Annotated in this window: 403 protein-coding genes, 8 tRNA genes, 3 rRNA genes, 22 pseudogenes and 2 riboswitches (2 of these 438 running past the window's edge); of the genes and pseudogenes, 269 read left to right on the top strand and 167 right to left on the bottom strand. The window is 69.6% G+C overall.

Annotated elements, in window-relative coordinates; all coding sequences use genetic code 11:
• From OG747_RS08215 to OG747_RS08205, 3 genes are all read left to right on the top strand, one after another.
• Positions 1–831, top strand: partial view of a PP2C family protein-serine/threonine phosphatase gene (locus OG747_RS08215; protein WP_405878615.1) — the 3' portion only. 126 nt of this gene lie to the left of the window's left edge; the window shows 831 of its 957 coding nt (coding positions 127–957); its start codon lies off the left edge, out of view; its stop codon occupies positions 829–831.
• 373 nt (positions 832–1,204) lie between these two features.
• Positions 1,205–2,545, top strand: coding sequence for a transcriptional regulator (locus tag OG747_RS08210; protein ID WP_405878614.1), 1,341 nt, complete (start codon positions 1,205–1,207; stop codon positions 2,543–2,545).
• A 107-nt stretch (positions 2,546–2,652) separates the two neighbouring features.
• Positions 2,653–3,198, top strand: a complete 546-nt coding sequence (locus OG747_RS08205; protein ID WP_405878613.1) for an NUDIX hydrolase — start codon at positions 2,653–2,655, stop codon at positions 3,196–3,198.
• 31 nt (positions 3,199–3,229) lie between these two features.
• Here the strand turns inward: OG747_RS08205 and OG747_RS08200 are convergent, their stop codons facing one another.
• The 4 genes and pseudogenes from OG747_RS08200 to OG747_RS08185 form a co-directional block, all read right to left on the bottom strand.
• A complete protein-coding gene (locus OG747_RS08200) occupies positions 3,230–3,487 on the bottom strand; it encodes a hypothetical protein (protein WP_405878612.1) in 258 nt (85 codons plus the stop codon).
• 225 nt (positions 3,488–3,712) lie between these two features.
• Positions 3,713–3,829: pseudogene (locus OG747_RS08195) on the bottom strand (3-hydroxyacyl-CoA dehydrogenase family protein); the annotation flags it as partial.
• Positions 3,830–3,864: 35 nt separating this feature from the next.
• Positions 3,865–5,199 carry a tyrosine-type recombinase/integrase gene (locus tag OG747_RS08190; protein ID WP_405878611.1) on the bottom strand — a complete coding sequence of 445 codons (1,335 nt, stop codon included), beginning with the start codon at positions 5,197–5,199 and terminating at the stop codon, positions 3,865–3,867.
• Positions 5,200–5,309: 110 nt separating this feature from the next.
• Complete coding sequence (locus tag OG747_RS08185; RefSeq protein ID WP_190169633.1) at positions 5,310–5,579, bottom strand: AlpA family transcriptional regulator; 270 nt, start codon at positions 5,577–5,579, stop codon at positions 5,310–5,312.
• A 1,208-nt stretch (positions 5,580–6,787) separates the two neighbouring features.
• On the opposite strand from OG747_RS08185, the gene cynS reads away from it, so the two are divergent.
• From cynS to OG747_RS08170, 3 genes are all read left to right on the top strand, one after another.
• Positions 6,788–7,231 carry a cyanase gene (cynS, locus tag OG747_RS08180; RefSeq protein ID WP_405878610.1) on the top strand — a complete coding sequence of 148 codons (444 nt, stop codon included), beginning with the start codon at positions 6,788–6,790 and terminating at the stop codon, positions 7,229–7,231.
• Between the two features lie 75 nt (positions 7,232–7,306).
• Entirely contained in the window at positions 7,307–7,780 is a 474-nt protein-coding gene (locus tag OG747_RS08175) for a DUF1348 family protein (protein WP_405878609.1), read from the top strand.
• A gap of 142 nt (positions 7,781–7,922) precedes the next feature.
• The gene (locus OG747_RS08170; RefSeq protein ID WP_405878608.1) at positions 7,923–8,135 is read left to right on the top strand and encodes a hypothetical protein; all 213 of its coding nucleotides are present in this window, start codon (positions 7,923–7,925) and stop codon (positions 8,133–8,135) included.
• Between the two features lie 56 nt (positions 8,136–8,191).
• Here the strand turns inward: OG747_RS08170 and OG747_RS08165 are convergent, their stop codons facing one another.
• The 5 genes and pseudogenes from OG747_RS08165 to OG747_RS08145 all read right to left on the bottom strand — a co-directional run bounded on the left by OG747_RS08165 (position 8,192) and on the right by OG747_RS08145 (position 13,866).
• On the bottom strand, positions 8,192–8,818 hold the full coding sequence (locus OG747_RS08165) for a transposase family protein (protein WP_405878607.1): 627 nt from the start codon (positions 8,816–8,818) through the stop codon (positions 8,192–8,194).
• A 275-nt stretch (positions 8,819–9,093) separates the two neighbouring features.
• Positions 9,094–9,887: pseudogene (locus tag OG747_RS08160) on the bottom strand (IS5 family transposase); the annotation flags it as partial.
• A gap of 163 nt (positions 9,888–10,050) precedes the next feature.
• A complete protein-coding gene (locus tag OG747_RS08155; protein WP_405878606.1) occupies positions 10,051–12,414 on the bottom strand; it encodes a glycoside hydrolase family 65 protein in 2,364 nt (787 codons plus the stop codon).
• The gene (locus OG747_RS08150; RefSeq protein ID WP_405878605.1) at positions 12,411–13,145 is read right to left on the bottom strand and encodes a beta-phosphoglucomutase family hydrolase; all 735 of its coding nucleotides are present in this window, start codon (positions 13,143–13,145) and stop codon (positions 12,411–12,413) included. The genes OG747_RS08155 and OG747_RS08150 overlap by 4 nt, the downstream gene beginning before the upstream one ends.
• Positions 13,146–13,656: 511 nt before the next feature.
• Positions 13,657–13,866 carry an FAD-dependent monooxygenase gene (locus tag OG747_RS08145; protein ID WP_405885477.1) on the bottom strand — a complete coding sequence of 70 codons (210 nt, stop codon included), beginning with the start codon at positions 13,864–13,866 and terminating at the stop codon, positions 13,657–13,659.
• A gap of 462 nt (positions 13,867–14,328) precedes the next feature.
• Here OG747_RS08145 and OG747_RS08140 point away from each other — a divergent pair, with 462 nt between their 5' ends.
• Complete coding sequence (locus OG747_RS08140) at positions 14,329–15,156, top strand: alpha/beta fold hydrolase (RefSeq protein WP_190172137.1); 828 nt, start codon at positions 14,329–14,331, stop codon at positions 15,154–15,156.
• Between the two features lie 170 nt (positions 15,157–15,326).
• On the opposite strand, the gene OG747_RS08135 is transcribed toward OG747_RS08140, so the two are convergent.
• The gene (locus tag OG747_RS08135) at positions 15,327–15,770 is read right to left on the bottom strand and encodes a VOC family protein (RefSeq protein WP_190172138.1); all 444 of its coding nucleotides are present in this window, start codon (positions 15,768–15,770) and stop codon (positions 15,327–15,329) included.
• 604 nt (positions 15,771–16,374) lie between these two features.
• Positions 16,375–16,959 (bottom strand): TetR/AcrR family transcriptional regulator, encoded by a 585-nt coding sequence (locus tag OG747_RS08130; RefSeq protein WP_405878604.1) that lies wholly within the window; start codon positions 16,957–16,959, stop codon positions 16,375–16,377.
• Between the two features lie 348 nt (positions 16,960–17,307).
• Between OG747_RS08130 and OG747_RS08125 the strand changes: the two genes are divergently transcribed.
• Positions 17,308–18,057 carry a glucose 1-dehydrogenase gene (locus tag OG747_RS08125; RefSeq protein ID WP_190172140.1) on the top strand — a complete coding sequence of 250 codons (750 nt, stop codon included), beginning with the start codon at positions 17,308–17,310 and terminating at the stop codon, positions 18,055–18,057.
• 687 nt (positions 18,058–18,744) lie between these two features.
• On the opposite strand, the gene OG747_RS08120 is transcribed toward OG747_RS08125, so the two are convergent.
• Together OG747_RS08120 and OG747_RS08115 are read right to left on the bottom strand one after the other, a co-directional pair.
• Complete coding sequence (locus tag OG747_RS08120; RefSeq protein WP_405885476.1) at positions 18,745–20,166, bottom strand: aldehyde dehydrogenase family protein; 1,422 nt, start codon at positions 20,164–20,166, stop codon at positions 18,745–18,747.
• Between the two features lie 476 nt (positions 20,167–20,642).
• Positions 20,643–20,798: pseudogene (locus OG747_RS08115) on the bottom strand (LexA family protein); the annotation flags it as partial.
• 178 nt (positions 20,799–20,976) lie between these two features.
• On the opposite strand from OG747_RS08115, the gene OG747_RS08110 reads away from it, so the two are divergent.
• Positions 20,977–21,156, top strand: coding sequence for a transposase (locus OG747_RS08110; RefSeq protein ID WP_405885475.1), 180 nt, complete (start codon positions 20,977–20,979; stop codon positions 21,154–21,156).
• Positions 21,157–21,832: 676 nt separating this feature from the next.
• Here the strand turns inward: OG747_RS08110 and OG747_RS08105 are convergent.
• The 4 genes from OG747_RS08105 to OG747_RS08090 all read right to left on the bottom strand — a co-directional run bounded on the left by OG747_RS08105 (position 21,833) and on the right by OG747_RS08090 (position 26,599).
• Positions 21,833–23,221: a dihydrolipoyl dehydrogenase family protein gene (locus OG747_RS08105; protein WP_405878603.1), complete on the bottom strand. Its 1,389-nt coding sequence runs from the start codon at positions 23,219–23,221 to the stop codon at positions 21,833–21,835.
• A gap of 216 nt (positions 23,222–23,437) precedes the next feature.
• The gene (locus OG747_RS08100; protein WP_405878602.1) at positions 23,438–25,219 is read right to left on the bottom strand and encodes an MOSC domain-containing protein; all 1,782 of its coding nucleotides are present in this window, start codon (positions 25,217–25,219) and stop codon (positions 23,438–23,440) included.
• Positions 25,220–25,250: 31 nt separating this feature from the next.
• A complete protein-coding gene (locus OG747_RS08095; RefSeq protein WP_405885474.1) occupies positions 25,251–25,619 on the bottom strand; it encodes a nuclear transport factor 2 family protein in 369 nt (122 codons plus the stop codon).
• 113 nt (positions 25,620–25,732) lie between these two features.
• Entirely contained in the window at positions 25,733–26,599 is an 867-nt protein-coding gene (locus tag OG747_RS08090) for an alpha/beta fold hydrolase (protein ID WP_329372038.1), read from the bottom strand.
• Positions 26,600–27,154: 555 nt separating this feature from the next.
• On the opposite strand from OG747_RS08090, the gene OG747_RS08085 reads away from it, so the two are divergent.
• Entirely contained in the window at positions 27,155–28,102 is a 948-nt protein-coding gene (locus OG747_RS08085) for a pyridoxamine 5'-phosphate oxidase family protein (protein ID WP_405878601.1), read from the top strand.
• Between the two features lie 22 nt (positions 28,103–28,124).
• Here OG747_RS08085 and OG747_RS08080 read toward each other — a convergent pair.
• Positions 28,125–28,298 (bottom strand): annotated as a pseudogene (locus OG747_RS08080) (IS5/IS1182 family transposase); the annotation flags it as partial.
• A 3-nt stretch (positions 28,299–28,301) separates the two neighbouring features.
• On the opposite strand from OG747_RS08080, the pseudogene OG747_RS08075 reads away from it, so the two are divergent.
• Positions 28,302–28,417 (top strand): annotated as a pseudogene (locus OG747_RS08075) (IS5/IS1182 family transposase); the annotation flags it as partial.
• A gap of 73 nt (positions 28,418–28,490) precedes the next feature.
• Here the strand turns inward: OG747_RS08075 and OG747_RS08070 are convergent.
• The 3 genes from OG747_RS08070 to OG747_RS08060 all read right to left on the bottom strand — a co-directional run bounded on the left by OG747_RS08070 (position 28,491) and on the right by OG747_RS08060 (position 31,942).
• Positions 28,491–28,892 (bottom strand): DUF1622 domain-containing protein, encoded by a 402-nt coding sequence (locus tag OG747_RS08070; protein ID WP_405878600.1) that lies wholly within the window; start codon positions 28,890–28,892, stop codon positions 28,491–28,493.
• A 152-nt stretch (positions 28,893–29,044) separates the two neighbouring features.
• Positions 29,045–29,692 carry a cysteine hydrolase gene (locus tag OG747_RS08065; RefSeq protein WP_405878599.1) on the bottom strand — a complete coding sequence of 216 codons (648 nt, stop codon included), beginning with the start codon at positions 29,690–29,692 and terminating at the stop codon, positions 29,045–29,047.
• 804 nt (positions 29,693–30,496) lie between these two features.
• Positions 30,497–31,942: an MFS transporter gene (locus OG747_RS08060; protein WP_405878598.1), complete on the bottom strand. Its 1,446-nt coding sequence runs from the start codon at positions 31,940–31,942 to the stop codon at positions 30,497–30,499.
• Positions 31,943–31,998: 56 nt separating this feature from the next.
• On the opposite strand from OG747_RS08060, the gene OG747_RS08055 reads away from it, so the two are divergent.
• The 4 genes from OG747_RS08055 (at position 31,999) to OG747_RS08040 (ending at position 36,806) form a co-directional block, all read left to right on the top strand.
• Positions 31,999–32,562 (top strand): winged helix-turn-helix transcriptional regulator, encoded by a 564-nt coding sequence (locus tag OG747_RS08055; RefSeq protein WP_405878597.1) that lies wholly within the window; start codon positions 31,999–32,001, stop codon positions 32,560–32,562.
• A 643-nt stretch (positions 32,563–33,205) separates the two neighbouring features.
• Positions 33,206–35,440: a SpoIIE family protein phosphatase gene (locus tag OG747_RS08050; protein WP_405878596.1), complete on the top strand. Its 2,235-nt coding sequence runs from the start codon at positions 33,206–33,208 to the stop codon at positions 35,438–35,440.
• A 907-nt stretch (positions 35,441–36,347) separates the two neighbouring features.
• Positions 36,348–36,554 (top strand): hypothetical protein, encoded by a 207-nt coding sequence (locus OG747_RS08045; protein WP_405878595.1) that lies wholly within the window; start codon positions 36,348–36,350, stop codon positions 36,552–36,554.
• A gap of 3 nt (positions 36,555–36,557) precedes the next feature.
• The gene (locus OG747_RS08040) at positions 36,558–36,806 is read left to right on the top strand and encodes a hypothetical protein (protein ID WP_405878594.1); all 249 of its coding nucleotides are present in this window, start codon (positions 36,558–36,560) and stop codon (positions 36,804–36,806) included.
• A gap of 359 nt (positions 36,807–37,165) precedes the next feature.
• Here OG747_RS08040 and OG747_RS08035 read toward each other — a convergent pair whose 3' ends face one another.
• The 6 genes and pseudogenes from OG747_RS08035 to OG747_RS08010 form a co-directional block, all read right to left on the bottom strand.
• Entirely contained in the window at positions 37,166–38,323 is a 1,158-nt protein-coding gene (locus OG747_RS08035) for an alpha/beta hydrolase (RefSeq protein WP_405878593.1), read from the bottom strand.
• 691 nt (positions 38,324–39,014) lie between these two features.
• Positions 39,015–39,230, bottom strand: a complete 216-nt coding sequence (locus OG747_RS08030; protein ID WP_405878592.1) for a hypothetical protein — start codon at positions 39,228–39,230, stop codon at positions 39,015–39,017.
• Entirely contained in the window at positions 39,230–39,553 is a 324-nt protein-coding gene (locus OG747_RS08025) for a hypothetical protein (protein WP_405878591.1), read from the bottom strand. The genes OG747_RS08030 and OG747_RS08025 overlap by 1 nt, the downstream gene beginning before the upstream one ends.
• 1 nt (position 39,554) lies before the next feature.
• Entirely contained in the window at positions 39,555–40,112 is a 558-nt protein-coding gene (locus OG747_RS08020; protein WP_405878590.1) for a hypothetical protein, read from the bottom strand.
• 82 nt (positions 40,113–40,194) lie between these two features.
• The gene (locus OG747_RS08015; RefSeq protein ID WP_405878589.1) at positions 40,195–40,782 is read right to left on the bottom strand and encodes a TetR/AcrR family transcriptional regulator; all 588 of its coding nucleotides are present in this window, start codon (positions 40,780–40,782) and stop codon (positions 40,195–40,197) included.
• Between the two features lie 284 nt (positions 40,783–41,066).
• Positions 41,067–42,070: pseudogene (locus OG747_RS08010) on the bottom strand (IS5 family transposase).
• A 149-nt stretch (positions 42,071–42,219) separates the two neighbouring features.
• Here OG747_RS08010 and OG747_RS08005 point away from each other — a divergent pair.
• Positions 42,220–43,392: an IS701 family transposase gene (locus OG747_RS08005; protein ID WP_405885473.1), complete on the top strand. Its 1,173-nt coding sequence runs from the start codon at positions 42,220–42,222 to the stop codon at positions 43,390–43,392.
• A gap of 165 nt (positions 43,393–43,557) precedes the next feature.
• On the opposite strand, the pseudogene OG747_RS08000 reads toward OG747_RS08005, so the two are convergent.
• The 6 genes and pseudogenes from OG747_RS08000 to OG747_RS07975 all read right to left on the bottom strand — a co-directional run bounded on the left by OG747_RS08000 (position 43,558) and on the right by OG747_RS07975 (position 48,106).
• Positions 43,558–44,561 (bottom strand): annotated as a pseudogene (locus OG747_RS08000) (IS5 family transposase).
• A gap of 73 nt (positions 44,562–44,634) precedes the next feature.
• Positions 44,635–45,102, bottom strand: coding sequence for a DUF1348 family protein (locus OG747_RS07995; RefSeq protein ID WP_405878588.1), 468 nt, complete (start codon positions 45,100–45,102; stop codon positions 44,635–44,637).
• Between the two features lie 183 nt (positions 45,103–45,285).
• Entirely contained in the window at positions 45,286–45,699 is a 414-nt protein-coding gene (locus OG747_RS07990; protein WP_405878587.1) for a nuclear transport factor 2 family protein, read from the bottom strand.
• Positions 45,700–45,817: 118 nt separating this feature from the next.
• Entirely contained in the window at positions 45,818–46,579 is a 762-nt protein-coding gene (locus OG747_RS07985) for a pirin family protein (protein WP_405878586.1), read from the bottom strand.
• Positions 46,580–46,708: 129 nt separating this feature from the next.
• Positions 46,709–47,107 carry a nuclear transport factor 2 family protein gene (locus OG747_RS07980; RefSeq protein ID WP_405878585.1) on the bottom strand — a complete coding sequence of 133 codons (399 nt, stop codon included), beginning with the start codon at positions 47,105–47,107 and terminating at the stop codon, positions 46,709–46,711.
• A 501-nt stretch (positions 47,108–47,608) separates the two neighbouring features.
• Entirely contained in the window at positions 47,609–48,106 is a 498-nt protein-coding gene (locus tag OG747_RS07975) for a cupin domain-containing protein (protein ID WP_121413285.1), read from the bottom strand.
• 148 nt (positions 48,107–48,254) lie between these two features.
• Between OG747_RS07975 and OG747_RS07970 the strand changes: the two genes are divergently transcribed.
• On the top strand, positions 48,255–48,896 hold the full coding sequence (locus OG747_RS07970) for a TetR/AcrR family transcriptional regulator (RefSeq protein ID WP_405878584.1): 642 nt from the start codon (positions 48,255–48,257) through the stop codon (positions 48,894–48,896).
• A gap of 1,096 nt (positions 48,897–49,992) precedes the next feature.
• On the opposite strand, the gene OG747_RS07965 is transcribed toward OG747_RS07970, so the two are convergent.
• A complete protein-coding gene (locus OG747_RS07965) occupies positions 49,993–50,742 on the bottom strand; it encodes an SDR family oxidoreductase (protein WP_405885472.1) in 750 nt (249 codons plus the stop codon).
• A 1,311-nt stretch (positions 50,743–52,053) separates the two neighbouring features.
• On the opposite strand from OG747_RS07965, the gene OG747_RS07960 reads away from it, so the two are divergent.
• The gene (locus tag OG747_RS07960; RefSeq protein WP_405878583.1) at positions 52,054–52,830 is read left to right on the top strand and encodes an MIP/aquaporin family protein; all 777 of its coding nucleotides are present in this window, start codon (positions 52,054–52,056) and stop codon (positions 52,828–52,830) included.
• A gap of 566 nt (positions 52,831–53,396) precedes the next feature.
• Here OG747_RS07960 and OG747_RS07955 read toward each other — a convergent pair.
• A pseudogene (locus OG747_RS07955) lies at positions 53,397–53,627 on the bottom strand (ABC transporter permease); the annotation flags it as partial.
• Between the two features lie 488 nt (positions 53,628–54,115).
• On the opposite strand from OG747_RS07955, the pseudogene OG747_RS07950 reads away from it, so the two are divergent.
• The 6 genes and pseudogenes from OG747_RS07950 to OG747_RS07925 all read left to right on the top strand — a co-directional run.
• A pseudogene (locus OG747_RS07950) lies at positions 54,116–54,241 on the top strand (transposase); the annotation flags it as partial.
• 305 nt (positions 54,242–54,546) lie between these two features.
• Positions 54,547–55,233 (top strand): RNA polymerase sigma factor, encoded by a 687-nt coding sequence (locus OG747_RS07945; protein ID WP_405878582.1) that lies wholly within the window; start codon positions 54,547–54,549, stop codon positions 55,231–55,233.
• On the top strand, positions 55,230–56,291 hold the full coding sequence (locus OG747_RS07940) for a CU044_5270 family protein (RefSeq protein WP_405878581.1): 1,062 nt from the start codon (positions 55,230–55,232) through the stop codon (positions 56,289–56,291). Before OG747_RS07945 ends, OG747_RS07940 begins: the two co-directional genes overlap by 4 nt.
• A gap of 342 nt (positions 56,292–56,633) precedes the next feature.
• Complete coding sequence (locus OG747_RS07935) at positions 56,634–58,124, top strand: dihydrolipoyl dehydrogenase family protein (RefSeq protein ID WP_405878580.1); 1,491 nt, start codon at positions 56,634–56,636, stop codon at positions 58,122–58,124.
• Between the two features lie 547 nt (positions 58,125–58,671).
• A complete protein-coding gene (locus OG747_RS07930; RefSeq protein ID WP_405878579.1) occupies positions 58,672–58,899 on the top strand; it encodes a hypothetical protein in 228 nt (75 codons plus the stop codon).
• Positions 58,869–59,011, top strand: a pseudogene (locus OG747_RS07925) (IS3 family transposase); the annotation flags it as partial. The gene OG747_RS07930 and the pseudogene OG747_RS07925, both read left to right, overlap by 31 nt.
• A gap of 379 nt (positions 59,012–59,390) precedes the next feature.
• On the opposite strand, the gene OG747_RS07920 reads toward OG747_RS07925, so the two are convergent.
• Together OG747_RS07920 and OG747_RS07915 are read right to left on the bottom strand one after the other, a co-directional pair.
• Positions 59,391–59,951 (bottom strand): GNAT family N-acetyltransferase, encoded by a 561-nt coding sequence (locus OG747_RS07920; protein WP_405878578.1) that lies wholly within the window; start codon positions 59,949–59,951, stop codon positions 59,391–59,393.
• A gap of 21 nt (positions 59,952–59,972) precedes the next feature.
• A complete protein-coding gene (locus tag OG747_RS07915; protein WP_405878577.1) occupies positions 59,973–61,301 on the bottom strand; it encodes a hypothetical protein in 1,329 nt (442 codons plus the stop codon).
• 487 nt (positions 61,302–61,788) lie between these two features.
• Here OG747_RS07915 and OG747_RS07910 point away from each other — a divergent pair, with 487 nt between their 5' ends.
• Positions 61,789–62,247: an ATP-binding protein gene (locus OG747_RS07910; RefSeq protein ID WP_405878576.1), complete on the top strand. Its 459-nt coding sequence runs from the start codon at positions 61,789–61,791 to the stop codon at positions 62,245–62,247.
• A 12-nt stretch (positions 62,248–62,259) separates the two neighbouring features.
• Positions 62,260–62,784: an ATP-binding protein gene (locus tag OG747_RS07905; RefSeq protein ID WP_405878575.1), complete on the top strand. Its 525-nt coding sequence runs from the start codon at positions 62,260–62,262 to the stop codon at positions 62,782–62,784.
• 75 nt (positions 62,785–62,859) lie between these two features.
• On the opposite strand, the gene OG747_RS07900 is transcribed toward OG747_RS07905, so the two are convergent.
• A complete protein-coding gene (locus tag OG747_RS07900; RefSeq protein WP_405878574.1) occupies positions 62,860–63,102 on the bottom strand; it encodes a hypothetical protein in 243 nt (80 codons plus the stop codon).
• A 219-nt stretch (positions 63,103–63,321) separates the two neighbouring features.
• Here OG747_RS07900 and OG747_RS07895 point away from each other — a divergent pair, with 219 nt between their 5' ends.
• The 12 genes from OG747_RS07895 to OG747_RS07840 all read left to right on the top strand — a co-directional run bounded on the left by OG747_RS07895 (position 63,322) and on the right by OG747_RS07840 (position 74,803).
• Positions 63,322–64,416, top strand: a complete 1,095-nt coding sequence (locus OG747_RS07895) for an ATP-binding protein (protein WP_405878573.1) — start codon at positions 63,322–63,324, stop codon at positions 64,414–64,416.
• Between the two features lie 79 nt (positions 64,417–64,495).
• On the top strand, positions 64,496–65,002 hold the full coding sequence (locus tag OG747_RS07890; protein WP_405878572.1) for a roadblock/LC7 domain-containing protein: 507 nt from the start codon (positions 64,496–64,498) through the stop codon (positions 65,000–65,002).
• Positions 65,002–65,433 carry a DUF742 domain-containing protein gene (locus tag OG747_RS07885; protein WP_405878571.1) on the top strand — a complete coding sequence of 144 codons (432 nt, stop codon included), beginning with the start codon at positions 65,002–65,004 and terminating at the stop codon, positions 65,431–65,433. Before OG747_RS07890 ends, OG747_RS07885 begins: the two co-directional genes overlap by 1 nt.
• Before the next feature lie 28 nt (positions 65,434–65,461).
• Positions 65,462–66,727, top strand: coding sequence for an ATP/GTP-binding protein (locus OG747_RS07880; protein WP_405878570.1), 1,266 nt, complete (start codon positions 65,462–65,464; stop codon positions 66,725–66,727).
• A gap of 86 nt (positions 66,728–66,813) precedes the next feature.
• A complete protein-coding gene (locus OG747_RS07875) occupies positions 66,814–68,064 on the top strand; it encodes an acyl-CoA dehydrogenase family protein (RefSeq protein WP_405878569.1) in 1,251 nt (416 codons plus the stop codon).
• A gap of 229 nt (positions 68,065–68,293) precedes the next feature.
• Positions 68,294–68,593, top strand: a complete 300-nt coding sequence (locus OG747_RS07870; protein WP_405878568.1) for a hypothetical protein — start codon at positions 68,294–68,296, stop codon at positions 68,591–68,593.
• Positions 68,594–68,777: 184 nt separating this feature from the next.
• A complete protein-coding gene (locus OG747_RS07865; protein ID WP_405878567.1) occupies positions 68,778–69,950 on the top strand; it encodes a radical SAM protein in 1,173 nt (390 codons plus the stop codon).
• Positions 69,951–69,978: 28 nt separating this feature from the next.
• Entirely contained in the window at positions 69,979–71,163 is a 1,185-nt protein-coding gene (locus tag OG747_RS07860; RefSeq protein ID WP_405878566.1) for an SPASM domain-containing protein, read from the top strand.
• Positions 71,160–72,299: a UDP-galactopyranose mutase gene (locus tag OG747_RS07855; protein WP_405878565.1), complete on the top strand. Its 1,140-nt coding sequence runs from the start codon at positions 71,160–71,162 to the stop codon at positions 72,297–72,299. Before OG747_RS07860 ends, OG747_RS07855 begins: the two co-directional genes overlap by 4 nt.
• 34 nt (positions 72,300–72,333) lie before the next feature.
• Positions 72,334–73,047, top strand: coding sequence for a WbqC family protein (locus OG747_RS07850; RefSeq protein ID WP_405878564.1), 714 nt, complete (start codon positions 72,334–72,336; stop codon positions 73,045–73,047).
• Positions 73,044–74,177, top strand: coding sequence for a DegT/DnrJ/EryC1/StrS family aminotransferase (locus tag OG747_RS07845; RefSeq protein ID WP_405878563.1), 1,134 nt, complete (start codon positions 73,044–73,046; stop codon positions 74,175–74,177). Before OG747_RS07850 ends, OG747_RS07845 begins: the two co-directional genes overlap by 4 nt.
• Positions 74,174–74,803, top strand: coding sequence for an NTP transferase domain-containing protein (locus tag OG747_RS07840; protein WP_405878562.1), 630 nt, complete (start codon positions 74,174–74,176; stop codon positions 74,801–74,803). Before OG747_RS07845 ends, OG747_RS07840 begins: the two co-directional genes overlap by 4 nt.
• Here OG747_RS07840 and OG747_RS07835 read toward each other — a convergent pair.
• Both OG747_RS07835 and OG747_RS07830 read right to left on the bottom strand, forming a co-directional pair.
• On the bottom strand, positions 74,718–75,137 hold the full coding sequence (locus OG747_RS07835) for a DUF6262 family protein (protein ID WP_405878561.1): 420 nt from the start codon (positions 75,135–75,137) through the stop codon (positions 74,718–74,720). The genes OG747_RS07840 and OG747_RS07835 overlap by 86 nt on opposite strands.
• The gene (locus OG747_RS07830; protein WP_405878560.1) at positions 75,134–76,243 is read right to left on the bottom strand and encodes a tyrosine-type recombinase/integrase; all 1,110 of its coding nucleotides are present in this window, start codon (positions 76,241–76,243) and stop codon (positions 75,134–75,136) included. Before OG747_RS07830 ends, OG747_RS07835 begins: the two co-directional genes overlap by 4 nt.
• Positions 76,244–76,391: 148 nt before the next feature.
• Here OG747_RS07830 and OG747_RS07825 point away from each other — a divergent pair, with 148 nt between their 5' ends.
• Together OG747_RS07825 and OG747_RS07820 are read left to right on the top strand one after the other, a co-directional pair.
• Complete coding sequence (locus OG747_RS07825; RefSeq protein ID WP_405878559.1) at positions 76,392–76,535, top strand: hypothetical protein; 144 nt, start codon at positions 76,392–76,394, stop codon at positions 76,533–76,535.
• Complete coding sequence (locus tag OG747_RS07820) at positions 76,507–76,956, top strand: hypothetical protein (protein WP_405878558.1); 450 nt, start codon at positions 76,507–76,509, stop codon at positions 76,954–76,956. Before OG747_RS07825 ends, OG747_RS07820 begins: the two co-directional genes overlap by 29 nt.
• A 133-nt stretch (positions 76,957–77,089) precedes the next feature.
• Here the strand turns inward: OG747_RS07820 and OG747_RS07815 are convergent, their stop codons facing one another.
• The 3 genes from OG747_RS07815 to OG747_RS07805 form a co-directional block, all read right to left on the bottom strand.
• A complete protein-coding gene (locus OG747_RS07815; RefSeq protein WP_405878557.1) occupies positions 77,090–78,823 on the bottom strand; it encodes a hypothetical protein in 1,734 nt (577 codons plus the stop codon).
• A 390-nt stretch (positions 78,824–79,213) separates the two neighbouring features.
• Positions 79,214–80,875: a hypothetical protein gene (locus OG747_RS07810; RefSeq protein WP_405878556.1), complete on the bottom strand. Its 1,662-nt coding sequence runs from the start codon at positions 80,873–80,875 to the stop codon at positions 79,214–79,216.
• Positions 80,876–81,834: 959 nt separating this feature from the next.
• On the bottom strand, positions 81,835–82,704 hold the full coding sequence (locus OG747_RS07805; RefSeq protein ID WP_405878555.1) for a 3-hydroxybutyryl-CoA dehydrogenase: 870 nt from the start codon (positions 82,702–82,704) through the stop codon (positions 81,835–81,837).
• Positions 82,705–82,884: 180 nt separating this feature from the next.
• Between OG747_RS07805 and OG747_RS07800 the strand changes: the two genes are divergently transcribed.
• Complete coding sequence (locus OG747_RS07800; protein ID WP_405878554.1) at positions 82,885–84,156, top strand: glycoside hydrolase family 10 protein; 1,272 nt, start codon at positions 82,885–82,887, stop codon at positions 84,154–84,156.
• A 60-nt stretch (positions 84,157–84,216) separates the two neighbouring features.
• Here the strand turns inward: OG747_RS07800 and OG747_RS07795 are convergent, their stop codons facing one another.
• Positions 84,217–84,420, bottom strand: a complete 204-nt coding sequence (locus tag OG747_RS07795; protein WP_405878553.1) for a DUF1918 domain-containing protein — start codon at positions 84,418–84,420, stop codon at positions 84,217–84,219.
• Positions 84,421–84,465: 45 nt separating this feature from the next.
• Positions 84,466–85,428, bottom strand: a complete 963-nt coding sequence (locus OG747_RS07790; protein WP_405878552.1) for a DMT family transporter — start codon at positions 85,426–85,428, stop codon at positions 84,466–84,468.
• Here OG747_RS07790 and OG747_RS07785 point away from each other — a divergent pair.
• The 3 genes from OG747_RS07785 to OG747_RS07775 all read left to right on the top strand — a co-directional run bounded on the left by OG747_RS07785 (position 85,427) and on the right by OG747_RS07775 (position 88,119).
• Positions 85,427–86,893, top strand: a complete 1,467-nt coding sequence (locus tag OG747_RS07785; RefSeq protein ID WP_405878551.1) for a PLP-dependent aminotransferase family protein — start codon at positions 85,427–85,429, stop codon at positions 86,891–86,893. The two genes, OG747_RS07790 and OG747_RS07785, sit on opposite strands and share 2 nt — an antisense overlap.
• A gap of 113 nt (positions 86,894–87,006) precedes the next feature.
• A complete protein-coding gene (locus OG747_RS07780; RefSeq protein ID WP_405878550.1) occupies positions 87,007–87,444 on the top strand; it encodes a GNAT family N-acetyltransferase in 438 nt (145 codons plus the stop codon).
• Positions 87,445–87,534: 90 nt separating this feature from the next.
• Entirely contained in the window at positions 87,535–88,119 is a 585-nt protein-coding gene (locus OG747_RS07775) for a histidine phosphatase family protein (RefSeq protein ID WP_405878549.1), read from the top strand.
• A gap of 12 nt (positions 88,120–88,131) precedes the next feature.
• Here the strand turns inward: OG747_RS07775 and OG747_RS07770 are convergent, their stop codons facing one another.
• Entirely contained in the window at positions 88,132–88,596 is a 465-nt protein-coding gene (locus OG747_RS07770) for a DUF6314 family protein (RefSeq protein ID WP_405878548.1), read from the bottom strand.
• Positions 88,597–88,918: 322 nt separating this feature from the next.
• Positions 88,919–89,716, bottom strand: coding sequence for a LysR family substrate-binding domain-containing protein (locus OG747_RS07765; RefSeq protein WP_405878547.1), 798 nt, complete (start codon positions 89,714–89,716; stop codon positions 88,919–88,921).
• Positions 89,717–89,773: 57 nt separating this feature from the next.
• Between OG747_RS07765 and OG747_RS07760 the strand changes: the two genes are divergently transcribed.
• The 7 genes from OG747_RS07760 (at position 89,774) to OG747_RS07730 (ending at position 95,494) form a co-directional block, all read left to right on the top strand.
• On the top strand, positions 89,774–90,178 hold the full coding sequence (locus tag OG747_RS07760; protein ID WP_405878546.1) for a DUF5997 family protein: 405 nt from the start codon (positions 89,774–89,776) through the stop codon (positions 90,176–90,178).
• A gap of 202 nt (positions 90,179–90,380) precedes the next feature.
• The gene (locus OG747_RS07755) at positions 90,381–90,542 is read left to right on the top strand and encodes a hypothetical protein (protein ID WP_405878545.1); all 162 of its coding nucleotides are present in this window, start codon (positions 90,381–90,383) and stop codon (positions 90,540–90,542) included.
• 112 nt (positions 90,543–90,654) lie between these two features.
• Positions 90,655–91,683, top strand: coding sequence for an N-acetyl-gamma-glutamyl-phosphate reductase (gene argC / locus OG747_RS07750; protein ID WP_405878544.1), 1,029 nt, complete (start codon positions 90,655–90,657; stop codon positions 91,681–91,683).
• Positions 91,680–92,831: a bifunctional glutamate N-acetyltransferase/amino-acid acetyltransferase ArgJ gene (argJ, locus tag OG747_RS07745; protein WP_405878543.1), complete on the top strand. Its 1,152-nt coding sequence runs from the start codon at positions 91,680–91,682 to the stop codon at positions 92,829–92,831. The genes argC and argJ overlap by 4 nt, the downstream gene beginning before the upstream one ends.
• A complete protein-coding gene (argB, locus tag OG747_RS07740) occupies positions 92,828–93,748 on the top strand; it encodes an acetylglutamate kinase (RefSeq protein WP_405878542.1) in 921 nt (306 codons plus the stop codon). Before argJ ends, argB begins: the two co-directional genes overlap by 4 nt.
• Complete coding sequence (locus OG747_RS07735) at positions 93,745–94,950, top strand: acetylornithine transaminase (RefSeq protein WP_405878541.1); 1,206 nt, start codon at positions 93,745–93,747, stop codon at positions 94,948–94,950. The genes argB and OG747_RS07735 overlap by 4 nt, the downstream gene beginning before the upstream one ends.
• Before the next feature lie 7 nt (positions 94,951–94,957).
• Positions 94,958–95,494 carry an arginine repressor gene (locus tag OG747_RS07730; protein ID WP_405878540.1) on the top strand — a complete coding sequence of 179 codons (537 nt, stop codon included), beginning with the start codon at positions 94,958–94,960 and terminating at the stop codon, positions 95,492–95,494.
• A 93-nt stretch (positions 95,495–95,587) separates the two neighbouring features.
• Here OG747_RS07730 and OG747_RS07725 read toward each other — a convergent pair whose 3' ends face one another.
• The 5 genes from OG747_RS07725 to OG747_RS07705 all read right to left on the bottom strand — a co-directional run bounded on the left by OG747_RS07725 (position 95,588) and on the right by OG747_RS07705 (position 100,606).
• A complete protein-coding gene (locus tag OG747_RS07725) occupies positions 95,588–96,325 on the bottom strand; it encodes an FAD:protein FMN transferase (protein WP_405885471.1) in 738 nt (245 codons plus the stop codon).
• A gap of 43 nt (positions 96,326–96,368) precedes the next feature.
• Positions 96,369–97,217 carry an FMN-binding protein gene (locus OG747_RS07720; protein ID WP_405878539.1) on the bottom strand — a complete coding sequence of 283 codons (849 nt, stop codon included), beginning with the start codon at positions 97,215–97,217 and terminating at the stop codon, positions 96,369–96,371.
• Between the two features lie 19 nt (positions 97,218–97,236).
• A complete protein-coding gene (locus OG747_RS07715) occupies positions 97,237–98,574 on the bottom strand; it encodes a ferric reductase-like transmembrane domain-containing protein (protein ID WP_405885470.1) in 1,338 nt (445 codons plus the stop codon).
• Positions 98,575–98,700: 126 nt separating this feature from the next.
• Positions 98,701–99,228: an FMN-binding protein gene (locus tag OG747_RS07710; RefSeq protein WP_405878538.1), complete on the bottom strand. Its 528-nt coding sequence runs from the start codon at positions 99,226–99,228 to the stop codon at positions 98,701–98,703.
• A gap of 7 nt (positions 99,229–99,235) precedes the next feature.
• The gene (locus tag OG747_RS07705) at positions 99,236–100,606 is read right to left on the bottom strand and encodes a ferric reductase-like transmembrane domain-containing protein (RefSeq protein WP_405878537.1); all 1,371 of its coding nucleotides are present in this window, start codon (positions 100,604–100,606) and stop codon (positions 99,236–99,238) included.
• A 184-nt stretch (positions 100,607–100,790) separates the two neighbouring features.
• Here OG747_RS07705 and OG747_RS07700 point away from each other — a divergent pair, with 184 nt between their 5' ends.
• Positions 100,791–101,543 carry a response regulator transcription factor gene (locus OG747_RS07700; RefSeq protein WP_405885469.1) on the top strand — a complete coding sequence of 251 codons (753 nt, stop codon included), beginning with the start codon at positions 100,791–100,793 and terminating at the stop codon, positions 101,541–101,543.
• Positions 101,540–103,060 (top strand): sensor histidine kinase, encoded by a 1,521-nt coding sequence (locus tag OG747_RS07695; RefSeq protein ID WP_405878536.1) that lies wholly within the window; start codon positions 101,540–101,542, stop codon positions 103,058–103,060. The genes OG747_RS07700 and OG747_RS07695 overlap by 4 nt, the downstream gene beginning before the upstream one ends.
• Here the strand turns inward: OG747_RS07695 and OG747_RS07690 are convergent.
• The 3 genes from OG747_RS07690 to OG747_RS07680 form a co-directional block, all read right to left on the bottom strand.
• The gene (locus tag OG747_RS07690) at positions 103,054–103,743 is read right to left on the bottom strand and encodes a L,D-transpeptidase (protein WP_405878535.1); all 690 of its coding nucleotides are present in this window, start codon (positions 103,741–103,743) and stop codon (positions 103,054–103,056) included. The two genes, OG747_RS07695 and OG747_RS07690, sit on opposite strands and share 7 nt — an antisense overlap.
• A gap of 3 nt (positions 103,744–103,746) precedes the next feature.
• On the bottom strand, positions 103,747–104,334 hold the full coding sequence (locus OG747_RS07685) for a pyridoxamine 5'-phosphate oxidase family protein (protein ID WP_405878534.1): 588 nt from the start codon (positions 104,332–104,334) through the stop codon (positions 103,747–103,749).
• A gap of 157 nt (positions 104,335–104,491) precedes the next feature.
• Positions 104,492–105,349 (bottom strand): hypothetical protein, encoded by an 858-nt coding sequence (locus OG747_RS07680; RefSeq protein ID WP_405878533.1) that lies wholly within the window; start codon positions 105,347–105,349, stop codon positions 104,492–104,494.
• A 262-nt stretch (positions 105,350–105,611) separates the two neighbouring features.
• Here OG747_RS07680 and OG747_RS07675 point away from each other — a divergent pair, with 262 nt between their 5' ends.
• The 5 genes from OG747_RS07675 to OG747_RS07655 all read left to right on the top strand — a co-directional run bounded on the left by OG747_RS07675 (position 105,612) and on the right by OG747_RS07655 (position 111,703).
• A complete protein-coding gene (locus OG747_RS07675) occupies positions 105,612–106,808 on the top strand; it encodes an argininosuccinate synthase (protein WP_405878532.1) in 1,197 nt (398 codons plus the stop codon).
• A gap of 114 nt (positions 106,809–106,922) precedes the next feature.
• Complete coding sequence (gene argH / locus OG747_RS07670; protein ID WP_405878531.1) at positions 106,923–108,356, top strand: argininosuccinate lyase; 1,434 nt, start codon at positions 106,923–106,925, stop codon at positions 108,354–108,356.
• 139 nt (positions 108,357–108,495) lie between these two features.
• On the top strand, positions 108,496–109,467 hold the full coding sequence (locus tag OG747_RS07665; protein WP_405878530.1) for an aldo/keto reductase: 972 nt from the start codon (positions 108,496–108,498) through the stop codon (positions 109,465–109,467).
• Positions 109,468–109,556: 89 nt separating this feature from the next.
• Positions 109,557–110,102 (top strand): TetR/AcrR family transcriptional regulator, encoded by a 546-nt coding sequence (locus tag OG747_RS07660; protein ID WP_405878529.1) that lies wholly within the window; start codon positions 109,557–109,559, stop codon positions 110,100–110,102.
• A gap of 2 nt (positions 110,103–110,104) precedes the next feature.
• Positions 110,105–111,703: an MFS transporter gene (locus OG747_RS07655; protein WP_405878528.1), complete on the top strand. Its 1,599-nt coding sequence runs from the start codon at positions 110,105–110,107 to the stop codon at positions 111,701–111,703.
• A 110-nt stretch (positions 111,704–111,813) separates the two neighbouring features.
• Here the strand turns inward: OG747_RS07655 and OG747_RS07650 are convergent, their stop codons facing one another.
• A complete protein-coding gene (locus OG747_RS07650) occupies positions 111,814–112,503 on the bottom strand; it encodes a lysophospholipid acyltransferase family protein (RefSeq protein ID WP_405878527.1) in 690 nt (229 codons plus the stop codon).
• Between the two features lie 379 nt (positions 112,504–112,882).
• Between OG747_RS07650 and OG747_RS07645 the strand changes: the two genes are divergently transcribed.
• The 3 genes from OG747_RS07645 (at position 112,883) to OG747_RS07635 (ending at position 115,224) form a co-directional block, all read left to right on the top strand.
• Positions 112,883–114,094: a glycerophosphodiester phosphodiesterase gene (locus OG747_RS07645; RefSeq protein ID WP_405878526.1), complete on the top strand. Its 1,212-nt coding sequence runs from the start codon at positions 112,883–112,885 to the stop codon at positions 114,092–114,094.
• Positions 114,095–114,167: 73 nt separating this feature from the next.
• Positions 114,168–114,674, top strand: a complete 507-nt coding sequence (locus tag OG747_RS07640; protein ID WP_405878525.1) for a sigma-70 family RNA polymerase sigma factor — start codon at positions 114,168–114,170, stop codon at positions 114,672–114,674.
• A 46-nt stretch (positions 114,675–114,720) separates the two neighbouring features.
• Positions 114,721–115,224, top strand: coding sequence for a GNAT family N-acetyltransferase (locus tag OG747_RS07635; protein ID WP_405878524.1), 504 nt, complete (start codon positions 114,721–114,723; stop codon positions 115,222–115,224).
• Positions 115,225–115,242: 18 nt separating this feature from the next.
• Here the strand turns inward: OG747_RS07635 and OG747_RS07630 are convergent, their stop codons facing one another.
• Positions 115,243–115,689 carry a hypothetical protein gene (locus OG747_RS07630; RefSeq protein ID WP_405878523.1) on the bottom strand — a complete coding sequence of 149 codons (447 nt, stop codon included), beginning with the start codon at positions 115,687–115,689 and terminating at the stop codon, positions 115,243–115,245.
• A gap of 1 nt (position 115,690) precedes the next feature.
• Complete coding sequence (locus OG747_RS07625; RefSeq protein WP_405878522.1) at positions 115,691–116,050, bottom strand: hypothetical protein; 360 nt, start codon at positions 116,048–116,050, stop codon at positions 115,691–115,693.
• Between the two features lie 576 nt (positions 116,051–116,626).
• Between OG747_RS07625 and OG747_RS07620 the strand changes: the two genes are divergently transcribed.
• From OG747_RS07620 to OG747_RS07585, 8 genes are all read left to right on the top strand, one after another.
• Positions 116,627–117,670 carry a methionine ABC transporter ATP-binding protein gene (locus OG747_RS07620; RefSeq protein ID WP_405878521.1) on the top strand — a complete coding sequence of 348 codons (1,044 nt, stop codon included), beginning with the start codon at positions 116,627–116,629 and terminating at the stop codon, positions 117,668–117,670.
• Positions 117,667–118,404 carry a methionine ABC transporter permease gene (locus OG747_RS07615; protein ID WP_405878520.1) on the top strand — a complete coding sequence of 246 codons (738 nt, stop codon included), beginning with the start codon at positions 117,667–117,669 and terminating at the stop codon, positions 118,402–118,404. The genes OG747_RS07620 and OG747_RS07615 overlap by 4 nt, the downstream gene beginning before the upstream one ends.
• Before the next feature lie 100 nt (positions 118,405–118,504).
• Positions 118,505–119,332: a MetQ/NlpA family ABC transporter substrate-binding protein gene (locus OG747_RS07610; RefSeq protein ID WP_405878519.1), complete on the top strand. Its 828-nt coding sequence runs from the start codon at positions 118,505–118,507 to the stop codon at positions 119,330–119,332.
• A 199-nt stretch (positions 119,333–119,531) separates the two neighbouring features.
• The gene (locus OG747_RS07605; RefSeq protein ID WP_405878518.1) at positions 119,532–120,170 is read left to right on the top strand and encodes a GNAT family N-acetyltransferase; all 639 of its coding nucleotides are present in this window, start codon (positions 119,532–119,534) and stop codon (positions 120,168–120,170) included.
• A gap of 184 nt (positions 120,171–120,354) precedes the next feature.
• Positions 120,355–121,572, top strand: a complete 1,218-nt coding sequence (cbiE, locus tag OG747_RS07600) for a precorrin-6y C5,15-methyltransferase (decarboxylating) subunit CbiE (RefSeq protein ID WP_405878517.1) — start codon at positions 120,355–120,357, stop codon at positions 121,570–121,572.
• A gap of 393 nt (positions 121,573–121,965) precedes the next feature.
• Positions 121,966–125,718 carry a nicotinate-nucleotide--dimethylbenzimidazole phosphoribosyltransferase gene (gene cobT, locus OG747_RS07595; protein WP_405878516.1) on the top strand — a complete coding sequence of 1,251 codons (3,753 nt, stop codon included), beginning with the start codon at positions 121,966–121,968 and terminating at the stop codon, positions 125,716–125,718.
• A 205-nt stretch (positions 125,719–125,923) separates the two neighbouring features.
• A complete protein-coding gene (gene cobA, locus OG747_RS07590) occupies positions 125,924–127,180 on the top strand; it encodes a uroporphyrinogen-III C-methyltransferase (protein WP_405878515.1) in 1,257 nt (418 codons plus the stop codon).
• 64 nt (positions 127,181–127,244) lie between these two features.
• Positions 127,245–128,063, top strand: a complete 819-nt coding sequence (locus OG747_RS07585) for a TrmH family RNA methyltransferase (RefSeq protein WP_405878514.1) — start codon at positions 127,245–127,247, stop codon at positions 128,061–128,063.
• A 45-nt stretch (positions 128,064–128,108) separates the two neighbouring features.
• On the opposite strand, the gene OG747_RS07580 is transcribed toward OG747_RS07585, so the two are convergent.
• A complete protein-coding gene (locus tag OG747_RS07580; RefSeq protein WP_405885468.1) occupies positions 128,109–129,425 on the bottom strand; it encodes a serine/threonine-protein kinase in 1,317 nt (438 codons plus the stop codon).
• 196 nt (positions 129,426–129,621) lie between these two features.
• Here OG747_RS07580 and OG747_RS07575 point away from each other — a divergent pair.
• The 4 genes and pseudogenes from OG747_RS07575 to OG747_RS07560 all read left to right on the top strand — a co-directional run bounded on the left by OG747_RS07575 (position 129,622) and on the right by OG747_RS07560 (position 131,956).
• Positions 129,622–129,929, top strand: a pseudogene (locus tag OG747_RS07575) (hypothetical protein).
• Positions 129,930–130,127: 198 nt separating this feature from the next.
• Positions 130,128–130,331 carry a hypothetical protein gene (locus OG747_RS07570; protein WP_405878513.1) on the top strand — a complete coding sequence of 68 codons (204 nt, stop codon included), beginning with the start codon at positions 130,128–130,130 and terminating at the stop codon, positions 130,329–130,331.
• 312 nt (positions 130,332–130,643) lie between these two features.
• Entirely contained in the window at positions 130,644–131,582 is a 939-nt protein-coding gene (locus tag OG747_RS07565) for a phosphotransferase family protein (RefSeq protein ID WP_405878512.1), read from the top strand.
• A 74-nt stretch (positions 131,583–131,656) separates the two neighbouring features.
• The gene (locus tag OG747_RS07560) at positions 131,657–131,956 is read left to right on the top strand and encodes a zf-TFIIB domain-containing protein (RefSeq protein ID WP_405878511.1); all 300 of its coding nucleotides are present in this window, start codon (positions 131,657–131,659) and stop codon (positions 131,954–131,956) included.
• 68 nt (positions 131,957–132,024) lie between these two features.
• Here the strand turns inward: OG747_RS07560 and OG747_RS07555 are convergent.
• The 6 genes from OG747_RS07555 to OG747_RS07530 form a co-directional block, all read right to left on the bottom strand.
• Positions 132,025–132,099: transfer RNA gene (locus tag OG747_RS07555), tRNA-Val, on the bottom strand.
• Between the two features lie 46 nt (positions 132,100–132,145).
• Positions 132,146–132,217 (bottom strand) — tRNA-Val (locus OG747_RS07550).
• 34 nt (positions 132,218–132,251) lie between these two features.
• A tRNA-Val gene (locus tag OG747_RS07545) sits at positions 132,252–132,320 on the bottom strand.
• Between the two features lie 37 nt (positions 132,321–132,357).
• Positions 132,358–132,429, bottom strand: a tRNA-Val gene (locus OG747_RS07540).
• A gap of 1 nt (position 132,430) precedes the next feature.
• Positions 132,431–132,504, bottom strand: a tRNA-Cys gene (locus OG747_RS07535).
• A 39-nt stretch (positions 132,505–132,543) separates the two neighbouring features.
• A tRNA-Gly gene (locus OG747_RS07530) sits at positions 132,544–132,616 on the bottom strand.
• Between the two features lie 156 nt (positions 132,617–132,772).
• Between OG747_RS07530 and OG747_RS07525 the strand changes: the two genes are divergently transcribed.
• From OG747_RS07525 to OG747_RS07515, 3 genes are all read left to right on the top strand, one after another.
• A complete protein-coding gene (locus tag OG747_RS07525; RefSeq protein ID WP_405878510.1) occupies positions 132,773–133,825 on the top strand; it encodes a chorismate-binding protein in 1,053 nt (350 codons plus the stop codon).
• A complete protein-coding gene (locus tag OG747_RS07520) occupies positions 133,822–134,643 on the top strand; it encodes an aminotransferase class IV (RefSeq protein ID WP_405878509.1) in 822 nt (273 codons plus the stop codon). The genes OG747_RS07525 and OG747_RS07520 overlap by 4 nt, the downstream gene beginning before the upstream one ends.
• An 89-nt stretch (positions 134,644–134,732) precedes the next feature.
• Positions 134,733–135,557: a GNAT family N-acetyltransferase gene (locus tag OG747_RS07515; protein ID WP_405878508.1), complete on the top strand. Its 825-nt coding sequence runs from the start codon at positions 134,733–134,735 to the stop codon at positions 135,555–135,557.
• Positions 135,558–135,634: 77 nt separating this feature from the next.
• Here OG747_RS07515 and OG747_RS07510 read toward each other — a convergent pair whose 3' ends face one another.
• Positions 135,635–136,153, bottom strand: a complete 519-nt coding sequence (locus tag OG747_RS07510) for a DsbA family protein (protein WP_405878507.1) — start codon at positions 136,151–136,153, stop codon at positions 135,635–135,637.
• A 172-nt stretch (positions 136,154–136,325) separates the two neighbouring features.
• On the opposite strand from OG747_RS07510, the gene OG747_RS07505 reads away from it, so the two are divergent.
• Together OG747_RS07505 and OG747_RS07500 are read left to right on the top strand one after the other, a co-directional pair.
• Positions 136,326–136,772: a hypothetical protein gene (locus OG747_RS07505; protein WP_405878506.1), complete on the top strand. Its 447-nt coding sequence runs from the start codon at positions 136,326–136,328 to the stop codon at positions 136,770–136,772.
• 177 nt (positions 136,773–136,949) lie between these two features.
• Positions 136,950–137,102, top strand: a complete 153-nt coding sequence (locus tag OG747_RS07500; protein ID WP_405878505.1) for a hypothetical protein — start codon at positions 136,950–136,952, stop codon at positions 137,100–137,102.
• A gap of 124 nt (positions 137,103–137,226) precedes the next feature.
• Here OG747_RS07500 and OG747_RS07495 read toward each other — a convergent pair whose 3' ends face one another.
• Both OG747_RS07495 and OG747_RS07490 read right to left on the bottom strand, forming a co-directional pair.
• A complete protein-coding gene (locus OG747_RS07495) occupies positions 137,227–137,784 on the bottom strand; it encodes a CGNR zinc finger domain-containing protein (RefSeq protein ID WP_405878504.1) in 558 nt (185 codons plus the stop codon).
• 487 nt (positions 137,785–138,271) lie between these two features.
• Positions 138,272–138,685 carry an SsgA family sporulation/cell division regulator gene (locus OG747_RS07490; RefSeq protein ID WP_003959770.1) on the bottom strand — a complete coding sequence of 138 codons (414 nt, stop codon included), beginning with the start codon at positions 138,683–138,685 and terminating at the stop codon, positions 138,272–138,274.
• Between the two features lie 227 nt (positions 138,686–138,912).
• On the opposite strand from OG747_RS07490, the gene OG747_RS07485 reads away from it, so the two are divergent.
• The 7 genes from OG747_RS07485 to OG747_RS07455 all read left to right on the top strand — a co-directional run bounded on the left by OG747_RS07485 (position 138,913) and on the right by OG747_RS07455 (position 146,989).
• Positions 138,913–139,311 (top strand): TIGR02611 family protein, encoded by a 399-nt coding sequence (locus OG747_RS07485; RefSeq protein ID WP_405878503.1) that lies wholly within the window; start codon positions 138,913–138,915, stop codon positions 139,309–139,311.
• 96 nt (positions 139,312–139,407) lie between these two features.
• Positions 139,408–139,482, top strand: a tRNA-Val gene (locus OG747_RS07480).
• A 947-nt stretch (positions 139,483–140,429) separates the two neighbouring features.
• Positions 140,430–141,719: an ABC transporter substrate-binding protein gene (locus tag OG747_RS07475; RefSeq protein WP_405878502.1), complete on the top strand. Its 1,290-nt coding sequence runs from the start codon at positions 140,430–140,432 to the stop codon at positions 141,717–141,719.
• An 11-nt stretch (positions 141,720–141,730) separates the two neighbouring features.
• Positions 141,731–142,687: a carbohydrate ABC transporter permease gene (locus tag OG747_RS07470; RefSeq protein ID WP_405878501.1), complete on the top strand. Its 957-nt coding sequence runs from the start codon at positions 141,731–141,733 to the stop codon at positions 142,685–142,687.
• A complete protein-coding gene (locus tag OG747_RS07465) occupies positions 142,684–143,556 on the top strand; it encodes a carbohydrate ABC transporter permease (RefSeq protein WP_405878500.1) in 873 nt (290 codons plus the stop codon). Before OG747_RS07470 ends, OG747_RS07465 begins: the two co-directional genes overlap by 4 nt.
• Before the next feature lie 13 nt (positions 143,557–143,569).
• Positions 143,570–144,178 carry a hypothetical protein gene (locus OG747_RS07460; RefSeq protein WP_405878499.1) on the top strand — a complete coding sequence of 203 codons (609 nt, stop codon included), beginning with the start codon at positions 143,570–143,572 and terminating at the stop codon, positions 144,176–144,178.
• A 78-nt stretch (positions 144,179–144,256) separates the two neighbouring features.
• Entirely contained in the window at positions 144,257–146,989 is a 2,733-nt protein-coding gene (locus OG747_RS07455; RefSeq protein WP_405878498.1) for a Tat pathway signal sequence domain protein, read from the top strand.
• A 23-nt stretch (positions 146,990–147,012) separates the two neighbouring features.
• Here the strand turns inward: OG747_RS07455 and OG747_RS07450 are convergent.
• A pseudogene (locus OG747_RS07450) lies at positions 147,013–147,458 on the bottom strand (SCO7613 C-terminal domain-containing membrane protein); the annotation flags it as partial.
• 134 nt (positions 147,459–147,592) lie between these two features.
• Here OG747_RS07450 and OG747_RS07445 point away from each other — a divergent pair.
• Together OG747_RS07445 and OG747_RS07440 are read left to right on the top strand one after the other, a co-directional pair.
• Complete coding sequence (locus OG747_RS07445) at positions 147,593–148,039, top strand: SRPBCC family protein (RefSeq protein WP_405878497.1); 447 nt, start codon at positions 147,593–147,595, stop codon at positions 148,037–148,039.
• 62 nt (positions 148,040–148,101) lie between these two features.
• A tRNA-Val gene (locus OG747_RS07440) sits at positions 148,102–148,173 on the top strand.
• Between the two features lie 56 nt (positions 148,174–148,229).
• On the opposite strand, the gene OG747_RS07435 is transcribed toward OG747_RS07440, so the two are convergent.
• Positions 148,230–148,955, bottom strand: coding sequence for a 3'-5' exonuclease (locus OG747_RS07435; RefSeq protein ID WP_405878496.1), 726 nt, complete (start codon positions 148,953–148,955; stop codon positions 148,230–148,232).
• Positions 148,956–149,125: 170 nt separating this feature from the next.
• On the opposite strand from OG747_RS07435, the gene OG747_RS07430 reads away from it, so the two are divergent.
• The 3 genes from OG747_RS07430 (at position 149,126) to thrS (ending at position 153,024) form a co-directional block, all read left to right on the top strand.
• A complete protein-coding gene (locus tag OG747_RS07430; RefSeq protein WP_405878495.1) occupies positions 149,126–149,692 on the top strand; it encodes a DUF4365 domain-containing protein in 567 nt (188 codons plus the stop codon).
• Entirely contained in the window at positions 149,689–150,915 is a 1,227-nt protein-coding gene (locus tag OG747_RS07425; RefSeq protein WP_405878494.1) for a hypothetical protein, read from the top strand. The genes OG747_RS07430 and OG747_RS07425 overlap by 4 nt, the downstream gene beginning before the upstream one ends.
• A gap of 132 nt (positions 150,916–151,047) precedes the next feature.
• Positions 151,048–153,024: a threonine--tRNA ligase gene (gene thrS / locus OG747_RS07420; protein ID WP_405878493.1), complete on the top strand. Its 1,977-nt coding sequence runs from the start codon at positions 151,048–151,050 to the stop codon at positions 153,022–153,024.
• A 23-nt stretch (positions 153,025–153,047) separates the two neighbouring features.
• Here the strand turns inward: thrS and OG747_RS07415 are convergent, their stop codons facing one another.
• Positions 153,048–153,731 carry a potassium channel family protein gene (locus OG747_RS07415; protein WP_405878492.1) on the bottom strand — a complete coding sequence of 228 codons (684 nt, stop codon included), beginning with the start codon at positions 153,729–153,731 and terminating at the stop codon, positions 153,048–153,050.
• A 67-nt stretch (positions 153,732–153,798) separates the two neighbouring features.
• Here OG747_RS07415 and OG747_RS07410 point away from each other — a divergent pair, with 67 nt between their 5' ends.
• Entirely contained in the window at positions 153,799–154,359 is a 561-nt protein-coding gene (locus OG747_RS07410; protein ID WP_405878491.1) for an HIT family protein, read from the top strand.
• Positions 154,360–154,495: 136 nt separating this feature from the next.
• On the opposite strand, the gene OG747_RS07405 is transcribed toward OG747_RS07410, so the two are convergent.
• Both OG747_RS07405 and OG747_RS07400 read right to left on the bottom strand, forming a co-directional pair.
• Positions 154,496–156,205 (bottom strand): hypothetical protein, encoded by a 1,710-nt coding sequence (locus OG747_RS07405; RefSeq protein ID WP_405878490.1) that lies wholly within the window; start codon positions 156,203–156,205, stop codon positions 154,496–154,498.
• 169 nt (positions 156,206–156,374) lie between these two features.
• Positions 156,375–158,570, bottom strand: a complete 2,196-nt coding sequence (locus OG747_RS07400) for an elongation factor G-like protein EF-G2 (RefSeq protein ID WP_405878489.1) — start codon at positions 158,568–158,570, stop codon at positions 156,375–156,377.
• 236 nt (positions 158,571–158,806) lie between these two features.
• Between OG747_RS07400 and pgsA the strand changes: the two genes are divergently transcribed.
• The 15 genes from pgsA (at position 158,807) to OG747_RS07325 (ending at position 174,786) form a co-directional block, all read left to right on the top strand.
• Entirely contained in the window at positions 158,807–159,532 is a 726-nt protein-coding gene (pgsA, locus tag OG747_RS07395) for a phosphatidylinositol phosphate synthase (RefSeq protein WP_405885467.1), read from the top strand.
• The gene (locus OG747_RS07390; RefSeq protein ID WP_405878488.1) at positions 159,529–160,473 is read left to right on the top strand and encodes a phosphatidylinositol mannoside acyltransferase; all 945 of its coding nucleotides are present in this window, start codon (positions 159,529–159,531) and stop codon (positions 160,471–160,473) included. The genes pgsA and OG747_RS07390 overlap by 4 nt, the downstream gene beginning before the upstream one ends.
• Positions 160,470–161,678, top strand: a complete 1,209-nt coding sequence (locus OG747_RS07385; RefSeq protein ID WP_405878487.1) for a glycosyltransferase family 4 protein — start codon at positions 160,470–160,472, stop codon at positions 161,676–161,678. The genes OG747_RS07390 and OG747_RS07385 overlap by 4 nt, the downstream gene beginning before the upstream one ends.
• Positions 161,679–161,968: 290 nt before the next feature.
• On the top strand, positions 161,969–162,514 hold the full coding sequence (locus tag OG747_RS07380) for a hypothetical protein (RefSeq protein WP_405878486.1): 546 nt from the start codon (positions 161,969–161,971) through the stop codon (positions 162,512–162,514).
• Positions 162,515–162,744: 230 nt separating this feature from the next.
• The gene (gene pdxS / locus OG747_RS07375) at positions 162,745–163,668 is read left to right on the top strand and encodes a pyridoxal 5'-phosphate synthase lyase subunit PdxS (protein ID WP_405878485.1); all 924 of its coding nucleotides are present in this window, start codon (positions 162,745–162,747) and stop codon (positions 163,666–163,668) included.
• Between the two features lie 12 nt (positions 163,669–163,680).
• Positions 163,681–164,286 (top strand): pyridoxal 5'-phosphate synthase glutaminase subunit PdxT, encoded by a 606-nt coding sequence (gene pdxT / locus OG747_RS07370; protein WP_405878484.1) that lies wholly within the window; start codon positions 163,681–163,683, stop codon positions 164,284–164,286.
• Positions 164,287–164,360: 74 nt separating this feature from the next.
• Positions 164,361–165,113 carry a YebC/PmpR family DNA-binding transcriptional regulator gene (locus tag OG747_RS07365; protein WP_405878483.1) on the top strand — a complete coding sequence of 251 codons (753 nt, stop codon included), beginning with the start codon at positions 164,361–164,363 and terminating at the stop codon, positions 165,111–165,113.
• A gap of 197 nt (positions 165,114–165,310) precedes the next feature.
• Entirely contained in the window at positions 165,311–165,892 is a 582-nt protein-coding gene (ruvC, locus tag OG747_RS07360) for a crossover junction endodeoxyribonuclease RuvC (RefSeq protein WP_405878482.1), read from the top strand.
• Positions 165,889–166,509 carry a Holliday junction branch migration protein RuvA gene (ruvA, locus tag OG747_RS07355; RefSeq protein ID WP_405878481.1) on the top strand — a complete coding sequence of 207 codons (621 nt, stop codon included), beginning with the start codon at positions 165,889–165,891 and terminating at the stop codon, positions 166,507–166,509. Before ruvC ends, ruvA begins: the two co-directional genes overlap by 4 nt.
• A 122-nt stretch (positions 166,510–166,631) precedes the next feature.
• Complete coding sequence (gene ruvB, locus OG747_RS07350; RefSeq protein WP_405878480.1) at positions 166,632–167,726, top strand: Holliday junction branch migration DNA helicase RuvB; 1,095 nt, start codon at positions 166,632–166,634, stop codon at positions 167,724–167,726.
• Between the two features lie 163 nt (positions 167,727–167,889).
• Positions 167,890–168,402 carry a preprotein translocase subunit YajC gene (yajC, locus tag OG747_RS07345; RefSeq protein WP_405878479.1) on the top strand — a complete coding sequence of 171 codons (513 nt, stop codon included), beginning with the start codon at positions 167,890–167,892 and terminating at the stop codon, positions 168,400–168,402.
• 139 nt (positions 168,403–168,541) lie between these two features.
• On the top strand, positions 168,542–170,353 hold the full coding sequence (gene secD / locus OG747_RS07340) for a protein translocase subunit SecD (protein WP_405878478.1): 1,812 nt from the start codon (positions 168,542–168,544) through the stop codon (positions 170,351–170,353).
• A 1-nt stretch (position 170,354) separates the two neighbouring features.
• Positions 170,355–171,470, top strand: coding sequence for a protein translocase subunit SecF (gene secF, locus OG747_RS07335; protein WP_405878477.1), 1,116 nt, complete (start codon positions 170,355–170,357; stop codon positions 171,468–171,470).
• On the top strand, positions 171,467–172,006 hold the full coding sequence (locus OG747_RS07330; RefSeq protein WP_405878476.1) for an adenine phosphoribosyltransferase: 540 nt from the start codon (positions 171,467–171,469) through the stop codon (positions 172,004–172,006). Before secF ends, OG747_RS07330 begins: the two co-directional genes overlap by 4 nt.
• Before the next feature lie 242 nt (positions 172,007–172,248).
• A complete protein-coding gene (locus OG747_RS07325; RefSeq protein WP_405878475.1) occupies positions 172,249–174,786 on the top strand; it encodes a RelA/SpoT family protein in 2,538 nt (845 codons plus the stop codon).
• A gap of 119 nt (positions 174,787–174,905) precedes the next feature.
• On the opposite strand, the gene OG747_RS07320 is transcribed toward OG747_RS07325, so the two are convergent.
• Both OG747_RS07320 and OG747_RS07315 read right to left on the bottom strand, forming a co-directional pair.
• Complete coding sequence (locus OG747_RS07320) at positions 174,906–176,135, bottom strand: DUF349 domain-containing protein (RefSeq protein ID WP_405878474.1); 1,230 nt, start codon at positions 176,133–176,135, stop codon at positions 174,906–174,908.
• Positions 176,136–176,270: 135 nt separating this feature from the next.
• Positions 176,271–177,092 (bottom strand): peptidylprolyl isomerase, encoded by an 822-nt coding sequence (locus OG747_RS07315; RefSeq protein WP_405878473.1) that lies wholly within the window; start codon positions 177,090–177,092, stop codon positions 176,271–176,273.
• Between the two features lie 180 nt (positions 177,093–177,272).
• Between OG747_RS07315 and OG747_RS07310 the strand changes: the two genes are divergently transcribed.
• Together OG747_RS07310 and hisS are read left to right on the top strand one after the other, a co-directional pair.
• The gene (locus OG747_RS07310) at positions 177,273–177,989 is read left to right on the top strand and encodes an MBL fold metallo-hydrolase (protein WP_405878472.1); all 717 of its coding nucleotides are present in this window, start codon (positions 177,273–177,275) and stop codon (positions 177,987–177,989) included.
• A gap of 12 nt (positions 177,990–178,001) precedes the next feature.
• On the top strand, positions 178,002–179,264 hold the full coding sequence (gene hisS / locus OG747_RS07305; RefSeq protein ID WP_405878471.1) for a histidine--tRNA ligase: 1,263 nt from the start codon (positions 178,002–178,004) through the stop codon (positions 179,262–179,264).
• Between the two features lie 101 nt (positions 179,265–179,365).
• Here the strand turns inward: hisS and OG747_RS07300 are convergent, their stop codons facing one another.
• From OG747_RS07300 to OG747_RS07285, 4 genes are read right to left on the bottom strand one after another with little or no spacing between them, the layout of a single operon-like run.
• Positions 179,366–179,989, bottom strand: coding sequence for a response regulator (locus OG747_RS07300; protein ID WP_405878470.1), 624 nt, complete (start codon positions 179,987–179,989; stop codon positions 179,366–179,368).
• A 3-nt stretch (positions 179,990–179,992) separates the two neighbouring features.
• The gene (locus tag OG747_RS07295; RefSeq protein WP_405878469.1) at positions 179,993–181,228 is read right to left on the bottom strand and encodes a sensor histidine kinase; all 1,236 of its coding nucleotides are present in this window, start codon (positions 181,226–181,228) and stop codon (positions 179,993–179,995) included.
• Positions 181,225–182,070 (bottom strand): ABC transporter permease, encoded by an 846-nt coding sequence (locus tag OG747_RS07290; protein ID WP_405878468.1) that lies wholly within the window; start codon positions 182,068–182,070, stop codon positions 181,225–181,227. Before OG747_RS07290 ends, OG747_RS07295 begins: the two co-directional genes overlap by 4 nt.
• Positions 182,067–182,933, bottom strand: coding sequence for an ABC transporter ATP-binding protein (locus OG747_RS07285; RefSeq protein ID WP_405878467.1), 867 nt, complete (start codon positions 182,931–182,933; stop codon positions 182,067–182,069). Before OG747_RS07285 ends, OG747_RS07290 begins: the two co-directional genes overlap by 4 nt.
• A gap of 137 nt (positions 182,934–183,070) precedes the next feature.
• On the opposite strand from OG747_RS07285, the gene OG747_RS07280 reads away from it, so the two are divergent.
• The 16 genes from OG747_RS07280 (at position 183,071) to nusB (ending at position 199,766) form a co-directional block, all read left to right on the top strand.
• Complete coding sequence (locus tag OG747_RS07280) at positions 183,071–183,706, top strand: vitamin K epoxide reductase family protein (RefSeq protein WP_405878466.1); 636 nt, start codon at positions 183,071–183,073, stop codon at positions 183,704–183,706.
• 44 nt (positions 183,707–183,750) lie between these two features.
• Complete coding sequence (locus OG747_RS07275) at positions 183,751–185,106, top strand: replication-associated recombination protein A (RefSeq protein WP_405878465.1); 1,356 nt, start codon at positions 183,751–183,753, stop codon at positions 185,104–185,106.
• A 331-nt stretch (positions 185,107–185,437) separates the two neighbouring features.
• A complete protein-coding gene (gene rpsD, locus OG747_RS07270) occupies positions 185,438–186,052 on the top strand; it encodes a 30S ribosomal protein S4 (protein ID WP_405878464.1) in 615 nt (204 codons plus the stop codon).
• Positions 186,053–186,326: 274 nt separating this feature from the next.
• Complete coding sequence (locus tag OG747_RS07265; protein ID WP_405878463.1) at positions 186,327–186,761, top strand: DUF948 domain-containing protein; 435 nt, start codon at positions 186,327–186,329, stop codon at positions 186,759–186,761.
• A 7-nt stretch (positions 186,762–186,768) separates the two neighbouring features.
• A complete protein-coding gene (locus OG747_RS07260; RefSeq protein ID WP_405878462.1) occupies positions 186,769–187,119 on the top strand; it encodes a DUF6167 family protein in 351 nt (116 codons plus the stop codon).
• On the top strand, positions 187,119–189,791 hold the full coding sequence (gene alaS, locus OG747_RS07255) for an alanine--tRNA ligase (RefSeq protein WP_405878461.1): 2,673 nt from the start codon (positions 187,119–187,121) through the stop codon (positions 189,789–189,791). The genes OG747_RS07260 and alaS overlap by 1 nt, the downstream gene beginning before the upstream one ends.
• A 38-nt stretch (positions 189,792–189,829) precedes the next feature.
• Positions 189,830–190,294: a Holliday junction resolvase RuvX gene (ruvX, locus tag OG747_RS07250; protein WP_405885466.1), complete on the top strand. Its 465-nt coding sequence runs from the start codon at positions 189,830–189,832 to the stop codon at positions 190,292–190,294.
• Between the two features lie 123 nt (positions 190,295–190,417).
• Positions 190,418–192,205, top strand: a complete 1,788-nt coding sequence (gene mltG, locus OG747_RS07245; protein WP_405878460.1) for an endolytic transglycosylase MltG — start codon at positions 190,418–190,420, stop codon at positions 192,203–192,205.
• Entirely contained in the window at positions 192,186–193,025 is an 840-nt protein-coding gene (locus tag OG747_RS07240; protein ID WP_405878459.1) for a shikimate dehydrogenase, read from the top strand. Before mltG ends, OG747_RS07240 begins: the two co-directional genes overlap by 20 nt.
• A gap of 177 nt (positions 193,026–193,202) precedes the next feature.
• Positions 193,203–194,387 (top strand): chorismate synthase, encoded by a 1,185-nt coding sequence (gene aroC, locus OG747_RS07235; protein WP_405878458.1) that lies wholly within the window; start codon positions 193,203–193,205, stop codon positions 194,385–194,387.
• A gap of 29 nt (positions 194,388–194,416) precedes the next feature.
• On the top strand, positions 194,417–194,899 hold the full coding sequence (locus OG747_RS07230; protein ID WP_405885465.1) for a shikimate kinase: 483 nt from the start codon (positions 194,417–194,419) through the stop codon (positions 194,897–194,899).
• Positions 194,896–195,987, top strand: coding sequence for a 3-dehydroquinate synthase (gene aroB / locus OG747_RS07225; protein WP_405878457.1), 1,092 nt, complete (start codon positions 194,896–194,898; stop codon positions 195,985–195,987). The genes OG747_RS07230 and aroB overlap by 4 nt, the downstream gene beginning before the upstream one ends.
• 341 nt (positions 195,988–196,328) lie before the next feature.
• Entirely contained in the window at positions 196,329–197,207 is an 879-nt protein-coding gene (locus OG747_RS07220; RefSeq protein WP_405878456.1) for a Pro-rich N-terminal domain-containing protein, read from the top strand.
• A gap of 390 nt (positions 197,208–197,597) precedes the next feature.
• Entirely contained in the window at positions 197,598–198,704 is a 1,107-nt protein-coding gene (locus OG747_RS07215; protein ID WP_405878455.1) for a M24 family metallopeptidase, read from the top strand.
• A gap of 58 nt (positions 198,705–198,762) precedes the next feature.
• On the top strand, positions 198,763–199,329 hold the full coding sequence (gene efp, locus OG747_RS07210) for an elongation factor P (protein ID WP_391353433.1): 567 nt from the start codon (positions 198,763–198,765) through the stop codon (positions 199,327–199,329).
• A 2-nt stretch (positions 199,330–199,331) separates the two neighbouring features.
• Positions 199,332–199,766, top strand: coding sequence for a transcription antitermination factor NusB (nusB, locus tag OG747_RS07205; RefSeq protein WP_405878454.1), 435 nt, complete (start codon positions 199,332–199,334; stop codon positions 199,764–199,766).
• Positions 199,767–199,950: 184 nt separating this feature from the next.
• Here nusB and bldD read toward each other — a convergent pair whose 3' ends face one another.
• The gene (gene bldD / locus OG747_RS07200; protein WP_037621142.1) at positions 199,951–200,451 is read right to left on the bottom strand and encodes a transcriptional regulator BldD; all 501 of its coding nucleotides are present in this window, start codon (positions 200,449–200,451) and stop codon (positions 199,951–199,953) included.
• A 253-nt stretch (positions 200,452–200,704) separates the two neighbouring features.
• Between bldD and pyrR the strand changes: the two genes are divergently transcribed.
• The 14 genes from pyrR (at position 200,705) to OG747_RS07130 (ending at position 218,426) form a co-directional block, all read left to right on the top strand.
• Positions 200,705–201,295, top strand: a complete 591-nt coding sequence (gene pyrR, locus OG747_RS07195; RefSeq protein ID WP_405878453.1) for a bifunctional pyr operon transcriptional regulator/uracil phosphoribosyltransferase PyrR — start codon at positions 200,705–200,707, stop codon at positions 201,293–201,295.
• A 133-nt stretch (positions 201,296–201,428) separates the two neighbouring features.
• On the top strand, positions 201,429–202,463 hold the full coding sequence (locus tag OG747_RS07190; RefSeq protein ID WP_405878452.1) for an aspartate carbamoyltransferase catalytic subunit: 1,035 nt from the start codon (positions 201,429–201,431) through the stop codon (positions 202,461–202,463).
• Positions 202,464–202,467: 4 nt separating this feature from the next.
• Positions 202,468–203,754 carry a dihydroorotase gene (locus tag OG747_RS07185; protein ID WP_405878451.1) on the top strand — a complete coding sequence of 429 codons (1,287 nt, stop codon included), beginning with the start codon at positions 202,468–202,470 and terminating at the stop codon, positions 203,752–203,754.
• A gap of 14 nt (positions 203,755–203,768) precedes the next feature.
• Positions 203,769–204,353, top strand: a complete 585-nt coding sequence (locus OG747_RS07180; protein ID WP_405885464.1) for a hypothetical protein — start codon at positions 203,769–203,771, stop codon at positions 204,351–204,353.
• Positions 204,350–205,507 (top strand): glutamine-hydrolyzing carbamoyl-phosphate synthase small subunit, encoded by a 1,158-nt coding sequence (gene carA / locus OG747_RS07175; RefSeq protein ID WP_405878450.1) that lies wholly within the window; start codon positions 204,350–204,352, stop codon positions 205,505–205,507. Before OG747_RS07180 ends, carA begins: the two co-directional genes overlap by 4 nt.
• Positions 205,500–208,808, top strand: coding sequence for a carbamoyl-phosphate synthase large subunit (gene carB / locus OG747_RS07170; protein ID WP_405878449.1), 3,309 nt, complete (start codon positions 205,500–205,502; stop codon positions 208,806–208,808). Before carA ends, carB begins: the two co-directional genes overlap by 8 nt.
• 75 nt (positions 208,809–208,883) lie before the next feature.
• Positions 208,884–209,990, top strand: coding sequence for a quinone-dependent dihydroorotate dehydrogenase (locus tag OG747_RS07165; RefSeq protein WP_405878448.1), 1,107 nt, complete (start codon positions 208,884–208,886; stop codon positions 209,988–209,990).
• A gap of 14 nt (positions 209,991–210,004) precedes the next feature.
• Complete coding sequence (pyrF, locus tag OG747_RS07160; RefSeq protein WP_405885463.1) at positions 210,005–210,847, top strand: orotidine-5'-phosphate decarboxylase; 843 nt, start codon at positions 210,005–210,007, stop codon at positions 210,845–210,847.
• A 310-nt stretch (positions 210,848–211,157) separates the two neighbouring features.
• Positions 211,158–211,481 (top strand): integration host factor, encoded by a 324-nt coding sequence (locus OG747_RS07155; RefSeq protein ID WP_016638838.1) that lies wholly within the window; start codon positions 211,158–211,160, stop codon positions 211,479–211,481.
• Between the two features lie 37 nt (positions 211,482–211,518).
• Entirely contained in the window at positions 211,519–212,076 is a 558-nt protein-coding gene (gene gmk, locus OG747_RS07150; RefSeq protein WP_405878447.1) for a guanylate kinase, read from the top strand.
• Between the two features lie 37 nt (positions 212,077–212,113).
• Positions 212,114–212,386: a DNA-directed RNA polymerase subunit omega gene (gene rpoZ, locus OG747_RS07145; RefSeq protein ID WP_003982715.1), complete on the top strand. Its 273-nt coding sequence runs from the start codon at positions 212,114–212,116 to the stop codon at positions 212,384–212,386.
• A gap of 91 nt (positions 212,387–212,477) precedes the next feature.
• On the top strand, positions 212,478–213,680 hold the full coding sequence (coaBC, locus tag OG747_RS07140) for a bifunctional phosphopantothenoylcysteine decarboxylase/phosphopantothenate--cysteine ligase CoaBC (RefSeq protein ID WP_405878446.1): 1,203 nt from the start codon (positions 212,478–212,480) through the stop codon (positions 213,678–213,680).
• A gap of 240 nt (positions 213,681–213,920) precedes the next feature.
• Positions 213,921–215,129 carry a methionine adenosyltransferase gene (gene metK, locus OG747_RS07135; RefSeq protein WP_405878445.1) on the top strand — a complete coding sequence of 403 codons (1,209 nt, stop codon included), beginning with the start codon at positions 213,921–213,923 and terminating at the stop codon, positions 215,127–215,129.
• Positions 215,130–216,278: 1,149 nt separating this feature from the next.
• A complete protein-coding gene (locus OG747_RS07130) occupies positions 216,279–218,426 on the top strand; it encodes a primosomal protein N' (protein ID WP_405878444.1) in 2,148 nt (715 codons plus the stop codon).
• Between the two features lie 150 nt (positions 218,427–218,576).
• Here the strand turns inward: OG747_RS07130 and OG747_RS07125 are convergent, their stop codons facing one another.
• Entirely contained in the window at positions 218,577–219,119 is a 543-nt protein-coding gene (locus OG747_RS07125; RefSeq protein ID WP_405878443.1) for a hypothetical protein, read from the bottom strand.
• Positions 219,120–219,491: 372 nt separating this feature from the next.
• On the opposite strand from OG747_RS07125, the gene fmt reads away from it, so the two are divergent.
• The 4 genes from fmt to OG747_RS07105 all read left to right on the top strand — a co-directional run bounded on the left by fmt (position 219,492) and on the right by OG747_RS07105 (position 224,014).
• The gene (gene fmt, locus OG747_RS07120; protein ID WP_405878442.1) at positions 219,492–220,424 is read left to right on the top strand and encodes a methionyl-tRNA formyltransferase; all 933 of its coding nucleotides are present in this window, start codon (positions 219,492–219,494) and stop codon (positions 220,422–220,424) included.
• A 126-nt stretch (positions 220,425–220,550) separates the two neighbouring features.
• Entirely contained in the window at positions 220,551–221,984 is a 1,434-nt protein-coding gene (locus tag OG747_RS07115) for an RsmB/NOP family class I SAM-dependent RNA methyltransferase (RefSeq protein WP_405878441.1), read from the top strand.
• A 221-nt stretch (positions 221,985–222,205) separates the two neighbouring features.
• Positions 222,206–222,892 carry a ribulose-phosphate 3-epimerase gene (gene rpe / locus OG747_RS07110; RefSeq protein ID WP_405878440.1) on the top strand — a complete coding sequence of 229 codons (687 nt, stop codon included), beginning with the start codon at positions 222,206–222,208 and terminating at the stop codon, positions 222,890–222,892.
• Positions 222,893–222,970: 78 nt separating this feature from the next.
• The gene (locus tag OG747_RS07105) at positions 222,971–224,014 is read left to right on the top strand and encodes a sugar-binding transcriptional regulator (RefSeq protein ID WP_405878439.1); all 1,044 of its coding nucleotides are present in this window, start codon (positions 222,971–222,973) and stop codon (positions 224,012–224,014) included.
• Positions 224,015–224,724: 710 nt separating this feature from the next.
• Here OG747_RS07105 and OG747_RS07100 read toward each other — a convergent pair.
• Together OG747_RS07100 and OG747_RS07095 are read right to left on the bottom strand one after the other, a co-directional pair.
• Entirely contained in the window at positions 224,725–225,375 is a 651-nt protein-coding gene (locus OG747_RS07100) for an HdeD family acid-resistance protein (RefSeq protein WP_405878438.1), read from the bottom strand.
• Positions 225,376–225,857: 482 nt separating this feature from the next.
• On the bottom strand, positions 225,858–226,262 hold the full coding sequence (locus tag OG747_RS07095) for an STAS domain-containing protein (RefSeq protein ID WP_405878437.1): 405 nt from the start codon (positions 226,260–226,262) through the stop codon (positions 225,858–225,860).
• 225 nt (positions 226,263–226,487) lie between these two features.
• Here OG747_RS07095 and OG747_RS07090 point away from each other — a divergent pair, with 225 nt between their 5' ends.
• The gene (locus OG747_RS07090) at positions 226,488–226,736 is read left to right on the top strand and encodes a hypothetical protein (RefSeq protein WP_405878436.1); all 249 of its coding nucleotides are present in this window, start codon (positions 226,488–226,490) and stop codon (positions 226,734–226,736) included.
• 400 nt (positions 226,737–227,136) lie between these two features.
• Here the strand turns inward: OG747_RS07090 and OG747_RS07085 are convergent, their stop codons facing one another.
• Both OG747_RS07085 and OG747_RS07080 read right to left on the bottom strand, forming a co-directional pair.
• Positions 227,137–228,114, bottom strand: coding sequence for a 3-hydroxyacyl-CoA dehydrogenase NAD-binding domain-containing protein (locus OG747_RS07085; protein ID WP_405878435.1), 978 nt, complete (start codon positions 228,112–228,114; stop codon positions 227,137–227,139).
• Positions 228,115–228,264: 150 nt separating this feature from the next.
• Positions 228,265–228,816, bottom strand: coding sequence for an HdeD family acid-resistance protein (locus OG747_RS07080; RefSeq protein WP_405878434.1), 552 nt, complete (start codon positions 228,814–228,816; stop codon positions 228,265–228,267).
• Positions 228,817–229,178: 362 nt separating this feature from the next.
• Here OG747_RS07080 and OG747_RS07075 point away from each other — a divergent pair, with 362 nt between their 5' ends.
• From OG747_RS07075 to OG747_RS07045, 7 genes are all read left to right on the top strand, one after another.
• Positions 229,179–231,701 (top strand): flippase-like domain-containing protein, encoded by a 2,523-nt coding sequence (locus OG747_RS07075; protein WP_405878433.1) that lies wholly within the window; start codon positions 229,179–229,181, stop codon positions 231,699–231,701.
• 173 nt (positions 231,702–231,874) lie between these two features.
• Complete coding sequence (locus OG747_RS07070) at positions 231,875–234,562, top strand: AAA family ATPase (RefSeq protein WP_405878432.1); 2,688 nt, start codon at positions 231,875–231,877, stop codon at positions 234,560–234,562.
• A gap of 111 nt (positions 234,563–234,673) precedes the next feature.
• On the top strand, positions 234,674–237,322 hold the full coding sequence (locus OG747_RS07065; RefSeq protein ID WP_405878431.1) for an AAA family ATPase: 2,649 nt from the start codon (positions 234,674–234,676) through the stop codon (positions 237,320–237,322).
• A gap of 124 nt (positions 237,323–237,446) precedes the next feature.
• Positions 237,447–238,412 carry a LysR family transcriptional regulator gene (locus tag OG747_RS07060; RefSeq protein ID WP_405878430.1) on the top strand — a complete coding sequence of 322 codons (966 nt, stop codon included), beginning with the start codon at positions 237,447–237,449 and terminating at the stop codon, positions 238,410–238,412.
• A gap of 146 nt (positions 238,413–238,558) precedes the next feature.
• On the top strand, positions 238,559–239,212 hold the full coding sequence (locus tag OG747_RS07055; protein ID WP_405878429.1) for a BON domain-containing protein: 654 nt from the start codon (positions 238,559–238,561) through the stop codon (positions 239,210–239,212).
• A gap of 112 nt (positions 239,213–239,324) precedes the next feature.
• A complete protein-coding gene (locus tag OG747_RS07050; protein ID WP_405878428.1) occupies positions 239,325–239,591 on the top strand; it encodes a hypothetical protein in 267 nt (88 codons plus the stop codon).
• A 106-nt stretch (positions 239,592–239,697) separates the two neighbouring features.
• Positions 239,698–240,165: an SsgA family sporulation/cell division regulator gene (locus OG747_RS07045; protein ID WP_405878427.1), complete on the top strand. Its 468-nt coding sequence runs from the start codon at positions 239,698–239,700 to the stop codon at positions 240,163–240,165.
• 4 nt (positions 240,166–240,169) lie between these two features.
• On the opposite strand, the gene OG747_RS07040 is transcribed toward OG747_RS07045, so the two are convergent.
• The gene (locus tag OG747_RS07040) at positions 240,170–240,589 is read right to left on the bottom strand and encodes a hypothetical protein (RefSeq protein ID WP_405878426.1); all 420 of its coding nucleotides are present in this window, start codon (positions 240,587–240,589) and stop codon (positions 240,170–240,172) included.
• A gap of 234 nt (positions 240,590–240,823) precedes the next feature.
• Between OG747_RS07040 and OG747_RS07035 the strand changes: the two genes are divergently transcribed.
• Entirely contained in the window at positions 240,824–242,215 is a 1,392-nt protein-coding gene (locus tag OG747_RS07035; protein WP_405878425.1) for an NAD(P)/FAD-dependent oxidoreductase, read from the top strand.
• Positions 242,216–242,270: 55 nt separating this feature from the next.
• On the opposite strand, the gene OG747_RS07030 is transcribed toward OG747_RS07035, so the two are convergent.
• The 4 genes from OG747_RS07030 to OG747_RS07015 all read right to left on the bottom strand — a co-directional run bounded on the left by OG747_RS07030 (position 242,271) and on the right by OG747_RS07015 (position 247,382).
• Entirely contained in the window at positions 242,271–243,722 is a 1,452-nt protein-coding gene (locus OG747_RS07030) for an alpha-amylase family glycosyl hydrolase (RefSeq protein WP_405878424.1), read from the bottom strand.
• The gene (locus tag OG747_RS07025; protein WP_405878423.1) at positions 243,719–246,406 is read right to left on the bottom strand and encodes an MGH1-like glycoside hydrolase domain-containing protein; all 2,688 of its coding nucleotides are present in this window, start codon (positions 246,404–246,406) and stop codon (positions 243,719–243,721) included. The genes OG747_RS07030 and OG747_RS07025 overlap by 4 nt, the downstream gene beginning before the upstream one ends.
• Before the next feature lie 29 nt (positions 246,407–246,435).
• Complete coding sequence (locus OG747_RS07020; protein ID WP_405878422.1) at positions 246,436–246,744, bottom strand: WhiB family transcriptional regulator; 309 nt, start codon at positions 246,742–246,744, stop codon at positions 246,436–246,438.
• A 167-nt stretch (positions 246,745–246,911) separates the two neighbouring features.
• The gene (locus OG747_RS07015; protein WP_405878421.1) at positions 246,912–247,382 is read right to left on the bottom strand and encodes a DUF1003 domain-containing protein; all 471 of its coding nucleotides are present in this window, start codon (positions 247,380–247,382) and stop codon (positions 246,912–246,914) included.
• Positions 247,383–247,606: 224 nt separating this feature from the next.
• Here OG747_RS07015 and OG747_RS07010 point away from each other — a divergent pair, with 224 nt between their 5' ends.
• From OG747_RS07010 to OG747_RS06990, 5 genes are all read left to right on the top strand, one after another.
• Entirely contained in the window at positions 247,607–248,164 is a 558-nt protein-coding gene (locus tag OG747_RS07010; RefSeq protein ID WP_405878420.1) for a DUF308 domain-containing protein, read from the top strand.
• A 70-nt stretch (positions 248,165–248,234) separates the two neighbouring features.
• Positions 248,235–248,711 (top strand): hypothetical protein, encoded by a 477-nt coding sequence (locus OG747_RS07005; protein ID WP_405878419.1) that lies wholly within the window; start codon positions 248,235–248,237, stop codon positions 248,709–248,711.
• Positions 248,712–249,760: 1,049 nt separating this feature from the next.
• Entirely contained in the window at positions 249,761–252,646 is a 2,886-nt protein-coding gene (locus tag OG747_RS07000) for an AAA family ATPase (protein WP_405878418.1), read from the top strand.
• Positions 252,647–253,069: 423 nt separating this feature from the next.
• Positions 253,070–254,299, top strand: a complete 1,230-nt coding sequence (locus tag OG747_RS06995) for a PucR family transcriptional regulator (RefSeq protein WP_405878417.1) — start codon at positions 253,070–253,072, stop codon at positions 254,297–254,299.
• A 627-nt stretch (positions 254,300–254,926) separates the two neighbouring features.
• Positions 254,927–256,441 carry an IS4 family transposase gene (locus OG747_RS06990; RefSeq protein ID WP_405878416.1) on the top strand — a complete coding sequence of 505 codons (1,515 nt, stop codon included), beginning with the start codon at positions 254,927–254,929 and terminating at the stop codon, positions 256,439–256,441.
• Positions 256,442–256,560: 119 nt separating this feature from the next.
• On the opposite strand, the gene OG747_RS06985 is transcribed toward OG747_RS06990, so the two are convergent.
• The 3 genes from OG747_RS06985 to OG747_RS06975 all read right to left on the bottom strand — a co-directional run bounded on the left by OG747_RS06985 (position 256,561) and on the right by OG747_RS06975 (position 258,252).
• Positions 256,561–256,977, bottom strand: a complete 417-nt coding sequence (locus OG747_RS06985) for a nuclear transport factor 2 family protein (RefSeq protein WP_405878415.1) — start codon at positions 256,975–256,977, stop codon at positions 256,561–256,563.
• Between the two features lie 714 nt (positions 256,978–257,691).
• Complete coding sequence (locus OG747_RS06980; RefSeq protein WP_405878414.1) at positions 257,692–257,871, bottom strand: hypothetical protein; 180 nt, start codon at positions 257,869–257,871, stop codon at positions 257,692–257,694.
• 231 nt (positions 257,872–258,102) lie between these two features.
• Entirely contained in the window at positions 258,103–258,252 is a 150-nt protein-coding gene (locus tag OG747_RS06975) for a hypothetical protein (protein WP_405878413.1), read from the bottom strand.
• Positions 258,253–258,524: 272 nt separating this feature from the next.
• On the opposite strand from OG747_RS06975, the gene OG747_RS06970 reads away from it, so the two are divergent.
• The gene (locus OG747_RS06970; protein ID WP_405878412.1) at positions 258,525–259,001 is read left to right on the top strand and encodes a MarR family winged helix-turn-helix transcriptional regulator; all 477 of its coding nucleotides are present in this window, start codon (positions 258,525–258,527) and stop codon (positions 258,999–259,001) included.
• Between the two features lie 351 nt (positions 259,002–259,352).
• Here the strand turns inward: OG747_RS06970 and OG747_RS06965 are convergent, their stop codons facing one another.
• The 4 genes from OG747_RS06965 to OG747_RS06950 form a co-directional block, all read right to left on the bottom strand.
• The gene (locus OG747_RS06965) at positions 259,353–260,600 is read right to left on the bottom strand and encodes a low temperature requirement protein A (RefSeq protein WP_405878411.1); all 1,248 of its coding nucleotides are present in this window, start codon (positions 260,598–260,600) and stop codon (positions 259,353–259,355) included.
• A 28-nt stretch (positions 260,601–260,628) separates the two neighbouring features.
• The gene (locus OG747_RS06960; RefSeq protein ID WP_405878410.1) at positions 260,629–261,585 is read right to left on the bottom strand and encodes an SDR family NAD(P)-dependent oxidoreductase; all 957 of its coding nucleotides are present in this window, start codon (positions 261,583–261,585) and stop codon (positions 260,629–260,631) included.
• Between the two features lie 551 nt (positions 261,586–262,136).
• Positions 262,137–263,024, bottom strand: coding sequence for an MBL fold metallo-hydrolase (locus tag OG747_RS06955; protein ID WP_405878409.1), 888 nt, complete (start codon positions 263,022–263,024; stop codon positions 262,137–262,139).
• A 108-nt stretch (positions 263,025–263,132) separates the two neighbouring features.
• Positions 263,133–264,116 (bottom strand): aldo/keto reductase, encoded by a 984-nt coding sequence (locus OG747_RS06950; protein WP_405878408.1) that lies wholly within the window; start codon positions 264,114–264,116, stop codon positions 263,133–263,135.
• Positions 264,117–264,217: 101 nt separating this feature from the next.
• Between OG747_RS06950 and OG747_RS06945 the strand changes: the two genes are divergently transcribed.
• The 4 genes and pseudogenes from OG747_RS06945 to OG747_RS06930 all read left to right on the top strand — a co-directional run bounded on the left by OG747_RS06945 (position 264,218) and on the right by OG747_RS06930 (position 267,003).
• Complete coding sequence (locus OG747_RS06945; protein WP_405878407.1) at positions 264,218–264,805, top strand: TetR family transcriptional regulator; 588 nt, start codon at positions 264,218–264,220, stop codon at positions 264,803–264,805.
• A gap of 265 nt (positions 264,806–265,070) precedes the next feature.
• A pseudogene (locus tag OG747_RS06940) lies at positions 265,071–265,172 on the top strand (ribonuclease domain-containing protein); the annotation flags it as partial.
• Complete coding sequence (locus OG747_RS06935; protein ID WP_405878406.1) at positions 265,169–265,531, top strand: barstar family protein; 363 nt, start codon at positions 265,169–265,171, stop codon at positions 265,529–265,531. The pseudogene OG747_RS06940 and the gene OG747_RS06935, both read left to right, overlap by 4 nt.
• A 554-nt stretch (positions 265,532–266,085) precedes the next feature.
• On the top strand, positions 266,086–267,003 hold the full coding sequence (locus OG747_RS06930; RefSeq protein ID WP_405878405.1) for a hypothetical protein: 918 nt from the start codon (positions 266,086–266,088) through the stop codon (positions 267,001–267,003).
• 51 nt (positions 267,004–267,054) lie between these two features.
• On the opposite strand, the gene OG747_RS06925 is transcribed toward OG747_RS06930, so the two are convergent.
• On the bottom strand, positions 267,055–267,618 hold the full coding sequence (locus OG747_RS06925) for a hypothetical protein (protein WP_405878404.1): 564 nt from the start codon (positions 267,616–267,618) through the stop codon (positions 267,055–267,057).
• 238 nt (positions 267,619–267,856) lie between these two features.
• Between OG747_RS06925 and OG747_RS06920 the strand changes: the two genes are divergently transcribed.
• From OG747_RS06920 to OG747_RS06890, 7 genes and pseudogenes are all read left to right on the top strand, one after another.
• Complete coding sequence (locus OG747_RS06920) at positions 267,857–270,202, top strand: ArnT family glycosyltransferase (protein ID WP_405878403.1); 2,346 nt, start codon at positions 267,857–267,859, stop codon at positions 270,200–270,202.
• Positions 270,203–270,460: 258 nt separating this feature from the next.
• Positions 270,461–270,580, top strand: a pseudogene (locus tag OG747_RS06915) (S1 family peptidase); the annotation flags it as partial.
• A 172-nt stretch (positions 270,581–270,752) separates the two neighbouring features.
• On the top strand, positions 270,753–271,814 hold the full coding sequence (locus OG747_RS06910; protein WP_405878402.1) for a hypothetical protein: 1,062 nt from the start codon (positions 270,753–270,755) through the stop codon (positions 271,812–271,814).
• Positions 271,807–274,476, top strand: coding sequence for a lectin (locus tag OG747_RS06905; protein ID WP_405878401.1), 2,670 nt, complete (start codon positions 271,807–271,809; stop codon positions 274,474–274,476). The genes OG747_RS06910 and OG747_RS06905 overlap by 8 nt, the downstream gene beginning before the upstream one ends.
• Before the next feature lie 428 nt (positions 274,477–274,904).
• Entirely contained in the window at positions 274,905–276,371 is a 1,467-nt protein-coding gene (locus OG747_RS06900; RefSeq protein WP_405878400.1) for a GuaB1 family IMP dehydrogenase-related protein, read from the top strand.
• A 175-nt stretch (positions 276,372–276,546) separates the two neighbouring features.
• Positions 276,547–276,747, top strand: a pseudogene (locus tag OG747_RS06895) (amino acid permease C-terminal domain-containing protein); the annotation flags it as partial.
• Positions 276,748–276,763: 16 nt separating this feature from the next.
• On the top strand, positions 276,764–277,216 hold the full coding sequence (locus tag OG747_RS06890; RefSeq protein WP_015661832.1) for an Lrp/AsnC family transcriptional regulator: 453 nt from the start codon (positions 276,764–276,766) through the stop codon (positions 277,214–277,216).
• A 111-nt stretch (positions 277,217–277,327) separates the two neighbouring features.
• On the opposite strand, the gene OG747_RS06885 is transcribed toward OG747_RS06890, so the two are convergent.
• Positions 277,328–278,068 carry a GntR family transcriptional regulator gene (locus OG747_RS06885; RefSeq protein WP_405878399.1) on the bottom strand — a complete coding sequence of 247 codons (741 nt, stop codon included), beginning with the start codon at positions 278,066–278,068 and terminating at the stop codon, positions 277,328–277,330.
• A gap of 212 nt (positions 278,069–278,280) precedes the next feature.
• Between OG747_RS06885 and OG747_RS06880 the strand changes: the two genes are divergently transcribed.
• From OG747_RS06880 to OG747_RS06835, 10 genes are all read left to right on the top strand, one after another.
• Positions 278,281–279,438 carry an ABC transporter substrate-binding protein gene (locus OG747_RS06880; RefSeq protein WP_405878398.1) on the top strand — a complete coding sequence of 386 codons (1,158 nt, stop codon included), beginning with the start codon at positions 278,281–278,283 and terminating at the stop codon, positions 279,436–279,438.
• The gene (locus OG747_RS06875) at positions 279,435–280,346 is read left to right on the top strand and encodes an ABC transporter permease (protein ID WP_405878397.1); all 912 of its coding nucleotides are present in this window, start codon (positions 279,435–279,437) and stop codon (positions 280,344–280,346) included. Before OG747_RS06880 ends, OG747_RS06875 begins: the two co-directional genes overlap by 4 nt.
• Entirely contained in the window at positions 280,331–281,176 is an 846-nt protein-coding gene (locus OG747_RS06870) for an ABC transporter permease (RefSeq protein WP_405878396.1), read from the top strand. The genes OG747_RS06875 and OG747_RS06870 overlap by 16 nt, the downstream gene beginning before the upstream one ends.
• Before the next feature lie 3 nt (positions 281,177–281,179).
• Positions 281,180–282,256, top strand: coding sequence for an ABC transporter ATP-binding protein (locus OG747_RS06865; RefSeq protein WP_405878395.1), 1,077 nt, complete (start codon positions 281,180–281,182; stop codon positions 282,254–282,256).
• A 45-nt stretch (positions 282,257–282,301) separates the two neighbouring features.
• Complete coding sequence (locus OG747_RS06860) at positions 282,302–283,798, top strand: HAD-IA family hydrolase (protein ID WP_405878394.1); 1,497 nt, start codon at positions 282,302–282,304, stop codon at positions 283,796–283,798.
• A 162-nt stretch (positions 283,799–283,960) separates the two neighbouring features.
• Positions 283,961–286,294, top strand: coding sequence for a nitrate- and nitrite sensing domain-containing protein (locus tag OG747_RS06855; RefSeq protein ID WP_405878393.1), 2,334 nt, complete (start codon positions 283,961–283,963; stop codon positions 286,292–286,294).
• Positions 286,284–286,760: a roadblock/LC7 domain-containing protein gene (locus OG747_RS06850; RefSeq protein WP_405878392.1), complete on the top strand. Its 477-nt coding sequence runs from the start codon at positions 286,284–286,286 to the stop codon at positions 286,758–286,760. Before OG747_RS06855 ends, OG747_RS06850 begins: the two co-directional genes overlap by 11 nt.
• Positions 286,761–286,767: 7 nt before the next feature.
• On the top strand, positions 286,768–287,148 hold the full coding sequence (locus OG747_RS06845) for a DUF742 domain-containing protein (RefSeq protein ID WP_405878391.1): 381 nt from the start codon (positions 286,768–286,770) through the stop codon (positions 287,146–287,148).
• Between the two features lie 294 nt (positions 287,149–287,442).
• Positions 287,443–288,270 carry a carbon-nitrogen hydrolase family protein gene (locus tag OG747_RS06840; protein WP_405878390.1) on the top strand — a complete coding sequence of 276 codons (828 nt, stop codon included), beginning with the start codon at positions 287,443–287,445 and terminating at the stop codon, positions 288,268–288,270.
• 57 nt (positions 288,271–288,327) lie between these two features.
• Positions 288,328–290,037 carry a flavin monoamine oxidase family protein gene (locus OG747_RS06835; protein ID WP_405878389.1) on the top strand — a complete coding sequence of 570 codons (1,710 nt, stop codon included), beginning with the start codon at positions 288,328–288,330 and terminating at the stop codon, positions 290,035–290,037.
• A gap of 29 nt (positions 290,038–290,066) precedes the next feature.
• Here the strand turns inward: OG747_RS06835 and OG747_RS06830 are convergent, their stop codons facing one another.
• Positions 290,067–290,999 carry an LLM class F420-dependent oxidoreductase gene (locus tag OG747_RS06830; RefSeq protein ID WP_405878388.1) on the bottom strand — a complete coding sequence of 311 codons (933 nt, stop codon included), beginning with the start codon at positions 290,997–290,999 and terminating at the stop codon, positions 290,067–290,069.
• 58 nt (positions 291,000–291,057) lie between these two features.
• The gene (locus OG747_RS06825; RefSeq protein ID WP_405878387.1) at positions 291,058–291,762 is read right to left on the bottom strand and encodes a DUF5995 family protein; all 705 of its coding nucleotides are present in this window, start codon (positions 291,760–291,762) and stop codon (positions 291,058–291,060) included.
• A gap of 237 nt (positions 291,763–291,999) precedes the next feature.
• Here OG747_RS06825 and OG747_RS06820 point away from each other — a divergent pair, with 237 nt between their 5' ends.
• Positions 292,000–293,124 (top strand): glycoside hydrolase family 6 protein, encoded by a 1,125-nt coding sequence (locus OG747_RS06820; protein WP_405885462.1) that lies wholly within the window; start codon positions 292,000–292,002, stop codon positions 293,122–293,124.
• On the opposite strand, the pseudogene OG747_RS06815 reads toward OG747_RS06820, so the two are convergent.
• Positions 293,106–293,376, bottom strand: a pseudogene (locus tag OG747_RS06815) (nitrate reductase); the annotation flags it as partial. The gene OG747_RS06820 and the pseudogene OG747_RS06815 sit on opposite strands and share 19 nt — an antisense overlap.
• Positions 293,377–293,404: 28 nt before the next feature.
• Between OG747_RS06815 and OG747_RS06810 the strand changes: the two are divergent.
• Positions 293,405–293,656: pseudogene (locus OG747_RS06810) on the top strand (solute carrier family 23 protein); the annotation flags it as partial.
• Between the two features lie 170 nt (positions 293,657–293,826).
• Here the strand turns inward: OG747_RS06810 and OG747_RS06805 are convergent.
• The 5 genes from OG747_RS06805 to OG747_RS06785 all read right to left on the bottom strand — a co-directional run bounded on the left by OG747_RS06805 (position 293,827) and on the right by OG747_RS06785 (position 297,383).
• On the bottom strand, positions 293,827–294,135 hold the full coding sequence (locus OG747_RS06805; protein ID WP_405878386.1) for a hypothetical protein: 309 nt from the start codon (positions 294,133–294,135) through the stop codon (positions 293,827–293,829).
• Positions 294,136–295,012: 877 nt separating this feature from the next.
• A complete protein-coding gene (locus OG747_RS06800; RefSeq protein ID WP_405878385.1) occupies positions 295,013–295,285 on the bottom strand; it encodes a glutaredoxin domain-containing protein in 273 nt (90 codons plus the stop codon).
• 49 nt (positions 295,286–295,334) lie between these two features.
• Complete coding sequence (locus OG747_RS06795) at positions 295,335–295,511, bottom strand: hypothetical protein (protein ID WP_405878384.1); 177 nt, start codon at positions 295,509–295,511, stop codon at positions 295,335–295,337.
• Between the two features lie 113 nt (positions 295,512–295,624).
• Positions 295,625–295,999 carry a hypothetical protein gene (locus tag OG747_RS06790; RefSeq protein WP_405878383.1) on the bottom strand — a complete coding sequence of 125 codons (375 nt, stop codon included), beginning with the start codon at positions 295,997–295,999 and terminating at the stop codon, positions 295,625–295,627.
• A gap of 73 nt (positions 296,000–296,072) precedes the next feature.
• Positions 296,073–297,383 carry a hypothetical protein gene (locus tag OG747_RS06785; RefSeq protein WP_405878382.1) on the bottom strand — a complete coding sequence of 437 codons (1,311 nt, stop codon included), beginning with the start codon at positions 297,381–297,383 and terminating at the stop codon, positions 296,073–296,075.
• A 58-nt stretch (positions 297,384–297,441) separates the two neighbouring features.
• Here OG747_RS06785 and OG747_RS06780 point away from each other — a divergent pair, with 58 nt between their 5' ends.
• The 4 genes from OG747_RS06780 to OG747_RS06765 all read left to right on the top strand — a co-directional run bounded on the left by OG747_RS06780 (position 297,442) and on the right by OG747_RS06765 (position 300,896).
• Positions 297,442–297,825 carry a hypothetical protein gene (locus OG747_RS06780; protein WP_405878381.1) on the top strand — a complete coding sequence of 128 codons (384 nt, stop codon included), beginning with the start codon at positions 297,442–297,444 and terminating at the stop codon, positions 297,823–297,825.
• Between the two features lie 421 nt (positions 297,826–298,246).
• A complete protein-coding gene (locus OG747_RS06775) occupies positions 298,247–299,470 on the top strand; it encodes an IS110 family transposase (RefSeq protein ID WP_331744925.1) in 1,224 nt (407 codons plus the stop codon).
• A gap of 271 nt (positions 299,471–299,741) precedes the next feature.
• Positions 299,742–300,092 carry a hypothetical protein gene (locus OG747_RS06770; RefSeq protein ID WP_405878380.1) on the top strand — a complete coding sequence of 117 codons (351 nt, stop codon included), beginning with the start codon at positions 299,742–299,744 and terminating at the stop codon, positions 300,090–300,092.
• Positions 300,093–300,218: 126 nt separating this feature from the next.
• Complete coding sequence (locus tag OG747_RS06765; protein WP_405886084.1) at positions 300,219–300,896, top strand: hypothetical protein; 678 nt, start codon at positions 300,219–300,221, stop codon at positions 300,894–300,896.
• 77 nt (positions 300,897–300,973) lie between these two features.
• Here OG747_RS06765 and OG747_RS06760 read toward each other — a convergent pair.
• Positions 300,974–301,540, bottom strand: a pseudogene (locus OG747_RS06760) (TetR/AcrR family transcriptional regulator); the annotation flags it as partial.
• 68 nt (positions 301,541–301,608) lie between these two features.
• Here OG747_RS06760 and OG747_RS06755 point away from each other — a divergent pair.
• From OG747_RS06755 to OG747_RS06725, 7 genes are all read left to right on the top strand, one after another.
• On the top strand, positions 301,609–302,421 hold the full coding sequence (locus OG747_RS06755; RefSeq protein WP_405878379.1) for an MBL fold metallo-hydrolase: 813 nt from the start codon (positions 301,609–301,611) through the stop codon (positions 302,419–302,421).
• Between the two features lie 73 nt (positions 302,422–302,494).
• Positions 302,495–302,707: a 4-oxalocrotonate tautomerase family protein gene (locus OG747_RS06750; RefSeq protein WP_405878378.1), complete on the top strand. Its 213-nt coding sequence runs from the start codon at positions 302,495–302,497 to the stop codon at positions 302,705–302,707.
• Between the two features lie 274 nt (positions 302,708–302,981).
• Positions 302,982–303,968, top strand: a complete 987-nt coding sequence (locus OG747_RS06745) for a helix-turn-helix domain-containing protein (RefSeq protein WP_405878377.1) — start codon at positions 302,982–302,984, stop codon at positions 303,966–303,968.
• Positions 303,969–304,361: 393 nt separating this feature from the next.
• Positions 304,362–304,949: a TIGR03086 family metal-binding protein gene (locus OG747_RS06740; protein WP_405878376.1), complete on the top strand. Its 588-nt coding sequence runs from the start codon at positions 304,362–304,364 to the stop codon at positions 304,947–304,949.
• A 237-nt stretch (positions 304,950–305,186) separates the two neighbouring features.
• The gene (locus tag OG747_RS06735) at positions 305,187–305,765 is read left to right on the top strand and encodes an RICIN domain-containing protein (RefSeq protein WP_405878375.1); all 579 of its coding nucleotides are present in this window, start codon (positions 305,187–305,189) and stop codon (positions 305,763–305,765) included.
• 121 nt (positions 305,766–305,886) lie between these two features.
• On the top strand, positions 305,887–306,099 hold the full coding sequence (locus tag OG747_RS06730; protein ID WP_405878374.1) for a helix-turn-helix domain-containing protein: 213 nt from the start codon (positions 305,887–305,889) through the stop codon (positions 306,097–306,099).
• 164 nt (positions 306,100–306,263) lie between these two features.
• Entirely contained in the window at positions 306,264–306,776 is a 513-nt protein-coding gene (locus tag OG747_RS06725; RefSeq protein WP_405878373.1) for an RICIN domain-containing protein, read from the top strand.
• A 598-nt stretch (positions 306,777–307,374) separates the two neighbouring features.
• Here the strand turns inward: OG747_RS06725 and OG747_RS06720 are convergent.
• Positions 307,375–307,545 (bottom strand): annotated as a pseudogene (locus tag OG747_RS06720) (nitrate reductase); the annotation flags it as partial.
• Positions 307,546–307,666: 121 nt separating this feature from the next.
• On the opposite strand from OG747_RS06720, the gene OG747_RS06715 reads away from it, so the two are divergent.
• Both OG747_RS06715 and OG747_RS06710 read left to right on the top strand, forming a co-directional pair.
• Entirely contained in the window at positions 307,667–308,932 is a 1,266-nt protein-coding gene (locus OG747_RS06715) for an alginate lyase family protein (protein ID WP_405878372.1), read from the top strand.
• Between the two features lie 99 nt (positions 308,933–309,031).
• Positions 309,032–309,493 (top strand): acyl-CoA thioesterase, encoded by a 462-nt coding sequence (locus tag OG747_RS06710; protein ID WP_405878371.1) that lies wholly within the window; start codon positions 309,032–309,034, stop codon positions 309,491–309,493.
• Here OG747_RS06710 and OG747_RS06705 read toward each other — a convergent pair.
• A complete protein-coding gene (locus tag OG747_RS06705; protein ID WP_405878370.1) occupies positions 309,453–310,664 on the bottom strand; it encodes an MFS transporter in 1,212 nt (403 codons plus the stop codon). The two genes, OG747_RS06710 and OG747_RS06705, sit on opposite strands and share 41 nt — an antisense overlap.
• A gap of 122 nt (positions 310,665–310,786) precedes the next feature.
• Between OG747_RS06705 and OG747_RS06700 the strand changes: the two genes are divergently transcribed.
• Positions 310,787–311,998 carry an ROK family transcriptional regulator gene (locus tag OG747_RS06700; protein WP_405878369.1) on the top strand — a complete coding sequence of 404 codons (1,212 nt, stop codon included), beginning with the start codon at positions 310,787–310,789 and terminating at the stop codon, positions 311,996–311,998.
• Between the two features lie 139 nt (positions 311,999–312,137).
• Here OG747_RS06700 and OG747_RS06695 read toward each other — a convergent pair whose 3' ends face one another.
• Both OG747_RS06695 and OG747_RS06690 read right to left on the bottom strand, forming a co-directional pair.
• On the bottom strand, positions 312,138–312,893 hold the full coding sequence (locus OG747_RS06695; RefSeq protein WP_405878368.1) for an SDR family oxidoreductase: 756 nt from the start codon (positions 312,891–312,893) through the stop codon (positions 312,138–312,140).
• 103 nt (positions 312,894–312,996) lie between these two features.
• Complete coding sequence (locus OG747_RS06690) at positions 312,997–313,902, bottom strand: RNA polymerase sigma-70 factor (protein ID WP_405878367.1); 906 nt, start codon at positions 313,900–313,902, stop codon at positions 312,997–312,999.
• Between the two features lie 582 nt (positions 313,903–314,484).
• Positions 314,485–314,615, top strand: a riboswitch (FMN riboswitch).
• A gap of 153 nt (positions 314,616–314,768) precedes the next feature.
• Here OG747_RS06690 and OG747_RS06685 point away from each other — a divergent pair.
• The 9 genes from OG747_RS06685 to OG747_RS06645 all read left to right on the top strand — a co-directional run bounded on the left by OG747_RS06685 (position 314,769) and on the right by OG747_RS06645 (position 322,225).
• Positions 314,769–315,404, top strand: coding sequence for a riboflavin synthase (locus OG747_RS06685; protein WP_405878366.1), 636 nt, complete (start codon positions 314,769–314,771; stop codon positions 315,402–315,404).
• Positions 315,401–316,045 (top strand): nicotinamide riboside transporter PnuC, encoded by a 645-nt coding sequence (gene pnuC, locus OG747_RS06680; protein ID WP_405878365.1) that lies wholly within the window; start codon positions 315,401–315,403, stop codon positions 316,043–316,045. Before OG747_RS06685 ends, pnuC begins: the two co-directional genes overlap by 4 nt.
• Positions 316,042–317,379, top strand: coding sequence for a bifunctional 3,4-dihydroxy-2-butanone-4-phosphate synthase/GTP cyclohydrolase II (locus tag OG747_RS06675; protein ID WP_405878364.1), 1,338 nt, complete (start codon positions 316,042–316,044; stop codon positions 317,377–317,379). Before pnuC ends, OG747_RS06675 begins: the two co-directional genes overlap by 4 nt.
• 22 nt (positions 317,380–317,401) lie before the next feature.
• On the top strand, positions 317,402–317,887 hold the full coding sequence (gene ribH, locus OG747_RS06670; protein WP_405878363.1) for a 6,7-dimethyl-8-ribityllumazine synthase: 486 nt from the start codon (positions 317,402–317,404) through the stop codon (positions 317,885–317,887).
• 34 nt (positions 317,888–317,921) lie between these two features.
• The gene (locus OG747_RS06665) at positions 317,922–318,194 is read left to right on the top strand and encodes a phosphoribosyl-ATP diphosphatase (protein ID WP_028803646.1); all 273 of its coding nucleotides are present in this window, start codon (positions 317,922–317,924) and stop codon (positions 318,192–318,194) included.
• A 65-nt stretch (positions 318,195–318,259) separates the two neighbouring features.
• The gene (gene hisG, locus OG747_RS06660) at positions 318,260–319,126 is read left to right on the top strand and encodes an ATP phosphoribosyltransferase (protein ID WP_405878362.1); all 867 of its coding nucleotides are present in this window, start codon (positions 318,260–318,262) and stop codon (positions 319,124–319,126) included.
• A gap of 17 nt (positions 319,127–319,143) precedes the next feature.
• Positions 319,144–319,599, top strand: coding sequence for a PH domain-containing protein (locus OG747_RS06655; RefSeq protein WP_405878361.1), 456 nt, complete (start codon positions 319,144–319,146; stop codon positions 319,597–319,599).
• 203 nt (positions 319,600–319,802) lie between these two features.
• Positions 319,803–321,137, top strand: coding sequence for a hemolysin family protein (locus OG747_RS06650; protein ID WP_405878360.1), 1,335 nt, complete (start codon positions 319,803–319,805; stop codon positions 321,135–321,137).
• Complete coding sequence (locus tag OG747_RS06645; protein ID WP_405878359.1) at positions 321,134–322,225, top strand: hemolysin family protein; 1,092 nt, start codon at positions 321,134–321,136, stop codon at positions 322,223–322,225. Before OG747_RS06650 ends, OG747_RS06645 begins: the two co-directional genes overlap by 4 nt.
• A 108-nt stretch (positions 322,226–322,333) precedes the next feature.
• On the opposite strand, the gene OG747_RS06640 is transcribed toward OG747_RS06645, so the two are convergent.
• Both OG747_RS06640 and OG747_RS06635 read right to left on the bottom strand, forming a co-directional pair.
• The gene (locus OG747_RS06640) at positions 322,334–324,199 is read right to left on the bottom strand and encodes an AAA family ATPase (RefSeq protein WP_405878358.1); all 1,866 of its coding nucleotides are present in this window, start codon (positions 324,197–324,199) and stop codon (positions 322,334–322,336) included.
• A 435-nt stretch (positions 324,200–324,634) separates the two neighbouring features.
• Positions 324,635–325,255: a uridine kinase gene (locus OG747_RS06635; RefSeq protein WP_405885461.1), complete on the bottom strand. Its 621-nt coding sequence runs from the start codon at positions 325,253–325,255 to the stop codon at positions 324,635–324,637.
• Between the two features lie 260 nt (positions 325,256–325,515).
• Between OG747_RS06635 and OG747_RS06630 the strand changes: the two genes are divergently transcribed.
• Positions 325,516–326,886, top strand: a complete 1,371-nt coding sequence (locus tag OG747_RS06630; RefSeq protein ID WP_405878357.1) for a peptidase C39 family protein — start codon at positions 325,516–325,518, stop codon at positions 326,884–326,886.
• A gap of 35 nt (positions 326,887–326,921) precedes the next feature.
• On the opposite strand, the gene OG747_RS06625 is transcribed toward OG747_RS06630, so the two are convergent.
• The gene (locus OG747_RS06625) at positions 326,922–327,077 is read right to left on the bottom strand and encodes a hypothetical protein (protein ID WP_405878356.1); all 156 of its coding nucleotides are present in this window, start codon (positions 327,075–327,077) and stop codon (positions 326,922–326,924) included.
• 338 nt (positions 327,078–327,415) lie between these two features.
• On the opposite strand from OG747_RS06625, the gene OG747_RS06620 reads away from it, so the two are divergent.
• Positions 327,416–327,562, top strand: coding sequence for an SCO1431 family membrane protein (locus OG747_RS06620; protein WP_405878355.1), 147 nt, complete (start codon positions 327,416–327,418; stop codon positions 327,560–327,562).
• 146 nt (positions 327,563–327,708) lie between these two features.
• Positions 327,709–328,368, top strand: coding sequence for a TetR/AcrR family transcriptional regulator (locus OG747_RS06615; RefSeq protein WP_405878354.1), 660 nt, complete (start codon positions 327,709–327,711; stop codon positions 328,366–328,368).
• A 66-nt stretch (positions 328,369–328,434) separates the two neighbouring features.
• On the opposite strand, the gene OG747_RS06610 is transcribed toward OG747_RS06615, so the two are convergent.
• Entirely contained in the window at positions 328,435–329,673 is a 1,239-nt protein-coding gene (locus OG747_RS06610; protein ID WP_405878353.1) for a glycoside hydrolase family 18 protein, read from the bottom strand.
• Between the two features lie 333 nt (positions 329,674–330,006).
• On the opposite strand from OG747_RS06610, the gene OG747_RS06605 reads away from it, so the two are divergent.
• The 3 genes from OG747_RS06605 to OG747_RS06595 all read left to right on the top strand — a co-directional run bounded on the left by OG747_RS06605 (position 330,007) and on the right by OG747_RS06595 (position 333,856).
• Positions 330,007–331,179, top strand: a complete 1,173-nt coding sequence (locus tag OG747_RS06605) for an acyl-CoA dehydrogenase family protein (protein ID WP_405878352.1) — start codon at positions 330,007–330,009, stop codon at positions 331,177–331,179.
• 421 nt (positions 331,180–331,600) lie between these two features.
• Positions 331,601–332,728 (top strand): hypothetical protein, encoded by a 1,128-nt coding sequence (locus OG747_RS06600; RefSeq protein ID WP_405878351.1) that lies wholly within the window; start codon positions 331,601–331,603, stop codon positions 332,726–332,728.
• A 12-nt stretch (positions 332,729–332,740) separates the two neighbouring features.
• Entirely contained in the window at positions 332,741–333,856 is a 1,116-nt protein-coding gene (locus tag OG747_RS06595) for a phosphotransferase family protein (protein ID WP_405878350.1), read from the top strand.
• A 16-nt stretch (positions 333,857–333,872) separates the two neighbouring features.
• Here OG747_RS06595 and OG747_RS06590 read toward each other — a convergent pair whose 3' ends face one another.
• Positions 333,873–334,310, bottom strand: a complete 438-nt coding sequence (locus tag OG747_RS06590; protein ID WP_405878349.1) for a hypothetical protein — start codon at positions 334,308–334,310, stop codon at positions 333,873–333,875.
• Positions 334,311–334,577: 267 nt separating this feature from the next.
• Between OG747_RS06590 and OG747_RS06585 the strand changes: the two genes are divergently transcribed.
• The 4 genes from OG747_RS06585 (at position 334,578) to fxsA (ending at position 338,722) form a co-directional block, all read left to right on the top strand.
• Positions 334,578–335,018: an Lrp/AsnC family transcriptional regulator gene (locus OG747_RS06585; protein WP_067366187.1), complete on the top strand. Its 441-nt coding sequence runs from the start codon at positions 334,578–334,580 to the stop codon at positions 335,016–335,018.
• 47 nt (positions 335,019–335,065) lie between these two features.
• Entirely contained in the window at positions 335,066–336,688 is a 1,623-nt protein-coding gene (locus OG747_RS06580; protein WP_405878348.1) for an amidohydrolase, read from the top strand.
• Positions 336,689–337,227: 539 nt separating this feature from the next.
• The gene (locus OG747_RS06575) at positions 337,228–338,022 is read left to right on the top strand and encodes a polyprenol monophosphomannose synthase (RefSeq protein ID WP_405878347.1); all 795 of its coding nucleotides are present in this window, start codon (positions 337,228–337,230) and stop codon (positions 338,020–338,022) included.
• A gap of 121 nt (positions 338,023–338,143) precedes the next feature.
• Positions 338,144–338,722 (top strand): FxsA family membrane protein, encoded by a 579-nt coding sequence (fxsA, locus tag OG747_RS06570; protein ID WP_405878346.1) that lies wholly within the window; start codon positions 338,144–338,146, stop codon positions 338,720–338,722.
• 256 nt (positions 338,723–338,978) lie between these two features.
• Here the strand turns inward: fxsA and OG747_RS06565 are convergent, their stop codons facing one another.
• The 4 genes from OG747_RS06565 to OG747_RS06550 form a co-directional block, all read right to left on the bottom strand.
• Positions 338,979–339,353 (bottom strand): RNA polymerase-binding protein RbpA, encoded by a 375-nt coding sequence (locus tag OG747_RS06565; RefSeq protein ID WP_003977404.1) that lies wholly within the window; start codon positions 339,351–339,353, stop codon positions 338,979–338,981.
• 255 nt (positions 339,354–339,608) lie between these two features.
• Positions 339,609–340,958 carry an MFS transporter gene (locus OG747_RS06560; RefSeq protein ID WP_405878345.1) on the bottom strand — a complete coding sequence of 450 codons (1,350 nt, stop codon included), beginning with the start codon at positions 340,956–340,958 and terminating at the stop codon, positions 339,609–339,611.
• A gap of 42 nt (positions 340,959–341,000) precedes the next feature.
• Positions 341,001–341,768, bottom strand: coding sequence for a glycerophosphodiester phosphodiesterase (locus tag OG747_RS06555; protein WP_405878344.1), 768 nt, complete (start codon positions 341,766–341,768; stop codon positions 341,001–341,003).
• Complete coding sequence (locus OG747_RS06550) at positions 341,765–342,553, bottom strand: YitT family protein (protein ID WP_405878343.1); 789 nt, start codon at positions 342,551–342,553, stop codon at positions 341,765–341,767. Before OG747_RS06550 ends, OG747_RS06555 begins: the two co-directional genes overlap by 4 nt.
• A gap of 59 nt (positions 342,554–342,612) precedes the next feature.
• Between OG747_RS06550 and OG747_RS06545 the strand changes: the two genes are divergently transcribed.
• Complete coding sequence (locus OG747_RS06545; RefSeq protein WP_405878342.1) at positions 342,613–344,112, top strand: PLP-dependent aminotransferase family protein; 1,500 nt, start codon at positions 342,613–342,615, stop codon at positions 344,110–344,112.
• A 109-nt stretch (positions 344,113–344,221) separates the two neighbouring features.
• Here OG747_RS06545 and OG747_RS06540 read toward each other — a convergent pair whose 3' ends face one another.
• Entirely contained in the window at positions 344,222–345,781 is a 1,560-nt protein-coding gene (locus OG747_RS06540) for a hypothetical protein (protein ID WP_405878341.1), read from the bottom strand.
• A 37-nt stretch (positions 345,782–345,818) separates the two neighbouring features.
• Positions 345,819–346,013, bottom strand: coding sequence for a hypothetical protein (locus OG747_RS06535; protein WP_405878340.1), 195 nt, complete (start codon positions 346,011–346,013; stop codon positions 345,819–345,821).
• Positions 346,014–346,318: 305 nt separating this feature from the next.
• On the opposite strand from OG747_RS06535, the gene OG747_RS06530 reads away from it, so the two are divergent.
• The 5 genes from OG747_RS06530 to OG747_RS06510 all read left to right on the top strand — a co-directional run bounded on the left by OG747_RS06530 (position 346,319) and on the right by OG747_RS06510 (position 351,723).
• On the top strand, positions 346,319–346,711 hold the full coding sequence (locus OG747_RS06530) for an ankyrin repeat domain-containing protein (protein ID WP_405878339.1): 393 nt from the start codon (positions 346,319–346,321) through the stop codon (positions 346,709–346,711).
• 300 nt (positions 346,712–347,011) lie between these two features.
• Positions 347,012–348,430 (top strand): HEAT repeat domain-containing protein, encoded by a 1,419-nt coding sequence (locus tag OG747_RS06525; RefSeq protein WP_405878338.1) that lies wholly within the window; start codon positions 347,012–347,014, stop codon positions 348,428–348,430.
• Positions 348,431–348,569: 139 nt separating this feature from the next.
• Positions 348,570–349,694, top strand: coding sequence for a glycosyltransferase family 4 protein (locus OG747_RS06520; protein WP_405878337.1), 1,125 nt, complete (start codon positions 348,570–348,572; stop codon positions 349,692–349,694).
• Positions 349,691–350,845: a glycosyltransferase gene (locus tag OG747_RS06515; protein ID WP_405878336.1), complete on the top strand. Its 1,155-nt coding sequence runs from the start codon at positions 349,691–349,693 to the stop codon at positions 350,843–350,845. Before OG747_RS06520 ends, OG747_RS06515 begins: the two co-directional genes overlap by 4 nt.
• On the top strand, positions 350,842–351,723 hold the full coding sequence (locus tag OG747_RS06510; RefSeq protein ID WP_405878335.1) for an SGNH/GDSL hydrolase family protein: 882 nt from the start codon (positions 350,842–350,844) through the stop codon (positions 351,721–351,723). The genes OG747_RS06515 and OG747_RS06510 overlap by 4 nt, the downstream gene beginning before the upstream one ends.
• A gap of 53 nt (positions 351,724–351,776) precedes the next feature.
• Here OG747_RS06510 and OG747_RS06505 read toward each other — a convergent pair whose 3' ends face one another.
• From OG747_RS06505 to OG747_RS06485, 5 genes are all read right to left on the bottom strand, one after another.
• Positions 351,777–352,646, bottom strand: coding sequence for a biotin-dependent carboxyltransferase family protein (locus tag OG747_RS06505; protein WP_405878334.1), 870 nt, complete (start codon positions 352,644–352,646; stop codon positions 351,777–351,779).
• The gene (gene pxpB, locus OG747_RS06500; protein ID WP_405885460.1) at positions 352,643–353,260 is read right to left on the bottom strand and encodes a 5-oxoprolinase subunit PxpB; all 618 of its coding nucleotides are present in this window, start codon (positions 353,258–353,260) and stop codon (positions 352,643–352,645) included. Before pxpB ends, OG747_RS06505 begins: the two co-directional genes overlap by 4 nt.
• Positions 353,261–353,283: 23 nt before the next feature.
• On the bottom strand, positions 353,284–354,042 hold the full coding sequence (locus OG747_RS06495; protein ID WP_405878333.1) for a LamB/YcsF family protein: 759 nt from the start codon (positions 354,040–354,042) through the stop codon (positions 353,284–353,286).
• Positions 354,043–354,111: 69 nt separating this feature from the next.
• Entirely contained in the window at positions 354,112–354,963 is an 852-nt protein-coding gene (locus OG747_RS06490; protein WP_405885459.1) for a putative hydro-lyase, read from the bottom strand.
• 23 nt (positions 354,964–354,986) lie between these two features.
• Positions 354,987–356,330 carry an MFS transporter gene (locus tag OG747_RS06485; RefSeq protein WP_405878332.1) on the bottom strand — a complete coding sequence of 448 codons (1,344 nt, stop codon included), beginning with the start codon at positions 356,328–356,330 and terminating at the stop codon, positions 354,987–354,989.
• A gap of 183 nt (positions 356,331–356,513) precedes the next feature.
• Here OG747_RS06485 and OG747_RS06480 point away from each other — a divergent pair, with 183 nt between their 5' ends.
• The 4 genes from OG747_RS06480 to OG747_RS06465 all read left to right on the top strand — a co-directional run bounded on the left by OG747_RS06480 (position 356,514) and on the right by OG747_RS06465 (position 364,653).
• Positions 356,514–357,218: a GntR family transcriptional regulator gene (locus tag OG747_RS06480; protein ID WP_405878331.1), complete on the top strand. Its 705-nt coding sequence runs from the start codon at positions 356,514–356,516 to the stop codon at positions 357,216–357,218.
• Between the two features lie 151 nt (positions 357,219–357,369).
• Positions 357,370–358,887: a hypothetical protein gene (locus OG747_RS06475; protein ID WP_405878330.1), complete on the top strand. Its 1,518-nt coding sequence runs from the start codon at positions 357,370–357,372 to the stop codon at positions 358,885–358,887.
• Between the two features lie 133 nt (positions 358,888–359,020).
• Complete coding sequence (locus tag OG747_RS06470; protein ID WP_405878329.1) at positions 359,021–359,902, top strand: hypothetical protein; 882 nt, start codon at positions 359,021–359,023, stop codon at positions 359,900–359,902.
• Positions 359,903–359,955: 53 nt separating this feature from the next.
• Positions 359,956–364,653, top strand: coding sequence for a hypothetical protein (locus tag OG747_RS06465; RefSeq protein WP_405878328.1), 4,698 nt, complete (start codon positions 359,956–359,958; stop codon positions 364,651–364,653).
• Between the two features lie 51 nt (positions 364,654–364,704).
• Here OG747_RS06465 and OG747_RS06460 read toward each other — a convergent pair whose 3' ends face one another.
• The 9 genes from OG747_RS06460 to OG747_RS06420 all read right to left on the bottom strand — a co-directional run bounded on the left by OG747_RS06460 (position 364,705) and on the right by OG747_RS06420 (position 377,254).
• Positions 364,705–366,255 (bottom strand): GMC family oxidoreductase, encoded by a 1,551-nt coding sequence (locus OG747_RS06460; protein WP_405878327.1) that lies wholly within the window; start codon positions 366,253–366,255, stop codon positions 364,705–364,707.
• Positions 366,256–366,326: 71 nt separating this feature from the next.
• Positions 366,327–367,883 carry an APC family permease gene (locus OG747_RS06455; protein ID WP_405878326.1) on the bottom strand — a complete coding sequence of 519 codons (1,557 nt, stop codon included), beginning with the start codon at positions 367,881–367,883 and terminating at the stop codon, positions 366,327–366,329.
• 104 nt (positions 367,884–367,987) lie between these two features.
• Positions 367,988–369,454: an aldehyde dehydrogenase family protein gene (locus tag OG747_RS06450; RefSeq protein ID WP_405878325.1), complete on the bottom strand. Its 1,467-nt coding sequence runs from the start codon at positions 369,452–369,454 to the stop codon at positions 367,988–367,990.
• Positions 369,455–369,480: 26 nt separating this feature from the next.
• Positions 369,481–370,626, bottom strand: a complete 1,146-nt coding sequence (locus tag OG747_RS06445; RefSeq protein ID WP_405878324.1) for an aromatic ring-hydroxylating dioxygenase subunit alpha — start codon at positions 370,624–370,626, stop codon at positions 369,481–369,483.
• 11 nt (positions 370,627–370,637) lie between these two features.
• Positions 370,638–371,792 carry an N-methyl-L-tryptophan oxidase gene (gene solA, locus OG747_RS06440; protein WP_405878323.1) on the bottom strand — a complete coding sequence of 385 codons (1,155 nt, stop codon included), beginning with the start codon at positions 371,790–371,792 and terminating at the stop codon, positions 370,638–370,640.
• A 48-nt stretch (positions 371,793–371,840) separates the two neighbouring features.
• Positions 371,841–374,333: an FAD-dependent oxidoreductase gene (locus OG747_RS06435; RefSeq protein WP_405878322.1), complete on the bottom strand. Its 2,493-nt coding sequence runs from the start codon at positions 374,331–374,333 to the stop codon at positions 371,841–371,843.
• Between the two features lie 73 nt (positions 374,334–374,406).
• Positions 374,407–375,033, bottom strand: coding sequence for an MBL fold metallo-hydrolase (locus OG747_RS06430; RefSeq protein WP_405878321.1), 627 nt, complete (start codon positions 375,031–375,033; stop codon positions 374,407–374,409).
• The gene (locus OG747_RS06425) at positions 375,030–376,115 is read right to left on the bottom strand and encodes an S-(hydroxymethyl)mycothiol dehydrogenase (protein WP_405878320.1); all 1,086 of its coding nucleotides are present in this window, start codon (positions 376,113–376,115) and stop codon (positions 375,030–375,032) included. Before OG747_RS06425 ends, OG747_RS06430 begins: the two co-directional genes overlap by 4 nt.
• 317 nt (positions 376,116–376,432) lie before the next feature.
• Positions 376,433–377,254: an IclR family transcriptional regulator gene (locus OG747_RS06420; RefSeq protein ID WP_405878319.1), complete on the bottom strand. Its 822-nt coding sequence runs from the start codon at positions 377,252–377,254 to the stop codon at positions 376,433–376,435.
• 215 nt (positions 377,255–377,469) lie between these two features.
• Here OG747_RS06420 and OG747_RS06415 point away from each other — a divergent pair, with 215 nt between their 5' ends.
• Positions 377,470–377,790: a bifunctional 3-phenylpropionate/cinnamic acid dioxygenase ferredoxin subunit gene (locus OG747_RS06415; RefSeq protein WP_405878318.1), complete on the top strand. Its 321-nt coding sequence runs from the start codon at positions 377,470–377,472 to the stop codon at positions 377,788–377,790.
• A gap of 34 nt (positions 377,791–377,824) precedes the next feature.
• Positions 377,825–379,087, top strand: coding sequence for an NAD(P)/FAD-dependent oxidoreductase (locus OG747_RS06410; RefSeq protein ID WP_405878317.1), 1,263 nt, complete (start codon positions 377,825–377,827; stop codon positions 379,085–379,087).
• 57 nt (positions 379,088–379,144) lie between these two features.
• Here the strand turns inward: OG747_RS06410 and OG747_RS06405 are convergent, their stop codons facing one another.
• Positions 379,145–379,750 carry a hypothetical protein gene (locus tag OG747_RS06405; RefSeq protein ID WP_405878316.1) on the bottom strand — a complete coding sequence of 202 codons (606 nt, stop codon included), beginning with the start codon at positions 379,748–379,750 and terminating at the stop codon, positions 379,145–379,147.
• Positions 379,751–380,444: 694 nt separating this feature from the next.
• Here OG747_RS06405 and OG747_RS06400 point away from each other — a divergent pair.
• Genes OG747_RS06400 through OG747_RS06380 form a run of 5 tightly spaced genes read left to right on the top strand, consistent with a single transcriptional unit; the run spans position 380,445 to position 388,424 of the window.
• Positions 380,445–383,342 carry a nitrate- and nitrite sensing domain-containing protein gene (locus tag OG747_RS06400; RefSeq protein WP_405878315.1) on the top strand — a complete coding sequence of 966 codons (2,898 nt, stop codon included), beginning with the start codon at positions 380,445–380,447 and terminating at the stop codon, positions 383,340–383,342.
• On the top strand, positions 383,339–383,779 hold the full coding sequence (locus tag OG747_RS06395; protein ID WP_405878314.1) for a roadblock/LC7 domain-containing protein: 441 nt from the start codon (positions 383,339–383,341) through the stop codon (positions 383,777–383,779). Before OG747_RS06400 ends, OG747_RS06395 begins: the two co-directional genes overlap by 4 nt.
• Positions 383,780–383,788: 9 nt before the next feature.
• The gene (locus tag OG747_RS06390; RefSeq protein ID WP_405878313.1) at positions 383,789–384,184 is read left to right on the top strand and encodes a DUF742 domain-containing protein; all 396 of its coding nucleotides are present in this window, start codon (positions 383,789–383,791) and stop codon (positions 384,182–384,184) included.
• Positions 384,185–384,208: 24 nt separating this feature from the next.
• Positions 384,209–387,838 (top strand): hydantoinase B/oxoprolinase family protein, encoded by a 3,630-nt coding sequence (locus tag OG747_RS06385; protein ID WP_405878312.1) that lies wholly within the window; start codon positions 384,209–384,211, stop codon positions 387,836–387,838.
• Positions 387,819–388,424 (top strand): GTP-binding protein, encoded by a 606-nt coding sequence (locus OG747_RS06380; RefSeq protein ID WP_405878311.1) that lies wholly within the window; start codon positions 387,819–387,821, stop codon positions 388,422–388,424. Before OG747_RS06385 ends, OG747_RS06380 begins: the two co-directional genes overlap by 20 nt.
• A 118-nt stretch (positions 388,425–388,542) precedes the next feature.
• Here the strand turns inward: OG747_RS06380 and glpK are convergent, their stop codons facing one another.
• The 5 genes from glpK to OG747_RS06355 form a co-directional block, all read right to left on the bottom strand.
• On the bottom strand, positions 388,543–390,063 hold the full coding sequence (glpK, locus tag OG747_RS06375; protein ID WP_405878310.1) for a glycerol kinase GlpK: 1,521 nt from the start codon (positions 390,061–390,063) through the stop codon (positions 388,543–388,545).
• A gap of 42 nt (positions 390,064–390,105) precedes the next feature.
• A complete protein-coding gene (locus OG747_RS06370; protein ID WP_405878309.1) occupies positions 390,106–390,846 on the bottom strand; it encodes an MIP/aquaporin family protein in 741 nt (246 codons plus the stop codon).
• A gap of 497 nt (positions 390,847–391,343) precedes the next feature.
• Positions 391,344–392,969, bottom strand: a complete 1,626-nt coding sequence (locus tag OG747_RS06365) for an EAL domain-containing protein (RefSeq protein WP_405878308.1) — start codon at positions 392,967–392,969, stop codon at positions 391,344–391,346.
• A gap of 172 nt (positions 392,970–393,141) precedes the next feature.
• Positions 393,142–394,332 (bottom strand): lipid-transfer protein, encoded by a 1,191-nt coding sequence (locus OG747_RS06360; RefSeq protein WP_405878307.1) that lies wholly within the window; start codon positions 394,330–394,332, stop codon positions 393,142–393,144.
• 28 nt (positions 394,333–394,360) lie between these two features.
• Positions 394,361–394,795, bottom strand: coding sequence for a Zn-ribbon domain-containing OB-fold protein (locus OG747_RS06355; protein WP_405885458.1), 435 nt, complete (start codon positions 394,793–394,795; stop codon positions 394,361–394,363).
• A gap of 293 nt (positions 394,796–395,088) precedes the next feature.
• On the opposite strand from OG747_RS06355, the gene OG747_RS06350 reads away from it, so the two are divergent.
• Positions 395,089–395,898 carry a M15 family metallopeptidase gene (locus tag OG747_RS06350; RefSeq protein ID WP_405878306.1) on the top strand — a complete coding sequence of 270 codons (810 nt, stop codon included), beginning with the start codon at positions 395,089–395,091 and terminating at the stop codon, positions 395,896–395,898.
• Positions 395,899–396,026: 128 nt separating this feature from the next.
• The gene (locus OG747_RS06345; protein ID WP_405878305.1) at positions 396,027–396,563 is read left to right on the top strand and encodes an NUDIX domain-containing protein; all 537 of its coding nucleotides are present in this window, start codon (positions 396,027–396,029) and stop codon (positions 396,561–396,563) included.
• Between the two features lie 28 nt (positions 396,564–396,591).
• Here OG747_RS06345 and OG747_RS06340 read toward each other — a convergent pair whose 3' ends face one another.
• Entirely contained in the window at positions 396,592–398,958 is a 2,367-nt protein-coding gene (locus tag OG747_RS06340) for a TIM-barrel domain-containing protein (protein ID WP_405878304.1), read from the bottom strand.
• Between the two features lie 204 nt (positions 398,959–399,162).
• Between OG747_RS06340 and OG747_RS06335 the strand changes: the two genes are divergently transcribed.
• Positions 399,163–401,130 (top strand): acetoacetate--CoA ligase, encoded by a 1,968-nt coding sequence (locus OG747_RS06335; protein WP_405878303.1) that lies wholly within the window; start codon positions 399,163–399,165, stop codon positions 401,128–401,130.
• Here the strand turns inward: OG747_RS06335 and OG747_RS06330 are convergent, their stop codons facing one another.
• Positions 401,131–402,450, bottom strand: coding sequence for an aminotransferase class I/II-fold pyridoxal phosphate-dependent enzyme (locus OG747_RS06330; RefSeq protein WP_405878302.1), 1,320 nt, complete (start codon positions 402,448–402,450; stop codon positions 401,131–401,133). It abuts the gene before it with no gap.
• 112 nt (positions 402,451–402,562) lie between these two features.
• On the opposite strand from OG747_RS06330, the gene OG747_RS06325 reads away from it, so the two are divergent.
• Both OG747_RS06325 and OG747_RS06320 read left to right on the top strand, forming a co-directional pair.
• Positions 402,563–403,771, top strand: a complete 1,209-nt coding sequence (locus OG747_RS06325) for an MFS transporter (RefSeq protein WP_405878301.1) — start codon at positions 402,563–402,565, stop codon at positions 403,769–403,771.
• Between the two features lie 22 nt (positions 403,772–403,793).
• Positions 403,794–404,687 (top strand): hypothetical protein, encoded by an 894-nt coding sequence (locus tag OG747_RS06320; RefSeq protein ID WP_405878300.1) that lies wholly within the window; start codon positions 403,794–403,796, stop codon positions 404,685–404,687.
• Positions 404,688–404,764: 77 nt separating this feature from the next.
• Here OG747_RS06320 and ptsP read toward each other — a convergent pair whose 3' ends face one another.
• Together ptsP and OG747_RS06310 are read right to left on the bottom strand one after the other, a co-directional pair.
• Complete coding sequence (gene ptsP / locus OG747_RS06315) at positions 404,765–406,435, bottom strand: phosphoenolpyruvate--protein phosphotransferase (protein WP_405878299.1); 1,671 nt, start codon at positions 406,433–406,435, stop codon at positions 404,765–404,767.
• Positions 406,436–406,518: 83 nt separating this feature from the next.
• A complete protein-coding gene (locus tag OG747_RS06310) occupies positions 406,519–406,968 on the bottom strand; it encodes a PTS glucose transporter subunit IIA (RefSeq protein ID WP_405878298.1) in 450 nt (149 codons plus the stop codon).
• A 686-nt stretch (positions 406,969–407,654) separates the two neighbouring features.
• Here OG747_RS06310 and OG747_RS06305 point away from each other — a divergent pair.
• From OG747_RS06305 to OG747_RS06245, 13 genes are all read left to right on the top strand, one after another.
• Positions 407,655–409,180: ribosomal RNA gene (locus OG747_RS06305) — 16S ribosomal RNA — on the top strand.
• Between the two features lie 317 nt (positions 409,181–409,497).
• Positions 409,498–412,620 (top strand): 23S ribosomal RNA (locus tag OG747_RS06300).
• Between the two features lie 94 nt (positions 412,621–412,714).
• A 5S ribosomal RNA gene (gene rrf / locus OG747_RS06295) occupies positions 412,715–412,831 on the top strand.
• Together the 16S, 23S and 5S rRNA genes form the textbook arrangement of a ribosomal RNA operon.
• Positions 412,832–413,010: 179 nt before the next feature.
• A complete protein-coding gene (locus OG747_RS06290) occupies positions 413,011–413,619 on the top strand; it encodes a CDP-alcohol phosphatidyltransferase family protein (RefSeq protein ID WP_405878297.1) in 609 nt (202 codons plus the stop codon).
• Between the two features lie 116 nt (positions 413,620–413,735).
• On the top strand, positions 413,736–416,231 hold the full coding sequence (locus OG747_RS06285; protein ID WP_405878296.1) for a sugar phosphate nucleotidyltransferase: 2,496 nt from the start codon (positions 413,736–413,738) through the stop codon (positions 416,229–416,231).
• Between the two features lie 99 nt (positions 416,232–416,330).
• Positions 416,331–417,227, top strand: coding sequence for a DUF881 domain-containing protein (locus OG747_RS06280; RefSeq protein ID WP_405878295.1), 897 nt, complete (start codon positions 416,331–416,333; stop codon positions 417,225–417,227).
• Positions 417,224–417,556, top strand: coding sequence for a small basic family protein (locus OG747_RS06275; protein ID WP_003988855.1), 333 nt, complete (start codon positions 417,224–417,226; stop codon positions 417,554–417,556). The genes OG747_RS06280 and OG747_RS06275 overlap by 4 nt, the downstream gene beginning before the upstream one ends.
• 5 nt (positions 417,557–417,561) lie before the next feature.
• The gene (locus OG747_RS06270) at positions 417,562–418,404 is read left to right on the top strand and encodes a DUF881 domain-containing protein (protein WP_405878294.1); all 843 of its coding nucleotides are present in this window, start codon (positions 417,562–417,564) and stop codon (positions 418,402–418,404) included.
• Positions 418,405–418,465: 61 nt separating this feature from the next.
• Positions 418,466–419,431, top strand: coding sequence for an FHA domain-containing protein (locus tag OG747_RS06265; protein WP_405878293.1), 966 nt, complete (start codon positions 418,466–418,468; stop codon positions 419,429–419,431).
• 42 nt (positions 419,432–419,473) lie between these two features.
• Positions 419,474–420,229, top strand: coding sequence for a MerR family transcriptional regulator (locus OG747_RS06260; protein WP_405878292.1), 756 nt, complete (start codon positions 419,474–419,476; stop codon positions 420,227–420,229).
• A gap of 87 nt (positions 420,230–420,316) precedes the next feature.
• Positions 420,317–420,790 carry a bifunctional nuclease family protein gene (locus tag OG747_RS06255; protein ID WP_006123076.1) on the top strand — a complete coding sequence of 158 codons (474 nt, stop codon included), beginning with the start codon at positions 420,317–420,319 and terminating at the stop codon, positions 420,788–420,790.
• 373 nt (positions 420,791–421,163) lie between these two features.
• Positions 421,164–421,808, top strand: a complete 645-nt coding sequence (locus OG747_RS06250; protein ID WP_405878291.1) for a MerR family transcriptional regulator — start codon at positions 421,164–421,166, stop codon at positions 421,806–421,808.
• Positions 421,809–421,949: 141 nt separating this feature from the next.
• Entirely contained in the window at positions 421,950–423,359 is a 1,410-nt protein-coding gene (locus OG747_RS06245; protein ID WP_405878290.1) for a DNA polymerase IV, read from the top strand.
• Positions 423,360–423,414: 55 nt separating this feature from the next.
• Here OG747_RS06245 and OG747_RS06240 read toward each other — a convergent pair whose 3' ends face one another.
• On the bottom strand, positions 423,415–423,786 hold the full coding sequence (locus OG747_RS06240) for a PRC-barrel domain-containing protein (protein WP_405878289.1): 372 nt from the start codon (positions 423,784–423,786) through the stop codon (positions 423,415–423,417).
• 114 nt (positions 423,787–423,900) lie between these two features.
• A riboswitch (glycine riboswitch) is annotated at positions 423,901–423,996 on the top strand.
• Positions 423,997–424,177: 181 nt separating this feature from the next.
• Here OG747_RS06240 and gcvP point away from each other — a divergent pair.
• Positions 424,178–427,063: an aminomethyl-transferring glycine dehydrogenase gene (gcvP, locus tag OG747_RS06235; protein WP_405878288.1), complete on the top strand. Its 2,886-nt coding sequence runs from the start codon at positions 424,178–424,180 to the stop codon at positions 427,061–427,063.
• Between the two features lie 94 nt (positions 427,064–427,157).
• Here the strand turns inward: gcvP and OG747_RS06230 are convergent, their stop codons facing one another.
• Together OG747_RS06230 and OG747_RS06225 are read right to left on the bottom strand one after the other, a co-directional pair.
• Complete coding sequence (locus OG747_RS06230) at positions 427,158–427,364, bottom strand: DUF5999 family protein (RefSeq protein ID WP_405878287.1); 207 nt, start codon at positions 427,362–427,364, stop codon at positions 427,158–427,160.
• 416 nt (positions 427,365–427,780) lie between these two features.
• Positions 427,781–428,377 (bottom strand): hypothetical protein, encoded by a 597-nt coding sequence (locus tag OG747_RS06225; RefSeq protein WP_405878286.1) that lies wholly within the window; start codon positions 428,375–428,377, stop codon positions 427,781–427,783.
• Between the two features lie 538 nt (positions 428,378–428,915).
• Here OG747_RS06225 and OG747_RS06220 point away from each other — a divergent pair.
• Positions 428,916–430,433: a glutamate--cysteine ligase gene (locus OG747_RS06220; RefSeq protein ID WP_405878285.1), complete on the top strand. Its 1,518-nt coding sequence runs from the start codon at positions 428,916–428,918 to the stop codon at positions 430,431–430,433.
• A gap of 425 nt (positions 430,434–430,858) precedes the next feature.
• Entirely contained in the window at positions 430,859–431,659 is an 801-nt protein-coding gene (locus OG747_RS06215) for a CPBP family intramembrane glutamic endopeptidase (protein ID WP_405878284.1), read from the top strand.
• Between the two features lie 107 nt (positions 431,660–431,766).
• Here the strand turns inward: OG747_RS06215 and OG747_RS06210 are convergent, their stop codons facing one another.
• Complete coding sequence (locus OG747_RS06210; RefSeq protein ID WP_405878283.1) at positions 431,767–432,582, bottom strand: PhzF family phenazine biosynthesis protein; 816 nt, start codon at positions 432,580–432,582, stop codon at positions 431,767–431,769.
• A 285-nt stretch (positions 432,583–432,867) separates the two neighbouring features.
• On the opposite strand from OG747_RS06210, the gene OG747_RS06205 reads away from it, so the two are divergent.
• Positions 432,868–433,521, top strand: coding sequence for a PadR family transcriptional regulator (locus tag OG747_RS06205; protein WP_405878282.1), 654 nt, complete (start codon positions 432,868–432,870; stop codon positions 433,519–433,521).
• Between the two features lie 101 nt (positions 433,522–433,622).
• Here OG747_RS06205 and OG747_RS06200 read toward each other — a convergent pair whose 3' ends face one another.
• Entirely contained in the window at positions 433,623–434,051 is a 429-nt protein-coding gene (locus tag OG747_RS06200; protein WP_405878281.1) for an SRPBCC family protein, read from the bottom strand.
• A gap of 316 nt (positions 434,052–434,367) precedes the next feature.
• Here OG747_RS06200 and OG747_RS06195 point away from each other — a divergent pair, with 316 nt between their 5' ends.
• From OG747_RS06195 to OG747_RS06185, 3 genes are all read left to right on the top strand, one after another.
• Positions 434,368–434,931 carry a Clp protease N-terminal domain-containing protein gene (locus OG747_RS06195; RefSeq protein ID WP_405878280.1) on the top strand — a complete coding sequence of 188 codons (564 nt, stop codon included), beginning with the start codon at positions 434,368–434,370 and terminating at the stop codon, positions 434,929–434,931.
• Positions 434,932–435,016: 85 nt separating this feature from the next.
• Positions 435,017–436,039, top strand: coding sequence for an EamA family transporter (locus OG747_RS06190; protein WP_405878279.1), 1,023 nt, complete (start codon positions 435,017–435,019; stop codon positions 436,037–436,039).
• A 230-nt stretch (positions 436,040–436,269) separates the two neighbouring features.
• A complete protein-coding gene (locus OG747_RS06185; protein WP_405878278.1) occupies positions 436,270–437,244 on the top strand; it encodes a DMT family transporter in 975 nt (324 codons plus the stop codon).
• A gap of 78 nt (positions 437,245–437,322) precedes the next feature.
• On the opposite strand, the gene OG747_RS06180 is transcribed toward OG747_RS06185, so the two are convergent.
• A complete protein-coding gene (locus tag OG747_RS06180) occupies positions 437,323–438,012 on the bottom strand; it encodes a pyridoxamine 5'-phosphate oxidase family protein (RefSeq protein ID WP_405878277.1) in 690 nt (229 codons plus the stop codon).
• Between the two features lie 35 nt (positions 438,013–438,047).
• On the opposite strand from OG747_RS06180, the gene OG747_RS06175 reads away from it, so the two are divergent.
• Positions 438,048–439,379: an aminotransferase class I/II-fold pyridoxal phosphate-dependent enzyme gene (locus OG747_RS06175; protein ID WP_405878276.1), complete on the top strand. Its 1,332-nt coding sequence runs from the start codon at positions 438,048–438,050 to the stop codon at positions 439,377–439,379.
• 104 nt (positions 439,380–439,483) lie between these two features.
• Here the strand turns inward: OG747_RS06175 and OG747_RS06170 are convergent, their stop codons facing one another.
• Positions 439,484–440,419 (bottom strand): DMT family transporter, encoded by a 936-nt coding sequence (locus tag OG747_RS06170; protein ID WP_405878275.1) that lies wholly within the window; start codon positions 440,417–440,419, stop codon positions 439,484–439,486.
• A gap of 75 nt (positions 440,420–440,494) precedes the next feature.
• On the opposite strand from OG747_RS06170, the gene OG747_RS06165 reads away from it, so the two are divergent.
• Positions 440,495–441,397: a LysR family transcriptional regulator gene (locus OG747_RS06165; protein WP_405878274.1), complete on the top strand. Its 903-nt coding sequence runs from the start codon at positions 440,495–440,497 to the stop codon at positions 441,395–441,397.
• A 166-nt stretch (positions 441,398–441,563) separates the two neighbouring features.
• On the opposite strand, the gene OG747_RS06160 is transcribed toward OG747_RS06165, so the two are convergent.
• Entirely contained in the window at positions 441,564–442,031 is a 468-nt protein-coding gene (locus OG747_RS06160; protein ID WP_405878273.1) for a pyridoxamine 5'-phosphate oxidase family protein, read from the bottom strand.
• Between the two features lie 181 nt (positions 442,032–442,212).
• On the opposite strand from OG747_RS06160, the gene OG747_RS06155 reads away from it, so the two are divergent.
• Positions 442,213–442,851, top strand: coding sequence for an isochorismatase family protein (locus OG747_RS06155; protein ID WP_405878272.1), 639 nt, complete (start codon positions 442,213–442,215; stop codon positions 442,849–442,851).
• An 18-nt stretch (positions 442,852–442,869) separates the two neighbouring features.
• Here OG747_RS06155 and OG747_RS06150 read toward each other — a convergent pair whose 3' ends face one another.
• Both OG747_RS06150 and OG747_RS06145 read right to left on the bottom strand, forming a co-directional pair.
• On the bottom strand, positions 442,870–443,364 hold the full coding sequence (locus OG747_RS06150; RefSeq protein WP_405878271.1) for a Rieske (2Fe-2S) protein: 495 nt from the start codon (positions 443,362–443,364) through the stop codon (positions 442,870–442,872).
• A 467-nt stretch (positions 443,365–443,831) separates the two neighbouring features.
• Positions 443,832–443,939 (bottom strand): annotated as a pseudogene (locus tag OG747_RS06145) (oxidoreductase); the annotation flags it as partial.
• Positions 443,940–444,481: 542 nt separating this feature from the next.
• Here OG747_RS06145 and OG747_RS06140 point away from each other — a divergent pair.
• Positions 444,482–444,880 (top strand): winged helix-turn-helix transcriptional regulator, encoded by a 399-nt coding sequence (locus OG747_RS06140; RefSeq protein ID WP_405878270.1) that lies wholly within the window; start codon positions 444,482–444,484, stop codon positions 444,878–444,880.
• A 240-nt stretch (positions 444,881–445,120) separates the two neighbouring features.
• On the opposite strand, the gene OG747_RS06135 is transcribed toward OG747_RS06140, so the two are convergent.
• From OG747_RS06135 to OG747_RS06125, 3 genes are all read right to left on the bottom strand, one after another.
• Positions 445,121–445,465 carry a hypothetical protein gene (locus OG747_RS06135; protein WP_405878269.1) on the bottom strand — a complete coding sequence of 115 codons (345 nt, stop codon included), beginning with the start codon at positions 445,463–445,465 and terminating at the stop codon, positions 445,121–445,123.
• Between the two features lie 15 nt (positions 445,466–445,480).
• Complete coding sequence (locus OG747_RS06130) at positions 445,481–445,927, bottom strand: nitroreductase family deazaflavin-dependent oxidoreductase (RefSeq protein WP_405878268.1); 447 nt, start codon at positions 445,925–445,927, stop codon at positions 445,481–445,483.
• A gap of 106 nt (positions 445,928–446,033) precedes the next feature.
• Positions 446,034–446,648: a flavodoxin family protein gene (locus tag OG747_RS06125; protein ID WP_405878267.1), complete on the bottom strand. Its 615-nt coding sequence runs from the start codon at positions 446,646–446,648 to the stop codon at positions 446,034–446,036.
• A 465-nt stretch (positions 446,649–447,113) separates the two neighbouring features.
• Between OG747_RS06125 and OG747_RS06120 the strand changes: the two genes are divergently transcribed.
• Positions 447,114–448,220, top strand: a complete 1,107-nt coding sequence (locus OG747_RS06120; RefSeq protein WP_405878266.1) for an alkene reductase — start codon at positions 447,114–447,116, stop codon at positions 448,218–448,220.
• A 113-nt stretch (positions 448,221–448,333) separates the two neighbouring features.
• Here OG747_RS06120 and OG747_RS06115 read toward each other — a convergent pair.
• Positions 448,334–448,634 (bottom strand): annotated as a pseudogene (locus tag OG747_RS06115) (IS481 family transposase); the annotation flags it as partial.
• Between the two features lie 54 nt (positions 448,635–448,688).
• Here OG747_RS06115 and OG747_RS06110 point away from each other — a divergent pair.
• Entirely contained in the window at positions 448,689–451,628 is a 2,940-nt protein-coding gene (locus OG747_RS06110; RefSeq protein ID WP_405878265.1) for a SpoIIE family protein phosphatase, read from the top strand.
• Between the two features lie 454 nt (positions 451,629–452,082).
• Here OG747_RS06110 and OG747_RS06105 read toward each other — a convergent pair whose 3' ends face one another.
• The gene (locus OG747_RS06105; RefSeq protein WP_405878264.1) at positions 452,083–453,288 is read right to left on the bottom strand and encodes an MFS transporter; all 1,206 of its coding nucleotides are present in this window, start codon (positions 453,286–453,288) and stop codon (positions 452,083–452,085) included.
• Positions 453,289–453,419: 131 nt separating this feature from the next.
• Between OG747_RS06105 and OG747_RS06100 the strand changes: the two genes are divergently transcribed.
• Positions 453,420–453,971, top strand: coding sequence for a TetR/AcrR family transcriptional regulator (locus tag OG747_RS06100; RefSeq protein WP_405878263.1), 552 nt, complete (start codon positions 453,420–453,422; stop codon positions 453,969–453,971).
• 362 nt (positions 453,972–454,333) lie between these two features.
• Here the strand turns inward: OG747_RS06100 and OG747_RS06095 are convergent, their stop codons facing one another.
• From OG747_RS06095 to OG747_RS06085, 3 genes are all read right to left on the bottom strand, one after another.
• Positions 454,334–454,693, bottom strand: a complete 360-nt coding sequence (locus tag OG747_RS06095) for a hypothetical protein (RefSeq protein WP_405885457.1) — start codon at positions 454,691–454,693, stop codon at positions 454,334–454,336.
• A gap of 512 nt (positions 454,694–455,205) precedes the next feature.
• Positions 455,206–455,619, bottom strand: coding sequence for an SRPBCC family protein (locus OG747_RS06090; protein WP_405878262.1), 414 nt, complete (start codon positions 455,617–455,619; stop codon positions 455,206–455,208).
• Positions 455,620–455,750: 131 nt separating this feature from the next.
• The gene (locus tag OG747_RS06085) at positions 455,751–456,356 is read right to left on the bottom strand and encodes a flavodoxin family protein (RefSeq protein ID WP_405878261.1); all 606 of its coding nucleotides are present in this window, start codon (positions 456,354–456,356) and stop codon (positions 455,751–455,753) included.
• Between the two features lie 93 nt (positions 456,357–456,449).
• Between OG747_RS06085 and OG747_RS06080 the strand changes: the two genes are divergently transcribed.
• Complete coding sequence (locus OG747_RS06080; protein WP_405878260.1) at positions 456,450–456,860, top strand: winged helix-turn-helix transcriptional regulator; 411 nt, start codon at positions 456,450–456,452, stop codon at positions 456,858–456,860.
• Between the two features lie 65 nt (positions 456,861–456,925).
• On the opposite strand, the gene OG747_RS06075 is transcribed toward OG747_RS06080, so the two are convergent.
• Both OG747_RS06075 and OG747_RS06070 read right to left on the bottom strand, forming a co-directional pair.
• Positions 456,926–457,213 (bottom strand): SGNH/GDSL hydrolase family protein, encoded by a 288-nt coding sequence (locus OG747_RS06075; protein WP_405878259.1) that lies wholly within the window; start codon positions 457,211–457,213, stop codon positions 456,926–456,928.
• A 15-nt stretch (positions 457,214–457,228) separates the two neighbouring features.
• Positions 457,229–457,411 carry a hypothetical protein gene (locus OG747_RS06070; protein ID WP_405878258.1) on the bottom strand — a complete coding sequence of 61 codons (183 nt, stop codon included), beginning with the start codon at positions 457,409–457,411 and terminating at the stop codon, positions 457,229–457,231.
• A gap of 78 nt (positions 457,412–457,489) precedes the next feature.
• Here OG747_RS06070 and OG747_RS06065 point away from each other — a divergent pair.
• The 6 genes and pseudogenes from OG747_RS06065 to OG747_RS06040 form a co-directional block, all read left to right on the top strand.
• Positions 457,490–457,802, top strand: a pseudogene (locus tag OG747_RS06065) (site-specific integrase); the annotation flags it as partial.
• 79 nt (positions 457,803–457,881) lie between these two features.
• Positions 457,882–458,646, top strand: a complete 765-nt coding sequence (locus tag OG747_RS06060) for a HipA family kinase (protein ID WP_405878257.1) — start codon at positions 457,882–457,884, stop codon at positions 458,644–458,646.
• On the top strand, positions 458,643–459,026 hold the full coding sequence (locus OG747_RS06055; protein ID WP_405878256.1) for a DUF3037 domain-containing protein: 384 nt from the start codon (positions 458,643–458,645) through the stop codon (positions 459,024–459,026). The genes OG747_RS06060 and OG747_RS06055 overlap by 4 nt, the downstream gene beginning before the upstream one ends.
• Positions 459,027–459,202: 176 nt before the next feature.
• The gene (gene fabG / locus OG747_RS06050) at positions 459,203–459,964 is read left to right on the top strand and encodes a 3-oxoacyl-ACP reductase FabG (protein ID WP_405878255.1); all 762 of its coding nucleotides are present in this window, start codon (positions 459,203–459,205) and stop codon (positions 459,962–459,964) included.
• A gap of 17 nt (positions 459,965–459,981) precedes the next feature.
• On the top strand, positions 459,982–460,743 hold the full coding sequence (locus tag OG747_RS06045) for an SDR family oxidoreductase (RefSeq protein WP_405878254.1): 762 nt from the start codon (positions 459,982–459,984) through the stop codon (positions 460,741–460,743).
• A 212-nt stretch (positions 460,744–460,955) separates the two neighbouring features.
• Positions 460,956–461,373, top strand: partial view of an ABC transporter substrate-binding protein gene (locus OG747_RS06040; RefSeq protein WP_405878253.1) — the start only. 1,163 nt of this gene lie beyond the right edge of the window; 418 of the gene's 1,581 nt are visible here — the first part of the coding sequence; the start codon lies at positions 460,956–460,958; its stop codon lies beyond the right edge, outside the window.

Here is a 461,373-nt window from a genome sequence, read left to right as displayed (position 1 = left end):
ATCCGCAAGGTCGCGGGCGCCGCCCAGAGCGTGCTGCTGCGCCCGCTGCCCCCGCGCATCGACGGGCTGAACGTCGCCGCGGCCCAGCTCTCCGCGGACCGCGACGCGAACATCGGCGGCGATCTGTACGAGGTGATCGCCACCGAGCACGGTGTACGGATCGTCATGGGGGACGTCCGCGGGCACGGCCTCGGCGCCATCGGAACCGTCGCCGCCGTCCTCGGCAGCTTCCGCGAGGCCGTCCACGACGAGCCCGAACTCGGCAGTGTGCTCCGGCGGCTGGAGCGCGCTCTGGCCCGGCACCTGCGCGAGCGGGCGCGCGCCGAGCATCCCTCGGCCGGCCTGGACCCGGACAGCCCGGTCGCCGAGGAGTTCGTCACCGTACTGCTCCTGGAGATCCGCCGCGACGGCGAGGTGTACGCCCTGAACTGCGGTCATCCGTGGCCGTATCTGCTCAAGCCCGGCCGCGTCGAACCCCTCGCCGACGCCGAACCGCTGCCTCCGCTCGGCCCGTTCCCGCTCCCGGCCGACCTGGCGGCCGCCCGTTGCGGTCAACTCCTCCCCGGCGAGGCGTTGTTCCTGCACACCGACGGAGTGGAGGACGCGCGCGACGGACAAGGCCGCTTCTTCCCGCTCCCGGCCACGCTCGGCAAAGCCGTCCGTTTCCCGTCGTTCTCACCCCAGTCCGTCCTGCGCACCGTCCTCACCGACCTCCTCAGCCACAGCGGCGGAAGACCGGCGGACGACGTGGCGGTACTGGTCCTCCGCAATGACCGCAGCCGAGTCCCGCTTCAGCAGAGTCACTCCGTAGCTCGTCACGTGCCCCGTTAGGGGCGCGGGGCTGTGGCATTATGCGGCTCCGCCGCGTGGGCGCGACCAGCCACAACGCATCCACAGTCGACGCGAAACCCGCGGTTGCCCCGCGCAACCCGCGGAGCGCGCCGTCCGCCCCGCCACGGAGTGTCGGGCAGGCAGCCGGGCGGACGGCGCGGAATCGGGCCGCCGCACTGTACGAGGGGGAGCCGGCGGCCCGGCCGGCCTCTTGCGAGGCATTTCAGTCAACCGGCCAGAAACGCTCCGCGACAGCGCGCACACAGTGCGGATATGGGCATTCCGTTCACACCCCGTGTGAAGGGGCACCCACAAGCAAGACGGGCGGATTACTCTGACCACACTGTCGCCACCGAGCCACCCGGGGGCCCGAATGCAGCCCAACACTCTGCTCGACGCGATACTCGACGAGGCCGGTGTCTCGCACGCCGGACTCGCCGCGCACGTCAACCAGGCGGGGAGGGCACGCGGCCTCGCGCTCAGATACGAACACACGGCCGTGGCACGGTGGTTGAAGGGCCAGCGCCCGCGCGGCCAGGTGCCCGACCTGATCTGCGAAGTGCTCGCGGGACGCCTGCACCGGCCGGTCACGCTCGACGACATCGGACTCGGCGTGCCCGGCGGGCCGGCCGCCCCGCACGGCACCACGCTCTCCGGCTTCGTGGAGCGCGCCACCGCCCTGTGGCGCTCCGACGAACAGCAGCGCCCGCACATCCTCGGCGCCCCGGCCGTCACCGGAACGCCCGCCGTGATGCCCGTGTGGGAGTGGGAGAACCCGCCCGAGGACGTGGATGTCTCGCGCGGCGGACGCCAGCACGTGAGCATGGCCGACATCGAGATGCTGCGTGCGGCCCGCGCCCACTACGAGCAGATGTACCGCAAGGCCGGCGGCGTCGCGACCCGCAGCAGGATCGTCGGCTTCCTCAACGCGGAGACCGCACCCCTGCTGCGCGGCAGCTACACCGATGCCACCGGCCGTCAACTCCACCGCGCGACCGGCGGGTTGGTCGCCATCGCGGGCATCTGCGCCTATGACTCCGACGCGCACGGACTCGCCCAGCGCTACTTCCACCAGGCGCTGCGGCTGGCGAAGGCCAGCGGGGACCGGGGACTTGGGGCATACGTCATCGCCCTGCTGGTCAACCAGTCGCTGTTCATGCGCGAGCACCGACAGGCCGTCGCCTTCGCGGAGGCCGCACTGCGCGCCGCCGGGCGGCACATCACCCCGGCGCTCGCCTCGGACCTCTACGCGATGCAGGCGAAGGCGTACGCGCACCTCGGCGACGGCAGCAGTGCGCTGTCCTGCATCCGGCGTGCCGAACAGGCCGCCGAGCGCATCCGGCGCGGTTACGAGCCCGACGAGACCGGCTATGTCCAGCCCGGCCTGGTCAACGTACAGGTGGCGGAGGCACTGCTCAGCCTCGGCGACCTGGTGGCCGCGGCGGCGCACGCCGCGGCGGCCGTGGACACGCCGGCGCACGACCGGGGGCGCGTGCACCGCCTTGCGATGCTGAGCCAGATCGAGCTGCGCCAGGGCAATGCCGACAAGGCGGTGGCCACCGCGGTCCAAATGGCCGAGCAGGCGCGGGGGATGGAGTCCCAGCGGCTGCGCGACAGACTGCGCGCGGTACGCGAACACCTGGTGCGCAGCGGCTGTGCGGGTACGGCCGAGGCCGCCGAACTGATCGACGGAGCACTGCGCGTACCGCTGTAGATCACCGAGCCCCACCGCCGCACCGTGCACTGTGCGCTGCTGTGCGCCTGCTGTCTGGACGCTCCGGCTGCGATATTGCCATCTACTCGGCGGAAGGTGGCAGAACCGTGCAGTGGACGAAACAGAACGAACAAATTGTGTACGCGAACCGCTGGTTCAGCGTCAATCTCGCAGATGTCGAGCTGCCGGACGGTCGGCACCTCGATCACTTTTTGATACGTCTGCGTCCCGTGGCCGTGGCCACGGTGGTGAACGAGGCCAATGAGGTGCTGCTCCTGTGGCGGCACCGTTTCATCACCGACAGTTGGGGGTGGGAGCTCGCGGCGGGCGTCGTCGAGGACGGCGAGGACATCGCCGTCGCGGCGGCCCGCGAACTGGAGGAGGAGACCGGCTGGCGACCGGGACCCCTGCGTCATCTGATGAGCGTCGAGCCCTCCAACGGGCTCACCGACGCCCGGCACCACATCTTCTGGGCCGACGAAGGCACGTACATCGGACACCCCGTGGACGACTTCGAGTCCGACCGTCGGGAATGGGTTCCCCTCAAGGTCGTCCCCGATCTGGTCGCCCGCGGCGAGGTCCCGGCCGCCAATATGGCTGCCGCACTACTCCTCCTGCATCACCTCAGGCTCGGGCAGGACGCGTTGCCCTGATCGATCCGATCCCCCCACGGCGTCCTGAACGCTAGTGTCCGAGAGCCTGCCAGACCGCCACGGCGAGTGCGCCCACGGCCGTGAGGGCCGCGATCGCGGGCAGTGGCCAGCGGGTGTGTTCCAGGGCGACGACCCGTGCGCTCAGGTCGTCGAGCTCCTTGGTGGTCTGTTCGGCGCGGTGACTGAGCAGGGCATGGCCTCCCTCGACGCGTGCGTATGCCACGTCGAGGCGACGGCGTAACTCTGCGAGTTCTCCTTGGACCACGGGATGCTCCGGGTCGGCGGTCACAGGTCCGCTCCTTTCCGTAGTCGTCGCATCCCTTGGATGCGCACGGAAAGTCAACCCGCCTGGTGGACGTGTGGGGAGCGTGTGCGAGGGGCATATGCGGGCCCGGCGCGCACACGGCGTGTGAATGCCGCGGGCCCGGCACCGAAAGGGGTGCCGGGCCCGCGTACGCCTGAGTTTCACCGTACGTGATCAGGCGACGGTACGAAAGGGGGCGACCGTGCGTAATCAGGCGTACGTGTAGAAGCCCGAGCCGGACTTCCGGCCGAGCCGGCCCGCGTCCACCATGCGCTGGAGCAGCGGGGGAGCGGCGTACAGCGGCTCCTTGTACTCCTCGTACACGTTGTCAGTGTGCGTGATTACCGCTCTCACCTGCGGTTTCATGGCCTGTTCTGGGCCTGTGGGGCGTCCAGGGACTTCTCAGGGACATTCGGTTGTGGATCTCGATCGAACCACTCGTCCATGGCGGCGAGGCCCCGCTTGCCCGCCCCGGGCATGAAGTGAGCGTAGTGCGTCAGCGTGGTCTGCGGCGAGGCATGCCCGAGCCACTGAGACACGCTCACGATCGACTCGCCGGCCTCAAGCTGGGTACTCGCGTACGTGTGCCGGAGGACGTGGAACATGTCCTCGCGGGAGAGTTCGTAGACGGAGTACCGACGGCTGCGACCTCCGTACGTCTCAGCCTTGTCGCCGACCTTCTTCACGACACCGGCCGCCGCGAGTGCGGGCCGCCAGCTCCGCTTGCTCCACATCGAGTAGTTGATTCGATTGGCCTGCGGGGAGCTCAGCACCAGCCGGACGCTGATCGGTTTACGTTGTCGCCCTTCCAGCTCGGTCGTCGGCGGCTCAGGGTTGCGCCACGGGAGCGTGCAGGAGATCGAAGGGAAGCGGCGCAGGTGGTCCTGGACACGCTTGGCGAGGTTGGGGGAGAGGGGAACGTCTCGCGTTTTGCCGCCCTTGGGCAGGCAGAAGTACGGCCTTCCTTTGACGTCCCACTGCAGCTGTCGGCGGACGCGTACGACACCGGCATCGAAGTCCAAGTCCTCCTCGCCGAGGCCGAACGCCTCGCCTTGGCGCAGGCCGAGGCCGACACCGAGGTCCACCGCAATGCGGTATCGATCCTGGAGGCCCGCCCGGACGGCATCCACGGTCAGCCTGGCCCATGCCTTGGCCTTCCTCTTCGCAGGTTTGGGCGCCTTGACAGTCCGGCTGGCCTTGCAGGGGTTCTTGACCAGGCGGCCGTCGTCTACGGCGGCTTCGAGGATCGTGGAAAGGTGGATCCAGATCACCTGGGCCGTGGACGCCTCGACCCGTGTCAGCAGCTGGGCCTTCCAGACGCGCAGCACGGCAGCGTCGATGTCCCGGAGCGCCGTTGCACCCAGGAACGGGATGATGTGGTTCCAGATCTTGCTGCGCATGGGGGCGGCGGTCGACGGTTCGTCCGATCGGCTCGGCCACCAGTGCTTCTCGATGTACTGGGCGAGGGGGATCGCCCCGTCTCGTGGGTCGACGAATTCGCCACGTGTGGTGTCGGTCTGCGCCTTGGCAAGCCACTGCTTCGCGTCCTCGCTCGTGTCGAACGAGCGGTCCCGGACGCCCGGGATGCCCTTCACCCGGTAGCGCTTGCCCTGGCCCCATAGGACAGTTCGCTCCCGCTTACCGGTGTCCTTGTTGGGCTTCTTCTTGAGCCAGCGGTCTTCTATGTACCCCGCCAAGGGAATGCTCTCCTATGAACTCAGTTGGGTATGGTCGTATGGCATGGTTGGAAGTTGCGCGCCGGGAATCCGAAAGATCGACGCACCGCCTTCCGGCTCGTGGGTAGCCTTCAAGGAGTGCGCACTGCGCGCTTCATCGGCTTCTGGGTGAGAGGATTGAGGGCGGCATTGGAGCGTGAATCCGCCCGCTCCTGCGCTATGACCCACTCATTGAGCGCCGAGATCCTGTACATGACGCGGCGGCCCATGCGGAAGCTCGGCGGACCTTGCCGTCGATGACGCCAGACATACAGGGTGTTCGGTGAAATGCCAAGATATTCCGCCGCCTTGTTCAGGTTCAAGAACGCGGCTTCATGCGTGGACGCGATCTGGTCGTGCATCTCCGGTCTCCAGGGTCAGAAACGTTGATGTCCTCACGATCCGGAGAAGTCTGGGCTTGGTGAAACCGGGAAATTCTGGTAGCGCGCGTATTGGCTGCCTCAGGGGGTGCTGAGGTGCGACTGTTGATCTCGGGCGTAGCAGTCCAAGGCGCTGGATCATCCTCCCGTTGAGCTGCGGTTTTGCCAGCACCCGTACGTTGGCATGGTGTCCGCGCAGGTCTCAAGTCATGGGCGTCTGCCGTAGGCGAACTGCCGTGAGCGTCAGCGACGGGTGAAGCCGCGGCGGACTGATAGCCGCGGCATTGCCGTGATGTGGCCGCCAATCGGTCCACGTGTTCTCCGCGCAGGCAGAGGTGACCCGGAGACGCGGGAGTTGGGGCTGCTGGCCCTACAGACGGAGATCGTTCGAAAATTCATCTGTGTGGCCAGTTCCTTGTGGGGGCCGAACTGTCCTCCCTCGGCCCTCCAAGTCCAGTGTTCGATGGTGGCGCCTACCATTGCTTCGGGCGGCGGCACGGGCGGCAGGGAAGCGGTCCGGGGGCCGGACGTCGAGCATGAGCTCGTTAGCGTCTCTGATATCCCGTTGGCGTGTAGAACAGAACCCGGCGTCGTGGCCGAGTTCTGTTCCCATTCGATATATTCCCAGGTCAGAGCGCATGTGGCGCGGTGGAAACAGTAGGCCGGGTCGAATCCGGGTGGAATTTCGCCGTACACGCGCCAAGGGGCGTTCGCTGCCTGAGGCGCTATCCGATGGAAACGCCGTGACCAGCGGCATTGTGGCCGACAGTCAGACACGTCGGACGATATAAAAATATCGTCCTTTAGTGCCCTGCACTAGAGCGAGTTTGTCGCTCGGTACAAGAGGGCGGTGAGCGCGAGGACCGTATCTCGTCTAGCGCGCCGGTCCCTGGCGCGTGCACTGTCACCTTCGGTTCGGCGACGGCCGCGCGGGGCGTCCTGAGTGCCTGACCCATAAAGGTGACAGTGCGCGGGACTGGTCTGCATTGGGGATCGTGGGACTGCGTGGGCAACGGGATCGCCGTACGGTTCAAGTGCAGGGGATGGTCCTGATGCCGCGGCAGGGGACTCGTCGGGCCAACGCCGCAGGCGAGGGCTCTGTGCTACCCGAACAGCCGCGTCGGCGCGGGGGCGGGCCCCGACCCGCCGAAACTCGTTCACCACAGCGGAGCGGTACTGGGAGGATCACGATGATGACGAAGCAGGAAGCGGCGGACGCGGTCCGCAGCGCCCTGATCGAGCGCGGTGTGACCTGGGCGCAGCTGGCAGAGGCGGTCGGCCGTCCGGTCGTCTGGTCCACGGCGGCCCTCCTGGGGCAGCACCCGATGGGGGCCGTGGAGGCCGAAGCCGCCGCGTCCGCCCTGGGCCTGGGCCAAGACGTCGTGAAGGCGCTCCAGTTGCAGCCCACTCGCGGGGCGCTGGGCGCCGCGGTCCCCACTGACCCGACGATGTACCGCCTGTATGAGGCGCTCCAGGTGTACGGGCCGACCCTCAAGGAACTCATCCACGAGGAGTTCGGCGACGGGATCATGAGTGCCATCAACTTCCGCATGGACATCAAGCGCGTGCCGGACCCTGAGGGCGACCGGGTGGAAATCGTGCTCAATGGTAAGTTTCTGCCCTATCGGTGGTGAACAGCGCGCCGGGGCTTTCCCCTTGCGGGTATCCGCGCCCCTCTGTAAGGCAACGACACGGAGTCAGGAGTCGACATGACTGACGAATCGCGCCCCCCGTTTCCTCCGTTCAGCCGGGAGACGGCCATCGAGAAGGTGCGTCTGGCCGAGGACGGCTGGAACTCCCGCGACCCGGAGAAGGTCGCTGGCGCCTACACCGTGGACTCGCGCTGGCGGAATCGCGCCGAGTTCGCCAACGGCCGCGAGGAGATCGTCGCCTTCCTCACGCGCAAGTGGAAGCGGGAGCTGGACTACCGGCTGATCAAGGAGCTGTGGGCCTTCGACGGCAACCGGATCGCGGTGCGCTTCGCCTACGAGTGCCACGACGACTCGGGCAACTGGTACCGCTCGTACGGCAACGAGAACTGGGAGTTCGACGACAACGGCCTGATGCGCCGGCGCTACGCCTGTATCAACGACCTTCCGATCAAGGAGTCGGAGCGCAAGTTCCACTGGCCGTTGGGCCGCCGCCCCGACGACCACCCGGGTTTGAGCGAACTCGACCTCTGACGTCCGTCGGGCACTTCGCCCTGGAGACGCACCTGGATGCCATCAGCGGCTACATCCACGGATTCCTCGGCCGCGTCCTCAGCTGAGGCGCGGACGGAATCCTGGGGTGCACCACCGGGGCGAAAAGGAGGAGTCATGACTCATGACTCATGAAACAGCCCAGGAGGCCAGCGCCCGCGAGACCGGGGGGAGGTTTTTCCGGCTGCTCGGTGAGGGCGACGCCGACCGGGTCGCCGACGTCTTCGCCGAGGAGATCGACTGGTTTGTGCCTGGAGACCAAAGCATGCTGCCGCGGGCCGGTCGGCGCACGCGACGCGACAGGTTCCCGACTACTTCAAGACTCTGTGGCCGGTGATCGTCCCGGAAAATTGCGAGAGCATCGACAAGATCCTCGTCCATGGCGCCTGGCCGTTACGGCAAGCGACAGAGAGGGCGGCCAAGAGGCCCGGAACCGATGCAAGTCGCTTCCCCGTCAAGGCTCACGACGACTCCGCGCAGGGCGATCCGGTTCAGTAATGGGGGGAAGGCGGGGATTTCGTTGCTCTTCGCGGCCACCTGGCGCTGGGCGATCACGGTCTGGCAGGCGTGCAGTGCAGCGGCGAGCAGGTGGACGGCGGTGCCGCCGGTGCGGGATCCGCGCACGGTCTCGCCGTCTGCGGCCGGGTAGGCCGCGTACCGGGCGAGCCACGCGCCCACGGTGTCGTTCAGGGCATCGCCGTCCAGGCGGGACAGGAGTCGCCCCAGGGTGGAGGCGTTCGGTGTGCTGGAGGCCGGTCCGAGTGGTTCGCGCAGGTCGGAGTCGGTATCGGCGGCGAAGCGGGCGTTGGCCGTCAGGGACGTTGCTCCGCCGAGGACGGCGATCAGACACAGCGCGAGCAGGCAGCCCAGGCGGTAGCGGCGGCCCCGGACCCGGCGTGGATCGGGTATCCGGCCCAAGGTCTCGGCCAGGGAGATGAGTTGCGGCGGTTCCGGATCGGGGCAGGCGGAGTCGATGTCCTCGCAGTGGCGCTGCAGGACACCGGTCAAGGAGGATGGCACGCGAACGCGACCCCTGTTCGTGATCAAAGGCTTCGACAACCTTGATCATCAGGGGTCGCGTCTCTCGTTGCCGAACCGGGCGGACCACCCACGGTGGCGCGTACGCAGGCGATCAGCCCATCTCGTCGGCTGAGAACGCATCAGCCCTGCGTCCATGCCATCCCCGAGGTGTGAACGGTCTGTGGGGATGGTGGGGAGGAGAAGTTGACTCCGTGCATTCGGGGAGGTCGGTGGTCTGCCGACATGACACCACTCTGGAAAGGTGCAGTGGCCCCGGTCAGCCGGCGCAGTATCACCGTGGTCATCGCCCAGTACACCCGCGACTCCGAACTGCGCGGCTGGTGCGCGTAGTCGCGCACCAGCCTGCGGTGCAGCATCAAGATCCCGTATGCGCGCTCCACGATCCACCGTTTGGGGATCGGCACGAACCCGGTCCGGGCCGGGTTGCGCTCGACGATCTCCACCTCGATGCCCACCGTCTGACCGTGCGCGACGACGGCGTTCTTGAAGCCCTGGTCGACCAGGGCCTTCTGAACGGTGTCGGTGTCGGCGACGACCCTGTCCAGCAGCGCGATGCCGACGGCGTTGTCGTGCACGGACGCGGCGAGCACCACCACCGCGATCACCAGGCCCAACACGTCAACGGCCAGGCCGCGCTTGCGGCCCGGTACTTTTCTGCCGCATTACGCCCCGTCGACTGAGCGGGCACCCCGGCCGCGGCGTCCACGCTCTGGGCCGAGCACCACCAGGCTCGGGTCCGCCTTCCGCCGCGCTTTCTCCCGCACCTGCCAGCGCAGCAGGTCGTGGATGGTCTGGTCGGTGCCGTCGTCGCGCCACTTGGTGAAGTAGTACATCACCGCGCCACGCGGCGGCAGGTCGTGCGGAAGCAGGTCCACTGGCAGCCGGTGCGGCCCTGGTAGAGGAGCGCGTTGACGATCTCCCGTATCTCGTACCGGCCCTGGTGGCCGCTGACCGATTGGTGTGCGGTCTTCCGCGCGGCGATGACCGGCTCGATCAGCGCCCACTGTGCGTCGGACAGGTCGGTGTTGTAGGGCTTGCGCTCGCTCACAGTGTTCAGCCCAGCACGCCCAAGCCCGCCGACCGGCAGGGATGCCGCAGTCCCACACATTCAGGTGACGGCAAATCACCTACCAACTCACATACCGCTTCTGAGATCGTGTCCTGCTCAGTGAGTGCGAGGAGTCGTTTGGCTGTGTGTCGGCGCCCGACTTTCACTGCCCTCCGCGTTGCTGCCGGGGGTGACCGGGGCGGCGGCCCTGCGGCTGTTCGGGGGTTGGGCGCACGGTTGAGTCGGGGACGGGGCGGGTCACAGGGGAGCCGACGGTGAGGGTGAGTGCTTCGCCGTGGTGCCGGACTGTCATCGTTGTGCCGGCCAGCAGGGTGTAGGTGACGTTCTCTGTCTTGATCTCCACGCGCAGGCGGCGGCCCCAGATCCCCATGTGGAAGGTGAGCCGGCTGAGATTCTCGGGTAGTCGGGGCATGAACGACAGCGTGTCGCCGTTGTGGCGCATGCCTCCGAAGCCGCAGACCAGGGCCATCCAGGTTCCGGCCAGTGAGGCGATGTGCAGCCCGTCCCGAGTGTTGTTCTCCAGGTCATTCAGGTCCATCAGTGCCGCTTCTACGACATAGTCGTAGGCAAGGTGTTCATGGCAGACCTCCGCTGCTATGACCGCTTGGCAGCATGCGGACAGTGACGAGTCGCGGACCGTCAGCGGTTCGTAGTAGGCGAAGTTGCGGGCCTTTTGCTCGGTGTCGAAAGACTGGTCGCACGTGTACATGGCCAGCACCAGATCCGCCTGCTTCACCACCTGCTTGCGGTAGATGTCAAAGTAGGGGAAGTGCATCAGCAAGGGGTACTGGTCGGGCCGGGTGGCGGCGAAATCCCACGGCTGGTGGCGGGTGAACCCGGCATGCTGCTCGTGCACCTGCAGTTCGTCGTTGTAGGGCAGGTGCATGGCTTCCGCGGCGTCGCGCCAGGCTGCTGTCTCCTCGTCGTCCACGCCAAGAGCCGCCGCCTGGTGGGGGCGGCGTTCGGCGCTGTCGGCCGCTCCGCGCAGGTTCTTGGCGGCCATGAGGTTGGTGTAGGCGTTGTCGTCGGTGACCGCGCTGTACTCGTCCGGACCGGTCACGCCGTCGATGTGGAAGGTGCCGCGGTGGTCGTGATGGCCCAGCGACATCCACAGCCGGGCCGTCTCCACGAGGAGCTCCACCCCACTGGTCTGCTCGAAGTCCTGGTCGCCGGTGGCGGAGACGTAGCGGATGACGGCGTCCGCGATATCGGCGTTGACATGGAACGCGGCAGTGCCGGCCGGCCAGTAGGCGGTGCACTCCGAACCGTCGATAGTCTGCCATGGGAATGCTGCTCCGCGCAGCCCGAGCTGCCGCGCCCGGTCCCGGGCCGCTGGCAGGGTGCTTTGCCGCCAGCGCAGCGCCTCGGCGACGGCTCCGGGCGAGGTGTAGGTGAGCAGCGGCAGGACGAAGGTCTCGGTGTCCCAGAATGAGTGGCCGTCGTAGCCGGTGCCGGTCAGCCCCTTGGCGGGGATGGCCCGCTGCTCGGCGCGGGCGCCGGCTTGCAGCACGTGGAACAGCGCGAACCGCACGGCTTGCTGGATTTCCTCGTCTCCGTCAACTTCGACATCGGAGCGTGCCCAGAACTCGTCCAGGTAGTGCCGCTGCTCGTCCACCAGTCCTTGCCAGCCGGTGCTGCCGGCTGCTGCGAGCGCGGCTTCCACCTGGTCCCGTACGGCGGGCAAGGAACGGATGCGTGACCAGCCGTAGGCGACCAGCTTGTTGATCCTCAGCTTCTGGCCGGGGGCCAGCAGCGATGTGACCGTCAGGCGCGCGACATCGTCGTTGCTCTCGACACTGGTCTGCGTCTGCGCGGGCCCCCGTACGGTGTGGTCGGCTGCGGCCGCGACCCGCAGCTTGCTGTTGCGCGTGCAGTGGATCAGACTCAGACGGCTTCCCAGCGCTTGGTTCTCTTCCGCATCGAGTGGTGACTCCAGGGCCGCAGCGGCGCGGGGATCGCCTGCGACTGCGGGAAGTTGTTCGTTGGCGACGAGTTCGGACTGCACCACGATGCGCACTGGGATGTCGACCGCTTCGACTTCGTAGGCGACGGCGGCGATGGAGCGCTGGGTGAAGGAGACCATCCGAGTGGAGCGCACCCGGACCGTGTGGCCCGCCGGCGAGGTCCACGTACAGCTGCGGTGGAGAAGACCGGCACGCAGGTCCAGCACACGCTCGTGAGCGCGGAGCCTGCCGTAGCGCAGGTCGAAGGGCTCGTCGTCGACCAGCAACCGCAGAATTTTGCCGTTGGTGACGTTGATCGCGGTCTGGCCGGACTCGGGGTAGCCGTATCCTCCTTCCGCGTAGGGCAACGGGTGCAACTCGTGAAGGCCGTTGAGGTAGGAGCCGGGCAGCCCGTGAGGCTCGCCCTCGTCCAGGTTTCCGCGCCAGCCGACATGACCGTTGGAGAGCGCGAAGACCGATTCGCTCTGTGGCAGCAGATCCAAGTTGAGAGGCGTTTCCTTCAGGGCCCAGGGGTCGACGGCGAAACAAGTGTCTGTGATCATCCCCGGCGCTCCAGCTCCGCGAGGTCCTGCACGACGATGTCAGCGCCGTGGGCGCGCAGGGCGTCCGCCTGGCCGACCCGGTCGACCCCTACGACATAGCCGAAGTGGCCCGACCGGCCGGCGTCCATCCCGGCGAGTGCGTCCTCGAAAACAGCCGACACCCGGGCTGTGACGCCCAGGTCATGGGCGGCGGCCAGGAACGTATCGGGATGCGGTTTGCCGGGAAGCCCGCGCTCCGCGGCAACCAGCCCGTCGATGCGAACGTCAAACAGCGCTTCGGCCCCCACCGACACCAGGATCTCCCGGCAATTCGCGCTGGAGGACACAACGCCTGTCTTCAGTCCGTGCTGCCGGACCGTCCGGATATAGCGCATGGTGCCCGGGTATGATTCGGCACCTTTCGTGCGGATCTTCTCCAGCAATAGATCGTTCTTGCGATTCCCTAGCCCCTGCACCGTATCCCCCTCGTCGTCCGGGGAGCCCTCGGGGAGCTTGATACCGCGCGAGGCGAGGAAGCTGCGCACCCCGTCGGTGCGCGGCCTTCCGTCCACGTACTCGTCATAGTCCTGGGTGGCGTCAAACGGCGTGAAGCCGGATCCGTCGTGCCGGAGGAGGAAGTCGTCGAACGTCTGCTTCCAGGCAGCCGCATGTATGACGGCCGTCTTCGTGATGACACCGTCCAGATCGAACAGGCACGCTTCAACCGATTCCGGCAGGCCGTACGGGGTCATTGAGTACACCCTCCCCGGAGAACGTGACCGGCTCGGCAGAGAGCATTGTGATGTTTTGCCGCTCTGCGCTGGGGGCCTTGTCCGGCGTGCGGCAACTTCCCGGCTCCGCCCGTGCCCATGAATTACGATCCTCCCGGTTCCGGCCGGGTGCAACAGACGAGTACCCCGGGACCGCCGGGGTGCATCAGTCCCTCCACATAGTGCACACGTAGCTCGCGGGCGATGGTGGCGTTGGCCGGGCCGTCGGTCGCGGCCGACGAGGTCCTCCTGCGCGGGGCGCAGGCTGCCCGCCGGGCATCGCTCGGAAGACCCGCGTCCCGGACTCCACTTCCACCGAGCCGTGAAGGACAACACGTCGACGACCGCCAGATACGCGACATCTGCCGGGAGCTGTTGCGCGCCGACGGGCCCTCAATCGAACCGCGCCCCCCACTGCCTGCCTGTCTGCCGAAACCAATCGTCCATGGCCGGCGGCCATGCCATCCCTGATCTTGTGTGGGTATCCCCGGCTTCAGCCGGGGAGGGAAACGCATTTCACGAGCACGTGGGGGTAACGGGTCGGCAGGTGCGACAGATCGATCCGCAGGAATTGCAGGATCGGGTTGCGGAGGCCGGTCATCAGCAGGTCGTCGGCAAGGCCGCGGGCGTCCAGTTGCTCCATCGTTCGGGCGTGAACGGCGAATGCGCGAGTCAGCTGGGATTCCCCTTCTCGCCGTTCCACGACGGTGCAGCGCACTCCGGCCTCGGCTAAGGTCACCTGCGAGCAGCAACCCCGCTGGACCAGCACCGACGACCAGCACGTCAACGTCGGATCCCATGTCCTGCCCTCCGCGTGTCACAGAACGAGTAGTAACGACCCGTGATCACCTGGCTGCCGCCCGCCACCGGTGGTGATGTTCAGGGCGGGTGGGTGACTGTGCCCGGGAGCTCACTCGAGTGGCGTAACCGGTGAATTCTCCTGACCGTGGATGTGCCCGCGGCATGTAAGGACCACCGTACGAGACAGACCACTTCCTCGCCTGTCAGGCAACGGCCGTCCCACTCGTACCGAAGCGGTGTTTCCAGACGCGCTGAATCGCTGCCCCGCAATTAATGTTGACCTCATGCGGCGCCGCTTTCCCGTCACATCCCCGGAGGGCATGACGTAAGGGGCCCGCGAGCGGACATCGAGAGGAGCGCAACCATGCCCTTCGCCACCGCCGAGGACGGCACGCAGATCTTCTACAAGGACTGGGGCTCGGGCCAACCCGTCGTCTTCTCCCACGGCTGGCCGCTCACCGCCGACGCCTGGGACCCCCAGATGAAGCTCATGGTGGACAACGGATTCCGCGCCATCGCTCACGACCGGCGCGGTGGCGGCCGCTCCGGTCAGCCCTGGGACGGCAACAACCTCGACACCTACGCCGACGACCTGGCCGCGGTCATCGAAACCGAAGACCTGCGGGACATCATCCTGGTCGGGCACTCCACCGGCGGCGGCGAAGTCACCCGCTACATCGGCCGGCACGGCACGGCACGGGTCGCCAAACTGGTCCTGCTCGGCGCCATCCCGCCGCTGATGCTGAAGACGGAAGCCAACCCCGAGGGCCTGCCGATCGAGGTATTCGACGAGATCCGCCAGGGTGTGCTCACGGACCGCTCGCAGTACTACAAGGACCTCAGTGCCCCGTTCTACGGTGCCAACCGTGAGGGCTCGACCGTCTCCCAGGGAACGCGTGACGAATTCTGGCTCTGGAGCATGACCGTCGGCATCAAGGGCGCCTACGACTGCATCAAGGCGTTCTCCGAGACGGACACGACCGAGGACCTGAAGAAGGTCGATGTGCCGACACTGATCGTGCACGGCGACGACGACCAGATCGTGCCCATCGTCTCCGCGGGCGCCAAATCATCCAAGATCGTCAAGGACGCGCAGTACAAGGTCTACGAGGGCGCACCTCATGGCCTTGCGATGGTGCCCAAGTACGCCGAGATCTTCAACAGAGACCTGCTTGAGTTCGCGCGTAGTTAGCGCCGTCCCCCGGTCCTGGGTCAACGGCGGCGCTGCCGTTAACCCAGGACGCTGCCGGCCAGTGGCGCTGTAAATTGGCCGCCCGGGAGGGACGGTTCAAAGATGTCCTGGGCAACCATGTCCGGAGCGCCTGAAACTGGCTCGGCAGCCTGGGCGATCGGTTCGCCGTGTCAGCCGATCGGGCTTGCGCCCTGCTGGAAGACGTTGATGAGGTTTCCGTCGTTGTCGCGGATCGCGGTCGAGATGCTGCCGTCGCCGAGGTCCATCTGCTCCCAGACGGTCGTCACGCCCAGGTCACGGAAGGTGCGGGTCACGCTGGCGAGGTCCTCGACGCGGAAGACCAGGGCCTTGTTGCCGATCGGGCGGATGTGGGCGGGGGGCTCTGCCGTCAGTTCGGGGATCCGCACACCGTCCGCGGGCTGGAGGAGCTCGAGCCGGAACCCGGGGCCCTCCAGGAAGGCGACGTCCGCTCCGATGGCGTCGAAGCGGGACTTCGCCAGCAGGGTGAGGCCGAACACCCGGTTCCACCACTGGATCGACGCGTCGAGGTCACTGACGGAGATCGTCACGTTGTGGAGGCTGTAGGGGAAGGGCGGCTGGGCAGCGGTGGTCATGGTGATCACTTTTCGTTGGGCGGGTGCAGGCGTTTGCGGTGGGGCACGCGAGACCCCTCGCGCATTCCGCCCGGCTTCTCTGTGCCGTGCAGCGGAACAGTCTGTGCCCGTCTGCCGCCGACCCGACGTCTACTTGCAATAGCGAATCCGCGGGTCGTCGGCCAAACGTAGACCTTATGGACCGTACAGTCAAGAAATTGTGTCCTCTTCAGGTGCATTGCGAAGTCAGTGGATCAATGCACCAGTTGGCGAATCGCCGTCGGTGTGCGGAAGTGAGGCGCGAGCGAGGTCCCGCGCGGACTTGGCTAGCCTGGAGAATTTGCCGTCAGGGCCCGTGCGCAATCGGCCGGCGCCGTCGGCTGCCGGAGCGTCGTCCGGCCCGCGTTGCGGCGCAGTCGATGGCGCAGCCGCCCGGCCGGAGTGCCTGCTCAAGGGCATGGTGAAAGGGGCAGGCCGTCAACCGCGCTGGGGCGGGCGCCCGGGCCACTCGTGGGGGTGCTTCGGAGGGCAGGTAATGCGCGTGCTCGCAGCCGACTCAAGCGGGCCCACCCGGGTCCCTGCCGGTCGGCACGTCACCTGTGAAGGGTGCTGGCCCGCAGGATGGTCAGTGTCGGGAGAGCTGCTTGAGGGCCTGGCTTATCTGCAGCAGAGCTGAGCCGTCCATGCCGGTCTTCGCGAGAAACTCGATGCCCTGCATGACGGCAAGGAGCAGCCGCCCGACCTCCTGGGCGTCCGCCCCCGGTTCGACCGTCCCCTCGTCCTGGGCTTCCTTCACGCAGGCGATCAGAAGATCTTCGACCGCTTGGTAGCTGCTCCGGGCCCGGGAGACGACGTCCAGATCATTGCTGTGCAGCTCGGACGTGCTGTTGACCAGAAGGCAGCCGCGCCGCTGCGGGTCCTCCGTGAATCCCTTGGCCACGCCCTCAACGAGCAGGGTCAGGCGTTCGAAGGCCGTACCGGGCCCGGTCAGGACCGCCCGGACGCCGTTGAGCTGTTCGTCGCGGTAGCCGTCCAGCACGTGCAGGAACAGCTGCCGCTTGTCGCCGAAGGCCCCGTACAGGCTCCCCTTGCCCAGTCCGGTGGCGTCCGTCAGGTCCTGCAGTGACGTAGCCGCGTACCCCTGATTCCAGAACTGGTCGCGCGCAGACTCCAGAACCTGGTTCTCGTCGAAATTCCGCGGTCGTCCCATGTTCAACAGCATACGCCCTTCTTGACCTATCGGTCCAGATCGTGGGCGCCCGGCTGCATGCGACACGCAGGGGGGCAGGCTGGGTGGTGGCGGGGTGTGTGGCGCACGGCTCCCCCCCGGCGCCCCGGCGCCCCGGCGTCCTAGCGTCCCGGCGGGCGGACCGGCGTCGGCCGGCTCGTCGCCGCTCGGCGGTGTGGATGCAGTCACGTTTTTGCCCGAGCGGTCCATAACGTGGTTTTTTACCGTACAGTCCATAAGTGGCCCGGGGCTGTCCGCTCCGGGCTGTAACACTGCAGCGACACATGGTGCACGATTTTTGGCGTCTGCACCGGACAGGGATAAGCGATCATGGGACAGCTTGACGGGAAGACGGCAGTCGTCACCGGAGGCAACAGCGGAATCGGACTGGCCACAGCCAAGCGATTCGCACGTGAGGGCGCGCACGTGTTCATCACCGGCCGCCGGCAGGAGGCTCTCGACGCCGCGCTGGCCGAGATCGGTGGGGAAGCCACCGCCGTCCAGGGCGACGTCGCGAACCTCGCGGACATCGACCGCCTCTACGCGGCTGTCGCCGAGCAAGGCCGGTCCATCGACGTACTGTTCGCCAACGCGGGCGGCGGTGAGTTCGCCGCGCTTGAGCAGGTCACCGAGGAGCACTTCGACGCCACCTTCAACATCAACGTGCGCGGCATGCTCTTCACCGTCCAGAAGGCAATTCCGCTGCTCAACGACGGCGCCTCGGTGATCCTGACCGGATCGACTGCCGCTACCTCGGGCGGCGCGTCCTTCGGCGTATACGCAGCCTCCAAGGCCGCGGTCCGCTCCTTCTCCCGCACCTGGGCCAACGAACTCAGCGGCCGCGCAATCCGAGTGAACACCCTGGTGCCCGGCCCGATCGTCACCCCGGGCATCACCGGCCTGGCCGCGGACGCCGACCAGGCCGCGAAGATGAGGGACGCCTTCGCCAGCCAGATACCGCTGGGCCGGATGGGGCACCCGGACGAGGCCGCAGCCGCCGCACTGTTCCTCGCCAGCAATGAGAGCAGCTTCGTGAGCGGATCCGAGCTGTTCGTCGATGGCGGACTCAACCAGATCTGAGCGCCGCAAGAGAATGCATTGTGCCCGCCCCGGCAAAGACAAGAGCGTGACCGCGTCGCGGTCACACCGGTAGTCACAGCGAACGTTCGGGCGGGTGCAGCCCCTCCGGTGTGCCCGCACACGGTGACACCCGCAATCGACCTCGAGTCCCTCCGCCGCTGCGGATGAGACCCGTCGCCGATGCTCACGCCCACGGTGACGGCCAGCACGTCCGCTGCTGCGCCCATAGGAAAGACGCCTGCTTCTGAGCGCCGGCACCAGCGTGAGCGGGGTGAGTGTGGCCCGGCCGTTAGCGGCCGGGCCACACTCCTGTGGTGCCGTGTGCGTCAGATCACCACCGCTACCCTGGTCCGCGGCCATCGCCCACGCTCGTGGCGTGCGTGACGAAGCCGAGCAGCCACAGCGCCAGGACGGCGGGCGTCGCCGGCCAAAGGGTCCTGACGGCGAATCCCGCACCGAACGGGACGCGTGCGAAGGCAGAACGAGCAACAGGGAAGCCATGGTTGCGTCGCTTGCCCCGATGCAGCTCTTTCAGTCCGTAGCCCGCTGAACCGCACCGCAGGATGTCGAAGTGCTCAGCCCGGCCTGCAGGTCGGCCGGCGACGGCGGGTTCGGGTCCGCCGCCGGCCTGCCCTCCGCGACCGGCGGCCAGCGCGCAGCACGACATCCGACGGGAGGGCCTTGCGACTACAGCGCAAGGTCAGTGAGGACCAGCACGCGCTCGTAGGTGTAATCCGCCATGGCGAACTTCACTCCTTCGCGACCGACACCAGACTGCTTGACCCCGCCGTAGGGCATCTGGTCGGCGCGATAGGAGGGCACGTCGCCGATCACGACTCCCCCGACCTCCAGAGCCCGATGTGCCCGGAAGGCAGCCTGCAGGTCGCGTGTAAACACGCCTGTCTGCAGCCCATACTTGGAGTCGTTCACGGCGGCGAAAGCCTCGGCCTCACTGGACACCTTGAGTACCGTCAGAACTGGCCCGAAGACCTCCTCGCAGGCCAAGGTCGTATCCGCCGGAACATCCGCGAGGACCGTAGGCGCGTACGAGGCGCCCTCCCGCTTGCCGCCCGTATACAGCGTGGCCCCGGAACCGACGGCTTCGTCGACCCATGACTCGACGCGGCACGCTGCGGCTTCACTGACAAGCGGACCCACATCAGTTCTGTCATTCGAAGGGTCCCCGGTGACCTGAGATTTGACGGCTGCGACGATACGCGGCAACAGCCGGTCGTACACCGCGGCGTCAGCTATCACACGCTGCACAGAGATACAGGACTGTCCGCCCTGGTAGTTGGAGAACGTAGCGATGCGCGCGGCGGCCCGGTCAAGATCCTCGTCGCTCGTAAAGTCGGCCAACACCACGGCAGCACCGTTCCCGCCGAGCTCCAACGTGCAGTGCTTTCTGGGAACGGAGTCCATGATGGCGTACCCGACCCTCTCGGAGCCGGTGAACGAGATAACGGGCAGGCGCTCGTCCTGCACCAGCCCCGGCATCCGGTCATTGGCGACCGGCAGGATGCTCCATGAACCGGCCGGCAGTTCGGTCTCGGCAAGGAGGTCACCGATGATCAGACCCGACAGCGGAGTATCGGGCGCCGGCTTCAGGATGATCGGGGCGCCGGCCGCGATAGCCGGGGCGACTTTGTGGGCACACTGGTTCAGCGGGAAGTTGAACGGCGTGATCCCCAGCACAACGCCCTTCGGGAAGCGGCGGGTGAGCGCCAGTCGGCCCTGGCCGCCGGCGTCAGTGTCGAGCCGCTGAGCCTCACCGCTATTGAAGCGGCGGGCTTCCTCCGCGGCGAACCGGAACACGGACACCGCACGGCCGACCTCTACGCGAGCCCACTTGATCGGCTTTCCGTTCTCCGCGGAGATGAGCTGCGCGATCTCCTCGCTGCGCTCCATAAGGCGCTTGCTCACGTGGTCGAGCGCGGCGGCACGAACATATGCGGGAGTAGCCGCGAACTCATCGCGAACGGCATACGCCGCCGCCACCGCCTCCTCCACCTGCTCATCGGTGGGCACACTGACCTCTCCGATGAGCTGACCGGTCCAGGGGGAGGTAACAGCCAAGGTCGTCTCACCGCTGGCCGGACGGCCGGCGATTCAGAAAGCGCGGGTGGAAATCATGTCCAGCATGGCCCTTTACGTCTGAAGGTGCGCTGACGTTCATCCGCCAACTGCTACACCGTAGGACCGCCGAGGTGACGGACGACTTGTACGTGGTGTAGCGATCGCATGCACGCGCATGCCCGAAGGTAGCGTTGAGTGCGATCGCCCCTCCCTCGACCGAAAACTCGGGCCTGCCGAACGATCGGGTGACAACCTGTCACCCGAACCTGCATCAGACCCCTGAACCACTGGGGGATCCAGCAGGCTCGGCCGTCGCGAGGTGAAACGAGTCGCCTCCTACCGAAACCGGTACTTTCCTTCGAACCCCGTACGCAAACTGCGTACAGGAGGGTCAGCGGGTCTACGCGCGGTTCGTCGGCCTGGAGCCCTCTGTGACGCCCACCGCGGCTGGCAGAGCGGGTGAGGACTCGCGCCGCTGCTATGTGTGTGGCCGCTGCTGAACCGCTCGGTCAGAGGTTACGCAGGACGGCGACCACCTTACCGAGGATGGTCGCGGTGTCCGCGGGGATCGGGTTGTAGGCCGGGTTGTGCGGCATCAGCCAGGCGTGGCCGTCGTCCGTGCGGCGCAGCCGTTTGACCGTGGCTTCGCCATCGATGAGCCCCGCGCCCTCCCGCGTTCTCACGGCGTGCCGACCTGCTGACGGATCGTAGCGCGGGTCGGTCGTGGGCGCAGCCGAACCCGGCATCCCGCCGGAGCTGGGACCTACCCGATGATCTGCACCATGGTTATCGGCCGCCGACCGGCACGAGCACCCAACTCGCCATTCACACCAGACCCGTGAACTGCGACTTCACGATGCACACCGCTCAGTGGTCGCCGACTGCGCCTACTCCGTCAGTGACGACTGGTATCGCGCGCTGCGCGAGGCCGGCCTGGCCTACGTGGTGGCCCTCAAGCCGCACCGCGGCACCTGGCTCCGGCAGACCAGCCACACACCCCCATCGAAGCTGCCCACGCCCTGACCTGGAAGGATGCCAAGCGTCCGGGCGACTGGACGCCCGTGGAGCGTCACTTCCGCGACGGGCACACCGAGACCTGGTGGGCCGCCGATGCCCGACTGGGCGGCTACGGACCCGCCTCACCCTGCCGCCTGATCGTGGCCACCACCGATCCAGCCAGCCTGCCGGAGAAGGCCACCTGGTACCTGGCCACCAACCTGCCCCACCCCGACGCCCCCCCACGCCGCCACCAGCCCGCACCCGCCGGCCGACCTGACCGAGATCGTCCGCCTCTACGGACTGCGGCCGTGGACCGAGCAGAGCTACAAACAGGTCAAAGACGAACTCGGCCGGGCCGACTTCCAAGTCCGCACCGACCGCGCCATCCGCCGCCACCAGACCCTGGTCAACTGCGCCTTCTCCTTCTGCTGGGACCAGTGGTTCGCCCCACCCGGACCCCTGGATGCCACCGCGCCGGACCCGTGCCCCGATGAGGCGCCAGAGGGGGGCCCAGCCATACCCCAACAGCTTTGCTGGCCCAGGGCCTTACCGGCCATCCGTTCCTGGCTCACCCCCGCCGTCACCCTCAACCGATGGTGGCGAGCCTGGACGGACGCGGACCCGCCCTCCGAGCTCCAGGCCCTGATCGACGGGGTCACCACCGGACACGGCATTGACCTCTATTGCCGAATTTGACGAACTACCGGTAGTCCTGGAGTACGGCGAAGAGAAGATTCAGCCCTTCGGTCATCGTGGGGTGCGTGATAATCATGTCGCGGAGGGCGGTGTAGGGGAGATCGGCGAGCATGGCGGTCTGCACTGTGGTGAGGGTCTCGCCACTCTCCGGGCCTAGGAGGGCCACGCCCAGGATGCGGTCGGTGCGGGCGTCGACCACGGCCTTCCAGAGGCCGTCCGTATCCCGCATCGTACGCGCCCGTGGGATGGCGGCCACCGGCAGTCGGGCGACGCGCACTTGGTGTCCGGCGGCACGGGCCTGGGACTCCGTGAGCCCGATGCGGGCTAGTTCCGGGGTGAGGAAAGTGGTGTGAGGAACAAGCCGGTCCTTTGTGGAGCGGGAACCGCCGGCAAGGTTGGCCTTAAGGATCCGGTAGTCGTCCAGGGAGATGTGTGTGTACTGCGGGCTGCCGGCGACGTCTCCAGCGGCCCACGTGTGCGGGGCCGTGGTGGCCAGGCGGTCGTCGACGGCGACGAAGCCGGCTGCTGTGGTCCGGACCCCGGCGGCCGGGAGGTCAAGTCCGGCAGTGACGGGTCGGCGGCCGACTGCGACAAGCACCTCGTCGCCGCTCAGCACCGTGCCGTCGGACAGTGCCACAATGATCCGTCCGTCCGCGCCCCGTTGGACGGAGGTTGTGGAACGGTGGGTGAGTACGTCAACGCCACCGGCGGCTAGCAGGCTGGTGACCGCCTGCGCAATGTCTTCGTCCTCCCTCGCCAACAGCCGCGTGCCCCGGGCCACAAGGGTCACCCGGCTGCCGAAGGCCGCGAACATGTCCGCGAACTCCAGACCGACCGTGCCGCCGCCGATCACGATCAGGTGCTCCGGCAGCCGCTCCAGGTGCAGCAGGGTCTCACTGGTGAGTACGCGCGCGTCCGCCAGGCCTGGGATGTCGGGCAGGAGTGGGGTCGTCCCGGTGTTGACGACCGCTTCGGCGCCGCGCAGCCTCCGGGTGCCGCCGCTGTTCAGGGTCACCTCTACCGTGCGTTCCGCGGTAAAGCGGGCCTCTCCGAGCATGAAGTCCATGCCGGAGTCGACGAACTGCTTGTGATTGATGGTGACCATGCCTTCCACCACGCCGGTCTTATGCGTGCGCAGCAGTTCGGCGCTGGCCTCGGGGGTTTCAGTCACAAACCCCAGCTGTCGCGCCCGGGCGAAGGTGCGCATGGCGCGGGCGCTGGCTACCAGAGCTTTGGTGGGGATGCAGGCGACGTTGATGCAGGTGCCGCCGATCATGCCCCGCTCTACCATGGCGACCCGTTTGCCGCTCCTGGCCCAATCCATGGCAAGCGTCTTGCCGGCCTTTCCGCCGCCTACGACGAGCAGGTCGAACTCCTCAACCGGGTCGACCATGTCGACCATCTCCGTCCTGTTGCATGCCCTCTGCCGCGGTTCGTCGAAGGAGGGGCACGTGTCGTCGTGGGTAGATCACTCCTGGCTCTTGGGGGGTCCTCGGTGGGGACTGACATGGCGGACGGCGGCCTACCTGCGCCCGCAGGTTTCGCCGAAGGGCCTGGAGGTGGGGGCTTCGCAGTGACGATGCAGTCTGTGCACCGGCATCCCGGCGACTTACAGATCCAAAACGACGCCTTCGGGTTCGGTGGGCTTGGAGCAGCAGATGAGGATGTTGCCTTGGGCTGGTGGTTCGACCGGATCAGGTGAGTAGTCGACGGTGCCGGACATCAGGGCGAGTTCGCAGGTGTGGCAGACGCCGGTGCGGCACGACCACTGGACGGGGACGTCGCACGCTTCGGCGAGTTCGAGCAGGGAGTCCTGACTGTTGTTCCAGGGGACAGTGAGGCCGCTACGGGCGAAGGAGACGGAAGGGCCGGTGCCGACGGGGCCTGCGGGCTGGTGGGGCGCGGGGGCGGTCGAGGAACCTTTCACTCCCGGGGTGAGGGAGGGCCCGGCGCCGAAGATCTCGGTGTGCACTCGCGACGTTTCCAGCCCGGCGTCGACGAGCGCGGTGGTGGCACTGTTCATGAAACCCACGGGCCCGCAAAGGTAGGCGTCGGCGTCGGTCGGCAGGCCTAGTCCGAGGATGCGGTTGGCCGAGAGCCGGCCAGCCTCTGTGTAGTCGACGCCCCTACGGTCGGCATCGCTAGGTTTGCTGTAGAAGATGCTCGACCGGGCGTTCGCAAGGCCTTCGATCAGGTCGTGGCTCTCCTGAGCAAAGGGATGCTCGGTGCTGTCATGGGCTGCGTGGAGCCACCACACCTGGCGCGGGGAGCGGTCACGCGCGAGCGCGTGGAGCATGGCCAGCACGGGAGTCACCCCCACTCCCGCGGACAGCAGCACCACCGGGTTGTCGCCTTTGGACAGGCAGAACGTTCCGCGGGGCGCGGCGGCCTCCAGAGTATCGCCGACGCGTATGTGGGCGCGTAGTTCGTGGCTGGCAGCGCCGTGCGGTTCGACTTTGATGCTGATGCGGTACGTGCCAGTGCCGGGCTCGCCGGACAGGGAGTAGCTGCGGATCAGAGGCGGCACGTCTGTCTCGAGCGGGACCTTCATGGTGAGGAACTGACCGGGCAGAGCAGTGGGCAGTGCTGAACCGTCGGATGCGGCCAGGGACAGTGAGAACACACTCCGGCTCTCGGGCTGGATGCGCGTGACGGTCAGCGGGCGGAAGCCGGGCCAGCTGGGCGGCGGGGCAGTGGCGGCCTTGTTCAGGCCGGCGCTGCCGGAGGAGCCGTCGGCCGCGTCGCTGTCGGCCTGGTCCAGGAGAGTCTGCATGGAGCCCTGCCAGCCGGGACTGAGGGCCGGGATCCGCAGGGCCCGTTCGACCTGCTCGCGTGTGTGTCCAGGCAGGTAGAGCACTCGGTCGATCTCCTCGACGGTCATCGCCTCGGGGCCGGTGGACACCTTGACGATCTCCTGCCCGGCCTCGACCTGGCCCTCCTCGATCACCCGCAGGTAGAAGCCGGGGCGGTGGTGGGCCACGAGCAGGGCCGCCATCTGCGGCTCTCCCATACGCAAGCCCACGCGGTAGCAGGTCACCCGCGGCTGGGTGACTTCGAAGAGGGCGCCGCCGATGCGGTAGCGGTCGCCGATGCAGACCTCGTCGTCCGGCAGACCGTCGACGGTGAAGTTCTCCCCGAAATGGCCGGGCGCCAGGTCGTCGCGGCCCAGCTCCTTCGCCCAGAACAGGTAGGAATCGGCCTGGTAGACCAGCACCGCCCGCTGCTCGCCGCCATGCCCGCCCAGATCACCCTGGCCGTCGCCATCGATGTTGAGGCGCCGTACCATCTGCGGCCCGGCGACGGTTTGCTTGTACACGCCGGTGTGCACCGTCCTGCCGTGCCAGGGCACGTCGTGGGGCATCCCGACGTTCACTGCCATCAATGTGGCCACCACGCCACCTTTCTTACCGCTACTTCCCATGTCAGGAACTGGTAGAGCCTTGACGAGGAAGCGACTTGCACCGGTTCCGGGCCTCTTGGCCGCCCTCTCTGTCGCTTGCGGTCACGGCCCTAGCGACCAGGTCGGTGTCCTCGCACAGGTGCAGCCGGACCAAGTACCCGAACCGGCCCAAGGCCACCGCGTCGGCGCCGTGGACGAGGATCTTGTCGATGCTCGTCTCGCCATTTTCCGGGACGATCACCGGCCACAGAGTCTTGAAGTAGTCGGGAACCTGTTCGCGTCGCGTGCGCCGACCGGCCCGCGGCAGCATGCTTTGGGCTCCAGGCACAAACCAGTCGATCTCCTCGGCGAAGACGTCGGCGACGCGGTCGGCGTCGCCCTCACCGAGCAGCCGGAAAAACCTCCCGCCGGTCTCGCGGACGCTGGCCTCGTGGGCTGTTTCATGAGTCAGGGGTCATGACTCCTCCTTTTCGCCCAGATGCAGCCCAGGATTCCGTCCGCGCCTCAGGTGAGGACGCGGCCGAGGAATCCGTGGATGTAGCCGCTGATGGCATCCAGGTGCGTCTCCAGGGCGAAATGCCCGGCCGGCAGCAGGTGGACTTCCGCGTCGGGCAGGTCACGGGAGAACACCCGCGCGCCGTCCGGCCCGAAGATCTCGTCCCTCTCGCCCCAGACCGCGAGCACTGGCACCTGGCTGGTGCGGAAGTACTCCTGCAGCTGCGGGTAGCCGTCGATGTTGGTCGGGTAGTCGCGGAACAGTGCCAGCTGCACCTCGTCGTTGCCTGGCCGGTCCAGCAGGGCCTGGTCGTGAAGCCAGTTGTCCGGGCTGACCAGGCTCTTGTCGGTGGCACCGTTCTCGTACTGCCAGCGGGTCGTCTCCAAGGCGAACTTGGCCCGCGCGCCCGGTTCGGTGTCGGGTCCGGGAGCAGTGGCGTAGGCGAACAGGTCGTCCCAGAAGGGCTTGGCGAAGCCCTCCATGTAGGCGTTGCCGCTCTGCGAGATAATAGTGGTGACTTCGTAGGAGGGACTGAGGGCCAGCCGCCACCCGATGGGTGCCCCATAGTCGTGCACATAGATGGAGAAGCGCTTGATTCCCAGCTGGTCGAGCAACCCCCCAGTAATATTGGCCAGGTTGTCGAAGGTGTAGTCGAATTCTCCGACCTTGGGCATGGAGGACTGGCCGTAGCCGATGTGATCGGTAGCGATCACGTGATACCGGTCGGCCAGTGCCGGGATGAGATGGCGGAACATGTGTGAGCTGCTGGGAAATCCATGCAGCAGCAGGACGACCGGTGCTTCAGTGGGACCAGCCTCGCGGTAGAAGACCTTTTGGCCGTTAACAGTCGCTGTTTTGTGGTGCGTGGGGAGCATGACGACCTCCTGGGATCTTCGAGCGCGGAATATGCGTCAATCCGCCCGCAGGCAACCCCTTTCGCTGCGATAGAGGGAGGGGTGGTCACTGCCTCAGGCTCGGAAGTGTTTTCCCCTCGGCGGCGTGGTGCGTCGAGACAGATGGCGTTGGGCGCAATGTGTTCACGCTAGACCCGCCCCCCGGGGACAGCAACACAGAGACGGATAAGTGCGACCTTTTAGATTTTCTTTACAGATGGCGAAACCAGAATCGCGGACACATTAAGGCACGAGGAGGTAGCGGAGGGTCACCGTCCCGCTCTGGGAGCGCAACTTGTCTGCACAACGCCACATCCTCGGGTAAGCCCGAATTTCAAATACGCGTCTTCACCTATCACTGCGCCGCCTCGCGATGGCTGCGGGTCTACGCTGGAATGAACCGTCCGCTCCCGGCCACCGCACCGTCGGCTTGGCGGGGTAGCCAGCTCTAGCGCGGTCATACGCGGCATGAAATTTCTTCTTCCGCCCGTATGACGCCGCTGCCTGAAGGCGCTGACAGCAGTTAGGAATACCACCATGCGCAATAGCAGCTCCCACCTGGCCTCCTACCATAAGGGTGAGTTGGCCGCTCAGGACCGCGCAGGATTCCGTGAGCACGCCGATCACCTGCGGCCGATCATCAGCGACAGACTTCCCCGTGGTGCCCGCGACTTCCTTGCCGATCTGCGGTTCCTGGTTGTCGGAGCAACTGCACCGGACGGTCAAGTGTGGGCGTCCATGGTGTACGGACAGCCGGGATTCCTGCAGGCGCTTGGCCCCCGCGAGGTACTCATCGGAGCGCGCCTTTTGGATGTCGACCCGCTGGCGGCGGTCTTGGCGGCACCTGCACTTGTGGGCACTCTTGCCATCGACTTGAAAAACCGTCGACGACTGAGGATCAACGGCCGGACCGTGCCCGCGACAGGGGGACTCAGGCTTTCAGTGGACCAGGCATACGGCAATTGCCCCAAATACATCCAGAGCCGCGAACCGCAGGAGGCAGCACCTGCGCCCGCGAAGCCCCAGGTATCGGAGGGCAGCGACCTGCTCCCGGAGCAGCGCCGCATGATTGACACCGCGGACACGTTCTTCATTGCCTCCGCTTCCACGGCGGGTGACGCCGATGCCTCCCATCGCGGCGGCAACCCCGGCTTCGTCACCAGCCTGTCCCCGCAACGGGTCCAATGGCCCGATTACGAAGGGAACACGATGCTGATGACTCTGGGGAATCTCACCGTCAACCCGGCCGCGGGCCTGTTGTTCATCGACTGGGAGATCGGCAGGACCTTGCACCTGACAGGTACGGCGGTGATCGACTGGAGTGCGGACACCGCCGCTGAATTCCCCGGCGCGGAGAGAACGGTGGAGTTCCAGTTGGCCAAGGTCGTCCAGATCGACCACCCGGACGGCGCCCTGGTCTCGTCCGCGCCGCAGTATTCACGGTTCAACCCGCCGGTGGCGCCGGCAGCGCCAGGGGCCCTTTAAGAGGTCGCTTTCTCCCGTTGTTTCATCCCGGGATGCGAATTTGATCCGGTGATATCGGGTCGCGCCAGGAGATGGTGTTCTCGCCGGTGAGGCGGCGGGCCATCAGGTCGGTCATGGCGAGATGGATCATGGCTTCGGAGCGGTGCGGGTGGGTTTCGTAGTCGCGCGCCAGGCGCCGGTGCAGCAAGAGCCAGCCGGTTGGGTCGCCGGCTGCCGCCGCCTCCACCGACGCTACGAGCGCAAAGCCGAGCACTTCCACCCCTTCACGAGCATCGCCTGCGCACCCTCGTCTGCTGCCGCAGACTCACCAATTGAGATCGATGAGACTGAGCTCCGGCCTAGGAATTCACGGCAGGGATGGCGCCGTGGCCGCCGGCGTCACGCGGGGTCAGTCTTCGGCTTCGGCCACTGGCTTCTGCCATGGCCACCGCCCGGTGATCTCGAGCTCGAGAGAAAAGCTGAGGAAGGTGCGGATGCCCACGATCACGGCCAGCACTCCGACGCTTGCGTACGTCGGTGCGACGGCGACTGTACGGATGATATCGCCGGCTACGAGGAACTCCAGCCCCAGCAGGATCGACCGCCCGACGCGACGGCGATAGCCGCGGTACACACCCGTCTGTCGGCGACTGAGCCGGATAGCCGCGAGAATGGTCGCCAAGAGCGTTCCCACGACTATGATGGCTACGCCGGCGGCGTCAACGGCTCGACCGACCAGCTCCACGATGTGTTGGAACTCCACAGTATGCCCTCTCGCGCCGACCCGAATCCGCTCGTTTGTGGTCCGCAACCTCTGTTGCTACCGACACGTCGTTCCGAGCACCGGCTATTGTCGGGCAGATATGTTTCCACGGCACTCCCGCGCAGTAGACAGGCGACCGACAGCGCTGTTGAAAGCGTAGCTATCGGACTATGCGGGCACCATTTCCGGCTGCGAGCTCCTCAGTGCATTCGATCGAGTACTTCGTCAGTCGACAGCAACGCATGGGCGAAGAAACGGTAGTTGATGATCGCCGCCTGATAGCCGTCGCCCCAGACCGGGTGTCGGGGTCCTGCTGTTGCATCCCTGACCATTGCGACCTCAAATCCCTCCTCGATGAGGTGACGCATATGGGACTCGACGCACATGTTCGCCAGCATCCCGCCGAGAATAATCCTTTGTATTCCCCGCTTGCGCAGTTGCAGTACCAAGTCGTTGGTTTCCGGACCGAATACCTTGTGCGGGCTGGCGACCACCGTTCTGCCGTCTTCGATATAGGGCTTGAAGCGGTCCAGCCAGTCTGCCCCGGAGTTTCGGAACCCGGTCAGATCAAGCTGTCCCGACCGTGCGAACGTGTGGGTCTCGAGCTCGTTTGCCTCGAGCGGCCCGTTCATTCGCCATCCGTTGTCCGTCGGGTAGAAGTAATGGGGCGAGATGAAGACCTCATATCCGCCTGCCTTCGCCGCCTGGAAGATTCTCTCCATATTCTCGACGGTCTTGTTCTCTGTGACGCTCGCTCCCACCGCGTCCCAGTTCGCTCCGCTCTCGCTCAGCACGTCGTTCTGTGGGTCAATGAACACAACCGCCGTGTCGGTCTTCGTGATTTCCACCTGGCGCTCCTCACGCAATAACAAACCACTGGTGTAGTAAGTATTCGGTACACCGGATGTCCTTCCGAAGCACATTCCGGTCCGGTGACGCGAGGCCTCTTCCCCGAGCCGGTGCGGATTGTTCCGACACCAAGCGACATCACTCGAGTGCCGTGCGCACCTTCGGGGTGTGCGCCCTGAGGGCGCGCTGTCCCGGTCATCCGGCCCTCCATTCCACTGTGCCCCATCGCGGGGTGTTCTGCATCGGTGAATTGCTGCACCTCGGTCGACGTCCATGCCATCCCCGAGGTGTGAACGGTCTGTGGGGATGGTGGGGAGGATAAGTTAGTAGCTCCGTGCATTCGGGGAGGTCGGTGGTCTGCATGGCATGACACCACTCTGGACAGGTGCGCGGAGTGTGGGCTCTGTCGGCCCAAGGGGGATGGCCCGTAACGAGCACATGAAAGGGCCGCGTGACCGCGGGCGCTCGCCGACTATTCGATGAACCGATCGGTGAGACCTTGTCCGGCACGTCTTCACCAGCGCCCCCGGCCAGCAGTGGACGCCCCTCCCCGCACCCCGTCGTTGGACGTGCCGGGTCCCAGCCCATGGAGAACGCGACGGCCTCGCCCTTTCCTTGCCCTGTGCGACCAGGGCCCGGATCCTGGAGCGGGTCGCAGGCGAGTACGTACATCTGCCTCGCGTACCAGATCCGCACCGGTGACGGACGGTGCCGATGAGCTGGTCTGCGGCAGCGGTTAGGGCGATGGCAAAAGAGCGGGCGTGTCGGCAACTGACGCCGGTGTCTGGTGCGATGAAGGGCCCTCAGTTCTGGCTGTGTGGTAGCTCAGCCAGGTCAGGGGTGTCCGAGGAGAGGGCGGCCGGAGGAGCGATGTTGGGTGAGTGAGGTGTCATTCCCAGGGCAGTGAGAGCGCCGACGAACGCAGTGATGACGATCGTCCACCAGCCCCAGACAAACGCGGCTTGGACGTCATGAGCGACGGAGGCGGAGGCAAGGATCGCCACCAGCAGGGAAACGCCGAGACTGGCGCCGATCTGTCGGCTCATGTTGACCACGGCGCTGCCTGTCGAGGCGCGAGTCGGAGGCAGGTCCGCCGTGGCTGCGGACAGGATCGTTGGGACCGCCAGTCCGACACCGGCGCCGATGACCAGCCAAGCGGGTAGGAGCCCGACGGCGTAGCCGCGTGCCGCACCGTTGGCGAGCACGAGAACGACGTTGCCTAGCGCGAGAAGGAGGCAGCCGGCGGCAGCGATCGCGCCGGATGGGACGCGGTGCGCGACGCGTTGGGCGAGTGCGGCAAAGAGCGGCACCATCAATGGCCCAGGCGCCACAGCCAATCCCGTTTGCAGGGCGCTGTAGTGCCATACCTCCTGCATCCAGAGAATGACGCTGAGCAGATCTGCGGCGAACGCGGCGTTGAAGGCCAGCGCGGTCGCGTTGGACCAGGCAAAGGTAGGTACCCGCAGCAGGTCTGGCTCGACGACCGGGGAGGGATGGTGCAGAGAGCGGCGCCAGAACACAGCGGCTCCCAGCGCTGCCGACCCGAAGCAGGTCATGACAGCCGGGCTGCCCCATCCCCAGGCTGGTGCTTTGACCAGCGCGAGGGACAAGGTCCCGATCGACATCAGGAGAACTCCCCCGCCCAGGAAGTCAGGCCACTCGGCGGTGGTGTTGTGCCGGGTGTCGGGGATTGACCAGTGGGCGCCGAGGAGTGCGACCAGGCCGATGGGAACGTTAACCAGGAAGATCCATCGCCAGGACGCCTCGACCAGTAGCCCACCGACGACAGGTCCGACAGCGGCGGCCAAGGCGCCTGTCGCCGCCCAGATGCGAACCGCGCGGTCTCGCCGGTCAGCAGGCGTTGTTGCGACCAGCAGTCCAAGGCTGGCGGGTGTGAGTGCGGCGGCTCCCATCGCCTGCATCCCGCGGAAGGCCACCAGTGCCCACAGGTTGTCACTCACCGCGCAGGCGGCGCTGCCGGCCGTGAACGAGGCAAGGCCGGCTAGAAACACGGTCCTCTGTCCCAAGCGGTCGGCCAAGCGGCCGAGCGGGACGAGAAGGGCCGCGTAGAGGATCGCATAGGCATTCAGGACCCAGCTCAGATTCACTACTGAGCTGCTTCGGAACTCGCGGCCGATGTCACCGAAGGCAACGTTGACGATGAACAGATCCAAGCTGGCCATGAAGGCGCCTACGCACAGAACTGGCAGAACCCAGCCCGCCCGCCCCCTCTGACTATCCTTTGCCATAGCCAGGAGGCTAGGACCTGGGTATGCAAAACACAAGCCAGCGGTAGCCTTGGGCCATGTCCATCAAGACCGCACACCTGGAAGGACCCGTAGCCGACAGGGACAGCTGGACCGCGGACCGCTGCTCCCTGGAGCGCGCTATGCGCACGGTGGGCAGCCGCTCCGCGATGCTGCTGATGCGCGAGGCGCTCTACGGCACCCGGCGCTTCGACGACTTCGCCCGACGGGTGGGCATTACGGAAGCCGTCACCGCCTCGCGCCTGCGCGAACTCGTCAAGGTCGGCGTTCTTGAACGCCACCCCTACCAGGAGCCGGGCAAGCGCACCCGACACGAGTACGTCCTGACCGCAATGGGCCGCGACCTGCTCCCCGTCGCCATGGCCCTCATCCAATGGGGCGACCGCTACCTGGCCGACCCGGCCGGGCCGCCCCTCCTTTTCACCCACCACGAATGCGGCGCGCCCCTGCGGGCGAGCGTCACCTGCGACATGGGGCACGAGGTGCCACTCGGCAAGGTCGGGATCGCCTTCCCGCCCGATGGACCGGGGCCCAGCCCCGTGGCTGCATCCTCGGAGCACGGTCGGGTCGCGATCGACCCCCCAGAAGACCGTGACAGGTGAGGTCAACTCCGCTCCAGACCATTCCTGGCACGCAGAAGTTCGGTGACGTCCGCTGGAGTGGTGTATCGACGGCCTGAAGCTTCCCCTTGATCGTGGACACCTGGAGACTGGGACGTGAGAGCCCAGAGGAAGCAGTGCCAGGTGGGATGCAAGTACACGAATCGGTACTCGGACGAGTACAAGCGGAAGAATTGTCGGGCGGCGTGATCCCGGGCGCATCGCGCCGCTTCGACGGCGTACAGAGTTCGCGATTGCAAGCATTGCGGCGAGCGCGGGTTGCTTCGTGACGGTTGCCGTAAGAGGCGGCCGAGCGCTCCGTTGCGGGAGCGCCGGGAGCTTCGTGACGGTTGTGCTCAGAGGCGGGCGAGCCGTTCATTCAGCGAAATGAGAACGCAGTCATCGTCCATGACGGCTGGGTCAGCGTGCGCTGTGTGCAGCGATGACGAACGGACCTGGTCGCACGGCGGCACCGGAGCGCCATGCCCACCGACCGGGATGAGCAGCGCAGGGGGGCGACGCGCTCAGCTCTCCGGGCCCTCCCACACATGGTCTTTCCCGGAACGTGGACCGTATCCTCGAAGGGAGCCCGGACTTAACCGCGGTCCCGTGTCCCACCCGAACACACCCCACGAGTGGGGGAAATGTGGCAGGCAAGCAGGAGGCTGGTTACAGCCACCAGGACATGATCCCCCCTGTGGTCCTGACTGGCAGGGGTCGAGTATTGACCGAAGTCTTCTACCAGCTGGTGCAGGAGCTAGGTGCATTCCACGGCATCGTTTACCTGGCATCACGCGAGCGGGACCAGCTTTTCTCGGTCGCCGTCGGGGGAGCACCGCCTGGTATCTTCGCCGTGCCCGAGTGCATTCTCTCCAATAGCCCCTATGCCTCGGCCGTCGCATACCGCACAGCTCGCACAGTGTCCCAAGCCGATCTCAAGGACGAATACTCGCTGAGGCTGATGCCTTACCCCCACTACGTCGTTGCTGTGCCGCTGACAGTCGGTGACGAGACATTCGGAGTGCTCACAGGTCAATGGGCACCAACGGATCCCCACGAGCAAAGACGTATCCTTTTGCGGATGGAGGAACTCGGACGCAATTTCGGACCCGAACTAGCCAAGCATTGTCTTCGGTACGCGGGCGTATGGCCGAGGGAATCCCCGCTGATCATCCCGATGTTTCCTCGCTCTTCGACGGCGGACGGCCCAGGCGTCAGCGGAGAGCATCGCTGGGGTCTTAGCGACGTACCAGGATCTCCAGCGCTCTCGAAGATGTATCAGGTCCATAAGCTGTCAGCGGCTCTTAACGAAGCATTCGAACTGGGCGCCGTGATGCGAGCGGCCCTTGAGTGCATGATGCTCCCGTTCGGCGCTCAGTCCTTCGTGGCAGTGATCGCTCAAGAAGGCAGACTGCGAGTCGTCGGACATGCCGGGGCCACGGACGTGGCCCGAGCTCTGCACGGGGCCAGCCTCGACCGGAGGCTTCCGGGCGCAGATGTGCTGCGTACGGGTGTGCCCCTGTTTCTGCCCGATCGTGAGGCGATGCTCGCGCTCTACTCCGACACTGAGATCGGAAACCTCCAAGCGGCAGCGATCATCCCCCTCGTCGCAAGTGGCGGCCTACAAGGAAGCTTCCTGCTCGGCTTCGAGACCCCACGACGGGTCTCGGCGGAGGAGCAAGCCGTCCTGCTGATGATGACGACGCAACTCGCCGTAGCCACGGAGCGTGCCCATCTCGGTGAGAGCAAGCGCGCTTTCACCGACGCACTTCAGCAGAAGCTCCTCCCGCGTATCCTCCCGGAATTCCCTGACGTGGCGGTTACGGCTCGTTATGTGCCGGCCGAGTCCGTCGCCTCTGGCATGGGCGGCGACTGGTACGACGCCATCCCTCTCCCGGGTGGCCAGATTGGCCTGATTGTGGGTGACGTTGAAGGTCACAATGCCGACAGCGCGGTGATCATGGGCCAGCTCCGGAGCGGGTGCCGCGCCTATGCGGCGGAAGGACATAAACCCGCCGACGTACTGTCCAGATCCAGTGATCTGCTCACTGAACTGGATACCGACCTCTACGCTACCTGCTGTTTTGTGCGCATCGACCCTGAAAGCGGCATCGCCGAAATAGCTCTGGCCGGCCATCCCGCTCCCCTGGTGCGCTGCCCGCTGTCCGGGATCCTTGTTCCGGATGTACCTGCAAACGTTCCGCTTGCCGTTGCGCCCGGCCACGTATATGTCAGCAAGAAGATCGACATCCGCCCGGGCACCCTTTTCTTTCTGTATACGGATGGCGTGGGTGGCGATCCCGTGTCCGATGCCCACGCCCTTCTCGCGTCCGCCGGTAACGCTGGTTGCCACTCCCTGCATGAACTTGCCGACGCCCTCGTCGCCAATGCCTCGAAGGGTGGCCGGAGATCGGACGATCTCGCACTCCTACTCGCCCTTTACGAGGGAAATCTCATCGGGTCAGCCGACCGGGTCGCCCGGATGGCCATCAAGAAGCGCGACATCCGAAGCGTGAGGTCCGCGCGGAAATTTGTAAGGAACTATCTGCTCAGTCGGGAGCTCGAGGCGCTGATCGACGATGCTGAGATCATGATTTCCGAAATCGTCACCAATGCGCTGATCCATGCTGACAGCGATGTCGAAGTGATGCTCCGAGAGTATCCTGACAGAATTTACTTCGAGGTCCGTGACACGGATGCCAGGCCCCCTGTGCCCACCGCCGTCATCCACTCAGATGAGGAGAACGCTGTGGCAGAGCATGGAAGAGGGCTCGACATCGTAGAAGACCTCTCTACAGCCTGGGGAACCTCCCCTCACGGTCGTGGAAAGTCAGTGTGGCTTGATCTCAGAAAGACGGGGGCGTTGCGAACTTCCGGCTGACCACGCGCGGCGTGCGTCGCCTTCAGAATCTGCATGCAGAGTCCTGGCCACTGGCCAGACGCCGAGCTGGAGCGGCTATTTCGCATTGCGGTATCTCTGACTGATGTCAGCACTTCAGACGGCGGCGCTGTGCAACCGGAACGACTTTCACACAACACAACATGATCGCACTCCACCAGGTGATGCCCTCGGCCGGAACCACACTGCGGTGACTCTGCGATGTCCGCTCGTTCCATTGTGCTGGCGTGCGCGATTCCTGCTTCGCAAGCGGCGAGGTGTCGACCCAAGCGTCATGCATGTGGCACCCGGGTTGCGTCCAGGGAAGTGGTGTACGGGTTCGACCTGATCCGGGGTTTGCTCCGGCATCGGGATGGTGCCCGCATAGATGAACGGCCACCGGCTGATCTTCGAAGTGTCGACCTCGGCGACGGGAAAGACGTCTACACACGCGGCCAATACGACAGCTGGGTCCGCTTCAACGCCGCGCTGTGCCGCCTCCACGGCTGGAGCGCGGGCAGCGTCGCCGGGCACCTGGAGACCTCTGTCGAGGGCAAGCCCGACCCGGCCGGTCCGGTTGCCGGGTACGGCCGCCGCGGCCCCTTCCGGTTCACCATGGCGCAGCTCCGTGCCGACGTCGCCGAGCGACTCGCGCACCCGGCGAGCTGGAGCCCCACCCCACAGGAGACCGACACCGTGAACCCCGACTACGTCCAACCTTGGCCTCGTCCACAGTTACCAGCTCGCGCCGGGCCTGTGGGACGACATCGAGTTCACCACCGAGTGGACCGACGAGCCCGACGGCCACGCCACGAACAGCCCGACCTTCGCCAAGGGCGCCGCGACGTTCACCGGCTCGCTCAGCATGCGGTTGGAGGGCCTGCCAGTCGGCGAAGTCGTCCAGGTCCGCATGAGCGAGTACGACGCAGTGGGTGCGCTCAAGCAGGACCACCCGATCCACGAGGTGACCGGCACGCCCGGCGGCACGTTCGCCGTGGTGCCGCTGACCAAGCGTCTGGCGGCTGGCCGGTCCATGCGGGTGCGGCTGCTGAACCAGTCGGACGAGCAGGTCGAAGTCGCGAGCGCTGTCCTGACCGCGCTCGCGTGGGAGGGCTAGCGCATGGAGGTGGCGACGGGAGTTTCTGCCGTTGACACGGCGCTGGTGTGGGGCGGGGCCATATCGATCCTCGGCGGCGGCGGCAGTGCTTTGTGGCGGTTGATCCGCGGGGCGTTGCACCTGTTCCGTCGTACCAGTCAGTTCCTCGGCGACTGGTACGGGGAAGAGGGACGCCCCGGGCTCCCGGCGCGCCCGGGCGTGATGGAGCGGGTATCGGGGATGGAGGAACGCCTCGGCCACGTCTGGCACTAGGTGTATCCCAACAACGGCAGCAGCCTTCGAGACGCCGTCGACCAGGCGAACGAGCGCCTGGCCCTGCTCTGTCCCGACGCCGAGCCGTGCCCCGCGCAGCCGACTGCCCCGCCCGCCCCGCCGGACGATCTGGCCAGCCCCTGACCGGACGCCCGCCCTGTGTGTCGGGGCGGGCCACGACGCTGCTGTCTCGCCGCCGGAAGCCAGCGCAAGCGCGATCAAGATCAGGCGGTGGACGCCCTGCTGGCTGGCCCTGTAGGCCTGTTGGGCCGGCACGGGACTTCGGAGGGCTCGGAACTCGGCGGCCTCGTGATCGCGCCCGCCGAGTTCCGCCGTCCGGATCCGGGACGGCTGCCGCCCTACTTGCCGGCGACGGGGGTCATTGACGCGTAGAGCGCCTCGCGCAGGGTCGCCGTCGTCTGGGCGACCGCCGCCTTGTTGGCCTGCGTGTCACGCAGCGCGTTCAGCATCATGAAGTCGTGGGTGACTTTGCTGTAGTGCGACGAGGTCACCTGCACCCCCGCCGACCTGAGCTTCGCGGCATAGGAGTTGGCGGCGTCCACCAGCGCGTCGGAGTCGGTGATGACCAAGGCCGGTGGCAGGCCGCGCAGTTGCCCGACGGTAGCCTTCAGCGGCGAGGCCAGCGGGTTGGCGCGGTCGGCGACCTTCGGAGCGTAGGCGTTCCAGAACCACTTCATGGCGGGCCGGGTGAGCCAGCAGTTCTCCGCGTAGCGGTCGTACGACGCCGTGTCGAAGTCGGCGTCGGTGACCGGGTAGAGCATGACCTGCTGGCGGAAGTGCGGGCCACCGCGCTGCTTGGCCATCAGCGTGACCGCGGCGGTCATGTCGCCACCGACGGAGTCACCGGCGACGGCCAGCCGGCTGGAGTCCAGGCTGATCTCGGCGCCGTGGGCGCCGACCCACTTGGCGACGGCGTACGCCTGCTCGATCGGGACCGGGAACTGGGCCTCGGGAGAGGCCGTGTAGTCGACGAAGACGACCTCGGCGCGGGCGCCGTTCGCGAGTTCGCGGACGAGGCGCTCGTGGGTCTTGAAGTTGCCGAGGACCCAGCCGCCGCCGTGGATGTAGACGATGCCGGGCAGCGTCCCCTTGACGCCCGCGGGGCGCACGATGTGCACGTTGACCGGGCCCGTCGGGCCGCCCGGCACGGTGCGCTGGGTGATCTGAGCGGGCAGCATCGGGACGGGGCCCGCCTGGAGCTTGTTCAGCACGTCCCGGGCGGCCGGGTACGACAGGTCGTACAGCGGCTTGCCGCCGGCGGCCGCGAGCTGGTCCAGGAAGTCCTGGTCGATCTTCTCCAGTTTCTCCGGCGGGTTGCCGCACGGCACGTACTTGGCGTCCGCGGCCACCGCCGCCATGCCCTGGGCGGTACCCGGGGCGGCACCGTCACGGACGGTGCCGCAGGCGCTCATCGTGGTCGCCGTCGCGGTCAGGAGTGCTGCCACGGCGAGGTGGCGCAGGCGGCGGGCCCTGGGCACGGCGTGTATTGCTCCCATGTCTGTTGCTCTCATGTCTGCGGATTCCCTACGTGAAGGAGTCGACCCCCTCCGTAATCGTGGCTGGTCCGTATGGCGTACACCATCAGGGTTAGGCCGGACGGGACACCTGGTGATGGCGCTATTTGAGATATCGCCATCAACGTTCGGATCGTCCACGAGCTGAGCGTGCTACTCGAACCCGGGACACGGGGCCCCGCCCGATCAGGCTCGGGCGGGGTCTCGTCATGCGGCCGGTTCGACGTCGTCTCGAGTTGCCTCCGCCCATAGGGCGAGGAGGCGTTCGTAGTCGGCGGTCCGCTTCCGTCCGGCGGGGCCAGCCATGAGCCGGCGGATTCCGTTGTTGATCTCATCAAGGGCAGGAGTCACCCGGCCGTCAGGCCCGGAGGAGTGGGACATACCCCCACCGTACGGGGAGGGTCTGACAATCGAGACGCGTGTTCTATTCTTTGTTCGAAGCGATGAGCGCTCGTCGCCCAGATGAGGACACAGACATGACGACCCCAGTGCCACCGATCACGGAGCCCGACCCCAGCACCATGATCTGCCCTGGCAGTCACGTCGGACTGTGCGCGGGATGCCAGCGGCAGACATGGCGATACGGTCCGGGCGGCCTCCCCCTGTGTAGCTGGTGCTTCGCCGACCAGAAGGCGAAGTGGGGGCCCGGGGTGCGGTTCACCAGCACCCGCGGCTAGCCCAGGGTGAGCATCATCGCGTCGTAGAGCGGCGCGTCCTCAAAGGGGAGAACCTCACCGAAGTGCGGGTACCCCCATGCCTCGTACAGGGCGTGTACGCGCGGATGGTCCCGCTCGACGAGGAGCGTGACCCGCTCCTCGGATCTGCCGCGCAGCAGCTCGTCGTGAATCTCGTGGGCGGCGCCGGTACCGCGGACCTTCTCGACGACCATCAGCTCCGACAGTGCGAACGTGGGGCCCCGGTCTCTACCGCCGCGCTGTCGGCGAGCGGTGTCCGCAGACCGCGCCACCAGCGGGTGCCCTCCTGCAGAGTGCAGCCGTACGCGTAGCCGACCGGGATCGTGTCCATGTAGGCGACGACGGCGGCGAAGCCGGGAACCTCCGTGTTCCAGCCCAGGCGCTCGTCGAACCGGGCGACGCTGTGGAACTCCTCGCCGAGCCGATCGGCGTACACCTCGGCGTACACGGCGAGGAGCTGGGGACGGATGTCCTCGAGTCCAGCCGCGTCACGTCGCTCCAGCCGTAGCCCGTCCACGTCATGCTCCCGTCTGTCGTGTCTGCTCCAGGAAGTCCGCTGCGTCCGGCACGCGCTTCGCATGCTGGCGCATCTGGCGTCGCAGGTCATCGAGCTTGTTTTGCACGCGGTCGCTCTGCACCCGCTTGGCGATCACGGCCGCCCGCGCCGCCTCGGCTACCGCGTGTTCGACCTCCCCGCCGTCGAGGAGGCCCTGCGCGTGCTGGGCCGTGTAGTAGACCCGGTTCCGCTCGAACCGCGGCTCCAGCAGGGCCAGCGCGGAGGAGGTGAGCTTCTGAGCGCGGGTGTGACGGCCGAGGGCCTGGTGTGCCGCACCGGCGAGACCGGTGATCTCGGCCGGGGTGAGGAAGGACAGCCATGCGGCGGGCTGCCCCTGGGCGCGGTCGTATGCGGTCTCGGCGCGTGCGAGGGAGCGTTCAGCTCGGGTCCGTTCGCCGGTCCTGGCGTGGCCGACGGCCTGACGGCAGTGCAGGAGCGCCATGAGCCACGGGTCGTTCTTCGCCTGCCGGGTCTCGACTGCGGCCCGGCCGATGCGGACAGCCTCCTGATTGCGGGCCACCGTATCCGTTTGCCCTCCGGTGCCTGCCGGATGTGCGGGGCATAGAGCAGCGGTGTGGCAGGGAGCGGGCCGAACCGCCGGGTCAGGGTCGAGGCAGCTGGGACAGCGCGGCGTGGCCGATCTGCAGGAGGGCCGAGCCGTCCATGTTGGTCTTGGCGAGGAACTCGATGCCCTGCAGGACCGCGAGGAGCAGGCGTCCGAGCTCTTGCGCGTCGGCACTGGGATCCAGGTCTCCTTCACGCTGCGCATCCTTGACGCAGGCGATCAGGAGGTCTTCGACACCCTGATAGGTCGTTCGGGCTCGGGAGACCACCTCGGGTTCCTGGCTGTGCAGCTCGGACGTGCTGTTGACCATGAAGCAGCCGCGTCGCTGCGTGTCTCCCGCGAAGCCGTTGGCCGTGCCTTCCAGGAGGTGGGTCAGGCGCTCCAGGGCCGGGCCTGGTCCGGTGAGGATTTGCCGGACGCTGGTGAGCTGCTCGTCGCGATAGCTGTCCAGTACGTGCAGGAAGAGCTGGCGCTTGTCACCGAACGCTCCGTACAGGCTTCCTTTGCCCAGACCTGTGGCGGCCATCAGGTCCTGCAGCGATGTGGCTGCATAGCCGCGGTTCCAGAACTGCTCGCGCACGGACTCCAGAACCTGGTTCTCATCGAAGTTTCGGGGACGCGCCATGGCATTCACACTACTGCTTTTTGACCTTTCGGTCCACATTGGCTTTGCGTGCAGCTGGCACCGGTGGGCCACCCGAGCGGGTCTGTCGTCTTGCTTCATGTCCACCCGTCCCGCACGTCTGGAAGGACCGCGCCAACCACTGAAGGGCTGTCGTGGGTGAGCGATGCTGAGACGGGATGGCCGTGTCGTTGAGGCGCGCGGGGCGCGAACAGGGTCTGGCCAGCACGAATGAAGAGACGCTGGCGGAGTACCAGAGGCGTACTAGGGCGCGTATCTGGTTTTGATCAAGGGGTGGCCCGCGCGAGCTCCTTGATCCAGATCATCGAGCCGCGCAGGTGGACTCCGGCGAGGTAGCTCTTGGGTGTCTTGTCGTAGCGGGTGGCGATGCCTCTCCACGCCTTGAGCTTGTTGATCAGACGCTCGACTGTGTTCCGCTCTTTGTAGAGCGCGGTGTCGTGGCTGACGGGCCGGCCGCCCCGGCTGCCCTTCTTCTTGCGGTTGGCGGCCTGGTCCTTCTTCTCCGGGATGACCGCCTTGATGCGTCGTTTGCGCAGGTAGGAGCGATTGCCGCGGGACGAGTAGGCCTTGTCGCCGGCAGCAGCGTCGGGCCGGGTCCGGGGGCGGCCGACCGGCCCGGGCACCCGGACTTTCTTGAGTACCGGGATGAACTGCGGGCTGTCCGCCGCCTGGCCGGCGGTCAGGACGAAGACCAGCGGGCGGCACTTGCGGTCGGCGGCGACGTGGATCTTGCTGGTCTGCCCGCCCCTCGAGCGTCCGAGCAGGGCTGCTTTCAGGCGGGCCTTGTGCCGGCGCCGGATACGTCGCCGTTCCTCCCGCTCGGGATCAGCTAAAGCACCCTGCCCGTCTTGTCCTTCCGGACTGCCCCCTTTTGGCGGGCATTCTCCTCCTCGGCGGCCGCCTTCTCCAAGGCGGCCATGACCTCTTGGCCGAGGTGCATCCCGGCAGCGTCGTGGTGAGCCCGGGCGGTGGTGGAATCCACACTGACCAGGGACAAGTCCACCTCACCCCGCTTCGCGGCCTCCGCGATCATCCCCTCCAGAAGCGCCTCGAAGACCCCGGCGTCCCGCCACTGCCGGAACCGGTTGGACACAGTCGTCCAGGCGCCGAACTCACTCGGCACCTCACGCCACTGCGCACCCGCCCTGAACCGCCAGATCACTCCCTCGAACTGCTGCCGCAGCCGCTCCGGGTACGGACCCCGCTCGCCGACCGGCAGGTACGGCTCGATCAACGCCCACTCGGCATCAGTCAGTTGCGCACGCGTCATACACGACGATCTACCGGATCCACCCCACCGCGCGGGCCAGATCCGGCAGATTGATCGAAACCAGATACGCGCCCTAGTACTGCAACCGCATCTGGGGTGACGATCAACGTTGCCTGTCGTTGATGTGACTGTGTGCTGATGCGCTGACGATCGAGCAGGTCGAGTCGTGGTCCGAGGGGATAGCCGGGCTGCATGCCCGGTTCGCCCACCGTTTCGGCAGGTCCGAGCCGCGTGAGCGAGCACTGGACTACCTTCAGGGACTGGTCGCGCCGCTGGAGAAGAAGAACGGCTGGACGCTGGCCGAGCAGGTCGGCCAGCTCCGCCCGGACGGTGTCCAGCGCCTGCTCAACCTCTCCGACTGGGACGAGAACGCGGTCCGTGACGACGTCCGTGACTTCGTCGTGGAGACCATCGGCGCCAAGGACGCGGTCCTGATCGGCGATGACACCGGCTTCCTGAAGAAGGGAACCAAATCCGCCGGTGTCCAGCGCCAATACTCGGGGACTGCGGGCCGCACGGAAAACTGCCAGATCGGAACCTTCCTGGCCTACGCCTCGGCACGAGGACGCGCCCTGATCGACCGCGAGCTCTACCTCCCGGCCTCCTGGGCCGATGACCGGGACCGCTGCCGGGCCGCCGGCATTGACGACGAGGTCTGTTTCGCGACCAAGAAAGAGCACTTCAGACGGATGCTGCAACGCGCCATCGACGCCGGTGTCCCGTTCGCATGGGTGACCGCGGACGAGGCATACGGGCAGGTCAAGCACACACGATTCTGGCTGGAGCAGCGCAAGATCGCACACGTGATGGCCACCAAGGTCAACGACACGGTGGTCACGACCGACTGGGCCGAGGTCCGGGTCGACGAGCTGATCGCCGCGCTGCCCCGGCAACGCTGGAAGCGACTGTCAGGCGGGCCGGGCGCGCACGGCGAACGCGTCTACGACTGGGCGCGCGTCGCGATCCGCCCCTGCTGGGAAGACGGCTTTGGGCACTGGGTGCTGGCCCGCCGCAGCGTCAGCGACCCCACCGAGATCGCCTACTACGTCTGCTACGGACCGGCCTCCTCTCGACTGAAAGACCTGGTCAAAGTCGCCGCAGCGAGGTGGGCGGTGGAGGAGTGCTTCCAGACCGCCAAGGGCGAGTGCGGCCTGGACCACTACCAGGTCCGGCTTTATCGGGCCTGGTACCGGCACATCACCCTGTCGATGGCCGCACTCGCCTACCTGACCGCAGTCCGAGCCCAAGAAGCCACAAAAGGGGCGGCGCAGACGACGAGCAAGACCTCATACCCCTCAGCGTCCCGGAGATCCGCCGGTTGATCGGGCACCTCGTCATCACGCCCCGCCACCACACCAACGAACACCATCTGAGCTGGTCACGCTTCCGTAGACGCAGCCAGGCCCGAGCCCGCCGCTCCCACTACAAACGTCGAGGCCACAACCCCCAGATGCGGTTGCAGTACTAGGGCGCGTATCTGGTTTTGATCAAGGGGTGGCCCGCGCGAGCTCCTTGATCCAGATCATCGAGCCGCGCAGGTGGACTCCGGCGAGGTAGCTCTTGGGTGTCTTGTCGTAGCGGGTGGCGATGCCTCTCCACGCCTTGAGCTTGTTGATCAGACGCTCGACTGTGTTCCGCTCTTTGTAGAGCGCGGTGTCGTGGCTGACGGGCCGGCCGCCCCGGCTGCCCTTCTTCTTGCGGTTGGCGGCCTGGTCCTTCTTCTCCGGGATGACCGCCTTGATGCGTCGTTTGCGCAGGTAGGAGCGATTGCCGCGGGACGAGTAGGCCTTGTCGCCGGCAGCAGCGTCGGGCCGGGTCCGGGGGCGGCCGACCGGCCCGGGCACCCGGACTTTCTTGAGTACCGGGATGAACTGCGGGCTGTCCGCCGCCTGGCCGGCGGTCAGGACGAAGACCAGCGGGCGGCACTTGCGGTCGGCGGCGACGTGGATCTTGCCGGTCTGCCCGCCCCTCGAGCGTCCGAGCAGGGCTGCTTTCAGGCGGGCCTTGTGCCGGCGCCGGATACGTCGCCGTTCCTCCCGCTCGGGATCAGCTAAAGCACCCTGCCCGTCTTGTCCTTCCGGACTGCCCCCTTTTGGCGGGCATTCTCCTCCTCGGCGGCCGCCTTCTCCAAGGCGGCCATGACCTCTTGGCCGAGGTGCATCCCGGCAGCGTCGTGGTGAGCCCGGGCGGTGGTGGAATCCACACTGACCAGGGACAAGTCCACCTCACCCCGCTTCGCGGCCTCCGCGATCATCCCCTCCAGAAGCGCCTCGAAGACCCCGGCGTCCCGCCACTGCCGGAACCGGTTGGACACAGTCGTCCAGGCGCCGAACTCACTCGGCACCTCACGCCACTGCGCACCCGCCCTGAACCGCCAGATCACTCCCTCGAACTGCTGCCGCAGCCGCTCCGGGTACGGACCCCGCTCGCCGACCGGCAGGTACGGCTCGATCAACGCCCACTCGGCATCAGTCAGTTGCGCACGCGTCATACACGACGATCTACCGGATCCACCCCACCGCGCGGGCCAGATCCGGCAGATTGATCGAAACCAGATACGCGCCCTAGAGGCCCAGATCGCTCAGCCCGGGATGATCGTCCGGGCGACGTCCCAACGTCCAGTGGTACTTGCGGTCCGACTCCTGGATGGGCAGGTCGTTGATGCATGCCAGCCGTACACGCATCAGCCCCTCGTCGTCGAACTCCCAGTTCTCGTTTCCATAGGAGCGGAACCAGTTCCCCGAGTCGTCGTGACACTCGTAGGCGAAGCGCACGGCGATGCGGCTGCCGTGGAATGCCCACAGCTCCTTGATGAGCCGGTAGTCCTGCTCTCTGGTCCACTTCCGGGTGAGGAAGTCGATGATCTCCTCGCGCCCGGTGATGAACTCGGCACGATTGCGCCACCGGCTGTCGGGGGTGTAGGCGACGGCCACCCTCCGGGGGTCGCGGGTGTTCCAGGCGTCCTCGGCGAGCCGCACCTTCTCGATGGCGGTCTGTTCGGTGAAGGGAGGTGCCGGAGTGTTCGAGGGCATGGTGCCTCCCGCCATTGAACGGTGCGGGCCCTCGGCCGCCGTTGCGGCTTGGCGTGGACGCCCTCACCCCACACCGGGCGGGTCATGATCGCAACGTTTCCGGGTCCATCCGGCGGGCGCCAGCGCCCAGCGCCATCGTGCTCCGCACCGCGGGCAAACTGAGGTGAGGAGCACGATGGAACGTCACGCAGGGATGTCCGCCACTCCGTTCGGCAGCATCGCGCGCGCGGCCCGGACCAGGTCCAAAGACTCGCGGAGGAGCTTGATCTTTCCGTTCTCGGCCACCAGGCGTCCGGCGTAGGTTTGGCTGAAGGGACGGCCAGTGGTCGTGGTCCTCTCCACCGACCACTCTCCGAAGACCTGATCTTCAGTTTCGATCAGGATGTCCACCGTGTCGAAACCGAAGCCCGGGACGACTTGAAACAGTCCGGTCATGAACTCGCGAATTGCTTCGGGACCGACCGTTCGGGTCGGGAGGCCGATGGATTCGAGGTACGGCAGTTCAAGGACGCCTTCCTCGGCGAAGAGGGACGAGGTGACCTCTGGGTCTGCGATGTTGGCCGTGTAGGCGAGCAGCAGCTCGCGGGCATTCATCATGTGTTGCTATTTCACTTTCCCTGGGCTTCCCAGTGGCGGCCGTTCGACTTGGGCGGCGCAGATATGTTTTTGGCGCCCGATGCGGGCGTGTGTGAGGTCCCAGGAGCGCCAGGAGGGCTCACCGGAGAATCACAGTGGCGTCCATCTCCCACATGAGCACCTCCGCGCCCCGGTCTGCTGCGGTGATCCGCTGGCCCTCGGCAGCCGTGATCCGCGCCGCGTCTCCTTGAGTGAGCGGACCGGAGCCTTCCAGGGAGAGCGCGCCCTTGGCGACGAAGACATGGACGAACGGCGCGGTCGCGATGTGCAGGGTCTCGGCGGGACGAAGCCGCGCGACGTGCAGTGCGGCATGCTTTTGACGGATGCTGATGGCCCGGGTGCCGGAGTGCTTGGGCATGCCCGAGGCCAGGGTGGCCCATCCGCCTTGTGCGAGCGGGGCGTTGATGTCCAATTGCTCATACCCGGGAGACACGTTGGCAGTGTCGGGCAGGACCCACATCTGGATGAAGTGCACGTCGTTGTTGTGTTCCGGATCGCCGGTCAGCGTCCACGAGTCGTTCTTCTCACTGTGAAGGATGCCCGAGCCGGCGGTCATGCGCTGGGCGAGGCCCGGATAGATGATTCCGTTGTGGCCGGTGGAGTCCTGGTGGACAAGCGCGCCCTCCAGCACCCAGGTGACGATCTCCATGTCCTGGTGGGGATGGGTGTCGAACCCCGTGCCAGGTTTGACGGTGTCCTCGTTGGACACGAGCAGCAGCCCGAAGTGAGTGTTGGCTGGTTCGGGTCGGGCTCCGAAGGAGAAGGAGTTCCAGGACCGCAGCCAGTCGGTGCGGGAGAGGCGGCGGGAGGAGGAACGGCGTATGTCGATCGCGGCGCGCACGACGGTTTCCTTGAAAGATGTGGAGGCCGGGGCTTCTGCGTGGGGGCGGCGCAGAGTCAGCCGCCGGCCACCGCGGCTGCGGCACGAGGGCCCTTGATCGGTGTCGTCGAAGGAACGGAGGTCAGGCCCTCACTGCGCGTATGCCTGCGCGACCTTGAAGGTGTCTTCGTAGAGGTAGAGCTTGACGATCTTGCCGTCGGCGACCTGGAGGTGCATGGCGATGGGCATCTGGTACGAGCGGCCCGTGCTTCGCGCCATCCGGGAGAACTCTCCGAGGAGGACGGCGTGGTCACCTTCCACGACGAGAGCTTCGACGGTGTCGACGTTTTCCTCCGGCACGATGTTCTCGCCCAGTGTGCGCAGGTAGTCGGCGACCTCGGCGCGCGTCGTGCGCCGGCCCGTCCAGGGCAGTCGGGGGGATCCGGGCACGTACCAGTCGATCTCCTTCGCGAACACTTCGGCAACGGCGTCAGGGTCTCCGGCGGCAAGCAGCCCGAGGAACTTCTCGACGACCTCGCGTGTAGTCATGATCAGGGAACCTTTCACGGAGAGGGGTGCGGGGGGAGCGCATCCGGCGCTTCACGCCACTCACGGCGCTGGTGGCCGCTGCACGTCAGAAATCGGAGGACCACAAGGGCGCGATGGCCCGGGGCTCCGCAACATCTCTGTCGAGTAGAACAGATTCGGACCGGCCGGTCAAGAATTGTCGGGCGGCGTGATCCCAGGCGCATCGCGCCGCTTCGACGGCGTACAGAGTTCGCGATTGCAAGCATTGCGGCGAGCGCGGGTTGTTTCGTGACGGTTGCCGTAAGAGGCGGCCGAGCGCTCCGTTGCGGAGATGAGACTGCGGTCATCGCCCATGACGTCTGGGTCAGCGTGCTCTCCGCGCGGCGATGGCGAAACGGCGCTGGAGGCCGATGATCCGCGTCCTTTGCCGACCCGGGAGCGGCCAGGCATCGATGCCCAGTTGCCGTGCCTGTGCCGAGGGGCAGTCTGATCCCGCCGCTCGCCGGGACCGCCTTTCGCGAGCTACTGGCCGGGGCGGTCCAGATCTGCGGGGATCATGCCGGGCGGGCCGAGGACGACATCGCCGAGTTCCTCGGTCACCGCCATGAACAATTCCGCGTCCAGCTCGGTCTCCGGCGTGGCCAGGTGAAGCGGTGTGGCGGCCCGAGCGATGAGCTCAGCGAATCCGGCCGGCGAGCTGATGTTGAGCGCCCGGGCCCCGTCGGGGCCGGACTTGATCGCGTGAGGCACGTCCCTGGGAATGGTGAAGAAGTCACCGGACCGCAGCGTCACGGTGTCGGGCCCGGCCCACACGGTCAGCGAACCGGACACCACCCACAGCCGCTCCTCGTACCGCGTGTGCAGGTGCAGCGGCGTCGCCGCGCCCGTCTCCATGACGGAGTCGGTGACGTCGTGGCGTCCCTCGGTCTCCGCTCCGGAGGTGAGGATGGTGACCCGCAGCTCCTGCCCCAGGACATACTGACGTGCCGCAGCGCCGGTGGCAGGCGTGAAGAGACTCATGATGGGTGACTCCAGACAGAGAAGACGGGGGCGCCCGGCACGATTGGTATGGGGTGGGCCGGGTGCAGACGATGGCAGGGGAAGGCGTCCAATATTCAATAGATGGTACCTATATCGAAAGTAGCATGCGTTGGTTGAAGATGGAACTATGAGTAGTCGGCCGGGCGGCCGGCGGCCCTACCGTGCCGGCAGGCGTGCCGAGGCGGCCGCGGAGACACGAGCGGCCATCCTCGCCGCCGCTCTGCGCCTCTTTATGGAACAAGGCTATGGAAAGGTCACCGTCAGCGACATCGCGCGGGAGTCCGGAACGGCCGTTCCCACGGTGTACGCGAGCACCGGAGGCAAGGCCGCGATCCTGGCCCACCTCATCGGCGAGGGCATGGCTGACCCGATCGTCGACGAGACCCTCGCAGCGGTGCGCGCCTCATCCGATCCCCGAGAGACGGTCGCCGCCGCTACGTATGGGGTCCGGATCGACAACGAGCGGTACTCCGCCCTCCTCCAGGTACTAGTCACGGCGGCCACACTGGACGAAACCGCCGCGGAAACCCTCACCGACGCCAATCGCGTCTACCGCGAGGCCCTCGCGGTCGTGGCCGGGCGGCTGGCGGATCTACATGCCCTGCGCGAGGGCCTGACGCAGGGCCGCGCCACCGACATCCTGTGGTTCTTCCTCGGCCACCAGTCCTGGCGCCTGTACGTGGCGGACTGCGGCTGGTCATGGAACGACACCGAACACTGGCTGGTGGAACAGGTCTCGGCCGCCTTGCTGGGTGACCGCATCGACTGATCGGCGGGCAAGCCGCTGACGCACGTCCACGTCTGTCGTCATGAGGGGGCACGGTGAGCTGGAGGACCAGGCGGGGTGGGGTCAGCCGGCTGCGGTGGCGGCACAGCAGCACCTGTCTGGTGGCTCGCACCGCATCAAGGGCCGGCTCACTCCCTACACGGCCTTCCTGACGCACGAGCTCGCGCGTACACCAGGCATGCCGATATCGGGAATTTGACGTATGGGAGCATATGGCGCGCTAGCGGGTACACCGGGCACGGAATCATTTGCGCGCATTCCGCGCGATGTGAACCGAGCTCGGGGAACGGGTGCGTCGCGCGCCCCGGGGTGTGACCGGCCGGCCGGGCGCGTGCGCATACTGCACCGGCGTCAAAGTCGAACCGTACGGTGCCGCCAGCAACGAGCTGCGGGGTCACATCCGCGTCGGGGACCGGTTGGAGGCCGTCGCGCCCCGCGGCACCTTCTGCATGGCCCAGGGCGACGATCCGGTGCTGCTGCTGTCGGCAGGGATCGGCGTGACACCCGTACTGGCCATGCTGCACGGCCTCGCTCACCACCACTCCGCCCGCCAGGTGTGCGGACCCGTGGACTTCATGGACAACGTCACCGCCGCGCTCATCGATTCCGGGCTGGAAGCCGGCCGGATCCACACAGAGCTCTTCGGCGCCGCGCCGTCCCTCACTCCCGGGATCAAGGGATCTGCAGTCGCCCCGCGCCCCACCAGCCCCCGGGCCCCGTCGGCAGCGGACCCGAGGTCTCCTTCGCCCGCAGCGGTCTTCACGTCCCCTGGAACGACGCCCAAGAGTCCCTGCTCGAACTTGCCGAAGCCTGCGATGTCCCGGTCCAGTGGTCGTGTGCCACACCTGCGAACTCGCCATGATGTCCGGCACCGTCGACTATTACCCCGACCCCCGTTGAGCCGCCGGCCGAGGGCAACACCCTGATCTGCTGCTCCAAGCCCACCGACGACGTTGTCCTGGACCTGTAGCGCAGCCGAATCGTGGTCTGCATGACTTTCATCGGCCTGACCAGTGCGTTCACCGGCCTGTGGCGCGGCTACGGATGCGCCGGTCACAGGGAATGGTCGAAGCGGCGGTCAGATCTGGTTGAGGCCACCGTCGACGAAGAGCTCGGCTGCGGTGATGAAGCTGCTCTGGTCGCCGGCGAGGAAGAGCGCGGCGGCAGCGGCCTCGTCAGGGCGGCCCATCCGGCCCAGAGGGATCTGACTCGCAAAGAATGCCTGCATCTTGGCGGCCTCCTCCGCATCGGCAGCCAGGCCGGAGTTGCCAGGGGTGTCGATGGGGCCGGGGACGAGGGTGTTCACACGGATCTTTCGGCCCTTGAGCTCATTGGCCCAGGAACGAGAGAAGGAGCGGATAGCCGCCTTGGACGCGGCGTAGACGCTAAAGGCTTCGGCACCTGAGGTGGCGGCGGTCGATCCGGTGAGAATCACCGACGCGCCATCGTTGAGCAGGGGAAGCGCCTTCTGGACGGTGAAGAGCATCCCCTTCACATTGATGCCGAAGGTCGAGTCGAAGTGCTCCTCGGTGACCTGCTCAAGAGTGGCGAACTCACCGCCGCCGGCGTTGGCGAACAGCACGTCGATCCGGCGACCCTGCTCGGCGACAGCCGCGTACAGACGGTCGATGTCGCCAAGGTCGGATACATCGCTCCGGACGGCGGTGGCGCCCTGGCCGATCTCGGCCAGCGCGGCGTCAAGAGCCTCCTGACGACGGCCGGTGATGAACACGTGTGCGCCCTCACGTGCGAATCGCTTGGCGGTTGCCAGCCCGATCCCGCTGTTACCGCCAGTGACGATGGCTGTCTTGCCCTCAAGCTGTCCCATGATCAAGGCTCCTACTCGGCGTGGATGGCCTTGCCATCCACGCGATGACTGTCGCTACAGGGATGAGTCCCGAACCGGGTGTCACGGGCTCAGTTTTGGACTATACGGTAAAGAACCTGGTTGCGGACCGTGCGGTCAAGAAATGTGACGCGAGCGACGTCGCCCGGGGCGGCTCCGAAGCCGCGATCGCACCCGCCCTGGCAAGGCCGTTTCGCAACCGCGCGCCAGTGATCCCGTACTGGGCCGGATCTCCTGCAGTGGACCGGGCGGCCGACCGGACCCCAGTGAGTGAGCCCTTGCGCTGAGCAGACCCTGCTGCAGCACTGTGCACCCCGACCGCCAGCGTGGCGCGGGCGGCGGCCCTGGCAGAGCGCCCATATCCTTACCACGATCAGCCATCTGTGTACGGGCCGGCGCTTACAGTGTTGGCGGCTCGACGGCTACTGTGCCGACTTGTCGAGAGGTGCCGTATGCGTGGCGGCCCTGTGCTCGCGGAGTCATCCGCGGCTTGACGAAGCCAGTATCTCGTCCCTTCAGCCTCGGGCGAAGGCCAACAAGTCGGCGTCGAGACGTCCTTGAACGAAGCAACCATGGACAGGCCGTGCGCCACCCCTGGGCACACCTTGAAGGTGTTGTCCTGAACGATCTTCGAGGATTCTCACCGGACGCGACGATGGTCTCCGAGAATGCCTCGATGCAGTCATAGGCGCCCTTGATCCCCGCCTGCAGTGGTGGCCGATGCTGGTGAACAGGTCGTCGAGGTGGCGCGGTCCCAGGTCGCTGCGAATGCACCCGTGATGCTCACCTAGTCTCGGCGCATGAATTTCACCCGATTGCTCCACTCGGCGCGCCTACGGCTTGCACGCACTCAGAGGATGTAAGCGATGCCCCCCTCGCAGAGGATACGGAACATGGACGCAGGCATATCGCCTATCACCGTTCGGGTGAGACGTAGGATAGCCATCGCCGCGACTCTCGTGGCCGCTACTTCCTCGCTTTCGGCGGCAGCTTCTGCGGACGATGGAAATTCTGGGAATTCAAAGAGGGGTCGTCGTCCAAGCCTGCGATGATTCTCATACATGGCACCAACGTCGGCATCGCTCCTCACATGTCGCCCCGGACCGTCGACAGCAGCTCTCGTGGCTACCGGTGCAAGCAAGCGAAGCTGATACGAACAGCGCTGAGAGCCGGACGTTTGAGCCTCGCGGCTCCGGCTGGAGCCAAGTCATAATGAGGCTCTTCGCTAAAAATTCTGCAAGCGGTGCGCCGAGTTTCCTGTAACTGTGCCTGGGGTGCACGAGGGGAGGTAGTGTGGTCGGATGGCGCGAGGTCGTCTCTGAGTTTGCCGGGACCGCGCTCCTGCTGCTCTTTGGCCTAAGTGCGATAGTTATGGATTTCTCGCAGGGTTCTCCCATGATGTCACTCATTCCGAGCGGAGATCTGCGGCGACTCCTGACAGCTGTAATCTTCTCTTTCTGCGGCACTCTCATCATCTACTCCCCGTTGGGTCGCATCAGCGGAGGGCATATCAACCCGGCTGTTACTGTGGCCTTCTTGCAACTAGGGAAAATAAGCGCAAAGAGCGCCTTTGCCTACATAGTTGCTCAGATTGCGGGAGCGGTGTCCGGAGCGGCGATTGTAGCGCTTATCTGGCGGCATCGAGTCACGAACTCGCGCCTGATAGTTACGGTTCCTGGACCTGAAGGAGTGTGGGTAGCCTTGATAGTCGAAGTGGCGGCGTCCTTCCTGCTCATTTCTCTAATATTGTCCCTTCTTGAGATACCTCGCTTGATGCCCTTTACCGCAGCGGCAGCGGGTGTCTTGGGGATCGTATTGGTTTTCCTGGCAGCGCCCATCTCGGGAGCTGGACTGAACCCTGCGCGGAGCCTCGCTCCCGCCGCCATCAGCAATACGTGGGATGATCTGTGGGTTTATCTGCTGGCCCCTGTGTGCGGTTCTCTCGGTGCGGCCATAATGCATCAAATGAGGCGGCGCACCATTCCATGTGCGAAACTAATTCATGACAGATCTTACGTATGTCACCTCAAAAACTGTCTCTACACGCAAACGCAGTCTCGTGGGACTTGATGAGATCTTTGAGTGTTGCCGCTCCAGGGTGAAGACGGTTGCGGCGATTGACGACATTCGATTCACGCTGCACCGGGCTCTGCGGAAAAGCCAGGGCTTCAGACGGGTCACACTCCGCTCCTGCGGTGACCGCGCCGCCGAGGGCACGCGGTCGACCGTTCGCCGGGGTGGCATGAGGTCGCGGCCAGGGCGGCGCCCAGGGGGGACGCACTCAGAGCAGTCCCGTTCACCGGGCTGAGCCCCCGCCTGTTCGGCAAGCTGGTGACCGTACTGCGCTGCGGCTGGTGACCGTACTGCGCTGCGAGGGTGCGGATGCGGTCCGCAAGGGACGGCCGTGGAGCCTCCCGCTGAAGAACCGGTCTCTTCTGGTCGCGGCGTAGTGACTGATTTCGAATACAGCTTCGACAATCTCGCTGTTCGGGCCCAAAGGGTGCCAGGGCCATGACGGACCTGGCTTCGCCGCGGTGGCTTCGATCGCGTATGTCAGGTAGTGGCGAGTGCTTCGGTGGGGTGAGCCGCGAGGCGCGGATGGACGGGTAGACCCCAGCGACGATGCCGACGAGGAATGCTCCGCCGATGCCCTCGGCTAGGGAGTTGAGGGGGATGACGGGCGGCCATGCCTGGTGGGTGGCGTAGCCGAGGGTGGCGAGGGTACCGAGGAGGGCTCCGGCGAGGCCGCCGAGGCTGGAGAGGATGACGGCTTCGACGAGGAACTGGCTGCGAATCTGGCCGCGGTTGGCACCGAGTGCTCGGCGCAGTCCGATCTCGCGGCGGCGTTCCAGTACCGAAATGATCACGGTGTTGGCGACTCCGATGCCGACAAGCAGGGCGACTCCTGCCAGGCCCAGGAACAGGTCGGAGAAGGTGTTCTCGGTGGCTCTTTTTGGCGGTGAGGGCGTCGCGGTCGATCAACGCCCCGTCCCATGGCCGAGGCGTACGCCCGCGGTCGTCACGGCCTTCGCCGGCCGCCGCTTTCGAAACGGCGGCAATCGTGCCGCTACGGCGTCAGACCGGAATTCCACGACCCGGACCACGGCCGCCGTCTGGCACACATGACACGGGCGGCGGCCCTGTGCTCACGGAGTCATCCGCGGCCTGGCGACGCCGATCTCTCGTGCCTTCAGCGTCGGGCGAAGGCCAACAAGTCTGCGTCGAAGGCGTCCTTGAACGGTGCAACCATTGAGAGGGCGGTATGAGAGTGCATAGGAGTTTTGTCATCACCTGAACGTGTGGCGGTGCGGCATCCCGGCCGGTCGGCGGCCGTGGGCATGTTGGGCTGGGCACCGTGAGCGAGCGCAAGCCCTACAAGACCGACGTGAGCGACGAGCAGTGGGCGTTGGTCGAGCCGGTGATCGCCGCGTGGAAGGCCGCGCATCCCTCGGTCAGCGGCCATCAGGGCCGGTACGCGATGTGACCGTGCCCGGTGACGGCTTTGCGCGGCCGGCACACACCGCTCGTGCAGGCCGCACGGGAGTGGACCCTCAAGCCCCGCTTCAAGTGGTCGGTGCTTCGTGGCGTGGAGCAGAGGCCACGGGCCGCGCCGGGGGTATGGACGGACAAGCTCGGCGAGGGTGCATAGGCGGACATCAAGGCGGCTAGTTTACACTTCAACGACATATCGTGGCGCTGCCACCGAGGTCGGTGGCAATGGGGCGCGTGAGGCCTCTGATCGAGAAGACACCGGGATGCCGAAATCCTGCTGCGCCTCATCTGACTGTGATCCACCTCACGGGAACTGGCCCCGTGTATCCGACAGGTACCTGCGTGAAGCAATCCTTGCGAGCTCGTCTGCGAGCCGGCGATCCAGAAGCCTTCCGCCAGCTGTACCAGGAACTGGGCCAGGCGATCTACGCGCACGCCTACCGCGCCACGGGCGACTGGTCGGCCGCCGAGGACGCGGTGTCACTGACGTTCCTGGAAGTGTGGCGTCTGCGGGAGCGGCTGGAGCAGGGCGACGAGAGCCTCCGCCCCTGGGTCTACGGCATCGCCACCAACGTCCTGCGCAACCGCGGACGCGCAGCGCGCAAACACCAGCAGACCCTGACCCGCTTCCCCACACCCGAAACCGTCCCGGATATTGCCGACGAAGTCGCCGCTCGCATCGACGACAGCGAAAGGCTCGCGGCCGCCAGAGCGGCGGTGGCCAGGCTGCGCCGCGGGGACCGCGATGTGTTCATGCTGTGCGTCTGGTCCGACCTCAGCTACGCCGCGGCGGCCCAGGCCCTGGGCATCCCGGTCGGCACCGTCCGCTCCCGCCTGTCACGCGCACGGGGGCGTCTGCTCAAACTGACCGAGCAGGAACTGAAGCGCGTGAAAAAAAAGGTGGAACCCCCTGCGCCCGTCCGACAGATACAGGGCGACCGCACACCCGCGGTCCGGTCGATACAGGAGAAAGCCCGATGAACGCTCCGAAGCATGGTGACGAGGCCGAGCGCCAGGAGCTGTCGCACCTGCTGCCGCGCCCCGGCACACCAGGTCTCTCTCCCGCCCGGTCTCAACGTCTTGAGGAATATCTGATGCAGGAAGTCACCCAGACCGGCGCGCAGGCGCAGCCGTCTCCCGCCGCGAAGCGCGGTATGCCGCGCTGGAGCCTGATAGCCGCGCCGGCCGCGGCCCTGGCTGTCGCCGCAGCCGTCGCCGTCAGCGTCGCCAGCTCCGGCGCGACCCCCGCCGACGACAGTGTGGCCATGGCCTCGGTCATCACCGTGCAGCCCGCCTCCGCCCACGGCGCCACCGCCTTCCTCAGCCAGGTCGCGGACGCGGCCAGCAAGCAGAAGACCCCGACCGTCGGCGCCCACCAGTTCATCTACGTCAAGAGCAAGGTCGGCTTCACCCACCAGGTCAAGCAGCGCACCATCGGCGGCGCGGCCAAGCTCGACGCCGTCCACCAGCGCGAAGTGTGGCTGGCCGCCGACCCCTCCAAGGACGGCCTGATCCACGAGGGCGGCCAGAACATCACCATCCACAACAGCGGCGCAGGTGTGGTCAACCCCGGCGAAGCGTCGCAGCCCGCCAGGCCGGGCACCGTCCCGCAGATCGCGTCGCTGTCGACGAACCCCGACGCGCTGCTGAAGCAGATCTACTCCGCCACCCGCGGCGAGGCCCCCGGCAAGGACGCCGCCGCGTTCAACTGGATCGGCGAGACCGTATCCGAGTCGATCGTGCCCGGTGACGTGGCTTCCTCCATCTGGCGGGCCGCCGCGAAGATCCCCGGCGTCGTCCTCGTCAAGGACGCCACCGACGCGGCCGGCCGCCATGGCGAAGCCATCGCCCACGTCTCCAACGGCGAACGCACCGAGTACATCTTCGACCGCAACACCCACCTGTTCCTCGGCGAGCGCAGCTACCTCATCAAGGACACCTCGATGGGCAAGGCAGGCATGCTCACCGGCACCAGCGCGGTCCTCTCCCGCACCGTCGTGAACAAGATGGGTGACCTGCCTGCAGGCGCCGGCGCCTGACCCGCACACCACCCAACCGCCCGGCTGCTGACCATCACTCAGCGGTCGGGCGAACCCGCTCCTGCCCGGCGTCCCCGCGCTGGGCGACGGCCCCGACGTACAGCTGTGGCCGCATCTGCACGGTACGGACGCCATGTATCTGGCGCTGATCCGCCGGACGGCGTGACCTCTCCCAGCGCCGAGAACAGCCCGAAGGCGTACCCTTTCTCGTATTCGGAGAATAGGCCGGAGCGGAGTAGGACGAGAGGTGGTAACCCCCGTCCGAGCGCAATATGAGAGCCATCGCCTGATCCTCCGAGTTCACCATTCTCGTATTTGAGGGCGTGAATGATGGCAGCGCGTGTGGATCCCGATCGTTCCGAGTGGGACGTCATCGTCCTGGGCGGCGCCGCGGCCGGGGAGAACGCGGCTCAGTACGCCACGCAGTTCTCCGGTCTGGACGCGGTGCTGGTCGAGGCGGAGTTGCTGGGCGGCGAGTGCTCGTACTGGGCCTGCATGCCCAGCAAGGCCCTGTTGCGCCCGGCCGAGGTGCTGGACGGCGGACGGCATGTGCCGGGTGTGTCCTCGCTGTTGAACGGGCGCGAGTTGGACGTGCGGGCGGTACTGGCCCGCCGGGACACCGTCGTGAACGGCCTCGACGACTCCTCGCAGATCGGCTGGGCGCTCGGCGTCGGCATCGATGTCGTGCGCGGGTACGGGCGGCTCGCCGGGGAGCGCGCGGTGGCGGTTCGGACGGCGGCCGGCGGCACCCGTGTGCTGACCGCACGGCACGCGGTGGTGATCGACACGGGCTCCTGCACCACCGTGCCGACGATCCCCGGCATGAGCGAGGCACGCCCCTGGACGTCCCGCGACGTCACCAATCTGCACGAGGTGCCACGCCGGGTCGTGGTGCTGGGCGGTGGGGTGGTCGCGTGCGAGGCGGCGACCTGGCTGAAGCCGCTGGGCGTCGAGGAGTTGAGCATCGTGTACCGGCGCGCCGGCCTGCTGGCCCGGGCGGAACCCTTCGCCGGGCGCATGGTGGGTGACCGGTTGACGGCCGCGGGGGTGCGGCTGCTTCCCGGCAGGTCGGTCACCGAGGTGCGGCGCGACGATCCCCGCGACACGGGAGTCGGGCTGCCGCACGGCGGCGAGGTCACCGTCCGGCTGGACGACGGGAGCACGCTCGTCGCCGACGAACTGGTGCTCGCCACCGGCCGGACGCCGAACACCCAGGACATCGGCCTGTCGTCGGTGGGATGCTCCGACGGCGGCTTTCTGGAGGTCGACGACGAGCAGGGCGTGCGGGCGGTGGACGGGCATTGGCTCTATGCCGTCGGTGATGTCTGCGGACGCGCGCTGTTGACCCACATGGGCAAGTACCAGGCGCGGGTGGCCGGTGAGGTGATCGCCGCCCGTGCCACGGGCGGTCCGGCGGTCGGCGCGTGGAGCGGCCCGCCGGGCTCCGCCGACGGGCACCGGGGCAACCCGCAGGTGACCTTCACCGACCCGGAGGTCGGATCGGCCGGCGTGACCGAGCGGGAGGCGCGCGCGGCGGGACTGGACGTGGCGACGGTCGAGTACGACATGGCCGCGCTGGCCGGCACGTATGTGCTGCGCGAGGACTACCTCGGGCGCGCCAAACTGGTCATCGATCGCGATACCGACACGGTGGTGGGTGCCACGTTCGTCGGCTCGGGCGTTGCCGAACTCGTCCACTCGGCCACGACGGCCATTGTCGCGAGAGTGCCGCTTCCCGTGCTGTGGCATGTCGTGCCCAGCTACCCCACCGCGAGTGAGGTGTGGCTCCGCCTGCTGGAGACGTACCGCGCGCAGAAGCAGCGTGTCGGGTAGCGTGAAAATACCCGTCATGCATAACCCGGCGGCACCCGGACCGTGCGAGGCGCGACACCCGCGCAACGGTCCCGGTGCCGCTTTGGTGCCGCCCCGGTGCGGCTAAGTGGTCGGCTCCAGAGGTCCTTCGGGGGTTGACTCCGGAGCCGGTCGTGGGTGCCGCCGTTCAGGTGTCGAGGTGATGACGATCGGTGATTTGGGTGTGGTTCGTTTCGAGTGAAGCTCGCGATCAAGTGGTGAGGGCGCAGTTCCGCTGGTCGGGGTGGTGTAGAGGCGGTCGTGCTCGCGGGCGGCGTGGAAGCACCAGGCCCTGCCGCTAACTTGCGGCTCCTGTTGTTCCCTCAGTTCCCGTGCGGAGCCAGTTCGATCATGGTTGAATGCTGCGCGCCGCGGCGCTCGGGGTGAGGTGCTGACACAGCGCGCGCCCGTTCTCTTTTCACGATGTGACACGGGCCACATCGGCCCCATGTCACGAACGGGGGGGCAGCTTGCGTCTGGTGGTCGTCCGCACGGCGGGAACGACCGACACGAAAGAGGCAGCAGAGCGATGACCGCGACAGCAGCGCAGCAGCACGAGGTCCTGGTCCTGGGCGCCGGTTACGCCGGGCTCTCGGCCGCGATCCAGCTCGCGGCCCGCACCAGGAAGCGTGGGAATCTGCGAGTGACGCTGGTCAACCCCTACGACACCTGCCGGGCCCAGGTGGAAGCAGATGCGGCAGGCTGTGGCCGTCGTGAGCGCGGGCCACCCGCGAGGAACTGCGGATCGCGATCGTGACCTGGATCGAGAGGACCTACCACCGGCGCCGCAGACAAGCCTCGCTCGGCCGGCTGACCCCCCCATCGAATTCGAGACCGTCATGACCACACCGGCCCTCCAGGTCGCGTGACCGAACCTGTCACCCAAACCTGCAGCAGACCCGGGGAGCGGATGTAGAACTTGGCTTGGAAGCGGGCAACTATCCCCTTGTCGGTCAGCTATGTCAGTCAGACGGCGGGCTGACGGGTAGCGGTCGTCATCTGCTGGCGACTCCGGGACCGGTCCCACAGAGAAATTCAGTACAGGAATCACTGCTCACGGAAACGTGGATCCCCTACACCAGCCGTAACCCCGAAAGCCCCACCAGTCCGTCGCGGAGCCTTTGGTGAGGCTGGCCCGGCGTCTCACGTCCCTTCCGTACGGCGGCCGCTGCTTGGCCGATCTCCCATCCACCCTGTCGGCGGGGATTCGGGCCGCGCCCGGATTGCGTGAGTGGAGGCTACGCAGTGTCAGTGGCCGTGTGCGGCATGGTCCCACTCGTGATCGAGTGTCGCGTGCACCACCGAGTCCCGCCACTTCCCGGCCTTGTAGATGTGCTCGCGGATGACACCTTCTTCAACCATGCCAGCCGCGGCCATCGTCTTCGCCGATGCTTCATTCGATGGTGAGCGCGCGCCCCAGATGCGGTGAAGCTCAAGGTCTTCGAATCCGAGGCCGAGTAGGAGGCGTACTGTCTCGACGCCGTAGCCGACGCCCCAGGCATCCGGACGCAGCGCGAAGCCCATGGTGGCCGCGCGCTGCTGGTGCGGATCTGTGGCCAAGCGGCCGAACCCGATCAGATGGCTGGCGTCTCGCTCGATGACCGCAAGTGCGTACTCGGTACGCGGTGACACGGTGGCTGAGGCGATGGACCGAGCCACGATGTGGCCAACCTCGTCGCGGGTCCGCGGCTCGAACGACAGATGCTCTGTTGCCTCCTGGTTGCCGTAGACGGCGAACACTGCGTCCACGTCTTCGATGACGAGTTCGCGCAGATCCAGACGCTGGCTGGAACGCTTGACCGGGTACATGCCAGGGACTCTACCCGCGGGCTAACGCGGAAGGGCAGGGCGAGTCGGCGGGTAGATCTCGATTTCGTCCCGCAGATCACGGGCGGCGATGGCAGTGCGTACCGGGTCAGTCATGAGTGCTCGGCGGACGCGCTGCGCTGACACGACGATGCCGTTGTTCCGGTGCGAGGACGGCAGGTCCAGGACCGGGCGAATGGCTGCGGCCGCGCCTTCTACGTCTCCGCCGTAGAGCCGGATGAGGGCGAGGTCGCATTGCGATCCGGCCAGGTCGCCGAACGCCCAGGACGGGGCGTCGGGATCGCTGAAGCCCTGCACTGCCAGTTCGGCCTGCGCGGCGAGTTGCGCGTCACCGTGGCCAAGGAGGGCTTCAGCCTCCACCCCGTAGTAGAGCTGCTTCTCCTGCGAGTAGGTGAACAGGCCCCCGAGCGCGTCGAGATCGTCCAGTACGACGTGGTCCCGTCGGTCGGTGGCCTGCTGGTTCGCCAAGCGTACGGTCTCCTCGTCGCCCAGGACGGCTGCGGCTCGCGCCTGAAGACCGAGCAGCCACAAGCCGACGGTGCCGTTGTGATCGGCGGCTGTTGTGGCGCCTTTCTGGGCGTAGTGGAGGGCATCCCCAGGCTTGTCAGCCCAATAAGAGATAAGGGACTTGAGCCCGTCGACGAGGGCAACGAGGGGCGGGTGCTCGGCATCCCTTGCGCAGGCCGCAGCGACCCGGGCCATCGTAAGCGCCTGGTCCCGGTCCTCCATGTCGTTGAACCCCTTGGCCACGAGGAAGGACAGTGCGCCGGCCATGAAGTTGAGTTCACGCAGCTGCGACGGCCGGACCCTGCCGCCCTCGAGGATCCGCAAGACCTCGCCATGCGAATCCAGCAGATCGGTCCAGATCGCCGAAAGCGGCTCACGTGGGTACGCGGCGACGAGCCGAGCAACGTCGTCCTTGAGTAGGTCGAGGGTGTCCTCGCCCACCCTGTCGCGGTCCGCTCCCAGAAGGAATTCCTTTGCGCGTCGAACAGCCATCGCGCCCGTCCTTTTCATGTCGTTCAGATCCGTGCCGAGATCGGCACGGGGTGCAGTGGATGACGTGCTGGACAAGGACCGGAAGTCCGGAACGGTGCCGTCTGGAACCTCGGTCCACAACTGATCGATGCTGTAGTTGGTCCACGCGACGAGCACCCGGCGAAAGTCGCCCTGCGGCTTTCGCGTCCCGTAGTACCAGGCCTGAAAGGTCGGCTTAGCGGGCTCCAGGCCTTTCAGCCCCAGCCGTGCGGCCGCCTCCTGGTACGGCGGCAGGAAGTCCTTGTGGTCGCGTAACTCCCGCTCGTCGAGCCAGTACCGGAAGAACGTACGCATGGTGCCTCCCATCCCGTCTGTCCCAGCACGTCACTGCCACGACGGTAAAACGCCTACCCCATCAACGTGCCCCATACAGACGGTACTTAGCGGGATCGAGGAAGTTCCGAGGATGAGCCGATAAAGAGCGTCAACTCTGTACCAAGAGCCGATGAAGGGACGGGGCTAGATCCGTACGGCCACGATTGAAACGCTCGTACCCAGCCCTTGCAGAGAGTGCTTGGGCGGGCACAGTCGTGGAACAGGGAGTCCCCGTGAAGTCGCAGATGCACCGCACCGCATTGCCCACCGTGGCCGCGACGTGTGAGGCGTCTTCAGGCCGCTACGCGCTGGCAGCGCCCCAGTGGCCCGACCTGGCCCCCGATCCCGCAGCACCTGGTTTGGCAGACGCCGCGACTGCGGGGCCTGGCCTCCCCGACTGCTGACTTTCGGAGGCTGATCGCCAAGTGAGGCTGATCGCCAAGTGAGGACGCATGGAGGATTCGGCATGACACAGACTGTGACCATCGCGCGGACGGACCCCAGAACCACCAATCGGCTCCGTGCGTGCACCGGCCTTGACGTGTCCTTCTCCCGCGCCAGCGGCTCCACGGCCGGCGCCAACGCGGCAGCAGACCAGGCATGGCCACATCGCATACGCCGCATCATCCGGGCCGGGCTGAGGCACTGGGGCCGACCAGACCTCGCCGCCGACGCCGAACTCCTCGCCACCGAGCTGGTAACGAACGCGCTCAAGCACGGCTGTGGCGACGTCGGGGTACGCCTGTGTCCCACCGCCGATCGCCTTTGGATCGAGGTGCGAGACGGCTCTCACGAACTTCCCGTGCCGCGCAACGCAACTCCTGATGACGAGGACGGCCGCGGTCTCTTCCTCGTCAGCTCCATCGCCGACGACTGGGGCGTCAGCCCCGACGGCACGACGACCTGGTGCTCCCTCCGCTTCTGAGAAGGAAGGACGATGGAACCCGCCGCGACGCCAGTCCCGCTCTTGGCCGAACGCTCCACCGGCTCGGCCGTCCGGCCCGAGCGTCCGCAGGAATTGCGACGCCGCTTCGCCATCGAGACGGACGCTGTACGGCTCGCTCGCATTCACGCCCGGACGAGAGGCTCCAACGAGCCGGACGCTGTACGGCTTGCTCGCATTCACGCCCGGACGAGATTCGCGCTGATGAGCTGGCCGGGAGAACAGGAGGACGCCACCAGCATCGTGGTGGAGCTGATGCGGAACGTCGTTGACCACGTCGGGACGCAGTACCCGGCAGGCGAAATCGTGCTGGACCTGGTCGTCACCGAAGGCGAGACCCTACTGATCTCCGTGACGGACCCGAGCCCGGAATTCCCTGACTTCCTGATGGCCATCACTGCGCAGAAGAGCACAGGCCTTGCACGAGTACGTGAGCTTGGCGGTGAGACCACCTGGAGCATCTCGGAAGACGGGGATAGGAAGACCGTCCGGGTGCGGATGCAGCCGACGTCCCCGTAACCCGCCAGGGCCGGCCGTTCGCTGCCGACTCTTCGTCTTGCCTTGCCCCTTGTCTGAACCTGACTGTTGAGGAACTCAATGTCTGACGGCGTGTCCCCCACTCGCCCGGTCACGCACCGCCGTGGCCGCCGACGTCGCTCCGAGGCGGACCGTTTCGTGCTCGAACAGATCCGAGCGGCGGTAGCCGTCCCCTTGGTGATCGTTGCGGTGCTCCTTGGCATGGCCGTCGTTGCCTGGCAGGTCGGGCAGATCCCCGCTGGGCAGCTGGTGGGCGCACTGGCGTGCGGTACGGCTGCGGCCGCGCTCGTCGGCGCGCATCGAGCAAAGGCTGCCGCAACGGTTGTGCAGGGGGCACAGGCGGCAGAGTTACAGAAGATCACGGGTGCGACGAATGCCGTCGAGAAATCTGTGCTGTGGACCGCTGACGAGCTGTGCCGGGGCGGAAGGCCATCTGTTCCCGACAGCCTTCCGCCAACGGGAGGCACAGGCCTGGCAGCAGAGATCGAAGTGCTGCTGGGAGAGCTGCAACTCCAGGCTGTGGCGTCTCTGATACGCGTACACGACGAGTCGCAGTCCGCGGTCCTGCTGGAGATGCTGCGCCAGCTGTCGCGGCGTGAACACGCCTTGGTTGGGCGGGGGTTGGAGGCGCTGACCGAGCTCCAGGCGCTGACTGACGACCCGGAGCTGCTGGACAAGATCTACAAGATCGATCACCTGGTGACGCGGATGCGCCGTCTGGTGGAGAGCAAGGCCGTGCTGGGGGGCGAGTCTCTGCGCAGCGTCCGCCGTCCCGTGAACGTGGTGACGGTCCTGCGCGGAGCGGTCTCCGAGGTGGTGCAGTTTCCGCGGGTCGCTGTGGCGGCGGGCACCGTGGGAGCCGAGCTCGCACTTCCCGGGCACGTGGGCCCCGACCTGACGCACCTGCTGGCCGAGCTGATCGAGAACGCGTGCGACTTCTCCGACCCGAATACGAAGGTGCAGGTGCGGGCGCAGAGAGTGGCGAAGGGGCTGGCGATTGAGGTCGAAGACCGCGCGCTGCCGATGAGTCCGCAGCTCCGGGCGAAGATGAACCGCGCCCTTGCCGAACCGGACCGGGTCGACGTCAGCGCCCAGGTACGCGACGGGCATATCGGCCTGCTCACGGCCGCGAAGATCGCCCAACGCCACGGCATGTCGGTCACCCTGTCGGAGAACTCCACGGGTGGCACCACAGCCCTCGTGGTCGTACCGACCAGGCAACTTGTAGCGATCCCGTCTGGCGCTGCCCGCACCACAGCGCCGCCCCCGGCTCCGGGCCAGCCGTCGCCCGCCGCCCCCGCGCAGCCGCAGTCAGCCCCGCCGGCTACGGCCATCTACGCGCAGTCAGCCCACGCCGAGCGGCGCGAGACGGCACCCACCCCCGACATACCGGGGCGGCCTGCCGGTGCGCCGCCGCTGCCGCAGCGTACGCGCGGACAGCTGCGCATCCCCGATGCCGCGCAGAAGCCCCAGGCTCCCGCGAAGGCGGCCAGACCGGGCTTGGCCGCAGCGTTCCGGGTAGGCATGCACTCCGCGCGAACACAGAAGACCACTGCCCCCGCCCCGTCCCCGCAGGCCGCCGGTCGCGGCGAACCACCGGCCGCACACCTGTAGCCCCCCCACCGTGTGGCGCGCCCCCGGCAGGGCGGCCACTCATTCCGTATGGAGCGAATCCACCATGACCCCCTATGACATGACAAGCGCAAATGGCGTCGACACTGCGACTGCGCCCCCGGAAGACACCGCTGGGCCGCAGCAGCGGATGGCGTGGCTGCTGAAGCAGTTCGCCTCCACGGTCCCGGGCGTCACTGACGCCCTGCTGCTCTCGCGCGACGGACTGAAGCTCTTGCACAGCGACATCCCGAAGGACTGGGCGGATCCGCTAGCCGCCACCTTCAGCGGCCTGGCCTCGCTGGCCCAGAACATCACCGGCCCAACCGAAAAGAAGATGGCGCCGCAGCAGATCATGATCGAGCGGGAGGACGCCCTCTTCTTCATTCAGAGCGCGGGCACCAGCGCCGCCTTCGAGGACCACCCCGGCAACACCAGGGGCATGGTCGACACCGTGCTGGGCGTGATCACCCGGGTCGACGCCGAGGTCGGCACCGTGGGATACGAGATGGGCCGCCTGGTGGACCAGTTCGCCCCGTACATGGTCACCCCGGTCCGCAACGACGCCATGCCGAGCGACGATGCCTGATGAGCACACAGAGTCGGCAACCGTTAGTGATCGAGGCCGCTGAGACATCCGCGTTCGTACGGACGTACACGCTGACCGGCGGGCGTACCCGTCCCCGCCACACATTGAGCCTGGAGACGGTACTTGAGCCCGGCCCCGGCAGACCAGGTCCGGGGCTGCCCGAGGAATGCGGGCAGATCCTGGGCCTGTGCCAGCAGCGGCGGCTCTCGGTCGCCGAGCTGGCCGGCACCATCGGCCGCCCCGTAACTCCCGTCAAGATTCTGATCTCGGATCTGCTGGACGTGCGCGCCCTGGTGGTGCCCGTCACCGATGCCTACGACTCGTCCGATTCTCCGACCGGGCAGCGCCCGACCCGACAGTTACTGGAGGCACTCAGTGCCGGTCTCAAGGCCCGGTGGCCCGATGCTGACGCGTACCCCAAGGCCGGATGAGGCGGCGTCCGCCAGCGCGGGTGCCGGGATGAAGGAGGTCGGCGGTCCGGCGGTCCTGAAGATCGTGGTCGCCGGCGGGTTTGGGGTCGGCAAGACCACCTGCGTGCGAGCCGTCAGCGAGATCGAGCCGTTGACCACCGAGGAGTACCTGACGCAGGCCAGCGCTCCCACCGACAGCCTGGAGGGCGTGGAGACCAAGGACACCACCACGGTGGCCTTCGACTTCGGCCGCCTCTCCCTCGACGTTCCGGTGCCGCTCGAACTGTTCTTGTTCGGCACGCCGGGCCAGGACCGGTTCGTGGACCTCTGGTTCGACCTGTCCAGCGGGGCGGTCGGCGCCGTCGTCCTGGCCGACACCCGCCGCCTGGCCAGCAGCTTCACCGCGGTCAGCTTCTTCGAGCAGATCGACTTGCCGTTCATCGTCGCCATCAACCAGTTTGATCGCGCCTACCGCTACCCCGAACACGAGATCCGTCAGGCCCTCAGCCTGGGCCGCCGCATCCCGGTGGTCGCCTGCGACGCCCGGGTGCCCTCCTCCGTCGCCGGGGTCCTGCTCACCCTGGTCGACCACGCCCTGTCCAGCAGCCCCGCCGACCCCGCCCGCCCGCCCGACCAACACCGCCCTCCTGGATGCCTGATGACACACCACACCCACACCCCCCTGCCGCCGACCTTCACCGGCCCGAACCCTCACTTACTGCCCGCGCGAGCGGACCGCGACGTGATCGTCCCACCGCCCGGCGCGGTCCGCCTGGGCAGTGGCACCGTCACCGGCGACCAGGCCCAGGAGTTTGCCGAGCAGACCGCCCGAGGCGACCTGATACAGCGTCTCCACGTCCCGACGGGCCCCCACACCTTCTTCGACGGCCTGGCTGCTGAGATGGCCACGGCCACCGGCTTCCTCTACGGGATGGTCAGCCTCTTTCTGGCGGAGCAGACCTTCGTCGGCCTGCACAACCCTCCGCCGGACAGCGGCCACCTCATTGTGGGCCGCACCATGAGCCGAGACCACGGTTGGTGTCCTGAGGTCGTCAAGCGGAAGAAAGCCCTGCCGCTGCCCAACGTCCACGCATCCCCCCGCTTCAGCGGCAACCACGTGGTCGACGCCGTCGGCATCCAGTCGTACTTCGGCGCGCCCCTGCTCCACGCCGAGACCGGCATCGTCCTGGGCACGGTGTGCGTCATCGACCCCGACACGCGCCCCCTCAGCGACGCCCGTCGCCTCAGAGACGTCGTCCTCGCCACCAGCGACACGGTCATGAAAGCCATCACCGCCGGCGCGTCCACGTACTGACTCCTGCGCCACCCCACCCGGGAGCCGCAGCCTGCGGATCCGGCCGCACCCCGCCTTGCGACCTCACACAGGGAGAGGGACCGACCATGCCCACCACGCCGCCCACCGCACTCAGCCCGTATCTCACCCCCGTCCACGAGCTGCTGTGGCAGGAGACCGACGCCTTCGCCGCCGAACACGTCGCCTCCCGCGCGAAGCGGATGGAAGCCTTGCCTCACAAGGTGGAGCGCGAGCTGCCGCAACTCATGGCCGCACAGGGCTGGTTCGCGGTGACGATCCCCCGGGTCTACGGAGGCATGGGCGCCGGTCACGTTGCCAAGACGATCTTGATCCACCGCATCGCCACTGTGTCCGCAGCTGCCGCAGCGATCCTCCAGGCCAGCCTGATCCCCGTCGCCGCGCTGCTGCGTTTCGGCACGGACGAGCAGAAGGCGTACTGGCTCCCGCAGGTCGCCGACGGCACAACGCTGTTCTCGATCGCCGCCACCGAACCGGATATGGGTGGTCACATCGGAGGCATCGAGACCCTCGCCGAGCGGCACGGCAACCAGTGGGTGATCACCGGCGGCAGCAAGATCTACATCGGCAACAGCCACATCGCCGGACTGCACGTCGTCCTCGCCCGCACCGCACCGCCCGGCACCACCGCCTCGCAGGCCCTGACGGCGTTCCTGGTCGAGCACGACCGCAAAGGGCTGACCCTCGAACCCCACCGGCCAGGCCTCGGACTGCACGGCTTCTCCCTCGGCCGCCTCGACCTCGACCGCGTCCGAATACCCGCCGACAACACACTCGGCGACATCGGCCAGGGCATGAACGTCGGCCAGAGCAGCAGCATCCTGTACGGCCGCCCCAACCTGGCCGCCGTCAGCCTCGGTCTCCACGAGGCGATCGTGCAGACCACCGTCCGCTACCTGAAGAACCGCCCCCGCTACCAAGGCACCCTGTCCGACCTACCGGTCCTCCGGTACCGCCTCGGGGACATGGAGGCCCGTCTACGGGCCGCCCGCATCATTGCTTACCAGGCCGTCCACCTGCTCGACCACGGCCTGTCCTGCGACGCCGACCTCGTCAACTCCAAGTACCTCGGCCACCAGTGGGCCGTCCAGTCCGGGCAGGACGCCATGGAGCTGCACGGCGCCCGAGCCCTGGACACCACCTACCTGCTCCAGCGCCTGTGGCGGGACGTCCAGCACACCTACCCGCCCGCCGGAACCGGCGAGGTCCAGCGCATACGCCTCGCCGAGACCGCCCTCCAGGAAAACACCATCCAGTGGTCCGAGCGGTTGGCCAGCGAAGCCTCATGGGCCCGCTCGGAGGACCTCACCGCCACCTGACCCCCGCGCGCGGCAGCCCCGTCGTCGTTCACTGCCGCGCGCGGGCCCCCCGTCGTCGAGCACAAAGCCCTGACTCCCCGCTCGGCGACGGGGGCCACAAACACCCTTCGCTCCCCGGGACATGACGGTGGCCCGGGGAGCGAAGGGACCGACGAAGCCAACGGGTGGCCGTCTCCGCGGCACGCCGCAGAGACGGCCACCCCAACCAACTCTCTGGACAGGACCATCAGTGACCCAGACCTGCTTCACCGTCCTCGACGACACTCGCGGCCATCCCGACCTGACCGAGCAGATCTACGGGATCCTGCACCGGGTGGCCCCGATGGTGAAGGAGACCACCAGGCCTGCCGCTGCTGAGGCTCCGGCGGTCGACCTCGATTGCTCAGGCCGTATGGACCGCATCACGGCCATCGTGCTGTGCCTGCTGTTCGACCTGACGCAGCAAGCCGCGCGCTTCAACTCCGGCGTGAACCCGTGGGGGCAACTCGCTGTGTATGACGACATTGACTTCGCTCTCTTCACCGCATGACTCCCGCCCGGTGCCCGCTACGTGAGGGGCTACCGGCACCGGGCGGGCCCTCGGCGTGGAGGGCCAGGCGACCCCCGAGCCTCTCGGGCGGCATGGCAGCCCTCCACCGCCGGGAGGCCCAACAGAAAACAGATAGGCGCTTCGCACATGAGCTGGCACTAGCACAGCCTGAAGGAGGCACAGCATGCGACGTGAACTGCCGCTGGTAACTCCGAGGAAGGTCGTCAATGAAGATGTTGCCGAACTGACGGCCGGTGCCCGGACTTCGGCGGAGGCACTCGGTTACCGCTACGCGGAGATCGAGCGCCACCACCGGTTCCGGTACCTGTTCGATCCGATGCGGCTGCTGGAGCAGCGGGATGCGATCCGGGCGTACGCGGCCGGGGATGATCCTTTCCCGACGAGCATCGAGATCGACCCCGCGAACACCTGCAACCACCACTGCACGTTCTGCATCTACAGCAGCCTGCACTCCAAGGAGCGCAGCGAGCGGATGGCCCCTGAACGGCTGCTGTCGCTGGTCGACGAGCTGGCGCAACTCGGTGTGACCTCACTGCTGTTCGTCGGCGGAGGCGAGCCGATGACACACCCACGCACGGTCGACGCGATCGAGCGGGCCGCCGGCCACGGCATGTCGGTGGGGCTGGTCACCAACGGCTCGCGGGTCGTCCCCGAGCTGGGGGCCCGGTTGAAGCGAGCTGCCACGTACGTACGGTTCAGCCTGGATGCGGCCGATCCCGCGCTGCACGCCAGGCTGCACGGCAACGACGACCATCACCGGATCATCGCGAACCTGCGGGCACTGGCGGCGGCAGACGGCCCGTGCACGGTGGGGACCGGGTTCTTCATCAATGACGACAACGTGCACGACCTGGTCGCCTGCGGCGGACTGGTCAAGGAGTGCGGGGCCGACTACATCCAGTACAAGTCGTACTCCGGAGTCGCCGTCGAGCCCGGATTGCACGAACGGATGCTGGCTGGACTGGAGCGAGCACTGGACCTGGACGATGAGACGTTCGACGTCCACGTCGTAGACCGGATCTTCGACAACGGCACCCACCAGGTCCGCGGCTACAGCCGCTGCCACTGGCAGCAGTTCAAGCCCGCCATCGGAGCCGACGGCAACGTGTTCCTGTGTGCCCAGAAACGCACCCGCACCGACGCCGGCATGGGTATCGCCGGGGTGATCGGCAACATCAACGACTCGACTTTCGCCGAGATCTGGCATGGCGACCAGCGCCGCAAGGTTCTGGAAGAGCTCGTGTTGAAGTCCTGCCCGTTCTGCGTGCACCACCAGCAGAACCGGATGCTCGAATTCCTGACCGAGTTCGACGCCCCGCACGGCTCGTTCTTCTGACCCCCGCCCCTTTTGCCGGAGGTATCTGATGGTCCAACCCGTCAGTGAGACCGACCTGATCACCGCCACCGCTCAGCCCCGCCCGTACTGGTCCGCGCACAAAGCCCTCTACGCGGCGGCCGACGCTGCGGTGCCTCCGGCGCGCGGGGAGATCCAGATTCGGCCTGCGCCGTGGACGCTGGAGGTCTACGGCACGATGGACTGCAACGTCGCCTGTGACCACTGCAACGCCGACGAGCGCAATCACGCGTACGGGCAGGGCAGCATGCCGCTGGAGATGATGCAGCGCCTCCACGTCTCGATCGCGAACATGGGAGTGCGTGGCGTCCAGTACTGCGGTGGCGGTGAGCCGCTGCTGTGGCGCGGCGGCCAGATCACCGACTTCATTGCCGCCCTGCCGCGCGAGACCACGCGGGCCGGCATGGCGAGCAACATGACCATGGGGAAGGTACTGGCCCGCCCGGAGGTCCTGGACCGGATGGTGTTCGTCGAAGTCGCGGTCTTCGCTTATGACGACGCCACTTACGAGGCCGTTGCCCGGGTCCGGCACGGGCAGAGCCGGATGGAGAAGGCGGTCCGTGCTGTGCTCGCGGCCCGTCGGGAAGCCGGGCTGGCCAGTCCCGCCGTCAACGCGAAGATGATCATCAACTCCACCAACTACCGTTGGCTGCGGCAGATCTACGCGTGGGCTGAGGCAACCGGCTTTGACTCGATCCATCTGCGGCTGGCCGACGACTACGAGCACCGCGGCGGCGGCTTCGTCCTCGACGAAGTCCAGCGCGCGGAGTTCCGCAGCGACCTGGAAAGCTTCGCCGCCGAGCGGGGACTGACGGAGTGGGCGGACAAGATCGGTCTGATCCTCGGCGACGACAACAAGGGCATCACCGGCGCCCACTCCCATTGCTGGACGGTGGCCACCGGGGTGAACTGCTGGGTGCTGGCGAACGGGGAGGTCTACATTTGCGGCCCCCAGTGGGGCAGCAAGCAGTACCTCATCGGCGACCTCAACCACGCTAACCTGGAGGACATCTGGGGCGGCGAGCAGCACCAGCAGGTTGCCCGCCGTCTGATCGCGAACATGGGCCTGTCCCGCTGCTACGCGCTGGGCTGCCGCCACATCAAACAGTCCATGACCGTCGACCAGTGGATGGCCGGGAGCGCTGTGGTGCCCCCGCGACAGGAGTTCGAGCGGCGTCATGCGTGGTTCCTGTGACCAGGCCCCGGGCACACGATGTGGTGATCGTTGGCGGTGGGCTGTTCGGGCTCGTCCTGGCCGAACAGCTCGCCACCCGGTGCCCGGCGAGTGTGGTCGTCGTCGAGCGCGAGCACCATCTGGGCGGCCTGTGCTGGTCGAGGCGCGATCCGCACACTGGTGTGGAGTACAACCCGTACGGCACGCACGTCGTGGCCACCGCCGACCCGCGAGTGTGGGAGTGGTTCACGCGCCGGGTACGGATGGTGGCTTACGAGCACACTGTGCACGCCTGCGTGGCCGACGTGCTCGTACCGCTGCCGCTCGGTCTGGAGGCCATCGAAGCCGCCTACGGACACGCCATGACGCCAGAACAGGCCCGCGCCACGGTGGAGCAGGATGCCGCGCCGTACCGTAACGCTCCGGCGGACAACGTGCGGACCCTGGCTCTCGCACGGGTCGGTCCGAGGCTGTACGAGATGTTCGTCCGCGGGTACGTGGCCGCACAGTGGGGTGCCGATCCGGCCGATCTCGCCCCGGAGGTCTTCGCCGAACGATTCGGCATCTCCTACCAGCCCAGCCGCGGCTACCACCCCGGGGCCCGGTGGCAGGGCCTTCCGGGCGGCGGCTACGGCACCCTGATCGAAGCGCTGGCCGACCACCCGCGAATTGAGGTCCATCTCGGCCGCGACTACCTGCATCCACCGAGGCCGCGGTACCGGCGCCTCATGATCGTCAGCGCACCTATCGACGCGCACTTCCGGTATCAGCTCGGCTCGTTGCAGCGCCGAAGCCTGCACCTTCGCTGGCAAGTCGTGGACGCCGGTGTTGCGCAGTCCGCCCCTGTGGTCACCTACCCGGATGGTACGAGCCCCTACTACCGCTCGCACGCGCCTGCCCTGCTGCCGTGGAACCGTGGCCATGATCAGTCCGCCGCCATACTCGCCGGGTTCGAGGCCGCCGGTCCTGGACCGAATCGGATCGACTTCGTACTGCGCAGCCCGCGGAACGCCGAACTCGCAGAGAGGTACCGGCAATTAGCTGTGTCCCCGGACGTGATTCTCGCCGGACGTGGCACCACTTTCTACGACGACATGGGCCGCAGCGTCGCCCAAGCCCTCGCCCTCGCCGACCGGCTGGTTCCCGGTCTGCTGTAACCCTGCCGTCCGAGCCGACCTAAGGAGGTGCCGCATGTTCACTGTGGCCATCCATCAACCGCACTACCTGCCGTACACCGGCTACCTCGACAAGTGGGACCAGGCCGACCTGCTCATCCTGCTGGACGACGCCCAGTTCAGCCGCGGCGGCTGGCAGAACCGCAATGCCGTCAAGACCGCTGAGGGCAGCCGGATGCTCACCGTGCCGGTGCGGCACGGGGGATTCCGCACCCTGCGGGAGGTGCCGATCGACTACTCGCAGCCGTGGGTCCGCACCCACACCCGCACCCTGAGCCAGGCCTACACCCGCGCCCCGTACGCCCATCTGCTGTCGTCTTTCCTGGAGGAGGTCTACTGCCGACGCTGGAGAAGCTTGAGCGAGTTGACCGTGCAGTGCACCGTCACGCTCGGCCGGATGTTCGACATCGAGACACCCACTGTCCTGTCCAGCACGCTCGGTTCGATTCCCGGTAGGCGCAGCGAGCGACTGGCCGCGCTGTGCCGTGCGGTGGATGCGGACACCTACCTGGCGGGCGACGGCTGCGCGGTGTACCTCGACCGGCAGCCCTTCGACGAGGCGGAGATCGAGGTGCTCTGGCAGAAGTTTGCCCACCCGCGCTGGCCGCAGCTCCACCGTCAGCACGGTTTCCTCACCCACCTGACCGCCTTGGACCTGCTGCTGAACACCGGTCCGGACGCCCGCGCCGTCCTGCGCGGACCGCGCCTGTTCGCGGAGGCGGCGCGGTGACGGCCGTCGATCAGACGGATCCGGTGCCGATCTGGCGCACCTTCCTGCCGCCGCAGGTCCGCCGACAGGCACATCTTGAGGTCGCGCAGATCCTCAAGACCGGCCGCATGGTCGACGGCCCGCTGACCGAACGCCTGGAAGCGGCCGTCAGCCAGGCGTTCGCCCGCGCCGCGGTCGCCGTCGCTTCCGGAATGGACGCGCTCGAACTCCTCCTGGAGGCCTTCGACGCCAGAGGTCGTGATGTGTTGATCCCCGCGAACTGCTTTCCTTCTATCCCCGCCCTCGCCCAGCAGCTCGGCGCCCATCCCATCCCCGCCCCCGTCGACCCCGGACAGCTGGCCCTGGCCCAAGACACCGCTGCGCTCGAGGCCGCCGTCCGGCGTCCGATCATCGTCTGGGTCCATCACGCCGGCCTCGTCGCCCCGTACGCCCGCGCGACTATCACCGCGTTCCGCAGCGCAGGGCACACTGTCATCGAGGACTGCGCCTACCTGCTGCCCGACGATCAGCCGCGCGACGGGCCCGGCACCAGGGGCGACGCCGCACTGATCTCTTTCGCGCCGACCAAACCGATCAGCGGCAACGGAGGCGGCATCGCCCTCCTGCGAGATCCCCACCTCGCCGACCTGGTCCGAACACGGCGCTCCCACAGCGGCCAGGAAGTCCGTTGGGAGGGCGGCGACCGTATCCACCGCAGCCGCACGATCACCGAAATCTCCGCCGCCCTCGCCCACGGCCAGTGGCAGCAGCGCGCCAAGACCCGCACCGCGCTGCGCCACATAGCCGACGCCTACCAGGGCGCCTTCGCAGGGCATGCGTGCCAGGCCCTGCCCGAAGGCCGCATCCCGCAGGACACGTGGGGTCGCTTTCCCGTCGACCTCGGCTCACCTGACGCCGCCTGGACTATGCGCGACTGCATGGCCAAAGACGGGATTGCCACCACCGTGATGTTCGAGCGGCCTTGGAGCGACTACCCCGCCTTCCACACCAAGCCCGGAGTCCTGGACGGGCTGCACGACCGCCTGCAGCGCACCGTGTGCATCCCCTACCACCCCACACTGCGGCTCTCTGACGCGCAGCGTGTCGCCGCGTACGTCACCGACGCCTTCACCCCGGGAGGACCACGATGAACACGATGACTGCCGTACTGCTGGCCGCAGGTCGCGGAACCCGCCTCGGCCGCGACAAGCCCACCCTGCGATTCGGCAACGAAACCCTGCTGGAGCGCCACATTCGGCAAGCCCGCCTCGCTGGCGTCACCGAAATCGTCGTCGTCGCGGGCGACCACAATCGCGCCCGCATACGGGAGATCACTGCCACGCTCCCTGACCCCGCGCAGATCAGCGTCATCGTCCAGAAAGGGCCGGACGCCCACGCGGCGGCCGCCACCGGCATGGAACACATCTGCGGCCGCCCCGCCGCCTTCCTGTCCGGGATCACTGACATCGTCCCCGACGGCACCTACACCGCGATGACACCCGTCGGCAGTGCCGCCAACCCCGCCCTGACCATCGCCGCGTTCGTTCTGGAGCACACCTTTATCGGCGGCATGCTCGACTTCCACCCCGGTACCCAACGCCTCCGCCGGATCATCGAGCGCCCGCCGGGCGGCTGCCCGCCCGGCCGCCTCGTCAACATCTGGATACACCACCTCACCGGGGTCGGCTACATCAACCAACTCGCCCTCGCCACCCCATTTCCTTCGCGCCAGTCTGGTGCAGCTGCTGGCCCAGGTGCCGCTGGACTGCGTCCTTGAGGCGGTCGCGTTCCTCCCGGACGGCCGCCAACTCGGCCCGAGCAAGCTCCAGGTCGGTGGCCAGGCTCGCCGCGCTCGCGCGGCTTCCCGAGGTCTGCTCGCGGGCCTTCGTCACGGCCTGACCCTTGCGGGCCTTCTCGATGTGCTCGCGCATCCCGGCCGAGTAGACAAGCCAGTTCGAGACGCCGGCGGCGCGAGCGACGCTGAGGAAGGTGATCGTCTCGCCCTTCGCCTTCATCGCGTCGACCGTGGAAATCACCCGGGTCCGCTTCTCCTGGCTGTCACGCTGGCGGGACTCCAGCAGGACCTGGGCCGGGGTCCTTGCGGCCGTCACCGGTCGCCCCCAGTCTTGTTGCCGCTGACTACTGTCAGCGGCAACAGCGGGCGCCCTTCGCTGGCGGCCCTCACCTTGCGAAGCACCTTCGCAGCCTCCTCGACCTGGTTGCGCTCGTCCTCGGGCAGCTTGCTCATGTATTCCGCCATCTTGGCCCCGACCTGCTGGAACGCGGATATCTCGTCGCCCAGGCCCCGGGTAACGAACTCCGCGGCCCCGGTGGCCATCGCCATCTCCCGGTTGCCCTTCAGCGCCCGGATGTGGTCCTGGACTGCGGGAAGGTAGGACGGATCGGGCCGGTAGTGGCCGCAGCCGGCGCACTGGAAGCGGATCGGGCAGGCTTGCCCTCCGGCCTTCACGTTCGAGGGTTCCGTACAGTTCCCGAACGGGACGGCCACCGAACGCAGTTCGTAGGCGGTGTTCGATGCCATCGGCGAGGGCAGGCCAACGCGGTCCATCACATGCAGCCGCAGCGTCTTGACCGCTTCGTGTTTCCGCTTGAGGGAGACCTTGTAGTAGCCGGCCGTGGTGTTCGCCGATCGGTGGTCCATGAGATCGCGCAGAACGTCCTGCGGGACCCCGGCGTCGGCATGACGCTGGCAGTAGGAATGGCGGAAGGCATAGGGAAAGATCAGGTCGCGGTCGAACGGCAGCGGCAGACCGTCCGGCCCGAGCGTCTCGGAGTCGATCCGCTCAAGCGACCTCACCCAGGACCGCATCGCGCGGCCGAAGTTGCCCGGCAGCAGCTGGTGGTTGACCGTGTTGTTGGTGATCGCCGGGAACAGGTAGCGGGCACTGTTCGGCGGCAGCTCCAGACCCGCGCGCCGCGTCTTCCAGGCGTTGATCGCCGTCACCGTGTCCTGGCCGATCGGCAGACGTCTCCGCAGCCTCTTGCTCTTGCGGTTGTCCCAGATCAGTTGGTGTTCGTCCCCGTCCTTCTCCAGGCAGCTCAGGGCGAGCCGGGTCACTTCCTGGGGCCGCCGTCCGGTGTCCCGCAGCACGAGATAGGCGGTCTGGAACATCGCCTTGATGTCCTCGGCGACCAGCGTTCCGTAGGGGATGCCCTCGCCGAGAAGCTCCAGCTGCTGGTCGAGCTGACGGATCACCGACTCCGGGATCGTGAAAGTGTGGCCATCCGGTTCGTCCGGGCGTGTCGGTGGCGCTTGCCGGAAGCATGATCCGTAGCCGGGATCAGCTTGCGTGAGCGCCCAATGGCGCGCTCCCGGCAGGAAGTTCGTGGAAGGGGAGTCAGCGATGGCGAACGAACTGCACTACGGGGACCGGTTCTACCTTCAAAACCTCTACTCGGGCGACGGAGGGTACCTCGACGTCAACGGCGGCTCCAGCGCCCCGGGGGGCGAGGTACCAAGTGTCCACCGCGACGGTCGCGAACCGTGAGCCAGCCAGCAGCACCTGGGAGATCGTCTCCGGGACCTGCACGGCCACCGGCGCACCGGTCAGAAGCGGCGAGATCATCTACCTGCGCAACCTCTACACCGGCAACGGCGGCTACCTCGACGCCGGCAACGGAGATGCCACCAGCGTCCAGAAGACGGGCGGCGGCCTGTACGAGGTCACCACGGTCTGGGGCAAGGACCGCGACGGCAACAGCAGCCGCTGGCAGATCTTCGACATCACCTCCTCACCCCAGGACGGCCTCGTCCGCTTCAACGACACCGTCCAGCTGTGGAGCACCTATAAGGACCTCGGCGGCTTCCTGGAGACAAACGAGTCCAGCACCCTCACCGGCGCCCGCAACGACGTCGACACCAACTCCTACTCCAATCGCTCCAACTCCAACGTTCGGTATGTGGATTAACCCCACACAAGACCGCCGGGCGTCCTGCTCGCCAACAAGCTCTACTACACCCGCGACTGCGGCCCCCTCACCGACGTACGCAACACCTTCTGCGCGCTGGCCCTCACTTGACCAGCCGGCGAGCAGGCGGGGCTCAGCCTTCCTGGGGATCGGCTGTCTCGTCTGCGTTTGGCTGGTGGGCGCGGGAGACCAAGTAGAGGTCAGCCAGCAGGACGAGGGCGACGCGGTGGGGCTGCGGCTCGTCGTCGGCGAGATCATGGAGCTCGTCGTTGCGCAAATTCATGCCGCGCGCACCGTCGGTCAGCAGCAGCCGCAGGAAATCCTGCCAATCAGGGTCGAGCCCGGCCTCGGTCATGCGGTCGATGAGTGTGCCGAGCAGGCTGGCTCCTCCGCGGGTATCGCCCTGAGCGACACGGACAACGGGAACGTCCTGCTGCCGGAGCAGTTCGCGCAGCAGCCCTTCGACCCGGGGCAGCGCCAGAGAGTAGGCGGCGGTGTACTCCTGCCGCCAGTAGTGAAGCAGTGCCAAGGTCAGCCTGCGGGCACGGCCGGTCGGCACCACCGGGGGATGGGTGAGCAGCTCGACGAGCGTGTACTCGTCGGGGTCGAAGCGTTCGCCGATCTGGTCCAGCGCTGCCGCAAGGCACAGCCCTGCCAGTTCCATGGACACCAGCCGCCACTGCGCTGCGTGATTCGCCAGCGGATCCACGCCTGCTGGCGCGACCGGGACCGGCCCCACCGGGTTGATCCGCACGGTGGCGACGACGGAGAGGAAGGCTGAGGACTGGGCGATGCGTTGCGCGGCGTTCTGGGCGTCGGCGGAGGTGCCAGCCGGAGAGGGGACAGCAGCCAGTCTTCCCAGCGCCTCACCGAGGGTGGAGGCACCGCCCACCCACTGGGTGTAGGCATCGAACATGGCCTTGGGCACGCGAATGGTCTCCTCGAAGCGTGACATACCGAGATGTTCGGGGTCGGTACGCTGCATCCGTAGGACCGCCTCGTCATGCAGGTCCGCCAGGCCCCGGTCCCGGGCCATGGTCGCCGCCGTGCTGAGCCGGTCAATACGCATGAAACCCGACAACCGCTCGGCATCCTCCAAGACCGTGGTGACGATGCGGCGGTCGAGGCCCGTGCGTGCCGCCACGTCCGTCTCCACGTCCCGGCACAATTCCAACAGGTCAACGAGCACAAAAGCGTCGGACGCGTACCGGTCGCAGGCCCTGCCCAGAAGGCGACGGACACCTTCGTCCACTGGCCGCCTCACGCTGAGAGCCCGCAACAACTGAAGGACCAGACCAGGGGCGTCATCCCCCTCGTCGAGCATCGCCGTGACGAAATCCGTCATTACGCTGCGGACGCTGTCCTCGAGCGCGGTCTGCCTCAGGGAAGCGGCCAAGTCCTGGGCGACGGTCAAGCAGTCGCATGCCCGCACCTGCCCAGAATCCCGTTCCGGCGCGTTCAGGAATTCAGCCGCCGCATCCCGATAGGCCTCGATCGCCTGCCGGGCATGCTGAAAGGCATCGCCCTTCCGGGCCTCCCACAACAAATGGTGCAGACGGGCCCTCACCCCGGGATGCCGGGCATGGGCCGCGTACGCGGCCCACACCGCCAGAACATCCGCCGGAACCTGACGCGGATCGGTCGGCCACGGCTCGCCTGGATCGGATCCCGCGTAGCTGCCGGTGAAGCCCTTCTGTTCGTCGCGGTGGAAACTGAAGGCAGCCCACAGAGCAACGCCCTGCCCGTCATTCTGCAGGCCCGCCTTGGTGAGCGCCTTGAGGAAGCGTTCCAACAACTGTTCGTAGGAGACAAAGCCAGTTGACGCGTCGTCCAACGCCTGTCTGATACCGGGTTCCATCTCCACCACGCGCTTGGCCTCCCTGACCGCAGGTTCCAGTATCTGGGCACAGCGGAACCTGCAGCATCCCGTTTAACCGCCGCCAAGACCATGGCGGAGTCCCGCAGCGGTTCAGGTCGGGCGAGGCGCGAGACCTGATAGGTCTGGGGCTCGGCTCGACCCCGACGGAGACGACGGCCCCACAGCCGACCTCACACCCCTCCCGACGGCGGCATCACAGCGGCGGCTGCCGGTCCATCGGACGGAGCGCTGCCCATTCGGGGACCGGATGCGCCCCGGAAGGTGCCGTCGCGAAGCATCGCGAACAGCACACTGATCCGCTGTCGGGCACCCTGCGACGCGCCCGGAGACGTGCTGCTTCTCCTGCAGGGGAGCGCGTCGCAGGCCGGATGAGTTCGGTCAGGCGCTCTCTTCCGAGTCTCCCGGTTCGGGCCAGGGGAAGCCGAGTGTCTTGGCGAACTCACGGCTGCCGCCCCTGACCTGCGTGTAGGTCTTCGGGTCCTGCTCGGCGAGTTGCCGCAGCGCCGCAGAAGCCTGGTTCTCGGGAGGTGTGCCGTCGTCGGGGAGACTCCAGATGAACTGCAACCAGGGACCGTCCTCGTCCTGCTGCCCGGCGGCGAGGCCCGGCCAGTACGTGAAGGAGATCATGGCCGAGTCCTGATCATGGAAGTCGGTGCCGATCCAGCCGACCTGGCCGTCCCATCGGGTGAGGAGATCGGGTTGTTCGCGTAGCCCCGCAGTTATCGAGCGGGCGGTGTTTCGAGCCGGCCAGGCCCAGGACCGGTCGTTCTCCGCGCGCTCGATCTCGGCGTCGTAGTCGCCCGCGTCGAAGCGGTACTCGGGAAGTTCCGCGCGGGGTTGCCGCGCCGGAGGGCGACGCCAGTCACGCCACACCACCTGGTCATCTTCCCTGCAGATGGTCACGTATAGCGCGCCGCAGCAGTCCTCGGTGCAGTACGCCTCGGCGAGCTGTACCTCTCGGGGCTCGGCTGCGGCCCGCAGACGACCGCTGTCGAGAAGGTACTCGGGGGAGTTGGCTGGACCCTTGCCGAATGCTTCGGGTACCAGGGGCCGGCCGTCGATCAACAGCCGTGCCTCGACCGTATCCGGGTCTGTCGGGTCCCGCACGGTGGCCTCCACCCGGAACCGGGAGACCGTCGCGCGGTGGAAAGGCTGCCGTGCCGCGCGCCGTATCCAATGGAGCCGGCGGCGTTCGGGGGGTTCTTCGGGTTCGCTCTCCGCGACGGCTGTCCAGGACTGGTTGCTCAGGACGGCTTCGAGGGCGCGCAGGAGGGCTTCCCTCTGTCCCGGCTGCCAGTCGAGGAGCACGCTGGGGCCACTGTGCAGGTCCAGGGCGACGGACAGCAGGATGGCGTAATGGTCCAGCGTCGGGGGCAGTTGGGAGGCGCGTGCGACGAACGCGTGGTAGGTGGTGGTGGCCTGTTGGTAGCTGAGGATCTCGGGCTGGTAGTCGCGCAGTCCCGTCATTCGGGAGAGGAGACGTCCGGCCTGGGCCACGACCTGGTTGTCGATCTGCTCCTCGCTGAGAATGTCGGCGAGTTGGACGGCCTCGGCAATCCTGCGGGCGGTGGAAGGTCCGACAGCACCTGAGTCGAGAGGGGCGTTGATCAGCCATGTGCGGGCCTCGTGGTCATCGCGCGCGGCGATCGCGTCGATCAGGTGGCGCAGTGCACGGTTCTCGGCGTGGTTGGCCAGCCATACCAAGGCTGCTGTCGGGCAGTCGAGGGCGGTGAGCGCGCCGACCACGGGACGGGCGAGTTCCCTCAGCAGACCGAGAACCTTGAGGTACGGCACGTCCTCCGGCTCACCGAGGCGAGCCAGGAGAGTGATGCCGACGTTCACGGTCAGTGTGCTGGTGCCGGTGCGTGTCAGATGGCGGCCGAGAGTACGGGCTGCCGCTGTGTCTTCCAGGGGCAGATCGGCCATCGCAGCCTGGACATGACGATCCCGAATACCCAGCGCGTGCAGCCTGCGGTGGATCTCGTCGGCGGCGCGGACCGTATCCGGATCGGACAGCAGGGGAGCGAGGGTCTCCTGCACACCTGCTTCGGCCTCGCGCCAACCCAGCGTTGCGCGCCTTTGTGGCGAGTCAGGCAAGAGGCAGCCACCGTGAGGCAGCCGACCGTCGGGCTTCGACTGGTACAAACACAGCGCGTATGCGTACAGAGAGGGCCAAGGGGCGGGGACTCCACCGCCTGCCTGGGCGCTCATCGGGTGGGGTAAGACTCGATTCCATAGGTCATGCTGCGGATCCTGTCACCACTGGTTGGTCGATGGCCAGGGGGTTTAGCTGGTTACGACGGACCTCAGGGACGGGCTCGGGAACAGGTAACCGGCGAGGTCTGCACCGGCCACGCTGGAAGGGGCCGTCTCTGGAGCGACCCACGGGGGGACGACGCGTACGAAGAGTCTGTGGGAGGCCTACAACTCGATGACCCTGCTTCTTGCCACCAGTGGGGCCTTGCCGGTGGCCAGCCGGTGGCCGGACGCCTTTGGACCGTGCAGCATCGGGTGGCACGGGTCAACCTGTTGCACGTGCCCTGATCAGGCACAACGTCACTACGCGGCACGGGGAAACACCACGCAACACGATCACTCATGGTCTCGTAATGCGTAGGTCTCGGGTCCGAATCCAGTTGCCCGCGACACCGGCGCGGGGCTCACAAGCGCTGGTCGGCCGCTCCGAACCAGGGACTTCCCAGGGACTTTTCAGGGACTTTCAGCTCTGTCCCAGGGACTTTCCAGGGATTTTTCGCTGAGTAAGCGGGAAAGGCCCTGACAGCTTCGAAAGACACAAAGTCCCAGGTCAGGGTCGGTTTTCTGTCGGTCGATGCCGCTCAACAGGCCGTGGCCCCGTGCAGTCCACGTGGGCTGGGCGAGGACGCGCGGATGAGGACCTGGCGGGCGCCGCGAGAGCCACCCACGGCAGCGCCGCCGTGGGCGCTGTTCCGGGTGAACTCGCCCTTGAACAGCGCCACTTGGCGGCGTCGCCGCACTCGCTAGTACGTGTAGAAGCCCGAGCCGGACTTCCGGCCGAGCCGGCCCGCGTCGACCATGCGCTGGAGCAGCGGGGGAGCGGCGTACAGCGGCTCCTTGTACTCCTCGTACATCGAATACGCGACCGAGGCCACCGTGTCCAAGCCGATGAGGTCGGAGAGCCTGAGCGGGCCCATCGGGTGGGCGCAGCCCAGCTCCATGCCGTTGTCGATGTCCTCGCGGCTGGCGATGCCCGACTCGAACATCCGGATGGCGGAGAGCAGATACGGGATCAGCAGCGCGTTGACCACGAAACCGGAGCGGTCCTGGGCGCGGATCGCGTGCTTGCCGAGGGCCTTCTCGGCGAACAGCTGCGCCCGGCTGAGCGTGCCCTCGGAGGTGGTCAGCGCCGGAATCAGCTCGACGAGCTGCTGCACCGGGGCCGGGTTGAAGAAGTGGATGCCGACGACCTGGTCGGGGCGCGAGGTGGCGACGGCGAGCCGGACCAGCGGGATCGAGGAGGTGTTGGAGGCGAGGATCGCGTCCTGCCGCGTCACCACCTGGTCGAGCACCTGGAAGATCTCGGTCTTGACCTGCTCGTTCTCGACGACGGCCTCGATCACCAGGTCGCGGTCGGCGAACTCGCCGAGGTCGGTGGTGAAGCTGAGCCGGTCCTGGGTGGCGGTGAGTTCGTCCGCGGAGATCTTTCCGCGCTCGGCCGCCTTGGAGAGGGAGTTGAAGAGCCGGGTACGGCCGATCTCCAGCGCCTCACCGGTGGTCTCGGCGACCTTGACGTCGAGACCGGCGCGGGCGCAGACCTCGGCGATGCCCGCTCCCATCTGGCCGCAGCCCACCACTCCGACGCGTGAGATGCCTCCCGCGGTGTCCGTCACATCGTCCCCTTCGCTGGTCTACGGCTGGGGCAGGACCCCCGTTGTTCGGTGCCTGCTCCGATCGTGCACGTCCCCTGCACGTTACTCCGAAGTATCGATGATCGATCGCCGGGGTCGGGCATGCTGTGCGGGGAGACGGTCCGTGACCGGGCGGATCCGGAGCGTGGAGGAGCGGGGCGGATGGCGGGGACGGGGCGGGTGCCGCGGCGGGCGTTCGCGGCGGCGGCGATGGCGACGCTGTCGGGTCTGGGCACGGCGGGGGACTCGGTGGCCGCCGTACCAGGCGCCGCCGGTGGCATCCCCGGGCCCGGTCGGCGGCGGGCGGCCTCGGGGCTGCGGGGCATGTGGCTGGCGACCGTCTCCCACCGCGACTGGCCCTCGCGGACCGGGCTGTCCGCCGCCGAGCAGCGCGCCGAACTCCTCACCCACCTCGACACGGCGGTCCGCCGCCGCCTCAACGCCGTGTTCTTCCAGGTCCGCCCCACGGCCGACGCGCTCTGGCCCTCGCCGTACGAGCCGTGGTCGCAGTACCTCACCGGCGTTCAGGGCGAGAACCCCGGCTGGGACCCGCTCGGCACCGCGGTGCGGGAGGCCCACGCGCGCGGCCTGCAACTGCACGCCTGGTTCAACCCGTACCGGATCGCGGGCCACACCGACCCCAGCAGACTCGCGGCGAACCACCCGGCCCGCAAGCACCCCGACTGGGTCGTCCCCTACGGCGGGAAGCTGCACTACAACCCCGGCCTGCCCCAGGTACGGAAGTTCGTCCAGGACGCGATGCTCGACGCGGTGAAGAAGTACGCGATCGACGCCGTGCACTGGGACGACTACTTCTACCCGTACCCGGTGGCGGGCCAGGTCTTCGACGACGACGCGGCGTACCGGGCGCACGGCACGGGCTTCCCCAGCCGGGCCGCCTGGCGGCGCGACAACATCGACAGACTGGTGCTGGAGACGGCGGCCCGTATCCGGCAGATCCGGCCCGCCACGCGCTTCGGGATCAGCCCCTTCGCGGTGTGGCGCAACGCCGCGACCGACTCGCGGGGCTCCGACACCCGGGCCGGCGTGCAGACGTACGACGATCTGTATGCCGACACCAGAAAGTGGGTCCGCGAGCACTGGATCGACTACATCGTCCCGCAGGTGTACTGGAACCTCGGTTTCGCCGCCGCCGACTACGCGAAGCTCGTGCCCTGGTGGGCGGCGGTCGCCCAGGGCACAGGCGTGAAGGTGTACGTCGGGGAGGCGCTCCACAAGGCCGGCGATCCGGCGCAGCCCTCGGCCTGGCAGGACCCGGCCGAACTCTCCCGGCATCTCACCTTCGCCCACGCCTACCCACAGGTGCGCGGGCATGTCTTCTTCTCCGCCAAGGAGGTCGGCGCCGACCGTATCGGCGCGATGGCGCGGGTCGTGGCCGACCACTACCAGCAGCCGGCGAGACCCGCGCGCTGAAACGCACTGCTCTCTACTGCCACTTGGGCCACTTGGGCCACTTGCTGGTCTTGCCGCTCTCTATTGCCTGGCGTGCCTGGCGTCCTTGTGACGGATTTCGGAGTCGGGGCCCGGTGAGCAGACCGCCTCGTGCCCGTCCGGGAAACGGACGCGGTACGGGGGCGTGCCCTCCGCTCCCATTACTTCGGTGATCTCTGCGACCTTGTCGTGCTGTCCGACAACCCTGCCGTGCTGCACCAGCTTGTCGCCCACGTCTGCATGCATCTGAAGGGTCTCCTCGTCATCCGCGGGAGTGACGGTTCCTGCAGCTCAGCCCCGCGCTCGTTGGGTGAGTGCGATGCAGACCAGCACGGCCGCGGCCGTCAGGGGCGCGGCCGGTGTGAGCTGCTCGCCGAGAAGCAGTACCGACCACACCAGTGTGAGCAGCGGCTGCGCCAGCTGCAACTGGCTGGCCTTCGGAATCCCGATCGCCGCCATTCCGCGGTACCAGACCACCAGCCCCAGGAACTGCGATCCGGCCGCCACCCACAGCAGCCCCGCCACGCTGTGCGCCGACAGCTGGACGGGCTCGTACGTCAGCGCCACCAGCGCGCCCGGCACCGACAGCGGCAGACACAGCACCAGCGCCCAGCCGATGACCTGCCACCCCGGAATGGTCCGGGCGAGCCGGCCGCCCTCCGTGTAGCCCGCCGCGCAGATCAGCAGCGCCCCGAAGAGATAGGCGTCCGCGCTGCTCAGCGCCCCACCGCTCTGCTGCACGGTGAACGCGATCACGGCGGCCGCGCCCGCGAGAGCGGCGCCCCAGAACATCCGCGAGGGCCGCGCCCCGGTCCGCAGCGCCGACAGCAGCGCGGTGGTCAACGGCAGCAGTCCGACGACCACGGCCGCGTGGGCGGTGGTGGACGTCTGCAGGGCGAGCGTCGTCAGCAGCGGGAAGCCGAGCACGACACCCGCGGCGACCACGGCGAGCCCTGCCCAGTGCCGCCGCGCCGGTACGGGTACGCGCAGCGCCAGCAGACAGCCGCCCGCGATGACGGCGGCGAGCATGCTGCGGACGGCGACGAGGGACCAGGGTCCGAAGCCCTCCAGACCCCAGGCGGTGGCGGGGAAGGTGAGGGAGAAGGCGGTGACGCCGAGGGCGGCTTGCAGGGTGCCGGAGCGCCGGTCGGTGGGGGCGGGGAGTTCATGGGTGCGAGGTTCAGGGGCGCGAAGCTCGGGGGTGCCGCTGACCGCTATCCCGGTCTGCTCGATAGCGCTACTCTCTCTTCTCATGCAAGAGCGTAGCAGTGTGGGCGACCTGGCAAAACAGCTGCGGCAGGAGCTGAACCGCTACTCACCGGGCGGAAAGCTGCCGTCGAGCCGGGCGCTCGTCGAGCGGTTCCGGGTGAGCCCGGTGACGGTGTCCAGGGCGCTGGCACAACTGGCCGCCGAGGGACTGGTGGTGACCCGGCCGGGCGCCGGCGCGTTCCGGGCGCACCCGCGGACGTCCGCCGCTCCCGCCGGGGACACCTCCTGGCAGGAGGTCGCGCTGAGCGCGGACCCCGCGACGGAACTCGTGCCGCGCACGGTGGACGCCTCCGGAGTCCTGGTCTCGCTGGCCGCCCCGCCGCCCGGCGTCGTGGAGTTCAACGGCGGCTATCTGCACCCCTCGCTCCAGCCCGAGCGGGCCATGGGCGCCGCCCTGTCCCGGGCGGGCCGCCGCCCCGGTGCCTGGTCCAGGCCGCCGGTGGAGGGGCTCGCGGAGTTGCGCGAGTGGTTCGCGCGGGGGATCGGCGGCGCGGTCACCGCCGCGGAGGTGCTCGTCACGGCGGGCGGTCAGTCCGCGCTGACCACCGCGCTGCGGGCGCTCGCACCGCCGGGAGCCCCGGTCCTGGTCGAGTCGCCCACGTACCCGGGCATGCTGGCGATCGCCCGCGCGGCGGGACAGCGTCCGGTACCGGTCCCGGTGGACGCCGACGGCGTGAAACCGACCCTGCTCGCCGATGCCTTCAAGGCCACCGGCGCCCGGGTCTTCGTCTGCCAGCCGCTCTTCCAGAACCCGACCGGCGCCGTGCTCGCCCCCGAACGGCGTGCCGAGGTGCTGCGGATCGCCCGCGAGGCGGGTGCGTTCGTGATCGAGGACGACTTCGTACGCCGTCTCGTGCACGAGGACGCGGGCCCGCTGCCGCGTCCCCTGGCCGCCGAGGATCCCGACGGCGTCGTCGTGCACGTCGGCTCCCTGACCAAGGCGACCTCGCCTAGCTTCCGGGTCGGCGCACTGGCCGCGCGCGGACCGGTCCTGGAGCGGCTGCGCGCCATCCAGGTCGTCGACACCTTCTTCGTCCCGCGCCCACTCCAGGAGGCCGCGCTCGAACTCGTCGGCTCGCCCGCCTGGCCCCGCCATCTGCGGGCCGTGTCCGCCGAGTTGAGGACCCGCCGCGACGCGATGACGACGGCGCTGCGCCTGACGCTCCCCGAACTCGCCCTGCCCCACATCCCGTCCGGCGGCTACCACCTGTGGCTCCGCCTGCCCGACGGCACTGGGGGCACCTCCCAGGCTTTCGGCTCTGGGGGAGAGTCCGCCCTGGTCTCCGCCGCCCTGCGCACAGGAGTGGCCGTCACCCCCGGCCGCCCCTACTTCAGCGCCGAACCCCCCGCCGCCCACCTCCGCCTGAGCTTCGCGGCGGTCGCGGGAACGGAGGAGATCACGGAGGGGGTACGACGCCTACGGGCGGCTTGCGACGAGGTACTGGCCTGACTGGCTTGAGCCGGGGGTTCCTCGGCCACGGGTGGATGGGGGCTGGGCGCGCAGGTGGGGGCGAGAACGAAAAGCGCTCGACCCCCATCCCCCTGATCTGCAACTCTCCCCGCATGACCACTGCACAACCCCTCCCCGAGGGCTACGAGATCTCCGCCGACACCACCCGCATGGACATCGACCGCGTCCACCACTGGCTCTCCACCGACGCCTACTGGGCCACCGGACGCGCGCGGGAGAAGCAGGAGCGAGCGATCACCGGCTCGCTGAACTTCGGCGCGTACGACACAACCTCGGGAGAGCAAGTCGCCTACGCCCGCATCGTCACCGACCACGCCACCTTCGCCTGGCTCTGCGATGTCTACGTAGCCCCGTCCGTCCGCGGCAAGGGCCTCGGCACCGCCCTGGTCGCCGCCGCCCGCGACCACCTGGAGCCCCTCGGCCTGCGCCGCATCCTGCTCGCCACGCAGGACGCGCACGGCGTCTACGCGAAGGTCGGCTTCAAGCCGCTGGACCGCCCCGAGCAGTGGATGGCGCTCATGCTCCAGTAAGTCCGCTTCGTCAAGCCTCCTCCAGTGGGCCCGTGTATACCTTGCATAACACCCCTTGACCTGCGGAGTCCCGCACCCCACGATCTCCGCATGCATCTTCGGGTCACGTTCGTCGCCGCCGCGCGCAGCTCCTCGCTGCTCGCCGAACGCTTCGAGGACGACCGGCCACTGGACCAGGCCGGCTGGGAAGAGGTGCAGCGCGCCGCCCCCGAACTGGTACCGCTGGCGGCGGCCGAGCTGCGCTACTGCTCACCGACCCCGCGCAGCCGTGCCACCGGCGACGCCCTCGGCTACGCGCCGCTGGCCCAGCCTGCGCTGCGCGACTGCGACATGGGCCGCTGGCGTGGCTTCACGCTGGGTGAGGCGATGGCCCGCGAGCCGTCGGCGGTCGACGCCTGGCTCTCCGATCCGCGCTCCGCCCCGCACGGCGGCGAGTCCCTGATGTCCTTCATCTCCCGCGTCGGCGGCTGGCTCGACACCCGGCCCGCCGACGACGGCAGCCGGATCGTCGCGGTGGCCGAGCCCTCGGTGGTACGGGCCGCGCTCGTCTACGCGCTCAGGGCCCAGCCGTCGACGTACTGGAACATCGACGTGCGCCCCTTGTCGACGATCACCCTCACCGGGACCAACGGCCGCTGGAACCTGCGCCTCGAAGCCGTCCCGCAGCGCGCCTAAGGCCTGCCTGCCCTAGATCAGCCGTGTGTACTCGGTCGTGAGGACCAGGTCCTTGGCGGGGCCGCCCACCCGCCACACCGTGCGCCAGCGGTCCTCCCCGTACACCGTGAACTCGCCCCGGTAGAGGTCCGCCGCGCACGGGTGGTCGGCGACGTACCGGCCGGTGCTCAGGTCCAGGTCGTGGAAGGGGCGGCCGTCGGAGAACTGGACGATGGCCGTCGCCGGGCTCGGCCCCGGCAGGAACCGCAGGGTCCGCTCGGCGGGCCGAGGTGTGCCCTGCCACACGAACGTGCCGGATTCCTGGTGCAGAAGACCGTGCGGAAGCCCCGGTTCCCCCGGTTCCTCCCGTGGGCCGAAAATCGTCGTCCCCGTGAATTGCCCCTCCGCGCCGCGCGCGAGATCCCGCACCGCGCGCTCCACGTGCCAGCTCCCGGCCAGGTAGGTGAGTGCGTTCGCCACTGGCCAGAACTCGCCCATACCGTCCCACTCTCCGTCCCCTGCGATGCTGCGCGACCCATTGACGCGCTCTGACCCCCTCCCTATCTTGCCGTTCGAAGTATTGATCGTTGTCCGGTATTTCGAACAACTCAACACCACAGAGCCGCTGAGTATCCATGCCACGCACCCGCACCCGTTGGAGACTCGGACTCACGGCCACCGCACGCGGCGGCTGGGCCAAGTACCGGGCCAGGTTCACCGCGACCCGCGACAGCACCACCGGGCGTCTCACCGTCGCCGCCGACGGCCCCGTCGCGCCCCCGCTCGGCAGTCCGCGACTGACGTGGCAGGGGGTAGGAGGTCAGGAGCGCCGACGGGGCTTGCCCCGCTTGGCGCCGCCCTTGGAGCCTCCGGAACCGCCGCTCCGGGGGCTCTTGCCGGCCGACTTGCCGGTGGTGGCCGGCTTGCGTCGTGCGCCGTCGCCCGTGTCGGGGTGCTTGGCCTTGGCCTTGGACTTCGAATCAGCCGGGGCCTGGGCCGTGGCCTGGGTTCGCCCCCGTGAGCTGTTGACGGTCCGCCCGCGGACGATCCCGATGAAATCTTCCACCAGATCGGTGGTCGCGTCCTGTGGCCAGGACAGCGCGACCCGCGACTCCGGGGCGTCCGTGACCGGCCGGTACGTGAGGTCCTTGCGGTGGTGCAGGCGCGCGAGGGACTGGGGGACGACGAGGAGCCCGATGCCCGCCGCCACGAGTTCGACGGCGTCCGCCGTTGTCGCCGGCCGCTCGAACGCGGGCTGTCCCGGCGGACGCTCCCAGCCGAGGGTGTCGTCGAGGGGATGCAGCACGATCTCGTCGGCCAGATCGTCGGCGGTCACCTCGTCGACCGCCGCCACGATGTGATCCTTGGGGACCACGACCACGGTCGTCTCGGCGTAGAGGGGGATCGCGCTGAGGTCCTCCCGGTCGACCGGGAGCCGGACGAATCCGGCGTCGGCGCCGCGGTCACGCAACACGTCGAACGCCTCGGCGGGGGACACCGCGACGAGCGTCAGGGGGATGTCGGGCTGCCGCTCGTTCCAGATCCGCACCCACTTCGTGGGCGTCACTCCCGGAACGTAGGCGAGCCGGAACGAAGGGTGTACTTCCGAGCCTGTCACCTCGCCAGGCTATCGGTCGTGGTCAAAGGTCGCGCACACGCTCGATACCCTTGACACATGACGTCGCACCAGACCGCCCAGACCATGAAGCCCGCCACCGCGGCGAAGAAGCTGGGTGTGTACCTCGAGGCCACCCCCGCCGAGTTCCAGGAGGGCGTCGTCTCGCGCGCCGAGCTGAACGCGCTGCAGGCCGACCCGCCCGCGTGGCTGCAGGAGCTGCGACGCACCGGCCCGCACCCCCGGCCCGTGGTCGCGGCGAAGCTGGGCATCTCCATCGCCGGGCTGGCCCGCGGCGGAGTCACCGAGGCCCTCACCACGGAGCAGATCGACGCCCTGAAGCAGGAAGACCCCGAGTGGCTGCGCCGGGAGCGGACCACCCAGGCGGAGGTCCGCAAGGAAGCGGCCCGCATCAAGGAGAAGAACGAGGAACGGTCGGCTCAGGCCCGCGACCAGCGTTCCTGACCAGGTCCCCCACGCACGCGTACCCCTCTCCTTCCCTTTTCTTCGTATCTCCTCGTACCCCTCTACTCGCGCTCGGCGCCCGGTGTCGCCCACCTCTCACTGTCCCGATATCGGCCGAGCCCGACCACGTCGAACTCGTCACTGGCCCCGACGGGCCCAAGCCCTCTGGCCGTCCGGCACCCGCCGTGAGATTGTCACGCGGGTGACCGACGCTGCTGAGGAACCTGTACCGGGACCGCCGGACGACCGCGCCGCATCCGTCCCGCGCTTCACGGTGGAACTCATCGCCTGGGTGGCGGCCCCCACGGCCCCCTCCTGGTACCGCTCCAGCTCGCCGCGGCGGTGGCTGGTCTCCATCAACTGAGATGCGTCCTCGACTGAAGTGTCCCCTCGCAGGTCGGCGCAGAGATCACCCATAGCGGATTGCATAAACGTGCAGCGAAACGTATAGTCATGCCATTGAAGAGGAGGGTTCCATGGCGGTACGCGCAGCAGTGGCGGGAGCGAGTGGGTACGCGGGCGGAGAAGCGCTGCGTCTGCTCCTGGCGCACCCCGAGGTCGAGATCGGCGCCCTGACCGGCAGCTCCAACGCGGGCCAGCGTCTCGGCGCACTGCAGCCGCATCTGCTGCCGCTGGCCGACCGAGTCCTCCAGGAGACCACCCCGGACGTCCTCGCCGGACATGACGTCGTGTTCCTCGCCCTGCCCCACGGACAGTCCGCCGCCGTCGCCGAACAGCTCGGCCCGGACGTCCTCGTCGTCGACATGGGAGCCGACTTCCGCCTCAAGAACCCGGCGGACTGGGAGAAGTTCTACGGCTCCCCGCACGCCGGCACCTGGCCGTACGGCCTTCCCGAACTGCCGGGCGCCCGCGCCGCGCTGGAGGGGTCCAAGCGCATCGCGGTGCCCGGTTGCTACCCGACGGCCGTCTCCCTCGCCCTCTTCCCGGCGTACGCGGCCGCACTCGCCGAGCCCGAGGCCGTGATCGTCGCCGCGTCCGGGACCTCCGGCGCGGGCAAGGCCGCCAAGCCCCATCTGCTCGGCAGCGAGGTCATGGGCTCCATGTCCCCGTACGGCGTCGGCGGCGGCCACCGGCACACCCCCGAGATGATCCAGAACCTCGGCGCGGCGGCCGGCGAGCCCGTCTCCGTCTCCTTCACGCCCACCCTCGCGCCCATGCCCCGCGGCATCCTCGCCACGTGCAGCGCCAAGGCGAAGGACCAGGTCACCGCCGAGTCGGTACGGGCCGCGTACGAGAAGGCGTTCGCGGACGAACCCTTCGTCCACCTGCTGCCCGAGGGGCAGTGGCCCGCCACCGCGTCCGTCTACGGTTCCAACGCCGTTCAGGTCCAGGTCGCGTACGACGAAGCCACGCACCGCATCATCGCGATCAGCGCCATCGACAACCTGACCAAGGGCACGGCCGGCGGGGCCGTCCAGAGCATGAACATCGCCCTCGGGCTTCCCGAGGAAACGGGTCTTTCCACGATCGGAGTCGCACCGTGAGCGTCACCGCTGCCAAGGGCTTCACCGCCTCCGGCATCGCCGCAGGCATCAAGGAGAACGGCAACCCCGACCTGGCCCTCGTGGTCAACAACGGGCCCCGCCTGGCCGCCGCGGGCGTCTTCACCTCCAACCGCGTCAAGGCCGCGCCGGTGCTGTGGTCCGAGCAGGTCCTCAAGTCCGGACAGGTCTCCGCCGTCGTCCTCAACTCCGGCGGCGCCAACGCCTGTACGGGACCCAAGGGCTTCCAGGACACGCACGCGACCGCCGAGAAGGTCGCCGAGGTACTGGACCTCAACGCAGGCGAGGTCGCCGTGGCCTCGACCGGACTCATCGGCGTCCTCCTGCCGATGGACAAGCTGCTGCCCGGGGTCGAGGCGGCCGCCGCCCAGCTCTCCGCGCACGGCGGCGAGAAGGCCGCCATCGCCATCAAGACCACCGACACCGTGCACAAGACGTCGGTACGCACGGGCAATGGCTGGACCGTCGGAGGCATGGCCAAGGGCGCGGGCATGCTCGCCCCGGGCCTGGCCACCATGCTCGTCGTGCTCACCACGGACGCCGACCTCGACAGCGAGAGCCTCGACAAGGCGCTGCGCGCCGCCACCCGCACCACCTTCGACCGCGTCGACTCCGACGGCTGCATGTCGACCAACGACACCGTGCTGCTGCTCGCCTCCGGCGCCGGCGAAGTCACCCCGGAGTACGCGGAGTTCGCCGAGGCGGTACGGGCGGTCTGCGACGACCTCGGTCAGCAGCTCATCCGGGACGCCGAGGGCGCCAGCAAGGACATCAAGATCGAGGTGATCAACGCCGCGACCGAGGACGACGCCGTCGAGGTGGGCCGCTCCATCGCCCGCAACAACCTCCTCAAGTGCGCCATCCACGGCGAGGACCCCAACTGGGGACGGGTGCTGTCCGCGATCGGCACGACCGGGGCCGCCTTCGAGCCCGACCAGCTCAACGTCGCCATCAACGGCGTCTGGGTCTGCAAGAACGGTGGCGTCGGCGAGGACCGCGAGCTGGTCGACATGCGCTACCGCGAGGTCCACATCGTCGCCGACCTCGCCGCGGGCGCCGAGACCGCCACGATCTGGACCAACGACCTCACCGCCGACTACGTCCACGAGAACAGCGCGTACTCCTCATGAGCAATGTGACCAGGAAACACACCGCGCTGCCCAAGGCCCGGATCCTCATCGAGGCACTCCCGTGGCTGACCCGCCACAACGGCAAGACGGTCGTCATCAAGTTCGGCGGAAACGCCATGGTGAACGAGGAGCTGAAGGCCGCCTTCGCCCAGGACGTGGTGTTCCTGCGGCAGGCCGGTCTCAAGCCCGTCGTCGTGCACGGCGGCGGCCCGCAGATCAGCGCCGCCCTCGACCGCCACGGCATCGTCAGCGAGTTCAAGGCGGGCCTGCGCGTCACCACCGAGGACGCCATGGACGTCGTACGCATGGTGCTGGCCGGTCAGGTGCAGCGCGAGCTGGTCGGACTGCTCAACCAGCACGGGCCGCTCGCCGTCGGCATGACCGGCGAGGACGCGCACACCATCACCGCCACCAAGCACCAGCCCGAGATCGACGGGGAGTTGGTCGACATCGGGCGGGTGGGCGAGATCACCGCGATCGACACGGGCGCGATCGAGGCACTGCTCGCCGACGGCCGGATCCCGGTCGTCTCCTCGATCGCCCGGAGCCAGGACGACGGACATGTCTACAACGTCAATGCTGATACGGCGGCTGCGGCACTCGCTGCGGCACTGGGCGCCGAAACCCTCATGGTCCTCACGGACGTCGAGGGCCTCTACGAGGACTGGCCCGACAGCGACGAGGTGATCAGCCGCCTGACCGCCTCCGAACTGGAGAAGCTGCTGCCCGAGCTGGCCAGCGGCATGGTGCCGAAGATGGAGGGCTGTCTGCACGCCGTGCGCAACGGCGTCACCACCGCCCGCGTCATCGACGGCCGGGTCCAGCACTCGATCCTGCTGGAGATCTTCACCGACGAGGGGATCGGCACGATGGTCGTGCCGGACGCACAGCCCGATGAACAGGGGGACGCCGAATGACCGGGACCAACGCGGAGCTCACCCGGCGGTGGCAGGGCGCGCTCATGGACAACTACGGCACCCCGCGGCTGCCGCTCGTCCGCGGCGCCGGCACCAGGCTGTGGGACGCCGACGGCAAGGAGTACCTCGACTTCGTCGGCGGTATCGCGGTGAACGCGCTCGGCCACGCCCACCCGGCGATCGTCGAGGCCGTCAGCAAGCAGATCGCCTCCCTCGGCCATGTCTCCAACCTCTTCGTCGCGGAGCCGCCCGTCGCGCTCGCCGAACGGCTGCTCCAGCTCTTCGGCCGCGAGGGCCGGGTGTACTTCTGCAACTCGGGTGCCGAGGCCAACGAGGGCGCCTTCAAGATCGGCCGGCTGACCGGCCGCACACACATGGTGGCGACCCACGGCGGCTTCCACGGCCGGACCATGGGCGCCCTCGCGCTCACCGGCCAGCCCGGCAAGCAGCAGCCGTTCCTGCCGCTGCCCGGAGACGTCACGCACGTCCCGTACGGCGACGCGCAGGCTCTGGCCGCGGCGGTCACCGAGGACACCGCCCTCGTGATCATCGAGCCGATCCAGGGCGAGAACGGCGTGGTCGTGCCCCCGCCCGGCTACCTCAAGGCCGCCCGGGCGATCACCGCCGCCACCGGCAGCCTCCTCGTCCTCGACGAGGTGCAGACCGGCATCGGCCGCACCGGACCCTGGTTCGCGTACCAGGACCACGAGGGCGTCCTGCCGGACGTCGTCACGCTCGCCAAGGGGCTCGGCGGTGGACTGCCCCTCGGCGCGACCGTCGCCTTCGGCCGTGCCGCCGAGCTGCTGAAGCCCGGTCACCACGGTTCGACCTTCGGTGGCAACCCGGTCGTCTGTGCCGCCGGACTCGCCGTACTCGACACGATCGCCTCCGAGGGCCTCCTCGAGAACGTGAAGCGCATGAGCGAGAAGTTGCGCTCCGGAATCGAGTCCCTCGGGAACCCGTTGATCGACCATGTCCGAGGCGCGGGTCTGCTCCTGGGTATCGTGCTCACCGAGCCGCTCGCGCCGCAGGTGCAGCAGGCGGCTCAGGACGCCGGTCTCCTGGTGAACGCGCCCGCCCCCGATGTCGTACGGCTGATGCCCCCGCTGAACCTGGGCGACGACGAGGTGGACGCGTTCCTCCAGGCCCTTCCCGGTGTCCTCGACGCCGTAGCCAACGGGGACGGACGAGCCAAAGAATGAGACGACGATGAGTCAGGCGCAGGACCACGAGCATGTCGGGCCTGCCGTGCCGCAGACCCGCACCGCACGCCACCGCCGGATCGTGGACATCCTCAACCGGCAACCGGTGCGCTCGCAGAGCCAGTTGGCGAAGCTGCTCGCCGACGACGGGCTGAACGTCACCCAGGCGACGCTCTCCCGGGACCTGGACGAGCTGAACGCGGTGAAGATCCGTAACAACGACGGCGACCTCATCTACGCGGTACCGAGCGAGGGTGGTTTTCGCACCCCGCGCGCGCCGCTGGGGGAGTCGGCGAAGGAGGAGCGGATGCGGCGGCTCTCGGCGGAGCTGCTGATCTCCGCGGAGGCTTCCGCGAACCTCGTGGTGCTGCGGACCCCTCCGGGGGCCGCGCAGTTCCTCGCCTCGGCGATCGACCAGGCGGAGCTGCACGACATCCTCGGGACGATCGCCGGCGACGACACATTGCTGTTGATCAGTCGGAACCCCACGGGGGGTCAGGCTCTGGCCGATCACCTGTTGCGGTTGGCTCAGAACAATCATTGAGTCGTACGACGATGGAGGCGCACCCTCGGTCGGGGTGCGCCTCCATCGTCGTGTCTGTTCTCGGGTGCGGGTTGTGCCCCGGAAAGCGGAAACTCACCCCAGGCGTTGAGCCAAGCCCCCTGTGCATCTGACCTCGTCTCCCGCCGTGATCAGCAGGGCCTCGATGTCCGGGAGGGACTCCAGCCAGGTCAGGGCCGCTCGGGAGCCCATCGCGAAGGCGGCCGTCGCCCAGGAGTCCACCCAGGTCAGTTCGGGGCCCACGACGGTCACGGCGACCAGGTCGGTCACCGCGGAGCGGCCGGTGCTCGGGTCGACGATATGGGCACCGCGCTCGGCGGTGCCGGAGGTGGCCACCGCCAGCTGGTCGACACCGGCGGCGGAGACCACCGCCGCGAGCGCACCGGGACGCAGCGGGTCCGAGACGCCGACCCGCCACGGGCGCTGGGCGCCGGGCACGCCGAACAGCTGGACGTCGCCGCCGCCGTTCACGCTCACCCCGCTCGCCCCGGCCGCCGCCATGTGCCGGGCCGCGCGCTCGGTCGCCCAGCCCTTCACGAGGCCGGTCGGGTCGAGCCGGCCCTCGTACGTCGTACTGAACCAGCCCTCGCTGAGCCGCTCCGCCTCGGCGCACAGGTCGAGCACCTCGGCGACCTGCGGATCGCAGTCGGCGACGGCGACTTCGCCGCGGGCGAGGCGTGAGATCTGGCTGTCCTCGCGGTAGGTGCTGAACACCTCGTCCACCCGGTGGAGTTGGGCGACCGCCTCCTCCAACGCGCGCTGGACGGCCTTGGGTTCACCGCCGCGCACATCGAACGAGAAGACGGTGCCCATGACCTCTTCCGCGTGCCGCAGCGCGGGCGGCTCCTCGGAGGGGTCAGCCACCGGCCTTGTCCAGGGCCGACTGCAGGGACTGCTTGTAACCGGTGCTGGTGTAGGTGGCGCCGGAGACGGCGTCGATGGTCGAGGTCCCGGCCGCGACCGCCTCCTGGTTGAGCCTGGGGACGGCCAGGGCGGTCTTCTGATCGCTCAGTCCGCCCTTGGGCGCCTGCACGGCCTCGGACTTGGTGATCTTGCCGCCGCTGACGGTGATACGGACCTGGACGGGGCCGTACTGGGTCTGGGCGACGGCTCCGGTGACCGTCTTGGCCTGCGCGGCGGGGGCCTGGGACGACGAGGAGGAGCCGGCGGAACCGGAGGAGCCCGAGCCCGCGGACCCGGTCGATCCGGTTGATCCGGTTGCCCCCGACGAACCGCTGCCGCTCGCCTTGGCCTTGTCGAGGGCCGACTGCAGCGACTTCTTGTATCCGGCGCTCGTGTAGCTGGCGCCCGACACCGCGTCGATACTGGCGCTGCCCGCGGCGACGGCCTCCTGGTTGAGCTTGGGTACGGAAGCGTTGCTGACCTCGGTGCTGTGGCCGCCGCTCGGGATCTGGACGACCTCGGACTTGGTGATCTTGCCGCCGCTGACGGTGATACGGACCTGGACCGGCCCGTACTGGGTCTGGGCGACGTCGCCGGTGACCGTCTGGGCCCCCGTGGACGACTGCTGCGCGCTGCCGCCCTGGGGCGAGTCCTGCGACGCCGCCGTCTGCTGGGCCGCCGCTCCCTGCGCCGACGTGGACGTCGGGTCGGAGGCGGGCTTCAACGACAGCAGCAGGACGATCCCGGACACGGTGGCGGCGCCGGCCAGCACGGCACGCCGAATGGGGTGACTCTTCTTCATCGCTCCTGACTCCCGTCGCTCACATCTCGAACGACTCGTGATGGATGCGGCGGGCGGGAACCCCCGCGCCGCGCAGTGCTTCGTAGACCTGCTGCGCGAAGCCGGGCGGCCCGCACATGAAGACGTCGTGGCGATCGATGTCCGGCAGCTTCCGCTGCAGGGTCTCGGCCGAGATGTCCGGGCGCTCCCCCTCCGGACTGTTCACCGCGTACATCAGCCGGGCCCCGCGCTCCTCGGCGATGGCCGCCAGCTCGTCCCACAGGGCCAGATCCTGGGTGGTGTTGGCCCGGTAGAGCAGCGTCAGGTCGCCCGCCGCGCCGGGCAGCGTCTCGAACAGCGCCCGCATCGGCGTGATCCCGACACCACCGGCCACCAGCAACACCTTGCCGCGGCTGCGCTTGCCCGCCGTCAGCGCCCCGTACGGGCCCTCGGCCCAGACCCGGGTGCCGGGCCGCAGGTCGCGCAGCGCGGAGCTGTGGTCGCCGATCGCCTTCACGGTGATCCGCAGCATGTTGGGGCGGGGCGCCGCCGACAGCGAGTACGGGTGGGAGCTGAGCCGCATCCCCGGCGCCAGGAAGCGCCAGCGGAAGAACTGCCCGGCCTCCGCGCCCATGCGGTGCAGCTTGCGCCCGCTGATGAGCACCGAGACGATCCCGGGGGTCTCCTCGATGACCGCCTCGACCCGCATCCGGTGCTTCACGTTCAGCCGGATCGGCGCGATGATCCGGTACCAGATCACCAGCGCCGTCACCGAGCCGTACAGCCCGTACCAGACCGTCTTCGCGGTGGGCTCGACGGCGAAGTCGTTGCCCGTGGTCAGCTGGTGCCAGAACGTCAGGAAGACGGCGGCGTAGGTGAGCAGATGGATGTGGTACCAGGTGTCGTACCCCATTCTGCGGCGCACCGGGCCCATGGAGAGCAGCCCGATGAGGAACAGCAGACCGGTGCCGATCGCGGCCTTGCCCATGTCGGGCAGCTGGTTGATCGAGTCGATGGTCTGCTGGACGATGTCGCCGAAGCTCTTGCCGGCCTGCAGCGCGTAGCCCCACATGATCAGGACGAGGTGGGCCAGGACCAGACAGATCGTGTACCGGCCGCTCATGGCGTGCCAGCGTGCGACCCGGTCCGAACCCACCCGGCGCTCCAGAGCGGGGACACGAGCCATCTGCAGCACGACCAGTGCCATCAGATAGCCCGCGAGCAGTCCGGTGATCCGGCCCGCGTTGAGGATCTTGCTGTTGTCGTCCGCGATGGACGGGGTGTTGCTCCACCACAGCCAGATGACCCCGGCCGCGCCCGCCCAGACGGCGAGCAGCAGTGGGACGGCGGGGGAGCGTCGTGGGCGAATGCGGCGCATGGTCTGGCGCCGCGCGGCGCGGCCACCGGCAATCGTGGACAACGGTTCCTCCGTGGTCGTCCGTGGGGACGGGGCTAGGGGAAAGACCCCTTTGGCCCAGAGATACGGTCCCCGACGGCTGTGCGTTCAGAGGCCTGCCGAGTCCAGTGCAGATTGGAGGGACTGCTTGTATCCGCCGCTGGTGTACGTGGCCCCCGAGACGGAGTCGATCTGGGCGCTCTGGGCGTTCAGTGCCTCCCTCCTGAGCTGGGGAATCGCGTAACTGTTGATCTCCTGGTCACGTGGGTTGTCCGAGGGATAGGAGACCGCGGTCACATCGGTGATCTTGCCGTTCTTCAGGGTGATCCGCACCTGGACGGGACCCCAGCGGGTCTGGACGGTGTCACCGGTGACGGTCTTGGTGCCGGTGCTCTTCTTGCTCCCCGACGAGCTGCCGGAAGAGCCTTTCGAGGAACTTCCGGAAGAACTCCCGGCAGACGGCGACCGGGGCGGCGACGCGGACTGTGACTGTGACTGTCCGGCGGACGACGATGCCTCCGCCACGGTCGGCGCGGTGTGCGGCTTGAGCGACAGCAGCAGGACGACACCGGTGACGGTGGTGGCGGCCGCCAGCATCACGCGGCGCAGCGGACGGTGCTTCTTCAGGGCGTGCAAGGCGGCCTCACAGCTCGAACGACTCGTGGTGGATACGGCGGTCGGGAACCCCGGCAGCGCGCAGCGCCCCGTACAGGTCCCGTGCCATGGCGGGCGGACCGCACAGATAGACGTCGTGCCCGGCGAGGCCGGGCACGGACGCCCGCAGCGACTCGGCGGTGAACCGGGGGCGGGTCCCGTCGGCGCCGTTGACCGCGTATAGGACGCGCGCCCCGCGCCACTGCGCTATCGCCTCCAGCTCGGCGCCGAGCGCGAGGTCCTCGGTCGTACGGGCCCGGTAGAGCAGCGTCACGTCGCCGGGTCCGCCCGGCAGCGTCTCGAAGAGGGCGCGCAGCGGTGTGATGCCGACGCCGCCCGCGATCAGCAGCGACTTGCGTCCGGTGTGCCGCTCGGCGGTCAGCGCCCCGTACGGGCCCTCCGCCCAGACCCGGGTGCCGGGCCGCAGCAGCCCCACGGCGGCGCTGTGGTCGCCGAGCGCCTTCACGGTGATCCGCAGCCGGTCGGAGCGCGGTGGCGCCGACAGCGAGTACGGCGTGGAAGTCCACCGCATCCCGTCCGACAGGAACCGCCAGCGGAAGAACTGTCCGGCCTGGGCGTTCAGCTCGTCCAGCCGCTCCCCGCGGACGACGATGGAGAAGACGCCGGGCGCCTCGCGGTACACGGACTCCACACGCAGCTTGTGCCGCAGATTGAGCCGCACCGGGGCGAGCACCCGGAACCACACCACCAGCGCGGCCGTGCCCAGGTAGAGGGCGTACCAGGCGGCCTGGGCGGCGGTGTTGCCGACGAAGTCCGAGCCCAGCGCCAGCTGGTGGAAGAAGGTGAGGAACACGGCCACGTACGTGAGCAGGTGCACGTAGTACCAGAACTCGTGGCTGATCCGGTGGCGGGCCGCGCGCGCCGAGGTGATCCCGACCGCGAAGAGGATGATCGTGCCGATGGTGGCCTTGAGCATGTCCGGGTAGTCGAACACCACGCTCAGCGTCTCGTGCACGATGTCCGCCCCGTCCTGGGCCGCGTACCCGAACAGGATCAGCGTGACATGCGCCACCAGCAGGCTGACCGTGTACCGGCCGGCCATGGCGTGCCAGCGGGCCACCCGGTCGGAGCCGATGCGCCGCTCCAGGAGGGGCACCCGGGCCATCAGCGCCACCAGCACCGCGCAGCTGTAGCCGCACAGCAGCCCGGCGATCCGCCCGGCGTCGGTCAGCCACCCGGCGAGGCCCACCACCGACTGCGTGTCGTACCACCACAGGCCGATGACCGCGGCGGCCCCGGCCCAGAGCAGGGCCAGCAGCGGCCCGGCGGGCGAGGGCCTGGGGCGCCCGCGTCCTCGTGTGGGGCGCGGTACCGCCGCCCGCTCGTGCACCGTGGTCATATGTCCGTCCTTCCTGCTGTCTGGGACGGAACTGTGCTTCGGTAACTTCTGAGGAGTCTCTGAATCGGCGGCTTCGGCGCGGACTCACAGGAAACCGAGAGCGGCACATGTGGCCCACTCAGAGGAAACTCAGAGGCGGGAGGGGCGTCGCGACCTCGGGTGAGGAGCGATCCTGGTGTACGAGATGAAAACTCCCCGCTCCCGAGGCAACGGCCGGCCCGCGCTCACCCGCCCCGACGGCACCCCCGTACGCGTCCTCGTCGTCGACGACGACCCCGACCTGGCCGAGGTGCTCTCCGGCGCCCTGCGCTACGAGGGCTGGGAGGTCCGGACGGCGGGCGACGGGGCCTCGGCCGTCGCCGAGGCACGCGAGCTGATACCGGACGCCGTCGTCCTCGACGTGATGCTCCCGGACACCGACGGCTTCGCCGTGCTGCGCACCCTGCACGGCGTGCACCCCGAGGTCTGTGTGCTCTTCCTCACGGCCCGGGACTCCGTCGAGGACCGCATCGCGGGCATCACGGCGGGCGGCGACGACTATGTGACCAAACCGTTCAGCCTGGAGGAGGTCGTCGCCCGGCTGCGCGGGCTGCTGCGCCGCGCGGGCATGGCCCGGCAGCTGGACGAGGGCCCGCGCCTGACCGTCGGCGACCTCGTCATGGACGAGGAGGCCCGCGAGGTGACCCGCGGCGGCGAACTGGTCGAGCTGTCGCCGACCGAGTTCGAACTGCTGCGCTTTCTGATGCGTAACCCGCGCCGGGTGCTCAGCAAGGCGCAGATCCTCGACCGCGTCTGGTCGTACGACTTCGGCGGCCAGGCCCATGTCGTGGAGCTCTACATCTCGTATCTGCGCAAGAAGGTGGACGCGGGCCGCGAACCCATGATCCACACGGTGCGGGGCGCCGGGTACGTGCTCAAGCCGGTGGCGGGACGATGAGGCGGCGCCGGTGGCCGGGGATGCGGGCGGCCGTACGTCGGCTGTCGCGTCCGCGCACGATTCGGGCGCGGCTCACCGCCGGGCTCGTGGTGCTGCTCGCCGTCAGCTGCGCCGCCGTCGGGGTGGCCGCCGTGTACGAGCTGAACGGGTTCCTCACCGGGCGCGTGGACCAGCAGCTGCGCGACGTGGGGGTGCAGTTCCCCGCGAGCCTGGAGCACGGCAGGATCAAGCCGTCGGACCATGACGGCGACGAGAACGGCGACACGCGCCGACAGGGCGCGGGCACCTTCGGCGCGCGCCTGGTGGGCCGGGACGTCACCAACGCGGCGGTCGTACGCTCGGGCGACGACGCGACCGACCTGAGCGTGTCGCTGAGCACCGCCGACAAGCGGGCCCTGGCCGGCGTCCCGGTCGACGGCCAGGGCCACACCGTCTGTCTGTCGACCCTGTACGAGTACCGCGTGATGGCGTCGCGGGGACTGGACGGCGACGTCCTGGTCACCGGGCTGCCGATGGAGCCGGTCGAGGCGGCCGTCCACCGTCTGGAACTGGTCTCCTCGGTCGTCTTCGGCGTGGCCCTCGTGGTCGCCGGTGTCGCCGGGGCTCTGTGGGTGCGCTGGTCGCTGCGGCCCCTGCGCCGGGTCGCCGCGACCGCGACGAGGGTCAGCGAGCTCCCGCTCGCCAGCGGAGAGGTGGCGCTGCCGTCGCGCGCCCCCGAACCCGACCCGCGCAGCGAGGTGGGCCAGGTCTCCGGGGCCTTCAACCGGATGCTCGGCCATGTCGAGGACGCGCTGACCAAGCGGCACGCGAGCGAGGAACGGCTGCGCAGCTTCGCCGCGGACGCCAGCCATGAGCTGCGCACCCCGGTCGCCTCGATCCGCGGCCACGCCGAACTGGCGCTGCTGCATCCGGACCCGGTGCCGCCCAAGGTCACCCGAGCCCTCGAACGCATCGCCGCCGAGTCGGCGCGGATGGGCGAGATGGTCGACGACCTGCTCCTCCTCGCCCGCCTCGACGCGGGCCGCCCCCTGGAACGCCTCCCCGTCGACCTCACCCACCTCGTCCTCGACTCGGTCACCGACGCCGGTGCCGCGGGCCCCGACCACCGCTGGACGCTGGAACTCTCGGAAGAGCCGGTCACGGCGACCGGCGACGCCCACCGTCTCCAACAAGTGCTGGCCAACCTGTTGGCCAACGCCCGTTTGCACACACCCGTTGGCACCAAGGTCACCGTGTCACTGGACACGGACGACAAGATGGCCGTCCTGAGGGTCCACGACGACGGTCCGGGTGTTCCGGAGGACGTCCAGCCCGGCGTCTTCGAACGCTTCACCCGAGCTGACCGCCGCCGCACCGGTGGCGCGGGCGGTGGCGCGGGGCTGGGCCTGTCGATCGTGGCGGCGGTGGTGGAGGCGCACAACGGCACGGTCGAACTGGAAAGCCGTCCAGGCGCCACGACATTCACCGTCCAGCTGCCGACCGACGGCAGCCGCGCGCCGTCACCCCGCGGTCAGTAACGAGTGATCGCGGTCTCCCCGCTCACCGTCCCGATCGCGATACGCGGCCCCCGCGAAGGGTCGGCCCACGCCAGAATCCGTCGCATCGCCTCCCCCGGCACCGACACACACCCAGCCGTAGCCCCGCTGCCGTTGACGTGCAGGAAAATCCCCGCACCCCGCCCGCGCACGGGCCGCTTGTAGTTGAACCCGACGACGTAGGCATACGCGTACTGCGTCTTGTACGCGATCAGATGCTCGGACTCGGCGGCACGGCAGTCGGCGGGCCGGGGCTCGGTCCACCGGTTGTACGCGCGGGAGTCGTTGTCCTGGCACCACCAGGACTTCTGCCGCACCCGGCGGTACGGGACCGTGGTCCCGGCGGGCGCGGCCTTGATCCCGAAGGCGAACGGAAGGTCGTACAGCCCGGCGGGTGTCGTGTTCGATTCCTGCCTGCGCGAGCCCCCCTCGATCAGCCCCTTCGCCCCGAAGCGCGCCGCCGCCGAACCGGCCTTCACCCAGTGCCCGGCGCGCCGGTCCCACCAGGTGACCGTGCCCGACGACGCATCCGCACGGGGCGCCTGAGCGGTGATCAGCTGGCTGCCACCGCCCGTATCGGCCATGCGTTCGGGGAGGGGCGGCGGGCCACTCGGGGCCAGGGCGAGCAGGGACGCGGACGCGAGGGCGACGGCTCCGAGGCGCATGGATCAGACCGTACGGGGCGGCAGCGGGAGCGGCAGCCCGGGTAGGCCGTCCAGGCTCGTCGCCACGTGATCCTTCTTGGTGAAGTACTCGCTCAGTGAGGCGTCGTCCTCGCGCGCGAAGCGCTTGGCGTGCAGGTCGCGGTCCTCGTCGTACGACATGAAGGGCACCGCGTAGCCGCAGGTGTCGCGGACGAGTTCGGCCGTCACGACGATGATCGCGCGCAGGCCGTGCGGGGTGGGGTCGATGTCCGGGAAGTGCGTGAGCAGTTCCTTGAAGCGGGGGTCGTCCCGGAAGACGGGCTCGCCGCGGCCATGCACCCGGACGATGTTCGGCGGGCCCTGGAAGGCACACCACATGAGGGTGATGCGGCCGTTCTCCCGCAGGTGCGCGATCGTCTCCGCGTTGCTGCCGGCGAAGTCCAGATAGGCCACGGTCAGTTCGTCGAGGACGGCGAACGAGCCGGTGAGGCCCTTGGGGGAGAGATTGATCGTGCCGTCCCCGGACAGGGGCGCGGTCGCGGTGAAGAAGATCGGTTGCGTCTCGATGAACGTACGCAGCCTGCCGTCGATGCGTTCATAGGTCTTTCCCATGTCTAACGATTATTGGGCAAGACCTTTTGCCTGTCTAAGGAATTGTGTCTCGTGTCCAAGGAATCGCGTGAAGTGGTGAGGTGTCGGCCGGTTCGGCGGCCGCCCCGGTCGTAGACGGGGCGGCCACGTGACCGTCACCTGGTGGACTTGTCGGTTCTTACTTGTTGAGCGTGCAGGCCGCGAGGGAGTCCAGGCCCGTCGGCTTGGCCGCGGTGCGCCCGATGGAGATGGCGATGCGGTCGATGGTCGACACGCGCTTGTCCTTCAGGGGGCCGAGGATCGCGTTCTGCACGAAGTTCGGACCGCCCTGGCCGACGGTGTTCGCCAGCCGCGTGTTCGCCTCGGTGATCTGGGTGTTCAGGAGCGTGAGGTTGCGGGTGACCTCGGCCTGGGCGGAGGCGGGGATCGCGGGCAGCTTCGACGCGACGTCCGGGCAGCTGATGGTGCCGGCGGCGGTGGTGCTGCCGGTGTTGCCCGCCTTCCCGGTGTTCCCCGTGTTGCCGGCCTGCTGGGTGGCCGTCGCGCTCGGGGCCGCGGTGGCCGCGGCGCCGCCGTTGTTGACGCCGTTGGCGTTGAGGGTGCAGGGCGCGAGGGAGTCGAGACCCGTCGGCTTGGCGGCGGTACGGCCGATCGCCGTGGCGATGCGGTTGATCGTCGCCACCCGCTTGTCCTTGAGGGGGCCGAGGATCGCGTTCTGGATGAAGTTGGGGCCGCCCTGGCCGACCGTGTCGACGAGCCGCTTGTTGGCCTCGGTGATCTGGGTGTCCAGGAGCGTGAGGTTGCGGGTGACCTCGGCCTGCGCGGTGGCGGGGATCGCGGGCAGGCTCGGCGCGACGGCCGGGCAGTTCACCGTGCCCGGGGAGGTCGCGGCCTTGGTCGTGGCGTTCGCGCTGCTGTTGGACGTCCCCCCGGCCATGGCGTTGCCGGCGATCACGGCTCCGGACAGCACCACTGCGGCGGTGCCGCCGATCATCAGGACGCGGCGCTTGTTGTACTTCGGAAGGGTCCTGGACATGCGGAAGCCTCACTCGGGTCGGGGATGGGGGACCGTCCGGTGGTCGTCCGGGCGGTCCGATGCTCGTCATTCCTCGGTGTACAAAAACGCGGCGCCTGCGTTCGGGGAGAGGTACGAGTAAGCGCGTTCTATCGTTCAAACATCCTCAGACATTTTCGATCAGGGTTCCCCTTGGCCCCTTCGAGGGCGACCTGAGATTGACGAACCATGCAGACTCCTGCATACTCATGCATGTCAGCGAATGCACTGTGAGGAGAAACCCGTGACCGAGCGCGTCGTACTCGCCTACTCAGGCGGTCTGGACACCTCCGTCGCCATCGGCTGGATCGCCGAGGAGACGGGCGCCGAGGTCATCGCCGTTGCGGTCGACGTCGGCCAGGGCGGCGAGGACCTGGACGTCATCCGCAAGCGCGCGCTCGCCTGCGGTGCCGTCGAGGCCGAGGTCGCGGACGCCAAGGACGAGTTCGCCGAGGAGTACTGCCTCCCGGCGATCAAGGCCAACGCCCTCTACATGGACCGCTACCCGCTGGTCTCGGCCCTCTCCCGGCCGACGATCGTCAAGCACCTCGTCGCCGCCGCCCAGAAGCACGGCGCCAGCACGGTCGCCCACGGCTGCACCGGCAAGGGCAACGACCAGGTGCGGTTCGAGGCCGGCATCGTCGCCCTCGCCCCCGACCTCAAGTGCATCGCCCCGGTCCGTGACTACGCGATGACCCGGGACAAGGCGATCGCCTTCTGCGAGGAGAAGCAGCTCCCGATCGCCACCAGCAAGAAGTCCCCGTACTCCATCGACCAGAACGTCTTCGGGCGCGCGGTCGAGACGGGCTTCCTGGAGGACATCTGGAACGCGCCGATCGAGGACATCTACGAGTACACCTCGAACCCGGCCGAGGCCCGCGAGGCCGACGAGGTGATCATCTCCTTCAAGGAGGGCGTCCCGGTCGCCATCGACGGCAAGCCCGTCACCGTCCTGCAGGCCATCCAGCAGCTCAACGAGCGCGCCGGCGCCCAGGGCATCGGCCGGATCGACATGGTCGAGGACCGGCTCGTGGGCATCAAGTCCCGCGAGGTGTACGAGGCCCCGGGCGCGATCGCGCTCATCACGGCCCACCAGGAGCTGGAGAACGTCACCGTCGAGCGCGAACTGGCCCGCTACAAGCGGCAGGTCGAGCAGCGCTGGGGCGAGCTGGTCTACGACGGCCAGTGGTTCTCGCCGCTCAAGCGCGCCCTGGACGGCTTCATCAACGAGGCCAACCAGCACGTCAACGGCGATGTCCGGATGACCCTGCACGGCGGCCGCGCGGTCGTCACCGGCCGGCGCTCCGACACCTCGCTCTACGACTTCAACCTGGCGACGTACGACACGGGCGACACGTTCGACCAGGCCGCAGCCAAGGGATTCATCGACATCTACAGCCTGTCGTCGAAGATCGCCGCGCGGCGTGATCTGCAGGCATAGCCCGACGCAGACCTGGCCTGAACCCAGGACGCGCTAGCGTGACGACCGCCTCCCTCCCTTTCCTTCCGGGTGGGGAGGCGGTCGCACATCACCACCCTCCAAGGAGTAAGTGCAGTGAGCAGCAACAGCGGTGACGTTCGGCTCTGGGGCGGCCGTTTCGCCGACGGTCCCGCCGAGGCCCTGGCCAAGCTGTCCGCGTCCGTCCACTTCGACTGGCGTCTCGCGCCGTACGACATCGCCGGATCGCGTGCCCACGCGCGCGCGCTGCACAAGGCGAACCTCCTTGACGACGACGAGCTGACGCGGATGATCGCGGGCCTCGACCAGCTCGAAGCCGATGTGGCGGACGGTTCCTTCGTGGGCACGATCGCCGACGAGGACGTGCACACGGCCCTGGAGCGCGGACTTCTTGAGCGCCTCGGCCCCGACCTCGGCGGCAAGCTGCGCGCGGGCCGCTCGCGCAACGACCAGGTGGCGACCCTCTTCCGGATGTGCCTGCGCGACCACGCCCGGACGATCGGCGGTCTGATCGCGGAGCTCCAGGACGCGCTGATCGGTCTGGCCGAGGCCCACCCGGACGTCGCGATGCCCGGCCGTACGCACCTCCAGCACGCCCAGCCGGTCCTCTTCGCCCACCATGTCCTCGCCCACGTCCAGTCCCTGTCCCGGGACGCGGAACGGCTGCGGCAGTGGGACGAGCGGACGGCCGTCTCGCCGTACGGCTCCGGCGCGCTGGCCGGTTCCTCCCTCGGCCTCGACCCGGAGGCGGTCGCGAAGGACCTGGGCTTCGAGCACGGCTCCGTCGCGAACTCCATCGACGGCACGGCCTCCCGCGACTTCGTGGCGGAGTTTGTCTTCATCACCGCGATGATCGGCGTGAACCTCTCCCGGATCGCCGAGGAGGTCATCATCTGGAACACGAAGGAGTTCTCCTTCGTCACCCTGCACGACGCCTTCTCCACCGGCTCGTCGATCATGCCGCAGAAGAAGAACCCGGACATCGCGGAGCTGGCGCGCGGCAAGTCGGGCCGCCTGATCGGCAACCTGACGGGCCTGATGGCCACGCTCAAGGCGCTCCCGCTCGCGTACAACCGCGACCTCCAGGAGGACAAGGAGCCCGTCTTCGACTCCATCGACCAGCTGGAGATCCTGCTCCCGGCCTTCACCGGCATGATGGCGACGCTGACCGTGCACCGCGAGCGCATGGAGGAGCTGGCCCCGGCCGGCTTCTCGCTCGCCACCGACATCGCCGAGTGGCTGGTCAAGCAGGGCGTGCCGTTCCGTGTCGCGCACGAGATCGCGGGCGAGTGCGTGAAGGTCGCCGAGGCCGACGGCAAGGAGCTGGACGGCCTCACCGACGAGCAGTTCGCGAAGATCTCCGCCCACCTCACCCCCGAGGTGCGCTCCGTCCTGAACGTCCCGGGCGCCCTCGCCTCGCGCGACGGCCGCGGCGGTACGGCACCCAGCGCGGTCGCCGTCCAGCTCGCCGAGGTGAAGTCCGATGTGGCCGCCCAGCACCAGTGGGCCACGGCGAAGCAGAAGAAGTAGCGCAGGGCAGAAGAAGTAGCGCAGGGCGGAAGAAGGAGCAGGTCGCGTACGCGGAGGGCATCGCGGGTTAGGTTGGTCGGGAGCCGGAACACCGAGCCGTACAGGCCCGGTCAAAGGAGCCGACCGAACGGAGCCCGCGATGCCCTTCGCCCGCCTCGCCTCAGCCACGACTCCCACCGCGCACATCGGCCTCGGCCTGGCCGCGGTGGGCCGACCCGGCTATATCAACCTCGGCCGCGAGGAAGACCTCCCGGCCGACCGCAGTGTCGACGCCCTGCGAGAGCGCACGCACGAACTCCTCGACGCCGCCTACGCCCAGGGCGTGCGCTACTTCGACGTGGCCCGCTCGTACGGCCGCTCGGAGGAGTTCCTCGCCGACTGGCTGAACGCCCGGCCGGACGTCGACGACGTGGTCATCGGCAGCAAGTGGGGCTACACCTACACCGCGGACTGGACCACCGACGCCGAGAAGCACGAGGTCAAGGACCACACCCTCGCCGCTTATGAGCGGCAGCGCGCCGAGACCGCCGAGCTGCTCGGTGACCGTCTCGACCTCTACCAGATCCACTCGGTGACCCCGGACAGCCCGGCCCTCACCGACAAGGAACTCCACGCCAAGCTCGCCGAAGCGGCCGCCCAGGGCCTCTCGATCGGCTTCTCCACCAGCGGACCCGTCCAGGCCGACGCCATCCGCGCGGCGCTCGCCGTGACGGTCGAGGGCGCGCCCCTCTTCCGTACCGTGCAGTCCACGTACAACGTCCTGGAGACCTCGGCCGCCCGCGCCCTTGCCGAGGCGCACGACGCCGGGCTCACGGTGATCGTCAAGGAGGGCATGGCCAACGGCCGCCTGGCCTCCGGGCACGCGCCGGACGTGGTGCGGGCGATCGCCGAGGAGACGGGCGTCGGCGCCGACGCGGTCGCCCTCGCGCTGATCCTGCGGCAGCCCTGGGCCGGGGTCGTCCTTTCCGGTGCGGCCACCACCGCCCAGCTCGCCTCGAACCTGCACGCCGCGGTCGTCGACCTCGACGACGACCAGCTGGCCCGCCTCGCCGCCCTCGTCGAGGACCCGGGGGCCTATTGGGAGCGGCGCGGGCAGCTGCTCTGGCACTGAGCACCGTAAAAAACCGCGAAACGGAACGCGTATGAGACTCACGCGCTTCTATTGAGACAGCAATGTCTCACATGGAGTACGGTTGTCTCATGGCTGTCTACCGTCAACACGTGCTGCGCAGCGCAGCCGCCCTGCTCACCCGCAAATCCACCGCCACCATGGACGAGGTCGCCAAGGCGGCCGGGATCAGCCGGGCCACACTGCACCGCCAGTTCGCCGGGCGGGACGCGCTCGTACGGGCGCTGGAGGCACTCGGAATCGAGGAGTGCGAGGCGGCGCTCGATGCCGCCCGCCTCGACGAGGACACCGCTCAGGAGGCCCTGCGCCGACTGGTGAAGGAACTCGAAAAGGCGGCCGGACTGCTCGCCTTCCTCTACACCGAGAACCAGCTGTTCGAGGGCGAGGAACAGAACGAGGGCTGGGCCCGGCTCGACGCCCGGATGGCGGCCCTGTTCCGGCGCGGCCAGGACAGCGGTGAGTTCCGCATCGACCTCACCCCCGCCTGGCTCACCGAGGCGCTCTACGGGCTCATGGCCTCCGGGGCATGGGCCGTGACCGAGGGCCGGGTCGCCGCCAAGGACTTCCACTACATGATCGTCGAGCTGCTGCTCGGCGGCGCACTACGGAGAGAGTGATCATGACCAGCACCCTGCGGCATGAGGGTGCCCCCTGCTCATGGGGGTCCCCCCGCTCGAGCGAAGCCGAGAGTGGGGGAGAAGCCGAGAGCCTGGGGGAGTACACGGCGGAGGGGGAGAAGCGTCCGGGCCGTTGGCTCGCGCTCTGCGTCCTCGTCCTCGCCGTGCTGCTGGTGGCCGTCGACGCGACCGTGCTCGGTCTCGCGACCCCGTACATCAGCGAGGACCTGAAGCCCTCCGGCACCCAGCTCCTGTGGATCGGTGACGTCTACTCCTTCGTCATCGCCGGTCTGCTCGTCTCCATGGGCAGCCTCGGCGACCGCATCGGCCGCAAGAAGCTGCTGCTGATGGGCGCCACGGCGTTCGGCGTGATCTCCGTGCTCAACGCGTACGCGAGCACGCCGGAGATGATGATTCTGGCGCGGGCGCTGCTCGGTGTCGCGGGCGCGACCCTGATGCCCGCCACCCTCGCCCTGATCCGCAACCTCTTCCACGACCCGCGCGAGCGCAGCCTCGCCATCGGCGTCTGGGGTGCGACGGCCTCCGCCGGTACGGCGGTCGGCCCCGTCGCCGGCGGCTTCCTGCTCGAACACTTCTGGTGGGGTTCGGTCTTCCTCATCAACGTGCCCGTGATGCTGGTCCTCGTGCCCGTCGGCATCAAGCTGCTGCCCGAGTCCCGCAACCCGAACCCCGGCCCCTGGGATCTGACCAGCGTCGGCCTCTCCCTCGTCGGTGTGATCGGCGTCGTGTACGCGGTGAAGGAAGTCGCCACGCACGGGTTCGCCTGGGAACCGGTGGCCGTGGGCCTGCTCGGTGCCGGGGCCCTCCACGGCTTCGTGCACCGCCAACTCACCATGCCCGTACCGCTGTTGGACATGCGGCTGTTCGGCAACCGGGGCTTCTCGGCGGCGGTGCTCGCCGATCTGCTGACCGTCTTCGGCCTGTCCGGGCTGGTCTTCTTCCTGTCGCAGTACCTGCAACTCGTACAGGGCAGGCCGCCGTTCGAGGCAGGCCTCGCCGAACTGCCCGCCGCCATCGGCGCGGTGGTGACGGGCCTGATCGCGGGCTCCGTAGCGCGCCGCTACTCGGTGCGTGCCGTGGTCTCCGCCGGTCTCGCCGCCGTGGGCCTCGCACTCGCCGCGCTCACGCTGCTGAGCCGGTCCACCGGCTATCCGCTGCTCGGCGGCGCGCTGCTGGTCGTCGGAGTCGGCGCGGGCTTCTCGTTCACCGTCACCGCCGACGTGATCCTCTCCAGCGTGCCCAAGGAGCAGGCCGGCGCCGCGTCCGCGGTCTCCGAGACGGCGTACGAACTCGGCGCCGCCCTCGGCATCGCCCTGCTCGGCTCCATCGTCACCGGCGTCTACGCGGGCTTCACCGGCCCCGCGGGCACTCCGGCAGGGGCCCGCGAGTCACTGGGCGGCGCGGTGGAGGCGGCGACGACCTTGCCGGCCCACACCTCAGAGGCCTTGCTCAGCGCGGCTCGTACGTCCTTCGTTGACGGCCTGGCGCTGGCGTCGGGCATCGGAGCGGCGGTACTGCTTGCTACGGCCGCAGCGGCGTGGTTCCTGCTGAAGGGACAGAAACTGGAGACCGGGGTCTAGAAAGGCGCCCCTTCAGGGGCGCGGGGCTGTGACATCGTGCGGCTCCGCCGCGTGGGCGCGACCAGTCACAACTCACCCGCACCCGAGATACGGCCAGAGCGCCAGAGGTGCTACGCCGCCTTCGCCTTGGTGGCGTACATGTCCACGTACTCCTGCCCGGACAACCGCATGACCTCGGTCATCACGGAGTCGGTCACGGCCCGCAGCACATACCGGTCACGGTCCATGCCCTCGTACCGGGAGAACTCCATCGCCTCACCGAAGCGGACCGTCACCCGGCCGGGCCGCGGGAAGCCGGACCCACCGGGCTGGATCTTGTCCGTGCCGATGATGGCGAACGGGACCACGGGCGCGCCGGTCATCAGGGCCAGCCGGGCGATGCCGGTACGACCGCGGTAGAGCCGGCCGTCGGGGGAGCGGGTGCCCTCCGGGTAGATGCTGAAGACCTTGCCCTCCTCCAGCACCCGGCGGCCGGTCATCAGCGCCGCGACACCGCCGCGGCCGCCGTCACGGTCGACCGGGATCATCCCGCAGCCGGTGAAGAACCAGGCCATCAGCCGACCCTTGATGCCCTTGCCGGTGACGTACTCGTCCTTGCCGATGAAGAAGACCTGGCGGTCGCAGAAGAGCGGCATGATCATCGAGTCGATGAACGTGAGGTGGTTGCCGGCCAGGATGACCGGACCGTCGCCCGGGATGTGCTCCACGCCTTCCACCCGTGGGCGGAACATCAGGCGCATGATCGGTCCGAGCACTGCCTTGATGAGCGCGAAGCGGGACAACGGGCCCTCCGGTGTCAAGGGATTCGGTATGAGTCTGTGCAGGTGAGGACGATACTCGCGGCCCCCCGGTGATTGCACATCGGGTTCACCGACTGGATACGGACTGTTGATGAATGTTTACCTGCGGTGGCGTCCTGTTGCGCGTTCGTCACACGAACGGAGGCATGTGGCGGACGTCGCGGCGCTTGCCGCACTGGACCGGGACCCCGCGATCGGGAACCCCTGACCGCGTACCCACCGCCGCCGCCCCGAAACTGGCGGACCGTCAGTCTCCTCATCCCGTATGACATTCGGCGGAACCCCCATGTTCCGCCACGGGTCTCCCTCCCGTCACGCAAGGGAACCTACGATCGACCCGCTTTGACAGGTGCGGGGCGGTACGGCGGGAGGAGCTCTCATGGGGACTCAGGGAACGCAGGGAACGCAGGGGACACCGGAGTCGCAGGAGTCGAACGGGCAGGACCGGGGCACGGCGCGACGGGCGCTGCTCGGGGCCGCGGTGCTCGGCGCGGGCGGAGCGGTCCTCGGGCTGCCCGGCGCGGCGAGAGCCGACGAGCGGCAGGGGAGCGGCGGGTACGGCGGTGGGTACAAGAGCCTGCCGAAGCCGGCCGTCATAGGACACCGGGGCGCCAGCGGCTACCGGCCCGAACACACCTTCGGCTCGTACCAGCTGGCCCTCGACATGGGCGCAGACGTCATCGAGGCCGGTGACCTGGTGCCCACCAAGGACGGCCACCTCGTCTGCCGGCACGAGCCCGAGATCGGCGGCACCACCGACGTGTCGGCGCACCCCGAGTTCGCCGACCGCAAGACCATCAAGACCCTCGACGGCGTCGCCGTCACCGGCTGGTTCACCGAGGACTTCACGCTGGCCGAGCTGAAGACCCTGCGGGCCGTCGAGCGCATCCCCGCCAACCGCCCGCACAACACGCTCTACAACGGCCGCTGGGAGATTCCCACCTTCGAAGAGGTGCTCCACTGGCAGGACGAGCAGACCCGCAAGCGCGGCAAGCAGGTCTGGATCTACCCCGAGACCAAGCACCCCACCTACTTCCGGGCGCTGGGCCTCGGCCTGGAGGAGCGCCTCGCCAAGGTGCTGCGGGGGCACGGCAAGGACAAGAAGAACTCGCCGGTCATCATCCAGTCCTTCGAGCCGAGCAGCATCCAGCGTCTCGACAAGCTCGTCGACAACCCGCTCGTCGTCCTGCTCTCCGCCGCGAACACCCGTCCCTGGGACTTCGTCACCGCGGGCGACCCGCGCACCGTCGCCGACCTCGTCAAGCCCGAGGGCCTGAAGTGGATCGCCTCGTACGCGCAGGGCATCGGCCCGACGCTCGACCTGGTCATCCCCAAGGACGCGAACGGCGCCCTCACCACGCCGACCACGCTGGTCGCCGACGCGCACCGCGCGGGCCTGATCCTGCACCCGTACACCATGCGCAACGAGAACACCTTCCTGCCCGCGAACTTCCGCCAGGGCACCGACCCGAACGCCTACGGCGACGCCTTCGGCGCCTTCAAGACCTACTTCGCCACGGGCATCGACGGCGTCTTCTCCGACAACGCGGACACCGCGCTGCTCGCCCGCGAGGACTTCGTCAACGGATGATCAGGTCACCCCGATGGGGTGACAGCCGACCGCCCCGGCAACCTTGTGCCGGGGCGGCCGCGTCCCGCCGCATATGACCGACGACATGGTTTCCGTGCTGCGCCCGCTGCTCGCCGCCGAGGCCTCGGCGGAGGCCTATGCGACCGGGGCCGAACAGAGCGATCTCGAACAGGCCGTCTGGCTGCGCCTTCTGGAGCGCCTCGACTCGGACGGCCCGCCCCTCGACCCGCAGGGCTGGCTGCGCCGGGCCGTGCGCTCCGAGGCCCGCCGCACCCGCCGTACGGCCCGTCATGAAAGGCCGTACGCCTCCGAGCCCGCCGACGAGAGCGGGCCCGGCCCCGAGCAGCAGGCGATGAGCGCCGACAGCCGCCGCGCCCTGCACGACGCGGTCCGCCGGCTGCCGGGCCGCTGTCCGAGCCTGATGGCGGCGCTGCTCTCCCCGAAGGACCTCACCTACCGGGAGATCGCAGGCGAGTTGGGTATCTCACAGGGCAGTCTGGGTCCGGAACGTTCCAGATGCCTGGGATGTCTGCGTCGATTGCTTGCCCCGGTGGTTGCGGCCCGCGAGCCGCGGGGATAGGAGTGGGGGACGACCGGCGGAACAAGTGAGCGGGAGGCATGCACACATGGGCATGAGCGTGACCATCTCGGCGGCGACCGAGCAGGACGCAGAGCAGATTCTCAAGCTGCAGTACCTCTGCTATCAGAGCGAGGCCGCGCTGTACGGCGACTACGGCATCGAGCCGCTCACGCAGCCGCTCGACTCGCTCAGGGCAGAGCTGGCGGGCGGCACGGTTCTGGTGGCCCGGCTGGGCGAAGAGGTGGTGGCCTCGGTCCGCGGAGCCGTGGACCCGGACGGCACGGCCCACATCAACAAGCTCATCGTCCACCCGCGCATGCAGCGCCACGGCCTCGGCGGACGACTCCTCGCCGCGATCGAGTCCAAGCTCGCCGCGGACGGTACGGCGAAGTCCTTCGAGCTCTTCACCGGCCACCGCAGCGACCGCAATCTGCGCATGTACCGCAAGCACGGCTACGCGCAGGTCTCCACGGAGCGCGTCGACGAGCGGCTCACCCTGGTCACGCTGGTGAAGGGCGCCGCCGCGGACGCCTTCGCGACCAGCGCCTGACCCGCGCGGACGGCTGATCTACGCCGACTGCCCGGCTGTACGTGCCTTGCGCAGCCAGTACATCGCCGACAGCGGCAGCAGCACCGGGATGAACAGATAGCCCATCCCGTAGTCCGACCACACGGTGGCGTCGGGGAAGGCGGACGGCTCGACCAGCGTCCAGGTCCCGACGGTCAGTACGCCCGCGAGCTCGGCGGCGCAGCACACCAGCGCCGCCCTGCGGGCCGTCTCGCCGCCGCGCACCAGCGAGTACGTGATGAAACCGTAGACGAGGCCCGCCACCGCCGACAGCGAGTAGGCGAGCGGGGCCTTGTCGAACTCCGTCGAGATCTGCACGGCCGAGCGCGACACCGCGCCGACGACCATCACGCCGTACAGCCAGAGCAGCAGCATGCCGGGTCCGCTGATGAGCCGGGTCCGCTTCTTCTCCTGAGGCGCGATCCCGTTCTCCTCCGTGGCCGTCATCTCAGCCTCCCCAGATGTCATAGAGCCGCACCTCCAGTACGGCGAGGACGACACCGCCGGCCGCCACCGTGATCGAGCCCCAGCGGGTGCGCTCCGCCAGCGACATGAAGCCCACGGCCGGAACGCACGCGAAGGCGCCGAGCAGATACGCCACGAAGATCGTCGTGCCCTGGTCCGGCTTCTCGCCGCGCGCCAGCTGGACGACACCGATCACCAACTGGACGACGGCGAGCAGCGACACCACGGCCATGCCGATGAAGTGCCAGTCCTTGGTGGGCTGATCACGGTAGGCGGCCCAGCCGCACCAGGCGGCGAGCGCGAGCGCGGCGACGGCGGTCGCGACCGTCAGGGCATCAAGCATGCCGTGACCCTATTACGGGCCAAACGACCCGATGTCCTCGCCCCCGGGGTGCCCGGGACGCGCCGTCGGCCCGAGTGCCGTGGCGTTGGCCACAACCGGCGGCGCGTCCGAGCCGGCAGCGGACCTCCTGGTGCCGGGCCGCTCGGCCGTGCCCGCACTGGTCACGCGCGGGTGAGCGGAGAGCGCCACCGGCGGCTGGGAGGTGTCCACCGGTGTCCGCAATGCGGACAGCGGTTCTGGGCTCCGGCTGTACGTCTGCTTTACTTCTTCCCATGACCACGACGAGCAGCCGCATCCTTGCGACCGAGGCGACCATGACGCCCGGTGCTCGCTGTATGTGTCGAATGTGCGCCTTCTAGAGGGCCCCCGCACCACCGCCCCGTCTCGCGCCCCGAAGCGAGACCGCCGCGCCCTGTCCGTACCCCGTACGTGAGCGGCGCTGCCCCGCGCACTTGTTCTCCTCCCCGGATACATCCGGTTCCATCGCCACCGCGAGAACCGTGCCGCGTTCCCGACCGCATGCACCCGTGCCGGCGCACACCCGCGCCCCGCACTCGACAGTGACGGAAACCCCCAGTGATCACGACAACGGGCCTCACGAAAATCTATCGGGCTCACCGCTCGCGCGGCCGTGAAGTGACCGCCCTCGACGGCGTCGATCTGCACGTCCGCGAAGGCGAGGTGTACGGCGTCATCGGCCAGTCCGGCGCCGGCAAGTCCTCGCTCATCCGCTGCGTCAACCTCCTGGAGCGTCCCACCGCCGGCACGGTGACGGTCGCCGGACAGGACCTCACCGCGCTCGCCGGCCGCGGCCCGCGCGCCGGCAGGGAGCTCCGCCAGGCGCGCAGCCGGATCGGCATGGTCTTCCAGCACTTCAACCTGCTGTCCTCGCGCACCGTCCAGGAGAACATCGAGCTGCCGCTCGAAATCCTTGGCAAGTCAGGGAAAGAACGTTCCTTCAAGGCACTCGAACTCCTCGACCTGGTCGGCCTCTCCGACAAGGCCAAGGCCTACCCGGCACAGCTCTCCGGCGGCCAGAAGCAGCGCGTCGGCATCGCCCGTGCCCTGGCCGGCGACCCGAAGGTGCTGCTCTCGGACGAGGCCACCAGCGCCCTCGACCCGGAGACCACCCGCTCCATCCTCCAGCTGCTGCGCGACCTGAACCGGCAGCTGGGTCTGACCGTCCTGCTCATCACCCACGAGATGGACGTCGTCAAGACGATCTGCGACTCGGCCGCGCTGATGGAGAAGGGCCGCGTCGTCGAGTCCGGCACCGTCGGCGAGCTGCTCGCGACCCCCGGCTCCGAACTCGCCGAGGCGCTCTTCCCGGTCAGCGGCGAGGCGTCCGGCGACGACCGCACCGTCATCGACGTCACCTTCCACGGCGACGCCGCGACCCAGCCGGTCATCTCGCAGCTCTCGCGCACGTACAACATCGACATCTCGATCCTCGGCGCCGCGATGGACACCGTCGCCGGCAAGCAGGTCGGCCGGATGCGCATCGAACTGCCCGGCCGTTACGAGGAGAACGTCGTGCCGATCGGATTCCTGCGCGAGCAGGGCCTGCGGATCGACATCCAGGGCCGGCAGCCCGTATTCGTGAAGGACGGTGCCAAGTGACCTGGTCGGAGATGCAGCCCCTGCTGTCCCAGGCTTGTTGGGACACGCTCTACATGGTCGGCTGGTCCACGCTGATCGCGATCGTCGGCGGTCTGCCGCTCGGCATCCTGCTCGTCCTCACCGACCGCGGCGGACTCCTGCAGAACGTCGTCGCGAACAAGGTGATCGGGCAGGTCGTGAACATCGCCCGCTCGCTTCCGTTCATCATCCTGATGGTCGCGCTGATGAACTTCACGCGCACGATCACGGGGACGACCATCGGACGCGAGGCGGCGATCGTGCCGCTCGCCGTCGGCGCGATTCCGTTCTTCGCGCGCCTGGTCGAGACGGCGGTCCGCGAAGTGGACGGCGGGCTCGTCGAGGCCGTGCAGTCGATGGGCGGCAACACCTGGACCGTCGTGCGCAAGGTGCTCGTACCGGAGTCCCTGCCCTCGCTGATCTCGTCCGCGACCACCACGGTCGTCGCTCTCATCGGCTACTCCGCGATGGCCGGCACCGTCGGCGCCGGCGGCCTCGGCGACATCGCCATCCGCTACGGCTACCAGCGCTTCGAGACCGGACTGATGTGGATCACCGTGGCGATCCTCGCGGTCGTCATCTCGGTCATCCAGTTCGCCGGCGACTACGCGGCCCGCTCACTGCACCGGCGCGGTGGCCACTCCGGCGCCGCACCGAAGCTGCGGCTGCTGAAGGCCAAGGAGCCCGCCGCCGCGGAGGTCGGCAAGGTCGCCTGAGACCGCCCGAACACTCCCCCCTCTGGTTCTCCCCCCACCCGCAGATTTCCCCGTACCACCCACCACGGGGTTGCTCCACCCTTAAGGAAAGGCACTTTTCGTGCGTAACACCGCCAAGATCACCACCGCCGTTCTCGCCGCCGGAGCCCTCACCCTCGGCCTCTCCGCCTGCGGCTCGGACAAGAGCAGCGCCTCTGACACCAGCGGTCCGCTGGTCGTCGCCGCGAGCCCCACCCCGCACGCCGAGATCCTCGACTACATCAAGGACAACCTGGCGAAGAAGGCGGGCCTCGACCTGCAGGTCAAGGAGTTCACGGACTACGTCACGCCGAACACGGCGACCGAGGACGGGTCCGTCGGCGCCAACTACTTCCAGAACCAGCCGTACCTCGACGACTTCAACAAGAAGAACGGCACCCACATCGTGCCCGTCGTCACGGTGCACCTGGAACCGCTCGGCCTCTACTCCCACAAGATCAAGAAGGCCGACGAGCTCAAGAGCGGTGCGACGGTCGCCGTCCCGAACGACACGGTCAACGAGGCGCGCGCGCTCAAGCTGCTCGCCGCCAACGGGATCATCACGCTCAAGGACGGCGCGGGCAACAGCGCGACCACCAAGGACATCGCGAAGAACCCGAAGAACCTGAAGTTCAAGGAGCTGGAGGCGGCCCAGACCCCGCGCTCCCTGGACGACGTCGACGCCGCGGTGATCAACGGCAACTACGCCATCTCGTCCGGCCTCAAGCCCGCCAAGGACGCGCTCATCCTGGAGTCCGCGACGAACAACCCGTACGGCAACTTCCTCGCCGTCAAGAAGGGCAACGAGAGCGACCCGCGGGTGAAGAAGCTCGCCAAACTCCTCACCTCGCCCGAGGTCAAGAAGTTCATCGAGGACAAGTACGCGGGTTCGGTCATCCCGTCGTTCTAGTCCTTCAGGCCCTTCAGGCCCTTCAGGCCCTTACGGTCGTTCCGGTCCTTCCCGACGGACCACGTCACCGCACGGGGTCCACTCCATCACGCGGAGTGGACCCCATGGTGCAGTTCGGTGGCTTCATGCTGCATGCTGGGCAGTTCAGCGGCCCGCGGGATCCGAGGGCCCCAAGTCCCCGACGGTTACGGAGCGGCGCATGACCAGCACCTTCCCCGACATCTCCATCAGCACGGAGCGGTTGGTCCTGCGCGCGCTCGAGGAGGACGACGTCCCCGCCCTCGCCGAGATGATGAACGACGAGCAGGTCGGGGCCTGGACCGACGTGCCCCAGCCCTACACCGAGGAGCGGGCCCGCAAGTGGGTCGGCGAGTACGCGCCCACCGAACGCGCGGCGGGCCGGGGCCTCGACCTCGCCGTCACCGAGTTCCTCACCCAGCGCCTGGTCGGCATCGTCCAGCTCGCCAAGACGAACTGGCACGTGCGCTCCACCGAACTGTCGTACAGCATCGCCCCCTGGGCCCGCGGCGAGGGCTACGCCTCCGAAGCGGCGCTCGCCACCGCCCGATGGCTCTTTCGCGACCAGAAGTTCGAGCGCATCGAACTGCGCACCGCGGCCGACAACACCGCCTCCCAGCAGGTCGCCCAGAAGATCGGCTGCATCAGTGAGGGCGTGCTGCGCAACGCCTGTATAGCGCACACCCGCACCGAGGACGGCCGCTGGGTGGACCTCCGCACCGACTTCATCGTCTGGAGCCTCCTCCCGGAAGACCTCGACGGGGTCGGCGAGCAGCTCGCCGATACGGGTGGTTTCACGTCGTTCTCCGACTGGAACTGAATCCGGGGGATTTCCCGAACCGAATCCAGGGGACGTCTGGAACCGCACCCGAGGAACCGCTCCCACGACGCCGGCGCCCCGCGGAGTTCTGCGCGGCACCACCCAGCAACACCAGGTACCCTCACGGAGCCCGCCCGCGGGCTGCCCCTGACGACCTGCAAAAACCTTCTGGAGACTGACGACGATGGCCGACCGGGTCACGGTGATCGGCTGGGACGGCTCGCCCTTGACCGCCGCGGGGCGCTCCGCCCTCGGCGCGGCCACCCTGGTGGCCGGAGCGGCGCACCACCTGACGCTCCCGGAGGTGCCCCGGGCCGCCGAACGCATCCGCCTCGGCAGTGTCTCCCTCGCCGCCCGCCGTATCGCGAACCACCGCGGCACCGCGGTCGTCCTCGCCGACGGCGACCCCGGGTTCTTCGGCGTCGTACGCACCCTGCGCGCCCCCGAGTTCGGCCTGGAAGTCGAAGTCGTGCCCGCCGTCTCCTCGGTCGCCGCCGCCTTCGCCCGCGCCGGAATGCCCTGGGACGACGCGCAGGTGGTCGTCGCCCATCGCCGCACCCTGCGCCGCGCGGTGAACGTGTGCCGCGCCCACACCAAGGTCGCCGTCCTCACCTCGCCGGGCGCGGGCCCGGCCGAACTCGGCCTGCTCCTCGAAGGCGTCCACCGCACCTTCGTCATCTGCGAGGAACTCGGCACCGCAAGCGAGCGGGTCACGATCCTCACCTCCGACAAGGCCGCCGACCACACCTGGCGCGACCCCAACGTCGTCATCGTCATCGGCGGCTTCGTGGCCGCGGCCGAGGACGGCGGCTGGATCGCCGGACGCGACCCGAGCACCGGACCGCGCGGCTGGGCACTGCCCGCCCAGGCGTACGGGGGTGCGCTCGGCGAAGGCGAAACGGATCTGCTGCGCGCCGCCCAACTCGCCCGCCTGGGCCCGCGCGTCGGAGACCTCGTGTGGGACATCGGCTCCGGCAGCGGCGCCTTCGCCACCGAGGCGGCGCGCACCGGCGCGGCGGTCCTCGCGGTCGACCGCAACCCCGGCTCCTGCGCCCGCACCGAGGACTCCGCCCGCCGCTACCGCGTCCAGATGCAGATCGTGCACGGCACCGCGCCGCACGTCCTGGAGAACCTCCCCGAACCCGATGTCGTACGCGTCGGCGGCGGGGGAGCGGCGGTCGTCTCGGCCGTCGCCGACCGCCGCCCGCAGCGCATCGTGACGCACGCGGCGACCCGCGACGCGGCCGAGCTCATCGGCCGCAATCTCACCGAGCACGGCTACCAGGTCGAGTGCGCCCTCATCCAGTCCGTCGAACTCGACACAAGGGCCTGGACGGAGACGGAGCGGAGCGTCGCGTTCCTGCTCACAGGACAGCTGGAGCGGCGCGAACCGCCTCGTTGAGGGGTGGTGGTCGGGCGACGGGCGGGCCTGCCCGATCGCAACCCGTGATCCTGTTGTCGTACTGCGCGCGGTAGGCTGGCCGATCGTTGTACCGCTCCCGGGTGATCGGCCTTTCGTGGGTCAATGTCCGGAAAACGCGCCCGTTTTGAGGCGTGTGTGGTACGGCAGAACCGGAGGACGCGCAACGTGGCGCAGTCCACAGCGGGCCGTCGCGGATCAAGCTGTCGCGAGGGTCGGACGACCGGGACAATGCCAGTTAATGGCTTTGTCGTCTTTGTTGGCCGGTCGTTCGTGCCGCTGGGCACGCACGCTCGTTCTTCACTGTGGGGCGGTCGGTGCGCCGTTCCGGGCGAGCAGGACTTGGAAGCACTAACCGATGGGCGAGGGGTACGCATGACCGACACCGGCCAGGTCCCGGGCGAGGGACTGCCGGAGAACGCAGGCATGGTGGAGCAGCCGGGCGTCCCCGCCCCGGGCGCGTACACCTTCCTCGACCCCTCCGACAACCCCGCCGAGGACGACGACCTGCTCCTCATGCCGGGCGCGCAGGGCGCTTGGGGCAACGAGGTGGCCCCGCCTGCCCCGCAGCCCCTCCCCCACGAGCCTGGTCCGCACGAGACGGCCGGCCGGGACAGCGGTTCGATCGACCTCGGCGGCGTCCGTGTGCCCAGCCCCACGCCCGCCCCGCAGCCGACGCCACCGCGCCGCCCGCTGCACCTCGGCCCGCCGACCCCGGACGGCTCGGCGAGCCCGGTGCGCTCGCTCGCCGACCGCGGCCCCGCCGCCGCGCCGCCGGCCACCCCCATGAATCCCGTGACTCCGGCGGCTCCCGCAACTCCTGTACGGCACGCAGGTCCGCCTACGGCCGGGCCCGAGTACCTCGACGTACCGCAGCTCGCCGAGATCCCGTCGCAGGGCGCGGTGCCGCAGGGCGCGGTGCCGTGGGGGGCTCCGCCGGTGGGCCCCGAGGGGACGGCTGCCGAAACGGTCGTACCTGGGGTGGGACAGATCTCCGAGCCGGGAGCGGTCGCCGAGCCGGTGCCGGAGGCCGCCGAGACCGCGGGACTCGCCCCGGCTCCCCAGGCGGCGGAGGCGGTCGAGAACCCGGAATTCGCACAGGTGCCCCAGGCCCCGGAGACCGCCCACGTGCCCGAGGCGTCGGAGGTCCACTTCGCCCCGCAGCCGCCGGAGGTCGCGCAGGGTTCCGAGGCCGCGCACGCGCTGGACGGCTCACTGGACCTGCAGGCCCCCGACGCCACCCCCGCTCCCTTCCCGGTAGCCGTGGCCGCAGCCCAGGATCTCCCGCACGCGGTGCCGTCGGCGGACGCCCCTGCCGAGCACCTCGCCGATGCCCAGGCGCCCCAGCAGGCCGCCGTCCCGGCGCAGGTCCCCGTGCACCCCGGGAACGGGGAGTACCTGCACGAGCAAGCCCTCCAGCCCGCGCAGGAGCCTCAGGACCCGCAGGCGGCGCACGCCGCCGAGCCGCAGGTCACCGTTCCGGCGGAGCCGGTCACTCTCCTCGCCGACCCGGCGGACCAGGCGGCCCAGTTCCTGGCCCAGGACGCCTCGTTCGAGGCCCCGGACGTCCAGTTCGCGGAGGTGGGTGTTCATATGCCGGACCCCGTGGCCCAGTTCTCGGACACCGGTGCGGAGGCAGCGCCTTCGGCGGATGCCGTGCAGCCCGCGTCCGCACCGCAGCCCCTCGTCACGTCCGCAGCGCATGCCTCCGCCGACGTGCAGACGATCCCTGGCGCCGAGGCCTTCCCGGTCCAGGCCGCCCAGTTCGCGACCCCCGCCGAGGCCCACGCCGCGTTCGCCGAGGCCGGTGCCGGCGTACCTGTCGGTGTCGCCGCTCACGCTCAGGCGCCACGCGCGGCCGTGAACCAGCCGCACGGCGAGCACCACCCCGGCGACATGGCGGGCACGGCAGGCACGGCTGGATTCGCGGACGCGGCAGGCACGCCCGGATTCCAGGGCGCCTCCCTGGACCCCGCCGGGGTCCAGCCCCTCGGTCAGTTCGTGCCCGTGGAAGGCACGGTGCCCACGACCCCGCACCTGGCCCCGACCCCGCCGCACGCCATGACCGTGCCGCCCCTTCCCACGGAGGAGCAGCCTCCGGTCGAAGAATCTTCGGTCGAAAGGTCTCCGGTCGAAGAGTCCGCGTTCGAAGAGCCTCCGGCAGCGCGGGAGGCGGTGTCCGCGGAGTCGCCGAAGCCCCCTGCCACCGAAGCGGAGCACATCGCTCCGGTCCCCGCGCCCCGTGAGGCCGAGGCCGACACACCCCCCGTACCGGAGCCGTTCGAAGCGGACCCGGAGCCCGTAGTAGTCACACAGCAAGCGGAGGACCTGGACACCCAGGTCGCCGACCAGGAAGAGAGCACGGCCGTAGTGGAAGACGTACGAGAGTCCACCGGCCCGGCGGCCCCCGGCTACGACGACGCCGAGCGCGAGGCCGTGCTGCGCGTGATGCGCGAGCGCCGCGACATCCGCAACGGCTTCCGCAGCGACCCGATCCCGCACGACGTGCTGCTGCGGGTCCTGGAGGCCGCGCACACCGCGCCGTCCGTCGGCCACTCCCAGCCCTGGGACTTCGTCGTCATCCGCTCCGCCGAGACCCGGCGCACGATGCACGAACTGGCCGCCCGTCAGCGCGAGGCGTACGCCAAGTCGCTGCCCAAGGGCCGCGCGAAGCAGTTCAAGGAACTGAAGATCGAGGCCATCCTCGACACTCCGGTGAACATCGTCGTCACCGCCGACCCGACCCGTGGCGGCCGCCACACCCTGGGCCGGCACACCCAGCCGCAGATGGCCCCGTATTCGTCCGCGCTCGCGGTGCAGAACCTGTGGCTCGCGGCCCGTGCCGAGGGCCTCGGCGTCGGCTGGGTCAGCTTCTTCGACGAGCGCGAGATGGTCCGCGCCCTCGGCCTGCCCGAGCACTTGGACGTGGTGGCGTACCTGTGCGTCGGGTACGTCGACGAGTTCCCGGACGAGCCCGAGCTGATGCAGGCCGGCTGGTCCAAGCGCCGCCCGCTGTCCTGGGTCGTGCACGAGGAGACGTACGGCCGTCGCGCGCTGCCCGGCGAGGAGCCGCACGACCTGCTCGCCGAGACGGTCTCCAACATCCGCCCGCTGGACGCCAAGGCGCTCGGCGAGGCCTGGGAGCGCCAGAAGCGGATGACCAAGCCCGCGGGCGCGCTCGGCATGCTGGAGATCATCTCCGCACAGCTGTCGGGCCTGTCCCGGATGTGCCCGCCGCCGATCCCGGAGCCCGCCGCCGTCGCGATCTTCGCGGGCGACCACGGCGTGCACGCCCAGGGCGTCACCCCCTGGCCGCAGGAGGTCACCGGCCAGATGGTGGCCAACTTCCTGGGCGGCGGCGCGGTCTGCAACGCCTTCGCCAACCAGGTGGGCGCCGAGGTCTGCGTCATCGACGTGGGCGTCGCCTCCGACCTCCCCGCGACCCCGGGCCTCCTCCCGCGCAAGGTCCGTGCGGGCACCGCCGACATGACCACCGGCCCCGCGATGACCCGCGAGGAGGTCATCGCGGCGATCGAGGTGGGCATCGAGACGGCCCGTGACCTGGTGGCGGCCGGTAACAAGGCCCTGCTGACCGGTGAGATGGGCATCGCCAACACCACCGCGTCCGCCGCCCTGATCTCGGTCTTCACGGACACCGACCCCTCCGAGGTGACGGGCCGCGGCACCGGGATCAATGACGAGACCCTCGCCCGCAAGACCGAGGTCGTACGCCGCGCCATCGAACTCCACCAGCCGGACCCGGCCGACCCCATCGGCGTCCTCGCGGCCATCGGCGGCCTTGAACACGCCGCCATGGTCGGCCTGCTCCTCGGCGGCGCCTCCCTGCGTACGCCGGTGATCCTGGACGGCGTCAGCGCCGGCGCCGCCGCCCTCGTGGCCCGCGCCATCGCCCCCGAGGTCCTCGCGGCCTGCATCGCGGGCCACCGCAGCGCCGAGCCCGGCCACGCCGCCGCCCTGAACAAACTGGGCCTGCGCCCCCTGATCGACCTGGACCTCCGCCTCGGCGAGGGCACAGGCGCGCTGCTGGCCCTGCCGGTGGTCCAGAGCGCGGCGAGGGCGATGCACGAGGTGGCTACGTTCGATTCCGCGGGGGTAACTGAAAAGTAGGCCCACGGGCTGTGGGCGGACGCTCCGCAAGAGGCGATGGGGTCCGGGGGAGCCCCGGTTTCGGGAAGGGGCGGGTTTGGGGAAGGAAACCCCCACCCACCCCAGCCACCCACCGGCCCCGCACCCTAAAATCCGCACGTCAGGGGCCACTCCAGAGCCGCAGGGGCCCCGCCCAGCACCGCCCCGCATGAGGAGCCGCACCGCCATGGCCGAACACCCCGCCTACCCCGTAGGCCTCCGCCTCACCGGCCGCCGCGTAGTCGTTCTCGGCGGCGGCCAGGTGGCCGGGCGTCGCCTTCCGGCGCTCATCGCGGCAGGCGCGGACATCCACCTCGTATCGCCCGAGGCCACCCCCTCCGTCGAGGCGATGGCGGACGCGGGCGAGATCACCTGGACGAAGCGCGCGTACGAGGAAGGCGACCTGGCGGACGCCTGGTACGCCCTGATCGCGACCAGCGACCCCGAGGCGAACACGGACGCCTCCGCCGAGGCGGAGCGCCACCGCGTCTGGTGCGTCCGCTCCGACGACGCCGACGCGGCGACCGCCTGGACCCCGGCCACCGGCCACAGCGAAGGCGTCACGGTCGCCGTCCTCACCACCGACGCCAAGGGCCGCGACCCCCGCCACACCGCCGCGATCCGCGACGCGGTGGTCGAGGGCCTGCGCGACGGCACCCTGGTGGCGCCCCACCACCGCACCCGCACCCCCGGCGTCGCCCTGGTCGGCGGCGGCCCCGGCGACCCGGACCTGATCACGGTCCGCGGCCGCCGTCTGCTCGCCGAGGCCGACGTGGTGATCGCCGACCGCCTCGGCCCGCGCGACCTGCTCGCCGAACTCCCGCCGCACGTCGAGGTGATCGACGCGGCGAAGATCCCGTACGGCCGTTTCATGGCCCAGGAGGCCATCAACAACGCGCTGATCGAGCATGCGAAGCAGGGCAAGTCGGTTGTCCGGCTCAAGGGCGGCGACCCGTTCGTCTTCGGCCGTGGCATGGAGGAGGCCCAGGCACTCGCCGAGGCGGGCATCGCCTGCACGGTCGTCCCCGGCATCTCCAGCTCGATCTCGGTGCCGGGCGCGGCGGGCATCCCCGTCACCCACCGGGGTGTCGCACATGAGTTCACCGTGGTCAGTGGCCATGTCGCCCCCGACGACGAGCGCTCTCTGGTCGACTGGTCGGCCCTCGCCAAGCTGCGCGGCACGCTCGTCGTCCTCATGGGCGTCGACAAGATCGGCAGGATCGCCGAAACGCTGATCGCGCACGGCAAGCCGGCCGACACCCCCGTCGCCCTGGTCCAGGAGGGCACGACCGCCGCCCAGCGGCGCGTCGACGCGACCCTGGCTACGGTCGCCGAGACCGTCGTCGCGCAGGACGTGAAGCCCCCGGCGGTGATCGTCATCGGAGAGGTCGTGAACGTCGGCCCCGGGCACGTGGCGCGGCCGACCCCCGAGGCCTCCGCGTAACCCGGGGTAACACAACCCCTTCCCAGCCGTTGGCACCGCACCCAGGACAAGGCAGTATCACCCTGTGGCCGATCTCATCACCGTTGAGAACCCCGACGACCCGCGTCTGCGTGACTACACGGGCCTGACCGACGTGGAGCTGCGCCGCAAGCGCGAACCAGCGGAGGGCCTGTTCATCGCCGAGGGCGAGAAGGTCATCAGACGGGCCAAGGACGCCGGGTACGAGATGCGCTCGATGCTCCTGTCCGCGAAGTGGGTCGACGTCATGCGCGACGTGATCGACGAGCTCCCGGCCCCGGTGTACGCGGTCAGCCCCGAGCTCGCCGAGCAGGTCACCGGCTACCACGTGCACCGCGGCGCGCTCGCCTCCATGCAGCGCAAGCCGCTGCCGACGGCGGAGGAACTCCTGCGGTCCGCGCGCCGAGTGGTGGTCATGGAGGCGGTCAACGACCACACCAACATCGGCGCGATCTTCCGCTCCGCCGCCGCCCTGGGTATGGACGCGGTCCTGCTCTCCCCGGACTGCGCGGACCCGCTCTACCGTCGCTCCGTGAAGGTCTCGATGGGCGCGGTCTTCTCGGTCCCGTACGCCCGTCTCGAGACCTGGCCCAAGGGCCTGGAGTCGGTCCGCGACGCCGGTTTCAACCTGCTCGCCCTCACCCCGGACGAGAAGGCGAGGTCCCTGGACGAGGCGGCCCCGCACCGGATGGACCGGGTCGCGCTGATGCTCGGCGCGGAGGGCGACGGCCTGTCCACGAAGGCCCTGATGGCGGCGGACGAATGGGTCCGCATCCCGATGGCCCACGGCGTCGACTCGCTCAACGTGGGCGCGGCAGCGGCGGTCGCGTTCTACGCGGTGGCGACGGGCCGCCCGCAGTCCTAGGCCCGGCCCTGGGCGCTGTCGTCCTCAGCCGTCTTTTAGACGTCCTTAGTCATCCTTGGCCGTCTTGTTCAGCCGGCTCCCGTACTGCTCGGCCATCAGATTCCCGGACCGCGGCGCGTACGACGACTGCTCCTGTCGTACGTCCTTGCGCGTACTCCCGTTGTCCAGCCCGCGCGCCGGCCCCTGGCATCCCTGCGCCGCCGCGATGCCCAGCGCGACGAGCAGCGTCACCACGACGAACACGAAGAGCCGCTGGCGCAGCAGCCGTGGGTTGGCGGGTCGGCGCCCGGTCCCGGTGGTCCGAGGTGCGGGACGGCCGGTACCACTGCGGGGCGCGGGCCTGCTGCCGGAACGCCCGGTTCCGCGGGCGGGCGCGGGGCGCGCACCGGACGGCGTCGGCCGTGAGCCCCCGTTGGTCCCGCCCGTGCCCTGCGGGCGGCGCTGGGTGGGTTGCTCGGCGTACTGCTCGGCGAGGCGCCCCGTCGGCCGGTCGGGATCGCCCCGCGGCGTGGGCGGCCGGACATCCGCCAGGCCCTGTGCCTCGCGGGCGGCGATCTCCTTGAGCCGCAGGGAGAGTTGGAGCGTGCTGGGGCGTTCCTCGGGGTCCTTGGCCAGACATGCGCGGACGAGCGGAGCCAGCGCGTCCGGAACGCCGTGCAGCTGCGGCTCCTCGTGCACCACTCGGTAGAGCATCACCTCGGAACTGCCGTGTCCGAAGGGCGAGTCGTTGGTCGCCGCGTACGCCAGCGTGGCCCCGAGCGCGAACACGTCCGTGGCCGGGCTGACGGCGGCCCCGCGTACCTGCTCGGGCGCGAGGAAGCCGGGTGAGCCGACGGCCGTACCGACGTGGGTGAGCGTCGAGGCACCCGTCGCCCAGGCGATGCCGAAGTCGATGATCCGCGGTCCCTTCGGGGACAGCAGGATGTTGGACGGCTTGAGGTCCCGGTGCACGACACCGGCCTCGTGCACGGCGACGAGCCCCTCGGAGAGCGCGGCACCGACGGCGGCCACGTCGGCGGCCGACATCGGGCCCTCCTCGGCGACCTTGTCGTAGAGGGAGGGCCCAGGCACGTACTGGGTGGCGAACCACGGCCGGTCCGCCTCGAGATCGGCGGCTACGAGCCGCGCCGTGCAGCCGCCCCTGATCCGCCGGGCCGCCGAGACCTCGCGGGCGAACCGCGACCGGAACTCCTGATCCTCCGCCAGATCCGGTCGGATCACCTTCAGCGCGACCCGCTGGCCACGTCTGTCGGAGCCCAGGTAGACCACGCCCATTCCACCCGCGCCGAGCCGTCTGTGAAGCCTGAACGAGCCGACGACACGCGGGTCCTCGCGCCTCAGGCGCATCATCGCCATGTCCATCCCCGCTGCCCGGTCCGTTTGACGAGCCACAGCTTACGTTTCCGCGGCCGGGTGCGCGCAGAGGCCGCGCCCTCTCGGCCCGATCGATTGTCAGTGCCGGGTGGGAGACGTGAAAGACGGTCAGGGAACAAGCGAACAGAAGGGCTTTGGGCCACCTGTGATCCCAACCGTCCCTCACAGAAGGGGGATTGAACCTGTGAAGGGTGATCGCGTGGAGACAGTCGTGAACGCCGGGGACACGACGCGCACGGACGAGGTGATGGCGAGCGGGGTGGGCCGCAGGGTGGAGACCACGGTGCGGCGGGGGGTGGTGGAAGTGAGCGAAGTCACCCGGTGGGGGTCCCCCCACGCCGTTTAGGCAGTGGGGGAGGGTCGGTCGTGCGCACCGCCCGCTTCATGGCGACGCGGGTGCCGGCGCCGGTCGAGCAGCCGGCGCCCAGGGAGGACAGCTCGGAACAGTCGGGGCACACCGGACGCCCCCTCAGGGAAGACCCTGAGTCCTAGGACTCCATCTCCACCCAGGGGAGTACATCGCAGGTCATCGCTCATCCTCCGGGAGGCCCGGCAATCGGTACGAGGGCATGACGACCCATCGCCGCCGCACCCCTAGATTTGAGGTCAAGCGGCGGGTGCAGCACTCGTCCCCCGAGGTCAGACACTCGCCGCTGCCAACCACAAAGATGCTCGGTCAGGAGAGGGACCATGGCCCACACGGCACCGCGGACGGCGATCCGCACGCAGGGACGCAAGGCGTACGGCGCCGCGTTCCCGCGCCAGGGCCAGCGCCACCCCTTGGTGGCGACAGCGATGGTCCTTCCCCTGGCGGCCCTGCTCGTAGTCGTCTTCGGCGGCTGGGACGCAGTGGTCACACAAGCGTCGTCCGTGGGCGTGATGCTGGGGCGCTGAACGGCGCCCCGGGCCCGGAAGAGCGGTCCGGGCGGGGACATCCGGCCATGAAACCCCGTGGGGACGGGGGTGCGGCGGACGGCACAAATGCCCGCGCAGCTGGGGAGCTGCGCGGGCATTGTTTTTGTCCTGGCTCGGCAGCCGGACCCGGGGTGGATTCTTTTGGCCTCGGGTGGCTGAGGGCTGATCGCGCCCACGCGGCGGAGCCGCACGATGTGACAGCTCCGCGCCCCTCAAAGTCCCGGCCCGTCCGGCGTTCGAGGACGACAACGTACGCTCACCAGGGACCGACCGCGCACCCCAGGGGGACCCGTGACCGCAGACGTGCTGTCCGCCCTGACCGCCGGGGCGCGGCACGCGGCCCACCCCAGGGGCAACGCCTGCGCGCACGACGACACCGTCCTCGCCGACCGGCACGACGGCACCGTCGTCCGCCACGGCGACACCGTGGCCAAGGCCCACGCCCCCGGCACGGACCCCGCGGAACTGTCCCGCCGCCTCGCCGCCACCGCGCACCCCGCGCTCTCCGGCATCCTCCTGCCCCCGCTCCGCCCCGCGCCCGTCGAGCTGCGCGGCCGGCTCGTCACCTTCTGGCCGTACGGCGCCCCCGTCGACCCGGAGACTCCCGAGGCGGCCCCCTGGGAGGCGGCGGCGACCCTGCTGGCCCGCCTCCACCGGACCCCCGTGCCGGACGGCCTGCCGCCCATGAGGGGCCCCGCCAAGGCGGCCGGGGCGATCGCCCGGCTCCGGTCGGCGGGCCCGCACCCGGCCGCCGCCCTGGTGCTGCGCGCCTGGGCGGGCCTGCCCGCCTGGGCCCGCGACGAAGCCCCCGCGCCGGCCGCCAAGACCCTCTGCCACGGAGACCTGCACCTCGGCCAGCTCGTCCGTCACCCCGCGCCGGCCGGTCCCTGGCTCCTCATCGACGTGGACGACCTCGGCGTGGGCGTCCCGGCCTGGGACCTGGGCCGTCCGGCCGCCTGGTACGCCTGCGGTCTGCTCCCGCCCGACGAGTGGACCCGTTTCCTGACCGCCTACCAGCGCGCGGGCGGCCCGGCCGTACCCGCCGACGGCGACCCCTGGCCCGCCCTGGACGTCGCCGCCCGCGTCCTCACCGTGCAGACGGCGGCCCTGGCGATCGCCAAGTCACTCGCGGCAGGCCGCCCCTTGGACGAGGTGCAGCAGGCCGTGATCGACGCCTGCGACCGAATGGGGTCCGTCCCGCCCGAGTTGGCGCACGGCCCGACCACGTAGGGTGCAACCGTTCGAGGCCGGACAGTGTCTGTCCTGGCGGAAGCGGTACCGACCGGCGAGGAGTTGAGCCGAGCATGCAGTGTCCGAAGTGCCATGCGCCGATGCACACGTACAACCGCAATGGCGTCCAGATCGAGCAGTGCAGCGGCTGCCGCGGGATATTTCTCGACTACGGCGAGCTGGAGGCGCTGACCCGCCTGGAGTCCCAGTGGTCGCAGCCGGTGCCGCCCCCGCCCGCCCCGCAGGCGTACCCGTCCGCGCCCGCCTGGGGTGCCCCGCAGCACGGAGGCCATGGCGGTCACGGCGGTCACGACGGTCACTACGGCGGTCACCAGCGGCACAAGAGCTTCGGCCACATGCTCTTCTCGTCCTGAGCGCGACCGGGGAAACAACCCGGGTACGACGAAGCCCCCGACCGTACGAGACGGCCGGGGGCTTCGGCTGGTGCGCGATACTGGGATTGAACCAGTGACCTCTTCCGTGTCAGGGAAGCGCTCTCCCGCTGAGCTAATCGCGCAGGTGAACCTGCAGGTGGTGCGAGTGATGCGGTGGTGCCTACTGCGTGCGCGATACTGGGATTGAACCAGTGACCTCTTCCGTGTCAGGGAAGCGCTCTCCCGCTGAGCTAATCGCGCGGGGATCCTTGCGGATCAAGTCCTTGCGGACCAGTGGACGATACTGGGATTGAACCAGTGACCTCTTCCGTGTCAGGGAAGCGCTCTCCCGCTGAGCTAATCGCGCGGGGATCCTTGCGGATCAAGTCCTTGCGGACCAGTGGACGATACTGGGATTGAACCAGTGACCTCTTCCGTGTCAGGGAAGCGCTCTCCCGCTGAGCTAATCGTCCTTGGAGGTGGAGACGGGATTTGAACCCGTGTAGACGGCTTTGCAGGCCGTTGCCTCGCCTCTCGGCCACTCCACCAGGAGTGTGGGGGTTCGGGACGATCCCCCACTTCCTGCGAGCGGACGACCAGGTTCGAACTGGCGACCTCAACCTTGGCAAGGTTGCGCTCTACCAACTGAGCTACGTCCGCATGTCGTTTCCGTTCGGCTTGCGCGTCCCGGCGACGTGTTGAACTCTAGCGGATTCCGGGGCCAGCACAAAAACGCGTTTGTGCAGCGTGCTGCGGTCTGTCCGCCGAAGGACATGGTCAGGGCACCCGCAGGTCACCCGCCCTAGACTCGACTGCGTGCTCGACCTCCCTCCTCTCGCCCGCTTCGGCGGCCTCGTCGCGACCGGTCTCCTCGACGTCACCAGCGACCCCGCGGCCCTGGACTCGGCCGGTTTCTGGGCCGTTTCGGCCGACTTCGAGGGGCGTCTGATCTGCGCCCGCTTCCAGGACGTACGAGAGGAACCCGTGCCCGCCCCGGTGCCGGGACAGTGGCGGGGCCCCGCGACCGGTGACTGGACGTCGTCCCTCGACCGCGCCGCGTACACGGAGGGTGTGCGCCGTATCCGCGCGGACATAGCCGCCGGTGAGGTCTACCAGGCCAACCTCTGCCGTGTGCTGTCCGCGTCCGTCGCCCCCGACGCCGACGTGGACGCCCTCACCGCCCTGCTGGCCCGCGGCAACCCGGCACCGTACGCAGGAACGATCCGCCTGCCCCGCCACGGCGTCGAGATCGCCACCGCCTCCCCCGAACTCTTCCTGCGCCGCACCGGCCGCACCATCGAGTCGGGACCGATCAAGGGCACCGGACGCACCGAGGCCGATCTCCTCGACAAGGACTACGCCGAGAACGTGATGATCGTGGACCTGGTCCGCAACGACATCGGCCGCGTCTGCGCCACCGGCACCGTCACCGTCCCCGACCTGTGCGTGGTCGAGAAGCACCCGGGGCTCGTCCACCTCGTCTCCACGGTCCGCGGCGAACTGCGCGACGACGCGGGCTGGCCCGAGCTGCTGGCCGCCGCGTTCCCGCCCGGCTCGGTCACCGGCGCCCCCAAGTCCAGCGCCCTGCGGATCATCGACGCCCTGGAGACCGCGCCCCGCGGCCCCTACTGCGGCGGCATCGGCTGGGTCGACGCCGACCGTGGCACCGGCGAGCTCGCCGTCGGCATCCGCACCTTCTGGATCGACCGTCGCGAAGGCTGTCTGCGGTTCGGCACCGGCGCGGGCATCACCTGGGGCTCCGACCCGGAGGGGGAGTGGCGGGAGACCGAGCTGAAGGCGTCCCGGCTGCTCGCGGTAGCGTCGGGAGAGTACGGAGACACGTACGAAAGTGGAAGGACTCTGACGTGAAGATCTGGCTCGACGGCGGGCTGCAGGACATGGAGTCCGCCCGCGTCTCCGTCTTCGATCACGGGCTGACCGTCGGTGACGGCATCTTCGAGACCGTGAAGGCGGTGGACGGGCGGCCGTTCGCGCTGACCCGCCACCTCGACCGGCTGGCCCGCTCGGCGCGCGGCCTGGGACTGCCCGAACCCGACCTCGACGAGGTCCGCCGCGCCTGCGCCGCCGTACTGGACGTCAACCCGATGCCGCTCGGCCGGCTGCGGATCACGTACACCGGCGGCCACGGCCCGCTCGGGTCCGACCGCGGTGAGCACGGCCCGACCCTGCTCGTCGCCCTCGGCGAGTCCGCCCGCCGCCCCGACTCCACCGCCGTGATCACCGTGCCGTGGACCCGCAACGAGCGCGGCGCCCTCACCGGCCTCAAGACCACCTCGTACGCCGAGAACGTCGTCGCCCTGGCCCGCGCGCGCGAACAGAGCGCGTCCGAGGCGCTGTTCGCCAACACGGTCGGGCAGCTGTGCGAGGGCACGGGCTCGAACGTCTTCGTCGTCCTCGACGGCGAGATCCACACTCCGCCCCTCGCCTCCGGCTGCCTCGCCGGGATCACGCGCGCGCTCGCCGTCGAGTGGACCGGCGCCAAGGAGACCGACCTGCCGCTGGACGTCCTGGAGCGCGCCGACGAGGTCTTCCTGACCTCCACGCTGCGGGATGTGCAGGGCGTGCACCGGGTCGACGGACGCGAACTCCCGGGCGCGCCGGGCCCGGTGACGGCCAAGGCGATGCGGATCTTCGACGAGCGGGCCGGGCACGACCTCGATCCGTAGGGCCCGATCTGTAGGGCCCGATCCGGGGGGTGCGTCGGCGGCGGCAAATCCGGATGACGACAGCTGGTGGAGCGGGTAGAACACCCGTGATGACCACCACTCTGCGGCCGACCGAGCCGCTTCAGCGCGGAGCCGACGGGGCGTTGTCACGCCGCTACAAGGTCTGTGTGAACAGCCGTCCCGTGGGCGAGATCCACCTTTCCACGCACCCCGAATACGGCCCCACCGTGGCCCGGGTCGGGGAGCTGCACATCGAGGAACCCGATCGCGGGCGGGGCCGGGGCACGGTGGCCGTGCTCGCGGCCGAGGAGGTGGCGCGCGGCTGGGGCTGCAAGCGCATCGAGACGTCGGTGCCCGCGGACGCGGCGGCCATGCTCCGGCTCGTCACGACGCTCGGGTACGTCCTGAACAGCCGGAACATGGCGAAGCGTCTGGAGGGCCCGCCACCCGAACTGCCCGTCGGCAGTGTCCCCCGGCCCATGACCGAGGCCGAGTACGTGCCCTGGCTGGCGTACGAGCGTGAGGAGTTCGCCCGTTCCCTGATCGAGCGGGGCGTGTCCGAGGCCGAGGCGTACCGCAAGGCGGACCTGAGCCATGCCCGGTTCCTGCCGGACGGGCCGGCCACCGCGGACACACTGATCAGCGTCCTGGAGCACGAGGGGACGCTGGTCGGCACCCTGTGGGTGGGACTGTGGCCCGACATGGCGTACGTGCTCAGCGTCGAGGCCGATCGCGAGCACCGGGGCCGCGGCCACGGACGCACCCTGATGCTGCTGGCCGAGGCCCAGGCGGTGGTCGGCGGGAGGGACCGCATCGGCCTCAACGTGTTCGCGGGCAACACCCCGGCGGAGAAGCTCTACGAGTCGCTCGGCTACGCGACGACCATGTACCACTTCTACAAGAACCTGCTGTGAGGCAGGAGAGCCCGCTTTGAGGGATGCCTGTAGGTGAGGGGCGCCTGTACAAGAACGTGCGCGGCGCCGTCCGAGTGCTACGCGTCCTCGGCCAGCAGGCGGTCGGCGATCTCCTCGATGCGCTCGCGCAGGCCCTCCTGGCTCTTGCCGCCGTCGAGCCGCTCGCCGCCGATGACATAGGTCGGGGTGCCGGTCACACCGATGGCCTTGCCCTCGGCCTGGTCGGTGTCGACGATCAGGATGTGCCGCCCGTCGATCAGGGCCGTGTCGAACTCCTCGGCGTCCAGGCCGAGTTCACGGGCCACCTCGATCAGGAAGGGTTCGCCCTTGCGGTCCAGCTCCTCGACGCGACCGAGCACCGCCTCGACGTACGGCCAGGTCTGCCCCTGCTCCGCGGCCTCCTCGGCGGCCTGTGCGGCGGCGAAGGCGTGCTTGTGCTTCTCCAGCGGGAAGTGCCGCAGCCGCAGCTCCAGCCGGTCGCCGTAGCGGGCGCGCAGCGCGCGCAGGTCGGTGAGGGCGCTGCGGCAGTCGGGGCACTGGAGTTCGCACCAGACGTCCAGGACGGCGGCGGCGCGGGCTGTGGAGGAGTCGTTCATGACACCCAGTCTCCCAGCCCCGCCGACGGTGCCCCAACCGGGACCTGGGGAGGACCCCGACCCGGAGATGTCCCTGAGGTCCGCCCGGAGCATGGCATATCGGGCGTAGGGCGGTGCAGGATGGAAGGGACGAACCGACCCCGCTGGACCGAGCCCTGCCCTGGAGGACCGGATGATTGCCGAGACCGTCTGTTCCGCCGTCTCCGCGGCCGGCCTCGGCATCGCCGCGGTCACGGCCTACCGCAAGCGCTTCCTCTCCGCCGCACGCATCGCCGCCTACTCGCTGGTGCCGGTCGGCCTGGTGATGACCGGGGTCGTCGGCTGGCTGGCCGACACCGCGTTCAGCCCGACCGCGTGGGCGGGCTTCGGTGTGCTGGGCGTGGCCTGGCTGCTGTTCATGACCACGCGGGCGGTGGAGCGACGCGGCGGCGGGACCAGGAAGGAACGCAAGGCGGCCGCCCGGGCCGCCCGGCGCGAGGCGGTGGGCCCCGCGGCCTCGGCGCCCTCGCTGGGCCAGGCCTCCCGCCCGGCCGCCCGACCCGGGACGACACCCCGGGCCACCGGCGCCGGCGACGACCTCGGCGACATCGAGGCCATCCTGAAGAAGCACGGCATATGAAGTGGCCCGGATATGAAGTAGCCCGGCCTGTGTCGGACTGAAACGACACAGAGGATCATGGGACGGCACGGAAACGATCACGTTCGTGCCTGCTCACCGCGGATATTGGCGAACTCCCGGTCATTCCGGGCGTGTTGATCGCGGAGGGGGTGGTGGCTGCGCCATCATCGCCGCGAGATGCTGGATACAACAGAGAGCGACACCGCCGTCCCTCCTGAGGAGCGGCGGGGTTGTCTCTACGCACTTTCCCAGCCACCGCTGATGATCTTCCTTGCGGTGATCGGCTGTCTGCTGCTCATGGCTTCGCTGCACGACCTGCTGCTGCTCTGAGCCGTACACGGAGCCCCTGGCGTCACCCGCCGAGGGCTCCGTAGCCCGCCGCCACCCGTCCAGCTTCCCCGCGGGGCGGTTCACGTTCCCGCAGGCCGGTTCCCGTCCCCGCAAGCCGGTTCCCTCAGCCCGCCGCCTCCTTGCGGCGTGCCCGGTACGCGGCCACGTGGAGCCGGTTTCCGCAGGTCCGGCTGTCGCAGTAGCGGCGCGATCGGTTGCGGGAGAGATCCACGAAGGCGCGCCGGCAGTCCGGGGCCTCGCAGCGCCGCAGCCGGTCCTGCTCGCCGGCGACCACGAAGAAGGCCAGCGCCATCCCGCAGTCGGCCGCGAGGTGGTCGGCGATCGAGGCGCCCGGCGCGAAGTAGTGCACATGCCAGTCGTAGCCGTCGTGGTCGGTGAGCCGGGGAGTGGTGCCCGCGGCGGCGACCAGTTCGTTGATGAGACCCGCGGCGGTCCGTGGGTCGTCCGCGGCGAAGACTCCGGCGAACCGGCCGCGGACCTTGCGTACGGCCGCGAGGTCGTGCTCCGTCAGCACGCCGACGTCACTGATCTCGTGCTTTCGTACGAAATCGGCGAGGGACGCGACATCCGCGAGCCCGTCCGCCGTGTGGTCCTCCGGCGCGGTGTTCACCAGATCCACCACGGTGTCGAGGGCGCACCGGGTGTCGTGGGTGATCAGCACGTTTCGCTCCCTGGCCTGGGGGTCGGGCGGCCGCCCGCCGATGCTGGCCGATGGTAGTGGCTTCCCGGCGCGGGAGAGCGGGTGCGGTCCAGGAGGGTGCGGTCCCGCACGCCCCGGGGCGGACCGCGAACCACGAGCCCCGACACCACGGATGTCGACCCGGGCCCCGTGCACCGGCCCGCCCGGATCCTGTCCGGGGTGTGCCCCGCCGGGGGCCGTTCCTGCGGAGGTGCGCCCTCGTCGGCGCGCCCGGGCGACGTCCATGCGGAAGACCCGCCCCCGCCCCCGGCCACCGGCACCGACGCCATTCCGGTCGAGGCTCGCGCTCGCGTCCGCACACCGGCGCCGCCTCCGCGGAAGTCCGCGGCGACGGCGCCGGTGTCTGTGCCCTATGCGGTTGTGCCCTATCCGGTTGTGCCCTATGCGGTTGTCTAGGCCCGAGCCGTCTCCCCGAGTGGACGGCGCCGGGCGGCTCTGTGGGGACTCGCTAGCTCTCGGCCAGGATGTGTGAGAGCTCCGTGTCGAGATCGAAGTGCCGGTGTTCCGTGCCGGGGGGCACGGCGGCGTCCGTTCGCTTCAGGAAGGACTCCAAGGCCCGCGCCGGGGCCTCGAGCAGAGCCTCACCCTCCGGGGAGCTCAGGGCAATGCATACGACGCCCTGGCCATGGCTCCGGGACGGCCAGACTCGGACGTCGCCGGTACCGGTGGGCCGGTGCAGGCCCTCGGCGAGGAGGTCGCGGGCGAACACCCACTCGACGGTTTCCTCGGCTCCGGTATGGAAGGTGGCGTGCACGGCGTAGGGATCGGCCGTGTCATACCGCAGTCCTGCGGGAACAGGCAGTGAGGACTCGCTCGACACAACGAGGCGCAGGTGCAGCTCGCAGCTGACCGTGGTGTTCATAAGCGCCAGGGCCTTTCGCTCAGTGTGCGCTCGGGGATTCGCACGTCGGCGAAATCGACATGCCACCTACGGTGCCGTTGTAAACCCCTCTGAGTGTTTTGCGTGTCTTTACGTAACTCTTCCGGCCGAGAGTGCCTTCGCCGGATAGGGCCATTCCGGTGACTGGTTTCTCTCCGGTAGGGTTTGGCCGTACGAATACGGGGAGTGACGAGCCGGGTGAGGTCGCCATGGCTGATGATGAAACGAAGATCGAGGAGGCGCTCGGTTCGCGGGCACCGGAATTCATCAAGGCGCGTCGCGCGCTGCACCTGAGCTGGCAGGTGGGCGTTTTCATCGTGGGGCTCGCGGTGGTCGTCGCGGGCGTGATCATGCTTCCGCTGCCGGGGCCGGGCTGGCTGGTGATCTTCGCTGGCATGGCGATCTGGGCGACCGAGTTCGTCTGGGCGCAGCTGGTGCTCCGCTGGACGAAGCGCAAGGTCACGGAGGCGACGCAGCGGGCGCTCGACCCCAAGGTGCGGCGCCGCAACATCATCCTCACGACCGTCGGTGTCGTCATCGTCGCGACACTCAGTGCCGTCTACATCTGGAAGTTCGGCCTCCAGATGCCCTGGAACATCAACGAGTGACCGATCCAAGGGATGGGGGCCCTTCCAGTGCCGCCCTGAAGGTCCCTCGGCTGGTCGGGGCACCCCCTGACATGGGGTAATGTTCTCCCTGCGCCCGGGCGATTAGCTCAGCGGGAGAGCGCTTCGTTCACACCGAAGAGGTCACTGGTTCGATCCCAGTATCGCCCACCAGCACGGCAGGCGACCCAGTTCCACGCAGTACGTGGACCGGGTCGCCTTCGTCATTTCCGTACGGCCGTGCCAGGGCGCAGGAGTGAGCGCTGCGCCGAGTGCCGGTTGCCGGGTGGCGGCGTCGGTCCCGGCGGGGCGGCGACACGCATTCCGTGCGTGGTCCGGTCCCGGGAGGCCAGTTCCCTCGCGACCTGGCGATCTGGGCACAGTCAGAGGCGACGGGGAGGCCCCGAACCATCGCTCCGGTGGATGCTGTTGGCGAATGCGCTGCGGACGGGTGGCCGGCCGCGGGAATGTGACACTCTCCGCGCAAGTGTCACATTCTCCGGGCCATACACCGTGGCCCCTGGGCCACCAGCCAGACCGCCCACCACGCCGACCGGGATTCGCCGACAGCGTCCATCACTCCGGTGGAGCGGGGACTCCGCACGCCGGCGCCGCACCCGGCGTACGGGATCGCACGGCGACGCCAACCCGATCGCCCCGGGGCGTCACGAGCCCGCGAGCCGACCCTCACACGATCGCGTTGAAGCGGCCTTGGGCGCACTTCTCGGCGAGCGGATGCCGGCCACTCCCAACACCCCACGCGCGTACGCCAGTTCGAGTCACCCTCTCGCGAAGGCCACCCTCCGCCCCCTCGCGCTCGGTTCGCGCACCCCCGCCCCGCAACATCACCCCCACTCGCCCCATGGTTGATTTCAGCCCCGCCCCCCTCGCCCGCCCCGCCGTTTCCCGTTCGACGCCCCGACCGCACGCCCTGGACCTGCACACTCGCGCACCCTCAACCGAAATGCGCCCCCGCAGCCCGCCGCCGCGCGCGCGAGCCCCGTCACATCAATTCCTGTCCGAATCATTGACGCGCCTGAAACCCCTCCGTACCTTGTGCCAGCAAGCGCTTACTTGAAACGATTCACGCTGTGCCGACGACGTCGCGGGGAGGCCCGACTGTGGGAAACAACGGGAGTGTTGAGAGGCGTACGGTCCTCAAGGCGGCCGGAGCTTCGCTGGCCGCGCTGGGGCTGGCCGCGACGACGGGCTGCGGCGGGGACAGCGGCAGTTCCGGGGACGGGACGGTCACGATCCGCTACGCCTGGTGGGGTGCCGACGAGCGGGCGAAGAGGATCAACCAGTCCATCGCGCTCTTCGAGAAGAAGTACCCGAAGATCAAGGTGAAGACGGACTTCCAGGATTACGTGGCCTTTTGGGAGAAGTTCCAGACCCAGGCCGCCGGTGGAAACCCGCCGGACGTATTCCAGAACGCGGTCGGATTCCTGCGGAAGTACGACAAAAGAGGCATCCTCCTCGACCTCAAGCCTCAGATAGACGCGGGAAATCTGAGCCTCGACAACTTCCGCGCCGGAGTCGAGAAGGTGGGCCAGGTCGACGGAAAGCAGCTCGGTATTCCGGTCGGATCCAACACCATGTCACTTGTCATCGACGAGAAGGTGTTTGAGAAGGCGGGCATCAATCCCAAGCAAGGCTGGACCTGGGACGAGTACTTCGCCGCCCTGAAGAAAATCCACGACACCCAGAAGCTGCCCGGCGACACCGGCTACTTCAGCATCATGTACCTGTACGACCTCTACCTCCGGCAGAACGGAAAGGCGTTCTTCACCAAGGACGGACTCGGTTTCGACGAGGCCGACCTGACGGAGTGGTGGACGGACGCCTACAACCGCGTCAAGGCCGGCATCATCACCGACCCCAAGCGGGTCGAGCAGGACAAGCCGAAGTCCTCGGTCACGGCCGGCCACGGCGCCTCCGAGTTCACCTGGGACAACTTCACGGTCCGCTACTCGGCCGAGGGCACCAGCACCTACGGCCTCGCGCCGATCCCCACCACCGACGGCAAGCAGACCGGTCAGTACCTTGCCTCCCTGATGCTGAGCGCCTCCGCCCACACCAAGCACCCCAAAGAAGTCGCCCAGTTCATCGACTTCATGGTGCACGACCCCGAGGTCGGCAAGATCATGGGCTACGACCGCGGCATTCTCGCGACCACCGAGCAGTTCGACGCGTACAAGCCGACCGACGCGCCGAACCAGGCGATCGCGAAGTACGAGACGGATGTCGCCGCGGCCGGAGTGCTCGGCACCATCACCCCGCACCCGGCCGGCGCCGACACCTGCGAGGCCGCCTTCCTGCGCATCGGCGGTGACATGTCGCAGGGCGCGACCAAGGTCGCCGACGCGGTCAAGCAGTTCTTCTCCGAGGCGAAGACCGCCCTCGCCGCCTGATGGGAACCGCCGTGACGCTCGTCAAGGACTCTCCGCCCGACGCCCCGGAGATACGCCCCGGGGCCCCCGCCGCCCAAAAGCGGCGGGGGCGCCGGGAAAACCTCGCCGGCTATCTCTTCATGTCCCCGTGGATCGCGGGCTTCCTGCTGCTGACCGCGGGCCCGATGGCCGCCTCCCTCTACTTCGCGTTCACCGACTACAACCTCTTCAATTCGCCGAAGTGGATCGGCTTCGGCAACTTCACCGCGATGTTCCACGATCCCCGGTGGCAGAAGTCGGTCGAGGTGACGGCCAAGTACGTCGTCATCGGCACTCCGCTCAAACTGCTGCTCGCCCTCGGGGTCGCGCTGCTGCTCGCTCAGAGCCGCCGTGGGCAGGCCTTCTACCGGGCGGCCTTCTACGCCCCGTCGCTCATCGGCGCGAGCGTCTCCGTCGGCTTCGTGTGGCGCGCGCTCTTCTCCGACGACGCGGTCGTGGACCGTACGCAGTCGTTCCTCGGCTTCCACACGGGAGGCTGGGTCGGTGACCCGAACTGGGTGCTCTACAGCCTGGTCGCGCTCACCGTCTGGCAGTTCGGCGCCCCCATGGTGATCTTCCTCGCCGGGCTCAAGCAGGTGCCGAGGGAGCTGTACGAGGCCGCCGAGGTGGACGGGGCAGGACCGCTGCGGCGGTTCTGGAACATCACCCTGCCGATGATTTCGCCGGTGCTCTTCTTCAACGTGCTCCTGGAGACCATCCACTCCTTCCAGATCTTCGGCTCGGCGTACGTGGTCTCCAACGCCACCTGTGGACCGGCGGACGCCACGCTCGTCTACACCTGCTACCTGTACCAGAAGGGCTTCAAGGAGTCCCAGATGGGCTTCGCCTCCGCCATGGCCTGGATGCTGCTGCTCGCAGTGGCGCTGGTGACGGCCGTCCTCTTCTGGTCCCAGAAGCGGTGGGTGCACTACGAGGAGGACGCCCGATGAGCACCACCCTGCGCAAGCCCCTGGAAGTCGGCAGCCGCAAGCGCACCGGTTCGCTGGTCTGGCACATCGGCGCGCTGCTGATCCTCGCGGTCGTCCTCTATCCGGTCATCTGGGTCATCGGCGCCTCGTTCAAGCCCAGCCGGGAGATCATCGGCAGTCTGGATCTCTTCCCGACCAGCCCCATCCTCGGCAACTTCAAGGGTCTGGCCGACGGCATCGCGGACATCTCGATCGCCACGTTCTTCCAGAACTCCCTCTTCTACGCGCTGGGCTCCGTCGTCGGCATCGTCATCTCCTGCTCGCTGACCGCCTACGCCTTCGCCAAGATCCGGTTCGCCGGCCGGAACCTGCTGTTCTCCCTCATGATCGGCACGCTCCTGCTGCCCTACCACGTGCTGCTCATCCCGCAGTACGTGATGTTCCAGAAGATGGGGCTGATCAACACCTACGTTCCGCTGCTGATCGGCAAGTATCTGGCCACCGAGGCGTTCTTCGTCTTCCTCATGGTGCAGTTCATGCGGAACCTGCCGCGCGAGCTCGACGAGGCGGCGCGGCTCGACGGCTGCGGCCATCTGCGGATCTACTGGTCGATCGTGCTGCCGCTGAGCCGCCCGGCCCTCATCACCAGCGCGATCTTCACCTTCATCAACGCCTGGAACGACTTCATGGGCCCGCTGATCTACCTCAACGAGCCCAGCAAGTACACCGTCTCGCTCGGCATGATGATGTTCCGCGACCAGGAGGGCGTCGCCAACTACGGCGGCATGATCGCGATGTCGCTGGTCGCGCTGCTGCCCGTGCTGCTGTTCTTCCTCGCCTTCCAGCGGTACCTGATCGACGGTATGGCGACCTCCGGACTGAAGGGCTGAGAGGGACGTGACCATGGCTCGTACGGCCACCGCGCGCACCAAGGCCCGCAAGACACCCCGCGAATCCGTCTTCGCCGAGCGCTTCGCCGTCTTCGCGGAGTGTCTGCTCACCGGGGTGTGGATCGCGCTGGCCTCGCTGCCGCTGGTCACCTACCCCGCCGCGTTCGCCGCCGGTGCGCGGCATCTGCGGCGGCGTACCTCCCACGAGGCGGGCGGCCTGCGGGAGTTCGTCGCAGACTTCCGGGCGGCCGTCCGGGGCGGCTGGATCGCCGGGGTCGCCGGCTGGGCCGCGACGGCCGCGGTCTGGGTGGACGTCCAGGCCGTGCGCGCCGGGATCCCCGGCGGCCCGCTCGTCGGGGCCGTCGGTCTGTTCGCCCTGATCGGTCTCGCCGTCGCCGGGCTGCGCGCGGCGGCCGTCTGGGAGCCCGGCGCGTCCTGGCGGACGCTGCTCGCGGAGGCCGGACGGCGTACGGTCCTCGACCCCGCCGGGTCCTTCCTGCTCGTCGGCGGCCTGGCCGTCGTGGCCTGCTCCGCCTTCTTCGTCGCGCCGCTGGCGGTCCCCGTCCTGGGGGCCGTCGCCGCGGCGGCCGTGGCCGTCGAGAAGCGCCACCGCCACCGCTGAGCTCTTCACGGGTCGGCGCCCCGGCGTCGCACCTCTTTCTGTCATGCCCCTGACTTCCCCGCACGGAAAGGAAAGGCCATGTCTCCCATCCCCCGCAGGTCCCTGCTCAAGGCGGCCGCCGTCGCCGGAGCCGCCGCGCAGTTCAGCTGGGCCCTGGGAAGCACGAATGCGCAGGCCGCCGCCAGATCCGAGGCCGCCGACACCGACCCCGTGACCCTGGACTGGCTGGAGGACAGCGGTCTCGGCGCCGCCCCCGGCTCCACCGTCGGTGTGCCCTGGCCGAAGGGCGCGTACCAGCAGGACCAGACCTTCGCGCTCACGGATTCCTCCGGCAAGGACGTCCCCGTCCAGTCCTGGCCGATCGCCTACTGGCCGGACGGCTCGCTCAAGTGGACGGCGCACGCGGTCGGTTCCGGCTCCGGGAAGCTCACGCTCGCCGCCGGTGCGCCCGCCGCCCCCGACAAGAAGGTGACCGTCGACAAGAGCGGCGGCACCATCGACATCTCGACCGGCGTCATCACCGCGAAGATCGGCAAGAGTGGCTCCACCCTCGTCAAGTCGGTGAAGCGCGGCTCCACCGAGATCGCGAAGGACGGCCGGCTGGTGCTGATCCGCCAGCCCGAGATCGAGGACGACGACCAGGGCGCGGAGAAGTACGAGCGGTTCGAGAGCGTCATCGGTGAGGGCACGGTCGAGCAGGAGGGCCCGGTCCGTGCCGTCGTCCGCATCGACGGCAAGCACCGCAAGGGCGACCGTAGTTGGCTGCCGTTCTCGATCCGGCTGTACTTCTACGCGGGCGCCGACTCCTTCCGGATGGTGCACACCATCACCTTCGACGGGAAGCAGGAGCCGGGGAAGACGAGCGGCGACTTCATCCGCGGGCTCGGCGTCCGCTTCAACGTGCCGATGCGCGACGCGGCGTACGACCGGCACATCCGCATCGGCGGCGACGGTTCCGGTCTGCTGCGGGAGGCCGTGCAGGGCATCACAGGTCTGCGCCGCGACCCGGGCGCGGCCGTGCAGGCGGCCCAGTTCGCGGGCCAGAAGCTGCCCGACCCGTCCACCTGGGACCAGCGGGTGACGACCCGCCTCCAGTACATCCCCGAGTGGGGCGACTACACCCTCTCCCAGCTCTCCGCCGACGGATTCACCCTGCGCAAGCGGACGAAGAAGGGGCACGGCTGGATCGGCGCGGGCGGTGGACGCCGGGCGAGCGGCTTCGGTTACGTCGGCGGGGCGAGCGGCGGCCTCTCCTTCGGCCTCAGGGACTTCTGGGAGAAGTACCCCGCGCAGCTCGACATCCGCGACGCGGCGACCGACGAGGCCGAGGTCACCCTCTGGCTCTGGTCGCCCGAGGCACAGCCCATGGACCTGCGCTTCTACCACGACGGCATGGGCCAGGACACCTACGCCGAACAGCTCGAAGGCCTCAACATCACCTACGAGGACTACGAACCGGAGTTCGGCACCCCGTACGGCATCGCCCGCACCTCCGAACTCCTCTTCTGGGCCAACGAGTCGACCCCCACGCCCGAAACCCTCGCCGAACAGGTGGCGGCCGTAAGAGTGTTGCCGCAGCTCGCCGCCCCGCCCAAGCACCTGATCAAGGCCAAGGTCTTCGGCGGCCTCTTCTCCGAGCCCGACCGCTCCACCGCCGCCAAGGCGAAGATCGAGGACCACCTCGACTTCCTCTTCACCTATTACAAGGACCAGGTGGAGATGCGCCGTTGGTACGGCTTCTGGGACTACGGCGACTTCATGCACTCGTACGACACCGTGCGCCACCAATGGCGGTACGACGTCGGCGGGTACGCCTGGGACAACTCCGAGCTGTCGCCCGACATCTGGCTCTGGATGGCCTATCTCCGCTCGGGCCGCTCGGACATCTTCCGCTTCGCCGAGTCGCTCACCCGGCACACCGGCGAGGTCGACGTCTACCACCTTGGCCAGTGGGCGGGCCTCGGCACCCGGCACGGCGTCCAGCACTACGCCGACAGCGCCAAGCAGCAGCGCATCGCCAACACCACGTACCGCCGCTATTACTACTACCTCACCGCCGACGAGCGGGTCGGCGACCTCATGCACGCCAACGTCGACTCCGACGAGACGTTCCTCGTCCTCGACCCGATCCGCAAGATCCGCACCGAGCCGTACACCCCCGACCGGCACGCCCTGTCCATCGGCTTCGGCACCGACTGGAGCGGTCTGGTCTCGGCCTGGCTCACGGAGTGGGAGCGCAAGGGCCCGAAGTGGGAGAAGGCCAAGGCGCGCGTCCTGTCGACGATGGAGACGATCGCCGCCCAGCCCAACGGCTTCGTCCAGGGCAGCGGGCTGTACGACCTCGACACCGGCAGGTTCGCCATCGCCTCCGCGCCGGTCGTGTCGGTCTCCCACCTCTCCGCCGTCTTCGGCCTCAACGAACTGTGCGCCGAGCTGATCGACCTGGTCGACGTGCCGAAGTTCAAGGAGGTCTACCTCGACTACTGCCGCTACTTCAACGCCACCAAGACCGAACAGGCGGCGCGCTACGGCTCCAACTTCGGCTCCCTGCTGCTGTTCCAGGGCCACTCGCGCCTCGACGCGTACGCCGCCGTCCAGACCGGCGACGCGACGCTCGCCAAGCGGGCGTGGACGAAGTTCTACAGCTCCGACGGCTATATGGAGTCCTCACCCTGGAAGACCGAGCCGCTGAGCGGCCCGCTCACGCTGGTTCCCGGCAGCGAGGCCAACTGGGTCAGTTCCAACGACACCGCCCTGTACGGCCTCGCCGCCATCGAGAACCTCGCCCTGCTCGGCGACAAGATGCCGTAGCCGTCTCTCTGGCCGAGGGTGCGTCAGCGCATTCTCCCCAGCACCTCCCGCACCCGCCGCGCGTCCCGGATCCGCTGCTCGTACGTCGCACCCAGTGCGAGCAGCGCCAGACCGGCGAGTGCGGGAGGCACCCAACGGGGCAGCGCGCCCGCCATCTGCACGAGGTACGGGGCGAGTTCGTGCAGCGCGTCCGGCGCGAGCACGCCGCACCCGAGGACGAGCGGGGCACGCAACCGGTGCCGGGCGCCCACGAGGGTGACCGCGAGCGCCGCGGCGCCCAGCAGCAGGGGACGAGACCGGTCCGGGTCGACCCACGCCGTCGGAAGACTCGCCACGAGCGTGACGGACAGCCCCGTTCCGTACGGGCGGCGGCCGTGTATCCGACGGAGCGCCGGTCCTCACGCACGGCGGTGCCCGCGGCGATCACTCCGCACGGGGCGCGGCGTGCGTCGAGTTGCCGCGGCTCGGTGTCGAGGAGCCGCAACTCCTCGGCCGGGGGCGGAAGGCGGGTCATACCTCGGGAGTGTGGTACCGGTCATGTTTCTCGGCATGAGTGCGCGTACTCAGGACGTACTCGGATGTCCGATTGGGCACACTCCGTCCATGGACTGGAGCCATTACCGCTTCCGCAGTGTGTGGGCCCTGCCCGCGCCGCCCGCCGACGTCTACCTCGTCCTCGAACAGGCCGAGGACTACCCGCGCTGGTGGCCCCAGGTCCGCGAGGTGACCCGGATCGACGACCGCAGCGGCACGATGCGCATCCGCTCGCTCCTCCCGTACGACCTGGTGTTCACGGCACGGGAGGCGCGCCGCGACCCGGCGGCCGGGGTCCTGGAGATCGCGATGACGGGTGACATCGACGGCTGGGCGCGCTGGACGCTCACCGCCGACGGGCTCGGCACCCGCGCCCAGTACGACCAGGAGGTGGACGTGAGCAAGCCCCTGCTGCGGCGGCTCGCGGTGCCGGGACGGCCGGCCTTCCGCGCCAACCACGCCCTGATGATGCGCGCGGGACAGCGCGGACTGGCGGCCCACCTGACGGGTGACTGACGGCGTACCTGGAAGCGGTTTGAACGACACCCGCCGGGACCTGTATTGTTCAGTGCGTTCCCGGGCGATTAGCTCAGTGGGAGAGCGCTTCGTTCACACCGAAGAGGTCACTGGTTCGAACCCAGTATCGCCCACCCGGAGAAAGCCGGTCCGCCGCAAGCGGACCGGTTTTTCGTTGTCCCGCGCGAGCTCACGCCGCCGCCGACAGCTCCGGCCGCAGCGGCCACGCCGGATCCACCGCCTCCGGCGAACCGCTGCGCGCGAACCACGCCTGCAGACCCCGCGCCTGTGCCGCGTGCCACACCGCCTGCAGGGTGTGCAGCTCGGCGGGGGAGAGTCGCTCCAGACGGGCCGCGAACCGGCGTCCCACCGCTCGTACGACATCCATCGAGGCCAGCGCGTCCGCCGCCGCGTCGTGCGCGCCCTCCAGCGCCACCTCATAGTGTGCACAGAGGTCGGTGAGGGTGCGGCGGCCCTTGCGGTAGCGGTCCAGGTGTTTGTCGAGGACCCGCGGATCGAGCACCCGCAGCGGCGCGGACTCGAACCACCGGTCGAGACAGGACGCGCGATGACGGCGCAACTCCCGGTCCAGGAGCGTCAGATCGAACGGCGCGTTCATCACGACGAGCGGGCGGCCCGCCGCGGCCTGTTCGCCCAGCACCTTGGCTATCTCCTCCATCACCGGCGACGGCCAGCGGCCGTTGCGCTGCAGATGTTCCTCCGTCAGCCCGTGCACCGCCGTCGCCCCCGCGGGCACCGGCACTCCCGGGTTCACCAGCCAGCGAGTCACCCGGGGCCGGGAACCCGCGGCGTCCTGGACGACGACGGCGGCCGACACGATCCTGTCGGTCTCGACGTCCACGCCCGTGGTCTCGGTGTCGAACGCGGCCAAGGGGCCTTCGTACCAGCACGTCATACGTACACAACTCCTCGTTCACCCACGGCAGCTGACGCACCGCCTTCTGCCTGTTTGGTGATACCCGGGCTGTTTGCGCCGTACGCCGGAAGGAGACAACACTGGTACGGGTCTTTGCAGTTCAGCGGCCCGATACGGGGATTCACCTGGCTTGAAAGGCTGTTGGACTCATGGCGCTCGCGCAGCCCGAGCGGGGCGGGCTGCTGCCCCAGCGGACGGCACCCCATCGCGGCACACTCGCCACGACCGCCTGCATGGAGACGCTCCAGGTGGGCTATCTGCACGCCGTGGCGGCGGCCGCGGGCTGTTCGCTGTCCCAGCCATTCCCCGACAACGGCATCGACTGGCACGTCAGCCACAGCGCCCCCGGGCACACGGTCGACGACGAAGTCACCATCAAGGTGCAGCTCAAGTGCACGTACCAGATCCCGCCGAACCCGCCCGGGCCCGCCTTCTCCTTCACGCTCGACAACGAGCACCTGGCGAAGCTCGCCCGCACCCCGGTGTCGGTGCACAAGATCCTGGTCGTGATGCTCGTGCCCAGGTCCCAGGACGACTGGCTGCGCGCCAGCCACGACCGCCTCGACCTGCGGCACTGCTGCTACTGGATCAACCTCGCCGGCCACGCGATCACCGGCCGGCGCCGGACCACCGTGCGAATACCGACCGCGCGCATCTTCGACGACCGGGCGCTCTGCGAGATCATGACGCGGGTCGGGACGGGAGGGAAACCGTGACGCACCGCCCCATCGACCCCATCGGCGAACCCCTACGGCCGGTCAGGCCGCACCCCGTCGAGTCCCACTGGACCGAGCCGCCCGAGCCCGGCCAGGTCGACCCCGCCGTCCTCAGCGCGCTGCTGCACCGGCACGGCTGGCAGCGCCGCGGCGGCGCGGCCGGACGGTACGGCCGGTGGACCCCACCCGGGCCCGGTGGCGGCGGCACGAGCCTGCTCGTGCCGGAGAACCGGGCCTTCCCCGACAGCGACGACCTGCTCGGCGAGGCGCTCGTCGCGCTCTCCCGCAGCGGCTCGCCGTCCGCACACGACATCCTGGTCGCGCTCGCCGTGCCCAGCGACGAGATCCGCTGGTGGCGGGACGTCCCGGCCGGACCCGTCGGCGCCACGCCCTGGAGCGTCGAGGAGCGGCTTCGCTCGGCCGCCCGGCAGATGCTGCTCGCGGCCGCGCTCGCCACGCGCGCGCGTGCGGGCTACTACGGCGCCCGCCACCGCAGGCCCGCCGCCGCGTCCCTGGAGAACGTCCTCGTCGGCGCCGACCCCGGCGGACGCCGACTCACCGTCTTCGTGCCCGTCGACACCGGCCGGTCGCTCTCCGTACGTCTGCACCAGGCGCTGTACGCCACCCGCGAGGCCATCGACTACCAGCGGGCCACCGGCGGCATGGACGCCTTCGACGCGGCCGTCGAGGCGGGCGTCAGCCACGAACTCACCGAAGCCGTCGCCGCCCTCGTCCGCGGCACCGAGGGTGCCCGCATCGCCGTCGAGTGGGCGCCCGCCGCAGGGGTTCCCGAGGGCTGCGCGGCCCCCGACGAAGCCGTCGAGTTCTCGCCCGGCGACCTGCCTGTCCTGCGCCGGGCCGGGGCCCGCTATCTGCGCGAGGAGCCGTCCGTGCCGGTGCGCCTCACCGGCGCCGTGGTGCGGATGCGCAGGTCGGAGCCGCGCGGCGAGGGCACCGTACGACTGCGGGTGATCGCGGGAGCGGAGGTCGCGCACGTCCGGATGACCCTCGACGAGGAGGCGTACCGGATAGCGGGCCATGCCCATCTGGTCGGACTGCCGGTGCGGGTGCACGGGCGGCTGGAGAGCCGCGGCGGCTTCCGTCGGCTCACGGACGCCTCCGGGGTCGTACCGGTGCAGGTGGACGAGGCCGAGCGGGACCGGCTGATGAAGTCGCTCCAGGAGAACCTGGACTTCTTCGAGGAGGCGTGCAGCGGGGACTGAGGGGGGTCGGGGAGCGTCCAGGGAGCCTCGGCGCAAACCGTTTCGCGGAGGGGACCCCGGGCTCGGTACGATCGCCTTTGTATTACGCGTGCAAGAGACGATGCGCGCGTCCCCTTCAGACAGGAGAGTCCGGTGTCAGACGTCCGTGTGATCATCCAACGCGATTCCGAGCGGGAAGAGCGCGCGGTGACGACGGGCACTACGGCCGCCGACCTCTTCGCCGGCGAGCGCACCATCGTCGCGGCCCGCGTGGGCGGCGAGCTGAAGGACCTCGCGTACCAGGTCAAGGACGGCGAGACCGTCGAAGGCGTGGAGATCTCCTCCGAGGACGGCCTCAACATCCTGCGCCACTCCACCGCGCACGTCATGGCCCAGGCCGTGCAGGAGCTCTTCCCCGAGGCCAAGCTGGGCATCGGCCCGCCGGTCAAGGACGGCTTCTACTACGACTTCGACGTCGAGAAGCCGTTCACGCCCGAGGATCTCAAGGCCGTCGAGAAGAAGATGCAGGAGATCCAGAAGCGCGGTCAGCGCTTCTCCCGCCGTGTGGTGACCGACGAGGCGGCCCGCGAGGAGCTCGCCGCGGAACCGTACAAGCTGGAGCTGATCGGCATCAAGGGCTCCGCCTCCTCGGACGACGGCGCGGACGTCGAGGTCGGCGGCGGCGAGCTGACGATCTACGACAACCTCGACGCCAAGACCGGCGAGCTGTGCTGGAAGGACCTCTGCCGCGGTCCCCACCTGCCCACCACCCGGAACATCCCGGCGTTCAAGCTGATGCGCAACGCCGCGGCGTACTGGCGCGGCAGCGAGAAGAACCCCATGCTCCAGCGCATCTACGGCACCGCCTGGCCCTCCAAGGACGAGCTGAAGGCGCACCTCGACTTCCTCGTCGAGGCGGAGAAGCGCGACCACCGCAAACTGGGCAACGAGCTCGACCTGTTCTCCATCCCGGACCAGATCGGCTCCGGCCTCGCCGTCTTCCACCCCAAGGGCGGCATCATCCGCCGGGTCATGGAGGACTACTCGCGGCGCCGGCACGAGGAAGAGGGCTACGAGTTCGTCTACACCCCGCACGCGACGAAGGGGAAGCTCTTCGAGACCTCGGGCCACCTGGACTGGTACGCCGACGGCATGTACCCGCCCATGCAGCTCGACGAGGGCGTTGACTACTACCTCAAGCCCATGAACTGCCCGATGCACAACCTGATCTTCGATGCGCGCGGCCGCTCGTACCGTGAACTGCCGCTGCGCCTCTTCGAGTTCGGGACCGTGTACCGGTACGAGAAGTCGGGCGTCGTGCACGGCCTGACCCGTGCCCGTGGCTTCACGCAGGACGACGCGCACATCTACTGCACCAAGGAACAGATGGCGGAGGAGCTCGACAAGACGCTCACCTTCGTCCTGAACCTGCTGCGCGACTACGGCCTGACCGACTTCTACCTGGAGCTCTCCACCAAGGACGAAACCAAGTTCGTCGGCTCGGACGAGACCTGGGAGGAGGCCACCGAGACGCTGCGGCAGGTGGCCGAGAAGCAGGGCCTCCCGCTGGTCCCGGACCCGGGCGGTGCCGCGTTCTACGGCCCGAAGATCTCCGTCCAGGCCAAGGACGCCATCGGCCGCACCTGGCAGATGTCGACCGTGCAGCTCGACTTCAACCTGCCGGAGCGCTTCGACCTGGAGTACACCGGGCCCGACGGCTCCAAGCAGCGTCCGGTGATGATCCACCGTGCGCTGTTCGGTTCCATCGAGCGATTCTTCGCGGTGCTCCTCGAGCACTACGCGGGCGCGTTCCCGGCCTGGCTGGCGCCCGTGCAGGCGATCGGCATCCCGATCGGCGACGCGCACGTGGAGTACCTGCAGAAGTTCGCCACCGAGGCGAAGAAGAAGGGCCTGCGGGTCGAGGTCGACGCCTCCTCCGACCGTATGCAGAAGAAGATCAGGACGGCGCAGAAGCAGAAGATCCCGTTCATGATCATCGTCGGCGACGACGACATGAACGCCGATACGGTGTCGTTCCGCTACCGCGACGGTTCACAGGAGAACGGCATTCCGCGTGACGAAGCGCTGGCGAAGCTCGTAGACGTGGTGGAGCAGCGCATCCAGGTGTGACGTGGTCCCCGCCGATGTGGGGTTCAGGCCCCCGGGGTATTCCCCGGGGGCTTCTCCCTGTCCTCGTCGGTCTTGTCCTCTCGCGAGAACACCTGCAGCAGCCAGGACGAGAACGAGCCGGTCACCGCACCGAGCAAGGCCAGCCCGCAGGCCATGAGACCCGTGGCGATCACCCGCCCCCACGGCGTCACCGGAGTGACATCGCCGTAGCCCACCGTCGACAGCGTGGAGCAGGCCCACCACACCGAGTCCCCAAAGGTGTGGATCGTGGCGTCCGGGGCGGTGCGCTCCTGCTGATAGACGGCGAGAGCGCCGGCAAAGCCGAGGAGCGTCACCGACAGGGTGGCGTACGTGATCACGCGCGCGTGCAGGCTGAACCGGGGCTGTCCATGTCGGCGCTGCACCGCTTCGTAGACCTTGACGATCCGCAGCGGGCGCAGCAGGGGAAGCGCGAGCACCACCGAGTCCAACCAGTGCGTCCGTACGAAACGCAGGCGCTGCCCGCTCAGCCGCCAGCGCACGGCGTAGTCGACGGCGAACAGCGCCCAGGTGGCGAACAGCGCCGCCAGGCAGGCGTTCCGCCAGCTCTCGGGCAGGTCGCGGGCCAGAACAAGGACCGCGTAGAAGAAGAGAAACAGCAATGACGCCATGCCGAGCGGGACCTCGCTGCGCCGCTCCCAGCGGGCCTGGGGGCTGTCGTCATTCATCGCCCCAGCTTGACCGCACGCCCTTTTGTACGGCACCCGCCGACACGCCGCGAATGGGCGAAGCAATATGCTGCACCACATGACGAGTGAGCCGGAGCAGCAGATCGGAGTGGGAACGCAGGACGCGTTCCAGCGCTTGTGGACGCCCCACCGGATGGCTTACATCCAGGGCGAGAACAAGCCCACCGGCCCGGGGGCCGACGACGGCTGTCCCTTCTGCTCGATCCCCGCGAAGTCGGACGAGGACGGGCTCATCGTCAAGCGCGGTGAGCAGGTGTACGCGGTGCTCAACCTGTACCCGTACAACGGCGGCCACCTCATGGTCGTGCCCTACCGCCACGTCGCGGACTACACCGACCTGACCGACCCGGAGACCGCGGAGCTCGGCGAGCTGACCAAGCAGGCGATGACCGCGCTGCGCACCGCCTCGGGCGCGCACGGCTTCAACATCGGTATGAACCAGGGCACCGTGGCGGGTGCGGGCATCGCCGCCCACCTCCACCAGCACATCGTCCCCCGCTGGGGCGGCGACACCAACTTCATGCCGGTCGTGGGCCACACCAAGGTGCTCCCCCAGCTCCTGGCCGACACCCGCAAAATGCTGGCGGAGGCCTGGCCGACGCGGTAGCCGGGCTGGGAGCGCCCCTTCAGGGGCGCGAGGCTGTGACATCATGCGGCTCCGCCCCGTGGGCGCGACCGGCCCGAGACGACCCGCACCGGACGGACGCGGACGGACGGCCTTTCGCCGCCCGTCCGCCGGGGGCTCACGCGTCGTAGACGTCGTCCTTCTTCGGCGTCGGGTCCTGGACCGCGCCGCTGAGGACGGACGTGCGGCCGTCGAATTTCTCGGTGTTCACGTTGTGACCCTTCAGGAACTCGATGACGGCCTCGTGCACCACGCGGAGCACGGGGGTCGCGCTGCGCAACACGTCATCGGCCATGAAGCGGTTCTTCCAGGGCTGGTCGGCCCAGGCATGGCGCAGCCCGAAGGGCTCGGGAAGCACCAGCGAGCCGCCGAGCCAGTTGAGGAGCGGCGGATACCAGGTGAGCGGGGCGCGGGCCGCGAGACGGACCACCTCGTCGTTGTCCACGAGCGGGAGCTTCACCTTGCGGGTCTCCCAGAACTTGACCGTCTTGGCGACTTCCTTCTCCTTGGCCGCCGGCTTGCCCATGAAAAGGCCGTTCACCGGTCCCAGGGCATGGCCGGTGAGCTCGATGCGCAGGGTCTTGTGCAGCACGGTCACGGTGACGAGCATGCTGATCACCAACTGGCCGTCCCAGAGCGTCCATTGGACACCGAGGTAGTGCCGTTCACCGCTGTCGTACTGCTGCTTGTTGCAGATGTCCCGCATCTGCTGCAGGTTGACCTGGTGGGCCGTGCTGCCACCGGGGCGGGCGACCTCCTTGGTGCCCACCGGCACATGTGTGACGACCCAGTGGCGTATCTCGGGCTTGGGGAAACCACCCGTGGTCAGCGGGCTCGTGTTGAGTTTCTCCAGGGCTCGCTCAATGGCGCTCACGACGTCGAAGCTCTGGAACCTGGCGATCTCCGGGGGCGGAACCAGGTGCTTCGCCAGCTCCGCGCTCAGCGAGCCCACCTTCTGCGTCTGTTCCGAGGGCAGCGGAACCAGTTCCTCGGCGAGGTGCCAGTGTCCCCAGCGCGTGCCCATACCGAGGATGCCCTTGGGACCGGCGTAGAAGACCGCGTTCGACCGCTGTTCGTCCCTCAGCTCGCCGAACGCCTGGCGCAGCCGCTCGGCCCGGGTGTCGCCGGGACTGCTGGGAACGGATTCGGGGACCCTGGCGCCCACGGTGCTGCCGGAGAGAAGACTGTTCCAGCGGGTGCGCAGATCCTTCGCCGTGCGCTCGCAGATCTGCTTCGCCAGCAGCCAGCCGACGACGGGGGCGACGAGCGCGCCGCGCACGTACCAGGCGAGGGGACCGGTGATGGGCAGACGGATCAGGGCGATCACGGCGACGGCGCCCACCGCGACCAGCAGGGTGGTGGCGAGGGCGGGGGCACGCTTGCCCTCGCGCTTGGCGATGGTGGTCCGCAGCTGGAAGACCAGCAGCCAGAGGAGAAGCCCCGGCAGGAAGAACAGGCCGCACACCACCATCACGGCCGCGAGCCGGTTGTCGCGCTCCTTGCGGAGGCGGTTCGCCGCCAGGCAGTGTTCGACCACCGCCTGCGGCTCGATGCCGAACGACTGGATGACCGGGTTGCGGCCGACGCCCAGCATGCGGGACACCACTGCCTGGGAGAAGGCCTCACCGAGGTTGGGCCGGAAGATCGTCGCCCACTTGCGGCTCGGCTTGACGGTCGACTCGTGCCACTCGTTGTTGGCCTCCAGGATCTTTCCGACCTCGTCGTCCCGGTAGGCCGCCGAGGCCAGGGCGTACGTCGCCAACTCGTCTGTGCCCGACCGTGGCACCTGTGGCCCGAAGATGTCCTCGAAACCGGTTGGAACCGTCATACCCGCCCCCATCGCCGCCGGTGTCGCTCCTGCGGCCTTCCCGACTTCCCTGCCCCGCACACCTGTTGATCAGGTCATCGTCTTGATCAGTTCCCAGAGTATCGGCCGTGACCGACATTCGTCGGCGGACGGCCGAAGCCGCCCGCCGAGGGTGAAGGGAGCCGAACTGTCAGGCGTCCTGGGCCTGTTCGCGAATTTTTTCGGCGATCTGCTGCGGCATCGGCTCGTGCCGCGCATAGCGGCGGTCGAAGCGCGCGGTGCCGTGTGAGAGGGAGCGCAGATCGACGGCGTACCGCCCGATCTCGATCTCAGGGACCTCGGCCCGTACGAGCGTGCGCCCGCCGCCCGCCTGCTCGGTGCCGACGACCCGGCCGCGCCGCCCCGACAGGTCGCTCATCACGGCGCCCACGTACTCGTCGCCGACCAGCACCGTCACCTCGGCCACCGGCTCCAGGAGATGGATCCTGGCGTCGGTGGCCGCCTCGCGCAGGGCGAGCGCGCCCGCGGTCTGGAACGCGGCGTCGGAGGAGTCCACCGAGTGCGCCTTGCCGTCGAGCAGGGTGATCCGTACGTCGATCAGCGGATGGCCCGCGACCACGCCCTTGGCGGCCTGGGCGCGCACACCCTTCTCGACGGACGGGATGAACTGCCGGGGCACGGCGCCACCGACGACCTTGTCCACGAACTCGATGCCCGAGCCGTTCGGGAGGGGCTCGACCTCGATCTCGCAGATCGCGTACTGGCCGTGCCCGCCCGACTGCTTCACATGCCGACCGCGCCCGGCGGCCCTGTCCGCGAACGTCTCCCGTAGGGAGACCTTGTGCGGGACCACGTCGACCTGGACGCCGTACCGGTTGCGCAGCCGCTCCAGGGCGACGTCCGCGTGGGCCTCGCCCAGGCACCACAGGACGACCTGGTGGGTGTTCTGGTTCTGTTCCAGGCGCATGGTGGGGTCCTCGGCGACCAGCCGCCCCAAACCCTGCGAGAGCTTGTCCTCGTCAGGCTTGCTGTGCGCCTGGATGGCGAGCGGCAGCAGCGGGTCGGGCATCTGCCAGGGCTCCATGAGGAGCGGGTCCTCCTTGGCCGAGAGCGTGTCGCCGGTCTCGGCCCGGTTGAGTTTCGCGACGCACGCAAGGTCGCCCGCGATGCAGTGCGTCAGGGCGCGTTGCTGCTTGCCGAACGGGGTGGACAGGGCGCCGACGCGCTCGTCGACGTCGTGGTCCTCGTGGCCCCGGTCGGTCAGCCCGTGCCCGGAGACGTGCACCGTCTCGTCGGGGCGCAGGGTGCCCGAGAAGACCCGTACGAGCGAGACCCGGCCCACATAGGGGTCGCTGGCCGTCTTCACGACCTCCGCGACGAGCGGCCCGTTCGGGTCGCAGGTCTTGACCTCGCGTTCCTGCCCCTCCGGCGTCGTCACCGTGGGCGCCGCGCGTTCCAGCGGGGTGGGGAAGCCGCCCGTGACGAGTTCGAGGAGCTCGACCGTACCGAGGCCCTGGCGGGCCCCCTCGGCGGCGGGCGCGGCCGCCAGCACGGGGAAGAAGACCCCGCGCGCCACGGCCCGTTCCAGGTCCTGCACGAGTGTCCTGAAGTCGATCTGCTCGCCGCCGAGATAGCGGTCCATGAGGGTCTCGTCCTCGCTCTCGGCGATGATCCCCTCGATCAGCCGGTTGCGCGCCTCCTCGATCAGCGGCAGCTGTTCGGGCCCGGGCTCGGCCTCCTTGCGCTCCCCGGAGGAGTAGTCGAACAACCGTTGCGACAGCAGGCCTATCAGGCCGGTCACGGGCGCGTGCCCGTCGGGCCCCTCCGCGCCGTGCAGCGGCAGATACAACGGCAGTACGGCGTCGGGGTCGTCCGCGCCGAATGCCTCGGCGCAGTTCCGGGTCATCTCGTCGAAGTCGGCGCGCGCCGATTCGAGGTGGGTGATCACGATGGCGCGCGGCATGCCGACCGCCGCGCACTCCTCCCACACCATCCGGGTCGAGCCGTCCACCCCGTCCGAGGCCGAGACGACGAAAAGGGCCGCGTCCGCTGCCCGCAGACCGGCCCTGAGTTCCCCGACGAAGTCGGCGTATCCGGGGGTGTCGAGGATATTGATCTTGTATCCGTCCCAGTCGACGGGTACCAGGGAGAGCTGCACCGAGCGCTGCTGCCGGTGCTCGATCTCGTCGTAGTCGGAGACGGCGGTGCCGTCCTCCACCCGGCCCGCCCGATTCACTGCCCCCGCGGTCAGCGCGAGGGCTTCCACCAATGTCGTCTTGCCGGATCCGCTGTGGCCGACCAACACCACATTCCGTACGGACGCGGGGTGGTCGGCCGCTGTAGCCCTGCCGGCGGCTCCGGGGTGTGCGTTCGCCTTGTCGCCCATGGCCTTGCCTCCCGTGCACGGTGAGGTCACTGTGGGCGCGGGCGTGGCGGATCCTCCCCCAGAGGGGACGCCCCCAGCGGTGCGGCTCCGATGACGCCCGCGGTGTATTCGAGCTTTGCACTCGTGTCACGGTGCGTCCATACGGCGGACGCGATCCCGCCGTGACATCGATGGCATCCGTCCGTGACACCGGGGTGCGGGTGCCCGACCGTCGCACATGCGCGCGCGTGGCTACGATGGGCCAGCCGGTGGCCAGCAGGGGCCGCGCGGCGACACCGACCCTCGGGAAGGCCATGCTGAACAAGTACGCGCGTGCATTCTTCACGCGTGTCCTCACACCGTTCGCCGCGTTTCTCATCCGTCGGGGGGTAAGCCCCGACACGGTCACCCTCCTGGGCACGGCCGGAGTCATGGCGGGCGCGCTGGTCTTCTACCCCCGGGGGGAGTTCTTCTGGGGCACGATCGTCATCACGCTCTTCGTCTTCTCCGACCTGGTCGACGGCAACATGGCGCGCCAGCTCGGCCGCTCCAGCCGCTGGGGAGCCTTCCTGGACTCCACGCTCGACCGGGTCGCCGACGGCGCGATCTTCGGCGGCTTCGCGCTCTGGTACGCGGGCGGCGGCGACAACAACGCGCTGTGCGCCGTCTCGATCTTCTGCCTGGCCAGCGGCCAGGTGGTCTCGTACACCAAAGCCCGCGGCGAGTCGATCGGCCTGCCGGTCGCCGTCAACGGCCTGGTCGAGAGGGCCGAGCGCCTGGTGATCTCCCTGGTCGCGGCCGGCCTCGCGGGGCTGCACACGTTCGGGGTGCCGGGCATCCAGTGGCTGCTGCCCGTCGCGCTGTGGATCGTCGCCGTCGGCAGCCTCGTCACGCTCATCCAGCGCGTCGTCACGGTGCGCCGGGAGTCCGCGGAGGCGGACGCGGCGGCGGCCGCGGCCCAGAACAGCGGGGCCACGTCGTGACCAGCTTCCAGGAGAGGCTGGTGGACGGGGCCTACGCGGCCGGCTGGAGCACCGTCAAGAAGCTCCCCGAGCCGGTCGCCGTGCGCCTCGGCCGCACCGTCGCGGACCTCGCCTGGAAGAGGCGCGGCAAGGGCGTACAGCGCCTGGAGAGCAACTACGCGCGCGTGCTGCCCGACGCGACCCCGGAGCGGCTCGCCGAGCTCTCCAGAGCGGGCATGCGCTCGTATCTGCGCTACTGGATGGAGTCCTTCCGCCTCCCCGCCTGGAGCAAGGAGCGCATGAGGACAGGCTTCGAGCCCAAGGACGTGCACCACCTGACGGACGGACTCGCCTCCGACAAGGGCGTGATCCTGGCCCTTCCGCACATGGGGAACTGGGACCTCGCGGGAGCCTGGGTCACCACCAAACTGGAGACGCCGTTCACGACGGTCGCCGAGCGCCTCAGGCCGGAATCGCTGTACGACCGTTTCGTCGCCTATCGCGAGGGCCTCGGCATGGAGGTCCTGCCGCACAGCGGCGGTACCGCGTTCGGGACGCTGGCCCGGCGGCTGCGCGACGGCGGACTGATCTGCCTGGTCGCCGAGCGCGATCTGTCGGCCTCGGGCGTCGAGGTGGAGTTCTTCGGCGAGACGACCCGGATGCCCGCCGGCCCGGCCCTGCTGGCCCAGCAGACGGGAGCCATCCTCCTGCCGGTGACGCTCTGGTACGACGACTCACCCGTGATGCAGGGCCGTGTGCATCCCCCCGTCGAGGTTCCCGAGACAGGTACCCGGGCCGAGAAGACGTCTGCCATGACACAGGCGCTGGCCGACGCCTTCGCCACGGGTATCGCCGAACATCCGGAGGACTGGCACATGCTGCAGCGCTTGTGGCTCAAGGACCTCGATCCCGGGAAGGATCCTGACAACACCGAGAAGGATTCCGAGAAGAGGACTCCGTGAGGATCGGCATCGTCTGTCCGTACTCCTGGGACGTTCCGGGCGGCGTCCAGTTCCACATCCGCGACCTGGCCGAACACCTCATCCGCCTGGGACACGAGGTCTCGGTCCTCGCCCCCGCGGACGACGAGACACCGCTGCCGCCGTACGTCGTCTCGGCTGGCCGCGCGGTCCCGGTGCCGTACAACGGCTCCGTGGCGCGTCTGAACTTCGGCTTCCTGTCGGCGGCACGGGTGCGGCGCTGGTTGCACGACGGCACCTTCGACGTGATCCACATCCACGAGCCGGCCTCGCCGTCCCTGGGCCTGCTCGCGTGCTGGGCGGCACAGGGCCCCATCGTCGCCACCTTCCACACCTCCAACCCGCGCTCCCGGGCGATGGTCGCCGCGTACTCGATCCTCCAGGCGGCCCTGGAGAAGATCAGCGCGCGGATCGCGGTGAGCGAGTACGCGCGCCGCACCCTGGTCGAGCACCTGGGCGGCGACGCGGTCGTCATCCCGAACGGCGTCGACGTCGACTTCTTCGCCCGCGCCAAGCCCAAGCCCGAGTGGCAATCAGAAGGGGCGCGAAGCTCGGTTGAGGGTGGTGGTGGGAGACGGGCGGGCGACACCCTCGGCTTCATCGGCCGCATCGACGAGCCCCGCAAGGGCCTGCCCGTCCTCATGAAGGCCCTCCCGAAGATCCTCGCCGAGCGCCCGGGGACCCGGCTCCTGGTCGCCGGACGCGGTGACGAGGAGGAGGCCGTCGAGTCCCTGCCCGCCGAGATGCGCTCGCGCGTCGAGTTCCTCGGCATGGTCAGCGACGAGGACAAGGCCCGCTTCCTGCGTAGCGTCGACCTGTACGTGGCGCCCAACACCGGCGGCGAGAGCTTCGGCATCATCCTGGTGGAGGCGATGTCGGCGGGGGCGCCGGTCCTGGCCTCCGACCTCGACGCCTTCGCGCAGGTCCTCGACCAGGGCGCGGCCGGCGAGCTCTTCGCCAACGAGGACGCGGACGACCTGGCCGCGGCGGCCCTACGACTGCTCGGCGACCCCGAGCGCCGGGCCGAACTCCGCGCGCGGGGCAGCGCCCACGTACGGCGCTTCGACTGGTCGACCGTAGGCGCGGACATCCTGTCCGTCTACGAGACGGTGACGGACGGCGCGGCGGCGGTCGCCGCGGACGAACGGACGGGGCTGCGGGCGCGGTTCGGACTGGCCCGGGACTGAGCGTGCCGGACACGCCGGCCACGGCGGACACGACGGCCTCGGGAGGATCGTGCTGCGCACCCGCGCGCGGAAAGGACAGTTCGGGTTTCCAACCGTCCGTACCGGCCTCGCCCCCTGGCATGCGACCGGGCGACCGTCCCGTTCCCGCGCCTGACACCGCCGCCGTCACACTGCCCGGCGGCGCGTTCCGTATGGGCGACGCCTTCGGCGAGGATTCCGTTGCGCGTGGGACCTGAAGGACGCGTGGGACCTGAAGGAGCGGTGACCTTGCCCGGGTAGCCTTGCCGCCCGTGACCGCAACCCTCATCTGGACCCTCGTCGTCCTCGTCGCGATCGGCCTCTACCTGAGCTGGACGGCGGGGCGCCTCGACCGGCTGCACTCCCGGATCGACGCCGCGCGCGCCGCGCTCGACGCGCAGCTGTTGCGCCGCGCCTCGGTCGCCCAGGAGCTGGCGACCTCCGGGGTGCTCGATCCCGCCGCCTCGATCGTGTTGTACGAGGCCGCGCACGCCGCCCGGCAGGCGGAGGAGGAGCAGCGCGAGGTGGCCGAGAGCGAGCTGAGCCAGGCGTTGCGGGCCGTCTTCGGGGAGCCTCAGCAGGTGGAGGCGGTGCGGGAGGCGCCGGGTGGGGACGCGGCGGCGAGCGAACTGGCGCAGGCGGTGCGGAGGGTGCCGATGGCTCGGCGGTTCCACAACGACTCGGTGCGCGCCGCCCGTGCGCTCCGCCGCCACCGCAAGGTCCGCTGGTTCCGCCTCGCCGGTCATGCACCCTTCCCCATGGCCTTCGAAATGGACGACGAGCCCCCCACGGCCTTGGCGGACCGCCCCACGACCTGACGCCGCGCCCGCTGGGTCCTCGGGGACGCGGGGAACTGCGCGACCAGCCCCCACCCGCCCACAGTCGAACAGCCCACCAGGGGGCTGGGGGCGGAGGCCCGACAGACAGGACGGGTAGGGGCGACGGGGCGAAAACGATCCACCGGGTCTCCATTGGCCCTTGCTGTGGCCTGGTCCCATCCCGTTTCCTCGGTGCTGCAGAAACCCTCTTTCACCGAGTGAGGTCATCCGTGTCCAGCACGCTCTCCAACTCCGCCCAGCCCGCTGAAACCGCCGCGACCGGCACCGCCCGCGTAAAGCGCGGCATGGCCGAGCAGCTCAAGGGCGGCGTGATCATGGATGTGGTCAACGCCGAGCAGGCGAAGATCGCCGAGGACGCCGGCGCCGTGGCCGTCATGGCCCTGGAGCGGGTCCCCGCCGACATCCGCAAGGACGGCGGCGTGGCCCGTATGTCGGACCCGAACATGATCGAGGAGATCATCGACGCGGTCTCCATCCCCGTCATGGCCAAGTCCCGTATCGGGCACTTCGTCGAGGCCCAGGTCCTTCAGTCCCTCGGCGTCGACTACATCGACGAGTCCGAGGTCCTCACCCCGGCCGACGAGGTCAACCACTCCGACAAGTGGGCCTTCACGACCCCCTTCGTCTGCGGCGCCACCAACCTCGGCGAGGCCCTGCGCCGCATCGCCGAGGGCGCCGCCATGATCCGCTCCAAGGGCGAGGCCGGCACCGGCAACGTCGTCGAGGCGGTCCGCCACCTGCGCCAGATCAAGAACGAGATCGCCCGGCTGCGCGGCTTCGACAACAACGAGCTGTACGCCGCCGCCAAGGACCTGCGTGCCCCGTACGAGCTGGTCAAGGAGGTCGCCGAGCTCGGCAAGCTCCCGGTCGTGCTGTTCTCCGCCGGTGGTGTCGCGACCCCCGCCGACGCCGCGCTGATGCGCCAGCTCGGCGCCGAGGGCGTCTTCGTCGGCTCCGGCATCTTCAAGTCGGGCGACCCGGCCAAGCGCGCCGCCGCCATCGTGAAGGCGACCACCTTCTACGACGACCCGAAGATCATCGCGGACGCGTCCCGCAACCTGGGCGAGGCCATGGTCGGCATCAACTGCGACACCCTCCCCGAGGCCGAGCGCTACGCCAACCGCGGCTGGTAAGGCACACCACTGATGAACACCCCGGTCGTAGGCGTCCTGGCCCTCCAGGGCGACGTACGGGAGCACCTCATCGCCCTGGCCGCGGCCGACGCCGTGGCCAGGCCGGTGCGGCGTCCCGAGGAGCTCGCCGAGGTGGACGGCCTGGTCATCCCGGGCGGCGAGTCCACCACCATCTCCAAGCTGGCCGTTCTCTTCGGCATGATGGAACCCCTCCGCGCGCGCGTGCGAGGCGGCATGCCCGTCTATGGCACCTGCGCGGGCATGATCATGCTCGCCGACAAGATCCTCGACCCGCGCTCGGGCCAGGAGACGATCGGCGGCATCGACATGATCGTGCGCCGCAACGCCTTCGGACGTCAGAACGAGTCCTTCGAAGCGGCGGTCGACGTCAAGGGCGTCGAGGGTGATCCTGTAGAGGGCGTCTTCATCCGCGCCCCCTGGGTCGAATCCGTGGGTGCCGCGGCCGAAGTGCTCGCCGAGCACGAGGGCCACATCGTCGCCGTACGCCAGGGCACCGCGCTCGCCACGTCGTTCCACCCGGAACTGACCGGCGACCACCGCGTGCACGGCCTGTTCGTCGACATGGTGCGCGAGAACCGGACACCATGGGCCTTGTAGGATCTGGGGGTCCCCCAGGCTCTTAAAGTCTGGGGGAGTTCGTACAGGATGGGTTACGCGAAGGAGACAGGCAGATGTCCGGCCACTCTAAATGGGCTACGACGAAGCACAAGAAGGCCGTGATCGACGCCAAGCGCGGCAAGCTCTTCGCGAAGATGATCAAGAACATCGAGGTCGCGGCCCGTACGGGCGGCGCCGATGTGTCCGGCAACCCGACGCTGTTCGACGCCATTCAGAAGGCCAAGAAGAGCTCGGTGCCGAACAAGAACATCGACTCCGCGGTCAAGCGTGGCGCAGGTCTCGAAGCCGGTGGCGCCGACTACGAGACGATCATGTACGAGGGTTACGGCCCGAACGGTGTCGCGGTGCTCATCGAGTGCCTCACCGACAACCGCAACCGCGCCGCCTCGGACGTCCGCGTCGCCATGACGCGCAACGGCGGCAACATGGCCGACCCGGGCTCCGTCTCGTACCTCTTCAACCGCAAGGGCGTCGTCATCGTCCCCAAGGGCGAGCTCACCGAGGACGACGTCCTGGGCGCCGTGCTCGACGCGGGCGCCGAGGAGGTCAACGACCTCGGCGAGTCCTACGAGGTCATCTCCGAGGCCACCGACCTGGTCGCGGTCCGCACGGCCCTCCAGGACGCCGGGATCGACTACGACTCCGCCGACGCCAACTTCGTCCCGACCATGCAGGTCGAGCTCGACGAAGAGGGCGCCCGGAGGATCTTCAAGCTGATCGACGCCCTCGAGGACAGCGACGACGTGCAGAACGTCTTCGCCAACTTCGACGTGAGCGACGACGTGATGGCCAAGGTCGACGCCTGAGCGGCAGCGGTTTCATCGCGGCGGGCCGGCAGGACACGTCCTGCCGGCCCGCCGTCGTTGTCAGTGGCAGCGGCTAGCCTGTCGAAGACGGATGATGATCGCAGTCCACCGGACCGCAACCATCAATTGAGGAGCCACGACGGCGATCAGCCACTTCCGCGAGAGCGGCGGCGGTTCAGCCGCAAGGGGGTGCTGGGGTGCGGGTACTGGGTGTTGACCCCGGGTTGACCCGGTGCGGAGTCGGCGTGGTCGAAGGAGTCGCGGGCCGGCCCCTGACCATGCGCGGCGTCGGGGTCGTACGCACCCCGGTGGACGCCGAGTTGGGCCTGCGCCTCGTCGCCATCGAGCAGGGCATCGAGCAGTGGATCGACGAGTACGAGCCCGAAGTGGTCGCCGTGGAGCGGGTGTTCAGCCAGCACAACGTACGGACGGTGATGGGCACGGCCCAGGCCAGTGCCGTCGCCACGCTCTGCGCCGCCCGCCGCGGCCTCCCCGTCGCCCTGCACACCCCGAGCGAGGTCAAGGCCGCCGTCACCGGCAGCGGACGCGCGGACAAGGCCCAGGTCGGCGCGATGGTCACGCGCCTGCTCCGGCTCGACGCGCCCCCCAAGCCCGCCGACGCGGCCGACGCCCTGGCCCTTGCGATCTGCCACATCTGGCGTGCCCCCGCCCAGACCCGACTCCAGCAGGCCGTCGCGCAGAACCGGCTCCAACAGGCCGCCGCCCTGCAGGCAGCGAAACTCGCATCGCACCACGCTTCGAAAGGCCGTACCGCATGATCGCCTTCGTCAGCGGCCCGGTCGCCGCCCTCGCCCCGGACTCCGCGGTCGTCGAGGTCGGCGGCATCGGCATCGCCGTCCAGTGCTCGCCCAATACGCTCTCCGCGCTCCGTATGGGACAGCCCGCCAAGCTCGCCACCTCCCTCGTCGTCCGCGAGGACTCCCTGACCCTCTACGGCTTCGCGGACGACGACGAGCGGGGGACCTTCGAGCTGCTGCAGACCGCGAGCGGCGTCGGCCCGCGCCTCGCCCAGGCCATGCTCGCCACGCACTCGCCCGACGCCCTGCGCCGCGCGATCGCCACGGGTGACGAGAAGGCGCTCACGGCCGTACCCGGCATCGGCAAGAGGGGCGCCCAGAAGCTCCTGCTGGAGCTCAAGGACCGGCTCGGCGAGCCCCTCGGCACAGGCACAGGCACAGGCACCGGCATCGGCGCCCCGGTCAGCACCGGCTGGCGCGACCAGCTGCACGCCGCGCTGACCGGCCTCGGGTACGCCGCGCGCGAGGCCGACGAGGCCGTCTCCGCGGTCGCCCCGCAGGCCGAGGCCACCGAGGGCACACCCCAGGTGGGCCAGCTGCTGAAGGCCGCCCTGCAGACCCTCAACCGCGCCCGCTGAACCACCGGCCGCCCGACCACCAGACCGCGAGGCACACATACATGCTGTGTCTTCCCGGGGAGCCCACCCCGGGACCCCCGACCGGATGACACAGCCGCCATGCCACGGCGAGGAGAACTTCAGTGAACTGGGACGACACGACCGACGAGACCGCCGCCGAGCGGCTCGTCGGCCCCGCCGCGGAGCGGCTGGTGGGCTCTGTCGCCGACCGTGAGGACCAGGCCGTCGAGGCGGCACTGCGCCCCAAGGACCTGGACGAGTTCATCGGCCAGGAAAAGGTCCGCGAGCAGCTCGACCTCGTCCTGCGCGCCGCCCGCGCGCGCGGCGCCACCGCCGACCACGTGCTGCTCTCCGGCGCCCCCGGCCTCGGCAAGACCACCCTCTCGATGATCATCGCCGCCGAGATGGGCGCCCCCATCCGCATCACCAGCGGCCCCGCCATCCAGCACGCCGGAGACCTCGCCGCGATCCTCTCCTCGCTCCAGGAGGGTGAGGTGCTGTTCCTCGACGAGATCCACCGCATGTCCCGGCCCGCCGAGGAGATGCTCTACATGGCGATGGAGGACTTCCGCGTCGACGTCATCGTCGGCAAGGGCCCCGGCGCCACCGCGATCCCGCTGGAGCTGCCGCCGTTCACTCTGGTCGGCGCCACCACGCGCGCGGGCCTGCTGCCGCCCCCGCTGCGCGACCGCTTCGGCTTCACCGCGCACATGGAGTTCTACGAGCCCGCCGAGCTGCAGCGCGTCATCCACCGCTCCGCGAGCCTCCTCGACGTCGAGATCGGCTCCGAGGGCGCCGCCGAGATCGCGGGGCGTTCCCGCGGCACGCCCCGTATCGCCAACCGCCTGTTGCGCCGGGTGCGGGACTACGCTCAGGTCAAGGCCGACGGGATCATCACCCGCGACATCGCGGCGGCCGCACTGAAGGTGTACGAAGTCGACGGCCGCGGCCTCGACCGCCTCGACCGCGGAGTCCTGGAAGCCCTGCTCAAGCTCTTCGGCGGCGGCCCGGTCGGCCTGTCCACGCTCGCCGTCGCGGTGGGGGAGGAACGTGAGACCGTGGAGGAAGTCGCCGAGCCCTTCCTCGTACGGGAGGGACTGCTCGCCCGTACACCGCGCGGCCGGGTGGCGACCCCGGCGGCCTGGGCGCATCTCGGCCTGACCCCGCCCCGCCAGTCGACCGGGGGAAACGGACAAGGGGACCTGTTCGGGGCGTGACGGCGAGGGCACTCGCGGGGTCAGGAACCCCGGTGCCATGCTGAGCGTTGTTCCCTGAGTGCGGACTCGCTTAGACTCCGCCGATGCCGCCCTTGTCGGCGACATACATACCCCCATCCAGCAGGCCGCTCACCATCGCGGTCGAAGAAGGAAGTTCCGACCCGTGAGTCTCGTGACCCTCCTCCCGTTCATCGTGCTCATCGGGGCCATGTTCCTGATGACCCGGTCGGCCAAGAAGAAGCAGCAGCAGGCCGCTTCCATGCGCAATGACATGCAGCCCGGCTCCGGCGTGCGCACGATCGGTGGCATGTACGCCACCGTCAAGGAGGTCAACGAGGACTCGGTCCTGCTTGACGCCGGCCCGGGCGTCGACCTGCTGTTTGCGAAGAACGCGATCGGCGCGGTGCTCTCCGACGACGAGTACAACCGCATCGTTCACGGCATCGAGCACGACCTGGAAGCCGACGGGGCGGTCGTTCCCGACGACGCCTCCTCTCTCACCGAGACCGACGAGCCCGCCGCCGACGCCTCTTCCGACGCCTCCGACGACAAGCCCCTCGACCTCGGGAAGAAGGACGTGGCGGCCGAGCCGTCCGACGAGCCCGCCGAGGCGAAGGCCGACGAGGCCGACGAAGCAGAGCCGAAGAAGACCGATGGCGAGTCCGACGCGAAGTAGTCACGCCCCGGGGACGCGGCGCGATCCGCTCGCGCCCCGTGCCTCCGGGACCTGTGTTTTCGCACGGAATCCCGACACCATGTCATGGCCGCTCCCGCGCTGACCCCGCGCACGGCGGCCCGAGAGGGAGTACGAGAAGGTGGCAGCACCGAAGAAGGGCCGGAGCGCGAGCGCCCAGAGCAGGCCGGGGCGCTCGCTGGCCCTCATCCTGATCGCCATCGCGGCGCTCACGGGGGGGATGTTCGTCTCCGGGCACCCCACCCCGCGTCTCGGCATCGACCTCGCCGGCGGCACGAGCATCACGCTCACGGCGAAGAACGATCCGGGCCAGCCGAACGCGATCAACAAGACCAACATGAACACCGCGGTCGACATCATGAACCGCCGTGTCAACGGTCTCGGCGTCTCAGAGGCCGAGGTGCAGACCCAGGGATCCGACAACATCATTGTCAACATCCCCAAGGGCACGAACTCCAAGCAGGCCCGGGAGCAGGTCGGCACCACCGCCAAGCTCTACTTCCGTCCGGTTCTGACCACCGAGGTCTCCGGTTCGGCCGCGACGGCCAGCCCGTCGCCGAGCGCTTCCAGCAGCTCCTCCTCGAAGGCCACCGACAAGGCGACCTCGTCGAGCTCCGCGACCTCGTCGAGCTCCGCGAGCCCGTCGGCCACCGCCACCTCCCAGGGCCGCGCGGTCACCGACGCCCTGAAGGCCGGCTCCACGCCGTCCCCGAGCAGCTCCGCCGGCAGCTCTGCCAGCAGCTCCGCAAGCTCCTCGGCCAGTTCTTCGGCCTCCTCCAGTGCCTCGCCGTCGGCGACCAGCAGCGCGAGCGCCAGCGCCGCGGCCACCAAGCTCGAGGCCCAGTACACCGCGCTCGACTGCAGGAACAAGGCGGTCCGCGCCAAGGCCGGTGAAGGCGCCAAGCGCACCGACACCACCGTGGCCTGCGGCCAGAACTCCTCGGGCCAGTGGCAGAAGTACGTCCTCGGCCCCGCCGAGGTCGAGGGCACGGACATCAAGAGCGCTTCGGCCGTCTTCGACACCCAGAGCGCCGCGGGCTGGAAGGTCACCATGGAGTTCACGTCCAGTGGCTCCAAGAAGTTCGCCAGCATCACCGGCAAGCTCGCAAAGAACCAGCAGCCGCAGAACCAGTTCGCCATCGTCCTCGACGGTGACGTCGTCTCCGACCCGTACGTCACCCAGGCGCTGACCAGCGGCAACGCGGAGATCTCCGGCAGCTTCAGCCAGACCGAGGCCCAGGACCTGGCCAACATGCTGAAGTACGGCGCGCTGCCGCTCTCCTTCAAGGAGTCGAGCGTCACCACCGTGACCGCCGCGCTCGGCGGCGAGCAGCTGCACGCCGGTCTGATCGCGGGCGCCATCGGCCTCGGCCTGGTCGTGATCTACCTGGTGGTCTACTACCGGGGTCTGTCGGTCATCGCCATCGCCTCCCTGTTGGTCTCCGCCGTCCTCACGTACGTCCTCATGGCGCTGCTCGGCCCGGCCATCGGCTTCGCGCTGAACCTGCCGGCCGTCTGTGGTGCGATCGTCGCGATCGGTATCACCGCGGACTCGTTCATCGTGTTCTTCGAACGCATCCGGGACGAGATCCGCGAGGGCCGCTCCCTGCGCCCGGCCGTCGAGCGTGCCTGGCCGCGCGCCCGGCGCACCATCCTGGTCTCCGACTTCGTGTCGTTCCTCGCCGCCGCGGTGCTCTTCATCGTCACCGTCGGCAAGGTCCAGGGCTTCGCGTTCACGCTCGGTCTGACCACGGTGCTCGACGTGGTCGTCGTGTTCTTCTTCACCAAGCCGCTGATGACGATCCTCGCCCGCAGGCAGTTCTACGCGAGCGGCCACGGCTGGTCGGGCCTCGACCCGAAGCGGCTCGGCGCCAAGCCCCCGTTGCGCCGTACTCGCCGTCCCTCCGCCCCCGTCGACCCGAAGGAGGCGTGAGATGTCGAAACTCGGCACCCTCGGCGCCCGGCTCCACCGCGGCGAGATCGGCTACGACTTCGTCGGCAAGCGCAAGATCTGGTACGGCATCTCGATCCTGATCACCATCACGGCCATCCTCGGTCTGACGGTGCGCGGCCTGAACATGGGCATCGAGTTCCAGGGCGGCGCCGTCTTCACCACCGACAAGACCAGCGTCTCGGTGGCCCAGGCCCAGACGTACGCGCAGGACGCGTCGGGTCATGACGCGGTCGTCCAGAAGCTCGGCAACGGCGGTCTGCGCGTCCAGATCGCTGGCATCGACACGGACAAGTCCGACAAGATCAAGGAAGAGCTCGCCAAGGACCTGAAGGTCGACGCGGAGAAGATCAACGCGGACCTGGTCGGCCCCAGCTGGGGTGACCAGATCGCCAACAAGGCCTGGGAGGGCCTGGCGATCTTCATGGTCCTCGTCGTGATCTACCTGGCGATCGCCTTCGAGTGGCGCATGGCCGTGGCCGCGCTCGTCGCCCTGATCCACGACATCACCATCACGGTCGGCATCTACGCCCTGGTCGGCTTCGAGGTCACCCCGGGCACCGTGATCGGTCTGCTCACGATCCTCGGTTACTCGCTCTACGACACGGTCGTCGTCTTCGACAGCCTCAAGGAGCAGACGAAGGACATCACCAAGCAGACCCGCTACACGTACAGCGAGATCGCCGACCGGTCGATCAACGGCACCCTGGTCCGCTCGATCAACACCACGATCGTCGCGCTGCTGCCGGTCGCGGGCCTGCTGTTCATCGGTGGCGGTGTGCTCGGCGCGGGCGTGCTCAACGACATCTCGCTGTCGCTGTTCGTCGGCCTCGCCGCCGGTGCCTACTCCTCGATCTTCATCGCCACGCCGCTCGTCGCCGACCTCAAGGAGCGCGAGCCGCAGATGAAGGCCCTCAGGAAGCGTGTGCTCGCCAAGCGGGCCCAGGCCGCCGCCAAGGGCGAGCCCCTGGAGACCGAGGTCTCCGACGAACTGCTGGACGACGAGCTGGACGACGAGGCGCCGATGGTCGTCGGTCCGCGCAACCAGCCCGCGTCCCGCAGCCGGGGCCGCGGCCGACCCTCGGGGAAGCGCCGATGACCGACATCGAAGAACTGCTGCTCAGCCGCATCCGCGACGTGGCCGACTACCCGGAGCCGGGTGTGATGTTCAAGGACATCACCCCGCTCCTGGCGGACCCGGCGGCCTTCACGGCCCTCACCGACGCGCTGGCGGACATCGCCGTGCGCAGCGGCGCCACGAAGATCGTCGGCCTGGAGGCCCGCGGCTTCATCCTCGGCGCCCCGGTCGCCGTCCGTGCCGGGCTCGGCTTCATCCCCGTACGCAAGGCGGGCAAGCTCCCCGGAGCGACCCTGTCGCAGGCGTACGACCTGGAGTACGGCTCCGCCGAGATCGAGGTGCACGCCGAGGACGTGACCGGGAGTGACCGGATCATGGTCGTCGACGACGTCCTCGCCACCGGTGGCACCGCCGAGGCCTCGCTCCAGCTCATCCGCCGGGCGGGCGCCGAGGTGGCGGGCGTCGCCGTGCTGATGGAGCTCGGTTTCCTCGGCGGCCGCGGCCGCCTGGAGCCGGCCCTCGCGGGCGCTCCGCTGGAGGCGCTCCTCAAGGTCTGAGGACCGAGGCCCGGGGCCGCGCGGCAGCACCCGGAGGGTAGGCCCCGGGAAAGGCCTGGGAAAGCCCTGAGACACCCGTAGGACACCGCGGAGGCGGGCCCGGAGGAATCCGGCGCCCGCCTCATGCGTTCCTCCTGTACGAGGCCGTCCCAGCGGCCGAAAGCGAGTCCGACGCCCAGGATCGCTACCATGGGGTCTCCGGAGCCTGACCGGGGGACCCGGAACGCGCACGAGGAGCCCTCTTGCCAGACGAGGCCCAGCCACTCACCGCCGCCAAGCCCGAGCCCGCCTCGGCCCCCGCGGAGAAGCCCGCCAAGAACGCCACGAGTGGGCCGGTCGAGCACGCCCAGTCCGCGCCCGACCGCAAGGCGGCCGAGCAGCCACGCCCCAAGCCGGCCTCTCCCGGGCGCCCCGCGAACACTCCGGCGGTCCGCCCCGCGGCGGGCCAGCCCGCGCGCGCCAGCAGCTCCTCCAACCGTGTACGCGCCCGCCTGGCCCGGCTCGGCGTGCAGCGCTCGAACCCGTACAACCCGGTCCTGGAGCCGTTGCTACGGATAGTGCGCAGCAACGACCCGAAGATCGAGACGGCCACGCTGCGGCAGATCGAGAAGGCCTACCAGGTCGCCGAGCGCTGGCACCGCGGCCAGAAGCGCAAGAGCGGCGACCCGTACATCACGCACCCGCTCGCCGTGACCACGATCCTCGCCGAGCTCGGCATGGACCCGGCCACGCTCATGGCGGGCCTGCTGCACGACACCGTCGAGGACACCGAGTACGGCCTCGACACCCTGCGCCGTGACTTCGGCGACCAGGTCGGCCTGCTCGTCGACGGCGTCACCAAGCTCGACAAGGTCAAGTTCGGCGAGGCCGCGCAGGCCGAGACCGTCCGCAAGATGGTCGTCGCCATGGCCAAGGACCCCCGCGTCCTGGTCATCAAGCTCGCCGACCGCCTGCACAACATGCGCACCATGCGCTATCTCAAGCGCGAGAAGCAGGAGAAGAAGGCGCGCGAGACCCTCGAGATCTACGCGCCGCTCGCCCACCGGCTGGGCATGAACACCATCAAGTGGGAACTGGAGGACCTCGCCTTCGCGATCCTCTACCCGAAGATGTACGACGAGATCGTGCGCCTGGTCGCCGAGCGCGCCCCCAAGCGTGACGAATATCTCGCCATAGTGACCGACGAGGTCCAGTCCGACCTGCGCGCCGCCCGCATCAAGGCGACCGTCACCGGCCGCCCGAAGCACTACTACTCCGTCTACCAGAAGATGATCGTCCGCGGCCGTGACTTCGCGGAGATCTACGACCTGGTGGGCATCCGTGTCCTCGTCGACACGGTCAGGGACTGTTACGCCGCTCTCGGCACCGTGCACGCGCGATGGAACCCGGTCCCCGGCCGGTTCAAGGACTACATCGCGATGCCCAAGTTCAACATGTACCAGTCGCTGCACACGACGGTGATCGGACCGAACGGCAAGCCGGTCGAACTCCAGATCCGTACGTTCGACATGCACCGCCGCGCCGAGTACGGCATCGCCGCGCACTGGAAGTACAAGCAGGAGACCGTCGCCGGTACCTCCAAGATCCGTACGGACGTGCCCCGGGCGGCCAAGGGCAGCGCGGGCCAGGACACCGTCAACGACATGGCGTGGCTGCGCCAGTTGCTCGACTGGCAGAAGGAGACCGAGGACCCCAGCGAGTTCCTGGAGTCCCTGCGCTTCGACCTGTCCCGCAACGAGGTCTTCGTCTTCACGCCCAAGGGCGACGTCATAGCGCTCCCGGCGGGCGCGACCCCGGTGGACTTCGCGTACGCGGTCCACACGGAGGTCGGCCACCGCACGATAGGCGCACGGGTCAACGGACGCCTCGTCCCGCTCGAATCCACCCTGGACAACGGCGACTTGGTGGAGGTCTTCACCTCCAAGGCGGCCGGCGCGGGCCCCTCCCGCGACTGGCTGGGCTTCGTGAAGTCCCCGCGCGCCCGCAACAAGATCCGCGCCTGGTTCTCCAAGGAGCGCCGCGACGAGGCGATCGAACAGGGCAAGGACGCCATCGCCCGCGCGATGCGCAAACAGAACCTGCCTATCCAGCGCATCCTCACCGGCGACTCCCTGGTCACCCTCGCGCACGAGATGCGCTACCCCGACATCTCGTCCCTGTACGCGGCGATCGGCGAGGGCCATGTCGCCGCGCAGAGCGTCGTTCAGAAGCTCGTCCAGGCGCTCGGCGGCGAGGAGGCGGCCACAGAGGAGATCGACGAGGCCGTACCGCCCGCCCGCGGCCGCGGCCGCAAGCGGCGCAGCAACAACGACCCCGGTGTGGTCGTCAAGGGCGTCGACGACGTGTGGGTCAAGCTCGCCCGCTGTTGTACGCCCGTCCCCGGCGACCCGATCATCGGTTTCGTCACCCGCGGCAGCGGCGTATCGGTTCACCGCAGCGACTGCGTCAACGTGGAGTCGCTGTCCCGCGAGCCCGAGCGCATCCTCGACGTCGAGTGGGCGCCGACCCAGTCCTCGGTCTTCCTGGTCGCCATCCAGGTCGAGGCCCTGGACCGCTCCCGGCTCCTGTCGGACGTCACCCGCGTCCTGTCCGACCAGCACGTCAACATCCTGTCCGCGGCCGTCCAGACCTCCCGCGACCGCGTCGCCACCTCCCGCTTCACCTTCGAGATGGGCGACCCCAAGCACCTGGGGCACGTCCTGAAGGCGGTACGGGGCGTCGAGGGCGTGTACGACGTGTACCGGGTGACGTCGGCGCGCAGGCCGTCCGACGGGTCCTGAGTTCCGCGGCCCGTCAGGCCCGCTCTCGCTGATGGGCCACTACGTAGAGGGGCTCCCGTACGCGCCGTACGGGAGCCCCTCTACGTAGTGGCGGAAAAACTCAAGCCGCCTCGGCAGCTTCAGCCGCCGAACTCCTGCAGACCCTTCAGTGCCTGGTCCAGCAGCGCCTGACGGCCGTCGAGCTCCCTCTGGAGCTTGTCGGCCTTGGAGGTGTTGCCCGCGGAGCGTGCCGCCTCGATCTGGCCCTGGAGCTTGTCCACGGCGGCCTGCAGCTGACCGGTCAGACCCTCGGCACGCGCGCGTGCCTCCGGGTTCGTCCGGCGCCACTCGGTCTCCTCGGACTCCTGGAGCGCCCGCTCCACCGCGTGCATCCGGCCCTCGACCTTCGGGCGGGCGTCGCGCGGCACATGGCCGATGGCCTCCCAGCGCTCGTTGATGGAGCGGAAGGCGGCACGGGCGGCCTTCAGGTCCGTCACCGGGACGAGCTTCTCGGCCTCCTCGGCCAGCTCCTCCTTGAGCTTCAGGTTCTCCGTCTGCTCCGCGTCCCGCTCGGCGAAGACCGAGCTGCGGGCCGCGAAGAACACGTCCTGGGCGCTGCGGAAGCGGTTCCACAGGTCGTCCTCGTGCTCGCGCTGGGCGCGGCCCGCGGCCTTCCAGTCGGCCATCAGCTCGCGGTAGCGCGCCGCCGTCGGACCCCAGTCCGTTGAGGCGGACAGCGACTCGGCCTCCGCGACCAGCTTCTCCTTGGTCTTGCGGGCGTCCTCGCGCTGCGCGTCCAGCGAGGCGAAGTGCGCCTTGCGGCGCTTGGAGAACGCCGAGCGCGCGTGCGAGAAGCGGTGCCACAGCTCGTCGTCCGACTTGCGGTCCAGTCGCGGCAGCCCCTTCCATGTGTCCACCAGGGAGCGCAGTCGCTCACCGGCCGCCCGCCACTGGTCGCTCTGCGCCAGCTCCTCCGCCTCGACGACCAGCGCCTCCTTGGCGTGCCGCGACTCGTCGGACTGCTTGGCCCGCTGTGCCTTGCGCTCCTCACGGCGAGCGTCGACCGTCTCGACGAGCTTGTCCAGCCGCTTCTTCAGCGCGTCCAGATCACCGACCGCGTGGTGGGCGTCCACCTGCTGGCGAATATGGTCGATGGCGATCTGGGCGTCCTTCGCCGACAGGTCGGTGGTCTTCACTCGCTTTTCGAGGAGGCCGATCTCGACAACCAGGCCTTCGTACTTGCGCTCGAAGTAGGCCAGCGCCTCATCAGGAGAGCCGGCCTGCCAGGAACCGACGACCTGCTCGCCGTCGGCCGTACGCACGTACACGGTCCCCGTCTCGTCGACGCGGCCCCACGGGTCGCTGCTCACAGCGCCTCCTCCACATGATGCCTGCGAGGGGCTTCAGCGCCCCCGGGCATCGTCCACAGTTTCGTCACGGCCAACATAGGCGACCAGCCCGGCGGCTGTCCGCATCCAGCGCGACCGAAATTTCGCAGTTGACGGTCAGGATTTCGTCACGGTCATCTTGTTGATCACGACGGTCGCGTTGGGCGCCCCGTCGCCCTGGCCTGTGCTCTCTCCGGCCGCGGCGATCTTCTTCAGGACCGTCAGACCGGACTTGGAAATGGTTCCGAACGGTGTGTAGGTGGCCGGTAGCTGACTGTCCTGGTACACGAGGAAGAACTGGCTGCCGCCGGTGTGCGCCTGGCCGGTGTTCGCCATGGCGATCGTACCCGCCGGGTAGATACCGCCCTTGAGGGTTTTGTCCTTCAGGTTCTCGTCCGGGATCGTGTACCCGGGACCGCCGCTGCCGGTGCCCTTCGGGTCACCGCACTGCAGCACGTAGATGCCGTTCGTGGTGAGCCGGTGGCACTTCGTGTGGTCGAAGTAGCCCTTGCCCGCAAGGAAGTCGAACGAGTTCACGGTGTGCGGGGCGGCGGCCGACTTCAGAGCGATGTCCACGTCGCCGCAGGTCGTCACCATCTTCATCGTGTAGTTCGCCGACTTGTCGATGGTCATCGCCGGCTCCTTCTTCCAGCTCAGCGACTTCACCGCGCCCTCGGCGGCCTTGTTGCACGGATCCGGCGCCTTGCTGGTCGCGGAGGCGCTCGGCGAGACCTGCGCGCCTGCGTTGGCCTTCTTGCCGTCGTCCTTGAAGACCCCGGTCGCATACGACACCGCGCCGCCGACGACGATCACGCCGAGGACCGACGCCACCACCGTGTTGCGCATGTGTGCCTTGCGCCGCGCGGCCGTACGCCGCTGCTGCTGCCGCAAGAACTTCTCCCGGGCGAGCTGACGCCGCCGCTGTTCCTGGGTGACCACCGGGTTATCTCCTCGTGCGTCTCGTACGTCAAGTGGGACGCGTGCGTCTTGTGAGCCGACCGCCTGCGTGTGCCCCGTACCGTATATGGGTTAGCTGAGGAAACGGCAGCGCCGGTAGGCTCTGATCCACTGCCACCCACCCCGTACGGCACCACGCGTACGCCACCACGAAGGACGATCGTGCTCATTGCCGGGTTCCCCGCCGGGGCCTGGGGCACCAACTGTTACCTGGTCGCCCCCGCCGCAGGTGAGGAGTGCGTGATCATCGACCCGGGCCATCAGGCCGCCCAGGGAGTCGAGGACGCGCTCAAGAAGCATCGGCTCAAGCCCGTCGCGGTCGTCCTCACCCACGGCCACATCGACCACGTGGCCTCGGTCGTCCCCGTCTGCGGCGCCCACGACGTACCGGCCTGGATCCACCCCGAGGACCGGTACATGATGAGCGACCCGGAGCGGGCGCTCGGCCGTTCCATCGGTATGCCGCTGATGGGCGAGCTGACCGTGGGGGAGCCGGACGACGTACGGACGCTGACCGACGGCACGCGGCTGGAGCTGGCCGGTCTGGAGCTGTCCGTCGCGCACGCGCCCGGCCATACCAAGGGGTCGGTGACGTTCCAGATGCCCGAAGCCCGCGACGGATCAGACATTCCGTCGGTCTTCTTCTCGGGCGATCTGCTCTTCGCCGGCTCCATCGGACGCACCGACCTGCCCGGCGGTGACATGGACGAGATGCTCGGCTCGCTGGCCCGTGTGTGCCTGCCGCTCGACGACTCGACCGTGGTGCTGTCCGGCCACGGCCCCCAGACGACCATCGGCCAGGAGCGCGCCACCAACCCGTATCTGCGGCAGGTGGCCGTCGGCCAGGGAGCCTCGCCCGCTCCCCGACGAGGAATGTGACGAGAGATTTTCGTGAGTACTTTCCAGGCCCCCAAGGGCACGTACGACCTGATTCCGCCGCGATCCGCGAAGTTCCTCGCGGTGCGCGAGGCGATCGCCACCCCGCTGCGCAACTCCGGTTACGGCTACATCGAGACGCCCGGCTTCGAGGACGTCAGCCTGTTCGCGCGAGGGGTCGGTGAATCCACCGACATCGTCAGCAAGGAGATGTACGCCTTCGAGACCAAGGGCGGCGACCAGCTGGCCCTGCGCCCCGAGGGCACCGCGTCCGTGCTGCGCGCCGCACTGGAGGCGAACCTGCACAAGCAGGGCAACCTTCCGGTAAAGCTGTGGTACTCGGGCTCCTACTACCGGTACGAGAAGCCGCAGGCGGGCCGTTATCGCCACTTCTCCCAGGTCGGCGCCGAGGCGATCGGCGCCGAGGACCCGGCCCTCGACGCCGAGTTGATCATCCTGGCCGACCAGGCGTACCGCTCGCTGGGCCTGCGCGACTTCCGTATCCTGCTGAACTCGCTGGGCGACAAGGAGTGCCGTCCGGTGTACCGGGCGGCGCTGCAGGATTTCCTGCGCGGCCTGGACCTGGACGAGGACACGCTCCGCCGCGCCGAGATCAACCCGCTCCGGATCCTCGACGACAAGCGCGACACCGTGCAGAAGCAGCTGGTGGGTGTGCCGCTGCTCCGTGACTACCTGTGCGACGCGTGCAAGGCGTACCACGAGGAAGTGCGCGACCTGATCACGGCGGCGGGGGTCTCCTTCGAGGACGACCCGAAGCTGGTGCGCGGCCTGGACTACTACACCCGGACGACCTTCGAGTTCATCCACGACGGTCTGGGTTCCCAGTCCGCGGTGGGCGGCGGCGGTCGTTACGACGGCCTGTCCGAGATGATCGGCGGCCCCGCGCTGCCGTCGGTGGGCTGGGCGCTGGGTGTCGACCGCACGGTGCTGGCGCTGGAGGCGGAGGGTGTCTCGCTCGAACTCCCCGCGTCCACGAGCGTGTTCGCCGTCCCGCTCGGCGAGGAGGCCCGCCGGGTCCTCTTCGCCAAGGTGACCGAGTTGCGGAAGCTGGGCATCGCCGCCGACTTCTCGTACGGCGCGAAGGGGCTCAAGGGGGCGATGAAGAACGCGAACCGGTCGGGTGCGCGGTACGCGATCGTCGCCGGTGAGCGGGATCTCGCCGAGGGTGTGGTGCAGCTCAAGGACATGGAGTCCGGTGAGCAGGTGGCGGTCGGGGTGAACGAGATCGTGGCGGAACTGGAAGCCCGCCTGGGCTGACCCCGGATCTCCTCGCCCTCACATGCCGGACGGGCCGGAAGGGGCGCGGGGAACCGCGCGACCAAGCCCCCACCGGCAGGGGCGGCGGAGGCGAGGCGAACTCAGTCCAGCAGGCCGAAGCGCATCGCGCTCGTCACCGCCGCCGTACGGTCGTCCACGCCCAGTTTTCCGAAGGCCCGCAGCAAGTGGGTCTTCACGGTGGATTCGCCGATGAACAGCCGTCGGCCGATCTCGGCGTTCGTGCACCCCTCCGCCACCAGCCGAAGCACCGCGGTCTCCCGCTCGGACAACCGCGGTCGCTCCGGCTTCGTACGGAGTTGGTCGACGAGCCGGGCCGCGACGGACGGCGCGAGCACGGTCTCGCCGCGCGCGGCGGATCGGACCGCGTCGGCCAGCTCCCCCCGCGGCAGGTCCTTCAGGAGATAGCCCGCGGCCCCGGCCTCGACCGCCCGCAGAATGTCCCGGTCCGTCTCGTACGTCGTCAGCACGATGACCCGGCACGACAACCCCGCCTCGGTCATCCGCGCGATCGAGTCCACGCCCCCGCCCCCCGGCATCCGCAGATCCATCAGGACGATGTCCGGCCGCAGCTCGGCCGCCAGCGCCTCCGCCTGCGGTCCGCTGGACGCGTCGGCGATCACATCGAGGTCGGGCTCGGCGCTGAGCATCGCGCGCAGCCCTTCCCGTACGACGGGATGGTCGTCGGCGAGGATGATGCGGATCACGGGTCACTCCTTGGCGCGGTCAGGCAGAACTTCAGGCAGAACTTCAGGCGGAACGGGCAGGCAGACGGTGACGGTCGTGCCCTCGCCGGGCGCACTGCGCACACGGGCCGTGCCGCCCACTTCCGCGGCCCGGGCGCGCAGCCCGGCCAGACCGTAGCCGCCGACCGGTGCCGCGAGGTCGAAGCCGGGGCCCTCGTCCCGCACGGAAAGGGTCAGAGAATCGTCGGCGTACGCCAGGACGACCGCCGCCGCGGTCGAACTCCCCGCGTGTTTGCGGGCGTTGGCCAGCGCCTCCTGGCAGGAGCGCAGGACCACGACCTCGGGTCCGGCAGGCAGTGCGCGCACCGGACCGGTCACGTCGACCGTCGCGTCGTGGCGCGCGGCGAGCCGGTACAGCGCGTCCGGCAGTGAGGCGCCGTCGAGGTCGGCGGGCGCGCCCCCGGCGACCAGCGCCCGCGCCTCGGCGAGGTTCTGCCGGGCCGTCTCCGCCATCAGGGACAGGTGGCGGCGGGCCTGCGGGACGTCGTGGTCGAGTTCGGCCTCGACCGCCTGCACCAGCATCAGCAGGCTGGTGAAGCCCTGCGCGAGGGTGTCGTGGATCTCCCGGGAGAGCCGTTCCCGCTCGGCCAGCGCGCCGTGCGCCGACGAGAGCCGGGAGAGCTCGTGGCGACTGGCGTCCAGTTCGGCGATCAGCTCGGCCCGTTCCTGGCTCTGCTCGATGATGCGGATGGTCCAGTTGCCGAAGGCCGCCGAGAAGACGAGGGTGACCACGCCGAAGAGCGAGTTGAAGAAGACGTCCTGGCCGCTCGGCCACCACAGCAGCGCCCAACCCGCCACCGGCGCGATGTTGATGACCGTCACGGCCGCCAGCGCCCAGCGCAGCCGCAGCGCCATGAAGCACTGGGGGACGAGCGCGAAGGCCATCAGCCGGGTCTCACCGACGAGGATCCCCGACGGCAGGAACAGCACGATCGCCCCCGCGAGATAGCCGAGGGCCCGGCGTTCGTCGGGCGGGTCGCCGCCGAGGACGGGCCGCCCCACCCACACGTACCAGGGAACCAGCGCCACCAGCAGCGCCGCCGAGACGAGGCGCAGCGGCCACCCCGGATGCCCCGTGCCGAGCACGAACACCAGGGTGGCCACACACACGACCGCGAAGTACGAGTCCCAGAGCCGGAAGGAGCGGTCCCAGGTGTACGAGCTCTTCGCGCCGCCGGGTCCGGCGATCCGTTCGGTCATCCGTCGCGGCGGTTCTTCCAGCGGAAGGTCAGCAGACACAGCAGCAATCCTCCGACGCACCACGCCCCCAGCACCAGGGCGATCCGCCCGAACTCCCAGCCGCCGGCCTGTTCGAGGACCTTCGCCGACTCGGGCAGGAACACCCCGCGCAGGCCCTGGCACATCCACTTCAGCGGGAACAGCGCGCCGATGTTCAGCATCCAGCCGGGGATCGTGTCGATGGAGATGTAGACCCCGGAGATGAACTGCAGCACCAGGAAGGGGAGTACGACGACGGAGGTGGCGCTCTTGCCGGACTTCGGGACCGAGCTGATCGCGATGCCCAGGAGGGCGCAGGCCGTCAGGCCCAGAACGAAGATCCAGGCGAAGTCGGCCCACTTGGCGGCGTCCGAGGGCAACTTCACGTCGTACAGCGTCGTCCCGGCCAGGAGCAGGATCGCCGTCTCCAGGAGGCCGGTGACCAGCACCAGCCAGATCTTGCCCAGGAAGTACGCGGCCGGTGGCATCGGTGTGCCGCGCAGCCGCCGCAGCACCTTCTCGTCCCGCTCGATCGCGATGGAGATGCCCAGGGACTGGAAGCTGGTGGACATGATCCCCGCGGCCATCATCGCGGGGACGTACAGCTGGGAGGCGGTGATGCCGGCGCCCCGCACATCGTCCTTGAAGATCGACGCGAAGAGGAAGAGGAAGACGACCGGGAAGGCGAAGGTGAACACCACCTGGTCGCGCTGGCGGAAGAACTGCCTGATCTCCAGGGCGCCCCGCCGCAGGCCGAGTCCCCAGGCTCCGGGCAGCCGCCCGGGAGCGGTCTCGCCGCGCGTGCGGACGGTCGTCAGGGTCATCGCGCGTTCTCCTGTCCGGTCAGGTGCAGATAGACGTCCTCCAGGGTGGGGCGGGTCACGCTCAGCCCGGGGATCTCGCCGTCGAAGCGGCGGGTGAGTTCCGCGACCGTGCGTGTGGGGGTGTCGGTGCGCTCGCGGCGCGGCGTGCCGTCGGCCTCCGTCCACGTGACGGTCGCCTCGGTGCCGAAGCGTTCGCGCAGCGCGGCGGGTTCGCCCTCCGCGACGACCCGCCCTCGCGCGACGACCGCGAGCCGGTGCGCGAGCGCCTCCGCCTCCTCCAGGTAGTGCGTGGTGAGCAGGATGGTCGTGCCCTCGTCGGCCAGCTTCCGGATCAGGTCCCAGAACTGGCGGCGGGCAGCCGGGTCGAAGCCGGTCGTCGGCTCGTCCAGGAGCAGCAGCTCGGGGCCGCCGATCACCCCGAGCGCCACGTCCAGACGCCTGCGCTGGCCGCCCGAGAGCGCCTTGATACGGCTGTCCGCCTTCGCCTCCAGGCCGACGAGTCCGATCACTTCCTCCGGGTCGCGGGGCCTCGGGTAGTAGCGGGCGAAGTGCCGTACGGTCTCGCGGACCGTCAACTCCGCGGGCGCTGATTCGTCCTGCCAGACGATGCCGACCCGCGAGCGCCACGCGCGCGTGCCCGTCGCCGGGTCCGCGCCGAGCACGGAGACCTCGCCCGCGTCCCGGTCGCGATTGCCCTGGAGGATCTCCACCGTGGTGCTCTTGCCCGCGCCGTTGGGTCCGAGCAGGCCGAACACCTCGCCCTGCCGGATGCCGAGATCGATGCCGTCGACGGCGGTCACGTCCCCGTACTGCTTGCGCAGCCCCCGTACGTCCACCGCGAGTCGATTCGCGTGTGTTGTCATGCGGTCGAGCCTCCCGCCGAACCGAACGCTCCGGGACGACCGTGCGTACCTCCTTATGTCCATCGAACGGTGGACACACGTGCGCGTGCGGCACAATGTCGGTGCCCGCAGGCCCTCGAAGCTACGGAAACGGCGTGATGAGCAAGACGACAGTCAAGGACGTCTCCACCGACCAGGAACGCGCCGACGGTCCCCGGACGGTCGGCGGCAGCCGTGCGCTCGCCCTGCTGCTGGTGATCACCGGCGCGGCCGGTCTGCTCGCCGCGTGGGTCATCACGATCGACAAGTTCAAGCTGCTGGAGAACCCGAACTTCGTGCCCGGGTGCAGCCTGAACCCGGTCGTCTCCTGCGGCAACATCATGAAGAGCAAGCAGGCCGCGGCCTTCGGGTTCCCCAACCCGATGCTCGGCCTCGTCGCGTACGGCATCGTGATCTGCGTCGGCATGAGCCTGCTCGCGCGGGCCACCTACCCGCGCTGGTACTGGCTGACCTTCAACGCCGGCACCGTCTTCGGCGTCGCATTCTGCACCTGGCTGCAGTTCGAGTCGCTGTACCGGATCAATTCACTGTGTCTGTGGTGCTGTCTGGCCTGGGTCGCCACGATCACCATGTTCTGGTACGTGACCTCGTTCAACATCCGCAACGACTTCCTGCCCGCCCCGCGCCGGCTGAAGAGCTTCTTCGGCGAGTTCACCTGGGTCCTGCCGGTCATGCACATCGGGATCATCGGCATGCTGATCCTGACCCGCTGGTGGGACTTCTGGACCAGCTGACAGCGCTGACCGGATTGTCAGTGGCGTGACATAGGGTTTTGTACGTGGAGCCCGACCTGTTCACCGCCGCAGCAGAAGAACGCCAGGAGAAGGACCCGTCCAGCAGTCCCCTGGCCGTACGGATGCGCCCGCGCACCCTCGACGAAGTCGTGGGCCAGCAGCATCTGCTGAAGCCGGGCTCACCCCTGCGCAGACTCGTCGGCGAGGGGAACGGCGGTCCGGCCGGACCGTCCTCGGTGATCCTCTGGGGCCCACCGGGCACCGGCAAGACGACCCTGGCGTATGTGGTCTCCAAGGCCACCAACAAGCGCTTCGTGGAGCTCTCCGCGATCACCGCGGGCGTCAAGGAAGTACGCGCCGTCATCGACGGCGCACGCCGCGCCACCGGCGGCTTCGGCAAGGAGACCGTCCTTTTCCTGGACGAGATCCACCGCTTCAGCAAGGCCCAGCAGGACTCCCTGCTGCCGGCCGTCGAGAACCGCTGGGTGACGCTGATCGCCGCGACGACCGAGAACCCGTACTTCTCGGTGATCTCCCCGCTGCTGTCCCGCTCCCTCCTCCTGACCCTCGAACCGCTCACCGACGACGACCTGCGCGGCCTGCTGCGCCGGGCGCTCACCGACGAGCGCGGCCTCAAGGAAGCCGTCACCCTCCCCGAGGACACCGAGCAGCACCTGCAGCGGATCGCCGGCGGTGACGCCCGCCGTGCCCTGACCGCCCTGGAGGCCGCGGCCGGCGCGGCGCTCGACAAGGGCGAGCGGGAGATCAGCCTCCAGACCCTGGAGGAGACCGTCGACCGCGCGGCGGTGAAGTACGACCGCGACGGCGACCAGCACTACGACGTGGCGAGCGCGCTCATCAAGTCCATCCGCGGCTCCGACGTGGACGCCGCGCTGCACTACCTGGCCCGGATGATCGAGGCCGGCGAGGACCCCCGCTTCATCGCCCGCCGCCTGATGATCTCCGCCAGCGAGGACATCGGCCTCGCCGATCCGAACGCGCTGCCGATAGCCGTGGCCGCCGCCCAGGCCGTCGCCATGATCGGCTTCCCCGAAGCCGCGCTCACCCTCAGCCACGCCACCATCGCCCTCGCCCTGGCGCCGAAGTCCAACGCCGCGACGACGGCTATCGGCGCCGCCATGGAGGACGTACGCAAGGGGCACGCGGGCCCGGTGCCGATGCACCTGCGCGACGGGCACTACAAGGGGGCTGCCAAGCTGGGGCACGCCCAGGGGTACGTGTATCCGCACGACCTGCCCGAGGGCATCGCCGCCCAGCAGTACGCCCCGGAGGAGCTCAAGGACCGGGAGTACTACACGCCCACCCGGCACGGCGCCGAGGCGCGCTACGCGGACGCGGTGGAGTGGACCCGCAAGCACCTCGGTAGAGGGCGGTCCTGAGCACCCTGTAGCATGGCGCCAAGCGCTGCGTCCCGTGTCCGGCTCCGGTCGGCACCACCAGAACGGGACATCCAGCCGGAACCCCTGCGCCGAAAGGCTACGGGGATCCAGGAGCGTCGCGCACCGTCGAAGGTGTCGCGGGCAGCCCACCACCACCCGGGTTCCGGGAGCGGTCGGTGGGCCACTCGCGTGCTGCACGTATGTGCCCAGACCCAGGAGCGGCTGCCCAGCAGGTCCCTCAGGACCCGCAGGGTTTCCCGGGCTGCGGATTGCGACCTCCCCTAACCCTGGTGAAGCCGTATTCGCATCAGAGACACGAGGTGTTTGGTTCATGGCGAACCAGTCCCGCCCCAAGGTCAAGAAGTCGCGTGCCCTCGGTATCGCGCTGACCCCGAAGGCCGTCAAGTACTTCGAGGCCCGCCCCTACCCGCCGGGTGAGCACGGCCGTGGCCGCAAGCAGAACTCGGACTACAAGGTCCGTCTGCTCGAGAAGCAGCGTCTGCGCGCGCAGTACGACGTGTCCGAGCGCCAGCTCGTCCGCGCCTACGAGCGTGCCTCCAAGGTTCAGGGCAAGACCGGTGAGGCCCTGATCATCGAGCTCGAGCGCCGTCTCGACGCGCTGGTCCTGCGTTCGGGCATCGCCCGCACGATCTACCAGGCCCGCCAGATGGTCGTCCACGGCCACATCGAGGTCAACGGCCAGAAGGTCGACAAGCCCTCGTTCCGCGTCCGTCCCGACGACGTCGTGATGGTCCGCGAGCGCAGCCGCAGCAAGACGCTGTTCGAGGTCTCCCGCGCGGGCGGCTTCGCCCCCGACGGCGAGACCCCGCGCTACCTCCAGGTGAACCTCCAGGCCCTGGCCTTCCGCCTGGACCGTGAGCCGAACCGCAAGGAGATCCCGGTGATCTGCGACGAGCAGCTCGTCGTCGAGTACTACGCCCGCTGATCTTCCAGATCTTCCGGATCTTCCGGCGGACGTAGCATCACCCGCGCGTCAGCGTCAGCCCGTCGTCTCCCCGCCCTTCGAGGTGAACGAGACGGCGGGCTCCCGCATGTCCGGGGGCAGGCTGCGCGGCGCGGGCACCGCACCGAGCGGCAAGTCCGGGTCCCGCAGCCGGTAATGCGGTACGGAGCGGCGGCCCCGGCGCGATAGGCTCGGGGGACGACTTTTCGATGTTCAGGCACGATGTTCAGGCACGTACTAGGGAGCGGGTGCGACAGTGTCCGGTGGAGAGGTGGCCGGAATCCTGGTGGCCGTCTTCTGGGCGATCCTGGTCTCCTTCCTCGCCGTCGCGCTGGCGAGGCTGGCCCAGACGCTCAGGGCGACCACCAAGCTTGTGGCGGACGTGACCGACCAGGCCGTCCCGCTGCTGGCCGACGCCTCCGCGGCGGTGCGCTCCGCGCAGACCCAGATCGACAGGGTCGACGCCATCGCGTCGGACGTTCAGGAGGTCACGTCGAACGCGTCGGCGCTCTCCACGACCGTCGCCGCCACCTTCGGCGGCCCCCTGGTGAAGGTCGCGGCGTTCGGCTACGGCGTCCGCCGTGCCATCGGCGGCCGCAAGGAGAACGTACCCCCCAAGGCGCCCCGGCGTACCGTGATCGTGGGCCGCACGGTCCCGTCCGCGCGACGGGGAAAGCGGAAGAAGGACTGACGCAGCGATGTTCCGCCGTACGTTCTGGTTCACCGCCGGCGCAGCCGCGGGTGTGTGGGCCACCACCAAGGTCAACCGCAAGCTCAAGCAGCTGACCCCCGAGAGCCTCGCGACCCAGGCCGCGAACAAGGTGATCGAGGCCGGGCACCGGCTCAAGGACTTCGCGCTCGACGTCCGCGACGGCATGGCCGAGCGGGAGGCCGAACTGGACGAGGCACTCGGGCTCGATCGCCGCCCCCAACTGCCCGCGCCCCGGCGCGTCGCCGCGATCGAGAACCGCAACACCCCGAACCACAGCAAGAACCCGACGTACGTCGAGAGGTCGACGTACTCGTACAACCGGAATGAGGACCACTGATGGAGTCGGCCGAGATTCGCCGCCGCTGGTTGAGCTTCTACGAGGAGCGCGGTCACACCGTCGTCCCTTCGGCGTCGCTCATCGCGGACGACCCGACTCTGCTCCTGGTCAACGCCGGCATGGTGCCCTTCAAGCCCTACTTCCTGGGTGAGGTGAAGCCGCAGTTCAGTCGCGCCACCAGCGTGCAGAAGTGCGTGCGTACGCCCGACATCGAAGAGGTCGGCAAGACCACCAGGCACGGCACGTTCTTCCAGATGTGCGGCAACTTCTCCTTCGGCGACTACTTCAAGGAAGGCGCCATCACCTACGCCTGGGAGCTGCTCACCACGCCCCAGGACAAGGGTGGTTACGGGCTCGACCCCGAGCGCCTGTGGATTACGGTCTACCTGGAGGACGACGAGGCCGAGGCCATCTGGCGCGACAAGATCGGCGTCCCGGCCGAGCGCATCCAGCGCCTCGGCAAGAAGGACAACTACTGGTCCATGGGCGTCCCCGGCCCCTGCGGCCCCTGTTCCGAGATCAACTACGACCGCGGCCCCGAGTTCGGCGTCGAGGGCGGCCCGGCCGTCAACGACGAGCGGTACGTGGAGATCTGGAACCTGGTCTTCATGCAGTACGAGCGCGGCGAGGGCACCTCGAAGGAGGACTTCGAGATCCTCGGCGAGCTGCCCAGCAAGAACATCGACACCGGCCTCGGCATGGAACGCCTCGCCATGATTCTGCAGGGCGTGCAGAACATGTACGAGATCGACACCTCCATGGCCGTGATCAAGAAGGCCACCGACCTGACCGGCGTCCACTACGGCGCCGCCCACGACTCGGACGTCTCCCTGCGCGTGGTCACCGACCACATCCGTACGGCCGTGATGATGATTGGCGACGGTGTGACCCCCGGCAACGAGGGCCGCGGCTACGTGCTGCGCCGCATCATGCGCCGCGCCATCCGCAACATGCGGCTGCTCGGCGCCACCGGCCCGGTCGTCCAGGACCTCATCGACGTCGTGATCGAGATGATGGGCCAGCAGTACCCGGAGCTCGTCACCGACCGGCAGCGCATTGAGACCGTGGCCCTCGCCGAGGAGGCCGCCTTCCTCAAGACGCTGAAGGCCGGCACGAACATCCTCGACACGGCCATCACGGAGACCAAGGAGTCCGGCGGCAGGATGCTCGCCGGCGACAAGGCCTTCCTGCTCCACGACACCTGGGGCTTCCCGATCGACCTCACCCTCGAAATGGCCGCCGAGCAGGGCCTTTCGGTGGACGAGGACGGCTTCCGTCGTCTGATGAAGGAGCAGCGGGACAAGGCCAAGGCCGACGCCCGGGCCAAGAAGACCGGCCACGCCGACCTCGGCGCCTACCGTCAGATCGCCGACGCCGCCGGTGAGACCGAGTTCATCGGCTACGACCGGACCGACGGCGAGTCCACGATCGTCGGCATCCTGGTCGACGGTGTCTCCTCGCCCGCCGCCACCGAGGGCGACGAGGTCGAGATCGTCCTCGACCGCACCCCGTTCTACGCCGAGGGCGGCGGCCAGATCGGCGACACCGGCCGCATCAAGGTCGACACGGGCGCCGTCATCGAGATCCGCGACTGCCAGAAGCCCGTCCCGGGCGTGTACGTCCACAAGGGCGTCGTCCAGGTCGGCGAGGTCACCGTCGGTGCTCAGGCCCAGGCCACCATCGACTCCCGCCGCCGCACCGCCATCGCCCGTGCCCACTCGGCCACGCACCTCACCCACCAGGCCCTGCGCGACGCCCTCGGCCCGACGGCCGCCCAGGCCGGTTCCGAGAACCAGCCCGGCCGTTTCCGCTTCGACTTCGGTTCCCCGTCGGCCGTTCCGACGGCCGTCATGACCGACGTCGAGCAGAAGATCAACGAGGTGCTCGCCCGCGACCTGGATGTGCACGCCGAGATCCTGAGCCTCGACGAGGCCAAGAAGCAGGGCGCCATCGCCGAGTTCGGCGAGAAGTACGGCGAGCGCGTCCGCGTCGTGACCATCGGCGACTTCTCCAAGGAGCTGTGCGGCGGCACGCATGTGCACAACACCTCCCAGCTCGGCCTGGTCAAGCTGCTCGGTGAGTCCTCGATCGGCTCCGGCGTACGGCGTATCGAGGCCCTGGTCGGCGTCGACGCCTACAACTTCCTCGCCCGCGAGCACACGGTCGTCGCCCAGCTCCAGGAGCTGATCAAGGGCCGCCCCGAGGAGCTCCCCGAGAAGGTCTCGGCCATGCTCGGCAAGCTGAAGGACGCCGAGAAGGAGATCGAGAAGTTCCGCGCGGAGAAGGTCCTCCAGGCCGCCGCCGGTCTCGTCGAGTCCGCCAAGGACGTCCACGGTGTGGCTCTGGTCACAGGCCAGGTCCCGGATGGCACGAGCGCCGACGACCTGCGCAAGCTGGTCCTCGACGTGCGCGGCCGCATCCAGGGCGGACGGGCCGCCGTGGTGGCCCTGTTCACCACGGCGGGCGGCAAGCCGCTCACGGTCATCGCCACCAACGAAGCCGCCCGCGAGCGTGGCCTCAAGGCCGGTGACCTGGTCCGTACGGCGGCCAAGACCCTCGGTGGCGGCGGTGGCGGCAAGCCGGACGTCGCCCAGGGCGGCGGCCAGAACCCGGCCGCCATCGGCGAGGCCGTCGACGCGGTCGAGCGGCTCGTCGCCGAGACGGCCAAGTGAGCGCGGACGGCTCGCAGCAGAGTGGGGACGGCCGGGGCATGCGCCGCGGCCGTCGGCTCGCGATCGACGTCGGGGACGCCCGGATCGGGGTCGCCTCGTGCGACCCCGACGGGATCCTCGCGACTCCGGTCGAGACCGTGCCGGGACGTGATGTCCCGGCCGCGCAGCGCCGGTTGAAGCAACTCGTCGAGGAGTACGAGCCGATCGAGGTCATTGTCGGGCTCCCGCGCTCCCTCAAGGGGGGCGAGGGACCGGCCGCCGTGAAGGTGCGCGCCTTCGCCCAGGAGCTGGCCCGTGCGATCGCGCCCGTCGGGGTCCGCCTCCTCGATGAGAGGATGACCACAGTGACGGCCAGTCAGGGTCTACGCGCGTCGGGCGTGAAGTCCAAAAAGGGCAGGTCCGTCATCGACCAGGCGGCCGCCGTCATCATTCTGCAGCAGGCTCTGGAGTCCGAACGGGCGTCAGGGAACGCACCGGGCGAGGGCGTCGAAGTGGTCATCTGATCGCGATACGGTAACGTTCCGCGCGATGTGGTGCTGTTCGAACAGCCACCGCACAGCAAAGAGGCGGACGGGAGCCGAGCCACCAGCGACAGCAGCCACCCGCCTCGCGGCTCTAGGGGATCGATGACTGAGTATGGCCGGGGCGCAGGCTCCGAACCGTGGAATCCGGAGGACCCGTTGCACGGGGACGGCGGATGGGGAGGACAGGCCGCCGACGGCCAGTCCCCCTACGGCGGCCAGCCGCAGCACTATCCGCAGCAGCCGCAACAGCAGCATCAGCAGGCGCAGTACGGCGAATGGGGAAACGGTCAGCAGGGCGGCTACGGCCAGGACCAGCAGCAGTACGACGCCCAGGGTCAGCAGCACTTCCCCGGCCAGGGCCAGCAGTACGACGCCCAGGGTCAGCAGCACTTCCCCGGCCAGGGCCAGCAGCAGTACGCGCAGCAGTACACCGGCCAGGAGCAGCAGCAGTACGTCGATCAGGGTCAGCAGCAGTACACCGGCCAGGACCAGCAGCAGTACCACAACGGCGGCTGGGACAACGGGACGCAGCACCAAGGCGCCTACGCCGTCGACCCGACCGACCCGTACGGGAACCAGGCCGCCGCGTACGCCGCTGAGCAGCCCGACCACTACGGCACGCCCGACGCGTACCCGCCGCCGGAGCCGCCCGCCCGCCGCCGCGCCGAGCCCGAACCGGAGACCGACTGGGACCCGGGTCCCGATCAGGGCGAACACGCCTTCTTCGCGGGCGACGACGATGACGACGACTTCGACGACGACGACCCCAAGGCCGGCCGCGGCGACCGGAAGGGCCGGGGCGGCAAGGGCAAGAAGCGCCGCAGCGGCTGCGCCTGCCTGGTGGTGGTGCTGGTCTTCGGCGGCGGCATCGCCGGCGTCGGATACTACGGGTACCAGTTCTACCAAAATCGTTTCGGCGTGGCTCCGGACTACGCGGGTGACGGCACCGGCCAGGTGACCGTCGAGATCCCCCAGGGCGCGGTCGGCTATGTCATCGGGCGGGTGCTGAAGGGGGCCGGCGTCGTCAAGAGCGTCGACGCCTTCGTGTCCGCACAGCAGAACAACCCCGACGGGACGAAGATCCAGGCGGGCGCCTATGTGCTGAAGAAGGGAATGTCGGCTGCCAGTGCGGTCAAGCTGATGCTCGACCCCAAGAGCCAGAACAATGTGGTCGTCGCCCCTGGGCAGCGCAACGTCCTTGTGTACCAGGCGATCGACAAGAAGCTCGATCTCCCGGACGGCACCACCAGTAAAATCGCCAAGAAGGAATACAAGAGCCTCGGACTTCCCAGCTGGGCGAACAGCAACAAGGATATAAGGGATCCGCTGGAAGGATTCCTCTACCCGGCGACCTACCCCGCCGCCAAGGGAATGAAGCCCGAGGCGATCCTGAAGCAGATGGTGACGCAGGCCAGCCAGAAGTACGCCCAGCTGAACCTCACGGCCAAGGCCAAGGAACTGAACCTGGCCAACCCGTTGCAGGTCGTCACGGTCGCGAGCCTCGTCCAGGCCGAGGGTAAGACGCACGACGACTTCCGCAAGATGGCCGAGGTCATCTACAACCGGTTGAAGTCCACCAACACCGAGACCAACCAGAAGCTCCAGTTCGACTCGACCTTCAATTACCTGAAGGGCCAGAGCAACATCCACATCAGTGAGTCCGAGATCAACACCAACCCGGACCCGTACAACACGTACACGCACAGGGGTCTGCCGCCCGGACCGATCGGCAACCCCGGTGACGACGCGCTCAGCGCGACGTTGAACCCGACCAGCGACGGCTGGATCTACTTTGTGGCGACCGACGGTCAGAACAACACCGAATTCGCCAAGACCTATGCGGAATTCCAGAGGCTCAAGGACAAGTTCAATGCCAACTCGGGCAACTGACGCCCGGCGGGCCGCGGTGCTCGGTTCCCCGATCGCCCACTCCCTCTCCCCGGTGCTGCACCGGGCCGCGTACCGGGAGCTGGGACTCGACGACTGGTCCTACGACCGTTTCGAGATCGACGAGGAGGCGCTGCCGGGCTTCTTCGGGGACCTCGGTCCCGAGTGGGCGGGCCTGTCGCTGACCATGCCGCTCAAGCGGGCCGTCATCCCGCTGCTCGACGCGGTCAGTGAGACGGCGGCCTCCGTCGAGGCGGTCAACACGGTCGTGTTCACCGACGACGGCCGGCGGGTCGGCGACAACACCGACATCCCCGGGATGGTCGCCGCCCTGCGCGAGCGCGGGATCGAACAGGTGGACTCCGCCGCGATCCTCGGCGCGGGCGCCACCGCCTCCTCCGCGCTGGCCGCGCTCGCGCGGATCTGCACCGGAGAGGTCGTCGCGTACGTCCGCAGCGCCGAGCGCGCCGCCGAGATGCGGCAGTGGGGCGAGCGGCTCGACGTGGCGGTCCGTACGGCGGACTGGGCGGACGCCGAGCGAGCCCTGCGCGCCCCGCTCGTCATCGCCACGACCCCTGCGGGCACGACGGACGCCCTGGCCGCCGCGGTCCCGGAGCGGCCCGCGACCCTCTTCGACGTGCTGTACGACCCCTGGCCCACCGACCTCGCGGCCCGCTGGTCCGGGTACGGCGGGGCCGTCGTCAGCGGGCTCGACCTGCTGGTGCACCAGGCGGTGCTGCAGGTTGAACAGATGACCGGGCGTGTCCCGGCGCCCCTCGGCGCCATGCGGAAGGCGGGCGAGCAGGCGCTCGCGAGCCGCTGAGAGGCGCCGGACCGGGCCCGGCGCCGTCCGCCTGATGGACCCGCGGCGGGGCAATGAGCCCGGACGTGGGAGGATCGGAGGTGGCGGGCCAGGGCCGCGCACCCGGTCGCGCCGTCGCCGTACGCGAGGACGCGTGTACGCAGGAGCAGTACCAGGGCGCGAGCATGAGGAGCATCGTTGAGCAGGTTGCGCTGGCTGACCGCGGGGGAGTCCCACGGACCCGCACTTGTCGCGACGCTGGAGGGCCTTCCCGCCGGCGTGCCGATCACCACGGAGATGGTGGCGGACCACCTCGCCCGGCGGCGCCTGGGCTATGGACGCGGTGCCCGGATGAAGTTCGAGCGCGACGAGGTCACCTTCCTCGGCGGCGTCCGGCACGGCCTCACCCTCGGCTCCCCGGTGGCCGTCATGGTCGGCAACACCGAGTGGCCCAAGTGGGAGCAGGTCATGGCGGCCGACCCGGTCGACCCGTCGGTGCTGGCCGAGGTCGCCCGTAACGCCCCGCTGACCCGGCCCCGGCCCGGCCACGCCGACCTCGCGGGCATGCAGAAGTACGGCTTCGACGAGGCCCGGCCGATCCTGGAGCGCGCCTCCGCCCGGGAGACCGCCGCCCGCGTGGCGCTGGGCGCGGTGGCCCGCTCGTACCTGAAGGAGACGGCCGGGATCGAGATCGTCTCGCACGTCGTCGAGCTGGCCGCGACGAAGGCCCCGTACGGCGTCTACCCCAAGCCCTCGGACGTCGAGAAGCTCGACGCCGACCCGGTGCGCTGCCTCGACGCCGGCACCTCGAAGGCGATGGTCGCGGAGATCGACCAGGCCCACAAGGACGGCGACACACTCGGCGGCGTGGTGGAAGTGCTCGCGTACGGCGTGCCGGTGGGCCTCGGCTCGCACGTGCACTGGGACCGGCGCCTCGACGCCCGGCTCGCCGCCGCGCTCATGGGCATCCAGGCGATCAAGGGCGTCGAGGTCGGCGACGGCTTCGAGCTGGCCCGCGTTCCCGGCTCCAAGGCGCACGACGAGATCGTCCACACCGAGGACGGCATCCGGCGCACCTCCGGCCGCTCCGGCGGCACCGAGGGCGGTCTGACCACCGGCGAGCTGCTGCGCGTGCGCGCCGCGATGAAGCCGATCGCGACCGTGCCGCGCGCGCTGGCCACCATCGACGTGGCCACCGGCGAGGCCGCCAAGGCGCACCATCAGCGCTCCGACGTGTGCGCGGTCCCGGCCGCCGGAATCGTCGCCGAGGCCATGGTCGCCCTTGTCCTGGCGGACGCGGTGGCCGAGAAGTTCGGCGGCGACAGCGTTCCGGAGACCCGCCGCAACGTGCAGTCCTACCTCGACAACCTGGTCGTACGGTGAGCGGTCCGCTGGTCGTCCTCGTCGGCCCGATGGGGGTCGGCAAGTCCACTGTGGGCGCGCTGGTCGCCGAGCGGCTCGGCTGCGCCTACCGCGACACGGACGACGACATCGTGGCCGAGCAGGGCCGCACCGTCGCCGACATCTTCGTCGACGAGGGCGAGCCGGTCTTCCGCGCCATCGAGAAGAGGGCCGTGCACAAGGCGCTCGCCGAACACGACGGGGTGCTGGCGCTCGGCGGCGGTTCGATCCTCGATGAGGACACCCGCGCGCTGCTCGCCGGGCACCGGGTCGTCTACCTCTCGATGGACGTCGAGGAGGCGGTCCAGCGCACCGGGCTGAACGCCGCCCGGCCGCTGCTCGCCGTCAACCCGCGCCGGCAGTGGCGCGAGCTGATGGAGGCGCGCCGCCACCTGTACACCGAAGTCGCCCGCGCGGCCGTGCCCACCGATGGCCGCACCCCCGAAGAGGTCGCCCAAGCCGTCCTCGACGCACTGGAGTTGAAGGAAGCATGAGCGAGGCAGTGACCCGTATCCAGGTCGGCGGCACCGCGGGCACCGACCCCTACGAGGTCCTCGTCGGCCGTCAACTCCTCGGTGAACTGGGCGGGTTGATCGGCGACAAGGCCAAGCGTGTCGCGATCATCCACCCCGAAGCGCTCGCCGAGACCGGTGAGGCGCTCCGTGCCGACCTGGCCGGACAGGGCTTCGAGGCCGTCGCCATCCAGGTACCGAACGCGGAGGAGGCCAAGACCGCCGAGGTCGCGGCCTACTGCTGGAAGGCCCTGGGCCAGTCCGGCTTCACCCGCACCGACGTCATCGTCGGCGTGGGCGGCGGCGCCACCACCGACCTGGCCGGGTTCGTGGCGGCGACCTGGCTGCGCGGGGTGCGCTGGGTCGCCATCCCGACCACCGTGCTGGCCATGGTGGACGCGGCGGTCGGCGGCAAGACCGGCATCAACACCGCCGAGGGCAAGAACCTCGTCGGCTCCTTCTACCCGCCCGCGGGCGTGCTCTGCGACCTGGCGGCACTGGACTCCCTGCCGGTCAACGACTTCGTCTCCGGGCTCGCGGAGATCATCAAGGCCGGTTTCATCGCCGACCCGGTGATCCTGGAACTCATCGAGTCCGACCCCGAGGCGGCACGTACGCCCGCGGGCCCGCACACCGCCGAGCTCATCGAGCGCTCCATCAAGGTGAAGGCCGAGGTGGTCTCCGGCGACCTCAAGGAGTCGGGGCTCCGCGAGATCCTCAACTACGGGCACACCCTCGCGCACGCCATCGAGAAGAACGAGCGCTACAAGTGGCGGCACGGCGCGGCCGTCGCCGTCGGTATGCACTTCGCCGCCGAACTCGGCCGCCTGGCGGGCCGGTTGGACGACGCGACCGCCGACCGCCACCGCACGATCCTGGAGTCCGTCGGCCTCCCGCTGAGCTACCGCTACGACCAGTGGCCCAAGCTCCTGGAGAACATGAAGGTCGACAAGAAGTCCCGGGGCGATCTGCTGCGCTTCATCGTCCTCGACGGGCTGGCCAAGCCGACCGTCCTGGAGGGGCCCGACCCGGCCGTACTCCTCGCCGCGTACGGCGAAGTGGGGGAGTGACCTCCGAGGAGCGGTAGTTCCCAACGAGCCCGCGCTTGGACCGATTTGCCCTCCGTCCAGGGGCACTTCACACCTTTCCCGGCCGTTCACACAACGGCGGGCGGGGAAGGTACCGTTCGGCAGGGGCTTCTCCCACGCCCTTTAGGCTGTGGGGGAGAGCGGGACCGAGGCTCCGCTCGGCGGCGTCCATCGCCTGCCGCGAGTGAGCCGAAGGGACGCGTCGGTGTCGAGAGGGCGAGCGCGCGGAGGCCCGAAGGGCTGAGCACGGTCGGGCTCTCGACAACCGACTGAGGTGTCCCGGAGGCGAACGAGCCAAAAGACACGAGACGGAGTGGCACCGGATGCAGCACGCAGTGGGGGCTCCGCTGCCGCCGCCCCACCAGCCGGGGCACGGACCGGCCGCCGACTGGTCGGGGGCCGCGCACCACCCGGGGCACCCGGGCGGACACCCCGGCCCGGCCCCCACGAGCCCACCTGCCCCCGGTTTCGCGGGCCCGCCCCCAGGACATCCGGCACCGCCGTCCCACCTGCCGCATCCCGCGCCCCCGCAGCACGCCCCCGCACCGCCGGCGCCCGACACCACGGGCCATGTACAGCTGCCCCCGGGCGCCCCGGTCGGCATGCCGAGCGCACCACCTGCCACGGGCGCCCCCGACCCCACGGCGACCACCCTCGCCGTGCTGCTCATCGGCCCCGCGGGCGCGGGCAAGACCAGCGTCGCCAAGTACTGGGCGGACCACCGTCGGGTCCCGACGGCCCACATCAGTCTCGACGACGTACGCGAATGGGTGCGCTCGGGCTTCGCCGATCCGCAGTCGGGGTGGAACGACCATTCGGAGGCGCAGTACCGCCTGGCCCGCCGCACCTGCGGCTTCGCCGCGCGGAACTTCCTGGCCAACGGGATCTCCTGCATCCTGGACGACGCGGTCTTCCCGGACCGCCCGGTCGTCGGCCTCGGCGGCTGGAAGCGGCACGTCGGGCCGGGGCTGCTGCCCGTGGTGTTGTTGCCGGGCCTGGAGATAGTCCTGGAGCGCAACGCCGAGCGCTCCGGAAACCGCCGCCTCACCGACGAGGAAGTCGCCCGCATCCACGGTCGGATGGCGGGTTGGTACGGCTCCGGGCTGCCCATCATCGACAACTCCCAACTCGACGTGCCGTCCACGGCACGCGTCCTGGACGACGTCCTCGCCCGCTCCATCGCGAGCCCACCGCAGTGGTAGCCCCGCGAGGGCAGCACGTGGGCGCCGTTGGTCACGTGACGGCGACATCGCTTCAGCGGTAGCCCGCCGGGGGCGCGCCCCGCGGCCTCGGCAACGGCGGTTCCGCCGGCAGCGCCGCGGCGACGTGGGGACGCCCGGGGGCGGGGCTGGTCCGGCGGTGGTCCTGCGGGGTGGCGTTGGCTCGCCGCGGTATCACTGCGGTGGATCCGGCTCGGCGGGGTCGACCGCCGGCAGGTGTTGCCGAGACAGTAGCTGTCCCCCCGGGACAGTGCCCCCAGCGGCGCAGCCGGAGCCCCCGACCCCCGACCCTCAGCGGTAGTACCTCCGCCCTGCCGCCCATCCGGCCCCGCTGGAACGGCGACATCGCGTCGGCGCTCGTAGGCTCGATTTATGTCAGAGGTGTACGCGGCGCGCCGCGAGCGGCTTCGGGAGCGCTGTACGGCGGGCGGGAGCGCGACGGCGCTGGTCACGCGCCCGGCGAACGTGAGGTATCTCGCGGGGGCCGCCCCGCGTGGTGCCGTTCTCCTGCTGGGCAGGGGTGAGGACCTGCTGCTCTGCGGTGCTCCGCCGAGCGGTGAGGCCGATGAGGGGCGTACCGACGAGGCGCTGCGGGTACAGGTGCTGCCGCGCGCCGGTGGTGACGCCGCCGTCGCCGCCGCCGGTGTCGCCGCCACCCAGGGCGCCGAATCACTCGCGGTCGAGGAACACCACCTGACCGTGACCCGGCACCGGGCCATCGGCTCGGTGGCGCCACAACTGTGCCTCGCCGACCTGGGCTGCGCGGTCGAGCAGCTGCGGGTGATCAAGGACGAGGAGGAGATCTCCTGTCTGCGGATCGGCGCCGAAATCGCCGACCAGGCGCTGGGCGAGCTCCTCGAATCCATCCTCGTCGGCCGCACCGAGCGGCATCTGGCGCTCGAGCTGGAGCGCCGGCTCGTCGACCACGGCGCCGACGGCCCCGCCTTCGCGACCTCCGTCGGCACCGGTCCGAACTCCGGGCGGCGCGCACACCGGCCCACCGACCGCCGGGTCGAGGAGGGCGATTTCCTGTCCGTCTGCCTCGGCGCGACCTACCGTGGCTACCGCTGCGAGATCGGCCGTACGTTCGTGATCGGCACCTCGCCCGCCGACTGGCAGATCGAACTGTACGACCTCGTCTTCGCCGCCCAGCGCGCCGGACGCGAGGCGCTGGCGCCCGGCGCCGCCTACCGCGACGTGGACCGCGCGGCCCGCCAGGTGCTCGACTCCGCGGGCCACACGGAGGGCCTTCCTCCGCTGATCGGGCACGGTGTGGGGCTCGAAATCGACGAGGACCCGCAGCTCGCCCCCGCGTCCATGGGTAAACTGGACGCTTGCGTGCCGGTCACCGTCGAACCGGGGGTCCACCTCCCGGGCCGGGGCGGTGTCCGGATCGATGACACGCTCGTCGTGCGCCCCGAGGCGGACGGCGGACCCGAGCTACTCACCATCACGACCAAGGAACTGCTCGCGCTCTAGCAATGAGCTGGGCGCGTGCCCCGGGGTCGTCCACGTCAGTCCAGGAGATTCCGCAACCGTGGCTTCCACGAACGACCTCAAGAACGGCCTGGTGCTCAAGCTCGACGGAGGCCAGCTCTGGTCCGTCGTCGAGTTCCAGCACGTCAAGCCCGGCAAGGGCCCGGCCTTCGTGCGCACCAAGCTGAAGAACGTGCTCTCCGGCAAGGTCGTCGACAAGACGTTCAACGCCGGCGTCAAGGTCGAGACGGCCACGATCGACAAGCGCGACATGCAGTTCTCGTACATGGACGGCGAGTACTTCGTCTTCATGGACATGGACACGTACGACCAGCTGATGGTCGACCGCAAGTCCGTCGGCGATGCCGCCAACTTCCTGATCGAGGGCTTCACGGCCACCGTGGCGCAGCACGAGGGCGAGGTGCTCTTCGTCGAGCTGCCCGCCGCCGTCGAGCTGACCATCCAGGAGACCGAGCCGGGTGTCCAGGGCGACCGCTCCACCGGTGGCACCAAGCCCGCCACCCTGGAGACCGGCCACCAGATCCAGGTCCCGCTCTTCATCACCACCGGTGAGAAGATCAAGGTCGACACCCGCACGAGCGACTACCTCGGCCGGGTGAACAGCTAACCGTGGCTGCCCGCAACACGGCCCGCAAGCGCGCCTTCCAGATCCTCTTCGAGGGCGACCAGCGCGGCGTGGACGTCCTGACGGTCCTCGCGGACTGGATCCGGCACTCCCGGAGCGACACCCGGCAGCCGCCGGTCAGCGAGTACACAATGCAGCTGGTCGAGGGCTACGCCACCAAGGCGAAGCGGATCGACGAGCTCATCGCGACGTACGCCGTCGACTGGACGCTGGACAGGATGCCGGTCGTCGACCGCAACATCCTGCGCCTTGGCGCCTACGAGTTGATCTGGGTCGACGGGACCCCCGACGCCGTGGTTCTCGACGAGGCGGTGCAGCTGGCGAAAGAGTTCTCCACGGACGAGTCGCCCTCGTTCGTGAACGGCCTGCTGGGCCGGCTGAAGGACCTCAAGCCGTCGCTGCGTCGCGACGAGGCCTAGTCGTACGGCGCCCGTGGACGGCAACGTACGAAAACGCCGGAGGGCCCGCAGCGCGTCCGCTGCGGGCCCTCCGGCGTTCCTGTACCGATGAGGCTCCCGAGGCCCGCAGAAAGCCGCCGGGGTGGCCGGAACCTGCGGTTCCGGCCACCCCGGCGGCACGTTTCTGCTGAGCTGCCCGAAGGGCTCAGCCCTCGTCGTGGGCGACGGCGCGGCGCGCGTCCGCGTCGAGCACACCCCAGCTGATCAGCTGCTCGGTGAGGACCGAGGGCGACTGGTCGTAGATGACGGCGAGGGTGCGCAGGTCGTCCTGGCGGATCGACAGCACCTTGCCGTTGTAGTCACCGCGCTGCGACTGGATCGTCGCGGCGTAGCGCTGCAGGGGGCCTGCCTTCTCGGCCGGCACGTGGGCCAGGCGCTCCAGGTCGAGGACGAGCTTCGGCGGCGGCTCGGCGGCCCCGCCCGGAGTGGTGCCGGGCAGCAGCTCCTGCACGGGGACCCCGTAAAAATCCGCCAGTTCGGCAAGGCGCTGCACGGTGACGGCGCGGTCGCCGCGCTCGTACGACCCGACCACGACCGCCTTCCAGCGTCCCTGGGACTTCTCCTCGACACCGTGGAGGGAAAGGCCCTGCTGGGTGCGGATGGCCCGGAGCTTGGCCCCGAGCTGTTTGGCGTATTCGCTGGACATATAGCTCCCCGGACGCTGTATCAACGTGCGGCTCCGCCGCGCGGCTGGTGACTCTGGTGACTCACTGTGAGGTTACGCAGCGTTACTCTTCCCCGTCAAGCCGAATGGTCCGGACCGACCCTTCCGTGGGAGTCACCGGCGGTGTCCCGCAGGGTGGTGATCAGGGGTGTTGCCGGGCTGGTAGCGTTGATGGCGCAAATCCGACGTCCTTTAATGATCCGTCCCGTGAGGCGGAGAAGGAGGTCCGTTTCGTATGGACACAGAGCAGGACAAGCAGCAGTACGAAGCCGATGCGCGGCCCGTTCTCGAGGCCCCCGACATCGCGCGGGTGCTGACCCGTATCGCCCACGAGATCGTCGAGCGCGCCAAGGGTGCCGACGACGTGGTGCTCCTCGGCATTCCGACCCGAGGCGTCTTCCTCGCCCGGCGGCTCGCCGTGAAACTCGAGGAGATCACCGACCGCAAGATCCCGGTCGGCTCGCTCGACATCACCATGTACCGCGACGACCTGCGCATGCACCCGCCGCGTGCGCTGGCCCGCACCGAGATCCCCGGTCACGGCATCGACGGCCGCCTGGTCGTCCTCGTCGACGACGTGCTCTTCTCCGGCCGCACCATCCGTGCCGCGCTCGACGGGCTGAACGACATCGGCCGCCCGCGCGCCGTGCAGCTCGCGGTCCTCGTCGACCGCGGCCACCGCGAACTGCCCATCCGCGCCGACTACGTCGGCAAGAACCTCCCCACGTCGCTGCGGGAGACGGTCAAGGTCCAGCTCGCCGAGGAGGACGGTCGCGACACCGTGCTGCTCGGTGCGAAGCGGACCTCCCCGGACGCGCAGCAGTAGCACTCCGGACTACGCCACTGCCGTACGCCCCCGAGTGCGCCTCCGCGCGCGCCCGTTTGCCCGGCTGTGCCTTTCTGGGGGACACCCCCAGACCCCCGCATCCTGAACTGAACTGCGTTACGGAGCCTGACAGATGCAGCGTCATCTCATCTCGGCCGCCGACCTCACCCGCGACGACGCCGTCCTGATCCTCGACACCGCCGAGGAGATGGCCCGGGTCGCCGACCGGCCGATCAAGAAACTGCCGACCCTGCGCGGCCGCACCGTTGTGAACCTCTTCTTCGAGGACTCGACCCGTACCCGGATCTCCTTCGAGGCAGCCGAGAAGCGCCTCTCCGCGGACGTCATCAACTTCACCGCCAAGGGATCTTCGGTGTCGAAGGGGGAGTCGCTCAAGGACACCGCCCAGACCCTCGAAGCCATGGGCGTCGACGCCGTCGTCATCCGGCACGGCGCCTCCGGAGCCCCCTACCGGCTCGCCACCTCCGGCTGGATCGACGCCGCCGTCATCAACGCGGGTGACGGCACCCACCAGCACCCCACCCAGGCCCTGCTCGACGCCTTCACCATGCGCCGCCGCCTGGTCGGCCGGGACGCCGGGATCGGCCAGGACCTCTCGGGCAAGCGCATCACGATCGTCGGCGACGTCCTGCACAGCCGGGTCGCCCGCTCCAATGTCGACCTGCTGCACACCCTCGGCGCCGAGGTCACCCTCGTCGCCCCGCCCACCCTGGTGCCGGTCGGCGTCGAGTCCTGGCCCTGCGAGATCTCGTACGACCTCGACAGCACGCTCTCCAAGTCCGACGCGGTGATGATGCTGCGCGTCCAGCGCGAGCGGATGAACGCGGCGTTCTTCCCGACCGAGCGCGAGTACTCGCGGCGCTACGGCCTCGACGGCGACCGCATGGCGAAGATGCCCGAGCACGCGATCGTGATGCACCCCGGCCCGATGGTCCGCGGCATGGAGATCACCGCCGAGGTCGCCGACTCCGACCGCTGCACCGTCGTCGAGCAGGTGGCCAACGGCGTCTCCATCCGGATGGCCGTCCTGTACCTGCTGCTGGGCGGCAACGAGCCCGCCGTCACCCACACCCGCCCGCCCGTCGCCCACCACCACCCTTCCAACGAGCGCTCCGCGCACACCATTTCCGCGGACGAGGAGAAGTAAGAACATGAGCAAGATCCTGATCCGTGGTGCGAAGGTGCTCGGGGGCGAGCCGCAGGACGTGCTGATCGAGGGCACCCAGATCGCGGCGGTCGGCACCGGCCTGTCCGCCGAGGGCGCCGAGGTCGTCGAGGCCGAGGGGAAAGTGCTGCTGCCGGGCCTTGTCGACCTGCACACCCACCTGCGCGAACCCGGTCGTGAGGACTCCGAGACCGTCCTGACCGGTACGCGGGCGGCGGCGAGTGGCGGCTACACCGCCGTGTTCGCCATGGCCAACACCTTCCCGGTCGCCGACACCGCCGGTGTGGTCGAGCAGGTCTACCGGCTCGGCCAGGAGCACGGCTACTGCGATGTGCAGCCGATCGGCGCCGTCACGGTCGGCCTGGAGGGCAAGAAGCTCGCCGAGCTGGGCGCGATGCACGAGTCCGCGGCCGGGGTCACGGTCTTCTCGGACGACGGCAAGTGCGTGGACGACGCGGTGATCATGCGCCGGGCCCTGGAGTACGTGAAGGCCTTCGGCGGCGTTGTCGCGCAGCACGCGCAGGAGCCGCGGCTCACCGAGGGCGCCCAGATGAACGAGGGCGTCGTCTCCGCCGAGCTGGGGCTCGGGGGCTGGCCCGCGGTGGCCGAAGAATCGATCATCGCCCGGGATGTCCTGCTCGCCGAGCACGTCGGCTCGCGTGTCCACATCTGCCACCTGTCGACGGCCGGCAGCGTCGAGATCGTGCGCTGGGCCAAGGCGCGGGGCATCGACGTCACCGCCGAGGTCACCCCGCACCACCTCCTCCTCACCGACGAGCTGGTCCGCACGTACAACCCGGTCTACAAGGTCAACCCGCCGCTGCGCACCGAGCGCGACGTCATGGCCCTGCGCGAAGCGCTCGCGGACGGCACGATCGACATCGTCGCCACCGACCACGCGCCGCACCCGCACGAGGACAAGGACTGCGAGTGGGCCGCCGCCGCCATGGGCATGGTGGGGCTCGAGACCGCGCTGTCCGTCGTGCAGCAGACGATGGTCGAGACCGGGCTGCTCGACTGGGCCGGCGTCGCCGACCGCATGTCCGTCAAGCCCGCGCGGATCGGGCGGGCCGCGGGCCACGGCCGTCCCGTCTCGGCAGGTGAGCCCGCCAACCTCACGCTCGTCGACACGGCATACCGTGGGGCCGTGGACCCCGCGGGCTTCGCCTCGCGCAGCCGCAACACCCCCTACGAGGGCCGCGAGCTGCCGGGCCGGGTCACGCACACCTGGCTGCGGGGCAAGGCCACCCTCGTCGACGGGAAGCTCGCGTGACACCTCTCATCTCGATGGCCGCCAAATCGCTGGCCGCTGAACAGAAGTCGGCGGCCGTGACCGACTGGGCCGCCCGGATCGGCTGGCTCGTCGGCCTCGCCCTCTTCGTCGTCCTCGTCTACTGGCTGATGCGCGAGGGCTGGAAGTGGCGCGGCACCCTTCAGGGTGACCTGCCGGAGCTGCCCACCGCGCCGGAAGACCCCGGCCCGGCGAAACTGAGCATGAGCGGCCGCTACCACGGCTCCACGACGGCCGGGCAGTGGCTGGACCGCATCGTGGCGCACGGCCTGGGCACCCGCAGCCGGGTCGAGCTCACGCTGACGGACGCGGGACTGGACGTCGTACGCCCAGGGGCCACCGACTTCTTCATCCCGGCCGAGGCGCTGCGCGAGGCCCTGCTCGGCAAGGGCATCGCCGGGAAGGTCCTCAGCGAGGGCGGTCTGCTCGTCGTGACCTGGGCGCACGGCGACAAGCTGATCGACTCCGGCTTCCGCTCCGACCGCGCGGCCGAGCACGCCGAGTGGGTCGACACCCTGGACACCCTGATCAACGAGATCAACAAGAGCAACGAAACGATCGACACGGAAGGCGCACGATGACGACCTCCATCCAGGGAGCTGCCTCGCAGAGGCACAAGGCAGCTTCCGCCGTACTCGTCCTGGAGGACGGCCGGATCTTCCGCGGCCGCGCCTACGGGGCCGTGGGGGTGACCTTCGGCGAGGCCGTGTTCTCCACCGGGATGACCGGCTACCAGGAGACCCTCACCGACCCGTCGTACCACCGCCAGGTCGTCGTGATGACCGCCCCGCACGTCGGCAACACCGGCGTCAACGACGAGGACCCCGAGTCGAAGCGGATCTGGGTCGCGGGATACGTCGTACGCGACCCCGCGCGCGTGCCCTCCAACTGGCGCGCACGGCGCTCGCTGGACGAGGAACTGCGGGGCCAGGGAGTCGTCGGCATCAGCGGTGTCGACACGCGCGCGCTCACCCGCCATCTGCGCGAGCGCGGCGCCATGCGCGTCGGCATCTTCTCCGGCAACGCGCTGCCCGACGAGGGCACCATGCTCGCCGAGGTGCGCCAGGCGCCCGAGATGAAGGGCGCCAGCCTCTTCGAAGAGGTCGCCACGACAGAGGCGTACGTCGTCCCCGCCATCGGCGAGAAGAAGTTCACCGTCGCCGCCGTCGACCTGGGCATCAAGGGCATGACCCCGCACCGCATGGCCGAGCGCGGCATCGAGGTGCACGTGCTGCCCGCCACGGCCACGGCCGAGGACGTGTACGCCGTGAACCCCGACGGGGTCTTCTTCTCCAACGGCCCCGGTGACCCGGCCACCGCCGACGGTCCCGTCGCCGTCATGCGGGAAGTCCTCGCCCGCAAGACGCCTCTCTTCGGCATCTGCTTCGGCAACCAGATCCTGGGCCGCGCGCTCGGCTTCGGCACCTACAAGCTGAAGTACGGCCACCGTGGCATCAACCAGCCGGTGCAGGACCGTACGACCGGCAAGGTCGAGGTCACCGCGCACAACCACGGCTTCGCCGTCGACGCCCCGCTCGACAAGGTCTCCGAGACCCCCTACGGCCGCGCCGAGGTCTCCCACGTCTGCCTGAACGACCAGGTCGTCGAGGGGCTCCACCTCCTCGACCAGCCGGCCTTCAGCGTCCAGTACCACCCCGAAGCGGCAGCCGGCCCGCACGACGCCGCCTACCTGTTCGACCGCTTCGTATCCCTGATGGAGGGCCAGCGTGCCTAAGCGCACCGATATCCAGTCCGTCCTGGTCATCGGCTCCGGCCCGATCGTCATCGGCCAGGCCGCCGAGTTCGACTACTCCGGTACCCAGGCGTGCCGCATCCTGCGCGCCGAGGGCCTGAGGGTCATCCTGGTCAACTCCAACCCGGCGACGATCATGACCGACCCGGAGATCGCCGACGCCACGTACGTCGAGCCGATCACTCCCGAGTTCGTCGAGAAGATCATCGCCAAGGAGCGCCCCGACGCGCTCCTGCCCACCCTGGGCGGTCAGACGGCCCTCAACACGGCCATCTCGCTGCACCAGGCCGGGACCCTCGACAAGTACGGCGTCGAGCTGATCGGCGCCAATGTCGAGGCCATCAACAAGGGCGAGGACCGCGACCTCTTCAAGGGCGTCGTGGAGGCGGTGAACGCGAAGATCGGCCACGGCGAGTCCGCCCGGTCCGTGATCTGCCACACCATGGACGACGTGCTGGGGGGCGTCGAGACGCTCGGCGGCTACCCCGTCGTCGTCCGCCCCTCCTTCACGATGGGCGGCGCCGGCTCCGGCTTCGCGCACGACGAGGAGGAGCTGCGCCGCATCGCCGGCCAGGGCCTGACGCTCTCCCCGACCACCGAGGTGCTCCTGGAGGAGTCCATCCTCGGCTGGAAGGAGTACGAGCTGGAGCTGATGCGCGACAAGCACGACAACGTGGTGGTCGTCTGCTCCATCGAGAACTTCGACCCCATGGGCGTGCACACCGGTGACTCGATCACCGTCGCCCCGGCGATGACGCTGACCGACCGCGAGTACCAGATCCTGCGCGACATCGGCATCGCCGTGATCCGCGAGGTCGGCGTCGACACCGGTGGCTGCAACATCCAGTTCGCGGTGAACCCCGAGGACGGTCGCGTGATCGTCATCGAGATGAACCCGCGCGTGTCGCGCTCCTCGGCGCTCGCCTCCAAGGCGACCGGCTTCCCGATCGCCAAGATCGCCGCGAAGCTCGCCGTCGGCTACACGCTCGACGAGATCCCGAACGACATCACGGAGAAGACCCCGGCGTCCTTCGAGCCGACGCTCGACTACGTGGTCGTGAAGGCCCCGCGCTTCGCCTTCGAGAAGTTCCCGAGCGCCGACTCCACCCTCACCACGACCATGAAGTCGGTCGGCGAGGCCATGGCGATCGGCCGCAACTTCACCGAGGCGCTGCAGAAGGCGCTGCGGTCGCTGGAGAAGAAGGGCAGCCAGTTCACGTTCGTCGGCGAGCCTGGTGACAAGGCCGAGCTGCTGCGCGAGGCCGTGCGGCCCACCGACGGCCGCATCAACTCCGTCATGCAGGCCATCCGCGCGGGCGCCACGCCCGAGGAGGTCTTCGAGGCGACGAAGATCGACCCCTGGTTCGTCGACCAGCTGTTCCTGATCAAGGAGATCGCGGACGAGCTGGCCGCCGCCGACAAGCTCGACCCCGAGCTGCTCGCCGAGGCCAAGCGGCACGGCTTCTCCGACGCCCAGATCGCCGAGATCCGGGGGCTGCGCGAGGACGTCGTGCGCGAGGTGCGGCACGCGCTGGGCGTGCGCCCGGTGTACAAGACGGTCGACACCTGCGCCGCCGAGTTCGCGGCGAACACGCCGTACTTCTACTCCTCGTACGACGAGGAGACGGAGGTCGCGCAGCGCGAGAAGCCCGCGGTGATCATCCTGGGCTCCGGCCCGAACCGCATCGGCCAGGGCATCGAGTTCGACTACTCCTGCGTCCACGCCTCCTTCGCGCTCAGCGACGCGGGCTACGAGACCGTGATGGTCAACTGCAACCCCGAGACCGTCTCCACGGACTACGACACCTCCGACCGCCTGTACTTCGAGCCGCTGACGCTCGAGGACGTGCTGGAGATCGTCCACGCGGAGTCGCTGGCCGGTCCGATCGCGGGTGTGATCGTGCAGCTCGGCGGGCAGACCCCGCTGGGCCTGGCGCAGGCGCTCAAGGACAACGGCGTGCCGGTCGTCGGTACGTCCCCCGAGGCGATCCACGCCGCCGAGGACCGCGGCGCCTTCGGACGCGTTCTCGCGGAGGCCGGTCTCCCGGCCCCCAAGCACGGCACCGCCACGACCTTCGCCGAGGCCAAGGCCATCGCCGACGAGATCGGCTACCCCGTCCTCGTACGGCCCTCGTACGTGCTCGGCGGGCGCGGCATGGAGATCGTGTACGACGAGACGCGGCTGTCCTCGTACATCGCCGAGTCGACCGAGATCAGCCCCTCCCGGCCGGTCCTGGTCGACCGGTTCCTCGACGACGCGATCGAGATCGACGTCGACGCCCTGTACGACGGCGAGGAGCTCTACCTCGGCGGCGTCATGGAGCACATCGAGGAGGCCGGCATCCACTCCGGCGACTCGGCGTGCGCGCTGCCGCCGATCACGCTCGGCGGGTTCGACATCAAGCGTCTGCGCGCCTCCACGGAGGCCATCGCCAAGGGCGTCGGGGTCCGCGGCCTGATCAACATCCAGTTCGCGATGGCCGGCGACATCCTGTACGTCCTCGAAGCCAACCCGCGTGCCTCGCGCACCGTGCCCTTCACCTCGAAGGCGACCGCGGTGCCGCTGGCGAAGGCCGCCGCCCGGATCTCGCTGGGCGCCACCGTCGCGGAGCTGCGGGCGGAGGGACTGCTGCCGGCCACCGGTGACGGCGGTGAGCTGCCCCTCGACGCGCCGATCTCCGTCAAGGAGGCCGTCATGCCGTGGTCGCGGTTCCGCGACATCCACGGGCGTGGCGTCGACACCGTCCTCGGCCCGGAGATGCGCTCGACCGGTGAGGTCATGGGCATCGACTCGGTGTTCGGAACGGCGTACGCCAAGTCGCAGGCGGGCGCGTACGGTCCGCTGCCGACCAAGGGCCGCGCCTTCATCTCCGTCGCCAACCGCGACAAGCGCTCGATGATCTTCCCGGCGCGCGAGCTGGTCGCCCACGGCTTCGAGCTGCTGGCCACGTCCGGCACGGCCGAGGTGCTCAAGCGCAACGGCATCAACGCCACGGTCGTGCGCAAGCAGTCCGAGGGCACCGGCCCCAACGGTGAGAAGACCATCGTCCAGCTCATCCACGACGGCGAGGTCGACCTCATCGTCAACACGCCGTACGGCACCGGTGGCCGTCTCGACGGCTACGAGATCCGTACGGCGGCCGTGGCACGCTCCGTGCCCTGCCTGACGACGGTCCAGGCCCTCGCCGCCGCCGTCCAGGGCATCGACGCGCTCAACCACGGCGACGTGGGCGTGCGCTCACTCCAGGAACACGCCGAGCATCTGACCGCGGCCCGCGACTAGCAGCCCTGAGGGGGACACCGGAAACGGTGTCCCCCTCTTCATGAGGCTCATGACGCTTCAAGAGGACACTGAGACATGTACAAGCTTTTCTTCCGGCTGGTCTTCAAGCGGATGGACCCGGAGCAGGCCCATTACCTCGCCTTCCGCTGGATCCGCCTCGCCGCTCGCATCCCCGTGCTGCGCACCTTCGTCGCCGCCGCGCTCGCGCCCCGCTACAAGGAGCTGCGCACCGAGGCGTTCGGGCTGCGGATGCACGGCCCCTTCGGGCTCGCGGCGGGCTTCGACAAGAACGCCGTCGCGATCGACGGGATGTCGATGCTCGGCTTCGACCACATCGAGATCGGCACGGTCACGGGGGAGCCGCAGCCGGGCAACCCCAAGAAGCGGCTGTTCCGCCTTGTGCCGGACCGGGCGCTGATCAACCGCATGGGGTTCAACAACGAGGGTTCCGCGGCCGTGGCGGCGCGCCTGGCGGCCCGTACGGCCGTCTTCAGGACCGTCGTGGGCGTCAACATCGGCAAGACCAAGGTCGTCCCCGAGGAGGAGGCCGTCGGCGACTACGTGAAGTCGACCGAGCGGCTCGCCCGGTACGCGGACTATCTCGTGGTGAATGTGAGCTCGCCGAACACGCCCGGCCTGCGCAATCTCCAGGCCACCGAGGCGCTGCGGCCGCTGCTGAGCGCCGTCCGTGAGGCCGCCGACCGTGCCGTGACCGACCGGCGTGTGCCGCTGCTCGTCAAGATCGCTCCCGACCTCGCCGACGAGGACGTCGACGCGGTCGCCGACCTCGCCGTCGAACTCGGCCTGGACGGGATCATCGCCACCAACACCACCATCGCGCGCGAGGGACTCGGTTTGAAGTCCGAACCCTCGCTCGTCAAGGAGACCGGCGGACTCTCGGGCGCGCCGCTGAAGGCACGCTCCCTGGAGGTGCTGCGCCGCCTCTACGCGCGCGTGGGCGACCGGATCACCCTGGTGGGCGTCGGCGGCGTAGAGAACGCCGAGGACGCCTGGCAGCGCATCCTGGCCGGCGCCACGCTGGTCCAGGGGTACAGCGCGTTCATCTACGAGGGTCCCTTCTGGGGCCGCGCGATCCACAAGGGGCTCGCCGCGCGCCTCCGGACGAGCCCGTACGCCACCCTCGCCGACGCGGTCGGCGCCGACGTGAGGAAATCCGCATGAGCGAGGCAGGCAGCATGGGCCTGGAACCCTTCGGCGCACGTCTTCGCCGCGCCATGGACGAGCGCGGCCCCCTGTGCGTGGGCATCGACCCGCACGCGTCCCTGCTCGCCGACTGGGGGCTCGGCGACGACATCGCGGGCCTGGAGCGCTTCAGCCGCACGGTCGTCGAGGCGCTCGCCGACCGGGTGGCCGTCCTCAAGCCGCAGAGCGCCTTCTTCGAGCGGTTCGGGTCGCGCGGGATCGCCGTCCTGGAGAAGTCGGTCGAGGAGGCGCGCGCGGCCGGGGCGCTGGTCGTGATGGACGCCAAGCGCGGCGACATCGGCTCGACCATGGCCGCCTACGCGGAGACCTTCCTGCGCAAGGGCGCGCCGCTCTTCTCGGACGCGCTGACCGTGTCGCCGTATCTGGGCTACGGCTCGCTGAAGCCCGCGGTGGAGCTGGCGCGCGAGAGCGGCGCCGGGCTGTTCGTGCTCGCCCTGACCTCGAACCCGGAGGGCGGCGAGGTGCAGCACGCGGTCCGCGGGGACGGCCGTAACGTCGGAGCGACCATGCTGGCCCATCTCGCCGCCGAGAACGCGGGAGAGGCGCCCCTGGGGTCCTTCGGCGCCGTCGTGGGCGCCACGCTGGGCGATCTCTCCTCCTACGACCTGGACATCAACGGACCGCTCCTCGCGCCGGGAATCGGCGCTCAGGGGGCCACGGCGGCCGATCTCGCGGGTGTCTTCGGCGCGGCGGTGCGCAATGTCGTCCCGAACGTCAGCCGAGGTGTTCTGCGTCACGGTCCCGACGTTCTCGCGCTGCGGGAGTCCGCGGACCGCTTCGCGGAGGAGATCAGGGCCGCGGTGGCGGCCGCCTGAGCTCTCCAAGGGGCGATCGGCAGTCCTCCGATGAGTGGCTCCGGAGCGGCTCGAGTCTGAATACATCCTCAAATCCGGGGCAGTATGTCGTAAATGTCCGGCTCCAGGGAGGCTGACCAGGACTTTTCCTCTGTTCTCGCTGACTCTGGCGCACTTGCCCGCTAGTCTCCGTCGAGTGGGGGCACCTCCCACGCTTTCAAGGCAGTGGGGGAGAACGGGCAAGCGTGTTGCTCGTAGCTCCCCAGGTGTGGGGCGACTAGGTTCCTCACCGGTCCGTATCCGACAGTTCGACATCCGAGGTGACGTAGGCGTGGCTCTTCCGCCCCTTACCCCTGAACAGCGCGCAGCCGCGCTCGAAAAGGCCGCCGCGGCTCGCCGGGAGCGGGCCGAGGTCAAGAATCGACTCAAGCACTCCGGCGCCTCCCTTCACGAGGTCATCAAGCAGGGCCAGGAGAACGACGTCATCGGCAAGATGAAGGTCTCCGCTCTCCTTGAGTCCCTGCCGGGCGTGGGCAAGGTCCGCGCCAAGCAGATCATGGAGCGACTCGGTATCTCCGAGAGCCGCCGCGTGCGTGGCCTCGGCTCGAACCAGATCGCTTCTCTGGAACGCGAGTTCGGCGGCTCCGGCGCCTGAGTCCTGGGCATACCGGGATTGCTGGAATAATCGCTGCATGAGTGAACGTCCGCGGCTGACCGTGCTCTCCGGCCCCTCAGGGGTCGGCAAGAGCACGGTCGTCGCCCATATGCGCAAGGAACACCCCGAGGTCTGGCTCTCGGTGTCGGCGACGACCCGCAAGCCGCGCCCCGGTGAGAAGCACGGAGTCCACTACTTCTTCGTCTCCGACGACGAGATGGACAAGCTGATCGCCAACAGCGAGCTGCTGGAGTGGGCCGAATTCGCCGGAAACCGCTACGGGACGCCGCGTGCCGCCGTCCTGGAGCACCTGGAGGCGGGTGTGCCGGTCCTCCTGGAGATCGACCTCCAGGGTGCCCGGCAGGTCCGCGAGTCCATGCCGGAGGCCCTGCTGGTGTTCCTGGCTCCTCCCTCCTGGGAGGAGCTGGTGCGCAGACTCACCGGGCGGGGCACCGAACCGCCCGAGGTGATCGAGCGCCGCCTGGAAGCGGCCAAGATCGAACTGGCGGCCGAGCCGGAGTTCGATGTCACCCTGGTCAACACCTCCGTCGAGGACGTGGCGCGTGAGCTGCTAGCCTTGATGGAAGTTGTTTGATATTTCAGGTCATTTTCCACCTTTCGGAAGGCAGAGCGTGTCCTCTTCCATCACCGCTCCCGAGGGCATCATCAACCCTCCGATCGACGAGCTCCTCGAGGCCACCGACTCGAAGTACAGCCTCGTGATCTACGCGGCCAAGCGTGCCCGCCAGATCAACGCGTACTACTCGCAGCTCGGCGAGGGCCTCCTCGAGTACGTCGGTCCGCTCGTCGACACCCACGTCCACGAGAAGCCGCTTTCTATCGCCCTGCGCGAGATCAACGCGGGTCTGCTGACGTCCGAGGCCGTTGAGGGCCCCGCGCAGTAGTCGTTCAATTGCTCATCCCAGGCCCGGCGGCGCGACCGCCGGGCCTGTGGTGTGTCATGGAGTCGTACGTTTCCGAGCCCGGGGAGAGACGGTGGACAAGCCCAAGGTCGTGCTGGGGGTCAGCGGTGGCATCGCCGCGTACAAGGCCTGTGAGCTGCTGCGCCGGCTGACGGAGTCGGGCCACGACGTACGCGTCGTCCCCACCGGGTCCGCCCTGCACTTCGTCGGTGCCGCCACCTGGTCCGCGCTCTCCGGGCACCCCGTTTCCACCGAGGTCTGGTCGGACGTCCACGAGGTCCCGCACGTGCGCATCGGACAGCACGCGGACCTGGTGGTGGTGGCCCCCGCGACGGCCGACATGCTCGCCAAGGCGGCCCATGGCCTCGCCGACGACCTCCTCACGAACACCCTGCTCACCGCACGCTGCCCGGTCGTCTTCGCGCCCGCCATGCACACCGAGATGTGGGAGCACCCGGCCACGCAGGAGAACGTGGCGACGCTGCGCCGCCGCGGCGCCGTCGTCATCGAGCCCGCTGTGGGACGTCTGACCGGCATCGACACCGGCAAGGGGCGGCTGCCCGAGCCGTCGGAGATCTTCGAGGTCTGTCGCCGCGTACTGGCCCGCGGGGTGGCCGAGCCGGACCTGGCCGGCCGCCATGTCGTCGTCAGCGCGGGCGGCACCCGCGAGCCGCTCGACCCGGTCCGCTTCCTCGGCAACCGCTCCTCCGGCAAGCAGGGGTACGCCCTGGCGCGCACGGCGGCCGCGCGGGGCGCCCGGGTCACGCTGATCGCCGCGAACACCGGACTGCCGGACCCGGCGGGGGTGGACGTGGTGCAGGTCGGGACGGCCGTGCAGCTGCGCGAGGCGGTGCTGAAGGCGGCCTCGGACGCCGACGCCGTGGTGATGGCGGCGGCGGTGGCGGACTTCCGCCCGGCCACGTACGCGGCCGGAAAGATCAAGAAGAAGGACGGACAGGAACCGGAACCGATCGTTCTGGTCCGTAATCCGGACATCCTCGCGGAGATCTCGACGGACCGCCCCCGCCCCGGCCAGGTGGTCGTCGGTTTCGCCGCCGAGACGGACGACGTCCTCGCCAACGGCCGTACGAAACTGGAACGCAAGGGATGCGACCTCCTCGTCGTGAACGAGGTGGGGGAGCGAAAGACCTTCGGTTCCGAGGAGAACGAGGCCGTGGTGCTGGGGGCCGACGGCAGTGAGACCCCGGTGCCGTACGGACCCAAGGAAGCTCTGGCCGAGACCGTGTGGGACCTGGTGACACGCCGTCTGCAGTAAATGTCTCATTCGCCTCAACAGGCGCGTCCATTCGCGCGAAATCGGGTGTGCCGACCCTGGTGGAGACCGATTGTCATGGCGCAGAATGCCCGTGCCGCAGGTCACAGGGCTTCCGAGAAGCGAGACAGGGGGGCCTGTGGGTGAGTGCGACCGATAAACTGTTCTCGGACGCCGCCGAGCGCAGCTCTCGTCCCGTCCACCAATGATCAGCCAGCAGCCGCTGCAACCACAGGGAGCGTTGTGTCCCGTCGCCTGTTCACCTCGGAGTCCGTGACCGAGGGCCACCCCGACAAGATCGCTGACCAGATCAGTGACACCATTCTCGACGCGCTTCTGCGCGAGGACCCGACGTCCCGGGTCGCCGTGGAGACGCTGATCACCACCGGCCTGGTGCACGTGGCCGGCGAGGTCACCACCAAGGCGTACGCGCCGATCGCCCAGCTGGTCCGCGACAAGATCCTGGAGATCGGCTACGACTCGTCGAAGAAGGGCTTCGACGGAGCTTCCTGTGGTGTCTCGGTGTCGATCGGTTCGCAGTCGCCGGACATCGCGCAGGGTGTCGACACCGCCTATGAGCAGCGTGTCGAGGGCGACGAGGACGAGCTGGACAAGCAGGGTGCCGGCGACCAGGGCCTGATGTTCGGGTACGCGACCGACGAGACGCCGAACCTGATGCCGCTGCCGATCCACCTGGCGCACCGCCTCTCGCGCCGCCTCTCCGAGGTCCGCAAGAACGGCACGATCCCCTACCTCCGTCCCGACGGAAAGACCCAGGTCACCATCGAGTACGACGGTGACAAGGCGGTCCGCCTGGACACGGTCGTCGTCTCCTCGCAGCACGCGAGCGACATCGACCTGGACTCGCTCCTGGCCCCCGACATCCGCGAATTCGTGGTCGAGCCGGAGCTGAAGGCGCTGCTGGACGACGGCATCAAGCTGGAGACCGAGGGCTACCGCCTGCTGGTCAACCCCACCGGCCGCTTCGAGATCGGCGGCCCGATGGGCGACGCCGGCCTGACCGGCCGCAAGATCATCATCGACACGTACGGGGGCATGGCCCGCCACGGCGGCGGCGCCTTCTCCGGCAAGGACCCGTCCAAGGTCGACCGCTCCGCCGCCTACGCGATGCGCTGGGTCGCCAAGAACGTCGTCGCCGCGGGTCTTGCCTCGCGCTGCGAGGTCCAGGTCGCCTACGCCATCGGCAAGGCCGAGCCCGTCGGCCTCTTCGTCGAGACCTTCGGCACCGCCAAGGTCGACGCCGAGAAGATCGAGACCGCCATCGCCGAGGTGTTCGACCTCCGTCCGGCGGCCATCATCCGCGACCTCGACCTGCTGCGCCCGATCTACTCCCAGACCGCCGCCTACGGCCACTTCGGCCGCGAGCTGCCCGACTTCACGTGGGAGCGTACGGACCGCGTGGACGCCCTGCGCAAGGCCGCCGGTCTGTAATCGGCCGCGTCCTGGTGAGGCCCGGTACCCCTCGGGGGTGCCGGGCCTCGTCGTTTCTCCCGCTCTCCCACCGGGGGCCCGAGCTCTCCCACCGGAGGCCCGAGCAGGGTGCCGTGTGTCGTGCCGGGCGCGAAAATCGGTGGTCGGGTGGGGTGGGGTCTCGTACGCTCGGGGTCTCCCGGTGCGATGGCCGCGGCTACTTCGGTGGAGTGCGCCCAGGGCGCGCGGTGAATCTGGATCATGGGCCGCTGCCGCTTGGAACTCGGGAGAGGTGTGTCCTGATAAGTCGTCGTGGACTTGCCGGTGTGAGTCCGGTCCGGGTAGTGGCCAAGCAGCCCGGTAGCTGGTGGCCGACGGTAGGGGAGACCCGACCGTTGAAGCGTCATGACAAAGTCCCTTTGGGGGGCGAGCAAGTGTGCGGTCCGCAGCATTAAGCGAAGTCTGCCGCGTCGTTAAGTTCCCCCTGCGTGAGCAGGGACCAAGCGGGAGCCGAGCCCCGCTCTCTCGGGCGAAGGCCATGGACGGTGTGAAGGTCTTGGATGTGAAGCACTCAGGAACCCGCCGGCGTAGAGGACGTGGAACGTGCACACAGCCCACGGCGAAACAGGAGAGATCCGTCTTGACACCGGCGGTGTGGCCGCAGGTCGCCAGCCTGCGGTGCCCGGTAACGGCGAAGCCTATAAGCGGTAGAACCGTGAAGTGGTGGAGCGTCGAGCGGAAGTCGGAGGAGGGCGTAGTAGCAGTGATCGGCGCGGACAACATAACCCGTCGTAGCGAAGGGCCTTTAGCCAGGTGTGCATGGCCGACCGGGGAAGGGTGCGGAGGGACTGCCGTGTTCGGCTATTTGCCCTCGTATTCGCTCGCCTGAGAACCGGGTCCGGGTGCTTGGGCCTGTCGCCAACGTGGGTGGCGCCGCGGAATGCGGCAGGTCGACGGCCTGGGGGAAAGCCGGATGAGGGAGAACCTCATGTCCGGTTTGGGAAGGGGGCGCTGGAAACGGGGCAGCGTGCTGCTACCGCGCCAGTGCCCTCCTTCACCCGACATCGTGGCGCCCGGAGCGGCAGAAGTGCCCTCCGGGCGTTTGCGATGCGTGGCCGGCTTGCTCCCGGGCGCCCGGCGGTGTCAGTGCGGTCTGGTAGGAATGTTGCTGTGAGCAGCGCGAACGGGTGGGGTGAGGGCGGTGCGGAGGGTGCGCCGCCCGAGCAGCTTGCGTTGATTCGGGAAGGGGTGCGGCAGGCCAGGGCGCCCAAGGCGAAGCCGCGGACCTGGCGGGGGGCCGCGCTGGCCAAGGAGCTGCCGGTCGCGCGGGTCCTTGTCGACAAGGGCGTGTTGCATCTTGATCGGTATTTCGACTACGCCGTGCCCGAGGAGCTCGATGCCGAGGCGCAGCCAGGTGTGCGGGTCCGGGTGCGGTTCGGGGCCGGGCGGCATCGGGTGCGGGAAGGGCGGCGTGAGGGCGGGGGGCTGATCGACGGGTTTCTCGTCGAGCGGCTTGCCGAGTCCGACTACAGCGGACCGCTCGCGGCGCTCGCGCAGGTCGTGTCACCCGAGCCCGTGCTCGGGCCCGAGTTGCTGGGGCTCGCCCGGGCCGTCGCCGATCGGTACGCGGGGAGCCTCGCGGATGTGCTGCAGCTTGCCGTGCCGCCGCGCAACGCCCGGGCCGAGCAGAAGCCCTCGCCCGCGCCGCTGCCTGCGCCCGGCGTGCCCGCGGTCGGGTCCTGGGTTCGGTACGGGCGGGGGGCGGCCTTTCTGGAGTCGCTCGCCGCGGGCGGAGCGCCGCGAGCCGTGTGGAACGCGTTGCCCGGGCCCGAGTGGGCCGAGGAAATCGCCAGGGCTGTGGGCGCGACGCTCGCTTCGGGTCGCGGCGCGCTTGTCGTCGTACCGGATGGGCGGGCCGTCGCTCGTGTCGATGCCGCGCTGTCCTCGTTGCTGGGGGAGGGGCGGCATGCGGTGCTCACCGCCGAGGCCGGGCCCGAGAAGCGGTATCGCGAGTGGCTCGCGGTGCGGCGGGGGTCCGTACGGGCCGTGGTGGGGACCCGGGCCGCCATGTTCGCGCCCGTTCAGGATCTGGGGCTCGTCGCCATCTGGGACGACGGGGACGACAGCCACAGCGAGCTGCACGCGCCGCAGCCGCATGCGCGGGAAGTGCTGCTGCTGCGGGCCGCCCATGACAAGTGCGCATTTCTGCTGGGGAGTTGGAGCTGCACCGTCGAGGCCGCGCAACTCGTCGAGAGCGGGTGGGCGCTGCCGCTGGGCGCCGAGCGGGACCAGGTGCGGGCGAGTGCGCCGCTTGTGCGGACCGTGGGGGACGGGGATCTCGCGCGGGACGAGGCGGCACGGGCGGCCCGGTTGCCGACGGTCGCCTGGCAGGTGGTGAGAGAGGGGCTGCGGCACGGCCCCGTGCTGGTGCAGGTGCCGCGGCGTGGGTACGTACCGCGGATGGCCTGTGCGCAGTGCCGGGCTCCGGCTCGGTGCCGGCACTGCGCCGGGCCGTTGGAGGCACGGGATGCCGGGGCGCTGCGGTGCACCTGGTGCGGGCGGGACGAGGCGGCCTGGCACTGTCCGGAGTGTGGTGGGTTCCGGCTGCGGGCCCAGGTCGTGGGGGCGCGGCGGACCGCCGAGGAGTTGGGGCGAGCCTTTCCGGCCGTGCCCGTGCGGACTTCGGGGCGGGAACAGGTGCTCGATACGGTGCCGGGGGCGCCCGCGCTGGTGGTGAGCACACCAGGGGCCGAGCCGGTCGCCGAGGGCGGGTACGCGGCCGCGTTGCTGCTCGACGGCTGGGCGATGCTGTCGCGGCCCGATCTGCGGGCCGGCGAGGACGCGCTGCGGCGGTGGACGGGTGCGGCGGCGCTGGTGCGCGGGCAGGGAGCGGGAGGCACGGTCGTGGTCGTCGCGGAGCCGACCCTGCGGCCCGTACAGGCGCTCGTACGGTGGGATCCCGTCGGGCACGCGGTGCGGGAGCTCGCCGAGCGGGCCGAGCTGGGGTTTCCTCCGGTGTCCCGGATGGCGGCCGTGTCCGGTACGGCGGAGGCGCTCACCGGGTTTCTCGCGGTGGTCGAACTTCCTGGTGACGCCGAGGTGTTGGGGCCGGTGCCGCTGCCGGTGACCGATGCCGGGCGGCCGCGGCGGGTGGGAGCGCCGCCGCCGGGGGAGCAGTGGGAGCGGGCGCTTGTTCGGGTGCCGCCGGGCAGTGGGGCGGCGCTGGCGGCCGCGCTGAAGGCCGCGCAGGCGGCGCGGATGGCACGTGGGGGGAGCGAGCCCGTACGGATTCGGATTGATCCGCCGGACATCGGGTGAGGAGCGGTCCTGCGGGTTTCGGGTGACGCGTGGTCCCGCGGACTTGGGGTGACGCGTGGTCCTGATGCCGGGCGGGGCGCGTCGGCGAGGGCGTGGGGGAGGGGCCGCCTCCCGGGCTGGGTGACTCCGGGAGGCAGGCGAGAGGTGGGGTCAGCCGTTGCGCGGCCCCGGGAACGCCGTGGGCCTGGCCTCGTCGCGGAGCGTGGGGCTGCCCGCCGTCGGCTGGGTCGGCATGGAGCGGGCGGCGGGGACCGTCGGCACCGTGGGGATACCGGTGTTGACGGCGACCGTGCGGGTGCCCGGCACCTCGGTGGCGCGCTCGGCGTCGGCGGCGGCCTGGGCGGCGGCGCGGCGGGCGCCGTAACGGCGGTGCACGGCCTGCTTGGTGACCCCGAGGGCCGAGCCCACCGCGTCCCACGAGAAGCCCAGTGAGCGGTCGAAGTCCACGGCCGCGGTGACCAGGGTCTCGACGCTGTCCCGCAGCTCCTGGGCGAGGCGGACGGTCGGGGCGGGGGCGCGTCCGTAGACGACGAAGCCCGTGGAGGGGCCGGAGCGGCGCGGGCGGTAGACATTGCCCAACTGGGCGGTGAGCGTGCGCAGTGCGTCCACCTGCCGGCGGACCCGCTCGATGTCCCGCACCAGCAAGTGCAGGCTGGCCCGAGCCTGGGCGTCGTGGGTTGCGTGGTCGGCCATGAACAAGCCTCTCGAACCGGCGTTGAAAAGGATCGGGCCGCGATCGCGGCCCGTTGCGGTCAACTCTCTCTTGACCAACGCGTTTCCGGGTGAGTGGTCACGCTGCGGGGGCGTGAGGGCAGACGCACAGGGCGCATCCAAGGGCGTACGCCCCCGGTGCGCCGGTGACTCGCCCGGGCCTTCGGCCCTGGCTCATGTGTTCCCACCCGTACCGCGGAGGATCCGGCGCGTCGCCGTGTGACGCTTGCCGAACAACCCCCGAGCCCGCAGGCCTCCTCGCCGCATAGACTGGTGCGCTGCCCCGTACCTCGTCCCGACCGGCGGGTGTGCAGGGCCCTGAAGCGTTCCCGCCCGAGAGGCCAACCGCCACCCATGAAGCTCGTCTTCGCAGGTACCCCCGAGGTCGCCGTTCCCGCTCTGGACGCCTTGATCGCCTCCGGGCGGCACGAGGTGGCCGCCGTTGTCACGCGGCCCGACGCGCCGGCCGGGCGGGGGCGGCACCTTGTCGCGAGTCCGGTCGCCGAGCGGGCGGAGGAGGCCGGGATCGAGGTGCTGAAGCCGGTCAAGCCGCGGGACGAGGACTTTCTGGCGCGGCTGAGGGAGATCGGGCCCGATGCCTGTCCCGTGGTGGCGTACGGGGCGCTGCTGCCTCGGGTCGCCCTGGACGTTCCCGCCCACGGGTGGGTCAACCTGCACTTCTCGCTGCTGCCCGCCTGGCGCGGCGCCGCCCCCGTGCAGCACGCGGTCATGGCGGGGGACGAGATCACCGGCGCCTCCACCTTCCTCATCGAGGAGGGGCTCGACTCGGGGCCCGTGTACGGGACCGTCACCGAGGAGATCCGCCCCATCGACACCAGCGGGGACCTGCTCACCCGGCTCGCCTTCGCCGGTGCCGGGCTGCTCGTCGCGACCATGGACGGCATCGAGGACGGCACCCTGAAGGCGGTACCGCAGCCCGCCGACGGCGTCACCCTGGCGCCGAAGATCTCCGTCGAGAACGCGCACGTCGACTGGTCCACGCCGGCGCTGCGCGTCGACCGGGTCGTGCGCGGGTGCACGCCCGCGCCCGGCGCCTGGACCGTCTTCCGCGGCGAACGGCTCAAGCTCATCCACGCCGCGCCCGTGCCTGAGCGCACCGACCTCGCCCCGGGCGAGCTGTCCGTCGGCAAGAACAACGTGTACGTCGGGACCGGCTCGTACGCCGTGGAGCTGCTGTGGGTCCAGGCCCAGGGCAAGAAGCCGATGCGCGCCGCCGACTGGGCGCGCGGGGTGCGCATCGCCTCCGGGGAGCGGCTCGGGGTCTGAGGTGCGGGCAGGGGCCGCGAGGCCGCCTGTGCCCAGTCCCCGCGGACGCGGCCCGCGAGGCCGTCCGTGCCTGTCCGGACGTACGCTGGACGGGTCGAACCACCCAGGATCCGGAGCACCTTTTTCGTGAGTGAGCAGTCCCGTCGGCCGCACAAGCCCGGCAAGCCCTACCGCCGTCCCCAGAAGGACCCGGTCCGCATGCTCGCCTTCGAGGCGCTGCGGGCCGTGGACGAGCGGGACGCGTACGCGAACCTCGTTCTGCCGCCGCTGCTGCGCAAGGCACGCGAGAAGGGCGACTTCGACGGGCGGGACGCGGCGCTGGCGACCGAGCTGGTGTACGGGACACTGCGCCGGCAGGGCACGTACGACGCCGTCATCGCCGCCTGTGTCGACCGGCCGCTGCGCGAGGTCGATCCGCCCGTGCTCGATGTGCTCAGCCTCGGTGCGCATCAGCTGCTCGGTACGCGGATTCCTACGCACGCCGCCGTGTCCGCCTCCGTCGAGCTCGCCCGTGTCGTGCTCGGCGACGGGCGTGCCAAGTTCGTCAACGCCGTGCTGCGCAAGGTCGCGCAGCAGGATCTCGACGCCTGGCTGGAGCAGGTCGCGCCGCCCTACGACGAGGACCCCGAGGACCACCTCGCCGTCGTGCACTCGCACCCGCGCTGGGTCGTCTCCGCGCTGTGGGACGCGCTGGGCGGCGGCCGCGCCGGGATCGAGGATCTGCTCGAAGCCGACAACGAGCGGCCCGAGGTCACGCTCGTCGCCCGGCCCGGGCGCTCCACCGCCGACGAACTCCTCGACGCCCTCGGGGAGGAGTCCGCGCTGCCGGGGCGTTGGTCGCCGTACGCCGTGCGGCTCACCGAGGGCGGTGAACCGGGTGCCATCGACGCCGTACGGGAGGGCCGTGCGGGCGTCCAGGACGAGGGCAGCCAGCTGGTGGCACTCGCCCTCGCCAACGCACCGCTCGACGGGCCCGACAAGGCGTGGCTGGACGGCTGCGCGGGACCCGGCGGCAAGGCCGCCATGCTCGCCGGGCTCGCCGCCGAGCGCGGCGCCGTGCTGCTCGCCTCCGAGAAGCAGCCGCACCGGGCCGGGCTCGTCGCCAAAGCGCTGGCCGGGAACCCCGGGCCGTACCAGGTCATCGCGGCCGACGGCACCCGTCCGCCGTGGCTGCCCGGCACCTTCGACCGGGTGCTCATGGACGTGCCCTGCACGGGGCTGGGCGCGCTGCGGCGCCGTCCCGAAGCCCGCTGGCGGCGCCGCCCCGAGGACCTGGAAGGCTTCGCGCCGCTGCAGCGCGGGCTGCTGCGGACGGCGCTCGACTCCGTACGGGTCGGGGGCGTCGTCGGGTACGCGACCTGCTCGCCGCACCTCGCCGAGACCCGCGCGGTCGTGGACGACGTGCTCAAGCACTACGAGGGCGGTTCCGCCGAGCTCCTCGACGCCCGTCCGCTCCTCCCTGGCGTACCGGGCCTGGGCGACGGCCCCGACGTACAGCTGTGGCCGCATCTGCACGGCACCGACGCCATGTACCTGGCCTTGATCCGCCGAACCGCGTGACTTGCGGATGCCGGCGGAGTCCACGCCCGTCACCCCTCCCGGCGTGATTCTTCGGGCTGTCGCTGACAAGGCGTTGCTTTTATCCGGGGGAGTTGCGCCGGCAGCCCGGGACAGCGTGCGACATCCGCAGAGCGGCCTGGGTGCGGCTGCGAGGGGTCCAGGTACGGTCCAGAGGCCGGACCGAGGAGAGCAACCGGCCCGAGGCATGGCAGGCTTGGGGCATGGCCGTGCAGATCAACCCCAGCATCCTGTCCGCGGACTTCGCCCGCCTTGCCGAGGAGGCAAAGGCGGTGGAAGGGGCGGACTGGCTCCATGTCGACGTCATGGACAACCATTTCGTACCGAACCTCACGCTCGGTGTGCCGGTCGTAGAGTCCCTGGCCCGTGCGACGGACACGCCGCTGGACTGCCATCTGATGATCGAGGACCCCGATCGGTGGGCACCCCAGTACGTGGAAGCGGGTGCCGGTTCCGTCACCTTCCACGTCGAGGCGGCCGCCGCGCCGGTGCGGCTCGCCCGCGAGATCCGGGCCAAGGGCGCCCGTGCCTCCATGGCGCTCAAGCCCGCGACCCCCATCGAGCCGTACGAGGATCTGCTCCCCGAGCTCGACATGCTGCTGATCATGACGGTCGAGCCCGGTTTCGGCGGCCAGGCGTTTCTGGACATCATGCTTCCGAAGATCCGCCGCACTCGGGAGTTGATCGGCAAGCACGGCCTCGAGCTGTGGCTTCAGGTCGACGGCGGGGTGTCGGCGTCCACCATCGAGCAGTGCGCGGAGGCGGGCGCGGACGTTTTCGTCGCCGGTTCGGCGGTGTACGGGGCGGCGGATCCCGCCCAAGCGGTACATGCATTGCGCACCCAGGCGAAGGGGGCGACGGCCCATGCGGCCTGGGCGTGCGACCAGTGAGCCAAGGGAACGTGAACGCCGCCCATCAGGGCTGATCAAGTACGCCGGATCTGCAAGGATGAACGGCGAATCCAGAGTGTGAACAGCAGTGAGGAGATCGCCGTGTCGGGTATGTCGGCGGGCCGGTCAGCCATGCGGATGGGACCCGCTGAGCTGGTGCAGGCGGCGGCCATGGCCCGCCGCTTCTACCTCGAGGGCAAATCCAAGATCCAGATCGCCGAGGAGTTCGGCGTCAGCCGCTTCAAGGTGGCCCGGGTCCTGGAGACCGCTCTCGAACGGGATCTTGTAAGGATCGAGATCCGTGTGCCCGCCGAGCTGGACGCGGAGCGCTCCGACGCGCTGCGCGCCCGCTACGGCCTGCGGCACGCCGTCGTGGTCGAGTCCCCGGCCGAGGCCGAGGAGTCGCCCGACCCCGAGAACCTCGGCGAAGTCGCCGCCGACCTGCTCGGCGAGCTCGTCGATGAGGGCGATGTGCTGGGCCTGGCCTGGGGCCGCTCCACCATCCACATGGCGGCCGCCCTCGACCGGCTCCCGCCGTGCACGGTGGTGCAGCTGACGGGCGTGTACGACGCCGGGACCGCCGAGCGCGGGTCGGTGGAGGCGGTGCGGCGCGCCGCGCAGGTGTCCGGTGGCGACGCCCACCCCATCTACGCGCCGATGCTGCTGCCCGACGCGGCCACCGCGGCCGCGCTGCGCAGCCAGACGGGGATCGCCCGCGCCTTCGAGTACTTCGACAAGGTCACGGTCGCCTGTGTGTCGATCGGCTCCTGGGAGCCCGGTATCTCGACGGTGCACGACATGCTCAGCGACGAGGAACGCAATCACTACGCGTCCCTCGGTGTCGCCGCCGAGATGTCCGCGCACCTCTTCGACGCCGAGGGCCGGCGGGTCGGCCGTGACCTCGGCGAGCGGTGCATCACCGTCGAGGCCGACCGGCTGCGCCGTATCCCCGAGGTCGTCGCGATCGCGGGCGGACAGCGCAAGGCGGCCGCCATCGACGCGGTGCTGCGGTCCGGGCTCGTCACCAGCCTGGTGACGGACACGTCCGCCGCGGACTACCTGCTGACGGCGGGCCCGACGCCCCGCCCGGCCCTGAACCGGGCGGACCCGGACGGGCCGTGATGCGCCAGGGGTGACGGGGCGATCCGTTCCGGGACGGCGGGCCGTGCCCTGGTGGTGGGTGACGGGTTGTGCCCCGGGCCGGCTCCTCGTGGCCCCGGGCCGAGCGGTTGCGCCCGTCCCGGCAGACGCCCTGGCCCTCCGGGGCGGCCGTTGGTGTTACTCCGGGGCGGCCGGACGTGGCCGTCAGGGGCGCCTCTCCGCGGCCGGGGGCCCCGTCCCGCCGTGGTCCTGCCCATCGACCGGCTACTGCCCCTTCCGGGCCCTCTGAGGGCCATTGACGCGCCGGCCGAGGGCCGCCACGGGAGCATCGGCGGCATGGTGCTGCCGACCGTTCCCCGTGTGGTCGCGGGTCTGTTCCCGCGTCTTGGAGTGCTGCCACGCGGTGGCGTCGGGCATCGGCCCCGCCGCGGCTCCGGGAATGGGCCGGGCGCGGCTCACTACCGGACGGCGTGGCGGGGAAGGACGGCCGCGTTGCTGAGAACGACGCCGGCCTCGGCTGTCGCTGCGGCGTCGGCGATGACGAGGCCGGGGATGAGCAGGCCCCCGGCACGTTGATGTCGACGGCCTCCAGGACCTCGACCCACACCTGCCCGCTTCCACCGGTTGGCTCGCTGACCTCGGCACGCTCGTGCCGGCCGAGGCCGGCGGATCGACCGGCACGTACGACGACTGTGCCTCCGCGCTCCCGCCGAAGTACGACTCCGTGCCGCTCAGGCGCTGACCGGCTCGGACCGGCTCACGTCGGTACGACGGCGCCGCTCCTCGAACGAGGCGAAGACCGCCGAGACGCCATAGACGATGCCGAACAGCCCGAAGACGGTGGCGAGTGAGACCGCACCTATGTCGGGACGGACGAACAGCACGAACGCAAACGCGATCGACACCAGGCCGGTCAGCAGGAACAAGGCCCGCTCGCCCGCCTTCTCGCCGCGCTGGAAGGCCAGGACGATCTCCATGACACCGGTCGTCAGTGCCCACGCGGCGATCCAGATCGTGAGCACGAGAGCCGTGATGCCGGGCCATGCCAGCGCGACGACGCCGGCCGCCAACGAGAGCAGGGCGAGCAGCAGCCAGCCGAAGACGGGCCCCACCCTGTCGCTGGCGAAAGCACGGGCACCGTCCGTCGCCGCACTCATGAACGCGTAGACGGCGAAGAGGATGACGAAGGCGCCGACGGTGATGCCGGGCCATGTGACGGAGAGTACGCCGATGACGACGGCCAGCAGACCGCGCCAGAGGAGTGCGTTGGGCGAACTGAGCATGGTGACCTTCCACATACGAGGGTGTCGCCTTGTTCCTGACACGAAGGGGGAGTGCGTGGTGCGGTGCCCGACCTCGCCCGAGGCCGTGGCGTTCGCCATGAACGTTAGAGTCGTGGCTCCCCGCTGCGATCTGTCATACGACTGCTTCCGCTACTTCACCCTTGACCTGCTCACGAACGGCGAGGGTGTGTGCCGTCCGCGCGAGGAGACGTGCGTGTTCTTCGGCACCGGTGCCGCATTCCGGCCTTGACCAGCCAGTGACGCCGCCACACGGGGCCGCAGGCTGCTGTGCGGCGTCGAGTGAGAGTGCGCTTCGGGTCGCACCGAACCGACCCATGCGCTGATCGACGAGGCCGACCAGCCGGAACTCACCGCCGCGGACCGGGCGCGTCCTGAGGGGCGGCCAGGCAGCCGGCCGCCGATCGCTGGTCTGCCTGACAGGCGGCGCTGAGCCGGGGAAAGAGCCGTGCCTGTCCCAGGTGTCCTCGTAGGCACTGTATTGACGGCCCTTCACGACGTCGACGGTGGGCGGCCTCATTGGCAGGGGACGCCGCCCATACTCCGGCGAGATGACAGGTTCGCTACAGCATCGCGCCGATGCAGTGCATCAGGCCGGGGGTCGTTTCCCAGCCCAGGAGATGGATCACTTTGCGTGTGCCGGGCGGCGTGGCGTGCAGCAGCAGACGGCGGCCGTCGCGGCTGAGCGTCTTCGCAGCAGTCGTCATCATGCGGGTTCCGGCGACGTCGATGAATGTGACGCTCGTCAGATCGACGTGCAGATCGCCACTGCCGAACCGGACCGCCTCATCCAGAGCTGCGGCCAGTAGATCCCGGGAGCAAAGGTCTATTTCTCCTTCGAGCCGCAGCCCGGGCGGGCAGGTCGTCGAGATGACACGCAAGAACGGGTCATCCCATAGCAGGCGTTCGAGGGCCGGATCGGCCGCAAGGGCGACGGACGACGGACGGAGCGGTCGACGATCGGTCATGGAAGTCCCTTTCATGCTTGTTGGGAGTGCACCACCGCGGCTGCCTCAGGAGAGCCATCAACCGAGAAGGCGCGCAACGATGAGAGCACCATGCCGAACGGCTGCCGGTTGGGTCTTCCGTAAAGTGACTGACCGCCGTACCACGCTCGGGATTGTCGGCGACCTTCGCCGAGTGGACTGAACGGCTTCTGGGAGTACGAGCATGGTCGGCCATGGAGTCTGGTCGTGCTGCCTGCCTTTCGGATCGTCGCTGATCCGGCGGGCGGCGAACCCCAGTACGGCTGCGCCGGCGCGGTCGAGCCACGGCACGTCGTCGGCGATCACCAGCAGCGGTGCTCGGCGACGAGCCCGCCCAGTGGCGAGTACGGCCGTCGAGGCGACCAGCGGGTCCGGCGACGGTCCGGGCGCGAGACCGAAGACCCGGTGGAGGGTGTCGCGATGGTGGTCGGCGATCCGGTCGGCGTGATGGCGTAGGGGGTAGAGCCTTTGGTGCGGCGCCGAAAAGTTCATCTTCGGCCTCCAACTCCACGCCGGAGGCACGCGGCTCTTGCATTCCCCGTGCCGCGGCCCGCGCTGCCGCGGCGCTCAGCGGCGCGCCCATGTTCGCCGCGGCGTTGACGCCGTGTCTCACCACATCGCCGACAACGAGGGCCGTCCGGGCGTCGGACAGCGGGATCACGTCGAACCAGTTGTCGCGGCCCAGGCGACGAGTTCCACGGCGAGGAGCAGGTCGTCCTCCTGCGACGGCTTGGGTTCCTCGGTGCGGAGGAACACCACCGTACCCAGCACGGCGTGCCGCGCGGACGGGGACGATCATCAGTGAGCGTATGCCGTGCTCACGGACCGTCCGCGCCCGCGCGGGGTCATGGTCGAGTCAGGTGCCGGGAGTGGCGTCAGTCGTGGACGGTACGGATGCCGCCTGCAGCACCTTGATCTGTGCCTTGTCGCGTGCGGTCTCCAGTTCCTCGATACTCGCGCCGAAACCGGCTTGTCCGGAGAGGAGTTGGACCGTGGGCTCGTCGAGTACCGGGGTACCGAGGTCGCGCCAGAGGCTCTCGAGGTCGGGTCCGAGGTGTTCGAGGAAGTGGGGCAGGCCGCCGGAGCCGCCACCGAGGTGGAAGCTGCGGAAAGGACCGGCGACGGCCCAGCGCAGGCCGATGGAGGAGGTCACGATGTTGTCGAGTTCCGACTCGGTCACCACGCCCTGAACGACGAGGTTGACGGCCTCGCGAAACAGCGCGGCCTGCAGCCGGTTGGCGACGAATCCCGGCACCTCTTTGCGCAGGACCTGTGGCTTCTTGCCGAGCGCCGTGTAGAAGGCGACGGCGCGCTTGACCACTTCCTGGTCGGTCTTCTCGCCTGCGACGACCTCCACCAGCGGGATCAGGTGCGGCGGATTGAAGGGATGGCCGATGACGAGTCGTTCGGGCTGCTGCAGCGCTTGGGCGATGTCGGTGGCGCGGATGCCCGAGGTGGAGCTGAGCAGCAGGGTGTCGGGACGTGCGGCCTGCTCGATCCGGGCGAAGAGGTCCTGTTTGACGTCCAGGCGTTCGGGGCCGTTCTCCTGCACGACGTCCGCCTCCGCGACCGCCTTGCCGAGGTCGGCTTCGAAGCGCAGGTTGCGGTCGAGGTCGGCGGTGGGGAGTCCGAGCGCGCGCAGGGTGGGGATGGCCTGCTGCAGTTGGTCGCGTACCTGCTGTTCCATGTCGGGCAGGGGGTCGGTGACGGTGACGGTCAGGCCCTTGGCGAGGAACAGGGCGGTCCATGAGGAACCGATGACCCCGGCGCCGACTACGGTGACGCGCCGATGGGTGTCCAGAGTGTCGTGGGTGGCGACGTGCGTTTCGTTCATGAATGGCTCTTCTCGGGAATGCGGCCGGAGGACTTCAACCGGCGTCGTGACGGAGAGGGGCGAGGGTCGGCTGTGCCGGTTGCCCGCGCTTCCGGTGCGGGTCGGCCGAGGGGACTCGCCAGGTGATGGTGCGTCAGGAGTGGCGTCGGCTCAGGCGTGCGCCGGCTCCGCACCGCCGGTGTCCTTGAGGACGCTGCGCTCCCGGAAGGACGCGATGGTGCCCGCGGTGCCGTAGAAGATGCTGAACAGCCCGAAAACGGAGGCCAGAGAGACCGCGCCGATGTCCGGCCGGGCGAAGAGCACGAAGGCCAGCGCGATCGACACGAGGCCGGTCAGCACGAACAGCGCCCGCTCGCCCGGCTTTTCCCCGCGCTGGAATGCCAGGACGATCTCCATGGCACCCGTAGCCAACGCCCACGCGCCGATCCAGACCGTCAGGGCAAGGGCCGTGATGCCGGGCCACGCCAGCGCGACCACACCGGCGACGACCGACAGCAGGGCGAGCAGCAGCCAGCCGAAGACCGGGCCCACCCGGTCGCTGCTGAAGGCTCGCGCGCCGTCCATCGCCGCGCCGATGAACGCGTAGACGGCAAACAGAATGACGAATGCGCCGATGGTGATGCCGGGCCATGCCACGGCGACCACTCCGACGGCGACCGCCAGCAGGCTGCGCCAGAGCAGTGCGTTGGGCGAGCTGAGCATGGTGATCTCCCAGGGTGAGGGTGTTGTCTCGTTCCTGACAGGAAACGAGGGAGAGGCGAGGCATGCGCGCCGGTGCGCCCGACCTTGCTCAAGGTCGTCTTCTCCACATCGAACGCTAGGCGCGGCGGGCGGGGATGGTGATCCGTCATCCGACTGCGGTCGGTACCTCAGCACTTCGTTCCGCAGGCGGAGCGGTCCGCGAAACGCGTGGCGGCGGACCGTCGCATGACGCAATGCGGTCATGTGACGGATGCGCGGACGAAGTTCCGGCGAGAGCATCGGTGACGTCCGAGTGGGGGATGATGCTGGAGGGGGACGCGGGTGCCGCATCCGGGCTTTCGGCCTGCTGACGAGGAGCCGAGGTGATCAAAGTGTTCGAAGGCCGTGGCATCCAGTCGGTTTCGGACGCCGTCGGCACGTCGGAAGGCTCCTCGGCGCCGGTGATCGATGTTCCGCCTCGACGGGCCGTCCGTCGGGCGGCCGATCTGTGGCGACTGCTGGTGTCCCTGGCCTCACTTGTGGTGACGGTGCTGCTGGCGGTCGCGACGCGCGATTTCGCCCGTGCGGTGCAGCAGGGACTGCTCAGCACGGCGACCGCGCTGCCTCCGGCTCTACGGGACGGTCTCGTGGGAACGGTGCAGGTGGTCGCCATGCTCGCGCCGATCGCCACCCTGGCGGTGTGGTTCGTACGGCGGCGGGTCGACCCGGTTCTGCGGGTCGTGCCCGCGGCGGCGCTGGGCGCACTGGTCGCGTGGTCGCTCACGCACCTGGCGTTGGTGCGCAGCAGGCCGGATACGTGGCCGGGGGTGCTGGTCGGCCGGGGCGGTCTGGTGCAGGCGGGCTGGCCGTCGGCCGTGTACCTGGCGGCCTGCGCGGCGGCGGCCGTCGCGGCGGGCCCATGGCTCGGGGCGCGTCGGCGGCGGGCGCTGTGGTCGCTGACCTTCGCGTGTGCCGTGCTGAGCGTCGCGGCCGCTGGGATCATGCCGCTGGACGCCGTCGCCGCACTCGCCGTGGGTGGCGCGGCCGGGTCGGCCGTGCTGCTGCTGGCCGGGGCTCCGGCCGACCGCCCGGCGGCGCAGGCTGTCGCCGACGCCCTCGTCGTCTCCGGAATTCCGGTCGCCACCCTGCGTGAGCTGCCCTCGGACGAGCGGAGTCCCGGTGAGGGAACCGTCTACCGAGCCGTGACCACCGCCGGTTCCCGGCTGGCGGTACGGGTGCTCGCCGCCGAGGACCACAACCGTGATCTGTTCCACCGGCTTGCCCGACGGACGCTCCTGCGCCACCCGGCCGACGCGACCGGCCAGTCACCGCTCGGGGCGGCCGAGCACGAACTGCTCATGCTCGTCTTCGCGGCCCGAACCGGTGCCCGGGTGGACGAACCTGTCATGGCGTATCCGGTGGCCGGGGGCGGCGCGCTCGTGGCGACCGTCGAGAAGGACGCCCGTGCGCTGTCCGCGTTGACGGACGAGGAGATGACGGACCACGTCCTCATCGGGGTGTGGACGTCCGTGGCCCGCCTCCAGGAGCACCGGCTGGGACATCGGGCACTGCGCCCGGAGCACGTCCTCGTCGATCCGGGCGGTGAGAGCCGGCTCTCCGCCTTCGCGCGCGCCCAGCTCAATGCTCCGCCCGAGGTGCTCGGCAGCGACATCGCCGAGCTGCTGGCCACGACCGCGGTACGGGTCGGTCCCCAGCGTGCCACCGCGTGCGCACTGGCCGGCCTGGGACCGGAACTGCTGGTGACCGCCCTGCCCTACCTGCAGCCGCTCGCGCTGATGGGGCCCGCGCGGCGTGAGGTCGCCCGGTACGACCAGGCCCGCGCACGGGTGGCCAGGGAGAGCGCCCGGCGGCGAACGCTGCGCGCCGGCGGTCGTCCCAGTCTGCTGCGTGATCTCGCCGTCGAGGTCGAGACGGCCGGCGGCGCCCCGCCGGTTCCGCTCGCGCATCTGGCGCGCTTCACGTGGAAGAGCGCCCTGGGCCTGGTGGGCGCGTTTCTGGTCCTCCACCTGGTGCTCCCGCAGTTGGCCAACGCTCCGGCGGCTCTCGACGCGCTGCGCGACGCGAACTGGTGGTGGATTCTCGCGGTGCTGCCCGTCACCTTCATCTCGCAGGCGTTCTCGACCTGCCTGCAATGGGGCACCATCCCGGAACGGCTGCCGTTCGGCCCCACCTACCAAGTGCAGTTCGCCAGTTCGTTCCTGAACCGGATCACCCCGAGCAACGTGGGTGGCATGGCGCTCAATCTGCGCTACCTGCAGAAGACGGGGATCGAGACCGGGGCCGCCACGGCCTCCGTCGGGCTGCAGAGCCTGGCCGGTGCGATCTCCAACGCCGTTGTCGCCGCCGTCTTCTTCGCCTGGGCGGGACGGAGCCACGCCGGAGTACATCTGGACCTGCCCGCGAGCCGGTATCTGCTGTGGGCCATCGCCCTGGCGCTCGCTGCCGGGGGCCTGCTCTTCCTCACCCCGCCCGGCCGTCGCTTCCTGCACGACAAAGTATGGCCGTTCCTGCGCGCGGCCGGGTCGACCATCGCCGGGATCGCGACCGAACCGGCCAAGATCGTCGTGGGTGTCACCGGCGCTCTCGGCCTGCCTCTCATCCAGATCGTCGGCCTGGCCATGAGCCTCCACGCGCTGGGCGGCGACCTTCCCTTCATCCAGGTCGGTGCCGCGTACATGGCGGCCCGCCTGATCGCCAACGCGGCTCCCGTGCCGGGCGGTCTGGGCGCGCTGGAGGCCGGACTCATCGCCGGTCTGACGACGCTCGGCGTGGCGGCCGGGGCGGCCACGTCGGCCGTGCTCGTCTACCGGCTGCTCACGTTCTGGCTGAACGTCCCGCTGGGCGCCCTGGCCCTGAGCGTGGTGCGGCGGCGAGGCTACGTCTGACGTGCGCGTTCGGCGATGGGTGCCGACGCGGTGTTCACGGCTCACCCGCGCGTGGGCCCGGTATCGACGCTTTGTGGTTCTGGATCCGGTCACATGACTCAAGCCCTGCCGCCGTGGTTCACCTACGATCCCGCTGAGAAGGCATTGAGCGTACGGGAAGACTGGGGAGACGCGTGTACGAGGCCGGGCTCCTTGGCCGCGACGAGCAGTTGAGAGTCCTGCAGGAACTGATGGGAAGGCTGCCCGATGCCGGCGGCGCCATGACACTGCAGGGCGGCCCGGGCGTCGGCAAGTCCGCGTTGTTGCGTGCCGCAGCCGAACGCGCCCGGAGGGCGGGATGGCAGCTGCTGGAGGTTGCCGGGCGCTCTGACGACACCCCCTTCAGCGGTCTACGCGCGTTGCTGCGGCCGGTGCTGGGCACGGCGGACGCCCTGCCCGCGGGACAGGGCGAGATCCTGCGGTCGGTGTTCGAGATCGGTTCCGGGCCACCGCCGGAGACCTCCAAGGTGGCCCTGGCCGTATTCAACCTGATCACCACGAGGGCGGCCGAGCAGCCCGTGGTGCTGATCGCCGACGACGGGCAGTGGCTCGACAGGCCCACCCGAGACGTATTGGCGTTCATGGGGCGCAGGGTGAGCGACAACCCGATCGTCATCCTCGGGGCACGCCGCAGCGGACGGAACATGCCGGATGTGCCCGTGCTGGACGTGCCGGTGCTGGACGTGCCCTCGGCGCGGCGGCTGCTGGCCCGCCATGCGGCCACGCTGCCTCCTGCTGTTCGGGAGCGGATACTCGGGGAGGCGCTCGGCAACCCGCTGGCGCTGGTTGAACTCCCCGCAGCGTGGCGCCCGACGGGACTGCCGGGTTCGTGGACCCACCTGCCGGTGAGCTCCGCATTGGCGACGGCGTTTGCGGCCGGGCTCGGCGAACTGCCGGTGCAGGCCCGGGACGCCCTGTTGGTCGCGGCCGTCGAGCATGTCGGAGACCTCTCGGAGATCCTTGCAGCCGCCTCCGTCCTGGCAGGGCGCGCTGTCGCGGTGGACGTTCTCGACAGCGCGGTCGCGGCGTCGTTGATACGACTCGACAGGACGAGACTGCGCTTCCTCCATCCCGTGGTCCGATTCGCGGTGTTGGAGGCGGAGACCCCGGCCCGCCGACAGGCCGCCAACGCCGCTATGGCGCGGGTGCTGGCCGAGCAGCCGGACCGGCGCACATGGCATCGTGCCCAGTCCGTCAACGGCCCCGACGACGAGATAGCGGACGAACTGGCGGATGCTCACGCTCCCTTGCTCCGGCGTCACGGAGTCGTCGCGGCCATCTGGGCGCTCGAGCGATCGGCGCAGCTCACCGCGGACTCGGCCACCCGGGGACACCGGTTTCTGTGTGCGGCCGAGCATGCGTACGGTCTCGGCCGCACACGCCTGACCCACTCCCTGATCGACGAGGCAGAACGTCAGGAGCTCAGCGACGCGGACCGGGCGAAGGCCTGGTTGTTGCGGGACATCTCGGACGCGGACCCGCAGCCCGGTCCGGCCCGGACACAAGTGCGGGATATCACCGAGCTGTCGGCAGGCGATCCCGACCTGGCTCTCGACCTGTTGCTGAGCGCGGCGCTCCGTGCTCACAGGACCGGTGCCGGCCCCGCTCCGCGGGCCGGCATCGTCGCGGCCGCCGAGCGGCTGACAGGGACGAGCGACCCACGGCACATCGCGGCTCTGGCGCTGGCCGAACCTGTGCTCCACGGCCGGGCGGTGGCCGACCGGCTGCCTTCGAACGAGAGGGTGTGGTATCTCCCTGACGCCGACGGCCTCCGGCTGTTCGGCATGGCCGCGCACGCGATCGGCGATCCGGTCCGCGCGGTCGACCTGCTCGGTCGAGCAGAACCGATTCTTCGCGAGCAGGGCCGACTCGGTCTGCTGTCGGAGACACTCCTCACCGAAGCTGCCGACCTGCTGCTGCTCGGGGACTGGCCGCGTGCCGCTCATCTCACCGAAGAAGCACGCCGGATTCTCGCCGAGACTCGACAGCCGGCCTTAGTCGCCGCGCTCACCGGCACGGACGCGGTCGCCGCCGCACTGCGCGGGCAAGTCGAGCGCGCGGTGGAGCTGGCCGACACCGTGGCGACATGGCAGCGCGCCGATCTCATCCCGACGCTACGGTTGGCCCGTGGCGTGGCGCGGCTCGGTGAGGGACGGTACGCCGAGGCGTACGAAGAGCTGAGGCCGCTTCTGGAGCAGCCGCACGAGGGCCTGCGGTGGCAGGGCTTCGCCGCGGTGATGCCGTTCGCCATGGCAGCGGATCGTGGCAGCAGCCGTCATGAAGCCGCGCACATACTCGCGATCCTCGAGGAAGCGGCAGGCGTGACTCCCGCCCCGCTGCTGCACGTCCAGCTGCCGTACGCGCGAGCCGTGCTCGCCGCCGACGCGGCGGCCGAGGAACTGTACATGGTCGCGTTGGGCCAGGACCTGGCCCGCTGGCCGCTGGTCAAGGCGCGGACGGAACACGCGTACGGACAGTGGCTGCGGCGCCGCCGGCAGGCCGCTCGGTCGCGCGCGATGCTGCTCTCGGCGCGGACCGCTTTCGAGCTCATCGGAGCCTCGAACTGGGCGGGCCGCAACGCTGCTCAAGCAGCCGGCAACCCGCTTCCGTCCGTCATGGAGCTGCTGTCACCCCAGGAGACACTGATCGCCCGGCTGGCCGCGGAAGGGCTCGCCAACCGGGAGATAGCGGAACGACTGCATCTGTCACACCGTACGGTCGCCGCACATCTGTACAGAGCCTTCCCCAAGCTCGGAATCACCTCGCGCAGTGAGCTGGCGCCGCTGCTGAAGCTGCCGGAACCGGCCGCGAACGACCACTGAAACCAGCGCTCGCCGCACCACCGGATGCGCGGGCGGGATCAGTCAAACGACGCAAGCCGCCGATGGTGCGGAGTGACTAGCGTGGAGGCTCTGGGGAGTTGGGAGGGATCCATGGGTGCGGCGAGGCTGGTCGGAAGAGAGCGGGAGATCGCCGTGCTGGCGAGGCTCCTCGAACGTACGCCGTCGAGCGGTGCGGTGCTGCTGATGCTCGGGGACCCGGGTATCGGTAAGTCGTCGCTGCTGCACGAGGCGGAGTCCAGGGGGCGGGCCCGGGGTTTCCGGATACTTCGGCTGGTCGGTGTCGAGTGCGAGACGATGTTTCCCTTCGCGGGACTGCACCAGATGGTCGGTCCGGTGCTCGATCATGTCTCGCTGCTTCCGCGGCACGAGAGGGAAGCGTTGTCGGCGGCGTTCGGCCTGGTCGAGGGCCCGCCACCGGAGCCGTTACTGATCAATCTGGCGGTCGTGGACCTGCTGGCGGCCATGGCGGCCGACCAGCCGGTGCTGATACTGGCCGACGACGTGCAGTGGCTGGATCCGCAGTCGCACGAGGTGCTGACGTTCGTCGGACGGCGCGTGGCGGGACCCGTGGTGATCATCGCCGTGATGCGCCGGGGCCATACGGGCCCGTTCCGCCACGCCGGTTTTCCGGAGCTGACAATGGGCGGCGTGGACGACGATGCGGCAGCGCAGATCCTGTCCGCTCATGCTCCTGGCCTGAGTCCGGCCGAGCGGCGGCGCATCCGGCGAGAGGCGCTGGGCAATCCGCTGGCGCTCCGCGAGTTGCCGATCGCGATGGCGGCCGCGCCCTCCGGTGGACTGCGTCCGTTGACCCTGTCCGACCGGCTGGAACACGCGTTCGCGGGGCGCGGGGCCGAACTGCCCTCGGCGACCCGGGACGCCTTGCTCGTCGCGGCCGTCGACCCGGCAGACGACCTCGCCGAAATCATCAAGGCGGTCTCGGCCCTGTGCGGCGAACCGGTCACTCCTGAGGTGTTCGACCCCGCGCAGGCGGTAGGACTGGTGAGCGTGGAAGAGGGCCGGGTCGCCTTCCTGCACCCCCTGATGCGCTCGGGAATCCTGCAGGCCGAAAGCCTGGCCCGGCACCATTCGGCCCACCGGGCGCTGGCGGACACACTGGACGATGTGTACCGGCGGACCTGGCACAACGCGCAGTCCATCGTGGGTCCCGACGACCGGATCGCCGACGCTCTCGAGGCCAATGCCGCGCATGCGCTGAGCCGGGGCGCGGTGTTCTCGGCGATCGACGATCTCGAGCGGTCGGCACAGCTGACGAGTTGGTCGGCGTTGCGCGGGCACCGGCTGCTGGTGGCGGCCGGGCACGCCTTCGGAATGGGCCGGGAGGACATTGTCCACGAGTTGCTGCAGTCGGCTGCCAGGACCGACCTGACCGACCTGGACCGGGCGCGTATGGAATGGCTCGGTGAGATGTTCGACCACACGCCCGGGGGCGCCGCGCGCGTGAACGAGTTGTGCGACCTCGCCGTTCGGTCCGCGCCTGCCGATCCCGATCTGTCGCTCGACCTTCTCCTGGCGGCTTCCTTGCGATGTTGGTGGGCCGACACCGGGCCGGCCGCCCGGGCGCGTGTCGTTGCCTGCGTCGACCGGCTGCCCGAGACGGCGGGTGACCCGCGCTACCTCGCGGCCCTGGCGGCGGTGGAACCGGTGCTGCGCGCCCGGCAGGTCGTCGAGGCACTGACCCGGATGCCTCCTGGCGACGATGGGGACGCACTGCGGGTCATGGGCATCACCGCGCACGGGGTGGGGCACATGGCCCTGGCTACCGAGCTGCTGTCCCGCTCCGAGGTGATACTGCGCCAGCAGGGCCGACTGGGACTCCTCTCGCAGGTGCTGACCACGCAGTCGGTGACGTACGTGCTGCTCGGGGAATTGGTGCGGGCGGCCGACGTGGCCGAGGAGGGGAAGCGGCTGGCAGCGGAGACGGGGCAGCCGGCGTGGGGAGCCGGACAGCTGGTGTGCGACGTCCTGCTGAAAGCGTTCGTCGGTGATGCGCAGGAGGCACTGCGGCGGGCCATCGAGGCCGAACTGCGAGAGGCCCGCGGCCGGAACGTGATGCTGTCAATGCTTCAACTCGCCCGTGGACTGGTGTCACTGGCGGCCGGGCGGAACCGGGACGCCTACCGGACGTTGCGGGCGATATTCGATCCGGCCGAACCCAGCTTCCACCAGCGGAACGGTTTCGCGAGCCTGATGTTCCTTGCGGACGCGGCCGTACGCGCCGGACACCGAGAAGACGCCCGAGAGCTGGTGGCGGAGCTGGAGATGATCGCACGGGAGACGCCGTCGCCGCTTCTGCATGTCCACCTCTTGTACGCCCGTGCGGTCCTGGCCGCCGACGAGGACGCCGAGGACTTCTACTTGGCGGCGCTGCGGCAGGATCTGTCCGACTGGCCCTATGCCCGCGCGAAGGTCGAGCTGGCGTACGGCTCCTGGCTGCGCCGCCAGAAACGGGTCCATGAGGCGCGGTCGCCGCTGACCTCGGCGCAGTCCACCTTCGACCGGATCGGCGCGCTTCCGTGTAGTGACGAGGCACGACTCGAACTGCAGGCAACGGGCGCCCCGATCGACTGGCCCGAGTCGTCCGCCGAGCGGTTGAGGCAGATCACCGAGCTGTCCGCCCTGCGGCTTCCGGACGACGAGATCGCCGAGCGGCTCAGCCTGCGCAGGGCGGTTGTGGCGATGTATCGCGACAGGACACGGCCCGACACCCCCCGGTGAGGACATCGCGGCAGTCGGATGACGCAAGCCCGGCAACGGGACCTCCGGCAGCATGACACGAGTCCGCTTCTGTCGAGTGGCCGGATGGGACTGCATGGGAAAAGCCGAGAACGGATCGATTTCCTTGCTCGATTCTGAGAATTCGGCACCCCATGGTGTCGAGCTGCGCCATCTGCGCTATTTCGTGGCAGTGGCGGAAGCAGGCACCTTCACACATGCCGCAGAGCGCATGTATGTCGGGCAGCCGACACTGAGTCAGCAGATCAGGCGTCTGGAGGAATTCGTCGGCGCGCCGTTGTTGCAGCGTCGGCGTGAAGGAGTTCGGCTGACCGAAGCCGGCACCGTACTGCTGGAGGAGTCCCGGGCCGTTCTCTCCCTGGTCGATCATGGCGTCAGCCGAACCCGACAGGCGGCGGGTCTTGGCCGGTCGCGCCTGCGTTTCGTCGTTCAGCCGTATCTGCCGCCCACGCTCGCCGCGGAGACCGTCTCGCGGCTGCGATCCGCGGCTCCCGAGGTCGACGTGACCTGGTTGGAGACAGCGCTGGACGCTGATTTCTCCTCGATCCTTCAGCGGCGGGCCGACGCCGCTCTGGGCTGGATGAGCCCGGCGAACTGTGCGCTGCCGGACCCCCTCGACGTGATGGAGATCGGGTCCTTCGAACCCGATCTCTGGATTCCGGCACGGCACCAGGGGGTGGTGAACGGGGCCATCGGCCTCGACGAACTCGCCCGTATGCACATCATCCACGGTCCTCGTCACGCGGACCCCGGAACGTACGACGCATGGCGCTCGGCGCTGCGGACCAGGAACCCGTCCTTCGACTTCACCGACCCGCCGTTTCGGCAGTCGCTGCCCATGACGCTGGCCTTCGCCGCGACCGGGAGCCGGCCGAGCGCCGTCCTGACGGGGCCGTGCCGCCCCGTGGGGATCGCTCCGCAGTCGACGGCGGACGCAGGCCGTCACGAGATGGTGCCCGTTCGCGTCGAGGGGTCCCCGCTGACCGCCACCGCCGGTCTGGTGTGGAGCACGGATCTCCCCCGTGAATTGCAGAAGGTACTTTTCGACACCGCCGAAAAGATTGCCACCTGAACCGCTACCCGGCCTATGTCATGGAATCCATGGCGCAGACCAATACCAGAATCATCCCCATCGCTTTTACTGGCACCGAGGTTTCGCGGTGAACTGATGACGAAGCGGAAATTCGCCGCTCTCGCCGGAACGGAAGGATCTCTCTGATGAGCAAGACCAAGGACATTCGCCAGTCGGTCGACGCGGAACTCGTCTTCGACCCGCTGGTGGACGCGACGGACATCACCGTTCACAACCTCGGGGGCGAAGTAAGGCTCACCGGCACCGTCCCGAGCTACCTCCAGTACCTCGAAGCCGCCGCCGCCGCGCAGCGGGTGGCCGGCGTCACCAAGGTCCACAACAACCTGGAGGTGGTGCTGCCGGCCGCGCACGAGCGCGACGACGCGACGCTGGCCGAGACGGCGAACAGCGTGCTGCTGATGAACATCGCCGTGCCGATCGGTGTCGAGGCGACCGCCAGCAACGGCAACCTGAAGCTGACCGGCGTTGTCCGGTACGGCTCGGAGCGGCGGGCCGCGGAGGACGCGGTCGCCGGACTCACGGGAGTCCGCGGTATCAAGAACAAGATCGAGATCTCCGACGACGCCGACCCGGTCGACGTCACCCTGCTGGTGTCGGACGCGCTGGACCGCAACGCGCTGATCCTCGACGACAGTGAAGTCGCCGTCACCACCGATGCGAACACGGTCATCCTCACCGGCCATGTCCGCACGTGGGCGGAGCACGACGCCGTGATCTCGGCCGCCTGGATGGCCCCGGGCGTCTACGACGTGCGCGACGACCTGTTCATCACCGGCTGACACCAAGCCGCATCAGGAGATTCACCAGGGCCGGTCCTTCGGGAAACCCCGCGGGACTGGCCTGCTCCTCTTCTCAGGACCACTCGAACCCGACCGAGAGGCACAGCACGCCATGCACGACGCAACTCGAAGCAAGAAGAAGGGCACCGGCCGGCTCCGCGAGCCGGGCGCCGAGCTCGAAAACCTGCTGCGGGACGCACTCGCAGCGGTCGCCGGTACGAAGGCGGTCTCCCGCACACCTTCCCATTCCCACCATCACTGGTTCCGTGACGCTCCGCGCCACAGGCTCGCCCGCACCACGGGCCACCTGTTCGGCTACGCACTGCTCGGCTACATCGTCGTCCACCAGCGGCGGAGCCTGAAGAACCCGGCCATCTGACAAGGGGGGGCCGACTGCGCCCGGCGCGGGACGAGGGGCACACCCTGAGGCCGCGCCGGGCGCAGCTCACCCGCCCCGGCACAGATCAGCACAGAAAGGGAAGCACATGGCCCGCTCGCACAACGAACCAGCCAGGGACGTACGTTCCTCAGAACAGGACTGCGCGGATCTCTCCCTGAGGATGTGGCGGCACGTGTCCCTGTGCGAGACACTGCCGATCCAGGCCCGCTTCAGCTTCGACCACACCCAGCCCCTCGAGGTGCGCGTCGAATTCTTCAACGACGTCGGCGGCGCCGTCACCTGGGCGCTCTCGCGGGAACTGCTCGTGACGGGCCTGCACCGACCGAGCGGTGACGGCGACGTACGGATCTGGCCTCCGTGCCAGCACCATGGCGGGGACAGCTTCTGGATGTTCCTCCAGGGACGGACCGACGTGGCACTCCTCGAAGGCCGCATCGACCCCCTGCGCGCCTGGATCGATGAGACGCTCAGATCCGTTCCCTTCGGCACGGAAGGCCTCTCGATGGACTGGGACGAGGCCTTCGCGCACGTTCTGGCACAGGGGGACCGCTAACGGCCTACGGTGCCCAGTAGGGTGTCACGCCGTGGATGGCCTGGGCTCGCTGGCGCAGGTCCAGGCCATCGACAAGGGCGGAGTCGGACAGGCGCATCCGCCCCTCGCGGGTACGCAACAGGGCGAGGACGACGTGGTCGAGCCCAGTACGCCGGGGCAGCACGTTGACAAGTCCATGACGCACTGCCCGGGAAAGCTGGGCGCGCCCCACGTACTGGGCCACCAGCACGATGCGCGGCCGCCCGTGCTCCCCGCACGCACCGCGCATGAGCGCGAGCGCCTCTTCGTCGAGCTCCGTGGCCAGGACGAGCAGCGCCTCCGCGCGTGCTTCCTGCTCCGGTCGCAGCAGGCACACGCGGGGCCGGGCACGCAGGGCGGTGGAGATGTCACAAGCAAGCCGGAGGTCGCCGGACTTGACGGCCACGGTCACTGGAGAGGTTACTCGTTCCGTTCTTCTCATGACTCCGAAGTTAGGTGGCCGACGTCCTGTCGAGCTTCTGTCGGACGACTGCCCGACAGGACGTACGACGGTCGTCCGGGCCGTTCCTGCCGCACGGTAGGCGTTTACGTCATCCGACGGAAGCCGCTGTCTCACCACCCGGATCACGATGGCGGCCCTCGGTCGCCCTGCCCCGCTCAGCCGCTCGGAGGAAGTGTCATGACCAGTCCGATCAACCCCACCCGTCCCCGTGTCCTGATCGTCGGCGGCGGCTTCGCGGGCGTCGCCTGCGCCCGTCGGCTGGAACGGGTACTGAAGGCCGACGAGGCCGACATCGTCCTCGTGACGCCGCTCGACTACGAGTTGTACCTGCCACTGTTGCCGCAGGTGGCGGCCGGGGTGCTGACACCGCAGTCGATTGCTGTCTCGCTGCGCAGGGTGCTGCGCCGCACCCGGATCGTCCCCGGCACCGCCCTGGGCGTCGACCTCGACTCCCGGGAGTGCGTGGTGCGCTTGATCACCGATCAGGAGGTCCGCGAGGGATACGACATCGTGGTGCTGGCCAGCGGGAGCGTGACGCGCTCGTTCGACATCCCCGGTGTGCCGGAACACGCCCGCGGCATGAAGACCCTGGCGGAGGCCGTCGCCATGCGCGACCACGTCATCGCCCAACTCGACCTGGCCGACGCGACCGAGGACCCGGCGGAGCGGGAGGCACGGCTGCGGTTCGTCGTCGTGGGCGGCGGATACGCGGGCACCGAGACCGCCGCCTACCTCCAGCGACTCGCCGTCGCGGCGACCTACCGCTACCCGGGGCTGAGCCGGGAGTCGATCGAGTGGCACCTGGTCGATGTCTCGCCCCGGCTGATGCCGGAACTGGGCCCGCGACTGGGTGACAAGGCGTTGGCCCGGCTGCGGCGGCGCGGCATCGAGGTCTCCCTCGGTGTGAGCGTGGCGTCGGCCGGGCCCGGCTGGGTCGAACTCACCGATGGGCGCCGGCTTCCCGCCCACACCCTGGTGTGGACCGCGGGGGTCGCGGCAAGCCCGCTGGTCGCGTCGACAGGCGCGAAGACCGTACGGGGCCGGCTCGCGGTCACCGCGGAGCTGACCCTGCCGGGCCACGACGACGTGTTCGCCCTCGGCGACGCCGCCGCGGTACCGGACCTCGCCGCCGGTGGGGACGCGGTCTGCCCACCCACCGCGCAGCACGCCCTGCGTCAGGGCAGGACGGCTGGGAACAACGTCGTCGCGCGGTTGCGCGGACGGAGTCCGAGCCAGTACCGGCACCGCGATCTCGGCCTGGTCGTCGACCTGGGCGGCCTGGGCTCCGTCGCCCGGCCGCTGGGCATCCCGCTCAGCGGCCTCCCGGCACAGCTGGTGACGCGCGTCTACCACCTGCTGGCGCTGCCCACGCTCGTGGCCAGGACCCGCGTCGCCACGAACTGGATGCTGCACGCGGTGGCGGGAGACGATTTCGTCCGCACCGGATTCCTCGCCGGACAGCCGAGCACGATCCGGGCGATGGAGCATACCGATGCCTATCTGACCACTGATGAGGTCCACGCCACCGCCGACTCCGAGAAGCCCGCGAGGACGCGACAGGCGCCATGAGCGTCATGAGGAAGGGGGTGGCCCCGGCGGCCGGGCCGCAAGGGCCACCCGTCTCCTACCGGCTCAGCGAGAGCAGGTGCCAGTGCCAGGCGTCGAGTGCGACGAACAGGCCCGGATCGACCAGTTCGTCGCCTTCCCGTTCGTAGGTGTTCTCGGCGAGCAGTTCGGTCAGTTCGCATGACTGCCCGTGAAGGTCGGTCCAGGGCAGCGGAACCCGCCCCTGGGCGGGCCGGTCGGAGTAGTTGATCACGACGAGGTACCGTCCCTGGCCGGCGGTCCAGGACCAGGCGAGCAGGTTGTGGTGGGTGTCGTTGTCCGGCCAGCCCGTGCAGGTCAGCAGCTGCCAGTCGCCCTCGCGGACGGGGGCCACGGCGGTCACCAGGCGGTCGTAGAAGTCATGCAGGGACGCGTCGGCCGGTTCCTGGGGCCGACGCGAGAGGAACACGGGCGGGCGTACGCGGCGTCCTTCGAACTGGCCCTCGTGCCAGAGGGTCGCGCCCGGCAGGGTGGCGACGGCGACGGCGGCTGCGCGTTCCCGTCCGCCGGGCAGGACGGCGGCGGCCCGGGGTTCGTCGTGGTTCTCCAGGAAGCGGACGAGCCGGCGCTGGTAGGCGAGGTCGGCGCCGAGGTGGGCGTGGACGGATCCGGCGTCCTCGTGGACCAGGCGGTCATAGAGCCGCTTGTCGTAGCAGTGGTCGAAACCCTGCTGCTGGAGGGACCGTTCGAGGTCCCAGTACGCCTCCGCGACGAAGAGGAGACCGGGGTGGCGCTCCCGCACGCGGGGGATGACGTACGGCCAGAAGTCCTCCGCGGGGGCCGCTCCCGCCAGGTTGCCCCACGTCTTCGCGAACACGTCGTTCATGAGGAGCATCGCCATGTCGCAGCGCACGCCGTCCGCCTGGTCGCCGATCGCCGCCAGCGTGTCCACCGCCGCCGCCCGCAGCTCGTCGCTGAAGGCGTTCAGCTGGACGACGTCCGGCCACGGCGGGAAGTACGGGTCGCGGCCGCGCGCGTACACCTGCCCGCCCGCCTCCAGGAAGGCCTCGGGTGCGCGGGCCAGGTCGTCCGGCGTGCCCCGGACCAGGCAGTCCGGGCGCTCGGTGAGCCAGGGATGGTCGGGGGCCACGTGATTGGGGACGTAGTCCAGGATCAGGCGTACGCCCCGCGCGGCGAGTTCGGCCCGTGCCGCGGCCAGTCCCTCGCGGCCGCCGAGGCTCTCGTCGACGACGTAGTTCCGTACGCAGTACGGGGACCCGGCGATGTCCGCCGGGGTGAGGTCGGGCAGGGCGTCGCGGAAGGAGGCGAGCAGGCGGTCGTCCCGCAGGGCGATCGTCAGTCCCGCCGGGCTGCGCTCCCACACGCCCATCAGCCATACGGTGTCCACACCCGGCCGTGCGACCTCGTCCCAGACCTCGCCGGGCACGTCGCCCAGAGCGACCGGACGTTCGTACCGTTCGCTCAACTCGCGGAGCCAGACCAGGGTGTTGATCTCGTATATCACCGTCATGACAGGGGTTCCTCCCTCAGTGCGCCCCAGTCACCGGCGCCGACGAGATGGAACAGGGTGGCGGTGACCGCGGCCAGGCCCGTCCAGCCGGTCTGGTGGGAGGCGCCGAGGCCGGCGCCGGTGTCTCCGTGGAAGTACTCGTGGAACAGGATCAGATCGCGCCAGTACGGGTCCTTGGCGAACTTCGGCTGGGCACCGTGCACCGGGCGGTGGCCCTCGGCATTGCGCAGGAAGGTGGCGGTGAGCCGGTCGGCGATCTCGCGCGCGACCTCGTAGAGGTTCATCCGCCGGCCGGAGCCGGTCGGGCATTCCACGGTGAAGTCGTCGCCGTGGTAGGCGTGCAGGTTCAGCAGGGCGCGGACGAGGAGGACGTTGACCGGGAACCACACCGGGCCACGCCAGTTGGAGTTGCCCCCGAACATGCCCGAGTCGGATTCGGCGGGCAGGTAGCCGACTCCGTACGTCTCGCCGTGCACCTGGAAGGTGTACGGGTGCGCGGCGTGATACCGCGACAGGGAGCGGATGCCGTGCGGGCCGAGGAACTCGTCCTCGTCGAGCATGCGGGACAGGATGCGCCGCAGCCGGTCCTCGTCGAACAAGGCGAACAGGTGACGCCCCGCCGCGTCCGACCCGAGGACGTGGTGGGAGGACACAAGGGCTTCGACGGCCGGGTGCCTGCGCACGAACTCCTGTGCGCCCTGGACCAGTTCCGGGAAACGCTGATCCGTCCAGCCGCCGATCACGCTGGTCGCGGCGAGCGGGATCAGCCCGACCAGAGAGCGGACCTTCAGCCGGGTCGCGCCGCCGTCGGGCAGGCGCAGGACGTCGTAGAAGAAGCCGTCCTCCTCGTCCCACAGGCTCTGGTTGTCGTCGCCGATGCGGTTCATCGCGACCGCGATCCAGGCGAAGTGCTCGAACAGGGTCTGCGCGTGCTCGACGTAGACCGGGTTGCCATCGGCCAGTTCGATGGCGATCTCCAGGAGGTTCTGGCAGTACAGGGCCATCCACGCGGTGCCGTCGGCCTGGTCGAGGTGGCCGCCGGTGGGCAGCGGGGCGCTGCGGTCGAAGACGCCGATGTTGTCGAGGCCGAGGAAGCCGCCCTGGAAGACGTTGTTGCCGTCGACGTCCTTGCGGTTGAGCCACCAGGTGAAGTTCTTCATCAGCTTCTGGAAGGCGTTCTCCAGGAAGGTGCGGTCGCCGCGGCCCGTGCGGTGCTTCTCCAGCTCGTAGACGAAGAGGACGGCCCAGGCGTGCACCGGCGGGTTGACGTCACCGAAGTTCCATTCGTACGCCGGGATCTGGCCGTTGGGATGCAGATACAGGCGCCGCAGCAGCAGCTCCAGCTGCGACTTGGCGAAACCGATGTCGACCATGGACAGGGCGACGGCGTGGAAGGCGAGGTCCCAGGCCGCGAACCAGGGGTACTCCCAGGTGTCCGGCATCGAGATGACCTCGTCGCCCGCCATGTGGTACCAGGCGCTGTTGCGGATACCGGGGTCGGCGGCCAGCGGATCGACGCCGTGCTCGGCGAGCCAGCGCTCGACGTCGAGGTAGTAGTACTGCTTGCTCCACAGCATTCCGGCGAGGGCCTGCCGCACCATGCGCCGTTCGTCCTCGGCCAGGCCGTCGGGGACGACACCCTCGAAGAACACGTCGGCCTCGGTCCGTCGCGTGTCGAGTACCTGGTGGAACTCGGCCCAGGGGTCAGCGAGTTCGGTGTCGGTCAGGCGCAGCCGGACGGTGGCGCTGTCACCGGCCGGCACGGTGAGGACATGGTGGACGGCGGCCTTCGTGCCGGTCTGCCGCGGGTTGACGGCGCCGGTCTCGCCGTGGACGACGTACCGGTCGACGCCGTCCTTGACGTACGGGATGGCGTTCGGACTGCCGAAGACGCGCTCGTTGTTGGTGTCGTTCTCGGTGAACAGGGTCTCCATCTCGCCGGTGAGGTACAGCCACCGTGTGCCGAGCTCCTCGTGGTCGGCCCGGATCGCGCCGTCCGTCCGCCGCAGACCGGGCACGGCCGTGCCTCCCGCCCACGACCACGTGTGCCGGAACCAGAGCGTCGGCAGCAGGTGGAGGGTGGCCTCGTCGGGGCCGCGGTTGTGTGCGGTGATCTCGATCAGCAGGTCCTCGGGGCCTGCCTTGGCGTACTCGACGAACACGTCGAAGTAGCGGTCCTCGTCGAAGACGCCGGTGTCGAGGAGTTCGTATTCGGGGTCGTGCCGCCCGCGGGCCCGGTTGACGGCCACGAGATCGTCGTACGGAAAGGCACCCTGCGGGTACTTGTAGAGGAACTTCATGTACGAGTGGGTGGGCGTCGAGTCGAGGTGGAAGTAGTACTCCTTGACGTCCTCGCCGTGATTGCCCTCGGCGTTGGTCAGGCCGAACATCCGCTCCTTGAGGATCGGGTCCCGGCCGTTCCACAGGGCGAGCGCGAAGCACAGCCGCTGCTTGTCGTCGCTGACGCCCGCGATACCGTCCTCGCCCCATCGGTAGGAGCGGGAGCGGGCCTGGTCGTGGGTGAAGTACGACCAGGCGTCACCGCCGGGGCTGTAGTCCTCGCGGACCGTGCCCCATTGCCGTTCGCTCAGATACGGCCCCCAACGCCGCCACGCCGCCCGCCCCGCGTCGGCCTCCGCCAGCCGCAGTCGCTCGGGGTCCCCCGCACCGCTGTTCGCCGCCATCGCATGCCCTCCCCACACAGCACCTTCACTTAAGAATCGGATTTTTCGGACTCGTTCGCAATGATTCTGCGGGGCCGGGGCTGCCGAAGCCGTCCGCGTTCACCCTCGGACATGCCTCCCCAGACGCCGTACGGTTCAGGACCGCTCATCGCGGTCCAGGCACAGGCCTCGATCACAGGGCAATGCCTGCAGACGGCCCGGGCCTTCTTCTCCCGCGCCCGCTTCTCGGCACCGCGCTCGTCGGACGGAGAGAAGAAGACGGAGCTGTCCATGCCCCGGCAGCGTGCGTGTTGTTGCCAGTTCCAGTAGGCGAGGAAAGGGCGATGTCGAGGGATCATGACGTTTCCTCCCGGTGACAGGTCGATCCTGTGCAGATCATCGTCACCACTGGCCCGGTGTCGCGGCTTCAGTCGATTGGCTGATCGGCGGACGGTATGGGGGGATGTGGGTGGGGGAGGGAGGACGCCGGCTCACGCTGCGGCTCCACGCTTCTGTCTCACCGCATCTATGGAGAGGGCTGCTCGGTGCCGTTCATCTTCGCCTGGTTCTGCGCCAGGAGGGTCTGCACCTCCTGTTCGACCTGCTTGGGGTCGACTTTGAGGGCACGTCCGATGTGAGCCGCCCACACCTCCGAGCGGATATTGGTCTCGAAGTCCAGGTCGGCGCGGACGTTCTCGCGGGCGGCCTGGCGGTTCTGGCTCACCATCACGAACGTGGACAGAAAGATCGCCTCAAGGCTGACGATCATGGTGAGCAGTCCGTAAGGGTACGGGTCCCAGACTGCGGAGTGGCCGAACAGCCCCTCGTTGAAGGCAATCCAGACCGTGAACCACGCCGCGTGGATATAGACGAACTGCATGGTTCCGGCGAAGGCGGTGATCGCGTCCGCGATCCGGTCCTGGGTCCCGCGCATCCGCGCGAGAACGGCCCGCTCGTTCGGAAGACGTATGTCGAACCCGTTGCTGTCAGGGGCCATGGCCACTCCTTGATCCGCTGCTCTCGAGAGACGCTCGCCAACGTACGCGCGGGGCAGGTGCCTCCCTTGGGTCAATCGACTGCGTACAAGACCGAATGCGTATCCGTACGTCGTTCATTGAGTCGATTGACCGAAGTGAGCCGGGCCGGCGCTGCGGCAGAGTGACGGCAGCGCCGCTTCCGCGCCACTCCGCGGGAGTGGGCACTCTCCGAAGGAAGAAGGGCATGAGGATGGCCAAGTCGACGGCGACCCCTCTGATCTCGCGAGGGCTGCTGGCCGTCGTCGTCGGAGTCGTCTCGTTGGCGTGGCCCGGCGTCACCGTGGGGGCGTTCGCCGTCGCGTTCGCCGTCTATGCCCTCATCGCTGCCGGTATCGATGTCATGCGTGCCTTCAACAGTGACCGCATCGGCCCGGTAGCCGGGTATCTACTCCTCGCCGCTCTGGCCTTGGCCGCGGCGTTCGGCTCGCTGACATGGCCGGGGGTTACGGCGCTGGTGCTGACGGTATGCGTGGCGGCGTGGGCACTGGTCACCGGAGTCATGGAGGTGGCCCTGTCGTTCCGGCACGGCGAGAGCGCTGGGGAGCGGGCGATGTGGCTGCTCAGCGGTTTGGTGTCTCTCCTCCTCGGGATCGTGCTCGCCGCGCGGCCCGGTGCCGGCGCGGTCACGCTCGTCTCCGTGTTCGGCGTCTTCAGCATCCTGCACGGGGCCTTCGTACTCGTGGTGTCCGCGAGGATCCGCCGCGCCACGCACACCACGAGGCGACTCGCCCGGTCCCACTGATTTCCCCCGGTATGCACCTCAGTACGTCCCGTCATCGAACAGCACACATCCGTCAAGGAAGGGATGCACCATGTCAGACCCGACACCGCAGAAGAACCAGGCGCCTGGCACCACCTCGGACGGCCCGGCCGGCCGCCTCGCCGAGCTCTCGCAGAAGGCCCAGGAAGCGCAGCGGACCGTGGCAGCAAGTGCCGCGGAGGACCGGCAGAAGCTGTCCGCCGCGGTGGCCGACGCAAAGGACAGGGCCGAGCAGGGCGCGCAGAGGCTGCAGGCGAGTGGGCAACGGGCGAAGGCGAACGTCGCCGGAACCTGGAACCAGGTGCAGACTTCCTGGCAGGAGCATGTGGACTCGGTCCGCGAGAAGCTGGAGGAACGTAAGGCGGAGCGTGATGTGAAGCGTCTGCAGAACGCCGCCGACGATGCCGAGGAGTACGCCGCCGACGCCATCGACTTCGCGATCGCGGCCGTCGAGGAGGCCGAGTACGCCACGCTGGACGCGGTTCTGGCAAGGGCGGAGGCGGACGAAGCGGCCGACGCCGCGAAGTAGTCGGTTTCAGACGTGCCTGCGGGTGCGAGCGGCTGAACGGCCGGGGCAGCGGGTCGTGGGACAACGCCCACGACCCGCTGCCTGTTGACCGGCTGGTACGGCGAGGTGTCGCCTCCGGCCCGATCGCCCCGCGACAGTCCCGATGGTGACTCGGTGGTGGCGCGCCAGGATGCGGAAGGCATCGAACACGCGCAGCCGGTGGGCCGGGGCCTGACCCATTTCATTGGCGTCTGGCGGAGATGTACAGAATCCCCGGTCGGATGCCTCGCGGCGACGGTGTGGCCAGTCACTGCCGTTGGAGCCGATTGCTGTGGCCGGGAACATGGACCACCGTTCCTCAATCAGTGATGATTTTGCTGTCTATGTGAAGCGGACGTTCGCCCGCGTGGGGACGGTACGCCTCCTCCCGTGCCGCTTCGAGGTTGTCCGAGGTTCGCTGTTCCGCCATCTTTGGCGTGCACGCAGGCTGTTCAGCGACAGCATTTTCCGTTCTACCTGCTGTGGGGTGCGCGTGTTGTAGGGCTACACCTGTCCGTGGTCGCCGCGAGGGCAAGTGAACCCTGACCCGTGCTCCGCCATGGCTTTGTGTCGTGGACATCGTTGTCAGGGCCGAAGGGACCAGGTCCCGGCACCACAGAGACAGGACTCGGGGGGCCAGGTGTGGCTCACGCTCGCGACGAGTCGCCGTCCTCGCGCTGTCGCCGGGCGGGGGTCGTCGCCGTGCGAGCCCGAGGGCGAAAAGAGGCCATGTCGGTACGGGGCGTCGGCCCGACCGTCCACGAGAAACCTGCGGGAGGTCAGTGTCAGCGATGGTCGGCGTCGTGGTCCCCACGCGGTCGCAGTGGGCGGACTTCGGATAGTCGGAGGCCCCGATTCCTCGCCGTCGGCCGGTTCATCACGGCGGGCGGCGCCGCCGAGCCCGGCGGCCGGGCCGAGGACCGGCTACGAGCCGGGCCTTGATCGTCGCAGATTGAATGAATAGCAAGGGATGCTTTTTCTTGTCAACCCATCATAATTTTTCCGGCAAGCAGCTTGATGGCGGGAAGTCGGTGAATTCACAGCCTGGAGCGGACCTGGCTGGGCGCACGGCCGAGCTGGAACTGATGGACTCGCTGTTCGCCGGGCGCGATCGGGGCCGCCCCGGCCTGCTGCTGCGCGGCGCCCCGGGGGTGGGAAAGACGGCACTGCTGGATGCCGCCGCAGCGCGGGCCGCAGACGTCGGAATGCGGGTACTGCGCGCCTCCGCCGTGGAGTTCGAGGCCGAGATGAACTTCTCGGCGCTGCACCAGATGCTCTACCCGCTGCGCCATCACGCCGACCGGCTCGCCGACCACCATTGCGACGTCCTCCACCGGATCTTCGGTCTCACGCCGGGACCGTCCCCGGACCCGTCGGCCGCCTCGACGGCCGTACTCGCCCTGCTCGCCGAGGTCACCGTCGAGCGTCCGCTGCTGCTGATCGCCGACGACGTGCCGTGGCTCGACTGCGCCAGCGCGACCGCGCTAGGGTTCGTCGTCCGCAGGATCAGCGACCATCCGATCGTCTTCCTGGCCGCCATGCGGACCGGGGCGGGCTGTTTCTTCCACCAACTCCAGCTGCCCGTGCGCGAGATCGGGCCGCTGGCTGCGCAGGCGGCAGCCGAGCTGCTGGACGCTCGATGGCCCGGGCTGGGGCCGTCGGTACGGCGGCGATTGCTGGCCGAGGCCGCGGGCAACCCGCTCGCGCTGCGGGAGCTGCCGGCGGCGCTGAGCAGCCGACAGCGCTCAGGCCAGGACCCGCTGCCCGCGCTCCTGCCCCTTTCCGGGCGGCTGGAGGCGACCTTCGCCTCTGCCATCGAAAGGCTGTCGGCGCCGACCCGAAGGGTGCTGCTCATGGCTGCGCTGGACGCCGCCGCTGACCTGACCACGATACGGAAGGCCGCGCAGGACTCTGCGGCCATCGACGACCTCGCCCCGGCGCAGCAGGCGGACCTGGTACATGTCGATGCGGCCGTCGGCCACATGTCGTTTCGCCATCCGCTGATCCGCGCCGCGATCGTGCACCTGGCATCCCCGAGTGAACGCCGGAGCGCGCACCACTCCCTGGCCGCGGCCCTGGCCGACTCCCCTGAGCGCCGGGCGTGGCATCTGGCCGAGGCCGCGACCGGACCGGACGAGGCGGTGGCGCGGGCGCTGGAGGAAGAAGCCCTGTCCGCCTGGCGGCGCGGCGCACCGTCCGGCGCCGCGGCCGGGGCGTTGGACGAGGCGGCCGTCGTCGACCGGCGGCGCGTCGCTGCGTCCGCCGCGGTGGCCTGGCTCATGCGGGCCGGTGAACTCAGCCCGCATCCGGGCGACCGGTCCCGCCGACTGGTCGAGGCCGCCTACCTCGCGACCTTCACTGGTCAACTTGAAGACGTTTCACGGCTGTTGGCCGATGCCGGACAGGCACCCGACACGCCGACCGGGCTGGTCTTCGCCGCCACCGCCCACCTCCTCACCAACGATGAGGGCGATGTCGATGCCGCATACCGGCTCCTGGCCCGGGCGCTCGACGACGACATCGCCCAGAACGACAACTGGGACCACTGCGGCATCCTGTACGCGCTGCTGCTCGTCAGCCTCTATACCCTCCGCCCCGAGCCGTGGCAGCATCTCAAGACCGCAATGGCCCGGTTCGAACCGGCTGCGGTAACACCGTTCAGACTGTGCTACGACGCGTACGTCGACCCCACTCGCGCCCCCGATGCGTTGCGGAAGGGCCTCGCCGACGCCTTCGCGGCACTGCCTGCCGACGCGGCACCCTGGGAGCTGATCCCCCTGGGCTTCGCGGCGGTCGCGATGGACGCCCTGTGCGACTACAGGTACCTGGTCTCTCGCATGATCGAACGGGAACGCGACGGCGGCGCGATCGCCATGGTCATTCCCGCTTTGATGCTGCTCTGCCACGACTCCTACGTCCACGGGCAGTGGGACGAGGCCGAGAGTCTGGCACAGGAGGGGTTGGACCTGGCAGCGGTCTACGGCTACCACTTCTGGGAGCGACAGATTCGGGCCCTGCTGGCATCAGGCGCGGCTCTTCGTGGCGACGTGGACCTCGCCCGGACCCGCAGCGAGGAGACCACGACCTGGGCGGCGCCCCGCGGCGTCGAGGTGACGGAGGCCTACGGACGGTCGGCTCGCCACCTCGCTGCCATGGGCCAAGGCGACTACGAGGAGGCCCACGTCCAGGTGGCCAGGATCGACCCACCCGGCGCACCGAGCCCCGGCATCCCGGGCCGGTGGGTGGTCCTGGACCTGGTCGAGGCGGCGGTCCGCACCGGCCGCATGGACCAGGCCCGCGCCCACGTCGCCGCCGCCCAAGAGGCAGGCATCCACCGCATCTCCCCCCGCATCGCGATGATCACCGGCGGGGCCGCGGCTGTGGCTGCCGACGAGAAGGAAGCCGGCCCCCTGTTCGAGGCAGCCCTGTCCCTGCCCCAAGCGGCCCGGTGGCCGTGGGAACACGCGCGCATCCAGCTCGCCTACGGGCAGTGGCTGCGCCGCACCCGCGACCCCCGCGCCCGCCTGTACCTGAGCGCCGCCCTCGAAACCTTCGACCGGATCGGCGCCAAAGCCATGGCCCAGCGGGCCCGCAACGAGCTACGCGCTACTGGCGTTGCCACCAGCACCGGGCCCGACGCACCGACAGCCGCGTTGACCGTGCAGGAACGGCAGATCGCCGAGCTGGCGGCCATCGGCCTGACCAACAAGCAGATCGGCGAACGGCTGTTCCTGTCCCACCGCACGGTCGGCTCCCATCTGCACCGGCTGTATCCCAAGCTTGGTATCACCTCACGCGCCGCGCTCCGCGCCGCCCTGGAGGCGATGGCACCCGGCGAGGACGACCAGGCCTCACAGTCGGCGTCCCTCACCGAAGACCAGGACGGCCGGCAATCCCGTTCGGCCACGCATGACTGAACAGTGCCGCATCGCATGACTAGTTGGTCAACGCACTCATCGTGCTGACGTGCCGACGCTCCACCGTTGACCATCACCGCGTGTGACTTCGGCCTGGGCTGGTTCTGGCGTCCGGCCGACGGCGACCCGAAGCCGGTGGACCAGCCGGCCGGGGGCTTCGAGGCAGACCAGGTGGAACACCAGGTCCGGGGGAACCTCGGCGCCGATCGCAGCCTGCCCCGACACACATCCGGCGCCACCCCGCCTCGGCGACCGCATGCTTCACCCGGATGGGTCTCACTCGGGAACCAGACCTCTCAAGCCAAGGAAAACGGGGCCCGTCGTCCGGGGCCGTGCGAGGCGGCGGCTCCGCGCCGCGGTGCGGGCTGGCGTTCCGGCGGTACTGTAAAGGGAAGACCCCTGATCGGTGAGCCGGAGAAGACATTGGTCGGCAAGGAGATCAACGCCCTGGCGACCGTGTTGCTCGAACGCGTCGGGGAGCTGGCGAAGGAGATGGCGGCGCGGATCCGCGCCGGCTCGCGGGACTACCACTACGACGTGGTGCCCGCGGAGGATCTGGAGGAGGCTTGCCGGACCCACCTCGGCAACATACTCCGGGCGCTGACCGGACAGGTACCTCTGGACACCGAGGCCGCGGCCCGCATCGGCCGCCGACGCGCCCTGCAGAATGTGCCGCTTCCCGCCGTGATGACGGCCTACCGCATCGGCGTGAAGTACTTCTGGGAGGCAGCGGTCGCCGAAGCCACCAGAAACTCCCTGGTGGGGAGCGACATGCTGGTCGCGGCGGCCTCGGCGATGTGGGTGATTCAGGACGGCATGACCGAGGCCATGGTCTCCGGATACCACGACGCGGCGGCCGAGCGGCTCCTCGCCAATGAGCATGAGCGTTCGGCGCTGGTGGAGGCGCTCCTGGAGGGCAGGAGCATGGGCACCGACGTCGTGTGGTCCGCGGCGGAGGTCCTGGGCGTGCCGCGCAACGGTCCGTTCACCGTGGTCGCCGCAGAGGTACCGCACATCGGTCGGCAGGCTCTGCCGGAGGTTGCGGCCCTCCTGAGTCGGCGCGGCATCCGGTCCGCCTGGCGGCTGCGCCCCGATCTCCAGCTGGGCATCGTGTACCTGGGTACCCCGCGGGCCCTGGACGACCTCGTCGAGGTGTTGGGACACCAGGCGGAGCGGCGCGTGGGGGTGAGTCCCTCCTACGACGACCTGTACCGCACGGGGGACGCTCTGCGATTCGCCAAGGTCGCCATGCGCGGCGGCGACGCCCAGAGCGGCGCCGTGACCGTCTTCGACGACTCACCGGTCGCGGTCGCGGCAGCCGGCGCACCCGACGTCATGGCCCGCGTCGCCACCAACGTCCTCGGTCCGATCGAGGCGCTGCCGGTCGACGAACGCGAATTGATGCTGGAAACGCTGGACGTCTGGTTCGGCTGCGGCGGATCGGCCGAGGAGGCCGCCAAGAGTCTGTACGTTCATCCCAACACGGTGCGCATGCGCCTGCGCCGCATCGCCGAACGTACCGGCCGCTCCATAACCGATCCCCGCGGCATCGCCGAACTCTCCCTCGCGCTGCGCGCAGTCCGGCAGACGCCGAAGCCCCCGTCCTCGGAGTCGACCGGCACCACGGGGACCACGGAGACAGCGGACAGCTGAGCCGATCGGCGCCACGGGTCGAGTGAAACCCCCGCCTCCTCGCCGCGTTCGTGAACCGCTCGTCCGTCGGCGCCGTCAAGGGCCGCTGACGGACAGTCTCCTCATCCCCCTGCTCGGCTTGTTCGCATACTTCATGGGGTTCCTCGACGAGACGCGAGGGAGCCGGTAGGCCCGCTGAGTCCCTCGGGGGCACAGCCACCCGCGGCGGGCCGCGGCAAGGCCGGCCTGGAAACGCGTCGACGCCCCGAGGCGGCCCGCCGATCATGATGACTCGGCCCGCCCCCTCGGCGACCGCCCTGGCCACCGCGCACCGATCGGCCGGCAGACGGGACCCGGCATGGCTGACCACCCCGTGGCCGTCGGCTGTGCACGCAGAAAGTGCCTTCCTGCCGGGATGACAGAGACCTTCGAAAAGCCTCATCTTCCCAGCTCAGAGCAATGCCGGTGAGTTAGCGCGTCGGTGCAGGTCAGGCGCTCGACGGTGATGGGCTTGGGTAGAAATATCCCCTGGTGACGTTGCGTAGTTCGTCACTTCTGGTGATGTGTCGGCGAGGCCGGGACGTAGCAACGGAGCTCCCGGTAGGACAGAAGATCGACCAAGATCCGACTGTCCGCAAGGGAACTCCGTTGGGTGCTCAGTGTGCCATCGCCCGCCCGCCGTCTGCTATCGACGAGAACGGCCAAGTCCCGTTGAACCCGCTGGTGGTGCCGCCGGACAGGCGCTTTGGTGAGCATGTCCGTCTCGGCGTGTTGACCGAGGAGATCAGCCCTGAACTGGTGGACGAGGTCGTGGAGTTGACCGGCTGCGGCGAACGTCGCCGCCGACTGCTGCCGGCCCGGGCGGTGGTCTACTTCGTCCTGGCGTTGTGCCTGTTCAGCAGCTCCGACAGTGCCGGTCCGCCGGGATACCGGTCGGTCCTGCGCACACTGACCGAGAAGCTGCGGCACCTGCCGGGCGCGTGCGTGCAGCGACTGCCCAGCAGTTCCGCCCTGACCCGGGCCCGGCAGCGGCTGGGCGCCAAGCCGCTGCAGATCCTGTTCGAGCGGCGGTGCGGCCCGCTGGCCACGACCGCCACCCCGGGCGTGTTCGCCTTCGGGCTGCGACTCGTGGCCTGGGACGGCACAGCGCTGGACGTCCCCGACACCCCCGCCAACGCACGGGAGTTCGGCTTCACCGGCAAAGGCGGCGTCAATCAGAGCGGACACCCCCAGGTCCGCCTGATGGCGCTGACCGAGTGCGGTACCCACGCCCTGGTCGACGCGGCCTTCGACGCGGTGGCCAAGTTCAGCGAGCACAAGCTCGCCCGTCGGCTCCTGGCCTGTCTGAGGCCGGACATGCTGCTGCTGGCCGACCGCAACTTCTCCGGCTACGAACTGTGGGGCCTGGCCCGGGCCACCGGCGCCCATCTGGCCTGGCGGATCAAGAAGAACCTGGTCTTCGTCCCGCTGCGGGTACTGCCCGACGGGTCCTACCTTTCGGTCATGCCGACCCCGAAAGAGACCATCCGGCACGGACAGGCCAGGGCTGCCGGCCGCACCCTGGCCGAGCCGCCGACAGGCCACACCGTCCGGATCATCCAGTACACCGTGACCGTCCGGCCCCGAGTCGGGCTGCCCCGTACTGAGACGTTCCGGCTGGTCACCAGCCTGCTGGACCACCGGCTCGCCCCGGCCCGCCAGCTGGCGATGACCTACCATCAGCGATGGGAGATCGAGAACGGTTTCGCGGAGCTGAAGAACCGCCTGCGGGGCACCGCCTTCATCCTGCGCTCCAAGGCGCCCGAATTGGTCTGCCAGGAGATCTACGCCCTCCTCACCGTCTACCAGGCGTTGTGCGCACTGGAGATGCACGCCGCAGAGCAGGCCGGGATCGATCCCGACCGGATCTCCTTCACCGTGACGGTGCAGCTTGCCCGCCTGAAGGTCGCCGCCCAGTCCGCAGCGGACCCGACCGCGCTGGGCACCGCCCGCCGCGAGGTCGTAGCGGAACTCCTGACCGCCCTCCTCCCTACCCGGCGCGACCGGCAGTGCCAGCGCATCAAGAAGCCGTCCAAGAACACCTTCGAGGTCAGAAAACGGGACCAGCCCCGCACTCCCAGTAACGTCCACTACACACTGAGAGTTACCAAACACCCCACCTGACCTGCACCGACGCGCTAACTCACCGGCATTGCAGCTCAGAGGGCACTTTCGCGTTTCCGATCAAGATCCGGACACCGTGGCAGGTGAAACGCGCAGGTTAGGCGTCGTACCTCAGCGGTCTAGAAGGTCGCGCCGCTCAGTGCTGCGATGAACGCCATCGGGTTCCAGTACTCGCGGTACTTGACGATGAGGCCGTCCTTGAACGTCACGAAGGTGGCGTAACTCATCTCGTAGGGGTTCCCGTTGGCCAGGACGCGACCGGTGACACCCCAGTCTGCGACGGCCACGTTCGGGTCGTCGGTCGAGTAGATGCGCAGCGACGTGATCTGGTGCACGTCGATGAGGTCGGGGTAGCCGCGCAGGTACTCGTAGATGGCGGTCCGGCCCTCCAGCCGGGCGGGGCTGCCCTCGGGGGCGAAGGGGAACTCGACGACGACATTCTCGTCGCACAGATCCGCCCAGCCCTTCATGTCCTTGGCGAGGAAGGTGTCCAGGCTGCGCCGCAGCAGATCCGCGGCAGCAAGGGTTTCGCTCATTGTTCGTTCCCATCGTGAATCGGAGCAGGCCCGCCGACAGCGCGACGGCATCCTGCGGGTCCGGTGCCGCCAGGTCCGGTGGAAAGGCGGCTCTGACACGGGTCCCGGCTCGGCCGTTACCCGACTGCGGTTTCGTGTTGCCCGATGCAGTGGTGAAGTCCCGGCCAGGGATCACCGGCGGCGTGGGTGGTGCAAGGACCGATGTCCCCTGGGGATCAAGGGGGTCTCGGCCACGTGCACCACCTCCGCCTGGGCTGGTTCGTCGCGGGGAGAGCCCCGCGCTCGAATTAACGTGTCTAGCCACATAATTAGGTGTCTAGCCACTGAATGTCAAGTGAGATCGCTCCGGCACCCTGCGCAGGGCCGAGGTCTCCGACTTCCTCACCGCCGCCGCGGAGCTCGAACGCGCCTACGCCGCCGCGAGCCGCGGGTGATCCTGCCTCGGCCCCGGCGGTCCGGCGGACCGTCTTCGGGGGGCGAGCTGTGAGGCGAAGCTGCCAAGGCCGCAGTTGCGGTGCGCCCGACGGCCGGGGGTGCTGCCGCCGGCGCGGCGGAAGCGGCGGCCTCGGCAAGGAATGAGCCGCGATCGGATCCGGATCCGGATTGAGGGATGTTCGAAACAACCCCAGGAAATATGAGGACAAACCAACCAATCGACTCCCGCCGGGTGCAGCGCACGCGGGATCGCTCTGGCCGGGGAAAATTTCCTATCGATCAGCCAGCAATGGCATTGGCACCACGCATCTTGCCTTTGCAAGCAATTTCTTTATCGGTGTCAGCATGCTTTGCCAGCCGCATGCGGCGGAAAGAGCCCCCTCGGGAGAGTTCTTCGGCAACCAGTACGAACTGCCGGCCCAGGGTGTCCGTCTCCGAGGCGTCGAAAGGATCGAGCACTCGCGCACGCACGCTAGCCCGGTGGGCCGGGTACGCCGACTGCGGCCGCGCGAATCCAGCATCGGTCAAGGACGTCCCGATACCCCAGGCGTCCTTCGCGTGGCGCCACTTCCAGCGGACCGCGCGAGTCCATGCTCGTCACCACTCACGAGATCCGGCTCCCCGACAGAGCCATGGCGTTGGCCAGATCGGTCATCCGCAACTCGCGGTCGTCAACCTCGGACAGGGGCATCAGCACGCTGTGGTGCGTGTCAGCCCCGTTGCCTGCAGCAGGTCGTCGTCCAAGGATCGCGGCATCGCCTTCAGGGCGCGCATCAGGGCACGTCGGAAATACTCTTCCGCGCTGCTCGATGCGGCCGCGTCAGTCACCGGGCCGGTCACGGTACGGCGCTCCTCGGCCCGATCTTGGTGCGTTTAAGCAACGCGGGGCGGACCCCGACGCCGGAACGCCCACGGTTATACCCGGACGGCACCCTCGCGGCGGGCTTCCGGGCCGACCAAACTCCCCCGACCGACGGCCTCGGGGGGACCGATCGGCAACCCTCCGCGGCGATTACAGTATTCCCTGCCCAGGTCGCACCCGGGGCGCTGAGTTTCCGTCCGTATTAGTGGTCAGACACATATGCCTGGCCCGCAATTGCCCGAGGAGCGCCATGCCAGCCGCGAACCCTGACCCGGTGATGCCTCGGCCGAGCCTCGTCGACTACGCCCCGGTCAGCTTCGGGCTCTTCGCCCTCGCCCGTGAACTACACGGTTACGGCGCTGAACTCCTGCTGAAACTTGGCCTGCACCCCGGCCAGGAACTCATCCTCATGCAGCTCTTCGACAGGGACGGCCAGACGCAGGCTGAGCTCCAGCAAGCGGTTGGGCTCGACCACTCCACGGTCTCGCGATCGATCCGCCGTATGGAGGACGCCGGGCTCCTCACCCGGGCCCCCGCCCAGCACGACCGCCGAGCCGTCATCGTCTCCCTCGCCGCCAATGGTGAGGCGCTCCGCCGGCCGCTCGCCGAGCTATGGGCCACCCTCGACCGGCTCGCTACCGACACCCTGCACAGGACCGAGGGGGCCGGCTTCCTCGCCACGGTCGCGGAACTCGAACGCGCCTACGCCGCTGCGCGCCGCGGCTGACCGGGGTGCGGGAACGCTCCTCCCGGGGACCCGATACGCGCCCGGAGATCACACCCGGTGAGGTAGAGACGTCTACGAGCCCCAGCTCACGCCGACACGCGTCAGTACTTCGTGGGCCAGTTCGTCCCGGGGCCGTTCACCGTCCAAGAAGACGGTGTCGACAGGCAAAGCGTCCGCCGCAGCCACACAGTCTGCAATCTGAGCCCTGCACCACCGCCGGGCAGCCTTGTCACGCTCGCCGTTCACCCAGACGATCACACAGATCTCCCATCCTCAACCGCTGTCTGCATCCCCACGTCATGCCCGCAGGATCACCGGCCGGCGTCGAGACCGGGAACACCGACTACCCGATCAACGACCCCTATCAGTCTCAACCCCCGACACTTCCTCGGCGGCGGATTCCTCTTCGTGGGACAGGCGGTATGCCACGGCGAGTCCCCAGGGGACGCCGAGGAGGAGGACGAGGGCGAGGCCGAGGACGAGTGGTGCCGGGCGTGCGGCGCCGACGCCCACGCACATGACGGCCACGGCGGCGCAGGTGCGGGCCAGCGGCCGGTAGAGCCCGCGGTCCAGGCGCCAGACGCGCAGGGAGGTCGCGAGCACCATCGTCGCGCAGAGCACGACGGCCGCGCCCCCGCAGAGCACCCAGGCGGTGGCGGCGGGGGTCCGGCTGTCGTGGGCGTGCTCGACGAGGCCGACCATCGCGGCGCCCATGGCGGCCACCGCGGCCGTGAGCGGCAAGTGCATGAGCATCCACTGCACGGTGCTCGCGCGTGTGGGTCTCGGCCGCCGGTGTCCGGCGAAGTCGAAGTAGGTCCACCAGGCGCCGAAGCCGACGACGACGGCGACGAGCCCGACGGCGAGGGTGAGCGCGTTGGCCGGCTCGTGGGCCAGTCCGTCGACCACTCCGGTCACGGTCTCGCCGAGCACGATGATGATGAACAGCCCGAACCGTTCGGTGAGCGCGGCGGTCACGCTGAGCGCGACCGCCTGTACCGGGGTGGCCGTACCGATCATGACCGTGAACCCCGCCAGGTAGGCGACGGCGAGCAGGCCCCACGTCAGTACGCGGACGCCCGCGGGCAGGGCGGCGCTCGCGGCCAGGACGGCCGCGCAGGCGGCCGTCCCGGTCACGAACAGCGTGCTGGGGCGGCGGAATTCGGGGCTGTCACCGCGTGCGGCGAGCAGCCACAGCACGGCAAGGACCGCGAACAGCACCCCCGCGTCCACGGCGAACGCGACTCCGCGTGCGCCGCCTGCCTCGGGGATGAACGCGCCCAGCGGCACGAGCACCAGGATCTGCAGCAGGAACATGCTCCGGCCGCGGGCATCCTCGTGCCCGTGGAGTTCGTGGTGGAGGGTGCCGTTGAACCAGGCGATCCACACCAGCGCGAACACCGCGGCGAACTCGCCAAGGCCGCGCCAGGTCAAGTGCCCGGCCAAGTGGTGGGCGGCCTGGGCGACCAGCACGACCACGACCAGGTCGTAGAACAGTTCGAGCGGGCCGACCACCCGCTCGCGCGGCTGCTCGCCATGGGCGCGCGGCGGCTGCCACAGCCGGCGGCGCAGCCGGGCCCACTGCTCGTGTCGCGAGGTCATGTCGGCAGCCTAGAGCTCGCGTGGAGCTCTAGCGGACGAGATCCTCGGACACGGCCCACAGCCGGGCCGCGTTCTCCCGGTCCAGGGCGTACGGTGCGACGCCGGCGACGGCCCCGGCTCGCTCGGTGACCGGCTCGGACTGCGCACAGTCCTCGAAGTAGCGGCCGGTGATGCCCTCGACCGTCGGTGAGGCGGCCAACAGCACCGAGGTCGCGGCGCCCTGCTCCACGGTCTTCTGCGGTGGCAGCGCGAGTTCGCCCGCGGCGATGAAGTCGGCCACCTGCTGCATGTCCATGTGCCGGGCCAGGGAGGTGTCGGCGATGTTGCCCGGCATGAGTGCGTTGGCGGTGATGCCGTCGTCGGCCCATCGCTCGGCGGCACCGACGGCGAACAGAGCGTTGGCGGTCTTGGACTGCCCGTAGGAGGTCCAGGGGTCGTAGGGGCGGAAGCGGTAGTCCAGGTCGTCGAAGACGACCGGTGAGAAGAGGTGGCCGATGGAACTCACCGAGACGATCCGTGCGCTGTCCGCCGCCGCGAGTGCCGGGTGCAGGCCGACGGCGAGGGCGAAGTGGCCCAGGTGGTTGACGGCGAACTGTGTTTCCCGGCCGTCCGGCGTGCGGGTGAGTTCCGGCGGGGCCATCACTCCGGCATTGTTGACCAGGATGTGCAACGGGCCTGTCCAGGCGGCCACGAACGCCGCGACCGTCGACCGGTCGGCCAGGTCGAGCCGCTCCACCGTCAACTTACCGGATTGCGGGGGCAGTTCCGTCTCCAGGCGCGCCGCCACGCGGGCGCCCGCGGCGGTGTCCCGCACGGCGAGGGTGACGTCGGCGCCCGCCGCGGCGAGCGCCCGGGCCGTCTCGACCCCGATTCCGGAACTGGCTCCGGTCACCACGGCCCGGCGGCCGTGCAGGTCCACGCCGTCGATGACCTCGGCGGCGGTTGTGCTTGCCCCGAACATGTGGGGCGTCTGAGGCACGGACATGAGGTGGGTCTCCTGACTTGAGTGACTTGAGTGACTTGAGAAAACCGAGGGCCGCACGGTGCGTGGCTCACTTGCCGATCGCGATCGGCGCCTCGGCGATGGGGGTTGGCACCTGCTCGTCGAGGAGGGTGCGTGAGGTCGTTTTAGCTCGATCGTGTGATGGTCGGCTTCCGGGCTTGCGGCGCCCTGGGCCCTCCGGGTTGGCGTGGCTGTGCGATCTGGGACGCCGGGTGCGGTGCCGGCGTGCGGGGCCCCTGCTCCACCAGAGTGATGGTTCAGGGCCTCCCCGTCGCCTCTGGCCGTACCCATATGGCCGGGTCGCGTAGGGAACTGGCCTCCCGGGATCGGACCACGTACAGGATGCGTGTCGCCGCCCCGGGGTTGAGTACGCCGGGGACCTGGGGGTACCTCCCACGCCCTTAAGGCAGTGGGGGAGCGCCCAAGACCGTTCGGGGCGCGCGGCTGATCGGGCTAATTCCTGCTCAGTCCATAGGAACGGTTGGCCGGAAGGGTGCGGCCGGGCCGTACCCGGGACGGCAGGTCCGGTCGGGTTACCGGGAAGACGGCGCGCCGTCGGCGGGAGTCCAGGCGTGTGTGTCGCCCGCCGATGTGACACGGCCGAACACGTCGTCCGTGAAGTGCCCGGCCGCGATCACGGTGTCCGGCCGCTGGAGCACGCGGTCGCGCACCGCTCGGGCCTGGTCCGGGACGACGTCGGAGGAGAACACCAAGGCAGGGTCAAAGACCTGCGCGGGGGAGTGGAGGATGTCTCCCACGATATAGGCCGATTCGGTGCTGGCGCCCGAGGTGTCCCGCACGACGATCGCCAGGTGTCCGGGGGTATGACCCGGAGTGGCCTCGACGGTCACCCCGGGCGCGATGCTGTCGCCGCTGCTGACGAACTCGACGACGCCGTCGAGTGGCTTGAGCACTGCCTCGGCGTCCGGTCCGCCCATGGTCGCCGTCCTCGCCGACCAGTACTGCCACTCGTCTTGCGACATGAGATGGCGTGCCCGGCCGAAGGTGAGGCCGGTGGGCGAGTCCGTCGCGGGCGCGTTCGGCAGCGGCGCGACATCGCTGGTCCAGCCGACGTGATCGAGGTGCAGATGGGTGTACACCACCGTGTCGATGTCGTCGGCGGTCAGTCCTTCCTCGGCGAGGTTGTGCAGAAGCGCACCGCCCTTGAGGTGAGCGATGCCGGGTACGTTCACGTCGATCTTCCCTACGGCCAGATCCACGAGGATCCTCTGGTCTCCGGCGCGTATCAGGAAGGATCCGAACGAGAGGATGAGCTGCCCGTCTTCGAGATGGCCGGGGCGCGTCGTCCAGTCCACGCCGGGGAACAGGACGTCTGGATTGTGTGCGCCGAAACCGTCGGGGAGATAGGTGATCGTCGTTGCGCCGATGGTGATCTGGGACCGTTTGGCCGGCTGAGGCATGGGAACGTCCTTTCGGGACGCGAGGGCGTGGGGCCGTATAAGGGCGTGGGGCCGTATATGTGGGGGGTGTGGCCCCGCGACGGGATGGTGTGAGGGTGTCGGCGGCTCTCAGCCGTTGAGCGTCCCCATGAACTCGGGTGCGTAGCGGTCGCCGGTGACCGCGCCGTGCGGGGCGACCGCCTCGATCGCGGCGATGTCGTCGTCGGTGAGGATCACCTCGGTCGCGGCGACGTTCTCCTCCAGGTAGCGGCGGCGCTTGGTGCCGGGGATGGCGACCGCGCCCTGGTGCTGGATCCAGGCGAGCGCCAGCTGGGAGGAGGTGACGTTCTTGTCGGCCGCGATACGGCGGACCTCCCGGACGACGTCCAGATTGCGGTCGAAGTTCTCGCCCTGGAACCGGGGGTCGGTGCGGCGCCAGTCGTCCTCGGCGAAGTCGCCGGGGCTGGTGATCGCGCCGGACAGGAAGCCGCGCCCCAGCGGGGAGTAGGCGACCAGGCCGATCCCCAGCTCCCGCAGCGTGTCGCGCACCCCGTCCTGTTCGATGCCGCGCTCGAAGAGCGAGTACTCCGTCTGGACGGCGGTGAGCGGGTGCACGGCGTGGGCACGCCGGATCGTCTGCGCGGAGGCCTCGCACAAGCCGATGTGGCGGACCTTGCCCTCGGCGACCAGCTCGGCCAGCGCGCCGACGGTCTCCTCGATCGGCACCTTGGGGTCGATACGGTGCAGGTAGTACAGGTCGACATGGTCACTGCCCAGGTGCCGCAGCGACCGGTCGAGCGCCCGGCGCACGTACTCGGGCCGACCGTTGAGATCGAGCACACGGCCGTCATCGGTGATCTCCACGCCCGTCTTGGTGGCGAGGACGGCGGCCTCCCGGCGCCCGGCCAGCGCCTTGCCGAGAAGCTGCTCATTGATGAAGGGGCCGTAGCTCTCGGCGGTGTCCAGCAAAGTGACGCCGAGCTCCAACGCACGGTCGACGGTGGCCAGCGACTCCGCCTCGTCGGTGGCGCCGTAGAAGGCACTCATACCCATGCAACCGAGGCCTTGGGCCCCGACGGTCAGGCCCTGGCCGCCCAGTGCGCGGTGTTCCATAAGGGTTCCTCTAGTCCGTAACTAACTGGATAGATACATGACCGTAGACCTGTGGGTTTCCCATGTCAATAACTAGATAGTTACTTGCTAGGGTGGCAGACATGCCACGGGATTCCAGCGCCACCAAGGCCCGGCTGCTCGACGCCGCCTTCACCGAATTCGCCGCCTACGGCATCGCCGGTGCCCGAGTGGACCGGATCGCGGAGGCCGCGGGGGCGAACAAGCGGCTGATCTACGCCTACTTCGGCAACAAGGAGCAGTTGTTCGACGAGGTTTTGCAACGGGCAATGACGGCGGGTGCCGAGTCGGTGCCGTTCGACGTCGAGGACCTGCCTGGATACGCAGGTGCGATCTTCGACCACCTCGTCGCCCGGCCGGACCTGATGCGCCTGCGCCTATGGAAACTGCTGGAGCGCCCCTCCGTCACCGGACTCGAACCGGACGGCTTCCGACGCAAAGCCGCCGAAGTGGCCGACGCGCAGCAGCGTGGCGAGGTCGCCCAGGAGATGGAGCCGGCCGATCTGCTGACCATGGTTCTCGCCGCGGCCCAGGCGTGGTTCTGGGCCGCCGAGGGCGTCGACCCTGAGGAGGCCGGCCAGTCCTGGTCGCCGCAGCGGCTGGCCCTGCACCGCTCGGCGGTCGTCGAGGCCGCCCGCCGGATGAGCGAGCCGAAGGCCGCTGGCGCGTAGCAGCGTCATGGGCACGCATGCGCGGCGTACGGCGGGTCTGTCTCCCTCAACGGGTCTGTCTCCCTCAAGGCGGGAGGACGGGGCGGGCGCCCGCCCGCCCGGCCGACCGGTTCCGAACGTGAACGCGAACCATTCCCGGGCCGACCTCCCACTGCTTGCCTCGCCCTCGGCCCTTTCCGCTGACCATTGCCAATGCGAGCCGTGTGCTACCGGCAGCCGAGGGCTGTCACGGGCGGGTTGACGCCCTGGACACACTCACCTACGTCCTGGGCGACATCGGGGAGCCCGCCGCATTGTCACCGGGCAGGGCGGTGAGATCTACTACACCGGTGATCACTACAAGTCGTTCAGGGCGGTGCTGAGATGACGGACAGCCCGTTGGCGGAGGTGTTGCGCGCGGCGCGCGCGCTCGGGTGGCAGGTCAGCGTGCTCGACCTCACCGGGGTTTCGGACAAGGCCGGCTTCATGGATCGCTGTGTCCGCGCTCTCGACCTGCCGGAGTGGTTCGGCCGGAACTGGGACGCGCTCGCGGACTGCCTGGGCGACCCCGACTGGGGGCCCGCAAGCCCGGGCCGTCTGCTCCTGGTGAGCGGCTGGCGGCCCTATGCCAAGGCCCGCCCCGACGAGTGGGAGATCGCCCAGGAGGTGCTGGAGTCTGCTGCCGGGCACTACCAGGAGCACGACGCCACGCTCTCGGTCGTCCTCGCCCTCGGGGGAGCCTCCTGAGAAGTTCTTCGAGGAGTCCTTCGCGGAGCCTTTGGAGGATCCGACCAGCTGCTTCCTGGCCAGCCTGGATGATCCGTCCGGGCACCGCATCCAGGCCGCCATGGGACAAGGCCCGGCCACCCTGCTGCGCGCCCGGCCCGGTCACCGCGTTCGACGACGAACAGTTCGCCGCCACCAAAGCCGTCCTCGCCCCCGCCCTCATCGACAAGCCGTACCTCTGCTACGAGGGCTATCCCCTGCGCTTCGTCCCCGACCCCGGTATTGCCTTCCGGCGGTACAACCGGGCAACCCCAGACCGCGCACTTTGTCCTGACGGGCCGCCACCTGCGGGTCGTGGCCAAGGTCGGGGCGGCCGGGGCCCATGCGTTCGGCGGCGCTGTCGGTATCGTGTTGCAGGGCTGTGACATCAGAAGGACGCTTCAGGCACAGTGGGCTGACAGGCTCCTCCCATCCACACAGAGCAGCAAGCGGTCGAGGGACGGGGAACAGCCCGGGACGGCGGCGCGGCTCTGGTGCTGACGCGCTTCCTGTGCACGTCCCTGGGGGAACACACCATGTCCGCTCGTGTCCGCAACACCGCTGCCGCCATCGCCCTTGCCGCCGCCGTCACCGGCACCGCGGTGCTGGGCGGATCCGGCTCCGCCCTCGCCGCCGCCAAGGCCCCTTCGCGCGGGACCCTGACGATCAGCAACGGCAGCAAGTACGTGCTGATCAACGGCCGTTGGGTGAACTTCGGCGTGGTTGTGCGGGATCTCGCCTGGTCGCCGAACGGTGCCAAGGCCGCCTTCATCGACGGCTCGGGAAACCTGGACGTCGCGGGCGCCGATGGCAGCGGACGCGTCGTGGTCGTCAAGAACCCCGGCAACCAGAACTGGTCCCACCCCACCTGGCAGGTGGCCAAGGCCGACACGCAGGACGGCATCCCCGCGAAGAACAACCTCATCTTCGCCGCCCGCGCCAACGGTGTGTCCAAGCTGGAGTACGTGGCCGCCACGGCGGTGCATGGCACTCCCAAGACGCTCGCTCTGGCTGCGGAGTCCGGCCCGGGCGTGCCCGCGCTGCCGAAGACCGGCAACGTGTGGCCGAACGCGGCCGGCGGCCACGGCACCTCGGTCTATGCGAACTCCTCCACCGGTGACGTCTACATACGCGACGACTACATCCGTCAGCAGGGCGGCGCGGTGACCAAGGGTTCGCAGCCGGCCCTGTCACCCAACGAGGAGGAGGTCGTGTTCGTGCGGTCCGTCGCCGGCCACGACCACATCCTCGTGGAGGAGTTCACCACCAGCGGCGGCCGCGTCAAGGATCTCACCCCGCACGCCACCACCGACTACACCGAGCCGGCCTGGTCCGCCGACAGCACCACGCTCGCCGTGCGGACCCCCGCCGGCACCGTGACCCTGTCGGCCAACGGCTCCGGCCACCCGACCAAGGTCACCTCGGTCGTCGGCCTGGCCGCCTACCGCCCCTGATCCGGTACGAAAGATACGAAAGACCGGGCCGGGCTGGTCCAGGTCGCGGAGTCACTCCGCCGCCCGGGCGAGCTCGGCCCGCAGCTCGTCCAGGTGCGCGTCCGCCGTGTCGTGCGGCAGGAACTCGACCACGTCGAGGAAGCGGAACAGCACCTGGCTGCTGGTGATCGCGTACTCGAACTCCCCGAACCCCACCACGGCGCCCATCGTGCCGCGCACGGTGCCCCGGACGACATGCTCGGTCAGCTCGTCCGGCCGATCCGCCGTCAGTCCGCGCCGCGCGTTGGGACGGGCCAGATACGGGCACACCATCGAGGCGTACAGCATGCACGCGCGGTGCCCCGGCCCCTCCAGGGTCGGCGCGAGATTGCGGTAGGGGCGCCCGGCAGCGAGCGCCTCGCCGATCGTGGTGCTCTCCGCTGCGCCCACCACGCGCCAGGCCGGACCCTGCGGCATTTCCTCGTTGCAGACCGAGCAGAGCCGCTTCCGCGCGCAGTTGGCGCTGCGCTCGTAGTCGGTGAGGGCGAACTGCGGTTGTTCGCCCTCCCACGGGGTGATGGCCGGAACGGGGCAGCCGCGGGTGTCGCGCGGCCTGGCCTCAACGGTCGGCGGCATGGGAACCATCTCGAAGCGCACACCCCATGACTACCACGCGGCCCGCGCCAGGCAGAAGCTGTGCGCCCACTGTGTGATTTCCAGGTACGGCAAATTTATACGGTAGGTAATGAACGACACTCCACAGATTGAAATTCTGCCCGGTCCTGTTAAAGGGTTCTCCTGAGTCTGATGAGAATTTCCTTGAACCGGGCCGCATGGGCGTGGCGGGCTAGCGCCGTATCGAAGACTGCTGCGCATGGCTACGACAGTCCTCGACCCGACCGCACCCACCGGTGCCGTTCGCCGCGCGCCATGGAGGTCGCCGGTGGACCAGCCGGCGTACGCGCGCCCGGCGCTGCTGGTCATCACGGTCCTCGCCGCGGTGCTCTACACCTGGGGGATCAACCACAGCCAATATCACACGTTCTATGCGGATGCCGCCCGCAGTATGACGGAGAGCTGGAAGGCTTTCTTCTTCGGCTCGTTCGACCCCGGGAATTCCATCACGCTCGACAAATTGCCGGGATTCCTGTGGCCACAAGCGCTTTCCGCACGGATCTTCGGATTCCATCCGTGGGCGCTGACCCTTCCCCAGGTCATCGAGGGGGTGGCGAGCCTGCTGGTCCTGCACCGACTGGTGCGCCGCTGGGCCGGAGTCAACGCGGCGCTTGTCGCCTGCACGGCCTTCCTGCTGACCCCGGTGGCCGTGGGGCTCTTCCGGACCGCGGTCGAGGACCCCGCCTTCACCTTGTGTGTGCTGCTGGCGGCTGAGGCCACCCAACGCGCCGCCCGGGACGGCCGGCTGCGCCCACTGGTGCTCGCCGGTGCATGGGTCGGGCTCGGCTTCCAGGCCAAGATGCTGGAGGCGTGGGCGGTGCTTCCCGCGCTCGCCCTGGTCTATCTGACATCGGCGCCGATCGCGCTGCGGAAGCGGCTGGCGCACCTCGGCCTGTCTGCTTTGGTCATGACCGCCGTGTCGGCGTCGTGGATGCTCGCCGTCACTCTCACCCCGGCCAAGGACCGGCCCTACGTGGACGGCACCACCAACAACTCCGCGTTCAGCATGGTGGTCGGCTACAACTTCCTGAACCGCTTCTCCTCGCTCGGCATCAGCGCGGCCTCCACGGGCAGCGTGAGCGCGACACAGGGCGGCGGAGGCGGCCGCGGAGGACAGCAGGCGGCATCCGGCACCGACCGAACGGGCCGAACGGGCCAGACGGGCCAGACTGGTCGGACCGGCGGCACCGGAGCCCGCGTCGGCACTCACCGCCGCGCCACCGGCACGACCGGCGCTCAGAGCGTCCAGGGCGCCCAGAACGGCTCCCAGGGCGCGGCATCCGCGCAGGTTGCGGCAGCCCGGACGAACGCCGCGCGCCAGGCCGGCGGCGGTGGCGGCTCGGGCGGTGGTGACCAGGACGGCTGGTCGAAGATGTTCGGCACGTCGCTCGCCTCGCAGACCGGCTGGCTCTACCCGATCGCCGCCGTCGCCGTCGTCTGCGGTCTGCTGTGGCGCCGGGGCAGGCCGCGCACCGACCGGATCCGTTCCGGATTCGTTCTGTGGGGCACCTGGCTGACCACCTACTTCGTGGTCTTCAGCGCGGGCAGCGTCGGCGGTCACACGTACTACATGGGCGTGATCGCGGTACCGCTCTGCGCGCTCACCGGTGGCGGCACCGTGCTGATGTGGCGCGCCTACCGGGCCGGCGGCCGCCGCTCCTGGGCGCTGCCGGGCGCGGTGGCGGCGACGGCGGCGTGGAGCGCGTACCTCGCCGGCGAGTTCCCGTCGTTCCTGCCGTGGCTGGCCCCTGCGGTCGGCGTACTCGGTCTCGCCGCCGTCGTCCTGCTGGTGCTGGCCCATCCCGGCCGCGCTGCGTCCGGCGGCCGGCTCGCCCTCGCCGGTCTCGCCGCGGCCCTTGCGGCGGTGCTGGTCGCGCCTGGCGCGTGGGCGGTGCAGGTCCTCAACCCCTCGTACAGCAGCTCCGGCATGGGCGCGGTCGGCCCGTCCGGCATGAACCGCGGCCATGGCTCGGTGACGTCCGCGAGCGGCCGGACCGGCCAACTGCGCTGGGGCGGCGGCACGACGCGCGGTAAAACGCGCGGGACGGGGGCGCCCCGCGTCGGCACGGGCGGCTTCGGCGGCATCAGCGCGGACGGCGGACTCACCACGGCCCAGCGGAAGTTGCTCCACTACACCACCGCGCAGCAGGGCTCGGCCGCGTACGTCTTCGCCACCACCAGTTGGAACGGCGCGTCCCCGTACATCCTCGCCACCGGCGCCCACGTCCTGCCGCTCGGCGGCTTCAGCGGCCGGGTGCCGTTCCCCACCGAGGCGCAGTTCCGGCAACTCGTCGACTCCGGCAAGCTGCGGTACGTGCTGCTGGGCGGCGGCCGCGGCATGGGCTCCCTGTTCGGCGGCGGCAGCGGGACGACGGCGACGACAGTCACTGCGCAGATCACCGACTGGGTCCAGTCCGCGTGCACCCGCGTCCCGGCCTCCGCCTACGGCGGCACGGACTCCTCCGGCGCCACCCCCGCCGTCCCGGGGGCGGCTGCCGAAGGAACCACCGCCCAGACGCTGTACCGGTGCGTCCCCGGCCACTGACCGAACCCTGTGGGGCTCGGAAAGTCGTCGCTGCAGGTCAAGCCGCGTAGCGGTACTCGTTGATGACACCGCCGAGGATGCGGGTGTGCACGGTCACCGGTGGTGAGGCCGCCGCCGAGTTCGATGGTGGCCAGCTCGACGTCCGCCGGGTCCGCCCCGTACCGGGGCCAGTTCCTGCGGCGTGACGGTGCCGGTGCCCTCGACCAGATCGTGGGGGATCGGCGCGCGGCGGCGCAGGACGAGGGTGACCTCGATGTGCTCGGCTCCTCGGCGATCGGGCTCACCTCGGGCGGCAGCGGCGACTGCGCCTCGGGCGGCGAGACCTTCTTCCAGCCGGTGACGGCGGCGCTCAGCGCGGAGGGCGCCGCCATCCCGTAACTCGCCTGCACATCAGGCGTGTTCGCCTCGCCTCGGGCGGCAGGGCGGACACGCCGGTGACGGTTCAGGGCGGCGACGGCAACTTGTTACCCGGGCGTAGCGAACGGACATCCAGCCCCCCTAAGCTCTGTGCGTCCATCGGGCACCACGAGAGGAATGGTCTGGCATGCGCATGATCCGTCGAAGACTGAAGGCCGCGCTCCTGTTCGTCTCGGCCCTGCTGCTCGCTACGGTGGCGACGCCCGCCGCGCACGCCGCCGATCTCGGCGGGGCGACGCTGGCCGGGGCATCCGGGACCGGCATCCACAACACGTACAACGACAAGTCCACGTACACCTACCTCGCGAACGCCCTGGACACCGGCACCTCCCTGGTCGAACTCGACACCTGGGCCAACGTGTTCACGCACAAGTGGAACGTGAGCCACAGCAACCCGCTGGGCAGCGACAACAACTGCGTCCAGGCCTCGTCGGCCGCCGACCTCTACACCGGCGACCGCAACCAGAACCTCGACAGCTGCCTCGACGACATCCGGATCTGGCTCCAGGCTCACCCCACGAGCCACCCGATCATGGTCAAGATCGAGATGAAGAACGGGTTCAACAGTGGCATCGGCCTGGACGCGACCGAGTTCGACTCCTACGTCAAGACGCACCTCGGCAGCGTCCTCTACACCCCCGCCGACCTGCTGACCAAGAGCGACGGCACGCAGTACCCGGACCTCGACACCGCCGCCAAGGTGAACAACTGGGCCAGTTACAGCTCGCTCGCCGGCAGGGCGATCGTGGAGATCATCCCCGGCACCTTCGAGCAGGCCGTCGACCCCGCCTCCTCCTGGTCGGACGTCGTCTACGCCCAGCACCTCAAGGACCTTGCCGCCGCGGGGAACATCAGCCAGGCCGCCGTCTTCCCCAGCGTCCTCGGCGCACAGGCCGTCGACCCGCGCACCCGCTACAGCGACACCACGCTGCGCCCCTGGTTCGTGGTGTTCGACGCGGACGCCGCCGCCTGGGTCGGTGACGGCAACACCGAGTGGTACAACACCAACCACTACCTGACGGTGGTCACCGACGCCTACGACGTCTCGCCCGCCCTCAGTTCCTCCGCCCCGTCGCTGGCCGACGCCCAGGCCCGGGTCGCCGAACTCGCCGCGGACGGAGCCTCGTACATCTCCAGCGACTGGATCACCGCCCCGGCCAATGGCGTGCTCGGCGAGGTGCTCGCCCGTGGCTGACGCCCTGCGCCCCCGCGCGCTGCTGCGTGTCCTGGCCGCGGGGGCCGCGGCGCTCGCGCTCGCCGTGTCCGGCCAACTGGCCGGCACGGCACGGGCGGCGGTCGCGACCGACCCCGTGTCGCTGGTCAACCCCTACATCGGTACCGGCGGCAACGGCGACTTCAGTGCCGGGAACACCTTCCCCGGCGCCGACGTGCCGCACGGCATGCTGCAGTGGTCTCCTGACACCACGTCACGTCCCAAGGGCGGCGGTTACAACTACGCCGACTCGGCCGTCTCCGGCTTCAGCCTCACCCATGTCTCCGGTGTCGGCTGCGACGCGGCCGGGGACCTGCCGATCCTGCCCGTGGTCGGCTCGCTCGGCTCGGATCCCGCCTCCACGACGGAGTCGTTCTCGCACTCGAACGAGACCGCCTCGCCCGGCTCCTACTCCGTCAGCCTGGGCAACAGCACCAGCGTCGCGCTGACCGCCACCACGCACGCCGGGATCGGGCAGTTCACCTTTCCGTCCTCCACCCAGGCGAGCCTGCTCCTCAAGGTGCAGGACACTCAGACGCCGTACGCCTCCTCGACGCTCGACCTGAGCGGCGGCAACACCGTGACCGGGTCGATCACCAGCACCGGCTTCTGCGAGGACACCACCCCGATCACGCTCTACTACGCGATCACCTTCGACCACCCCTTCACCGCCGCCGGCAGCTTCAGCGGCGGCGAGTACCTGACCTTCGACACCACCGGCAGCCGTACGGTGGAGGCCCGGGCCGGCATCTCCTACACCTCGGTGACGGAGGCCGCGGCCAACCGGGACGCCGAGGTGACGGGGAAGACCTTCGCCGCCGTCAAGTCGGCGGCGTCGTCCGCGTGGAGCGCCGAGCTGTCGAAGATCTCCGTCACCGGCGGCACGTCGGACCAGCAGGCCGTCTTCTACACCGCGCTCTACCACGCCTCGCTCTTCCCCGCCGTCATCAGCGATGCCGACGGCTCCTACCGGGGCTTCGACGGCGCGGTGCACACGGTGGGCAGCGGCCACGCGGCGAAGTACGCCGACTTCTCCACCTGGGACACTTACCGCTCACAGGCCCAACTCACCGCGCTGCTCGACCCGTCGGCCGCGTCCGACATGGCGCAGTCGATCATCGACGACTACCAGCAGGGCGGCACGCTCACCAAGTGGGGCATGGCAACCGGCGAGACACACATCATGGTGGGCGACTCCGCCGTACCGGTGCTCGCCGACTACTACGCCTTCGGCGCACGGAACTTCGACACGTCGACGGCCCTGTCCGCCATGATCAAGGAACAGACGACGAACACCCCGGTCACACCCGGCGTGACGTACCTGGACTCCTTCGGCTACCTGCCCACCAACTCGCCCTACGGCTGCTGCCACGAGTACGCCACCACCTCCACCCAACTCGAGTACGACACCGACGACTTCGCGCTGTCGGTGTTCGCGGGCGAGCTCGGCGACAGTGCCACGCAGAAGAAGTTCCAGGACCGGGCGCAGGACTGGCAGAACATCTACAACTCCTCCTCCGGCTACATCCAGCCGCGGCACTCCAACGGCCGCTGGATGGACGGCTTCGACGCCAAGCTGATCACCGGCACCTCGTCCAACGACTTCGCCGAGGGCGACGCCTTCGCCTACACCCCGATGATCCCCTTCAACATCGCCAAGCTGGCGTCCCTGGAAGGCGGTACGTCGTCCCTGGCGTCGTACCTCGACAGCGTGCTCAGCGGCTACCAGGGCCTGGGCAGCGTCATCGGCACCCAGTCCAACATGGGCAACGAGCCCAGCATCGGGCTGCCGTGGGAGTACGACTGGGCGGGCGAGCCGTACAAGACGCAATCCACCGTGCGCGCCGTCCAGGACCAGCTCTGGACCAACGCCGCCGGCGGCCTGCCCGGCAACGACGACCTCGGCGAGATGAGCGCCTGGTACGTCTGGTCGGCCCTCGGCCTCTACCCGGAGATCCCGGGAACCGCCGACCTGGCGATCGGCAGCCCCCTGTTCACCTCGGCGGTCGTCACGGCGGGCGGACACACGCTCACCGTCAACGCCCCCGCCGCGGCGGACGGTTCGCCGTACGTCCAGTCGCTCATCCTCAACGGTGGCTCCTGGAACAAGGCTTACGTACCGGCCTCGTACCTCTCGGGCTCGGCGAAGCTGGACTTCGCCCTTTCCTCGGCCGCGAACACCTCCTGGGCGGCGGCCACTTCGGACACGCCACCCTCCTACGACGGCACACCGGGCACCGGCGTGGCGCAGCCCAGCGGCCCCCTCACCGGGACCGCGACCGGCAAGTGCGTCGACGACGCCGGTTCGGGCACCTCGAACGGCACCGCCATCCAGATCTACACCTGCAACGGCACCACCGCACAGACGTGGAAGGTCGTCCCCGACGGCACCCTCCAGGTGCTCAACAACTGCATGGACGTGACGAACGGCGCGAGCACCTCCGGCACGAAGGTCCAACTGCACACCTGCAACGGCACCCAGGCCCAGCAGTGGCAGGCCGATGCGTCCGGCGAGATCGTCAACCCGGTCTCCGGCCTCTGCCTCACCGACTCCAGCAACGGCGCCACGAACAAGACCCAGCTGACCATCGCCTCGTGCACGGCCGGCGTCGGCCAGCGTTGGACGCTTCCGCCGTCCGCGTGACGAACGTTGAAGAAGCGCCAAAAAATCGCCCGGCGTGGTGTTTGCGGTTCCGGCGTTGTGCTGCGATGGCCGACGTCGGAACCGCCGCCGCTTCGGCCGAACGGTTTGTCATGGCCACATGCTCAAGGCGCCGTGCCCTGCTCACCACGGGAGCCGCCGCCCTGTCGGCCCTCACCCTCCCCCCGGGCTCGGGATGACGGCGGCCCTGAGTTCGGCCATGGCACCTTGATCGCCGTCTCGCTGACTGGTCACTCTCCCGGACGCCAGGATTCGGCAGGCGCATTCGGGTAAGCTCTCGGGGTAAGGCAGGTTCCACTGCCTGACACCGGAGCCCCCGTACCTCGCTGGAGGAACACACGAACGCGGGGGCGTTTTGCTGTGTCCTTGTGGGAGTGACCTGCGCCGTTTCGCGTGAAAATGTGAGACTTATGCGTTTTCTTGAGCCCGGTTCCGGTCGCTACGTAGAATCATCTCCGGTTCCCTACGACCTGACGTACGACGACGTCTTCATGGTCCCCAGCCGCTCCGCGGTCGGCTCGCGGCAGGGCGTCGACCTCGCCGCCCCGGACGGCACGGGCACCACGATCCCGCTGGTCGTCGCCAACATGACCGCGATCGCGGGCCGCCGGATGGCCGAGACCGTGGCCCGCCGCGGCGGCCTCGTCGTCATCCCGCAGGACATCCCGATCGAGGTCGTCACCGAGGTCGTCTCCTGGGTCAAGGGACGCCACCTGGTGCTCGACACCCCCATCGTCCTGGCCCCCCACCAGACCGTCGCCGACGCGCTGGCCCTGCTGCCCAAGCGCGCACACAACGCGGGCGTCGTCGTGGACGAGGACGGCCGCCCGATCGGCGTGGTCACCGACGCCGACCTCACCGGCGTGGACCGCTTCACCCAGCTGACCGAGGTCATGTCCCGGGACCTGCTGCTCCTCGACGCCGGCATCGAGCCCCGCGAGGCCTTCAACAAGCTGGACGGCGCCAACCGCCGCTACGCCCCAGCCGTGGACGCCGGCGGCAAGCTCGCCGGCATCCTCACCCGCAAGGGGGCCCTGCGCGCCACGCTCTACACCCCGGCCACCGACGCGAACGGCAAGCTGCGCATCGCCGCCGCCGTGGGCATCAACGGTGATGTCGCGGGCAAGGCCAAGCAGTTGCTCGACGCGGGCGTCGACACGCTCGTCATCGACACCGCGCACGGCCACCAGGAGTCGATGATCAGCGCGATCAGGACCGTGCGCGCGCTCGACCCGCAGGTCCCGATCGTCGCGGGCAACATCGTCGCCGCCGAGGATGTGAAGGACCTGGTCGAGGCGGGCGCGGACATCATCAAGGTCGGCGTCGGCCCCGGCGCCATGTGCACCACCCGCATGATGACAGGCGTCGGGCGGCCGCAGTTCTCGGCCGTCCTGGAGTGCGCCGCCGAGGCGAAGAAGTACGGCAAGCACGTGTGGGCCGACGGCGGTGTCCGCCATCCCCGCGACGTCGCCATGGCGCTGGCCGCGGGCGCGTCCAACGTCATGATCGGTTCCTGGTTCGCCGGGACGTACGAGTCCCCGGGCGACCTTCAGCAGGACGCCGAAGGACACCTGTACAAGGAGTCGTTCGGCATGGCGTCCTCGCGCGCGGTCCGCAACCGTACGAGCGAGGAATCGGCGTACGACCGCGCCCGCAAGGCCCTCTTCGAGGAGGGCATCTCCACCTCGCGGATGTTCCTCGACCCGGCCCGCCCGGGTGTCGAGGACCTGATCGACTCGATCATCGCGGGCGTCCGCTCCTCCTGCACCTACGCGGGCGCCAACTCCCTGGAGGAGTTCGCCGAGAACGCGATCGTGGGCATCCAGAGCGCGGCCGGCTACGCCGAGGGCGAGCCGCTGCACGCCAGCTGGAACTGACGCGTCCCACCGTCGTACGGCCCCGTGGTGCACCCACGGGGCCGTCGGCGTACGTACCCGGTGTGACCGCCGCAGGCAATGCGGACAACGCAGACAACCCGCGCGCCGCGCCGCTGTACGCCCGGCTCGGGTACCGGCCACTGATCGACCACCTCGACCGCCGGCCGTACGAGGGCGCCGGACACGCCCGGACATGCGGCGCACCTTCCGGGTGCCGCTGTCGCCGCTGCTGCCCGCGATCGGCTTCGCGCTGTGCGTGTGGATGATGGGCAGCGTCTCGGCCGTCACCTGGGTGGTCTTCGGGGTCTGGACGGCCGCCGGGCTCGTGTTCTACTTCAGTTACGGCTACCGCCGCTCCCGTCTCGCACCATCAGAGAAGTGGCACACCCGCAGTGCTGAACGATCTCGACGAACGCATCGTGCACGCCCTCGCCGAGGACGCCCGCCGCTCCTACGCCGACATCGGCCAACTGGTCGGCCTGTCCGCGCCCGCCGTGAAGCGCCGGGTGGACCGGTTGCGGGCCACCGGCGCCATCACCGGATTCACGGTTCGGGTGGATCCGGCGGCGCTGGGGTGGGAGACGGAGGGGTTCGTCGAGATCTACTGCCGACGCAATACCTCGCCGGAGACCATTCAGCGGGGACTGGAGCGGTATCAGGAGGTGGTGGCCGCGTCCACCGTCACGGGGGAGGCGGATGCGGTGGTGCAGGTTTTCGCTTCTGACATGCGGCATTTCGAGCGGGTGTTGGAGCGGATCGCGGGCGAGCCGTTCGTGGAGCGTACGAAGTCGGTGCTGGTGTTGTCTCCGTTGCTGCGGCGGTTTTCGTCGGGGTCGCCCACGTAGGCGCTCCGCTGGGGGGTGCGTTGTCCGGGTACGGGTTCGTTGTGGCTGGGCGCGCCCCGCGGCGGAGCCGCTCTATGTCACAGCCCCGCGCCCCTTTCGGGGCGCTTCGCCTCACTCCGCTGTTTTGCGGGCCAGCGCGTTGTTGCCGATCGAGTTGCGCACGCTGAAACTCACCGCGTCCGAGCGGTAGCGGTCGTCGGACCACTCCACCGGGCGGCCTTCGCGGGTGGTGGTGACGCGGCGGACCCGTAGCAGGGGGCTGGTGCGGCGGACGTCGAGGAGGTCGGCGTCCTGGGCGCCCGCCGCCACCGCGTCGATGACGTGCTCGCCGTACGCGAAGACCAGACCGGTGTCCTCGAAGAGCCGCTGGGTGACGGAGGGGCAGTCGGGCTCGATGGCCTCGACGGCGGGGGAGATCCAGTCCGCGTACGCGGTCCGCTCCAGGAGTACTGGCTCGCCGTCCAGGCCGCGGACGCGCAGGACGTGCAATACGGGTGTCTTCTCGGGGAGTTGGAGGCGTACGGCGTCCTCCGTCGTCGCCGGACGGTACTCCTGCTCGACCACGTGCCCCGTCGCCTCGCGCCCCATCGCGCGCGCCCACTGGGCGAAGCTGCGCAGTTCGGCGAAGCTCTGGCTGCGGCGGCTGGCGAGGACCACCCGGCGGGCGCCCTGGCGGGAGCCGATGAGGCCCTCGGCGGTCAGGGCCGCGACGGCCTGGCGGACCGTGCCGCGTGCCACGCCGTACTGGGCCGCGAGGTCCGTCTCCGCGGGCAGCAGACTGCCCACCGTGTACTCCTCGCGGTCGATGGCGTGCCGCAGCTCGTCGGCGATCTCCTCGTGTCGCGCCGGCATGCTTCCCCTCTGATTCGACTGCTGTGCACAGCGTGACCAGCCTAATCGAGATCGGACGGTGATCTGCGCGCCCCGGGATTGTGCAGGGAATCGGGGCCCAGCGTTTCGCCAGTGTTTACGAACAGGACACCAGCGGCGGGCCTACTGGGGCCAACTTGTTCAGACAAGTTCTCCGCACTTCCCGAACCCTCGTGCGTACTCCTGGAGAGACCGTGACCGTGTTCCTGCCGAGGACCGCCGTCCTCACCGGCGGCCTCGCCGTCGCCGCCGCCCTCGCCCTCAGCGCCTGTGGCGCGGCCCCCGACGACAAGGCGACCACCGCCGACGGCAAGAGCGCGGCCACCGCGACCTCCGCCGCGGACTTCGGCGGCCTGGACGCCCTGGTCAAGGCCGCCAAGAAGGAGGGCACGCTGCACGCGATCGCGCTGCCCCGCGACTGGGCCGACTACGGCGCCCTGATCGACGGCTTCAAGAAGAAGTACGGCATCAAGATCGAGGTCGAGAACCCGGACGGCACCAGCCAGGACGAGATCAACGCCGTGACGTCGAGGAAGGGGCAGGACCGCGCCCCGGACGTCCTCGACCTGGGCAGCTCGTTCGCGCTCAGCGCCGCCCAGCAGGGGCTCCTCGCGCCGTACAAGGTGACCGCCTTCGCCGACATCCCCGCGGGCCAGAAGGACGCGCAGGGCCGCTGGTTCAACGACTACGGCGGCTACATCTCCATCGGCTGCGACGCCAAGAAGGTCAAGGAGTGCCCGAAGACCTTCAAGGACCTGCTCAAGCCGCAGTACAAGGGTCAGGTCGCCCTCAACGGCAACCCGACCAAGTCCGGTTCGGCTTTCGGTGGCGTGTACGCGGCCTCGCTGGCGAACGGCGGTTCGTTCGACGACATCCAGCCCGGCCTGGACTTCTTCGCCAAGCTGAAGAAGAACGGCAACTACACGCCCGTCGAGTCGACCCCGGCCACGGTCGAGAAGGGCGAGACCCCGATCAGCATCGACTGGGACTACCTGAACGCCGGTTACGCCGACGAGTTCAAGTCCAAGGGCGTCGACTGGACGGTCACGGTCCCCTCGGACGGCAAGTTCTCCCAGTACTACTCGCAGGCCGTCAACAAGGACGCCCCGCACCCGGCGGCCGCCCGCCTGTGGCAGGAGTACCTCTACAGCGCCGAGGGCCAGAACCTCTGGCTCAAGGGCTACGCCCGCCCGGTCCTGATGACCACCATGGAGACGGCCGGCACGCTCGACAAGACCGCCGCCGCCAAGCTCCCCGCGGTCTCGGGCACGCCGAGCTTCCCGACCGAGGCCCAGCAGGCCAAGGCCAAGACGGTCCTCGCGCAGGGCTGGGGCAAGGCCGTCTCCGGATGACCACCGTCCTCACCGAGGCCGAGGCCGACGTGACGTCCGCCGCCGCCGCTTCCCAGCGGCGGCGGCGCCGCGCCCCCGGCCGGCTCGCCGTTCTCCCGCTGCTCGTCTTCGTCGCGATCGCCTTCGGGATCCCCGCCCTGGCCATGCTGAACGGCGCCTTCACGGTCAAGGACCAGACCACCGGCGCCACCTCGTACACCACGGCCAACCTCACCGCCTCCCTCCAAGGCGCCTACCTCACCGCCCTGATCGGCAGCGTGAAGCTGTCCGCGGTCTCCGCGGCCATCGCCACCGTCCTCGGACTGCCGCTCGCCCAGGCCGTGGTGACCTCCCGCTTGCGCGCCCTGCGCGAGGCGGTCCTCACCGCCTCCGGCGTCCTCGCCAACTTCGGCGGCGTCCCGCTGGCCTTCGCCTTCGTCGCCACCCTCGGCAACGCCGGTGTCCTGACCCAGCACCTGGGCCTGAGGGACAGGGGCTGGAACCTCTACAGCTTCTGGGGCCTGGCCATCGTCTACCTGTACTTCCTGATCCCGCTGATGGTCCTCACCATCACGCCCGCGCTGGACGGCCTGCGTTCCCAGTGGCGCGAGGCCGCGCAGAACAACGGTGCCACCTCGGTCCAGTACTGGCGGCACGTGGCGCTGCCCGTCCTCGCGCCCTCACTCCTCGGTGGCCTGGTCCTCCTCTTCGGCAGCGCCTTCGCCGCGTACGCCACCGCGGCCGCCATGGTGGGCAGCGCGGTCCCGCTGGTCACCCTGCAGATCGCCGACGCCATCTCCGGCAACGTCCTGGTCGGCCAGGAGAACGTGGCGCTCGCCCTCAGCCTCGACATGGTTCTCGTCGCGGGCCTCGTCATGGCCGTGTACCTGCCCCTGCAACGACGGAGCGCGCGATGGCTGGAAGCCTGAACAAGTCCGTACGCGTACGTCCCTGGCGCGGGGTCGTGCTCGCCTGTGCCGGGCTCTACTTCCTGGTCCCGCTCGCCGCGTCCGTGATCTTCACGGTCGACGTGCCGAACCAGGGGATCACCTTCGACGCCTACCGCCAGATCGTCTCCGCCGACGGCTTCGGCTCCAGCCTGCTGCTCTCGCTGGAACTGGCCGCCGCCACCATCGCCGTGGTTCTGCTGCTGATGGTGCCCGCCATGGTCGCGCTGCGGCTCGGCGCGCCGAAGCTGCGGCCCGTCGTCGAGGTGGTCTGCTCGCTGCCGCTGGTCGTCCCGCCGATCGCCTTCGTCGCCGGGATCGCCACGGTCCTCAAGTGGGGCCCCGACCACCTGTCCCGCACCCCGCTGTTCCAGACCTTCGTGGCCCTCCAGAACCCCGACTTCCCCGTGGTGCTCGTCCTCGCGTACGTCGTGATGGCGCTGCCGTTCGTGTACCGGGCCCTGGATGCCGGGCTGCGCGCCGTCGACGTACGGACCCTCGTCGAGGCCGCGCGCAGCTGCGGGGCGAACTGGCCGCAGGCGCTGCTGCGGGTCGTACTGCCCAATCTGCGCGGGGCGCTGCTCAACGCCTCCTTCCTCACGCTGGCGCTGGTCCTCGGTGAGTTCACGGTCGCCCAGCTGCTCGGCTTCGAGCCGTTCGCCGTGTGGATCTACAGCGTCGGCGGCTCGCAGGCCCAGCTCTCCGTCGCCGTCTCCGTGCTCAGCCTGCTCGTCACCTGGGCCCTGCTCCTCTCGCTCGCCGGGCTCGGCGGGCGCTCCCGTTCCGCTTCCGCTTCGGCCTCCCGGGGATGAACCATGACCGTCACCACGCTTGAGAAGGCCGCCGACGCCAAGGCCGCCACCGTCGAATTCCGCGGACTCCGACGGGAGTTCGGCCCGACCGTCGCCCTCGACGGTCTCGACCTGACCGTCCGGCCCGGCGAACTCCTCGCCCTGCTCGGCCCGTCCGGCTGCGGCAAGACCACCGCGCTGCGCATGCTCGCCGGGTTCGAACACCCCGACTCCGGCGAGGTGCTGGTCGACGGCGAGGACGTCACCAGGGTTCCGGCGCACCGCCGCGACGCCGGGATGGTCTTCCAGTCGTACAGCCTCTTCCCGCACCTCAGCGCCCTCGACAACGTGGCGTTCGGACTGCGCATGCGCAAGGTGCGTACGGCCGAACGGCGGGCTCGTGCCGCCGAGTTGCTCGATCTCGTGGGCCTGGCCGACAAGGGCGAGCGGTTCCCGCACCAGCTCTCCGGCGGTCAGCAGCAGCGCATCGCGCTGGCCCGCGCGCTCGCCCTGCGCCCGCGCGTGCTGCTGCTCGACGAACCCCTCTCCGCCCTGGACGCCAAGGTGCGGCTCACGCTCCGCGAGGAGATCCGTCGGCTTCAGCAGGAACTCGGCATCACCACCCTGTTCGTGACGCACGATCAGGAAGAGGCACTGTCCATGGCGGACCGTGTCGCCGTGATGCGGGCCGGGCGGCTGGAACAGTGCGCCGCGCCCGCCGAGCTGTACGGGCGGCCCGCGACCGCGTTCGTCGCCGAGTTCGTCGGCACGATGAGCCGGATTCCGGGACGGCTGGACTCCGGCGTGGTCGAGGTGCTCGGGCAGCGGCTGCCGGTCGACGGGGACGCGCCCGCCGCGACGGAGGTGGATGTGCTCGTACGGCCCGAGGCGGTGCGGGTGCTCGCGGACGATGCCGGAACCGCCCGCGTCGTCGCCACCGCCTTCCTCGGCGCCGCCACCCGCGTCACCGTCCGGCTCCCGGACACCACCGAGGTGAAGGCCGATCTGCCCACCCACGAGGCCGCCGCGCTCGGCTCGGGCGCCGCCGTGACCGTGAGCCTGCCGGAGCGGCCGGTGCTGGTCGCCGAGCGCACGCGGTAACCGTCCCATCCCCCCACTGAGCTACACCGAGTGAAAGAGAGCACCGTGACCCTCCGCACCACCTCCCCCCACCTCCCCCTCCAGGCCGTCCTGTTCGACATGGACGGCACGCTCGTGGACACCGAGCGGCTGTGGTGGGAGGCGGTGGAGCAGGTGGCCGACGGGCTCGGGCGCCGGCTGACCGGGGCCGACCAGCCGGAGGTGCTCGGCCGGCCCGTCGAGTACACCGCGGCCTGGCTGGGCGGGATCACGGGCGCCGGGGCGGAGCGGATCGCCGCCGAGCTGCACCGGGAGTTCGCGGACCGTGTCCGCACCGGCATCGTGCCTCGTCCGGGAGCCCTTCGCCTCCTCGAAGACCTGGCCCATGAGGGCGTCCCCACCGCCCTCGTGACCGCGTCGCCGCGCGCCGTCGCCGACACCGTCCTGGCGGCCCTCGGCGCTGAGCACTTCGCCGTCTCCGTCACGGCCGACGACACCGAGCGCACCAAGCCCGCCCCCGATCCGTATCTCGCCGCCTGCCGCGCCCTCGGCGTCGAGCCCGCCGCGTGCGTGGCCGTGGAGGACACCGAGACGGGCGTGGCGTCCGCCGAGGCCGCGGGGTGTGCCGTGCTCGCCGTGCCCTCGCTCGCGCCGATCGCCTCCGTACCCGGGCGTACCGTCCTGACCAGCCTGGAGGAGGTGACCCCGGCCCGGCTGCGCGCCATGGTCGCGCCCCGCGAGCTGCGGGTGATGAGCTGGAACCTCTGGTACGGCGGGACGCAGGTCGACGACCACCGCGAGAAGCAGCTCAAGGTCATCGCCGAGACCGGCGCGGACGTGGTCGGTCTCCAGGAGACGTACGGCACCTCGGCGCAGGAACTCGCCGACGCCCTCGGCTGGCACCACCACCGGGCCGGAGACAACCTCGGCGTCATCAGCCGCTACCCGATCACCGCCCGCCACGGCGACCCGGACGTCGGCTTCTACGGCGGCACCGGAGTGCGCGTCCGGCTGGACGGCGGCCAGGAGGTGGACGTCTGGAGCGCCCACCTCGACTACACACCGTACGGCCCCTACGAGGCCCGCTTCGACGGGCTCCCGGCGGCCGAGCTGATCGCCCACGAGGGCGCCCGGCTGGAGCAGATGCGGGAGATCCTGCGGCGGATCGCCGAGTCCGCCACCGACGCCACCCCGGTGGTGCTGGTCGGCGACTTCAACGCGCCCTCGCACCTGGACTGGCCGGACGTCGAGTGGCCCGTGACCAAGGCCGCCGAGGAGGCGGGCCTGCGCGACTCCTACCGCGAGGCCCACCCCGACCCCGTACGGGAGCCCGGGCACACATGGTCGCCGATCCACGTGGAGCACGAGGACGGCAGCGGGCGGCCCGAGCCGCAGGACCGGATCGACTTCGTGCTGCACCGGGGGCTGACGGTGCTCGACTCCCGGGCGCTGGTCACCGGCACGCCGCGCCCCTGGCCCGACGTGGCCGGCAACGACTGGCCGTCGGACCACGCCGCGGTCGTCACCACCTTCACCGTTCCCCGTGCGGACGTGGCCGACTGACCGGGCACGTCCCGCGTATTGAACCGAGAGTCAGCCCAGGAAGCCATTGCGGTCCGCGTGTGCCATCCCGTAGGTTGATCCGCGCCCGCTACCAGCGAGTAACACCGATGGGTAACCAACCGTCGCCCGGCCACCCGACCGTCCTGCCGTCCTGGGGAAACCATGCGCTGGTCCTTCGGCCGTCCCACCACGGTCCGTACGCGCATCGTGGCGCTCGCGCTCGCGCCGGTGATCGCCCTCATGGTGCTGTGGAGCTTCGCCATGGTCTCCGTCACCGGCGAACTGCGCGCGCTCGTGCGGGTCCAGGGGGTGTACGACGACTTCGGCACACCGGTCGACACCGTGGTCGGCCAGATCCAGATCGAACGGCGGCTCGCGGCCGCCTACCTGGGCGCGGACCACGGCACGGCGGCGGCCCTCGACCTGATGGAGCAGCAGCGCCGCACCGACCGCGCCGTGACCGCCATGCGGACCGCGATCCGGGACGGGGACCGCGGCCGGCTCTCCGGCCGGCAGCGGCAGGTGCTCGACGCCGTGCTGCGCTCCTTCGACGGGCTGGAGGGGCTGCGGGAGCGGGTGCTGTCCCGCGCCATCAGCTGGGACCGGGCGGTCACCGAGTACGGCACCCTCGTCGAACCGGGCTTCGACGTCCAGTCCGCGCTGACCGCGCTGCAGGCCGGACAGCTGGCGCGCGAGGCCCAGGTCGTCATCGAACTGGTGCGGGTGCGGGAGTTCGTGTCGCGCGAGGACGCTCTCGTCGCCGGGGCGCGGGCCGCCGGATCGCTCACCGACCGCCAGTACGACACGCTCACCGCGACGATCGAGGACCGCCGGGTCTTCGAGCGGACGTACGTCCCCGACCTCCCCGCCGACTCGCGCGCACTCTTCGAGAAGTTCCAACGCGGTTCACTGCACCGGGAGCTGACCCGGGGCGAGGACGCCCTGCTGCGGGCGGGCGCGCACGGTGCGGGCGAGGCCGTCGCGGCCGGCTCCTGGCGCACCACCACCGACCGGGCCGTCAAGCGGTACATGCAGCTGTGCACGGGGTCGGCCGTCAACTCCGCCGAGCGCGGACGGGCGTTCGCCTACCGGGAGCTGGCCAAGGCCGCGATCGTCGGCGTCCTCGGACTCGCCGCCGTAGGCCTGTCCCTGTGGTTCGCGGTGCGCGGCGCCCGGCGCATCTCGCGCCGCCTGGAGACGCTCCGGGACGCCGCCGACCTCCTGACCACTCGTCAGCTCCCCGATGTGATGCGGCGCTTGAGTGCGGGCGAGGACGTGGACGCCGCCACCGAGGCACCACCCCTGGCCGACGGGGAGGCGGGGGCCGACGAGATCGGCCAGGTCGGCCGTTCCTTCAACACCGCCCGCCTCGCGGCCGTCGAGGCCGCCGTCAAGCAGGCCACCCTGCGCCGCGGACTGTTCGCGGTGCTCCTCAACATCGCCCGCCGCAACCAGGCGCTCGTCCACCGCCAGCTCAAACTCGTCGACACGCTGGAGCGGCGCACCGACGACCCGGACGTTCTGGACGACCTGTTCCGGATCGACCACCTCACCACCCGTATGCGGCGCCACGCGGAGAGTTTGATCATCCTCTCCGGCGCGGCGCCCGGCCGCAGATGGCGGCGGCCCGTACCCGTCGCCCGCGTGGTGTCCTCCGCGGTGAGCGAGATCGAGGAGTACGCGCGCGTCGTGGTCCCGCCGATGCCGGAGGTGGGTGTCGCGGCGGACGCCGTCGCCGACGTCGTCCATCTGATCGCCGAACTTGTCGAGAACGCCACCGTGTTCTCGCCGCCCCAGACCCAGGTCACCCTGCGCACCGGCCGGGCAGGGGGCCGTTTCGTCCTGGAGATCGACGACCGGGGCCTCGGCCTCGGGCCCGAGCAGATCGAGGAGGCCCACCGCACCCTCACCACGCCGGACGACTTCGACCCGACCCGGCACGACCGGCTCGGGCTGTACGTGGTGGGGTGGCTCGCCGCACGGCACGGCATCGAGGTCACGCTGTGCCGGTCGCCGTACGGCGGTACGACGGCGGTGGTGCTGCTGCCCGAGGCGGTCCTCGCGCCGGTCGAGCCCGAGCGGCCGGAGGCGGTGGCGGACACGGACCGGCAGGTGCTGCCCTCCCGGAGGGGGACCGCGGTCCTCCAGAAGCAGCGGCAGGGGCAGAAGCAGCGGGAGGGGCAGAGGGAGCGGGAGGGGCAGGAGCTGGACGTGGGCCGTATGCCGGAAGGCCGTCCGGCATCGGGGCCGCCCGCTCTGCCCACCCGCGTCCGCCAGACCTCCCTCGCCCCCGAACTGCGCGCCGAGGGCCCCGCGGCCGACGAGACGCCGGAGCGCGAGGTCACCCCCGAGGAGGTCCGCGCGGTCTTCGGGGCCTTCCAGCGCGGCCTCGACCGCGGCCGCAAGGGCCTGCCCACGGAACCCGGTCCCACGCACCCCGGCCCCGTGCGGCGAACCGACACCGACGAAGGGACGGACGCCGACGATGCTCCGTGACCAGACCCCCGAGGACCCCGCCCAGGCCTCCGAGCCGCCGGTGCCGGGTACCACCCCCGCACCGCCCGGCACGGATCTCGGCTGGCTGCTCGACGACCTGGTGGCCAGAACCGACCACGTCCGCCAGGCCGTGCTCCTCACCGCCGACGGCCTCCCGCTGAGCTGTTCGGACGGTATGAGCAGACGGGACATCGAGCACCTCGCCGCCGTCTGCTCCGGCTTCCACAGCCTGGCCCGCTCGGCCGGCGAGCGCTTCGACGCCGGGGAGGTGCGCCAGACCATGGTGATGCTCGACGACGCCTACCTGTTCATCACCCCGGCGGGGGACGGCAGCCGGCTGGCCGTCCTGAGCGAGGTGCAGACGGACGTCGGACAGCTCGCCCACGAGATGGCGCTGCTCGTCCGCCGCGTCGGCCGCCACATGGCCGCCGCCGTACGGTCGGCCGCCGACCCCGCGGGTCCCTGATCCGGCCGTGACCGACGACCACTGGTACGAGGACGAGACCGGGTCGATGGTGCGGCCCTACACCGTTACCCGGGGTCGGACCCGGCCCTCGGACCGGCACACGATCGATCTGATGTCCCAGGTCAGGGCCCTGGAGACGGACGAGGGGCAGCAGGGCGTCGATCACGCCCGCGCCGCCCTGCTCGCCCTGGTGCGCCACGGACCCCGGCCGGTCGTCGAGCTCGCCGCGGACGCCGATCTGCCCCTGACCGTCGTACGCGTGCTGCTCGGCGACCTGGCCGAGGCCGGTCTCGTGCGCATCGACGCACCGCGGCGGCCGGCACCGGGCGGCCCGGCGGCCGACCTGGAACTGCTGCGCGAGATCGTGGAGCGGCTGCGCGAGCTGTGAGAGCCGGACGCGAGCTGTGAGACACCGCCCCCGCCCACCTCTGGCGCCCGTCAGGCCGGAGGCGGTGACCACTTCCGGCACGACGGGTCGAGGCCCCTCACGACGGCGCCTGTGACCTGCGCCTCAGAGGGTTCTGTGCCCTGCCCGAGGACGCGCAACGAATCACCGCCGGGGGCCGGGCGCACGCAACGATTCGTCCACCGGCACGCAACGGCTCCTCCTTGTCCCCCCGAGCCCCCCGCCCGTACCGTCTAGACAGCCCCCGAATCCCCTCCGTACCCGTGAGGATCACGCATGCGCACAGCCCTGCTCCAGAGCTCCGGCCGCCCCGGCTCGATCGTCGAGAACCTCAAGGTCCTCGACGCGGCCGCGGGCCGGGCCGCCGCCGCCGGAGCGGGGCTCGTGGCGGCGCCGGAGATGTTCCTCACCGGGTACGCGATCGGCGACGACATCGCCCGCCTCGCCGAGCCCGCCGACGGCGCCTGCGCCGACGCGATCGCCGAGATCGCCACCCGCCACGGCGTGGCCGTCGTCTACGGCTACCCGGAGCGCGAGGGCGAGCGAAGCGAGATGGGGGTCCCCCCGGCCGAAGGCCGGGGGAGCGTCTACAACTCGGCGCAGCTCATCGCCGCCGACGGCACCCGGCTCGCGAACTACCGCAAGACCCACCTCTTCGGCAGCTTCGAGCGCGACCACTTCACCCCGGGCGACCAGCCCGTCGTCCAGGCGGACCTGAACGGCCTCCGCGTCGGCCTCATGATCTGCTACGACGTCGAGTTCCCGGAGAACGTCCGGGCGCACGCCCTCGCCGGCACCGACCTCCTCGTCGTGCCGACCGCGCAGATGCACCCCTTCCAGTTCGTCGCCGAGTCCGTCGTCCCGGTGCGTGCCTTCGAGAACCAGATGTACGTCGCGTACGTCAACCGGGTCGGCCCGGAGGGGGAGTTCGAGTTCGTCGGACTGTCCACGCTGACCGGGCCCGACGGGATCGCCCGCACCCGGGCCGGACGCGGTGAGGAGCTTGTCCTCGCCGACGCCGACCCCGCCTTCCTCGCGGCCTCGCGCGAGGCGAACCCGTATCTGAAAGACCGCCGCCCCGGCCTCTACGGGTCGCTCATCTGAAACCCGGCCGCCCCAGCGCTTCCCCTCACCAGCTTTCCCGCAAGGAGTCCGTACCCCATGACGTCCACGGTGCCCACCGCCGTCCAGCACGCCGACGCGCAGCAGCCGCCGATCACCATGTTCGGCCCGGACTTCCCGTACGCGTACGACGACTTCCTCGCCCACCCGGCGGGCCTCGGTCAGATACCCGCGACCGAGCACGGCACGGAGGTCGCGGTCATCGGCGGCGGTCTGTCCGGCATCGTGGCCGCGTACGAGCTGATGAAGATGGGCCTCAAGCCCGTCGTCTACGAGGCCGACGTGATCGGCGGGCGGCTGCGGACCGTGGGCTTCGAGGGGTGCGACCCGTCCCTCACCGCCGAGATGGGCGCCATGCGCTTCCCGCCCTCCTCCACCGCCCTCCAGCACTACATCGACCTGGTGGGTCTGGAGACCCGGCCGTTCCCCAACCCCCTCGCCGAGGCCACGCCCTCGACGGTCGTCGACCTCAAGGGCGAGTCGCACTACGCGACCACCGTCGACGACCTGCCGCAGGTCTACCGCGACGTGATGAACGCCTGGAACGCCTGCCTCGAAGACGGCGCCGACTTCTCCGACATGAACCAGGCCATGCGCGAGCGCGATGTGCCGCGCATCCGCGAGATCTGGTCCCAGCTCGTCGAGAAGCTCGACAACCAGACCTTCTACGGCTTCCTCTGCGAGTCGGAGTCCTTCAAGTCCTTCCGGCACCGAGAGATCTTCGGCCAGGTCGGCTTCGGCACGGGCGGCTGGGACACCGACTTCCCGAACTCGATCCTCGAGATCCTGCGCGTCGTCTACACCGAGGCCGACGACCACCACCGCGGCATCGTCGGCGGCTCCCAGCAGCTCCCGCTGAGGCTGTGGGAGCGCGAGCCGGAGAAGATCGTGCACTGGGCGTACGGCACCTCGCTCGCGAAGCTGCACGACGGCGCCCCGCGCCCGGCCGTGACCCGGCTGCACCGCACCGCGGGCAACCGGATCACGGTGACGGACGCGAACGGCGACATCCGCACGTTCAGGGCGGCGATCTTCACCGCCCAGTCCTGGATGCTGCTCTCCAAGATCGCCTGCGACGACTCGCTCTTCCCGATCGACCACTGGACGGCGATCGAGCGGACCCACTACATGGAGTCCTCCAAGCTCTTCGTGCCGGTCGACCGGCCCTTCTGGCTGGACAAGGCCGTCGACGACAAGGGAAATCCGACGGGCCGTGACGTCATGTCGATGACGCTCACCGACCGCATGACCCGCGGGACCTACCTCCTCGACGAGGGCCCGGACAAGCCCGCCGTCATCTGCCTCTCGTACACGTGGTGCGACGACAGCCTGAAGTGGCTGCCGCTGTCCGCGAACGAGCGGATGGAGGTCATGCTGAAGTCGCTCGGCGAGATCTACCCGAACGTCGACATCAGGAAGCACATCATCGGCAACCCGGTGACCGTGTCCTGGGAGAACGAGCCCTACTTCATGGGCGCGTTCAAGGCGAACCTGCCCGGCCACTACCGCTACCAGCGCCGCCTGTTCACGCACTTCATGCAGGACGCGCTGCCCGAGGACAAGCGGGGCATCTTCCTCGCCGGCGACGACATCTCCTGGACGGCCGGCTGGGCCGAGGGCGCCGTGCAGACCGCGCTGAACGCGGTCTGGGGCGTCATGCACCAGCTGGGCGGGGCGACCGACCCGACCAACCCCGGACCCGGCGACGTCTACGACGAGATCGCGCCGGTGGAACTGCCCGAGGACTGAGCCGGGCCGGTCAGCGTGGGGCGGCCCGGTCAGATTCCGGCCGCCCGTGCCGCCGCGTACACCTCGGCGGCCAGGCCCTTGAGCTCCTCGGCGTCCCGCGGGCCCTCCTGGAGGTCGAGGAAGTACTCGTCGAGGCCGATCTCGGCGTACGGGACCAGGTCCGACACGATCTGGTCGACGTTGCCCTGGAAGGGCTGGCGGTCCGCGCCGTCGTAGGCCTTGGCGGAGTAGTGCGCGTTGACCCGTACCACCGTCCGGATCGGCTCGGTGCGCCCGCGCTCGGCCGCGAGGTCCTGCACCTGCCGCCAATGGGAGGCGAGTTGGTCGGCGCCTCCCTGGGCCACGGGCTGCCAGCCGTCACCGCGGTCCACGAGCCGGGTCAGCGCCTTCTTGCTGAAGGCGGGCAGCAGGATCGGGATCGGCCGGGCCGGCTTCGGGGCGACGACAGCCGACTCGATCCTGGTCAGCCGGCCCTCGTACGACACCGGGTCCGGGCCCCACACCGCGCGGCACACGTCGAGGACCTCGTCCAGGACCCGGCCCCGCTCCTCGAACGGCGCCACGCCCGCGGCGGCGTACTCGTCGTGCGACCAGCCGGTCCCGAGGCCCACCACGACCCGGCCGCCGCTCGCCGCGTCCAGCGTGCCGAGGGTCCTGGCCAACTGGAACGGGCCGTGCAGCGGGGCGACCAGGACGCTGGTGCCGAGGCGTACCCGCTGCGTGGCCGCCGCGGCCAGCGTCAGGGTCACCAGAGGTTCGGCGACGCCGCGGTACGAGTCGGGCCAGGGCAGGTTCGGGACGCCGTACAGTCCCTGTGTCGCGGGCTCCGGGAACAGGGCGCGCTCGAACACCCACACGCTCTCGTAGCCGATCTCCTCGGCCGCGCGCGCCACGTCCGGGACGTCGCGACCGATGTCGTACTGCCGTGTTTGAGGAAGACTCAGACCCAGCCGAGCAGCCATGCTTGTGCTCCTTCGCATCAGGCATATGAATCGTGAACGTATCGCGTACGAGGGCGAGTTACGGGCCGTACGCGGCGATATGGCCGGATCGGTCGCCCAGGGGAGTGAGCAGCATCCGGCCGGCCAGGCCCACCACGTTGCCGAGACGGTCGGCGAACTCCTCGGCGAGGTCGGGGAGTCCGCGCAGCGCCCATAGGGCCCGCGCCGCCGACCAGGCCGCGTCGCGAGCCCTCTCCAGGCTCCACGAGCCGAGCAGATGGGTGAGCGGATCAGCGATCTGGAGGAGGTCGGGGCCCGGCATCAGATCTTCGCGGACGCGCTCCTCCAACGAGACGAGGAGGTCACCCACGCGCTCGAACTCGTCCTCCACATCGGCTGGTTCGCAGCGGAGCGTACGACAGGTGTCCACGACGGCGAGCGCCAGATCGTGTCCGATGTGCGCATTGATGCCCGCGAGCGCGAACTGCAGCGGGCGTACCCCGGGATGGCGCCGGAATTGGAACAGCGGCCGCCAGCAGGCGGGCGGGGCCCCCTCCTCGGCGACCCTCAGATAGCGCTCGGCGAAACGTACATCCAGCGTGACCACGGCCTCGGTGTCCGGGAATTCTCCCGCTTCCAGGCGCCGTTCGATCTCCTCGGTGACGGCGAGGTAGACGCGGTTGAAGACCGCGACCCCGTCCCGCTCCGGCAGGCTCGCCCGCACGGCGCGCATCCGGGAGACGACCATGTCCACCGGGGTGACGAACTGTTCCAACTGCGACATGAGGGCAGGGTCCCAGTCCTAGGCTGGCCGGAGCGCCGCCTGGCCGGGCGCATCCCCAGAACGGGGGAACGCGTCCGTGTCGGCAGCGGTGTGCCCGGCGCGAGTGGCGCGAGTGGCGCGAGTGGCTGGAGCAGCCGGAGTGGCGGGAACCGGGGGGAGCGGTACGTGTCAGGCTTACGTGCCCAGCGACTGGCCGCACGTAGGGCCGAGCGCAGGCGGGCGGCCCGGCGCGCCGCCATGGTCGCGGCGGCCTCGGTCGTCGTCGCGGTCGGCGCGGTGACCGGGACGATGTCCGCGCTCGACGGCGGGCGCCCCTCCGACGACGCCAGACCGCTGGTGACCCGCTCACCCAGCCTCCAGCCGCTGCCCGCCGTACCGACGCCTTCCCCGACGCGGACCCGGACCTCGGCCTCGCCGTCCCCGTCGTCGCACTCCCCGTCCCCGGGGCCGAGCCCGACGCCCTCCCCGAGCAGCAAGGAGCCGGAGACCGTGGCCGCACCCGCCCTGCTCTACCGCCACCCCGACTCCCAGGTCCTCGACTGGGTCGCCTCCCATCCCGGCGACTTCCGGCGCGCGGTCATCGAGTCCCGGATCGCGGAGCGCCCGGCCGCCGTCTGGTTCGCGGACTTCACACCGGCCACCGTCACCGCGCGGGTCAGGGCGGTGACCGCGGGCGCCGCCGCCGAGGGCCGGGTCCCGGTCGTCGTGCCTTACGCCATCCCGCAGCGCGACTGCGGAGGTGCCTCGGGGGGCGGGGCGCCCGACCTCGCCGCGTACGACGGCTGGATCGAGAACTTCGCGGAGGGCCTCGGCTCCGACGAGGTGATCGTCATCCTGGAGCCGGACTCGATCGCCCAGGCCGACTGCCTCCCCGCGGGCGACCGGGCCGCCCGTTTCGCCTCGCTGGCCCGCGCGGGCCGCGTCCTCAAGGCCGCCGACCCCCGGGCCCGCGTCTACTACGACGCCGGCCACTCCGGCTGGAACTCCGCTGACAAACAGGCCGCGCTCCTCGAACAGGCGGGCGCCGCCTCGTCCGCCTCCTCCGACGGCATCTTCACCAACGTGTCCAACTTCCACCGTACGAGCGACGAGATCGCTTATGCCCGGCAGGTGCTGTCCGCGCTGGGCGGCCCCGCGAGCCTGGGCGCCGTCATCGACACCAGCCGCAACGGCAACGGCGCCCCCGCGGACGGTGAGTGGTGCGATCCGGCGGGCCGGAAGATCGGCCGGGCGCCGACCCTGAAGACCGGGGAGGCCAGGATCGACGCCTATCTGTGGGTGAAGCTGCCGGGGGAGTCGGACGGCTGCAAGGGCACGCCGGGGGCCTTCTCGGCGGAGTACGCCTATGAGCTGGCGCGCTGATCGTCCGCCTCGTCCGCCTCGTCGTACGAGGACGTGCCGGAGTCCAGCAGCGGTTCCTGCGCCTTGAGATGGGCCGGGGCCATCGCCCGCAGCGCGTGGTACCCGGTGATCACGACGAGGGTTGCCGAGCGCGATGCCGCTGAGCGAGAAGGTGTCCGTGAACTTCAGCGTGACGCCGCCGACGCCGATGATGATGCCCGCCGCGGCCGGCACCAGGTTCAGGGGGTTGCGCAGGTCGACCCGGCCGTGAAGCGTGGACGCGGTCACCGGCGCCAGGTACCTGACGGCGGGCAAGATCCACTCGGCGGACGCGGGCGGCAAGGTCGTCGATCACTGGCGCCTCGACCTGACCCCGGTCAAGGAGGCTGACTGGATCGGTTTCCCCGACCTGCACGCCCCCTCGTTCAGCGGATCGGCGATCATCGTGGCCCTTCCGGTCCTGATCGCTCTGGTTGCAGAGAACGCCGGTCACATCAAGGCCGTCGGAGAGATGACGGGCGACCCACTGGACGACAGGATCGGCACCGCCATCATGAACCGCGACTTCGCCCAGACGGACGCCTTCGCCGGCTACCCCGCCCTCCCGGCTGCGACCGTCCCATCGGCGGCCACTGACCTCAGCCGTCCACGGCGGCCACCTCCTGACCGTGGCGCTCACCTGCAGCTTCTCGCCTATTCGCGGTGGGGTGACACTTTCGTTGACTAGCGGTAGTCGTCCGGGTACGACTGCATCCAAGTGTTGATCTTGTCGCGGGTCGTGACCAGCAGGCTCTGGTGCTTGTGGAGGTTATCGAACGTGAATTCGCCACCCAGCGCGGTCTGCATCTGCCCGATCCAGGCGAGCGGCTGCTTGAAGTGGGCTGTGCCCTTCGGGCTGACCTTCATCGAGTTGCCGAGGTCGTCGAGGTTGGTCAGGAGACGGCTGAGGAAGTACTGGCAGTTCCCGGGGGTCCCACAGCTGTCGTTGTACGTTGCTTGCAGTACTGCGAAGGCGTCTCGTACCTGCGGCACGGCCGCGCCCGGAGCGGCCGGGGTGGTCGGGTAGCCAGTCGATGTGGCGGTGCTCGGCGTTGGCGAACTCCTGACCCCTTTTGCCGCAGTGGTCCCGGGCGTCGGCGCCGCCGTGACGGAGGAATCCGCGGGCCCGGACCCGGCCTCGGTGCTGTGTCCACCAGAGCAGCCGGTCGCGAGAGCGCCTGCAAGTAGCACGACGGCCACTCCGGGTATGAGCTGGGTTCCGCGCACGGCTTGTCCTCGAGTTCCGGGATGATGAACAGGGCGATACGCGTGCATACCCTGTGCTGGTGTCCGCTGTCCAACTGACGCAGGTGGAGGGGATCCGCGAGGGGATGCGGACCCGGTAGGAAGTCAGGCGAGCCATTTACGACGCCGTCACCGGCCCTGTAATCGATCCGCACCCATCGCCTATTCCCGTCGCTACTGGAAGTCTGCAGGTTACTCATACGATTCGCCGACCGGCGACGCGCTGAACCTGACGTTCCGTCAGGCCCGATGTGCCGCGCGCGGCCATCGCCACGATGCCCGTTGGTGCGACCTCGGATGTGGGCCGCCCGAGATCAACGGCGTAGGTCCACAGATCGCTACCGTCGAGCGGCGGAGTCCGGGCGCGACGGGCAGGTCGGCGTGATCGACTGCCTCTGTACGACGGGGCGCGCGGCGGAGGCCGATACCGCGGAACGGGCGTCGCGGCTGGAACTGGCTTCCCTCCCGGTCGAGGGCGTCGCACTCCGGATCTACGACGACATGGTCGAGGTGCTGTGCGATGCGGAACAGAGTGGGCTCGCGTTGGAGTGGTGCCCGACGGCCCTCGACCGCGTCGGGGTCGGCCACAGGCCGTCGGCCCCGACCCGTCTCCCATCCCGCCAGGTCAGGACGCCAGCAGGTGCGGGGCGTACTCGCGGACCGCATCCAGCAGTTGTCGCTTCGACGGGTTGACCATTACGTGCCCGGCGACGGTGACGGTGGGCACCGTCTCGTTCCCGTCCGCGACGGAACGGACGAACGCCGCTGCGTCCTTGTCCCGCCAGATGTTCCGCTTGGTGTAGCGCAGGCGGGTGAAGAGCAGGCTCAGTCGCAGGTTCATGCAGAACACGCAGCCGGGTCGCCAGTACATCACGACGCCGTCCCGTTCCTCGGACATGGCCCCTCCCCATGCGGTGTTGCTGTCCCTGGCGGCTGGAACGCCCAGCCTACTGGACGCCAGAGCCTGTACCGCGGGGCGTGGCCAGGATCTCGCGGCCGCGGTCCGGGGTGATCAGCTGGGCCAGGACCGGGTCGGCGAACAGGGATATCGGGGCAATATGGTCCTCGCACACCGGGCGCCACAGGCGCAGCGCGGGCTCGGAGTTCGGGCCAGGCTTCGTCACACAGGTCCGCGCGGACCGCCCGCGTCCAGTGGGCGGGATCGACGGCCTCGGGGTGCTCGGCGGTCGGCCAACGGCCGGTCTTGGCCATGTTCGTCGGATGTTGTTGCGGACATTCACGGTGAGCGTGGAGGTGCCGTACCACCGCTGCAGAAAGGACGACCACGGTTCGGGAACCCCAGCCAGGCCCGGGGCGTGATTGAAACCGGGACCGCAGGGGTCTGGCAGTGTCCGAGATCGGCCGTGATCTTTTGCAGAGCGAAGAACCTGGCCGAGTAGCGGGTGCTGGTCGCCGGGTGGGCATGCAGGCGGGCGAACACCTCGGTGGTCAGATCCTCGATCCGGGGGCTGCGGTTGATCAGCAGGGCCTGGGCCAGGACACCGGGTAGCTGGTAGCGGCCGTCCTCGCGGTTCCGGCTGCGGTATCCCCAGCGGTCCGCGACGACCGCGACCACGTCCATCGCCGTCGCGACGGCTTCGGCGCCGGACACGAGCTGGGCGAGGTAGAGCCGGTCGAAGCCAATTTCGCGGATCCTGTGATCGCCCGGTCGTCGCGGGAAGAGATCAGGACTCGTGACCGCCCCCCGGCCGCGGGCTTCGAGAGAGCCAGAGGTCCCGGTTGCCCGCGATCAGCACGCGCCCGTCCGCGAGGGTGACCGCCGCGCTCGGGGGGTCCTCGCTGCAGCCGAGGCTGCCGCGCTTCCAGCCTGTGGTCGTCCGGTTGCCGACCCAGACGGAACCGCACAGCACTGTACGGGTGTTCGGCTTGGACTTGGGTCGGGGGGCCGAGCCGACCAGGACCGGGTGGCCCGCGGAGTCGATGGTCGCGGCTGTGATCTTGCCGGGGCCCATCGCTGAATTGTCCACCCGGGTCCAGTGGATGCCGTCCTGGCTGGTGAGAACCAGCGGGAGGGAGTCGTAGAAGGCTCCGGCCCTGGCATAGCCGCCCACGGCGAACCAGTGGTTCGACGCGTACAGGATGCTGTGCACCTGTGTGCCCGGTGGCATCCCGGCGATTTCGCCGGACGTCCAGTGCGCGCCGCCATCCGCGCTGCGCCAGAACGGGATCGTGCCCGAGGAGTGGAAGTCGAAAGCGTTGGTCGCCGCCGCGCCGAAGGCGACGACCTCCTTGCCATTGACGCCGAAGTCGCCCACGGGTGTGGACGGTTGCCGGCCGTCGATCGCCGGCAGCGGCACGCGACGCACGGTCTTGCCTGCGTCGTCGGACGCGAACACGTACGGAGACTCCACCTGGTCGACCCGCTGGCCGCCGCCAATCAGCAGGAGCGAGCCGAACTTCACCGCGGTGTTCACCGAGGCGTCGTCTGCGGTCTCCTGCTCGGGGCGGGTGTTGAACGTCAGCGGCAGCGTGGCGAGCCGGAACTGCTCGCCGTTCGGCGCCCGGCGGGTCAGAGTGGCGCCGACACCGACCAGCGAACCGTCGTTCCACGGCACCACCACGTCGCCCGGCAGGCCGCCCCCCGGCCAGCCGCTGCGCATGGAGTACGGCACGTCGGTTTCGTCGTCGGCGCCTGGCTTCGGGGTGATCGAGAGCTTCGTGCAGCCGTCGGAACCAGTCCAGTTGACGTTCGCATAGCGGTACCCGTTGGCGTACGTCCCCTCGCCCAGGGCGCAGTCGCCCAGCGGCACCAGCTGGCGCAGACCCTCGCCTGGCGCCACATACCCCTTGTTGTGCGGGTCCGTCACCGACGGGTAGTCCACCGCGCCCGCATACTCCTTGAACCCGAGCTCTGCCGCGCTCGTGTCCCCCGTGCCGGTTTCCCCCGTGCTGATCCTGCCGCAGCCGCCCAGTACCAGGGCCGCGCCGACTGCCAGGCTCGCGACGGCGGCGAGCCTCCCCCTACGTGTTCTCATCCCTTCACGCTACTGAACTCGAACGCGTGATGCCGGGAGTTGCCATAGCGGGTGCTGCATGCGAGCCCCGACTTCCTTCACAGGGACCGAGCGCATCGGCGAGTGCGGTCGCTGCCTCGATGGGTATGCGATCACCGGCGGCACCGCAGGCGACAGCCACTACCTCTACGACGCCGAGGGCAACCTTCTGCTCCAGAAGGGCCCCTCCAGCACCACCCTCTACCTGCCCGGCGAGCAGCTCACCCTCAACACCACCAGCGGCACCGTCAACGGCGTCCGCTACTGTGCCCAGGCCCCCCGCGCGCAGCAGCAGATGCCCCAGGGTCACGTGAGCACCCACCGGCCGATGCCCTGGCGCCGGCCGGGGTCCGGTACCACCCCCGCCCCGCGTGCCAGTGCTGCTTCAGCCACCACGTCGCGGCGGCAGCCACCCCACCACTGACAAAGACGTGCGTCGACACGGACCAAGACGGGCGGACCGCGAGCCCGATGAGGTGCGGCGTGGGCCCCCTGCCGCCGGTCCGTTCCTTCGGACGGCGGCCGGGCCCGTGTGTCGTCGGGGCTGGTGCGACGGGTATGACGGATCACCACCCCCGTTACCTTTTCCGTGGCCCCGCAATGGGGCGCCTGGCCCCCGGGCCCGGTATGGCTGTGTGCCCCCTGTCGTACGGATGACCTGGGGGGTGTTGCCGCCGGGCTTCGGGGCACCGCTTGACCGCTGATGAGGGGCCTGACGACCGCTTGGTCCGGCGCAATGCCGGGCCGCTTCACGGGCGGCATGTCTGCGTAACGTGGTTGCCGGCGTGTGGTGCCGCAGGGACGGCCGGGAGTTTCAGGAGACGAGGGGCGAGGGGCACGCGCATATGGTCGATACGACCGCGACAGATCTCTTCCTCGGCCTGGACCTGGGCAAGGAGTTCCACCACGCCCACGGCCGGACCGAGGACGGCAGAACCGTGCACGACAAGCGGCTGCCCAACACCGAGCCGAAGCTGCTGGAGCTGTTCACCAGGCTGGTGGCGAAGTTCGGCACCGTTCTGGTGATCGTGGACCAGGTCGCCAACATCGGTGCGCTGCCGCTGACGGTGGCCCGCGCGGCCGGCTGCCGGGTGGCCTACCTGCCCGGGCTGTCGATGCGGCGGGCCGCCGATCTGCATCCGGGCGAGGCCAAGACCGACGCCCGCGACGCGTTCGTGATTGCCGAGACCGCCCGCACCATGCCGCACACCCTGCGCGCGGTGGACCGCGACGACGAGGTGCTGGCCGAGCTGACCATGCTCACCGGCTACGACAACGACCTGGCCGGCGAGGTCAACCGCGCCACCAACCGGCTGCGCGGCCTGCTCTCCCAGATCCACCCCTCTCTCGAGCGTGTGCTCGGCCCGCGCCTGGCCTACCCCTATGTCCAGGCCCTCCTTCAGGGCCACGGCTCCCCGGCCAGGCTGAAGAAGCTGGGCCGTGCCCGCTGCGAGGCCCTGCTCAAGGTGCACGGTTCGCGCAAGGCCCGCCACCTGACCGCAGAGATCTTCGACGCGCTCGCCGAGCAGACCCTTGTCGTTCCGGGCACCGAGGCCAGCGCGCTGATCGTGCCGGGACTCGCCGCCCAGCTCGCCGCCGCCCACGCCCAGCGTCGCCAGGCCGAGCAGGAGATCGCCGCCCTGCTGGAGGCCCTCCCTCTTTTCCACCTCCTGACCTCCCTGCCCGGCCTGGGCGTCAGGACCACAGCGGCCGTGATCGTCGCGATCGGTGACGGCATGTCCTTCCCCACCGCCGGACACCTCGCCTCCTACGCCGGACTCGCGCCCGCCACGAAGTCCTCGGGCACCTCCATCCGCGGCGAGCACGCACCCCACCGCGGCAACCGGCTCCTCAAACGCGCCCTGTTCCAGGCCGCGTTCGCCGCGATCGGCTGCAAGTCCGACCCGTCCTCCCGGATCTACTACGACCGGCAACGCGCACGCGGCAAGACCCACACCCAGGCGATCCTCCGCCTGGCCCGCCAGCGCGTGAACGTCATCCACGCGATGATCCGCACCGGGGCCCTCTACGAAGCACGCACCCCGGGCGGCGTCGACCTCGCCGCCTGACGACTCCACCACCCCTGCCCTCCAGGCCCCATCACGCCCGCGCACCGGCACGGCCACTCCGGCCATGCCGGCCACAGGGCTGCCCATCAGCCACCCGATCCGCCGGGAACATCCCGCTTCGCGGGACGTTCCCGAAAACCAGGATCAACCCCTACAAGCCGACCACACCGGGGTTGACGAAACAGATAGGGGCACCCCCCCGAGCGTCTGACCGAGCGGGGAGCATCCCGTTCCATCCCGCTCCCCTCGCTCATACCTGAGGAGACAATTGATGACTGGTCGTACCGGACGTCCGGCACGTGGGCGGCGGGCCTCCAGGGTCACCGCCGCGGCGGTGACCCTGGAGGCCCGCCTGGCGACAGCACTGCCCGCGCACGCCGCTGCTACGGCCTGGAACCGCGAGGCGGTGCCGGTGACGCCGGCGAACCTGCTGGCGGTGGCCGGCGTCGACAGCCACACCACCTGGGCCGTCGGCGCCCAGGTGACACCGGAGGGAAAGGCCTCCCTGCGGACTCCGCTGCTCGTCGGCCGCGACGATCGGGACGGCCTCGGCTGGCGGCGGATCCCCACCCCCGCCGACCAGGTGTCCGGCTCCCGCTTCAACGCCGTCTCCGCAGCGTGACCCCAGGACATCTGGCTGACCGGGGACACCGACGACGCGGGTATCGTCACCGAGCACTGGGACGGCGCCACCTGGCAGGACCTCCGCGCGCCGGTCCCGTCCAACAACGGCGCCGGCCTCCTCGGCGTGGCCGCCGTCACCCCGACCGACGCCTGGGCTGTCGGCTGGGCCACCGCCGCCGACGAGAGCGGCGACTTCACCGGACTGCTCGACCACTGGGACGGCACCGCCTGGAAGTCCCTTCCGCTGCCGTCCGGGGCCCAGATCGCCGTGCTCAACGCGGTCACCGCCGTCTCCCCGCAGTGCGTCTGGGCCGTCGGATTCGACACCGGCGACCAGCCCGTCCTGCTCCACTACGACGGTGCCGCCTGGAAGCAGCTGCCCAAGCCGCCGATCGACGGACTGTACGGGGAACTCAACGCGCTGACCGCCGACGGCCCGGACGATGTCTGGGCCGTCGGCCGAGTGGTGACCACCGAGACGGACCGCGGCCATGCGCTCGTGATGCACTGGAACGGCAGCAAGTGGCTGCAGGCCAAGGCCCCCGCCAAGGCGGGCCCGCTCTCCTCGGCCGCCACCGCGCCCGGCGGCCTGCTCGCCGTGGGCCTGGACACCGCCCAGGACGAGGGCATCGCCGTGCAGTGGAACGACGACGCTGTGCGACTCCAGACACTTCCCTCCCCCGTGGACGGCACCCCGGCCCGGCCCACCGGGGTCGAAGTCAACGGCGGCGCCGCAACCGTCGTCGGCAGCGACGGCAACCCCGGAGCCCCCACACCGATGCTGCTCACCGGGCTGCTGTGATCGGCGGCTGGCCACGTCGAAAGTCCGCACTGAAGCGGCGTCCGTGAGGCGCGCAGTACCCGGGTGATCGCCCGGCGGGCGCGGGCTGACGCCTCCGGGTCGCGGTGGAGCTGGACGGCCTGGTCGGTGGCTAGGGCCACGCCGTTCAACTCGAAGACGAGCTGGTCGATGTCGGTGTCCACGGGCAGGACACCGACTTGGACGGCGGTGTCGAGTTCGGCGGCGACGTAGGACGACCAGCTGTCGAGGGCGGCGAGCACAGCGTCGCGGATCGGGCCGGGGCGCCCGTCGTACTCGCTCGCGACGGAGGTGAGGAAGCATCCGCCGTGCCCTTCGGGCTCGGCCATGTAGTCGATCCACTCGGCGAACGCGCGGGTGAGGCGCTCCAGTCCCGGCGCTGCGCCGACCGCCCGCGCGGGGACCCGAAGACGGAACCTGTCGACCGCGGCCTCCAGGGTGGCGAGCTGCAGGGCCTCCTTCGACCCGAAGTGGCCGATCACCCCGGCCTTGCTCATCTCCAGTTCGGTGGCCAGGCGGCCGATGGTCAAGCCCTCCAGCCCCTCGGCGGAGGCCAGTGTCAGGGCGCACTCGATGATTCGGGCACGGGTAGCAGTCGCTTCGGCGACGGACTTGCGCGGGCTCATGGGAGCAGCTTAACCTACCGATCGTTCGCTAAATATTTACGAACGTTCGTACTCTAAAGGGGCGAGCCGTGAAGATCCACCACCTCAACTGCGGGTCGCTGCGAGTCATCGAGACCGCCACCGGGAGCCTGCCCGCCGTGTGCCACTGCCTGCTCGTCGAAACCGACCACGACGGCCTGGTCCTGGTCGAGACCGGGCTTGGCACCCCGGACGTGGAGCGGCCCCAGGAGACGCTCGGCCCGGAGTTCCTCGGTCGGGCCCAACCGGTACTCGACCCGGCGGAGACCGCGCTGCACCAGGTGGCCAGGCTCGGATTCCAGCCCGAGGACGTCCGGCACATCGTGCTGAGCCACCTCGACCTCGACCACGCCGGCGGCCTGCCCGACTTCCCCTGGGCCAAGGTCCATCTGCGCGAGGCCGAGCACCGGGCCGCCATGGGCGCCCCCGGGCACCACCCCGAGGACCGGACCCGCTACCGGCCGGCCCACTGGGCACACCGGCCACAGTGGGTGACCTACGAAGGACACCAGGGCGACCCCTGGTTCGGTTTCGACGTCGTGCGCCCGCTCCAGGGCCTGGACGCCGAGATCTTGCTGGTCCCGCTGGGCGGCCACACCCTCGGCCACAGCGGGATCGCCGTCGCGGACGGCAACCGATGGCTGCTTCACTGCGGCGACGCCTACTACTTCCACGGGGAGGTCGACCCCGACGCGCCGCACGGCCACCCCGGCATGGACATCCTGCAGCAGATCACTGAGGTGGACCGACCCCTGCGCCTGGGCAACCATGCCCGCCTGCGCGAACTCGTCCGACTGCACGGGGACGAGGTCAGCGTCTTCAGCGCCCACGACCCCTGGGAACTGGCGCACCACGCCGCGTAGACCGCCGCCCCACGCCTGCCCCGACACCTCGGGGCAGGGCATCCGAGACCTGGAAGAACGAGAGACCATTGCCATGCCAGTCATCACTGTCGCCCTACGGGCCGGCCGTACCCTCGAGCAGAAGCGCGCGCTGGTCGCCCGCCTCACCGATGCCTTCGTGGACACCTGTGGCGGCGAGCGCGCGGGAGTCTGGATCCAGCTGCAGGACACCCCCGCCGAGGACTGGGGAATTGGCGGGGAGCTCCAGTCGGATCTGCTCAGCCGGGCCTCGGTCTCGGATGGATGACCCCCTGAGCAGTCGCGTGCGTCGCCGACCCTTGTCGCCGCACAAATCACGGCCTCGAGAAGCAGAAGCTTGAGCGGAGCGGCCGACTGCGGACCTCACGCGGATGGGGTACAAAAGGATCAGCGAGGTCGAATCCAACCGCACCAGGGTCCGCAGGCACCCGAGTTCAGGTGCCTCACCCGTTCGAAACCCGAGCCGGATTCAGCACGACTGCACCCCCATGGCATGAGCATCCGCTGTCCCGGGTCAGGGGGCACTTCAGGGGGAACCGCAGATGACGATCGAGACCTTGTTCCGGACCGAGGACCTGCCCGTGTCCGAACGCTTCACCGTCTGGAACGACTTCGTCGCCAGCACGTTCTTCCCGGTGGAGACCCGCACCGACCACGCGGCTGACTTCCGTGCCACCGTGCGCGCGCTGGACCTCGGCGCGGTCCAGCTGTCGGAGGTCAGCCACCCCTCGTTCGAAGTCCACCGGCCCGCCCGGCTGATCCGGCGATCCGATCCCGAGGGGTACCAGCTTCTGCTGAACGTCAGCGGGAACATCGGTGTGACCCAGGGTGGCCGGGACGCAGTCCTCGGCAGGACGGACATGGTGCTCTACGACAGTTCACGGCCCGTCAACGGCTCGATGACTGCCGACGGGGCGGTCGCCGAGGTGGTGATGCAGTTCCCTCGGGTGCTGCTGCCGTTTCCTGAGAACAAGATCGCCCCGCTTCTGTCGGTGCCCCTCTGTGGACAGGAGGGCATCGGCGCCCTGCTGGCGCGCTCCATTCTCGAACTGACCGAACACGCCGACCGGTACACGCCCACCGTTGCCGCCCGCCTGACCGCCGTCACCATGGACCTACTCGCGGCCCTGCTCGCCCAGCGCCTCGAAGCGGACACACTGCTCCCGCCGCACGTGGGCCAAGGAGCCCTCCTCGCCCGCATCCACGCCTTCATCGAGCAGCATCTCGGCGACCCCGGGCTGACACCCGGGACCATCGCCGCGGCGCACCAGATATCCGTCCGCTACCTGCACAGGCTCTTCCAGGAACAGGCCGACACGGTCACGGCCCACATACGCCACGCCCGGTTGGAACACTGCCACCGTGACCTGGCGAGCCCCCAGTCGACTTCCCGCCCCATCCTCGCCGTCGCCGCCCGCTGGGGTTTCACCGACCTGGCGCACTTCAGCCGGTCCTTCCGCGCCCGCTACGGCATGCCACCCAGCGACTTTCGTCGTCTCGCCGGCCACGACCGCCGGGTGCGCGGATGATCAACCACTGTGCACCGAGCGTCAACGACTTCGCCCCCGTGTCCCGGCAGGATCAAGAACCACGGGGCCGCGCAGAGGCCGCACTGGGAAGAGGGAGAAGCGCGTAGTGCGCGTGATCGTCAGAACCGGATGGCCAGGTGCTGGTTCGGGACGACCGTGGCGGGTGCGGCGCAACTGACGTCATATGGCGCGGGCGTCAGGTGAACGGGCAGGCGGCAGCGGCTGCGCGGGCCTTGCGAGGACTCACGTCCAGCACGGCCTGAGAGGCCCTTTGGGTGGCGCCGCCTCGACGTGTGGGGCTTCACCTGGCCACACAGGTGGCGGCGCGGCCACCGACCTTGCACGCCCCAAGATCCCTGACACGGTCGCTCTTCGACAACGGAAGGAACCACGATGGCCGTAGACGGCTTCAAGCTGCTCGCCGACGCCCACGACTACCTGCTCACCGCCGTCCGTGGCGTACCCGCAGACGCGTGGGGCGCGCCGACCCCCTGCAGCGACTGGTCGGTGCGCCAGGTGCTCAACCACGCCCGCCTCGACCAGCAAGCACTGGTCATGCAGATCAACGACACCGCACCCGCCGGGGACCCGTTCGCACCCGAGGACGCCCTGGAGGGCGATGCCGCAGCGGAGTTGGAGGCCGTGTTCGCTGCGGCGACGGCAGCGTGGGAGTCCGGCCGCGACGCGGAGAGCATGCCCACCCCGATGGGTCCGATGCCCGCCGAGCTCGGCACCGCTGCCGCCGCGCTCGACGCGGCCCTGCACGCCTGGGACATCGCCCGCGCGACCGGCCAGGACCTGCCGCTGAGCGAGTCCGTGGCCGAGCGGCTCGAGGACATCGCCGGCCGCCTCGTCGACTTCGTCCGGGACAACTTCGGCAAGTACGGCCCGGCGCTGCCCGTCCCGGTGGATGCGAGCCCCGCCCACAAGCTGCTCGCCTTCACCGGCCGCGACCCGCACTGGTCCCCCAGGGCGGACTGACACGCACGCGGCCACGGCAGCCGCAGATCAGGCGGCCAACGAGACGTCGCCGCCGCTCAGTCCGAGGGCCGGAGACAGGTTCGCCGGACTGGGCCAGGTCCTCGCCATATAGGACAGATCTTGTCCCATATTCCTCTTATCGTCTGTCTGAGAGCGTGCGGCACAGTGATCACCAACTTGAGACTATTTACCCGCGTAACTCAACGCCATCCACAACACCCACGGGGACTACTCAGCATGTCCATGTGCCGAAAGCTCGCCAGGATTGCCGGGACTGGGGTCATCGCCCTCGCCACCTTCCTGGGAACCGCCACCGCTGCCCAGGCCGACACCGTGACCTCCGTCACCGTCCCGGCCGCCGTCTCGAACGGCTACTACCAAATCCAGTTCGATAACGGCCTCTGCTTCGACGTCCCGAACGGCAACTACGCCCGCAACGTCCACGTCATCCAGTACGGCTGCAACAACGGAGACAACCAGATCTGGCACGTCTATCCCACGGACGCCACCCACTTCAAGATCCAGGCACTCCACCCCGACGCCAACGGCGTCTACCTGTGTCTGAACAACTGGGAGGGCGGCAACCAGCAGGGCAACCACATCGAGCTCTACGACTGCACCGTCAGCGACGGCGACGGCCAGTTCAACCGCCTCCAGTACAACTGGGACACCGGCGGCTACAACTGGGTCCTCCAGCCCCGCAGCGCCAGCAACCAGTGCGTCAACGGATGGGGCGGCGACCAGCCCGGCGACGAACTGCGCCTCTGGGGCTGCCAGCTCTCCAGCAACGAAGTCATCCACTTCTACCCCGTGTGACCCACCAGCCTTTACCGCCAAGGCCCGCGCATTCCCTGTGCGCGGGCCTTCGCCCATACCGGCACAACCATCACGCCCCGGCCCCGCTGCGCCCACCGCCGCGAAATTCGACCCCCGAAGCTTGACGGGGAGTGACTCATCACCGCCTGCAGTCCTGGCCGCCGCCCGGTCCCGCGGACGCTCCGGCGGCCAGAAGCCCAAGCTCGGCCCCCGCCAGGTCCAGCTCGGCAGCGAAATGTACGACTCCTGCGAACTGGCCGTCCAGCAGATCGCCGACGAGTTCGGCGTGAGCCGACCCACCATCTACCGCCATCTCGACAAGACCGCGGAGTAGCTGGTAGCGACCAGCGCCCATCCTGGTTACAGAGAGCTACCTGCTACTTGGCGGCAGCTTCGGGAGAAGAGCGCCCACATCAAGGGCCAAGCCGGTCGGGGGTGGACAGGTCGCGATCACGGAAGACTGTCCAACCAACACCTACTCCTATGGGGGAGATACCCATGCGTAAGCGCATAGCCGCCGCCGTCATATCCGGCGCGACTCTCATCGCCACCGGCCTCACCGCCAGCCCGGCCAGCGCCGACACCGGCTACCGGCCCATCAAGTTTCATAACGGCCTGTGCTTCGACGTGCCGAACTCCAACGCCTACTCCGGCGCACAGCTCCAGCAGTGGACGTGCAACAGCACCGCCGCACAGGCGTGGTCCTGGCACCAGGTCGACAGCACCCACTACCAGATCCGCAGCGCTCTCAACACCAACCTGTGCCTGAACAACTGGGAGGGCGGGGACACGACCGGCAACCACATCGCGCTATACCAGTGCGAGACCACCCCAGACGGCCTGTTCAACTTCGTCATCACGCAGACCGCCACCGACCCCGTGGAGGAGCTCCAGCCCCAGAGTGCCTGGCATACCTGCGTCAACGGGTGGGGCGGCGACGCGTCGGGCAACCAGCTGCGTCTCTACACCTGCATGGACGCGACCAACGAGGACATCGGCCAGTGGGGGTGACCTCCCCCCGTGCGAGCCACCGACGCGAGTAGCCGAGGAGCAGCAGCCGGGACGCAGGCCCGCTGCCGGTCGGGTGGCAGCAGGTCGTGCTGGAAGCAGCGGGGGCTTCTGATTGGCGGGCAGCCATGGCCACGTGCCAGACAGCCGCGCCGGAAGGAAGACGCCACCCCCGGTCTTGCCACAGCCGCGCGGTCAGGCCTGGAACTCCTTGCTCTGCACGCCGTAGAACGTCGCGTTCGCGGGCCTGACAAAGGTCCGCCGGACCGGGCGGCCGCCGGTGCGGTCGCCCGGTCGCCGTCGGCACGGACTGCGGTCCTGGGCGACGGGCTCAAGCGGGTTCGAGTTGCAGGTAGTAGGTGGAGACATCGCGCCGGGGCTGGGGATGCCGGGCGGGCTTGCGGGTGAGGCGGCGGGTCATCGTTCCAATACCCACCTGCGCGGCAGCAGGACGAAGCCCTTGGCCGCGGGAGGGCGGCGGACGGTCTTAACGGTCAGGTCCAAGAACTCCTTCGCGTGTGAGGTGAGTGCGTGACTGTGTGCTGGGGTGGTGCTGAGACCCGCCGGCCGCACCGGGGCTCGACGACTAGCGGAACATGCAGTTCAGGTGCATGCCGACAGGACTGGTCGACGCTCCGAACATCGCCACGACATGCTGGGCGCCGAGTCCGATCGTGCGCGGCCAGGAGAGCCGTTCATCGGGTCGCACGACCGCGCCGGGCGCGGGGGTGCGCCCGTCGCCGTGCAGTTTCCAGCGCACGCCGAGGTCCATGGTGAGTTCCGCTTTCTTCGTACATGAAACTCTGTCCGGACCATTGTCACGGCTACCTGGCGGTCCTACGCTCGCACGGTCTTACTCATGAACTGCGTTCACATTTCTGATCGGAGGCTCGATGAGTGCAAGACCCCGTCTGGCTGTCCTCCTCGCCGTCGTGGCCACTCTCGCGGCGGTCGTCGTTCCCTCCGCCTCGGCCCATGCGGCGCCGAAGGTTCCCCGGACCGCCGTCCTCGACGGCACCCGGCTCCAGCAGACCCGGCTCCGTCTCGACCGCGGAGATCCCCAACTGAAGCGCACGCTCGCGCAGTTGACCGCCCGCGCCGACGACTGGCTGACCCAGGGCCCCTGGACGGTCGTCGACAAGCCCAGGCCCGCCCCCGGCGGTGACGTCCACGACTACCTGAGCCAGGCCCCGTACTGGTGGCCCTCGCAGCCGAAGACCGCCGACAATCCCTGGGGCTGCCCCTACGTCCAGCGCGACGGCCAGCGCAATCCGGAGGTCGACACCGGCACCGACCGGCAGGACGTCGAGAAGGTCTTCGACTCGACGTACGACCTCGCGCTGGCCTGGTACTACACCGGCAGGAAGCAGTACGCCGAGAAGGCCGCCCAAGTCCTGCGCACCTGGTTCCTCGCGCCGGCCACCCGGATGAACCCGAACCTGAACCACGGGCAGTTCATCCCCTGCAAGTACGACGGCCGGGCCATCGGCATCATCGACTTCTCGCAGTCCTACACCAGCGTGCTGGACGCGATCGCGATCCTGGAGACGGGCGCCCCCGGCTGGTCGAAGAGCGACCGTACCGCCATGCGCACCTGGAACACCGACTTCCGAGACTGGCTGCTCAGCAGCGCCTTCGGCGGCGAGGAAGGCGCCGCCAAGAACAACCACGGCACCTTCTACGACATGCAACTCGCCGCCTTGGCCTACGCGACCGGCGACGAGGACCTCGCCCGCCGGACCGTCCTCGGGGCGGAGCCCAAGCGGATCGACCCGCAGATCGCCGCCGACGGCAGCCAGCCCCAGGAACTCACCCGCACCCGCAGCTGGCACTACTCGACCTTCGACCTGGTCGCCTACACCCGCCTCGCGGCGATCGGCCGGCACGTCGGCGTGAACCTGTGGCAGTACGCGGGGCCGGACGGCCAGACCCTGGCCAAGGCGGTCGACTATCTGTTGCCCGCCGCGACGGGCGCCGCGCCGTGGCCGTACCCGGAGCTGGAGTTCCACCGCTACGGCGCGAGCGACATCGTGCACGCGGCGGCCGACGCGGGGGACCGGGCGGCCCGGGCCGCGGTGCCCGAGCTGGAGACACCGCCCGGCGGCGACCTGTGGGTGCTGCGGCCCGCCGCCGAGCAGCTGGACTCGATCGCCGGCTGACCGGAGGCGCACGAACACCCCGATCAGGGGTTCCTGAGCGACCGCTTAGGATGGGGGTGTCCCCACCGTCCCCACCCGGCACCCTCAGGAGCCCCGCCCGTGACCGCCGAAGCCCCCGCCGCCCCCGCCGTCTCCTACGGGCGGCTCCTCCCCGTCACCGTCCACTTCGACGACCTGGACGCACTCGGCCTGCTCCACAACGCCCGCTACCCGCTGATGGTCGAACGCGCCTGGACCGCCCTCTGGAACGACCACGGCTTCCTCGGCTACGAGGGCGACTGGGAGGCGGCGGGCGACTTCTGCAACGCCGTCAAGGAACTGCGGATCAGCTACGAGGCCCCGGTCAACCGCCCCGGCGCGTACGCCGTCCACCTCTGGCTGGAGCGACTCGGCACCACCGGACTGACGTACGGCTTCCGCTTCTGCTCGGCCGATGGCGCGGTCACGTACGCGCACGGGACGCGGGTCCTCGTCCGGCTCGACGCGGCGACGTTGCGCCCGACGTCGTGGAGCGACCGCTTCAGGGCCGTGGGCCGGGAACTGCTGCGCTCGCAGGACTGAGCTTCGGCCGGTCGCGCTCGCCCGCGCGCAGCACCCCCGCGAACGCGACAAGACCGCACGCCAGCACCGTGACCAGCCCGAACGACACCACCAGGCTGGTCGCCTGCGCCAGTGTGCCGATCGCGCTCGGCGCGACCAGGCCCGAGGTGTACGTGATGGTGGCGACGCCCGCGATGGCCTGGCTGGGGTTGGAACCGCTGTGCCCCGCCGCCGCGAAGCAGAGCGGGACGACGACCGCGATGCCGAGACCCAGCAGGGCGAAGCCGCCCATCGCCACCGCGGGCTGGCCGGCGACGACGACGAGCAGCCCGCCGAGCACGGCCAGCACTCCGCCCACCCGCACGGTGCGCACCGCGCCGAAACGATTCACCACGGCGTCGCCCACGAGCCGGGCCAGCGCCATGGTCAGCATGAATCCGGTCGTCGACGCCGCCGCGAGACCGGCCGAGGTGCCCAACTCGTCCTTCAGGTAGACCGCCGACCAGTCCAGGCTCGCGCCCTCCGCGAACACCGCGCAGAACCCGACCGTGCCGATCAGCAGCGCCGACCTGGGCGGGAGCGCGAACCTGGGCGGCGGTTCCTCGTCCTCGGTGGGCTGCAGATCGAGCACCCAGCGACAGGCGACCACACCGAGCAGGGTGAGGGTCGCCGCCGCCAGGGCGTGGTGCAGGCGCGCGTCCGAGCCCATATGCGCGGCGAGCGTGCCCGCCGCCGAGCCGATCAGGGCGCCCGCGCTCCACATGCCGTGCAGCCCCGAGATGATCGACTTGCCGAGCCGCCGCTCGACCTCCACGCCCAGCGCGTTCATCGCGACATCGGCCATGCCCGCCGTGGCGCCGTAGGTGAACATCGCCAGGCACAGGGTGAGCAGGTTCGGCGCGAGGGACGGGAGGGTCAGGGCCAGTGTCCACAGCGCGATCAGCCCGCGCAGGGCGGGGCGGGACCCGAAGCGGTGGGTGATGCGTCCGGCCAGCGGCATCGAGACGGACGCGCCGAACGCCGTGAAGGCGAGCGCGAACCCGAGCCGGCCGGCTCCGATGGACGCGTGGTCCTGGATCCAGGGCACCCGGGTCGCGAACGAGCCCGTTACCGCGCCGTGCACCGCGAAGACGGCGGCCACGGCGTACCGGGCCCGCTTCACCTCGCCCAGATCGTGGACCACGTCAGTCATCTTTCCCGCCCCTCCCGGCTCCGCTCCCCGCGCTGCGGCCGTAAACTATCAGGAACCCTGCCTGATAGATAGGCGATATACCGGCCGTCCAGGGCCGACAGCTGATCTGGGAGGATCCCGGCATGCCCGCATCACCGAGCACCGCCCGGGCCATCAACGACCGCCTCGCCCTGCGCCTGCTCCAGCAGGAAGGCTCGTTGACGGCGGGGCAGTTGAAGCAGCTCACGGGACTGTCCCGGCCCACCGTCGCCGACCTCGTCGAACGCCTCACGGCCGCCGGACTGATCGCGATGGTGGGGGAGTCCGGGGAGCAGCGCCGTGGCCCGAACGCCCGCCTGTACGGGATCGTCGCCGACCGGGCCCATCTGGCCGCGCTCGACGTCCGCACCGAGGGCGTCTCGGTGGTCGTCTCCGATCTCCTCGGTGCGGAGCTGGGGCGGGCGTCGGTACCCATCGCGGACGACACCGGTACCGGGCCCGCCGTAGAACAGGCGGTCACGCTGGTGGAACGCGCCGCCAAGGAGGCCGGGGCGGAGCGCCTTCACACGGTCGGCATCGGAGCCCCCGGCCTCATCGACCCCGCCACCGGCGAACTCCGTGACTCCTCCGGCCTGCCCGAGTGGCACCGCCGGCTGGTCGCCGCCCTCCAGGAACGCCTGCCCGCCCGCGTCATCGTCGAGAACGAGACCAACCTCGCCGCCCTCGCCGAACAGCGCGACGGCGCCGCCCGCGACCGCGACACCTTCGTCCTGCTCTGGCTCGGCCACGGCACCGGCGCGGCCGTCGTCCTCGACGGCAGACTCCGTCGCGGGGCCTCCGGCGGCACGGGCGAGATCGGCTTCCTGCCGGTTCCGGGCACGGCGGCCCTTCCCTCGGCCACGGACTGCGAGGGGGGCTTCCACTCCCTGGCGGGGGCCGCCGCGATCGCGGAACTCGCGGCGGGGTACGGGCTGGTGGCGCCGGTGTCACCCGGGGAACCGCAGGCGGCGGCGCTGGTACGGGAGGCGGTGGCGACCGTTTCCTCCCCTTCCCTTTCCCCGTCCTTCTCCTCCGGTGCCGACCGCTTCCTCTCCGCCCTCGCCGACCGTCTGGCCATCGGTGCGGCGTCCGTCGTGGCGGTCCTCGATCCCGGGTGCGTGGTGCTCGGCGGCGAGGTCGGGCAGGCGGGCGGGGACGTCCTCGCCGCGCGAGTCGGCGAGCGGCTCGTCCGGATGTCCCCGCTGCCGGTCGAGGTGCGGGCGAGCACGCTCGGTGGCGGCGCGGTCCTCCGCGGCGCCCTCCTGACCGCCCGAGACGGCGCCCAGAACGACCTGTTCGCCCCCCACCCCCACTGATGCGCCCGCCGCCCCTGCCCGCGGGACGGGCGGGGGCGGCGGGGCGCAGCCCCGGCCCAGGGGAGCGGGGAACTGCGCGACCAGCCCCCACTCACCCGCGGCAGAAATCAACCCCCCGGGGGGCCTGACGCACGACGCGTCACCGCCCCCGCCCACCCCCGAACCGCCCCGCCAGATACGCCTCGAACGTGCCCTTCCCCACCGCGTTCCCCGGCGTCAGATGCCCCCCATCCCGAAAACCCCGGTACCCCTTCCCCACGAGCGGCACGCCGACCACCGGACGTCGTTTCCCCGTAGCGCGGAGATACGCCCGTGTCAGCTCCGCGAACGTACGCACCTCCGGCCCACCCATGTCCGCCACCCGCCCCACAGGAGCCCCCACCGCCAACTCGGCCATCCGCTCGGCGACCTCCGCAACCTCGACCGGCTGATCGCTCACCCCGGCCGGAACGAACATGACCGGCAGCTTGGACAGAGCCTGCAGTACGCGGGCCACGAGGTCGTGGAACTGGGTGGCGCGCAGGATGGTCCAGCCGAGCCCCGACTCCTCGACCAGCCTCTCGACGGCGAACTTGGACCGGTAGTAGCCGAGCGGCACCACATCCACGCCGACGATCGAGATGTACAGCAGGTGCGCCACCCCGGCCCGCCGCGCCGCCGCGATCAGATTCCCGGCCGCCTTCTCGTCACCCCCGCGCGGCCTACTCGCACAGTGCACGACGGTGTCCACGCCCGCCACGGCCGCGTCGAGCGCGCCGCCGCCCGCGATCAGATCGACGGCGTACGGCTGCGCATGCCGGCTGAGCACCCGCACCTCGTGGCCGTCCGCCCGCAGCCGCTCGGCGACGAGCCGGCCCAGAGTTCCGGTACCACCGGTCACCAGGATCGTGGTCATGCTGTTCGGTCCCTTCATATGCCGGGCGCGCCCCAGTGGAGCGCCCTTCGTCAGCTGAGACCGGGCAGCCCGCGCGAAAGTGACAGTGACCCGACGGGCCCGCTCACGCCCCCGCGAGCTGGCGCCCCACGAACTCCAGCTTGTCCGGATTCAGCACCGCGCTCATACGGACGACCGCCCCGTCCCGGACCTCGAAGGTCACCACCCCCGCGAGCCGCTCGCCTTCCCGGCCGATCAGCGCCGTACCCCCATTGACCTCGGCCACCGTGAAGTCCAGGTGCGCCGCGAACCGCCCCACGCCGCCCGCCAGGAACCGCAGGACCTTCTCGCGCCCCTCGATCGGCCGCCGCGCCGCGCTGACCTTGCCGCCTCCGTCGGTCCACCAGCTGACGTCCGCCGCGAGCAGCTTCTCCAGGCCGGCCAGATCGCCCTCGCGGGCCGCCGTGAGGAAGGACGCGACGAGTCCCGCCTGCTGCTCGGGCGGCGGCGCGAAGCGGGCCTCCGGCGCGGCGACCCGTTGCACGGCCCTGCGGTAGAGCTGGCGGCAGTTGGCCTCGCTCAGGTCGAGCACCTCGGCGATCTCCCGATGGCCGTACGCGAAGGCCTCCCGCAGGACGTAGACGGCGCGTTCGGTCGGGGTGAGCCGCTCCAGGAGGAGCAGCAGTGCCAGGGACACGGCATCGCGCTGCTCGGCCGACTCCAGGGGGCCGAGCGTGCCGTCCGAGGTGAGGACGGGCTCGGGCAGCCACGGCCCGGCGTACTGTTCGCGCCGGGCGCGGGCCGAGGTGAGCCGGTTCAGGCAGAGGTTGGTGACGACCTTGGCCAGCCAGGCGCCCACCTGCTCGATGTCCGCCCGGTCGGCGCCGCTGAAGCGCAGATACGCGTCCTGGACGGTGTCCTCCGCATCCGCGGCGGAACCGAGCATGCGGTAGGCCAGCCCGAACAGTCGCGGGCGATGGGGCTCGAAGCCGTCGGTGTTGTCGGTGTTGTCGGCGCAGCTCGTCGTCACGTCTTCAGCGTCTCCGATTGGCTCAGCGATCCCAAGTGTTGCTGGGTGCAAGCCAATCGCCTTCGTGCCCTGGTGCTGACGGCAGGAGCCGTCAGCCCGCGTGGCACGTCCCTCCGGACGCTGGTCGGCCCAGCCTGCACAGCTACAGGGCCGAGGAGGGTGCCCGACGTCGCCTGGGCGCCGGGCATGCGCGTGACAGTCTGCCACGGGTCTGTCACGGATCGTTCATCCGGCTGGAGAGCCTGGCAGACACCGGATTCCGGAAGGGAGACCCGGCGGCGGGGCAAGGGCCATCGTCACCGCCGCCGGGCCGCTCAAGGGGCGAGTGGGACATCTCGCCTTCAACAAACCATTGATCGCCGACCTTAAGAGGACTAGACCAGGGTGGTCAATAGGTATGGACCAATAAGTGGATCACTGTCAAGAGGGGTAGGCCTCAAGGGAGTTGATCGGCTGCGCGGTCGCCGTAGAAGTCCAGCAGAAGTCCAGTAGAAGTCCATTCGGGCGGCCTGTGAGGCACCCCACAGGCGTTCACCCGCATGGATATGGATCAGGCGTGGCACACTGATCCTGTACCAGAAGCAGCGCACTCCGGGGTCGGTGAAAGTCCGAACCGGCGGTTATAGTCCGCGACCCGGTCGCTTCCAGCGGCCGGTTGACCAGGTGGAATTCCTGGACCGACGGTTAAAGTCCGGATGGGAGGCAGTGCGCGGCGGGCGGGCATTCGTGCGCGCTGCCGTTTGTTTCGACGCGTCCCTCGGGACGTGTTGTCCCATGCGGCTCGCTCCCGGTGTCGCAGTCCGCTCATTCTGTCGTCATCGACAGGCCCCGGAGTCCGTGCCCTATGAGGCAGGAGGACCCGGGAAGTGTTCACCGGAATCGTCGAAGAGCTGGGTGAGGTCACCGCCGTCGAGATCCTCGACGACGCCTCCCGTTTTCGTCTGCGTGGCCCCGTCGTCACGCAGGGCGCACAGCATGGCGACTCCATCGCCGTGAACGGCGTCTGTCTCACCGTCGTCGAACATGAGGGCGACGAATTCACCGCCGATGTCATGGCCGAGACCCTGGACCGCTCCAGCCTCGGCGCCCTGACCGTCGGCTCCCGCGTCAACCTGGAACGCCCGATGGCCGTGGGCGAGCGCCTGGGCGGGCACATCGTCCAGGGGCACGTGGACGGCACGGGCACGGTCATCGAGCGCAAGCCGTCCGAGAACTGGGAGATCGTCAAGATCTCGCTCCCTGCGGACCTCTCCCGGTACGTGGTCGAGAAGGGCTCCATCACCGTCGACGGCATCAGCCTGACGGTGGTCGACGCGGGCCCGGACTTCTTCACCGTCAGCCTCATCCCCACCACCCTCGACCTGACCACGCTCGGCCGCAAGCAGCCCGGCGACCCGGTCAACCTCGAGGTGGACGTCATCGCCAAGTATGTCGAGCGACTGCTCGGCTCCCGTGGCGAGCAGCCGGTCGTGCTGCCCGACACCCAGGGGAGCGCGCAGTGAACTGGCTGAACTCCGAGGCGTTCACGCTCCTCGGGCAGCACATCAAGTGGTCGGACATGATCGGCAACATCATCGGTCTGATCGGTCTCGCGCTCGGCTGGCGGCGCTCCATATGGAGCTGGCCCGTCCAGCTCCTGTCCGGTGTCGTCCTCTTCGCGGCCTTCGCCAGTGGCCACCTCTCCGGGAGCGCCGGCAAGCAGGTCGTGGTCATCGTCGTCGCCGTGTGGGGCTGGTGGCAGTGGAACCGCGGCAAGGGTGAGGGCCAGGACGGCCAGATCTCCGTACGGTTCGCCACCTGGCGCGAGCGCGCGTACATGGTGGGTGCCGCGGCCGTGGGCACCCTCGCGGTCAGCGGACTGTTCCACGCGTACCCGACCCTGTCCTGGGACCCCTGGCCGGACGCGTACATCTTCGTAGGCACGATCGTCGCCATGTACGCGCAGGCCCGCGGCATGGTCGAGTTCTGGTTCGCCTGGCTGCTGGTCGACGTGGTGGGCGTCCCGCTCAACTTCGCCAACGGCTACGCCTTCTCCGGTTTCGTCTACGTCGTCTACGGCGCGCTCGTCCTGTCGGGCATGCGCGACTGGTGGCTGCGCTCCCGCAAGGCCGGGCAGCCCGTCCTGGAAGGAGCTCCCGCATGACCACCGCACCCGTCTGGTACAGCACCGGCCACGATGAAGATGCTTCGGACTTCGCGCTCGACCCGGTCGAGAAGGCCATCGCCGACATCGCGGCGGGCCGCCCGATCGTGGTCGTCGACGACGAGGACCGGGAGAACGAGGGCGACCTCGTCATCGCCGCCGAGAAGGCGACCCCCGAGATCATCGCCTTCATGATGAGCGAGTGCCGCGGGCTGATCTGCGCGCCCATGGAGGGCGACGAGCTCGACCGCCTCCGGCTCCCGCAGATGGTCGAGGACAACACCGAGTCGATGAAGACCGCGTTCACCGTCTCGGTGGACGCCTCCGCCGCCCACGGCGTGACCACCGGCATCTCCGCGGCAGACCGCGCCACCACGCTGCGGCTGCTGGCCGGCGGCGAGACCGAGGCGGGCGACTTCGTGCGTCCCGGCCACATCTTCCCGCTGCGCGCCAGGCCCGGCGGCGTCCTCGTCCGCAACGGCCACACCGAGGCCGCCGTCGACCTCGCCCGGCTCGCGGGCCTGCGCCCGGCGGGCGCGATCGTCGAGATCGCCGGGGAGGACGGACGCATGCTCCGCCTGCCCGAGCTCATCCCCTTCGCCCGCAAGCACGGCCTGACGATCATCTCCATCGAGGATCTGATCGCCTACCGCCGCTCCCTGGAGCTCTCGACTTCGCTCGAACAGGGCGTACCCCTGTCCGAGCCCACCGTCCGCCGCGAGGCCAAGACTCAACTGCCTACCGCCTTCGGCGAGTTCACGGCGTACGGCTACCGCTCCACCGTCGACGGCGTCGAGCACATCGCCCTTGTGCACGGCGAGATCGGCAACGGCGAGGACGTCGTCGTCCGCGTCCACTCCGAGTGCCTCACCGGCGATGTCTTCCACTCCCTGCGGTGCGACTGCGGCCCCCAGCTCCAGACCTCCATGGAGCGCATCCAGGCCGAGGGCCGGGGCATCGTGGTCTATCTGCGCGGCCACGAGGGACGCGGCATCGGCCTGCTGTCCAAGCTGCGCGCGTACGAGCTCCAGGAGCGCGGCCGTGACACCCTCGACGCCAACCTGGAACTCGGGCTGCCCGCCGACGCCCGGGACTACGGCGCGAGTGCGCAGATCCTGGAGGATCTCGGCGTCCACAGCCTGCGCCTGCTGACCAACAACCCCGACAAGACCGACGCGCTCGTCCGGCACGGCCTCAAGGTCACGCGCCGGGAGCCGATGCCCGTACAGGCGGGCGAGCACAACCTCCGCTACCTGCGCACCAAGCGGGACCGGATGGGACACGACCTGCCCTGGCTGGACACGACCACCGTGTCCGCCTGCGGCAACCAGTAACAAGAAAGCACTGAGGAGAGACGTGAGCGGCAAGGGTGCACCTGAACTGTCCGTACGCAACTGCGGCGACCTGCGCGTCGCGGTCATCGCGGCACAGTGGCACGAAAAGGTGATGGACGGCCTCGTCAACGGCGCACTGCGCGCCCTGCACGAGCTGGGGATCGACGAGCCGACCCTGCTCAGGGTCCCGGGCAGCTTCGAGCTCCCGGTCGTCGCCAAGGTCCTCGCGGGCCGCGGGTACGACGCGATCGTCGCGCTCGGCGTCGTCATCCGCGGCGGCACCCCGCACTTCGAGTACGTGTGCCAGGGAGTCACCCAGGGCCTCACCCAGGTCTCCATCGACACCGGCGTCCCCGTCGGCTTCGGCGTGCTCACCTGCGACACCGAGGAGCAGGCCCTCGACCGCGCGGGCATCGAGGGCTCCAACGAGGACAAGGGACACGAGGCGGTGACCGCCGCCGTCGCGACCGCGGCCACGCTGCGCTCAGTATCTGAACCCTGGCACTGAGGTACCGGCGGTAGCGCGTAGGGTGGGCAGCATCATGTCCAAGAAGACGTTCGAGGAGCTCTTCACCGAGCTCCAGCACAAGGCCGCCAATGGCGACCCCGCCACTTCGCGCACCGCCGAGCTGGTCGGCAAGGGCGTCCATGCCATCGGCAAGAAGGTCGTCGAAGAGGCCGCCGAGGTCTGGATGGCCGCCGAGTACGAGGGCAAGGACGCCGCCGCCGAGGAGATCTCGCAGCTGCTCTACCACGTCCAGGTGATGATGGTGGCGCGCGGGATCTCCCTCGACGACGTGTACGCACACCTCTGAGCCGTAAACCACGCAACCCCGCACGTACGAACGAAAAGTACGCACGAACAAAGGAAGCCGACCTCATGCTGCGCATCGCCGTCCCCAACAAGGGTTCCCTGTCAGGCCCTGCGGCGGAGATGCTGCATGAGGCCGGCTACCAGCAGCGCCGGGAGTCCAAGGAACTGCGGATCGTCGACCCGGGCAACGAGGTCGAGTTCTTCTACCTCCGTCCTCGCGACATCGCGATCTACGTCTCCTCCGGCCGTCTCGACATCGGCATCACCGGCCGCGACCTGCTCGTCGACTCGGGCGCCGGCGCGGAGGAGATCCTCCCGCTCGGCTTCGCCCGCTCGACGTTCCGCTTCGCCACCAAGCCCGGCACCGCCAAGGGCATCGAGGACCTCGATGGCATGACGGTGGCGACCTCCTACGAGGGCATCGTCGCCAAGCACCTCGCCGACAGTGGCATCGACGCCTCCGTCGTCCACCTCGACGGCGCCGTCGAGACCGCGATCGAACTCGGTGTCGCCGAGGTCATCGCGGACGTCGTCGAGACCGGCACCTCGCTGCGCAACGCGGGCCTCGAGGTCTTCGGCGACCCGATCATGAAGTCCGAGGCCATCGTCATCCGCCAGGTCGGCGCCGACACCGCCGAGGACGCCGAGGACGCCGAGCCCAAGGTGCAGCAGTTCCTGCGCCGCCTCCAGGGAGTCCTGGTCGCACGGACGTACGTGATGATGGACTACGACTGCCGCGCCGAGCACCTGGAGAAGGCCGTCGCCCTCACGCCCGGCCTGGAGTCGCCGACCATCTCCCCGCTGCACAACGAGGGCTGGGTCGCCGTCCGCGCCATGGTGCCCGCCAAGGAGGCCCAGCGGATCATGGACGACCTGTACGCGCTCGGCGCGCGGGCCATCCTGACCACGGCCATCCACGCCTGCCGCCTCTGAGGACCCCCACCGAAGCCATGTCCGACCTTCCCACGCTCCCCGTCACTTTCCGGCCGTCCCGCACCCGGGCCGTGCTGCTCACCGCGGGCGCCGCGATCTTCCTCGTCATCACGACGGTCGCGATGCTCCTCGAACAGCTCAGCCCGGGGGAGCAGCTCAGCTTCATCTTCACCGGCGCGCTGCTCTTCGGCGTCCTGCTGATGCTCTCCCGGCCCAAGGTCGTCGCCGACGAGACCGGCGTCACCGTCGTCAACATCACCAGCAGGCGACACCTGGACTGGGCGGAGATCCTCCAGGTCAACCTGCGCCCCGGCGACCCCTGGGTGTTCCTCAACCTCAGCGACGGCACCAGCCTGCCCGCGCTGGGCATCCAGCCGGGCATCGCCAAACAGCGCGCGATCGAGGACGCCCGAGCCCTGCGCGCGCTCGCCGAGGCCCGCTCCATCGGCGACCGGGAGCAACATCACGGCTGACTCTCGGCCTTCCACCCTGCCGCATGGGCCCATGTCTTGATTAATCTGTTGGCGGAGGCGTTTTCGTTGCGCCTCCGCCGCCGATGTTCCACCCGGTGACTCAGCGGCCCCCTGCTACCCGAGGAGTGACTCCCTCCAGCGATGGACGGATCGTCCTGTAGTACCTGCGCCGCCCCCTCCCGACATATCGAGGCGGCGGCATCATGACCATCCCCCTGCTGCTCCTTGGGGCGGCGTTCCTGCTGATCCTGGCCAACGGCTTCTTCGTGGCGGCGGAGTTCGGCCTCGTCACGGTCGAGCGGCCCGACGCCGAGAAGGCCGCGGCCGAAGGCGACCGACGGGCCGGTACGGTCGTCGAATCACTCAAGGAGCTGTCCTTCCAGCTCTCCGGCACCCAGCTCGGCATCACCATCACCTCGCTCGTCGTCGGCATGCTCGCCGAACCCGCGCTCGCCGAACTGTTGCACGCACCCTTCAGCGCGCTCGGCCTGCCCGAGGGCGCCGTGTCCGGTGTCGCCGTGGTGGTCGGCATGCTGCTCGCCGCCGCCGTGCAGATGGTGATCGGCGAACTCGTGCCCAAGAACTGGGCGGTGTCCAAGCCGCTGCAGGTCGCCCGCTTCGTCGCGGGTCCGCAGCACGTCTTCTCCCGCCTCTTCCGGCCGGTGATCGCCGCGCTCAACACCGTCGCCAACCGGCTCGTACGGGCCCTGGGTGTCGAACCCGCCGAGGAGCTGGCCTCCGCCCGCACCCCCGGCGAACTCGTCTCCCTGGCCCGGCACTCGGCGCAGGCCGGCGCGCTGGAGCAGGACACGGCGGATCTCTTCGTACGGACCATCTCGCTGGCCGATCTGACCGCGCAGCACGTCATGACCCCGCGGGTACGGGTCAGCGCCCTCCAGTCCTCCGCCACGGCCGAGGACGTCGTCAACCTCACCCGCGCCACCGGCCTCTCCCGCTTCCCCGTCTACCGGGAGCGGATCGACGAGATCGTCGGCATGGTGCACCTCAAGGACGCCCTCGCGATCCCCTCCCAGGACCGGCGGCGCACACCCGTCGGCCGGATCGCCCAGGCTCCGCTGCTGGTCCCGGAGACCCTGCCCGTGCAGCCGCTCCTGGAGCAGTTGCGCAACCAGCAGCCGATCGCCGTCGTCGTCGACGAGTACGGCGGTACGGCGGGCGTGGTCACCCTGGAGGACATCGTCGAGGAACTCGTCGGCGAGGTCCGCGACGAGCACGACGCCAAGGACCTGCCGGAACTCGCCGCCGCGCCGCCCGAGGACGGGCGGCCCGCCTGGGACGCGGACGGCAGCTGCCGGGTCGACATCCTGCAGCGCATAGGACTCGACGTGCCCGAGGGCCCCTACGAGACCGTCGCGGGCCTCGTCGCCGATCTGCTCGGCCGGATCCCGGCCCCCGGCGACAAGGCCGAACTGCCTGGCTGGCGTCTCTCCGTGCGCCAAGTCGGGCACTACCGGGCCGAACGGGTCCGGCTGGTCAGGACCGCCGACGCGGCTGCCGCGCCGGAGGCCGTCCGATGAGCGTGCTCCAACTCCTCTTCGCCGTGTTGCTGGTGCTCGCCAACGGCTTCTTCGTCGGCGCCGAGTTCGCGCTGGTCTCCGTACGGCGCAGCCAGATCGAACCCCTTGAGTCCGCGCGGGCCCGTCAGGTCCTGTACGGCCTGGAGCGGCTGCCGCAGATGATGGCGGCGGCCCAGTTCGGCATCACCGTCTGCTCCTTGACGCTGGGCGCGGTGGCCGAGCCGACCGTCGCCCACCTGCTGGAGCCCGTCTTCGAGGCGGTGCACCTCCCCGAAGGGGTGATCCACCCCCTCGGATACGTCATCGCGCTCGCCCTCGTCGTCTTCTTCCACCTCGTCATCGGCGAGATGGTGCCCAAGAACCTGGCGATGGCCGCGCCCGAGAAGACGGCGCTGTGGCTGAGCCCCGGCCTGGTGGCGTTCGCGCGCCTGTGCCGCCCCGTCACGGTCGCCCTGGGCGCCTGCGCCCGCCTGATCCTGAAACTCTTCCGGGTCGAACCCAAGGACGAGGTCGAGGCGGTCTTCACAAGTGAACAGCTCAACCGCCTCGTCGAGGACTCGGGCCAGGCGGGCCTGCTGGACCCGGAGGAACAAGAGCGCCTCGAAGACGCCCTGGAACTGGGCTCCCGCCCGGTCACGGACGTCCTCCTCGACCACGACTCCCTGGTCACCGTCGGCCCCTCGGTCACCCCGGGCCAGGTGGTCGCGCTCACCGCCCGCACCGGGTACTCCCGGTTCCCGGTGGTCGCGGAGAACGGTGCCTTCATGGGCTATCTGCACGTGAAGGACGTACTCGACCTGGAGGAGTCCGAACGGGCGGTTCCGCAGCACCTCTGGCGGCCCATGACCACCCTGAGCTCCGAACTTCCCCTGGACGACGCCCTGACGGTGATGCGCCGCGCCGCGACGCACCTCGCCCAGGTCGCGGACGCGTCGGGCAAGGTCCTGGGCCTGGTCGCACTGGAGGACGTCCTGGAGCTCCTGGTCGGCGAGGTACGCGACCCGGCCCACCGGGACGCTGCCGCTGTGGTGACGCCGTTCACGGAACCCCGCGCCAGCGAGACCCCGGAGCAGGCGCTGGCGACCTGACGCCCCTGCCCGTTCCCTCCCTGGTTCTCTGTCCGCGGGTGGGCGGGGGCTGGTCGCGCAGTTCCCCGCGCCCCTGAAAGCAGGGGCGCGGGGGGCGAAGACCACCGGTCACATCGCCGAAGGGTCCTGCGGTCCCCGCCCCGACAGCACCTCCCCGTACGCCTGCATCAGGTCCGGCAGCCGGAGTGTCGACAAGTCGTCGCGGGACGGGATGTTCGGGTAACCGGAGAGCCGCAGGTCCCGGTACGCGCAGCTCTTCTCGTAGAGGGTGCGCAGGAAGCGGCCGTTGCCGAGTTCGTCGATCCAGCCCTGGTCGACCACATGGCCGGCGATCGAGCGGAGCTCGTCGAGGGCCTCCTCGTCCCAGATGTCACCGTTCTCGGCGGCCAGCACCTCACCGATGGAAGTGAGTTCGAGGGGGCGGTAGGAGGGGAAGTCCACGCGGGAGGTGAAGCGGGAGGAGAGGCCGGGGTTGGCGGCCAGCAGGCGGTCCATCCCCTCGGGGTAGCCGGCGAGGATGACGACCAGGTGGTCGCGGTTGTCCTCGGCCCGCTTCAACAGCACCTGCAGCGCTTCGTCGCCGTACGCGTCGCCCTTGCCGTAGCCCGAGTTGGAGAGCGCGTACGCCTCGTCCACGAAGAGGACTCCGCCGATCGCCGAGTCGATCAGCTCGTTGGCCTTGACGGCGGTCTGGCCCAGGTATTCGCCCACCAGGTCCGCCCGCTGCGCCTCCACCAGGTGGTCACCGCCGAGCAGCCCGAGCGCGTAGAAGACCCGGCCGAGAATGCGGGCCACCGTGGTCTTGCCGGTGCCTGAGGGGCCGGAGAAGACGAAATGGCGCTTCGGCGGCTGGACCGGCAGGCCCTGTCCGGCCCGCAGCCGCGCCATGTTCAGCTGTGCCGACAGCGCCTTGACCTGGCGTTTCACGGGCTCCAGTCCGACCATGCGCTCCAGCTCGTTGAGCGCCTCCTCGAGTAAGGCGGGGTCGGTCGGCCCGGCCGGCAGCGGCTGCACCGGCACCACGGCCTTCTCCCGCACCACGTCGGTCTCCGGCGGCAACGCGCCCGGCGGGAGCGGATCGGGCTCCGAGAGCTTCAGGTCGCGGCCCTCGGTGCCGAACAGGGGATCGATGCCGTCGGGGCCCTCCATCACGTCCTGCCCGACCCCGGCCAGCGTGATGGCCGCGAGGTCGGCGGCGGCATCGTCGTAGCCGTCGCCCTCGGAGATCGCGGCCAACCGGGCCGAGGTGTCCATGAACGCCGGGTCCACCCTGTGTACCGCCCGGTACAGCGGCAGCGCGGCGGCCGACCGCCCGGTGCCCTCGTGCGCCCGCGCCAGCCAGTACCGCAGCTCCTTGCGCTGCGGCTGCTCACTGCGGCAGCGCATCAGCGCGGAGGACAGGAGCGGCTCGGCCTGGCCGAACATCTCCAGGCGGACCCGGGCCATCCCGCCGAAGAGGCCGGCCTCTATGCCCAGCATGGGGTCGTCGATCAGCGGATCCGTGTGCCGGACCAGCTGCTCCCAGTCCTTGACCAGATAGGCCCGGCAGGCGTGCAGAAACCGCACCTGGTGATCGGCGTCGACCGGCGGCAGTCCCGCGAGCGCCCGGTCCAGCTCGGGCACATGGCGGCCGTCCAGCCAGTGCGAGGCGTGCGCGAGCAGCAGATCGCGCGGACTCTCCAGCACCGGCTGCACCCACCAGCCCAGCCAGTACCAGGAGTTGAGTGTGCGCCGGTGCCGGGAGCGCTGCTCGCCGAAGCGGTCCCGGTGCCGGAACATCCGTAGCAGCGCGGTCGTCGTGTCCACCCGCAGCGCGTGCAGTCCGAGCCAGCCGTCCGCCATGCCGGGGTCCATCCGGACCGCGGTACGGAACTCCTCCTCCGCCTGTGGATAGGCGCCCATCGTGTAGGCGTCCACACCTCGCATCCAGGCGAGGTCGGCCGGGGCCTCCGGGCCCCGCGTGCCGAAGTCCATCACGTCCCCCACAAACCGTGCCCCCGATGGTTCTCCGAACGGGCCGGTGCCCGTCGGCAGCTTTGGTCGAACCCCTGTGCCGCGGACGGGAGTTGCGCCGGTGCGCAGAGCAGCCGTCCGAAGGTCGCACCGAGAGGCATCGTACCTGCGCCGCATACGCGGGCCGAAGGGTGCCGCACGCCTCGTTCCACGAGGTGGGAGCAGATGGGGCGCACTTCACTCGGTGACCGAGGGTGAGCGAATGACGGCGCGCGGCGCCCGAAAAGAAAGGATGTGGGCAGAACGAAGCCCCCGATCACGGGGGAACAACCGGGGGCTTCGCGTTTGCGGGTGGCCTCGAAAGGCCGCACATTGAGAACGTAAGTCCTGTACGGCCCCCGGGTCAAGCCGAGTTGAAGTGGTGAGGGAACTTCCCCCGCAGGGGTCTTCACAAGTTCAGCACATTGCGGATGGTCCGTCACCGTGCGTGATGAAGTGGTCCGGTCCAACGGCCCCAGCAGGCCCGGAAACCACCTCGTATCCCTCGGAACACTGCCGCACCAGAAGATCGGCGAAGGGCCTCGAGGGATCCTGGACGAAATGCCGACGCTCCGCGGCGACCCACCCGGCCCAGAACGCGCTCAGGGCCTCGCCGTCCCGCCGCCGCCCGCGCGTCCAGGCCTCGTCGTGCGGCAGCTCCATCCACAGCAGTCGCGCCAGATACGGGCGCAGCGCACGGCGGCCGGCGCCGACGCCCTCCAGCAGGATCACGGGTGCGGGCGGCAGCTCGCACACGGGACCGAAGGCGCGAGCGGTCCAGTCGTACGGGGCATAGCGCGCCGTTTCGCCTCGACTCAGCGGCTCGACCACCTGACGCAGCAGCCGGCCGGTCCAGGCGAAGAGCTCCTCGTGCGTCGCGATGTCGTCGAGGTGCAGCACGGGTGCGCCGCCGAGCGCCCCGGCCAGCCGTCCGGCGAAGGTGGTCTTCCCGGAGCCGGCGTGCCCGTCGACCCCGATCAGGCGCACGGGTCCGCAGGAGGGCGGCAGCCCGCGCAGGCGCGAGGCGAGGTCGTGAATCACGGTTCCCGAGGTGCGGTGAGGTGCGGGCGCAGCCACCCGGCGGGTACATCTGCCCGGCGGGCACATGTACCCCTGTACGGGGAACACTCTAGTGGCGGTCGGCGCGCCCTCGCCGAAACCGAGGCATCGCAGGTCATGCCAGTGGTCTCGACCCATATTGGTGAGCGCGGCACGGGCCGAAGTGCTGGCAGGAGCCCGCTTCCGCCGTCCATAGTGGGGAACCTCCGCTTCCGGACGAACGGGAGGGTCCCCCACCCATGACCAGAGCTTCAGAGCCGTCCCGCAGAACCCTCCTGGCCGCGGCGGTCGCCGCGGCGGCGACCGGTACCGCCGGTCCGGCCGCCGCGGCCGCGGCCACCCCGGCGGGAGCGGCCGGAGCGCCCGCGTCAGCGCGGTCGTCCCTCGTGGACAACCGCGCCTGGACCTCGTACTCCGACTGGCGCAGCGGCACCGCGAACGGCACGCGGGCCCTCGCGGGCCTGCGTCCGGGCCTGGCGATCGCGGCTTTGGCCGGCACCGCGGACTACACCGATCCACACACCGGAAAGACCGCCACCTGGGAGTACGCGACCTGGACCTCCCCGGTCCACCGGCTCACCGCCCCTGCCACCGAAGCCGTCGCCTCCTGGAACGCGCACACCCCGGCGGGCACCTGGCTCCAGGTCGAGCTGACGGGCACGTACTCCGACGGCACGGACACCCCCTGGTACGTGATGGGCCGCTGGGCGTCCGGCGACCAGGACATCAAGCGGACCTCCGTCGACGATCAGAAGGACGGCAAGAGCGGTATCTGGACGGACACCTTCGCGATCGACGACGCGGCTTCGGGCCTGCGCCTCGTCTCGTACCGGCTGCGGCTGACCCTGTACCGCACCCCGGGCTCCGGGATCACGCCCACCGTGTGGCGGCTCGGCGCGATGGGCTCCGACATCCCCGACCGCTTCACCGTCCCGGCCTCCACGCCCGGCCTCGCCCGTGAGCTGACGGTCCCGCGCTACTCGCAGGAGATCCACGCGGGCCAGTACCCCGAGTACGACAACGGCGGCGAGGCCTGGTGCAGCCCCACCTCCTCGCAGATGATCATCGAGTACTGGGGCCGCAAGCCCACGGCGGAGCAACTCGCCTGGACGAACCCGGACTTCGCCGACCCGCAGGTGTGCCACGCGGCCCGCTTCACCTACGACTACCAGTACGCCGGCTGCGGCAACTGGCCCTTCAACGCCGCGTACGCGGCGACGTACAAGGACCTGCAGGGTGTGGTGACCCGCCTCGGCTCGCTCACCGACCTGGAGACGCTGATCGCCGCCGGCATCCCGGCCATAACGTCGCAGTCGTTCCTCAAGTCCGAGCTGACAGGGGCGGGTTACGGCACCTCGGGGCATCTCATGACCGTCATCGGCTTCACCGCGGACGGCGATGTGATCGCGGGCGACCCCGCCGCGCCGAGCGACGAGGCCGTGCGCCGCGTCTATCCGCGGCGCGAGTGGGAGAACATCTGGCTCCGTACCAAGCGGTACAACGTCTCGGGGAAGGTGGTCTCCGGCACGGGCGGGGTCTGCTACCTGTACTTCCCGGCGCATCCGTCGGCGCGGCAGCGCGAGGCGCTCGAGGCGGTGGGTATCCGGTGAGCAGGGGGCGGTCCCCGAAAGGGCCGTCCCCGCGCTCAGCTCTGCACCGGGTTGACCACCCGGTCCGGGTGATTCGGTATCGGCGGGGTCTTCGGGCCGTACAGCCACGGGTGCAGGAAACCGTCGAGGTCCTCGGTGACCTTGACCGTGAAGGGCTTGCCCCGGTCGAGGGCCTTCGCCGGGGTGATCACCAGTTCTCCCCCGCTCTCGGCTTCGCTCGAGCGGGGGGACCCCCATGAACGGGAGGTACCCCCATCGTCGCGCACGGCCGTGGCGGTCGTCCCGCTCACGGTCACCGTGTGCAGGGTGTTGCCACACTGTCCTGTGAGGAGACGCACAATTCCGACGCACCGTTGCGGAAAACGCGGGGATTCGAAGGTGGTCGAAGCGTCCGGCGTGTCCCGTCGAGGTGTCCGGCGTGACCAAGGTCCTACCGCTGAAACCCGTTCCGGTGGCAAGGTGGTCGGGTCGGTGGGGAGCCGATGGGATGCGGGGGGATGCCACCGCACCACTACGTGAGCGAGAAGCCATGACCGCGACCTCCGCCACCGCCACCCGACTCCGCGCCCGTACCGGCGGCCCGAAGGACGACGGCCCCAAGATCCTCGAACACGTAGTGGGCTGGACCTTCGTCGTGGTCCTCGCGATGCTCGTCACCCAGCTCGGCCTGCTGTGAGCTGAGTCCTCGGCCCGCTGAGCCGATCTTTCCGAGGACGGCCCGCCAGAAGACGATCCTGTCGGTCGACCAGAGTCGAACGAGCAGGTGGTATCGGTCTGCCATACTGCCAACGTCCCGCTGGCAGTCGGAGACTAGGGCCGGAATTGAATCATAGTCAACAGCGCGCCGTCGACCGCCCCCGGGCGCGCGGCACCGATCGCTCTCTGGCGCGCCGCGCCGAACTCATCGCCATCGGACGGAAGTTGTTCGCCGACACGTCGTACGACGCGCTGTCGATGGACGACATCGCACGACAGGCGCATGTCGCCAAAGGGCTGATCTACTACTACTTCAAGTCCAAGCGCGGCTACTACCTCGCGATCGTCGAGGACTCGGTCGCGGACCTGATCTCCCGTGCGGCCCACGGCCTCGAACTGCCCCCGGTCGAGCGGGTGCACCGCACCATCGACGGCTATCTGCGCTATGCCGAGCACAACCAGGCCGCGTACCGCACGATCATCACCGGCGGAGTCGGCTTCGACACCGAGGTGCAGGCCATCCGGGAGGGCGTGCGCGAGGTCATCGTCGAGACCATCGCCGAAGGGGCGTACGGCAGGCGCAAGATCGCGCCGCTGCCCCGCATGGCGCTGCTCGGCTGGCTCTACAGCGTCGAGGGCGCGACCCTCGACTGGATCGGCCAGCAGACCCTGACGCGCGAGACGATGCGCGAACTGCTGGTGAAGATGCTGGGTGGCGCGATGCGGGCGGTCGAGGAGCTCGACTCCTCCTACCGGGCCCCGGGGCCCGCCCGCCGGGACGTCTGAACGAGGGGCGGGGCAACCGCACCCCCGCCCCGACTCACCTACGGAATCGGTTGGTTGACAGATCGGCTAGTTGATCGCCTTGATCAGTTCACCGTTCGAGGTGTCACCACTGAGCTCCCAGAAGAAGGTGCCGCCCAGGCCCTGCTGGTTCTTGTACGTCATCTTCCCCGCGATGGTCGACGGGGTGTCGTAACTCCACCAGTTGGTACCGCACTTGGCGTACGCGGTGCCGCCGACCGTGCCCGTCGCCGGGCACTTGGTCTTGAGCACCTTGTAGTCGTCGATGCCCTGCTCGTACGTTCCCGTCGCCGGGCCGGTGGCCGTGCCGCCGGGGGCCGCCTGGGTGACGCCGGTCCAGCCGCGCCCGTAGAAGCCGATGCCCAGCAGCAGTTTCGAGGCCGGAATGCCGAGGCCCTTGAGTTTCGCGATGGTGGCGGAGGTGTAGTAGCCCGCCTTCGGGATGCCGGTGTACGAGTTCAGCGGTGAGTGCGGAGCCGTGGGGCCGGCCGTGTCCCAGGCGCCGAAGAAGTCGTACGTCATCGGGTTGTACCAGTCGACGTACTGCGCCGCGCCCGCGTAGTCCGCCGCGTCGATCTTGCCGCCCGCGGTGGCGTCGGCCGTGATCGCCGCGGTGACCAGGTTGCCGGAGCCGAACTTCGCCCGCAGCGCCGCCATCAGGTTCTTGAAGGCCGCCTTGCCGCTGGTGTCACAGGTGTTGCCACAGGCGTTCGGGTACTCCCAGTCGATGTCGATGCCGTCGAAGACGTCCGCCCACTTGGAGTTCTCGACGAGGTCGTAACAGGACTGTGCGAACGCGGCAGGGTTCTTGGCCGCCTCACCGAAACCGTTCGACCAGGTCCAGCCACCGAAGGACCAGAGGACCTTGAGGTTCGGGTGCTTCTTCTTCAGCTTGCGCAGCTGGTTGAAGTTGCCCCGCAGGGGCTGGTCCCAGGTGTCGGCGACGCCGTCCACCGACTGGTCGGCGGTGTACGCCTTGTCGGTCGCCGCGTACGCGTCGCCCATCGCGCACTTGCCACCGGTGACGTTGCCGAAGGCGTAGTTGATGTGGGTGAGTTTGGCGGCCGAGCCGGAGGTCTCGATGTTCTTGACGTGATAGTTCCGGTCGTAGACGCCCCATTCGGTGAAATAGCCGACGACCTTGGAACCGGCGGCGGTGGCCTGGGCGGTGCCGGACTCCGTGGCCGTCGCGGTTCCGGCGCCCGCCAGCAGCCCCGCGCCGAGGACGGCACAACAGGCGGCGGACAGGAGCGCCCGGAGGGCGCGGGGACGGTGCGGACTGAGCATCGGGTGTCTCCTCGTGGGGGAGAGGGAAACGCGCACTCTTTGGCATGAACGCGGTGAGACGCTGACGGAACAGTAGGAGGACTAGACCAGTGCGTCAATGGTTCGGACCAATTGGGTAGGTGGTCGGGTCGATTCCCCATTTCTTTTAGTAAGCGGTCGTTAACCGGTGACGCGGTGACTCCGAACGGGCATACTCACAGCGCCACAGCCGCTGATCAGGCCGTTCTCCACCCCAAAACGGCAGCATCGGCTGGGCCAGGTGAGACCCGGCGAAGCGGCCCCACCCCAAGGCGCGCGTTCGTCGATGTGCCCGACAGGGAGGAGAGCGTCGCCATGCCTGACCGCGCCCCGCAGCCGGTGGACCGCCGACTGCCCACGGACGAGGCCCGCGATCTGATCTCGCTCGTCCGTGACATCGCGCAGCGCGAGATCGCCCCGAAGGCGGCGGAGGGGGAGGACGCCGGACACTTCCCGCGCGAGATCTTCCGGCTGCTCTCGGAATCCGGACTGCTCGGACTGCCGTACGCATCCGAGTACGGTGGCGGCGACCAGCCGTACGAGGTCTACCTCCAGGTCCTCGAGGAGCTCGCCGCGGCCCGCCTCACCGTCGGCCTCGGCGTCAGCGTGCACTCGCTCTCCTGCCACGCCCTCGCGAACTACGGCACCAAGGAGCAGCAGGCCGATCATCTGCCCGCGATGCTCGGCGGCGGTCTCCTCGGCGCGTACTGCCTCTCCGAGCCGTCCTCCGGTTCGGACGCCGCCTCGCTGCGGACGAAAGCCGTGCGGGACGGAGACCATTGGATGATCACGGGCACCAAGGCCTGGATCACGCACGGCGGAGTCGCCGACTTCTACACCGTGCTCGCGCGCAGCGGCGGCGAGGGCCCGCGCGGGATCACCGCCTTCCTGGTGCCCGGCGATGCCGAGGGGCTGAGCGCGGCCGCGCCCGAGAAGAAGATGGGTATGAAGGGCTCGCCCACCGCGCAGGTTCACTTCGACGGCGTACGCGTGTCCGACGACCGGCGCATCGGCGACGAGGGCCAGGGCTTCGCGATCGCCCTCTCGGCGCTCGACTCCGGGCGGCTCGGCATCGCGGCCTGTGCGATCGGTGTCGCCCAGGCGGCGCTCGACGAGGCCGTCGCGTACGCCACCGGGCGCGAGCAGTTCGGCCGGCCGATCTCCGACTTCCAGGGGCTGCGCTTCATGCTCGCGGACATGGCGACGCAGATCGAGGCGGGCCGGGCGCTCTACCTGGCCGCGGCACGGCTGCGCGACGCGGGGCGGCCGTTCTCCAAGCAGGCGGCCATGGCCAAGCTCCTGTGCACGGACACCGCGATGAAGGTCACCACGGACGCCGTCCAGGTGCTCGGCGGATACGGCTACACCGCGGACTTCCCGGTCGAGCGCTATATGCGCGAGGCCAAGGTGCTGCAGATCGTCGAGGGCACCAATCAGATCCAGCGGATGGTCATCGCCCGTCACCTCGCGGGTCCGGAGTCACACTGAACTGCCCGTAGCCGTACGGAATCGACGGCGCCGTCAGCCGGACCCACTCCGGGTCGTGGCGCCCCGGGAGCGTGCGCCCGCGATCGGCCCAGGTGCGGATCAGGGCGCGGTAGATGGGGGGATCCTGGGGCGCCGGCGGGGGCGGCGCCTGCCGAACCGATTCTGCCGGAGCCGGGACGAAGATCCGGCGCGGCTGCCCGGTCGCTGAATAGGTGGGGGTCATACCGAGGCAACGCGCGGGCGGGTGGGCAGGTCACCCACCCGCGTAATCGAGCGTGGGTTCACGACGGGCCCGTACGGGGGGCGCTCGGAGGTGCGGGCGTCTGGCCCCGGGGCGCCGTCTGACGTACCGTCAACTGGCGCCGCCGGGGGCCGCACCCCTCCTGGGGCGTCAACTGCCGTGCGCCCAGGGAGGCCTGCCGTGTCCGACGACCGCCCCGTCGCCCTCGACGAGTACCCCGTGCACCAGGTGCCGCTGTCCATGAAGCACCTCGCGACCGGAGACCGGAACGCGTACGACCGCTGCATCTTCCACGTCTTCGACCACCAGGGCCGGGCGCTGCTGATCCTGGGGCTCGGCGTTTATCCGAACGTCGGAGTGATCGACGCGTACGCCACCCTGCGGCTCGGCGACCAACTGCACGCGGTACGGGCGTCGGACGCGCTGGGGGACGACCGGATGGACCTGGCCGTCGGCCCGCTCCGCATCCTCGTCGAGAGGCCCCTCAAGGAGTTCGTGCTGAGCTGCGCGGCCGATCCCGCCGACCCCGGCGGACTGTCGTACGAGATCACCTGGGCGGCGGACTTCCCGGCGCTGTGGGAGCCGCACCACCTCCAGCGGCGAGGTGGCCGGCTCACGCTCGAGGGCAGGCGCTTCGTGCAGGCGGGACACTGCGAGGGCTGGATCCGCGTCGGCGGCGAGGAGATACGCCTGGCCCGCGGCCGCTGGACCGGCACCCGCGACCGCAGCTGGGGCGTGCGCCCGATGCCGGGGGAGGAGGGCGGCCGGCTCGCGCACGAGAACCCGACGGAGGGCTTCCACTGGCTGTGGTGCCCGGTCCGGTTCGAGGACCGGTTCGTGATGGTCGTCGTCCAGGAGGACGCCGATGGCTACCGGTCGCTCAACGACGCCACACTCGTACGCGACGGGGAGCGCGACCTCCAACTCGGCTGGCCCCAGGCCGACATCAGCTATCGCTCCGGCACCCGCCATCCCACGTCCGCGGTCATCCACCTCACTCGTCCAGGTGACCGTAAGCCCATGGAGCTGGGCGTGGAGGTGCTCACTTCCTCCCCGCTCGCGGTCGGCGCGGGCTATCCGCCCGCCGACGACTGGCAGCACGGCACCTGGCGCGGCCGCGGCTGGAGCGACCGCCGCGTCTACGACCTCTCCGACCCGGCCGCGCATCCCCGGGCCGCGTACGGGGTGATCGACCACGCGGCCCGCTGCACGCTGGACGGGCAGGTCGGCCACGGGATCTTCGAACACGGCTCGTCCGGCCGCCACGACCCGAGCGGCTTCACCGCATTCGACTCGGTCGCGCCCTGAAGGAGGAGCGGGATGGCCACGGCACCGCGCCCGCGCACGACCACCCGCGACCCGGAGGAACTGGCCCGCCGGCTGACCGCCTGGCTCGCCACGCACCTCCCCGGTGCCAAGGCGGTCGACGTGACCGTCCCCGAGTCCAACGGCATGTCCAGCGAGACCCTGCTCTTCGACATCGAGCACCCCGAACCACCCTCCCCCATCGCCTGCGCGTTGAGGCTGGCGGCGGACCCGGCGGCGTACACCGTCTTCCCCGTCTACGACCTGCCCCGGCAGTACCGCACGATGAGTCTCGTCGCCGCACGCAGCGATCTCCCCGTGCCGCGGGTGCTGTGGCTGGAGGAGGACCCCGGGCCGCTCGGGGCGCCGTTCTTCGTCATGGAGCGGGTCGAGGGGCGCGTACCGCCGGACGTCATGCCCTACACGTACGAGGGAAATTGGCTGCACGCGGCGAGCGACCGGGAACGCGAGCACCTGGAGGCGGCCTCCGTCGGGCTCCTCGCCCGGCTGCACGACCAAGTCCCGCCCAGAGAAGCGGACTTCTTGACCCTCCCGGGTGAAGGAAGCCCGCTACATCGCCATGTCGAGGCCCAACGCGCCTACTACGAATGGGTGGTTGACGGTCTGTCGCGCTCACCCCTGATCGAGAGCGCCTTCGACCGGCTCGACGAGCTGTGGCCGCGCGACGAGGGCGAGGCGGTGCTCAGCTGGGGCGACGCGCGCATCGGGAACGTCGTCTACGACGGGTTCGACCCCGCGGCCGTCCTCGACTGGGAGATGGCGGCCCTGGCCCCGCGCGAGGTCGACCTCGGCTGGACGATCTATCTGCACCGCTTCTTCCAGGACCTCACCGTGGGCTTCGGGCAGCGCGGACTGCCCGGCTTCCTGCGGCGCGACCGTGTCGAGCGGCGCTATGCCGAACTCACCGGCCACACGCCCCGGGACATGGACTTCCACACGCTGTACGCGGCGCTGCGGCACGCGATCGTCATGCTGCGCGTCGCCTACCGCCAGGTGCACTTCGGCGAGGTCGCCGTCCCGCGGGACCCGGACACACTGATTCTGCACCACGGCAGTCTGCGCGCCATGGTGCAGGGCAGCTACTGGGAGGGACCGGAGGCCGGTCGCTGAGCGCGCGAGGGCCGGTTCAGGCTGCCTGGCCGCGCATCTCGGGGACCCGCATCGGGCGCGAGCCCGGGCCGCCCACGTGCGAGAACGGCTGGGTCCGCCAGTCGAGGCCCTGAGGGAGCGTCAACAGGAGGGCCGTGTCCTGCTCTTGGAGTTCCGTCGACTCGTCCGCGGGCCGGGCGTCGGCCGCGGCGCGGCCCGTACCGGCGCAGACCGTGAGCCCGAACGGGTTCCACGGCGAGGCGCACAGCGCGTGCTCGGGCAGGATCGCCTCGTCCGCGAGGAGCGCGATGGGCTGGGCGCAGTCCGGGCAGATCACCCGGTACATCTCGAAGGTGTCGTAGGCGTCGAGCTCTTCACCGTCGACGGCGTCCGGTTCGACGCCCTCCGGCTCGGGCTCGACGACGAGCTGGGGCCGCTTGGACGCGGTACGACCAGGGCGCTTAAGACTCTGCATGGGATTCTCCCCCTCGGGTGGGCCGACAAGGCGCTGCGGCCTCGACCACAGCAAGCATTTCCCGTCCCGTCTCTGCGGTAATCACGAGAACATCACGGACCCGGTTGTAGTGCTGTGTTGTTCGTCACATGCCGCCCGCAGATGCCCGGCCCGGTGGATTTGTCCCCCGAGCGGCTCACAGCCCGCTCTCACCCACATCACAAACCGGGTATGACCTGCGCCGCTGAGGTATCCGAGGGGATCAAGGGCCCTGTAGGTTCTTGCGCCATGGAGGAGCTGGACCGACAGATTGTGCAGCTGCTCGTCGCAGACGGGCGGATGAGCTACACCGACCTGGGCAAGGCTACCGGCCTGTCCACGTCCGCCGTGCATCAGCGGGTGCGCCGGCTCGAACAGCGCGGCGTCATCCGCGGCTATGCCGCCGTCGTGGACCCGGAGGCCGTCGGGCTGCCCATGACCGCCTTCATCTCGGTGAAGCCGTTCGACCCGAGCGCCCCGGACGACATCGCGGAACGCCTTGCGGGCGTGCCCGAGATCGAGGCCTGCCACAGCGTCGCGGGCGACGAGAACTACATCCTCAAAGTACGGGTCTCCACCCCGCACGAACTGGAGGAGCTCCTCGCCCGCCTGCGCACCCTGGCGGGTGTGTCGACCCGTACGACGGTGGTGCTGTCGACGCCGTACGAGGCGCGGCCGCCCCGCATCTGACCCACCCGGGCACCGACCGGCCGTCGGCAGGCGCGAGACTGTTTCCCATGAGTGAGAGCACCGCCTGGTCGGACACCGTGCTGCTGCGCGGTGGAGAAGTCCACAGCCCCGCCGATCCCTTCGCCACCGCGATGGTCGTCGAACGCGGGCAGATCGCCTGGGTCGGCTCGGAAGGCGCGGCCGACGCCTTCGCCGACGGGGTCGCCGAGGTCGTGGACCTGGAAGGCGCGCTGGTCACCCCGGCGTTCACCGACGCGCACGTGCACACCACCGCCACCGGGCTCGCGCTCACCGGCCTCGACCTGTCCGACGCGCCCTCCCTGGAAGCGGCCCTCGCGCTCGTGCGCGACTTCGCCGGCGCCCGTCCCGCCGACCGGGTGCTGCTCGGCCACGGCTGGGACGCGGCCCGCTGGCCCGGCGGACGCCCCCCGACGCGCGCCGAACTGGACGAGGCGACCGGCGGCCGTCCGCTCTACCTCTCCCGCATCGACGTGCACTCGGCCGTCGTCACCACGGCCCTGCTCGACCTGGTTCCCGGCATCACCGAGCGCGCCGGATTCCAGGACGGCCCGCTGACCCGGGACGCCCACCACGCGGTACGCGCCGCCGCGCTCGGCGCCGTCACCCCGGCCCAGCGCACCGAGGCCCAGCGCGCCGCGCTCGCCCACGCCGCCTCGCTCGGCATCGGCTCCGTGCACGAGTGCGCGGGCCCGGAGATCTCCTCCGAGGACGACTTCACCGGGCTGCTGCGGCTCGCCGCGGAGGAAGCGGGGCCCCGGGTCGTCGGCTACTGGGCCGAGCAGGCCGAAGAAGGCGTGGCGAGGGCCCGGGAGCTGGGTGCGATCGGCGCCGCAGGCGACCTCTTCGTCGACGGCTCCCTCGGCTCGTACACCGCCTGCCTCCACCAGCCGTACGCCGACGCCGACCACACCGGCACCGCCTACCTGGACGCCGCCGCGGTCGCCGCGCATGTGGTGGCCTGCACCGAGGCGGGCCTCCAGGCGGGCTTCCACGCCATCGGGGACGCCGCCGTGGCCGCCGTGGTCGAAGGCGTCCGCGCCGCCGCCGAGAAGGTCGGCCTGGCCCGCGTGCGCGCTGCCCGGCATCGCGTCGAGCATGCCGAGATGCTCACGCCGCAAACCGTCGCCGGCTTCGCCGAACTCGGCCTCACCGCCTCCGTGCAGCCCGCCTTCGACGCGCTGTGGGGCGGCGAGGACGGCATGTACGCCCAGCGCCTGGGCGTCGAGCGGGCCCGTACCCTCAACCCCTTCGCGGCCCTGCTGCGCACCGGCGTACCGCTCGCCTTCGGCTCCGACAGCCCCGTCACCCCCCTCGACCCGTGGGGCACCGTGCGCGCCGCCGCCTTCCACCGCACGCCGGAGCACCGGGTGTCCGTGCGCGCCGCGTTCACGGCGCATACGCGCGGCGGATGGCGGGCGATCGGACGGGACGACGCGGGTGTCCTGGTGCCGGGCGCACCCGCCGACTATGCCGTGTGGCGCACCGAGGAGCTGGTCGTACAGGCCCCCGACGACCGGGTCGCCCGCTGGTCCACCGACCCTCGTTCCGGTACCCCCGGACTGCCGGATCTGAGCCCCGGAGGCGACCTGCCCGTGTGCCTGCGCACGGTCGTCGGAGGCCGGACGGTCTTCGTACGGCCGGGCGAGTGATCTCGCGGGGTGGCGAGGCGGTGATCGCCTTCGGCCGCCCTGTCGTGCGACCTGCGCATCCTCCGCGCTGACCTGGTGAGGGGGCGAAAACCCACAGGTCAGACGAGTGTTGACAGCTGGCGGCAAGGGGCCGGTAGGTTCGGCCGGGTCCACCACCGGACGTCCGACCGGAGAACTTCCAGGCAGTCGCCGGAGCGCCGCTGGGTCAGGGGTGGTGTGCCGCACCGGCGCACCACCACTGGGAGCCAGGCTCAGCGCCGGTGCCACGGCGATGGAACGTTCACGCCTGTCGGAAGGGTGTGACCCGGGTGGGGCCCGGACGTCCAGTAGACAACGGCTTTCGGTCGACCCGCAGCCAGCGGGTCCCAGGTCGGCCCGAAGGGCGCCGGGCCCCGATCCGCAGTACGGTGCTCCGGCGCGGCGGGCACGCTCTTACCCGGCTCTTGCCGAATCGACACCCCCGTACTAACGCGCGGACGTTTCAGTGCAGGCTGCGGCCACTATGGTGGACCCCTGCATACGAACATGAAGGGGCAGTAGTGAACGACGGCGACGGGACCCTCGCGGCAGAAGCCCAGGGGGGGCGGTTCGGCCCGCTCGGCACGGCCTTGGTGATCATCCCGACCTACAACGAGGCGGAGAACATCAAGAAGATCGTCGGCCGGGTGCGAGCCTCGGTGCCCGATGCACACGTTCTGGTGGCGGACGACAACAGCCCGGACGGCACGGGCAAGCTCGCCGACGAGCTGGCCGCCGAGGACGACCACGTCCAGGTGCTGCACCGCAAGGGCAAGGAAGGCCTGGGCGCCGCGTATCTCGCGGGCTTCGGCTGGGGCCTTGAGCACGGCTACGGCGTCCTCGTCGAGATGGACGCCGACGGCTCGCACCAGCCGGAGGAACTGCCCCGGCTGCTGACCGCCCTCAAGGGTGCCGACCTCGTGCTGGGGTCGCGCTGGGTGCCGGGCGGGCGGGTCGTGAACTGGCCCAAGTCCCGCGAGTTCATCTCGCGCGGCGGCAGCATGTACTCCCGGCTCATGCTCGGCGTGCCGATCCGGGACGTCACCGGAGGCTTCCGCGCCTTCCGCCGCGAGACCCTCGAAGGCCTCGGGCTCAGTGAAGTCGCGTCCCAGGGGTACTGCTTTCAGGTGGATCTGGCCCGGCGTGCCGTCAAGGCGGGCTTCCACGTCGTCGAGGTGCCCATCACCTTCGTCGAGCGGGAGCTCGGCGACTCCAAGATGAGCCGCGACATCCTCGTGGAGGCGTTGTGGCGGGTCACCACGTGGGGCGTGCGGGAGCGGGTCGGCCGGATCACCGGCCGAAAGCCCAGGTCCTAGGAGCGCTTCGGGCGTGAGGGGGCGGGCCGGCCGGGCCCGCCCCCTCACACCAGTTCACTCCACAGCTACGGCTGATCATCCGCTTATCCCATACTGAGCTGTGCCCAGGCACACTGGGTGCATGACGACTGGCGCACCGACTCCCACGTACCCCGCCCGGCCGCGGCGATCCCGGCTGCGCACGTTCCTGCCGCTCGGCATCGCCGCCTGGCTGGTGCTGGAGATCTGGCTGCTGACCGTGGTCGCGGGCGCGACGAGCGGTTTCACGGTGTTCCTGCTGCTGGTCGCCGGTTTCATCCTGGGCTCCGTGGTCATCAAGCGGGCCGGCCGCCGTGCCTTCCGCAACCTCACCGAGACCCTGCAACAGCAGCAGAGCGGAGTGGCCCCCACGAGCGGGGGTGGCAACGGCAACGGGCTGATGATGCTCGGCGGTCTCCTCCTGATGATCCCCGGCCTCGTCTCCGACGCCCTGGGCCTGCTTCTGCTGATCCCGCCGGTCCAGAAGGCCCTGAGCCGGTACGCCGAGCGCACCATCGAACGCAAGCTCCGCGAGGCCGCGCCCGGCACAGTCGGGGACGCCTTCCAGCAGGCCCGCATCCACCGCCCCGACGGCAAGGTCGTCCAGGGCGAGGTCATCAGGGACGAGGGCCCCCAGGGCCCGGCAGCGGAGCAGGGCCCGCGCCCGCCACTGAATCGCTGACCCTGGCCGACCGGGCGCGCATCTCCAGCCCGTCCGGCGTTCGAGGACGGGCCCGAAGGGCGAAGCGGGGTCTGGGGCGGCAGCCCCAGGGCCGGTCACCCCATCACCCGGCACCGCACCACAACCGCGCCGGCGAACCACCCTCCCCTGCCACACCGCCGCGCGCCCAACGCACAGAGCCGCGGGCCCCGTACAAGTGACGTACGGTGCTCGCGGCTGCGTGCGTGCGTGGTATGCCGCCCAACCCCCGGAGGGGCTACGCGGACTTGCGGCTGTCCCGCGGATGCACCGCGATGTTCATCGCGCCGGAGCGCAGAACGGCCAGGCGCTCCTCGAGGACCTCTTCGAGCTCCTCTCGGGTGCGCCGCTCCATCAGCATGTCCCAATGCGTACGCGCGGGCTTGGCCTTCTTTTCCTCAGGGCCGTCGCCGTCCACCAGGAGTGCCTGGGCCCCGCAGACCTTGCACTCCCACTCCGGCGGGATCTCCGCCTCGACCGAGAAGGGCATCTCAAACCGGTGCCCCTTCTCGCATGCGTACTCCACGGCCTGGCGCGGGGCCAGGTCGATGCCGCGGTCCGTCTCGTAGCTGGTCACCACGAGGCGCGTGCCGCGAAGAGCTCGCTCACTCATGAATCGTGCCTCCCGGGCTTGTCGCCCACAGGACAGGTGTCGCTGTCGTCGTCATCCGGTCAACGTCCGGTCGGCGGTAAAGATTCCCGTTCAGGGTCATGCGTCGCCGTCGTAGCCGCCCCTTGTTGTACCCACCGGCGCCCGGTTTGTCACATCTGACAGCAGATGTCACCCAACGCTTCCATATCATTGACGCGCAGTAACGGTACGCCTGGCAGGCCAAACGCGTACACTACCGGCCTTTGGCCTCAGGTGCTAAATCCTGTCCGGCACGGGATTGCCCGCGTCGTGCACTGCCCGCCGCACCGGAACCCTCGCCAGCAGCACGAATCCGATGACGAAGAAGGCCACGAGCGAGATGATCGCGTCCCGATAACTTCCCGTCAGCTGATAGGTCAAACCGAACAGAAGCGGGCCGAGCCAGCTCATGCCCCGGTCGCTCATCTCGTACGCGGAGAAGTACTCGGCCTCTTTCCCGCTCGGCACGAGATGCGAGAACAGGGAGCGCGACAGTGCCTGGCTGCCGCCCAGGACCAGGCCGATCCCGGCGGCCAGGACGAAGAACCAGAAAGGCGCGCCCGCCGGCAGGAAGTACCCGGCGCCGAGCGTCACCGTCCAGGCGACGAGCGAGCCGAGAATGGTGCGCTTCGCGCCGTACGTCCGCGCCAGCCGCCCCATGCCCAGGGCGCCCCCGATCGCGAGCACCTGCACCAGCAGCACCGCGACGATCAGCGTCGACTGGCTCAGGCCCAGCTCCTCCGACCCGTACACCGACGCCTGTGAGATGACCGTCTGGATGCCGTCGTTGTAGATGAGATACGCGAACAGGAAGGCCAGTGTGAGCGGTTTGCCCCGCATGTCCCGAACGGTGGCCGCCAGTTGCCGCCATCCGTGCCCGGGCGCCCGGCCCGCGGCTTCCGTGGGGCGGTCCCGCAACCGCTTCAGCGGTACGAGGGTGAAGGCGCCCCACCAGATGCCCGCCGAGGCCAGACAGATGCGGACGGCCGTCGATTCGGAGACGCCGAAGGTGTCGTGGGCCGTGTACAGGATCAGGTTCACGACCAGCATCAGCGAGCCCGCGGCGTAGCCGAAGGCCCAGCCGCGGGACGAGACCGCGTCGCGCTCCTCGGGAGGGGCGATCTGCGGCAGGTAGGAGTTGTAGAGGACCATTGACACGGCCACCGAGGCATTGGCGACGATCAGTAGGAGACCGCCGAGCAGATAGCGGTCGCCGTGCAGGAAGAACATGCCCGTGGTGGCCGCGGCTCCCAGATAGGCGCAGACCGCGAGCAGCGGTTTCTTGCGGCCGGTGCGGTCGGCGGCCGCGCCCGCCATCGGCATCACGAAGATCGACAGGATGACGGACGCCGAGACCGCGTAGGCGAAGAAGGAGCCGGCGCGGACCGGGACACCCAGGGGGTGCACAAAACCGTCCGCGTCCGCCGCGTGCTTGGCGACGGACGTCAGATAAGGACCCAGGAACACGGTGAGCACGCTCGTCGAATAGACGGAGCACGCCCAGTCGTAGAAGTACCAGCCGCGCTGCTCGCGCCGCCGCTCGGCAACCTCGTCGGTCACCCCTGCCCACACGGTTTCGGTGTCCACCCGTGCCCCTCGCTTCCCGCTGGACGGACCGCGCGAGAGGGCTCAGACCCAGGTGCCCCGGTCCTCCAGGACCCTGCGCAGCGTGTTGATGTGATCGGTCATGATGCCATCGACTCCCAGGTCGAGGAGCCGGTGCATGCGATCGGGTTCATTGACCGTCCAGACGTGGATCTGCAGGCCGCGGGCGTGGGCGGCGCGTACGAAGCGCCGGTCGACCACCGGCACACCCGACTGGGACTCGGGCACCTGGGCGGCGATCGCCGAGTCGCGCAGCGCGGCCGGGATGCCGTACGAGCGCAGCCGCAGCCCCACGACGCCCTTGGTGCCGTACGAGGTGGCCAGGCGGGGTCCGGCCAGGCGCTGGGCGCGGAAGACCCGCGCCTCGGAGAACGAGCCGACGCAGACGCGGTCCCAGGCGTCGGTGCGGCCGATGAGGTTCAGCAGGGGGTGGAGGGCGGGCTCGGCCTTGACGTCGACGTTCCAGCGCACCTCGGGAAAGGTTTCGAGGAGCTCTTCGAAGAGCGGCACCGGTTCTTTGCCCGCCACGCGCGCGTGGCGCACGTCTTCCCAGGGGAGGTCCGCGATCCGGCCCGCGCCGTCCGTCACCCGGTCGAGGGTCGCGTCGTGGAAGGCGACGAGTCTGCCGTCCGCCGTCGCGTGCACATCCGTCTCGATGTAGCGGTAGCCCGCCTCCACCGCGCGGTGGAACTGGGCGACGGTGTTCTCCAGGCCGTCCGCCGCACCGCCGCGATGGGCGAAGGCGATCGGGCCGGGGTGGTCGAGGTACGGGTGGCGTATGCGCGGGCTCACCCTGGAAGTATCGCTCGCTCCGGTTGACCGGCGGCAACGACGGTGCTGCCGCCCGGTGCCGGGCGGGCGGCGAACACGCGCAGGAAGAGCTGGGCGAGCGGCCCGATCGCGACGGCGTACAGCACCGTGCCGATGCCGACCGTGCCGCCGAGCGCGAAGCCGGTCGCGACGACGGCGACTTCGAGGAGGGTGCGCACGAGGCGGATCGAGCGGCCCGTACGCCGGTGCAGACCTGCCATCAGGCCATCGCGCGGCCCCGTACCGAAGCCGGCCGAGATGTAGAGGCCCGTCGCCACGCCGTTCAGCACGATGCCCGCCACGAGCAGCGGAATCCGTAGGGCCAGGGTGTGCGCGTCCGGGACCAGGGCGAGGGTGCCGTCCATGGCGATGCCGACCACGAACACGTTCGAGACCGTGCCGAGGCCGGGGCGCTGCCGCAGCGGAATCCACAGGAGCAGCACCGCCGCACCCACGATGATCGACACCACACCGATCGTCAGACCGGTCAGCTCGGCGAGCCCCTGGTGCAGCACGTTCCAGGGCTCCAGACCGAGGCCCGACTCCACGAGCAGGGCGGAGCTCGCCCCGTACAGCGCGAGGCCGACATAGAGCCGGACGAGGCGAAGCGGGAGCCGCCGCTCGGATTCCTTACGCAGGGGGTCGGAGGGTTCGGCGGGTAGGGATTCGGCGCGTGCGGACAAGAGGTGCCCCCCTGTGGTGGTGGAACTCCGGCGGTGAACCGCGGCGGTGCCCCGTGGTGGTGACAGTGGCCTGGCTCGTGACATTCTGTGGCTTGGCAGGAGGCGCCATCCAAGGCCAATCCGAGGAAGGTGGACTGGGAATCATGACGCACTGGACTTCGGCGGTGGGGGCCGCGCAGCTCGCCCGGCTGCTCAACTCCCAGCAGGAACGCCCCGCGGGGCCCGGCACCCGGCGTCCGCCCGCCTATCGGGCGCTCGCCGACGGTGTTCGGCTGCTCGTGCTCGAAGGCCGGGTGCCGGTGGCCGCCCGGCTGCCCGCCGAGCGGGAGCTCGCGCTGTCCCTGTCCGTCAGCCGTACGACGGTCGCCGCGGCCTACGAGGCACTGCGCAGCGAGGGGTTCCTGGAGTCGCGCAGGGGAGCGGGCAGCTGGACCGCCGTTCCCGCCGGGAACCCGTTGCCCGCGCGTGGCCTGGAACCGCTGCCGCCCGAGGCGCTCGGCTCGATGATCGACCTCGGCTGCGCGTCGCTGCCCGCGCCCGAACCGTGGCTCACCCGTGCCGTGCAGGGCGCCCTGGAGGAACTGCCGCCGTACGCGCACACGCACGGCGACTATCCGGCGGGGCTGCCCGCGCTGCGCGCGATGATCGCCGAGGGGTACACGGCGCGAGGCATCCCGACCATGCCCGAGCAGATCATGGTCACGACGGGCGCGATGGGGGCGATCGACGCGATCTGTCACCTCTTCGCGGGGCGCGGCGAACGCATCGCCGTCGAGTCGCCGTCGTACGCCAACATCCTCCAGTTGATGCGGGCGGCGGGCGCCCGGCTGGTACCCGTCGCCATGGCCGAGGGACTGGCCGGCTGGGACATGGACCGCTGGCGGCAGGTCCTGCGGGACGCCGCGCCCCGGCTGGCGTACGTCGTCGCCGACTTCCACAACCCGACGGGGGCCCTCGCGGACGAGGACCAGCGCCGACGCCTGGTGGACGCCGCGAGGTCGGCGGGGACCGTGCTCGTGGTCGACGAGACGATGAGCGAGGTGTATTTGGAGGAGGGGTTGGAGATGCCGCGTCCCGTGTGCGGCTTCGACCCCGCAGGGTCCACGGTCATCACCGTCGGGTCGGCCAGCAAGGCGTTCTGGGCGGGCATGCGGATCGGGTGGGTCCGCGCGGCCCCCGACGTGATCCGCAGCCTCGTCTCCGCGCGCGCGTACGCCGACCTCGGGACGCCCGTACTGGAGCAGCTGGCGGTGAACTGGCTGTTCAGCACCGGGGGGTGGGAGCAAGCAGTGGAGATCCGGCGCGGGCAGGGCCGGGAGAACCGGGACGCGCTCGTCGCCGCCCTGCGCCGTGAGCTGCCCGACTGGGAGTTCTCGGTTCCGCAGGGCGGGCTGACGCTGTGGGTTCGCACCGGCGGGCTGTCCGGCTCGCGGATCGCCGAGGCGGGCGAACGGGTGGGGGTACGCGTGCCCTCCGGGCCGCGGTTCGGCGTCGACGGGGCCTTCGAGGGGTATGTGCGGCTGCCGTTCACCGTGGGGGGTGCGGTGGCGGAGGAGGCGGCGGTGCGGTTGGCCGCGGCGGCGCGGTCGGTGGAGACGGGGGCCAACGGCGGTAACGAGGCGCCGCGCACGTTCGTGGCTTAGCGGTCCGTGTCCCACCCACCTGCGGCAGACGAACCACCCGGGGAGCTGGGGGCGGAGCCCCCAGGTGTGGGACGGGACGGGTAGGGGCGGCGGGGCGGAACAAATCCGCCTAGCCCTCGGCCACCGCCGCCTCCACGGGGAGCGGCCCCGCATCAGCCGGAGTCGTCCGCTCCGGAAGGAGGTCGAGGACCGCCCGCCGGTGGGTCTCGCTCGTCGCGTCGTCGTAGGGGTCCGGCGTAGCCGGCACCTGGAGCCGCAGGACGGGCCCGGTGCCCAGTCGGGCGTACCCGCGGCCGGGCGGCACGTCCCGGGTCGGAGTGGTGTGCGGCGGTGCGCCCAGGACGGTTTCCAGCTGGGCCGGGGACGCGGGACCGAGGACCACGCGCGCGCGGGTGTGCTGGTGTACGGCATCGCTGAGCGCGTCGAGGTCGTCGAACTGCTCGGCGATGACGACCGTGACGCCCGCCGCGCGCCCGTGGCGGAGCGGGACCTGAAGGAGGGCCTGGGGATCGTTGCGGCCGTCGGCTGCCGCGAAGTGCCCGAGCGCGCTCGGCCGGTCGAGCAGGATCCACAGGGGGTTCTTCGTGTCGTCCGGGGCGGGGTGACCCGCTTGACGTGCACGGTTGGCGGCGATCAGGCGTCGTTCCGTCTCGTGCGCGGCCCACTCCAGACTCGCGAGCGCCCCGGCGAGTCCGGACTCGACGGCGAGGACGCCGTCCCGGCCGGTCAGGCACGCGTACTCGCCGGTGCCACCGCCCTCGACGATGACGACATCGCCGTACTGAAGGGCCTGGAGGGCGATGGAGCGCACCAGCGTGCTCGTGCCGCTGCCCGGCTCGCCCGCGATCAGCAGGTGCGGCTCGGTGGAGCGGATGCCGGTGCGCCAGACGACCGGCGGAACGTCGCGTTGTTCCTCACCGTAGGTGAGGGGAAGGGTGCGCTGGACATCGGCGGGATCGGTGAAGCCGAGGACCGTCTCACCGGGCGCGGTGACGAAGCGCTGGGCGGCGATGTCGACGGGGAGCGGCGGGAGGACGGTGACGGTGAGCTCGTTGCCCTCCTCGTGCCAGTCGAAGTGGTACTCGCGGCCTCGGCCGGACTTGGCGTGCAGCAGTTGTTCGATCCGGGTACGGGACTCCGCCTCGCCGTCCGTGAAGTAAGGCGGGTAGCGGATGAGGAGTCGGGAGACGCGTCCGTCGTCGTCGAAGTCGTGCGTGGGGAAGGCTTTCTCCCAGTCGCCGCCGTGGGAGTAGAGGGGGTCCGGGTCCTCGGCCACCGAGAAGTACGGGACCAGGGACTCATAGAGCGACTGGAGGCGCTGGATCTGCGACTCGTCGGGGCCCGCGGGCCCCGACGAGTCGCGGTCCCGTCCGGTCCATGCCGCCGCCGCCATCAGCGTGATGGCGGCGAGCAGCGGGCCGTACGGCACCAGCGCCACGACCAGGATCGCCGAGGCCACCAGGAACAGCAGCGGCCCGCGCCGGTCCTTGGGGGTGTCGGCCCACTTGCGCCGACCGGCACCTGCCAGCCGGCGCAGTCCACGGGAGATCGTGATCAGTGGGTGGAGGACGTCGGTGGTGCTGTCGGCTGCCGTCCGGGCCAGCTCCCGGCTTCGGGCGATCTGCGCGGTGCCGTTGCTGAGGATGCGGGGGAGAGGGCGCCGGGCCACTGCTGTCTCCTGGAAGTGCGTGCGATGGGCAGGGGTGTCAGAACTTGATCCCGCCGAGGAGGCTCGCCAGGCTCTCCCCGCCCGCCTTGATACTCGGCGCGATGGCCGTGCTGGCGAGGTAGAAGCCGAAGAGCGAGGACACCGTGGCGTGCGACGCCTTGAGTCCGTCCTTGCGGAAGAAGAGGAAGACGATGATGCCGAGCAGGACGACACCTGAGATGGACAGAATCATTTGTGCTCTCCTGGTTCTTGGGGGCAGTCACCATGAGTTGTTCCAGGATCACAGCATGTATCCATACGATAAAAGGTGCAACTGGGTGAAATTCAACTGATTTCACCCGGTCGGCGGAGTCGTCCCGGGCTCCCTGATCAGGTCTGTTGTCTCCTGTTGCCTCTTGTGGGGCCTGGGGTGATCCTTGCCTCGGTCGGCGCCGGTCATGTGCCGTCGGAGCCAGTACGCTGGCGAATCACCCGTACGGCTGCACTTCCCGCTGTCGCACGTCGTTGCTGTTGTCCTTGTGAGAGGTGGTCCGGCCGATGAGTGAAGCCCCCGACCCCGAAGTCGTGGAACTGGCGACCAAGATCTTCGATCTGGCGCGCCGAGGCGAGACCGAGTCGCTCGTGGCGTACGTCGACGCGGGCGTTCCGGCCAACCTCACCAACGACCGCGGCGACTCTCTCGTGATGCTCGCCGCGTACCACGGCCACGCCGAGGCGGTGCGCGCCCTGCTGGAGCGCGGCGCCGAGGCCGACCGCATCAACGACCGAGGCCAGACCCCGCTCGCCGGGGCCGTCTTCAAGGGCGAGGAGGCGGTCATCCGCGCGCTCCTGGACGCCGACGCCGACCCGGCCGCGGGCACTCCCTCGGCCGTGGACACGGCCCGGATGTTCGGCAAGACGGAACTGCTGGAATTGTTCGGCGCGCACTGATCCGAACACGCTGACCAGGCACAACACGGAAAACGGGGGAGGCGGTACGGGGCCGCCGGAAATACGGTCGCGGCAAGAAGAACTGCCGAGTCATCATGACGTCGTGATTCACGGACGCGATGGCTGGGCAGGTGTTGCCGCACCGCGCGGGCCGTGACGCGGCCCGCATGGGCCACCGACGAGAGGCAGAGGAAGATGGTCTACAGCAAGCAAGAAACGGCGGGCGCTCCGACGTGTTGTCACGCGGCCAGGTAATGCAGGATCCCGGTTGCGTCGACGCTTGATGTGAGGCTGTTTCCCATGTTCGATCCGGTCATAGCGCCCAGCGGTACGCTGCTCGGCCTGCTCCAGAGGGGCCGCGGCGACGGCACGCTGCACGCGCTCACCGCACCGCGCGCCGAAGCGCTCGCGGCACTGAACCACTGTGTGTTGCGCGACCCCCGCCACGACTGGCAGGTGGAGAACCGCTCCCTTTACTACGCCCGTCTCTACCTCGATCTGAGCGGCGAGCTCGACGAGATCGAGCGGCACCTCTTCGACGTCGAGGACGTCCTCGACGACTGCGAGTCCCGCACGGGGCTCGCCCTCGCGGTCCTCGGCCACCTCGCCTCGTACGGCAGGCGGGACGCCCTGGAACTGCTGCGCAGGTATGCCGCCTCGGGCAGCAATTGGGCCTGGGCCCTGGACGAGCTGGCGCTGCGCGACGACGACGCGGGCCTGCGCGCCCTCGCCGTCCCCGTGCTCGCCCGCTTCCCTGCCGACCCGGAGGGCGAGGCCGCGCTCGCCGCCCACGTGCGTGACGCCTTCGAGCCCCGGCCCTGGCGGCTGTGGGCCGACGATCCCCGCGCATCGATCGGCACGCGCGTGCGTGCCGCCCAGGAGCAGGGCTCCTTCGACCGATGGCAACGGCAACTGCGCCCCACCGGACCCCGTCCCGGCTGGAGTGTGCGGGCCGTGTTCGAGTGGGCCCAACAGGGCCTCGACCGCGGAGCCGCACTCCATGTGCCGGCCGCGCGCTGCCTCACGGCCGTCGCCGGCCCCGAGGACCGGCCCGAGATTCTCGAGGCCGCCCGCGACGGCGGCGACGGCGCCCGCTGTACCGCCTTGCGCTATCTCGCCGACAGCAATGATCCGGACGCTCTCGATCTGATCGAGGCCGCCGCGACCGGTGGTACGGCCGCGGTCACGGACGCCGCTGTCGACGCCTTCGAACGGATGCGCAGTGTCGCCGCCGTCGACCGGGCGCGAAGGTGGGCACAGCGGCCCGACGCCCTCGGCGCCGCGGCGGGACGGATGCTCGCCTGCCGGGGCGGCACCCAGGACAGCGAACTGGTGCTGGGCGCGCTGCGCGAGGCCGTACGCGGCGAAGGCCCCGACGCGCCCACGCTGTGGACCCTCGTCGACGGAGCCGGACGGCTCGGCATCGTCTGCGCCGCCCCCGTGCTGCGCCATGTCTACCGTGAAACCGCCTCGTCCCATCTGCGCGGGCGAGCCGCCCGGGCCCTCGCCGCCACCGACCCCTCCTTCCCCGCCGGCTTCGCCGTCGAGTGCCTGTGGGACTGCGAGGAGTCGACCCGCGAGGTGGCCGCACGACACGCCGAGACGGGTGACGCGCGCGTAGTCGATCAGTTGCGGCGGCTCGCGGCGGATCCGGCCGAGGAGGCGGAAGTCCAGACAGCCGTACGCAGCCGCATAGGGCCCGACGCACCCGCTGTATGAACACGAAGTGACCCGGGGGTCAGGAGGTCGTGGCCGCGGGCTGACCTGGAAATGCGTGCAGTACAACGCTCACGGGGCGTTCCTCGGCAGGAAAGATCCACGTTGACGCGGCCACGTCCAGCGCGGCGACAACACGGGTATGCGTGTCGTCATCGTGACCGAATCCTTTCCCCCCGATGTGAACGGCGTGGCCCACTGCGCGCTCCAGACCGCCCGGCACCTCGTCGATCGCGGTCACGCTCCCCTCGTCGTCGCCCCGGCCACAGCTGCCGGGAACGGGCCCGACGCCCTCGCGCCGTGTCCCGTCGTCCGTGTCCCCTCCCTACCGCTCCCCGGCTACCCCCAGGTCCGCGTCGCCCTCCCCAGCCGACGCGTCGCCGCCGCGATCACCGAACACCGCGCCGACATCGTCCACCTGGCCAGTCCCTTCATCCTCGGCGTCCGCGGCATGGCGGCCGCCGCCCGGCTCGGCGTCCCCGCCGTCGCCGTCTACCAGACCGACCTCGCCGGATACGCCCGTACGTACGTGGGCGCGGGCGAAGCCACCGCCTGGCGGCGCATACGCTCCGTCCACGCCGCCGCCGACCGGACGCTCGCCCCGTCCAGCGCGGCCCTGCACGACCTGGAGGCACACGGCGTGCCCCGGGTGCGGCTGTGGCCGCGCGGCGTGGACACCGTCCGCTTCCGCCCCGACCACCGGGACGAGGCACTGCGCCGTGAACTGGCACCGAACGGCGAGCTGATCGTCGGCTATGTCGGCCGGCTCGCCCCCGAGAAGCAGGTCGAACTGCTCGCCGGAGCCTGCGGCCTGGACGGCGTGCGGGTGGTGATCGTGGGTGACGGGCCCAGTGAAACCACCCTCCACGAGGCGCTGCCCGGCGCCGTCTTCCTCGGGCGCCGCACCGGCGACGAACTCGCCCGGATCTTCGCCTCCCTGGACGTCTTCGTGCACACCGGCCCCTTCGAGACCTTCTGCCAGACCGTGCAGGAGGCCATGGCCAGCGGGGTGCCGGTCGTCGCACCCGCCGCGGGCGGACCGCTGGACCTGGTCGCGCACGGCCGCACGGGCCTGCTGGTGCCGCCGCGCGACGCAGCCGCCGTCCGCGACGCGGTACGGGCCCTGGCAACCGACCCCGCCCTGCGGACCGCCTACGGGGTCGCCGGTCGGGCCACCGTCGAGGGCCGGACCTGGGCGGCCGTCGGCGACCAGCTCATCGACCACTACGCCGACGTGCTCTCCGCACGGACGGTGGTGGCGGCATGAGCCTGCGCATCGTACGGCTGGCCAACTTCGTCGCCCCCGCCTCCGGCGGCCTGCGCACCGCGCTGCGGGAGCTCGGCACCGGCTACCGGGCCGCAGGACACGAGCCCGTGCTCATCGTCCCCGGAGAGCGAGAGAGCAGCCGAGACACCGAGCAGGGCCGGGTGATCACACTGCCCGGGCCGCTGCTGCCCGGCACCGGCGGCTACCGCGTCCTCACGGACAAGCGCCGCGTCGCCCGCCTCCTGGAGTCGCTGGCCCCCGACCGGCTCGAGGTCTCCGACCGGACCACCCTGCGCTGGACCGGGGTGTGGGCGCGGCGGGCCCGGGTGCCCGCGGTCATGGTCTCCCACGAGACCGCCGACGGCGTGCTGCGGACCTGGGGGCTTCCCGAGGGGATGGCCCGCAAGGCCGCCGACGCCCTCAACATCCGTACGGCACACACCTACGCCCGGGTCGTGTGCACCACGGAGTTCGCGGAGCGCGAGTTCGTCCGCATCGGGGCCCGCAATGTCGTACGGGCCCCACTGGGCGTCGACCTGGTCGGCCGGCACCCAGGGCTGCGGGATTCCGGGGTACGCGGCCGTTACGCGCGCGCAGACGAAGTGCTGCTCGTGATGTGCTCCCGGCTGTCCGTCGAGAAGCGGCCGGGTACGGCGCTCGACGCGCTGGAGGCGCTGCTGCGGCGCGGAGAGCGGGCCGCGCTCGTCGTCGCCGGGGACGGGCCGCTGCGGGCCCGGCTCGAACAGCGGGCTCGGGAGCGGCGGCTGCCCGTCACCTTCCTCGGGCATGTCGCCGACCGGGCGCTGCTCGGCGCACTGCAGGCCTCAGCCGATGTGTGTCTGGCCCCCGGGCCCGCCGAGACGTTCGGGCTGGCCGCCCTGGAGGCGATGGCCTGCGGCACGCCCGTGGTGGCCAGCGCGGTGTCCGCCCTTCCGGAGGTCGTCGGATCGGCCGGGGCCACCGCCGCGGACAGTGGGGACTCCTTCGCGGACGCTGTACGGCTGCTCCTGGGACGCCCCGAGACCGCGCGCAGGGAAGCGGCACGCGCGCGTGCGGAGTGTTTCGGCTGGGGCACCGCCGTGGAGGCGTTCCTCGCGGCGCACGACGCGGTGGTCGAGGCCTCGCCCCGCTTGCAGGAGGGCGTCGGATGAGACCCCTCCGGTTCGTGGCCCTCGGGGACTCGCTGACGGAGGGCGTGGGCGACCCTGTGGGCGAGGCCTGGCGGGGCTGGGCCGCGCTGCTCGCGGATGGGCTGTCCGAGGGGCCGTCCAAGGGGCTGTCCGACGGTCCGGACGCGTCCGTCGAGTTCACCAACCTGGCGGTGAGCGGCGCGCAGACCCGCGACGTCCTGGAACGGCAGACACCGGCGGCACTGGCCCTGCGCCCGGACGTGGTGTCCGTCGTGATCGGCGTGAACGACACGCTGCGGTGCACCTTCGACATCCACGCCGTGGCCGCCCGGCTCGATCAGGTGTACGCGGCGTTCCGGGCCCAGGACGCCGTCCTGCTGACCGCCTGCCTGCCGGACCCCGGCGCGATGCTGGGGCTACCGGGGGCGCTGGCCAGGCCCCTGGCCCGGCGGCAGCGGGCCGTCAACACGGTCGTGCACGCCCTGTCCGAGCGCTACGAAGCCGTGCATCTGCACGCGGCGGAGGGCGCCTGGCTGACGGACCGCGCGATGTGGAGCGCGGACCGGCTGCACCCGGGGGAGCGGGGACACCGGCAATTCGCCCTGCACTTCCACGCGCTGCTCGCGCAGCAGGGCCTCGCCACCGGGGCCGCGCCCTCGGCCGAGCCCGAGTTCCCCGCGCCCACCCGGTCGGCCAGCCTGTGGTGGCTGGCCACCGCCGGGACGGGGTGGGTGGCCCGGAGGTGCACCGACCTGCTGCCACAGCTGCTCACCCTGGCCGCGGCGGAGGTACGTCACCGGGCGCGTGGCACCAGCGCCCGGCTCGACCTCAGCGCCTCGCACGCGGTGGCGTCCGCGCTGGCCGCGCTGTCGGTGGCGGAACAGCCGGACGCGGCATGAAGATTCAAGCGGCATGAAGACGGCATGACGGTTCAAGTGGGGAGTGCGGTACTTCAGCGGCGGCGTACGACCATGAAGCGGACCGGCGTGCCCGGGACCGCCTGAGCGGCCGCGGGGAGGTCGCTCGCCCGGACCACCGCGATCACCGGGTACCCCCCGGTGGTCGGATGGTCGGCGAGGAAGACGACCGGTCTGCCGTCGGGCGGTACCTGCACGGCGCCCAGCACCATGCCCTCACTGGGGAGTTCGCCGGAAACGGCCCTCTCCAGTGAGGGCCCTTCCGTACGCAGCCCTATGCGGTTGCTCGCGGAGGACACCCGGTAGGTGCCCGTCGCCAGGGTGCGCAGGGCCGAGGCCGTGAACCAGTCCTCGCGCGGTCCCGGAACCACGCGCAGGACCAGCTCCGAGGGCGGCCCCGGGTGCGGAACCACGTCCACGCGCGCGTGGACGCCATCGGGATGTCCCAGGGGCAGCACCGTACCGTCCGCGAGGGGCGGCGGGCCCAGGCCCGAGAGGAGGTCCGTGGAGCGACTGCCGAGTACCGGATCCACGGCGACTCCGCCGGTGACCGCCACATAGCTGCGCACTCCCGCGCGGGCCGGCCCGATGTCCAGCAGAGCCCCGGCGGGGACGCGTACGGGGGCTCCCCAGGGCGCCGGACGGCCGTCCACCGTGACCGGGCAGGGCGCGCCCGTGACAGCCACCGTGACCGTCGAACGCGGCTGCAGGCCACAGCCATTGAGGGTCGTCTCCAGGACCGCCGCCTCCACGGGGTTGCCGACGAGGCGGTTGGCCAGCGCCGCCGCGGGCGCGTCCAGCGCGCCGGAGCGGGGAACGCCGAGGTGGGCATGGCCGGGGCGGCCCCGGTCCTGGACGGTGGTCAGAGCCCCGGCCCGGACGACGGCGAGGGCCCGGTCGGTCATGAGCACCCCGCCGGTACGAACCGGACCCGCGTCCCCGGTGCGAGCAGCGCGGCCGGCACGCGCGCGTGGTCCCACAGCGCCGCGTCCGTCGTGCCGATCAGCTGCCAGCCGCCCGGCGACGAGCGCGGGTACACACCCGTGTACGGGCCCGCGAGCGCCACGGACCCCGCCGGAACAGCCGTCCGCGGAGTCGCCCGGCGCGGCACGTCGTACCGGGACGGCAGCCCCGTGAGGTAGCCGAAGCCGGGCGCGAACCCGCAGAAGGCGACGCGGAATTCGGCCGCCGCGTGGATCTTTGGCACTTCGTGCTCCGGCACCTTCCACAGGGCCGCGACCTCTGCGAGATCGGGACCGTCGTACCGTACGGGGATTTCGACCGTCGCCTCCGCGCGCGCGGACGGCGGCGGGATCTCCCAGGTGGAGAGCTGTTCCGCCAGCCGCCCAGGGTCGTCCAGGCCGTCCAGGAGGACCGTGCGGGCCGCGGGGACGATCTCCTTGACGGACAGGGAGCCCTCCGCGCGGCGGCGCAGCAGTTCGGCGTGCAGGGCCTGGGCCGCCTCTCCCGAGGAGACCTCGACGAGCAGGGCGCGGTCGCCGACCGGTAGCGCTCTCATGCCGTCGTCGGCGAGGAATGCCCTCATACGAAAGCCTTCACCTGGACGCCCGAGGACTCCAGACGTGTGCGGACCCGGCGCGCCAGGTCCACCGCGCCCGGGGTGTCCCCGTGCAGGCACAGGGAGCGGGCGCGGACCGGGATGCGCTCCCCGGAGTGGGACGTCACCGTGCCGAAGCGGGCCAGGCCCAGGGAGCGTTCGACGACCACCTCGGCGTCCGTGATCACCGAGCCTGTCTGGGTGCGCGGCATCAGGGTGCCCTCCTCGGTGTAGGCGCGGTCCGCGAACGCCTCGGTCGCGGTGGGCAGTCCGGCCTGCTCGGCCAGCTTCAGGAAGCGGGAGGAGGGCAGGCCGAGGACGGGCAGCGCGGCGCCCGCCAGCCGAATGCCCGCGACGACCGCCGCCGCCTGTTCCTCGTCGTGCACGACGCGGTTGTAGAGCGCGCCGTGCGGTTTCACATACGACACGCGTGCGCCCGCCGCTCGCGCGAAGACCTCCAAGGCGCCGATCTGGTAGGCCACTTCGGCCGCCAGCTCGTCGGGCGGCACGTCCATCGCGCGCCGCCCGAAACCCGCCAGGTCGCGGTAGGAGACCTGGGCGCCGATCCGTACGCCCCGCCCGGCCGCCAGCTCGCACACCCGCCGCATGGTGGCCGCGTCCCCGGCGTGGAAGCCGCAGGCCACATTGGCGCTGGTGACGACGGACAGCAGCTGCTCGTCGTCGGTCAGCCGCCAGCGGCCGAAGCCCTCGCCGAGGTCGGCGTTGAGATCGATCAGGGTCATGAGGTGCAATCTCTCCTTTTCGGGCTGTTCGCGGCCACTTCGGGCAACTTCGGTCGTCGCTGGGCCGCTTCAGGCCACCCGGTGCTGCTCGTCGCGGGCGTCGGTGAGGAACATCTGGCCCGGTGCGTGGGTGATCGCGAAGGGTGGGCGGGACGCCATCACGGCCGCCTGGGGTGTCACTCCGCAGGCCCAGAACACCGGGATGTCGTCCGGCTCGGTGTCCACGGCGTCGCCGAAGTCGGGGCGCGAGAGATCCTCGATGCCCAGGCCCGAGGGCTCGCCGCAGTGCACCGGGCTGCCGTGCACGGCGGGCATGAGGCTGCTCTCCCTGATCGCCGTGGCCAGGTGTTCGGGTGGGACGGGGCGCATGGACACCACCATGGGGCCGTGCAGCCGCCCGGCCGGACGGCACTGGCGCCCGGTCACGTACATGGAGACGTTGCGGCCCTGTTCGATGTGGCGCATCGGGACGCCCGCCTCGGTCAGCGCCCACTCGAAGGTGAAGCTGCAACCGATGAGGAAGGAGACCAGGTCGTCGCGCCAGCGGTCGACCACGTCCGTGGGCTCGTCGACCAGTTCGCCGTGCTCCCACACCCGGTAGCGCGGCAGATCGGTGCGCAGGTCCGCGCCCTCGGCGAGCGGGGTGGTCCAGGAGCCGGCGTCGGTGACGTCGAGGACCGGGCAGGGCCCCGGGTTGCGCTGGCAGAACAGCAGCATGTCGTACGCCCAGTCGGCGGGCACCGAGATCAGATTGGCCTGGGTGTGGCCCGCGGCGACTCCGGCGGTGGGGCCCGACACGCCCGCACGGAACCGGGCGCGCGCCTTTTTGGGGGTCCACGCGTGCGCGTGGCCGTCGATGTCGAGGAGGCTCAGCGGGCGGTCCTGGGTGGGGCTTGACGACTGGTTCCGGGTGAGGGTCAACGGTTGGTCCGGGATGGTGTGGTTCACAGGAGTTCCTTCCCACGGGTCTCGGGGAGCCCGATCAGTGCCAGGGCGGCGAGGGCGTAGCCGATCGCGCCGAAGACCAGGGCGCCGCCCACCCCCCAGCTGTCGGCGAGGAAGCCGACGGCGGTGGGGAAGGCGGCGCCCACGGCCCGCCCGGTGTTGTACGTGAAGCCCTGCCCCGTGCCGCGCACCGCCGACGGGTACAGCTCGCTGAGGAAGGAGCCGAAGCCGCTGAAGATCGCCGACATACAGAAGCCGAGCGGGAAACCGAGCACAAGGAGAAGCGTGTTGGCGCCGCTCGGGATGTTGGCGTAGGTGAGGATGCAGGCTGCGGAGAGGATCGCGAAGAGCAGGATGTTCCGCTTGCGGCCCAGCTTGTCGGTGAGATAGCCGCCGGTGAGGTAGCCGATGAAGGCCCCGGAGATCAGGAACGTCAGGTAGCTGCCGGTGCCGACGACGGACAGACCCCGCTCCTTCTTGAGGTAGGTGGGCACCCAGGTGGCCAGGGTGTAGTAGCCGCCCTGGACACCGGTGGAGAGCAGGACCGCGAAGAACGTGGTGCGCAGCAGGCCGGGGCCGTCGGCCGTGGCGGGCTTGAAGATCGCTGTGAACGAGCCCTTCTCGGCGCTCTTCTCACGCACGGCGGCCGCTTCCGGGGCGTCCTGCACCCGGCGCCGCACCCAGACGACGAGCAGCGCGGGCAGCGCACCGGTCCAGAACATCACGCGCCAGGCCAGGTCGTCGCCGAGGAACTGGAAGACCAGCGTGTAGACGATCACCGCCAGTCCCCAGCCGACGGCCCAGGAACTCTGGATCGCGCCGAGCGTGCGCCCTCGGTGCTTCGCGCTCGAGTACTCGGCGACCAGGATCGCGCCGACCGCCCACTCACCACCGAAACCGAGGCCCTGAAGGGCGCGGAAGACCAGCAGCGTCTCGTAGTTGGGTGCGAAGCCGCAGGCCACCGTGAACACCGCGTAGGTGATCACAGTGATCATCAGTGCCTTGACGCGTCCGATCCGGTCCGCGACCACACCTGCGATCGCGCCGCCGATCGCCGAGACGACCAGGGTGACGGTGGTGAACAGACCGGTCTGGCCGCTGTCCAGGCCGAAGTACGCCGCCAGCGCGACCATGCTCAGCGGCAGTGTGAAGTAGTCGTACGAGTCGAGCGCATAGCCGCCGAATGCGCCGGCGAAGGCCTGTCGGCCCCGCGGACCGAGTGCGTGCAGCCAGGCGAACGGTCCTTCCTGGGCGGTGAGTTCAGCCGTGCCGGGCCGGGTGCCGGCGGTCAGGGCCTGGGTTGGAGGGGGCGTGCCGGGCGTCGTGCCGGGGGTCGTGCTCATGGGCACCTCGCAGTGAGGGACGGAGGGTGCTTGAGGACTGAGCCGTGCCGTGCGGTCGTGCCTTGCCGTGCCTTGCCGTGCCTTGCCGTGCGGTGGGCGCCTGACCGACAAGGTAGAGGATCGTTGAACGATCCTTCAATACCCGTGTTGTTTCGTTCTCATTTCTGCGATTGAATTCCGGGCATGGCAGAGCTGACGGGACTGGCCGACGATCGCGCCCTGCTGGGCCGCACCAGCACCGCCGAGCGGGTCTCGGACATCCTCAGGAGCCGTATCGCCGAGGGGTACTTCCCGCCCGGGTCACGGCTGTCCGAGGACAGCATCGGCGGGGCGCTCGGCGTCTCCCGCAACACGCTGCGCGAGGCCTTCCGGCTGCTCACACACGAGCGACTCCTTGTGCACGAGCTCAACCGCGGGGTCTTCGTGCGGGTGCTGACCATCGAGGACGTCGAGGACATCTACCGCACCCGCACCCTCGTCGAGTGCGCCGTGGTCCGTGGCCTCGGCAAGCCGCCGTACGCCGTGGACGGCCTCGCCGAGGCCGTCGCGGACGGGCAGCGGGCGGCGCGCGAAGGTGACTGGAAAGGAGTGGGTACGGCCAACATCCACTTCCACCGGGAACTGGTGGCGCTCGCCGGGAGCGCCCGCACCGACGAGCTGATGCGCAGCGTCTTCGCCGAACTGCGCCTCGCCTTCCATGTGGTGGCCGATCCGCGGCGGCTGCACGAGCCGTACCTCGCGCGCAACCATGAGATCCTCAAGACGCTCCGGACGGGCGACCCCGACGGGGCCGAGCAGCTGCTCGCGGTCTATCTCGACGACTCCCTCGCGGGGGTCGTGGAAGCGTACGCGCGGCGGGTCGCCGACGGGACGCAGGGGATCGACTGAGGCGGTTTCGGACCGGCTGTGGCGGCGGTTCGCTCCGTTGCTCTCGCGAGGCGGCGACCGCAGCGTGCTGCACGGGCGTGGGGCCGGTGTGACGGCGGTCGCTTCTGCGTCGTTTCGACCGTTGTCAGACCGAGGACCTAGTCTGTGCACCGTGACTTCGCCTGCATCGACGGACAGCGTTCCGCCCCAGCTCAGCGCGGGGCCGCGCCCCGCGCTGGGCCCGGCCGCCGACGAGGGCCTGGCGCGGCGGCTGCGCGCGCTCGCCTGCACCGCGCCGCTGCACGACCTGGATGTGCGCAAGGCGAATCTCGCGGGTGAGTACACGGTGTACGGGATGGCCGAGGTGGCCCTCGCCGCCATCGACCTCGTCACACTGAACATGGACTTCGACACGGGCGCCGACCACGACCAGATAGTGGCCCGGCTCATCCCCCGCATCGCCGCCCAGGCCCCGCAGCGGCCCGTCGCCGAGCACGAGCGCGTGGCGAAGTGGGTCCTGGAGAACCTGATCAACGTCGGCAGCGTCGACCGCGGCTTCCGGGCCGTATACGGCACCTTCGCGCCGGACGGCTCCTATGTGCGCCGCGACTACGACTTCAAGCTGATCGAGGAGGTGCCCGGGTACGGGGGGACCGTCTATCTCCGTACGACGGACGAGGCCGTCAACGTCCTCGTCGGAGCCCTCGACACCGACGTCACCAGCGCGCAGATCGCCGCCGAGGTCAAGCTGGAGGTGCTGATCAGCCGCGGCCGGCTCGCCGACGCACAGCTCGCCGCCGAACAGGCCCGGTACCGGACCGTGCAGTACTCGGAGACCCTCCGCAAGGCGCTCGACGCGACCCGGCGCAATGTCCGCGCCGTCGACTGGCTCCAGGCCGTGCCCGACATGATCGCCGAGGCGCTCGATCACGTGGCCGACCGCTACCGCCACGAGAACGCGATCCTCACCAACATCCGCAAGGCCCGCGACGAGTCCGAGGACCCCGAGCAGAAGCGCCGAGCCGCCGAGCTCGTCGACATCGTCAAGGACTGCATCCGGCGCCATACGCAGCTGCAGTCCCGGCTCCTGGAGGCTGGACCGCTGTTCCGCGCCGAGCAGGACCGGCAGGCCTTCGCCACGCCCATGACGACCTCGGGGATCGACCTCTACGGGCACCTCGTCGCGCCCGTGCTGCCGCTGCCCGTCGCGCAGGCGCGGCGCGTGACGGACGCGTTCTTCGCGCGCGGGACGGGGCTGCGGACGCCCGTTTCCGTCCGGGTGGGGGATCTTGTGGACCTCCTGCTGACGCCGCCCCTGGAGCGGGAGCACCTGGGAGCGGAGATGCCCGAGCCGGACCTCATCGCCACGCCGGACGACAGCCGGTTCAGCGAGGAGCAGCTCGCTTCCGCGATGGAGCTGCTGGATCTGCCCGCGGACGCGCCGCGGCGGTTGTCGGGGCTGCTGGCGGAGGCACGCCTGCGGGATGCCGAACTTCCTTACCTGGTTGCGCTGTTGGCCGTTCACGCGGCCAGCCCGCCCGTCGGTACGGCCTACCGGCAGGGGGAGGAGAAGCTGCTGTTCGCCGTGGACGACGGGACCGAGCTGGATGATCCGGAGTTCGGAGGGGCGGATCTCATCGTGGGTATGGCTTTGCTGGACGCGGCGGGGATGGCGGCGGATCGGCGGTGAATGTCTCGTTGGAAGAGCCGGAGAGCTGCGGGTTGTTCGTGACCTGCGGGTCCGTCGTGGCTTGTCGCGCAGTTCCCCGCGCCCCTGACAGGGGCGCTTTCGTCACCGTATCTCTGGACAAGGAGCCCTTGCCGTGACCGAGCAGCACGTCGAGTGGAGTGAGCCGGATGTCGTCGCCGCGCCGGCGAACGCTCCTGTCACGCCCGCCGACGCCGCCGACGCGGCGCGGCTCGTCGCCTTCGGGCTGCAGCCCAAGTTGCAGCCGGCGCGGGACCAGGAGTACGCGGAGCTGCTGCGGCGGTACCGGGAGGACCCGCCGTTCGCGCGGCTCGCCGACGCCGTGGCCGCCGGGCTCGGTCTGGTCGTGCTGGAGGTGTCCCCGCGCGCGGGGATGGCGGTGACGGCCGCCGAGGACTCGGTGTTCGCCGTCCGCATGGGCGACTACGCCCGTCGCACCTCGGCCGACTCCGCGGACCGCTTCCTGCACGGCCTCGCCCACCTCGCCGTCGCCGCGATGGCCTTCCCGCGCCCGGAGGACCTCGCGGACGACGGGTACATCGGGCGCGTCTCGGTCAACGGCGTCGACGCGTTCGTACGACAGGCCTGCCGCCGCCTGGAGGAGGGCGCCGAGGAGCAGGGCGAGAACACCGATCCGGCGACCGAGGCGCCCGGTCTGGAGGCGGCCTGGCGGATCTGGGCGCGGCGCAGCTCCACCGGCGCCACGAAGGACGCGCGAAGACTGGCCGGTTCGACCACCGGCATCGTCGGCAAGGCCGTCGCGTTCCTCACCGACTCCGGGTTCCTGCAGCGGACCGGGGACGACTCCGGGGGGACGTACCGGACGACGGCCCGCTACCAGCTCCAGGTGCGGGACATGGCGGGCAGCGCCGCGATGGCCGAGCTCCTCGAACTGGGCGTCGTTCCGGTGACCGACGGCACCCCGACGCTGCTGCCCGCCGAGCACACCGACGACCTGGAGCTGGTGGCCGACGCCGGTCTGCCGTTCCACTCCTGACCTTCCCCGACCTTCCTCACGTATCCGAAGACTTACCACGAGAGTCCGCCGCCATGTACGAGCTGTCCCGGGTCCGCCTCTACTCCATCGGGCCTGCCGGTGCGCGCTACGCCGACACCGTGCTGGACCTGCGGGGTGTAGGCGAGCCCGTGCCCGACCCCGCGCCCATGCAGGCGGAGTTCTTCGAGGAGGAGCCCGTCGGGCCGCCGCGCCGGCCCGCGCCCGCCGGCGTGCTGTTCCTGGAGAACGGCGGCGGCAAGTCGGTGCTGCTCAAGCTGATCTTCTCGGTGATGCTGCCGGGCCACCGCAACACACTGGGCGGCGCCAGCTCCGGAGTGCTGCGCAAGTTCCTGCTCGCCGACGACTGCGGTCATGTCGCGCTGGAGTGGCAGCACACACTGACCGGCGAGTGCGTCGTGGTCGGCAAGGCCAGCGAGTGGCGGGGGCGGCAGGTCTCCAACGACCCGCGGAAGTTCGCCGAAGCCTGGTACTCCTTCCGGCCCGGTCCCGGGCTGAGCCTGGACAACCTGCCCGTCGCCGAGGCGACCGCCGTCCGGCCGCCCGTCGAGGGCGCGTCCGGCGCCCAGGGGCGGCGGCGCACCATGAAGGGCTTCCGGGACGCCCTCACCGAGGCGGGCAAGGCCTACCCCCATCTCGAAGTGCACTGGGAGGAGATCCACGACCGCTGGAACGAGCATCTGACGGAACTCGGCCTCGACCCCGAACTCTTCCGCTACCAGCGGGAGATGAACGCCGACGAGGGCGAGGCCGCCGGCCTCTTCGCGGTCAAGAAGGACTCCGACTTCACCGACCTGCTGCTGCGCGCGGTGACCGACACGCGGGACACCGACGGGCTCGCCGACCTGGTCGGCGGCTTCGGCAACAAGCTGGGGCGGCGGGCCGAGCTGATCGCCGAGCGGGACTTCACGGCGGGCTCCGTGGATCTGCTCGGTCGGATCGTCGAGGCAGCCGAGGCACGGGCACGCGCGCGTGACATCCATGCGGGCGCCGAGCGGCGTACCCGCACGCTGGCCCGGCGGCTGTCCGCACGGGCCGTGCGGGAGCGCGTCCGCGCCGGAGAACTCGCGCAGCGGGTGACCGCCGCCGCGTACGCCGTCACCCACGCCGAGGGCGCCCGCGAGCGCAGCGCGCTGATCACCGCCGAACTCGCCTACCGCCACGCCTCGTTGGCGCTCGCCGGGGCCGAGAAGTCCGCGGCCGCCCAGAAGCGCGAACTGGCCGACGCGCGCACCCTGCACTCCTCCTGGCAGGCCGCCGAGCTCGTCCTGCGACACCGCGCCGCCGCCGACCGCTCCGCGCGCGTGGCCGCCGCGATCCTCGAGGCCGAGCGGGACGCCGCACCCGCGCTCGCCGCCCGCGCCAAGGCCGCCGTCGACCTCGTACGTGCCCTGCACCGCGCCGCCGAAGGCGCCGAGACGCTCGCCAACGAGGAGGAGGAGCGGTCCGCCGGACTCCAAGAGGTCGGTGAGACCGCGTACGCGGACTCGACCGCCGCGGCCACCGCCGCACAGCGCGCCCGCAGCGAGGTCGGACATCTGCGTCAGCGCCTCAGCGAGGTCGAGCAGGAGACCGCCGAGGCGGTGCGCGCGGGCTGGCTCGACGACAGCGCGCCCGACGCCGACCCGGCCCGCGCCGCCCTCGCCGCCAGCGACGCCGAGAAGGCGGCCGTCGCGGCGTGGGACACCGCGCGGGAGGCCTCGCGACGGGCCTCGGAGCACGCCCGCGAGGCGGCGTCCGCCGAGTCCCGCGCCGAGCTGACGGCCGCCCGCGCGGCGGACGCGGCGACGGCGGCCGAGCGCGCGTACGACGGAGAGCGCCGTACGGCGGAGGCACTGGCCCGGGAGGAGCGGCTCGCGGAGCTGCTCAGCCTGCCGGGTGCCTCCGGAACGCGACGCGGCGGGGTACCGGTGCCCCGGGCGGCCGGGGACGCCGCTGCCTCCGGCGGTCACGGCAAGGACCGCGACACCGGCCGAGGTGTCCGCAGCACCTCCGCCGACATCTGGACGGAGGACGAAGGCGCCCTCACCCCCGAGGAGTTGGACCAGTACGCCGACGAACTGCGCGAGCTGCTCGACGACGGCGTCGCCTCCGCCGAGCGCCAGCTCTTCGAGCTGCGGACCGCCGCTGCCGACGACGCCCGGATCCTCGGCGCTCTCGGCGACGGCGGACTGCTGCCGCCCGGCCCGGACGTGCTCGCCACCGTCGAGTACCTCGGCGAGCACGGCATCCCCGCGCTGCCCGGCTGGCGCTACCTCGCCCAGGCCGTCGACCCCGCCGACCACGCGCGCGTGCTGGCCGCCCGGCCCGAGCTCGTCGACGGCGTGATCATCACCGACCCGGACACCCACGCGCGGGCCCGCGAGGCGCTCATCGACGCGGCGCTGCTGCCGCGCTCCGCCGTCGCCGTCGGCACGGCCGCCGCGCTGCTCGCCCCGACCCCGGCCCCTGACGCGGGCGACAGCGGCGTCTTCCTCGTACCGCCGAACCCGGCCATGCACGACGAGCACGCCGCCGACGAGGAGCGACAGGCGCTGCGCACCCGTGCGACCGAGCGGGACGAGGAGATCCGTACGCTCGCGGCCCGGCTCGGCAAGGACCGGGAGCTGGCGGCGCGGCTCGCGTCCTGGCGCACCGGCTGCCCCGCCGGGCGGCTCGTCGAACTGGCCGCAGCGGCCGGGCACGCGCGCGCGTTCGCCGAGGAGGCCGAGGCCGAGCTCGCCGAGGCGCGCACCGTGCGGGCCGAGGCCGACGAGACGGCGGCCGAGGCAGCACTTGTAAGGGACGAGCGGCAGGACGCCGCCCAGCGCGCCCGGCGCGCCGCCGACGCGCTCGCCGGACTCGCCTTCCGCCTGCGCGAACGCGCCGGCTGGCAGGTCAAGGTGCGCGAACTCGCCGACGAGGCCGCCGAGTCGGAGGCCCGCGCCCAGGTCTGCCTGGAGCGCGCCCGTGCCGCCGACGAGGACCGTCGCGCTGCCCAGCGCGCCGCCGACGACGCCCGCCGCACGGCCCGTGCGCTGCGCGCCGAGCGTGCGGAGATCGCGGGCGCCCCCGACGACGTATCGGAGGACGAGTCCCACGCGGCGAAGTCCTCACTGCCCGCCCTGCGCGAGGCCTACCGGTCCGCGTCGCAGCTGTACGAGAAGGTCGGCGTCGGCGCCGATCTCCGCGCCGAGCAGGCGCGGGCCGAGAGCGACGAGAGCGCGGCCCTCGCCGAGCTGGACCGGCTCAGCAACAAGGTGCGCACGCGCGCCGCGCAGCTCCTGGAATCGCCCGACGGTTCCGACGGACCGTCCCGGCAGGCCGCGGTCGCCCGCGCCGAGGAGCTCGTGCAGCTCCTGGAGACCCGGATGTCGACCGCGAGCGAGCAGCTCGGGCGGCTGCGCGGTGAGGCCGAACGGCACGCGCCCGAGGACGGCGAGGTCCACACCGAGCTGTCGGAGGAACTGATCCCGCGCGACGCCGAGCACGCGCAGTCGCTGCTGCGCACGGCCACCGGTGAACTCGCCTCCCGCACCGAGGCGCTCAGCCAGGCCCGCGAGGCGCACGCCGAGCTGCTCGACGCGCATCGCGCCGCCGAGGACGCGGCCGGTGGTTTCGACGAGACGGCTGCCCTGCTCCGCGACCTGCTGCGCGAGCACTCCGACGAGGAGCAGGAGGAGCCCGAGCCCTACCCCGGCACCCTGGAAGAGGCACGGCACTCCGCCGCCGAGACCCGCCGCTCCCTGCGCGGCTGTGCCGCCGACCTCTCCGCCGCCGAGAGCGCCGTGCGTGAGGCCGGCGACATCCTCGTACGGCATGCCAACTCCACCCGCTACGAGCAGGTGCGTACCCCCGCCCGGCAGCAGATCCGTGAGCTGCCCGCGTCCGCGCTGCCCGAGCACGCCCAGAAGTGGGCGGACGCCTTCGCGCCCCGGCTGCGGGTGCTGACGGACGAGTTGGCGCAGCTGGAGCGCAACCGGGACTCGATCGTGGACCGGCTGCGTGGGCTGGTGGAATCGGCTCTCGCCACTCTGCGGTCCGCGCAGCGGCTGTCCCGGCTGCCGGAGGGGCTGGGTGAGTGGTCCGGGCAGGAGTTCCTGCGCATCCGCTTCGAGGAGCCCGACCAGGCCATGCTCACCGAGCGGCTCGGCGAAGTCGTCGACGAGGCCACTCGCGCGGCCGTCAAGAAGAACTCCGACATGCGCCGTGACGGGATGTCGCTGCTGCTGCGCGGAGTCGGCGCCGCGCTCCAGCCGAAGGGTATCGCCGTGGAGATCCTCAAGCCGGACGCCGTACTGCGCGCCGAGCGCGTCCCCGTCGGTCAGATGGGAGACGTGTTCTCCGGTGGTCAGCTGCTCACCGCCGCCATCGCGCTGTACTGCACGATGGCGGCGCTGCGCAGCAACGACCGGGGCCGCGACAAGCACCGGCACGCCGGCACGCTCTTCCTCGACAACCCCATCGGGCGCGCCAACGCGACCTACCTGCTGGAGTTGCAGAGGGCCGTGTCGGACGCGCTCGGCGTCCAACTCCTCTACACCACCGGCCTGTTCGACACGACCGCGCTCGCCGAGTTCCCCCTCGTGATCCGGCTGCGCAACGACGCCGATCTGCGCGCCGGGCTGAAGTACATCAGGGTCGAGGAACACCTCCGGCCGGGACTGCCACGTGAGGCTCCCGCCGGGGAAGCCGTGCACACCGAGATCACGGCGACGCGGATGTTCAAGCGTCCGGCGCCGATCGCCCCGTAGGACGTAAGGGTCGTGGGGAACGCAGTTCCCCACGACCCTTACGGGGTGTTTCTACACGTCCTCCTTCACCAGGTCCGCGCACTTCTCGCCGATCATCATGGTGGTGATGCAGGGGTTGACGGAGATCAGATCCGGCATCACCGAACCGTCCGCGACCCGCAAGCCCTCCACCCCCTTGACCCGCAGCCGCGCGTCGAGCGGGGCCGAGGTGTCATCGTCCGCGCCCATCTTCACGGTGCAGGACGGGTGGTAGACGGTGTTGTGGGTCTTGTGGATGTAGTCGAGCAGCTCGTCGTCCGTCTGAACGTCAGGTCCGGGAGCCAGTTCGGCGCCCGCCCAGCCGCTCAGCGCGGGCTGCGAGGCGATCTTCCGTGCGAGCTTCAGCCCGTACGTCATCACGCGCACGTCGTGCTCGTGCGTGAAGTAGCGCGGGTCGACCATCGGCTTGTCCCGGTAGTCGCGCGTGCGCAGCCGCACGGTGCCGCGTGACTTCGCGCGGGTGACGTTCGGTGTGAGGCAGAACGCGTTCTCGGACGTCGGGAACCCGTGCCGAGCCGTGTTCATGTCGAACGGCACCGAGCCGTAGTGGTACATCAGGTCCGGCCGGTCCAGGCCCGGTTCGGTGTCGTAGAAGATGCCCGCTTCCCACCACTGGCTGGACGTGGTGGTCATCGGCTGCTTGGCCTCCCACATGATGACGCCTTCGGGGTGGTCCTGGAGGTTCTCGCCGACACCCGCCGAGTCCACCACCACCTCGACACCCACGTCACGCAGATGCGCGGCGGGCCCGATGCCCGAGAGCATCAGCAGCTTGGGCGTGTCGATGGACCCGCAGGACACGATCACCTCGCGGCGGGCGCGCACCGTCCGGGTGTGGATCAGGTCCGGGTCCAGGTACTCGGCGCCCACGCAGCGACGCCCTTCGAGCACGAGTTTCTTGGCCCGTACCCCGGTGCGCACCTCCAGATTCGGCCGCTTGCCCATGACCGGGTGGAGATACGCGACCGACGAGGACTGGCGGATGTTGTTCTCGTCGGAGTTGATCTGGAACCAGTTGGCGCCCCGGACCACGGTCTTGCCGGTGTTGAAGGCGGTGGTCGGAATGCCAGCCTGCGCACACGCCTCCAACAGGGCCGTGCCACAAGGGTCTTCACCCTTCAGCGTGCGCAGCCTCACCGGGCCGGTGCGGCCGTGGTGGTCGCCGGGAGCGTCGTTGGACTCCAGCCGCTGGTAGAACGGGAAGAGTTCGGCCGCACTCCACCCCGTACAGCCCGCGGCGGCCCAGTCGTCCAGGTCCTCCGCGGGTGCCCAGAAGGCGATACAGGAGTTGTGCGAGGAACAGCCGCCGAGCACCTTGGCGCGGGCGTGCCGCATAAAACTGTTGCCGCTGGCCTGCGGTTCGACCGGGTAGTCCCAGTCGTAGCCGGACTCCAGCAGCCCCATCCAGCGCTCCAGCTTGAGGATGTCGTCGTCACCGACATCGCTGGGGCCCGCCTCCAGGACGCACACGGTGACGGACGGGTCCTCGGAGAGTCGGGCCGCGACCACGTTGCCCGCGGTGCCGCCGCCGACCACGACATAGTCGAACTCATCGACGTTCATGGGAAGTTGACCTCCTTGCGTTGCTCATCAGTCGGTCTTCGGCCGGTCGTGTGCCGGTCGTCTGCCGGTCCTCAGTCGGTCACGGGAGTGGCGAGCGGAGCCGTCGTCGAGGCCTGGAGCTTGTGCTCGGCGAGCACCCCGGTCCGGTGCCGCTGCACGAACCAGTAGTAGGCGAAGCCGCCGCCCGCGACGATGCCCACGAACAGCACGGCGCCCCAGCGCAGGTACCAGTGGTACGGAGCCGTCGCGTTGTAGACCGCGGAGCGTGGCCAGATCAGGTTGATCGTCATGGCCGCGCCCCACACCACGGCGACGATGTTGACGAGCAGCCCCCAGCGGCCGAGCGAGAACTTGCCGTCTCCCGCGGGCTGCCACTTGCCGCGCAGCCTCGCCACCAGCATCGGGCCGGTGACCAGCAGATACGCCAGGTAGATCATGACGATGCCGATGCTGGTGACCACGGTGAAGATCTGCGGCTGGCGGATGTTGACCACCAGGATCGCCAGCGCGAGGACGCCGATGATCACCGTTGGCAGCACCGGGGTCTGGAACCGCGGGTTGACCTTGGCCAGCTTGGAGGACGCGGGCAGGTTGTTGTCGCGGGCCATCGCGAAGGCCAGCCGGATCGCCGCCGTGTGCACGGCGAGGGCGCACACCGTGACCGCGATCAGCACGCACCACAGCATCGCTTTGCCGGCCGTCGGCCCGAGCACGTCGAGGACGATGTACTGCAGACCTTCCGTGGAGAGCTTGTCGCCCTTCAGGCTGGAGACGCTCATCAGCGCGAGCAGCAGCACGAGCCCGCCCAGGACGAACGAGGCGACGATCGCGCGGATGATGGCGCGCGGGGCGTTGCGCGACGGGTCGAGGCACTCCTCGCCGAGCGACGAGGCCGTGTCGAATCCGTACATCACGTACGCCGAGGCCAGCGAGGCCACCAGGAACGCGCCGAGGTAACCGAACGACTGCCCGTTCCCGGTGCCCTGGGTGTCCATGACCACCTGGGGGCCGCGCGTGATGTGCACCGCGAACAGGATGATCAGCACGACGGTGGCGATCAGCTCGATGAAGACGCCCGCCGTGTTGATGGTCGCCATCAGCTTCACACCGAAGGCGTTCACCAGGGTGGTGAACAGGATCAGCACAGCCGCCAGCAGGACCGCGTTGGTGGCGACGTCGTACTTGCCCGTGCCGTCGCCCACGAACTGGAAGGTGGAGGAGATCTGCGGAAGCGTCAACTGATAGGCGAGTGCCACGGCCGAGATCGACACGATCGACGCGAGCAGCATCATCCAGCCCGCGAGCCAGCCTATGTGTGGATTACCCACCTTCTTGGACCAGTTGTAGACGGAACCGGCCACGGGATAGCGGGCGGCGAGCTCGGCGAAACAGAGCGCGACCATGAACTGGCCGATGAACACCATCGGCCACGACCACCAGTAGGCGGGACCACCACTGCCGTAGCCGAAGTAGAAGAGCTGGAAGGTGCCGGTGAGGATGGAGATGTAGCTGATGCCGGCGGCGAAGGTGTGGAAGTTGCCGAGGGTGCGCTTGAGTTCGGGCTTGTAGCCGAACTCGGAGAGTTCGGCGTCGTCGTTCTGTTCGGTCGTGGGTGGATGGGCGGTCATGAGCGGCCTCCTGGATCGGGGGAGAGGGACGCGGCTCGTGCGGGTGGGGTGGGGGGAGTCAGGGGATCAGACCATCCGGAGATCACCGGGGGATCATCAGGGGATTACGCGAACCACCCCTGTGGGGACGGGTCGGTGTTGCGCCAGATGTGCTTCGCCTCGCGGTACTCGGCGAGGCCAGAGGGTCCGAGCTCGCGCCCGAAGCCGGACTGCTTGAAACCGCCCCATTCGGCCCCTGGTACATAGGGGTGGTAGTCGTTGATCCACACTGTGCCGAGCCGCAACCGGGCTGCCACGCGCTGGGCCTTGGCCTCGTCGGTGGTGAAGACGGCGCCCGCGAGCCCGTAGATCGTGTCGTTGGCGAGCCGCACGGCCTCCGCCTCGCCGCTGAAGCTCTCCACGGTCAGCACCGGCCCGAAGGACTCGTCCTGGACCACGGACATGTCGGACGAGCACTCGTCCAGCACGGTCGGTAGATAGTAGAAGCCCGCGTCGAAGCCGGGCCCGGACGGGCGCGCGCCACCGCAGCGCAGCACCGCGCCCTCCGCGAGGCCCTGCTCGACGTACGCCTCGACCTTGGCGCGGTGCGCCGCCGAGACCAGCGGCCCGGTCTGAGCCCGCTCGTCGAACGGGCCGCCGAGCCGGATCTCCGAGGCCCGCCGGACGACCTCGTCGACGAACCGGTCGTGCAGCGAATCCTCGACCAGCAGTCGCGCGCCGGACGAGCAGACCTGCCCGGAGTGCAGGAAGACCGCGGTCAGCGCCATGTCGACCGCCGTCTCGAAGTCGGCGTCGGCGAAGACGATGTTGGGGTTCTTGCCGCCGAGCTCCAGGGCGACCTTTTTCACCGTCCCGGCCGCGGCGGCCATCAGCCGTCGCCCGGTCCCCAGACCGCCGGTGAAGGAGACGAGGTCCACGTCCGGATGGTCGCCGAGCGGGGCGCCCGCTTCCGGCCCGGCGCCGAGGACCAGGTTGGCCACGCCCGGCGGCAGCCCGGCCTCCTCCAGCAGCCGCATCAGATGGATCGCCGTGTGCGGGGTCAGCTCACTCGGCTTGAGGACGAAGGTGTTGCCCGCCGCGAGCGCCGGGGCGACCTTCCAAGCCGTCTGCAGGAGCGGATAGTTCCAGGGAGTGATCAGTGCGCACACCCCGACGGGCTCGTACACGACGCGGCTGTCGACACTCGCCGTGCCCGTGTCGACGACCCGGCCCGTCTCGGCGGCGGCCGTGCGCCCGAAGTAACGGAAGCAGTTCGCGATGTCATCGATGTCGTACTCGCTCTCGACGAGCCGCTTGCCCGTGTCGAGCGACTCGGCGCGGGCAAGCGCGTCCTTGTCCCGTACAAGGAGGTCGGCGACGCGCAGCAGCAGGTCACCGCGGTCCGCGGGCGAAGTCGCGGGCCAGGGGCCCTCGTCGAAGGCGCGGCGCGCGGCGGCGATCGCCTCGACGGTGTCCTTGCCGCCCGCCTCGTCGACGACCCCGACCAGGGAGCCGTCGGCGGGGCAGCGGATCTCGCGGGTGCGCTCATCGAGAGCGCCTCGCCATGTACCGTCAATGAACAGGTCAGGCACGGGGGCCTCCCAGTCGGTCGTATGCCTCAGGCACCGTGGCCCCCCAACTGCTGGATCAGCCACTCGTGGAAGATCCCGATGTGGTGCTCGGTGGGCACCAGGACACCACCCTTCCGGTACGCCCGCGAGGCCATCGCCGGCTGCGTACGTTCACAGGCCTCAAAATCCTGTTCGTTGACCCGGTGGAAGAGCTCGACCGACTTGGACACATCCGCGCCGGACTCCACGACCTCCGGCGCGTAGAGCCAGTCGCACTCCACGATCGTGCGGTCCTCGGCGAGCGGGAACATGCGGTGCAGGATGACATGGTCCGGGACCAGATTGATGAAGACCGTCGGTTTCACAGTGATCGCGTAGTAGCGACGGTCCTGGTCGTCCGCGATGTCCGGCAGCCGGCCGAAGCCCTCGCTGCCGTCGACCGTGAAACCCTGGATGTCCTCGCCGAACTCGGCGCCGTGCCCCACGTAGTACTGGGCGGCGTAGCCGTCGGCGAACTCCGGGAGGACGTCGACGAGCTCGGGGTGGATCGTCGCGCAGTGGTAGCACTCCATGAAGTTCTCGACGATCAGCTTCCAGTTCGCCTTCACGTCGTAGGTGATGCGCTTGCCGAGCGCCAGCTTCTCGGTGCCGTAGTGCTCGATGGCGGCCGCGTTGCCCAGCCGCTCCACGGCTGCGCCCATCACCGTCTCCTCGAAGGAGGGCGGCTCGTCGGCCAGGCACACCCAGGCGTAGCCGAGCCACTCCCGCAGTGCGACCTTGACCAGGCCGTACTCGACGCGGTCGACGTCCGGCATCTTGATCAGGTTCGGCGCGGCGACCAGCTTGCCGTCGAGATCGTAGGTCCAGGAGTGATACGGACACTGCAGATTGCGCCGGACCTCGCCGGACTCCTCGGTGCACAGCCGGGCCCCGCGGTGGCGGCAGATGTTCAGAAAGGCGCGCAGCTCACCCGTGCGGGAGCGGGTGATCAGGACGCTCTCCCGGCCGACCTGGACGGTGCGGAAGGCGCCGGGCTTTCCCAGATCCGCGGAGCGGACGGCGCAGAACCACATCGATTCGAAGAGCCGCTCCTGCTCCTGCTGGAAGATTTCCGGGTCGGTGTAGTAGCGCCCGGGGAGGGTGGCGATCAGGCTGGGGGAGAGGGGGGACGGGGAGACGGGGGTCGTCGTCACGTGCGTACTCCTCAGGCGGGCGCGGCGGCGAGGCGGCGGGGGTCGAACAGGTCGATCGGGTGATCGGTGGTGCCGTTCATGGCCAGATCGGCGAGGATCTCGCCGACGACCGGCACGAACTTGAAGCCGTGCCCGGAGAATCCGCAGGCCACGGTCACGGATTCCGGGTGAGCGGGATGGCGGGCGATGACGAAGTGCTCGTCGGGGGTGTTGGAGTACATGCAGGTGGCAGCCTTGAGGAAGGTGCCGGGCAGGTCGGGGATGCACCCGGACATATGGTCCGCCATGGCCTGGATCTCGTCCTCGTGGACCGTTCGGTCGACGGTCTCCGGGGTGGTCACGACCCCCTTGCGGAAGAAGGCGACCTTGGCGCCCAGCTCCGGCCCGTCGATCGAAGGGAAGCCGTACACCTGCACTCCGGCCGCGTCCTCCCAGATGTAGATCGGGTGATTCTCGGGCAGGAACGGCCGTACCCCGGCCTTCGGCTGGAACCAGTACATGACCTGCCGCTCGATCGTGAACGGCACCCCGAGATCGGTGAGCAGCTGCGGCGCCCACGCGCCCGGGCAGATCACCAACTGGCCGGCGGTGTAGGTGTTCTCGGCGGTGTGGACGCGTACACCGTCCTTGTACGGCTCCCAGCGGGTCATCGGTTCGTCGAAGTGCAGGTCGGCGCCCTGCCGGGTGGCGAGCTGGATATGCGCGGCGACGGTGTTCTCGGGACGGACGAGCCCGGCCCGCGCCTCGTACAGCGCGACCTCGTCGTCCTTCGGGTTCAGGGTCGGGAAGCGGCGGCGGATCTCGGAGGCGTCCAGCATCTCGTGGGGGAGGTCCCACCGCTCGGCGGAGAGCAGCGAACCGGAGACGGTCCGTGAGTCCGGGCGCCCCACCATCACACCGCCGCAGAGGGTGGCGATCTCCCGGCCCGTCGCCCGCTCCAGCTCGTCGTACAGCTCGTACGAGCGCAGCAGCAGCGGTACATACGCCGGGTCCTCGAAGTAGGACTGGCGGGTGACGCGCGAACCGCCGTGGCTGGAGCCGCGGTTGTGCACCGGGCCGAACTTCTCCAGGCCGAGCACGCGGGCGCCGCGCGCGGACAGATGGTGGGCGGCGGCGCTGCCCATACCGCCGAGACCGATCACGATCACGTCGTACGTGGGGGACACAGGGGCCTCCTTATGCCTTGTGGCCGGGCTCTTGTCTACTGATCGGTTTCAGCGGCGGATTCGGTTCATCTTCGGGTCGAAGAGGGGTTCTTCGGCGACGGTCGCCCGGACCTTCTCGCCGAAGTACTCGATGTGCACGCCCGTTCCGGTCGGCAGCGCCGGCAGCCAGGCGTACGCGATGCAGCGGCCCAGCGTGTAGCCGTACGAGGCGCTGGTCACGTAACCGGCCGGGGCGCCGTCGACGTAGACGGGCTCCTTGCCGAGCACGACGGCGACGGGGTCGTCGAGGAGGAGCGGGGTGAGCCTGCGCGACGGTTCCGTGGCGGCCAGGTCCTGGAGTGCCTCCTGGCCGACGAACCCGTCCTTGTCCATGCGGACCGCGAAGCCGACCCCCGCCTCGAACGGGTTGTGCTCGTCGGTCATGTCCACGCCCCAGGCGCGGTACCCCTTCTCCAGCCGCAGACTGTTGAAGGCCGACCGCCCGGCCGCGATCACGCCGTGCTCCCGCCCCGCCTCCCACAGTGTGTCCCATAGCCTGAGCCCCAGATCGGCGGAGGTGTACAACTCCCAGCCCAGCTCACCGACGTACGACAGCCGCATCGCCGTCACGGGGACGTGCCCGAGGTACGTCTCCTTGGCGCGGAAGTAGCCGAAGCCCTTGTGCGAGAAGTCGTCGCGGGTCAGCGGCTGGACGAGCTCGCGGGCGAGCGGACCCCAGACGCCGATGCAGCAGGTGCCGGAGGTGATGTCCCTGATGTGTACGTCGCCGGGTGCGTGGCGGGTCAGCCAGTCGAGGTCGGTGGGGGAGTTGGCGCCCACTTGGAAGCGGTCGGAGGCGAGGCGCGCGACGGTGAGGTCGGAGCGTACGCCTCCGGTCTCGTCCAGGAGCAGGGTGTACGTGACGGCGCCGGGCTTCTTGCGGAGGTTGTTGGTGGTCATGCGCTGGAGGAAGCCGAGGGCTCCGGGGCCGGTGACTTCGAGGCGGCGCAGCGGGGTCATGTCGTACAGGGCGACCTTCTCGCGGGTCGTCTTCGCCTCGGCGGCGGCGATGGGCGACCAGTAGCGGGCCGACCAGGCGTCGCGCTGGGGGAGGTGCAGACCGTCCACGAGCGGGGCGTTCGCCTCGTACCAGTGCGGGCGCTCCCAGCCGCCGCCCTCCAGGAAGTACGCACCGAGTTCCTGCTGCCGGGCGTAGAAGGGGCTGACGCGCAGGGGACGGGGCTGCTCCATCGGCTGGAGAGGGTGGAGGACGTCGTACACCTCGACGAACTGCTGCGAACCGCGTTCCCGGACGTACGAGGGTGAGCGCTGCGCGTCCTCGAACCGGGTGAGGTCGCATTCGTGCAGGTCGATGGAGGCGCGTCCGTCGACCATCCACTCGGCGACCGCCTTCGCGACCCCCGCGGAGTGGGTGACCCAGACGGCCTCGGCCAGCCAGAAGCCGCGGAGTTTCCGGGATTCCCCGAGCACCGGCATGCCGTCGGGGGTGAAGGAGAAGACGCCGTTGAAGCCTTCCTCGATCTCCGTCTCGCGCAGTGCGGGCATCAGCCAGCGGCAGTCGTCCCAGCTCGGTGCCCAGTCCTCTTCGGTGAAGGGGTACGAGGACGGCATCTCCATGTCGTTCGCGCGCGCCTCGTCGTAGGGGAGGATCTCGAACGGATCTACGGGGAGCGGCTTGTGGGCGTAGCTGCCGATGCCGATGCGGTCGTGGTGCTCGCGGAAGTAGAGGTCGCGGTCCTGGAAGCGGAGGATGGGCTTCGTGGCGTCGGTGGGCGCTGCGGTGGTGGCGTCGTCGGTGGGGGCCGCGGTGGTGGATTTCGCCGGCTCGGGGAGCCGCCTGGTCTTCACGTACTGGTGTGCGAGTGGCTGCAGGGGTATGTCGACCCCGGCCATCCGGCCGATGACCGGGCCCCAGAAACCGGCGGCGGAGACGACCTGGTCGGCGGGGAAGGTGCCGCGGTCGGTGACGACGGCGGTGACCTCGCCGTTCTCCTGTTCGATGCCGGTGACGGTGTGGCGGTCCAGGAATCGGGCGCCTTTTTCAGTGGCACGTTCCATCTGAGCGCGGGCCGCGAGCACGGCGCGGGCCAGGCCGTCGTCGGGAGTGTGGAAGCCGCCGAGGACGGCCGACTGGTCGATGAGTGGCCACAGTTCCTTGCAGCGGGCCGCGCTGACGATCTCGCCGCGTACACCCCAGGAGGCGGCGTATCCGGCCTTGCGGTGCAGGTCGGCGAGGCGCTCGGGCGTGGTCGCGAGCTCCAGGCCGCCCACCGGGTTGAAGCAGGAGACACCGTCGACCTGGAGGGAGTTGAACTTCTCCACGGTGTACCGCGCGAACGTGGTGAGCGTCTTGGACGGGCTGGTCTGGAACACCAGGCCCGGAGCGTGCGAGGTGGAGCCGCCCGGAGCGGGCAGCGGCCCCTGTTCGAGAACGGTGACGTCGGTCCAGCCGCGGGCGGTCAGCTCGTCGGCGAGGGAGCAGCCGACGATGCCGGCGCCGATGATGACGACACGGGGATGGGTTGCGGGCGTGCTGGACATGCCCCTCCTTGCCGGGGTGGGGAGTGAACGCGCTCAGGGATGAGTCAGGGGGCAGGGGGTCAGGGGTGGGAGGTCAGGGGGCGGGGACGTTGGGGCGCTCGGCGGCGACAGTGGTGTCCGCGCCGTGCCCGGTACGGACGACCGTGTTGCCGGGAAGCGTGAGAAGCCGGTTGCGGACGGAGGCCTCGATGGTGGGCCGGTCGGAGTACGAGCGGCCGGTCGCGCCGGGGCCGCCGTGGAAGAGGGTGTCCCCGGTGAAGACGGTGTCCAGGAAGGGGACGTAGAGGGAGCAACTGCCCCACGTGTGACCGGGGTTGTGGATCACCTGGAGCTCGATGCCGGCGACCGACAGGATCCGGCCGTCGCGCAGCTCGCCGTCCGGCTTGCGGGCGGGGTGGGTGAGGGACCACAGCTCGTTGTCGTCGGGGTGCAGGAGCACGGGTGCGCCGGTCAGCACGGAGAGGTCGGCCGCCGCGTCGATGTGGTCGTCGTGGGCGTGGGTGCAGACGATCGCGGTGACCTGGCGTCCGGCCACGGCCTTGTGGATCGTACGGGCGTCGTGGGCGGCGTCGACGATCAGCACTTCCTCGTCGTCTCCCACGAGCCAGACGTTGTTGTCGACGTCGAAGGTCTCGCCGTCGAGGCTGAAGGTGCCGGAGGTGACGACGCGTTCGACGCGCACGGTCCCCGTGGCACTCACAGGACCACCACCGAGCGGAGCACCTCGCCCCGGTGCATCTTCGCGAACGCCTCCTCGACCTGATCGAGGGAGATGGTCTCGCTGACGAAGGCGTTGAGGTCGAGCAGCCCGTACAGGTACTGGTCGATGAGGAACGGGAAGTCGCGGCTCGGCAGACAGTCGCCGTACCAGGAGGACTTCAGCGCACCGCCGCGCGAGAACAGGTCGATCAGCGGCAGGTCGATCCTCATCTCGGGGTCCGGGACCCCCACCTGGACGAGTACACCCGCGTGGTCGCGCATGTAGAAGGCCTGTTTGTACGTCTCCGGGCGGCCCACCGCGTCGATGGCGATGTCGACGCCGAAACCGTCGGTGAGCGCGCGGACGGCCTCGACGGGGTCCGTGCCGCGTGAGTTCACCGTGTGGGTGGCGCCGAACTTCTCCGCCTGGTCGAGCTTCTTGTCGTCGATGTCGACGGCGATGACCTTCATGGCGCCGTTGAGACAGGCGCCCGCGATCGCCGCGTTGCCGACGCCGCCGCAGCCGATGACGGCGACGGTGTCACCGCGTCCCACGTTGCCGGTGTTGACCGCGGCGCCGTAACCGGCCATCACCCCGCAGCCGATCAGGCCCGCGGCCTCGGGGCGGGCGGCCGGGTCGATTTTCACCGCCTGCCCGGCCGCGACCAGGGTCTTCTCGGCGAAGGCGCCGATGCCCAGGGCGTTGCTGAGCGGGGTGCCGTCGAGGAGGGTCATCGGCTGGGTGGCGTTGCGCGAGTCGAAGCAGTACCAGGGGCGGCCGCGGCGACAGGAACGACAGGTTCCGCAGGGCGCCCGCCAGGCGAGGACCACATAGTCGCCCGGGCCCAGGTCGCTCACGCCGTCGCCGACCGCCTCGATCGTGCCGGCCGCCTCATGGCCGAGAAGGAAGGGGAAGTCGTCGGTGATCGCGCCCTCCCGGTAGTGCAGATCCGTGTGGCATACCCCGCAGGCCTGGACGTTGACGAGCACCTCACCGGGGCCCGGGTCGGGAACGACGATCGTCTGCACCTCGACGGGTGCGCCCTTCTTGACAGCGACTACGGCACGGACCTCGTGTGGCACGACAAGCTCCTCTGCTGTTGCGCAATGCACGATGGGTTGCGCGATGAGGAACATATTGAGAACGCCGTCGCTGAGCCGTCAAGGGGTGGGAGTTAACCCTTGGCAAAAGGAACGGGGCTCCCGAAACATGCCGGACATACAAGCGTGCCGGACATACAAAGGGGTGGGGCCGGGGGGATTCCCCGGCCCCGCGTGGCGGCGAGGGGCTGAGCCGCTTGACTCCGCGGAGGTGCGCGCCCTGTCAGGGGCGCGGGGAACTGCGTGACCAGCCATGGACGGCCCGCAGCCCACGGACTGCAGAGGGCACCCCGGCAGTCTCAGAAGCCGTACCCCATCCGTCGCGACAACTCGGCCCCGGCCGCCACCGTCCGCTTCGCCAGCTCCGGCAGCCGATCCGAGTTCAGCCGATACACCGGCCCTGACACACTGATCGCGGCGATCACCTTGCCGTCATGCGCACGAACCGGCGCGGCCACGGCGGCAAGCCCCAACTCCAGCTCCTCGATGGTGACGCCGTATCCCTGCTCGATGACGGCTTCCAACTCGGCACGCAGTGTGGACGGACCCGTGACCGTGCGCTCGGTGAAGCGGGGCAGGGGGCGCGCGAGCAGACCCTCCCGCAGCGTGGGCGGCATGTGTGCGAGCAGCACCTTGCCGCTGGAGGTGGCGTGCAGCGGGGTGCGCCTGCCCAGCCAGTTCTGCGCCGTGACCGACGCGGTGCCGCGGGCCTGCATGATGTTGACCGCCGCGTCGTCGTCGAGGACCGCGATGTTGACGGTCTCGCCCAGCTCGTCGGCGAGTTCCCGGCAGACCGGGACGCCCTCCTGGGAGATGTCGAGGCGCACTGCCGCAGCCCCCGCCAGGCGCAGTACGGCGGCCCCCAGGTAGTACTTTCCGCGATCCTTGGCCTGGGCCACCAGACCGCGGTTCTCCAGGACGCCGAGCAGGCGGAAGGCGGTGGACTTGTGCACGTCCAACTCGTCGGCGATCTCGGTGACACCGGCCTCGCCGAGCCGGGCGAGGATCTCCAGCACGCTCACGGCGCGGTCCACTGACTGGACGGCGCTGCCCGCCCCCCTGCCGTTCTGCTTCTCGGGACTCTCCTCGGTGTGCTCAGCCTGCTTCTGCGTGCGGGTCATAGCTCAACTCTCACCACCTGGCGGCCCTGTTTGGGCCGCATCTGCGGGAAGCCCTTGACGTGACGGGACCCCCGCGCGGATTCTGTTGCGCATAGCGCTACCTCGTGCGCCATGCGAAACATCATGTTACCGAAGCGTCCGGAACCCGAAAGGCCTCCGGACCCACCTGGACCAGGAGGTCCCGGACGAAGAGTCCAGGACCGAGAGGGGGGCCCATGATTCCCGTCTGCCGCCTCGAAGACCTCCCCGCGGGCGAATCCGTCCGTGTCGATACCACGCCGCCCATCGCGGTGTTCAACGTCGACGGCGAGCTGTACGCCATCGACGACACCTGCACCCACCAGGACGCCTCCCTCTCGGAGGGCTGGCTGGAGGGCTGTCTGGTCGAATGCCCGCTGCACGCCGCCTCATTCGATCTCCGTACGGGCCGGCCGACGTGCCTCCCCGCACGCCGCCCCGTCCGCACCCACCGCGTCACCGTCGACGACGGAATCATCCACGTCCACCTGGCCGCGGAGGAGGGCAGCGCCGCATGAATGCCCTGACCGTGTGCGACGAAGAGCACGCCTCATGAGGACCGTGACCGTCGTCGGTGCCTCCCTCTCCGGGCTGTACGCCGCCCGGGAACTCCGTGCTCAGGGATTCGACGGACACCTGGTGATCGTCGGGGACGAGCCCCACCGCCCCTACGACCGCCCTCCCCTCTCCAAAGACTTCCTCACCGGTCGCGCCGACGAGGCCCAACTCGCCCTCACCGACGCCGAGGAGACCGCCGAACTCGACGCCGAGTGGCTCCTCGGCGTGCGCGCCCGCGGCCTCGATGCCCGCGGGCGCACCGTGCTCCTCGACGACGGCCGCACCGTCTCCACGGACGGGGTGGTCATCGCCACCGGCGCCTCGGCCCGCCGCCTCCCGGGCGACCACCTCGTCGGCGTGCACACCCTGCGCACCCTCGACGACGCCCGCGCCCTGCGCGAGGAACTCTCCCAGGGGCCGCGCCGCGTCGTCGTCATCGGCGGCGGCTTCATCGGCGCCGAGACCGCGTCCTCCTGTGCCGGACTCGGCCACGACGTCACCGTCGTCGAGGCCGCGCCGTTGCCCCTTGTCCCCCAACTCGGCCCCGAGATGGCCGCCGTGTGCGCTGCCCTGCACCGCCGTGGCGGAGTCGACCTCGTGACCGCCATCGGTGTGGCTGGGCTGCGGGGGAGCGATGCCGCAGAGGAGCACGCCAGCACCGCAGCCGCTCCGGGGCGCACCCTGGACGGCGCGGCGTCGCGTTCCACCGTCACCGGCGTGGAACTCTCCGACGGGCGGATCCTGCCCGCCGACGTCGTGATCGTGGGCATCGGCGCCACCCCCAACACCGGCTGGCTCGCAGGTTCGACACTCGCTCTGTACGACGGCGTGCTGTGCGACGACGGCTGCGTGACCGGACTGCCGCAGGTGGTCGCCGTCGGTGACGTCGCCCGCGTGGGAGGTGCGCGCGCCGAACACTGGACCTCCGCCACCGAGCAACCCCGCGTCGCGGTACGCAACTTGCTCGCCGGACGCACCCTTGAGACCGTCCGCTCCCTGCCCTACTTCTGGTCCGATCAGTACGGCGCACGGATCCAGTTCGCAGGGCGTCGGCACGAGGCGGACACCGTTCGTATCGCCGAGGGCGCGCTCGACGACGGCGCACCCGCCGAGGGCGGCTTCCTCGCCCTGTACGAGCGCGACGGCCGGACGACGGCTGTGCTCTCCATCGACCGCCCACGTCCGTTCATGAAAGCACGGCGTGAACTGGCGTGCGCTGAGGGGCCGGTGGAGCCGGCGGGCGCCGTGAAGAGTTGACGACCCCGTGTGGGCGGACCCGACGAGCCGGGTCCGCCCCTTGGCCGTGAGCCGTACTCAGGGGTGCGACAACTGCCCGGCGCCGCCCTGCCGCTGTATTCGCTCCTGCGCGCGCTCCGCCGCGCGCGCCTGCCGTCGGGCCCGGCGCCGCTCGCGCCGCAGGGTGCGTGCGGTGCTGCTCGGCTCGGACACCACTCCGTTCCGCTGATTCCACACTTGCCGGGTGACCCAGACATCCAGGGCGGCCCAGGTGGCGACGACCGTGCTGGCCACGCTGCTCAGGACCATCGGGAAGGCCAGCCAGGATTCCGCGAGCGTGGACAGGAAGGCGATCACCGCCTGGATCAGGGTCACGGCGATGATGAGCACCGCCCGCACGGCCGCCGTACGCACCGGGTCGGGCAGCCGCCGCCGACGCGCCGGCTCCGAGATCCACAACGGCCGGTAGTACGTCTGCTCTTCATACCCGTCGGCGTGCCCAACGGTGGCCCCGCGCCGCCCGTTCACATACTGGTGCCCGCCGACGGCAACGCCCTGTCCGCCCGCGTGCTCGTACTCACCGGCGGCAATGCTCCGATCGACCGGCTGCTCACGGCCACCGGTGGCGGTGCCCCGTTCGCCCACCGGTTCGTGCCCGTTCCCGGCAATGGCCTGGGCGCTCACGTGCTCGCTTCCGTTCCTGGCAACGCCCCGCCCGCTCACCCGATCGCGCCCGTCCGTGGCAACGCTCTGTCTCATCACTTCGTCGCGTCCGTCCGTCGTCGAGAGCCCCCCGCTGGTCCGATCGCGCCGGTCTGTCCGCTCGCGCCCGTCCGCCGGAATGTCGCGATCCGGCGCCTGGGCGGCCGATCGCACCGCCACGGGCGCCACAGCACCGATCCCGGGCGCCCCATGCCGCTCCGCCGTGCCCATCAACTCGTCACTCCCCACCGCCCAGCAGACCCTCGCACGGGTGTCATACGACACCGGCTCCCCAGTGGCTGCCCGGCTTGCGCTGTTTTACGCCGCCTGGGCGCGGCATGCGGCGCCTGTGGCCGATTCCGCCCCCATTTCCCGTAGAGAACGACGAACGGTGTGCCCCGAAGATTCCCAACAAGCCAAAAATTCCGGCCAACTGACCAAGTTCGCCGGTCCGATGCGCTCCGGTTCCACCTACCGGATTCGGGGCGGCAATCTCACCCAATGAACGGACAACTCCCCATCTCTCGTTCCCTCAACGGCCCCTGTTCCGTCCCCTTCGCGCCGGGCATGGGCTCGGACAGGCCTTCGAGTTACCTGTGCGTCAGTAGTAGGCTCACGCCGTTTGTTGACGCACAGGTGTGCCCCCGGGCCGGAGGGGGTCGAGCTGGGGGAGGCCATGCGCTTTCGCGGGAAGTCCATCCGCCGGAAGATCGTGGCGCTGCTCCTCGTGCCGCTCCTCTCCCTGACGGGGATCTGGGCCTTCGCGACGGTACTCACCGGCCGCGAGGCCAACCAGCTGTTCAACGTGTCGGACATCGTCGAGAAGATCGGCTACCCCACCGAGGACACCGTCACCGTCCTCCAGCAGGAACGCCGCCAGACGCTTCTCTATCTCGCCGATCCCCGCGCCTCCGACGTGCTCGCGGCGCTGAAGCGCAGCCGGACCGCCACCGACCGGGCCGTCGCGAAGGTCCGCAAGAACGCCAAGGACGAAGACGTACGCGAGGAAATGAGCGGGGGCACCTCGGAGCGCCTCACCTCTGTCCTGGACGGGCTCGACGGCATCGACTCGCTGCGCCGCAGCGTCGAGGAGGGCACCGTCAACCGGGCCCAGGCCCTCGACCTCTACAACCGACTCGTCGACCCCTGTTACACGCTGATGGCCAACCTTCATGCGGTCGACAACGTGGAGATGGACAAGCAGGGCCGCGCCCTGGTCAACGTGGTCACGGCCCGCGAGCTGCTCTCGCGAGAGGACGCCCTCCTCGGCTCGGCACTGGTCGCGGGCCGCGTCACCGGCGACGAGATCCGCGACATCTCGGACCTCGTGGCGCAGCGCACCCTGCTCTACGACATCAGCCTGCCGCTGCTGCCCTCCCCGGAACGCGACCGCTTCGACCACTACTGGAAGAACGCCGACACGACACCCCTGCGCGTGGCCGAGCAAACCGTCGTCACCTCCCCGGCCGGATCACCCCGCGGCGTCACCGCGAAGAGCTGGGACCGCGCGGCCGGGCATGTGCTCGCCGAACTCGCCGGCCTCGACGACAAGGCGGGCGACCGCTACCAGGACCGGGTCAGGCCCGTGGCCACAGGCGTCATCGTCAAGGCGGTCATCGCGGGTGTCCTCGGACTCATCGCCCTGCTGGCCTCGCTCATCATGTCCGTACGCATCGGCCGGAGCCTCATCCGCGACCTGCGCCGACTGCGCCTGGAGGCCCATGAGGCATCCGGCGTCCGACTGCCCAGCGTCATGCGCCGACTCTCCGCGGGCGAGCAGGTCGACGTCGAGACCGAAGTGCCGCGCCTGGAGTACGACAAGAACGAGATCGGCGAGGTCGGCCAGGCCCTCAACACCCTGCAACGCGCTGCCGTCGAAGCCGCCGTCAAACAGTCCGAACTGCGCGATGGAGTCTCCGAGGTCTTCGTCAACCTCGCCCGCCGCAGCCAGGTCCTGCTCCACAAGCAGCTCACCCTCCTCGACACCATGGAGCGCAGGACCGAGGACACCGACGAACTCGCCGACCTGTTCCGCCTCGACCACTTGACCACGCGCATGCGCCGACATGCCGAGGGCCTGGTCATCCTTTCCGGCGCCGCCCCGTCCCGGCAGTGGCGCAAGCCCGTCCAGCTCATGGACATCGTCCGCGCAGCCGTCGCCGAGGTCGAGGACTACGAGCGCATTGAGGTACGCCGACTGCCCCGCGTCGCCGTGACCGGGCCCGCGGTCGCCGACCTCACCCACCTGGTGGCCGAACTGCTGGAGAACGCCACGGTGTTCTCGCCTCCGCACACGGCCGTCCAGGTCATCGGCGAGCGCGTCGCCAACGGCTTCACCCTGGAGATCCACGACCGCGGCCTGGGTATGGCGGCCGAAGCGCTCCTCGACGCCAACCTGCGGCTGTCCGAGACCCCCGAGTTCGAACTGTCCGACACCGACCGGCTCGGTCTCTTCGTGGTCAGCCGTCTCGCCCAGCGGCAGAACGTCCGTGTCTCCCTCCAGCCGTCCCCGTACGGCGGCACCACCGCCGTTGTCTTCATTCCCGACGCGCTGCTCACGGACGACGTCCCGGACACCAACGGCATCGGCTTCCGCCTCGACCGCGCGCTGCCCTCGAAGGAGGGCAAGATCGAGGAGGACCGCAAGGCGGCGCTCTCCGAGGTCCCTGTGCGCCTCCCCAGCCTGCCCGCCTCGATCCTGGACGGACCGGTCGAGCTGGAGGCGCCGGTCGACCTGGACGCCCTCAGCGGTTTCCCGGAGGCCCTCGACGACGAGGGGACCGAGCAAGGCGGTCTCTTCCGGCCGCGTCGCTCCATCGCCGGTGTCCCGGTCGAACAGCACCAGCAGACCCGCGAAGGCCGCGGAGAGGCGGCCCGCTCCGGCGACGACGGCCCGGGCGCTCCGGTCCCGCTGCCGCGTCGCAGAACCCCCAAGCTCGTCAGCTCGCACGGTCGTCCCGTGACCCGGACGAGGCCGCGACGTGGGGAGACGGACGAGGAGCCCGTGGAGTTCCTGGAGTCGGCGGAGCGCCGCGAACCAGTCCTCGAGTCGGTGGACCTGCTGGGGGTAGCCGAACGGGAGCGCGCAAAGCCTCCGGTCGCCCGGCGCGCCGAGCGCACCGAGACTCCGGTGCGCCGCAACGGCGAGCGTCCCGAGACCCCCGGCCTTCGCTCCGAGAGGTCCGGCCCTCGATCTGAGGCGCCCGGCCTCCGAGAGGCCCCCGCTCTCCCCCAGCGCATCCGTCGCACCAGCTCGTCGTCCGGTACGGCCGGGACCACCCCGGACTCCGGCGCCGCGACGGAAGGGGCAGAATCGGGTGCGAGCCCGCTGCCCCGCCGCGTCCGACAGGCCAATCTGGCCCCGCAGTTGAAGGACGGACCCGAACGGCGTGCCGAGCGCGACAAGGCCCGCCCCGGAAACGGGGCGGATCTCGCCGATCGTGACGCCGACGAGGTACGCAGCCGCATGGCCTCGCTCCAACGGGGCTGGCAGCGCGGCCGCGAGGAGAACGCCGCGGGCGACGGGGCCCAGGGCGGCACAGCACCAGGAACGACAAAGGGGGACGGTCGATGACCGCACCGAAGGCCGCAGGACCCACCGCGACCAGCAAGACGTCGGGAGAGCTGAACTGGCTCCTCGACGATCTGGTGGACCGCGTCGCCAGCATCCGCAAGGCGATCGTGCTCTCCGGCGACGGCCTCGCCACCGGGGCCTCCCAGGATCTGACGCGGGAGGACAGCGAGCACCTGGCCGCCGTCGCCTCCGGCTTCCACAGCCTCGCCAAGGGCGTCGGCCGCCACTTCGAGGCGGGCAGCGTCCGGCAGACCGTCGTCGAGCTCGAGGACGCCTTCCTGTTCGTCACGGCCGCCGGTGACGGCAGCTGCCTCGCCGTTCTCTCCGACGCCGACTCCGACGTCGGGCAGGTCGCCTACGAAATGACGCTCCTGGTGAAGCGGGTCGGCGCACATCTGGCAGCCACTCCACGCACCGATCTGCCCTCGGGCGGGTAGTGGGATGACATGAGCGGAGACGGTCAGGGAAAACGCCATTGGTTCGACGACGACGCCGGACCGGTGGTCCGTCCCTATGCCATGACACGCGGACGTACCACCAGTCCGGCCCAGCATCGCCTCGATCTGATCGCCGTGGTCGTCACGGAGCCCCATGCGGACGACCCCGAAGCGGACCATTCGCTGTCCCCGGAGCATGTGGACATCGTCGAACTCTGCCGCGACACCCCCCAGTCGGTCGCCGAACTCGCCGCCGAACTCGACCTCCCCATCGGCGTGGTCCGGGTCCTCATCGGGGACCTCGTGGCCGAGGAAATGGTCCATGTGACACGTCCCGTACCCCCTGCCGAGCTGCCGGACGAGAGTATTCTGCGCGACGTGATCAACGGCCTCCGGGCGCTCTGAGCTGGGCGGAAGCGGGGAACAGACGTGACAGGCTGGCAGTTCTGGGTCGACCGAGGTGGCACCTTCACCGATATCGTCGCGCGGCGCCCGGACGGCCGCCTGCTCACGCACAAACTGCTGTCCGAGAATCCGGCGAGGTACGCCGACGCGGCGGTCGCGGGCGTACGCGAACTCCTCGGCGGCGGCCAGGATGTCCAGACCGCGCAGATCGACGCCGTCCGCATGGGCACCACCGTCGCCACCAATGCCCTCCTGGAGCGCAAGGGGGAACGCACCCTCCTCGTCGTCACCCGCGGCTTCCGCGACGCCCTGCGCATCGCCTACCAGAACCGCCCGCACATCTTCGCCCGCGCGATCGAACTGCCCGAGCTGCTGTACGAGCGCGCGATCGAGGTCGACGAGCGGATCACCGCCGACGGCACCGTCCTGCGCGCCCCCGACCTGGACGTCCTCGCGGGGCCTCTCCATGAAGCGTACGACTCCGGAATCCGCGCCGTCGCGGTCGTCTGCATGCACAGTCACCTCCACCCCGCCCACGAACAGGCCGTCGGTGAGCTCGCCGAACGGATCGGCTTCCCGCAGATCTCTCTGTCCAGCGAGGTCAGCCCGTTGATGAAGCTGGTCCCACGAGGCGACACGGCCGTCGTCGACGCCTACCTGTCGCCCGTGCTGCGCCGTTACGTCCAGCACGTCGCCGATGAACTCGAGGGCGTACGGCTGATGTTCATGCAGTCCAACGGAGGCCTTGCCGAAGCCGGCCAGTTCCGCGGCAAGGACGCCATCCTGTCCGGCCCGGCGGGCGGCATCGTCGGCATGGCCCGGATGTCGCAGCTCGCCGGCTTCGACCGCGTCATCGGCTTCGACATGGGAGGCACGTCCACGGACGTGTCGCACTTCGCGGGCGAGTACGAGCGGGTCTTCACCACCCAGATCGCCGGGGTCCGGCTGCGCGCACCCATGCTGGACATCCACACCGTCGCCGCGGGTGGCGGCTCGGTGCTCCACTTCGACGGCTCCCGCTACCGCGTGGGCCCCGACTCGGCCGGCGCCGACCCCGGACCCGCCTGCTACCGCGGTGGCGGCCCGCTCACCGTCACCGACGCCAACGTCGCGCTGGGCCGCATCCAACCCGTCCACTTCCCAAGGGTGTTCGGCCCCGACGGCGACCAGCCCCTCGACGACGCACTCGTCCGCGACCGCTTCACCGCCCTGGCGCGCGAGATCCGCGAGAAGACCGGCGACCACCGCACCCCTGAGCAGGTCGCCGAGGGCTACCTGCAGATCGCCGTGGCCAACATCGCCAACGCCGTCAAACGGATCTCGGTCCAGAAGGGGCACGACGTCACCCGGTACGCGCTGACCACCTTCGGCGGCGCGGGCGGCCAGCACGCGTGCATGGTCGCCGACTCGCTCGGCATCAGCACCGTCCTCGTCCCGCCCATGGCCGGTGTGCTCTCCGCCCTCGGCATCGGACTCGCCGACACCACGGCCATGCGCGAGCAGTCCGTGGAGGCGCCCCTGGAGCCCTCCGCCATGCCCGGTATCCTCAAGACCGCCGACGACCTGGAGGGCGCGGCCCGCGCCGAACTCCTGGCCGAAGACGTACCCGAGGACCGCATCACGGTCACCCGGCGTGCCCAGCTCCGCTATGACGGCACGGACACGGCACTCACGGTCGAGCTCACCGAGCCCGCCACCATGACCCGCACCTTCGAAGAACGCCATCGCGCCACCTACTCCTTCACCCTTGACCGTCCGGTCGTCGTGGAAGCCCTCTCCGTAGAAGCCACCGGTCTCACCGAACCCCCCGATCTCTCCGCCCTGGCCTCTTTCGAAGGCCGCTCCGCCGCCCCGGAGACGGTCAGCCTTCACACGGACGGTGCCTGGCGCGACGCACCCCTGTACCGCCGCGAGGAATTGCCCCCCGGTGAAACGGTCACCGGCCCCGCGATCATCACCGAGGCCAGCGCGACGACCGTCGTCGACGACGGCTGGCGGGCCGCTACGACCGATGACGGGCATCTGGTCATGGAACGCGTGGCGGTTACGCAGAGTTCCGATCTCGGCACAGAAGCGGACCCGGTTCTCCTCGAGGTCTTCAACAACCTCTTCATGTCCATCGCCGAACAGATGGGCGCCCGCCTGGAGTCCACTGCCCAGTCGGTCAACATCAAAGAGCGCCTCGACTTCTCCTGCGCCCTTTTCGACCCTGACGGCAGCCTTGTCGCCAACGCTCCCCACATCCCGGTCCACTTGGGCTCGATGGGCACCAGCGTGCAGGAGGTCATCCGGAGGCGCGGCGACAGCATGCGTCCGGGCGACACCTACGCGGTCAACGACCCGTACCACGGCGGCACCCACCTCCCCGACGTCACCGTGATCACCCCGGTCTTCGACACGGAAAGCGAGCGCATCCTGTTCTACGTCGCCTCGCGCGGCCACCACGCCGAGATCGGCGGCATCGCCCCGGGCTCCATGCCCGCGAACAGCCACACCATCGAGGAGGAGGGCATCCTCTTCGACAACTGGCTGCTCGCCGAGGACGGCCGCTTCCGCGAGGCCGAGACGCTCCGCCTGCTCACCGAGGCGCCCTACCCCTCACGCAACCCGACGACCAACCTCGCTGACCTGCGCGCACAGATCGCCGCCAACCGGAAAGGTGTCGACGAGGTCGCCCGTATGATCGACGACTTCGGGCTCGACGTCGTCCAGGCGTACATGCGGCACGTCCAGGACAATGCCGAGGAAGCGGTACGCCGCGTCATCGACGCCCTGGAAGACGGTGAGTTCGCCTACGAGACCGACTCCGGGGCCGTCATCCATGTCCGCGTCTCCGTAGACCGCGAAAATCGCTCCGCCACCGTCGACTTCACCGATACGTCCCCGCAGCTCACCACGAACTTCAACGCCCCCTTCTCGGTGGTCAACGCCGCCGTCCTGTATGTCTTCCGCACCCTCGTCGCCGACGACATCCCGCTCAACGACGGCTGCCTGCGCCCCCTGGACATCGTGGTGCCCCGCGGTTCGATGCTCGCTCCCCAGCCCCCGGCCGCCGTCGTCGCGGGCAATGTGGAAACATCCCAGGCGATCACCGGCGCGCTGTACGGTGCCCTGCGGGTGCAGGCCGAAGGTTCCGGAACGATGAACAACGTCACCTTCGGCAACGACCGGTACCAGTACTACGAGACCGTAGCCTCCGGATCCGGCGCGGGCGACGGCTTCCCCGGCGCGTCCGTCGTACAGACCCACATGACCAACTCGCGGCTCACCGACCCCGAGGTTCTGGAGTGGCGGCTGCCGGTCCGGCTGGACGAGTTCGCGGTTCGGCGCGGCAGCGGCGGCGCGGGGCGCTGGACCGGCGGGGACGGGGCCGTGCGACGCATCCGCTTCCATGAGCCCATGACCGTCTCCACGCTCTCCCAGCATCGCAGGGTCCCGCCCTACGGCATGGCCGGAGGCGAGCCCGGAGCGCTCGGCGCCAACCGGGTGGAGCGCGCCGACGGCACGGTCACCGAACTTGGCGGAAGTGATACGGCGGACGTCGGCCCAGGCGACGTACTAGTCATCGAAACCCCCGGCGGCGGGGGCTACGGCCCTCCGCCGCACGACCCCCATCAAGCAGGAGAAGAGATCGATGATCTTCGGGCGTTCTGAGCGCGGCAAGCCTCCGGTCGAGCCCGTCACGCTCAAGATCCTGGTGGCCGGCGGCTTCGGCGTGGGCAAGACGACTCTGGTCGGCGCGGTCAGTGAGATCAAACCGTTGCGCACCGAGGAGGTGCTCACCGAGGCGGGTCGCCCGGTCGACGACACCAGCGGTGTGGAGGGCAAGCACACCACTACCGTCGCCATGGACTTCGGCCGCATCACGCTCCGCGAGGACCTGGTGCTCTACCTCTTCGGGACGCCCGGGCAGGACCGCTTCTGGTTCCTGTGGGACGAGCTGGCCTCCGGCTCCCTCGGCGCCGTGGTGCTCGCCGACACTCGCCGCCTGGAGGACTGCTTCGCCGCTGTCGACTACTTCGAGCGGCGCTCCATACCGTTCGTGATGGGCGTCAATTGCTTCGAAGGATCGGCCTGTTACCCGGCCGAGGACGTCCGCCAGGCCCTCGACCTCGACGACGACGTACCGGTCGTCCTCTGCGACGCACGGGACCGGGAGTCGGCCAAGGAGGTTCTCATCGAGGTCGTCCAGCACGCGATGGCGTACGGAGCCGACCGACGAGAACCGGTCACGACCTGACCCACTCACAGGGCCCAGCCGCGCATACGGCCCGTACCCCCGCCGACCGGGGTACGGGCCGCAGTCCTGCACGCGCGCGTGGCTCACGCGCAAAGCACGCGCGCGTGGCCCCCCTGTTTCAGCTGACGTCGTCCTCGTGCCAGCCGAAGCTCTTCTCCACCGCCTTGCGCCAGTTGTGGTACTCGCGGTCGCGGACGGAGGCCTCCATGGACGGGGTCCACTCGACGTCCTTCTGCCAGTGCGACCTCAGCTCGTCGAGGTCGTTCCACACACCGGTGGCGAGCCCGGCCGCGTAGGCCGCGCCCAGACACGTCGTCTCGGAGACCTGGGGACGGATCACCGGCACCCCGAGGACATCCGCCTGGTGCTGCATCAGCAGATTGTTCTTGGTCATGCCGCCGTCCACCTTCAGGGTGGTGATCTGCACGCCGGAGTCCTGGAACATGGCGTCCACGACCTCGCGGGTCTGCCAGCTCGTCGCCTCCAGGACCGCGCGGGCGAGGTGTGCCTTAGTGACGTACCGCGTGAGGCCGGTGACGACACCGCGTGCGTCGGAGCGCCAGTAGGGCGCGAACAGGCCCGAGAACGCGGGCACGATGTACGCGCCGCCGTTGTCGTCGACGCTCGCCGCCAGCGTCTCGATCTCGTCGGCGCTGCGGATGATGCCGAGCTGGTCGCGGAACCACTGCACCAGCGCGCCGGTGATCGCGATCGACCCCTCCAGGCAGTAGACGGGCGCTTCGCTGCCGATCTTGTAGCCCATGGTCGTCAGCAGCCCGTTCTTCGAGGGAACGGGCCGGTTGCCGGTGTTGAGCAACAGGAAGCTGCCGGTGCCGTACGTGTTCTTGGCCGTGCCCACGTCGTAGCAGGCCTGCCCGAAGACCGCCGCCTGCTGGTCGCCGAGCGCCGAGGCGACCGGGACGCCCGCCAGCTGGCCCACGGCGGTGCCGTACACCTCGGCCGACGACCTGATCTCGGGCAGCACCGCTTCGGGGACGTTCATCGCGGAGAGGATGGCCGGGTCCCACTGGAGGGTCTCCAGGTTCATCAGCATGGTGCGCCCGGCGTTGGTGACGTCGGTGACGTGCCGGCCTCCGTCCGTGCCGCCGGTCAGGTTCCAGATCAGCCAGGAGTCGATGGTGCCGAAGGCGATCTCGCCGCGCTCCGCACGCGTGCGCAGCCCCGGCACGTTGTCGAGCAGCCAGGCCGCCTTGGGGCCGGAGAAGTAGCTGGCGAGAGGCAGCCCGGTCTGCTCGCGGAAGCGGTCCTGGCCGTCCGTGCCGCCCAGCTCGTTGCAGAGCGCGGAGGTCCGGGTGTCCTGCCAGACGATCGCGTTGTGCACGGGCTTGCCGGTGGCACGGTCCCACAGGACCGTCGTCTCGCGCTGGTTGGTGATGCCGAGCGCGCTCAGCTGGTCGGCGCGCAGTCCGGCCTTGGCGATCGCTCCCGCGACCACCGCCTGCACCTTGGACCAGATCTCGGTGGCGTCGTGTTCCACCCAGCCCGGCTTGGGGAAGATCTGGCGGTGCTCGCGCTGGTCGACGGCGACGATCGCGCCGTCCCGGTCGAAGATGATGCAGCGGCTGGAGGTGGTGCCCTGGTCGATTGCGGCGACGTACTTCTCGGCGTTCTCCGTCATGACGTCCCCTTACGTCTTCTTCTTCAGAAGGCTGCGTTCTCGTCAGAAGGCTGCGTTGTAGATCGCGGCCCCAATGGCGGCGCCGGCGATCGGGCCGACCACCGGGATCCAGGAGTAACTCCACTCCGAAGTACCCTTGTTGGGAATCGGCAGCAATGCGTGGGTGAGGCGCGGCCCCAGGTCACGGGCCGGGTTGATGGCGTACCCGGTGGGGCCGCCCAACGAGAGGCCGATACCGACCACGAGGAACGCGATGAGCTGGACGGGCAGTCCAGCGTCGCCGATCCCCGCCACGTGCTTGTGGCCTCCGACCATGGCCAGAATGGGCAGCATCAGGCCGACGGTGGCGATGATTTCGGTGATGAGGTTCTGCACAGGATTGTTGATCTCGGGCCGGGTCGAGAAGATGCCCAGCGTCTCGATGGCGTTGTCGTCGTCGGCGTTGAGGTTGAACTGGCCGAGATAGAGCAGCCAGCAGAGTATGGCTCCGATGACGGCGCCGGCGAACTGGCCCAGGATGTAGAAGGGTACGTCCTCCCACTTGGTCGAGCCTTCGATGGCGAAGCCGATCGTCACGGCCGGGTTGATCTGGCCGCCGGACAGCGGCGCCGCGGTGTACGCACCGGCGAGCACGCCGAAACCCCACCCGAACGCGATGACGACCCAGCCGGCGCCCTGCGCCTTGGACTTGTTGAGGGTGACCGCGGCGCAGACGCCCGTGCCGAACAGAATCAGAATCGCAGTGCCGATCAACTCGCCGACAAATATGTCGCCGTTGCTCATGGCGGCTCCTAGGCCTCGCCCGGAGCGGACCGCTCCGGGCCACCGTACGGGGTGCGTTTCCCATGGCTACTTCAGCCGAGGGCAGGGAGGTCCCGCGCCCCGCCCGGCGTCCGTGACTGGCGTGCCGTCGCAGCGGAATCGCCCGCGGGGACGGCCCTTGGAGCAGGTCGGAAACCCGAGCGGCGCGGTGCCTGGAGACGCCCGAATGCGGCGATGCCGACTGACATCCGGAAGTGTTCACCGGCGCCCAGGGGGCGTCAAGGTCGGCGACGGCAATGGTTGAGGGCCAGGAACGGGCCAAGATCGGTGCGCGACCGGGGACTGCGCGGCCCTCGGCGGCGGGCCGACCGACCCCTGAGCCCCGCCCGTCACGCTGGTACCCAGAGGGCCCGGACAGCCTGGTGGTTGGCCTCGGCCCGGTCGGCCGGTGAAGGCGGTCGGCGCGTGGCGTACGTCGGCGTGATCCGTCCAAAGGCCCAGCGCGCCTGTTCCTCCTCTCAGCCCGCCTGCGCCCGCGCCACGCCCGAACCGCGACGGACCTCATGGCCCGGCAGCCCCGCCCGGCCCAGCACCCAACTCGCCCCGTGCAGGGCCTTCGCGGCCTGCTTGAGCGGTGCCAGACAGGCGGCCGCCTGCCGGTGGTCGGTCACGCTGCCCGGCGCGCACAGGAGCGTGGCCAGCGACAGGGTGACGGTCCGTCCGCCCGCCGACCACGACGCGTCGAGCACCGAGCCGGCCAGCGGGTCGAGGGCGTCCGGGTCTGCGAGGACGAGGAAGTCGTCGCCGCCGATGTGTCCCACGCGGGTCGCTCCGGACGCCGCGTGCTGCAGCGCCCGCCCGACCGCGCGGATCAGTTCGTCGCCCGCCGCGAACCCCGCTCCGTCGTTGACCTGCTTGAAGTGGTCGACGTCGAGCCAACTGAGCGCGAACATCCGGCCGTCGGCGATCCGTCGGTCCACCTCTCCGGTGATCGCGTCCGAACCGGGCAGCCGTGTCAGCGGGTTGAGCCCCGCCGCCTCCTCGACCCGGCTCTCGGAGAGCGCGCGTACGAGATCGGCAAGGCGTACGGCCCCCACACACCGCCCGTAGTGGTCGACGACGGCGACATCGTCGGACGTACGGTCCCGCTCGCCGTCCGCCACCACGTCGAGAACCTCCCACGCGGTGGCGTCCACGCCGACCGTACGCGGCGGATCGCCGAGCTTGGCGGCAGGCCGGTCGGCGTACAGCGCATGCCCGTACGGTCCCGACATCGACAGCAGGAACCGTGACCGGTGCACCGACCGGACCGGTATCCCGGAGGGGTCCACGAGCAGCACCCCGGACACGTCGGGCGAGCCGGTGAGCAGCGCCCGCACCTGACCCGCGGACGCTGTGGCGGGCAGCAGCGCGGCGGGTCGCACGAACTGCCGTACCGACGGCCCCGACCGGGGAATCGTCGCGACGCCGGGGGAGATGGTCGGAACGTATACGTCCGCCGCAGGCAGCCGAGCGGGTGGCGCGAACAGCTCGCCCTGCGCCAACTGCGCGCCCGCCGACGCCGCGGCCGCGCACTGCGACTCCGTCTCGACGCCCTCCACGGACAGCAGTGCGCCCAACTGCTCGCACAGCGTCCGCATCGCCCGAACCGCCGCAGGGCGTGTCAGCAGGGACACATCGAGCTTCACCAGCTCGGGAGCGAGGTCCGTGAGCAGCCGCAGGGGTACGTCGCCGTCGCCCACCCCGTCCGCGCAGATCCGGAAGCCCTCGCCCCGCAAGGCGGCCACCGCCTCCAGCAGGGCGTGCTGCGGCACATGGGTGTACGGCGGACCGACGTCGACCGTCACCTCCCACGGCTGCCGCCCGGCCGCACGCACGGCGTCGCGCAGTGCCGCGAGTCCACCCAGATCGGCCAGCGTCCCGGCGAACACATTTACGTGCAGCGGCAGCATCGTCTCCCTGCGGGCCGCCGCGCGGATGGCCAACGCCGCCAGCCGGCCGTCGAGTTCGGGGTCACGGCGGGCCTGTGCCAGGATGTCACCGGCCTCCGGACGGGCGAGTATCTCCAGCGCCGCAACCCCTCCGGTCGTCAGATTGACGACCGGCTGGAACGCGAAGCGGACAGTATCCGTCCAGGAGGGCACGAAAGCATCCTGGCGCCGCCCGCGCACGCCTGGGCGCGATTCATGAGCTGTTCACGCAGCATTCCGAGGTCGTCACACGGAGTGCGGACGTTCGCCTTGGCGGGCGTCCGCGGACGGCGAGCGTCGCCGGGCAGTGCAGCTGCCGACCCAGTACACGCGGCCGACTGCCGACTCAGTGGACGGCGATGACCGACGATCCGTGTCCGAACAGCCCCTGGTTCGCGGTGATCCCCACCCGCGCCCCCGCGACCTGCCGGTCTCCCGCCTGGCCCCGTAGCTGCCAAGTCAGCTCGCACACCTGGGCTATCGCCTGCGCCGGAACAGCCTCCCCGAAGGAGGCCAGTCCGCCGCTGACGTTCACCGGTATACGCCCGCCGAGCGCCGTGGCGCCTTTTTGCAACAGCTTCACCGCCTCGCCCTCCCCGCACAGCCCCAGGTCCTCGTACCACTGCAACTCCAGCGCAGTGGACAGGTCGTACACCTCGGCGAGCGAGAGGTCCTCGGGACCGATGCCCGCTTCCTCGTACGCCGCCCGCGCGATCGAGGCCCGGAAGGTGTCGGCCGCGGGCTCCACCGCGACCGCGGAGTCCGTGGCGATGTCCGGCAGATCGAGCACGGTGTTGGGGTAGCGCGGCGTCACCGTCGACACTGCGCGGATTCGCACGGGATCCACTGCCCCGTGTCGTCGCGCGAACTCCATGCTCGACAGCACGAGGGCCGCACCGCCGTCGGAAGTGGCGCAGATGTCGAGCAGCCGTAGGGGATCGGCAACGACGGCGGAGCCCGCCACCTCCTCGGCGGTGACCCTCTTCCGGTACCGCGCGTTCGGATTCAGTGCCCCCAGGGCGGCGTTTTTCACCTTGACCTGTGCGAAGTCCTCCGGAGTGTCCCCGTGCACCGCCATCCGCCGCCGCGCGTACAGCCCGAAGTACGTCGGATTCGTCGCCCCGAGGACCCTGAACCGCAACCAGTCGGGATCGTCCGGCCGGTCCCCGCTCGCCGGACGGAAGAACCCCTTGGGCGCCGCGTCCGCGCCCACCACCAGCACCACGTCCGCCAGGCCCGAAAGAATCTGCGCGCGCGCCGTGTTGATGGCCTGCGCCCCCGACGCGCACGCCGCGTACACGCTCGCCACCCGCGCCCCCTGCCAGCCCAGCGCTTTCGCGAACGTCGCCCCCGCCACGTATCCCGGATAGCCGCCGCGCACGGTGTCCGCGCCCACGACCGAGCAGACGTCCCGCCAGTCGACCCCCGCGTCGGCCAGCGCCGAGCGCGCCGCCACGACCCCGTACTCGACGAAGCTGCGTCCCCATTTGCCCCACGGGTGCATGCCCGCGCCGAGCACCGCCACCTCGCCGCTCATGCCTTTACCCCCGTGCGCCCCATGTCCTTCATGCCGTCACCCCCGTCACCCCGGTCGGCCGCCAGTGCCACGTCGTCCAGGTCGTCTCCGCATCCTCGTTCAGCACACCGCAGACGACCTCCACCTCCATGCCCACCGCCAGGTCGGCGACGGTGATCCCGGGAACCGTCCGACCCAGTACGACGATCCGCTCGGATTCCAGCTCCACAGCGATCAACGCGTGGGGTTCCCACGAGAGTTCCGGATCGGTCACATACGGTGACGGCGGCCGGTACCTGCTGTCCGTGTACGACCAGACGCGGCCGTACCGGGACAGCGGCACCTCGGTCAGTTCGCCGCCGTGGCAGCCCGGGTTGCGGCAGAAGGCGTCCTCGCGAGGGAAGAAGACCGAGGCGCATGCCGAACAGCGCGTGCCGAGAAGGCGGAAGTCGTCCCCGTCCCCGGCGAACCATCCGGTGACCACGGGTGTGCGTGTACGCGACAAGACCCCTCCATAATGCCGGATCTGACGGAACGTCAGAAGTGTGCCACGGGCATCGGGAAATGGGCAGCGCGATGGGGAGAACCGCACAGGCCTGCCGGGCGTCGGAGTATCGGGAGGGGCGGCCGGGGCCCACGGGGGTGGTTCCGGCCGTCCCTCCGGGTATGGCTCTCGCGGGTCCCTCCGAGGAGCCCGCCGGGATCCGTCCCTCGATGACCTTCGGCCGTATGCGATCCCTTCCCTGGTGGAACCCGCACCTGATAGATGCAGGGGACATGACACGACTCTCCGCCGCTGTGCGCGGCCTGGTGACCACGCTCGCCGCCTTACTGGCCGTGACCGCCGCTTCCGCCACAGCTCGGGCGACACCCGAGCCGAAGGCCCCCGAAGACTTCGTGGCCCTGAGATCCGTGGACCCGACGATCATCCAGGAGATGCGCTACTACACGCCACACAACTTCGTGGGCGAGCGCATCGACGGTTACCGGCAGCCGATCTGCATCCTGACCCGACCCGCCGCCGAAGCCCTCCACAAGGCTCAAGTGACATTGCTGAACAAGGGCTACACCCTCAAGGTGTACGACTGTTACCGGCCGCAGCGCGCCGTCGACCACTTCGTCCGCTGGGCCGAGGACCTCGACGACCAGAGGACGAAGTCCGAGTTCTATCCGCAGGTCGACAAGATCCGTCTGTTCGAGGACGGTTACATCGCCGAGAAGTCCGGACACAGCCGAGGCTCGACGATGGACCTCACGATCGTCAGGTTGCCGGCGAAGCCGACCAGGCCGTACGTCCCCGGAGAGCCCCTCGTGTCCTGCTACGCGCCCCAGGACGAGCGCTTCCCCGACAACTCCGTGGACATGGGCACCGGCTTCGACTGCTTCGACACCCTCGCCCACACCCTGGACCCGCGCATCCAGGGCCCGCAGCGCGCCAACCGGCTGCTCCTGAAGAGCACCCTCGAAGACCTCGGATTCGTCAACCTCGCCGAGGAGTGGTGGCACTACACGTACAAGCCCGAGCCGTACCCGGACACCTACTTCGACTTCCCGGTGTCCAAGAAGTCACTGACTTCGTCCCGCTGAGCCGGGCCGGCCCGCCCCGTGACGACGGGGCGGGCCAACATCGAGAGAGGCACCCCAGGAGGCGCCTGGAATCGCACCCGATAAGGCACCTGAAGACGCGCCCGGAGTGATCGGCTACAGTCCGCGGCGTGTCCGCACCCCCGCACCCACCCGCCGACTTCGCGCCGGACTCGCACTGTTCGAGCTGCGGAGCACCCTACGGAGAGGGCATCTCCCGCTGGCCCCGCACCTGCGCCGCGTGTGGAACCGTGGCCTACCGCAATCCGCTGCCGGTCGCGGTGGCCCTGCAGCCCGTGTACGACGACAGGGGCACCGCCCTGGTCGTCATCACCCGGACCATCGCCCCCGCGCGCGGAGGCATCGCGCTGCCCGGAGGGTTCATCGACCACCGGGAGGACTGGCGGCACGCCGTAGTCCGGGAACTCAAGGAGGAGACGGGCATCGACGCGGCGAACCGCGAGGTGCGGCTCGCCGACGCGATGAGCTCTCCCGCCGGTCATCTGCTGCTCTTCGGGCTCCTCCCGGAGCGCCCCGCCGCCGAACTCCCGCCCTCCGCCGCCACGGACGAGACCGACGGCTGGCACCTGCTGCACAGGCCGACCGAACTGGCCTTCCCACTGCACACCGTGGCGGTGCGGGCATGGTTCGAGGGACGGTACGTCTGAGGGACCCCGCGGGGCCCTCAGGGCCTCGTCACGGCGTCCCGAGCCCCCGGACCCGGACCGGATACCCCGGCTCACCGGGGCCGCCCTCTCCGTCCCGTCGCACGACCACGTGCTGCCCCTCCCAGCGCGACACATAGCGTTCGGCCTCCGGCTCGTCCCAGCCGTCGCCCCCGTCCGGCACAGCGAGCCCACCCCCGACCCGCCCGCGCACCGGAGCCCACACCTCCAGCTCCAGTCCGCCGTCCTCGCCCCGAACGGGCACCACGGAACCCGCGCGCGCCAGCACCGGAATCCGCGACAAGGGGGCATCGAGCAACACCTGGGCCGGCCCCTCGTACGCCTCCTCGGTGACCGTGTCGTACCAACGCCCGCGCGGCAACTGCACCGCACGCCGGTCGGCCCCATGGTCCAGCACCGGCGCCACGAGGAGACAGTCGCCCAGCATGAAGGCGTCCTCACAGTCGCGCAGCGCCCGGTCCTCGGGCGCGCCCCACCACACGGGGCGCACGTACGGTGCGCCGGTGCGGCGCGCCAGATGCGCCAGCGTCATGAAGTACGGAAGCAGCCGCCTCCGCTCGACGAGCGCCACGCGCGCGTGCTCCAGGACGCCGTCGCCGAACTCCCAGGGCTCCCTGCGTCCCGCCCGCAGACTCGCGTGCGTACGGAACAGCGGGAGATATGCGCCGAGCTGGAACCACCGCAGATACAGCTCGGGCGAGGGGCTTCCGTCGAAGCCGCCCACATCCGGCCCCGAGTACGGCACCCCGCACAGCCCGAGTCCCATCACCAGCGACAGCGACGCCCGCAATCCCGGCCAGCCCGTGGCCACGTCCCCGGACCAGGTCCCCCCGTAGCGCTGCATTCCGGCCCATCCGGAGCGCGAGAAGAGGAACGGCCGCTCCTGGGGAGTCAGTTCACGCAGGCCCTCGTACGCGGCGCGGGCCATGCCGAGGGCGTACACGTTGTGCGCCTCACGATGGTCACCGCCGCGGCCCTCCAAGGAGTGCCGCGCCGACCGCGGCAGCGTCGACTCCCCGAACGCGGTGAACGACGTCGGCTCGTTCATGTCGTGCCAGAACCCCGCGAACCCCTGCGCCAGCCGCTCCTTGTAGAGGCCGCCCCACCACTCACGCACGCGCGCGTGGGTGAAGTCCGGATAGACCGACTCTCCGGGCCACACGACACCCCGCACCAGCCGTCCCGAGGCATCCCGTACGAAGGCGTCCCCGGCGAGGCCACCGTCGTACACCACGTTGCCCGGCTCGGCCTTGACCGCCGGGTCGATGATCGACACCAGCCGGATGCCGTCGCGGCGCAGCTCCTCGGCGAGCACCGGCAGCTTCGGGAAGTGCTCCCGGTCGACCGTGAACACCTGGTGCGCGTCGTAGTGGTCGATGTCCAGATGGACCGCGTCGAGCGGCAGACCGCGGTCCTGATAGCCCGCGACGACCCGCCGCACCTCCTGCTCGCTGCCGAAGCCCCAGCGCGCGTGATGGTGCCCCAGGGCCCACCTGGGCGGCAGCGCGGGCGCCCCGGTGAGCGAGGCCCAGGTGTGCAGCACGCGCGCGGGGGTGCCCACCATCACCCAGCAGCGCAGCGGGCCGCCGTCCATCCTCAGCTCGCACGTCCCGGCCCGGTCGTGCCCCGAGCCCGCGCCCTCCTCGCCCTCGCGCAAGGTGACCTTGCCGTCCCAGGAGGTGTCGTGGAACACGAGGTGCGTGCCCGCGTCGGCGACCACCATCTGCACAGGCATCGTGACGTACAGCGGATCGTCGTCGGGCGTGAAGGCACGTCCGGGATCCGTGTTCCACAGCCGGTACGACCCGTCGCGCAGCCGGGGTCCCGCCGCACGCCCGCCCAGGCCGAAGAACCGTGCGTCGGCGGCCACTTCGGAGCGCTGCATCCACCGCGCGCCGCCTCCGCCGACCGGCTCCCACCAACGGGGCGGCAGATCGCGTCGCAGGATCACGCCACCGGGGGTGCGCACCTCGACGGCGCCGTGCCGCGAGACGACGACCGTCACCCGTTCGGCCACGACCCGCCAGCCACCGTCCTTGTCCGGCTCCAGAACGGCCCGCGGGTCCGGCTCCGGGCAACGGCCCGCGAGCGCGTACGACGGCTCCGGACCGGCGCCGTCCCAGCCCCAGAACACGGCCCCGCTCACCGTGACCGTGATCCGCAACTCGGACCGCGCGAACCGGACGACACCGCCCCCGGGCCCCGGCTCCACGCCCTGCACGGGGCCCGGCACCCGCGCGCGCTCGGCGCCCCGCCGTGGCAACCCGGCGGCGTCGGCACGCCTCCTTCGCCATGCGGCCCGCACGGTGAGCAACCCCTGGGCCGCCCCCGTCGAACCGACTGTCTTCACCGAACGCACCAGGTCACGACCGTCCATGCTGCTCAGCCTGCCATTGCCTGCGCCAAATGAGTGAGTCGTTCAACTGCCGTTCACCCGTGGTGGGGGCACATCTTCACGCCGGCGACCATCTGTGGCGCACCCTGGTGCGGGAGTCGATCACATGACATCGTCCGTGTCAGCCGCGTGACGCGCACACTCCGTCTCGTGCGCGACCGACGCCCACAGTCCGGGAGCCGCCCCATGTCCACCGCGAACCCCTCACCGCTCTGGCAGCCCACCGAGGAACGCATCGCCCAGGCGCAGGTCACAAAGTTCCAGGCCTGGGCGGCCGAGCACCACGGAGCCCCGTCCGGCGGTGGCTACGCGGCGTTGCATCGTTGGTCGGTACGGGAACTGGACACGTTCTGGAAAGCCGTCACCGAGTGGTTCGACGTACGGTTTTCGACCCCCTACACGCGCGTGCTCGGCGACCGCACGATGCCCGGCGCCGCATGGTTTCCCGGGGCGACCCTGAACTACGCCGAACACGCCCTGCGCGCGGCCGAGACCCGCACGGACGAACCGGCACTCCTGTATGTCGACGAGACCCATGAGCCGACCCCGGTGAGCTGGTCCGAGCTGCGCCGCCAGGTCGGTTCCCTGGCCGCCGAGCTGCGGGCCCTCGGTGTACGCCCGGGAGACCGCGTCAGCGGCTATCTCCCGAACGTTCCGCAGGCCGTGGTCGCCCTGCTCGCCACGGCCGCCGTCGGAGCCGTGTGGACGTCCTGCGCCCCTGATTTCGGCGCACGCAGCGTCCTCGACCGCTTCCAGCAGGTCGAACCCGTCGTGCTCTTCACCGTCGACGGTTACCGCTACGGCGGCAAGGAGCACGACCGCCGGGACGTGGTCGCAGAGCTGCGCCGCGAACTGCCGACCCTGCGCGCCGTCGTGCACATCCCGCTGCTCGGCACCGAGGCTCCCGAAGGCGCCCTGGACTGGTCGACCCTGACCTCCGCGGACGTGGCGCCGGTCTTCGAGCAGGTCCCCTTCGACCACCCCTTGTGGGTGCTCTACTCCTCCGGCACGACCGGCCTCCCCAAGGCCATCGTCCAGTCCCAGGGCGGCATCCTCGTCGAGCACCTCAAGCAGCTGGGCCTGCACTGCGACCTGGGCCCCGAGGACCGCTTCTTCTGGTACACGTCCACCGGCTGGATGATGTGGAACTTCCTCGTCTCAGGCCTGCTCACGGGCACCACGATCGTCCTGTACGACGGCAGCCCCGGCTACCCGGACACGGGCGCCCAGTGGCGCATCGCCGAACGCACGGGAGCGACCCTCTTCGGCACGTCCGCCGCGTACGTCATGGCGTGCCGCAAGGCAGGCGTTCACCCTTCCCGCGACTTCGACCTCGCGCGCATGCAGTGCGTCGCGACCACCGGCTCCCCCCTGCCGCCCGACGGCTTCCGCTGGCTGCACGACGAGGTCCGCGGCGACCTGTGGATCGCCTCCGTCAGCGGCGGCACCGATGTGTGCTCCTGCTTCGCGGGCGCGGTGCCCACGCTCCCGGTGTACATCGGCGAGCTCCAGGCCGCCGGTCTCGGCACCGACCTCCAGTCCTGGGACCCCAGCGGCAAACCCCTCACCGACGAAGTCGGCGAGCTGGTGGTCACCAACCCGATGCCATCCATGCCCATCCGCTTCTGGAACGACCCTGACGGCAGCCGCTACCACGACAGCTACTTCGACACCTATCCCGGCGTCTGGCGCCACGGCGACTGGATCACCGTCACCTCGCGCGGCTCCGTCGTCATCCACGGCCGCTCCGACTCCACGCTCAACCGCCAAGGCGTGCGCATGGGGTCGGCCGACATCTACGAAGCCGTCGAACGCCTCCCCGAGATCAAGGAGTCGCTCGTCATCGGCATCGAAGAGCCCGACGGCGGCTACTGGATGCCCCTCTTCGTGCACCTCGCCCCCGGAGCCTCACTCGACGAGGCCCTCCTGAACCGCATCAAACAGACCATCCGCGAACAGCTCTCACCGCGCCACGTCCCTGACGAGGTCATCGAGGTCCCAGGAGTCCCGCACACTCTCACGGGCAAACGCATCGAGGTCCCGGTCAAGCGCCTGCTCCAGGGAGCCCCCTTGGAGAAGGCCGTCAACGTCGGTTCCGTGGACAACGTCGAACTGCTGCGCTTCTACGAAGAACTGGCCCGCAAGCGCGGCTGATCAGCCTCCGTAGGTGGCCTCGGACTCGCCGAGCACGGCAGCGAAGTCCGAGGCCAGGCGCACCGCGTCGGCGGGTTCGAGTTCCGCGACCGAGATCCGTACCCCGGGCCCGCAAGCGAGCCGGAACCGCGCACCCGCCGCGACCCACCATCCATACGACCGCAGCCCGTTGACGACGGCCGACTCGTCCCGCACCGGTACCCAGACGTTCATTCCGCTCACGGCATGGGCCTCGATGCCACGCTTCGCCAGCTCGCGGTGGAGCGTCTTCCGCCGCAGCGCGTAGGTCGCCTGAGCGTGTGCGACCAACGCGCGCGTGCCGTCGTCCGTCATCAGCCCGAACACCGTCTCCTGAAGCAGATGACTGACCCAGCCGGAGGTGAGCAGCATCCGGCCGTCGTGCCGGGCCAGTGTCGTCGGATCGCAGGCCGCCGCGGCCCACCGCAGGTCGGTCCCCAGGAACTTGCTCACGGTCCGTACATGCACCCAGCGCGCAAGGCCGCCCGCGGTCAACGTATGAAGGGCCGCATCTGCGACGGCGGAGGCGTGGTCGTTCTCCATGACCAGTACATCGGCCTCTTCGCGCAGCACGTCGACCAGCGCGTCCCGGCGCTCCGCCGAGAAACATCCGCCGTACGGATTCTGCGCCCGCGGACTCGACACCACCGCTCGTACACCGGCCCGCAGCGCACCCCGTAGCGCCTCGGGGCGCATCCCCTGGTCGTCCACGGCGACCGGAACCGTACGCAGTCCCAGCGCTGTGACCAGGTCCAGCAGATGGTGATAACCGGGGTCCTCCATGGCGACGGCGTCGCCGGGCCGCAACTCCACCGACAGCAGCCGCCCGATCAGATCCAGCGCGCCGTGCGCGAACGTCACGTGGTCCGTCGGCACACCGTCCGGCCCCAGCCATTCGCGCACCGCGTCCTCCAGCCGCGCCAGACGGGGCGTGCTGCGGTGCGACCGCGCGCCGGGGGAGAGGCGTGAAGGCGGCACCAAGTGCGGAAGCAGCTCCGGGTCGGGATGCCCACCCGCCAAGTCGTGCAGCCCGTCCGGCACTTTCGGGGGCCGTCGCGACGCCACCGCGGGAGCCGCGGCGACCACGGTCCCGCCACGCCCACGCGTCACGACGATTCCGCGTCGCCGCAGTTCCTTGTACGCCGTCGCGACCGTACCCGGACTCACCTCGAGCTCGTCTGCGAGTCTGCGCACCGGAGGCAGCGCCGCTCCCGGCCCCAACGCACCTTCGGCCACGCCCCGTTCGACGGACGAGGCAATCCCCTTGGCCGTCGTACCACTGATCCCATATTGTGTTGCCACGTTACCAAGTATGTATCAATACATAAGTGAAAAGCAAGGGGGAAGAGTGGGACCGATCCGCCGAGCAGCCGCATGGTCGACACGCATTCCAGGAGGCCCCGACGGCCGAAGAATGCTTTGGATCGCCCTCGTCGACCGGAGCGGCAGCGGCCTGTGGGCGTCCGTCTCGGTTCTGTACTTCATCTACGTCACCGGCCTGTCCGTGGCACAGGTCGGCACCCTCGCCGCGGTTTCGGGAGCCATCGGAATCGCCGGCGCACCGCTCGGCGGCCGCATCGCCGACCGCCTGCCCCTCACCCGCGTCCTCATCGCCCTACAAATCGTGCGGGCCCTGGCCTCCCTCGCACTGCTCACCACCGACAACTACGGCCTGCTGCTGACCTTCTCCGCCGTCGGCAGCCTCGGCGACCGCGCCGCCAACGTCCTCACCAAGCTGTACGCCACCCGCGTCTCGGGACCGGACCGAGTGCGCTACCAGGCCGTCAGCCGGACCGCCGCCAATGCCGGCTGGGCCCTGGGCGGCCTCGCCGCCGCGGCGGCGCTCACCGTCGGCACCACCACCGCCTACCAATGGCTTCTGGCAGGTGACGCCCTCTCGTTCGTCGCCGCCGCCCTCCTCACCGTCCGCTGCGCCGAACCACCGTCCCCCACCCGCGTGATCGCCACATCGAAGGACCCAACCCCTACGACGAAGCCGCACAATCCCTGGCGCGACCGCACCTACCTCGCGTATGTCGCCACCGAGATCGTCCTCTTCCTCGATGACGCTGTGTTCAAGGTCGGCCTGCCGCTGTGGATCGCCCATTCCGGCCACGCACCGCACGGCCTCGCCCCGCTCCTCATGGTCCTCAACAATGTGATGGTCGTGGCCCTTCAGGTCCCGCTGGCGCGCTTCGGCACCACGACGGCCGCGGCGCGCACCCTGCTGCTCCCGCTCTCCGCCGCTTTCGCGCTCGGCGGCGTCACCATGGCGCTCTCGGCCACGGGCGGACCCGTCACCGCCACCCTGTTCCTCACGGCCTCGGCTGTCGCCTTCACCACGGCCGAGATGCTGCACGCCACCGTCTCCTGGGAACTCTCCGTCGCTCTCGCACCGGGCACGGCCCTGGGTGCCTACCTCGGCGTCCACGGACTGGCACAGTCCGCGCAGCGCAGCATCGGACCACTCGCCGTCACCGCTGCCATCGCGGCGGGCCCCCTCGGCTGGACCCTCTTCGGCGCGACTGTCGCCGTGACCTGCATGTTCCAGCGCCGCTTGGTGCGGAATCACCTCGACCGCACCGCGTTGTCAGTGCCGCCAGTTACTGTGAGTGAGCATTGATCGACTGCGCACAGGGGGAAAGATGGCGCACACCAAGCACCACACCATGCGACGTGTCCTGCGCCGTGAAATCGTCGGCACCATCGGTCTGCTGACCGACGAGCACGATTTCAGGGCGATGCGGCGTTATCGCACCTTCACCTTCGACGACCACACGATCTACCTCCAGCAGGTGGAATCCCTGCTCAGGAACCTGGCGGCTGAGGGCAGCCACACCACGGTGGCGCTCTTCGACCCCGAAGAGTACGCGGAGTTCTGCGCCCACAGCGGCCTGGAACCCGACGCCGCCGCCAGCCGCACACGCTTCATCGCCGAACTGGCCGCCACGGGCCCCACCGTTCCGTACGAGGGACAGCCCCTCGCCGAACTCGTCCCCGACCTCGTCGACGAAGCCGTCCGTAAGGCGACCTGGGAGTACGCGACCACACTCCTGGCCCGCATCGGCAACTGCGCATCCTGCGGAGAGGACATCGGACGGGCATCCTTCGCGCGCGCCTCTCACCTGCTCACCCGCGTCCTCGACACCGCGAGCCCCGGCGAGCGACATCTCGTGTGCAGCGTCTCGACGGCACCCGAAACACTCGTCGCCGTCCTGCGGGCCGACGACGACGCCGAGGGCACGATCCGCCTCGACGAGTCGGAGGCCCTCGAATTCACCACCGTCCTGGCCCTCGGCCTCGCCACCGGTAGCGCGGGAGGACTCGTCATGCGCACCACGGCCCCCGATGCCACCGACCGTGTGTACGGATGGCGTCTGCGCGGAGAAGGCCTTGCGCCCCTCACCGCCGGCGAGGTCTTCGACGCCTATTGCACCGATGCCGCATCGGGAGACCTCGTCTCCCCGGAATCAGGCGTCGACTACTGCGTACCACCCGATCTCGGAACCGAAGGAGAGTCGACGGGCCACACGCACTGAACGCGCTGAACGCGAAGGGGCGCCCCACCCGCAGGTGGAGCGCCCCTGGGCAACCGCCGCTCGGCGAACCGCTCCGGCTACTCGCCGGACAGCACCGCCTGAGCCGCTGTGCGCGCCTCCTCGGCCGTGTCCGCGGCACGCGCGGCCGCCGCGGCACGCTCACACTGCGCCAGCGTGTACTTGGCGAGCGTCGCCCGGACGTAGGGAATCGACGCGGCACCCATCGACAGGGAGGTGACACCCAGACCGGTCAGCACACACGCGAGCAGCGGGTCGGAGGCGGCTTCACCGCAGACGCCACAGCTCTTGCCCTCGGCCTTCGCAGCATCCGCGGACATGGCGACCAGGTCGAGCAGCGCGGGCTGCCACGGATCCTGCAGCCGGGACACCGCGCCCACCTGCCGGTCGGCGGCGAAGGTGTACTGCGCGAGGTCGTTGGTCCCCAGGGACAGGAACTCGACCTCCTGCAGGATCGACCGCGCGCGGAGCGCCGCCGAAGGTATCTCCACCATCGCGCCGAACTTCGCCCGCAGCCCGGCGTCACGGCACGCTTCCGCGAACGCCTTGGCGTCCGTGCGGTCCGCGACCATCGGAGCCATCACTTCGAGGTAGACAGGCAGTCCCTCCGAAGCCTTCGCGAGCGCCGTCAGCTGCGTGCGCAGTACGTCGGGGTGGTCGAGCAGCGTGCGCAGACCCCGCACACCCAGTGCCGGGTTCGGCTCGTCGGCCGGAGTAAGGAAGTCGAGCGGCTTGTCGGCGCCCGCGTCCAGCACACGCACCACGACACGCCCCTCGGGGAACGCCTCGAGCACCTGCCGGTATGCCTCGACCTGCTTCTCCTCGGACGGTGCCTGCTTGCTGTCGTCCAGGAAGAGGAACTCGGTACGGAAGAGACCGACGCCCTCGGCCCCGGCCTCGACGGCGGCAGGTACATCGGCGGGACCGCCGACATTGGCCAGCAGCGGCACCTTGTGTCCGTCGGAGGTGGCACCGGGGCCGGTCGAGGAGGACAGCGCCGCCTTCCGCTCCGCCGCCGCGGCCTCCAGCTGGGCCCGCTTCTCAGCGCTCGGCTGCACGAAGATTTCACCGGTGCTGCCGTCCACGGCGATCACCGTGCCCTCAGCGAGCTCACCGGCGCCGGGGAGTGCGACGACAGCGGGCACTCCCAGCGCCCGCGCCAGAATCGCGCTGTGGCTGGTCGGCCCGCCCTCTTCCGTGACAAAACCGAGGACGAGAGTGGGGTCGAGCAGCGCCGTGTCCGCGGGAGCAAGGTCACGAGCAATAAGAACGTACGGTTCGTCGCTGTCCGGGACACCCGGCATGGGCACCCCGAGCAGCCGGGCGACGATACGGTTCCGCACGTCGTCGAGGTCGGCCACGCGGCCGGCGAGATACTCACCGGCACCCGCCAGCAGCGCACGGTAGGAGGCGAACGCGTCGTAGACCGCGCGCTCGGCCGTGCTGCCGACCGCGATGCGTCGTTCCACGTCCGCCATCAGCTCGGGGTCCTGGGCCATCATGGCCTGCGCCTCGAGCACCGCCTGGGCTTCGCCCCCCGCCAGATTGCCGCGCGCCATCAAGTCGGCCGCCACAGCCTCGACGGCTTGGCGGGCGCGCCCCTGTTCGCGCTTCGCGTCCTCCGCCGGGATCTGCTTGGCAGGCGGTTCAAGAACCGCCGTCCCCATGTGCCGAACCTCGCCGATCGCCACACCGTGGCTCACGCCGACGCCTCGCAGCGTTGTCTCCATCTCACCCGTCTCCGATTGTGCGGCGGGACCCGCCGCCGCGGTGGTTTTCGAACGTGCCGTCTACGACGGCAGTGCTGTAGGCGTCACTGCCAGTTGAAGAGCGTGTCGCCGGCCTTCATGTCGCCGTCCTCGCGGAGATCGGAAAGGGAGTCGGCCGTCGCCTCGAGCGCCACGATCGGGCAGATCGGGGACTTTCCGGCCTGCTCGATGGCAGCCGGGTTCCAGCGCACCACCGCCTGACCGCGGGCTACGGTGTCACCCTTATTGACGAGCAGCTCGAAGCCCTCGCCGTTGAGCTGCACGGTGTCGATACCCAGATGCGTGAGCACGCCGTGGCCCTCTCCGTCGACGACGACGAAGGCATGGGGATGGAGCGAGACAATCACTCCGTCCACGGGGGCAACAGCCTCCGAAGGCTCACGCACGGGGTCGATCGCCGTGCCGGGGCCTACCATCGCCCCGGAGAAGACGGGATCTGGTACCGCGGCGAGTCCGATGGCACGTCCTGCAAGAGGGGACGTCACGGTGGTCATGGGAAGCCTCCAGGGGTGGAGATTCATATGGGCCGCCACTGCCTGTCCCGGACGGCGCACTGTTGAGCAGGGTATGTCATATGAACTACCGGTTCCGCATGAGAGGGCCCGGTCGGCGGCCCTGGAGCACCACGCAAACGATTTGCGCGCGCTCCAAACCCCCATGTAGAGTCGTACCCCTGCTTGAGGCCGAGTGACGCGACCAAGCGTGCTTGCCTGGCAGCACCCAACTTGTCAGATCCTATCTCGGGGTCTGGTTCTGCATGTCCGCAGAGCCGTGGTCAGAGAGACGGAAAATCGCTGATAGTGTTTGGACCGCCGGAAAGGGAAAAGCGAAAGCGGGAACCTGGAAAGCGCCGAGGAAATCGGATCGGGAAACGGTCTGATAGAGTCGGAAACGCAAGAACGAAGCAAGACCGAAGGGAAGCGCCCGGAGGAAAGCCTGAGAGAGTCTCTCGGGTGAGTACAAAGGAAGCGTCCGTTCCTTGAGAACTCAACAGCGTGCCAAAAATCAACGCCAGATATGTTGATACCCCGTCTCCGGCCGATCGGCTGGGACGTGGTTCCTTTGAAAAAGTCCTGCCGGGCACTGCCTGGCAGGCGCACAGCGAGGACGCTGTGAACCGTGGGGATTATTCCTCCCCTTGGTTCCGCTCTCGTGGTGTCGTCCCGATTACGGGAGAACATTCACGGAGAGTTTGATCCTGGCTCAGGACGAACGCTGGCGGCGTGCTTAACACATGCAAGTCGAACGATGAAGCCCTTCGGGGTGGATTAGTGGCGAACGGGTGAGTAACACGTGGGCAATCTGCCCTTCACTCTGGGACAAGCCCTGGAAACGGGGTCTAATACCGGATAATACCTGCCTGGGCATCTGGGTGGGTTAAAAGCTCCGGCGGTGAAGGATGAGCCCGCGGCCTATCAGCTTGTTGGTGAGGTAGTGGCTCACCAAGGCGACGACGGGTAGCCGGCCTGAGAGGGCGACCGGCCACACTGGGACTGAGACACGGCCCAGACTCCTACGGGAGGCAGCAGTGGGGAATATTGCACAATGGGCGAAAGCCTGATGCAGCGACGCCGCGTGAGGGATGACGGCCTTCGGGTTGTAAACCTCTTTCAGCAGGGAAGAAGCGAGAGTGACGGTACCTGCAGAAGAAGCGCCGGCTAACTACGTGCCAGCAGCCGCGGTAATACGTAGGGCGCAAGCGTTGTCCGGAATTATTGGGCGTAAAGAGCTCGTAGGCGGCTTGTCACGTCGGGTGTGAAAGCCCGGGGCTTAACCCCGGGTCTGCATTCGATACGGGCTAGCTAGAGTGTGGTAGGGGAGATCGGAATTCCTGGTGTAGCGGTGAAATGCGCAGATATCAGGAGGAACACCGGTGGCGAAGGCGGATCTCTGGGCCATTACTGACGCTGAGGAGCGAAAGCGTGGGGAGCGAACAGGATTAGATACCCTGGTAGTCCACGCCGTAAACGGTGGGAACTAGGTGTTGGCGACATTCCACGTCGTCGGTGCCGCAGCTAACGCATTAAGTTCCCCGCCTGGGGAGTACGGCCGCAAGGCTAAAACTCAAAGGAATTGACGGGGGCCCGCACAAGCAGCGGAGCATGTGGCTTAATTCGACGCAACGCGAAGAACCTTACCAAGGCTTGACATACACCGGAAACGGCCAGAGATGGTCGCCCCCTTGTGGTCGGTGTACAGGTGGTGCATGGCTGTCGTCAGCTCGTGTCGTGAGATGTTGGGTTAAGTCCCGCAACGAGCGCAACCCTTGTTCTGTGTTGCCAGCATGCCCTTCGGGGTGATGGGGACTCACAGGAGACTGCCGGGGTCAACTCGGAGGAAGGTGGGGACGACGTCAAGTCATCATGCCCCTTATGTCTTGGGCTGCACACGTGCTACAATGGCAGGTACAATGAGCTGCGAAGCCGTGAGGCGGAGCGAATCTCAAAAAGCCTGTCTCAGTTCGGATTGGGGTCTGCAACTCGACCCCATGAAGTCGGAGTTGCTAGTAATCGCAGATCAGCATTGCTGCGGTGAATACGTTCCCGGGCCTTGTACACACCGCCCGTCACGTCACGAAAGTCGGTAACACCCGAAGCCGGTGGCCCAACCCCTTGTGGGAGGGAGCTGTCGAAGGTGGGACTGGCGATTGGGACGAAGTCGTAACAAGGTAGCCGTACCGGAAGGTGCGGCTGGATCACCTCCTTTCTAAGGAGCACTTCTTACCGATCCCTCCGGGGTGAGGTCAGAGGCCAGTACATCAGCGAATGTCTGATGCTGGTTGCTCATGGGTGGAACGTTGATTATTCGGCCGGGTTCACGGGTCGGAGGCTGCAAGTACTGCTCTTAGGAGTGTGGAACGCATGATCTCCGGACGGGATCGGGTCGGGCACGCTGTTGGGTGTCTGAAGGTACGGCCGATTTTGGCTGCCTTCAGTGCCGGCCCCAGTGAACTCCGGTGGTAACCGGGGGTGATGGGTGGTTGGTCGTTGTTTGAGAACTGCACAGTGGACGCGAGCATCTGTGGCCAAGTTTTTAAGGGCGCACGGTGGATGCCTTGGCACCAGGAACCGATGAAGGACGTGGGAGGCCACGATAGTCCCCGGGGAGTCGTCAACCAGGCTTTGATCCGGGGGTTTCCGAATGGGGAAACCCGGCAGTCGTCATGGGCTGTCACCCTTGCCTGAACACATAGGGCAAGTGGAGGGAACGCGGGGAAGTGAAACATCTCAGTACCCGCAGGAAGAGAAAACAACCGTGATTCCGGGAGTAGTGGCGAGCGAAACTGGATGAGGCCAAACCATATGCGTGTGAGACCCGGCAGGGGTTGCGTATGTGGGGTTGTGGGATTTCTCTTTCACGGTCTGCCGGCCGTGAGACGAGTCAGAAACCGTTGATGTAGGCGAAGGACATGCGAAAGGTCCGGCGTAGAGGGTAAGACCCCCGTAGTCGAAACGTCAACGGCTCGTTTGAGAAACACCCAAGTAGCACGGGGCCCGAGAAATCCCGTGTGAATCTGGCGGGACCACCCGCTAAGCCTAAATATTCCCTGGTGACCGATAGCGGATAGTACCGTGAGGGAATGGTGAAAAGTACCGCGGGAGCGGAGTGAAATAGTACCTGAAACCGTGTGCCTACAAGCCGTGGGAGCGTCGGACATCAAGCTTGCTTGGTGTCTCGTGACTGCGTGCCTTTTGAAGAATGAGCCTGCGAGTTTGCGGTGTGTTGCGAGGTTAACCCGTGTGGGGAAGCCGTAGCGAAAGCGAGTCCGAATAGGGCGGTTTAGTAGCGCGCTCAAGACCCGAAGCGGAGTGATCTAGCCATGGGCAGGTTGAAGCGGCTGTAAGAGGTCGTGGAGGACCGAACCCACCAGGGTTGAAAACCTGGGGGATGACCTGTGGTTAGGGGTGAAAGGCCAATCAAACTCCGTGATAGCTGGTTCTCCCCGAAATGCATTTAGGTGCAGCGTCGTGTGTTTCTTGCCGGAGGTAGAGCACTGGATAGGCGATGGGCCCTACCGGGTTACTGACCTTAGCCAAACTCCGAATGCCGGTAAGTGAGAGCGCGGCAGTGAGACTGTGGGGGATAAGCTCCATGGTCGAGAGGGAAACAGCCCAGAGCATCGACTAAGGCCCCTAAGCGTACGCTAAGTGGGAAAGGATGTGGAGTCGCAGAGACAACCAGGAGGTTGGCTTAGAAGCAGCCACCCTTGAAAGAGTGCGTAATAGCTCACTGGTCTAGTGATTCCGCGCCGACAATGTAGCGGGGCTCAAGCGTACCGCCGAAGTCGTGTCATTGCAGCTATAGGGCCAACGCCTGCTGTGATGGGTAGGGGAGCGTCGTGTGCCGGGTGAAGCCGCGCCGGAAGGCAGTGGTGGACGGTTCACGAGTGAGAATGCAGGCATGAGTAGCGATACACACGTGAGAAACGTGTGCGCCGATTGACTAAGGGTTCCTGGGTCAAGCTGATCTGCCCAGGGTAAGTCGGGACCTAAGGCGAGGCCGACAGGCGTAGTCGATGGATAACCGGTTGATATTCCGGTACCCGCTGTGAAGCGTCAAACATTGAACCAGGCGATGCTAAGTCCGTGAAGCCGTCCCGGAGCCTTCGGGCAAAGGGGAGTGGTGGAGCCGACGGACCAGACCTGTAGTAGGTGAGTGATGGGGTGACGCAGGAAGGTAGTCCATCCCGGGCGGTGGTTGTCCCGGGGTAAGGGTGTAGGCCGTGCGATAGGCAAATCCGTCGCACATCAAGGCTGAGACCTGATGCCGAGCCGATTGTGGTGAAGTGGATGATCCTATGCTGTCGAGAAAAGCCTCTAGCGAGTTTCATGGCGGCCCGTACCCTAAACCGACTCAGGTGGTCAGGTAGAGAATACCGAGGCGTTCGGGTGAACTATGGTTAAGGAACTCGGCAAAATGCCCCCGTAACTTCGGGAGAAGGGGGGCCATCACCGGTGATGAGTCTTGCACTCTGAGCTGGGGGTGGCCGCAGAGACCAGCGAGAAGCGACTGTTTACTAAAAACACAGGTCCGTGCGAAGCCGTAAGGCGATGTATACGGACTGACGCCTGCCCGGTGCTGGAACGTTAAGGGGACCGGTTAGTCACTCTTCGGGGTGGCGAAGCTGAGAACTTAAGCGCCAGTAAACGGCGGTGGTAACTATAACCATCCTAAGGTAGCGAAATTCCTTGTCGGGTAAGTTCCGACCTGCACGAATGGCGTAACGACTTCTCGACTGTCTCAACCATAGGCCCGGTGAAATTGCACTACGAGTAAAGATGCTCGTTTCGCGCAGCAGGACGGAAAGACCCCGGGACCTTTACTACAGTTTGATATTGGTGTTCGGTTCGGCTTGTGTAGGATAGGTGGGAGACTTTGAAGCGGCAGCGCCAGCTGTTGTGGAGTCGTCGTTGAAATACCACTCTGGTCGTGCTGGATGTCTAACCTGGGTCCGTGATCCGGATCAGGGACAGTGTCTGATGGGTAGTTTAACTGGGGCGGTTGCCTCCTAAAGAGTAACGGAGGCGCCCAAAGGTTCCCTCAGCCTGGTTGGTAATCAGGTGTTGAGTGTAAGTGCACAAGGGAGCTTGACTGTGAGACCGACGGGTCGAGCAGGGACGAAAGTCGGGACTAGTGATCCGGCGGTGGCTTGTGGAAGCGCCGTCGCTCAACGGATAAAAGGTACCCCGGGGATAACAGGCTGATCTTCCCCAAGAGTCCATATCGACGGGATGGTTTGGCACCTCGATGTCGGCTCGTCGCATCCTGGGGCTGGAGTCGGTCCCAAGGGTTGGGCTGTTCGCCCATTAAAGCGGTACGCGAGCTGGGTTTAGAACGTCGTGAGACAGTTCGGTCCCTATCCGCTGTGCGCGTAGGAATATTGAGAAGGGCTGTCCCTAGTACGAGAGGACCGGGACGGACGAACCTCTGGTGTGCCAGTTGTCCTGCCAAGGGCATGGCTGGTTGGCTACGTTCGGGAGGGATAACCGCTGAAAGCATCTAAGCGGGAAGCCTGCTTCGAGATGAGTATTCCCACCCCCTTGAGGGGTTAAGGCTCCCAGTAGACGACTGGGTTGATAGGCCAGATCTGGAAGGCGGGTAACCGCTGGAGGTGACTGGTACTAATAGGCCGAGGGCTTGTCCTCAGTTGCTCGCGTCCACTGTGTTGGTTCTGAAACCACGAACAACCCCATGCCCTGGGCCACTGGGTATGGTGCGGTAGTTACAGTTTCATAGTGTTTCGGTGGTCATAGCGTGAGGGAAACGCCCGGTTACATTCCGAACCCGGAAGCTAAGCCTCACAGCGCCGATGGTACTGCAGGGGGGACCCTGTGGGAGAGTAGGACGCCGCCGAACTCCTTTTAGAGCTCCGGCTCTTGGGCATACAGCCCGAGAGCCGGAGCTTTTTTTATTTTCTCTGGGTTGTTGTTCCCGGGGTGTTTTCTGATGGTGCCTGAACCCCTCCGCGCCGCGGCGTGAGGGCTACGGGTAGGGTCAGGGGCATCATTGGCTCGTTTCCCACAGGAGGCCCCCGGGTGGAGGTCCAGGAGACCCGCGTCCAGACGGACCGGGTCCTCACCATCCCGAACATCCTCAGCATGGCGCGCCTGGTCGGCGTGCCCATCTTCCTGTGGCTGATCCTCAGGCCCGAGTTCGGTGGCCCCAAGAGCGACGGCTGGGCGCTGCTCGTCCTCATGCTGAGCGGCATCAGTGACTACCTGGACGGGAAGCTCGCGCGGCGCTGGAACCAGATCAGCAGTCTGGGCCGGCTGCTGGACCCCGCGGCTGACCGGCTTTACATTCTGTCCACTCTCGTGGGCCTCACGTGGCGGGAGATTCTTCCGCTGTGGTTGACGGCTGTACTTCTGGCGCGCGAGTTGGTTCTGCTGGTCGTGGTGGCCATCCTTCGGCGTCACGGCTATCCGCCGCTGCAGGTGAACTTCCTGGGGAAGGCGGCGACCTTCAACCTGATGTACGCCTTCCCGCTGTTGCTGCTCAGTGACGGAAGCGGATGGCTCGCGCCACTCGCTGCGATTTTCGGATGGGCGTTCGCCGGATGGGGTACAACCCTCTATTGGTGGGCAGGAGTCCTCTACGTGGTGCAGGTCCGCCGGCTTCTCAAGGCGGACGCCATGGCCGATTGAGCTCGGCCCGATGGGGCGGCTGAAGTGCCCGGATGGCCCGCGCTCGAAAACTGCGGGACAATCAGGACGGGTGAAGTCGGCTAGACCTTCGTCTCTTCAAGGAGGACGCTTCCGACATGAAGGCCGTCGTGATGGCCGGAGGCGAAGGCACACGCCTTCGCCCCATGACCTCAAGCATGCCCAAGCCGCTCCTGCCGGTGGTGAACCGCCCGATCATGGAGCACGTGCTACGGCTGCTCAAAAGGCACGGGCTCAACGAGACCGTCGTTACTGTTCAGTTCTTGGCTTCGCTCGTCAAGAACTACTTCGGTGACGGTGAAGAGCTCGGCATGGAGCTCACCTATGCCAATGAGGAGAAGCCACTCGGTACTGCCGGGAGCGTCAAGAACGCCGAGGAGGCGTTGAAGGACGACACTTTCCTGGTGATCTCCGGTGACGCCCTGACCGACTTCGATCTCACCGACCTCATCAATTTCCACAAGGAAAAGGGTGCGCTGGTCACCGTCTGCTTGACACGCGTCCCGAACCCCCTTGAATTCGGCATCACCATTGTCGACGAAGAGGGCAAGGTCGAGCGCTTCCTGGAGAAGCCGACCTGGGGCCAGGTCTTCTCGGACACGGTGAACACGGGTATCTACGTCATGGAGCCCGAAGTCTTCGACTACGTCGAGGCCGATGTCTCCGTCGACTGGTCCGGCGATGTATTCCCTCAGCTGATGAAGGAGGGAAAGCCGGTCTTCGGCTATATCGCCGAGGGCTACTGGGAGGACGTCGGCACCCACGAGAGCTATGTGAAGGCCCAGGCCGACGTCCTGGAAGGCAAGGTCGACGTCGAGATCGACGGGTTCGAGATCTCCCCGGGCGTGTGGGTCGCCGAAGGTGCCGAAGTGCATCCCGATGCCGTGCTGCGGGGCCCGCTCTACATCGGTGACTACGCCAAGGTCGAGGCGGACGCCGAAATCCGCGAGCACACTGTCGTCGGCTCCAATGTCGTCGTCAAGAGCGGAGCGTTCCTACACCGGGCCGTTGTGCACGACAATGTGTACATCGGGCAGCACAGCAATTTGCGCGGCTGTGTCATCGGGAAGAACACCGACATCATGCGGGCCGCACGGATCGAGGACGGCGCCGTCATCGGCGACGAATGCCTCGTCGGTGAAGAATCGATCATCCAGGGAAACGTACGCGTCTATCCGTTCAAGACCATCGAGGCCGGCGCCTTCGTCAACACCTCGGTGATCTGGGAGTCGCGCGGCCAGGCGCATCTCTTCGGCGCACGCGGCGTCAGCGGAATCCTGAACGTGGAGATCACTCCTGAGCTGGCCGTGCGTCTTGCGGGGGCGTACGCGACGACGCTCAAGAAGGGCTCCACCGTCACTACGGCCCGCGACCACTCCCGAGGCGCTCGCGCGCTGAAGCGGGCGGTCATCTCGGCTTTGCAGGCCAGCGCCATCGACGTACGCGATCTGGAGAACGTACCGCTGCCGGTGGCCCGGCAGCAGACCGCCAGGGGCAGTGCGGGCGGGATCATGATCCGGACGTCGCCCGGAGTGCCGGACTCCGTCGACATCATGTTCTTCGACGGGCAGGGCGCCGATCTCTCGCAGGGAGGCCAGCGGAAGCTGGACCGGGTGTTCGCCCGGCAGGAGTACCGGCGTGCGTTCCCGGGGGAGATCGGGGATCTGCACTTCCCGGCCAGCGTCTTCGACTCGTACACCGGATCGTTGCTGCGGAATGTCGACACCACCGGTATTACCGAATCCGGGCTGAAGGTGGTCGTGGACGCCTCGAACGGCAGTGCCGGGCTCGTACTGCCCAGCCTGTTGGGCAAGCTCGGTGTGGACTCGTTGACCATCAACCCCGGTCTCGACGAATCGAGGCCTACGGAGACGGCGGACACACGGCGAGCCGGTCTGGTGCGGCTCGGTGAGATCGTCGCGTCCGCGCGTGCGGCGTTCGGGGTGCGCTTCGACCCGGTGGGTGAGCGGCTCTCGCTCGTCGACGAGAAGGGGCGGATCGTCGAGGACGACCGGGCTCTGCTGGTCATGCTCGATCTGGTGGCTGCGGAGCGGCGCAGTGGGCGAGTGGCGCTGCCGGTGACCACCACCCGGATCGCCGAGCAGGTGGCGGCGTACCACGGGACGCAGGTGGAGTGGACGACGACGTCTCCGGACGACCTGACCAGGGTCGGGCGCGACGAGTCGACGATCTTCGGTGGTGACGGCCGCGGCGGGTTCATCATTCCGGAGTTCAGCAGCGTCTTCGACGGTTCCGCGGCCTTCGTACGACTGATCGGACTGGTGGCGCGAACGCAACTCACGCTCAGCCAGATCGACGCGCGGATTCCGCGGGCGCATGTCCTCAAGCGCGATCTCGCCACTCCATGGGCAGTCAAGGGACTCGTGATGCGTCGGGTCGTGGAGGCGGCCGGGGACCGGTTCGTGGACACGACCGACGGCGTACGGGTCGTGGAGACCGACGGGCGGTGGGTGATGGTGCTGCCCGACCCGGCCGAGGCGGTGACGCATCTGTGGGCCGAGGGCCCGGACGACGCCTCCGCGGAGGCCCTGCTCGACGAGTGGGCGGCCGTCGTGGAGAGCGCCGGGCGTTAGCCACGCGCGCGTGCCGGACAAGTGCCCCTAAGGGGGCCTGTCCGGCACGCCGGTGGGGCCATTCGGAGGTAGTGCCCGCGACGTGCGACGATGTGCGTCATGCCGCAGCAGCCCCCCGTTCGGAGCACACCTCCGCGCCCCTCGCGCCCGGACGCCTCCATGTCGCTGCTCACCAACGTCATGGACCACAGCCTCGACGACGGATACGCCGAGGCGGCCGCCCGTAAGAAGGCCGAGGGCGCCGGCGGTATGCCGAAAACAGTGCGGGCGAAGCTCGGTCTGGCAGCCGGTCTCGTCCTCGCGGCCCTGGTGGTGACCGTGGGGGCGGCGAACGCGCGGATCGCGGCCCCGGTGGTCGCCAAGGAGCGCCAGGAGCTGATCGACCGCGTCGAGCGCGAGACCGCGTCCGCGGACAAGCTCGAGAGTGGTGTCGACACCCTGCGTGCCGATGTGAGCGCCCGGCAGAACGAGGCGTTGAAGAAACAGGGGGGCGGCGACCAGGCTGACCTGGTGGGCATCCTGTCGGGCGCCGTCGCCGTGCGCGGGCCGGGCGTCAAACTCGTCGTGAACGACGCCAAGGAAGCCACCCAGGGCGGCGACGGCAACCCCCGCGAGACCAGTGGGTTCTCCGACACCGGGCGCGTCCGCGACCGTGACATGCAGCGGGTCATCAATGGGCTCTGGGAGTCCGGTGCGGAAGCCGTCTCGATCAACGGGCAGCGGCTGACGGCCCTCTCGGCGATCCGGGCCGCGGGTGACGCGATACTGGTCGACAACAAGCCGCTGGTGCCGCCCTACACGGTGCTGGCGGTGGGGGACGGCGAACGGCTCAGCACCAGGTTCCAGAACAGTGCCGATGGGCTGTATCTGCACGCCCTGCAGGAGAACTACGGCATCCGGACCGCCATTTCCGTCGAAAAAGACGTCCGGTTGTCCGCCGCACCGAGTGTGATCGTACGTACAGCACAGCCGAGCACAGAGAAGGGCACATCGTGATCGCCGTACTGGGCCTCGTCGTGGGAGTCGTGGCTGGATTGTTGGTCCGGCCCGAGGTTCCGGCGGTTGTCGAGCCTTACCTCCCGATCGCCGTCGTGGCGGCGCTCGACGCCGTCTTCGGAGGCCTGCGCGCGATGCTCGACGGCATCTTCGACGACAAGGTCTTCGTGGTCTCGTTCCTGTCGAACGTGGTCGTCGCCGCGCTGATCGTCTTCCTGGGCGACAAATTGGGTGTGGGCGCGCAGCTCTCCACCGGTGTCGTCGTCGTCCTCGGCATCCGCATCTTCTCCAATGCCGCGGCGATCCGCCGGCACGTGTTCCGGGCGTGAGGCCGATGAGCAACGAAGGCGAGACACCCGAGAACCGGCTGCGCAGGGAACTCCCCGAAGAGGTCCCGGCCAAGGCTCCCGAGAGTTCCGGGACGCAACAGAGCGAAGAGAAGGGCGAGTCGTCGCTGACCGGCCGTCAGCGGCTGGTGAAAGGGCTGTGGCCGCCGAGGGTGACGCGCGCGCAACTCATTGTCGCCCTGTTGCTGTTCGGCCTCGGCTTCGGCCTGGCTGTCCAGGTCGCCTCCAACAGCGACAGCGGCAGCGCCCTGCGCGGCGCACGTCAAGAAGATCTCGTACGCATCCTCGATGAACTCGACAACCGTACGCAGCGTCTAGAAGACGAGAAGCAGGGCCTCGAAGATCAGCGCACCGAGCTGGAGAACAGCTCCAACCAGGCCGAGGAAGCCCGCAAGCAGACGGTCGAGAAGGAGAAGCAACTCGGCATTCTGGCGGGCACGGTGGCGGCGCAGGGACCCGGCATCACGCTGACGATCAACGACGCAAAAGGGACGGTCAAGGCGGACATGCTGCTTGACGCGATCCAGGAGCTGCGCGCGGCCGGCGCGGAGGCGATTCAGGTGAACGGTGTACGGGTCGTCGCCAGCACCTATCTGTCGGACTCCGGCAAGGGCGTGAGCGTCGATGGGAACAAGATCACCCAGCCCTTTCGTTTCAAGGTCATCGGCAAACCGCAGGACCTCGAGCCGGCGCTCAACATCCCCGGAGGCGTGGTGCAGACTCTTGAGAAGGAGCAGGCCACCGTCACGGTGGAGCCTGTGACGAAGATCGTGGTGGACGCCTTGCGAGCTGCGAAGCGGCCTGACTACGCTCGGTCGTCCTCCCAGTGAGCCGGGGGTGCATGGGGGTCGCGCGGCGAGGGCATGAGGTTGCGGGGGGTCGGCGCACCGAATGGGTGGTGCGTGGTGGAAACTGTCTGGTGGATACGGACGTTGTGAGGATGTCCGGGTCGACCGGTGTGTTCAATCAGGGTTCGTCCTGCCCCACGGGCGGGTCTGTTTCGGTCAAGGGGAATCGCCCGTGAAGTTGTTTGCGAAGTTGTTCGGCAAGAGCGCACGAGGAGAGGGCAGCGACAACGCGACTGCCCGACACCGTGCACCGCGCCATGGAGACGCTGAAGGCCAGAGCGGCGAGCGCCCGCTGTTCCGGGACCAGGTCGGTGACATTTCCGGTGGTCAGGGCGCGCCGTCTGTTGACCCTGCCCAGTCCGGACGCATAGGTTTCGGGGAACCGTCAACCTCAAGTGCGGGTGGAGGGTTTGCCTCCGACCCGTACGCGTCCCATGCCCCTGGGGGGCAGCCGCGGCAGGAGGATCCGTCCATGTCGGCCCTGGTGTGTACGAGGTGCGGTAACCGCAACGCGGAGAACAGCCGCTTCTGCTCCAACTGCGGCGCGCCGCTGCGGCCCGGAGCGGTCCCGGAGCGTGCCGCCGAGACGACGTCCACGATCTCCATTTCGGGCATCGAGGCCTACGATGCCGAGATCACCGGACAGACGCAGATGCCGACACTCTCTCCGGAGGCGCAGGCGGCCGTCGACGCGCTGCCGCTCGGCTCGGCGCTCCTGGTGGTGCGCCGCGGTCCGAACTCGGGCAGCCGCTTCCTGTTGGACGGCGAGCTGACCACGGCCGGGCGTCATCCGCAGAGCGACATCTTCCTGGACGACGTGACCGTGTCGCGTCGCCATGTGGAGTTCCGTCGCGCCGCGGACGGCTCGTTCACGGTCGCCGACGTGGGCAGCCTGAACGGCACCTACGTCAACCGGGAGCGGATCGACTCGGTCCCGCTCTCGAACGGCGACGAGGTGCAGATCGGTAAGTACCGGCTGGTCTTCTACGCGAGCCAGCGGGGTATCTGACCCTCCCCCAGACTCCGTCCGGGGGGACCCCCAGGAAGGTCCATGCTTCGATCACCGAGCGGCGGTGCCGGCAGCGGTACCGCCGCAGCGGACAGTGGGCTGATGAGCATCGGCGCGGTGCTGAACGCGCTGCGTGAGGAGTTCCCCGAAGTCACGATCTCCAAGATCCGGTTCCTGGAGTCGGAGGGGCTGGTCGAGCCGCAGCGGACCCCCTCGGGGTATCGCAAGTTCAGCGCGGCCGACGTCGAGCGCCTCGGCCACGTCCTGAGGATGCAGCGGGATCACTATCTGCCGCTGAAGGTGATCCGGGAGTACCTGGACGCCCTGGAGCGCGGTGAGCCGGTGCGGCTGCCGTCTGCGGGGCGGCAGCGCGACTCCGGCGACGGGGAGTCGTTCGGTGACCTCTTCGGGGAGCCCGAGGCGCCCACAGCGGCCCGGGTGGGCCGTGCGGAACTGCTGGCCGCCGCCGAGATCGGCGAGCAGGAGCTTCAGGAGTGGGAGTCGTACGGGCTGATCGCCCCGCTGCCGGACGGGGCGTACGACGCCGAGGCGGTGACCGTCGCCGCGCTCGTCGTCGAGCTGGGGCGGTTCGGGATCGAGCCGCGCCATCTGCGAGCGATGAAGGCCGCGGCCGACCGTGACGCGGGCCTGGTGGACCAGGTGGTGGCCCCGCTCAGGCGCCATCGCAATCCGCAGACCAGGGCGCACGCGGAGGCCCGCACGAAGGAGCTGGCGGGGCTCACGGTGAAACTGCACGCGGCCCTGGTGCAGACCGCGCTCGGCGTGCGGCTGCCCTGACCCGGAGCGCCCGACGGGGAGTCCGGATCGGCCACCCGTTCTGTGCCCGACTACCCAAACGTCCCGGGCACGGCCTAGGGTTACTGTGTGAACGAGCTCGATGTCGTAGGTGTCCGGGTGGAAATGCCCTCCAACCAACCGATCGTGCTTCTGCGTGAAGTGGGAGGCGATCGTTACCTCCCCATCTGGATCGGACCGGGGGAGGCGACGGCGATCGCCTTCGCCCAGCAGGGCATGGCCCCCGCGCGACCGCTGACCCACGACCTGTTCAAGGACGTGCTGGAGGCCGTCGGCCAGGAGCTCACCGAAGTGCGCATCACGGACCTGCGTGAGGGTGTCTTCTACGCGGAGCTGGTGTTCGCCAGCGGGGTCGAGGTCAGTGCCCGCCCGTCCGACGCCATAGCGCTGGCGCTGCGCACCGGAACGCCGATCTACGGCAGCGACGGGGTGCTCGACGACGCCGGCATCGCGATCCCGGACGAGCAGGAGGACGAGGTGGAGAAGTTCCGCGAGTTCCTCGACCAGATCTCGCCCGAGGACTTCGGGACCAATAGCCAGTGATGGGTCCGGTCAGCCAGTGACCGGTCAGCCGGTGGTGAGACCAGTCAGCCGGTGAGGGGACCGGTCAGGGCGGTCCGGAGCGGGAGCGATCGCCCGCCGATGGGCGGTCGGCCGCCCGGCCCGTGGGAGCGGGTGCGACCTCCCACTCCGTGAACGAGCCAATGGATGGGCGGGCTCCGGGCCGCATTTGCCCCGTGGCCAGTGTGGCGCGCTGCGGCCCGCTCCGAGAGCATTCGGCTAGCCTTTCCCCCCGGTGGGACACGGGAAACCACTCCTAGGGTGATTATCACTCGGCGTGCCGAGTGTGGCGATCGTTGACGCGCCCCTGGTGACTGCCTACCGTCGAGAAGGCAGGTCAAGGACGGAGGTCGGCGTGAGAAGCAGCGGCGACGGTACGGCTGGGGGTGCCCCCGGACGCAGTCTGGGGGAGAGCGGCCCGTACCCGCTTCACGGCAGCGCGGCCGATCACGTTCCGCCGCGGCCGACAGCGGTGCGGGGTGAGCTCGGTGAGGGAGGGGCGGCCGCCGAGGAGATCGGCTACCGCGGTCCCACGGCGTGTGCCGCCGCGGGCATCACCTACCGGCAGCTCGACTACTGGGCCAGGACCGGACTGGTCGAACCGAGTGTGCGGCCCGCCCACGGGTCGGGGACCCAGCGGCTCTACAGCTTCCGGGACGTCGTCGTCCTGAAGATCGTGAAGCGGTTCCTCGACACGGGAGTGTCCCTGCAGAACATCCGCACCACGGTCCAGCATCTCAGGGAGCGCGGCTTCCGGGACCTGGAGCGGATGACGCTGATGAGCGACGGCGCGACCGTCTACGAGTGCTCCTCGCCCGACGAGGTGCACGCCCTGTTGCAGGGCGGTCAGGGCGTCTTCGGGATCGCCGTGGGTGTGGTGTGGCGGGACGTCGAGAGCGCACTGTCGCAGTTGCACGGGGAGCGCGTGGACACGGGCGAGACGCTCGTCGGACCCAATCCGGCGGACGAGCTGGCGCGACGGCGCAATCGGGCCGTCTGAGGCCCGCAGGCCGTAGGAGACCGTAGGAGAGCGACCCGGAGCGTACGGGCGCGGGTTGAGCACCGTACGGCGGCATGCTTCGGCGCTACCGGCGCGGGCCGTGCCGGGGCATTGTCAGTGGCGTAGGGCAGCATCGGAGATGTGAGAACCGCGCCCACGATCCTGCATCTCGACATGGATGCCTTCTTCGCCTCGGCGGAGCAGGCAGCCAAGCCGAGCCTGCGCGGGAAGGCCGTCGTCGTGGGCGGGCTCGGACCGCGCGGAGTCGTCGCCACCGCCTCGTACGAGGCCCGGGTCTTCGGGGTGCACTCGGCGATGCCCATGGCCCAGGCGCGCCGGCTGGCACCGAACGCCGCGTATCTCGTGCCGCGCTTCACGGTCTACCGGGAGATCAGCGAGCAGGTGATGGGGCTGCTGCGGGCGCTGTCGCCGTTGGTGGAGCCGCTGAGCCTGGACGAGGCCTTCGTGGACCTGGAGGCGGGTGGCACGGCCTGGGACGAGAGCTCGGCGCGGCTGGCCGGGGGGAAGCTGCGCGCGGACATCCGTGCCGCTACGGGGCTCACGGGGTCAGTGGGGCTCGCCGCCTCCAAGATGCTCGCCAAGATCGCCTCGGAGCAGGCCAAGCCCGACGGGCTGGTGCTGATAGAGCCGGGGACCGAGCGCGCGCTGCTGGGACCGATGTCGGTGCGGATACTGCCGGGCGTCGGGCCCGCGACCGGCGACCATCTGCGCCGCGCCGGGATCACCACGGTCGACGAGATCGCCGAGGCGGGCGAGGACGAGCTCGTACGGCTGCTGGGTAAGGCCCACGGGCACGCGCTGTACGCGATGGCGCTGGCGCACGACGAGCGCCCGGTGGTGGCCGAGCGGGAGACGAAGTCCGTGTCGGTCGAGGACACCTACGACGTGGACATCCACGACCGCGTGCGGGTCGGCCTGGAGGTGCAGCGGCTCGCCGACCGGTGTGTGCGGCGGTTGCGGGGCGCCGGGCTGTCGGGGCGGACCATCGTGCTGAAGGTGCGGAGGTACGACTTCTCGACGCTGACGCGGTCCGAGACGCTGCGGGGGCCCACGGACGACCCTGCTGTCGTGCGGGAGGCTGCCGCGCGGCTTCTGGAGGCGGTGGACACGACCGGGGGTGTACGGCTGCTGGGGGTCGGTGTTTCCGGGCTTGCCGACTACACGCAGGAGGACCTCTTTGCCCAGGCCCAGGCAGAGGCCGCTGCGGGGGAGGCGGCGGTGCTGGAGCGTCCGGATGCGGAGGCGGCGGAGGACCCCGTTGCCGAGCAGGTGCCGCCCGCCGAGCGGCGGTGGCCCGCCGGGCATGACGTGCGGCACTCCGAGTACGGGCATGGGTGGGTGCAGGGGAGCGGGCTGGGGAGGGTGACCGTGCGGTTCGAGACGCCTTACTCCGAGCCGGGGCGTGTGCGGACGTTCCGTACCGATGACTTGGCGTTGGAGTTGGCGGATCCGTTGCCGTTGGTGGTGGGTGCCGATTGCGATCGCCGTGGGGGTGAGGTCGGTTCGGTGCTGAGGGTCGACCGTGGCTGATCGCGCAGTTCCCCGCACCCCTGACGGGGCGCGCAAGTGGGCCCGAGGTGTTCCGTCAACCCTCGTCCGTGCCCGCCAAGTGACCGAAGTCTCTGTCCGGGGGCGGGGGAGGGGGCGCCACGTCCAGGCCGTAGTGGTGGTAGAGCTGGAGTTCCTGTTCGGGGGAGAGGTGGCGGCCTACGCCGAAGTCGGGGGCGTCCTTGATCAGCGCGCGGTCGAAGGGGACGCACAGGGTGCCCTCGACGAGTTCGCTGGGCTCCAGGGGCACGAAGGCGTCCCTGCTGAACAGGCCCGTACGTATGGCCGCCCACTCGGGGACGCCGGTCGCGTCGTCGAGGTAGACCTCGTCGACTGTGCCGATCTTGGCGCCATTGCGGTCGAGCGCCTTGCGGCCGATCAGGTTGCGCGGATCGATGTCGGTCTGCACGGGCCCTCCATTCGCTAGCAACTCATCCGTAAGCACTACAAAAGAGCACATTCGGGAAGGTGGCCACTCGAAAGCTCGTGCGTTGTCCTCGCTGGTAGGCTGGCACGCGGCTGCTGACCCCGTGCGGGAGAGTCCTCCAGACACCATCGGAGGCGCCGAAGGAGCAAATCCTCCCCGGAATCTCTCAGGCTCACGTACCGCACGGACGAGGTCACTCTGGAAAGCAGGGCGGGTGTCGAAGGCCTCCGCCCTCACCGACGGTGAAAGCCGGGTCGTCAGCACGCGGGCGGGCCGGTGAAGCTCTCAGGTTGAGATGACAGAGGGGGAGGCCGTCGGGGTACCCGTGCCGGGGTGCCCCTCGAAGGTCGTGTCAGACCAGGAGGCCTCCGCAATGACCGCCCATCGCATTCCGCTTTCAGAGCTCGAACAGGGAATCCCCTTCGAGCAGCGCCACATCGGGCCCGACTCCGAGGCACGGGCCAAGATGCTCGCGCAGGTCGGGTACGGCTCGCTCGACGAGCTGACGGCCGCCGCGGTGCCGGACGTCATAAAGAACGCCGAGGCGCTGGAGCTGCCGGGCGCGCGCACCGAGGCCGAGGTACTGGCCGAGCTGCGCTCCCTCGCGGACCGCAACCAGGTGCTCGACCCGATGATCGGCCTCGGCTACTACGGCACGTTCACGCCGCCGGTGATCCTGCGCAACGTCATGGAGAACCCGGCCTGGTACACCGCGTACACGCCGTACCAGCCGGAGATCTCCCAGGGGCGGCTCGAAGCGCTGCTCAACTTCCAGACCGTCGTCGCCGAGCTGACCGGGCTGCCCACCTCCGGCGCCTCGCTGCTGGACGAGGGCACCGCGGCCGCCGAGGCGATGGCGCTGTCCCGGCGCATGGGCAAGAACAAGAAGGGCCTCTTCCTGGTCGACGCGGACGCCCTGCCGCAGACCATCGCCGTCATCGAGACCCGCGCCGAGCCGACCGGCGTCGAGGTCGTCGTCGCCGACCTGAGCGAGGGCATCCCGGCCGGGATCGCCGGGCGCGAGATCAACGGCGTGCTGATCCAGTACCCGGGCGCCTCCGGTGCCGTACGCGACCTGAAGCCCGTCATCGAGCAGGCGCACGAGCTCGGCGCGGTCGTCACCGTCGCCGCCGACCTGCTCGCCCTCACGTTGCTCACCTCGCCGGGTGAACTCGGCGCCGACATCGCCGTCGGTACGACCCAGCGCTTCGGCGTGCCGATGGGCTTCGGCGGTCCGCACGCCGGATACATGGCGGTGCGCGAGTCGTTCGCACGCAGTCTGCCCGGTCGCCTCGTGGGCGTCTCCGTCGACGCGGACGGACACAAGGCGTACCGGCTCGCCCTGCAGACGCGGGAGCAGCACATCCGCCGCGAGAAGGCGACCAGCAACATCTGCACGGCGCAGGTGCTGCTCGCCGTGATGGCCGGCATGTACGCCGTCTACCACGGTCCTGAGGGCCTGAAGACCATCGCGCGGCGTACGCACCGGTACGCCACGATCCTCGCCGCGGGCCTGACGGCCGGCGGGGTCGAGGTCGTCCACGGCGCCTACTTCGACACGCTGACCGTGCGGGTGTCGGGCCGGGCCGCCGAGATCGTGGCGGGCGCGCGCAACGGGGGCGTCAACCTCCACCTCGTCGACGCCGACCACGTGTCGATAGCCTGCGACGAGACCACTGCCCGGGGGCAGGTGGGCACCGTCTGGACCGCGTTCGGCGTCGACGGTGACATCGAGGCCCTGGACGCCACCGCCGAGGACACGCTGCCGGCCGCGCTGCTGCGCACCGACGACTACCTCACGCACCCGGTCTTCCACCAGTACCGCTCCGAGACCGCGATGCTGCGCTATCTGCGCAGGCTGTCCGACCGTGACTACGCGCTCGACCGCGGCATGATCCCGCTGGGCTCCTGCACGATGAAGCTCAACGCGACCACCGAGATGGAGCCGGTCACCTGGCCCGAGTTCGGCCAGCTGCACCCCTTCGTGCCCGCCGAGCAGGCGCAGGGCTATCTCACCCTCATCCAGGAGCTGGAGGAGCGGCTCGCCGAGGTCACCGGGTACGACAAGGTGTCCCTCCAGCCGAACGCGGGCTCCCAGGGCGAGCTGGCGGGGCTGCTCGCCGTACGCGGCTACCACCGTGCCAACGGCGACGAGCAGCGCACCGTCTGCCTGATCCCGTCCTCCGCGCACGGCACGAATGCCGCGAGCGCCGTGATGGCCGGCATGAAGGTCGTCGTCGTGAAGACCGCCGAGGACGGCGAGATCGACGTCGAGGACCTGCGCGCCAAGATCGAGCAGTACCGCGACGAGCTGGCGGTGCTGATGATCACGTACCCCTCGACGCACGGTGTGTTCGAGGAGCACGTCGCCGACATCTGCGCGCAGGTGCACGAGGCCGGCGGGCAGGTGTACGTCGACGGCGCCAACCTCAACGCGCTGGTGGGCCTCGCCAAGCCGGGCCACTTCGGCGGTGACGTCTCGCACCTGAACCTGCACAAGACGTTCTGCATCCCGCACGGCGGCGGCGGTCCGGGCGTCGGCCCGGTCGGCGTACGCGCGCACCTGGCGCCGTACCTGCCGAACCACCCGCTGCAGCCCGCCGCCGGTCCCGAGACCGGCGTCGGACCGATCTCGGCCGCTCCCTGGGGTTCGGCGGGCATCCTGCCCATCTCCTGGGCGTACGTCCGTCTCATGGGTGGCGAGGGCCTCAAGCGGGCCACGCAGGTGGCGGTGCTGTCCGCCAACTACATCGCCAAGCGCCTGGAGCCGCACTACCCGGTGCTCTACACCGGTCCCGGCGGGCTCGTCGCCCACGAGTGCATCATCGATCTACGTCCGCTGACCAAGGCGACCGGCGTCAGCGTCGACGACATCGCCAAGCGGCTCATCGACTACGGCTTCCACGCGCCCACGATGTCCTTCCCGGTGGCCGGCACTCTGATGATCGAGCCGACCGAGTCCGAGGACCTGGTCGAACTCGACCGGTTCTGCGAGGCGATGATCGCGATCCGTGCGGAGATCGACAAGGTCGGCTCGGGCGCCTGGGCGGCCGACGACAACCCGCTGCGCAACGCGCCGCACACCGCCGCCGCGCTCGGCGGGGAGTGGGAGCACGCGTACACCCGTGAGGAGGCCGTGTTCCCGGCCGGGGTCTCGGCCGCGGACAAGTACTGGCCGCCGGTGCGCCGCATCGACCAGGCGTACGGCGACCGGAACCTGGTCTGCTCCTGCCCGCCGCTGGACGCTTACGAAGAGTAATCATCCCTTGATATGCGTCGGGGCCGGTTCGGAGAGTGTGTCTCCGGCCGGCCCCTCGTTATGTCCGGGCAGTCGCCCTTCGTGTGCGTGCTGCTCAGGCGGCCGTCATCACGTGCTCGCTGCCCAGGGGGCGGTGCGGGGCGATGATCTGGCCGTCCGGCAGGAGCTCACCGGTGTCCTCGAAGAGCAGAACGCCGTTGCACAGCAGGCTCCATCCCTGCTCCGGGTGGTGAGCCACGAGACGGGCGGACTCCCGGTCGGCTGATTCGGCTGTCGGACACGGTGGCTGGTGCTGGCACATGGATGGGATCTTTCGCTGGGTTGAGAGATGAGTGATGGCTGTGGTGTCTGTCCCGCGGCTCGAAGTGCTCATCGCCGCCCCCCGTCGGTGTGTGTTTGGAACCCAGTGTTGCCCTCCGGGCGTCAATCCGCAGGGATTTCGCAGCAGCGCTCCTCACAGGTTGGAGACGCATCACCCGCGCGGACGGTTCACTCCAACTGCACGGTCCCTTCGGGGGGTTCGCGGTGGTCGGATGGGGCTAGTCCGATGGGAGCCGAGGGCGCGTTTCCCCTCGTACGAGCGCTGCCGGTCCCGAACGAGCGGCCCGGCTCGGAGGCTGAACGGCACCGTGACAGCACCGTGCCCCGCGGCGGGAAGAACGGCGGCGGGGCGTGGCGGCGGGGCACGGTGGAACGCGCCGGTGTGTGGGCTCCTGCCTATGCGGGCGAGCTGAGCAGGGGTCCGGGTGTGAGGCGGTGGGTGAGCACCGGAAGGAGTTCGGCGACGCGGTGCGGGCGGTGCGCGGCGATACCGGGCGGGGCGGGCGCCAGCGGCACCAGGAGGTCGGTGGCGGCCAGCTGTCCGGCGGCGCCGTCCGCGGTGCAGTCACCGTGCAGCCAGAGGGTGAGCATGTAGAGCTCGGGCACGGACAGCAGGCGTGGCTGGTAGGGCTGTTTCATGTTCTCGGCCTGGCGCAGGGCGCGCTCGGTGGCCGCGAGGTAGGGGCCTTCGAAGAAGTGCGAGAAGGCCCAGCCGTCGGGGGTGAGCATGGTGTCGGCTGCGGCCACCGAGCGGTCGCCGCAGCGGATCAGGAAGCGCCACCCGGCGAGCCGGGTGGCCGACGTATCAGCCGGCGTGCCTGCCGGTGTGATCCGGTCCAGTACGTGTACGGGCAGCGGGAGTTCGGGGGTGACGGGTCCCTGCGCCATGCGTAGGGACGGGGTGCGGGCCTCGCGGACTGCGGTGGGGGAACCGAGTGCCGTGAGGACGGTGCGCAGGGCGGGCGCGGGAGCCGGGGGGACATGCAGCGGCATGGTGGGTCGCCTCTCATTCGACAGGCACAGTGGCGCGAGGGCGGGGGCGGACGGCGCTGTCAGCTCTCGGGGTCGGAGGGGCGAGGGGGTCTGGATCTGCCGACAGGGTGCCGCCTGTCGCACGTCACCTTGACGACAGGCCCTAGGACCGCGAGCGCCAACTCTCTGCCTCGTTCGCGGAGTTTATACGACACGTGTTCAGATGGTGTTTCGTCTAGCCGTCCTGAATATGAAGAGCAAGGCGGTATTCGGTCGGCGAAACGAGAGGTTCATCCCGATTTTTCATCAGCGCTCGACGGTGACCTCGGAATGCTTCGCCGGAGCGGTCGGCCGATTCTCGTCGGCGTTTTTCACGAGATCGCGTCAGCCTGAAAGTGTGCCCTGGTCCATGCCTCGTGAATGTGCCTCCGGACAATGGGTATCAGGGTAGCGGTCGACAAGGCTGTACAGGGCGTTATCGATCGTGTTGCCTGGGCATCATCCTCCGGGACAGCAGAGGCCGGAGGATCGGCCTGCCCATTCGAGGAGGGACGCTTCGATGGGAGAGAAGGTCGTGGCAGGGCCGTACGGCCTGTCCGATCGCCAGCGCTACCGCGACAAGCTCCGGCAGTGCCTGACGGGGCTGGCGCGACTGCTGGAGGAGAAGCGGTTCGATCGCCCGAAGAATCTCATGGGACTGGAGATCGAGCTGAATCTCGCCGGACCCGACGGCATGCCCAGGATGATGAATGCGCAAGTACTCGAGAGGATTGCGAGCCGAGATTTTCAAACAGAACTTGCCATGTTCAATCTGGAAGTCAACATAGCTCCACATCGATTGGGCGGCAGGGTATTCGACCGGCTCGCCGAGGAGCTGCGCACCTCGCTTGCATATGCCCATCGAAAAGCCGGCGAAGTCGACGCCGGAATCATGATGATCGGGATTCTGCCGACGATCGACCGCGACGACCTGGTCTCCTCGAACCTGTCGGACGTCGACCGGTACACCCTGCTCAACGACCAGATCGTGGCCGCCCGCGGAGAGGACTTCGCGCTCGACATCGACGGGGTGGAGCGCCTGGTCTGTACGTCGAAGTCCATCGCGCCCGAGGCCGCCTGCACCTCCGTGCAGTTGCACCTCCAGGTCACGCCGGCGCGCTTCGCGGACGTGTGGAACGCGGCACAGGCCGTCGCCGCCGCGCAGGTCGCCGTCGGTGCCAACTCGCCCTTCCTGTTCGGCCGCGAGTTGTGGCGCGAGTCGCGGCCACCGCTGTTCCAGCAGTCCACCGACACCAGGCCGCCGGAGCTCCAGGCCCAGGGGGTGCGGCCGCGCACCTGGTTCGGCGAGCGGTGGATCTCCTCGGCGTACGACCTCTTCGAGGAGAATCTGCGCTTCTTCCCGCCCCTGCTGCCCATCTGCGACGAGGAGGACCCCCTCGAGGTCCTCGACGCCGGAGGCACCCCCAAGCTCGCCGAACTCGTGCTGCACAACGGCACGGTCTACCGCTGGAACCGGCCCGTGTACGGCATCGCCGACGGCGCCCCGCACCTGCGCGTCGAGAACCGGGTCCTGCCCGCGGGGCCCACCGTCACCGATGTCGTCGCCAACGCGGCCTTCTACTACGGGCTCGTCCGCGCGCTCGCCGAAGAGGCACGGCCCGTCTGGACACGGCTGCCGTTCGAGTCCGCCGCCGCCAACTTCGACGCCGCCTGCCGCCACGGCATCGACGCGCGCCTGGAGTGGCCGAGGCGCGGCCGGTACGGGGGCACCGCACGGGTCGAGGCCGTGAACCTGGTCCGTGACGAACTGCTGCCGCTGGCCGCCGGAGGGCTGGATGCGTGGGGTGTCGAGCCCGTCGACCGGGACTTCTACCTGGGCGTGATCGAGGACCGGTGCCGGCTGCGCGCCAACGGGGCGACCTGGCAGGCGGCCACCTTTCACCAGGCGCTGGAGAAGGGTCTCGGCAGAGATGCCGCGCTGGCCGCGACCACGCGGCGCTACGGCGAGCTGATGCATCTAGGGGAGCCCGTGCACACCTGGCCGGTGGGGCTGCCGGAGCCGGTGCCCCTCGGATAGCGGACGTCAGCCCTGGCTCTGGCTGCCCGCCGCCACGATGGCCCTGAGGATCACCGAGTGGATCTGTGCGGGGTCGTTGACCTGCTGGCCCGAGCCGCGGGTCGCCTTGGCGATCTCCTGGACCTCCCTTCGACCGTGAGGACCAGCACCGTCGCGATGGCCACCGTGCGGCGGCGCGCGCGTGGACGGGGGTCGGCCGCGCCCGCCCCGTACGCGTCGGGCAAGCTGTGACGTCCCATGACGGTGGTGCCCTCCCTGTGTGAGCCGAAGCCGCGAGACAGCCGTAAAGCAGAGGGAAAGAGGAGGTGCGCCCCGTACGGTGTCCGTCCCCCGACGGCCTGTCGCGCACGATCTTCGTAACTTCTTTCGAGACCCTAGCGGGGCGAAGACGGGGATGAGGCGGGATTACTCAACTGGAGGCGGGAGTGCAGGTGGAGGCGGGGTCGGTGGCTGATTCTTTTCCCGAGGAGCGGCTGACGCGACGGATTTTCCGGGACGAGACACTGCTCGTTCTGGGCCTTTCGCTCGGTGCGAGCGGGGTGTCCGCGCTGATCAGCTTTGTCGGATCGGTCACCAAACCGGGGGGTCTCAAGGAGCAGGCGGCCACCCTCAACGCCTCGGCCGCGCCGGGTCGTCCCTGGCTTGATCTGGCCTGGCAGTTGTTCGGTATCGCCTCGGCCCTGGTGCCGGTCGCGCTGGTCGCGCACCTCCTGCTGCGGGAGGGGCAGGGGCTGCGCGTGATCGGCTTCGACCGTACGCGGCCCTGGCCCGACCTCGGGCGCGGAGCCGCCATCGCGGCGGTGATCGGCAGCACGGGCATCGCCTTCTATCTGGCGGCCCGGGGGGTCGGCGCGAATCTCACGGTGGTGCCCGAAGCGCTGCCGGATGTGTGGTGGAAATACCCGGTCCTGATCCTGTCGGCGGTGCAGAACGCCGTCCTGGAGGAGGTCATCGTCGTCGGGTATCTGCTGCGCCGGCTCGGACAGCTGGGCTGGACGCCGGGGACCGCGCTGGTGGCGAGCTCGGTGCTGCGCGGCTCGTACCACCTCTACCAGGGCATCGGCGGCTTCGCCGGGAACATGGCGATGGGCGTGGTCTTCGCGTATCTGTACCGGCGGTGGGGCCGGGTCGGACCGCTCGTGGTCGCGCACTCGCTGCTCGACATCGGGGCGTTCGTGGGATACGCGCTGCTGGCGGGGAAGGTGGGGTGGCTGCCGACCGCTTGAGCGGTGCGAGCGGGTTCTCAAGGGGCGTACGGCAATTTCGTACGCCCCTTGAGTCTCTTACGCCCCTTGAGTCTTGTCCGTCTCTTGTCCGTCTCTTTCGCGTGCCGTTATGCGAGCAGCTCGCCCTCGATGACCGTGACCGCGCGGCCGGTCAGGAGGGTGCGGTCGCCGCGCAGCTCGGTGCGGACGAGACCGGAGCGCGGGGAGGCTTGCAGGCCGGTGAGGTCGAGGCGGCCGAGGCGCTCGGACCAGTAGGGCGCGAGGGCCGTGTGGGCGCTGCCGGTGACCGGGTCCTCGTCGATGCCGACGTTCGGGAAGAAGCAGCGCGAGATGAAGTCGTAGCCCTGGGAGGGGTCTTCGGCGCGGGCGGTCGCGATGATGCCGCGCTCGGAGTACCGGGCGAGGGCCTTGTGGTCGGGGGTGAGCGCCCGGACCGTCTTCTCGTCGGCGACCTCGATCACCAGGTCGCCGATGTTCGGGCCGGTGTCGAACGCCGTGAGCGGCTCGGCGCCCAGCGCCTCGGCGATACCGTCCGGGACCTCGACCGGCGTGAGCGGCGCGGTGGGGAAGTCCAGGGTGAGTGAACCGTCCTCATGGGGCGTGGCGATGAGCACGCCGCTGAGCGTGGCGAACCGTGCCGGCCCCGTGTGGGCGCCGGTGGTGTGCAGGACGTGTGCGGTGGCGAGGGTCGCGTGCCCGCACATCGCGACCTCGGTGACAGGCGTGAACCAGCGCAGCGCCCAGTCGGCACCACCGCCCTCGGGGAGGCGGTGCGCGAACGCCGTCTCCGCGTGGTTGACCTCCAGAGCCACGTTCTGGAGCCAGGTGTCCTCGGGGAAGGCATCGAGGTCGAGGAGGAGGACCCCGGCCGGGTTGCCGGTGAAGGGACGGTCGGTGAAGGCGTCGACGATTCGAATCCGCATGCCTCGACGCTAACGGCCGGACGAGGCCGCGGGACAAGGCCAATTCCGGGGATCTGGACCGTTTGCGGGGCGCGGGTTGTGTGGCGGCGGGCAGGCACCCGGGACTTGCGGTGATGGAACCAGGCAGGAGCGTGTCCCGATTTCTCACCCGGACGAGCCGTCGTGCCCAGCCTGTGCCTCCTGGACGAGCCTCGGCCTGCGGGACCGAGGGGGGTTGTCAGGCGAACTATTCCGATATATCGTTGATGCATCGCGACCGATCAACGAATGAATGGAGTGATGGCGATGCGTTCCCAAGGGCAGGAATTTGGATTCGAACGTGGGCACGGGCGGCATGGTGGACCCGGCCCGCGCGACAGGAGCCGCTTCGAAGGGCGGCGCGGGGCTTTCGGGCCCTTTGGGCCGGGAGGTCCCGGTGGTGGCCCCGGCGGTCCCGGCTTCGGCTTCGGGCCGGGCCCCTGGGGCGGGCAGCGCGGCGGCCGGGGCGGACCGAGGGGCAGGGCGCGGCGCGGTGACGTACGCGCGTCGATCCTGGCCCTGCTCAAGGACCGGCCCATGCACGGCTACGAGATGATCCAGGAGATCGCCGAGCGCAGCGGCGGGGCATGGAAGCCCAGCCCGGGTTCGGTCTACCCGACCCTCCAACTGTTGGAGGACGAGGGCCTCATCGCCAGCGCGGCCGAGGGCGGCAAGAAGCTGTTCTCGCTCACCGACGAAGGCCGCGGCGCGGCCGACGCGGGCCCCGACGCGCCGTGGGAAGAGGCCGGGCGCGGGGTCGACTGGGAGACGCTGCACGAGATCCGGCAGGCCGGCTTCGGCCTCATGGAGGCCTTCGGCCAGGTCTGGAAGACCGGCAGCAAGGACCAGCGCGACAAGGCGCTGGCGGTCATCAACGAAGCCCGCAAGAAGCTGTACCTGATCCTCGCCGACGAGGACTGACGGGCATGCTGTGGTTTCTGACGGCGCCCCGTGGAAGTGTTTCCGCGGGGCGCCTTTCCGCGTACGGGAGCTGGGTGCGGGTCTCGGACCGGATGTGCGACTCAGGTCACCAGCCCGCCCAGCTTGCGCAGCGACTCGTTGAGTGCGGCCGTCGCCGAGTCCTTGAGCTTGCCCGCCATCAGCGAGACGGCCGCGCCGGTGAACTCCCCGTCGATCCGTACCGACGTGGCCTCGCCGTCGGGGGTCAGGGTGTAGCGGGTGGCGACGGTCACCGCCATCGGGCCCTTTCCGCGGATGGCCAGGGTGCGGGCGGGCTCCAGCTCCTCGATGGTCCAGTCGACCTCGGCCGGGAACCCCATGAGCTTCATGTTCTCCGCGAAGGTGCCGCCCACCTCGAGTGATGCGGGGCCACCCCGGGGGAAGTCGGTGTGGGTCGAGTTCCACTCGCCGTACGAGGGGAAGTCCGTGAGTTGCGCCCACACCTTCTCGGCCGGCGCCTCGATGCGTGCTTCCGCGCTGACTTCGGCCATGCGACCACCCCTTCGTGTCGGGCGCTGCGCCCGGCGCAGCTACGGTGTCGCGGAACGTAGCCGGGGTCCCTGGAACATTCAATACTGATGAACCGTCAGGAAGTGTGGAGAGGTGGAGCAGGGTGGGGGAGTGGAGGGGGCGGCGGTGTGGTTGCGCCCCGGGCGTGAAGCAAGGCGGCGCGCGCCCCCAGGGGAAAACCGTGCGAAGTCATCCCTAAGGAGGAGAACGCACGCACGGATGCCCACCCTGTGTCGGACTCGAAGATGCTGCCCACCGAGGATGCCCCGGATCGAAGAGACTGATGGGGTAGGGGGTGTGCCACCGCGTATCCCCCAGCAACCGGCCGCCGAGAGCGGCTCCCACCGCACGGACCTCGATGCCGGGCTCAGTGCCGAGCTGGCCTCGGTGGTCTCCGGCGCACGCAGGCGGGCGCTGCGGGACGGGGACCGGCAGATCGACACCGCCCATCTGCTGCACTCGCTGCTGGAGGCCGACCCTCAGGTGCGCGCCGTCTTCGACGGTGCCCCGCAGGTCGCCCGGCTGCTCGGCTATCTCGTGCAGCGCAGCATCGGCTACGGGCTTCGCTGGCAGAGCGTCGTCGAGGACTCCGGTGCCGTGCCGGTCGTGGCCGAGCCGGGCTGGTCGCCGGTGGCGGCCGGTGCCATGGAGCGGGCGTGCGGGCGCGCCGGGCTTCGGGGTGCCGAGCGGGCCCGCTGTCTTGATCTGCTCGCCTCGATCGTCGCCGACCCCCAGTCGCGGGCCGTCGAAGTCCTCGGGCGGGCGGGGGTCGACGTCCAGGTGCTGTTGCTGCGGATCGAGACCGCGTTCGACGTCGAGGACGAGTTGGAGTTCGGGCTCGACCTCGACTTCGAGGGGTAGATCGGGGGCGGCGACCAGGCGGGCCAGTCCAACCGCTGAGACAGGTGTCATTGGGGGTGACGCTCATGTCGTCGCCTGTCATCATGTGCCGATGCATACGTCTCAGGGCAGTCAGGGCAACCGTGGAAAGGGCGTCGGCCTCGGCCTCGCCCTCGCGTCGGCGGTCGCCTTCGGCGGATCGGGTGTCGCGGCGAAGCCGCTGATCGAGGCTGGGCTCGACCCGCTCCATGTGGTGTGGCTGCGGGTCGCGGGCGCCGCCCTGGTGATGTTGCCGTTGGCCGTACGCCACCGCGCCCTCGTACGCCGGCGCCCCGCGCTGCTCGCCGGATTCGGACTGCTCGCCGTGGCGGGCGTCCAGGCCTGCTACTTCGCCGCGATCTCCCGTATACCCGTCGGTGTCGCACTGCTCGTCGAGTACCTGGCACCCGCGCTCGTACTCGGCTGGGTGCGGTTCGTGCAGCGCCGGCCGGTGACGCGGGCCGCGGCGCTCGGGGTCGCCCTCGCGGTCGGTGGGCTGGCCTGTGTCGTCGAGGTGTGGTCCGGGCTGAGCTTCGACGCCGTCGGGCTGCTGCTCGCACTGGGCGCCGCCTGCTGCCAGGTCGGCTACTTCGTCCTGTCCGACCAGGGCAGTGACGCCGGTGACGAGGCACCGGACCCGCTCGGGGTCATCGCCCACGGCCTGCTCGTCGGTGCCCTCGTGCTGACCGTCGTCGCACGTCCCTGGACCATGGACTGGTCGGTGCTCGGGGGCAGCGCGGACCTGAACGGCACATCCGTCGCCGCGTCCCTGCTGCTCAGCTGGATCGTGCTGATCGCGACCGTCGTCGCGTACGTCACCGGAGTGCTCTCCGTGCGCAGGCTCTCCCCGCAGGTCGCCGGCGTCGTGGCCTGTCTGGAGGCGGTCATCGCGACCGTCCTCGCCTGGGTCCTGCTCGGTGAGCACCTCTCGGCGCCCCAGATCGTCGGTGGCACGGTGGTGCTGGTCGGCGCGTTCATCGCCCAGTCGTCCGCGCCCGCGAAGCCCTCGGACGGGCCGGTCGCGGGTGGCGGGAGCGACGCGGAACGCGACGCCGAAAGAGAGTTGTCGGCCCACGGGACCGCCGTCTAGGGTGCTGGTCATGCCGTCGACACTCGTTCTGCCGCCTCCGGCCGCCTGAGGCGGGCCCTCCGGAATCCCCGCCCGGCGCGGTCGCCGGGCGGAACGGTGCCGCCCGCAGAAGAAGTCCGAGGACCCTTCCGTACACCCCTGCCCCCTCGGCATGGGCCGCGATGTGGTCCCTTCCCGAACTTCTGCGCATCTGCCTTCTGTGCATCTGCGTATCTGCGGAGAGAAAACACGTGTCGAATACTGCTTCCGGCCTGCCCATCGGGCGAGGCCTCCTCTATCTGATCGTTGCCGGTGCCGCCTGGGGCACCGCGGGCGCGGCCGCGTCATTGGTCTACCGGGCCAGTGACATGGGGCCGATCGCCCTCTCCTTCTGGCGCTGCGCGGGCGGACTCGTGCTGCTGCTGGCCGTGCGCCTGCGCCCACGGCGGGAACGGCGGGTCGCGCCCGCCGTGCGTGAGCCGCTCGGTCGCAAGGCCCTGCGGATCGGCGTCACGGGCTTCGCACTCGCCGTCTTCCAGACCGCCTACTTCGCCGCCGTCGAGGCCACCGGACTGGCGGTGGCCACCGTTGTCACGCTGGGCGCCGGGCCCGTACTCATCGCACTCGGCGCGCGGCTGACCATGGGCGAGCGGCTCGGGCGCGGCGGGGGCGCCGCCGTCGCCGGGGCACTCACCGGGCTGGCGGTGCTGGTGCTGGGCAGCGGGGGTACGGCGGTGCGTCCCTGGGGTGTCCTGCTCGCGGTCCTGTCCGCGGCCGGGTACTCCACGATGACACTGCTCACCCGGTGGCGGGGACGCGCCGGCGGGGCCGGCGGGGCCGGCACGACGGTGGGGACGTTCGCCGTCGCCACCGTCTGCCTGCTGCCGCTCGGCCTGGCCGAGGGGCTGCTCCCGCACGCCGCCCAGCCGGCCCAGGTGCTTGCCCTGTTGGTCTACATCGCCGCCGTCCCCACGGCTCTGGCCTACGCCCTGTTCTTCGCGGGCGCCGCCGTCGTCCGTTCCGCGACCGTCTCCGTGATCATGCTCCTGGAGCCGGTGAGCGCGGCCGCACTGGCCGTCGGGCTACTCGGCGAACGGGTGACGGCGGCGACGCTCGCGGGCACCTCGCTGATGCTGGGCTCGGTCGCCGGGCTTGCGCTGGCCGAGGCGAGGACCGCCCGGGCCGATTCCTACGGGGTGCCCGAGGAGGAGGGGGCGCTCGTCTGAGGCACCCGGTGTGACCCAGGTGCGGGTCCATGCGGGTCCATGCGGGCCAGCACCTGGGTCACCCCCCTCCGGTCAGGATCACAGGGTCGTGAGGTAGTCGGGGAGCTCGATGCCGGGGGCCAGGTCGTCGGCGGGGATCGGGGTGCCGTATCCCTTGGTGAGGGGGACGACGCCGGTCCAGTGGGGGAGGGCGAGGTCCTCGTCGTCGTCGTTCGGGCCGCCGGTGCGCAGCTTCGCGGAGACCTCGTTCAGGTCGAGGCGGATCACCGCGGTGGCGGCGAGTTCCTTGGCGTTGGCCGGGCGTGAGTCGTGCGAGCGGCCGGGGACGACGTGGTCGACGAGCGCGTCCAGCGCCTCCCGCTTCTCGTCCGGATCCGTCACCTGGTGGGCGATGCCGTGCACCACCACGGAGCGGTAGTTGATCGAGTGGTGGAAGGCCGAGCGTGCCAGGACCAGGCCGTCGACATGGGTCACCGTCAGGCAGACCGGCAGTCCGGGGTCGGCCTGGCCCGTCATCCGCAGCGGACGCGAGCCCGTCGAGCCGTGCACGTAGAGACGCCGGCCGACCCGTCCGTAGAGGGTGGGGAGCACCACCGGCGCGCCGTCACGGACGAAGCCGAGGTGGCAGACGTACCCCTCGTCGAGTATCGCGTGGACCAGCTCGTGGTCGTACGCGGCGCGCTCCTTGGAACGGGTGGGGACGGTGCGGTCGGTCGGGGTGTAGGCAGCGGGCTGCGCCGTCCCTGGCTGAGTGCTCGTCTCCGGCATTGCGCTCTCCATTGCACTAGTGCATAATCTGTTTTGTGCTAGGAGAGTATCGGATCGAAGGGCGACGCGCAGCGGACATTTCCGCGAGCGTCGAGCACGCGGTGGGTTCCGGAGAGCTCAAGCCGGGTCAACTGCTGCCGCCGATGCGGGAGTTGGCCGAGCGACTCGGGGTGAATCCCAATACCGTCGCCGCCGCGTATCGCACGCTGCGCGAGCGCGGGGTCATCGAGACCGCGGGCCGACGCGGCAGCCGGGTCCGCTCCAAGCCCGCCACGACGGGACGCGAGTACATCCGGGTCGACGTGCCGGAGGGCGTGCGGGACCTGGCCGACGGCAACCCCGACCGTGCGCTGCTGCCCGGCTTCGCCGAGGCGTTCGCGGTGGCGGCGGGACGCTCGGACCGGGACCCCGTGCTGTACGGGGAGGCCGCCGTCGAGCCGGAGCTGGCGCGGCTCGCGCGCGCCGACCTCGACGCGGACGGGGTGCCCGACGGGCCCGTCGTCGTCACCTCCGGGTCGCTGGACGCCATCGAGCGGGTGCTGACGGCCCATCTCAAGCCGGGGGACGCCGTCGCTGTGGAGGACCCCGGCTGGGGCAGCGTGTTCGACCTCCTTCCCGCGCTCGGACTGCGTACGGTCCCGGTGCGGGTCGACGACGAGGGCCCGGTCTCCGACGACGTACGACGTGCGCTGGAGGCCGGTGCCCGCGCCCTGATCGTCACGGACCGGGCGCAGAACCCCACCGGCGCCGCGGTGACCTCCACGCGCGCGCGTGCCCTGCGTTCTGTGCTGAAGGAGCACCCTGAGGTCCTGCTTGTCGAGGACGACCACGGGCATCGGATCGTCGACCTGCCGCTGCACCCCCTGGCTGGGATGACGCACAGCTGGGCCTTCGTACGCTCCGTCGCCAAGGCGTACGGCCCCGACCTGCGGCTCGCCGTCCTCACCGGGGACCCCGTCACCCTGGACCGGGTGCACGGGCGGCAGCGGCTCGGCCCCGGCTGGGTGAGCCGTCTGCTGCAGCGGGCGGTCGTGCACCTGTGGACGAGCGGCGCGGTGGACGTACGGGCCGTGGCGGCGGCATACGGGCGGCGCCGCCACGCGCTGATCGACGCCCTGAAGGAGCGCGGCATCGAGGCGTACGGGCGCAGTGGGATGAACGTGTGGATCCCCGTCCCGGACGAGACGGGGGCGGTCGCCCGGTTGCTGCACTCCGGTTGGGCGGTCGCGCCCGGGGCGCGCTTCCGGATGAGCGCACCGCCCGGGATCCGGGTCACCGTCTCGACCCTGACCCCGGACGACATCGAGCCGCTCGCGGACGCCGTCGCGTCCGCCGTCGGCCCGGCGCCGGTACGTCGTTATGTCTGACGCGTACGCCGTCATGTGTGACCTGTACGGTCATGTGTGACCCGTACGGCGTCACGTCTGACGGGTACGTCGTTACGTCCGCCCCGCACGCCGTTACGTGTGAGTCATCGGCGGGCCTTGGCCTGTGTGAGCGCCGCGCCCGCCAGGACGATCACCGCGCCGACCGGCGTCGACCAGGTCAGCGACTCCCCGAGGATCGCCACACCCGCCGCGGTGGCTATCACCGGGATGAAGTACGTGACCATCTGGGCCGTTGTCGGGCCGACCTCGGCGACGATGCCGTACTGGACGAGCATGGCCAGGCCCGTGCCGAGGGCTCCCAGGGCGGCGATCGCGAGCAGGGGGACGACCGGGAAGCGGCTCGGCAGGGTGGTGAACAGTGGAGTGACGACGGCCAGTTGAACGGTGGCCAGCAGGAGCTGGGCGCCGGTCATCGACAGGTGCGAGTGGCCGCTGCCGGCCAGCGTGCGGCGGACGTAGATCCAGCCGATGGGGTAGCTCAGTGAGGCCAGCAGGGCCATCGCCGTGCCCGTCGCGTCCAGGCCGTGGAAGCCCTGCCAGACGCCGAGGACCGTCAGCACGCCTAGGAAACCGAGGCCGAGGCCGGCGACCCTGCGCCGGGTCGGCCGGTCCTCGGAGAGGGCGACCACGGACAGGGCCATGCCCCACAGCGGCGAGGTCGCGTTGCAGATGCCCGCGAGCGTCGACGGGATCGTCAGCTCCGAGTAGGCGAAGAGCGAGAACGGCAGCGCGTTGAGCAGGAAGGCCGCGACCGCGAGATGGCCCCAGGTCCGCGCCCCGCGCGGCAGCCGCTCCCGCTTCACCGCCATCGCCACCGCCAGCACCGCGGTCCCGAACACCAGCCGCCCGAGGGTGACTTGGAACGGCGCATAGCTCTCTGTGCCCACCTTGATGAGCAGGAAGCTGAAACCCCAGATCAGGGAGAGGACACCGAAGCGGATCCGCCAGTCGAGGGCGGCGCGGCGGCGCGGGGTCGGGGCGGCGGGGGTGCCGGTTCGAGGAGTGGCGACGGTGCTCATGGACGTAACGATGAGGCAGGGCGATCTCGTAGCACAAGCGAGATTTGTCGAGCGGTATCTCGTAGTATTGCTTACATGTTGAATCTGGAGCGCCTGCGCACCCTCGACGCCCTCGCCCGGCACGGTTCGGTGAGCGGTGCGGCCGAGGGACTGCATGTCACGACGTCGGCCGTCTCCCAGCAGATGTCCAAGCTGGAGCGCGAGGTGGGGCAACAACTGCTCGCCAAGAACGGGCGTGGGGTGCGCCTCACGGACGCCGGGCGGCTGCTCGCCGACCACGCCGCGCGCATCCTGTCGCAGGTCGAGCTCGCCCAGTCCGACCTGGAGGCGCAGCGCGGTCAGGTCGTCGGTGAGCTACGGCTCTCCGCGTTCCCCACGGCCGCGCGGGGGCTGTTTCCCACCGTGCTCGCCGCGCTGCGCGCCGACCACCCCGGGCTGCGGGTGCGCTCGTGCGAGCTGGAGCCCGAGGCCGGCGTCGCCGGAGTGGTACGGGGCGATCTCGACCTCGCGATCGTGCTCGACTGGTACAACAAGCCGATGCCGCTGCCCGACGGCCTGGTGAAGGCGGCGATCCTCGACGATCCGGCCGATGTGGCGATGCCGGCCGGGCACCGGCTCGCGGACCGCGCGGAGGTCGACCTCGGAGAGTTCGCCGACGACGAGTGGATCACCTGGGGCGAGGGCGAGTTCTGTCATGAGTGGCTGATGTTCACCTTGCGCTCCAAGGGTGTCGAGCCGAACATCGGCCATCGCGCCGGGGAAACGCACACCCAGCTCGGCCTGGTCGCCGCGGGGCTCGGCGTCTGCATCGCGCCCCTGCTCGGGCGCAGTCCGATGCCCGAGGGCGTGGTCACCGTGCCGCTGAGACAGGCCGTCCGGCGGCATGTCTACGTGGTCTGGCGGGCGGACGCCGACCGCCGCCCGTCGATCAGGGCGGCGGTGGCGGCCCTGCGGGCAGCCGGGGAGAACGTCGGCTGAGCGCCGGCGGGGCTGCACCGGGCGTGGTGTGGTGAACCCCTGCAGCGGGCCCAGCCGACGGAAGTCTTCCGGCGGCGTCGGCTCGCGGAAGTCTTACGGCCACCGCGGCTCTTGGAAGCCCCGGAGGCTCGCCGAAGTTCCACCGTGCCGCCGGCTCGCCGCGGCCCTACAGGGGTGGCAGTTTGCGGAAGTCCCAGGAGGCGATGGCTGTCGGGGTCAGCCGGGCCCACGCATGGCGGCCGTCGTGGGGCATCTCCTCCAGACCGAAGTTCTTGCGGGCGAACAGCGTCTCCGGGACGTCGAGTTCGGCGCACAGCTCCCCGGTGCGGGGGACCTCGCCCACGAACTCCACGGTGCCGGACAGCTCGACGCCGCGCAGCTCCCCGTACTCCTCGCCGGTGTCGATCACCACGGCGATCCGCGGATCGCGGCGCAGTTCCGTCCAGCGCTTGCTGCGCACCACGGAGTACAGCCACAGCGAGGTGCCGTCCCAGACGAACCAGAGAGCGCTCACGTGCGGGGCGCCGTCCTTCGACACCGTCGCGACGCGGCAGGTCCGCTGGGTGGTGAGGAACTCATCCAGTTCGCCGGAGGTCATCATGATCTTCCGACCCCTGCGCTGAGTGACGGTCATGCGGTCACCTCTTCTTCCACGTCGACCTTCTGCGCCGACCTTCTGCATCGGCCTTCTGTGCCGACCTTCTGTGCCGACAGAGATCCTCTGACATCTCGTCAGAAAGCATGGGCCGTCTTCCGTTCCCACGCAATGGTCGTTACGCTCGCCCGCCCCGACCCTCGACGACAAGGGGAGAACCGTGCCGTCGTACGAAAAGCTCAGCGCACTCCTCGACCCCGCCACCACGGTGCTGCTCACCGTCGAGTGCCAGCAGGGCGTCGTCGGCCCGGACGGCGCCCTGCCCGAACTCGCCAAGGAAGCACGGTCGTCGGGGGCGCTCGCGAATGTCGCCCGGCTGGTGGCCGGTGCCCACGAGGGCCGCGTCCAGGTGATCCACGCCATCGCCGAGCGGCGGCCCGACGGGCGGGGCGCCAACCGTAACGCCCGGCTGTTCCGCGCGGCCGAACGACTGCCCGTGCAGCAGCTGTCGGGTTCCACGGCGGTCCGGGTCGCGGCACCCATCGAGGTCGCCGAGGAGGACTTCGTCGTACGCCGCCTGCACGGACTGTCTCCGATCGCGGGCACGGACGTCGACGCTCTGCTGCGCAACCTGGGCTGCCGCACCGTCGTCGTGACCGGAGTCTCTGCCAACGTGGCCGTCCCCAACGCAGTGTTCGACGTCGTGAACCGTGGCTACACCGCCGTCGTGCCCGCGGACGCCATCGCGGGGGTGCCCTCCGACTACACCCCCGCGATGATCCGCAACACGCTCGCCCTGGTGGCCACCATCACGGCGACCGACGACGTGCTGGCCTGCTTCAAGCGAGCGCGCCACTGAAGCCCGGCCGCGGCGGGGTCACGCGAGCTTGATCGAGTCCCCGTCCACGGTGATGTTGGCGGCGGCCAGAGCCTGCGTCGCGGGCCCCTTCTTCACGCTGCCGTCGGTGGCGGAGAACTGGCTGTTGTGGCACGGACAGGTGATCACACCGTTCGCGATGCCCTTCACCGCACAGCCCGCGTGGGTGCACTTGGACGAGAAGGCCTTGAAGGTGCCCGCGGTCGGCTGGGTGACCACCACGCCCTGGTCGGCGAAGACCTTGCCGCCGCCCTCCGGGATGTCGGTGGTCTTCGCGAGAACCGTGCCGCCCGCGTTCCCGGCCGCGGCGTTGCCGCCCCCGCCCGTACCCCCGCTGCTCGCGCTCGCTCCGGAGCCGGAGACGCTGGAGGAGTCGGAGGACTTGTTGTCCGACCCGCACGCGGTCAGCGCGACGGCGAGCCCCGCCGTGCCGACCGCCGCCACGACGGTGCGGCGGGCCGGAGCCTGGACAGGGTGAAGCGAATCGCTGGTCATGCTGACTTTCCCTTCAACGAACGTGATGGTGATACGTACAGGAGTACGGTCCGGCCGTGTGCCCTGTTCAGGAGGTTGAGGACTTCTTGACCCAATCGACAGCAGGTCGACAGCGGGTTCGACCGCATCGGGATCGGGGCGCGGCGGGCACCCGCGGGCCGCGTCCGGTGCCCGCGACCACCCCAATAGCGTCTCTAGAACTCTGTGTGTGCCTGAGAACTCTGTGTGTGCCTGTGGTTTCCAGGCTTTTCGGGCGCGGCGTGGCCGTGTGCGTGTGCCGGTGTGGGGTCCGAACCTCGGGGTGAGGGGGTGGACCTCGGTGGCGTGCAGGTGGTGGAAGCCGGTCCGCTCGGCGGCGCGGGTGCGTCGCCGGCAGGTTCTGTTCGAGAGCCGCATCCGGCCGGCCGGAAGCGGGTACTCCATGACCTGGCACCGGCCCGGACAGGGCTGGTGCCTGGGTGTCATGCCCCCCACACGCCGGGTCCCGTCAGCTGCATCGCTCCGTATCCGAGCCGGTTGACGGGCAGGCTGCCGCCGATCCGGAAGACTCCGGAAGCGTCGGCGGGGCGTGAGGTTTCCTATGCCATGGTCTGTACTTCCTGTCGTCGTGCAGCTGCCTGGTGCTGTGGGCGCCCGCGGGGACCGGCAGGCCGGGCGCCACGGGTGAACGGAGGCCGGATGCAAGGCCACAGCCAGTCCGGCTGCGGTGGCCCGTGGGCGGGATGTACAGGCCTCACGGCTCACCCCTCGATCGAGTCTCAAATATAGATCGGATCTCTAATGAGGTCCATGTGTGGAATGGAGTCCTTGTTTCGTGGAGGGTGTCCGGGCGTGGTCGGGGTCGCCCCGGCCGCGCGCGAGATGAGCAGTGCGGTGCGAGGTGTGGGTCATGACCATGCGCCCCGGCCGGTAAGGCGGGGCAGGAGGGGAGAGGTGCCGCGCTCGCGACGGCCGGTCGGCGCCGCCGGTCGCCGGAAAGGCCGCATTCGGCTGCCGGCGCGGAAGGTGCGCGAAGAGTGAGGCATGGTCTCCTTTGTGGACCATGCCTCCGATTGGGAACATGGGGGGTCTCGGTGTCCTGGTCTAGAATGTTGACATGGTGCAACAGGAACGTTCAGTGAGTATCGACCCCAGCCGACCGATGGACATCCTCGACGCGGCCTGCCCCAGTCGTGACGTCTTCGTGGACCTGGCCGACAAATGGGCGCTGTTGATGCTGGCGAGCCTGCGTGAACTCGGTGCTCAGCGGTACTCCGAGCTGCAGCGGTCCCTCGGGGGGATCAGCCGCAAGATGCTGTCCCAGACGCTGCGGACTCTGGAACGCGATGGCCTGGTTCTGCGCAGCGTCGACCCCCAGGCGACCCCGCCGCTGGTGCTGTACGGGCTCACTGATCTCGGCAGCGAAATCGCCGAGGAAACCCGGGCTTTGTGCATGTGGACCGAGAAACGAGCCGCCCAGGTGCACGCGGCGCGCGTCGCCTACGACGAGCGCCACGCCACCGACGAGGCCACTTGAGGCACCATCTGCGGCGTGCCACAACGCCTCCCCGCGGCGCCTTGTGCACAGGTCTGCATGCTCCCTCTGGGGTGACCCGACGGCGTGCGAGGTGTCTCCTCACGCCGTCGGGCGTGCGGCATGCCCTTGCGGGAGAGCCGGGCGGGCCGGGGGCGCCCAGCCCAGGCGACAGTCCGGCCGGAGATGTCGGCGGTCGCGCGGTGCGGCTGCGCGGCCCGCGCCGCCGCCGTTGAGGGGATGTCAGTGCCCATGGCTGGAGATTCCTTCGGGGTGGGGGCTGGGAGTGTGGCGTGGGGAGGGGTGCGACACGGTCTGAGGGGCCGGTGCGAGGACGGCGCGGGTATGCCGCCCCATGCCGAGTCGCAGGGCGAGCCGCAGGTCGTCAGGAGTGTCGACGTCGAGCTGGACGCTGGGCACATCCAGGCCGGTGATGTCGTGTGCTCCGCCCAGGCGGTGGCGGAGGCGGGAGTGCTCTTCGAAGGACGGGCCGAGCCACTGCGGCCGTGCCGCGGCAAGCAGGGTCGTGCCCCGGCCCGTGTGGTCCGGGTGCCCTGGTGGAGCGCGGTGCCGCCCGGCACGCCCCACCAGGGTGAGAGCCGGTCAGTGCTCGTCGGCGACCGGCTCCAGGACGAAGAGCGGGATCTCACGATCGGTCCCGGCCCGGTAATCGACGAAGGACGGGTAGGCGGCGTCGGCACGCTTCCACCACTCGGCCTTCTCCTCGCCGTGAAGCTCGCGGGCGATCATGTCCTGCTTGACCGCTCGGTCCTGCACCTCGACAAGGGGATGGGCGACCACGTTCTGGTACCAGGAAGGGTGCTGGTCAGCGCCACCGTTGGAGGCGGCCACCGCGTAGGAGCCGTTGTGCTCCACCCGCATCAGGGGCATCTTGCGGATCTTCCCGGACTTCACGCCCTTGGTGGTCAGGATGACGACCGGCAGGTCCAGGAAGGTCCCGCCTTCCGCGCCGTCGGTGGCCTCGTACTGCGCGACCTGCTCGCGCACCCACGAGGTTGCGCTCGGCTCGTACTCACCATGCAGAGGCATTGATCGTGCTCCTAGTCGTTCTTCATTGCACGGGCCGTGGGGTTCGCGGCCCGGGTATGGAGGGTGGGGTCCCGCTCGGGGGGCCCGAGGGCGTATGCCGGTACCGTCAAGCGGCGGCTTGGGCCAGGGCGGCGAGGCCCGCGGTGAGGCTGCGGCCTGGGGGGCGACCCGCGCACCCGAGGTGTTCAGCCGTGGCGAAGCCGGCTTCGTACACCGTCTCGGTACCGCCGTCCTGCGGGGGCTGGGCACCCGCGCCGACCCGGAAGCCGGGACGGTTCAGGTCGCATTCGTCGGGCTGGAGGGCGTTCCAGCCCGGAGCCGGTCCCAGACCCACCCAGATCATGTGGTGCTGCGCCGCGAAGGAAGCAAGGAAGTTCAGCGTGTTCAGCTTGTCGCCGCTCTTGGAAGCGGAGTTGGTGAAGCCGGCCGCGATCTTGTCCGCCCAGGTGCCGTTCAAGTACCTGCCGCTGGTGGCTTCAGCGAACGGGTGGAAGTCGGCGGACGCACCGCCCATGTAGGTCGGCGACCCGAAGATCACGGCGTCCGCCGCGTCGAGCTGCCGCCTCTGCTCGTCGGTGATGGTGTCTACCGCGATGAGCGACACGTGCGCGCAGGCCTTCTCGGCGCCCCGCCGGACGGCCTCTGCGAGGACGGCAGTGTGACCGTGGCCGGAGTGGAAGGCAGCGGCGAGCTGAGTGCGCTGCAGAACAGAATGGGGCATCTAGGACTCCTTCCAAGTCTCCAAAATAGACTACATATCTATTGGCGTCCATGCCTGGAAAAGGGTCCGGGTCGGCCGAACGCCCAGGATGTGGCATCGAGCGCATGTGGTTGGCGCTTCGACGTGCACATACATGCACACGCGGCCTCGATGGTGGCGGTTGTTGCGCGGCATCCGAGTGCTTCACTGCCCCGATCGCACACGCCGACGCCTCGGCGGTCCACTTGATCGACGCGTGCTCTGCGGCGCTGTGGCGCCGCAGCCGTCCGCCCCTCGAGGCATGGAGGGCGCGGACTCATCCATCCACCTTGTAGCACAGATTTTGGCTTTAGGGCGCACGAGTGCTACCGTGGAGCTAAAGCACATATCCGGGCCTTAAGGAATCGAAGCGGTGCCGCGCGAGATGTCGCCCATCGCATCCCGGATCTCCCGAGTTTCCGCACCCCCCCCCGCCAGGAGGAAAACATGAGTTCGACACAGCCCTTGCTTCTGCCGTATCAGATGCGTGACGTCCCACTGGCGAACCGCGTGGTCATGGCTCCGTTGACGCGGAGCCGTGCACGCAACCGCGACCTCCTGCCCACCGATCTCCACGCCGAGTACTACGTTCAGCGGGCATCGGCCGGCCTGATCATCTCCGAGGGCGTGTGGATCAGCCGCGACGCGGTCGGATGGCATGACGTCCCGGGGCTGTTCACCGACGAGCAGGTCGCCCACTGGAAGCAGGTGACGGACGCGGTCCACCACGCAGGCGGTGTCATCTTCGCTCAGCTGTGGCATACCGGGTCCGCTTCCCATCCCGACTTCTTCGGTGGCCGCCCGCCCCTTGCGCCTTCGGCCGTCAACCCGGGGCTGCTGGCCCCGACGTCGACCGGTCGCAAGCCGACCGTGGAGCCCCGGACCATGTCGGCGCACGACCTCCGGCAGACGGTCGCCGACTATGCGACGGCGGCTCGTAACGCCATGGCGGCAGGATTCGACGGTGTGCAGCTGCAGGCAGGCTTCAACTACCTGATCAGTCAGTTCCTGAATCCCCGCACCAATCGGCGCACGGACCTCTACGGCGGCTCGATCGAGAACCGCGCCCGCTTCCTCTTCGAGATCATCGAAGCCGTCGGCGAGTTCGTCGATCTGCGGCGCGTCGGCGTGAAGGCCGGACCCGCCTGGTCCGAGACGGGAGAATTCGTCTCCGGGCTTGATGCGCTGGCTGACAGCGAGTACGTGTTCGGGCGGCTCAACGACTATGAACTGTCACATCTCCTGCTCATGGGGATGATGGCCGACCCTGCCGGAGGACCGTTGGACGGGCTGGCCGACGACGGCATGTTCCGGCACTTCCGCAAGGTCTATCAAGGCACCGTCATCGCGAACGTCGGGTTCGACCAGCACCGAGGGAACAAGATCCTGACCGACGACCTGGCCGATCTGGTCGCCTACGGGCAGCCCTTCATCGCCAACCCGGATCTGCCGGCTCGGTTCGCCTCCCGTGTGCCGCTCGCTGAACCGAAGAAGGACCTCATTTACGGCCCGGATGCCGCCGGCTACACCGATTACCCACTGCTGGAGGTGTGAGGAGACCGGTAACCACGTGCCGGGCCCGGGCGCGTCGGAAACGAGCGCCCCGGCCTGAACGACAAAGCGACTCAAGTCGTGCCTTGCATGGCCACGCCTCGTGGATCCTCCGTGTTCTCGGTCAGCGCTCGGTCGATGCGGTCGATGCGATGCCCGCGATGGCCAAGAAGGCCGGAGCCCGTCGGAGGGAGGCAGCGCGGGTGGCGGCCTTCTCGTCTGGGTGGATCTCGCTGCAGGCGAGGCGGCTGTGGTCGTCGACGGCGGAGTGGATGTTCTTGAAGCCCATGCTGCGGGTGGCGCGGCCGGCTTGTCGGCCCAGGGCCCTGTGACCGCCGCCGTCGGGGATGTGGCAGAGCTCTTCACGTCCACGTGGATCAGCTGGCCGGGCCGGTCGCCTTCGTCGCGTCGGATCAGACCGTCCGCCCGTAAAATCCGGAATCTCCGCTATTGCGCCTCTTCGGATACTGTTTGCCTATATCTTTCCTGACCGGACTGACAGGTGGGGAGACGATGCCGGGCGAGAGCAGGCATGCCCAGGACGCACCGGGAGTGGACGGCGCCCCCGACGGCGTCCCGGCACAGGCTCCCCCCTCCTTCCTGTCCGCACACAGTGCGGGATCGAACGCTTACGACCTCCTACGGTTCGGACTCGACCGTGCTATGGCCGTGGTTCAGGCACTGGGCGGCATGGTGCATCTCGGGGCCCCCGGGAGCAGCAGCCTGTACTTGGCGGTGGAGGGCGGTCTGGAGGGGGCGACAGCGAGGCACTGGGAAGAGGTCGACCGCGGCTCGCCGGAGGCCCCTGCCTACGCGGTCCGCACGAACGTCCCGGCATGGACAGCGACGACGAGCCCCGGACTCGCAGCGTCCTCTTCGGGCCTGCCCGCGGGAGCCGGGCTGCTCTCGGTTCCGATACCGGCCCCGGACGAGCCCCTCGGCGCGCTGTCCGTCTTCACCCGTATACCGGAGGAGCCGGCACTGCACCAGCAACTGAGGGCTGTGGCAGGCTGGATCCCCGACTGTCTGCGCGGCAGTCCGGGACACCCTGAGCTCGAGGACGCGGGACGCCCGGATGTGTGCGCCGGTCCGGACTCCTCCCTCGGATTCTGGGGGTGGGATTTCCGTACCGGCACCGTGATCTGGGACGGTGCCGCGCTCGACATCCTGGGGATCGACGCGAAGGGGTTCGACGGGCAGATCCGTACGTGGCGGCGACTGGTCCACCCGCAAGACCTGCCGCAGGTGCTGGTCCGGGCCGACGAGGCCATCCGCGCCCGCACGCCGTACCAGATGGAATTCCGGGTCCGCCAGCCAGACGGCACCCTGCGCCGGGTGGAGGTCCGGGGCCAGGCTTCGAGCCTCGACGACGGGTCCGGGCCTCGCCTGACCGGGATCGTGCGAGGCCCCACCACGGGCCACCTGGCCGAGGGATCGGCGGAGCAAGCCCTGCGACGTATGCGCGACGGATTCCTGGCCGTCGATCACACCTGGCGGATCACCTTTGCCAATCCGGAGGCCGAGCGCCTTCTCACTCCGTCGCGGCAGTTGCTCGGGCACGAGCTGTGGGAAGCGGTTCCGGCACTGCGCACGCTCGGCGTGCAGGAAGCCGGCCGGCAGGCAGCGGCCGAGGACAGGCCGACCGAGCTGGACATACGCTCGGACACCGGCCGGTGGCTGCATGTGCGACTGGTCCCGTTGCCGGACGGCCTGGCCCTGTGCATCACCGACATCAGCAGTACCCGGCGTCAGGAGGCCAAGGAGGCCGCCGCCGAGGGCGCTGCCGTCGAGCGTACGACCCGAATCGCAAAGTTGACCCAAGCCCTCGCCGCAGCGGTCACCGGACACGACGTGGCCGATGTCTTGGGCACCCACATGTTGCCCCTGTTCGGCGCCAAGGGCGTCGGCGTCTGGGTTCACGAAAACGGACAAGCGTTTCTGGTGGGCAGCGTCGGCTACTCGCAGGAGAGCCTCCGCCGGTTCGAAGGCGCCCGCATCGCCGATCTCCCGACCTCTGCCCAGGCCTTCATCGAGGGCACTCCGAACTTCATCTCCTCCGCCGAGGAGTTCATCACCCACTACCCGGGAATCGCCGACCTGCCTGCTGAGAGCGGGGTCCAGGCGTGGGCGATCCTGCCGCTGATCGCCTCCGGGCGCACGGTAGGCGCGGCCTGCGTCGTCTACGACCGTCCGCACACCTTCAGCAGCGAAGAACGCACCCTGCTCACGGCGCTGAGCGGAATGGTCGCACAAGCCATGGAGCGAGCCCGACTGTACGACGCCGAGCACCGCCGGGCCCAGGAACTCCAGCGCGGTCTGCTTCCACGGACCCTGCCCGCCCTGCCCGCTGTGACCACCGCCGCGCGCTACCAGCCCACCGGCGACGGCATGGATGTCGGCGGCGACTGGTACGACGTCATCCCGCTGTCGGCCGAGCAGGTCGCCCTGGTCATCGGAGACGTCATGGGCCACGGCCTGTCCGAGGCTGTCACCATGGGCCGCCTGCGCACCGCGGTCCGTACGCTCGCCGACCTCGAGCAGCCCCTGGACGAGATGTTCTTCCACCTCAACGAAGTCGTCAGCGGCCTCGGGGACGACTTCTACGCCACCTGCCTCTGCATCGTCTATGACCCGGCCAGCCGGCTGTGCCGCGGCATCACCGCGGGCCATCCCCCGCCCGTCGTACTCCGACCCGACGGAACCGCCTACTTCCCCGACCTGCCCGTCAACTCGCCTCTCGGTGTCGCCGAACCGCCCTTCGACACAGCCGAGTTCAGCCTGCCCGACGGCACCCTCCTCGCGCTCTACACCGACGGCCTCGTCGAATCCGGCGGATGGGACATCGACGAAGGCATGGGCCGCCTCGCCCGCCACCTTCACCCCGACCACCCCGGCTCCGCACACCCTCCGGCGCCAGAAGCCCTCGACGACCTGTGCGACCGCCTGATCAACACCCTGCTGCCCGACCGGCGCAGCATCCGCGACGACAGCGCGCTGCTCGTCGCCCGCACCCACGCGTTGGCTCCCGAGGACATCTCCTGCCGGCAACTTCAGGACGACCCCACAGCCGCCGGCCAGGCCCGCGCGCATGTCCGGGACCAGCTCACCACCTGGAGCCTGGACGAGCTGATCATGACGACTGAACTCGTCGTCAGCGAACTCGTCGGCAACGTCGTTCGCCACGCAAGAGGGCCGATCACCCTACGGCTGCTGCGCGGCCGAACCCTCGTCTGTGAAGTCACCGACGGGAGCCCCACGATGCCCAGGATCCGCCGAGCGGCCGACACCGACGAGAGTGGCCGCGGGCTCCAGTTGATCGCCGCTCTGACCAGCCGGTGGGGCGCCCGCTACACCGCGTCCGGCAAATGCATCTGGACCGAGCAGCACCTGCCCACCGACCCGCCTTGGTGAGCCTTACCAACCGGCCGCGCTGAAAGTCTTCGCTTCGGTTCCCGGGCTGATGCCCGACACCGCACGGAGGGGCTGGGCCTGACGTGGCGTTCCCGGTTCCTATGTGATCGGCACGCCGAAGTCGAGCACTGGTGTTCTACGAGCACGGCCGGGGTGTGACGAGGACGAACGGACGGTCGTTCGCCGGTTGTCGGGGGCGGGGAAAGCTCCGCGCGACGCAGTGATGCGACCTGGGGCCCCTGACCGCAGGGAGATGTCGATGGGATTCGTCACCACTGCACGCACCTGTACGCGGACTTCGCCGAGCCCGGGCGTGAGAGTGGGCAGTTCGACCACATGGAGACCTTCCGGACCGCCGAAGCGCGAGAAGCCGATGGTCTTCGTCGTGAGCACCTTTCTGTCCCGTCATGGGTATGAGCTGGAGGACTGGGCGTTCACCTGCCCGCTTTCCGGGTCAGTGGCGTGTGTTGAGGCGGTACTGCGCGAACAGCCCAAGGGCTGCGACGACGAGGATGGCGACGCCGTAGCCGAGGACGGTGCCCTGCAGGCCGACCGGAGCGATCAGGAGTCCTGCGATGATCGCCGGCACTCCGAAGCTCAGGTAGGCGACCAGGTAGATGGATGCGAAGAGTCCTGCCCTCTGGTGGGGCTGTGCGAGCGGGGCGATGGTCCGGATGGCGCCGGAGAACGAGGCGCCGAAGCCCACGCCGCCGATGATGCCTCCCACCCACAGCAGGGAGAGCATTCCGGCGGCGACACCGGCCTCGATCACCGCGGTTCCCAGCAGGACGCCCGCACCGCCGACGAGGATGGTGCGGCGTGTTGTCAGACGGCTGAGGAACAGGCCGGCCGCGGCGGCTGCCGCGGGCTCGACGAACGCCGTGGCGCCGTTCAGGAGGCCACTGTGCAGGCCCAGCAGGTCCCGGATGATGGTGGGTACGAGCCCCATGAAGAGGCCGGCCAGCATCCATGCGGCCATGTGAACGGGAATACTCGCCAGGAACTCACGACGTGCGGCCTGGGGGACGGAGACGCGGGGAATCAGGGCGCGTGCCGCCCCGGGACGAGTGGAAACCGTCTCCGCGGAGAAGGCGGCGACACCCGTGCCGACGACCATGATCACCGCGAGGGCCGTGAACACGATCAGAGTCGCGTGGCTGCTGAACTGGACCGCTGCGCCGGTCAGCAGGGCTCCCAAACCCAGCCCGCCCGCCGGAGCGATGCCGGTGATGATGGTGCCCAGTTTCTTGTGGCGTTCCGGAGCATGTTCGACGACCGAGGCGGAGAAGGCGCTCGTGGCAGCGCCGGTGGCGATGCCCTGGATGGTGCGGGCTGCGATGACCCAGCCGATGTCCGGAGCGAAGACGAACAGGAGCATCGCCCCGAGCTCCACCAGAAGCGACCCGACCAGAACAGGCCGGCGTCCGATGTAGTCGGACAGCGAGCCGGCCACCAGCAGAGCCACCAGCAGGCCGAGCGCGTAGGCAGCGAAGGCAACCGTCAGGACCCAGGCGGGGAAGTGCCACTGCTGCTCGAAGACGACCAGCAGCGGGGTGGGCGCGCCTGCGGCCAGGTAGAGCGCTGCGAAGACGGCAGCCGACCCGGCGAACGCTACAGAAGAAGGAAGCAGTCTGGGGGACTGGGCGGGCTCAGAGGCCACGAGCCGGGCGCTCCGGTCAGGCCTTGAATCGGTGATGGACACCTCAACCTCCTAAGGCAAAGCTTTGTGCGTTAGGGTCACTGTAGCCCAATGGAGGCTTAATGCCAAGCGGTGTGCGTTATAGTGGGGGCATGGTTGCAGAATCCTCCCCGCGGCGGCGCACCGGCGGCCGCAGCGCTGCGGTGCTGACGTCCATCAGGAATGCCGTCGAAGAGCTGATTGCCGAACGGGGCAGCGACGCGGTCACCATCCCCATGGTCGCGGAGCGTGCGGGAGTGAATCACTCGAGCATCTACCGGCGCTGGGGCGACGCGCGGACCATGATCAACGACCTGGCGACCTACCGGCTCGACCCCGAACGCGGCCTTCCCGACTCCGGAGACCTGCGTGCCGATCTGACCGCATGGGCACAGGAGCTGATCAGCCACTACAGCACCCCGGTGAACGCCGCCCTGTTGCGCGGCGGGGCCGCCGCGGCCGGTGAGAGCGAGTCGGACTGCCTGCGCGACCGGCGGGCAGAAGCAGCCGGCTTCGCCGCACGGTCCGGCGGCACCTTCAGCGGCGACGAGGTCATCGACCGGCTGGTGGCCCCCATCATCTACAGGGTCATCTTCCTGCCCTGGACGCTGCCCGAGGTGGATGCGCGCACCTACGTCGACGAACTCTGCAACCGCACCACCTGACCCCCACCTCTCGGAAACGGGGCACCGGCCGCAGCCCTCGCCCTGATGTGGGCGACGATCGGCTCGGGTCCGCGAGGCGGCAGTGCCTGCACTGCTGACCGGCCCGTCCGGCTCGGCGCGATCATCGAGCGGGAACGAGCTCGAGGAGGCAAGGTGCCCAGCGTGGAGCGGGCCATCGACGCACTGCTCCGTCCGCTGTGCCGCGCCGTCTTCGGCGGAGAGCCCGCCTCCAGCGCGTGGGTGCGGGGTCTGGTGGCGACGTTGCTCGCGGCGATCTGGGTCCAGAGATGCGCTGGGGGCGGGGACCTAAGTAGGCGTCGAGCTGGTCACCACGCACGCACACGGCCTCTTGGCGCGATCTCTCAGCTCATTGGTGTGCTGGTAGTTGGCGGTGTGCGCGGCGGCCGCCGACCGGCTACCGGCTCTGGGCCGGCGGCGGCCGCGTGAACACCGGCAGCTGATCTCGGCGCTCCTCGGGGAAGTCGTCGCCGTACATCGGCAGGCCGCTCAGGGATTCTTTCCGGGAGGGTCTCCAACGCTTCGTCCTGGATCACGTCCCAGTGCTCCATCAGGATGCCGTCCTCGATGCGGAGGAAGTCGACGGCGATCCACGGGGCGGGCTGTCCGTGCCCTGAGAAGCGCCCGCGCACCATGACCATGTTTTCTTCCGCCATGATCAGTTCGCATTCGTGCTTCAGCTCCGCCAGGAGGCTCTCGACCAGGTCGAAGAGCCCCTCCCGGCCGGGCGCGATGAAGGCGCTGTGCTGGATGTAGTCGGGGGATCAGAACCGCTCGGCAACGGCGTAGTCCCGCTTGTTGAACAGAGCGTCGAAGGCCTCGCGGACGATGGCCTTGTTCTTGTCTTCGATGGTGCTCATGAAGGGATAGTTGCTTTCTCGCTGTGGCTTGCAGAAATGGGTGACGGGACCCTGGGCGAACCGCGGTGACCGCGGTGACCGCGGTTCAAGCCCGCCGGGACGTGTGGAGCGGCGCCGACAGCGCCTGCCCCTCCGTGGCAGCGGCTCTTCACGTGGCGTGGTCTCGCCGCCAGGTCGATGCGCGACGCAGGGCGGCGAGGAAGCCGGCCTTACGGGGCTGTTCGACTGGGATCCGGACAATCCGGGTGGTGACTCAACCGTAGGCATGTGGTGGAGCCGTTACATGGTGAGGTGCCGGGGCCGGAAACGGATGCCTGGGCATGTCCGGCGAATTGGGCGGACGGGGCAGGTGCCGCCTACGCGCCGAGTTCCGCCGCGATTTTGTCAAGGCACGCCTGGTAGAAGCCCGCCAGGCCTGCCGTGGCATCTTCTTCCGTGACTCCCGGCGCAGGCTCGAACTGGGCGGCCCAGTGGATCTCGGACTCGTCCGTACCGACCGCGGTCACCGCGATTCGGGCGGTGAAGCCCCGGACCGGGACCGGCCCGGGGTCGTCGAAGCGATAGTGGTGGAAGAGCGGTCCCTCTTCCATGAGCTTTTCGACGAGCTGCCCGCCGTCGGGCATCGTGATGGTGCGGGTCTGCTGGTCGTCGTTCCTCAGGACGCCGGCGAGGCCGGGCATCCACTTTTCCACGGCGTAGAAGTCGCCGATGAGATCCCACACCTTGGCGGCGGGGGCGTCGTAATGCTGCTTCAGGTCGAAGGCCGTCATGTGGTCAGTCCTCACGGGGGGATGGAATGGGGCGGGGCCGGTGTCTGATGCTGGGAGTGCGCGGTGCCTCGTGGTCCGTGGATGTCCTCGCGTGATGGTGGATGCGGGATGTGGGGGCGCTGTCCTGGGTGTTATCGGTGGGAGAGGGAGTGCCTGCCTGCGATGTGGATGTCGGCCTGCTGGGTGACTCGAGCCCCGAGGTGTTCGGCGGTGGCGATGTCGGCGGGGTGGACGGTGTCGATGCCGCCGTCCTGGGGGGTCGAGGCGGCGGCGCCGATCCAGAAGCCGAGGCGGTTGAGGTCGTCTTCGGAGGCGGTGAGGGCGTTCCAGCCGGGGGGCAGGCCGAGGCCGACCCAGATCATGTGGTGCTGGGCGGCGAGAGCGCTCATGAAGTTGAGGGTGTAGAGCTTGTCGCCGCTCTTGGAGGCGGAGTTGGTGAAGCCGGCGGCGATCTTGTCGGCCCAGACGCTTGTGAGGTAGCGGCCGCTGGTGGCTTCGGCGAAGGCGTGGAAGGCGGAGGAGGCGCCGCCCATGTAGGTGGGGGAGCCGAAGATGATGGCGTCGGCGTCGTCGAGCCGCTGCCAGTTCTCGTCGGTGATGGCGTCCACGGGGATGTAGGCGACCTCGGCTCCGGCCTTTTCGGCACCGCGCTTGACTGCTTCCGCCAGAACGGCCGTGTGCCCATAGCCGGAGTGGAAGGCGATGGCGACCAGGGGGCGCTTGATGGTCTCGGTCATGGGTTACTCCTTGAATAGGTCTTGTCTCCAATCTAGATCTGACCTCTAAAAGAGGTCAACCCTCCATGGGGGTGCTGGTGTATTCTGAGGGGTATGTCACAGCAGGAGCAGTCACCGATCACCCTCGACCCGGAGCGGCCGATGGACATCCTCGACGCGGCCTGCCCCAGCCGCGACGTCTTCGTGGATCTGGCCGACAAGTGGGCCTTGCTGATGCTGCTGAGCCTGCGCGAGCGCGGTGTCCAGCGGTTCTCCGAGCTGCAGCGCTCCATCGGCGGGATCAGCCGCAAGATGTTCTCGCAGACCCTGCGGACCCTGGAACGCGATGGACTCGTCGCCAGGACGGTGGACCCCCATGCCGCGCCGCCTCTGGTCCTCTACGGGCTCACCGACCTCGGCAGCGAAATCGCCGAAGAAACCCGCGTCCTCTGCACTTGGACCCACACCCGTGCCGCCCAGGTCCACGCGGCACGCGCCGCCTATGACCAGCGCACCGCCGAATGAGTGTCTCCAGCCGAGCGGGGTCCGTCCCGATCGGTCGGGTGATTACTCCTTGCCGAGGAGCTTCCTCATGCTCCGCACGGTTTCCTCGTCGGTGTAGGCGTGCCCCCGATCCCCCAGCCGCCTGGAATACGGCGACGCTCATCCATGAGGCAGGGTGAGTCGTTGAGGATTCGGTTCCCGCCGATGCCGGCGTTGACGACGTCCAGCGGGCGACAGGTGGCGACGAGGCGTTCGGCGAGTTTGTCCGTGAAGCGGTTGTCGGCGCCGGGCGTGGCCCCGGTCCCGTCCATGAGCGAGTCACCGAAGGCGACGACGGTGCCGCGTCGCGGGGAGACGGCACCGAAGACCTCCACACCGGTCAGGAAGTATCAAGCGTTCGTGAAGGTCCTGAAGGCGTCGCTGCCGGAGTCGGTCAGATGGCGTCCGGGGGCGCGGTACGTGGTGGCGGTGGTGAATCGGTGGAAGGTGGCCGGACCGGTGTGGTCGGCGAAGTACAGGGTGACGGTCAGCTTCTCCAGTGGGGAGGTGCTCAGGGCCTCTGCATCGCTCACGATTTCACGTCCAGGGGCGATGGTGGCGCCCTGGCCACCGCCGAATGACAGCGTGCGTGCTGTGCCTGGCCAGACCCGGGCATCGTCGCCGGACCGGCCAAGCGAGCGAAGAAGTGGCAGTGGGAGGCGGCGCCGAAGGACGGGTTCCATGTGCTGTGGCACACCCATGGTGCTGTGGCACACCTATGCCTCGATCATGCTGGAGGCGGGGGAGTCCGTGGTGGCCTTGGCGTGGCGGCTCGGGCACTCCTCACCAGCGGTCACCCTCGGTTACTATGCTCACTTCATGCCGGAGGCCGGGAGCAAGGGGCGCACCGTCATTGACGGGATGCTCGGGAGGCAGGGAGCTCGGCATGTCAGTCGACACTCCCCAGATTCTCCCCAGGGCTGATCGCGGCAGACTCCCTGGAGTGTGCGTGTCTGGAGTTGATCGTGGATTGTAAGGCTAAAGACTCGGGTGGCCTGGGAAAATGTTGACTGAGGTCGCCGTGACCCGCTACATCACGCCGCTGCGTGAGGGCGGCTCGCTACCGGGGCTCGTCGAGGCCGACGATCTCGGGACGTACGTCATGAAGTTCACCGGCGCGGGGCAGGGGCGCAAGACGCTCGTCGCGGAGGTCGTCTGCGGTGAACTCGCCCGCCGGCTCGGCCTGCGCGTGCCCGGTCTGGTGACGGTCGACCTCGACCCGGTGCTGGGGCTCGGCGAACCGGACCAGGAAGTGCAGGGGCTGCTCAAGTCGAGTGGCGGACCGAACCTCGGGATGGACTTCCTCTCCGGTGCGATCGGCTTCGACTCCCTCGCCTTCGAAGTGAGTCCCGGGGAGGCCGGGCGGATCGTCTGGTTCGACGCGCTGGTCAACAACGTCGACCGCTCCTGGCGCAACCCCAATCTGCTGATGTGGCACGGCGACCTGTGGCTCATCGACCACGGCGCCACCATGATCTGGCACCACCACTGGCCCGGAGCGGAGGCCTCCGCCGCCAAGCCGTACGACGCCTCCGACCACGCGCTCGCGCCCTTCGGCCCCGACATCGCCTCCGCGGCGGCCGAGCTGGCGCCCTTGGTGACCGAGGACCTGCTGGCCGAGGTGACCGCCGAGATTCCCGACGCGTGGCTGGCCGACGAACCCGGCTTCGACTCGCCGGACGCCCTCCGGCGTGCCTACGCGCAGCCGCTCCTGGCACGCGCCACCGTGATCGAGGAGCGCATCAAGGGCATCGAGGGGGGCAAGTGAGCGAGCGGGACGTCTTCGAGTACGCGCTGCTGCGCGTGGTGCCGCGGGTCGAGCGCGGCGAGTGCTTCAACGCGGGCGTACTGGTGTACTGCCGCGCCAAGTCCTTCGTCGGGGTGCGTACGCATCTGGACGAGACCAAGCTGCTGGCCCTGGACCCGGGGGCCGACGTGGCCGGTGTACGGGCCGCGCTACGGGCGGCCGAGGGGGTCTGCGCGGGAGGAAAAGCAGCAGGTCAGGCCGCCCATGACGATGCCGGGCGGCGCTTTCGCTGGCTGATCGCGCCCCGCTCGACGGTGGTGCAGCCGGGGCCGGTGCACACCGGGCTCACCGCCGATCCGGAGGCGGAAGTCGAGCGTCTGGTCGACCTGCTGGTCAGGTAATGGATCACACGCGCGCGGTGTGCCGTTGACACCGGGTGCCAGGCCTTCTAGCGTCACGTCTGCTGAAGGTACTAAGCGGTCGCTCACCGGAGGGGCGTACCGTGTGAGCCGCAGGTCATTTCGATCAGCAGGGCATTACAAGCCGCAGGGCTTTTCAAGGGCGAGGAGAACCAGCAATGTCCACCACTGAGCAGCGCGTCGCCGTCGTCACCGGTGCCGCGCGCGGCATCGGCGCCGCGACCGCCGTACGACTGGCCACCGAGGGCCGCGCCGTCGCGGTCATCGACCTCGACGAGGCCGCGTGCAAGGACACCGTCGAGAAGATCACCGCCGCCGGTGGCAAGGCCCTCGCGGTCGGCTGCGACGTCTCCGACGAGGCCCAGGTCGAGGCCGCGATCGCGCGGATCGCCGAGGAGCTCGGTGCGCCGACCATCCTGGTGAACAACGCGGGCGTGCTCCGCGACAACCTGCTGTTCAAGATGGCCGCGTCCGACTGGGACACGGTCATGAACGTGCATCTGCGTGGCGCCTTCCTGATGGCGAAGGCCTGCCAGAAGTACATGGTGGACGCGAAGTTCGGCCGGATCGTCAACCTGTCGTCGTCCTCGGCGCTCGGCAACCGCGGCCAGGCCAACTACTCCGCCGCCAAGGCCGGTCTGCAGGGCCTCACCAAGACCCTCGCCATCGAGCTCGGCAAGTTCGGCGTCACCGCCAACGCCGTCGCGCCCGGCTTCATCGCCACCGACATGACGGCGGCCACCGCCGAGCGCGTCGGCATGGGCTTCGAGGACTTCCAGGCCGCGGCCGCCACCCAGATCCCCGTGCAGCGCGTCGGCAACCCCGACGACATCGCCAACGCGATCGCCTTCTTCACCGGCGAGGCCGCCGGATTTGTCTCCGGCCAGGTGCTGTACGTGGCCGGCGGACCGCTCAACTGAAGCCGGGAGACACGAACATGACCACACTTCCCGAACTCTCCGGCAAGGTCGCGCTCATCACGGGCGCGAGCCGCGGCATCGGCTACGGCGTCGCGGAAGCCCTCGTGGCCCGCGGCGACCGCGTGTGCATCACGGGCCGCAACGAGGACGCCCTCAAGGAGGCCGTCGAGACACTGGGTGCCGACCGCGTCATCGGCGTCGCGGGCAAGGCGCACGACGAGGCCCACCAGGCGGCCGCCGTCGAGCGCACCATGGAGGCCTTCGGACGCGTCGACTACCTGGTCAACAACGCCGGTACCAACCCGGTGTTCGGCCCGATGGCCGACCTGGACCTGGGTGTGGCGCGCAAGGTCTTCGAGACCAACGTCATCTCGGCGCTCGGCTTCGCCCAGCTGACCTGGAAGGCCTGGCAGAGCGAGAACGGCGGCGCGATCGTCAACATCGCGTCCGTCGCGGGCATCGCGCCCTCTCCGTTCATCGGCGCGTACGGCATCAGCAAGGCCGCCATGATCAACCTGACCGTGCAGCTGGCGCACGAGTTCGCGCCCAAGGTACGGGTCAACGCGATCGCGCCCGCCGTCGTCAAGACCAAGTTCGCGCAGGCCCTGTACGAGGGCCGCGAGGAGGAGGCGGCCGCGGCCTACCCGCTCGGCCGGCTCGGCGTGCCCTCCGACATCGGGGGCGCCGCCGCTTTCCTCACCTCGGCGCAGTCGGACTGGATCACCGGCCAGACGCTCGTCGTCGACGGCGGGATCTTCCTGAACGCCGGAGTGGGCTGACCGGAACCCCGGAACACCGGACGATATGAGCTTCGACGCGGGCGCCGATGGACAGAAACGGCGCCCGCGTCGACGTGTGAACGACACATAGCCGAATGACAACGTAGTCACAAACGCGCTGATCAAGTGCCCTGCCAGGAACACGGGTTCACCGGCGGGGCGCTGCGGTATGGTCTGCCGACCCTTGGTACGGCAGATCGAGGAGCGTGCGCGTGTTCAACCGGAACCCATGTCTGCGACAGCTGGCGGCGGTCACGTCCATCACCCTGGTGGCCGGGTGCGGCGTCCTCTCCACGGGATCGTCCGACGACAAGGGGCCGATCGTCGTGGGCACCACCAGTGCTCCGAGCACGCTGGATCCGGCTGCCTCCTGGGACGGCTCCTGGGAGCTGTTCCGCAACATCTACCAGACGCTGCTGAGCTACCCCTCCGGGGCGACGACGCCCGAGCCCGACGCGGCTGAGAGGTGCGCGTTCACGGACGTCTCGAACCGCGCGTACCGCTGCAAGCTGCGTGCCGGCATGAAGTTCTCCGACGGGGACACGCTCGACGCGCAGGCCGTCAAGTACTCGATCGACCGGATCAAGAAGATCAACCTGCCGAGCGGCCCCGTGGGGCTGCTGGGCAGCC

This window comes from Streptomyces sp. NBC_01384 (assembly GCF_045040035.1).
GTDB lineage: Bacteria > Actinomycetota > Actinomycetes > Streptomycetales > Streptomycetaceae > Streptomyces.
Note: the sequence above shows the minus strand (reverse complement) of the source record. Positions and strands in the feature narration are given on the sequence as shown.

What these genes read in the sequence shown, in the direction of transcription:
- OG747_RS08210 (WP_405878614.1), top strand. Translation starts at nt 1,205, where the DNA reads ATGCAGCCCAACACTCTGCTCGACGCGATACTCGACGAGGCCGGTGTC.
- OG747_RS08185 (WP_190169633.1), bottom strand. Translation starts at nt 5,579, where the DNA reads ATGCACGACCAGATCGCGTCCACGCATGAAGCCGCGTTCTTGAACCTG.
- cynS (WP_405878610.1), top strand. Translation starts at nt 6,788, where the DNA reads ATGATGACGAAGCAGGAAGCGGCGGACGCGGTCCGCAGCGCCCTGATC.
- OG747_RS08175 (WP_405878609.1), top strand. Translation starts at nt 7,307, where the DNA reads ATGACTGACGAATCGCGCCCCCCGTTTCCTCCGTTCAGCCGGGAGACG.
- OG747_RS08170 (WP_405878608.1), top strand. Translation starts at nt 7,923, where the DNA reads ATGACTCATGAAACAGCCCAGGAGGCCAGCGCCCGCGAGACCGGGGGG.
- OG747_RS08155 (WP_405878606.1), bottom strand. Translation starts at nt 12,414, where the DNA reads ATGATCACAGACACTTGTTTCGCCGTCGACCCCTGGGCCCTGAAGGAA.
- OG747_RS08150 (WP_405878605.1), bottom strand. Translation starts at nt 13,145, where the DNA reads ATGACCCCGTACGGCCTGCCGGAATCGGTTGAAGCGTGCCTGTTCGAT.
- OG747_RS08140 (WP_190172137.1), top strand. Translation starts at nt 14,329, where the DNA reads ATGCCCTTCGCCACCGCCGAGGACGGCACGCAGATCTTCTACAAGGAC.
- OG747_RS08135 (WP_190172138.1), bottom strand. Translation starts at nt 15,770, where the DNA reads ATGACCACCGCTGCCCAGCCGCCCTTCCCCTACAGCCTCCACAACGTG.
- OG747_RS08130 (WP_405878604.1), bottom strand. Translation starts at nt 16,959, where the DNA reads ATGGGACGACCGCGGAATTTCGACGAGAACCAGGTTCTGGAGTCTGCG.
- OG747_RS08125 (WP_190172140.1), top strand. Translation starts at nt 17,308, where the DNA reads ATGGGACAGCTTGACGGGAAGACGGCAGTCGTCACCGGAGGCAACAGC.
- OG747_RS08105 (WP_405878603.1), bottom strand. Translation starts at nt 23,221, where the DNA reads ATGGTCGACCCGGTTGAGGAGTTCGACCTGCTCGTCGTAGGCGGCGGA.
- OG747_RS08090 (WP_329372038.1), bottom strand. Translation starts at nt 26,599, where the DNA reads ATGCTCCCCACGCACCACAAAACAGCGACTGTTAACGGCCAAAAGGTC.
- OG747_RS08085 (WP_405878601.1), top strand. Translation starts at nt 27,155, where the DNA reads ATGCGCAATAGCAGCTCCCACCTGGCCTCCTACCATAAGGGTGAGTTG.
- OG747_RS08060 (WP_405878598.1), bottom strand. Translation starts at nt 31,942, where the DNA reads ATGGCAAAGGATAGTCAGAGGGGGCGGGCGGGCTGGGTTCTGCCAGTT.
- OG747_RS08055 (WP_405878597.1), top strand. Translation starts at nt 31,999, where the DNA reads ATGTCCATCAAGACCGCACACCTGGAAGGACCCGTAGCCGACAGGGAC.
- OG747_RS08045 (WP_405878595.1), top strand. Translation starts at nt 36,348, where the DNA reads ATGAGCGAGTACGACGCAGTGGGTGCGCTCAAGCAGGACCACCCGATC.
- OG747_RS08040 (WP_405878594.1), top strand. Translation starts at nt 36,558, where the DNA reads ATGGAGGTGGCGACGGGAGTTTCTGCCGTTGACACGGCGCTGGTGTGG.
- OG747_RS08035 (WP_405878593.1), bottom strand. Translation starts at nt 38,323, where the DNA reads ATGGGAGCAATACACGCCGTGCCCAGGGCCCGCCGCCTGCGCCACCTC.
- OG747_RS08030 (WP_405878592.1), bottom strand. Translation starts at nt 39,230, where the DNA reads ATGGTCGTCGAGAAGGTCCGCGGTACCGGCGCCGCCCACGAGATTCAC.
- OG747_RS08015 (WP_405878589.1), bottom strand. Translation starts at nt 40,782, where the DNA reads ATGGCGCGTCCCCGAAACTTCGATGAGAACCAGGTTCTGGAGTCCGTG.
- OG747_RS07995 (WP_405878588.1), bottom strand. Translation starts at nt 45,102, where the DNA reads ATGCCCTCGAACACTCCGGCACCTCCCTTCACCGAACAGACCGCCATC.
- OG747_RS07990 (WP_405878587.1), bottom strand. Translation starts at nt 45,699, where the DNA reads ATGATGAATGCCCGCGAGCTGCTGCTCGCCTACACGGCCAACATCGCA.
- OG747_RS07980 (WP_405878585.1), bottom strand. Translation starts at nt 47,107, where the DNA reads ATGACTACACGCGAGGTCGTCGAGAAGTTCCTCGGGCTGCTTGCCGCC.
- OG747_RS07975 (WP_121413285.1), bottom strand. Translation starts at nt 48,106, where the DNA reads ATGAGTCTCTTCACGCCTGCCACCGGCGCTGCGGCACGTCAGTATGTC.
- OG747_RS07970 (WP_405878584.1), top strand. Translation starts at nt 48,255, where the DNA reads ATGAGTAGTCGGCCGGGCGGCCGGCGGCCCTACCGTGCCGGCAGGCGT.
- OG747_RS07965 (WP_405885472.1), bottom strand. Translation starts at nt 50,742, where the DNA reads ATGGGACAGCTTGAGGGCAAGACAGCCATCGTCACTGGCGGTAACAGC.
- OG747_RS07940 (WP_405878581.1), top strand. Translation starts at nt 55,230, where the DNA reads ATGAACGCTCCGAAGCATGGTGACGAGGCCGAGCGCCAGGAGCTGTCG.
- OG747_RS07930 (WP_405878579.1), top strand. Translation starts at nt 58,672, where the DNA reads ATGACCGCGACAGCAGCGCAGCAGCACGAGGTCCTGGTCCTGGGCGCC.
- OG747_RS07920 (WP_405878578.1), bottom strand. Translation starts at nt 59,951, where the DNA reads ATGTACCCGGTCAAGCGTTCCAGCCAGCGTCTGGATCTGCGCGAACTC.
- OG747_RS07915 (WP_405878577.1), bottom strand. Translation starts at nt 61,301, where the DNA reads ATGCGTACGTTCTTCCGGTACTGGCTCGACGAGCGGGAGTTACGCGAC.
- OG747_RS07910 (WP_405878576.1), top strand. Translation starts at nt 61,789, where the DNA reads ATGACACAGACTGTGACCATCGCGCGGACGGACCCCAGAACCACCAAT.
- OG747_RS07905 (WP_405878575.1), top strand. Translation starts at nt 62,260, where the DNA reads ATGGAACCCGCCGCGACGCCAGTCCCGCTCTTGGCCGAACGCTCCACC.
- OG747_RS07900 (WP_405878574.1), bottom strand. Translation starts at nt 63,102, where the DNA reads ATGCGCGCCGACGAGCGCGGCCGCAGCCGTACCGCACGCCAGTGCGCC.
- OG747_RS07890 (WP_405878572.1), top strand. Translation starts at nt 64,496, where the DNA reads ATGACAAGCGCAAATGGCGTCGACACTGCGACTGCGCCCCCGGAAGAC.
- OG747_RS07885 (WP_405878571.1), top strand. Translation starts at nt 65,002, where the DNA reads ATGAGCACACAGAGTCGGCAACCGTTAGTGATCGAGGCCGCTGAGACA.
- OG747_RS07880 (WP_405878570.1), top strand. Translation starts at nt 65,462, where the DNA reads ATGAAGGAGGTCGGCGGTCCGGCGGTCCTGAAGATCGTGGTCGCCGGC.
- OG747_RS07875 (WP_405878569.1), top strand. Translation starts at nt 66,814, where the DNA reads ATGCCCACCACGCCGCCCACCGCACTCAGCCCGTATCTCACCCCCGTC.
- OG747_RS07865 (WP_405878567.1), top strand. Translation starts at nt 68,778, where the DNA reads ATGCGACGTGAACTGCCGCTGGTAACTCCGAGGAAGGTCGTCAATGAA.
- OG747_RS07860 (WP_405878566.1), top strand. Translation starts at nt 69,979, where the DNA reads ATGGTCCAACCCGTCAGTGAGACCGACCTGATCACCGCCACCGCTCAG.
- OG747_RS07850 (WP_405878564.1), top strand. Translation starts at nt 72,334, where the DNA reads ATGTTCACTGTGGCCATCCATCAACCGCACTACCTGCCGTACACCGGC.
- OG747_RS07840 (WP_405878562.1), top strand. Translation starts at nt 74,174, where the DNA reads ATGAACACGATGACTGCCGTACTGCTGGCCGCAGGTCGCGGAACCCGC.
- OG747_RS07825 (WP_405878559.1), top strand. Translation starts at nt 76,392, where the DNA reads ATGGCGAACGAACTGCACTACGGGGACCGGTTCTACCTTCAAAACCTC.
- OG747_RS07800 (WP_405878554.1), top strand. Translation starts at nt 82,885, where the DNA reads ATGGCGGGGACGGGGCGGGTGCCGCGGCGGGCGTTCGCGGCGGCGGCG.
- OG747_RS07795 (WP_405878553.1), bottom strand. Translation starts at nt 84,420, where the DNA reads ATGCATGCAGACGTGGGCGACAAGCTGGTGCAGCACGGCAGGGTTGTC.
- OG747_RS07785 (WP_405878551.1), top strand. Translation starts at nt 85,427, where the DNA reads ATGCAAGAGCGTAGCAGTGTGGGCGACCTGGCAAAACAGCTGCGGCAG.
- OG747_RS07790 (WP_405878552.1), bottom strand. Translation starts at nt 85,428, where the DNA reads ATGAGAAGAGAGAGTAGCGCTATCGAGCAGACCGGGATAGCGGTCAGC.
- OG747_RS07780 (WP_405878550.1), top strand. Translation starts at nt 87,007, where the DNA reads ATGACCACTGCACAACCCCTCCCCGAGGGCTACGAGATCTCCGCCGAC.
- OG747_RS07775 (WP_405878549.1), top strand. Translation starts at nt 87,535, where the DNA reads ATGCATCTTCGGGTCACGTTCGTCGCCGCCGCGCGCAGCTCCTCGCTG.
- OG747_RS07770 (WP_405878548.1), bottom strand. Translation starts at nt 88,596, where the DNA reads ATGGGCGAGTTCTGGCCAGTGGCGAACGCACTCACCTACCTGGCCGGG.
- OG747_RS07760 (WP_405878546.1), top strand. Translation starts at nt 89,774, where the DNA reads ATGACGTCGCACCAGACCGCCCAGACCATGAAGCCCGCCACCGCGGCG.
- argC (WP_405878544.1), top strand. Translation starts at nt 90,655, where the DNA reads ATGGCGGTACGCGCAGCAGTGGCGGGAGCGAGTGGGTACGCGGGCGGA.
- argB (WP_405878542.1), top strand. Translation starts at nt 92,828, where the DNA reads ATGAGCAATGTGACCAGGAAACACACCGCGCTGCCCAAGGCCCGGATC.
- OG747_RS07735 (WP_405878541.1), top strand. Translation starts at nt 93,745, where the DNA reads ATGACCGGGACCAACGCGGAGCTCACCCGGCGGTGGCAGGGCGCGCTC.
- OG747_RS07730 (WP_405878540.1), top strand. Translation starts at nt 94,958, where the DNA reads ATGAGTCAGGCGCAGGACCACGAGCATGTCGGGCCTGCCGTGCCGCAG.
- OG747_RS07725 (WP_405885471.1), bottom strand. Translation starts at nt 96,325, where the DNA reads ATGGGCACCGTCTTCTCGTTCGATGTGCGCGGCGGTGAACCCAAGGCC.
- OG747_RS07720 (WP_405878539.1), bottom strand. Translation starts at nt 97,217, where the DNA reads ATGAAGAAGAGTCACCCCATTCGGCGTGCCGTGCTGGCCGGCGCCGCC.
- OG747_RS07715 (WP_405885470.1), bottom strand. Translation starts at nt 98,574, where the DNA reads ATGCGCCGCATTCGCCCACGACGCTCCCCCGCCGTCCCACTGCTGCTC.
- OG747_RS07705 (WP_405878537.1), bottom strand. Translation starts at nt 100,606, where the DNA reads ATGACCACGGTGCACGAGCGGGCGGCGGTACCGCGCCCCACACGAGGA.
- OG747_RS07700 (WP_405885469.1), top strand. Translation starts at nt 100,791, where the DNA reads ATGAAAACTCCCCGCTCCCGAGGCAACGGCCGGCCCGCGCTCACCCGC.
- OG747_RS07695 (WP_405878536.1), top strand. Translation starts at nt 101,540, where the DNA reads ATGAGGCGGCGCCGGTGGCCGGGGATGCGGGCGGCCGTACGTCGGCTG.
- OG747_RS07690 (WP_405878535.1), bottom strand. Translation starts at nt 103,743, where the DNA reads ATGCGCCTCGGAGCCGTCGCCCTCGCGTCCGCGTCCCTGCTCGCCCTG.
- OG747_RS07685 (WP_405878534.1), bottom strand. Translation starts at nt 104,334, where the DNA reads ATGGGAAAGACCTATGAACGCATCGACGGCAGGCTGCGTACGTTCATC.
- OG747_RS07680 (WP_405878533.1), bottom strand. Translation starts at nt 105,349, where the DNA reads ATGTCCAGGACCCTTCCGAAGTACAACAAGCGCCGCGTCCTGATGATC.
- OG747_RS07665 (WP_405878530.1), top strand. Translation starts at nt 108,496, where the DNA reads ATGCCCTTCGCCCGCCTCGCCTCAGCCACGACTCCCACCGCGCACATC.
- OG747_RS07660 (WP_405878529.1), top strand. Translation starts at nt 109,557, where the DNA reads ATGGCTGTCTACCGTCAACACGTGCTGCGCAGCGCAGCCGCCCTGCTC.
- OG747_RS07655 (WP_405878528.1), top strand. Translation starts at nt 110,105, where the DNA reads ATGACCAGCACCCTGCGGCATGAGGGTGCCCCCTGCTCATGGGGGTCC.
- OG747_RS07645 (WP_405878526.1), top strand. Translation starts at nt 112,883, where the DNA reads ATGGGGACTCAGGGAACGCAGGGAACGCAGGGGACACCGGAGTCGCAG.
- OG747_RS07640 (WP_405878525.1), top strand. Translation starts at nt 114,168, where the DNA reads ATGACCGACGACATGGTTTCCGTGCTGCGCCCGCTGCTCGCCGCCGAG.
- OG747_RS07635 (WP_405878524.1), top strand. Translation starts at nt 114,721, where the DNA reads ATGGGCATGAGCGTGACCATCTCGGCGGCGACCGAGCAGGACGCAGAG.
- OG747_RS07630 (WP_405878523.1), bottom strand. Translation starts at nt 115,689, where the DNA reads ATGACGGCCACGGAGGAGAACGGGATCGCGCCTCAGGAGAAGAAGCGG.
- OG747_RS07625 (WP_405878522.1), bottom strand. Translation starts at nt 116,050, where the DNA reads ATGCTTGATGCCCTGACGGTCGCGACCGCCGTCGCCGCGCTCGCGCTC.
- OG747_RS07605 (WP_405878518.1), top strand. Translation starts at nt 119,532, where the DNA reads ATGACCAGCACCTTCCCCGACATCTCCATCAGCACGGAGCGGTTGGTC.
- cbiE (WP_405878517.1), top strand. Translation starts at nt 120,355, where the DNA reads ATGGCCGACCGGGTCACGGTGATCGGCTGGGACGGCTCGCCCTTGACC.
- cobT (WP_405878516.1), top strand. Translation starts at nt 121,966, where the DNA reads ATGACCGACACCGGCCAGGTCCCGGGCGAGGGACTGCCGGAGAACGCA.
- cobA (WP_405878515.1), top strand. Translation starts at nt 125,924, where the DNA reads ATGGCCGAACACCCCGCCTACCCCGTAGGCCTCCGCCTCACCGGCCGC.
- OG747_RS07580 (WP_405885468.1), bottom strand. Translation starts at nt 129,425, where the DNA reads ATGGACATGGCGATGATGCGCCTGAGGCGCGAGGACCCGCGTGTCGTC.
- OG747_RS07570 (WP_405878513.1), top strand. Translation starts at nt 130,128, where the DNA reads ATGGCCCACACGGCACCGCGGACGGCGATCCGCACGCAGGGACGCAAG.
- OG747_RS07560 (WP_405878511.1), top strand. Translation starts at nt 131,657, where the DNA reads ATGCAGTGTCCGAAGTGCCATGCGCCGATGCACACGTACAACCGCAAT.
- OG747_RS07515 (WP_405878508.1), top strand. Translation starts at nt 134,733, where the DNA reads ATGACCACCACTCTGCGGCCGACCGAGCCGCTTCAGCGCGGAGCCGAC.
- OG747_RS07510 (WP_405878507.1), bottom strand. Translation starts at nt 136,153, where the DNA reads ATGAACGACTCCTCCACAGCCCGCGCCGCCGCCGTCCTGGACGTCTGG.
- OG747_RS07505 (WP_405878506.1), top strand. Translation starts at nt 136,326, where the DNA reads ATGATTGCCGAGACCGTCTGTTCCGCCGTCTCCGCGGCCGGCCTCGGC.
- OG747_RS07500 (WP_405878505.1), top strand. Translation starts at nt 136,950, where the DNA reads ATGCTGGATACAACAGAGAGCGACACCGCCGTCCCTCCTGAGGAGCGG.
- OG747_RS07490 (WP_003959770.1), bottom strand. Translation starts at nt 138,685, where the DNA reads ATGAACACCACGGTCAGCTGCGAGCTGCACCTGCGCCTCGTTGTGTCG.
- OG747_RS07485 (WP_405878503.1), top strand. Translation starts at nt 138,913, where the DNA reads ATGGCTGATGATGAAACGAAGATCGAGGAGGCGCTCGGTTCGCGGGCA.
- OG747_RS07465 (WP_405878500.1), top strand. Translation starts at nt 142,684, where the DNA reads ATGAGCACCACCCTGCGCAAGCCCCTGGAAGTCGGCAGCCGCAAGCGC.
- OG747_RS07460 (WP_405878499.1), top strand. Translation starts at nt 143,570, where the DNA reads ATGGCTCGTACGGCCACCGCGCGCACCAAGGCCCGCAAGACACCCCGC.
- OG747_RS07455 (WP_405878498.1), top strand. Translation starts at nt 144,257, where the DNA reads ATGTCTCCCATCCCCCGCAGGTCCCTGCTCAAGGCGGCCGCCGTCGCC.
- OG747_RS07445 (WP_405878497.1), top strand. Translation starts at nt 147,593, where the DNA reads ATGGACTGGAGCCATTACCGCTTCCGCAGTGTGTGGGCCCTGCCCGCG.
- OG747_RS07435 (WP_405878496.1), bottom strand. Translation starts at nt 148,955, where the DNA reads ATGACGTGCTGGTACGAAGGCCCCTTGGCCGCGTTCGACACCGAGACC.
- OG747_RS07430 (WP_405878495.1), top strand. Translation starts at nt 149,126, where the DNA reads ATGGCGCTCGCGCAGCCCGAGCGGGGCGGGCTGCTGCCCCAGCGGACG.
- OG747_RS07415 (WP_405878492.1), bottom strand. Translation starts at nt 153,731, where the DNA reads ATGAATGACGACAGCCCCCAGGCCCGCTGGGAGCGGCGCAGCGAGGTC.
- OG747_RS07410 (WP_405878491.1), top strand. Translation starts at nt 153,799, where the DNA reads ATGCTGCACCACATGACGAGTGAGCCGGAGCAGCAGATCGGAGTGGGA.
- OG747_RS07405 (WP_405878490.1), bottom strand. Translation starts at nt 156,205, where the DNA reads ATGACGGTTCCAACCGGTTTCGAGGACATCTTCGGGCCACAGGTGCCA.
- OG747_RS07400 (WP_405878489.1), bottom strand. Translation starts at nt 158,570, where the DNA reads ATGGGCGACAAGGCGAACGCACACCCCGGAGCCGCCGGCAGGGCTACA.
- pgsA (WP_405885467.1), top strand. Translation starts at nt 158,807, where the DNA reads ATGGGCCAGCCGGTGGCCAGCAGGGGCCGCGCGGCGACACCGACCCTC.
- pdxT (WP_405878484.1), top strand. Translation starts at nt 163,681, where the DNA reads ATGAACACCCCGGTCGTAGGCGTCCTGGCCCTCCAGGGCGACGTACGG.
- OG747_RS07365 (WP_405878483.1), top strand. Translation starts at nt 164,361, where the DNA reads ATGTCCGGCCACTCTAAATGGGCTACGACGAAGCACAAGAAGGCCGTG.
- ruvA (WP_405878481.1), top strand. Translation starts at nt 165,889, where the DNA reads ATGATCGCCTTCGTCAGCGGCCCGGTCGCCGCCCTCGCCCCGGACTCC.
- secF (WP_405878477.1), top strand. Translation starts at nt 170,355, where the DNA reads ATGTCGAAACTCGGCACCCTCGGCGCCCGGCTCCACCGCGGCGAGATC.
- OG747_RS07330 (WP_405878476.1), top strand. Translation starts at nt 171,467, where the DNA reads ATGACCGACATCGAAGAACTGCTGCTCAGCCGCATCCGCGACGTGGCC.
- OG747_RS07295 (WP_405878469.1), bottom strand. Translation starts at nt 181,228, where the DNA reads ATGACCGAACGGATCGCCGGACCCGGCGGCGCGAAGAGCTCGTACACC.
- OG747_RS07290 (WP_405878468.1), bottom strand. Translation starts at nt 182,070, where the DNA reads ATGACCCTGACGACCGTCCGCACGCGCGGCGAGACCGCTCCCGGGCGG.
- OG747_RS07285 (WP_405878467.1), bottom strand. Translation starts at nt 182,933, where the DNA reads ATGACAACACACGCGAATCGACTCGCGGTGGACGTACGGGGGCTGCGC.
- OG747_RS07280 (WP_405878466.1), top strand. Translation starts at nt 183,071, where the DNA reads ATGAGCAAGACGACAGTCAAGGACGTCTCCACCGACCAGGAACGCGCC.
- rpsD (WP_405878464.1), top strand. Translation starts at nt 185,438, where the DNA reads ATGGCGAACCAGTCCCGCCCCAAGGTCAAGAAGTCGCGTGCCCTCGGT.
- OG747_RS07260 (WP_405878462.1), top strand. Translation starts at nt 186,769, where the DNA reads ATGTTCCGCCGTACGTTCTGGTTCACCGCCGGCGCAGCCGCGGGTGTG.
- alaS (WP_405878461.1), top strand. Translation starts at nt 187,119, where the DNA reads ATGGAGTCGGCCGAGATTCGCCGCCGCTGGTTGAGCTTCTACGAGGAG.
- ruvX (WP_405885466.1), top strand. Translation starts at nt 189,830, where the DNA reads ATGCGCCGCGGCCGTCGGCTCGCGATCGACGTCGGGGACGCCCGGATC.
- mltG (WP_405878460.1), top strand. Translation starts at nt 190,418, where the DNA reads ATGACTGAGTATGGCCGGGGCGCAGGCTCCGAACCGTGGAATCCGGAG.
- OG747_RS07240 (WP_405878459.1), top strand. Translation starts at nt 192,186, where the DNA reads ATGCCAACTCGGGCAACTGACGCCCGGCGGGCCGCGGTGCTCGGTTCC.
- OG747_RS07230 (WP_405885465.1), top strand. Translation starts at nt 194,417, where the DNA reads ATGGGGGTCGGCAAGTCCACTGTGGGCGCGCTGGTCGCCGAGCGGCTC.
- aroB (WP_405878457.1), top strand. Translation starts at nt 194,896, where the DNA reads ATGAGCGAGGCAGTGACCCGTATCCAGGTCGGCGGCACCGCGGGCACC.
- OG747_RS07220 (WP_405878456.1), top strand. Translation starts at nt 196,329, where the DNA reads ATGCAGCACGCAGTGGGGGCTCCGCTGCCGCCGCCCCACCAGCCGGGG.
- OG747_RS07215 (WP_405878455.1), top strand. Translation starts at nt 197,598, where the DNA reads ATGTCAGAGGTGTACGCGGCGCGCCGCGAGCGGCTTCGGGAGCGCTGT.
- bldD (WP_037621142.1), bottom strand. Translation starts at nt 200,451, where the DNA reads ATGTCCAGCGAATACGCCAAACAGCTCGGGGCCAAGCTCCGGGCCATC.
- pyrR (WP_405878453.1), top strand. Translation starts at nt 200,705, where the DNA reads ATGGACACAGAGCAGGACAAGCAGCAGTACGAAGCCGATGCGCGGCCC.
- OG747_RS07190 (WP_405878452.1), top strand. Translation starts at nt 201,429, where the DNA reads ATGCAGCGTCATCTCATCTCGGCCGCCGACCTCACCCGCGACGACGCC.
- OG747_RS07185 (WP_405878451.1), top strand. Translation starts at nt 202,468, where the DNA reads ATGAGCAAGATCCTGATCCGTGGTGCGAAGGTGCTCGGGGGCGAGCCG.
- OG747_RS07180 (WP_405885464.1), top strand. Translation starts at nt 203,769, where the DNA reads ATGGCCGCCAAATCGCTGGCCGCTGAACAGAAGTCGGCGGCCGTGACC.
- carA (WP_405878450.1), top strand. Translation starts at nt 204,350, where the DNA reads ATGACGACCTCCATCCAGGGAGCTGCCTCGCAGAGGCACAAGGCAGCT.
- OG747_RS07165 (WP_405878448.1), top strand. Translation starts at nt 208,884, where the DNA reads ATGTACAAGCTTTTCTTCCGGCTGGTCTTCAAGCGGATGGACCCGGAG.
- pyrF (WP_405885463.1), top strand. Translation starts at nt 210,005, where the DNA reads ATGGGCCTGGAACCCTTCGGCGCACGTCTTCGCCGCGCCATGGACGAG.
- gmk (WP_405878447.1), top strand. Translation starts at nt 211,519, where the DNA reads ATGAGTGAACGTCCGCGGCTGACCGTGCTCTCCGGCCCCTCAGGGGTC.
- OG747_RS07125 (WP_405878443.1), bottom strand. Translation starts at nt 219,119, where the DNA reads ATGGCCGACCACGCAACCCACGACGCCCAGGCTCGGGCCAGCCTGCAC.
- fmt (WP_405878442.1), top strand. Translation starts at nt 219,492, where the DNA reads ATGAAGCTCGTCTTCGCAGGTACCCCCGAGGTCGCCGTTCCCGCTCTG.
- rpe (WP_405878440.1), top strand. Translation starts at nt 222,206, where the DNA reads ATGGCCGTGCAGATCAACCCCAGCATCCTGTCCGCGGACTTCGCCCGC.
- OG747_RS07100 (WP_405878438.1), bottom strand. Translation starts at nt 225,375, where the DNA reads ATGGCGAACGCCACGGCCTCGGGCGAGGTCGGGCACCGCACCACGCAC.
- OG747_RS07095 (WP_405878437.1), bottom strand. Translation starts at nt 226,262, where the DNA reads ATGACCGATCGTCGACCGCTCCGTCCGTCGTCCGTCGCCCTTGCGGCC.
- OG747_RS07085 (WP_405878435.1), bottom strand. Translation starts at nt 228,114, where the DNA reads ATGAACGAAACGCACGTCGCCACCCACGACACTCTGGACACCCATCGG.
- OG747_RS07080 (WP_405878434.1), bottom strand. Translation starts at nt 228,816, where the DNA reads ATGCTCAGCTCGCCCAACGCACTGCTCTGGCGCAGCCTGCTGGCGGTC.
- OG747_RS07065 (WP_405878431.1), top strand. Translation starts at nt 234,674, where the DNA reads ATGGGTGCGGCGAGGCTGGTCGGAAGAGAGCGGGAGATCGCCGTGCTG.
- OG747_RS07055 (WP_405878429.1), top strand. Translation starts at nt 238,559, where the DNA reads ATGAGCAAGACCAAGGACATTCGCCAGTCGGTCGACGCGGAACTCGTC.
- OG747_RS07050 (WP_405878428.1), top strand. Translation starts at nt 239,325, where the DNA reads ATGCACGACGCAACTCGAAGCAAGAAGAAGGGCACCGGCCGGCTCCGC.
- OG747_RS07045 (WP_405878427.1), top strand. Translation starts at nt 239,698, where the DNA reads ATGGCCCGCTCGCACAACGAACCAGCCAGGGACGTACGTTCCTCAGAA.
- OG747_RS07035 (WP_405878425.1), top strand. Translation starts at nt 240,824, where the DNA reads ATGACCAGTCCGATCAACCCCACCCGTCCCCGTGTCCTGATCGTCGGC.
- OG747_RS07030 (WP_405878424.1), bottom strand. Translation starts at nt 243,722, where the DNA reads ATGACGGTGATATACGAGATCAACACCCTGGTCTGGCTCCGCGAGTTG.
- OG747_RS07025 (WP_405878423.1), bottom strand. Translation starts at nt 246,406, where the DNA reads ATGGCGGCGAACAGCGGTGCGGGGGACCCCGAGCGACTGCGGCTGGCG.
- OG747_RS07020 (WP_405878422.1), bottom strand. Translation starts at nt 246,744, where the DNA reads ATGATCCCTCGACATCGCCCTTTCCTCGCCTACTGGAACTGGCAACAA.
- OG747_RS07015 (WP_405878421.1), bottom strand. Translation starts at nt 247,382, where the DNA reads ATGGCCCCTGACAGCAACGGGTTCGACATACGTCTTCCGAACGAGCGG.
- OG747_RS07010 (WP_405878420.1), top strand. Translation starts at nt 247,607, where the DNA reads ATGAGGATGGCCAAGTCGACGGCGACCCCTCTGATCTCGCGAGGGCTG.
- OG747_RS07005 (WP_405878419.1), top strand. Translation starts at nt 248,235, where the DNA reads ATGTCAGACCCGACACCGCAGAAGAACCAGGCGCCTGGCACCACCTCG.
- OG747_RS06985 (WP_405878415.1), bottom strand. Translation starts at nt 256,977, where the DNA reads ATGAGCGAAACCCTTGCTGCCGCGGATCTGCTGCGGCGCAGCCTGGAC.
- OG747_RS06970 (WP_405878412.1), top strand. Translation starts at nt 258,525, where the DNA reads ATGCCAGCCGCGAACCCTGACCCGGTGATGCCTCGGCCGAGCCTCGTC.
- OG747_RS06965 (WP_405878411.1), bottom strand. Translation starts at nt 260,600, where the DNA reads ATGACCTCGCGACACGAGCAGTGGGCCCGGCTGCGCCGCCGGCTGTGG.
- OG747_RS06960 (WP_405878410.1), bottom strand. Translation starts at nt 261,585, where the DNA reads ATGTCCGTGCCTCAGACGCCCCACATGTTCGGGGCAAGCACAACCGCC.
- OG747_RS06955 (WP_405878409.1), bottom strand. Translation starts at nt 263,024, where the DNA reads ATGCCTCAGCCGGCCAAACGGTCCCAGATCACCATCGGCGCAACGACG.
- OG747_RS06950 (WP_405878408.1), bottom strand. Translation starts at nt 264,116, where the DNA reads ATGGAACACCGCGCACTGGGCGGCCAGGGCCTGACCGTCGGGGCCCAA.
- OG747_RS06945 (WP_405878407.1), top strand. Translation starts at nt 264,218, where the DNA reads ATGCCACGGGATTCCAGCGCCACCAAGGCCCGGCTGCTCGACGCCGCC.
- OG747_RS06935 (WP_405878406.1), top strand. Translation starts at nt 265,169, where the DNA reads ATGACGGACAGCCCGTTGGCGGAGGTGTTGCGCGCGGCGCGCGCGCTC.
- OG747_RS06930 (WP_405878405.1), top strand. Translation starts at nt 266,086, where the DNA reads ATGTCCGCTCGTGTCCGCAACACCGCTGCCGCCATCGCCCTTGCCGCC.
- OG747_RS06925 (WP_405878404.1), bottom strand. Translation starts at nt 267,618, where the DNA reads ATGCCGCCGACCGTTGAGGCCAGGCCGCGCGACACCCGCGGCTGCCCC.
- OG747_RS06920 (WP_405878403.1), top strand. Translation starts at nt 267,857, where the DNA reads ATGGCTACGACAGTCCTCGACCCGACCGCACCCACCGGTGCCGTTCGC.
- OG747_RS06910 (WP_405878402.1), top strand. Translation starts at nt 270,753, where the DNA reads ATGATCCGTCGAAGACTGAAGGCCGCGCTCCTGTTCGTCTCGGCCCTG.
- OG747_RS06900 (WP_405878400.1), top strand. Translation starts at nt 274,905, where the DNA reads ATGCGTTTTCTTGAGCCCGGTTCCGGTCGCTACGTAGAATCATCTCCG.
- OG747_RS06885 (WP_405878399.1), bottom strand. Translation starts at nt 278,068, where the DNA reads ATGCCGGCGCGACACGAGGAGATCGCCGACGAGCTGCGGCACGCCATC.
- OG747_RS06875 (WP_405878397.1), top strand. Translation starts at nt 279,435, where the DNA reads ATGACCACCGTCCTCACCGAGGCCGAGGCCGACGTGACGTCCGCCGCC.
- OG747_RS06870 (WP_405878396.1), top strand. Translation starts at nt 280,331, where the DNA reads ATGGCTGGAAGCCTGAACAAGTCCGTACGCGTACGTCCCTGGCGCGGG.
- OG747_RS06865 (WP_405878395.1), top strand. Translation starts at nt 281,180, where the DNA reads ATGACCGTCACCACGCTTGAGAAGGCCGCCGACGCCAAGGCCGCCACC.
- OG747_RS06855 (WP_405878393.1), top strand. Translation starts at nt 283,961, where the DNA reads ATGCGCTGGTCCTTCGGCCGTCCCACCACGGTCCGTACGCGCATCGTG.
- OG747_RS06850 (WP_405878392.1), top strand. Translation starts at nt 286,284, where the DNA reads ATGCTCCGTGACCAGACCCCCGAGGACCCCGCCCAGGCCTCCGAGCCG.
- OG747_RS06840 (WP_405878390.1), top strand. Translation starts at nt 287,443, where the DNA reads ATGCGCACAGCCCTGCTCCAGAGCTCCGGCCGCCCCGGCTCGATCGTC.
- OG747_RS06835 (WP_405878389.1), top strand. Translation starts at nt 288,328, where the DNA reads ATGACGTCCACGGTGCCCACCGCCGTCCAGCACGCCGACGCGCAGCAG.
- OG747_RS06830 (WP_405878388.1), bottom strand. Translation starts at nt 290,999, where the DNA reads ATGGCTGCTCGGCTGGGTCTGAGTCTTCCTCAAACACGGCAGTACGAC.
- OG747_RS06825 (WP_405878387.1), bottom strand. Translation starts at nt 291,762, where the DNA reads ATGTCGCAGTTGGAACAGTTCGTCACCCCGGTGGACATGGTCGTCTCC.
- OG747_RS06820 (WP_405885462.1), top strand. Translation starts at nt 292,000, where the DNA reads ATGGTCGCGGCGGCCTCGGTCGTCGTCGCGGTCGGCGCGGTGACCGGG.
- OG747_RS06800 (WP_405878385.1), bottom strand. Translation starts at nt 295,285, where the DNA reads ATGTCCGAGGAACGGGACGGCGTCGTGATGTACTGGCGACCCGGCTGC.
- OG747_RS06785 (WP_405878382.1), bottom strand. Translation starts at nt 297,383, where the DNA reads ATGAGAACACGTAGGGGGAGGCTCGCCGCCGTCGCGAGCCTGGCAGTC.
- OG747_RS06780 (WP_405878381.1), top strand. Translation starts at nt 297,442, where the DNA reads ATGCGAGCCCCGACTTCCTTCACAGGGACCGAGCGCATCGGCGAGTGC.
- OG747_RS06775 (WP_331744925.1), top strand. Translation starts at nt 298,247, where the DNA reads ATGGTCGATACGACCGCGACAGATCTCTTCCTCGGCCTGGACCTGGGC.
- OG747_RS06770 (WP_405878380.1), top strand. Translation starts at nt 299,742, where the DNA reads ATGACTGGTCGTACCGGACGTCCGGCACGTGGGCGGCGGGCCTCCAGG.
- OG747_RS06750 (WP_405878378.1), top strand. Translation starts at nt 302,495, where the DNA reads ATGCCAGTCATCACTGTCGCCCTACGGGCCGGCCGTACCCTCGAGCAG.
- OG747_RS06745 (WP_405878377.1), top strand. Translation starts at nt 302,982, where the DNA reads ATGACGATCGAGACCTTGTTCCGGACCGAGGACCTGCCCGTGTCCGAA.
- OG747_RS06740 (WP_405878376.1), top strand. Translation starts at nt 304,362, where the DNA reads ATGGCCGTAGACGGCTTCAAGCTGCTCGCCGACGCCCACGACTACCTG.
- OG747_RS06735 (WP_405878375.1), top strand. Translation starts at nt 305,187, where the DNA reads ATGTCCATGTGCCGAAAGCTCGCCAGGATTGCCGGGACTGGGGTCATC.
- OG747_RS06725 (WP_405878373.1), top strand. Translation starts at nt 306,264, where the DNA reads ATGCGTAAGCGCATAGCCGCCGCCGTCATATCCGGCGCGACTCTCATC.
- OG747_RS06715 (WP_405878372.1), top strand. Translation starts at nt 307,667, where the DNA reads ATGAGTGCAAGACCCCGTCTGGCTGTCCTCCTCGCCGTCGTGGCCACT.
- OG747_RS06705 (WP_405878370.1), bottom strand. Translation starts at nt 310,664, where the DNA reads ATGACTGACGTGGTCCACGATCTGGGCGAGGTGAAGCGGGCCCGGTAC.
- OG747_RS06700 (WP_405878369.1), top strand. Translation starts at nt 310,787, where the DNA reads ATGCCCGCATCACCGAGCACCGCCCGGGCCATCAACGACCGCCTCGCC.
- OG747_RS06695 (WP_405878368.1), bottom strand. Translation starts at nt 312,893, where the DNA reads ATGACCACGATCCTGGTGACCGGTGGTACCGGAACTCTGGGCCGGCTC.
- OG747_RS06675 (WP_405878364.1), top strand. Translation starts at nt 316,042, where the DNA reads ATGACCACCGCACCCGTCTGGTACAGCACCGGCCACGATGAAGATGCT.
- OG747_RS06665 (WP_028803646.1), top strand. Translation starts at nt 317,922, where the DNA reads ATGTCCAAGAAGACGTTCGAGGAGCTCTTCACCGAGCTCCAGCACAAG.
- hisG (WP_405878362.1), top strand. Translation starts at nt 318,260, where the DNA reads ATGCTGCGCATCGCCGTCCCCAACAAGGGTTCCCTGTCAGGCCCTGCG.
- OG747_RS06655 (WP_405878361.1), top strand. Translation starts at nt 319,144, where the DNA reads ATGTCCGACCTTCCCACGCTCCCCGTCACTTTCCGGCCGTCCCGCACC.
- OG747_RS06650 (WP_405878360.1), top strand. Translation starts at nt 319,803, where the DNA reads ATGACCATCCCCCTGCTGCTCCTTGGGGCGGCGTTCCTGCTGATCCTG.
- OG747_RS06645 (WP_405878359.1), top strand. Translation starts at nt 321,134, where the DNA reads ATGAGCGTGCTCCAACTCCTCTTCGCCGTGTTGCTGGTGCTCGCCAAC.
- OG747_RS06640 (WP_405878358.1), bottom strand. Translation starts at nt 324,199, where the DNA reads ATGGACTTCGGCACGCGGGGCCCGGAGGCCCCGGCCGACCTCGCCTGG.
- OG747_RS06630 (WP_405878357.1), top strand. Translation starts at nt 325,516, where the DNA reads ATGACCAGAGCTTCAGAGCCGTCCCGCAGAACCCTCCTGGCCGCGGCG.
- OG747_RS06620 (WP_405878355.1), top strand. Translation starts at nt 327,416, where the DNA reads ATGACCGCGACCTCCGCCACCGCCACCCGACTCCGCGCCCGTACCGGC.
- OG747_RS06610 (WP_405878353.1), bottom strand. Translation starts at nt 329,673, where the DNA reads ATGCTCAGTCCGCACCGTCCCCGCGCCCTCCGGGCGCTCCTGTCCGCC.
- OG747_RS06605 (WP_405878352.1), top strand. Translation starts at nt 330,007, where the DNA reads ATGCCTGACCGCGCCCCGCAGCCGGTGGACCGCCGACTGCCCACGGAC.
- OG747_RS06595 (WP_405878350.1), top strand. Translation starts at nt 332,741, where the DNA reads ATGGCCACGGCACCGCGCCCGCGCACGACCACCCGCGACCCGGAGGAA.
- OG747_RS06590 (WP_405878349.1), bottom strand. Translation starts at nt 334,310, where the DNA reads ATGCAGAGTCTTAAGCGCCCTGGTCGTACCGCGTCCAAGCGGCCCCAG.
- OG747_RS06585 (WP_067366187.1), top strand. Translation starts at nt 334,578, where the DNA reads ATGGAGGAGCTGGACCGACAGATTGTGCAGCTGCTCGTCGCAGACGGG.
- OG747_RS06580 (WP_405878348.1), top strand. Translation starts at nt 335,066, where the DNA reads ATGAGTGAGAGCACCGCCTGGTCGGACACCGTGCTGCTGCGCGGTGGA.
- fxsA (WP_405878346.1), top strand. Translation starts at nt 338,144, where the DNA reads ATGACGACTGGCGCACCGACTCCCACGTACCCCGCCCGGCCGCGGCGA.
- OG747_RS06565 (WP_003977404.1), bottom strand. Translation starts at nt 339,353, where the DNA reads ATGAGTGAGCGAGCTCTTCGCGGCACGCGCCTCGTGGTGACCAGCTAC.
- OG747_RS06550 (WP_405878343.1), bottom strand. Translation starts at nt 342,553, where the DNA reads ATGTCACGAGCCAGGCCACTGTCACCACCACGGGGCACCGCCGCGGTT.
- OG747_RS06545 (WP_405878342.1), top strand. Translation starts at nt 342,613, where the DNA reads ATGACGCACTGGACTTCGGCGGTGGGGGCCGCGCAGCTCGCCCGGCTG.
- OG747_RS06535 (WP_405878340.1), bottom strand. Translation starts at nt 346,013, where the DNA reads ATGATTCTGTCCATCTCAGGTGTCGTCCTGCTCGGCATCATCGTCTTC.
- OG747_RS06530 (WP_405878339.1), top strand. Translation starts at nt 346,319, where the DNA reads ATGAGTGAAGCCCCCGACCCCGAAGTCGTGGAACTGGCGACCAAGATC.
- OG747_RS06525 (WP_405878338.1), top strand. Translation starts at nt 347,012, where the DNA reads ATGTTCGATCCGGTCATAGCGCCCAGCGGTACGCTGCTCGGCCTGCTC.
- OG747_RS06520 (WP_405878337.1), top strand. Translation starts at nt 348,570, where the DNA reads ATGCGTGTCGTCATCGTGACCGAATCCTTTCCCCCCGATGTGAACGGC.
- OG747_RS06515 (WP_405878336.1), top strand. Translation starts at nt 349,691, where the DNA reads ATGAGCCTGCGCATCGTACGGCTGGCCAACTTCGTCGCCCCCGCCTCC.
- OG747_RS06510 (WP_405878335.1), top strand. Translation starts at nt 350,842, where the DNA reads ATGAGACCCCTCCGGTTCGTGGCCCTCGGGGACTCGCTGACGGAGGGC.
- OG747_RS06505 (WP_405878334.1), bottom strand. Translation starts at nt 352,646, where the DNA reads ATGACCGACCGGGCCCTCGCCGTCGTCCGGGCCGGGGCTCTGACCACC.
- pxpB (WP_405885460.1), bottom strand. Translation starts at nt 353,260, where the DNA reads ATGAGAGCGCTACCGGTCGGCGACCGCGCCCTGCTCGTCGAGGTCTCC.
- OG747_RS06495 (WP_405878333.1), bottom strand. Translation starts at nt 354,042, where the DNA reads ATGACCCTGATCGATCTCAACGCCGACCTCGGCGAGGGCTTCGGCCGC.
- OG747_RS06485 (WP_405878332.1), bottom strand. Translation starts at nt 356,330, where the DNA reads ATGAGCACGACCCCCGGCACGACGCCCGGCACGCCCCCTCCAACCCAG.
- OG747_RS06480 (WP_405878331.1), top strand. Translation starts at nt 356,514, where the DNA reads ATGGCAGAGCTGACGGGACTGGCCGACGATCGCGCCCTGCTGGGCCGC.
- OG747_RS06465 (WP_405878328.1), top strand. Translation starts at nt 359,956, where the DNA reads ATGTACGAGCTGTCCCGGGTCCGCCTCTACTCCATCGGGCCTGCCGGT.
- OG747_RS06460 (WP_405878327.1), bottom strand. Translation starts at nt 366,255, where the DNA reads ATGAACGTCGATGAGTTCGACTATGTCGTGGTCGGCGGCGGCACCGCG.
- OG747_RS06455 (WP_405878326.1), bottom strand. Translation starts at nt 367,883, where the DNA reads ATGACCGCCCATCCACCCACGACCGAACAGAACGACGACGCCGAACTC.
- OG747_RS06435 (WP_405878322.1), bottom strand. Translation starts at nt 374,333, where the DNA reads ATGTCCAGCACGCCCGCAACCCATCCCCGTGTCGTCATCATCGGCGCC.
- OG747_RS06420 (WP_405878319.1), bottom strand. Translation starts at nt 377,254, where the DNA reads ATGACCCGCACGCAGAAGCAGGCTGAGCACACCGAGGAGAGTCCCGAG.
- OG747_RS06415 (WP_405878318.1), top strand. Translation starts at nt 377,470, where the DNA reads ATGATTCCCGTCTGCCGCCTCGAAGACCTCCCCGCGGGCGAATCCGTC.
- OG747_RS06410 (WP_405878317.1), top strand. Translation starts at nt 377,825, where the DNA reads ATGAGGACCGTGACCGTCGTCGGTGCCTCCCTCTCCGGGCTGTACGCC.
- OG747_RS06400 (WP_405878315.1), top strand. Translation starts at nt 380,445, where the DNA reads ATGCGCTTTCGCGGGAAGTCCATCCGCCGGAAGATCGTGGCGCTGCTC.
- OG747_RS06395 (WP_405878314.1), top strand. Translation starts at nt 383,339, where the DNA reads ATGACCGCACCGAAGGCCGCAGGACCCACCGCGACCAGCAAGACGTCG.
- OG747_RS06390 (WP_405878313.1), top strand. Translation starts at nt 383,789, where the DNA reads ATGAGCGGAGACGGTCAGGGAAAACGCCATTGGTTCGACGACGACGCC.
- OG747_RS06380 (WP_405878311.1), top strand. Translation starts at nt 387,819, where the DNA reads ATGATCTTCGGGCGTTCTGAGCGCGGCAAGCCTCCGGTCGAGCCCGTC.
- glpK (WP_405878310.1), bottom strand. Translation starts at nt 390,063, where the DNA reads ATGACGGAGAACGCCGAGAAGTACGTCGCCGCAATCGACCAGGGCACC.
- OG747_RS06370 (WP_405878309.1), bottom strand. Translation starts at nt 390,846, where the DNA reads ATGAGCAACGGCGACATATTTGTCGGCGAGTTGATCGGCACTGCGATT.
- OG747_RS06360 (WP_405878307.1), bottom strand. Translation starts at nt 394,332, where the DNA reads ATGAGCGGCGAGGTGGCGGTGCTCGGCGCGGGCATGCACCCGTGGGGC.
- OG747_RS06350 (WP_405878306.1), top strand. Translation starts at nt 395,089, where the DNA reads ATGACACGACTCTCCGCCGCTGTGCGCGGCCTGGTGACCACGCTCGCC.
- OG747_RS06340 (WP_405878304.1), bottom strand. Translation starts at nt 398,958, where the DNA reads ATGGACGGTCGTGACCTGGTGCGTTCGGTGAAGACAGTCGGTTCGACG.
- OG747_RS06335 (WP_405878303.1), top strand. Translation starts at nt 399,163, where the DNA reads ATGTCCACCGCGAACCCCTCACCGCTCTGGCAGCCCACCGAGGAACGC.
- OG747_RS06325 (WP_405878301.1), top strand. Translation starts at nt 402,563, where the DNA reads ATGCTTTGGATCGCCCTCGTCGACCGGAGCGGCAGCGGCCTGTGGGCG.
- OG747_RS06320 (WP_405878300.1), top strand. Translation starts at nt 403,794, where the DNA reads ATGGCGCACACCAAGCACCACACCATGCGACGTGTCCTGCGCCGTGAA.
- ptsP (WP_405878299.1), bottom strand. Translation starts at nt 406,435, where the DNA reads ATGGAGACAACGCTGCGAGGCGTCGGCGTGAGCCACGGTGTGGCGATC.
- OG747_RS06310 (WP_405878298.1), bottom strand. Translation starts at nt 406,968, where the DNA reads ATGACCACCGTGACGTCCCCTCTTGCAGGACGTGCCATCGGACTCGCC.
- OG747_RS06285 (WP_405878296.1), top strand. Translation starts at nt 413,736, where the DNA reads ATGAAGGCCGTCGTGATGGCCGGAGGCGAAGGCACACGCCTTCGCCCC.
- OG747_RS06280 (WP_405878295.1), top strand. Translation starts at nt 416,331, where the DNA reads ATGCCGCAGCAGCCCCCCGTTCGGAGCACACCTCCGCGCCCCTCGCGC.
- OG747_RS06270 (WP_405878294.1), top strand. Translation starts at nt 417,562, where the DNA reads ATGAGCAACGAAGGCGAGACACCCGAGAACCGGCTGCGCAGGGAACTC.
- OG747_RS06265 (WP_405878293.1), top strand. Translation starts at nt 418,466, where the DNA reads ATGGGTGGTGCGTGGTGGAAACTGTCTGGTGGATACGGACGTTGTGAG.
- OG747_RS06260 (WP_405878292.1), top strand. Translation starts at nt 419,474, where the DNA reads ATGCTTCGATCACCGAGCGGCGGTGCCGGCAGCGGTACCGCCGCAGCG.
- gcvP (WP_405878288.1), top strand. Translation starts at nt 424,178, where the DNA reads ATGACCGCCCATCGCATTCCGCTTTCAGAGCTCGAACAGGGAATCCCC.
- OG747_RS06230 (WP_405878287.1), bottom strand. Translation starts at nt 427,364, where the DNA reads ATGTGCCAGCACCAGCCACCGTGTCCGACAGCCGAATCAGCCGACCGG.
- OG747_RS06225 (WP_405878286.1), bottom strand. Translation starts at nt 428,377, where the DNA reads ATGCCGCTGCATGTCCCCCCGGCTCCCGCGCCCGCCCTGCGCACCGTC.
- OG747_RS06220 (WP_405878285.1), top strand. Translation starts at nt 428,916, where the DNA reads ATGGGAGAGAAGGTCGTGGCAGGGCCGTACGGCCTGTCCGATCGCCAG.
- OG747_RS06210 (WP_405878283.1), bottom strand. Translation starts at nt 432,582, where the DNA reads ATGCGGATTCGAATCGTCGACGCCTTCACCGACCGTCCCTTCACCGGC.
- OG747_RS06205 (WP_405878282.1), top strand. Translation starts at nt 432,868, where the DNA reads ATGCGTTCCCAAGGGCAGGAATTTGGATTCGAACGTGGGCACGGGCGG.
- OG747_RS06200 (WP_405878281.1), bottom strand. Translation starts at nt 434,051, where the DNA reads ATGGCCGAAGTCAGCGCGGAAGCACGCATCGAGGCGCCGGCCGAGAAG.
- OG747_RS06180 (WP_405878277.1), bottom strand. Translation starts at nt 438,012, where the DNA reads ATGCCGGAGACGAGCACTCAGCCAGGGACGGCGCAGCCCGCTGCCTAC.
- OG747_RS06170 (WP_405878275.1), bottom strand. Translation starts at nt 440,419, where the DNA reads ATGAGCACCGTCGCCACTCCTCGAACCGGCACCCCCGCCGCCCCGACC.
- OG747_RS06165 (WP_405878274.1), top strand. Translation starts at nt 440,495, where the DNA reads ATGTTGAATCTGGAGCGCCTGCGCACCCTCGACGCCCTCGCCCGGCAC.
- OG747_RS06160 (WP_405878273.1), bottom strand. Translation starts at nt 442,031, where the DNA reads ATGACCGTCACTCAGCGCAGGGGTCGGAAGATCATGATGACCTCCGGC.
- OG747_RS06150 (WP_405878271.1), bottom strand. Translation starts at nt 443,364, where the DNA reads ATGACCAGCGATTCGCTTCACCCTGTCCAGGCTCCGGCCCGCCGCACC.
- OG747_RS06130 (WP_405878268.1), bottom strand. Translation starts at nt 445,927, where the DNA reads ATGCCTCTGCATGGTGAGTACGAGCCGAGCGCAACCTCGTGGGTGCGC.
- OG747_RS06125 (WP_405878267.1), bottom strand. Translation starts at nt 446,648, where the DNA reads ATGCCCCATTCTGTTCTGCAGCGCACTCAGCTCGCCGCTGCCTTCCAC.
- OG747_RS06120 (WP_405878266.1), top strand. Translation starts at nt 447,114, where the DNA reads ATGAGTTCGACACAGCCCTTGCTTCTGCCGTATCAGATGCGTGACGTC.
- OG747_RS06100 (WP_405878263.1), top strand. Translation starts at nt 453,420, where the DNA reads ATGGTTGCAGAATCCTCCCCGCGGCGGCGCACCGGCGGCCGCAGCGCT.
- OG747_RS06090 (WP_405878262.1), bottom strand. Translation starts at nt 455,619, where the DNA reads ATGACGGCCTTCGACCTGAAGCAGCATTACGACGCCCCCGCCGCCAAG.
- OG747_RS06085 (WP_405878261.1), bottom strand. Translation starts at nt 456,356, where the DNA reads ATGACCGAGACCATCAAGCGCCCCCTGGTCGCCATCGCCTTCCACTCC.
- OG747_RS06080 (WP_405878260.1), top strand. Translation starts at nt 456,450, where the DNA reads ATGTCACAGCAGGAGCAGTCACCGATCACCCTCGACCCGGAGCGGCCG.
- OG747_RS06060 (WP_405878257.1), top strand. Translation starts at nt 457,882, where the DNA reads ATGTTGACTGAGGTCGCCGTGACCCGCTACATCACGCCGCTGCGTGAG.
- fabG (WP_405878255.1), top strand. Translation starts at nt 459,203, where the DNA reads ATGTCCACCACTGAGCAGCGCGTCGCCGTCGTCACCGGTGCCGCGCGC.
- OG747_RS06045 (WP_405878254.1), top strand. Translation starts at nt 459,982, where the DNA reads ATGACCACACTTCCCGAACTCTCCGGCAAGGTCGCGCTCATCACGGGC.